This is a genomic window from Psychrobacter sp. S4(2024) (assembly GCF_036861305.1).
In the GTDB taxonomy this organism is placed as follows: Bacteria; Pseudomonadota; Gammaproteobacteria; order Pseudomonadales; family Moraxellaceae; genus Psychrobacter; species Psychrobacter cryohalolentis.
The window spans coordinates 115,343-576,715 of record NZ_JAZAQR010000003.1 but is presented as its reverse complement, the minus strand read 5'-3'; the positions used below and the strand labels follow the sequence as shown (position 1 = coordinate 576,715).

Below are 461,373 nucleotides of genomic sequence, written 5' to 3'. Positions count from 1 at the left end.
TGATCAAAAGTGTCAAAGAGCAAGGCATGAGTATTCGTCAAGCTTGTACTTTCTATAACATTAGCAAAACCGCATTACAGCGTTGGCTAAAAAACCCAGGTATCAAGCAAACTCGGGATAAGCCACCCAGTAAAATACCGAATGAAGCACTATTAAAAGATGTTGAACAATATCCAGACGATTATATGTACGAGCGAGCACAGCGTCTAGGCTGCAGCAAATCGGGTATTGAGATTGCCTTAAAGCGCCTTGGTATCAGTCAAAAAAAAGACCTTGGAACATCCAAAAGTATGTCCAATAAAAAGATCGATATATCAGAGTAAGCTTGATAGCTTTAAGCAGCAAGGCTATCCCATTGTGTATATGGACGAAAGTGGCTTTGAGGCGGAAACGATTCGCCCTTACGGCTATGCACCGATAGGTAAACCTTGCATTGATCGATATAACTGGCAAGCAAGAAAGCGTACTAACGTTATTGGTGCGCTCTATGAAAAAATGCTGTTTGCGCTTGATTACTTTGAGCAAAATATTAACAGCAGCATATTTTATCACTGGTGCAAACACACGTTGATCCCAAGCCTTAAGACTAAATGCGTGATTGTTATGGATAATGCTAGATTTCATAAGAACAAATGCATTCAAAAACTACTGAATAGGCATGGCCATCGTATTCTTTGGTTGCCACCTTACTGTCCCGATCTAAATCCTATCGAGAAAAAGTGGGCACAGGCAAAATTTCTACGCCAAGGCTGGATGGAGAATAATCTACCTAAACTGTTTTAGAATATGGGTTGTATCTCTTTTATTCTAGACTGACTATATTTTAAATAATGCCTGTCTTATGCGCCCATACTCTTTTACTACACACTTAATAAACTGGATATTGGCATCTGTAGATTGGAATGATTAATTAACTTGAGTGATTGCTCAAATATATCTTGAACATTTATTTTAGTCCAGTTAAGATGATCATTGCTATATAAATTACTCCTACTTATAAAACACTTCTAAAGGATAAATCATGCCATCAAATTACGCACAAAAAATTCAAGCCGGTGTCAAATTCCCCGATATAGACGTACAAATGCTAAATGGTGATATAAAGTCACTAGGTACGCCTGATAACGGTCATGACTGGAAATTGGTCGTGGTGTATCGAGGTCAACATTGTCCGATATGTACTAAATACCTCAACCAATTAGAAACCGTAAAATCGTCATTTGCTGATGCGGGTGTCGATATCATTGCAGTATCAGGTGATAGTAAAGAGCAATTAGAGAGTCATTTAGAAAAATTAGATATCGACTTCCCTATTGCCTATGGTCTGACTGTTGAGCAGATGAATACGCTAGGACTTTATATCTCAGAGCCACGTTCAGAGAAAGAGACCGATCATCCCTTTGCAGAGCCTGGTGTATTTGTGATTAATGCTGATGGAGAAATTCAAATCGTTGATATCTCCAACGCACCTTTTGCTAGACCTGAACTTGAAGCCCTTGCGAATGGTTTAGCCTTTATTCGAAAAAATGACTACCCTATTCGCGGTACGCATCGTTAGGCTCACGGTAAAAAATAATCCTTAATGACTGCATGAGTCTTTAAGGATTATTTGTATTTTTCATTGCTTTTATGATTGTCAAACTAAGACCTCCACAGGATAGGATCAGGTTATGCTCAAATTTTATTTTCATCAAACCCCAAACCCGATGAAAGTAGCTGTCTATCTCGAAGAGACTGGCTTGCCATATGAGTTGATCGCTATAGATACCTTAAAAGGCGAACAACATACCTCTGAGTATCGCGCTATTAATCCCAATGGTAAAACTCCGGCAATCGAAGATGATGGCAAACGCGTGTTTGATTCTACTGCTATCTTGATGTATCTCTCCGAAAAAACAGGGAAATTAGCCGGTAAACCAGAAGATCGTAGCGAGATGCTGTCATGGTTGATGTTTATAGCGACAGGTTTAGGACCGTTTTCTGGTCAATCCGTGCATTTTAGACATAAGGCACCAGAGAAAACGCCTTATGCTATCAATCGCTATCTTCGTGAAGCCGAACGTCATTACGAAGTGTTAGAGACCCACATGGAAGGTCGCGAGTATCTGGTTGGCGATGAGTATTCCATTGCTGATATTTCAGCTTGGGGGTGGATTGATAAAGCAACCGTAGTCTTAGGTGAGGAAGGTTTAGACAACTATCCTAATCTAAAGCGCTGGTTTGCAAATATAAGTGCTCGTCCTGCAGTCCAAAAAGCCCGAAATATTCCTAAAGGCATCGAGTTTAAGACCGAGTTTGATGATGTGGCAGCACGCGCGCTATATCCTCAAAACTTTGCTAAACCCGATAAGAATACCTAACAGCCAAAGAACGACTATCAAGTTAGAGGAATAATTGGCATAGGGTAAGAGTACGAAATATGATACTCACATGATTAAGATTGGTGACGGCGATCCATTCTCATCGGGTTTTGTGGCGATCCACCCTAACTCTAAGATTCCATCAGCTGTGTAAGAATACGCGCTCATTTACCCAACTCAAGGACGAGACATGAAAATACTCAGAACTCCCGATTCGCGTTTTGCAAACCTACCAGATTACAACTTTGACCCGCACTATCTAATGGTCGACGACAGCGAAGACAGTGAGCTGCGCGTGCATTATTTAGACGAAGGACCAAGAGACGCTGATCCAGTGTTACTGCTGCATGGGGAGCCTTCATGGTGTTATCTATATCGTAAAATGATTCCGATACTGACTGCAGCGGGACACCGCGTTATTGCGCCAGACCTCCCCGGTTTTGGGCGCTCAGACAAACCCGCGTCTCGTACTGACTATACTTACCAACGTCATGTCAACTGGATGCAATCCGTACTCGACCAATTAGATCTGAATAACATCACTCTGTTTTGTCAAGATTGGGGTGGACTGATTGGTTTGCGTTTGGTTGCAGAAAATCCAGACCGATTTGCTCGGGTAGCAGCTGGCAACACCATGCTCCCCACCGGCGACCACGATCTAGGTGAAGGTTTTCGTAAATGGCAACAATTCTCGCAGGAAATACCTCAATTTCATGTCGGAGGGACCATCAAGAGCGGTACCGTTACCAAGCTATCACAGGCGGTGATTGACGCCTACAATGCGCCATTTCCTGATGAATCCTATAAGGAGGGCGCTAGACAGTTTCCACTGCTTGTACCCTCGACGCCGGATGATCCTGCTTCAGAAAATAACCGCGCTGCATGGATTGAGCTGAGTAAATGGACAAAGCCCTTTATCACGCTGTTCAGCGATTCTGACCCAGTGACTGCTGGTGGCGATCGCATTATGCAAAAACTCATTCCCGGCACCAAAGGTCAAGCACATACGATTATTGCCAACGGCGGACATTTTCTTCAAGAAGACCAAGGTGAAAAAGTGGCTAAGCTTTTGGTCCAATTTATTTATGATAACCCGAGATAATTCATCATCACCCTAAGTTACTTGAAGTAAAAAATATAAAGAACTTTGCGCTATTTTCTATAATTTTTTGACAGCTTTTGCTTTTTGTGAGTCATGGTAAATACTTCATTAAACCACTAGTTTATCTCTGCATCTTCTTTAGCATAGATCCTATTCGATCATGATACTGAAAGCGACTACACTAATACGCTAGGATAGTGCTATATTTCAAAACAATAAATATCCACGCCCCTACTATTAAGGACCGACCAATGAGCAGAGGATTTACCCCACAAGAAGGCTCTTGCTCCTGTCATAGCAATACTTATACAATCAACAATCAGCCCATTGGACGCTTTATCTGCCACTGCACTATTTGCCAAGAATTCACCGGCCAAGCTTATAATGATGTGACGATTTTACTTAAACCCGATGTGAGTTCATTAAACCTTATCAGAACCAAATTTCGCCGTTGGAAACTCCCACCAAATATTAGCCGCGGACTTTGTACCCGTTGCAATAAACCCAGTATAGAAATGGCGTTGGGCGGCAATCTAATATTAATACCCACAACAAATTATCCTGATATGGCGGCACTACCCAAGCCAACTATGCATCTATTTTATAATCGCCGCACCAGCGATATAGAGGATGATTTGCCCAAGTACAACGGCTTTGTGCAAAGTCAGGCGATGATCTTGAAGGCGCTTGCTCAAGGTATGTATAAGAGAGTCAGTAAACGCTAGTAGTATTAACTTTGACAGACTCTACCAATTATCATTTGGAGCCCAATATGACTTCAACCGCAGTAGAAATTACGGTAAATAACGCTGCCGATATCGCTATTATCGGCGGTAGCGGTCTGTATCAAATGCAAGCTTTGACCAATAAGCGCAGCGTTAAAATTGAGACACCCTATGGTGAGCCATCTGATGACATCGTGCTCGGTGAACTTAATGGCGTCACAGTTGCATTCTTAACGCGACATGGTCAAGGACACAGGTTAACCCCCTCTGAGGTGCCTTATCGTGCCAACATCTATGCCTTAAAGACTTTAGGCGTACGCTATATCGTCTCAGTATCAGCGGTTGGCTCATTGCAAGAGAAGCTGAGACCATTAGATATGGTCATTCCCGATCAAATGATTGATATGACCAAGCAGAGAGCAAGCACGTTCTTCGGAGATGGTGCGGTCGCCCATGTGTCAATGGCTGACCCTTTATGCCCTGAAGTAGCAGACATCTTGATGCGAGCTTATGGCAAAGCAAATATTGCCGATGGGCAGTGCCACGCAAAAGCCACCTATGTCTGTATCGAAGGACCTCAGTTTTCAACTCGCGCAGAATCACACTGGTATCGGCAGATGCAAGCGGATATTATCGGCATGACCAATATGCCAGAAGCTAAACTCGCTCGCGAAGCCAGTATCGCCTATGCAACGTTAGCGCTAGTGACAGATTTTGATTGTTGGCATCCAAATGAGCAAGCCGTCAGTGCAGATTATGCCATACAAAATCTAATGAAAAATGCAGACAACGCGCAGCAAGTCATTAAGCAAGCTGTGGCATTAATTGCATCCGAACAGCCGAAATCAATCGCTCATACTGCTTTGACCCAAGCATTAGTCACGCCTGTTGAAGCGATGAGCGCAGAGACTAAGACAAGACTTGCAGCATTACTTCCGTAGAGGTTAAAACCTTAGACATTTATAATGTTTTTTCATATAAAAGAGGCCCTCAAATAGTTTGAGGACCACTTTTATTTTTGGCAGCCAGCTTTTTGGAGAGATAGCTTTTTCAACATCATACAGGTCTTACTGTTAGCAACAGCTTCCTGAATTAACAAACGGCCCAGACACTATGTCCGCTTGATGACCAAACGGTAGGATATCACCACAACCTGCAAAAATACCATAGTGGCGACTATCATCGCCAATAAAATCAAAATGCTTAGCAAAGCGTGACTCTTTTAGCATACGAAAAGTATTACCACAGACAGGGAAAACGCGGCCTGTCTCAATCGTATGATGTTTATCTAAATTAAAATGATGCGGTAGCTGGTCAATGGTTCCGTGATAAATGACTGCTTGACCGTGGTCTTCACAAGCATCTTCCAGCGTGGCAATCTTGAATAATCGATAAGTAGCGGAAAAAAACTGAATATCGCCAATCTTAGCAGCAAGTAGCGGATCGGTGATTTCAAGCGGACGATCTTCAACCAAACGCGGGTCTAAAAAATCAGCATGTCGCGCTAAGCGCTCAAAATCCTTCCAGTATAAGGCACCACTTAAACACTCTCCATAAAGGACAGGATCATTGACTAAATGCTGCGGGATACGGCGGTCTGCATAGACATCAGAGAAATAAAACTCACCGCCAGGCTTGAGCAAACGCTGCACACTGGCCATCACCGCTGCTTTATCAGGTGAAAGGTTAATAACACAATTTGAGACAATGATATCGAAGCTATCAGGGTCTAAATTGAGCTCATCTAGCTTTTCGATGTAGCCCTTGAGAAAAGTCACATTGTCGTAGCCAAATTTATCCACATGATAATTTTGATGCTGCTTTGCAATGGCTAGTTGTTCATCTGTCATGTCGACACCGACCACATGACCTGTACGTCCAACCAATTGTGCTAATGCATAGACATCACGGCCCGAACCGCAGCCCAAATCTAGGATACGGCAGCCTTCAAGTAGCGCTGGGCAGACCAAGCCACAACCATAATATCGACTTAGAACCTCATCATGAATATTCGCTAACAAAGGCTTTAACCAACTTGGCATATTGCTAATATCACAGCATGCTGACGTTTTTAAATCCTCAGTACTTTGTAGCTGCTTGCCATAATAATCTTGAACGACCTCATGCATAATAACTTCCTTGTTAATAATAAAACGGCTTAATCAACCTTATTCAGCACCCTATATCAGAGTCATCCTAAAGATAAGAAATATGAATCATATTTAAAGAACCAGCTAATCAAGAGCCTATTTTTTCAAGCCAACCTACGGGCAAATGTTTTAAATCTGTAGGCTCATCAATGTCATGCAGTGGGTCTAATAACGCCAATGTCCAACCCAATGCTGCAATACGTTGTCGAGTCACCGCCGCTACGCTGGCAGTACTCCACTCGATATCCGAAAATAAACTGGCATCAGCTTGCTTAAATCCTAGGAGCACGTAACCACCATCTGAGGCAGGAATCATGACCGTATCAGACTGCTCTAATTGATGCACTGCATCTTGAATACGTAATGGCGTTAAACTTGGACAATCCGTACCAATCAATACCACCTGTTTAAATTTGTATAAACCTTGCTGGCTAGCAGCTAACATGCGTAAGCCTAAGTCATCATTTGCTTGCGCTGACCACTGCAATGACTCAGGTAAACCAAGCGTCTGCCAACATAAATCAGTTGGCGCTGGACTCACGCACAGCTCGACGCTCAATCCGGTTGCTAGTGCCTGCTCAACGCTATGCAATAACAGCTGTTTTGCTATAAGTGATGCACCCTCAAGACCAAGCGCAGGCTGCAAACGTGTCTTTGCCATACCACGAGCGGGGAACTTAGCGAAGATAATAATAAGCGTGTCTGTTTGCATAGCATCTCTTGGCATAAGTATTTGAATTTTTATTATTACAAGTTGAAATGGTTTGAGCGCACTCTAGGACTCTTTACTGCTAATAAGGGCAATTGTTAGCTACTAAGTCTTATAATAACGCTGCTTAATATTATCAGCAGAGACACCGCGCCAGTAATCAAAACGCAGATGCCACATCAAACCTATCGTGCGCCAAGTTCCATACTGTTGCCAGCGCCGTGCCGAAGTTATCACCTTGCTTCGTAGACAAGCTGGCTTACCAATAGCTTTAAGACGTTTGCAAAGTTCAATATCTTCCATAAGTGGCTGCTGAGGGTAACCACCCAGCTGCTTAAAAAGTGGTTTTTTGATAAATATCGCTTGATCACCCGTTGCAATCCCACTTAATCTGGAACGCCAATTGATCATCTGGCTGACTACCTTGAGCATCCATGCAGAACTGTCCAAACGCACATCAAAACGCCCCCACGCGGCTTGCCTGACGGCTGACGTAATATCAGCAATAGCGTGGTTCGGCAGCTGCGTATCCGCATGCAAACACAACAACACATCACCCATTGCTAGCTCAGCACCTGCATTCATTTGCAGCGCACGTCCAGCGGCGGACTCTATTATTTGCCAATCAATAACCTGTACACTAATAACGGATGGACTGCTATCTATCAAACTTTCAATCAGTTCCTTGGCAAGGGCAACTGAGTTATCTGTTGAACCGCCATCCACTAGTATGACCTGATAAGGTGCTGGATTCAGATGAGCAAGATGACCCATCAATTTAGGCAAATTATCCGCTTCGTTCAATAACGGTATTACGATAGAGAGTGTGATTGGCACAGCAGTCATTTTTATTAACGCCCAGTTTATTTCTTATTCAACCGCCAATCATAGTTGGTATAACTGACTTTTATTTTACCCTGCTCTAAGGCCTTCACTTGAGTACTATTCATTCCTAATGCTTGACTATAACGTCCCAAAAATCCTGCAACGTCATTAGTACCGCGCCAACCCATCGTAAAATCTTCTTTATACCATTTAAAAATTGGTGATACCTCAAGCGTATTGCCCTTCAAGCGATTACGGCTGCTGTCTGCCAAAAACTTACTGGTGACTTGCTCTAACTGCTTCTCTAAGCGCTTTCCAGTAAACGCATCATCTAGGAGCGCAGGACAACCAATACTGGCACAATTAACCGCAAAGTGAATACGCGGGTCGTTGTAACGCTTGGAGCCGCGAATCAGATTGTGCTCAATATCATCCAGCGAGCGCGTTTTACCCAACAGTGAAATGAAACTCTGCTTCCAAGGTGAGCTTAATACAGATCCAATATCTTTAATTGATTTGATATTTGGATACTTGGTGAGCACCAACTCCACCGTGCCTGCGTTATAGACATTGATTAAAAAGGCTAGCTGCTCATCTTTATTCCAACCGTTAAATTCAGATTGACTGACCTTACTAGTGGCAGCCATATAGCTATCTAATTTACTTTTATCTGACTGCATGCCAACATAATCAACTACAGACGCTTTGCCAGCATTGGTCATGGTTACATGTTTGTCTAGCAACGTATCCCAACTGCTGTGATTAAAATCTGCATAGGCGGCTGCGCTTGATAACAAAACAGCGGTGGCAATAGTCGTTTTGACTATTAAGTTATTGAATAATGACATGGTAGTAACTCCGCTTAGATAGATAGGTTTTTGCCTATCCTAATCTCATTTATTCCAGTTTTATCTAATCTACTCTAATAAAGCTATATAGCTGACTCTTCTAAAATACCGCCGCAGCTACTGCCCTGTCCTGCCGTACACCCATAGCAATGGTCCGCAATGGCAATATCATCACCTGCAGGATTTTGTGTTAATAAATCTCGTAGATGACGGCGGGCTTTGTTTGGTACCGGAATCTCAAGCTGCTGATTGAAATCGCAATCAAATAATTCTCCCAGCCAATTTACACTGATAGTCGAGCGACACATCACTTCGGTTAAATTGGAAGCCACATAATTGGCTTTGAGTAAATCCATATAAGAATGGAACTGTTTTTTAGCCAATAAAACCGCACCAAAGCGCTGAATAGGCATATTGGTTAACGCAAATAGCTGATTAAACTCAATATCGAAGTGCGCTTTCAACTCGCGCTTATAATCAGCTTCTAGCTGCTGCTGATTGGGTGGTAGTGTCGCCCCTTGCGGGTTATACACAAGATTCAATGTCAAATTCGAACCAGATTTACCATAACCTAAAGCATTAAGCTTGTGTAGTCCTAAGATACTGTCATCAAACGCCCCTTTGCCGCGCTGCTTGTCTACGTTTTCTAATGAGTAACAGGGGAGCGAAGCAACAACCTCAACCTCATTGTCCGCCAAGAACTGCGCCATATCCTCATAACCTTCTACCATCAGAATCGTCAGATTGCAGCGGTCAATCACTTTGACACCCAGCGCTCGTGCCGCTTTAACCAAGTACTTAAAGTCTTCATGCATTTCAGGCGCGCCACCAGTCAAATCCAGTGTATCGATATTTTGTGCTTGCAGAATCTCTAGAATCAACTCAACCAGCTCTCGTGACATCATCTCTGTACGGTACGGACTGGCGGCAACATGACAATGCACGCAGGACATATTGCACAAGTAGCCCATATTCACTTGCAAGATTTTAAGCTCTCGCCTTTTAATATTAGGAAAATCAGTATCTTCGAGTAATTCAATGGTAGATTTCATAGTGGTATAGAATCCAGGTTTCAGTCTTCTTGATTATAAATAGACATCATTAAATTTTTGGTATAGATAGTGTTTGTCTTATGAATCTACTGCTTATATAAAGCTAATCTAATTAATAATACCTTATTTTTTCTGATGTATTACCATTAATCTTAGATTATTGAACATTTATAATGTTAGCTATATATAAGGACAAGATGAAGCTGCGATATTTTCAAAACTTTGAACGACTTAAAAGCGTGTGCCATTCTCTCCTGCATAATGAGCCTTTTTTATCAGCTTATTATTCCATTATCCTTGCTTTTCTTGCGCCAATATTCCATTTATTTCCCTTATGTTTTTAAGTAAATACCTTTATAAGTGATTTAAAAACGCTTTTGTAACAGAAAAACAACACTTATCCCAATAAATCCGATGAACGTTACGATAAACCCGATGAGTGCCATAATAAAATTCTTGCTTGAGCATATAGTTTCGTTTAACTTATTCAGAGGATAGTTTAGATATATTTATATATGGATTATATATAATGAAAATTTAAATTGTCTCAGGAACTTCTCGGAAATATTTCAAAATCAACCATTTAGTAATGCAATATCCAAGTATATACCGTCTATATATTTATGATTTAAATACCCCTTAGCCCTCAAGTTTTTCTACAAGGATTCGTATGAAATACACTACACACGCTCTATTAGCAGCGATGGCTTTATGCGCAAGTGCAAGCGCTGTAGCCTCTAGTCACCGTGAAGCGCCCTCCATCACCAAAACGCCTAAAGTCGATGCCACTGACCTCTATATGTTTAACAGCTATGAGAGTGGCCGAGCAGATTACGTCACCATCATTGCTAACTATTTACCACTGCAAGACGCCTATGGCGGGCCTAACTATTTTTCGTTAGATGATGATGCTCTATATGAGATCCACATTGATAACAACGGTGATGCGGTCGAAGACGTCACCTTCCAATTTGACTTCAAACAAACACTAAATAGCATCGAAATACCCTCAGGCGGTCCGTCAAATGTTGCGATACCATTATCTAACGCGGGCGATGCCTCAAACCCAGCTAACGTGCAAACCAGTGAAAGCTATGGTGTGACGATGGTTAAAGGTGATCGCCGTAGCGGCGCGCGTACACCACTGGGGAATTTTAACAAGCCATTTGACTATATCGGCACCAAGTCTTTTGCAGACTATCCAGGCTATGCAAGAGGCTTTATTCAACCGTTAAACTTAGGCACTTGTGGGGCTGGCAAGGTCTTTGTCGGTCAACGCGCTGAAAGCTTTGCTATTGATTTGGGTAGAGTGTTCGATCTGATTAATTTAAATCCATTAGGTCCACGTGACGGCGGGACAAACGTACTAGCAGATAAGAATATTACCTCGATTGCAATGGAGATACCTAAAGCTTGTCTCGTTAACGCCGCCCAAGTAGATTTAGGCAATAATAAGAGAGGTGTAGATCCTGTGATCGGCGCTTGGACGACTGCCAGTGTTCGTCAGGCTACCTTAGTCAATCCTTCACCTGCTTCTGGTATCAGTACCACCGCTAAGAAAGGTGGTGCATGGACTCAAGTTTCAAGATTGGGTATGCCGCTGGTCAATGAGGTCGTCATTGGTCTTAAAGACAAAGACAAATTTAACGCCTCAGAGCCAAAAGATGACGTGGCTAATTTCAAGAATTATGTGTTCTATCCTACGTTACCTGCTTTGATTCAAAAACTATATCCAAGTGCGCCAGCACCTACTAACTTCCCGCGTCAAGATCTAGTAACTGCGTTCCTAACGGGCGTTCCTACTATCAACAAACCAGCTAACAAAGCTTTAGTCCCAGCTGATATGTTACGCTTAAATACCACGACACCTACTGTAGTAGCGGCAAGTCAAAATGACTTAGGTGTTATTGGTGGTGATACAGCAGGTTTCCCGAATGGTAGACGACCTGGTGATGATGTAACTGATGTATCGTTAAGAGTAGCGATGGGCGTCCTATGTCATGCTGGACTACCTCCAGAAGCTACTTGTGTCCCTGCTGATGCGAAAGCTGGTACAGCGCCATTTACTGATGGAGTCGTAAAATCTGCCACTGCTTTTGACTCAGTCTTTCCTTATCTAAAAACCCCTAATGCAGGCAGTCGCTAAGCTGAATCTAACCTAAGGAGAAACACCATGCGCTATGTACTTTTAGCGATATTGGTTACCGGATCGGCTGCTCTTTCTGGCTGTTTCGGTGATAACGACAACAAGAACTTTGAGACAGGAAATCAGGGCAATCCCAATGTAGCAGAAGATCAAGCGAAGGCAAATCTAGCAGTGGAGAGGGTCTCTACCGTGATCAACGCCAGTAAGGATGTAAATACCGACGAACCGCAAGATATTGATCGGATTATCCTTCCCGAAGCCAATCTAGCAGAGCCTGTTGCGGTAACAGGTGCCAACGCCTCGTTGTAATCTGACGTGATATAAACCTGACACCTGATCAAACTCTTGATCAGGTGTTTCTTTATGTTTTGAGCTGAGAGATCTTATGAACTGGATTAAGCCCTTTATTGGACTACTACCGTTATTACTTATCGGCAGCCCCCTTCTTCATGCTGCACCCTTTATTCCAAAAAGCGACCAACAAATTCTTGAGACCTTACCCACTGATTCACCGCCGCCGCGCTACTCAAACTCAGACAGCTTTTTATCTAGTGCGAGCACAGCCAGTCCTGAGCAAACCAGTAAGCTTTTAGAGCGCGCTTACTTACAGGGTGATCCACGTGCGCTGGGTCAAGCCCGAGCGCAGCTGGATCAAATAAAGGATCCGGATGTAGAAACCCTCATGTTACGAGCACGAGCATTACAGGCAGATCACAAGTTCTCCGAAGCTAAAGCACAGCTAAAGCAGATATTAAGTAAAGATCCTGCTCATGCAGATGCGCTGTTGACACTCTCTTCTCTGCTTGTCGTACAAGGTCAGTTTGAGGAGGCAATGAGCTACTGTACAAAACTCGATGATGCTTCCCTACGCGTCTATCAATTGGCATGTATGGCTCAAGTGCAGAGCATGACCGGTCAACTGACGCAAGCAAAGCAAACCCTGAATGGGCTCGCCAATCTTGCGCCCGGACTCGATGCATCGACCGCACGCTGGATTTACCTTATTCAGGCAGACGCTGCACTGCGTAGCAAGGATGTTGCGCTTGCTACTCAAGTCTTTAGTGTGATGGACACTCAAACTGTACCCGCACTCATGGCACGCGCTGATTGGCTATTAAAACAAGGAGACTATGAAAAAACGCGGCTATTGCTTCAGGATCATACTGACAAAGACGCGCTATTGCTAAAGCTCATCACGGCTCAAATTCAACTGGGGGATCCTAACGCTCAGCAAAACTTAGGACTTATGAAAGAACGCATCGATGTATGGAAGATACGTGAGGAAAATGCCCACATGCGTGAACAGGCTACTTATGCCCTACTTGCTAACCAAATCAACCCAGCGCTGCAATTGGCTCGCGAAAACTGGCAACAACAGCGCGAAACGGCTGACATCGTGATCTATGCGACAGCAGCCATCAAAGCCGGTAGCAAAAAAGACATTGAGCTATTGCGCCAGTTTATGACAGACACACAATTTGAATACCCAGCACTCGAGCGCGATCTGCGCTTAGGAAAAATCAGCAGTTCAAGCAAGCAAGTGAGTAAGGAGACACCTTCATGAGCGCATTTATCAGGCTCATTTGTAGTCACACTTATCGTTATCTGACTTTATTCTTATTGGTGCTGACGTCTACGGCACTACAGGCACATGAATCTAGTACGGCTTACTTAAACTTAGAGCCCCTGAGCTCATCGAGTACAGCAGATACTGCTTATAAGGCTAAGTACGAGCTATCGCTTCGAGACTTAGCTTTGCTGATAGATATAGACTCAAACCAAGACAGTCAAGTAAGTTGGGCAGAGGTCAAATCACAGACGACGCTTATAGAACAGCTTATTGCTGCTCAGGTGACATTAGCAGCGGGCGATCAATCCTGTCAAACCACAAACTTTGCGCCACTAGCGATTAATACGCGTGGTGGCTTTAATTACTTACATACCGAATTTGAATTGGGCTGCGCTGCTCCTATCTCAGAGCTTAACTATCAAGTGCTGGCAGGTATCGATGCTAACCACCGCTTGATACTGACGCAAGCTGGTAGCGAATTACCGGTTCAAGTATTGACCGTTGGACAAACTTCATTAGGTGCTGGGACAGACTCCGGCTGGCTCTCTACGGCGACAAACTTTTTAAAAAGTGGGATACATCACTTGCTGATCGGCTGGGATCATCTATTGTTTTTGTTTGTCCTTTTAATACCAGCAGTTTACGTGCGCAAGCAAAAACAATTGGTTGCCGTTGCCAAGCCGCGAGCTGCATTACTTGAGGTATTTTGGATTGCAACGTCCTTTACGCTTGCGCACTCAATTACCTTGAGCTTAGCTGCTCTTGGTATCGTTAGTATACCTGCCCGCTTTATCGAATCTTTAATTGCTCTGTCCATCGCATTCGCTGCGTTAAACAATCTAGTCCCGGTGTTACGGGTGCGAGCGGTCTATCTAGCCTTTGTTTTTGGTCTGATTCACGGGTTTGGCTTTGCCAATGTGCTCGTAGATCTGCCACTAGCAACAAGTGAGCGCGTATTGGCATTATTAAGCTTCAATGTAGGGATTGAGCTAGGACAACTAGTATTCATTGCCATAGTATTTCCGATCGCGCTGTTATTACGTCATACGCGTTTTTATAAATCGGTTATATTTTATGCTGGCTCTTTTGTTAGTATCGCCATTGCATTGTGGTGGTTTTTTGAACGAATAACGTGATTAAAAAATTAAAATACATATAGGTTGTTCAACATAACATCGATACGTTATTGAATAATTTCGACTAGTTTTACAGTGATTCTACTATGTTTACTTTTATCATAAACACGGTTCAAGACATTAAAGAAGGGGCTAAGATTAATAATCTTAACCCCTTCTTTAATATTTGCAGCAGGAAATTTTATATTCTATAAATGGCTATTTATTCAGTGACAAAAGCAACCTTAGTCAAACCCGCAGTACTGGCGGCAGCCAGCACTTGCGCCACCATATCATAACGGGTGTCTTGATCTGCCCGCAGATGAATATTCGGATTAGCACCGTCTTTTGACGCTTCTTCAAGCCGCAATCGCAATTGCGCTAACGTCAGCGCTTCCTCATCCAAAAATAGACCATTGTCTTTATCAATGCTTATTTGCAATATCTCATCAGGCAAGCCGCTTACTGTGGCATTGGTATCGGGCAGATCTAGTGGTACGGTTGGATTCATCACTGTGGCTGTGACCAAAAAGATAATCATCAGCACCAGCATAATATCAATGAGCGGAATGAGATTCATCTCGCTCATACCTTGGGTCTCTTCATCACCTAGATGGAATGCCATACCTGCCTCCTTATTTTTCTTTATTCGTTAATTTATCGAATGAATAGCCACTGTCTATACTTTGCCATCAGCAACTTGACTATCAGTCACTTTGGCACCAGTTGCTTCGGCACCAGTTGCTTCAACGAGAGTTGCTTTGCTATTTGCTAGCATACTCGGTCGCATTGACTCGCCTAATAGACCATGCGCAATGTCATTGGCTCTATACAAGATCCGGCGATTCATACGCGTAATGACGTTATAGAAAATCACCGCAGGAATCGCGACCGCAAGACCTAGACCAGTCATAATAAGCGCTTCACCTACTGGGCCCGCTACTTGGGCAAGTCCTGCCTGCCCACTATCACCAATACTACGTAGCGCATGGAATATGCCCCACACTGTCCCAAATAGCCCAATAAAGGGTGCAATAGCAGCAGTCGTACCGAGCAGTGGTAACCCTTGCTCGCTTTGATAACGATATCGACCAATCTGCTGTAATAGCATCTGTTCGGTGAGAAGCCTGCGCTCTTCTGGACTAGCTTGCAAAGTGGGCGGTATCTGATTGTGTATTTGCTGAGCTAAGTCAACGACGACGGTTTTAGCCAACTGATGGCTATAGTACAATCGTAAAATCCCTGTCACCCAAGACACAATCGACAAAGCAAATAATGCGAAAAATAAACTCTTAGTAATGATATCCGTATATTGCCAATAATCTGTAAAATCCATATAGGCTCCTAAAAGCAGTTAAGTAGCTAGTGAGGCTGACAATACATTTTTTATGAACACATTCTTCATATAGTCGGTTTAATCAAAAAAGGAAAACGAGCTATTACTTAGATTAAGGTCGCTCATATATTAATGACATCGGTACAATGCCATTAACAGGTCGCTCATTTTGTTGGAACGGTTTAAGTTGTCCTGCTCTGACTTGAGTCATCGCTGCAATATCAACAATCTTATTACCCGATGATTCGAGCAATTGCACATCCGTAATATAGCCACTTTTATCGACATGAAGCTCCAATAATACAGTGAAGATATCGCCTGATTGACTAGTCACTTCACGCCAAATCGCCGACGGTAGGTCGGTGTCAGGTTTCTTCTGATCAAGCCAGCTGGCTTGCTCCTCCAAAAAGTCAACTGCCTCATCATTGAGATTAAGCTGTTTTCGTTTCTCATTACTCTTGCCAGCCTGCGCTTGCAGCAGCTCTTGCCCTGCGCGTTTTCTACCTTCTTGCCACTGACGTGCTTGATCACGATTGAATTGTGCTGTCACCGATCGGATTAACGACGCTATATCTATCTCTTCTTCAGCCTTAATCCTAACTGTTTTTCTCGTCTCTTTTACGACCAGCCCTTGCGTTGACATATCTGTTGATTCAGGGCTGACCTGTTCTGTCATCGCTTGAACCAAGGCTACAAGATCCTGTTCTTCTTCCGTCATTTTTTTGGCAATTTCTTCCGATTCTTTGGTCGTATTTTTCTGTACCAAGACTGGCAGTTGAGTTTCTTTTGTTATCTTAGTCTTTTCTGGATTTGACGGATTTTTTATTGGATCAGATGTTTGTTTTTTTGGTTCAGAACTTAAAGGTTTAATAGAATTTAGCGGTTTACTAAAGGTTGGCTCTGACACAGCATTTACTGGCTTAGCTTCTACCTGTTTAGTATCTGATAGTTCAGCGGATTTTTTCTCTGATTGCGGCAGTCGTTGAGGAACAGAGTTAGAGTTTGTAAGGATATTTTCGGCACGACGTTCTTCAGTAGCCGCTGCGGATGATTTTGGCAATATCACTAGCTCTAATTGGATTGCCTGAGGCTTAGCCGCTTTAGCCTCTAAAATTTCAGGGCTATCCATAGATATCACAGCCCATACAGTAAGACCGTGTAATATAATCACAAAGATAGTTATCCAAGCACTGATAGAGCCGCTGAGACGGGTAAATGGATGTAGTATCATGATGATGTATTAGGCAGCCTATTAGAAATAGCAGTTGAATAATTGTCCATCAACGATAGCAAATATTTGCCTATAAGCGTCAGATTATATAGTAATTTTTATGGAGTGCTGAAGTAGCTTATTGTGCTTACAGTAATGAATGTATCTATTGCAAGAGCAGGACTGATATTACAGCCGGCTTTCATTATTAGTGAGGCGCTTATGAGTGGTAAACTGGTCGTAGTGTTGCTAAAAATTGCACTGAGGCTTTGGGCTTATATGTAGTTTATGCTTACATTAAACTGCTGCCACAGAAGGTGAGATGCTTTATTGATTTTATAGATGATTATTATGGTACACCACCGTACTGGGACGAGCCTATGACTAAAAACTAGCCATTATTATTAATGTTAAATATGAACGATACTATTTTTTTGGCGTTAATACCTTGAATTTACTTAGATTAACAATGGCAACTGATAAAATTCAGCATATATCGAAGTGCCGATCAGTACACATACAATATTGAGCCAGACCAGACGAACCTGAGTAACTGACCAACTTATCTGCCAATCAACTTTGTCACGCGTCCTTAGCCACTCTGTCACACTAATTGCTACTGTTAGCCATAATGCGCCTACCAAATAACCTCCCAGTACATCGCTCAAATAATGCTCATTCAGCAAAATCCTGCTTAATCCTACCAATAGTGAGAAAAAGACAGTAATTACAGCTATCCGAACTTGCGTGGCAAAGTTGCGACTAAAACGAATGGCCATGTAAGCCAGAAAACCATATAACGCAACCGTAACCGTCGCATGTCCACTAGGAAAAGAATCTGTCTGCTCAAACAATAAAATATCTACTGGTCGCGTGCGATGAAATAATAGCTTGCTGAGGAAAGTAAATATCGTACTTCCTAAAGTGGCTATTAAGAACCCTACTAATATATAGGGTTGGCGAATCACCCAGCATAGGATACAGACTAGTAATACGATTAAACAGGTCGTTGCAGTAGAGGCAAAGCTAGTAATAAAAATAAAAAACGTCACTACAGGCGACTCACTCAGCATACTCATTTGCTGTGACACAAAAAAATCCGTTGCCACAATAGTATCTGAAGTAACAACATCTTCAACCAAACCAAAAAACAAAGCTAAGATATAACCCATGACTAAAAATAAAACCGTCAGAGGCAATCCATAAAAGTGCTGTACAGTGAGCCTTTGCAACGAAGCATGATACAGTTTTGGATAGTTATTTTTTAAGCGAGTGAGTCGTTTGCTTTTTCCAAGATATTGTTCGAGCACCGTCCAATATGTCGGCACCTGATTCAGTACCTTCTGACCATAGCGAATTATCACATACTGTAAAACCCATAAAACAACCATCACTAATAGAATAAAGACTCCTAAAAGGAACAACTGCTGATTTTTTTGGATGAGCGTAATCATGAATGAGAAGTCTCTTTTACAGCCGTTTTTGTGAGTATTTTATGAGTTTTTAGAGTATCAGATACAATCTGTATCTTCGTTATCTATTATGCATCTAATATAGGCTTCTTAACATCTTCTTAACAGGGTAATTGCTACCTTAGAGAATAAAATTTATCTCACTCTATTAAGAAGTCTGTGTATGTCAAAACACTTAATTACCGATCTAGCCATTGCAGAAACCCATAATATAAGTCTTGCTAAAAATAATAATGCAACCTTCGATAAAAATAAATTTTATCATCGTGAAGTCAATCTTACTTATCTGATTATAGTGGTTACGCTCTATCTCGTTGCTACTGCAAATATTGGCTTCTTTAAACAAGTATTAACGATCTATCCGTTTGCTGATAACATTGGTTTTATTGTTTCTCTGACTGGCTTACTGTTTGGGCTGATGTGGTTATTGTTTCAGCTATTATGTTATCGACCGACGGCAAAAGTAGTGCTTATTGCTATGGTGCTGATTGCGGCAGTATGTGGTTACTTCACCGATGCTTATGGAACGATATTTGACACTGGCATGTTGGTTAACAGCTTGCAGACAGACCAAGCAGAAGCGATGGGTTTGATAGCACCAAGCTTTATTGTTCGACTGCTACTATTGGGTGTGCTACCTGCTTTTTTGATTAGTAAGATTCGTATAAAGCGTTTGTCTATAGTTCGCTCAATCGTGCAAAAGACAATCACCTTGATAACGTCTATTGCGATAATAGCGGTTTGCCTATTACCATTTGGAGATCAATACGCCAGCTTTTTCCGCCAGCATAAAATAGTGCGTAGTTATACCAATCCCATTACCCCTGTTTATTCTGTTATCAAACTCGGTACCGATTACGTCGATGAGCTACGCCGTCCTGATACCTTGATACTGCATGCGCCAGATGCAAAGCGTACCGCAGCCGTCAGTAGCACAACGAAACCTAAGCTGATGGTGTTCGTAGTCGGTGAAACGGTTCGCGCTGACCATATTGGCTTGAATGGCTATAAACGCGATACGATGCCGTTACTAGCCAGCCAGCCGGATACCTATAGCTACAAGCATGCGACCTCTTGTGGTACGTCAACTGCTTATTCAGTACCTTGCATGTTCAGTTATGCAAACCGAAGCGATTACGACGTTGATACTGCTGAATATAATGAAAACGTGCTTGATACCCTCAATAAACAAGGCGTTAATGTTATCTGGCGGGACAATAACTCTAGCTCTAAAGGCGTGGCAGATCGAGTCACCGTTGAGGACTATAAAACGCCTAAGCTAAATCCTAATTGTGATATTGAATGTCGTGATATTGGCATGTTGGACGGTTTTGATACTTTAGTTAAGTCGGACACAGGTGTCAAGACTGCTGCGAAGCCACAAGATACACTGATTTTATTACATCAAATGGGCAATCACGGTCCTGCTTATTACCAACGTTATCCCAAGGAATTTGAAGAATACAAGCCAGTCTGCATGACCAACGAGTTATCTAAGTGTGATGCTCAATCCGTTGTAAATGGTTATGACAATGCGATTCGCTATACCGATTACTTTTTAAATGCCGTCATAGATACGCTAAAACCCTACGAGCAAGATTATGATGTGGTGATGGTATATATTAGTGATCATGGGGAAAGTCTGGGTGAAAACAATGTATATTTACATGGTCTGCCGTACGGTATTGCGCCGAATGCGCAAAAACAGGTGCCAGTCATTATTTGGTCACCTAAAAACAATGGCATCAATCCTAAGAGTCTGTCTAATATGACCAATCAGCCAGTGTCACATGATTTTATTACGCCAACCTTATTGCATTTTTTTGGTATTACTACTCAAGAAGTAGCGTCAGAACCAACCTTTTTTAAGACTACCCATTAAACTATTTTTATTTAACTCACGCTTTTTGTAGATAGTAGCCATTATGTATAAGATACTTATTATTGAAGACAATCCTGATATCGTAGCCAATATCTATGCTTTTTTTGAGCCAAAAGGTTTCGAGTTGGACAATGCCCATAATGGTCTGAGTGGCTTAGCACTGGCATCAAGCAATCGCTACGATGTTATATTGCTCGACGTGATGCTTCCCGGTATGGATGGTACTAAGCTGTGCAAAACGCTTAGAGAAGAGCTGCATGATAAGACGCCCGTATTGATGCTGACCGCGCGTGATACTGTTTTGGATAAGGTTGCAGGGTTTGATAGTGGTGCGGATGATTATTTGGTCAAACCTTTCTCATTGGTTGAATTAGAAGCTCGCATCAAAGCATTAATACGCCGCCATCAAGATGAACATTTTCAGCACAATATAGAAGTTGGCAAGCTGTCTCTAAATACTGAGGAACACAGTATCAAACGAGAAGACAAACCATTAAAACTAACCCCAACGGGATTCAAAATCTTACACACTCTGATGATTGCCTCGCCTCGGGTAGTCAGTAAAACTGAGCTTGAGGAAAAAGTATGGGGACAAGATGTGCCAAGTAGTGATGCGCTTCGCACCCATTTGCATAGTGTGCGTGCGCAAGTTGATAAACCGTTTGATAAAGTCATGATAGTAACAATGGCTGGTGTTGGTTACCAAATTATTGACCCAGACAAAGTTTGAAAATTCATAATACAATTTAAAGATTGAAGTTTACTATAAGTAGTTACGCCCGTACTTCCCTATATATTACCTGACTCTAAATAAGCACCTGCCATGTTCACTATAGAATCCATCGCTAATAAGTTTCGAATCTCCTATTTGTTATTTGCCTTACTGCTTTGCACAACGTTCGTCAGTATTTTTATGTACGCTGAGATGCGAATCGAACAGGACTTAGTGAAAGGGCGTCTTTTACAACAGCTACAACTTAGTCAAGAAAAAGAAGGCGAACAGGCGGCTTATACAGCAAATCCTGGTATCAAAATTTATCGTTATGACAGTGCGCCTGAAAATTTAAAAGCGATAGCAAACGGAACGGTTCAAGAGATGCAGGTAACCGTGAACAATCAAACGGGCAACACTGAAACGAATCTTCATTTTTTTGCCTATCAACAAAATGAGCAAAAATATATTTTGACTTACTTAGAAGGGTCTGAGATGGTGATGGAAAACTATCCTGTTTTAGCCATCTTCGAAGAGTTAGAGGATATATTTGCAGATGCACTAAAAATTGCGGTTGTTTTGAGTTTGCTCATTGCAGCGCTATTCTCTTACTTATCCTCTAAGCAAATCATCAAGCCTTTACTAGATTTAAAGCAAGCGGTAGAAACCGATCATCAAAACCTCACTGACTTAACCCATCTACCTTCAGAAGTTGGGGTGTTGGCACGTGCTATCGATGAAAAAAATCATAAACTAGAGCAATATCTAAAACGTGAGCAGCTATTTACTGGCGATGTCAGTCATGAATTACGTACACCGTTGACCATTATCATGGGTGCATCAGAGGTATTAGCCTCACAACTTGAAGACCACAGTCGTTTAAGCGAATTCGCCAACCGTATTAGTACGACCGCCAAAGAAACTTCTGAAATCATCAGCGCTTTATTACTTTTATCACGCGCGCCTGAACAGCTGGACACACCGCCAACTTCTATCAACACCATCGCCCTTGATGAAGTGACACGCTTAACATATTTGCTCCGCCATAAACCGGTAAGTTGCAAAATAGTCGCTGAGCAAGATTACATAGCAAATGTCCGCCCTGAGCTGCTAAAAATGGCATTAGGTAATTTAATAAAAAATGCGTTTCAATACACAGATGATGGTGAAGTCATTGTCACTATCGATGCTGAAAAAATTACGGTGACTGATACTGGTCTTGGTATTCCCGAAATTATGATGCCTTTACTCTATGAGAGATTTGAGCGTCTGAATGACATAAATACCAGCGATCAGGTAGAAGGTAGCGGTTTGGGTCTTAGCATTGTGCAACGTATCATGACTCATATGGACTGGGAGCTTATGCACCAAGACAATGCTACAGGTGGTAGTACGTTTAGCATTTATTATAATAAATGCCGTATATAAGTCTTCACTGTATTTCATGAATCAACCAATCAATATTGTCTTAACGTTTTCTTAATATCCCCTGTTTTATACTGTTTCCATAAGAACAGTATGCTAATTTTTTTTGATTATTTTTTTAATTACTCAAAACATCTAGCGTAACTCAATATCTATGAGTATTAAGAATTCAATATGAATACAATCAACTCTGAATCAAAAAATCAAACGACGGCTACTCAACTGCTTGCACCTAATAGTTATGCCAGTCTTGCCAAAGGCAACAAAGGTCTTTCTCGTATTGTTAAAGCCGCCGGTTATTCTTTAGATGGTTTTAAAGCCGCTTATAAATATGAGGCGGCTTTTAGACAAGTATTCTGGCTTAATAGCGTCTTGTTAATGGCCATCATACTTATACCTTTTGATATCAGCATAAAAATGATGCTGACAATCACCTGTTTTTTATCCCTTATCGTTGAGCTGTTTAATACTGGTATTGAAGCCAGTGTTGATCATACCTCAACGAACCAACATCCACTCGCTAAAATAGCTAAAGATGTAGGTTCTGCGGCGCAATTTTTGGCGTTATTGCTTTTGTTTGTCTTATGGGTAATGGCGTTATGGAACCTTTTATATTAAGTAGGATTCAGAAATTTTCGACTTAATATAGTTTAAAAGGAGACTCAATGACGCTAGCAAAAAACACAACTGATTGGACGTGGCTCAAGCTGCTGTGCTTAACGATTATTGCGACATTGACGTTTGAGCACAGCCAATTTGACGTTCGTATTAGTGAGCTTTTCTATACGAATGGACATTGGCTTCTTGAAAAAGGCGCGCAGCCTTATAGATTTATCTTTTATGATTTTCCAAAATTATTATTAATATTATTTGGCGGCTATTTAATAATGGTATTAATTTGGCACTATTGGCAACGTCGATACGCTAATACTGTGAATGCTAAAGTGTTTTTTATTAGACCAATCGCAGCATTGTCTAGCCGAGAAGTAGGTTATTTATTAATCACTATCATCATAGTACCCACGGTTATCGCAACCCTTAAGAGCTTTACCCATGTTAGCTGCCCAAATAGTTTATTTCTTTTCAATGGTGATTTACCATATCTCAATCTTTGGCAAAACATACTCGCTAAAACGCCTGCGAAGTGCTTTCCAGCGGCGCATGCCAGTGCAGGATTTTCTTTATATGGATTGGCATTTTTACCGACAGTACAAAAATATCGCTATAAAATCTTTGTACTCGTCACAGCTTTAGGATGGACGATGGGGCTATATAAAATGGCATTTGGCGATCACTTTTTTAGCCATACTTTAGTCTCGATGTTGTTATCATTGACGCTTGCCTGCGCGCTTGCCAGCCTATTTTTCAGAAGGTCTTTAAAATAATAAACTTAGACAGTTTATGAATTGCATGGTGATAATGCCATTGGAAGTTTGTTTTGGGGCTGGCTTGTAATATCTTAGATATAAATATAAAAAAAGGTTGTTATCGCTATATTAAAAATAGCGATCGCAACCTTTTTATGATGGTTTTTCTTATGTGGTGTTATAAAATTAGGATTAGAGAATCTGTTAACTAACGTAAATCATCAACGACCGCTAACATGGCAACTAACGACGCTTCTCCCAATTTAATAGAACGCTCTGGTGACCAACCCGTATCTGCATCAGGCACATTATTGTTATCTATGAATGGCATCTCCAAAGTATTGGCTAGGCAGTCAAAACGTTCGGCCACCCAGTGAGTGGCGAGCGTCATATTCGCTGTACCCGGTGCATCAACGTCATAGCCTTCTTCAGTCTGAAAGTCAGCACTGGCCAGCTTTAACACTTCTGAAAATCTATCACGGAGTCGCGCGAGCCGGTCATTATAATTAGGCGTCCCTTGAGAGCCGGCAAGGAACACAAAAGGTATCTCTTCGTCACCATGTACATCATAAAATAGATCAACGCCAGTCGCTTCCATTTTCTTAATAACATGAAACACTTCAGGGCTTTTTTCTAAACTCGGATTTGACCAGGCGCGGTTTAGGTTCGTTCCGACGGCATTGGTACGAAGATGTCCACGTACACTGCCATCGGGGTTCATATTCGGCACAATATAGAAGTTTGCTTTGTCTAATAATAATTTTCCAGTCGCATTATCACCATCTAATAAGCTATACATGAGACCTTCGACCAGCCATTCAGCCATAGTCTCACCAGGATGCTGACGCGCTGTGATCCAAATGTTGCGCTTACTCTCGTCACTACTGCTATCGCCATCACTAATTTTAACCAAGGTTAAGTCGCGCTTATCAAGCGTTTCACCTAAATGCTCTAACGTCACAAATGGGTGCATTTGTACAGCGGCTAATAAATCTTGATGACGCTCATAGCTGTAAGGGGCAAAAAAAGCAATTTGAATGGTTTCACATTCCATGTCTACGTTTATGGTCAGCTTGCCGTCTTTATAAGAGGTGGGCAGGCGGAACCAATACTCACGATCATAGGAAGCAACTGCTTGATAACTCTCCCACCCTCCAGGGAATGCCGCTTCCCCTGCATTCAGGATATTGAGCACATATTGCTCGCCAATTTGACCGGTTATACGAAAGTTAAACCATTGAAAAAACTCGCCACCGACGTCCGGACGAATAGCCAATTGGATATCTTTTTTATCTTCTAAACTAATAACCTCAATATTGCCCGCATCAAAATTCGCCGTGATATGCATAACCTGTCCTTAATCAGTTTTTATGGTAATGCTTTAAAGAATATGTCGGAGTGCCAGATAGCGTAATAGTGTAGCAGTCAACGCAAAAATGAGCTATGCCGAAAAACGCTAAAGCTTAAATTTGGCATAGCCGTATATAAAAATTCCATTGCACCTGCTTGCAGTCACGCTAATAACCTTTTATCCTTTCGCTCTTTACTACCATAAGTGACAAGCTTTATGCGCCTTTCTCCTAACTTGCGATACAAGCAATAACTGCATAATCATGAGTTAGACAATGACATATAACTTTAAACGACATACTATTCAGCTATTCCGCTTAAAAATTATTTAGCTTAGAAGCTATATTTGGCCATGATTTCGACTTGCTGACCTTTCTTTACTTGCGATAACGTCTTATCGCTTCGATCTCGCCATTCAATACCAAAATCGAGATCTGGTAAATAATTATAGACAAGGTTTATACTTTTTACATTGACAGAAGTATCAGCCGCATCATCTACATTAATCTCACCATAACGCATATTACTCAGAAGTTTTTCTGAAAATTTATGCCTATACCCTACCGTAAAGCCTGTTTGCGACACAAGCTCGCCGTTTTCAGCATCACAATCTATAGCTCCAGTTACCCCAAGCGCTTTTCCGACACATACTGTCGAATAGGCACCCATCCCTTTACCATTGAATACGCTCGCATGTAATGAGTCATTACCCAGTTTGAGTTTACCAGCCAAAGAAGCACCGAGGCCTACATCTGAATCGTTTCCATTTTTAGCCTCACGCGCAGTGACCGCTAAGTTATAGCTAAGATCAGATATGTTATTTTTATAGCTGACCACCATATCAGGCAGGTTAGCTTCCTCATAAACAGGTTGTTGAGCGGTAAAACGAAGCCCTTTATGGGTATAATGCACCGTTAGATCTGGACGTATATCAGCGCCCCCACCCGAGATGGTTCCTAATCCCGTACCTCGAAAATCAAGCTGTTCAGTTAAAAGCGGGTAGACTGCTAGGAACTGCCCGTTCCATGTCTTACCTACGGTCAAATCATTGACCTGAACATAAGCATGGCGAAGTCGCAAGTCTGAACCACCATTTGCGGCATTGCCATAAAAATCCCCTTCAATAAAACCCGTTAATTTTTTATCCTCTACCTTCTTAGTGGTTTTCAGATTAATCCGAGATTGCCGTGCATTGCCTTTGAACTCTGACTCGCCTTCATCTGGAGAATAAAATATACCCTCGGCTTTAACATAACCACCGATACTTAGAGTAGTATCTGCATTTGTGACAAGATCTATGGCTTGTGCTTGTGCACATACCCCAAGAACCGCCAAACCAAAAGACAACTTTTTGATATAAAGCATGATCTATACATTCCTTGTATTGTTGGAAAATTCCTTTAAATGCCTATCGCTACTGTATTTTGTTACTTCATAAATACCAGTACTATCTCCTTGTACAAAAACACATGTCTCTTACTTTATTGAACCCTTTCAAAATCGCTAATAGCGGCTTTTTTTGTGTCATCGATATTTTTCTTTTGTCCAGTGGCTTTATCAAGATATACCAGTACTGACTCACCGCTAGCAACGATAGTATTCATAGCGGTACTATAATAGGTGTACTCGTGAATCAAGCTGGCATTGCCAATTTTCTTAATTCGAACCCCAATCCATAAGGTGTCGGGGTAGATTACTGGTTTGAAATATTGACAGGATGATGCTGCCATGACGGAAAAAGTCTTTTCATTGAATAGATTTAACTGACTGTTATAGTGAATACGAGCGTTTTGGGCATAAGTGTAATAGACCACATTATTGACATGACCAAAAGAATCCATATCGCCCCACTCTACTTGTTGAGAGTAAATGACCGCAAAACCATGCATAGGATGGTTATTGTCTTTATTAAGCGTCTCTTGTATTTCTGGTAATTTTGCTAAAGCTTTCATAGTTATCTCGTCTAGTCGCGCCAATAAACATACCTATTCAAATTATCAGTAAGCTGCATTAACTGTTTTTTTGCAGTCACTAATAAAGATGTTTGGATCAGATTAATTTTTCTGCGTACATTATCCGCATTTTTTTCTTATCAAGCTTACCCACACTGGTCTTCGGCATTTCTACTAAGAATTTTATTTCACTTGGCACGCCATACTTTGGTAAATAGCCTTTTTCAACTGCTTGATGACCCAATGCTAAAATATCCTCAGCTTTAATATCGGTATGATCAGGTTTCAGGACCACTAACGCTAGAGGACGTTCGCCCCATTTTTCATCAGCTACTCCAATAACGGCCACTTCAGCAACGCAAGGATGGAATGATAAAATATTTTCGACTTCAAGCGAGGATACCCATTCGCCACCTGACTTGATGACATCTTTGAGCCTATCAGTAATTTTGAGAGTACCATCAGCGGTAATGCAGGCAATATCTTGGGTATGCATCCAGCCACCGCGCCATAACTCATCGCCAGCATCTGGATTCTTAAAATAGCTTTGGGTCAGCCAAGGCGCTCGAACGACGAGTTCGCCGGTCGACTCACCATCCATCGGTAAAGATTTGCCGTTCGCATCCCAAAGCTCCATCGATACCAGCATAATTGGTGAGCCAGAAAGACAACGATAATTGATCTGCTCTGTCGTCGTCATAGCACTTGTCTGATCGCCGAATGCCATTCTGGCAAGGACAGGACAAGACTCTGACATTCCAAACCCCGAGATAAACTCTATGCCACTTTCAATAGCGGCTTCAGCTAGAGCTTCGTTTAATTTGGAGCCCCCTACTGACAATTTAAGACCATTAAACTTGCGTCCTCGGGTGGCCATTTCTTTGATTAACATTTGTAAAATGGTTGGGACACCATGTGATAGCGTTACCTTATGCTGTTCAATCAAGTCAACCAATACTTCGGATACATAGCGCCCTGGATACACTTGTTTTAGCCCTATCATGGTTGCCCCATACGGCCAACACCAAGCATGCACATGAAATAATGGCGTCATCGGCATATAAACATCATTGTAGCGAGCACCTTGACCTTCAGCGCTAAGTGCAGAGGCCAGCGTACTTGATAGCGTCTGCAATACGATCTGTCGATGCGTAAAGAAAACCCCTTTTGGGTCACCCGTCGTACCACTGGTATAAAATGTAGTAGCGATGGTATTTTCATCAAAATCGGGAAAATCAAACTCATCACTGGCAGCGGCTAGCATTGCCTCATACTCACCTTCAACATAATCTGGCATGCTAGTTTGCTGAGCTTTTATAGTGTCTTCATCATACTCAGCATCATCCAGCCAAATAATTTTCTCAATAGAAGGAGCTTCATGACGATAGTTTTTAGCCATTGGCTCAAACTCAGCATTAAGTAACAAGGCTTTTGGTTTGGAATGGTTGATGGTATACAGCACTTTATCTTCAGCCAAGCGTACATTGACCGTTTGCAAAATCATTCCAGACATAGGCACAGCAAAGTACGCTTCAAGGTAACGATGACTGTCCCAATCCATAACAGCAACCACATCACCTGCTTGCAAACCCATGTTTTTAAGTACGTTTGCCAAGCGATTAACACGCTTAAAAAATTCAGCATATGTATAAGTAACCTTATCCGCATAACTAATGGTTTGATCTTTAGAGGCAATTTTTGCACGGTTTAGTAGCTGTTTGATAATCAAAGGAAAACCATAGGCTTCTTGAGCTTGCTGGTAATCCTCATGTTGGTTAAGTATCGTAGTCATTATGGTCATCCTTGAAATTAAAAATATATGGCAAAAGTATTGAAAAGGTTAGACTCGTTCAATCACCATGGCAAGCCCTTGCCCAATGCCAATGCATAAACTGACCACCGCGTATTTTTCGCCCGTACGCTGTAGCTCACGCGCCGTACTTAACGCCAGTCTTGCGCCTGATGCACCCAACGGATGACCGACGGCAATTGCTCCGCCGTTAGGGTTGACGCGTTTGTCATCAAAGTCAATCTCTAGACCTTTGAGGCAGCCGAGTACTTGCGAGGCAAACGCTTCATTAATTTCAATGATGGACATATCATCAAGGGTCAAATTTGCACGTTTCAATGCCAGTTTAATCGCCTCAACAGGGCCTACGCCCATAATATTAGGCTCAACACCCATAGCACCGGACGAAAGAATCTTAGCGATAGGCTTAAAGCCCAACTTTTCCTCTGCCTGCTTTGAGCCAATAATCAGTGCAGCTGCGCCATCATTGATACCTGACGCATTGCCTGCTGTGACGACACCTTCATTGTTTAAAGGCTTAAGTTTTTGCAGTGCTTCCACAGTAGAGCTGGCACGAGGATGCTCATCATCCAATATCGCTTTTTCTGGCAGTTTTTTACCTTGCGATACCATAATTGGCGTTATTTCATCATTGAAGAACCCAGCTTGTTTGGCGGCTTGGTACTTAGCTTGTGAGGCTGCTGCGAATTTGTCTGCTTCTTCTCGAGTGATACCGTATTTGCGAGCGACATTATCACCCGTTTGCGGCATGCTATCGCTACCAAACTGTTTTTCGATGATAGGATTGGGGAATCGGCTGCCAATGGTCGTATCAAATACTTTAAATTCACGACTAAAAGGCTGCTCGGTCTTAGCAAATACAAAGGGTGCGCGGGTCATTGACTCAACGCCACCTGCTAAAAATATATCCCCCTCATGACAAGTAATACTACGAGCCGCATCGATAATGGTCGATAGTCCTGAAGCGCATAAGCGATTGACGGTTTGACCGGGTGTTTTGACATCTAACCCTGCTAGCAGCGCAGCATTACGGGCGATATTGCGTGAGTCCTCACCAGCTTGATTGGTATTACCGATCAGCACTTCATCAAAGATATCATTAGGTAATTGATGCTTTTCGACCAAAGCTTTCATTACTGTCGCAATCATGTCATCAGGACGAACGGTGGCTAATGCGCCTCCATGGCGACCAAAAGGGCTTCTTAATCCGTCATAAATATAGGCATCTAACATAACTTTTCCTTGTTGTGTTTTGAGAGTTTGTCTTACTAAAATATATGGTTTAGCAAAATTGCTAGGTTGTTGGTATTAATAATTAGTTTGCTGAGTAAACAGTGAAACACCTAGGGTGGCGCGGCGTTGCAGCCATGGGCTAGGACGATAACGCGGATCACCCGTTAACCCATGAATACGCTCTAAGATAAGTAAAATACGCGAGGCACCAATCTCGTCTCCCCATGAGATAGGGCCATACGGATAACCCAATCCAATCTTAACGGCATTATCGATATCTTCAGGAGACGCAATACCTTGCATCGCAATATCACAGCCTAAGTTAATCACCATCGACACGACTCGCTGTCCTACAAAGCCCGTGCTTTCAGTAATTAACGTGGCATCGACACTAGCATTTGAGCCTTCATTCGAGCTTTTATCGAACTTATTATTTCTGCCAAATAGGGCATAAGCTTGCGCCACAAAGTTATCTTGGGTGACGATACTTGGCATCAACGTACGATGCTTGGATAAGTCAGTCAGCATATCAATGGCGACCGCTTGTTTAGGATTAACCTGATAGCGGATAGCCGCATTGGTTGTATCGTCGCCGTAGATTGCCAGCAATATCAAGCTGTCAGAATTTGGTTTCTCGTTATCGTCGATATTGATGTCGTTAGCGCTTAGATAAGCAACCAACTGTTTTTTATCTTCTGCTAAATCCGCCCCAATCCAAACTGAGAGGTTTGAGATATCGAAATCTGTCTTAAAAGGTAATTGTTTGGAAGGATCTACTGTTACTTTTTGACCATCTTGTTTTTTATTTTCTGTGTAGTGATAAAAGCCTTCACCGACTTTGCGGCCAAGCTTGTTACCCGTTAGCATTTGACGGGTCAAGGGATGCGGACGATAGCGGTCTTCATGATAGAACTGGTTATAAATCGACTCCATAACCGGATGAGAGACATCGATACCCGTAAGATCAAGCAGCTCGAATGGCCCCATGCGGAAGCCCGCGCCGTCACGTAAAATACGGTCGATGTCCTCAAAACTTGCAACTCCCTCGCCTAATATTTTTAAGGCTTCTGTACCGTAAGCTCTACCGCCATGATTGACGATAAATCCTGGGGTATCTTTTGCCACTACCCCTAAATGTCCCATGCGTTTGGCTAAAGACGTCAGCGTCTCAACCACTGAAGGTTTGGTAGAGATGCCCGGAATCACTTCAACGATTTTCATTAAGGGTACTGGATTAAAAAAGTGAAATCCTGCCACACGCTCTGGGTGCTCGCAATTAGAAGCAATCGCGGTCACCGCTAGCGAGGAGGTATTGGTTGCCAAAATCGTCTCGGCAGGAACAATGCTTTCTAACTGTTTAAAAAGCTGTTGTTTTATTTCTAAATTTTCAATAATTGCTTCAATAACGACATCAGCCTCGGCAATTTTGGCTATGTCTTCAATCACGGTCAGATTTTTCAAAGTAGATTGCAGCTGCTCATCGGTGAATTTACCTTTGGAGGCTAGTTTTTCGAGGGTAGCTTGAAGGGATTGGCGTCCTTGCTCGGCAGCGCCTGCTTTGGCATCAAATAAAAGCACTTGAATGCCTGCTTGGGCGGCGATTTGGGCAATACCCATACCCATAATACCGGTGCCGATAATGGCCAATGATTTAACAGTCATAATAATCCTTTATATGGTCTTGTTACTTTATGCGCTCTTGTTAAATAGTCTCGTTTTCAGGGTTGCTTAGCTATGTATCTATATGATTCAACAAGCTACTGTCCTTTATATTCAGCACGACGCTTTTCTAAGAAGGCTTTTGCCCCTTCTTTTTGGTCTTCAGTATCAAATAAAATCTGAAAGGCTTTACGTTCCAAAGCCAATGCGGCTTGTAGCGGCATGTCCACCCCGAGGTTGGCAACTTCTTTGATTTGGGTTAAGGCAATAGGCGAGTAACCCGCTAGTTTCTCCGCAATTTCGATAGCACGTTTGATAGTCGTTTCATCTTCGACTACTTCAGAGACTAGCCCCATTTGATCTGCTTCATCAGCGCTTATCATGTCGCCCGTTAATATCAGCTTCATGGCTTTATGTTTGCCAATTACGCGAAATAGCCGCTGCGTACCCCCTGCTCCTGGCATCAGCCCTATTTTTATTTCTGGTTGGCCAAACTTAGCAGACTTGCCAGCGACGATGATGTCGGCATGCATAGCAAGCTCACAGCCGCCGCCAAGGGCATAACCATTGACCGCTGCAATGATCGGCTTGCGACAATTGGTGATGGCATCCCAGTAGCGTTCGCTATGAGGCAAATACACATCGACTGTTTTCGCGGTTAAAAAATCATTGATATCAGCACCGGCTGCGAACACCTTATCGCCACCTGTCAGCACAATAGCCTTGGTTTGTGGGTCATCATTTAACTCGATAAAAATCTCTGCCATTTGTTCGCGTAGTTCAGTGTTTAGAGCATTGCGAACTTTAGGACGATTAAGCCTTATCACACTAACGCCATTTTCTTGTTGCTCACAAATAATGATTGGCTCTTCCATGATGCTATCCCTTAAACGGTGTCCTTAGGTAAAGTACATCAACCCTTAAAAACACCAGTAATTATGATAATTAATACCGCATAGCGATATTTAAGACCAATATATACTGTTTATTTTCCTTTGTGAAGGGTAAATCTCAGTTAAATTGAGAAATAAACCGACCATTTAAACTTTAATTTTTTAATAAATACCGCATTGCGGTTATTTAAACCAAAACTATTGTAATTTCATAAACTATCAATTATGCTGTTTGTTCAAGGCAATTATGAAGCCGCTATCAATTTGAATATCAATTAAACAAGGAAGAATCACATGATCAGAGATAAGGACGTTCTTAACCAAATCACCGACACTATCCGCCAATTTGTTAATAACCAATTAATACCGATGGAACACTGGGTAGCAGAAAATGACCGTCTTCCAGACGATATCATCAATCAAATGCGCGAGTTAGGGCTGTTTGGACTGACTATTCCCGAAGAGTATGGTGGGCTTGGCGTTACGATGGAAGAAGAGGTCACGCTGGCATTTGAACTAGGGCGCACCTCTCCTGCTTTTCGCTCATTGATAGGGACAAATAACGGTATTGGCTCATCTGGTCTAGTCATCGATGGTACTGAAGCGCAAAAACAGAAATATCTACCAAGGCTCGCCAGTGGTGAAATCATCGGCTCATTTTGTTTGACCGAGCCGGATTCTGGCTCAGATGCCGCTTCATTAAAGACCACTGCTATCAAGGACGGTGATACCTACATTATCAACGGTACTAAGCGCTATATTACCAACGCTCCTGAAGCCGGCGTGTTTACCGTGATGGCACGTACTGATCCACAAAATAAAAGATCGGGTGGTATTTCAGCCTTTATCGTTGAGAGTGATACCCCTGGTATTACTTTGGGCAAAATTGACAAAAAAATGGGGCAAAAAGGTGCTCATACCTGTGACGTCATCTTTGATAATTGTGTCGTGCCTGCTGATGCTTTGATTGGTGGTGTCGAAGGTGTAGGTTTCAAAACCGCGATGAAAGTACTCGATAAAGGGCGCCTACATATTGCTGCAGCGAGTACCGGAGCCGCGACTCGCATGTTGGATGATGCATTACATTATGCCGTTGAACGTAAGCAGTTTGGGCAGCCAATTGCCAATTTTCAGCTTATTCAAGCGATGCTCGCTGATTCAAAAGCAGAAATCTATGCGGCTAAATCTATGGTATTAGACGCCTCACGCCTGCGTGATGAAGGTAAAGATGTCGTCACTGAGTCCTCCTGTGCCAAGATGTTTGCCACTGAAATGTGTGGTCGCGTTGCTGATAGAGCCGTACAAATTCATGGCGGTGCGGGTTACATTGCCGATTATGGCATTGAGCGTTTTTATCGCGATGTGCGCTTGTATCGTTTATATGAAGGTACGACTCAGATTCAGCAGATTATCATCGCCCGTAATATGATTAAAGAAGTAAGTGAATAGTAGTTTGTTTGATGAGCTAGGCGATACCGGTATTTGCTAGGACGTGAATACCGTCATAAAGACACTATTAAAATAGTTTTTTATTCTCACAACGATAAGGATATGTATTGTGAAAAGTGCGGCTATAACTTCGAATCCAAGCTTAAATTCTACCCAGAAGCAACCTTGGAAACTGGCCTTTGTATTTTGTTTTTTAGTCTTGTTATGTGATGGGGCTGATATCGGTATTCTTGCCTTTACGCTTTCAAGTTTAAAACAAGAATTTGGATTGACCAATGTACAAGCAGGTGCTTTGGGCAGTTGGTCATTATTTGGCATGGCAATCGGTGGGTTCTTTGGCGGCTGGGCCTGTGATCGTTTTGGACGGGTACGGGTTATCGTGATTGCGACCGCACTCTTCTCTGTATTATCAGGTTTTAGTGGGTTTGCGCAGAGCTACGAACATTTTGTAGCATTACGATTCACCGCATGTTTGGGTCTTGGTAGCTTATACATTGCAACCAATACGTTGATGTCTGAGATGGTCCCTACTAAACATCGAACGACGGTGCTTGCGATGTTGATGACAGGGTTTACTTTAGGATCTCTCGTTATTACGAGCCTGTCTGCTTGGATTATTCCTAGCTATGGTTGGCGCACTCTATACCTCTTAACCTTTATACCTATTATTCTGGCAGTATTGATGTATTTTCTAGTGTCTGAGCCCCAGTCTTGGAAAGAGTCACGTGCCCTTAAACTTAGTGGCGCAAAGAACTCACTTCAAAAACCTGAAAACCCTTATAAAGCCATATTTGAGAATCCAAAGCATCGCATCATGTTTATTTTATGGTCTATGAGTTCAGGGCTTTTATTATTTGGTTATTTTGGCGTAAGCAACTGGTTACCATCTTATCTAGAAACTGAATTAGGTATCAAGTTTAAAGAGATGGCTATCTATATGGCAGGTACTTATCTGACTATGATGTTTGCCAAATTAGTCGCAGGTATCGTGGCTGATAAGATAGGTCGCAAGATAGTATTTGCTTTCGGTACGATGGGTACGGCACTATTTATACCGGTATTGGTCTACATGCATACGCCAGAAAACATCGGTTGGTTAATGATAACCTTTGGCTTCTTATATGGTATTCCTTATGCAATTAACGCCACCTATTTGACCGAAAGCTTTCCGACTGCTATTCGAGGTACTGCTATCGGTGGTGCTTTCAATATCGGACGACTGGGCTCAGTTATTGCGCCCGTCGCTATTGGTTATATGGCGATGCAAAATTCTATCGGCGCAGGTTTATTACTGATGGCAGGTGCGTACTTCTTATGTGGTCTTATTCCGACGTTGTTCATCAAAGAACAGCAGTATGACCCACAAAAAGCATAACATTATTCAATATATATACCGCATAGCGAAATAGCTTATAATAGCTGTGCCAAGTATTTTAAATGCACCTTTAAGATAGTATGGTTAAAGGTGCATACTATTATTAGCTCAAAGTAATTTATTCTGATAATAAAATACGATAAGCAGTATGTTGACCATTACATTTGTATTAACTTAATTGAGAATAAAAATAATATATGACAACTAAAAACCTTATTACTGAAGGCTCGGCTAACACAACACATATCGAACTGCTAGAGCCGATTGCAGAGATGCGCGATAAGAATGATCGGCAGTTCGTCACCGCTTTGGCGCGAGGGCTAGAGCTACTTCGTTGTTTTACCCCGCAGCGTCCTTATCTTGGTAATCAAGACTTAAGTCAATTAACAGGACTGCCTAAAGGCACGATTACGCGGCTTACTTATACTTTAGTTAAGCTCGGCTATTTAAAGCAATCAATAAATAGTAGTAAATATCAATTGTCTGCTGGTGTCTTAGGGTTTGGCTATACGATGATGGCGAACATCTCTATCAACAATCTAGTAACGCCATACATGGAAGAATTAGCAGAGTATGCAAATAGTGCGGTTGCCATGGCCACTCGCGATCGACTAACGATGGTATATTTGAATGTGGTGCAAGGTGATGGTACTACGACTATGCGCCGTAATGTCGGCTCATACTTGCCTATTCACTTAAGTTCGATGGGCAGAGCCTGTCTAGCAAGTATGCCGCAGGCTGAGCAAGAATTTATCCTTGATGCCATTCGCACCAAGTACAAAGAGGATTGGATAAAGATTAGAAGAGGACTGGATAAAGCTTTTAAAGACTATGAAGATTATGGCTATTGCTTTTCAATTAGCGAATGGCAAAAAGATGTCAATGCGGTTGCCACTGCTTTAATGCACCCTACTGAGGGCTTACTGACTTTTAATTGTGGCGCGCCAAATTTCGTTTTGAGCCGTACAAAACTAGAGGAAGATGTTGCCCCTCGTCTACTTCATATGAAAAATAGTATTGAGAGCAATCTTTACATTAGCTAGATCATGTCATTAATTATAGAGATCGCATAATTATTAACACTTTAAGTGAGTATGCGATTTTACCATTAACTCAGTATCATGGAAACATACATATAACGCAGTGGCACGATCCGCGCTTTTACCATACTTCCAGATAGTCGCTATCTTCACCACCATATCATAAAGTCTTATTAAAGCTCTCCTCGCTACAGCCCTATAAAAATACTGATAACAAATCCCTATAAGTACCACCTCATCTGTACGCCGCCATTATCATATTTGCTGCTTTGATCCATAACATAGCATATCTAATATACTGCCATTCTAATTTACATATTGATAATAGTTATCGTTTGTAATATTATTCGCTTAAATTATTACAGTCACTTTACTAAGTGCCCCTATCTTAGGATTGGCACCGCTACCCCTTTTATTTTTATTGATCACTGATTGAGACATTTATGCGTTTATCCACTCTGACCCAAGCAGTCGCTTTGATTACCGCTACTTTTATGTTGACTGCTTGCGGCGATGATTCTGATGTCAGCACAGAAATCATTGATGGGACACCGCCACTTTTGACAACGGATAGCAACTTTTCGAGTGGTTATAGCGCAGTTGCGGCCGTATTTGTCTCAGGTCAAGTGCAAGATAGCGGTGGCATAAAGTCTGTGACTTATACATTGAACGGTAAAGCACCTCAATCACTAACTATTGACACAAATGGTTATTTTAACGATCGCATCTTGTTAGATTTAGGCGAAAACAGCATTGCCTTAGCCGCCACTGACAATGCAGGTAACATCATGCGCTCAACCAAAAATATGTATCTGGGTGATACGGTGGCAGCTGGTGGCTCACATACCGCAGCCCTTCATGATGGGCAGCTCTATGGTTGGGGGCGTAATAACTATGGGCAAACAGGCACCGCATATATCTCGACATTCACTGATACTATGGGACATCCAGAGTTACCGACACTCATGAATAATGCCCCAAAAAACCTAATATCTATTAAATTTAATCAAAACCACTCACTTGCTATCGACGATAAAGGTCAAGTTTATAGCTGGGGTAATGATGCTTATGGACAATTAGGACGTGGTCGGTCAAATCGTCATTCTTGTGTTAAATCCGCTGATTGCCGTCTTGATATCAGCGCGATTGCCGGTATTAATAATGCGGTCATGCTAGCGGCTGGTTATAATCATAATTTGGTGTTGACCAAAGATGGCAGCATTTGGGCATTTGGCGCTAATGCTCAAGGGCAGCTCGGTAATAACACCGCTATAGACAGCAGCATACCAGTCAAAGTGGACTTTTCGGCGTCAGAGGGCGTCGGTCATATCATACAAGTCGTAGCCAGTAGCAGTAGCTCATATGCCTTAGATGATAAAGGTCAGGTATGGGGTTGGGGCAGCGACGCGAGCGCCAATCTTGGGCGCGGTCAAGGATGTGATAAAGCCAACAATTGCATCAATATTAATAATAAACCGTTACGTATCAATATCATTGCACATGATTCGGCTGATAGTACTGCTCAAAGGGTAGAAAAAGAAATAGTCACTCAGCTTGCTGCTGGTAAAGATCATGTTTTAGCACTGACCAACAAAGACTCTGTCTATGGTTGGGGGCTAAATACTAGCAGCCAAATAGGCTACAACGGAATTGGCTTTAAAAATACTGTCAACGCTTGGGCAAGCACCATAACTGCGCCAACCAAATTGCCTTGGTTTGCCGGTAAAGAGGTTCGCCGTGTCTACGCCAATGGCAATGCCAGCTATGTGCTGTTGGACAATGTTGCAGCAAATAATAGTAACACTCGAGCATCAGATGGCATCCTTTATGCTTGGGGCATGTTTGGTGAAACAGACGGCAAAGGCAAAACAAGTTATGAAAACTTAAATGAACCAACAAACAAGCTGACCAGCTTAAAAAACATCGATAATATGGCGATGGGTACAATGCATCTGATTGCACATGAAAAACCACTCAATCAAAACAATGGCATACCTTTTAAAAATGGCAATCTGTTTACGTGGGGCTGGAGCTTTGAGGGTTCATTAGGCAATGAAAACACCTCACATACTTGGATGTATAACTACCCTATCCCTGTAAAATTTCTCAGTCAGCTATAAGCAACTGTCCCTTAGCGGCGCTCATAAAAGCGATACACAATGACCTAGTACGTAAAAAGGGATCTTACTGAGCTTTTTAAAAGGTATTTAAGGCTAATAAGCAATCAAAGTGACATACAAACATAGAAAGACCGCTCCAATCGAGCGGTCTTTTTTTATATTACCCATTGTTTATGGCAAGTAGCCCTTTATAGGACTGATATCAGCTGGCAGATCAGTTTCACCCAGTGCTTCTAACAAATTGATTTCAATCGTGCGCGATAAAGCCGTTAATGGCAATTGATTGTCCGCCACGCCAAATGGTGATTCTAGCTCCTCACTCAGGGCATCTAGCCCAAAAAAGGTATAGGCAATAACCCCGCAGATGAAGGGCGTCACCCAGCCCAAAGAAGATACCAAACCAAACGGCAGCATAAAGCAATAAAGATAAGTCGTACGATGCACAAGCAAGGTATAAGCAAATGGCAGCGGCGTATTATGAATACGCTCACACGCTGCCAGTACCACCGTCATAGAGTTCAGACGCTCATCCATATTTTGTACCATCTGCTCTGATAGCAAATGCTGCTGTCGACAATATCCAAGCTCCTTACCCATCAAGCGCATCAGATAATCAGGCAGATTTTTTGCCTGCCGCATTTTGCTATGATATTTCGGATCAACAAAGCGCTCGATATCCTCCCAAGGCGAGGTGTTTCGCAGTCGATGACGCACCGCATGAGTAAAAGCAATACTCAGATGAATCAGACGGCGCTGAGTATCTCGCCCTATTGGATTGTCTTCGTCGATATAAGAGAGCGCTTGACGGCACAGGCTGCGCGCATCATAAACCAATTGTCCCCATAGCCCCCTTGCTTCCCACCAACGCTGATAGCTGGCATTATTACGAAAGCCCAAAAACAACGATAAGGCAATCCCAAGCAAGGTGAAAGGCGCAACGCTATAAGAAGAAAAAGAGCTTGGAAAGCCGTGCTGAATATTGGTAATAAGCGCACTGATAAGACCAATCAGCAAAATTTGAGGATATACTTTTGGAAGAATTGAGCCACGCAAGGTAAAGAATAGTTTGATGGCGCTTGGGTTTTGCTTGACGATCATATTGACTTCCTAACGCTGATACTTTTGCAGAGCGAAATGATAACAGACTCGCCATAATGAGGTACAAAAAGATGCTTATCATTGAACTGTGAATAAGTATTTATCGTAAAAATACACCACTATTTTTATCACCTTGTTGTGCAATAGATGTCTAACAAATCATTGGTTGTTATAGTGATGTAATGATAGCAAAGACAAAGGTAGATAGCAGATGCCATCGCACAAAAATTCGATTATAGTAGACATAGATATGCTCATATAAACAAAATAAGGAATAAATGATGAAAAAATTAGGATTATGCGCCGCAGTGGCACTGAGCTTGAGCGCATGTGCTGGCGGGATAAACGGTGGCACCATTGGCAATAACAACCAAAATACTATCGTCACTCAATATCCTGTTGAAGCAGCGATGCTCAACATTTATACCAAAGCTCGCAGTCAAAGCTTGGTAGCGACCGTCGGCAATCAAACTGCCTCAGCTGATATTACAATTACCCCAAAAGGTAGTATGGTATTCAATAATAAACAAGTACAAGCTGCCGAAGTAAATACTATTAATAAAGTAAATAATCAAATCACTGACCAATCTGTTGCCATCAATTACTTTACGTTAAATCCATTGGTCTTCCATGGTTATACTGATAGCTCAGGCAAATACTCATTAGCGACCCAGAGCACGACGCTTCCTAAACTGGCAACCGTTGGCTCCTCTAGTCAATTGATTGCAGAGGACGTATACGCCGATAGAAGTATGCGCAAAAAGATAGGTAGCTACAGACAAGGCTGGTCATTGACCAGAGACACCAACAACACTGCATGGTTTTGTGTCAACACCTCAGCCAATCTACTCGTCGCAAATGATCCCAATGGTGTCTCATCAGAATGCTATAAAATCAATGCGCGCGGTGATATCTTAGATAGCAAAGTGACGATTAGCCAACCGACAAACAACGGTACGAAAGCGATTGTATTTACCAGCCGTTAAATAATCGTCACTAAATCACTTAACGTTGCACAAAAAAGCGCCCCTTATTCATAAAATAAGGGGCGTTTTTTTGGAATTTATTTATGCTGTTATAATATCTATTATATTAAACGGCAATTTTATAAGCAGCTTTTTTGATACGCATATCACCCGTTTCAACATAACGCTGATGCCATGATAATGCTTCGTCCAAGATATGCGGCGTTTGCATACCAGCCGTATCTGAAGCACGATCAAAATAATCTTGCAGCATTGGGCGATAGTCAGGATGGGCACAGTTATCGATAATTGCTTTTGCACGTTGACGCGGCGATAAACCACGCAAATCTGCCAACCCTTGTTCGGTGACAATGACCATCACATCATGCTCAGTATGGTCGTGATGCGAGACCATCGGCGTGATACAAGAGATTGCGCCATCTTTTGCCACTGATGGCGATACAAAGAATGACGTATAAGCGTTACGAGCGAAATCACCTGAGCCGCCCAAGCCATTCATCATATTGGTGCCCATGACGTGGGTTGAGTTGACGTTACCATACAGGTCACATTCAATCATGGCATTAATGGCCAATACACCTAAGCGACGCGCAACTTCAGGATGGTTGGTGATTTCTTGTGGACGCAATACAATACGCGCACGCAGCTCTTCGATATTGGCATTAAAACGCTCTAGCGCATCTGGGCTTAATGACAGTGCAGTGGCAGATGCCATGGTCATTTTGCCAGACATAATTAGGTCTAACATACCGTCTTGCAATACTTCTGTGTAGCCGGTTAAATTCTCAAACGGGCTGTTTTGTAGTCCTGCCAATACGGCATTGGCTACGTTACCTACACCAGACTGGATCGGTAATAAATTTTCTGGCATGCGACCTTTTTTGACTTCATCATGGAAGAAATCAATGATATGACTGGCTATTTTGTTTGAACATTCATCAGGATCAGCAAACTTGCTGTTGCGATCAGGCGAGTTCGTTAGGACAACGCCAACCACTTTATCCAAGTCACAATGTAGATACGGCACACCAATGCGTCCGCCTGGGGTCACAAGTGGAATCGGCTTGCGGTTTGGCGGCATACCGATATCATTATAGACATCATGCATACCTTCTAACATCAAGCTTTGCTGCGCGTTCACTTCTAAGATGATTTTGTCTGCATTTTCTAACCAGGCATTGTTGTTACCGATAGAAGTCGATGGAATCAGGCGACCATCTGGCAAAATACCAGACACTTCAACGACCGCTATATGCATCTTGCCATAGAAACCGATGGTGCTCTGCTGCGCTACATGCGATAAATGCATATCGAAATAATGCGCTTCACCTGCGTTGATTTGTTTACGTAAAGCAGGCTCTGATTGATATGGCGTGCGCCACTTGATGCCGTTCGCTTCTGCCAATACGCCATCACATTCGGTTGCGGTAGAGGCACCGGTCAATAAACCAATTTGAAAGTCTTCACCGCGAGCATGAGCCGCTTCCATGTGTTTGGCAAGCGCAGCGGGTATAGCTTTTGGGTAACCTGCACCAGTAAAGCCACTCATACCGACATTCATGTCGTTTTTGATGAACGCTGCTGCTTGATCAGCAGACATGATTTTTTTGCTTAGACCGTCGTGAAGCACGCGACCTTCATGATTTAATGATGTCATACCTTTTTCCCTAGTAACTTCCATATTAAAATCAAACCACTTCGCGATGAAGCGTTTGATACGAAACCAACAATAAAATGCATTGCTGCATATTAGCAACTTTCCCGCAAAAAACAAGTTGAATGACTTAAATTTACCTGTGGAGATTTTATCTATTTCATATAAACTAACATTAGTTCGCTTTTTAATATCTTTTATATAGCGTTCTTTTCCTCTTTAAATTGCAGTCAAAGGCATTTTTCTTTATCTCAAAGAGATATGCTTACCGTAAGGTATGATGGTTAAAAATCCTTATTATTTATTTTTCTCAGATAGGTATCAACGCATTTAAAATACTATACTTTAAAATATAGATTTCGATATTTTTGATTAATAGAAAAATATTAACGATAATATTTCTGATTTTTTGTCTATAGACCCAAAAAAATTATAGTAAGATTATCAGTGTCATATTTTTAAAAGGACTCCACGCATGTTATATTTTAGAAACTGGAAAAATTTTTTAACTAAAGGTTATACTGATAAAAACTGGTGCTAAATTTGATATAAAAGCAGTTCATTATTAGCTGATTGACATAAAGTTGGTAGCGAAAAAATAAGCATTTAAGGATGAATGATGACAACTCAACAGCACGTTTTGGCTTGTATTGACGGCTCAGCAGTGACAGAGTCTGTTTGTGACTATGCAGCATGGTATGCAAGGCGACTCAATATTTCGGTAGGACTGCTGCATGTCAGTGATGTGGCAGCGTCTATTAGAAGAGACTTGTCTGGGGCGATTGGCATCAATAGCCGTCAATTCTTGCTAGATGAATTGTCTCAGCTGGACGAGCAAAGAGCCAAGGTAGTCAATAGCTATAGTAACGCCTTGGTGCAAGATGCCAAAAGCCATATCAAAAATCAGTTTGATGACGTAGATGTCCATGTTTATCAGCGCCGTGGCAAGCTACTGCCTGCTATTGAGCATTTTACAGCGCATAATCGTGCCATCGTTATGGGACGCCGCGGTGAAGACCATAAACATAGTCGCATCAACATCGGCAGCCAAATCGAGACAGTTGCACGAGCGTCAAGCATACCGGTGCTCATTTGCTCAGAGAAATTCAAAGAACCTCACTCATACATGGTAGCCTTTGACGCTAGTAAAACAGCGATTAAAGCCATAGCTATGCTGTCAGAGAGCAAATTATTAAAAGGCATGCAAGGTCATATCGTGATGGTCGGTAACGATAATGAAACCGCCAAACAAAGCCTTGCCGATGCCCGCGCGCAGATGGCAGCAGCAGGATTTTCAGTAGAGACTCATCATCTCCAAAAGCTTGACGCGGTCAATGGATTGTTAGCTTTTCAAATGGAGCATGCAATCGATATGATTGTGGTGGGGGCTTATGGCAGCTCAAAATTACAGCATCTGTTTCTTGGCAGCACTACAACAGAGATTATCGCCAGTACGCTGTCACCGGTTATTTTAGTGCGCTAATAGTTAACCAGCGTGATTATATTTTTAATCTGTTCTGTCGGTTTTTATATGTTGATAAATATTCATTAAAGAAGCAAGGCATCTAATGCCTTGCTTCTTGTATCTAACTAATGATTATGATTGTCATTTCGCTTAGATGTTCAGTCAAATAGGTGTTTAGTCAAAATGGAAACCTGCACCTATGGCTGCACCTACGTTGCCTTGAGTATCTGCAGTACCATTTAGCTTCATGACCCAACGTCCATCGGCGGACAGTTTCGAAAAGCCGATAGCAACGGCACTTTCACCATTATACGTTGCGATACCACCACCTATCATAGACTTACCGATGATGTAAGCTTGAGGCAATGAAGACATCGCCATGGCTGCTGAGATACCAGCGTTGGCATCGTCCTCAACCTCGCCAATTCTATAACCCAGCTCATTGATGCTGTTGCCTAGGTTTCTATTGACTGCATCCAATTGACCGAAGTTCACAGCGTCTCTAGGTTGCATGCCGTCCGTGACATTGGTTATCTTAGTGCCAGCAGCATTGATACCGGCTGCTGTCATACTAGGAGCAGTTTCACCATTACCTGCATATATACCGGCTTTAGTGATACTAGAACCACCTGCAATAACGACTCCGTTTGTGCTGACGGTTGTATCACCAGTCGTCACGCTGTCAACATTGATGTTGCCGTTTAAATCAAACTTAATGCTACTGCCTGCTGATGTCGTGGTGATATTATTGCCACCTTTAAAGATTAGTACGCTCTCATCGCCTATTGGTTTGTTGATGTTAGCGCCACTGTCTGCACCAAAGTTGAGGCCAGCATCGAGCTTGTCCGTGTTAGATTTGATGTTTGTGGTATTGGTGGCAATATTCGTGGTGTTCGTTACAATATTTCTCGTATTGGTTGCAATGTTTATCGTATTGGTTTCTATATTTGTGGTATTGACTTGAACGTTTTCATTGATTTCAATCGTACCTTGTCTGATAGAACCAATCGCACCATCAATACTACCCTCGCCTGTCCCACCGATATTACTGTTGGTAAACGTACCATCTACAGGATTGTAGACCGTATTACCACCAATGATACTGCTTATGCCACTGCCTTGCGCATAAAGCTGACTGCCGTTGATAGCGTCTTGACTACTAGCCGACACACTACCGTTTCTGACATTGGTGATTTTTTTGTCAGCAGCATCGATACCACTTTTAGTGACACTAGGACCGCCTGCAATAGTGAGACCGTTACTATTTATAGTGGTGTCACCTGTTGTTAGACTGTCAACAGTAAGGTCTGGATTTAAATCGAAACTAAGGTCATTAGCGCCTGCAGGTATAGCCGCCACGCGCAGGCCTGTACTGGAGTCGAGGGCAGCCGCATTACTGATTAACGTTCTAGACACTTTGATGTTACCATCTCTGCTATTCATATCAACGCTACCCCCTTGTTTTACCATAGTGGCAATGTCACCTTGAGCCGTAATTCCCCAACCTTGGTCTAAGGCAATAGTCACTTCTCTTAACTGCCCGACGTTTACCGCATCACTATTTAGTAGGCCTGTACCAACATTGCGAATGATGTTACCACCATTATCAAGACCACGGCTGCTAAGAATAACGGTTCTACCTGAGCCATTACTAACGAAGGTAAAGCCATTGTTATTCATAAAAGCATTACCAGTAGTAACGGAGGTTACATCCAAAGCATCAGCTAGCTGAACTTCCAACTTGCCATTGTTAGCTACTGTGCGGATATTTTTTGCAGATGCTGTTTTAGAAGCATCTAAGGTACCCACGATTTCAAGTTTCTGTCCAAGATCCTTATGGATATTGATGCCATCATTACCAGCGAAATCCAAACCTTTAGTCGCGATATCACTAACCGCACCTTTAAGGTCACCAATATTTGCCGCGTTGGTGAGTGTTTCGCCGCCGCTGAGGACGTTTGTGATTTGATTGCCACCGTTGTTAAGACCATTGTTGGTAAGAACTACTTGACCGTTGTCACCACGATATAACGTAATACCAGCATTATTAACTTGAGTATTTCCAGTGGTGACGCTACCAGTTTCACCAAGGTTAATATCTTTAGCCAGTCTGACGGTTAAAGTATCATCACCATTGGCCGTGACGCTAATATTTTTCGTTGCTGGATCAGCATTGATAGTATCGCCACCTTTAACAATGAGTTTTTGACCAAGCTTACGGTTAACATCTGTACCGCTGTCTCCGCCAAAGTTTAAGCCTTTATCAATGGCAGTGTTAGTCAGATTTAACTGTCCAACATTGACGGCATCCATATCTTCTGTGCCAGCTTTGACATTCGTGATTTGATTGCCACCGTTGTTCAGACCACTATTGCTTAGCGTAACCGTTTGGTTAATACCACCTGTTAAAGTGATGCCGCTAGTATTCATGACCGTGTTACCTGTCGTGACACTAGTCAGACCGGTTAAGTCTTTGGCCAGCGCTACCTTGATACCACCGCTTTCAGGAGTCAACAGAATATTGTCACCTTTAAGGAAGTTGGCAGTATTGTTTGCCTTTGTGATAGTTTTGACAGCAGTGCCATCAATCTGAGTCACAACAGACTGTAGGGCACTATCTGCACTACTCAAGCTAGTTTTGGTCGCGGTGCTTAGATCCACTTTGTAGTCTGTAAGGTTAGTTGTCGCATTTTTATCGCTAGGAGTAACTGTTACTGCATCTGAACCTGCTGATGCGGTCGTGCCTTTAGCATTGACGGTGTAAGTATCTTGTCCATTCAGTGCTGTAGTTTTAGTCACACTAGCAACGTTAGTACCTGCAGCAACTATCGTTTTGAGGCCACCAGCAATCGTCTGAACATCACCGATGTTTGCAGCATTGGTTTCAACTGCGCCCCCACTAAAAACGTTCGTGATTTGATTACCACCGTTGTTAAGACCGGTGCTTGTTAAGCTGACAGTTTTAGCTGGAACAATATTAGTGATAGTGAAACCAGTACTGTTTAATTTTACTCCACTATTAATGAAACTAACACCGCCATTATCCATCACAGTATTACCAGTGGTGACGGAGGTTACATCTAAAGCATCAGCCATCTGAATCTCTAACTGACCGTTGTTTTCTACCGTTCGGATATTTTTTGCAGATGCTGTTTTAAGAGGATTTAAACTGCCTACAATTTTAAGTTGCGTACCAAGATCCTTATGGATGTTGATATTATCATTACCAGCGAAGTTTAGACCTTTAGTTACAATAGTAGTGTTTTGACCATTAAGCTGATCAACATTCACTGCATCAGTACCAGCAGCACCTGCTACAACATTGTGAACCTGGTTACCACCCATGCTGACGTTGGTGCCCAGAGCCATACTGACTTTATCGTCCTCGACAATAAAACGACCAGCATTAACATTAAGGGCTTTGCTGCTAATCGTACCTCTGTTAATAAAGGTTTGATTACTTGGGTCAGAACCCACAGTAACTGTGTCAAGATCCGTTAGGTTCTTAGCCATCACGACGTTCAGTTTGCCATTGAGGCTGTCAACACGTAGGTTTGCACCCGATGCATCAGCAGCATTCGCCAGCTTACCTTCGATGCTCAACGTTTCGTTCAACTTCTTATTAATGGTAGTGCCAGTGTTACCCGCAAACTTCAGGCCGTCTTCCATCGTGGCAACTTGGATATCGTCGATAACGATACGTGTGATACCATCACCACCATTAACACCTGGTACGCCGTTAATGACACCAATGGTACCTGATACACCAGTGGGACCCGTTAGACCGATTGTGCCGTTCGAACCATTGATAGCAACACCGGATACACCATCTTTACCATTAACGCCGATAAAGCCGTCTTTGCCATCGATACCTGAAGTACCAACACTAATGTCATCACTCAATGCAACAATAAGGTCATTACCTACATTGGTAACGCTAATATTCTTATTGTCACCGTTGATAGTGACTACATCGTCTGGTTTAACATTGCTCTTTGCACCATCACCAGAGTCGGTCCGTACGAACCATCCTTTGTTGGCCGTTTCGTTAACTTCTTCAATGGACTGATTGGTTGCATACAACTGGCTACCATTGATAGCATCAGTGCTGTTCTCGTTGACAGCACCTGCAGCGACATTGATAATCTGACGTTCCCCATTAACGAAACCAACGCTCACCACACCTTTTGCAGCAGAACCTTGACCTCCATAAGTGTAATATCTTGTATTAATAATAACCCCAGTCTCAGTCGTAGCAGCACGATCAGTAGATAAGTTACCTAATACAACACTGTTGTTTTGCGTTGTCGAAACATTATTACCGAGAACAAAGGTGTTATTGTTATTGATAGTATTGTCGTTACCAAATGCATAACTATCTGTGCCGCCAACCTCATTAGGATCACCAAATGCACCTGAATTGTTGCCTATTACTTTGTTGCCTGTACCGATGGCGATACTATTTATACCAATAGCCTCAGCACCTTCACCGATGGCTACACTCGATATACCATTGGCTTTAGCTTTTTGACCAATTGCAACTGAGTTTTTTGCCTCAGCCTTTGCTTGGACGCCAATGCCTGTAGCGTTTTCTCCAGCAGAAACAGATCCACGCCCAATAGCCATACTATTTAAGCCTTGAGCTGAAGAGTTAGTACCTACTGATATACTACTTTCACCTACGTTTCCTTTAGCTATATTGCCAGCATTATTACCAATAGCTATAGACAAATTACTAGTAATACCTGCACCAGCAGTAGCACCTAAAGCAAGGTTGTATTCACCTGTTACGTTTGAACCAGCTCCATTACCAAACGCTGAGTTGGCTTTACCAACTACATGCGAGCCAGAGAAGTTACCAACTGCTGTATTTCTGTCACCGGTAACTGTGTAGCCCGCAGTAGGGCCCATCGCAACGTTAGCACTACCAATTACTGCGTTACCTGAGAAGGCACCAATAGCTGTATTGGCGTGACCGTCAACATTACGACCTGCACGCTCACCTAATGCTGAGTTAGAATCACCATAGACTCCATTACCAGCCGCAGCGCCAATTGCAGTATTTTGTCCTACGATCGAATAAGGTCTATATGCTGGGTTACCACCTACTGTAGTTCTTGGCGTAGCACTTACATTTGAGCCAGCACTTGCCCCTATTCCTACGTTACCCGACGATAGTACATTCTGACCTGATGCATTGCCTACAGATACTCCTTCTCGAGTATTAACAGTTGACCCAGTTCCAGAACCTGTACCGATGGTGACCGTAGTCTGTCCAACTGCAGAAGCATTCTTACCAATTGCAATTGCGTCTACACCTTGAGCACCTAGGTTATCTTCATTCGTGCCACCTGTTGATTTGACACTGAAATACTTTATCCTATTGGCTGAAACCACCCTATTAACATCACCGATGTTTGCCGCATTGGTTTCAACTGCGCCCCCACTAAAAACGTTCGTGATTTGATTACCACCGTTGTTAAGACCGGTGCTTGTTAAGCTGACAGTTTTAGCTGGAACAATATTAGTGATTGTAATACCTGAGTTATCCACTAAGGTATCGCCAATAGTGAGACTACCCTCATCGGTTAGATCAATATCTTTGGCTAACTTAATGGTTAACGTTTTTGGATTATTAGGGGTAGTACCATCACCACCACCACTGCCTACGACACCAATGTTGTTATCTGTTAGATTGATAGGATTACTTTCACCACCTACAATGTTAAGTTGAATAGAAGCGTCAAGCTTCCCACCAATGTCACCCTCAAAGTCTGAAGCAGCATTCGCTTGTATACAAAAACCAGCCGCCATTAGACCCAGCCCGATAGCCGTGAGTTTGAAAGCACTGGTAGATAAAAGATTTTCTGTCGTATTGATGGTAGCGTTTGCACTCACGCTAGATTTGGAATATTTGCCACGTGCCTTTGCGTATTCACCAACTGCAGTGAAACAGTTTAAGGCTTCATTCCATATTACCTTATAGATGCGGTTCATGATGTATACTCCCTTATAGATTTGTCTGATTTAAAAAATCGAAGTTAAAATCCATTTTGTAGAGAGTCGATGTAACAAAAGAAAACAGTTATGAGGCAATAGGATTAGAAGTTAGGGTTAAAAAATTACTTAGATGATTATTTGAGATATAAAGCGTCTTATTTTGTAAATCATTATAACTCTCTGTATATTATTATTAACGAATATACAGAGAGTCTCAATACCATACATCGGTAATTTACTACCGTTCATCCGTTATATTCTTATTAGTGAATATATGTTGATGAAATATTTTCTTATTTGAGGTTGTTTCTATTCAATAGGTAATATTACTTTTATCACAAGCCCTAATATGTCATCTTGGCGATTATGGACAGTGATCTGACCTCTATGTGCCATCACTACAGCATGGACGATTGCCAACCCCAGTCCATAACCGCCCGTTTCGCGATGGCGCGCCGTATCAAGCCTAACAAAAGGCTGAAAAATACGCTCCAGATCCTTTTCTGCAACACCGCCGCCCTCATCAGTGATGCTTATTTCAATAGCTGACATGTTATTATTCATCTTCACTGCTTGTATCTCAGCCATCACTGCGGAATCAAAAGCAGTATGCATAAAGGCATTACGGATGATGTTTTCAAGGGCACTATGCAGCTGTTCTTGATTGCCCATTACTGTGCAAGAATCTGTCAATAAAGACGGATTCGCATGCCATTGCCAATATATATTTTTATGCTGAAACTCAAAACAGACATCTTGACCAATCTCATTAATAATTTCACAGATGTCTACTGCCTCATTTTCTAAAGTGTTGATGGTATATTGCTGCATTTGCAACGATTGAATACGGATAATTTGCTCAATCAGCTCATTCATTCGCGTTGACTCTTTATCGATGCGGTCAAGATAACGACTCGCATTGGGCGCAAAATCTCGTGTCAGCTCAGTCGCTACATCAAGACGGGCCAGCGGCGAGCGCAGCTCATGCGAGATATCACTTAACATCTGCTTGCGTGCCAGCTCACTGTCAGCGAGCCGCGTTGATAGTAAAGCGACATCTTTTGCTAATAACCCCAATTCGTCAGAACCCAGACTTGATAACTGCGGATTGACTTCATAGTTGCCATCTATCATCCGGTGTACGGTATCCTGCACACGCCCAATACGCCGAGTCAACGTACGACTGAGCCAAAAGCACACCAACACGCTAAAGAGTATAATCAACAAAAGCCGCAGTATAAAATTGCCCCGCTGTAGCTCTAACACATCCTTAAATAATAGGTGCGGACGCAGCTGTACGATAACGCTGTCATTATTTGGCATAACCACTGTAACCTCAGCTAACTCAGGTCGGCTATCAATGTCAGCAATGGCTTTATGAGACGGTATTGGTTTTAAAATATCATCGAGGCTAAAAGGTTTATCATTCGGGCGCTCGCTTTTGACGCCATCCTTATCAAAGGAATACGCCCTATAAGGGTTCTTATCGACACGGTCTTTATCACTAAGTTCACTGTAATCAGATGTTTTATTGTCAGTACTGCTACTCACAGAATTGGACATATTCGGTGGTACAGATGATTGCTCACCTTTTATCTGCAAGTCTATTGCCTTTATACTTGCCACGTCACGTGCTTGACGCCGCTTGACTCGATTTTCTCGAAACCGATATCTTGGAAATATAATAGCGCCCTGCTCATCGTATATCCTGATTTGGCTCATGAGTCTTCGATCTTCATTATAAATCTGCTTTACAGCAGATAAATCACCCGCCTTCAAGGATATGACCAGCCGCTCACGCTGAATGAGCAGCTTATCAATTTGAGAATCCATACGAGTAGCAAGCTCTCGCTCATTAAGCCAGCGCTCTACTGCTATAGATAAGATAGAAGTGATCAGAATCATCGCCAGCAAACTCAAAAACAGTCGCCAAAATAGCGACACAGGTATGCTCAGCTTCGGTTTGTTTATCGCTGTAGGATTTTGGGCAGCTTCTGTCATTAGAGTACCAACTGATAGCCTTTACCACGAATTGCCTTGATTGGCTCATCATGGAAAGGTTGAAGTTTTTTACGCAGGCGCGAGACATGGACATCAAGGCTACGGTCAAAAGGCTGTAGTTCTCGCTGCAAGACATGCTGTGATAGCCACGACTTACTGACTACCTCACCTTTTTGTCGTAATAAAGCCAGCAATAAATCAAACTCTGTACCTGTTAATTGCAGCTCAACGCCATCTATCTGGCAAAGCCTTTGCTGTTGGTCAAGATATAAGCGACTACTCGGCAGCGGTAATTGCTCGGTAAAACTGACCGCAATACTGGTGCGCTTAATCACCGCATTGATGCGTGCCAGCAGCTCACGCGGATTACAAGGCTTGGTAATATAGTCATCAGCGCCAAGCTCCAGCCCGATGATACGGTCTATCTCCTCCCCTTTTGCGGTAAGCATAATGACAGGGATATCACTAATAGCAGGTAGCTGACGTAACACACTGAGCCCGTCTATTTTTGGCATCATGATATCGAGCACCAACAAATCATAAGGCGAATTATCTTGCATCGTCGTCTTTAATCGCTCTATGACCGCTTCGCCATCATGCACGCAGTCACAATGAACATCGTGATTATGCAGATATTCTTGCAGTAATTGAGTCAACTCTTCGTCATCGTCACCCAATAAAATATTTGACATTGTTATCACCTTATTATTGTATCTCTCAATCATCTTATGGCTCATATTATCAAGCAAGCGCTACCTATGCGCTATAAACGTTACCTTTCTTAATGTTTCATAAATGTTCGTAACCTCTGGCTGTCGTATGATAGTGGTTATCAAAAACAAGTTGATGCTAATTTACAATGTCGAGCAATTATTCATATTAGTGATTTATAGTAGTGATTCATAGTGACTATCCGGGACGCTCGATCAAGACTAGAATTATCAGATATACCCTCACTTTTACAAAAATTAAGGTAACTCTTATGCAAATGACGCAAATGAAAAAATTATTGATGGGTTCAGTATTAGCGATGTCCAGTGTGTTGACCGTAACTGCCTGCAGCAGTGTCAATGCCTCTACTGAGGCGACGCCAACCACGAGCAAAATGCAGCATAAAGGCATGAAAGACGGCATGAGAGGTCCGATGGCACAGCTAAATCTAACAGCGACGCAGCAGGCACAAATCAAAGCCATCATGCAAGAAAAACAGGGCGATCGCAAAAATGACCGTGCAAAACATCAAGCAGAACGTATGCAAATGCAGCAGCAGATGCAGGCATTGACGAACGCTAATACCTTGGATAACGCTGCCATCAATCGTCTTGCAGACCAGCAAGCAGCTAAAAACAAGCAGCGCTTTATTGAACGCGTTCAAACCCAACATGCCATTTCGCAAGTACTCACAGCTGAGCAGCGTGCAAAAATGGCACAGTTAAAATCAGAAAGAACAACCAAAGGTCATCATGGTTCAAAACAGCGTAAGATGCATAACCAAGCGCAGTAAGATATAAGCCATGGAATTAAAAAGCATTAGTTAGATAAAGTAAGAACATTTAAAGAAGCGTATCGGCTTACCGATGCGCTTCTTTTCCTCTGTATTTTACATTTCCTAAATTCAATTACCTCATAACCGTTTTCTTATCTGAAAACGAAAGATGTCAAAGTCCTTTCTACTACTAGCAATATTCGTTACTATTTAACCTTATCAGTTAATCTTATTGATTAATCCTGTATTTTTAGCCCAATTTCTTTCATCCTCGTAAAAAGGACTTTGCGATGTCAGCTCTATATTCTCATTCTCATCAGACACAAGCGCCCACTTATAAGACTTTAAAATCTGCAGCGTTAATTATTGGCAGCACGCTATTATTTTCTGTATCTGCCCATGCGGTAGACACAAATACTGCTGTCGCTTCAAAAACCATCAATCCAACCTCGATTAATACCAGTGCGATTAATCTAACGGTTATGAAAGAAAATCCCACGGTATTGTCTGAGACGCAGCGCGTGACACGAGCGAAAAGTAACACGTTCACGCCTAAGGCCACGCAAGCCAAAACCGATCAAGCCATCTATTCTGTGGACGCTATCCACCATCCTGTTTGGGCAAAAAACGGCATGGTTGCTACCCAAGAAGCACTGGCTTCTGATATCGGCTTAAAGATTTTGAAAGATGGTGGCAATGCCGTTGATGCTGCTGTAGCTGTTGGCTTTGCGTTAGCGGTGACATTACCGCGAGCCGGTAATATCGGCGGTGGCGGATTTATGATGGTATATGACGCCAAACAAGGTAAAACAGTGGCACTTGATTATCGTGAAAAAGCCCCTAGTAGCGCCTCGCGTGATATGTATCTCGATAAGGAGGGCAATGCCGTCAGTGATTTATCTCGTTATCATGGCTTAGCAGTTGGTGTGCCGGGTACGGTCGCAGGCTTACTCAAAGCGTTAGAGGATCATGGAACCATGAGCCGCGGGCAAGTAATGGCACCAGCGATTGCGCTGGCTGAAAACGGTATCGAAGTCACTGCTGGTTTGTCCGAATCGCTAGAAGCGTTAAGCGATCGCTTACAAAAATGGTCAAGTACCAAAAAGATATTCTTTAAAGCCGATGGTAGCACTTATCAACCGGGTGAGCGTTTAAAACAGCCGGAGCTGGCAAAGTCCCTTAAACTGATTGCGGCAAAAGGTAGTGATGGTTTTTATAAAGGCGAAACCGCCCGTAAACTAGTTAAAGCGGTCAATGAAGCAGGCGGTAAAATGAGCTTGCAGGACTTGGCGAATTATCAAGCCATTGCCCGTACGCCGGTCAAAGGCGATTATCGTGGTTATGAGATTGTCTCAATGCCACCACCGTCTTCTGGTGGTATTCATATCGTGCAGATTTTAAATATCTTGGAAGGCTATCCGCTAAAAGACTATGGTCAAAACAGCGCCCAAACCATTCATTTAATGGCTGAAGCTATGCAGTTGGCTTATGCAGATCGTTCTGAGTATTTGGGGGATTCTGATTTTATTGACGTACCCGCTAGCGGTTTAACTGCCCAGCCTTATGCTGATAAGCTACGCGCGTTAATCAACCCAAATAAAGCCACGCCAGCAGCAACTATTAAGGCAAATAACCCTCTACCTTATGAGAGTGATCAAACCACGCATTTTTCTATTGTCGATAAAGACGGCAATGCAGTAGCCAATACGTATACGCTGAACTTTTCTTATGGGACGGGGCTTGTTGCTGAAGGTACGGGGATACTGCTCAATAACGAGATGGATGATTTTTCTGCCAAGCCCGGTGTACCAAATGGTTACGGCTTAATCGGCGGCGACGCCAATGCGGTTGAAGCCAATAAACGCCCGTTATCTTCGATGAGTCCAACAATCGTATTTAAAGACAGCAAACCTTATATCGTCACAGGCAGCCCGGGTGGTAGCCGCATTATCACAACTGTCACGCAAGTCATCTCAAATGTTATCGACCACGATATGAATATCGCTGAAGCCACGCATGCTCCGCGCATTCATGACCAGTGGCTACCTGATGAGATTCGTATCGAAAAAGCCCTTAATGTAGATACCATTAAAAAGCTCGAGTCTATGGGACATAAGGTCAGTCAGCAGTCAGCCATGGGCTCAACGCAGTCGATTATGATTACCCCAAATGGCGTATACGGCTCTTCGGATCCACGTATTGTCGATGCTGCGGTGGTTGGATACTGATTTAATTTTTTATGATAAATGCGTTTGGCGAAATTGGCTGGGTGACAAGCCCGTAAACTGTTTGAACTGGCGGCTAAAGGCGCTATGATCACTATAGCCGCAGTTCAATGATATTTGAGTGACTGACATCTCAGGCATGGCTAATAGCTTAACCGCATATTCTAGCCTCAGCTTTTGTACAAACTGTAAAGGCGACATATTTAGCACCGCTTTAAAGGTGCGCTCCAACTGCGATAAGCTCAAATGTGCCAGCTCCGCCAGTTCTGCGATATTGATTTTCTGATCAAGATTGCCGCGTACAAACTGTGCTACTTCAGCCAAGCGCGCGTGCTTACGTAAAATGCGTTCGTTATCTTCATCAATATCGACGGATATCCCAACCATTGCGACCACTTGTTGACTGCTATTATAGATAGGCAGTTTATTGGTAATACACCAACCTAACTGACCAGATGCATAACTGTGCAGCTCTAAATTATCAACGATTGACTTCCCATCTCGCAACACTTTCATATCCTGCAAGATATAATCCTTACTCTGCTGATGAGAAAACACCTGCTCAGTGGTAAATCCCACAATGTCACTATGCTGACTTAACTTACAACGCTTTAACAAGGTTTTGTTTGCCAGCTGATAGCGAGCCTGCTCATCTTTCACAAAAAACACTACATTCTTTAAAGTATCAAGTAGAGGCAGTAATAATGAGACGTTACCAATAAATGCCTCACTACTTTCTGAATAATAAGTAGCCATGCTCTGCCGCAATGAGGCAGTAAAGCCGACAAGCCCCGCCTCTTCTATTACATCCATCATCCTATGTCATCCCTGTCATCTCAATCCCAGTCATTCACAAGTAATACTATTTTCTCGTCCCTTACTAAAGATAGTAAATCTCTATCAAAACACTACTTAATCAGAAGCTATCTCACGATGTCTTTTTCTCATTAAACACCATCATTATAGCCTCTAGTGTACACCGAGCCACTGTGCAGGAATGCGCATTTTTTCATCAGAAAACAGCAAGACGCTGTATCTAAAAAAGTTCATTCTATATACAGACCGCGTTAACACGATGGTTTTGACAAGGTCTAGCAAACAACAATGGAATGTTACTTTTTCACGGATGAATTAGGATGTCGGTCATGGCTTCTTCTCTATTTAATTTCAAAATTATCGACTCGCATACGGGCGGTGAGCCTACTCGCATGGTCTATGACGGCTTTCCTGACCTCGTCGGCGATACTATTCAATACAAGCTGCAATCATTCAGACAAAACTTCGATCATCTACGTCAAAGCATCATTTTAGAGCCCCGCGGTAATGATGTCCTTGTTGGCGCGCTACTCCTTCCTGCCAGCAATCCTAAAGCCACAGCAGGCGTTATATTTTTTAATAACGCTGGATATCTGGGCATGTGCGGTCATGGCACGATTGGCGTCATCGTCTCTTTAGCTTATCAACAAAAAATATCAGCAGGCATACATTGGCTAGAGACTCCCGTAGGTCTGGTTAAAGCAACCCTACGTGATGATGGCAGCTGCAGTGTACAAAACGTCCCTTCTTATCGTTATAAAAAACAAGTCGAAGTTCACGTTCCTGAGTTAGGGCTTATCCGCGGTGATATCGCTTGGGGTGGCAACTGGTTTTTCTTAGTGAGTGAGCATGGACAAAACATTCAAGCCAGCAACGTTAAACAGCTTACTCAAGTAACCATGCAAATTAAGCAAGCACTACTCAATGCCAACATCACTGGCGACAACGGCGGCGAGATTGACCATATTGAGTTATTTTCTGATAGCGATGATACACAAGTAGATAGTAAAAACTTCGTTTTGTGCCCAGGTTCAGCCTACGATCGCTCCCCTTGTGGTACCGGCACAAGTGCCAAACTTGCTTGCCTAGCGGCTGACAATAAACTCGCTCCTGAACAATTATGGCAGCAACAGGGCATAGTCGGCAGCGTATTCACTGGCAGTTATCAGCATGCAACTGAGCTTAATACTGAGTTGAATACCGATCTTAGTACTAAGCTCAATAATGCAGCTGGTACGGCTTATCCTGCACAGACCATTATCCCAACGATTCGTGGTCATGCTTATGTTTGTGCTGAGACCACACTCATTGTGCAACAAGACGATCCCTTTAAATGGGGACTCCCATCTTAATAAAATCACAGCATTATTTATGAAATGACAGGTTTATTGATAAACGCGTGAACACTCTTAAAACCGCTTAATCGACGAACGTAAGCGAGAAAAATTATGACTATCTCAAACGTCGACTTACATATCATTGGAGGCGGCATTATCGGTCTAGCGGCTGCGGTGACGTTGCAAGCGCGAGGCGTAAAGGTCGCACTGCTGGACGCCAATGAAGTGGGTCAAGGCGCATCATTAGGTAACGCCGGTCATATCGCTACCGAGCAAGTATTCCCCATTGCTGATGCCAGCATGCTCCGTCATGTACCCGCCATGCTATTGAATCCGACTGGACCGCTGCGCATAGACTGGCGCTATCTGCCGCGTTTGATGCCTTGGGCGATGCAGTTGCTGATGAATATGCGCCCTGAGCCATTTGAGCGGATTCATCACGCGTTGTTAAGCTTAAATAAAAACAGCCTGCAAGCGTGGCAAGGCTTTGCTGATCGGTGGCAATTGGGTGATTGGATACAAGTAAAGGGTTCGTTATTAACGGTTGAAAAGCCTAGTAGCCTTGAGCTATTAACAGCACACGGTAAGCGTCTCAATGACATTGATGTGAGCAATGAGCTGCTGAGCAAAGAGGATTTATTAGAGCGTGAGCCTGCCTTACAAGACAATCAGTTAGCAGCGTTATTTTTCCCAAATACAGGACATATCACCAATTTAAAAGCCGTTATCAATCAGCTTCACGATACCTTTAGACAATTGGGCGGTCATGTCATTGAACATTGTCGCGTCCTTGCAGCGACGAATGATGCAGATGGTATTCATTTGACCACCAGTCAAGGTGATATGACCGTGTCCAAAGTGATGCTAGCAGCAGGCGCCCACTCTAAAGCCTTGGCCAAGCAATTAACGGGCGTCAACATCCCTTTAGATACCGAACGTGGTTATCACTTAATGCTACCTCATGAAAGCGCGCGCTTACAGATTCCCGTATCGAGTTTGGATCGACGCTTTGTCATGACTCCGATGCAAGACGGCCTACGTTTGGCGGGTACGGTGGAGTACGCAGGACTGGACGCGCCTGCCAATATGCAGCGTGCACATATGCTATTACAACAAGCGCAGCCTATGTTAAAAGCGCCGTTAGATGCTAGCGATAGCGTGTCATGGATGGGGTTTCGTCCATCGACCGCAGACTCCTTACCAGTCATCGACAAAATCGAGCGTGTATTTTTAAGCTTTGGTCATCAGCATTTAGGGTTAACGCAAGCTGTCGTTAGTGCGCAAATGATTGCCGAATACTATTTTGATGAAGACCATACGATTGATCCAAAACCGTATCAACTTGCCCGCTTTCAATAAGCTATTTATTAAACGGTTATAAACCCAGCAAAAATCAACCGATTCATCATTGAATCATTACCCATTAAATCACCAACAATATCAACCCCAATAAGGATAGTCTCATGAACATAAATGGAATTTTAGTCCCAATCGTCACCCCTTTCGACAATAACGGCGACGTTGATGCGCAAAAATTAACGACACTGGTCGAAGCCTTTATTGAAAAAGGCGTTGCTGGTATCGTCGCTTGCGGTACTACAGGTGAGTACTATACGTTTTCGGCGGCAGAGCGCGAGCTCGTATTAACCACTATCGCTGAAGCCGCAAAAAATAAAGGCGCTGAGAATAAAGTCACTCTGATTGCTGGTATCAACAGCTTATCGACTGACCACTCTATTGAGCTTGCCGCACAAGCCAAAGCCTTAGGTTATGACGGCCTTATGCTGTCTGCCACCCCTTATAGCTTACCTGAGCAAGATGGCATTATCGCGCATTTTGAAAAAGTTGCGGATGCCAGTGAGCTGCCGATTATTATGTACAATTTCCCTGATCGTGTTGGCGTTGCCATTGAATTTGACACTGTTGCTCATCTAGCTAAGCATCCTAACATCGTCGGTGTAAAAGAAAGTAGCGGCGACTTTAGTCATGCGCTACGCATGCTGCAAGCTGATTTTGACAATTTTGAGGTGGTTTGTGGCTGTGATGATCAGCCCGTTGATTTCTTCTTTTGGGGTGCAAAAAGCTGGATCGCAGGCGCAGCGAACGTCTTCCCAGCAGAGCAAGTTTCATTATTTAATGCCACTCAGCAAGGGGACTGGGATAAAGCCAAGCAAATCATGAGTGAGATTTATCCTGCTATTCATTCTATGGAATCTGGCAACTATAACCAAAAGGCAAAAGCGGGCTGCTTAAAAGGCAGTATGGATGTTGGCTCAGTTCGTGTGCCATTAACTGACATGCCAGAAGATGAAAAAGCAGAGTTTTTAGCCTTACTATCTAAATAGCACTCACCTCAGCTTAGTAGAAATAATGTCAAGGATAACCCACGCTAAATTTGATGCCGTATTCAAATCTCGAATCGATGGCATCAAATTTAGCAGACAAGGATTAGAAAAATGAGCACTAAAGAACAAGCCACTAAAGAGCAAGTATTTGAGAAAGCAAAACAGCAGCAATTATGGGCGGGTCACTTAATAGCAGCAGATGGCTTATCAGAAGCTACTTTGGACAATTACACGCCGATTGATAACAGTATTATCGGTCAGATTGCTTCAGGTACTAGCGATGATGTCGATACTGCCGTACAAGTCGCTCGCGATGCTTTTGAAAACGGTGAATGGCGTCGTCTGGCTCCTGCTGAGCGCAAGGCTATTATGCAGCGCTGGTGTGCACTCATGCATGAGCACGTCGAGGAGCTGGCAGCATTAGATTGTGTGGATGCGGGTAAGCCGATTACTGAATGCTTAAATACCGATATCCCAGCAACTATCGAGACTTTTGAATGGTATGCCGAGGCCGCTGATAAGGTATTTGGCAAAATCGCGCCGACAGGTAGCACAGCTTTAGGACTTATTGTGCAAGAGCCCATTGGTGTCGTTGGTGCGGTATTACCTTGGAACTTCCCAGCCCAAATGTACGCTTGGAAAGTCGCCCCTGCTCTCATTATGGGCAACTCCGTTATTGTTAAACCTGCTGAGCTGACCTCTTTATCTGCCTACCGTTTAACTGAGCTTGCCTATGAAGCTGGCGTGCCCAGAGAAGCGCTGCAAATGGTCTGTGGCCTTGGTGAAAATGTCGGCGCGGCGCTTGGTCAACATATGGATGTTGACATGGTGTCGTTCACTGGCTCGACTGAGGTCGGACGTTTGTTCTTACAGTATTCGGCACAAAGCAATCTAAAAGAAATCGTCTTAGAATGCGGTGGTAAAAGCCCACAAATCGTCTTTGACGATGCCGTACTCGATGATGCTGCGATTAACGATATCTTATCGGCCGCGTTTTGGAATATGAGTGAAAACTGTAGCTGCGGCTCACGCTTATTAGTCCACAGCAGTCAAAAACGAGCGTTACTTGAGCAACTAAAAAACGGTCTGAAAGGTTGGAAAGTCGGCTTACCTTACGATGTCGACACGGCTATTGGTCCTATGATTGAAAAAGCGCATTTTGACAAGGTTTGTCATTATCTTAAGACCGCTAAAGAGGAAGGTGCAACGATCGTTGCAGGTGGCAACATTCATGACGACATGGGCAGTGGCTGGTATATCGAGCCGACTATTTTTGATGATGTTACAGCCGATATGACTTTGTTCAAGGAAGAAGTCTTTGGACCCTTGCTTGCGGTGACAAGCTTTGAGACGGAAGAAGAAGCCATCAAATTAGCCAATGAAACCAATTATGGACTCGCCGCTTCTTTTTATACACAGAACATCAAGCGCGCTTATCGTGTGGCATCGTCCATCAAAGCAGGCACGGTCTCTATTAATGGTTTTTCAGAAGGTGATATCACCACACCATTTGGCGGTTATAAGCAATCAGGGTTTGGCGGTCGTGACAATGGTTTAGAAGCCTTAGCACAATACGCACAGACCAAAACCATTTGGCTGGTTAATTAACAAACGTATTCAGTCAGTACAGTCAGTACAGTCAGTACAGTCAGTACAGTCATCAATTAAAACAACAGCTTAAATGATTTAAGCCTTTAGTCACATACTTACAGGGAAGTAAGGCCATGGAAGCGATTATTAATACCATCGTCGGCTATATATGGAGCGATGCTTTAGTTTATTTGGCACTCGGTGTCGGCATTTATTTTACCGTGATGACCCGCGGCGTACAGTTTCGCTATCTTAAAGAGATGGTTAGGCTGTTGTTTGACAAGCAAACCTCAACCCAAGGTATTAGCTCATTCCAAGCCTTTAGTATGGCCTTATCAGGCCGAATCGGCGTCGGTAACATTGCAGGGGTTGCCACCGCTATCGCAGCTGGTGGACCTGGCGCAGTATTTTGGATGATAGTCATGGGTCTGCTTGGCGGTGCCAGTGCCTTTATCGAATCAACACTTGCACAGGTATATAAGCATACCGTTGATGACCAGTATCGTGGCGGCTCACCCTTTTATATCGAGCGTGGCCTAAAGATGAAACCCTTTGCTATTTTAGTAGCTACGGTGACTTGTCTTTCTTATGGTGTTTTGGTTCCTGGCGTACAGGCCAACACCATCGCTGATTCTTTTAATACCGCTTTTAACATCCCACCTGTTGCAACTGGTTTCATTATCGTTGCGCTGTTAGCATTTATCATATTTGGTGGCATAAAACGTATTGCAAGCTTCGCTGGCAAGGTCGTGCCTATTATGGCGATCGGCTATGTTTTGATGATGGTTATCGTCTTAGCCTTTAATGCCTCAAACCTACCTGCTATGTTCGCCTTGATTTTCAAAAGCGCGTTTGGTATGGATGCTGTATTTGGCGGTATCGTCGGTCTAGCCATATCTTGGGGTGTCCGCCGTGCGGTATTCTCTAACGTTGCTGGTGCAGGCGAAGCAACTTTCAGCTCAGCAGCTGCAGAGGTTTCTCATCCTGCCAAGCAAGGCTTAGTACAGAGTTTTTCTATCTATATCGATACGGTTGTTGTCTGTACCGCTACTGCATTGATGATTTTATCTACTGGTATGTATAACGTCATTCCAGCAGAAGGCTTGGTACTAGTCGAAAACATGCCAGGCATTGAAGCTGGAACCGCATTTACCCAAGCAGCTGTATCGACAGTGTTTAACCAATATGGAAGTGGCTTTGTCGCTATCGCCATCTTCTTGTTTGCCTTTACCTGCTTGATTGCTTATTACTATATTGCTGAGACCACGCTAGTATACTTAGACAATAAATTGCGCTACCCTGTTTTAAAACCATTATTAAAAATAATATTCTTAATAGTTTGCTTTACCGGTAGCATGCAGTCTGTTGGCGTGATGTGGGCGCTAGGTGATATTGGTTTTGGCAGCATGTGTTACCTTAACTTCATCGCTATCGTATTACTCAGTAAAACGGCGCTAAAAGTGTTAAAAGACTACGATGAGCAAATGAAGCTGGGAATTGACCCTGTCTTTGACCCTAGAAAAGCGGGCGTTGAAAATGCAGACTTTTGGATAGAATATAGTGATAGACATCATAAGCGTTAAATTCTAGCTAAATAATCGTAATTTTTCCCCATACAAGCCTCCTATATCATAATGATGTAGAAGGCTTTTTTCTATTATTAGACCCATTAGCAATAACACACTATGCTATTTGATAACTCCGAATGAGTGGCTGTTATGAGCAAATAATGCTATGATTAGCGGCTGAGATACAGCGTATAAAGTGTGGCTATTAACATGATAGTTTACTGAAAATATCAGTCAAACCATTGATATAGTATATTTTTTAAATACATTACCATCTGTTTTCACTTGCTTTATCTCTGACACTCATTCGCACCCTCTCCTTTTGTTTGCATTCGTAAGAGTCTTCTATGGCATTTGTACACCTTGGCATCCACAGCGAATATTCCATTACCGATTCTATCGTGCGTATTAAGTCGTTGGTTAAAGCGGCGGCGGCAGACAATCAAAGCGCCCTTGCCTTGACGGATTTATCCAACCTTTATGCCACGGTAAAGTTTTACCGTGCTTGCTTAGGTGCGGGTATCAAGCCCATCATCGGTAGTGAAGTCATCATGGAAAATGAGGACACGCGCTTAACTTTATTGGCGATGAACAACGAAGGCTATCAAAACATCACTCGTATCGTATCGCTTGGCTTTACCGAAGGACGTGCTGATCCTGTTAATCACGGTACTCCTGTTATTAAACGCAGCCATATTTTAGCGCATGCGACAGGTGTCATTGTCTTATTCACTGAAAAGTCAGACGTTGGGCAAGCATTGATTGGCTCAATGCCAGAAAAAGCCGATGAGCTACTGACAGAATGGCAAGCGCAGTTTGCTGATCGCTTATATTTTGCGATTAAACGCACCAATCGTACTGGCGAAGATGCCTTTATTAAAGCTGCTATTCATTCAGGTGCTAAGCAAAACATCCCCATCATTGCCCATAATGACGTGCGCTTCTTAAAGCAAGATGATTTTGATGCTCATGAAGCGCGAGTTTGTATTGCTGGCTCTTATGTACTTGCCGACCAAAATCGCCCACAGACTTATTCAGATGAGCAGTACCTCAAGACCCAAGCGCAGATGGAACAGCTATTTGCTGATATTCCGCAGGTGATTGATAATACCTTGCGCTTAGCAACTCGCTGTAATGTGACCTTAACGCTAGGTATTAATGTCCTACCAGAGTTTCCAGTACCTGAGGGCGAGACCACTGAATCTTTCTTTCGCTTAGAATCGCAGCGTGGGCTTGACAATCGTTTAGACAAGCTCTTTCCAGTTGACGCGCGCAGTGATAATTGGAGTGATATCCGCCAAAGATACGATGACCGCTTAGAGTATGAGCTCAAGGTTATCTTATCTATGGGCTTCCCCGGTTACTTCCTGATCGTAATGGACTTTATCCGGTGGGCAAAAGCCAATGGCGTACCCGTTGGACCCGGTCGTGGTTCTGGTGCTGGCTCACTAGTCGCTTATGCGCTCAATATTACCGACCTCGACCCTATCTATTACGATCTACTATTTGAGCGCTTCTTAAATCCTGAACGTGTCTCAATGCCCGATTTCGATATTGACTTTTGTATTGAAGGTCGTGACCGCGTTATTGATTATGTCGCGCAAACTTATGGCCGTGAAGCGGTTTCGCAGATTATCACTTTTGGTACCATGGCGGCAAAAGCAGTGGTACGAGATGTGGCGCGCGCGCAAAGTAAATCCTACTTTCTTGCCAGTAAAATGTCTAAACTTATTCCCAAAACACCGGGGATCACACTCAGTCAAGCGCTTGAGCAAGAGCCGCAGCTGAAAGACTTAATTTCCAATCCTGATAATATGGATTATGAAGATGCCATCGAAGTATGGGAGATGGCTATCAAGCTTGAAGGTATTTGCCGGAACGTGGGTAAACATGCCGGCGGCGTATTGATTGCACCGCACAGAATCACAGATTTTAGCGCCATTTATTGTGATGATGAAGGTCACCGCGTCAGCCAATTTGATAAAGATGACGTTGAAGCCGTTGGGCTGGTAAAGTTTGACTTTTTGGGTCTGCGTAACTTGACCGTGATTGATGCTGCTGTCAGAAATATCAACCTGCGCCGTGCAAAAGAAGGCAAAGATGCGTTGGTGTTAGAAGACCTGCCGTTAGATGATGCTAAAGCCTACAAGCTCTTGCAAGATGCCAAGACCACTGCTGTCTTTCAGTTAGAAAGTATGGGTATGAAAAAGTATCTGGCGAAATTACAACCGACCAACATCGAAGATGTGATCGCCATGTGTGCGCTCTATCGTCCGGGTCCGCTCGATGCAGGCATGGTAGAGATGTATATCGACCGTAAGCATGGTCGTGAGGAAGTCATTTATGACCATCCCAACCTTGAGCCAATTTTAGAAAACACCAATGGCGTTATTGTCTATCAAGAACAGGTCATGCAAATCTCACAGGTGATGGCAGGCTATAGCTTGGGCGGAGCGGATATGCTACGCCGTGCTATGGGTAAGAAAAAACCTGAAGAGATGGCCAAACAGCGCGATATTTTCATTACTGGTGCCACCGCACAAGGTATTGATGAAGTCACATCAGGCGGCGTGTTTGACTTGATGGAAAAGTTCGCCGGTTATGGTTTCAACCGCTCGCATTCTGCGGCATATGGCGTGCTTGCTTATCAGACCGCGTATCTAAAACAGTACTACCCTGCCGAATTTATGGCGGCGGTATTGACCTCAGATATGAACAACACCGATAACGTCGTGTTCTTTATCAACGATTGCCGTGAAAACTTTGAGTTAACCGTCGTTAATCCATCGGTGAATCGCAGTGAATGGCATTTCGTCGCTGATACTCCGACCAATATCATTTATGGTTTGGGGGCTATTAAAGGCGTTGGCGAAGGGGCGGTTGAATCTATCGTTGATGCGCGCCGCCGTGAAGGCCCATTCAAAGACTTGTATGACTTTTGCCGTCGCGTCGACATCAAAAAGGTCAACAAGCGTACCCTTGAAGGACTGATAAACGCTGGCTGTTTTGATGACTTCGCGGCAACTTTGCGACCTGACTTGCCAGCCGATGAAGCCTACGAGATTCGCGGCGCATTAATGAGTCAGCTGCCAAGTGCGGTACAGGCGGCTGAGCAAGACCGTCAAAACCGTGAAATAGGTATGATGGATTTGTTTGGTGAAATGGATGGTGTCGTCGCCGCGCCACCGTTAATGATGACCCCAGAGCTAATTTGGGGTGATAAACACCGCCTAAAAGCAGAGAAAAATACTCTAGGGCTTTATTTGACCGGACATCCTATCGATGAATATCGAGACGAGCTCAAACGCTATACCTCAGGTGCTCGTCTCGATAAATTGACTGATACGGGCTATAACGGCAGCTGCTATTTTGCTGGTCTTATCATTGATATCGCCAACTTTGGTACTCGTAACGTTATTACCTTAGACGATGGGACATCAAGGTTAGAGGTCAGCTGTTATGCTGAGCGCTTTAACCGTGTCAAAGAACAGTTAAAAATAGATGAAGTCGTCATCATTAAAGGCAGCATCCGTGAGCGTGACGGGCGTTTATTTGCTCGTCTTGATAATGCCATGAGTATGGTCGATGCTCGCCTAAGATGGCTCAAAAAAATCAGTATTAAAATTCATGGTAGTGATATCGACCTGCTGACACGCATGCAGCCTTTACTGAAATCGGCACAAGTCAGCATGATTCCAGCACCAAAAATATCTCATAACGATGAGCAAGACGAGCAAAGCGACAATACTAATAACAATAGTTTTGGCGGTTATAATGCCTCAATGGGTGGCAGTCTATATGATGAAAATGGTAATGATTTATTGGCATTAGAGAACAATATGGCACAAGATGCTTATTCAAACGACACTGACCCAAGCCTAAGTAGCCAAAGCTACGCCAACAACGCTTTGAGCAACACCGACGTCTCTATTAGAGATAATTGCCTACCCCTTGGACTCAGTATTTATGAAGAATATGGCATTGCCAATGTAGGACTGTCTGAGCATTGGCGCATTTATCCGAACGATGATAATCTACAGCAGCTAAAAAGCATGATTAGCGAAGATAACTTACATTTTCACTACAGCTAACGAATGTATTATCGTTAGCATATTCATTAGTAGGAAAATATTTATTATAATAATTCTTTCTGCGCTAACTTTAATCCTATTGGAACATGACTATGGCTACTATTACGAACAAAGATATGACCGCCATAACTGATGACGAGATTATCAATACTGAGCAGTTTGAAGATATGCGCGACTTATTAGAAGAAGACTTTGTCGATTTGATACAAGTCTATTTTACTGATTGTCGTCGCCGTATCACAAAACTAAGACAAGCTCAGCAAGAAGAAGATAATGCCAATGGCTTTGAGCTTGCTCATGCACTAAAAGGAGCCAGTGTCAATTTGGGCGCAACCCAAATGACGCGTCTTGGCAGTCAATTGCAAGAGCTTTGCCGTGAGCGTCTTATCAGCGAACAAGCCCCTCTTATCGAGGACATCGCCGTTGCATTACAACGTACTGAGCAAGACATCAACCAGCGACTAGGACAGTAATGAGTAACAATGCACCCTCATCTTTAGCAACAGCAGTACCAAACGTCAGCAATTATTTGTCTTGTGTTCAAGTAGTGATGGTCAATACGACATTGCCTGCCAATATTGGTTCAGCAGCACGCGCCATGCACACCATGGGATTATCGAGATTGACGGTGGTTGATCCAAAATTACCGATTGATGACACTAGCGTCTCTCATGCTGCTGGTGGCAGTGATTTGCTATCATCAGCAATCATCGCACCAACGCTTGAGTCTGCTATCGCTGATTGCCAGTTAGTATTTGCGGCCAGCAGCCGTAGCCGTCATTTGCCGCGTCCTGTGGTCACGCCGACACAAGCTGCCAAAATCATGTTGGACTTTATTGATAAGCAAAGCACGATTGACGGGCACGATAGTAATACAGCGCCCAATATTGCCATTCTGTTTGGGCGTGAAGATCGTGGCTTGACCAATGAAGAATTGGCTTATGCTGACTATCATATTCAAATTGATGCCAACCCTGCTTATCCAGTGCTCAATGTTGCTTCAGCCGTGCAAGTGATCGCGAGCTTTATTTATGCTTATGCACAAACTCATATCCAAGCTGACAACGAAGTTAATGATATAGCACAGGTAACTGACAATCTAGAGACGACTGAACAAGGGATGCTTAATACCTATGTGCGCCAGCAATGGGATGAGCCAGCGATTACTCAACAGCAATTGCAACTGCTTACTGAGCGTACCACCGCATTGATGGTTCAACGCAAACTGGCAGATAGTGAAAACTTAAAGTCACTGCCCTCACGCTTATCTAGACTCGGTTCACGTATTCAACTCGACCAAAAAGAGTATCAATTACTCAGTGCTCTGCTGGCAAAACTTTTAAAAGACTAACATTTAATAAGTTAATTTTCTTGCCACTATGGGCATTATTAGTAGTACAGGTAGTTATATCATTTAACAATAAAAAGGGATTTACGATGAATTGGACTGTTTACTTATCCGGAGAAATACACACTGACTGGCGACAGAAAATTATGCAAGGCGCGAAGGAACAGGGTCTTGTTATTACATTTATATCAGCAGTGACTGAGCATGAAGCCAGCGATGCGGCAGGTGATGTACTCGGTAAAGATGACAATGGATTCTGGCGCGACCATAAATCATCCAAAGTTAATGCGATTCGCACCAAAAATATGATCCAAAAGTGTGACATTGCTATTATTCGTTTCGGTGATAAATATAAGCAGTGGAACGCCGCATTCGATGCCGGTTATTGCGCCGCGTTGGGCAAACCGTATATCACATTGCATGCTGAGGATATTATTCATCCGCTAAAAGAAGTGGATGCCGCGGCAATGGCATGGGCGCAAACGCCTGAGCAGATTGTTGAATTGCTCAAATATATTGTCAGTAATAGTTAAAGGATAAGAGTAATCGTCTGGAGATGAAGCGCTAATTATTAATGTTTTATCTACAGACGATTTTTTATTTAAAGTACATTGCTATATTTTTTGCTATAAAACTGCTATAACTAAAGAGATTGTAACCAAAAATACGATAGGACGATTTATGTCATTGCCAACTGCTTTATTCAAATCGCTCGTCCGCATCAAAAGAGACCTAAAAGAAGATATCGATGCGGTATTCAATCGCGACCCTGCTGCGCGTAATAGTCTAGAGGTAATCTTAACTTACCCTGGCATCCACGCGCTTATTCTACATCGCGGCGCGCATTGTCTTTGGCAAAATGAGCAAAAGCTTGCTGCTCGAGTGGTTTCTTATGGCTCGCGTATCATTACTGGTATCGAGATTCATCCTGCTGCTAAGATCGGTCGTCGGTTTTTTATTGACCATGGCATGGGTATCGTCATTGGCGAGACAGCAGAGATTGGTAATGATGTGACCCTTTATCATGGCGTCACGCTTGGCGGCGTTTCTTGGAATAACGGCAAACGCCACCCTACTTTGGAAGATGGCGTCATCGTCGGTGCCGGTGCTAAAGTATTAGGACCATTCACTGTTGGTAAAGGCGCTAAAATTGGCTCAAATGCTGTCGTGGTTAAAGCAGTGCCAGCAGGCGCAACCATGGTCGGTAATGCTGCTCGTATGATATCAGAGCATCATGACGAAAAAGGCAATCCTATTACGACCAAAGTCAATGATGCCAATCAACAAGAAAAAGCAGTGCAAGCTGCTTCTACCGAGAACCCCGCAGATAAAAAAACAACGAATCACACAGCGCGCGAAACCACTTTTCAAGCTTATGGCATTGATCCCATGTCACAAGACCCTGTTGCTGAAGCCTTTGCTAAAATGCTTGAACACATTCAACAATCAGAAAATCGCTTAGATCAATTACAAACTGCCATGTGCAAAATCGATCCTAACTTTTGCAAAAAAGAATATGACAAATTGTGCTTAGAAGATTTGGACGTGATTGGCAAAAGTGACATGAATGAGATCGGTGCTGAATCGTAATAACTTTTTATTCTTGGGCTGGGTTTAATATTAAGCTCAGCTTAGAGCTTTCTTTTTACAACTGTCAACTATCTATCCCCGCTACCAATTCTTTTATCCCTGCCCTCTCATGCGCTTTAAATGGATAGCGATTTGCCATTATTATCCATTCAGAATCATTTTTTTTGCTTAGGCTATTATCTTTATCCAATTTAACAAGCAATATATCAATATCCATCGTGACTTTTTTTATTGGTGCCTGTGTTTCCGTTAAACGCTGCCGATTACAGTCACATTCAAACTGTTTGAAAATTTGCTGCAACTGTTGTAATGTCATCGGTGACATTAACAAAATATGGACACATTGATTGGTATAGTCAGGTTTTGGTAATTCTATAGTGGCAGTGAAGTCAGGATTTTGAAAGGCTGTTGACAATGTTATAGCACCAATACTTGTCAATCGCTCTCGGACACGCGGTAAGTGTATCTGCGCATCATGGTTGCTACCTAAGGCCAGTAGCACAGCTTTTACAGGCTGTGCTTGCAGCGTTTCAGGATCGCAGCTTATCAGCGATTCAAATAAATCAGCCAAGGCTTTATGCATCATCAGATAAGCTAGTATTAGCTTGATTGGTAGATACGCTAGATACGGCTTTGGCATAGCGGGTGATTTGAACACCAACTGCATCTGCTTGTTGAATAGCGGTAGGCTTAGCAATACTTAAGGAAATTTTATCGCAGCTATATTTTTCGAGCAATTTATCAGCGATTTTCCCAGCTAAATGCTCTAGCAGCTTTGCTTTAATAGCTTGGCACCACGCACTGACATCATCACAGACTTCTTTGTAATTTAGCGCATCGTTTACATCATCTGACACCGCAGCGCGGCTGATATCAGTTTCCATTGCGATGTCTATTAATAGTGGCTGCGTAATAGCGCGCTCCCATTCATAAACACCAATGACTGCCTCTACTTTTAAGCCTTTGACGAATACAACATCAGACTGGGTATGAAACATACAAGCATCCTTGTTAATGATATTTTTACTATCTATTTTAGTTTGATGATTTATTTAGAAGATAATGCTTCTTCACGTAGGCGTGCTGCTTTTAGCTGCTTACTTGGGCGATGACGCCATAAATCGATACTGAATAATAGCAGACCCAGCCAAATTAAACCAAAGACTGCCAAACGATGTAAATCAAAAGGCTCATTGTAATAGAATACCGCCAAGAAGAAAATAAAGGTCGGCGTCAGATAATTCATAAAACTGAGGATACTATAAGCGACGAGCTTGGTGGATTTGTTAAACATCAATAGCGGTATCAAAGTAATAGGTCCTGCCAACATAAGCAGCCAAATAGAAGGCGTAAACCAAAAGCTGATATTACTACTCGCCACATCAGACTGCCAGAACCATGCGATAAAAATAGGCAGTAGCATTGCTGTCTCGACAAACATTGCATCGACTGCTGTCAGAGGGGTTTGGCGCTGAATGGTGCCGTAAGTACTAAAGCTAAACGCCAATATTAACGATACCCACGGCAGACTACCCAGCATGACCACTTGAATAACGACTGATAATAGCGCAAAACCAATTGCCACCCATTGCAAAGTACGCAGGCGCTCTTTGAACAGTAGCATCGACAACCCTACGCCAACCAGTGGTCCAATAAAGTACCCCAAACTGGCCTCTAAAATCTGGTTGTTATTGACCGCCCATACATAAGTGAGCCAGTTGATCGCGATGATAATACCTGACACAAAGGTATAGGCTATCCACCTCGGGTTTTTCTTTAGCGTGTCAATCCACTGCCAGCGCTTGGTCACTACTAGCACAACTAAAAGACAAGCAAAGGTCCAAACAATGCGGTGACCAATGATTTCAGTGGCATTATAGTCCGATAATTGCTTAAAGTATAAAGGAAAAGCGCCCCAGATAGAAAAAGCTATCAGCGCGGTGACAATACCACGTCTGGTCGTTTTAATAGGAGCAGCAGGTTTTTTGATGACATTTTGGGTAGTCATAAGATAGGACAACTTTTTAGAGCAAAGCGCACCCTCACCCAATTATTATCATTGATGGTAATTTGGTGTCAAGAGTACAGGGTCACTACAGATAGAATAAAAGGTAAAAAGCAATGAGTTGATACTAGAAATCGTATCAACTCATTGCTGCCGAAAAACATAATTAAAATAATAAAATCAACAATAAAATTAATAGCTCATTTTATTGCTAAGCTATTATCATTGGCTCAAATTAAAGTTACTGCGTTAAGCACTCACAACGTCAATAGACATGCCAATTTGGTTGGCAAGTTCTGCAAATCCTGGGAAGCTGGTATTGACGGTTTCAACGCCTTCAATGGTAATCTGCTTAGAGGCGCGTAAGCTGGCAACCGCAAAACTCATAGCAATACGGTGGTCATGATGCGAGACAATATGTCCACCACCAAATACCGTTTGGCTATTATTCACCTCATTACTCTGACCTACCACCCCTTTACCTTCAATGATAAGACCATCTTCAGTAACGGTACAGTCAACGCCTAATGTCTGCAAGCCTTCTGCCATTACTGCAATGCGATCTGATTCTTTGACACGCAGCTCTTTTGCGCCCGTCAAAACAGTGCGGCCTTGGGCACAGCTGGCTGCGATAAATAATACAGGAAATTCGTCAATGGCAAGTGGTACTAGATACTCTGGTATTTCAATACCGACCAAGTTTGAGCTTCGAATAGTAATATCCGCTACTGGCTCACCGCCAACATGAGTCTCATTACTTAAGCTGATATCCGCTTGCATCAGCTTAAGAATATCAATAATGCCGGTACGCGTAGGATTGATACCGACTTGCTTCAAAGTCAATTCGCTACCTTGGCTAATAGCTGCAGCCACCATAAAAAATGCGGCCGATGAGATATCAGCAGGTACTGCGATATTACCGCCTGTGAGCGTGCCGCCGCCTTCAACACTGATACGATTGCCATCGACCGTTACTGGATAACCAAAAGCTGAAAGCATACGCTCGGTATGATCGCGGCTAACTTCAGGTTGAGTAACGGTCGTGGTGCCTTCCGCCCAAAGTCCAGCCAGCAATAAGCAAGATTTAATCTGTGCAGAAGCAACTGGCATATCGTATTCAACCCCTTGTAGAAGTTTGCCAACACTATCTCGACCAGTAATACTCAGTGGCGCTGTACCTTTTTGACCGGTGCTTTGAATCACTGCACCCATCTCACGTAATGGTGCTGCCACACGCTCCATTGGACGCTTATTTAGGCTAGTGTCACCCGTCAATACGCTATCAAATGCTTGCGCTGCTAAGATGCCTGAAAGCAGACGCATACTGGTGCCAGAATTGCCCATATATAAAGGTGTTTTGCTTGGCTTTAAGCCATTCATACCAACGCCATGAATGGTTAAATTGCCATTATCAGGACCTTCAATGGTCACGCCCATATCGCGAAACGCTTGCAAAGTGGCAAGCGCATCTTCCCCTTCCAAAAATCCAGTCACTTTAGTTACGCCAGTAGCAAGGCTACCGAGCATAATACTACGGTGAGAGATAGACTTATCCCCAGGAATGGCAATAGTGCCAGAGACGGTGTTGCTTGGGGTGATATTATAAGAAGCTGACATGGCAGAAGTATCCGTATAAGGGGTGCTGGCTAACATATGGCCAAAATGTCGCCGTGCGGCTTGCGCGCGGCCCAAAAGTCCCATCAGGGCGGTTGAATCTTTATCAATGATAAGCTGACGAATATCATTTAAATAAACGCTGTACTCATCAAGAGCGCTTACAATCGCGTTTTGGTTGGCAAAAAATATATCATGCCACATTTTAGGGTCGCTGGCAGCAATGCGGGTAAAATCACGAAAACCACCTGCGGCATAGCGGAAAATATCTAAATTATCATCATGGCTTGCCAGCTGTTCGACCAAATTAAAGGCGAGCAAATGCGGTAAATGACTGGTATGTGCCAATATAGAATCATGATGAGCGGCATCCATCGGCATGACGCTTGCACCCACTGCTTCCCATAACTGGCTTAATTTGGCAATTGCTACATGGCTAGTCGTTGGGAGCTCACAGACAATAACGCTATGATTGACAAACAATGTAGCGCGGCGAGCATGATACCCTGAATTCTCGGCACCAGCAATTGGATGTGCAGGCACAAGCCCGACAGGCAATGTCTCGAACACAGTCTTGGCAGCATCAATAATATTAACTTTGGTACTGCATACATCGGTAATAATACAATCAGTAGCAAGTAGACCACTATCCATTGCATTTTTGATATCTATAAATACCGCTTGTGCCGCTTGTACTGGTACCGCAATCACTATCAAGTCACTATCAGATATCACGTCATTGAGTACTGAGCTACCAGCGTCTAGTAAACCGTGTTGAATAGCTTCCTCTAGACTTGGCTCGTGTCTATCGACTGCAACGATACGCTCAGCTAAACCATTGTCTTTAATCGCTTGCGCAAGACTTGCACCAATTAAACCCAAACCTATCACACACACTTGCTGGAATAGCGGCTGCGTAGAGGATGGAGTCAGTTTAGTTACTGTTTGAAGATTTACGGCGTGATTTATTTTTTGCATATTGTTTTAATTATTAGGTGGCTTATTAAATTACTTATTAGTTATTGATTTAATCATCGGTCAAAATAGATCGCAAAGTATCAATCAGACGCATATTATCTTCTGCGACCCCTACACTAATACGCAGCCAATTATGCAAACCATAAACCTCTAGTTGTCGCACAATAACGCCTTGCTCAAGCAATGCCTGATAAATAACAGCAGCGTTTGTATCTTCCATTTCAACTTCGATTTCGACCATAATGAAGTTGGCATGTGACTTTATAAAGCCCAGTCCCAGTGCATCAAACTGTTTTTCCAACCAGCGCATCTGCTCGTTATTCATCAGACGAGTTTTTTCAATAAAGTCTTGATCCGCAAGTGCCGCTGCCGCTGCCGCCAGTCCAATGCGGCTCACATTAAATGGCTGACGAATGCGATTGAGTAAATCTGCCACAGCTACCGAGCTTAACGCATAGCCAACACGCAGACCTGCCAGCCCATAGGCTTTAGAAAAGGTGCGAACAATAACCACATTATCAAATTCATCTAACAGCGCCCGATTATTGCTCTCAGGGCTATATTCAATATAAGCTTCATCTAACACCACCAGTACTGAGCTTGGCACACTAGCGACAAACTCTCTCAACTCAGCATGTTCAAGCTGTGTACCGGTTGGATTGTTCGGATTGGCAATAAAGACAATTTTGGTATTAGAGTTATCCTGAACCGCTTGGCTCATGGCTTTTAGGTCATGACCAAAGCGCTGAGCAGGCACTTCAATATCCATAGCACCCTGCATTTTAGCGAGCATCGAATAGACCACAAAGGCATACTGGCTATAAACGATTGCATCATCTGCACCTACAAAACTACGCGCCAAGATATCGAGCAAATCATCAGAGCCATTGCCCAAAGTAATCTGATCAGCATTGACATCATTAAAATCAGCCAATGCTTGCTTTAGATAATAACCATTGCCATCAGGATAACGTGACAGCTGACCTAGCTGTTCAGTAATCGCTAGCGTAACGTGCGGTGAGCAGCCGATCGGATTCTCATTACTGGCAATTTTTACCACATCTGAGACGCCATACTCTCGCGTTAGCTCTTCAATAGGCTTACCAGTTTGATACGGTGCCAACGCCAAAATACTCTCGTAAGCAGGTACGAGCGGTAATAAATTTGACTCTGTCGATTGCGCAGACTGCATGATTAATCCTTAGATGTGATAACGCACCTATCATTGGCTAAGCCCATTAATGTCACTGGTGACCGCTATTTATGACAAGGCAATTTATAAACGCTTACGGCTAATACTAATAAAACAATAACTCATAGAAACCAGTAAATTTATAGTACTGCTTTTGGATAAGAGCCTAAGACACGTAAGTCTTTGACCAATGGACGAATATCAGCGATAGCAGCGCTCACATTTGGGTCTTCAATGTGCCCATTCATATCAATAAAGAAGACGTAAGCCCATTTATTAGGACGCTCAGGGCGCGTTTCAATGCTGGTCATAGACACGCCATGATAAGACAAAGGCTTTAATATTTCGATCAGAGCGCCCGCTTTGTCATGCGCTGATACCATAATCGAGGTTTTATCTTGACCTGATGGTGCAATTGCTTCATGACCAATAATCAAGAAACGGGTCGTATTGCTTGGATTGTCTTCGATATTTGAATAAAGCTTATGCAAATCATATTCTGCTGCTGCCACGTCACCCGCAATTGCTGCCGAATGCCACTCATTCTTCAAGCGACGTGCCGCTTCACCATTACTCGATACCGCAACACGCTCGACATTGGGATAATTCACATCAAGCCAATGACGACACTGCGCCAATGATTGCTGGTGCGAGTAAATACGGCTTAACCCATCAAGTTTGGTATGTTCAGCGACCAAAAAGTTTTGATGAATCGGCAGCTCGACTTCACCGATTATTTTTAATGTAGAAGATAAAAAGCCATCTAGTGTATGGTTGACTACGCCTTCAGATGAGTTTTCAACGGGCACGACACCGTACATTGCGGTGCCCGCTTCAACTTCACGAAACACATCAGTAATGGTATTCAGCGGTACAGTATCCGCCGCTTTACCAAAGTGCTTTAATGCAGCCGCATGAGTAAAAGTGCCCAGTGGACCCAAAAACGCAATGCGCTGCGGCGCTTCTAAATCAAGGCATACCGACATAATCTCTCGAAACAAGCGTGCCATTTTTTCATCGGCGATAGGTCCTTCATTGCGCTCCATGACGGCTTTTAGCACTTGCGCCTCACGCTCTGGACGATAAAAGATAGGGTTGGCATTTTCAGCAGCAGAATCATTGGCAATGTGGTTCTTTTTCACGCTCGCCACTTGCTGAGCCAATTTGGCACGATTGTTAATCAATGTCTGAATTTCGCAGTCTACCGCATCGATACTGCCGCGCAATGTATTCAAAAACTCTTTATCCGTTGCGGTAGTACTGATGCTTGCGGTGGTTTGGTTTAGATTATCATTGTTTTGTTCTGGTGACTGCTCACTCATTACCGCCCATCCTTTTTTAGATTTTATGACTGTTAGGTATAACTAATTGTCAATGATGACCATAAATACTTCGTTAAAAGACATGAAGACTTTTTTAAAGGGCATAAATATTTTTGCTATTTGTTGCTCTTATATCGCCAATTTATCATTATTGGTTTTTTAAAGCAGCGCTATGTTCTTGGTAAAGTTTGTAGTATTCGTAAAGCTCAACCACTGACCGGCTCTACTATAACAAAAACTACGGACAGTGCCCATTCGTAAATGAACGTAAAGTGGCAAATCGCTATAAATCTTAGCATAGTTAAGCGATATACGGGCTTAGCCTGCTAAAACTATCAGGTAACATGTGCCCAAATCTATGTTACAGTTTAAACGGACATGGAATTTTATCCATAATAGACCACAACCATCCATAAGAAAATAACACCATTAATGAATAATACCAAGGATATCTGATGAGCGCATTACAACAGCTTCGCACTATGACCACCATTGTCGCTGATACAGGCGATCTTGCCGCCATTGAGCGTCTAAAACCTATCGATGCGACCACCAATCCAAGTCTAATTACCAAAGCACTGATCCATCCTGATAATGAAGCGGTATTATCAGAAACCATGAGTCGCCATCGAGATGATATCGATGCGGTAATTGATGAGCTAACCATTCAGATCGGCTGTAATATTTTATCTTTAATTGAAGGACGTGTCTCAACTGAGGTAGATGCCCGCTTGTCCTATGACACACAAGCGACCATTGATAAGGCATTGGCATTCATGGAAGCCTATCAAAAAGCAGGTATCGACTCAGAGCGTGTATTGATTAAGATGGCAGCGACTTGGCAAGGTATTGAGGCGGCACGCTACCTTGAAACTCAAGGTATACACTGCAATCTCACCTTGCTCTTTGGGCAACATCAAGCTATCGCTTGTGCCGATGCTGGTGTGACCTTGATATCCCCTTTTGTTGGACGTATTTTGGATTGGCAAAAACGCCAGCAAAACCGTCAAAACATACCTGTCTCTGATGACATGGGCGTACAATCGGTTAAGCTCATTTATCAATACTACAAGCAGCATGGCTATAAAACGCAGGTAATGGGCGCAAGTTTCCGCTCAACTGAGCAAATATTAGCGCTGGCAGGCTGTGATTTATTGACCATTGCACCTGACCTCATTGATGAGCTAGCAGCAATGGATATCGAGGTTACACGTCAATTATCAGAAAGCATGTCGATGGACATGACAGATATGACACGAGTGAGCTTAAGCGCTGAAGAATTCAGTAGCGCCTATCAACAAGATACCATTACTCAAGATCTTTTACCAAAAGGCATTGACGGCTTTATCGGTGCGCGTGATGAGCTTGCCCACATGCTAGCGAGTATGCGCAGCTAAGCTGTATATATGATTAATATGGGCGTATAACCAAGTCTATCTGGCTTGAGAGTTACGTACTAAAGCACTATAAAACAGTGGAAATATTACATAGGTATACGCAGCAGGTAATAAAAGAAATTTGCCTGCTCATAGTAAGTTGGCTATTATGAGCGACCTAAAATGACTACAAGCAAGGCTTAATTATGAAACGGCTAGCAGTGATATTAGCAAGCAGTACGCTTGCGATTGGTGCTCATGCAGTAAACTGGTCGAAAGTAACAGAAAGTCAGACCGGTTCCATTTTTAGCTTAGATTTGGATTCTATCGAACGCTCTGACATCAATATTCTTGATGAAAAGCGGGTCGAAAATATTATCGTCTCCATTCGTAGAACCTACCCTGCATTAAAAAGTACAACGAGTGATAGTAAAGAAAGCGGCATTCATCATAGCGACCAGCAATGGCTTATCTCTTGTAAGGACGCCAGCTATTACAGACGGGCATACGTTTATTATACCACTGACGACAAAGTAATAAAGTCTTGGCAATCAGAAAAACCTCTCCTGACTACCAAAGATTTCAAAATTACTGCCCCAAAAACTGTCAGTCGTATACTAGTCGAGCAAGCTTGTAAAAATTACGAGCAAGCCAAATAGCACAAATAAAATAGGCAAAAGCAATCTAAAAAAGCGCGCTGAATACGTTCAGCGCGCTTTTTTAGATTGCTTTAGTCATATCATCTCAAAGCCATAGAAAACTGGCTTTTATCGCATTTTACTTATAATTAAGGTACCCTAAAAACGCTACAGTACTGCTGGTATAAATTTTTTGCAGCCTCTGTCTGCGTAGGCACAGCAAGCAAGAAAAATTAATACCAGCAGTACATAATGTATCGATATTACTTTTTATTTTTACCCACTATAAGTAAAACCGCCACTCATTTACGCCTTCAATACCGTATAAACAGGCACTGGAAAATCGCCATGTAAATCCACCAAATCTAATAAGACTAATGCACCAACGACCGTATGATCGGCTGATTGACATAGCTCATAAGCAGTGGTCAGTGTGCCGCCCGTTGCCAAGATATCATCAACCAATAGCACACGCTCTGGTGGCAGATTGTTCTGCATCTCAAGGGTATCTTTACCGTACTCTAACGCGTAGGCTTTATTGGCAACAGGCGGTGGTAACTTGCCGGGTTTACGTAGCAAAATCATACCTTTACCCAGACGTCCTGCCAGCAAACTTGCAAACACGAATCCACGGGCTTCAACAGCACCCAAACAATCTACCTCATCCATTATGCCTTCAGGTAGGACAGACAGCAGTGCATCAATGACTTCATTAATGTGACTGCGTAGTAACGGTGTAATATCATAAAAATCAATGCCGACTTTAGGGAAGTCTGGTACTGTGCGAATGATGTTCCAAAATGGATGATCGGTATTGAGCGTATTCGATGACTCGATTGCGGTATCAACTGCTGTAACAGCGGTGTTTGCGCTCATAATAACCCTTAACGTCTATAACTTAGATAATGATGTAACAATAGCAAATAATCTATGCATCGGAAAATTAACGGCGGTTATTATAGCATAATTGCCTTTAATATTGCGCGGCAATGGGGAAAACACCACTTATTAAGTCAATAAAATCAGGCATAGTGACTTGATAAACGTTTATCAATCTCAATATACAAGTGTAAACTTAACTATGAAAACAACGGTTATATGCTAAACTAGCTGCGTTTTTACAGTCTAGATATTGACGGTAATCATTCTTGATGTGCCATCAATGTCACCTTAAAAACGTATAGTAACACTGGTAATAATCGATAGGACTCTTTATGAAACGTTATGAATGTATTGTCTGCGGCTGGATATATGATGAAGCACTGGGCTGCCCTGAAGAAGGTATCGCACCGGGCACCAAATGGGATGATATCCCTGATGATTGGACATGCCCAGAATGCGGCGTTGGCAAGCTTGATTTTGAGATGCTAGAACTTTAAGCCAATGACCTTTTAGATAGGACCGTTCATGACAGAAAAAAATAACATTGATAATGCTGCTAAGTTGCCTGATTCATCGGATAGTAGCTCGAGTTACCCGACGCCTGAATGGCAAAAATTTGGTGAGCACCTGTGGGACGCATCAGACCTCAGTGAGCATCTTTATCAAGCCATGATAGATATCGGCGACGGTATTGAGCTGTGTGTTGAAGCTGGTGGTAATCCTAATCATCCGCCACTGCTTATGATTATGGGACTTGGCTCGCAAATGATATTTTGGCCAAATCATTTTATTAAGCGCCTTATTGATGCTGGTTTTTTTGTGATTCGTTTTGACAATCGTGATATCGGTTTGTCTTCTAAAGTACAAATCGATGGTCTACCGCGTATTAGTCAGCTTAAAATGATGATGCGCCTGCAAACGGGACTGTCTAATAAAGGTGCACAGGTTGCCTACAATTTAACCGACATGGCAGAAGATACGGCGCGTTTAATCAAGGCTTTGCAGCTTGGCAAAACACATTTGCTGGGTGCTTCTATGGGTGGCATGATTGCCCAAATCGTAGCGGCACGTTATCCAAGCCTAGTACAGCGGATGGCATTGATGTTTACCACCACCAACCGTGCCTTTTTAAAACCACCAAAGCCTAGACAGTTATATACGCTGATTAATCGCCCTGAGAGTCACTCTGAGCGTGATATCGTGCGCCATAGCGTTTGGTTTATGAAGACTGTTGGCACGCCAGGGCATGTAAATGTGCGCATGGTACGTGATATTGCCAAGATACGGTATCAGCGTAACTTTCATCCGCTCGGTACGGTGCAGCAGCTCAATGCTATCTTGGCATCAGGTTCTATCAGTCGATTTAGCAAACAAGTCAAAGCACCTACTATCGTATTACATGGCAGCGCTGATGGCTTAATTCCTGCCTCACAAGGTCGCGTAGTAGCCAAAACCATCCCTAATGCCAAATTTCATTTGATTGAAGGCATGGCGCATGACATTCCTGAGTACTATCAGCCGTATATGGTTGATTTAATTAGCAATCACTTATTAGAAAAATAGTTTTAATGAGTTAGCTTGTGAATTTTTCCGGCTAAAAAAAAGAGCCTATAGCAATCATGAATTGCTATAGGCTCTTTTTTTTGTCAAAATAAAATATGCTATTAGGATTTAATCACAGGCGACAGCCGCGCCTTCTTTGTCAATACACATCTTAGTGCCGTTCTCTAAGCTGCCAATCCAAGCCTTATCCGCTACAAACACAAAAGAAGGTTTGTCCTTATAGAGGCTATCAAGACTGAGGCTCTTATTATTGGAATCGTCAAAATCCTTAAAGTTAAAAGGAATCACAAGCTCGCCGCCAAGATTGATAAAGCCCCACTCTGCATCAATGCGCACGCCCGCTAGCCCTTCCGAGAATGGACGTACTTCGTCGAAAGAATACGTAATCATAGTGACATTATTGTCATCAACAAATCCCCATCTACCGTCTTGTTGACGCGGCTGCAGCGTGGTAAAGCGATTAATTGGTATGGAGGCTGAATTTTTCTGTGTGCTATTTGCGCGAGCACTAGGTTTAACTTCTGATTTACTGGCAGCGGGTCGGTCATTTACACGGCTGTTTTTGGCACTCTTACCGTCATTACTTTTACTATTATCTTTTTTGACACCGGCATTTTGAGTATTAGTGCTTTGAGTATTGGCGTTCTTAATATTGCCCTCTTTATCAAGCCAGCTTATCGCTTTGTTTTTACGTACACGAGCCATACCGCCTCGGTAATCATCAATATCACTAATCGCTGCTGAAAATGGAACAATAGTCCTATTTGCCGTATCGATGACGCCATAGTGACCGCCCTGCTTGACCACGATACGCCCTTCAGATACCGGACGCGCCCAACCTTGACCGTCATTTAGCACATCGTACATCACAGGAATTACTTCACGACCTTGCATATTCAGATAACCGACATGACTATTACGCATGACAGGCAATAGACCTGCTGATATTTTATCTGCATCCACTTTTTGATAGCGCGTTAAATCAACAAGGCTTTTACCTTGCTTATCGATAAGGGCGACCGGTGCGCCAAAGTCTTTCACTGCTAAGAAATAACCACTACTCGCCGTACAAGAGACGTTCTTATAATAACTCTTAGGGATTTTACAGCTGGCAGCTTGCGCGCTTGGTATGACAAATAACGCGGTTGTTAACATACCAATTGTCAGCGCACAGCGCTTTATTAGGGATGACGGATCTTCAGATGTCGTTAATAACAGTGATCGTTTTGATAAGGTACGTTGGAGCATAAGCAAACCTAAGCTAAAGTAATGATGGCGGTTAAGGCAATTTAAATGAGATATTTTAAGGGTATTAGTTTTTTAAGCTGATGATATTACAATATAAAAGTAGAAATAAGGGTAACAAATCGCAGTAAGAACGCCAATGATATTCCTGTAAGGATATTAATTGGCAGTAGCTTGTCTTTATACTTTAGATGAAACCTTAGAAAGTTCATATTCTCTAAAGTCATAAAATACCACTATAAAATAAAAATAAATAATATCAAACCATTTCAATTTTAGCTCAAAACATCGACAATACGGCTTGTGGTAAAGATGATGTCTTTAGTACGCAATAATTGAAATAAAAGTTGTCATGATATAAGGATAATATATGGCTATTGCCTCTTCACGCTCCGCTGCTACTGGCTTGCTTATTGGCTGTGTGATCTTTGGTTTGGGCAGTTTAATCGTCGCTCATGTTGACATCGGTGGCTGGGCAATGGCTTTTTGGCGCTTGGCTATTTCAGGCGTGGTGTTTGCGGTATTAGCAAAAATGACAGGGCAACGGCTACCGCGCTCAAAACGTGCTGTTTTTTATGGCTTATTATCGGGTGCATTTTTAGGTTTGGATTTGGCACTGTGGCACGAGAGTATCTATGCGGTGGGTCCCGGCATTTCAACCTTACTAAACAGCTTACAGATTTTCTTTTTGGCAGCCATTGGCTTTCTATACTTTAACGAGCGCCAATCTATATTACAGCTTGTCAGCTTGGTCTTGGCAATGTTGGGTGTGGCAATGATCGGTAGCCCAGAATTTGCCCAGAATAAGGCTGCTACTTGGGGATTTATTACTGGTATCGTGTCAGGGGCTATGCTTGCAGCATCAATGACCTTTATACGTAAGACCCATGATACTGAGCCGACGCCGATATTCATGCTTATGCAGCTGATTAGTATTGGGGGCGGACTGGCAATGATTGTGCCAATGTTTGTCTTTGATATGGGTAATATACTGCCTAATAGCTGGTCTGATATTGGCTGGATATTGATTTATGGTACGGTCATGCAGTGCCTAGCATGGGGGCTTATCGCCTACTCTATTCCCAAGCTGTCTTTAGCATTAACTGGATTACTATTATTGACCGAGCCGGTTGCGGCATTGGTAATTGATTATACTTGGCTTGATAAGCCCATCAATACCCTACAATGGAGCGGTGCGTTACTCACGATGTTTGCCATTTATTTGGGTTCGCTAAAGCCTAAACCACGCGCCCTACGCCGTTATCGGTTTTTTGCACGGTTTTATAAGCGTGATTATAAGTAAAGCTCGTACAGAACAGTAACGATTATAAATAAGCGTCATAATAGATAAAAGCCACAATGATTATTGTGGCTTTTGCTTATCAATATAGTGAGTTATTTGAAGCTTAAGATAGTAAAAAAGTTAGTCTTTTTGGCGATTAAATAGAGCGTTAAGCACAATTGCTGTTAAGGTAGCCGTACCGATGCCACCCAAATCAAAGCCGCCTAGATGCAAGCTAAAGTTACCGGTTCCCATGATTACAGTGACTGCTGCGATGATAAGATTGCTGTTTTTACTAAAGTCGATATGGTTGTCTATCCAAATTTTCGCACCAGCGATGGCAATCAAACCAAAAACTACGATAGATGCACCGCCCAATAATGCGGGCGGAATGGTTTGAATAATCGCACCAAATTTCGGTGACAAGCCCAGCATTATAGCAACCAAACCTGCTACGACAAAAATAGTTGTACTATATACTTTGGTGACCGCCATCACGCCGATATTTTCTGCATAAGTCGTCACACCTGTACCACCAAAACCTGCCGAAAAAGTCGTCGCTAAGCCATCAGCAAAAAATGCACGCCCCATATAAGGCGTTACTCGCGCTTTAGTCATGCCTTCTACCGCTTTGAAATGTCCCAAATTTTCAGCAACTAAAATAAAGGCGACAGGGGCAATTAATATAATGGCGCTCATCTCAAAACGTGGCGCATGAATACTTGGCAGCCCAAACCATGAAGCCGTCGACACACTGCTAAAATCAATCGGCACGCCATAGCCCAATACATTGGTCATCACAAAATAAGCAATATAAGACAATATTAAGCCAACTAATAACAGCAAACGACGTAGCATGCCGCGGGTAAATACCGCTACCCCACTGATAAGCAATACCGTTAACGTGGCCATCCATGCATCAAATTGGTTGGCAGACACCCCTTGAATGGTTACGGGCGCTAAATTAAGACCAATAATCATTACAATCGCACCGGTAACAATCGGTGGCATTAAGCGCTCAATCCAACCTGTACCCGTCTTCATGACCAGCAGACCTATCAATGCATAAATAATACCGCAGGCCATAATGCCGCCCAATGCAACATTCAGATTGGCATTAAATCCTACGCCAGCATATGCCGTCACGGCAATCACGGGACCAATAAAAGCAAAACTCGATCCCAAATAACTTGGCATACGTCCACCGGTAATCACAAAAAACATCACCGTACAAATCCCAGACATCAAAATAGCTAAGTTAGGGTCAAAGCCCATTAATAATGGCGCAAGCACTGTCGCCCCAAACATTGCAAAGGTATGCTGTATACCCAGTAGCATGCTTTTTGAGGGCGGTAAATACTCATTAATGCCAACCGGATCACGATCCAAATCACCGCCATATGGACGCCATGTTGGAAACCAGCGACCATTATCAAAGTCTGGATTGTGCGGTAAGTTCATTGTCGCCGAGCCAGTTGCAACATCAATACCTGCTGCTTCTAGTGCATTTGGCGTTGATGGTTCTTTCTGACTATGCGGCGTTGATTGAGACGAGTTTTCTGGAGGGGTTATCATGCGCGATTGTCCTATAGGCTTAAGCTAATAATAACAGACTGGTAATAACTCACTAACGATACAGGCTAATAATAGCTCGAATAAATAAAGAGATAACAAATAACGGTATTTACTATAAGTGCTGTTATAGATAGTGGCTATTATATGAGATAGCTATCTATACAATAAAAAGTTAATGGAAAAATAATGAAATCTAGCTCTTACTAACTACGGATTCTTGTATGGATACAGAGCTATTTTTGATATTTTTAACACACTGTCTCTCTCGCTTAATCTTAATATCTCGCAAGAACATACTTTTTATTTCTATGTTTTTCTACACTATTTTTCTATCTCCAATCAGCTGTTTGGAAATATCATAATAATAGGTATTATTTTAGAGTATTACCACATTTTGCTAGCTGTATTGACTAAGATATGCTTTACTAAATTCAACGCTTTGGCTGCTCATACCGTGTATTCTATAGCGACAGCTAACTTACAGGATGTTACATAAGCGTTGATGCCGAGCATCATAACGGAATTTAATAATAAACAACAGCTATTATTCACCCGTCACTCGAACGAACACGTTTAAACATTTTCATAGACAATGCACTAAGTTTATCGATGATCGATACTTATTATCTATTGTTGCCCATTATAGTTTTATATGGGCGCAGTAGTCTTTGCTATGCGGTTTTTCTGAATCCCTTTTATTTTTTGGTAACTTATTATGATTAGTGTCTTTGATTTATTCAAAATCGGCGTTGGCCCATCAAGCTCTCATACGGTTGGTCCTATGATAGCGGCTAACTTGTTTGTACAGTCACTCCTAAAGCAAACCAATCTGAGCGACATCCAGTCTTTAGAGATTGAGTTATATGGCTCGCTTGCGGCAACTGGTAAAGGACATGCTACAGATACTGCCATATTACTGGGCTTACTTGGTCATGCACCTAGCACCATCGATACGCGTTTGACCAGTGAATATCTGGCACCGATCTTTTCAGACAATCAACTCAATATCGCAGGCGAGCACGTTATTGCTTTTGATACAGAGCGTGATATTCACTGGTATGATGAGACGGTTCTACCTTATCATCCGAATGCTATGACTATTCGTGTGTCTTTGGCGAATGGCAGCCCTTATCAGCAGACTTATTATTCCGTAGGAGGTGGATTTGTTATCAATGAAGAAGATGCGACCAATCCTGATGAAGATAATGCAACGCCGACTATCGATGTGATTCCTTATCCTTTTAATAGCGCCGCAGAGCTATTAGAACAATGCCGTAAACATCACTTGAGCGTGAGCGAGCTGGTATTAGCAAACGAATGCCATTACCGTGAGCAGGCAGAAGTATTTGCGTATTTAGATTCTATTTGGGAGTCGATGCAAGATTGTGTGACCCGTGGCTGCCAAAACAGCGGTATTTTACCGGGTGGATTAGATGTAAGACGCCGCGCTCAAGCACTATATGTGCAACTATGTGCTGAAAAAGACCAGCCGATTGCGCAAAATGACAAACTGGTTGCGATGGATTGGATTGATTTATATGCTTTGGCAGTCAATGAAGAAAATGCCAATGGCGGCAATGTGGTCACTGCTCCTACCAACGGCGCCGCAGGTATCATTCCTGCAGTGATGCATTATTATCGCGATTTTTTATCAAACTATAGCCTTGATGGCGCGCGCAAGTTTTTGTTAAATGCCACAGCAATTGGCAGCTTAATCAAACAAAACGCTTCAATATCGGGTGCTGAAGTGGGCTGCCAAGGTGAAGTCGGTTCAGCTTGTGCGATGGCGGCATCTGCATTGGCAGAAATCTTAGGTGGCGACCCTGCTAAATGTCTCAATGCTGCTGAGATTGGTATCGAGCATAACTTGGGTCTGACCTGTGATCCTGTTGGTGGCTTAGTCCAAGTACCTTGCATCGAGCGCAATGCGATGGGCGCAGTCAAAGCAGTCAATGCTGCACGACTTGCCTGCCGTGGTAATGGTCAACATTTTGTCTCTTTAGACAAAGTCATTGAAACTATGAAAGTTACTGGCGCTGACATGTTAGATAAATACAAAGAAACTTCTCGCGGTGGATTGGCAGTATATGCTGACAACCGTATACCGACTGCCACTCATGGCGTCAGCGTGAAATACAGCCAATGCTAATGATTGGGCAGCTTATAATTCAATAGAAAATATAAATCCTATTATGAAAAAGACCTCTAATCATTAGAGGTCTTTTTTCAAGCTAACTGCTATTGAATTAACGATAGTGCTATTTATTCCAAAAGCTACTTGATGAGCAATTATTCCGCTTTTTTTGACACTACTTGGTTCAGTATCCAAACTGGCTTAACCGCATTCGTTACTTCATCCATCATCGCTTCTTGGCGAACGTCTAAAACATAACGATAATTTGGCTCATACGTAAAGCCTTGAATATTACCATTTAAAGGGGTGTAGTTTTTCTGATACGTTTGGCGATACTGCAAGCACTCTGACTCAATCATGGCACCATTAGAAGCTTGTAGCTCACAAACTGCTTTCAGCGGAGCTATCTCTATTTTAAAACTTGGAATGTTAATGACTTTAACCACTGCTGGTTCACCTTCAACGACCATGGTACGCGTATCGTCAGTTGCCATGGTTGAACAACCTGATAAAACAAACGTTGCCATCACTGCTGCTAATGCTAACTTTTTCATTATAAAATCCTCAATATATTCATAGTTTTATTTGTTTAGACTCGATTTATTCATTTTAGAATAACCGGTTTTTCAATATCACTTAATCACTTATTATTAACTCGACCAGTATAGGGCGCAAAGTAACTGCGCCTCTATAACTGCTTTGTAACTTAACGTCAGCTTTTGCAACGACTGTTAATCAACAGTAAATAAATATTTTTGATATTACCGATAAATACACCCTACTTTCAGTGATATCAGTTTAAAACACTAAATAAAAAACGCTCAGAATCATGATGATTCTGAGCGTTTTTTGTAAGTAAGTATTAAGATTGTTTAGCTACGATAGTCCGCATTTATTTTGACATAGTCGTAAGATAAATCGCAGGTGTAAACGGTATCATGGGCATCACCGCGTACAAGATCGATATGAATGGTAATCTCAGGGCGACTCATGACCGTATTGCCCGCCTCTTCCGTATAGTTTGGCGCGACACCACCATTTTGACAAATCATAACTTCGTCTAAGTAGACATCGACTTGTTCGGTATCAAGGTCTTCAATCCCAGCATAACCGACGGCTGCTAATATACGACCCCAGTTGGCATCACTGGCAAAAAATGCCGTTTTGACCAAGGGTGAATGCGCAACCGCATATGCCACATCGCAGCATTCTTGCGTGGTTTTGCCACCTGTAACTTTAACTGTCATAAATTTAGTAGCGCCTTCACCATCACGTACGATCAGTTGTGCCAAACGTATAAAGACTTCAGCTAACGCCTCAAACACTGCCTGATAATGTGGGTGCTCAGGGCTATCAATGATATCTGAGCTCGCAGCACCTGTCGCTATCAATACACAACAATCATTGGTCGAGGTATCACCATCAACCGTAATACGGTTAAAAGACTGCTCATTGATAGCATTTAACATCTCTTGTAATAAGTCAGCAGCAATATTGGCATCGGTTGCAACATAGCCAAGCATGGTTGCCATATTGGGACGTATCATGCCTGAGCCTTTTGACATCCCCGTAATATGATAACTACTACCATCAACATCGATTTTTTTACTCGCGAGCTTTGGAATCGTATCCGTTGTACGGATACCATTTGCAGCAGCAAGCCAATTATCAGGCGCTAGATTGGCTAATGCGTTGTCTAGTCCAGCGATAATCGCTTCACTATTTAATGGCTCACCAATAACACCCGTCGAAAATGGCAGTACTGCATCACTAGCCACGCCAGCTTTAGCAGCCAATGCCGCACAGATATCTGTGGCGCGGCGTTTGCCATCAGCACCGGTTCCAGCATTAGCATTACCAGTATTGGTCACCAAATAGCGCGGAGAAGCTGCAGCAAAGTGTTCACGTAATACGCGCACAGGCGCTGCACAAAATGCGTTTTTGGTCGTTACCACTGCAGTGGCCGCATCAGCTGCGATCTCAATAATTACCAAATCATCACGATCTTTATAACGTACGCCTGCTGCGGTAGCGCTTAATTTAATGCCTTCAATAGGATAAATCGTCTCAGGTACTGCAACATTGCCAACTGCCATCATTCACTCCTTAATTATTGATATTGGTATATTTTTATTGATTGTAAAGCTTTAATCGTAATGGTAAAAACATCATACTTTGTTTAAATCAAATGCTGTCCAAATAGGCGCATGGTCAGAGGGTTTTTCCATAGCGCGCAGCTCATAGCTGATACCCGCATCAACACAACATTCAACAAGATCAGGCGTACATAAAATATGATCAATACGCAATCCACGCTTAGGATCATCATCAAAACCGCGACTGCGATAATCAAACCAGCTGTATAATTCAGTGCTTTCTGGATAATGCAAACGGTAGGTATCAGTCAACTCACGTGACATAAGATTGCTATACCACTCACGCTCCTCAGGTAGGAAGGATGTTTTTCTATTTTTCAACCAACGCTTAGCATTTACTTCACCGATTCCAATATCGATGTCTTCTGGGGCAATATTCATATCCCCCATAATCACTAGCGAGCGCCCTTCTGCTTTTAGCGTATCAATATAGGCCATTAAATCAGCATAATAAGCGCGTTTCATCGGAAATTTGGTCGGATGATCTTGACTCTCACCCTGTGGGAAATAGCCATTGAGCACATCAATCTCACGCCCATCAAACTCATAACGCGCATGAATAAAACGTTTTTGCGCCTCTTCATCTTCGTCAGGGAAACCTTTTTGCACAAAAATAGGCGCAACTTTCGATAATAATGCCACACCGTAATGCGCTTTTTGTCCAAAATACTCGACGTGATAGCCCAAGCCTTCTACATTTTCAAGGGGAAACTGCTCATCATGCACCTTGGTTTCTTGCAGACCCATGACATCAGGATCAATAATATCTCGCACCGCCTCCAGCTGATGTTGACGAGCTCGGATACCATTGATATTAAAACAAACAAAACGGGTCATAAATTATCCTATCCTATATAAATAACTGCTTTGATAAGTAAATGCAGTTTTAAAATGCACTTATAAATAAATCTAAAATAAAACAAATACGGTTATGATAACAGACATAGACAGCGCTAGCTGTTGCACCCTTTTATATCTTGAGTTAGAGTGTTTGTTTGGTCTAATTACTTGGCTGTTTGCCGTGTCATTTTATCAAAACATGCTATCAAGCCATTCTTATTGACTATCCTACTTTTTATTAAATCATGCTTATCAAGCAGCGGCATTTAAACAACTTATAACACCCTATTATTAAAAATCTATTGAGCATTATTATGACAAAAACAACTGATAAGAACCCAACTGCCGTATCAAAACCTCACATAATTACGCCGTTATTTGCGACCAACTATAATGTCTACATCAATCATACTGATGCTGGCGGTATAGTCTATCATGCCAATCACTTAGTGTTCTTTGAAAACTGCCGCCGCGATTGGTTTACTCAATTGGGCTTAAATGGTTATTTTTTAGAGACCAATGACGGTCAGATTCAGCATTTCGTCGTCACTCAAGCGGACTTGCAATATAAGCGCGCAATTTTATTAGATGAGGTCATTAATGTACGCATTGATAACGTTGAGATAAAACCTGCCAGCATTGTATTTTATCAAAGCATTTATCGTCAGCCCTCTCAAGAGAACACTGCTGACAATGTAAAAGCGGTTTTGCTAAGCAGCACTAAAATCGTTGTTGCCTGTGTACAAAATCAAATCACACCGGATGCTATAGAGAATGATGCGTCAAATAAAACCATCTCAAATACCGCGCCAATGCGCCCTATTCGTGTGCCAAAAAAATTGCGTGTTGCTATTGAGCAAGCAATTTCAGAATACAATAAGTAGCTTCTATAATAATTGATTTCTTAAATATCTTTAGAAAAATCTGTTTTTCCTACGACAGTAATTAGTCATCTTCTCTTTTCGTATGATATATAGAATCGATTTGATTTAAAACCGATACAGCTCTACTGCTATAGACTTTTCGTAGCCCCTGTGAAGCATGCTATGCCTACAAGGACTGCAAAACATTTATTCCAGCCTCGCTGTATCATTTTTACATTGAGCGGGGTATAGACCTTTCTATATATTCATTTATAAGGATATTTCCTGTACTGAGCAGTACTCTTATCATCATAGTGCCTTAGCCTAGATTCATGCTAACGTATTGCTTAAATGTATCATTATATATTTGATATATTATTTTTTTGTGGTAGATGGTTGGTAGAAAAAATTAATTCAGCTAATTTTTTAAGATTACTCAAATAGCTTCTTAATTAAACACTTATTTTTTACCATTTACTGATGCCAAATAACCCAATAACACCAGCAGTCTGTCAATGGATAAGGATATTATTAAATTCAGCGATCGCTTTTATGTCAGCGCTGTTTTGTTATTGACAAGGATCTGACTGCTTAGCTAGCAACATTTAACCTCTCTCATATTTCAAGGACGCTGACTATGATGCCAAATAAACCTTGGCTTGCAAATTACCCTATTGGTGTGCCAAAGACGATTGATCCAGACAAATATAGCAGTATCATGGAGCTATATGAAGAGTGCTTCGATCGCTTTCGCATGCATCCTATGACCATCTGTATGGGCGTTACTCATACCTACGACGATGTCGATAAAGCTTCTATCGCGGTTGCTGCATGGTTACAGGCAAAAGGTCTGCCTCAAGGTAGCGTAGTCGCGCTTATGATGCCAAACGTGCCGCAATACTTGCCAACGATGATTGGTATTTTGCGCGCCGGTTATATCTGTACACCCGTAAATCCTCTGTATACTGGTCGCGAGCTACGCCATCAATTGAATGACTCTGGCGCTCAGGTTATTTTTGTCGTCGATAACTTTGCCCAAGCACTTGAGCAGGTCATTGAAGAAACCCACATCAAACACATTGTCCTATCAAAAATGGGCGATATGATGGGTCTAAAAGGTATATTGGTCAACACCATTATCCGTCAGGTCAAACGCTTGGTACCCAAGTATAATCTGAATGACCCAAAATACGACGTCACTAAGTTCCCTGATGTGCTCAAGAAAGGCAAAAACCTGCCGTTCCAAAAGCCAAAACTGTCTTTGAGTCAAACCGCCTTTTTGCAATATACAGGTGGTACAACAGGGCTTTCTAAAGGCGCTATTTTATCTCAGCGTAATATTGTCGCAGGCGCGATGCAGTCAGAAGCTTGGACTCGCCCTATTACCTCAGAGATTAATGAGGTATATATCAATATGGTGATGGCACTGCCGCTGTATCATATTTTTGCCTTTATGCTGAGCTCACTGGGTATGCGTGCAGGTTACACCTTTATATTGGTTCCTAACCCGCGTGATATACCAGGCTTTGTTAAGACGTTATCAAAACAGCCCTTCCATATTTTCCCTGCGGTCAATACCTTATTTAAAGGCTTACTCGACAATCCGAACTTTAAAAATCTAGATTTTAGCTCATTACGCATCTCACAAGCAGGCGGCATGGCAGCGACTGAGCAAACAGCAAGACGCTGGCTTGAGACGACAGGCTGCGCTATGATTGAAGGTTGGGGAATGACGGAAGGGGTTGCTGTTGGTACTGCCAACGTCATCACTGATCGCAAGTTTAATGGTACGATTGGCGTCCCTGTCCCTAGTGTTGATGTCATTATTATCGATGACGAGGGCAACCCTGTCGGTGCCAATCAAGCAGGCGAGATGTGTGTCAAAGGACCTAACGTCACCTCAGGTTATCTAAATAGAGACAGTAGTGATGACTTTACCAAAGATGGCTACTTTCGCACTGGCGATATCGTCAGCATGGACGAGAAAGGCTACTTTAGACTATTAGACCGTAAAAAAGACATGATTTTGGTGTCAGGATTTAATGTATTTCCAAATGAGATCGAGTCGGTCATGCTTGATTGTGATGGCATTATCGATTGTGCTGTCATCGGTATCCCTGATGAGAATCAAGGTGAAGCGGTCAAAATCTATGTTGTCCCTGCTGATAACAATGTCACCAAAAACTCTATTAAAGAGTTTGCTTTAGACAATATGACTGGTTATAAATGCCCACGTCATATCGAGTTTGTTACTGAGCTACCAAAAAGTAACGTCGGTAAAGTATTACGTCAAAAACTTCGCGAGAAGCATATGATAGACAATCCTCAACTATAATTAAAGCGGTCTTTTAATTGTCAAGAGCGCCTTGCATTAGATGCAAGGCGCTTTTTTATTAACCATACCATCGATCAATTTTAAACTTTATTAGCATTTTTAATATGCTATCTTATCTCTGCAATCGCTTCACTATTCTTAGTTGCAACATATATTTTTCAATATATCAAGTATAACGACAAACTCTCAAGTTCTTTTATAGCAATAACTTACTCAATTACACTTATGTTAATGTATTGCCAAAATATGTTACGCTATTGTTTATAACATTGAGTCAGTAATATATTTAACTGAGGTCAATTAATTGACCTTAAACAGCAGTACATTTTTCAAAAATAATTACAAACCAGCCATTTAATCCATTCAGATGAGTTTTCTGTGTGGTTAAATGAATTTTTAGTTCAATCACCTTGTATAAAGGCCGCCGTATTTTAGCAGTTTGTGAATAAATGGGATAGCACTCGACAATCCACCGCCTAACTGGTGATGACTCGTATTGTTGACATGGATGTGACTACTTTTGTATAGAGCCTTAACTGATCGCAAATTTAAGGACGCTTAGTATGACAACAGATAAACCTTGGCTTGCTCAATATCCAGCAAACGTACCCAAGACTATTAATCCTGATCAGTATGAAAGTCTCATCGAGTTGTATGAAGAGTGTTTTGACCGCTTCCGTATGCATCCTATGACCATCTGTATGGGCGTTTCTCATACTTATGGAGACGTGGACAAAGCGTCTCTTGCTGTCGCTGCTTGGTTGCAAGCACAAGATATCCCCAAAGGTAGCGTAGTGGCAGTCATGATGCCAAATGTACCGCAATACTTACCGACGATGATCGGTATATTACGCGCCGGCTATGTTTGCACTCCTATCAACCCACTATACACTGGTCGTGAGCTACGTCATCAACTCAATGATTCAGGCGCTCAGGTTATTTTTGTCGTCGATAACTTTGCTCAAGCACTTGAGCAAGTCATTGAAGAGACGAACATCAAACGTATTGTCCTATCGAAAATGGGCGACATGATGGGACTAAAGGGTATTTTGGTCAACACCGTTATTCGTCAGGTCAAACGCTTAGTGCCTAAGTACAACCTGAATGACCCTAAGTATAATGTTACCAAATTCCCTGATGTGCTTAAAAAAGGCAAAAACCTGCCTTTTCAAACACCAAAAACCTCACTGCAACAAAAAGCTATTTTACAATATACCGGCGGTACAACAGGCCTATCTAAAGGCGCTATTTTAACCCAGCGTAACGTTGTCGCTGCTGCCATGCAATCAGAAGCATGGTATCGCCCTGTTACCTCTGAAATTAATGAGGTGTACATTAATATGGTGATGGCATTGCCGCTATATCATATATTTGCCTTTATGCTGAGCTTGCTAGGTATGCGTTCGGGTTATACTTTTATATTAATACCTAATCCACGAGACATGCCTGGATTTGTCAAAACCTTATCAAAACAGCCCTTCCATATTTTTCCTGCCGTCAATACCTTGTTTAAAGGGCTACTTGATCAACCAACCTTTAAAAACTTAGATTTTAGCGCATTACGTATCTCACAAGCAGGCGGTATGGCAGCGACTGAGCAGACGGCAGCGCGCTGGTTAGAAGTCACTGGTTGCCCGATGGTTGAGGGTTGGGGTATGACTGAAGGGGTTGCAGCAGGTACTGCTAACGTCATTACTGATCGCAAGTTCAATGGCACTATTGGCATTCCTGTACCTAGTGTCGATGTAATTGTGGTCGATGATAATGGCGAGACCGTAGGTTTTAATCAGTCTGGTGAAATGTGCATTAAGGGACCAAATATCACCTCAGGCTATTTTAATAAAGACAACACCAACGACTTTACTAAAGAGGGTTACTTCCGTACTGGTGATATCATTAGTATGGACGAAAAAGGCTATATCACTTTACTTGATCGCAAAAAAGACATGATTTTGGTATCAGGATTTAACGTCTTTCCGAATGAGATTGAGTCAGTTATGCTAGATTGCAAAGGTATTATTGATTGCGCAGTGATTGGCATTTCTGATGAGCATCAAGGCGAAGCGGTCAAAATTTATATCGTTCCTGCTGATAACAATGTTACCAAGAGTGATATTAAAGAATTTGCCTTGGACAATTTGACTGGCTACAAATGCCCGCGTCATATCGAATTTGTGAGTGAGTTGCCAAAGAGTAATGTGGGTAAAATATTGCGTCAAAAACTGCGTGAAAAACACATGGCAGATAACCCTCAAATGTTATAACTTCTAAAATCTGTACACATTAAGACCAATAAAAGAATCCCTCTATATCAGCATATAGAGGGATTCTTTTATTGGTCTTGATATTATTAATGTCGCTTGTACTAACTGACTTTATTGACCACCTGCAATGGCAAGTGCTTCATTGCTTGACCGACGATAGACCATGGTAGACTGGGTACACAAGCTTCATCAACCTCAGCTTCAATCGCTGCAACGATGGATTTGGTGCCCGTATCTGCATCTACTTCAAACGGTAATGGCTTGGCATTTTCATTGATTTCAGTACGGATATAGCCTGGATAAATAGTAGAGACTTTGATCGGCAGTTTGGTCAATAGCATATCAGCACGGATACCCTCTGCCAAATGTGCCAAACCTGCTTTACTCGCACCATAGGCAGTCAAGTGCTTAGGTAATCCACGCATCGCTGACATACTAGATATCACGACCAAATGGCCCCTATTTTGTGCGCGAAAGATACTCATCGCCGCTTCACACTGCGCGAGCGCTGAGATAAAGTTAACTTCAACCGTACGGCGGTTGGTATCAAAGCGTCCTTTACCAATACGGCGACTCTCGCCAATGCCTGCATTTACCACGACACGATCAATATGACCAAAGTCAGCCGTGAAGGCATCAAACACTTCAAAAATCGCATTATAATCACTAACGTCTAACACTCGATACTCGATACGAATATCAGGATATTGTGCCATCAGCTCTATTTGTAGACTGTCCAAACGATCCGTACGACGCGCACAAATAGCAAGGTTGTATCCAAGCTTAGCAAACAATCTCGCCATGCCCTCGCCCAACCCTGAGCTGGCACCCGTGATTAAAACTGTTTTGCCACGACCAATCTGCTGCTTATTTAAACCTTTTAAATAACGTGCTGGTTGGACCGCGCCAAATAATTGATTTTTACTTTTGGCAACTTTTTTTGCCACTAGGCTCAGTAATTTATTTTGCATGGACATTCTCTTATGTATCAATGATAACCTCAAGATAACGTAAACACTTCCAACTGTCTATCTGGCTTTGGTGTTATCTGCGCTAATAGCCAGCCACTACAGACTTTCTATAACAAGGTTTTAGCAACCAATCATGACTTATCGCCATGTCACAAAACGCTTACCATCAGCGAATAAATGACTATACTCATTTAATGATAGTAAACGTGAATTCTGCTCTTTTAAAGTAATAGATGTCACGCCCGTATTAACCAAGCTTTTATTGATTTGATACGCAGTTTGACTGCCTTGTTGCAAGAGTTGCGATGTAATAGCCGCAATCACACCGCCTGAAGTAAATACCAATACCGTACTATCACGATTTAAATTTAGCGTTGTCACCTGTATACGTATTTGCTCAAGCGCTTGCTTAGCTCGCTCATTAAACTGTGACCAGCTTTCTATATAATCTTGATCATAATCACCGCCATGCCAGCGCTGCATCGCGTTATCAAATAACTCAGCCAAACGTGTCATCGGTACATCCGCTTTAGCAATCTCAGCTGCAATTGATGCTCGAGTGCTGAATGCTGGATCTGATTTAACAAAAACATCTTTATGATTAAATTCATCAAATTGTGGCAGTACATAGCTATCCGGCGCACTCATATCGATTGCAGGCTTGTTAGAGCTATCGGTATCAGCAAATGACTGATAACGCTGCCAAAAATGATGTGCAGAATCTTGTTGCCTGACCAAACTCCCCGTAAAAATAGCATCGATTCGGCGCTGGGTCGTTGCATAATGCTGGCCGAGCATTTGCGCTTGGATACCACCTAGCTCTGACAGCTGATCGTAATTTTCTTGTCCAAAGGATGCCTGGCCATGACGTGCCAGAAGAATGGTTGTCATAAAATACTGCCTTTTATCATAGTTTCAATATGCTGATTTCAAAAATTTTACTTGCTAAAAAATTACTCAGCTTTTGATTACGGCGACTTAGCAAAATAGCCTTTTGGTAAAATACCTTTAATAACTTTTTGTACAGGCGCTGGTAATTGCTCAATGGTGGCAGCATCGACGCCCATATCTTGCAAATGCGGCTGCACATGAGTATTAAATAACGCCTCACCTTCATACTGTGCTATCAACTTCAGAGATTTTGCATGCAATACATGAACGATAAGCCAAAAATTCTTAAATGCCGGATTGGTCGTTTGTTTATGATAGTAGCGGTAATAAATTTGCTGGACAATACCTGCTAGACGGAATAAACCAAACACCTCATAAAACGTCCAGTTGTCTATCTCTAGACCTGTCTGCTCAAGATAATAAGCAACCACCTCATCGCGAGTCATCATCCCTTCTAAATGCGTGGGCTGACGGCGTGACTGCTGCATGATGATGTTATCATCTTCTTCAATCCAGTAAGCCAAGGCGCTACCCAAATCCATCAAAGGATCACCCAAGGTGGCCATTTCCCAATCAAGTACACCGATAACCTTAGTTGGATCTGCGGCATCTAAAATGACATTGTCAAAACGCCAATCATTGTGAATCAAGCAAGTCTTACTATCAGCAGGCGTATGCTTGCCAAGCCATTGACGTACCAATGCAAAACTTGGGACGTTAGGTGTTTTGGCTTTGACATAACGCTTATCCCAACCTGTTACTTGGCGCTCGCAATAACCTTCGCCACGCCCAAGATTCACTAAATCAGGATGCGCTTTATAATCTACTTGGTGCAGCTCAACCAAAGCATCGATAACATTGGTACATAATGCACGCGTTTGCTCTTCGTTTAAATCAATCCCTTTTGGCAAATTGGCACGAGGAATGATACCTTCCATACGCTCCATGACATAGAAATCGGCACCGATGACGGACTCATCCGTACATAGCGCGACCATTTTAGGTACATAAGGATAAGCATCCTTTAAGGATTTTTGGACAGTGTATTCGCGCACCATATCATGTGCTGATTTGGCTTTAGTGCCTTTTGGCGGACGGCGTAAGATTAAATCTTGGCTCTTACTTTCAGCGTTACCTTCGCCTTCATATTGCAGGCGATAAGTCCAGTTTGATGCTCCGCCTGAGAATTGGGTAACCGTTGGCTCACCTGCTACATCGATTCCTTGGGCGCGTAGCCAGTTACTAACCGCTTTGGCGTCAAGCTCTTCACCCTCACGAACCTCGCCGCCTTTATCTAAGATTTTATTAGCTACTTCTTTATCCGTAGTATTGCTCTGATTAGCAGTTGCCATAAGATGTTCCTTATCGTGTGGGCAGTTATTTTTATTGATTATTTAGGGGTGAAGAATCCACTATCAAATGATTGATAGTGGATTTATGGTTATGGTCGCCATTGAGCTTGTTTTGTATTAGTTATAGATACAAATCTAAGTTACCTTAAGATTTAGCAGGTTTCGACGAACGACTAAAACCTTGACGCTTTAGCTCAAGTTTCGCAATCATGGTTTTATGCACTTCATCAGGACCATCGGCTAAGCGCAGCGCTCGTGCTTGAGCAAAGAAACTCGGCAGCATCGTATCTTGGCAAACGCCCATGCCACCATGAATTTGAATCGCCATATCAACCACTTCTTGTAAGACTGTCGGTGCGACGACTTTAATGGCAGAGATTTCAGTCAATGCTGCTTTGGTGCCTTGCGCGTCCATTTTTTGTGCGGCATATAGAGTCAGCAAACGGGCTTGGTCAATCTTAATACGTGCTTCAGCAATACGCTCAAAGTTACCACCCAGTTGTAGCAATGGCTTACCAAAAGCCGTACGCTCCATACCGCGTTTTACAGCCAGCTCTAGCGACTTTTCAGCGGCCCCAATACAACGCATGCAATGATGAATGCGACCTGGCCCTAGGCGACCTTGCGCAATCTCAAAGCCCATACCTGGGCCACCGATAAAGTGGCTCACAGGTACACGTACATCATTAAAGCTGACCTCACCATGCCCGTGCGGTGCATCATAATCGCCAAATACTTTTAGCATGCGCTCGATATTAACGCCTGCAGTTTTTGCTGGAACCAATACCATCGAATGCTGATGATGACGGTCTTTAGTTTCATCAGGGGTGTATGCCATCACAATCAAAATATCAACTGCTGGGTCGCCAAGACCGGACGACCACCATTTACTACCATTGATAATAATCTCATCGCCATCGACAACCGCAGTCGCCTGCATGTTGGTCGCATCACTGGATGCCACCTCAGGCTCAGTCATACAAAATACCGAACGCGTTTTACCTTCCAAGATTGGCGTCAGCCACTTATCTTGCTGCTCTTGTGTACCATAACGCCACAACAGCTCCATATTGCCACTATCAGGGGCATTGCAGTTAAATACATAAGGTGCTAGTAAACTGCGGCCTGTCAACTCTGCAATCGGTGCATAATCGGTAACCGAAAGGCCAGCACCTAGGATGTCATCCGGCAAAAATAAATTCCATAAACCGGCTTCACGTGCTTGCTTACGTAAGTTCTCATACTTTTCTGGCCACTGCCAATTTTTCCAATTACCATCAGGATTTTGCTGATGACAATCTGCCCAAAACTGCGCTTCAATGGGCTCAATATGGGTTTCGATAAATGCTTGTACTTGGGCATGCATGGCTTGACCATGTTCTGTCGCTGTAAACATCAAGGCATTGCTAGACATAATGATTTCCCTATCCTTATTAATTATCTCAATCACATTTTTATAAAAAACTTCATAGTGTACGTACGTAAACTCTGTATCGTATTTACCATTTATAACACAGCGATTATTTTTAAACAGCAAAAAGGCGCGACCCGTTAGGACACGCCTTTTACAAAATACAAACAATGCACGAATTCAGGTTAGAACTTTAAAGATCAGCTATGCACTAGCCTTTTAAAACTTAAAACTACTTTAAGATATTTAAACGACTATTAAAGTCAAATCGTGCTAGTGCCTCTGGCAGCTTATCAACCGCCATGCTGACGGTCGCTTCTGCAGCTTGTGACAGACCTAGCTTTTCTGCAAGCGTTGGCTTTTGACGTGAATGCAGCGCGTACACTTCGTTATTTTCCATACGCTCTAATAGATAGCTGTCTGATGTCTGTAATTTATCTACCAAGTTCAAATGCAGGGCATCTTCACCATACCAATGTTCGCCTGTTGCGACTTTATCTACATCAAGCATACCGCGGTAACGATTGACAAAGTGCTTGAACAACTCATGGGTTTGCTCTAGCTCTTCTTGATATTTGGCACGATCTTCGTCGTCATTTTCACCAAATACAGTCACGGTACGTTTGTAATCACCAGCCGTAAACATCTCATAATCGACATCATGGTTTTTGAGCCATTTATGGAAATTGGGCAGTTGTGATACCACACCGATAGAGCCAATAATGGCAAATGGTGCCGCCACAATATTATCCGCTACGCAGGCCATCATATAGCCACCACTAGCTGCAACCTTATCAACGCAGACGGTGAGTTTCAAACCAGCATCTTTTAGACGAGCCAATTGTGCGGCGGCTAAACCATAACCGTGTACTACGCCCCCACCAGACTCTAAACGCACCACCACTTCATCGCCTTTATTCGCCGTGCTTATTAGCGTGCTAATCTCTTCACGCAGGTGTTTAACAGCAGTGGCTTTGATATCACCATCAAAGTCGAGTACAAAAACTTGTTGCTTGCTATCGCTATTTTTTTTCTTATTTTTGGTTTTCGCTTTTAGGGCTTGTTTTGCTTTTTTAGCCAGTGCTTTTTTGAATTGTTTGAGGGCAGCTTTACCTTGAGTCGCCTCCATCAGGTCTTCACGGCGTTGCTCTTGGTTTTTATTCAGATGGATAACTCTTAGCTCAACAGGGTTTTTAGAGGGATTAAAAAGCATGAGTGCGATTCCTTAAATGATTAAGACGGTCTTAGTGTAATTTTATAAGTTAGGCTGATATGCGCACGCGCGCTTATCTTTTCAAGCAGAGGAACAATATTTAACCTAATGCAATTGTTACGGCATAAATACGGCTTATAGCCATCTTTACTGAGCTTTGATTGGGCTGATTCGGTTGTATAACAAAGGCAGATTAGGCATAATATACGTTTACACCAAATTTTCTGTAGCCAACGTGATGACTATTTGTCTTAATCGCGTTGTTTGCGCTTCTTTTAACTAAACTAGTTATTATCTAAAAGAAGCGTAACGATGGCTGCATTATTGTATTTCGAATTGGGCTGACAACTGGATAATTATATTATGACGCATAGCGAATACCGAGACGAATATTGCGGAGCCGTAACCGAAAGCTTAATTGAGCAAACCATTAGTGTCGTAGGCTGGGTACATCGTCGTCGCGATCACGGTGGCGTGATTTTCTTAGACATGCGTGACCGCGCTGGTATCTTGCAGGTCGTTGTCGATCCTGATACCCCAGAAGCGTTTGCTATTGCTGATGCAGTACGTCCTGAATATGTAATAAAAATTACAGGTCGTGTCCGTCAACGCTACGCGGGTACTGAAAACGCGAACATGACCAGTGGTCACATCGAGCTGTTGGCGAAAGAAATCGAAGTGCTTGCAAAGTCTGAAACTCCGCCATTCCCATTGAATGATGAGAAAAGTACGGTCTCAGAAGATTTGCGTCTCAAATATCGCTATCTTGATATGCGCCGTCCACAAATGCAAGATCGTATGGTATTCCGTGCGAAAGCCACCTCAGCGATTCGTCGTTATTTAGATGATCATGGCTTTTTAGACGTAGAAACCCCTATCTTGACTCGTGCAACGCCAGAAGGTGCTCGTGATTATCTTGTGCCTTCACGTACGCGTCCGGGTAACTTCTTTGCCTTACCGCAGTCGCCACAGCTGTTTAAACAGTTATTGATGGTCGCAGGTTTTGACCGCTATTATCAAATCGCTAAGTGCTTCCGTGATGAAGATTTACGTGCTGATCGTCAGCCTGAATTTACCCAAGTCGATATTGAGACTTCTTTCTTAAATGAAGAAGAAATCATGAATATCAACGAAGGTCTGATTAAGCATGTCTTTAAGACAATGATGGACGTTGAATTTGAACAGTTCCCACGTATGACTTATGCTGAAGCCATGCGTGATTATGCTTCAGACAAGCCTGACCTACGTATTCCGCTTAAATTGATTGACGTCGCAGACTTAATGAAAGACGTTGATTTTAAAGTGTTTGCCGGTCCTGCCAACGATCCTAAAGGTCGCGTTGCTGCCCTACGTATACCAGGTGGTGCTTCATTAAGCCGCAAGCAAATTGATGCGTATACCAAATTCGTTGGTATCTATGGTGCACGTGGTTTGGCTTATATTAAAGTCAACGATGCCAGCAACATCAATAACGGCGTGGATAAAGAATCTGGTCTACAGTCTCCTATCATTAAGAATATGACTGATGATGTATTGGTCAGCCTGATTGAGCGTACTGGTGCAGAAAGCAACGATATTATCTTTTTTGGTGCGGATAAAGCCAGTGTGGTCAATGATGCCATCGGCGCCCTACGTCAAAAGATTGGTTTAGATTTAGAAATGACCACTTGTGAGTGGGCCCCACTTTGGGTAACTGACTTTCCGATGTTTGAAGAAACTGAAGATGGTCGCTGGACCTCAATGCATCATCCATTTACTAAGCCAAAAGGTTCGGTTGAAGAATTAAAAACCAATCCTGAATCTGCCCTTTCTATCGCTTATGATATGGTATTAAACGGTACTGAAGTGGGTGGTGGTAGTTTACGTATCAATACACTTGAGATGCAAACAGCCGTATTTGAAGCATTGGGTATTGATGATCAGGAAGCAGAAGACAAATTCGGCTTCTTGCTTGATGCGTTAAAATTTGGTGCGCCGCCACATGGTGGCTTGGCATTTGGTTTGGATCGCTTAATCATGCTTATGGTAGGCGCAAGCTCTATCCGTGACGTGATTGCCTTCCCAAAAACCAAAACTGCTGAATGTCCATTGACACAAGCACCGGCTGAGGTAAATACCAAGCAGCTACGTGAGCTTGGTATCCGTGTCCGTGAAAAAGTACAAGCTGACACCAGTAAGTCTGCTGAATAAATAGTCTGATCATGCGAAGCTATTTTTTACAGTGCTTGTTATGTGATTCATCACTGTGTGAATGGTCATGAATCCGTATCATATTTTCAAAATCGTGCCACTGTCTGTCTTGCAGATGCTGGCACGTTTTGTTGCGTGGATAATCTTAAGGATGCCAAGCGCTAGTATCATGCGCACGGTTAAAATCAATATGGCACTGATTGCCCCTACGTTATCTCACCTGCAAAAACAAGCATTAACCAAAGAGATTATCTATCATCAATGTTTAACCAGCATTGAGTCAATCAAAACCTGGGCGATGCCACCTGATTGGAGTATCACTCAAATTCGTGACGTTCATAATAAAGATATTTTACTTGATGGACTTGCTAGTCCTAACGGCATGCTCGCGATCGTACCGCATTTGGGTACGTGGGAGATGATGAATGCTTGGCTCAATCAATTTGGCTCGCCAACCATCATGTATAAGCCCGTAAAAGGTGACATTACCAACAATTTTATATTGCAAGGTCGTGCCCGCCTCAATGCGACATTAGTACCGACGGATGGTAGCGGTGTAAAAGCAGTATTTAAAACACTCAAACAAGGTGGTTTTAGTATTGTCTTACCTGACCACGTTCCTGACCCATCAGGCGGTGTCATCGTGCCTTTTTTTGGCATTGAAACGTTGACCAGTACTCTCGCCTCCAAACTTGCTAGTAAAACCAAATGCGCACTGGTCGGATTGGTATGTATTCGCCGCGACGACGGGCATGGCTTTGATATTTATTGCTATAAACTCGATGACCCAGCATTATATGATCGCAATACTAAAACAGCAGCTTATGCACTCAATCTAGCAATGCAACGTATGATTGAAGACAATTACAGTCATTATATGTGGGGTTATCGACGCTTTAAGCATATCCCTATGATAGACAACCCTTACAACACTGATGAAGCTAATCTAGCAGCATTCATTCGCACACATCACACTAAGGTCGATAATAAATAAAATCGATACAGTGAAATCCGTACACTACTGATAGACTCTCAATTCTATTACTCTTTATCAATTTTTTAAAAGTTAGCCCCTTATTTATATAAATATGAGTGCACTATGGCAACTGACATGAATCAAAATTTACCAACCAATCAAACGCCAACGGACAGTAAAAACTCTGATCAGCGTTATATCATTTGTATGAAATGGGGTGATAAATATGGTGCTGAATATGTTAACCGTCTTTATAACATGGTGCATCGTAACCTAACTTTAGATTTTCAGATGGTTTGCTTAACCGATGACAGTACTGGTATCGATCCTGCTGTTATCTGCCACCCTATCCCTGAGCTCAATCTACCTGCAGGACCTGAGCGTGGTTGGAAAAAACTGACTACGTTTAAGCCCGAGCTTTACGATTTAAAAGGCGTTGCATTATTTTTAGATATCGATATCGTTATCGTTGATAATATTGACGGCTTTTTCACTTATGAAGCTGAGCATGAAGATAGCGTCGTCATCATTCGTGACTGGAAAAAACCGTGGCGTATGATTGGCAATAGCTCGGTATACCGCTTCAATATCGGTATGAATACGTATCCTGATTTGCTCGCAAATTTTGAACGTAATTTTGAAACTATTCGTACTCAAGTTCGTCATGAGCAAGCATATCTGTCCAATTATTTACGTGAGCATCATCATTTAGAGTATTGGGACAAAGATTGGTGTGTCAGCTTTAAATACCAATGTATTGCGCCCATTCCGTTTAATCTAGTACGGGCACCTACTCTGCCAAATGATGCTAAAATCGTTATTTTCCATGGTGAGATTAATCCACCGGATGCCATCAATGGCGGCAGCGGTAAATGGTATCGTCATGTGAAGCCGAGCCCTTGGCTCAAAGAATATTGGATATAATTTAATCATCAAACCAACATTACTTTAAAATATCTGGAGTTGACATTGGGATTGCCTCCTATGATTGAGTTTGATGTTGGTAATCAGCCTTTCCCTATTTACGCATTTAACGCAAAAGAAACCCAACAAAACCTTGACCGACAAGCTGTCAATATCATTGCTTCAGGTCCCTCTATTGCTGAGGTAAATTTTATACCTTTACTAGATACAGCCACGATTTTTATTAATGGTAGTATTAGTCTCACCGCTCAGTATAGCTTTAACAAAGTCGTCGGTTATGTCATTAGTGATGCACGTTTTATCCTCCATCAGCCCGATATATTAAACAAATACTACACCGGTCAGCCCTTATATGCCACCTTGGCAGTATTAGAAGCATTGGTCAGTGCCCATCCTGAAATCATAAAAAAATATCATCATAAGATGCGTATTATCTATCTTGTTGACAGACCGTGGGGTGTTAAAGGAAATGATTCAGAATTTAGTCTTTTGCTGTTAGGTAAGGAGTCACGATACCAAGCGCTCAATAGAAAAACGCCACTATCAGCATTTGCTAAGCATGCTAAATTTGTTATCGATAGCTATCATCAGCCATCACCTATCGGGTTGTCCTTAGACATCACTTACGGCTTTGTAGAAGCTGGAACAGTGGCTTATGTAGCAACGCAGCTGGCTTTCTCCCGTGGTGCAAACGCACTGCATTTATATGGTGTTGATCTACTTAATAGTAACGAGCCGCGGTTTTATGAAGATAGAGAGCGTAGCGCGCCCACGACGCTAAATAATGTCATCAGCAATACTATTGTACCGTCATTTAATTTATTAGCCAAAACCTATCAACAATATGGCGTGCGTGTTACCAATCACTCTCCTATCTCTAAATCACTTTTCGACTTTAGTTAATATCATTTACTATTGATAGCGAAAAATCTAAATACTGCTGTGCAATATGTTTTGGTAATAGCTACTGATTTAACGGCGTTATAAATTGATTCGCATTATCTAATGCCTGACTTATTAGCGCTGCCAACCCTTCGATATCATCAATAGCAACTAAGTTTTTCTGTGGTAACAGCTCTCTTGGACCAAAGGGGCAATCCGTACTAATAACAGGTACATTTAAGGCTTGCGCTTCGACGATAACATAACCAAAGCCCTCGTACTTAGAAGTCATGACGAGCAGTGCGGCTCCCGCAATCAACGGATAAGGATTGGCATGAAAGCCTAAAAAATATACTTTATCCTCAATTTTTAACTCAATCGCTAATTGTTTTATTTCATCTTCAAGTCGACCTTTACCTACCAAAACCAATGGTAGCCTACGCTCTGTTTTGGCATAGGCGTGCAGTAAATCACGATGACCTTTCATAGCGTCAAACGAAGCGACATGAATAATATAACCTTTATCAGTCAAGCCAAACTCTTCAATATGAAAATGTTCACTGGCCAATTGCTGAATTTGACTGACATCGCATGGGTTATAAATTGTCGTGGTTCTGTTTAAGTTACCTATTAATGCCAATAAATCTTGGCATGCGCCTCCACTGACACAACTACACGGATGAGCACCATAAACCACTTTTAAATGACTTATGGTTTGAGCAGGTATGGTTGTTAGCTTTTCTTGAAACTGTTTGGACACTGCGGTGTGCAATACGTTCACTATATTTGGTAGCTTACTATATGCCATAATCCAATTAACCTTGTAAATATTGGCCAAGATTAATTTAGGTGTTCCGATATTTTTTAGTACATATTCATCAATGCGCGCTGCAACCTGTTTATAAGCGGGGGCTTGCTCAGTTTCTATATTAAAAAGCGGCTGATTATAAGGGACGATGTGGTAATGCACGCGAGAATCTAAGCACATATCTGTCGTATCTTCTAGGCAAAGCACATGGACATCATAATCCATATCTATATAGGCACGCGCCAATGTCGTGACCATACGTTCTGCACCGCGCCCTTCTAACGCTTTTAATATTAGTAAAATAGTTGGTTTATTGCTAGTTATCATAGTAACCCGTCTTTCATACTTGTGATGCCTATCTTGGTATAATAAATAGCCGTAAAATAATTGTTTAATATTGCAGCGCTCTACCTTTGTATGCTAGTCTCCTCTATTTTTATATTACGAACAAGCATCTATTAAAACATTTTTTTATTCATTCGCTAATACATTTGTTATTGTCTAATTAAACTGTAGGCTACCATTTTTTAGGGTATTAGCCCTTATTTTGATGCAAATCTAAATCACTATCTACAGGAGCATATGATGTGAATCATGTAAAAAATATTAGGTCATACCGCTTATCAGTAGTAATGATAGTTAAAAATGAAGCCAAAAACCTTGCTATTACTTTACCTTCTCTGCAAGGATTGGCTGATGAAATCATCGTATTAGACTCAGGCAGCACCGATAATAGCCGTCAGCTCGTAGAGCAATATGGCGGAACATGGTATGTCAATACAGATTGGCAAGGATTTGGCAAACAACGTCAATTGGCACAGTCATATGCGACCGGTGATTGGATTTTTGCATTAGATGCTGATGAAGAAGTTACTCCTCAGCTTAAAGAAAGTATACTAAAGATCATCACACAAAAACCTGATAATACAGTCTATGGTATTAAGCGTATTGATTGTATTTTTGGGCACGAAATTGACCCTAGCTATTGGGCAATAAAAGCACACTGGCGTTTATATCCCTGTCACTTTTATTATAATGAAAATCTAGTCCATGAATCTGTCGTCCTACATAATGCTATTACCAAGACATTAGATGGGTTTATGCGCCATCATACAGCCGAAACGCCACTATTTTGGCTACAAAAACGTTTAGATTATGCTAAGGCGTGGGCTGAGGATCGCCATAAAAAAGGTAGAAAAATTAGCTTTTATAAAGTTATTTTCAATCCAATTTGGGCATTTATTAAGCAGTACCTAATAGATGGACGCTTCTTAAAAGGCAAATACGGACTCATATATTCGCTGCTATTTATGCAGTATACCTTTAATAAATACGCTATTTTATATGACCTAACATACAATAAAACAGAGCAAGCATTTATAAAATCGTTGGAAATAGCTGAAAACTTACAGCCAGTAGACGTATCGAAAAAACAAAGCAGCTTGTCTTTAGTAATGATTGTAAAAAATGAAGGCAAGCATTTACAAGCATGTTTAAAAACAGTACAAGATATTGTAGATGAAATCATTATTTTGGATTCTGGTAGCACAGATGACACTAAAGCCATTGCCCTACAGTATGGTGCTAAATGGTACGTCAATGAGCAGTGGCAAGGCTTCGGCAAACAGCGACAGTTGGCACAATCTTATGCTACTTGTGATTATGTCTTAGTACTAGATGCAGACGAACGCCTAGAGAATAATTTAAGACACTCTATTGCTAGGTTATTAAATGAGCCGCTACAGACTGATAGAGTATTTAGTGTGGCTCGAGTCAATCAGTTTTGCGGCGTCGAAGTACAGAAACGAATATGGTATACGGATAAACTGGCACGATTATATGCCAATAGCTTATTTAAATACTCTAATTTAGACGTTCATGAATCGTTAGATCAAAAAGGCGTTCCAAGTGAGGTATTGAAAGGTTATCTATTGCATATTACCAATGATAATTTACACCATTTTTTGATGAAAAATGTGCGCTACAGTCATGATTGGGCAAGAGAAAAACATCATAAAGGTAAAAAGGTAACGCTTTTAGGCATGTTATTACGTTCTTGGTTTTCTTTCTTTCGTGAATACGTCATGCGTGCTGACATATTAGGCGGGGCTTATGGCTATATTTTGGCTTTCGCCTCATTAGGCTACACAATGGATAAATATATAATGCTTTGGCAGCTTAACCAAGGAAAAGATTGAATGCAGAACCATGTCATCAGCCTAACAACCGCGACTGATCGTCGTCAGCACATCATTCAAGAATTTACAAAGCAAAACATCCCTTTTGAATTCTATGATGCGATAACAGTCTCTCAATTGACGGAAGTGTCTAAAGCATTAGGTTTACGCTTGGCAGAAAGTGAGCGTTTATCACCTATAGAAAAAGCTTGTTTTTTGAGCCATGTTTGCTTATGGCAAAAAATAATAGACGACAATCTCGAATATATGTCAATATTTGAGGACGATATATACTTAGGAGAAAATGCTAATAATTTTCTCACTGATAATCAATGGATATTAGATAACTTAATTGACATGGATATTATCAAATTAGAAATAGTATTTGAAAAAATTCATCTTGATAAAGCATCGATTAGCTATAAGGATCGGTGTGTCTCTCGCTTAAGAAGCTCTCATACTGGAACAGCTGCTTATATAATCTCAAAAAAAGCAGCTATTACCCTGCTTCAGCATGTTAGATCATTAAGTGCAAACGACTACATAGCAATAGATCACCTGATATTTGGTAAATTATTAAACATTACATGTGTTTATCAATTATCCACTGCCTTAAGCATACAATCGACTATTTTAGAGCCAGAGAACCCCACTTTGGAAAGTGATATAAGCAAAGCTCGTTCAGCACATAATAGCAATATGCTTAAAAACCCAAGAGAATTAAATCATTTTTTCAAAAAGATTAAACGTAGTATCGGTAAACGTATGTTTTACACTATCGTCCCTTTCGACTAATTCACTAAATCAGTCTCTCATTTTTAATCTTTCTTTAATATTTGCTTTGGCTCTTGGTTTAGTTGCATTAAGTACTTCGCCTGCAAGCACTTTTTCATAGCATTCCATATAGCCTTTTGCCATGGCAACATGACTAAAATACGTCTGCGCATGATGATGACAAGCACGTCTATCAAATCTATCAATATTTTTAGTCGCCTCAACAAGCTCGGCATAACTGTCAGATAAAACACCAACATCCTCTTGCGTGATGATATCTGGTAGAGACCCAAAAGGTGTTGCCAGCACAGGACAACCCAGATATAGGCTTTCAATGACTGCCAATCCAAAAGGCTCATGCCATAACACGGGAAAGAGCAATCCTTTGGAGTGACGGAGTAACTGATTTTTTTGCTCACCACCGACCATTCCATGGAAGGTCAGTTTTGAGGACGTATAAAAATAAGGGTTCCGACGGATGTTAAAACGATCGCCGCCTAATACATGTAGCGGAATATCCGCTTGCTGCGCTATTTTCACAGTTCCTTGCAGGTTCTTAATTCGCCAAGAAGCTTTTGCTAAAAAATGGACATAGTTTTTAGGATTAAAGTCTGGCTCGCCATAATCATTCCAATACAAACCATTATGCACATAGCAATTGGCATTATAGTTTTCCGCATGCTTCTTTGATAAATAGATCGTATTGACAGGGTATTCTTGTTCAATCTCGCTGTTACTGTGTTCAGTACACACAAATGGAGTATCGATATCATTATCATAGCGAAAATGAAAGTGAATGATATCTGCCCACCCTTCTATTTGCTTTTCTAAAGGCAGTTGCTCATCAAAATAGACCGCATCTTTATGTGAGCTTTTGTGCTTGGTTAAAAACCTGACTTCATGCCCTAGTGATTTTTGTCCTTGATACAATCCCCATAACACTCGTTCAGTACCACCATAATCTTTGGGTGGAATACTTAACTGAGTCAAAAGTACATGTAATATTTTCATCATTTAACCTTTTAATCTTTTAATCTTTTAAGACAAAATCATATGGGAGATTTTGAGTCACCTCAGGTGCTGTCTCATGTAAAGCATGACCATTTAAGACTTTTTCATAAAAATATAAGTAGTTCTTACTCATCACAAGGTGATTGAATGTGTCTCGTGCATAATCATGACAGCGCTGACGACTAAATTGTCCAATATTTCTTAGAGTATCTATCATCACACTTTTACTATCGGTACTAACACCGACATCTTGATTGATGAGCTCTGGCAGAGAACCACATCGACTACCAATAACAGGGCAGCCTAAATATAGGCTTTCAATCATAGCTAAGCCAAAAGCCTCATTTGTTAGTACAGGAAAAATCAACGCTTGCGAGTTGCGAATAACCTTATTCTTCTTGTCACCGCCAATCATGCCATAAAACTTAAGATCATTACCCGGATAAATATAAGGTTGATATTTGCCGTCTTTACGCCATTTTAAGCAGTAACGTTTACTACCAATAACATGCAATTTTTTATTTGCTTGTCTTGCAATATCCACACTGTCTTTTAAATTTTTGTCTTTATATTTTGCATTCGCTAAAAAATGTACATAGTTTTCTGGCTGCTTTATATTAGGTTGCTCATAATCCTCCCAGTATAAGCCATTATAAACATACGCTTCTCCCCCACTACGTTCGGCATGTAATTTCCCCAGAAATATAGTATTTTTAGGAAATATAGCAGGGGTAATCTGTTGGTTATGCGTTGTACAAACAAAAGGGGTTTTTAATGTCCCTTGAAATAAGAAATGGAAATGAATAACATCGGCCCAGCCTTCTACTTGATCTTCAATTCCCTGAGCAGGATTGTATAAAATTGAATCAGGATGCTGGTTCTGATGCTTGGTCATAAACTTAACGTCATGCCCCAACTCTTTTTGCCCTTTATATAATGCCCAAACAACACGTTCAGTGCCTCCATATTTTAAAGGCGGTATAGGCATCCTAGTAAGCAGAACATGAAGGATTTTCACAGCTACCTCGATATAATGTGCATTCAAACCAGATTAGTAAAATACTTCAAAAAGCAGTTATTGTAGACTATTTATGAATATAGTTATTTAATAGCTCTACTTAAAAAGAATCATTTAATCATAAAAAAGCTGGACAGTGACGTCCAGCTTTCTTAAAAAAATAAAGTAACACAATCAGTCAATAAAACTTAACCAATCCATATACTGCTCATTACGACCATGAACCACATCAAAGTACAAGGTTTGCAGCTTTTCAGTCAAGGGTCCGCGACCACCATTACCGATAGTACGATCATCGTATTCACGAATAGGCGTGACTTCAGCAGCGGTACCAGTCATAAATATTTCATCCGCTAAGTAAAACTCATCACGAGTGATACGGCGCTCAACAACTTTAATGCCCAAATCTTCAGCGAATTGGACAATAGTTCGACGCGTGATACCGTCAAGTGCCCCGCCTGCTAAATCAGGGGTATGCAATACACCATCTTTAACTAAAAATAAGTTCTCGCCAGCGCCTTGGCAGACATAGCCTTGTGGATCCATCAAGATGGCTTCGTCATAGCCGTTACGGGTCACTTCTTGGTTTGCCATGATAGATACTGGGTAGTTGCTTGAGGCTTTTGCTTTACACATGGTCACGTTTGGCAAATGATGGGTATATGATGACGTTTTTACACGAATACCGTTTTTGATACCTTCTTCACCAAGGTACGCGCCCCAATGCCAAGCAGCTACCATGGCATTAACGCTATTATCACGTGATGACAGACCCAGTTTTTCGGCACCGAACCAAATTAGCGGGCGAATATAAGCTTCTGCTAGATTGTTCTGCTTGACCACATCTTTGTGTGCTTGCTCAAGTGTTGCTGCATCAAAAGGCACATCCATTTGGAAAATCTTTGCCGAACCTAGCAGACGCTCAGTATGTTCTTTTAAGCGGAAAATCGCGGTACGGTTATCAGCAGTTTGATAGGCACGGACGCCTTCAAAGACTGCGATACCATAATGCATGCTGTGCGTAAGCACATGAATTTTGGCATCTGGCTGTTCAATCATCGTGCCATTCATCCAAAGCTTGCCTTCCTTTGTTGCCATATTCATCTAATAATCCTTATGCTAGCACTAACGTCTAACTTTTTTGTTGAGTGTTAAGTAAATGTTTTAATTAAAATTTTATAGTGACACTGAGTGTCTGTTTTAATGCACGAATATCATGTGCAAATTTAATGCGCAAATGATTATATCACCAGCACGCCAAGCAAATGAACTATTTTAGTTCATTACTGCAGTGCCTTTATTTATATGGCGTTAAATATCAGTGCCAAGACTGTCTTAACACTGTCCTTTCATTCAGCACAGCCGTTTTAATACCGCGATTCTGTCGATTCAACACCCATCAAATGCTGCCACTGCGCCTGCACGAGTGCACGGGTTTCAGTCCAAAGCGACTCATCGACCAGTAATGACTGCTCGGATAGTGCCAATTGATGCGTTGCAGCCCTTATGCGCAAATAAGCATCCGTCAAATCTTGACAGATCTCACTCTCCCAAATACCTAGTGTCGCCATCTCTTCAAAGATACGGACGTTATCGCTCCATTTGGTCAAGGTTGGATGCTCATGCGAATAGGCCAGTACGGCAAATTGTGCCAAAAACTCGATATCAATGACACCGCCTGCATCTTGTTTAAGATGAAACTTACCCGCTTGCTGTTGCCATTGGCTCGTACCCAGATGCTTTTGCATTTTGATACGCATACTTGTCACTTCGATACGTACTTCCTCAATTGTGCGCGGTAATGCTAAGACTGTACGGCGAATATCACAAAAACGGGCTGTGACGCGTTTATCACCGCAGATTGCACGCGCCCGTACCAGCGCTTGATGCTCCCATGACCAAGCTTTCTCAAGCTGATAGGTTTCAAACGCATGACAAGACACCACCATCATGCCAGCATTGCCGGAGGGACGCAGGCGCATATCCACCTCATAAGCACGACCATCACGGGTTTGGGTATTAAGATAGGTCATGAGCTTTTGCGCCAAGCGTGCCGCAAACTTCATGCCACTGACCGAATTTTCACCCGTGGTCATACCTTGCTCTTTTATTTTATGCAAAAACACCAAATCTAAATCTGATGAATAAGACAACTCAAGACCGCCAAGCTTGCCATAGCCGATAATAGCAAAGCCGCAATCCGCTTCGGTGACCGGATCGCCATCTTGACCGATAGGATAACCATAACGTTTCACAATTTCAGCAAAAGCACGCTCAAGCGCCGCTTCTAATACTACCTCGGCAATGTATGTTAAAGAATCCGACACCTTCATGATTGGACGTTCAGCCAACACATCACTGGCGGCAACCGCTAATACTTGATTCTTTTTAAATAATCGTAATACGCTAAGCAGCTTTTCTTCGTCATTAGGCTCTACTCTCAATAACTGCTGACGCAAGATATCACGCAGCTCAAGCTTGTCTGGTAAATGCCGATAGCGTTGCTGTAAAAATGTATCTAATAACACTGGATACTGTGCCAGCTCTTTGGCAATCCAAGGGCTAGCAGACAGCATCGGAATCAACTCAACCGTGGCGTTTGGATTCTCTGCAATCATGACTAAGTAGATAGAACGACGACAAATCGCTTCAAGCAAGGCAATCAAGCGCGGCAATGCAGTATTCGCCAATTGCTGCTGATCTTGATGAGCAAGTAGCGCATGCACAATGACTGGATACGCTCCGTCCAAGCGTTCACGAGCCTCATCGCTTAAATTGGCAACCATTTTTGACTGCCAAAAATTTTGCAATTGGCTATGATTCTCTTCCGTCAACACGTCATTTAAACGAGCCACTTGCTCATCCAAGTTAGCAGGTTCTAGCTCATCATCGTGATCCGGTACTTGTCTTTCAGTAACCATACGCTCAAACGGCACATTGACATGATATCGATGATAATTAAGCGTATTTAATAATGCAGCCCAGTCTTCAAACCCAAGCGTGAGCGCAAGATTGTGCTGCCAATGGGCATCATGAGGAAGACGCTGGGTTTGCTGGTCATTGATCGCTTGAATACCGTGCTCAAGCCGGCGTAAAAACCGATAAGCACTCTGCAGTTCTTGATAAGTGGTTTCTTCTAAATACTTAAGCTCATACAGCGCCTGCATTGCCTTTAAACAAGATTTGACCTGTAGCTGCGGATGCCGTCCACCATAAATCAACTGGAAAGCTTGAACGATAAACTCGATATCTCGAATACCACCAGCACCGAGTTTGATATTGTCCAAATCCTCACGCTGGGCGACTTGATTTTGAATCAGAGACTTCATCTCTCGTAATGCCGAAAAAGCACTATAATCGACGTAATACCGAAAGACAAACGGCTTAATAAGTGCTTGAATGTCGTCATAGAATGGTCGCTCTATGTGTCCAACCACACGGGCTTTTAACCAAGCAAATCGTTCCCATGCCCGCCCATGCTGAGAAAAGTACTTCTGCAACGCCGATAGATGAATCGCTAAATCACTACCATCGCCCCATGGGCGCAGGCGCATATCTACCCGAAACACAAAACCATCTGCTGTATTGTTATCGAGCAGCTTAATAATACCTTGACCAAGGCGCGTCATAAAACGTTTATTGTCGATACTGCGTGTGCCTTTGGTTTTATCCCCATCAGTTTCACCGCGCGCTTGATGGATAAAAATCAGATCAATGTCACTTGATAAATTCAGCTCATGAGCGCCAAGCTTGCCCATTGCCATAATCGCCATATCATCGACTTGCGCATTGCCTTTCTCATTAATAAAGGTAGGCTGACCATATTGAGTCACCAACTGCTGATAGGTATAGTTTTTCGCAAATAAAATACAACCATCAGCGAATTCGGACAACTCGTCGGTCAATTGCTCAAGCTCAATCACTGCCAACGCGTCTTGCCATACCCAACGCATCATCAGTAGCATACGCAAATTGCGTAAACCACTCATCACTTTGGTTTCATGGCCAAGCTGATAGTTTTCGTCCAAGGTATAATCTTGTATCAGGTCATCAATCTGTTGGCGCGTTAAGGTCGTGTCTAAAGGATAACTGCGTAAAAACGTCTGGCAGGCGCCCGTGCGACTTTGCCAAATTTGATAAGCAAACTCACTAGCAGTTTGCAATACTTGTAGCTGTTCTGATGTGGGCTGATAGCCGTTACCATTGGGGGTGGTAGATAGCATAATGATGATACCTCATTGCAGCATAGAGCCATAAGCCTACGTGAACTGGGCGAATAAGTTTATTGTTTTTTCTTACGGGACGGTCACAACTACTATGGATCGGCGAGACACCATGCTTTTATAGTAACATAAATAAAGTAATGCGCTGCCAAGAGCAAGCATATAGCGAATTCAGTATTAAAGCGATACAGTAGGACTGGGATGAATTTTACGCAGCCTCTGTCGGCGTAGGCACAGCACGCCAGAAAAATTTATACCAGTACTACGTTGGAACATAACGTATCTGTTTTATTTAGAATTGACTATACTTGCAAAAAATGAAAAAGCACTGAATGATGATACAATATACAGCCACACAAGGTCTCAGTTCTTTTTCAATACTCATTTATTCAATGCTTATTAATACTATGTGATACCGCCATTATGACACTCTCAACGCCTCTACTTTTGATTACCGCTGACCCAAGCCATCCACTTGCATATATGGCATTACGCTATGCGCGCGCTTATCTACAAAACGCCTCTTTAGCCGATAATGCGCCTAATAGCGCGGATCATGAAAACCCTGTATTGAACATCTTTTTTTATGCAGATGCAGCACATACTGCCAATCGTTTAAGGTGGCAGTCAGCCGATCAATCAAATATTACCCAAGAGTGGCAGGTACTGGCAGAACAATATAATCTTGTGCTGCCAGTATGCGTCAGTACGGCACTCAGTCGCGGTATTAGTGATACGGACAACAGCAGCCGCCATCAGTTAGAGACAGAAAATCTAGCGACAGGTTTTAAGCTGGTAGGTCTGAGTGAGCTTGCTATGATGATGCAAGGCGACTGTCGCTTACTACAATTCTAATAAAGATGATGGAAATAAAAATTCAGTTTGATACTAATAGATAGCGACAAATAAGATTAGGAAAACCTCATGAAATTACTCATTCGGCTGCATACGCCCACTGAAATGGCAAGCTATGAAGGCTGTGCGCTGGCCTTGACTTTGGCAACCTTTGGGCACGAAGTGCAGCTGTATTTGGATGCGCCCGTCTTTGGATTTTTAATTCAGCCAAACTCACGCTTGCAAGGTATGATTCAAGCGCTTGAGCTTTATGATATGCCGCCAGCGTGGCTACCTGACGATGTTTTTAGTGGCTGGATAGCTGGCATGCTACCGACGGACTTGGCAACGCAGTTAGTCTTGATTCCAGAAGAAGTAAATTTACAAGTATTTGAGCAAATTCTCACTTTTTAATCTTAAAGCTATAAATAGCAAAGCTGATATAAAATTTTATTGTTTCAAACCTATAGCAAGCAATCGGACACGAGTATGGCAACTTTATATCAATTACATAGCAGTATGGATACGCTCAGACGCACTACGGAACAAATGGCGTTGTCATGGCAGGCGGACGATAGCATCCTTTTATTGGGTACGACCGTCGCGTATATAGATTGGTTCAATGCGTATTTGGGCGATATCGAGAATATGGAAATAGAAACCATTGCTGGTATTTACGCGCTTGCCGACGATGTGGCACAGTTGCATGAAAACACCGCAGCGAAGCTTAATCTAGCGGCAAAGCTCACTGGTATTTTAAGCGATGCAGAATGGGTAGCGATGACCCAAGACAGCCGCTTTGATAAAGTAGTGACGATTGCCTTATGAGTATGTCTACTAACTCGTCTACATCCTCTCTGACCTCAATCAATGTGGCATTAGACCAAGATGGGCATTTATGTGACCACACTATCTGGACGCCCGTTATTGCACAGCAGCTAGCTAATACCTTGGATGTCGTCTTAGATACTGAGCGCTTGGCAGTGTTACAGCAAGTACGAGCTTTTTTTGTAAAATTTAATCACGCACCTGCTACGCGCCCGTTGATTAAATGGCTACAGCAAACCTTGCCTGATAATGACATCAGTAATCAAAAGCTGCAGCAGCTATTCAATACTGGTTTGGTCGCCCGCCATGTCAATCGCCTTGCTGGGCTGCCCAAACCGCCTAATTGCTTATAAATAACCATAAAAAAGGCAGATAAATCATTTTCTTTATCTGCCTTTTTTAATTTTAATAATAAAAATTACTCTTTAGGGTCGTAGACGGTGAGTGTCTCATAGCCGATACTACGACCTTCATCACCGCCAAATCCTTGTTGTCGCCATACCTCATATAAACATATTGCCACGCTGTTCGACAGATTCAAACTGCGTAAATCTGCTAGCATCGGCAATCGTAGCCAGTTATCAGCGCCAATATCTTCACGTATATCATCTGCCAGTCCCGCTGTTTCTGAGCCAAAAACCATGGCCACATTATTTCCAGAAAAATCACTGCCCGACTCTGCAGTCTCTTGTCCACCAAAGTCATAATCATAAAAAGGCTTACTTAACTTGGTAGTCAACGCCGTAATGGTATGACAGTCAGCATCTTGCAGTGCTTGCTTTGCCATTGACCAATTGTCGTGCACTTGTAGATGGGCATACTCATGATAATCCAATCCTGCACGGCGCAATTTTTTATCATCTAGCTCAAACCCTAATGGTTTGACTAAGTGCAGCTGCGCCCCACTATTGGCACACAGACGAATGATATTGCCCGTATTACTGGGCATTTTTGGCGCTACCAACACGATATGAATGGTCATACTCTCTCCGTCATTAGCATAAGGGTTATTTTTCTGACTTATATGGCAAAGGTAATTAAAAGTTACAGTTTACTGCCAATAATTACATTTTGATACTGGGCACGTATTTTAACTTTGATTATGATGGCTGTAACGGACAAAGGGATAATATAAAAACATTGTCATCGTCTGTTATCATCTTGCAGTGCAACTTAGGATCAACATCAGGTTTCACTGTTACTACACTACTTATCTGTATCTGTCTTTTTTGAGGAATATACCATGAAAAAATTAGTTATCGCATCTTTGGCTGCTATGTTTGTATTAACTGGTTGTAACACTTTTAAAGGTTTAGGCCAAGACGTATCAAGCGCTGGTAGTGCTGTAAGTGGTACTGCACAAGAAGTACAAAACAAAATCTAAGCTTTAAATATTTAGGTTGTTTAAAGGGCTTATCATCTATGTGATAAGCCCTTTTTTATGAAGCTTAAGTTCTGAACATTTAACAAGCATACTTCGCTATAAAAATGCTCTTAATATTTGATTGAGATACCTTTTACCAAGTTCTGTCGGTTGCAACTGTTCCGGATGATCTATCAATAAACCTTGCTCGATTAATGTAGCAACTTGTATTGCAATGCTGTCATAACTTAGCCCCGTACGTGCTTCAAATAACGACCATGCTACGCCACCATGCAAACGTAAGGCATTAAGCATAAACTCACTAACCAACTCCTCTTCATCAATCGCTTGCCAGCCAACCATTTTTGGCGCTGATATTGATGCCTCATCTTGGACATGAGCTTCTTCATATTCTATATAACTTTTTGGCATACGGGATTTACTAAAGCGATAGATACCTGCTTGAGTATTTTCGCTATCAATACTCCATATGTCAGTCGCCATCTCATTGCCGATATCTTGTCCGATAATATCTTGTCCGATAATATCTTGTCCAATAGTGACTTTTCCATGAGCACCCGCTCCGATCGCCAAATAGTCACCAAACTGCCAGTAGTTGACGTTATGTTGACAAGGCTTATCCGCTGCCCCAGACCATGCAGATACCTCATAATTGCAATAGCCTAAATTCTGTAATAATATCTGACCAGATTCTTCTATATCTGCCAAGCGATCCTCATTGGGTAAAATTGGCTGACTGCGATAGAATACGGTATTTGGCTCAATGGTCAGCTGATACCATGAGATATGGGTCGCACCAGCATCGTGTGCCATTTGAATATCGTCTAACGCCTCGCTCATGGTTTGCTCTGGCAGTCCATGCATCAAATCCACGTTTACGCGCTCAAATCCAGCTTTCCGAGCTGCTTTAATTGCAGATAGCGCTTGAGTAGGATTATGAATACGTCCAAGCGTGGTTAATTGTTCAGCAGAAAAGCTCTGCACACCTATCGATAGGCGATTAATACCCACCTCTAAATACTCAGCAAATGGCGCATGCTCAAGGGTGCCTGGATTTGCCTCCATAGTGATTTCGATGTCGCTAGAAAATTGATAATATTTCCGTAAACCATCAAACAAGCGCTGGTATTGAGCAATGGGCAACAACGACGGCGTACCACCGCCGATAAATATGGAGCTAATCTCACGTCCTTGGGTCAATATCTGCTGCATAGCAGCATCTTGCAATAATGCATCGACATATTCATCATACATGGACAGCTGACTATCAACTGGTAGCTCATGTGAATTAAAATCACAGTAAGGGCATTTTTTGACACACCACGGGATATGGATGTATAACGCCAATGGAATGTCTGTCACTTCTACTGCATTCGAATGAGCATCATGAAAAGGCTTTGCTTGCTGAGACAGTTGATTAGGTTTGATATTTGACATAAGCGGACTTATCTATAAATAGGTAACTGCCATCAGTAGCAGAAAATACCGCTAGGATAACGGCTAAGCACAGTAAAAAAAAGCCTAACTTCAAGAAAACTCTATCGATAACAAAACCAGCAACGAAAGCTCATGTTAAAAATTCTTAGTTATAGGCAAAATAACTAAGAATCACCATTATTATATAAAATAATTATAAATAACCAACTATATAAAAAGGATAAAAACCATGGCATATTGGCTTATAAAATCTAATCCAAGCTGTTTTAGTATAAAAGACTTAGAAGGTGCAGGAACAGAGATGTGGGATGGCGTGCGTAACTACCGAGCCCGCAATTTTATGCGTGATGATATGCAAGTAGGTGACAATGCGTTTTTTTACCACTCTAGTGCTAAACCCTCTGGCGTTGTTGGTATCGTGACTATTAGTCAAGCTGGCTATCCTGATGTTACTCAATTTCATCCTGAACACCGGCATTACGACCCGAAAGCCACCGCAGAGAATCCGCGATGGTATATGGTGGATGTGACTTTCAATCAAGCTTTTAACAATATATTACCACTGTCAGAGCTAAAGTTTCTGCCTACGCTCGAGGACTCATTATTACTGAGAAAAGGCTGTGAGCAATTGACAATCATACCGCTTGAGCCTAAACACTGGTATGCAATTATGGATATTGCAGGAAATCTTAATTTACTGTCAGAAGATACTGACTCTATCGAATGAATAATTCTGGCTTACAAGCACCAAAATTGATGTTTAATTCTTCTATTAAGGGCTTAGTACACCCATAAATGCGACTTTTACCAAACCTTTCTAAAACATTTACATTATAGCCTAACTTCTTTACCATTCTATTAACTTATGACCTGTCACTTCATCACTTGAATTGACGGGTTATTTTTATTTTAGCATCAGTGATTCTTTTTTAACTCTGCATGCCTAGTCTTATTAAAAATGGACTTGCTCATATTATTTATCGGAGTATTATCGTCGTACACCTCCTATTTTACTGTCTCGCTATTGATTTATTGATGGCTGTGTTTGTGCATTAGTAAAATTTATTTATTAAAAATAATTATTGTAAAGAATAAAAGTTGCTCATTATGGTTTTCCCGTTGTCTTTTGTAGATTTTAAAAGTTACAGTTTACGCTTAGGTATACTCGCGCTGCCCATCTTAATCACCCAATTTTGTCAAGCAGCGCTTGGTGTTGTCGATGCCATTATGGCAGGTCAAGTTTCGGCACTTGATTTGGCTGCTGTCGCTGTCGGCTCAGGTATTTGGCTACCATTATTTTTATTAGCAACAGGTATTTTGATTGCGACTACGCCTCTGATCGGTGAAGCCATTGGTCAAAACCAACTCGATAAAGTGCCGCATATCACGCAGCAGTCATTATGGACGGCTGGTGTCATTGGTATCCTTGGTTTTATCATTGTCAACCTAGCACCCAATATACTTGCCCTCATGGGTGTTCCTGAAAATATACAACCGATAGCAACTCAGTATTTGCATGGCGTATCATTTGGCTTCCCTGCAATTGCCGTTTATGCGGTGCTGCGTAGTTACTGTGAAGCGCTTGGTCGACCTGAGCCAGTGACAGTTATTAGTATCATAGGGCTGCTTGCAGATATCCCACTTAACTATATTTTTATCCATGGCTTGTTTGGCATGCCTGAGATGGGTGGCGCTGGTTGCGGGGTAGCAACTGCTATCGTTTTGTGGATTAACGTCTTATTATTAGCCGCTTATACCAGCTTTACTAAGCGTCAGCAATTTGCCAGTACGCGCTTTTTTTATGCCTTTGCCAGCCCAAATCGGGCACAGATAAAAAAACTTCTCAAGCTTGGTATTCCGATTGGCGTCTCTATCTTTTTTGAAGCCAGTCTATTTAGCTTAGGCGCACTGGTGATTAGTCCATTGGGTGAGCTGGCAACCGCATCGCACCAAGTCGCCTTATCAGTGACCTCGCAGTTGTTTATGATCCCAATTTCGGTCGCGATGGCACTGACCATTATGGTATCCAACCGCTTTGGTGAAAAAAACCTAATGGCACTGCGTCAAGTACAAGCAACTGGTCTTATATGGACGGTAATTATTGCATTTGCTTGTATGCTTGGTGTTTGGCTATTTAGACCACAATTAGCAGCGGCATTCACTGACAATCATGTAGTACGAGCTCAAGCCATGCATTTGCTCATCTTTGCGCTTGCTTATCAGCTATTTGATGGCTGGCAAGTCAATGTCGCAGGCATATTACGGGGCATGCAAGATACTACAATCCCGATGTGGGTTACCCTATTTTGCTACTGGATAGTGGCACTGCCGCTTGGTATTTATCTAGTACGCTTCACTGATATTGGGGCGCAAGGTTTTTGGATGGCTTTAATTACGGGGTTATTTTTATCGTCTATTTTACTTACCATACGTTTGCGCTACCAACAAAAGAGATTGCTGGCAATATGGGGATAACAATAAGACTAGGTTTACACAAGTTTATCTAAATGTTATCTGTAATAATCATCACTGGCGCTCGCAAGTCACATAGACTATGATAAATTCTTGAGCATTTCTTACTCAAACGAGCGCTTACGTCATAATATGTAAAAAAACTCAGTTAACAACTGTACATCGATTGCTCATTGCCGTGAATATAGGTATCATTAGCAATTATCTACACAATATTTAGTTACACTATTTTTCTCGAATTTGTTACAAGGCAAAAATACAATTATGGATATTGAAAAAATACGCACCCTCATTGCACTCATGGAAGAAAGCGAACTGGTTAATTTGGAAATCAGCTCAGATGACGAGCATATCAGTTTGACTCGTCACTATGATGCACCGGCGCCAACGATGATGGCTGCACCTACTGCTGGTGCTGCTACACCTCATACTACTGAATCGCAGCCTGCGATGAAAGCAGGTAGTGTTGAGACATCACCTATGGTTGGCGTTTATTACTCAGCCCCTAGCCCTAATGATCCACCATTTATAAAGGTTGGACAAAAAGTGCAAGCTGGTGATACGCTCGGCATCATTGAAGCGATGAAAATTATGAATCCTCTTGAGGCGACTCAAAGTGGTGTTATTGATGAGATCTTGGTCACTAATTCTGAAGTGGTACAGTTTGGTCAGCCTATCGTACGCTATAAAGCGTAACCAGATTTGCCAACCTTTACCTCGTTCTGATGGAGAGCGTGCTATTTATCAGGCAATATCAACTCATGCTTAGGCTATTTTAGCTTAATCATATCTAAGCTTAAAGATTTTAAAGTTAGATAATCACTAGGCTTAATGAGTCTTGATATTGCTGAATATAGTGACTCCATTAAAAAACGCCGCTTCAATAAGGATGACCCCATGATAAAAAAATTGCTCATCGCCAATAGAGGTGAGATTGCTCTACGTATCGTTCGCGCTTGTAAAGCCCTTGGTATTCAAACCGTTGGTGTTTACTCTACGGCTGATGCCAATTTGATGCACTTACGCTTTGTTGATGAAGCTATTTGTATCGGCAAGCCTAATGCCAATCAAAGCTATCTAAATATCAATACTATCTTGACTGCTGCTGAGATTACTGGCGCTGATGCCATTCACCCCGGTTATGGTTTTTTGGCTGAAAATGCTGAATTTGCTGAACGTATTGAAGAAGCTGGATTAACCTTTGTAGGCCCTACTGCAGATCATATTCGTCTGATGGGCAACAAGGTTTCCGCGATCAATGCTATGAAAAAAGCGGGTGTGCCGACAGTACCTGGTTCAGTAGGTGCTGTGACGCTACACAATGCTGAAGAGCAAGCGCGCAATATCGGTTTTCCCTTGTTGATTAAAGCGGCAGCGGGTGGCGGTGGTCGTGGTATGCGTGTGGTTGAGCGCTTTGAAGAAATTATCGGTCAAGTGCAAGCGGCTAAGCAAGAAGCTGAGCTATGGTTTGGTGATGATACGGTTTATATGGAACGTTATCTCCAAAACCCGCGACATGTAGAGATACAAGTACTTGGCGATGGTAATGGTAATGCCATTCATTTATATGACAGAGATTGCTCATTGCAACGTCGTCATCAAAAAGTTTTAGAAGAAGCCCCCGCCCCTGATATTCCTGATGATGTACGTCAGCCTATCTTAGATGCTTGTGTAAAAGCATGTAAGCTGGTCAAATACCGCGGTGCTGGTACTTTTGAGTTTTTATTTGAAAATAATGAATATTTCTTTATTGAGATGAACACTCGCGTACAAGTTGAGCATACTATTACTGAGATGATTACAGGCATTGATGTGGTCGTTGAACAGTTAAAAATCGCAGCAGGCTACGGTTTATCGTATCGCCAAAGTGAGATTGAAATTCAAGGTCATGCGATTGAATGTCGTATCAATGCTGAAGATCCAGTGACCTTTATGCCATCACCTGGTACGGTTACTCAGCTGTATTCACCTAGTGGCGCTGGTATCCGCTTTGACTCACATCTATATCCTGGCTATGAGATTCCAAGTTACTATGACTCTTTGATTGGTAAGCTTATCTGTCATGGTCAAACCCGTCAGCAAGCGATCTCTAAAACGCTACAGGCACTTGATGAGTTGGTTATCGAAGGTATCAAAACAAATATCCCGATGCATCGTGATGTAATCTTATCAGATGATAATTTTGTTCATGAAGCACAGAATATTCATTATCTAGAAAGAGAATTGTTAACTGCTAATAAAGAAAAAGCCAACTTGTGAACTGATTAAATATTGATATCACATATTGTTATCATAAAGATTTGTTCTCATTAAAAAAACCGCTATCTGCCTAGATAGCGGTTTTTTTATTGATGATTGTAATTAAAGCTAAAGCAAAGTCACCGAAAAACCATTACTATGGCAGAATTCTATTAAAGTTCATAAAGCACTCTTTGCCATCAGGATCAGCACACCACTGCATTTGATTACCATCATGATTTAAAAATGCAATCAACGCCTCATTGCTCTGATCTATCTGGCTGCCGGAGCAATCTACTTCATTGTTATCGTAAACGGTTTTAATAGCAATGATAGGTAGCCCCTCTTCACGGTGCGTAATCAAATAACGTCCATAAGTCCATTCTTTGCCACTGACTGACCACATTTCATTATCAGCAGCAAAATTGTAAAGCTCACGGCACTGAGCAGATTTCTTTGCTGATGCAATGAGTTTTTTGCTGGTATCAGTTTGAATATTAATAAGACGTTTTTCGTTTTGTGTCAATAGTCCTGCACCGGCGTCGACTTTAGGTTCGTTACTTTTAATCTGACTCTTATCTTTTAACGCTGCTTGCCGCGCTTCAGCTTCTTTGGTCATCGTGATACTACTGTTTAAATCAATCTCCCACTGTCCAGCAATCGCAGGACTAATATGTGTGGTAATGGTCGGCTTACTAACTGCTTCGCCATTTACTGGCAATGATGCCAAAATAGCGGCTAATGAAAATGAAGCAAATGAGAGAGGTTCCATAATTAACCTTGTTATTTATACTATTATAATAATGAATGCTATGTACATTAGCGTAAGTCTTAGTCACCGAAAACACAAGTAACATTATGCTATTAGGCTTTAACCTCTCAGTGGTAAGCACTTCAATAAGATCTCTAATTACTGAGGTTCAGACATAGTTTCAAACATAAAAAATAACGCCACGGCTCTGATTTGCTTATCGCAATGAGCCATGGCGTTATATTTATATAAACGTAAACTTATATACCTAAATATTTAAATTCTTAAGTACTTGGTTATTAAACAGCTGCGATACCAACTGCTTGAGCAAAGGCTGACAATGCGCCCTTTAGCATGGCTGATACCGTGCTGCTACAAGTGCCGATACCTGAATAAACTTCACCATCTACATTTAGCTGTATATAAGCAGCAGCATTGGCATTTGTCTTATTGTCTCTATTGTTATCATCATTGATACCATCACCGCTATTATGCTGCGGATTGATTGCATGCTCAGCGTAGTTAATGACATGGATTGATTTGCCTGTATGCTGCGCCAATCCATCGATAAACGAAGATAACGGCCCATTACCATCACCATCTATAGTGATGGTATCGCCATTCATCTGAACTTGACCGTTAAAGTAGACTTCGCCGCCTTTATTATTGACCGTATAATCTAACAGCTCAAAACTGCCTTGCTGTAAATAAGTGTCTTCAAAGGTCTGTAAGATTTCATCATTCTGCAATTCACGAGCCGTGGTTTCAGCTTGTTTTTGTACCACACCACTAAAGTCAATTTGCATCCAACGTGGTAAATTAAAGCCATAGTTGCGCTGCAAGATGTAAGCCACACCGCCTTTACCAGATTGGCTATTGATACGAACCACATCCTGATAGCTGCGACCAATATGTGCAGGATCAATTGGTAAATATGCCACATCCCAGACGTTTTCTGTCTGATCCACATGTTTCTCATTATAGTCGAGGCATTTCTTGATCGCGTCTTGGTGCGAGCCGCTAAAGGCAGTAAATACAAGCTCACCTACATAAGGATGACGTGGATGCAGAGGCAAGTTATTGCATTCGCTAACGACTTGTACAATTTCACTCATGTTACTAAAATCAAGCTCAGGATCGATACCTTGGCTAAACAGATTCATCGCCATGACCATGATATCCATATTGCCAGTACGCTCGCCATTACCAAGCAAGGTGCCCTCGATACGATCTGCGCCAGCAAGCACACCAAGCTCAGCCGCCGCCACCGCACAGCCTCGGTCATTATGCGTATGCAAGCTAATAGTTACATGCTCACGCTTGGCAAGATTACGACAAAAATACTCGACTTGATCAGCGAATACATTGGGCATTGACGCCTCAACCGTCGCAGGTAAGTTTAAGATTACCTCTTGGCCGTTCTCGGGCTGCCAAACATCACAAACGGCATCACAGACTTCAACTGCATATTCAGTCTCAGTTTGGCTAAAGCTCTCAGGTGAATACTGGAATACCCATTCTGTTTCTGGATATTTAGCAGCATATTCAACCAATAATTTAGCACCAGTGACAGCTATCTCTTTGATTTCAGCTTTATCTTTAGCATATACTTTTTCGCGCTGAATACGGCAAGTTGAGTTATAAACATGAACGATGGCACGCTTTGCGCCTTTTAAGGATTCAAAAGTACGAGCAATCAAATGCTCACGTGCCTGCACCAATACCTGCAAAGTCACGTCATCAGGCACATGATTTTCTTCAATCAATTTACGAGCAAAATCAAACTCGACTTGTGCCGCTGAGGGAAAACCTATTTCAATTTCTTTAAAACCCACATCTATCAAGGTTTCAAAAAAACGCATTTTTTGTTCAATAGTCATCGGATCAATCAATGCCTGATTGCCATCACGCAGATCCACACTTGCCCATATCGGTGATTTCTCTAGCGTTTTGCTCGGCCATGTGCGATCTGGCAACAGTGGCGCAAATGCAAAAGGGCGATATTTACGGAAATCGAAAGCGGCTTTTTTGGGTGTGCTCTTTGCAGCGGCAGGCGCTACAGGGCGTGTTGCTTGGTCAGACATAATCAATCCTTAGATGGCATTAGGTTGGTATTTTTAGTGAGGCAATCAATGCCAAAATCTTGCTTTATCATACGAGATAATACGAACTTATGCCATTATAATAACAAAGTTTATAAGGTGAATATCGGCTTTATAATAAGTATATTTACATTATATTAGTGAAATGCGATAAATCAATCGCTATAATTAGCATAATCCACTAATAAAAATACTTATTATGCAACATACTCATTCTAATCAGCTGTTAATTGCAGATATTGATGACACAGATAAACGCTTATTGCGCTTATTACAGACCGATGCACGTATGAGCATTACTGAGCTTGCCGAGCGCGTTAATCTCTCGGCAACCCCTTGCGCGCGCCGTATTAAGCGCTTAGAAGATAGTGGCGTTATCACCGGTTATCATACTCAAACCGATGCCCAAAAACTTGGCTATCCCTTGGCAGTTTTCATTGCTATCAGTATGGACCGTCACACAGCTGACCGTTTTGAGCAGTTTGAGCGCAAGGTTAAAAGCTTCGATGAAGTCATCAGCTGTAGTATCGTCACTGGTCGCTCCGAGGACTACCTGATTAAAGTACGCGTACGCGATATGGCTCACTATGAGGAATTTTTATTGCATCGGTTAAATCGTATCGAAGGCGTGGCACAAGTTCATACCAGCTTTGAGCTGCGAGAAGTATTCAGCCGCAGTATGGTTTAATCCTACTAAAATGATTCGCTTAAATGATTATTTTTTGCAGTCGGTTCGTTTGACGCCAGAAAAAGAATACCAAAACCAGTCCTATCAGCAGTCCTATAGCCGCTACCAACAACCCTGCATTAAAGTTATCATTCTCTCCCGCCAGCGCTACCGTTACCAATGGTCCGATGAACTGCCCTATTGCATAGGCTAATGTCGCCAGTCCTATCAGCAGATTTGAGTAGATGGGATTTATGTTTTTAATAATCGTCAAGGTCATAGAGACCATACCCACAAAGGTTAACCCTAAAATCATGGCATTAGCATATAAACCAATAGCACCATCAAACCCTATTGGCAAATACATGCCAAACGCTTGCAATAACGTCAAGCCCATTAAGGTTTTGACTTCACCAATACGCTTGGCAAGAGCACCCCAAATCGGGTTTGAGAGCATGGCAAAGATACCTACCACCAACCAAATAGACAGTCCAGCAGAATTTTGAGTGGTCAAGCGCTGAGCTGCCATTACCGGCAAAAAAGTCGCCGATGTAATATAACCAAAGCCTGCCAGCACATAACTGGTCAACAATAATGCAATGGGCTTGCTATGACCTGCTAGCGCCTCGTATAAAGAACGCTTAAAATTAATATAGGTTTGATATAGCGAGGAATAATGATTACTCTGGGGTGTTTCTGAGCTTACTGATGTTGGATTTGATGATGTTGAACCAGATAAAGTAACCATAGCAGACGGACGTATGCCATACAGCAACCATAAAACAGGTAAGCTAATCATTCCAGCGATCAGCCAAATCACGTCGAAATGGTAGCCAAGCGTCAGTAACCACCACGTCAATATTGCGGAGGCACTGATACCGACGCCGATACCTGCATAGTGTACTGCCGATAGCACTGAACGGCGCTCAAGACTGAAACTTTGAATAACCAAAGATGAGCTTAAAATCATCGCCACACCACTTGCAATACCTGATATCAGCCGAATGCCATACCATAGATTTAATGACATATTTGGCACGACCAACAGAATGGTAGTAATGACACTAACTATTGTCCATAATATTAGCATATGCCATGTTAAACGCTGCGGCACAAACATCGCGATAAGCGCGCCAATAAAATAGCCAATATAGTTGATTGAAGCCAGCCAGCCTGCAATGGTCGTGGATAGCGACAATTGCAGCATAATATCAGGTAAAGTGGCTGTAAATAAAAAGCGTCCAAACCCCATCACTACTGCCATACAGTACATACCAATCAACGCAACAGCTGTTTCATTGGTAATAGTAATAACAGCACGGCTTTTGAGAGCAGTCATCATGACAGGGCCATTTTGTGGCAAAAAGCACACAATCCTTTGTGTTAAATGAACGAGTATTAGAACAGCATTGAATATAGTATTTAATCCTACGAAACATTGAGTGTTGGACGATTTTCTTGCTCATTTCTCTCTGCTTGTCCCAACATCTGCACGCGCTGATCACTAAACATATCCATATCAGGTGCAAGCGTACGCATAAAGCGGTCAAAATAGAGCATCTGCTTGGTCAATAAAGCAAAGTCACGCGGAAAATGAATACCATGACGCTTACCGACCTCAACTATCTCCAGCATCATTGTATTCAGCTCATCCGCCTGCTCTTTCGTATTAAAAGGCACACCACTGGTAAAGGCTTTGTCCTCTGCCATAATGGTCTTCATCATACGCTGCAAATCATCACCTAATGCCACCACATCAACCTGATTACCACCATGTGTCATCTCCATATCTATCATATGGCGTGCCATCGCATAATAATCATTATCCTGCATGGCTTGCATCATTCCCATGCAAGCGCGCCAGCTTTCAGCCTTCAATTTACCGACAATACCAAAATCTAAAAATCCGATACGTCCATCAGTTAATAGCATTAAATTACCCGCATGCAAATCCGCATGGAAACTATTACACAGCATCAGGCTTGCAAACCAAGTATTGAGCGTATCTGCCATCACTTGGGCAGGATCAGTACAATATTGACGCATCAAAGTTTCATCTACCATAGAAACACCGTATAAGCGGCTCATGGTCAACACACGCTTGGTAGTGTACCCCTCATAGACTTTTGGTGCCACCACGCGTGTATTGCCTGATACTGCCAAAAACTGCTGAAAGTCGCGAATATTTTGTGCCTCAGCGATAAAGTCTGTCTCCGCAAGCATACGCAAACGAATCTCATCAATAATCGGCGCAATGCTGGCAAATCTCATTGAAGGCATCAACAATTCAACCAGCTTGGTCACGCCATGCAATACACCCAAATCCGTCTGCATAATGGTTTCGACGCCAGGTTTTTGCACCTTTAAGACAACTTCATCACCATTATGCAAACGCGCTGCGTGGACTTGGGCGATAGAAGCAGAAGCCAGTGGTTTTGAGTCAATATAGGCAAACGTCTCTTCAAGTGTGAGTCCATTAACAGCTAGCTCTTCTGTTAATACTTGCTCGATATAAGCATAAGACAATGGCGTGGTTTGATCCAAACAGCTTTGAAAGGCTTGCACATATTCGCGCGGAAATAATGACGGCGTACTGGCAATAAACTGCCCTATTTTGATATAAGTCGTACCCAGTTGCTCAAAAGTTTCTTTTAACAGCATGGCATCAGGTTTTTCGCCCTTCGCCACTCTAAGCGCTGATAAACCAGCGACACTTGCTGTTTGACGAACACGATTAACGACATTAAAGGTATGTTTTAATAAATGCGGACGATGAATTTTCATAAAAGACAACTGTGGTCATAAGAAGGATATTTGAGAATCGGCGATTATAATTGGTAAAAAATCATTAATTGAAATTAGGAAAGGCTATTACAGACAGGACATTCTGACTCTTTTCGATATCCCATCAAGCGTTGCTGCATCCGACTACCATCCCATATCAGCAGTTTGTTTGTCAGTGGATTTTTGGTTAATCCTAGATATTGCAAAGCAGCATTGGCTTGTAGATTGCCCATGATAGCTGTGGTGCTGGCAAGCACCCCTGAATTGGCACACGTACGTTCATCTGCCTCGGCATCCAGTACTACCGAACCAAACACACAGTGATAGCAGCCGGTATTCAGATGTGGCTCAAACAGTGCCAGTTGCCCTTGCATTGCAATAGCAGATGCCGATAATAATGGAATCTGATAGCGCACACTAATACGATTGATGATGTCACGGGTAGCAAAATTATCTGTACAGTCTAACAATAGGTCTGGCGTACCGGGCGCCATATCAAGTAACTCATAAGCATTGTCTTCACTCAAACGCGCTATCGTACCGCGCGCTGTGATTAAAGGATTGATACGCATCAACATTTGCGCAGCAGTTAGAGCTTTAGATTTACCAATATCCTCCGGTAAAAACAATGTTTGACGCTGTAAATTACTGGCTTCAATATCATCGTCATCAATTAGGTGAATATACCCAAGTCCTGCACGCACTAAGGTTTCAGAAGCTGGGCAACCTAGCCCACCTGCGCCTATCATGACGACACGTGATGATTTTAGTCGTAGCTGAGCATCAATATCCCAGCCATCAAGTAATATTTGACGCGCATAACGCAGCAGCTCATCATCTAACAATATTTCTGTTTCTACATTACTCATATGGATTACCAGTACTCAATATTGCCGCTTATTTTTATTAAACTGCCCAAGCGTCACTCTATCGTTCCCACCAAAATCTTTAATCGTTTGTATATTATCGAAGTGATTGTCCGCAAATAACTGGCGTGCAGCATGCCCTTGATCAAAGCCATGCTCAATCGCTAGTAGCCCGCCTACTTTTAGGTACTGCGGCGCATGATGGACAATATGTTCGATATCAGCCAAACCATGATTAGGGGCGCTCAAAGCACTAATTGGCTCTGCTAATAAACCTGCTAAATGCTCATCCGCCTCATCAATATAGGGCGGATTTGAGACAATCACATCGAATAAATGTTCATCCTGAGTAGAGAGTGCATCATACCAGCTACTATGGACAAACTCGATATCTACAGCATTACTAACCGCATTATGCTGAGCAATTTTTAGCGCCTCTAGCGAGAAATCAACAGCAACGACTTGCCAGCTTACTGGTTCCAATTTGCGAGCCAGCTTTAACTCGTGAGTAAGACTGATGGCAATGCAACCAGAACCCGTGCCCAGATCAAGCAGACGCTTATTGCTAGCAGCATTAGGCACAAACTCTTCATTGGCAGTATTTATCCAATGTAGTACTTGCTCAACCAAAACTTCAGTATCGGGTCTGGGAATTAAGGTATGTTCATTAACGGCAAAATCAAGCGACCAAAATGCCTGTATACCCGTTAAATAAGCCAATGGTGTACCTTGCTGCATTTTGGTCACACCAGCATTAAATCGCTCAACCTCAACATCACTTAGCTGATAGCTATCATCCGTTATTAAAAATAGCGCGGGTTTATCAATAACATATAGTAGCCAATCCGTTATCCAAAATGGCGGAACAGATAATTCTTCCGCCATTTGAATCGCTTGCTGCTTGATTTGCCATACTGTTACGTCTGCTGCTTTTTGCGCTGTCATAAATGACTCTTAATAATTATATCTGCTTTATTTTTATAACCTCTAACCTACTCTGACGCGCGCGGTGGCTCATTGGTATTGGTTAAATTAGGATTGGCTTTGGTTAACTCAACACCTTTATTACTGCCACTATTACTATCGTCACTGCCATCGCCATAAATATCATCATTGTCACCAATGACGATATATTTATCAACATAATAAATCAGCGATAAAATAGGAATACCAATTAGAAAAGTAAACATAAAGAAGAAGGGATAACTGGTGCTATCAACGATAGTGCCTGAATAACCACCCACCACTTTTGGTAATAATGTCATTAGTGATGAAAATATTGAATACTGGACGGCAGTAAATCGAATAGATGTTAATGCAGATAAAAAGGCAATAAATACAGCACTAGCAAGACCAGCTGCAAGGTTATCAAGGATTACTGCCAAATACATATACGGCAAGCTCCCAGGATGGTACGTCAACAGAATAAATAACAAGTTGGTCACGCAGGCAAGGACTGCCCCAACCATCATTGCGCGCATGATACGCATCTTTTGTGCTAATAAACCACCTAAGAAACCACCAGCAATCGCCATGACAACACCAACCAATTTAACGGCGTTGGCAATATCAACTTTAGTGAATGCCATGTCTTGATAGAAGACATTAGAGATAACCCCGGCAACGATATCGGAGATACGATAGAGACCAATCAGCGCCAGTAACAATAACGCCTTTTTACCGTAACGGCGGAAAAAGTCAGCAATAGGCTCAATCCATGTGGTCTTAGCAAACTCTTGCTCCACAAGATTGGCTTTTACTAAGCCGTAACCGATAATCAAAGCCGCTGCCAAACTCGATACCATACGCACTACTTCGATTAAGAAGCCTGCGAACACACTTTCTGTCTCAGGTAATACCAAGCCCGCATTAGCAAATACCAGTACAAAACCTATGACTGATATAGCGAATACTAATACTAGACGGGTATATTCTGACGTTTTACGTTCAACAACCACTTGTTGTCTAATCGGCTCATGAATCACCAAGGTGGTAATAACCCCAATGCCCATTACCGCTGCCATAATCCAGTAGGTATTGCGCCACGCCTCATAGCTATAAAAGCTCTCGGTAGAACCAAAGTAATCGGCTAAATATAATGCCCCAGCACCAGCGACGATCATCCCGATACGGTAACCAGTCACATACATGGCGGACAAGACCGCCTGTAGACTTGGTGGTGCCAATTCGATGCGATAGGCATCAATAACGATGTCTTGTGTCGCTGATGAAAAGCCAAGTAGTACTGCACCTACTGCCATCAGGACTAGGCTGCCCTCATTCGCTGGATTGACACTCGCCATAATACAGATAGCGGCAATAATCATAATCTGCGAGACCAAAATCCAGCTGCGCCTGCGACCTAAGATCTTGGTTAATATTGGCAATGGCACCGCATCAATCAGTGGTGCCCAGATAAACTTAAAGGCATAACCAAGCGCCGCCCAGCTAAACATCGTTACTACGCTACGATCAATCCCTGCCTCACGCAGCCATAATGATAAGCTAGAGAAAATTAGTAAGATCGGAATGCCAGCGACAAAGCCCAAGAACAGCATGATAAGTGAACGCCGATCAAGATAAGCTTGCAAAGATTCGCTAAGTGACTTCTTGGCAATAGGAGAATTGGGCGGAATAGGTTGGACAGCAGACATAACGACTCACCAAAAATTTAGACAAAAAATACGACAGTGCGCTACTTTTTATCCAAAAATTTTATCTACTGGCAGTGTGACATCGAGACTATCAGGATAAAAAAGGACAAAAAATTGCCTAGCTCTGTACAAAGAAAATGATATTTGCTGCAAAATTGAATAATGGTACTTGAGAATGCTTAAATTGACTAGATGTTTTTCCACTAACTACTTGATTGAGCATATCGGATATACTCTATAGCTTTCCTTAGTAAGTACATGTATCTTAACCTTTCTTAAATATAAATTAAGCTATAATTTTTTGATTTACTTCTATTAGATTTCTATCTAGCGTACTATCCAAGCGATTTTCCTATATTCCATATATGTATAAATAGATACCTATTTATTATATACAAGAATAATAGCTTTGATTTACACTACACGCTTGTTATGTTTTTTGGGCGTTTTAACTTTTATAAAGACGACTGACTCTTTATATAATGGGATTAACTTATGGCAATCGACGTAGTGGTCAATCAGCGGCATCTGCAAATTCAACTCAAACAGTTGGAGACAGTGTGGCATACCGTAATCAATGGCTATAATTTAAGTCAGGCGGCGACGGTACTGCATACCAGCCAATCAAGTCTTTCAAAGCATATCGCAGCACTTGAGAATCAGCTCAAAACTGAAGTGTTCGTGCGCCAAGGCAAACGTTTAACGGGGCTTACGACAATGGGTACGGCGCTCATGCCGCATATTGAGTCTATCTTTACCGAAATCCGTACGATTGAAAACCTCAGCCTCGACTTTAACAATCCAAATGTCGGTACATTGACAATTGCCACGACTCATACTCAGGCACGTTATGTCTTACCAGAAGTCGTGAAAGAATTTAAAGAGCGTTTTCCTAAGGTTAATCTCATTCTACAACAGGCAGATCCTGAAACAATCGCACAGATGGTGATACGTGGGCAGGCCGATATTGGTATTGCAACCGAGTCCTTGCTACATAATAACTATCTGCGCTGCTATCGTTATTACGACTGGACGCATCGTGTCATTGTGCCAAGCGATCATGAATTGGCAGGACTAGAATATATCGACTTACCAACTCTCGCCAGCTATCCAATCGTAACTTATCACGGTGGTTTTACGGGGCGCGGCGCCATTGACAAGACTTTTAGCGATGCCGGTCTTGAGCCAGATATCGTATTGGCAGCACTTGATGCAGACGTGATTAGCACCTATGTTGGACTTGGCTTAGGGATAGGTATTATTGCAGAAATGGCATTTGAGCCAAGTCATTATCAAAATCTAACCGCCATTCCAGTCGACCATTTTGGACGTTTTACCAGTTGGATGGCAGTACGTGATGACGCAGAGATTCGTCAGTATGGACGGGCGTTTATGGAGCTGTGCCAGAAACAATTCAACAACTAAAACATCCCTACCAAACCGTTATTCCTAGCTTACCCCACCTTTACCGAACTTATGCATAAATGATAAAATAGAGTCTAGAACGTCATTCAGCGTTTGATTTATTTTTTATTATGCATGTATTGCTGGACGCCTAGACATCTCGTTATTAGTCATTATTACTGGGTGTCGATCACTGCATGTCCATTTGCTCTTATGTAAACAGGTGGTAGCGCTCATGGAAAAATTCGTAGCGATCATTATGGCAGTTTTTGCTGCCCCCTTGGTTATCGGTGGCGCTTACCTGCTCTCTCTAGGCGGTAGTCCTTACTATCTTTTTGCCGGCGTTATCATACTGACGACGGCATTTTTATTGTTCAAAAAATATTGGAGTGCTTACGCACTCTACGCCATCTTTATAGTAGCGACCATTGTTTGGGCACTTTGGGAATCTGGATTCTATTGGTGGGCGCTAGCGCCTCGTGTTGGCTTCCCGCTCATATTTGGTCTGTTGATGCTCTTGCCATGGGTATCAAATAAGATGCGTGGTCACAAGATTCAAGTATCGACGAGCTCTGCTAGTAGTACATCAACCATAGACACTGTTAAGAAAAACCCTCTTTATTATTGGGGATTGCTCGCTAGCGTAGGTGTGGGTGCACTGCTCTCTTTTGGAAGCTTAGCAAACAATGTTACTGACAAATTAGGTGAGCTCAAGTTAACAGCCACCGATGATGGCGATCAAGATACCACTTCATCTGATACGTCTGCAAATCTTGGTGACCCACTATCAAATGGCCAACAAACACCAGACGGCGAGTGGAGCGCGTATGGTCGTACTAACTATGGGCAACGCTATTCTCCCCTAACTCAAATCAACACTAACAATGTCAAAAATTTAGAGCTTGCTTGGCAAATCCAAACAGGTGATGTCAAAGGTCCTAATGATATCGGCGAGACCACTTATCAGGCAACGCCATTAAAAATCGGCAATGCTCTGTATATGTGCACTCCTCATAACTGGGTGCTGGCATTGGATGCAGACTCTGGTAAGACACTATGGAAGTTTGATCCCAAAGTAGAAAAGAACCTGCAACGCCAACACCAAACATGTCGAGGCGTGTCTTATTATGCTGGTCAAGCTGGCATGGATAGTACTCCTTTAGTTGCTAATGATGAGGCAAACAGCGATAGCGCCATCAATGATACAACGGCTAATAATACAGCCATAACCAACAAATCTGCTATGCACAGCAATATGATGGTTCAAAAAGTTACTGGTAATACTTTTGAAAACGCATCTAAACAATGCGATGCCAAGATATTTATTCCAACCTCTGATGCTAAGTTATATGCACTTGATCCAAATACTGGCCAACGCTGTCAAGATTTTGGTGAAGATGGCGCATTAGATTTGATGCACAATATGCCATTTACACAGGCGGGCTACTACTATTCGACGTCGCCTCCGATAGTGGTAGGCAATACTATTGTTGTGGCAGGTGCCATCAATGACAACTATGATGTAAATTCACCTTCTGGTGTTATCCGTGCTTATGATGTCAATACTGGTGAGCTATTGTGGAACTGGGATTCAGGCGACCCTGACAACACCGCGCCTTTTGATGTCAATGATCCTACTCAGACGTACAAAACCAGCTCGCCAAATTCATGGGCGATCGCTAGTGCTGATGAAGAGCTTGGTTTGGTTTACTTCCCTATGGGTAACCGCACGCCAGATCAGCTGGGCAGCTACCGCAACGCTGCTGAAGAAAAATATGCAACCTCTGTGGTCGCGTTAGATATTAATACAGGCGAAGCGCGCTGGGTACAGCAGTTTGTCCATCATGATCTTTGGGATATGGATACACCTGCTCAGCCAACGTTGCTTGACTTAGATACAAATGATGGCGTCCAACCTGCTTTGGTTGTACCGACCAAACAAGGTGATGTCTATGTCTTGAACCGCGCAACAGGCGAGCCTATTGTACCAATCAAAGAACGTGATGCACCGCAAGGCTATCTCATTGCAGGTGAACACGCCGCACCCACTCAGCCGTATTCTGGTTTGAGTTTTGAGCCACCGATGTTGAAAGAAAAAGACATGTGGGGTGCCAGCCTGATTGATCAGATGATGTGCCGAATTGAATTTAACCAGCTTAATTATGATGGTCGTTATACACCACCATCAACGAATGGCAGCATAGTCTATCCTGGTAACTTTGGTACCTTTAACTGGGGCGGAATCGCCGTCGATCCTGAAAATGGCGTGATGTTTGGTATGCCAACTTACCTTGCCTTTACGTCAAAACTCATTCCTAAAGAAACACTTGGTGATGTTGAAACCAATAAAGGTGAGCAAGGTGTGAATGCCAATGAAGGCGCAGATTATGCGGTAGAAATGGGACCGTTTTTATCACCGCTTGGCGTACCTTGTCAGCAGCCACCATGGGGCACAATAGCAGGTGCTGATCTGGCCACAGGTGAGATTGCTTATCAACGCAAAAATGGTACCGTACAAGACTTATCTCCTATTCCATTAAAATTGGAGTTAGGTGTCCCTGGTATCGGTGGACCTATCATTACTAAAGGCGGCTTAGCATTCTTATCAGCGGCGACCGAAGACAACTTCCGCGCTTATGATTTGAAAAATGGTGATGTCCTATGGAATGTGCGTATTCCAGCAGGTGGTCAAGCCACGCCTATGACTTACTTGAACTCTAAAGGTGAGCAGATGGTAGTATTAGTTGCTGGTGGACACGGTTCAGTTGGCACAACTATTGGCGATTACGTCATGGCCTATAAGCTTGGTGGTCAATCTAAGTGATTAATCTAAATAGCCACTAAGTCAAATAAAGCCATATTGATAAAGCACTAATGATTTGATTCATTACCACTTTATTAATAGCCAATCAAAAGAGCAGGTAACTTAGGTTGCCTGCTTTTTTTAGTGCTGCAATATTGCTTGTGCCCTATTCATAATGTATTACAACTTTATAGGCACGCCTTTATATCTATAAACGCACATTGATAATTGTTAAGTGAGCTTAAATACTGAGTTAGTCTACTTTGTTATGATTCATTAACATTGACTAGAGGTACTTGAAACTATCACTGACTATAAGCATATCAGTAGAAAATAATTAATACACTACTGGATAATTTATGAGTAACAAAATCCCTTTATCTTTTTTAGATCTAGCACCCGTACCTCAAGGCAAAACCATCGCTGAAGGCATTGCCCAAACCGTCGAGACAGCGCAGCAAGCCGAAAAATCCGGCTTAAATCGCTATTGGATGGCAGAACATCATAATATGCCTGGTATCGCTAGTGCAGCGACGTCAGTGCTATTGTCGCATATTGGTGCTCAGACCAAGCGTATACGTATTGGCGCAGGTGGTGTGATGTTGCCCAATCATGCCCCGCTCGTCATTGCTGAGCAGTTTGGTACTCTGCAAGCATTATATGGCGACCGCGTAGATTTGGGTTTGGGTCGTGCGCCCGGTACAGACGGTGCAACTTTTCAAGCATTACGTCGCCAGATGCAAGATGCTGATCGCTTTCCACAAGATGTGCAAGAGTTGATGTACTTTTTGGGGAATGGCACAGATGATAGTCCCGTACAAGCATTTCCGGGTGCAAAATCCAATATTCCTATTTGGATACTAGGTTCTTCCCTTTTTGGTGCGACCTTAGCAGCGCACTTAGGATTGCCATATGTGTTTGCTTCACACTTTGCGCCGCAAATGCTTGGGAAAGCCATCAATGCTTATCGCGAGCAATTTAGACCATCAGCTTACTTAGACAAGCCTTATGTCATGCTAGCGGCAAATTTATTGCTTGCGGACGATGATGCGACCGCCCATTATCACTTTACCTCAGCACAGCAGAGCTTTGTGCGTTTACGCCGTGGTGAAACCGGTCAAATGCCAAAGCCTACTCATGATATGGATAGCATTTGGAGCACTGCTGAGAAAATGATGGTGGATAGTGCGTTGTCGGTATCGTTTATCGGTTCTGTTGAAACTGTCAAGCCAAAGCTTGCAGCGTTTCTTGCTACCTATCAGCCCGATGAGCTGATTGTGACAGCAAACATCTATGACCAAGCAGCACGTTTGCGCTCACTTGAGCTTGTGTCTGAGCTTAATTTGTTTGATTTACAACCAATAGCAATGCTTGCATAATATTAAAAAACCTTCCCTTCTATAAATATGGGAAGGTTTTTTAATCAGGATTGGATAAATTCTTAATAACTGTCTTTTGATTTAACCACTGTTTGATAAGTATGTAGTCATTTATCAAACAGTGGTTAAATTAGCCCCATAGCGCGCAATATTGCTGCGCCAATCGCCATGCCAAACATCCCAACTACTGTCGTAAATGCCAAAATATTGGCCGCTAAAATATCATTACCGCCCATCGCTTTTGCCATCACATAGCTTGCTGCTGCTGTTGGTGATGCAACCATCAAAAACAGTACGCCCATATGTACGCCCGTTAAGCCAAAAGCAAAACCAACCGCTATAGCAACCAACGGTGCAATAACAATGCGTCCAATACTTGCCTGCATAGAAAGTCCAGAAGGATGCAACATCGACTTCAAATTAATACTGGCACCGGCACAAATCAGGGCAAGCGGTAAAGCCACTGCTGCTAATAGCCCACCGGTGATATGAATCACACCCGCTATCGGTGGTAGTGGCAATGCTTTATAAGTAAAGGCTGCAACGAGTGCAATGATGAGCGGATTGGTAAATAGCTTTTTAATAATCATGGTACTACGACTGAGCCAAGTATCCTCTATACTCTTAGACACTCGGCTGAGCGTAATCACCGCTAAGATATTAAACAGTATTGTCACCACACCCATATATACCGCGCCAATACTTAAGCCAGTTGTCCCATAGGCGTTGGCAACGGTTGCCAGTCCAATAATCGCCATATTGCTGCGAAAAATACCTTGTACAAAAACCCCTTGATTGGCAGGGTCGCTGATAAAGCGCTTGGCATAGAGCTCAGAGCCGATAAACAATATAAAGGTCACCACAATACCAGCGCCTATCAATACCACTTGCTTCGCATAATCAACGTCACTATCGACCACACTAAAAAACAGCAGACATGGCAGACAATAATTAAAAACGAAACTGGAGGCCTGATCGATAAACACTTGATCCGCCTCACCGCGTCTTTTCATAAAAAAACCTAACCACATTAAGGCAAGGTTGGGCAAGACGATGGTCATAGCAAAAATAATGGCATCAATCATAAATAGGCTCAGTTTAGTGACAAGCCCATCATAATGTGGACAATAGCGAGGTAAATTAATAAAAAAGATGTAAGTAATAACAATAGAGTTGGTAATTCGTAGAGCCAGTATAAAGAGAAAGCAGCAACCAAGACAAGTGAGTACACCTCTTTCTTTTAACAACGGTAGTATTTTGGCAATAAAAAAGCCCATAACGACTTCTCGGTATAGGCTTTTTGCTTTTCTATTTTTTAAGTCATTGATACATTATTATGACGCGTTTAATGCTGCTTTCACTTTTTTCTGTTTCTTGACCGTCATTGCTAGTAGCTGGATAGCAGCCGGTGTGACACCACTGATACGTCCCGCTTGAGCCAATGTTGACGGACGGACTTGCGCAAGTTTTTGGACAATCTCATTGGACAACCCAGATACCACACTATAATCAAAATCTATTGGTAGCGCTGTATTCTCCAATCTCTTCATCTGATCAATATCTTCTTGCTGACGATCAATATAGCCTGCATATTTGACAGAAATTTCAATCTGCTCTCCCACTTGGGCATCGACTTTCGAATCAGTGATGGCAGCGATATCAGCAAAATGAATCTGCGGACGCTTGAGCAAATCAAAAGCTGTTGCCTCTTTGGATAGCACCTCGCCCGTTTGCTCTGTGACTTTTTTGCCCAATGCATTGGCAGGGGTTGCCCACATATCTTTGAGGCGTGCGGTTTCTGAAGCAATGGCTTCCATTTTTTCTTCATACGCTTGCCAACGCACATCATCTACTAAGCCAAGCTTACGACCGGTTTCAGTCAAACGTTGGTCAGCATTGTCTTCACGTAGCAATAAGCGATACTCTGCACGACTGGTAAACATGCGGTATGGTTCGGTCGTGCCATGCGTAATCAAATCATCAACGAGCACGCCAAGATAGGCTTCATCACGGCGTGGTGTCCAGACATCAAACTCATTGTTTTCACAAGTGACTAGAGCGGCATTGGTGCCAGCTAATAAACCCTGTACGCCTGCTTCTTCATAGCCAGTTGTACCATTGATTTGACCAGCAAAGTACAAGCGGTCAATCGATTTGGTTTCAAGCGTTGGTTTTAGGTTTTGCGGATCAAAATAATCGTATTCAATCGCATAGCCTGGACGGGTAATATGCGCGTTCTCTAAGCCTTTCATACTATGAATAAATTCTAACTGCACATCAAACGGCAAGCTGGTTGAGATACCATTCGGATATAGCTCATGCGTAGTCAAGCCTTCTGGCTCGATGAAGATTTGATGACTGTCTTTATCGGCGAAGCGATGTATTTTATCTTCAATAGATGGACAATAACGTGGACCAACACCTTCGATTTTGCCAGAGAACATCGGTGAGCGATCTAAGTTTTCACGGATAATATCATGCGTGCGCGCATTGGTATGAGTTATATAGCAATTGACCTGCTCAGGATGCATCGACACATCGCCCATATAACTCATAACCGGTAGCGGAGTATCACCCGGCTGTACGGTCATCACACTAAAGTCAACACTACGCGCATCAATACGGGCGGGCGTACCTGTCTTTAGGCGACCAACAGGGAGTTTCAGCTCACGTAAACGATCAGCAAGCTTAATAGAAGGCTGATCGCCTGCGCGACCACCTTTTGAACTCTCAAGACCTATATGAATCACCCCGCCTAAAAACGTACCTGACGTTAACACGACCGTTTGCGTATTAAAAATAATACCAGTAGCAGTCACAACCGCTGTGGCACGACCGTTTTCAACTAGAATATCATCGGCTGCTTGTTGGAAGATATCAAGGTTTGGCTGATTCTCTAACGTATGACGAATGGCGGCTTTATAAAGAATACGATCTGCTTGCGCTCGAGTGGCTCGTACAGCGGCACCCTTACGACTGTTAAGTACTCGAAACTGGATGCCAGATTTGTCTGTTGCCAGTGCCATTGCGCCGCCAAGTGCGTCAATCTCACGCACCAAATGCGATTTACCAATACCACCAATCGCAGGGTTACAGCTCATCTGTCCCAGCGTTTCAATATTATGCGTCAACAGCAAGGTTTGCGCGCCCATACGTGCGGCCGCCAAAGCAGCTTCTGTGCCAGCATGACCGCCACCGATCACCACCACGTCGTAATTTTTTGGGTATTGCATGTAATGCCTCACTTGACTGATCACGCTATGCTTAGCGACAGGCTATTATTTAATAACAGGAACTGGATAGATAAGTGTCAGTCGAATTTAAAAAAGAAATAGCGACTAGAATATAGAACAAGCCGCTATTAGCTGAATAGATAACCATTAATTATAACAATTTTTTATCATTTAAAAAACGTTATACGAAAAACTATTGAGATTAACGATCAAGAAGTTTTGATTAACGTTGATAGCATTTACCAATGCTCATTCCCAACCTTTATGTGTCAGGGCTTATTTGCCAGGACTAAGCGGCACAATACGATCCGCCTGCCCACTCGCCAGCATATGTTGGCTGCCATAGCCTTCTGGATTAATCTGTAAATAAGCATTCATCTGCCCAATCGCATCGCCATCATCACTCGCCAATATATACTGTTTAATCGTCTCAACGGGTGGTAGTGGCAAGTTTTTTAGCAATGCTAAACGCTGCTGGTTGTCGCCTTTATTAACGACCAGTTCAATAAGTTGACGCGCATCAATGGGTAAATCTGGCGTATTCTGTGCCAATAATGCCAAATGATAAGCGCCCGCAGCATCTTGATCCGCGACAATACGCTGTTCAATCGCAATATAAGTGGCTTCTGTTGCGCCGCCTGCCACGCTAAGCTGATGAATACATTTAAGCGCTGAATGTGGCTCATTGCCGGCGATTTCAATGATGCGCGTGGATTCATTTTTTAAGTGCTCGCGACGTTTTTCAATCGCAGCTTGAGCTTGCTCGGCATCTTGTATTTGAGTGGTTTGGCTATTTAATTCGTTAGTCATAGAACTCTCTTATTATTGATTCAATGTTTCTTAATGTTTCTTAATGTTTCGAGGTATTGAACATCGATATTAAGAATTATATGGGGATAAAGCTGACAAAAACAATTGAACTTGCTGACTGTCAATATTAAAAAATAAAAAATCCGAGCAACCTTTAATGAGGCGACTCGGATTTGGGTACTTAGGATCGAATGTCAATTATATCAACATTTTAATGCCACTTAGATATTCAAGCATTAAACGTCGATATAAAGTGCTCTCGATATTAAGCAGCTGGGCTATTTGCTTCAACCAAAGGCTTAAGCTCGCCTGATTGATACATTTGCAAAATGATGTCTGATCCGCCCATCAATTCGCCATCAATCCATAGCTGCGGAAAAGTTGGCCAATTAGCAATTTGTGGTAACGTTGCGCGGATTTCTGGATTTTCTAAGATATTGACAAAAGCAAATGGGCGACCAATTTGTGTCAAGACTTCAATCGCTTTGGCAGAGAAACCACACTGTGGGAACTGCGGTGAGCCTTTCATATACAGAATGACTTTATTGTCTTTGATTTGATTACGAATCAGTTGTTCAATATCGTTGGCAGCAGTATTTGGGGTTTGCTCACTCATAAAAACTCCTATTAATTAAAACTATTTATAAAAAAGACAGGTAACATTAAATTTGTCATGTGGCTGCTACATGGGGCAATCTTAACCATATTGCAAGCAGTTTGGAAAGCTAACAGCCATAATCATACGCACTGATATACTATTGAGAATTAAACGCCAAGCGCATTCGGCACCAATAATACCACGGCATTGGCCATAATACCCTCTTGCCGACCGGTAAAGCCCAATTTTTCAGTGGTGGTTGCCTTAACACTGACATTACCCACATCGGTCTGCAAATCACTAGCGATGTTAGCGCGCATGGCTAAATTATGTGGTGCCAGTTTTGGGCGTTCACACATTACGGTAATATCAGCATTCCCCAACATATAACCTGCGGCCAAAACTTTGCCATATACATAACGAAGTAGTACGCGTGAATCTAAACCCGCATTTGCCGCATCGGTATCTGGAAAATGTTGCCCGATATCGCCGAGTGCCAAGGCGCCAAGCAAAGCGTCAGCAAGTGCATGCAGTACTACATCACCATCAGAATGCGCAAGTAAGCTGTGCGTATGATCAATAGGCACACCTGCCAGCACCACATATTGCTGCTGTTGACCATTATTATGAAACGCATGAACATCAATACCTTGACCAATTTTTATCATTATCATTCCAAGTAAATTAATGGTGATTAGGATAATTGAAAACCATTATCTAAATTTTTAAAGCGATTTTACCGCCAGTAAGATGCCATAGCTCGCCACCAGTTTCAATTAACTGGTATAATATGACGCTTATTTTATCATAATACCCAATCCAAAAGATAAGCCGACGTCGTTCTGCTGAGACTACGCATGGTAGTCATTGCATAATTTTGGCGTCAATATGTATTTTGGAGAACGTATAAATAGTTGAGCCGCTTTATGTCAGCCATACCAAACGCTTCTAACACATCAGCTTCTGCTTCTTTTGACGCCCATCGCCCTCTAACGCTTGCCGATATCAATGATCCTAGCACTAAGCATGTGATTGTTGGCATGTCAGGCGGAGTCGACTCTTCTGTGTCTGCCGTATTGCTTCAGCAGGCAGGCTTTGTGGTCGAAGGTCTGTTCATGAAGAACTGGGAAGAAGATGACGGTACCGAATATTGTACGGCGATGGATGACTTAGCAGATGCGCAAGCGGTGTGCGACAAAATTGGCATAAAATTGCATACCGCCAACTTTGCCATGGAATACTGGGATCGCGTCTTTGAGCATTTTTTAGCGGAATACAAAGCGGGTCGCACGCCAAATCCCGATATTTTATGTAATAAAGAAATCAAGTTTAAAGCATTCTTAGACTATGCATTAACGCTTGGTGCTGATTATATCGCCACTGGTCACTATACCCGCCGCAGTGTGAACCATAAGAATAATGACGGTATTGAAGTGGCTCAATTGCTACGTGGGCTCGATAATAATAAAGACCAAAGCTACTTCTTACATGCGGTTGGTGGTGACAAGCTTGCCAAAACCCTGTTCCCAGTTGGTGAGCTCGAAAAACCAGTCGTTCGTCAAATCGCTGAAGATCATGACCTTATTACCGCCAATAAAAAGGATTCAACTGGTATTTGTTTTATTGGCGAGCGCCGTTTTAAAGACTTTTTACAACAGTACCTGCCTGCCCAAAAAGGCGATATCGTCACTGACGATGGTATTACTATCGGTACGCATGATGGTCTTATGTACTATACATTAGGGCAGCGCGGTGGTATTGGTATTGGCGGAGTGAAAGATCGTCCCGAAGAACCATGGTTTGTACTCGCAAAAGACTTGGATAACAACCGTTTGATCGTTGGACAAGGTCACGAGCATGCCATGATGCTGAGTAATGAGCTACAAGCTTATAAGCTCGATTGGGTCAATGGTTTACCGCCTGCAGATATCTTTAACGAAGATGGCTTACGTTGTATGGCAAAATCGCGCTATCGTCAGCCTGACCAAGCTTGTACCGTATTTGCTAACAATGAAAATGGTAGTGAGGTACGAGTGGTATTTGATGAGCCACAACGTGCCGTTACTCCCGGTCAATCAGCGGTATTTTATATCGAGGAAGTTTGTCTAGGCGGCGGCGTGATTGCCTGTATTGATGCGCCTTGCGGAATTTGACATCTCATTTATCCTTAATTAATAAAATGATTTGCCTTTGTTTTTAGGATATTGAATGACCGCTCGCTTTTTTGTTTTACTTACTCTTCCAACTTCTTTTTCGTTATGGGCGAAGCGAGGTCTTACGCTTACTTTTATGGCGGCGTCATTTAATTTGCAGGCTGCACCAACAAATATGGGTAGTATGACCGTTACCAGCTCTAATGCTTCGGCTGGTACTGCTTCTGGCACATATGTAGCAGCAGGTTCTGGTGCTACCGGTAGTTTTACTTTAGTTCGCAATGAAAATATTGGTTATAACAATAGCGCTGAGATAACACCAGCTAGTGGTACGCGCACCAATGGTATTGAAATCAGGAATGATTCTAATACTAGTATTGATAGAGATAAGTTCAAGTACACCTTTACTATTACTCCTGATGACAATGCTTCTATACATACCATAAAAGTTGGTCAAGCTAGCTATTCAATAGGTGGTAACTCAGAGATTGCACGTCAAACATTAAGCTTCACCCAAAATAGTCAAATTATTACACCTGCGCAAGCTACCATCAGAAATAATCCAAACGTCCCCTATTTTTATAATGCCATGGGTGATTATTTTATGGGTAAAAAACTGGCTGGAAATAGCTTTAGCTCTAACAATACGGTTACCTTGCCACAGCTACGCTTCGATAGCTCAAATGGTGGGGATAGCGGCTTATATTATTACGGAATCACTGCGCTTAACGGTAGTGGTAATAGTAGCTCGTTTACGCCTACTACCAATAGTAGTGGACAAGTATCTTTTGCGTCTGGTCAAAAAAGAGGCACCTTGCCTCCTATGCCCACCTTTACCAATATTCTAAAAGAAACCTCTACCAGTCCCAATAATCAGACGACTTATCGAGCATTGAACGTAAACGACATCATAGCTAATAATAGCAGCTACGTCAGCTATGGTATCGCTAATGCGGACAGCAACTATGTTCTTGCGGTTAAAAATGCCAAGACTGTCACCTTAACTTACGAAGGCATCATGAGAGGTAATAGCGCTATTGAAGCGGATGTGGTTGGAGAAACCTATAATGAATGGATCAGCTTCGGGGTAGAAAGCGAACCTCTCTATTATGTTTTTTCAGGAACAATATTTAACGATAATGGTGGTAATACCAATCCACAAGTCAATAACTCTGGCTACTTTAACGGTATTTTTGATACCGTCTCCGAAAGCGGAATTTCTAACAGTACTATTAAACTAGTCGATTGCAACAACTCAGATATAGTTTACGCTAGTGAAAATTTACCTATGACTGGTGTTGGGCAATATCAACTTAGAACGCCCATTGCCAATCTGAGCGGCAAAAACACTGTCTGTTTGACAGAAGAAAACAGTACGAATACACACCCTATTCGCACTACTAATAGTAAAAAACAAGTGGATTTAGTGACGAACAAATATTTTTATGATACCAATAATTTTGGTAGAGTCGCTGCTGAAAATGCTGCTCTAGTACTTATAAAATACCAATATGTAAATAGCTGTCCGGCGACTATTGATTACCCCAATATTAGCAATACCGCTGCTGACAACCCTAATAGTGGTTTTAGTACGAAACCTATTGATAATATTGAGCCTGGAAACTGTATTGCCTATAAAATTACGGCAACCAATCGCGCCAACCTTTCTATTGATAACTTCATAATGCAAGATATGCTTCAAAAGAAGGGAGAAAAGGGGGCCACGGTCGACTCAAAACTGATTGCACCACTTTATAAGCCAAATGACTATGCTTCTGATAGTGTGGCTATCGGTAACAATGGTTTAATTAAAACCAAAATATTTACTCTAGCGGCAAAATCATCTTACGACTTTTACTTTAATACTAAGTACGGTACAACGCAATCTAATTAATACATGATGATTTTTCAGATTAAATCATTTTTTACATTTTTTTAACCAGCTGTAATTTCAATAACTTTTTGAGGCAATGATATGAATCTACTTACCGCACTCTCCCCAATCGATGGTCGCTATGCATCCAAAGCCGATAGCTTGCGCCCTTATTTATCAGAATTTGGTCTGATTAAAGCGCGCGTGACCGTTGAGATTCGCTGGTTACAGTCATTGGCTGATAATAGCGCGATTGGTGAGTTGGCAGAATTTGATACCGATACCAATGCGTTTTTAAATGCTATCGTAGATAACTTTAGCGAAGCTGACGCGCAAGCGATCAAAGACATCGAAGCAACGACCAACCATGATGTAAAAGCGGTTGAATACTTTATTAAAGATAAATTCCGTGGTCAGGCAGCACTTGAAGATTCATTAGAATTTATTCATTTTGCTTGCACCAGTGAAGATATTAATAACCTATCTTACGCACTCATGCTCAAAGACAGCCGCGAAATCGTCGTTGCTAAAATGCAAGAAGTAACGGATAGCATCGTTAATCTAGCAATTATCCATGCTGATCAACCGATGCTGTCACGTACTCATGGTCAAACGGCAAGCCCGACGACTCTAGGTAAAGAGATGGCAAACGTTGCTTATCGTCTAGCGCGTCAAATCAAGCAAGTCGGTCAGGTAGAGTTACTCGGTAAAATCAATGGTGCGGTCGGTAACTATAATGCTCACTACGCCTCATATCCTGACGTTGATTGGCAGAATCATGCTGAAAAATTCATTAATGAACGTTTAGAATTGACCTTTAATCCTTATACCACGCAAATTGAGCCGCATGATTATATTGCTGAATTGTTTGACGCAGTAAAACGCTTTAATACCATTCTAATCGACTTTAACCGTGATATTTGGCAGTATATTAGCTTAGGCTATTTTAAACAGCGTCTAAAAGATGGTGAAGTGGGTTCTTCTACCATGCCGCATAAAGTCAACCCGATTGACTTTGAAAACTCTGAAGGTAATTTGGGTGTAGCTAATGCCATGCTTGCTCATTTGGGTGAAAAGCTACCGATTTCACGTATGCAGCGCGATTTGTCTGACTCTACCGTGTTGCGTAATATCGGTGTTGGTCTAGCACAAAGCATGATTGCTTATGATGCGTGCCTCAAAGGCGTCAGCAAACTTGAATTAAATGCCCAACGTTTAAATGATGACCTAGATAATGCGCAAGAAGTATTGGCTGAACCAATTCAGACGGTTATGCGTCGCTACCGTGTTGAAAACCCATACGAGAAGCTTAAAGCTCTTACCCGTGGTAATGCCATGACTCGTGAAGCAATGCTTACTTTTGTTGATGGCGATGAGTTATCGGCAGTCAGTGAAAGCGATAAAAACAGTTTGCGCGAAATGACGCCTGCTACTTATATTGGTAATGCGGCTGAACAAGCACGCACGATTAAAGAATGGATTGCTAAAATTTAACTGGCAATCAGCTCATCTCTATCAAATGCAAAAAAAGATATAAATGAGCACTCATTTATATCTTAATAAGAACCTTACTCTAAACACTATTATTTTTTAAAATACATAGTTGATGGGTGAGGTTTTTATTCTTTATCGTCTTTATCACTGCTATCGCCTGGTATGATAGCTTTACCCACAGCAACCGTACCTTTAACCACACCTTTAGTGGTTTTATAAGCGATTTTAGCAGGTACAGTAACAATTTTATGTACACAAGCTTGCAGCAAAAACATACTGGCAATAATAACGATAAAATGCAATTTTTTCATAAATGTCCTAAGAATAATTATAGGCTCTGATGACAGTCATCAGATAAGCAATAATCATAAACTAATAAATCCTGCCTATAAAGCCATCATTTCTATTAATCTTATAACCAGTTAACCATACGGATTTATCCATGACTTCTATCTCCCTTTGTTTACCGAATACCATTACTCCTGAGCAATTCTTAAGCGATTATTGGCAAAAAAAACCCCTCTTGATTAAGCAAGGCTTACCACAATTAATTGGTATGTTTGAGCCGGAAGATATCTTAGGCTTAGCCATAGATGAAGACGCTACTGCAAGGCTACTGACTCAAGCTGCGAGCAAACAAGAAGGTCAGCCGCAATGGCAACTTAAAAAGAACCCACTAACTGAAGCCGACTTTGATAACTTACCTGAGCAATGGTCAGTACTGGTACAAAATCTTGAGCAATGGTCGCCGGAACTTGGCGCATTATGGCAGGCGCTTGATTTTATACCGCAGTGGCAGCGCGATGATATTATGGTGTCTTATGCGCCAAAAGGCGGCTCGGTTGGCAAGCATTATGATGATTACGATGTATTTTTAGCGCAAGGGTTTGGCTCTAGACGTTGGCAGTTAGGTAAGTTTTGTGATGAGCAGACCCAATTTGTTGCCGATGAGCCGATACGTCTATTTGATGATATGGGCGAGATTATCTTTGATGAAATCTTAGAAGCCGGCGATGTGCTATACGTGCCACCAAAATTAGCACATTTTGGCGTAGCGCAAGATGATTGCCTAACCTTTTCCTTTGGCTGCCGTCGTCCAAACTTGATGCAAATTATTGACAGCCTTGCCGATGTCGCAACCAATGACAGCGCTTTATTTATACCGATGCTATTACCACAAGCTATGCAAGCGTCAGGGGCATTAAAGACTGACAGCATTGAGGCGATTAAAACTCAATTATTACAACTGCTCCAATCTGAGCGCGGTGATACGATTATTCGCCAAGCCGTGTCTGAAGTGGTCAGCAAGCGTCAATATGATGTGCTTGTCCCTGAAGAGTCGCTGACGACTGATGAGATGATAGCAGCATTGGCAACTGGCGCGACGTTGCAAGCAGATTACAGCAATCGTTTGTTATACACTCAGGCGGATAATGACATCGTTTTATATGCCAATGGGCAACGCCTAGATGATTTGCATGAAACATCGATAGCACTACTGGTACGCTTATCTAATGGCGAGCGTTTGACCCTTGACGATATGGAAGGGATTGACCCTGATGAAGTGATGGAATGGTTAGAGAATGGTTGGATATGGATGAATCATCCAGAGTAATGCCATAGTTATTAGCCAATTTTTATAGCACATTGGCTATTAAGCATTATTTAAAAACCATCAGCGCCTATTTACTAAGATTTAAATGTCTTAATAAATAGGCGCTGATTTTTATGTAAACATTCTAAATTAAGCAAAAAAAATACTTTCAATGCTTCCCTTTATGCAGCAACCGCTTTTTTATAACGACTCACGCCAGCGATAATCGTTTCTTCAATCACCCTATCATCACCTAACATCATCAGCACAAATAACTGCTCATCAAGCGACTTGGTCTGTGTCATACGGCGCTCTATTAAATCAGTGCCTCCCATATCTATCACCACAAAATCTGCTTCTTTATTTGGCATAAAGTTACCGATTTTATCGTCTAACAACAATGACTGCGCGTTGCCTAAAGTAATTTGGTATAAGCCTTGATGCGCTGATAGCGGATTACTCTGTAATTGCTGAACTTTATAGGCTTCTGATAAAGTGGTCAGCATCGATAAGCTAGTACCTGCGCCGACGTCGGTTGCGATACTAACGCCGGTATAGCTTAGGGTTTTGGACAAATCAAACAGTCCACTGCCTAAAAATAAATTGGACGTCGGGCAATGGGCTATTTGGGTACCAGTATCACGTAGCACTTCATATTCTGATGTCGAGAGATGGATGCCATGCGCCAACGTCGTATACCTGCCAAGTAAGCCCATATCATGATAAACGTCCAAATAACCTTTATGATTAGGATAAAGCTCACGTACAAAAGCGATTTCATCAAGGTTTTCAGCCAAATGCGTTTGCAGATAAATACTACCATAACTACGATACAGCTCGCCGGTCATTTGTAATTGCTTTGGCGTTGACGTTATGGCAAATCTTGGCGTAATCGCCACATGCTGACGTCCGCGCTCATGCCATTTATCGATGATATTTTGTGTATCACGGATGCCCTGCTCTGTTGGCACACACAGGTGCTCAGGCGCGTTTTGATCCATTAATACGTTACCCGTAATCATACGAGTATTCAGACGGCAGCTTTCGTTAAAGAATGATTCTACTGACTGCGGATGACTGGTTGAAAATACCAAGGCGCTTGTTGTGCCGTTAGCAAGCAGCTGGTTTAAAAAGAATTTTGCGGTATCATCAGCAATCTTTGCATCGCCAAAATTGGCTTCGGTCACAAAGGTATAATTGTTCAACCAATCAAGTAATTGCTCGCCAAACGCAGCAATCATATCTATTTGCGGATAATGCACATGGGTGTCAATAAAGCCTGGCATGATAAGCTGATCTTGGCAATCATGAATCTGTACTGGCGCTTGACCCTCTTGGCGACTGGCGTTGCCGTACTGCGACATCATTGACGCACAGCTGCCATAATCTACGACGCGACCAGTCGCATCATCGACCACTAAAGCACCATTGGCGATATACTCAGGATAAACCTTGACGCCTGCCACCACCGGCAGCAAGGTAACGTTTTTATCGACCACCGTAATGCTAGGACGCTCAGCATTGGTTAAACTATCATTGGTTAAATCAGCCGTCTCTAAATGGGTATGCTTGGCTCTTGCCGCCAGATTCTCTTCCGTTAAATAATGCAGCAATTGTGCTTGATAAATATGTATGGTCATAAAAAAATCTCACAATAATAGATAAGTATTTTGGGTAAAAATTCATCCATATTATGTGTCTACTCAAATACGAGCACATAAATATAAGCACAAAGTTACTGAGCGCAGCCTATATCTTATGATGGCTGACGAAACTAAGAACGATGTCTTAATGCATTTAAGGCAGACAGATAAATAGAGAATTAAAAATTTTTTAATTGAGATAAATGTTAGTTATAAATCATGATAAAGCTGCATCATTTGCGCCGCGATAGAGATAGCGACCGCCATTGGCTCTTTTCCGCCAGTATTAAGACCGATTGGCATGGTCAATTTATCGACTATTTGCTCATTGTAGTCACGCTGTAGTAAGCGATCTCTAAAACGCTTGGCTTTGGTCGCTGAGCTTATACAGCCAAGATAAGGCACTAAGCTGCTATCTATGCCAGTTTTCCCATAAGTATCAAGCGCGGCACGTACCAAATCAAAATCAAGACTGTGATCATGAGTCATGACCAAAATAAAATACTGAGTGCCCTTTTTTGTTGATGCATTCAAAGTGCTTTGAATGCTTTTAGCGACAAACGGTTGGATAAAATCGACTGGATCTTCATCAATATGCGGGCGAATGTGAGTAGGCAACTGATAAGTCACTTGCCCCTCTACAGTATCCGGATTATGGGTTAGATAACGCTCAAACATTTCAGCTCGGCTGTCTACCCAGTCGACTTGACAAGGTAGCTCAGCAAGAATGGTCATTAGCGCAGCTGCTACGTGCCCTGCACCAAACACCAGTAACGACATGGGCGGCGTTACATTAAAGCATTCAAACATGACCGTGACGCTACCGCCGCAGCATTGAGCCAATGTAGCGCCCAATGGATAATGCTTGGTATAAACGGCATCGCGGCGTACTGCCTGCGCCTTTGCAGACTTACCTTCTTTTAACGGTTGCATGCTTCTAGCGTCAGTGGCATTAATTTCACCATTTAGCAATTGCCTAGCGGTTATCGTCACGTCATGTTCAAGGCTACCGCCGCCTAAGGTGTCACAACATGCATCAAGCGTCACGATCATTTTGGATTGAAGCTCACGAGGTGCTGAGCCATTCACCGCAACGACCGTCGCCAAAACGTGCGCAATACCTTGCTGCTGATATTGCGCCAGTCCGTTATACCACTTTGTTGGTGGCATCGGTGTGATTAGTGACTTATTCACTATGTGCCGGTCCGCGAGCCGTTGATACATTTGGGTTTTGTATCGCTTCAGGCTGATCATCCGTTAGCTTACCTTCGACTTCTGTTGGATTAATATCTTTACCGTGTGCGACTTGCTGCGGCTTGACTTTATCATCATCAATACCGCAATTATCATCGGTTACTGTTAGGCTAGTAATCGTGTCTGTATCCGCTTTAGAGGTGATTTCCCACGCTTGACCCTGCATGCGCATGACCGATTTTAATACCGCTTCTGGCGTTGCCGGCATGGTCAGCTCAGGGTTTCTCTGATAATTACCTAAGCTTGCAATCGCGTTATTAATCGCGCACCAAACGCTAGCGGCAAGCATAAATGGCGGTTCGCCAACGGCTTTGGAGTTATAAATAGTCTGCTCTTCGTTTTTACGCTCGAACAGTTTGACGCTCCATTGTTTTGGTAAGTCATGCGCCGTTGGAATTTTATAATTGGCGGCACTGTTTGACGCAAGGTTTCCTTTTTTATCCCAAACCAACTCTTCAGCAGTCAGCCAGCCCATACCTTGAACAAAACCGCCTTCAATCTGACCGATATCAATTGCTGGATTAATCGACTGCCCAACATCATGTAAGATATCGCAGCGCAATACCCTATATTCACCCGTTAAAATATCAATCTCAACCTCAGAACAAGAGGCACCCAAGGCAAAGTAAAAGAATGGGCGACCCCACGCTTTTGAGCGATCATAAAATATCTTTGGTGTTTTATAGTAGCCAGTAGACGATAAGCTAACGCGGTGCTGATATGCGAGTAACACCATTTCAGCAAAGGTTAGTGTTTCTTTATCACCGATATGGACATGATTGCGCTCAAACTTAATATCCTCTGCACTTACGTCAAAATGTTCAGTAGCAAATTCAACCAAGCGATCTCTAATAGTAATGCAAGCGTTTTGTGCCGCTTTACCATTCATATCAGTACCTGATGAGGCGGCCGTTGGCGAAGTATTTGGCACCTTATCAGTACGAGTTGCGGTTACTTTTACGGTATCTAAATCTACATCGAATTCATTAGCAACGATTTGGGCAATCTTAATATATAGCCCTTGCCCCATTTCAGTACCGCCGTGATTGATTTGAATGGTACCGTCGGTATAGATATGAACCAAAGCACCCGCTTGGTTTAGCGTCTGTACCGTAAATGAGATACCAAATTTGACCGGCGTTAGAGCCAGACCAAAACGTTTGTCATTACCTTCGGCTTCAGCTTTTCGATTAGCGACTGTGATTTGCTCACGGCGCTTAGCATAATCGTTGTCATCAGCTAACGTCTGCATGATAGTCGCCAAATCAAAATGTTCAATCGGCTGCCCATAATGGGTGCTTTGACCATTTTGATATAGATTTGCCAAACGTACCTGCAGAGGATCTTTGCCCAAACTGTAGGCGATATCATCCATCATATATTCAGCGGTCAGCAAACCTTGTGGGCCACCAAAACCTCGATAAGCGGTATTAGATACCGTATGTGTCTTGCAGCGATGACCAGCGATCTGAGCCGCTGGATAATAATAAGCGTTGTCACAATGGAACATCGCCCGATCGACAATGGCATCGGACAAATCTGGTGAATAGCCACACAATCCTGATAGCTGCATATCAACGCCAAGCACTTGACCGGCATCATTGACACCGACATCGTAGCGATTGGCAAATTCATGACGTTTACCAGTGACGACCATGTCATCTTGACGGTCTAAGCGCATACTCACTGGCACATTATGGCGTTTGGCAACGATACCGCACAGACACGCCCATGCCGCGGCTTGCGTTTCTTTACCACCAAAGCCGCCGCCCATTCGGCGCACAACTGTCGTCACAGCATGAAAAGGTAAATCGACCACTTCGGCGACCAGCTGCTGCACTTCACTCGGATGCTGTGAGGAAGTATAGACTTCAAGCCCACCATCATCGCAAGGAATGACGTATGACACCTGCCCTTCCAAATAAAAATGCTCTTGCCCCAGCATATGAATATGCCCTGCAATACGAGTAGGTGCATTCTCAAGCTCAGCCTGAGCATCACCGCGCGTCATAAAGTGACTTGGACGTACAAACTGCTCTTGCTTTAGCGCCTCATCAATAGTGAGGATTGCGGGCAGCGGCTCATATTCCACAATGGCTTTGAGCACTGCTTTTTTTGCTGCACGGTGACTGGTGGCAACCACCGTAAATAGCGTTTGACCGACATATTCTGTGATCTGATCGACCATGAGTGGATCGCCATCAAACACTGCTCCGATATCAGTCTTGGCTGGTAAATCTTTAAAGGTGATGACATCGATTACCCCGTCCGCTGCTTGTACGGCGCTCAAATCCATATTCAATACACGAGCATGCGCATGAGCACTTTTACCAATTGCTAAATGCAGGGTGTTTTGTGGTTTTAGCATATCGTCCACATAAGTGGCAGTGCCCATAACGTGACTAATAGCACTGTCATGTTTGGCTTGGGTGCCAATCTTGTCTTTTGGTGGACGCTGTCTACGGGTACTATAGCTGTCAAATAATGAAGAATGGTGGCTCATAATGGCTCTCTCTTATATTTTTAGCAAAACCTATCTCTCTAACAATAGCGTTTTGACTGTATCTTTTAGCGATGCGAAAGTTAGGTGAGTTAGCATAATCAAGCAAGTTCAAACACTAATGCCGTCTATTTAGCTCTTTCCGAGCTTACTTGCTATATGTTTCCTTACGCATCTACCGCTTGCACATCAGCAACCAATTGCTTGCCACACTTAATGATTGACCGCTGCATCACATGCATACGATACTCACGACTGGCTCTCACATCGGTCATCGGTGAGACATCATTAGGTAGCCTTTGTGCTGCCTGCTCGAAACTGGCAACATTTACTGCTTGTCCAATTAGTGCCTGCTGACATTCTGCTGCCAATAAAGGTATCGCCGCCATGCCGCCAAGTCCAAATTTTGCATCTTGGATAGTCATGCCATCCGCTGACAAATCAAGTCGCGCAGCAAGCAAGCACGCTGAGATATCATCTTCGTAACGCTTACTAATCTTATGAATATAGAGATACTGATGATCTTGCATCAGCGGAATATGAACGGCAACCACGTAACTACCAGCACGTAGTTTGGTCTTTTTATAATCTAAAAAGAATTTAGATAAAGGAATGATTTCATCAATACTAGATACTTGATTTGAATAGACATTATTAACATTGATATTGTCAGTAGCGCTGTTACTAGCATTGTCAATAGCAGCACAATGACGCAGATGAATATGAGCATCTAATGCCAATAGAATGGGAGGCAAATCGCCAATCGGTGAAGCGTTAGCGACGTTACCGCCGATAGTGCCCATATTACGGATTTGCGGAGAAGCAATACGTTCAAACAAATTGGCAAACGCAGGGAAATGCTGTTCAAGCGCAGGCAACATGCTCTTATAGCTCATGCCAGCACCCAATACTAAAAACTCTACTTCGCTATCGCCTTTAGACTGCTCATCAGTATTTAAGCTTAACGCTTGTAGTGACCAAGATTTTAGCTCGTCAATCGCTGACAGTTGTACGATAATATCGTGATCAACCAAGTGTTGCGTCACACTCAAACCTAAGTCCGTACCACCTGCCCAAATGGTCGCTTTTGGATGGGCAGCGAGCACTTGATTGAGCTCAGCAACAGACTGTGGAATGAATAACTTACGTGACCCTTGAGTAAGTGCAGGCTCAATAGCGCCCATTTCGCTTGAAACGGTTTGTCTGCTATTTGCCATCGCATCTGTCGCTAAACTGATGGTCAAGTCTTTGGCGATCGTCTGATCAGCATCGCGTTGTCTACCAATCTCACTCATTGCCAAACCAGCCTCGATAATCGGACGATAGCCTGTACAGCGGCAAAGATTCCCACCAATTGAAGCCACGATATCATCGTAGCTTAAATCATCTTTAATGGTTCCCTTTGCGACTTGCAGACGATGATTCTCGTAGGTGCTGGCCAGCGTCATCACAAATCCAGGCGTACAAAACCCGCACTGCGAGCCATGGCATTCGACCATTGCTTGCTGCGCTGGGTGCAATAAAGCACGTTCTGGATGATGTTCAGGATTGTCCGCGATATAAGCTGACGTCATTATATGATGACCATCCATCAATGACAGTAGCGTGATACAGGCGTTAAGGGTATAAAAAGGCAAATCAGAAGAATCTTCACCACTGCTAGGTAAGCGCTGCGCCATTACCGTACAGGCTCCGCAGTCGCCACTGCCGCAGCCTTCTTTGGTATCAGTCTGGCGTTCGTGCAAGCGCAAATACTCAAGCACCGTGGTATTCGGATTGAGGTCAGTTAATTGCTTATATTGACCGTTCAAATAAAAATGAATCATAGCAATGCTCAGCTGTCAGAATAAAAGGAAGATAAAAAACTGCTTTATCTTTAATCGAATCATAAAATCTTAACAATCAGTATCTTAAAGGATAACTGCACACAAATGCGCTGCCCTTAAGTGAGTACTTAATTACCATGTTAATAAAATTTATACGATGATGATCATCATACCTACATCAATACTGAGAGTTATAACTGTATTGAATAAGCTGACTGCCTATCTGACTACTGACTTGCTCAGGCTTAATCTGTTTGCGGTTTGAACTTTTTAATTTACCTATGATGGATGAGCATCTTTAGCAAATACAAAAGCATTATAAAGGGTTTGGGTATCGTCTCAATGACGACTACTCTATCGGAAAATCGAGGAATATAAGCACCGTTAAAACATACTTCCGAGGCTTAGCTTACGTCAACGTTCCGTGTTAAAGGGAGTTATTAACCATTTAGTGAATAATTGCTGACTAAACGGTTAACTTATATTATCACCATCTTTGTTTAACTTACAACTCAAAAAATACCTTATTTTGGTTGAAAAGCCAAGAAACTTCATTACTAAAGTGAGTATTTACTAAAATACCTACCTATCCTACCTCTAAATTTAAGCATAAAAAAACGACCAGCAATTACTCACCAAATATTTGGGAATAATGACTGATCGTCGTTTTTATTATTCGAGCTATTTCTTTATTGGCAATAAGCTAATCTTTTAACTTCTCATGAGATTATTGGTTGCCTGTACTAAATTATTGCTGTTACTTCTATGTGCCAAGCTCTAACAAGCTTGCATTTCCGCCAATGGCAGTGGTATTAATGGTTTTTACACGCTCAGTGACGAAGCGGTATAGATAATCAGGCGTTAGCATCTCTGATAAGCCGTCCATATCAGTGACGCTAATGACTTGCGTCAACATACCATCAGTTTTAGCAAGCTCTTGACTGACCGCTTGCACCTCTTGCCGATTACCAGAAACAGCCACTTGCGCAAGGCGATCGATGTATAAAAGCGTGACGGTTTGTGAGTCATTGGCGACACTCAGCACATCATCACTGATGCCACTCTCATAGAGGATTTTTGCCGCTTCAATGCACATCTCATCTTGGCTTGGGCAATGCAATATCACCTCATTACCCGTCAATAATGCTGCTAGCAATTGCCCAAGCACTGCCATAGCGCGAGCAGACTCGCCGCCAACAACCATCGTCTTACCGCGACCTGTCACGTACAAGTCATTTGACTCGCCCGTAGCACCAGTCATACGGTGCTCTTCGTCAAGCATGGGTGCGGCGCTCAATAAATGATTGAACAGACGCTTTGCCTTATTGGCATCACCGGTCAATAATGCCAGTCTTGGTGCGGCTTCTTGCAGATAAGTGGCACGATTCACTGCGCCAAGCAAACGCCAAGTTTCACAAACTTGGCCATGATTTTTTTTGAATTCAGTCGCCATAGTGCTACTCCTTATGCGATTATTGTTTGAGTACTGGTTGCAGCGGTATTGTCTATCAGAGCCACTTGCTCATTAGCCAACTGCTCTGTCGTTAAGCTCATCAGACGGGCGACATAATGTGGACCACCTGCTTTGGGACCTGTGCCCGATAGACCGCAGCCACCGAACGGCTGTACGTTGACGACCGCGCCGATTTGGTTACGGTTGATATAAGTATTGCCGACAAAGGCACGGCGCTCGATGTGCTCTACCGTGTTTTCAATACGGCTATGGATGCCCAAGGTCAAACCAAAACCCGTCGCATTGATCGCATCAATCAGCTTATTTAGATCACGTGCTTCATAACGCAGTACATGCAAAATAGGACCAAAATGCTCTCCGCCGATCACATCGATACTTTTTACTTCTATCGCCGTTGGCAATACAAACGTTGCTTGATCTTGACTGACCTCTGAGCTGTCACTCATCGGTGTCTGCGCCAAAATCGTAGCCGTTGGCTCAGCACGCATGCGTTCGATATGGGCTTCAAGTCCGCGCTTGGCATCAATATCAATCACAGGACCCACATCTGTAGTCGCATATAGCGGGTTGCCAACGATTAATTCAGCCATATTGCCTTGCAATAGCTCAATCAAATCATCTGCCATCTCTTCTTGTACACATAAGATACGACATGCTGAACAGCGCTGACCTGCTGAACCAAAGGCAGATAATACCGCATCTCTAACCACTTGCTCAGGCAATGCCGTTGAGTCCATAATCATGGCATTCTGTCCGCCAGTCTCCGCGATAAAGACAGGCAGCTCACCGCTGACTTGAGCATGGGCATTTAGGCTTTGGTTGATGCGCTGCGCCGTTTGGGTCGAACCTGTAAAGATAACACCTGCAATATTGTCCGCAGCAGTCAATGCAGCACCAACGTCGCCCGCGCCAATCACGAGTTGCAATGCTTCTACTGGCACGCCAGCTTGATACATAAGCTGCGCACCGAAATGAGCGATTAAGCTCGTCTGTTCGGCAGGTTTTGCCACTACGGTATTACCTGCAGCCAGTGCTGCAACTACTTGACCGGTATAAATAGCCAATGGAAAGTTCCATGGGCTGATACAAATAAAGGTGCCACGTGCTTTATAAACTTGACGCGATGGCTTGCCTGCCAAATCGGTAAACTCATAAATAACATCATCTAAACGCTCAGCTTCATCAGCATAAAAACGGCAAAAATCAACCGCTTCTTTGATTTCATCAATGCTGTCTTGTAAGGTTTTACCTGCCTCAACTTGGCATAATGCCATCAGCTCTGCATAGTTTTCTTCATACAAGTCCGCGATTTTACGCAATATAGCCGCACGTTTAGTAGCAGCAACCGCTTGCCATTCGCCTTGTCCAGCAACTGCCGCCGCAATTGCTTGCTGTGCGATAGTAGCATTGGCATAGACGACTTCACCGGCAATGACTTCATGGTTCCAAGGCGCGCATATAGCTTGCTTGTCAAGCTGATGAGTGTCGCCATCTACCGTATTGTCATTGACTGCGTTGCCATTAATAACAGAAGTCGCAGACCATGTTTTGTGTATATGCGTATCGATAGCTGCTTTAAATGGTATCCACTGCGATTCTACAAAGATATTGGGACCAAAGCTGGCACGGCGTGCGCCATAGATAGCTAACGGTAATGGAATATCTGGATTGTGTAGCGTTGCATTGGTTAATAGCTTGTCATACGGATGTACAGTTAGCTTGTCAATTGGATAAGACTTGTCTAATAACTGATGGACAAACGAGCTATTGGCACCGTTTTCGAGCAATCGACGTACCAAATACGGCAGCAGATCTTTATGAGCGCCAACCGGTGCATAGATACGCACAGGGATTTGATAAGCTTGTAAGATATGGTCATAAAGCGCATCACCCATACCATGCAGACGCTGGAACTCAAAATCTCTGTGCGAGCTCATAGTCATGATTGAAGCAAGCGTGTGCGCATTGTGCGTTGCAAACTGTGGCCAAATAAGACCACGCAAATGCTCTGATAATAAGAAACGTGCGCAGGCAAGATAAGCAGTATCCGTGCCTTCTTTACGCGTCCAGACCGGATAGCCTGAGAGACCTTTTTGCTGAGCAAGCTTAATCTCTGTATCCCAATAAGCGCCCTTTACTAGACGTACAGGAATACGGTCGCCAACCTCAGTTGCCAAGCGTGCCAGCCAAGCCAAAATAGCAATTGCACGCTTTGAGTAACCTTGTACAACTAAGCCAAGACCATCCCAATCCGCTGTTAGATTGTCGCGATATAAAGACTCAAATAGTTTTAGCGATATCTCAAGACGATCGGCTTCTTCGGCATCAATACTGATATCAACATTTACCTCACGTGCAGCTTCAATCAACAATAAGCAGCGTTGACGCAACAGCCCCATGACTTGCTCTTCTTGGGTGGCTTCATAACGCGGATGCAATGCAGACAGCTTGATCGAAACTGATGGCTTCGGCATGCCCTCTTTAACTTTCACACTTGCAGTGGCTTTGATAGCATGCAAATAATCATTAAAGTATTTTTCAGCATCTTTATGAGTAATTGCCGCTTCACCCAACATATCAAATGAGTAGGTATAGCCTTTATTGCGATATGGCTGGCTATTTTTATTAGCGCCTTCAATCGTTTCGCCAAGTACAAACTGGTGTCCCATGATACGCATGGCTTTTTGCATAGCACTACGAATAACAGGCTCACCCATCTTTTTGGTCATACGATCCAAAAATCCAGATGCCGTGGTCTCACTATCGATGCTCACCACACGACCTGTCATCATCATGCCCCACGTTGAGGCATTGACCATAAAACCATTGTCATTTTTTAAATGTTTTTTCCAGTCAGCGACGCTCATCTTGTCATGAATCAACGCATCAGCCGTATAATTGTCCGGCACACGAATCAAGGCTTCCGCCAAGCTCATGAGCAAAACACCTTCTTGGGTATCCAAGCTGTACTCAAGCAATAATGAGTCGACCATTTTTACCGCTTTACCATCATTGCGCACATGCTCAACCAGCTGACGCGTCTGCGTAGCTGCACTGTCACGCTCGGCATCTGTCGGTTTAGCAAGTGGCAATAACTGCGTCAACCAGCGCTCTTCATCCACGCTATACAAAGGCGATATACGCGCATGTAGCTCTGTTGATGACTGAGCAATATATTCTGGTGATAACAAATCAATAGGATTAAATAAAATCGGCTCTTGCGGGGTAAATTGCTCTACTGGGTTCATAACAACTCCATAACTTGAAAATCCATCATAAGTGATGCGCTGAGGCTTTTTAACATTGAAACTTTTTGATATTGTGACTTTTAAATATTGTGGCGCTAAAACAACGTCGTAAGGCTAAAGTATTGAAACGGTTTATCATCTACCCTATCGAAAACAGTAATCGATCACAATCAGCTAGTAAGCAGTGTGAGTCATCCGGCTTTGATAACATACATAACAATGAACAGAACACACGACAATATTAAAAAACGAGAAAATCCAGCATAAGCTGGAAAAGGTCAAGTAGATCGTTTGACTGTGCAACGGACTACGTCAACAATACAAAGGCAACAACATAAAACTAAGCGGCATTAGTGCCTTCTTCTTGTTAGTAGTGAAAGGAGAGTGTTTGCAATATAAAGTGGCAATATGCAATGCTGATTCACTGATAAGAAAAACCTCTACGGCGTTGATTGAGGTGATGCGCTTAATATCCGCATATTACCATGAAATAAATTTTCAAACTAACAATATTACGCATTTTAGCCAATTATAATAGTGTTAAAAAACAAACAGTTATTAACGCATTCCCAAACGTGACGCTTTGGTTATAATTTCTGATTTACTATTTATGATTAATTGTTTTAGGAATCAAACAGTTGGCACGACTATCTTGAAACAATAGGAAAATTAAGCATAAAAAACCCTTCTTATCATTTAATAATAAGAAGGGCTTAAACTATATTTCTACAGCAATATCAACCTTGCTTAACATTGAGCATTAGTCAATGTAAAAAGCTAGATAAAAACGATCTTGGCCAGTAATACTACTGTCAATATCCAAACCGGAATACTGATGTCAGAGAATTTACCAGCGACTACCTTGATGGCAGTAAAGGTGATAAAGCCAAGTGCAATACCGTCAGCGACAGAATAGGTCAAAGGCGTAAACAATAGCACTACCACAACCGGAGCGGCTTCTGTTAAATCATTCCATTTGACGTCTTTTAATGTTTCCATCATGAGTACTGCTACATAAAAGATAGCGCCCGCAGTCGCATATCCTGGAATCATACCAGCAAGTGGCGAAAAGAACACACTGAGTAAAAATAACACACCAACTGTCACTGCCATCAGTCCAGTACGACCACCTGATGCGATACCTGACACACTTTCGATGTAACTTGTCGTCGATGACGTGCCCAAGAAAGTACCAGCTACCGTTGCCGTCGAATCTGCTAGTAGCGCTTTACCCATATTCGGGATTTTACCATCTTTACCAATCAAACCTGCCTGAGTGGTGGTTGCAATCAGCGTACCCGCCGTATCAAATAAATCGACGAATAAGAAGGCAAAAATAACACTGATCATCGCCACATCAAACGCGCCAGCAATATCAAGCTGCATTAGCGTTGGAGCAATAGGTGGCGGTGCTGAAATAATACCTGAAAACTGCGTATTTCCTGTGAGCAGACTGATAAGCGCGACTAGTAAAATACCAATAGTGACCGCACCTGGTACTTTTTTATGTGACAAACCCACGATGACAATAAAACCAAGGGCTGCCATCGCAGGTGAAAACGAGGTCATATCACCAAGTCCCACCAGCGTCGCATCATTATTCACGATAACGCCTGCGGTTTGTAGCGCAATAAAGGCCAAAAATGCACCAATACCAGCGACAACACCTTGTTTAATACTGACCGGAATAGAATTAATAATGATTTCACGGATTTTAAACAAACTTAATAGGATAAAGATACAACCTGACAAAAATACCGCACCAAGTGCCGTTTGCCACGCGTAGCCCATACCCAAAACCACGCCATAAGTAAAGAAGGCATTGAGTCCCATGCCAGGCGCTAGTGCAACTGGCAAGCGGGCATAAATCCCCATAATAAAACAACCAATGGCCGCGGCAAGGCAGGTGGCTACGAATACTGCGCCTTTATCCATACCGGCATCAGCAAGTACATTAGGGTTGACAAATATGATATAAGCCATCGTTAAAAACGTGGTTACACCCGCTAAAATCTCTGTTTTGATCGTGGTGTTCTGACCATCGATTCCAAAATATCGTTCAATTGCGTTCATAGGAGTCGCTTCCAAATTGCAGTGAGTAAATTATCATTATCAAATGGTATTGATAAATGTCGCTTCCAAATTGCGACGATAAATGCCGCTTTTAACTCAAACATAAAAAATACACCTAAATTGCGACGATAAATGACGCTTCCAAATTGCGACTGTAAATGACGCTATAAACTACGGTTGGAGATGATGTTTTTAATCCTTTAGCCACACAAGATTTGCTAAAAATAAAACCACTGTGAAAAATTACAGCAACAAATCATAACATTCTATGGAAATAAATAGATAATTTCAATGAATGCCATGAACTTGTCAGTAAAAGAGCAAAAAATAGTTGACCATATGGACAATATTATAAAATGATAGTGCTGTCACCATAAATTTTAGGAAAAAACTGCTCATTATGTAATTAACACATTATTAATGATATTTACCAAGATTAGCAGTACACTAGGGGGTTAATATGAGCACCCTATTTTTAATGACTATTATTAATTATCCATGAGTCCTTTACATGCCTGAATCCTTAAATATTATCGACCTTATTACTCAAGCGAGCCTGCTGGTTCAGATCGTGATGGTTCTATTGTTATTAGCATCGTTACTCAGTTGGGTGATTATTTTTCGTATGAGTGCGCGGCTTGGCACTGCCAGAAACTTTGACCAACAGTTCGAGGCGTGGTTTTGGTCGGGTGAAGATTTGGCAAAATTGTATCAAGGTATTCAGGGCTCACCTGAGCGCCAAGGTCTTGAGCAGATTTTCTATGTTGGATTCTCTGAATACTTAAGAATGCACAAAAAACGTCAACCAAAAGATGACATTATCGATGGCGTTGAGCGTAAGCTTAGGGTGGGTCTTGGTCGTCAGCAGCTACTTTTGGAATCAGGACTTACAACGCTTGCCAGTATCGGCTCCGTTGCACCTTACGTCGGTCTGTTCGGCACCGTTTGGGGTATCATGAATGCCTTTTTGGGCTTGTCACAAAATGAACAGGCTACCCTAGCCGCTGTAGCACCAGGCATTGCAGAAGCATTGATTGCCACCGCTATGGGTTTGTTTGCCGCTATTCCTGCGGTATTGGCTTATAACCATTTTACTGCCAAATCTAGTCGCTTATATGATTCACGTGCCTTATTCTGTGATGAGATGACGGGTATGCTGCAGCGCGAAACCAGTAATGAAAGCCCGCAGCCTAGCACTCAAGTAAGCCAAGCCAACCAAGCCAACCAAAGCACTCAGGTGGCTGGTCTATGAAACAAAGTCCCTATCGCCGTGAAAAAAAAGCACTGAATGCGGAGATGAACGTTGTTCCTTATATCGACGTAATGCTTGTGCTGCTCGTGATATTTATGGTGACCGCGCCGATGCTGATTACTGGCGTCGATGTTGATTTGCCAAAAGAGCAAACCAACACCATGAGTCAAAGCCAGCTACCAGTCATTGTATCTCTGACCGGTAACGGCGAGATTTTTATCAGTTATGAGAGCAATGTTGACTTACCTGTTAGTGAGCCTGAGCTGATTGATACCCTCTCGACTTTGCAAAGTCAAAGCAGTGATGCCGGTGCTCAGCCAGTACAAGTGATGATTAATGCCGACCAAAACAATCAATATGGCGCTATCATGACTTTGATGGCAACGTTGCAACAAGCTGGTATTCAGAAGGTTGGACTATTAACTGGCGCTCCATTGCCCACACCAGCGGTTTAATCATTTTATAATATTAAAAAACAGCCGTTTTGGTGTAGCCGGTTATAATAAAGCAGATAATCTGATGTAGCTTATCTTTTAGTATCACGTTTTTGAGTATCACTACCATGCACAAGGCTCCAACCGTTTATGTACCAACTGAACCCGAAGGCAATGGGCTAACCTTACCCACGCTGCTCAGTTTACTGGCACATGGTCTTGTCATTGGTATACTTATCTATACCTACCAAAATATGGACGTTGAGACCGCAGGTAGTATTGAAACGACCATGGTATCTCCTGAACAGTTAGCCGAGATGCAAGGTCAAATCCTCGCCAATCGCGCCGCCGCAGCCAGTGCCATGCAAGCGGAAAGCGGCTCAAGTAGTTCAGCTACGCCAACAGAAGCCTTTGATGGAAGCGTCAGCACTCCAAATCCTGCTCAACCAAACTCTCAGCAAGTGCCTGTCTTCACACGCTCGGATGAATCTGCTACTAGTCCGATGCTCATGAGTGAAGAGCAGCATCAACGCCTACTTGAGCAAAACCAAGAGTATGAGCGCAGTATGGCTGAGTGGGCCGCGCGCTTAGACGAATCCGTCTTAGAAGAACATGACCAGATTGAAAAAGAAAGACGACAGCAGCTGATTGAAGAGCAAAAAAGGCTTGGGGATTTCCGCAATAAACAAAACAATCCTCCCAAGATTAAGCGCCCAACTGCTACCGACCGAAATATAGAAATCAATACGGGCGGCTCTAGTAGTTCAGGTCAAACCCTTAGTCTATCAAACGATGGGCAGTCGACTTTATCTGGTGATAGCACAACCTCAAGCCCTTCAAAAGGCAACAGCCGCTCAGCGTCAGGTGGCAGTCGCGGCGCCAGTAATAGTGAAATCATTAACCTCATCAGACGTAACTATAACCCACCGACTGCGGCAAAGGGCTCAACCCAGCGTGCGACCCTCACAATTACGGTCAATGCCAGCGGTAATATCACCAATGTTACCGCTTCAGGACCTGATGAAGCTGTCAATGAAGCCGCAAAACAAGCCGTATTGAACACAGGCAGCTTACCAATCGATGCTGACGATCCCAAATACCCAACCTTTACTCTACAGTTTAAAGGTAGCAATTAATCAGTTGCTCATGTCTTATATTATTGATAACGTTACCTTAAACAGCTTGTACTGTAGAAGGGACTGCCTTATCTTTATGGCGGACTAATAACCTATAAAAATGATACTCATACTGCTTTAGGAGCTAAACTTACTCATGCGCACCCATAAAAAACTACTCATCTCGTTACTTGCTAGCGCCTCAAGCTTGCTGATCGCGCCAAGTGTATTGGCAGCGCCCATTGTTTTAGAACTCGATTACGATATTCCTGTGCAACAGAACCAAGTGGCTTTTGTGGCTTTTGCTGGTGATAGTGTGTTGTCGCCTATTATTTTAAATAATTTGAGCAAAACTGAGCTAAAAGTTACCAACCAAAACCTACCACAACAGCCGCATAGTAGCAGCGAGCTGGCTGGCACTCTACCCGTTTGGCAAAGTATGGGGGTTCCTTATTTAGTAGTCGGCAGCACACGCAGTAGCCGCGGTAAAGTGGTCACCGATTACGAAGTGATTGAGGTTAAGACAGGACGCGTGATCGAAGGTAAGCAAACCTTAACTGCTGATAAAGACAACATGCGCTATGCCGCTCACGTCATCTCTAATAAAGTCTATGAGCTGATTACTGGGATTCCAGGTGATTTCTCAGGGCGTATTGCTTATATCGAAGAAATTGGCACTGGCAAAGCAAAAGTCTCACGCTTAAAAGTCATGGATGCTGATGGCGAAAACGCCAAAACCATTACTGAGGTTTCAGGCTCTATCTTCTCTCCAGCATGGTCGCCCGATGGCAATCGTATCGCTTATTCAGTACAACGTGATAAATCTTATCCTGTTATTTATGTGCAAAGCGTGAGCGGCGGCGGTGCAACTCCATTGACGCCTTTCCCTGGTAGCAACTTAAGTCCTTCGTTCTCGCCAGATGGCAGCAAAATACTGTTTTCGAGTAGTTTTGAAGGCAGTGCTGATATTTATGAGATGAGTGCCAGCGGCGGTCAACCAAGACGACTGACCAATTGGCCAAGCAGTGAAGTACAGCCAAGCTACGCCCCTGATGGCAGATCTTTTGTCTTTGTATCTGATAAGACTGGATTTAATAAGCCGCAGATTTATCGTTATGAATTTGGTTCAGGGCGCACAACCAAAGTGTCTAATAGTGGTTATGCGACCAGCCCACAATTTAGTAGCGATGGCACGCAAATTGCCTTTTTAAATGGGCGCTCAGCGGCTGTTATGAACAGCGGCGGCGCGGTCACTGCTAATTTGGGCAATACTGGTATCGATGAAGCACCGAGCTTTTCACCAAATGGTAAGCGTGTTGTTTATGCATCAAAGCAAGGTGGTAAGGGCGTACTGACTATCAAATCACTAAACGGCGGCGAAGCCTTTGGTAAATCTGGGCAAGGTACGATTCGCTCACCTGTCTGGTCAGCCAGTCCCAGATAGAGCTAGAAATTCGTAATGTCTTAACCAAGAAAAGCGCCCTATCATCGATTGGGCACTTTTTTATATGAGAGTAAATTGATCAGCTTTTATTCTAAGGAAACATTGTTCACAGCAACACTATTCACTTGGATCATAACCGGGCGGATTGGCATGTCTGAGCTTGGCCACGTCTTCAGCGGTCACTGTATCCGTGTAACCATTTAAGTCACTGACGACGTATTGAGTCACTGCCGCCATTTGCGCATCATTCATCATCATATGAAACGATGGCATCCCGCGGAAACCATTGATCAAAATATTAATGATGTAATATTTTGACTGCATTTTGCTATTGTTAGCCAGTGGCGGGTAATAGCCTGCACCATAAGCGCCCTCGCCTTTATGCATATGACAGCCAGCACAGGAGTCATGATAGAGCTTTTTGCCATCGGTCGTAATAAAAGCATTGGATCCTTCAAATTTTGCTTCCCACTCGCTAATAATAGGATCATTTTCCATATTGGGTAATGAGCTGTCATCAACGACATTGATAGGCTGCGCTTTTAGCTCGTCACGGCTCATATAGACAGCGCCCCAGCTGCCAGTATTGCGACTTGCTTGATAGTCAACCGTTTGCTCAGCATCGTGTTTACTGGCTACCGTCTCTACATCGTCTGCTTTTTGACTACAGCCTAATAATGCGCTGCTGCTTAGCAGCACGATCATCAGCATCTTAGGTGTCATGTTTTTCATGATAGTTGTTTTCATGATGATAGTGTTCATGATAGCCTCTGAATTTATAATGATTGTCTCTATTTTTGGCGCAATTAACCCAGCATTTTTGCCTTTTTATGCAAGCGTTTGGCGGCATCTATGCCAGATAATATAGCCCCTTCTTGCCATGCAGGAATATGAGAGCAATGCTCGCCTGTCAGCACAATACGGTTGTCTATACTGCATAGGTTATCGTAATGCTGCTCACGACTAGACTCACTCCAAATACCGTAGCAGCCGAGTGTCCAAGGAATACGGTGCCAGACGACAGATGTTCCGGCGCGGAATTCCTTTGGGTACTGCGGATGGATATACTTACCGTAAGCAAGCGCCACATTGATACGTTCCTGCGGTGTTAATGTATTAAATTTATAAGAAGTCGCGCCAAAGCCATAAGCACCGAGCAATACCCCAGAGCCATCTTTAAACATATTTTCTGAAGGATAAGCAATTTGTGCGATAGGCATATTGGTATAGGTTAAACCGCCATAAATCCACTCATCTTCTTCCCAGAAGCGGCGATTAAACTCTAAACCTACTTTATAGGAAGTATCATAAGGGACTGCTGCCATGGCCTGTTTCATTGGTTTTGAGACATTGATATCGAGCTGAGTTAATACAGTTAAAGGTATATTGCAGACACACCAGTCTGCCCGAATGGTCTTGGTTGCGCCATCTGGACTATTACTATCTACATAATCAACTGTGACGCCAGTATCATCTTGATGAATCTTGGTGACTTTGGCATTGAACTCAATCATATCGCGGCACTCGCGAGTGAAGGCATCACCAATTTTACCCATACCACCAACTGGCTGAAACATGGTCGGCTGATGTCCATAGGTCATGTGATTGCTATAAATATCTCCCCACATGCCTGAATCTAGTATCTCACTGATTGGTAATGGCTTTGACGGCTTTTCATTTGGCATCAAACCGCCACCTGGGAACACACTAAAGCCACGATGTTTGGTAGTCTCATTACTGGCGCGGTAGCGATAGTCTTTATCAAGCACGCCCCAGCCTTTTAGCCCTTCTAGCAGCTTCTCTTTGTCCTCAGTATTGACTGAGCGATCCAGACCACCCACGTTTACTGACTTCGATAGCAGCTCCGCCACATGACCTTGAATGTCATTTTTGATGTCACCCAAACGCTGTGGTACGCCATTGAAATGATTAGTACGGTGCAAATAAGCGCGGTCATTAGTTTGTATAAAGGGTTGCATCTCAACACCGAACTGTTTGCAATAATGAAAGACGGCATAGTGGTGGCTTGGCAAACGCCATGGTCCACCATTGAAATAATTGCCTTCTTCAAAATCACAAGTGACCTCTTCGCCGCCAAGCTCAGTATATTTATCACCGCTGTTCAGTGTCCAACTACGACCGCCACCACGATTTTGAAACTCAAGCACTTTGACATCGTAGCCCGCTTTTCGCAGCTCATAGGCGGCAGTAAGACCACCAAGACCAGCACCAAGAATAACAATGCTTGCGCCAGCAGGTGCGCCTTTAAGATCCATTGCTTCTTTAAAACTGGACTCTGAAGCAAACCCCAAGGTCGTCATTGCTTGATACATGGCGGTCGCGCCCGCTGTTTTACCAATCATTGAAAGCAATTGACGGCGCGTGGGTGATTGAAGCATGTCTTTCATAATAATATCCTTAAAGTAGACAATGGTGCAGGATAGTAGACGCATCTTTATCAATGTACTGGGCGTGTTGTTGTCTATAATTGCCAAACGATAACGCTCTATCTAATTGCCATAATCCTTGTCTTATAATCAGTATCTAACATAGCTTTATAGTATTTATGACTACGCTGTTTGATGAAAGGTGAAATGAAACCCAAATCAGTGACGGTGCTTAGAGCGTATGATGGCTCGAATAATAAATATAATGACGGCAATAGCGACGATAATACCCAATATCGCCAGCAAGCCTGCATATTTAATTAAAAATGGCTTTTCGGCGCTAGTGGCAGCGATGCGCTCGACGTCCGCTGCACTCACATCGCTGCTGGCAAGACCGCCAAAGTTCACGCGTACGTAATTGGCGATACTGGCAATTTGCTCGTTGTTCAGCTCATCCAAAAAAGCAGGCATAATCGGTGAGGTATTGGTGCTGCCAACGACCCCATGCAAAATCATATTGACGAGCACATCAGGCTTATCACGTCGCAGACTGCTTAATCCTACGATGGGTGAATACTGTGCATCAGGTTGCCCATAACCGTCTACGCCATGACAGCTACCGCATGTCGCTAAATACAAGGCTTCTGGTGAATTACTGCCCTTACTAACAGCAGTTTTGGCTTGAGCCAAATAATCTTTTTGGGCAAGTAAATCATGGGTGATAGACTCGTTTACAGGAGTTGGCAAACGTGAGACATCGATGGCAGATACCTTATCATCGGTTTGAATGGCAGGTACTGCTTTTAGATAAGAGGCAATCGCGCTTAGGTCTTCTTGCTTTAGATACTGAGTACTATGCGCGACTGCCTCACCCATTGGACCACCAGCATAAGCGCGCTGATCAAGCTCGCCGGTGCGTAGATAAGTAATGATATCTTGCTCACTCCAGCTGCCAATACCACTTGACTCGTCAGGGGTGATATTAGGTGCGTACCAATGCCCTAACTGCGCTCCAGATAAATACATTTTTTTATCGAAGCCCATGGTGCTGTTGCGTGGCGTATGGCAAGTACCACAGTGTTCTAGATTATTGACCAGATATTCACCGCGCTTCTGCGTCTCATTGAGGCCATCACGTCCCTCAGTAGAAGGAACATTCAAAAAGTTCCAACCGAACATGAGTGCACGAATATTAAACGGAAATGGTAGGTCAGTTTTATGCTTTGGCGCTTCATCTACTACTGGAACGGTTTGCAGATAGGCAAACAGCGCGCTGATATCCTCTTCTTTCATACCACTATAAGAAGGATATGGCATGGCCGGATATAGCATATGGCTAGGCGCACGACCTTTTTGCAGTGCATTTTTTAGATCTTTTTCAGTATAATTGCCGATACCATAGCGTTTGGAGGGGGTGATATTCGTAGAATAAATCTCCCCCATAGGGGTCTCTATTGCTGTACCGCCAGTATAGTCTTCGCCATGACACGCCATACAGTCCGCTGCACGAGCAATATAGGCACCTCGATTGACGAGCACGCTATTGGCAGGACTGATATTAGGTAAGGTCGCATTAGGTAAGCTTGTATTAGTAAGGCTCGTATCCTCAGCCATCGCAGCGCTGGAAGCCATACCAATGGCAAGCATCGATAACATCATAGAAAATCGCTTCATAATTCCCTCATTTCGCTAACATCTCATGTATTTTTATGATTGTTGCGCATAACATCCACTGTTAAGCTGAATTTTTATCATTATTTTTTGCTATTATCAGTACAAGATAAAACTGTAATAAAATATCCATTTATAGATCATTGCTAAAAAATGTCTGTTCACCTTACTACTGTAAGACTATTTCACTTCTATTACTTGGATAGTCACGTATTGCTATCATTTTTTTACAAAACTTAAAAAGATAAATAATTGGATATATTTTTTAATAGACGGTTATACCTTTTTATATTATAAATTTAGGTAAAATAATTAATTCTTTATAAAACAATTAGTAAAGTTATAAAAGCTTGTTTTTATATATTTATAAACATGAATTACTGGTAGATTATTGCTAGATAATGAAGCCACCAGTTCTTCTTACTTTATTATGGCTGTACATAATGGATACATAACGCCCATCCTAAACGCTTCTTACAGAGGGTACTACTTCCATTTATAATGAGATAATATCTTGCACAATCCCGTGCATTGGTTATGATGAGCGCTATTTCACCGTCGCCGATTGCCTTTTGAGATATCATTATGAAGTCATTAACCTTGACCTATATATTCACAGCTGCCTTATTTATGACAGGTTGTCAGTCGTTTCAATTTGTCGAAAGTCCGATTCCTGTCAAAAACGCCCCGAGCAAAAATCTGTTGGTTAAAACTGTCCCAGTTGCAGATATTGCCGTTGAAAATAACGAGCACTAAGATAGATATAAAAAGCTGACAATAAAAAAAGCAGATATAAGTTTGATATCTGCTTTTTGGTATTTACTACTTAATAAATAGCTTTTGAATTCTTATGAGGCGGGCTGATGTTTTATGATGGTTTTTGCCAGATGATCACCAAACCAAATCGCCGTATCTATATCACCCGCGCCTGGTGTTTCTTCAGGTGGACCATCAAGCGACTGGGTCATCAAACCCAAATTACTCGATAAACGGTTTAGATCATGGGGCTCATGTCCGGTCGGTCTAAGTGGCAACCCTATCCAATTCATCCCATGCTGCATGCTATAAAGACAAATCTGCTGTAGTACAGCAAGCTTATCGCCGCTAAGCCCACCTGAGTTGGCAAAACCTGCTGCCCACTTGCCTTGCCATTTGCCATGATACCAACGCTTCGATGTCGCATCCATAAAAGTCTTAAAGCCTGCTGTCACACTGCCCATATATACCGCACTACCAAAAACCAACAGATCTGCTTGATCTAAAAACTCCCAATCGACGTCATTGACATCGACAGCCTTGGCTTGCGCTTCAGGTAGTTGCTGACGAGCGCCCGTCACGATTGCTTCCGCGACACGTTGAGTATGACCGTAGTTACTATGGTAAATAACGGCCATCGATATATTAGATACGCTAAGAGAAGTCTCGTCAGGAGGTAGTACAATAGACGGTGTAACAGATGTATTCATATAAACTCTAATAATGGCTATAAGTAATGAAATAAAAAATAAAAAGGTAAATTAGGCTTATGATTGTTAACGATAAGGAGACGCACTTATTATGTGACAGTTACTCTTTTAAATGATCATGCTTTAGTTACTATAGTCAGTCCTAAATAAAAGAAACCCAAATGTTATAAGGTACTTCTGGGGTTACTTTTTTTTCTTGCTTGCTGTGTCTACGCAGACAGAGGCTGCGAATAATTAACCCCAGTAGTTCTGTACCCTTTTAAAAGTGGATTAGTTATATATAGAAGCACTGCGCGTAATAATCAAGGCCATGCGTCCCGTTGCAGCTTGCTGCAAATGGGTCTGACGTCGATAAGAATAGTAATGCCCGTCAGCATAACTACAAGGGATAGAGGACTCATTGCATACGACAATCCCTACTGCCCGCAATTGATCCGCGGCAATTTTTGGCAAATCTATCTTAATTTTTTCTGCATAGACTGGCGTATTGTTCGATAACTTGTCCGCTGTACTCGCTGCGTCTAACTCTCTAGTACCTGACGCCATCACGTAGCGCTCATTAAAATTACTTATTGCATCTGTCGTCAAAGCGTTATTCGCGATGCAACCTGCCAATAACTTATCTCGGACTTGGCTACCCACTTCGTAATTATCTTGACTGATACAAATGCCTATCCATGCCATAATCTCGCCGCTGTCGCTAAAGCGTTCAGCCGTTGCTTTGATTACGCCGCATGCCAGCCCTTGCCAGCCAGCGTGAATCGCCGCTATCTGCCCAGTTGCTGGCTGATAAAGAACGATCGGTACACAATCAGCCGTCATTATGGCAAGCCCAGTACCATCTTGTTTGCTAACCATAGCATCAGCTGCCATAGGCACCATACTCAGTACTGTAGCATCGGTATCATGTATATGATTACCATGTACTTGATTAACCCAATGTAGCGCTTTGACAGGCACGCTATGACCAGGTAGATTTTGCTGCGCGATCATCTGCTCATTAATCGTAGCAAGCACACGCATCCGATTACTTAATACTACGCTTGCATCATCATTGACATGCAGCCCCAAGTTCAGCTCGCCATAACTTGCTTGCTGTCGTTGATGTGGCTGCTGATTGATTTTAGACCGAGATATATCAATACTTGCATAGTCTATATCAGAAAAAGCAGCCGTTTGAAACACAGCCACATCATCAAGCTGTGCTAGCAATGTCATGGGAAGCGTATTTTTCATGGCATATTTACCGTTTTAATAAAACGTCTTTGTATTACTTATTCGTTATCGCTTATTCTTCATCATAGCCGTCACTTAATACTGCCATTAGCTGCTGCATATCTTCAGGCATTGGTGTAGTGACCTCAACGTCTTCACCAGTCGTTGGATGAACAAAACCCAACGTATAAGCATGGAGTGCTTGACGCGGGAAGTTATTAATCGCTTGACGCTGCGCTTCTGTTAGACCAGCACGTAGCTGACGACGACCGCCATAGACTCTATCACCAACAATAGGATAAGTAATATGACTCAGATGCACACGAATCTGATGCGTACGCCCTGTCTCAAGCCCTATATCCAACAAACAATAGTTACCATTAAGCGCGGTTACATTCAACAGGTGAGTCACAGCTTCGCGTCCTGCCGTCATCACCGTCATTTTGGTACGCTGATTACGGTGGCGTCCAATGGGCGCGTCAATACGGCGATGACGAGATAGACTCGCTGCATCCCCTGCGACCACACATTGGTAATGACGATACACTGATTTGTCCTTTAGCTGCTCCATCAGTGCCAGCTGTGCGGGTTTGGTTTTACCAATCAACAATAGCCCTGAAGTATCTTTATCAATACGGTGTACCAAACCTGCACGCGGCAAATGGTGCTGCTGCGGATAGTGATACAATAGCGCGTTTACCAAAGTGCCTGTTTGATTACCGGCACCTGGATGTACCACCATGCCGACTGGCTTATTGATGACCAATACGTCATCATCTTCATAAACCACGTCGATTGCGATATCTTCTGGCTGATCTTCGCTATGCTGCTCTAAAGTCGTCGACAGATGCAAGATATCGCCAGCTTTAACACGGATCTTAGGTTTTTGTATGCTACCGTTATAGAGCAAGCTGCCATCACTTACCCAGCCTTGTAACTGGACACGTGAAAAATCGGTAAATATTTTTGATGCCAGTTTATCAATACGCAAACCTGCTTCGTCTTCTATGACCGTATGCTTCACGTCAACCACAACAGGCACAGATTGCCCTGCGACCGAGACTTCATTATCGCCATGCTCGTCTTCGTCATTAAGCAGCTCATCATCTGACACGTTATCATCGTCCATATGCTCGTCAAATTGCTCATTGATGGTTAATAATTCATTGGGTATCGTGGATTCTGGCACAGGTGAACCTTGCGTTGATAAGTCTGTCATTGATGAATCTTCAGTGGATTGGTTCGCGGGTAAATTGGTAGTCATAGCATCATGTATTCATAGCAGATTTATATATGGTAAAGCCTCTGACAATGTTCAGTCGGAGTACTTCATAAGAAAACAGATTGGCACTTATAGACCATAAATAATAATCGTGGTCAAAAAATGGTCATAATATGGCTCTAGTGTAACATGCTGAGCGTTTAAGCCCTATAGAAGCTGCGTGTTATCTGGGATATTTATAGCACTCATTAGCTCTCTAAAATATAACATGGCTGTAATTTACTGTATATTTGTCACTGTCAGCACTATTGAACATCGCCCGTTGCAACCGCTCATGCTAAACTAGCGGGCATGAATCCTGATAAGTGTGGCGATTCAAACGTTGTACTATATTAGTGGAATGTACTTAAGGTATCACTGAATAAAAATGCATTATAGAATAAGCCAGCGGTGCGCCTAACTACAAAATAGCTCATGAAAAAATAGACGCAGCAAATGTTATTCTATAAAGTAAGCCATGTTTTGCTGTATGCTATGGCACTGTGTCGTTATTGTAGCTCTTTTATAAAAGCCTTACATGTGATGCACGCCTTATTGCGTAACATGTTTACAGAGTAAATTTTTAATAAATTAATAACTATGTTTTTTAATGAGCATGTTTTTATAATAATACGCATGCTTAGTGATTGGCATGTAAAATGATAGACCATTATTGATGCACCAAGCATCGTTTTTTATCATCAATCTACTAAATAGTATGATAGCGTCGCTGCTATTATACGTCTTGTGTCGGAGAAGAAGTATGCAAGCTGTTGGCAATACGTTTATCAAACTGTCCTCAATCACTTTACTTGCCCTAAGTGTCAACTTAGTGGGTTGTCAAACCTTTAAAAACCTCACCGGCGGTAAAGACGTGGATGCAGTAGTCACTGCTGAGAAGTCAGAGCAAGCGTACTATAATGACGCGATTGCTCAGATTGATAAAGGTCGCTATACCCAAGCGATCGAAGATTTAACCAACTTGCGTACTTTTTATCCGACTGGACAATATGCCGAGCAATCTTTGCTCGATATGATGTATGCACAATATGCCAGTGGTAAATATGAAACTGCAGCTGCCAGTGCTGAGCAGTTCATTCGTCTGTACCCGTCTAACCCGCAAGTGAGCTACGCTTACTATGTGCGCGGCGTTGCCAATATGCAAGGCTCGTCTGAAGGTTTGAAACTGTTTAAGCTCAATCAAGCAGAGCGCGATACTGCTTACTACCGTATTGCTTTCGCCAATTTCCAAGAGCTGTTGAACAAATATCCAAACAGTCCTTACGCACCTGATGCCGCTCAGCGCATGACTTTTATTTATAATCAGTTTGCTGAAAGTGAGATGAGCGCTGCTAATTGGTATATTGAGCGTGAAGCTTATGTGGCTGCTGTCAATCGTGCCAAATGGGTCTTTCAATATTATCCACTCAGCGAATCTGTGCCAGATGCGATTGCCGTCCTTGCTTATAGCCATGAAAAATTAGGTCTAACTGATTTAGCAAACGAGTATAAAACTTTATTGCAAATTAACTATCCAAACATGCTAAGTGCTGATGGACGTGTGAAGCTCAATACCAAACGTGAGCGTTCTCTAGTGAACAAATTAACTTTTGGACAGCTGAGTCGTTTTGATAAAGACACTTCAGTTTCCACTGCCAACTATAGCGGTGCGACCAAAACTCAAGTCATTCGCAATGCCACTCAACTGAGATTGCCAAGCGACAATGCTGCAAATACAGCAGCCCCAAGCAGCACTTCTCCGCTGCGTCTGACTGATGACAATCGTCGTGTACGCTTAGGGGCGGTTGAAAATGACAGCATCGATATGACCGATAGCAATTAATCGTATTTTGGTATAATTGATTAACAGCGTTTATGCGCTTTAATCAATAACGCTGTCATGGCGTGAGACGTCAACTAAAAATAAGGTCAACGATACGGTTGGCCTTATTTTTTCTGTTTTGGTTTTTGCATTATTTTGAGCATCAACAATATTGCACCTATGGTAAACTGTTTTTCGCATGAGTATCCCAAATCACATTCTTGAACAATTAAATAGCCAAGCTGATTTAGTCAGTATCATTGGGCGTCATACTACGCTTAAACGTGCTGGTAGTGAGTTTAAAGGCTGCTGCCCTTTTCATGGTGAAAAGTCGCCGTCTTTTTATGTCAATCCACAAAAAAACATCTATCACTGCTTTGGCTGTAGCGTCGGTGGCAATGCCATCAGTTTTTTACGTGATTATGAAAACCTCACCTTTATCGAAGCGGTCAATGAGCTGTCAAAACAGACGGGCATTGAAGTCCCAAAAGAAGAACAGCAAAACGTCAGCTATCAGCGTGCCCCTATTAAATATAAAGCTAAGCCAAAATCTGCTGTTAAGCCAGCAACATTGGCAACGCATCTGCGAAAAAATGATAGTCAGCCAGTAACCAATAATCAGTCAGCCATAATCATACCAGCTGATGATACGCAGCCGCCAATTTATGATGACCACCATAGTTATGACAATTACCCACCGTTAGATACTTACGATGCCGTCCCTTATGTAATGGATGGTTATGAGGCTCATTATCAAGATGACAATGGCTATTCGCCTGCATGGTTAACCGGCGATGATAATACTGCTCTCTACAATGATAATAGTATCTCTGATAAAGATGGCAACTTATATGAGCTGCTAGAGCAGATACAGCAGTTTTATCAACATAATCTCAGTATTCACCCTCATGCTAAGCATTACTTCTTATCGCGCGGTATTAGCGATGAAATCTTCGAAACTTTTGGCTTGGGCTACGCGCCTTTTGGTTGGCAACATCTTGAGCATCAATTTCCACAAGATATCGAAGGTCTCAAAGCGCTTGGCTTAGTGCGGCGCTCAGAATCTGGACGCGATTATGACCTACTTCGTGATCGGGTTATTTTCCCTATTCGAGACAATCAAGGGCGTACCATTGGTTTTGGTGGTCGTGCGCTTGATGATGAGGTAAAGCCCAAATATATCAACTCCTCAGACTCGCCCGTCTTTCATAAGCAGCATGTACTCTATGGCTATTATGAGTCACGCCAAAAACGTGCAAATGACTGGCTAGTGGTTGAAGGCTATATGGATGTGATTGCCCTATATCAAGTCGGTATTTATGGGGCCATTGCGTCGATGGGCACGGCAATTAATGAGAGTCAAATCTCACGTCTATTAACGCTAAATCCAACATTAACCTTAAGTTTTGATGGTGATAGCGCCGGACAAAAAGCCGCTTGGCGTACGCTTGAAGTGGCGCTACCGGTGCTCAGTGATGAAAAAGAGCTGCGTTTTTTGACGCTGCCCAACAATCATGACCCTGATACCTTTATCAAAAGTCAGGGCGCGGATGCCATGCGTGAGCAGATCACCAACGCCATGCCGCTATCACAGTATATCTTTGCCTATCTAAGTGAGCGTCATGATTTGACCTTGGTTGAAGGCAAAGCCAAGCTCATGTCACAAGTACGCGCCTTGACTACTGCCTTACCAAAAGGCAGTAGCTTCCGCTACCTGCTCAATAATGACATTTATCAAAAGCTTGGCGGCAAACGTAGTCAAAACATCGAAGCCAAAGATGCCCTGCTGGATTTTGATGGTGAGATGACCATCAGTCAGCAGCTTCAACTGTGCTTTGTCTTCCAGCCGCGTGCCTTGATTGATGATCCTATCGAAGCCATTTGGCAACAAGCCGGTATTAATGACTTACACCTGCCCGCTCATCTTAAACAAAAAGCCTCGGCTGATGTATTACGCCCGCTGGCTTGGGAAGATATGCAGGACACGACATTACTTGATGTCGTCAGCACTATTAAGCGCTGCCTGAAATATTTGCCAAAAGATGCCAATGCGGCGGCGCACTTTATTCTCTCTAACGTCAAACCCTTGACCCAAGAGACGCTTAGTCGTGATTGGAGTAGCTTCTATAAAGCCCTGACCAGTCGTAATATCTTGAGCCTCGATGGTTTGGTCGAAGAGTTGGTCAGCCAACTGATTGAACGCCATATGAAGAAGAAAACACAAGATTTAATTAAGAATCCTGACAATATAAAACTGGCGATTGTCCGCAAACAATCCCAGTTATTAAATGACTGGTTACGTGCACAGCAAGCAGAGCAATCAGCACAAATGGCGACGGTTAAATCTTAATATGATAATTAGATTTTATTTATAAAACAGCTGCCCTTTAAAAGGGTCGACATTGTCCCCACTATTAATGATTATGCACTGTTGTCTTATCTTATTAAAACTGCCTGTTATTAAAACTATGTTTAACATGGAATAGCTGGTAAATAATCAGTAAAAAACAGTTGGTAGATATCACTACCTCGTGCTTGATTACACTGGTCTGTGTTAAACTATGTCGCTAACTATTTATAGCATGGCTTAATGAATAACGACAAAATGATGATACGCCCGTATGATTGAGCACAGTTTTAGGTATAAATTTTTAAATGTTATCGTTAAAGCGTATTTTAAAATATTTATTTTTAGGTATTAGCCTTTTGAAAATTTTTGAGCGTTAGCGGTTTTATAACATTGTAATTGTAGTATTTTGAGCCTTTATTCATATCCACTCATTTTTGATATTATTGACTACCTTTACGCCATATTTTGATCAATCGATTGATAAGATCAACGCACTCAGCGAGCGATAGCCAGTCACAATATAAAAATGTCCGATGCAAGTAAGCGAGTATTTATGAACGATAAGTCAGTTTCTAAGTCCACATCTCAACTGGCCACCTTAATCCAAATGGGTAAAGAGCAAGGGTATTTAACCTATGCTGAGGTGAATGACCAACTGCCCGACTCTATTACCGAAAGCGATCAGATCGAAGATATTGTACAAATGCTAACCGACGTTGGCATCAAAATCTTTGAATCTGCGCCTGATGCCGATGACATCTTGATGAACGATGATTCAAGTGATGATGACATGGCAGCGGATGAGGCAGCAGCGGTACTAGCTTCTGTTGAGACCGAACCTGGTCGCACCACTGACCCTGTGCGTATGTATATGCGTGAGATGGGTACGGTTGATCTATTAACGCGCGAAGGCGAGATTGCCATTGCCAAGCGTATCGAAGAAGGTATTCGTGACGTACAGCATGCCATGTCTTACTGGCCGGGTACGGTACAATTCGTCCTTGACGAGTACCAAAAAGTCCAAGATGGCGAAAAAAAGCTTTCTGACGTTATCACTGGTTTCTTAGACCCTGAAACCGAAGAAGACAAAATCGCTGCTCAAGAAGCCAAAGAAGCGGCGAAGGAAGAACGCGAGCGCATCAAAGAAGAAAAAGAAAACCCGCCGATCATCAAAGAAAAAGCCAAAGTAAAATCTGGGCTTGATGATGACGAGGAGGACGACGAGGAAGTGGAAGAGGACGCTGAAGAAGAAACCAGCGGTATCGATCCAGAAGAAGTGCGCCTGCGTCTAGAAGAGATCGAGCATCTATTTATTAAAGCCAAGCAAGCCTTACTTGATTATGGTCGTGGTAGTGCACAAGCCAATGAAGCTTATGAGCAGCTGGCTAGCCGCTTTATGATGCTAAAGCTGAATAACCGTCTATCTGATCAAGTCATGGCTATTATGCATGATGTCTATGATGACGTGCGTAAGCATGAGCGTCAAATCATGCGCTTGGTGATTCGCCGTGGTCGTATGCCGCGCGAAGAGTTCCGTAAGACTTTTCCAAGTAATGAAACCAACGTTGATTGGTTGATTGAGCGTATTAAAGGTAAGCCTGCTTTTGCTGCCACGTTAGAGAAAGTCGCCGACGATGTTATCTTGTTACAACGTGCTATCCGTGATTACGAGCATAAGCTTGAGATGGAAATCCACGACATGAAAGATGTGGCGCGCCGTATGGCTATTGGTGAAGCCAAAGCCCGCCGTGCTAAGAAAGAGATGGTTGAGGCTAACTTACGTCTGGTTATCTCTATCGCTAAGAAGTATACCAACCGTGGCCTACAGTTCTTGGATCTGATTCAAGAAGGTAACATTGGTCTGATGAAAGCGGTTGATAAATTTGAATATCGCCGTGGTTATAAATTCTCGACCTATGCCACTTGGTGGATTCGTCAGGCGATTACCCGCTCTATCGCTGACCAAGCACGTACCATCCGTATCCCTGTGCATATGATTGAGACGATCAACAAGATCAACCGTGTCTCACGTCAGTTACTACAAGAAATGGGACGTGAGCCAACGCCTGAGGAATTAGGCGAACGCTTAGAGATGGACGAAGTCAAAGTCCGTAAAGTGCTTAAGATTGCCAAAGAGCCTATCTCTATGGAAACCCCGATCGGTGATGATGAAGACTCACACCTAGGTGATTTCATCGAAGATGGTACGATCTCAAGCCCTGTTGACGATGCGACGGCTGCTGGTCTACGTGAAGCGACACGTGATGTATTAGGCAACTTGACTGAGCGTGAAGCACGCGTGCTCAAAATGCGTTTTGGTATCGATATGCCGACCGACCATACTTTGGAAGAAGTTGGTAAGCAGTTTGACGTAACACGTGAGCGTATTCGTCAGATTGAAGCAAAGGCATTGCGTAAATTACGTCATCCATCACGCTCTGAGCATCTGCGCTCTTTCCTTGAAAATGACTGATAAGCCCCCTATAAAGACAGTAGCTTTTTAGCATACTGTCCTTATATATCGCAGAATATATATAAACCTAAAAGCTGAGCGCGTCTCAGCTTTTTTGTGGTTAATCGATAGTCGTTTGTTAAAATACCAGCCAATTTTAAGACTCAAGCCCCATTATAAAATAGCACTAAGGACTCACCCATGAGCGATAATCAACAAAATCCTAAAAAAGATGTCAACGTCTCTCAAATATCGTTAGGCAATGACAAAATTAAAGGCAAAAAAACCGACATTCAAAATCCTGAGTTGTGGGATTTTCCGATGAATTACCCGATGAGTATTATCGGTAATGAAGGTGAACATGAGACTTTGTTGAACGAAGTCAAACTCATTTTAGGCAGCCAGTTTCCTGATTTTGACTTAGCGTCTATGCAAGTCAAACCCTCAAAAACAGGACGCTTTCATTCTATACGGGTGAACTTATACTTAACGACTGCTGAGCAAGTCAATACCCTATATGCGTCTCTTGATGCGGCTAAGACCGTACGCATTGTGATGTAACTTATGATAGGGTTGACAGTCTCTTGCTGCCCTCTATCAAATCCTACTCTTATGGGCGTAAATTCACTGAAGATAATGACAATCGTCACTCATTTGGGTGGCGATTTTTTGTGGTTTGATGTACAATCTGCGCCCGCATTATTATTGCCGTGACTGCTTTTATTGGTCAACAATTTACGAGCAAATAAAAAGCAAAGAGTGATTAGATTTTTACAAAAAATTTATTATTAAACTCATTTGCGTCTAACCCTTATGCCATCGTCCTTTGCCCAAATTCGGACAACGTATAAGCCCTCAGCAACATAGTTTGCCGCTAAAATCAATATAGCATTTTCAAAATTTTCCCGCTATATTGTGTCCACCTATTAACAAACACGCTATATGTAGTGCTCAGTGATTTTAACCATCACCATGAGCCGTGGCTAGCTTTTGCCTCAAAAAACACTCTATCATGAGCATATATATCGCGTTATAAAGCATGCTTGGCGTCCTTACACCGCGCGGCATCACTAATAAGTCATTCAGTAAATAACTATCAAGCAATCAACTTACGAGGTCAGCATGACACATATCGATAAAATCCAAGTAACCAAACGTGATGGACGTTTAGAGCCTATCGAGTTAGATAAAATTCACAAGGTAATCGAGTGGGCAGCTCACGGTTTAGATAATGTGTCGGTGTCACAAGTGGAGCTAAAATCACACATTCAGTTTTATGAAGGCATCAAAACTCGCGATATTCATGAAACCATCATCAAGTCAGCTGCTGACCTTATCTCTGAGACGACGCCTGATTATCAATATCTAGCGGCTCGTTTGGCTATTTTCCATCTGCGTAAGATTGCTTACAATAGATTCACGCCGCCACATCTATTCGATCACGTTACAACCCTAACTGATGCTGGTAAATATGATGAGCATATCCTAGCTGACTATAGCCGTGCTGAATTTGACGAGTTAGAAGAATATCTGGATCACTGGCGCGATATGAATCTTGCCTATGCCGCTGTTGAGCAAATGGCAGGCAAATACCTCGTCCAAGATCGCGTGAGCAAAACCGTCTTTGAAAGCCCGCAGTTCTTGTACATGCTGGTTGGTATGTGCTTGTTTAGCCGTTACGAAAAATCAGAGCGCATGAACTATGTGAAGCGTTTCTATGATGCGACTTCAGAATTCAAAATCTCACTACCAACGCCTATCATGTCTGGTGTGCGTACGCCATCGCGCCAGTTTAGCTCGTGCGTATTGATCGAATGTGGTGACAGCCTAGACTCAATCAACGCCACCACTAGCGCCATCGTACGCTACGTGTCACAGCGCGCTGGTATCGGCATCAACGCGGGTCGTATCCGCGCCCTTGGTAGCCCTATCCGTGGCGGCGAAGCACAGCACACTGGCTGTATCCCATTCTATAAACTGTTCCAGACCGCTGTTAAATGCTGCTCACAAGGTGGCGTGCGTGGCGGTGCAGCGACTCTATTTTACCCACTATGGCATTTAGAAGTTGAGTCATTACTAGTACTCAAAAACAACCGCGGCGTCGAAGACAACCGTGTCCGTCATATGGATTACGGTGTACAGTTGAACAAAACAATGTACACGCGCCTCATCAAAGGTCAAGACATCTCGCTATTCTCTCCAGGCGACACTCCAGGCTTATATGATGCGTTCTTTGAAGATCAAGACAAATTCGAAGAGCTATATACCAAGTACGAGAACGACCCTGCTATTCGTAGCCGTCAAATCCCAGCAGCAGATTTATTTAGCTTGATGATGCAAGAGCGTGCCAGTACTGGTCGTATCTACATCCAAAACGTCGATCATTGCAACACGCATAGCCCATTTGACGCGACGGTTGCCCCTATTCGCCAGTCAAACCTATGTATGGAAATCGCTCTACCGACTAAGCCACTTAATAACATCAATGACGAAGAAGGCGAAATCGCGCTTTGTACGCTATCAGCGGTCAACTTGGGTAAAGTCGAAAACGTCAGTGACATCGAAGAGCCAGCCGAGCTAATCGTCCGTGCACTTGATGCCCTGCTCGACTATCAAGACTATCCAGTAAAAGCCGCTCAAAACGGCAGCATGCGTCGCCGTACGCTAGGTGTGGGCGTGATTAACTATGCTTATTATCTTGCTAAAAATGGCGTGCGCTATTCAGATGACAGCGCGCTTGGTCTAACGCATCAAACGTTTGAAGCGTTGCAATTCTATCTCTTGAAAGCGTCAAACAAATTGGCAAAAGAGCAAGGCGCTTGTCCTGCGTTCAATGAGACCACGTACTCGCAAGGTATCTTGCCGATTGATACGTACAAAAAAGATTTGGATAAAATCTGCCAAGAGCCGCTACATCTCGATTGGGAAACGCTACGTGGCGAGATCACTGAGCATGGTCTACGCAACTCTACCCTAACCGCTTTGATGCCGTCTGAGACCTCTAGTCAGATCGCCAACGCGACCAACGGTATCGAGCCACCACGCGGTCTGGTCTCTATCAAAGCGTCAAAAGACGGCATCTTGAAGCAAGTCGTACCTGAGATTGATAAGCTAAAAAATCAGTATGAGCTACTATGGCAAATGCCAAACAATGACGGTTACCTAAAGCTGGTCGCTGTCATGCAAAAATTCGTTGATCAAAGTATCTCTGCCAATACCAACTACGATCCCGTTCGTTATGAAGGTGGTCGTGTACCAATGAAGATATTGTTAAAAGATCTGCTAAACGCTTATAAGCTTGGCGTGAAGACGTTGTACTACCATAACACTCGTGATGGTGCGAACGACGCCCAAGCGGATATGGAAGATGATTGTGCAGGCGGTGCATGTAAGATTTAGGTTTGATGAATGGCGGGTTTGGCTGTTGAGGCTGAGTCCGCTGTTTGTGGTTATCTATCTAACATAGCTACATGTTTATTGAAAAATACTATTAACTATTTCTTTAAATAGAGAGGAAAATATATGGATATTACAGATATCATTATGATATTTGCTGTTTTTCTCGGTCCTATATTTGCAGTACAAATTCAAAAGTATATTGAAATCAAACGAGAATCTAGGAATCGGAAGCTATATATATTCCATACTTTAATGTCAACTCGTGCTACAACTCTAAGCCAGAATCATGTAACTGCTTTGAACATGATTGATATAGATTTCTATAGTAATAAAAAAGTAATAGATGCGTGGAGAATTTATTACGACCATTTAAACATCCAATCATCAAACGAAAGCATCATTGCTTGGAACGAAAAATGTGTAGAATTGTTAGTAGAGTTACTCTATGCCATGGCTCAATATCTTGATTATGATTTTGATAAAGTTCAATTAAAAAGAGGTTGTTATCGACCTATGGGTCATGACGATCTTGAATCTGACCAACGAAAAATACTGAAAGGATTGACTTCAATTTTAGATGGTGAGAATGCAATTCCTATAACCTTTAGAAGTGAGCATAATTTAGATAAAGCTTACGAAGCACAAAACTTTAAATAACTCGTTGGCCTTATGCCTCGACACCAACCTACTTACAACTTTAAAATTCAAAATAACAATTAAGACCTAATTTTCGTGCTAATATTGTCTCTATATTTAGAGCGCAATGTTAGCGGAGAATGAATCATGCAACCAATATTTACAACACAAACAGCCAGTATCTCAGAACTAAAAGCCAACCCGTCGGCATTGATTAAACAATCAGATGGTGAGTCCATTGCTATTTTAAACCACAATAAACCCGTGGCTTATCTAGTTTCGACAGATGTTTTCGAGCGCATGATGGAAGCCATGGAAGATATGGCATTAAGCCAAACCGTTAGCGCACGGATGAATGACGGACAAATACCGATAAAGGTAACGTTGGATGACTTATAATCTTGAGTTTCACCCTTTGGCATTAAAAGAGTGGAAAAAGATAGCGCCAAATATTCAACAGCAGTTTAAGAAAAAATTACAGCAGCGATTGTCAAACCCTCATGTGCCTGCGTCAAAACTATCGGGACATACGGATACTTATAAAATCAAATTACGCACCGTAGGCTATCGTCTGGTATATACCGTAAAAGATGATGTGGTGGTAGTTTATGTATTAGCAGTAGGCAAAAGAGAAAACAACAAAGTGTATGACAGTCTTGCGACGCGCCAGCCATGATGAAAGTTGAGACAGTCATTATAAGAGGCATCAAGCGCTATAACCGCAACACACAAATAGCAATAATGGAGGTCATGTGCAATATACCGCAATCATCAAAGACGGTGGTTTGTTTATCCCAAACGTATTTTCAGACCTAAACGATGGTGGCTCGCATATCGTACAAGTAGAAGTCGACATCGCAGACGTCCGTGAGCAATTAGGCGAAGGCACAGCAGCAAAACCAGAAGCATTGAAGAAAGTCGCCACAAAAGTATTGAAAAAACCAGTAAAGAGAGCGGCTAAAAAAGACGTACAGAAAGAAATGCAGCAACTATCAGATGATGATGGCTTGAGTGCGCTGCGTAAGAGTGCGATCGATGAATTGGAAGGTTTGGACGATAGCGAGCTGAGTGAGATGTTTAAAGCATATATGAATGATGGACAGATGCCAGAACAGATATCTTTAGAGCACTTGTAATATAATCCAATCAAACCAAATCTAGTCAAAACCCTATAAATTAATAACCATATCAATGATAAAGGCAGTCCCATGACTTATTCGATTTTTTCCCAAACGCCAAACAATGCGCTAACAGAGCCGATGTTTTTTGGTAATCCGGTCAACGTGGCGCGTTACGACCAACAAAAGCACCCTATCTTTGAGCAATTGATTGAAAAGCAGCTGTCGTTCTTTTGGCGTCCAGAAGAAGTCGATGTATCACGTGATCGTATGGATTACGGCAATTTGTCCTCACACGAGCAGCATATCTTTATCAGCAACCTAAAGTATCAAACGCTACTCGACTCTATCCAAGGTCGTAGCCCAAACGTCGTGCTACTGCCATTGGTATCGATTCCTGAGCTTGAGACGTGGATTGAGACGTGGACATTTTCTGAGACCATTCACTCACGCAGCTATACCCATATCATTCGTAATATTATCAATGACCCTGCTATCGTCTTTGATGACATCATGCAGAACGAGCATATCCTAGGGCGCGCGGCGGACATCGCCAAGTACTATGATGATTTGTATTACAGCTCATCGCTATATAACCTATACGGTGCAGGCACGCATACGATCAATGGTAAGCAAATTACCATCGATTTAAAATCATTGAAAAAGCAGCTTTATTTGTGCTTGATGGCAGTCAATGTCCTAGAAGCCATTCGCTTCTATGTGTCGTTTGCTTGCTCATTTGCCTTTGCTGAGCGTAAGCTAATGGAAGGTAATGCCAAGATTATTAAATTGATCGCTCGTGATGAGGCGCTACATTTAACGGGTACTCAGCATATCCTTAACCTCATGCGCATCGGTCGTGATGATCCAGAGATGGTCGATATTGCCAAAGAATGCTATGAAGAAAGCATCGAGATATTCCGTAAAGCGGCTGAGCAAGAAAAAGAATGGGCAGGCTATCTGTTCAAAGACGGTTCAATGATTGGGCTGAATAAAGACATTCTGTGTCAATACATCGAATACATCACCAATTTACGTATGGAGGCGGTTGGCTTGCCAGTGGCATTCCCGAACTCTAAATCAAATCCGATTCCGTGGATTAACACGTGGTTGTCGTCTGACAACGTACAAGTTGCCCCGCAAGAGACTGAAATCAGCTCGTACTTGGTTGGTCAGATTGACTCAGATTTATCAGACAGCGATTTTGATGATTTTGAGTTATAGAAGATAGTTTTTCAAGATTGAGCTTTTAATATAGTCGATTCATCATAGAATAAGTGTAGTGCTGCTGGGATAAGTTTTGCGCAGCCTATGTCTACGTAGGCGCAGCAAGCAAGTAAAATTTATCCCAGTAGCACGTTATAATAATTGTACTTATTTTATTTAGGATTGACCATATTATAAAAAGATAGGATAAAACTATGACTTGGGTAATGACGAGTAAGAAGCAATTTTACTTGCACGATGACGAAAGCTTGCTTGATGGATTGCTACGCACCGGACATGATATCAATTATCAATGTAAGGAAGGTTATTGTGGCAGCTGCCGCATCAAGCGCATCGCCAGCTCACATGTTATCGATTATCCTTTTGAGCCCTTAGCCATGATTGAAAAAGATGAAATCCTACCCTGCTGCTGTAGAGTACAAGGCGTGATTTATGTCAATCATGAGCTGATAGAAAAGTAGCTGCTAAATCAATAAATTACTAACTATTCGATCAATCAAAACTTATTAAAAAAGCGCGCTATCTTATAGATAGCGCGCTTTTTTTTATTGCTCTTAGAGATCAGAGAATCGGTAAACACCCTCTTTACAAAGGTGCACCATCTCTTTCGAACAGCAATAAAAGCTCTTCACGCATACGGTCACGCTCGGCTTCTGACATCATTGGGGTATCTTGTTCTGGAGCTTGTAAGCTTGGTGGCTGATTACCCCCAAGCGTTTCATCTTGAATCACAACAGGAACGGTGACTGGCTCTTCAACTGGACGCTCCTCTAGCAATATCTTCACTTGCGCATTTTTACCTTGACGTAAGATTTGAGCATGCAGCGTGGTATTAGGTGCTTTACGAGCGACATACTGAATCAAGGTATTGGCATCAGTCATCTCAACCCCATCAATGGTCAAAACAATATCGCCAACTTTTAGACCGCTCTTAGCAGCTGGGCTCTTAGGAACCACGTTAAGCACTTCTACGCCTGTTGACGATTCGAGCTGTGTGGGATCTCTCAGCTGTGATTGTATCTCAATACCCAGCCAACCACGACTAACCTTGCCATCTTTGATCAGAGCATTCATCACTTGCTCAACGATAGCGGTAGGAATAGCAAATCCAATACCCATAGAGCCCCCAGAGCGTGAGTAGATGGCAGTATTAATACCAATCAGCTCACCACGTGCATCAACCAATGCACCGCCCGAGTTACCCGGATTGATAGCCGCATCAGTTTGAATAAAGTCTTCAAACTTATTGACGCCAAGCCCTGTCCGCCCGGTCGCTGAAATAATACCTTGGGTAACGGTTTGACCGACGCCAAAGGGATTACCGATCGCTAATGCTACATCGCCTACCAGCGTTGGTTTTTCACGAAAGCCCAACGGTGTAAGCCCAGTCATATCGACTTTAATCACTGCCAAATCACTATCTGGGTCTGTGCCAATTAATTTTGCACGGCTTTTACGACCATCATTAAAAGCAACGGTGATTTCATCGGCTTTTTCGATCACATGGGCATTGGTGACGATATAACCATCATCCGACACGATAACGCCTGAGCCTAGGTTGGTATTGCCTTGCTCTTCTGACGGTGCGCCATGATATTCAAAAAACCGGCGCAACACCGGATCGTTCATATAAGGATGTTCTGCCATCGTCTGCGTGGTATAGATATTGACCACAGACTGGGAGGCTCGAGCCACACCATTATGATAAGAGGCGATAGGCGTTGGTGAGTCCGATACCGGCTCGGAAGCTTGCTGCTCAGCAGGTGTGGTCTTTGGCGGCTCCCATTTTGCCTCCGATGCTGTCTTCATACTCGCAAATAACCAAATAAAGGCGGCTGTGACCAATAGCAGTAAAATCCAGGGTAACCACTTTAAGAGACCAGCCTTGTTCTTGGCATTCGGGGATGACGACATATAAAAACCTCTATAATTTCACATGGACAATCGGTATTAAGGCATATCAGGCGTACGCCCTGATATAAGGCACTTTCACATGTGTAAATTATAGCTGTCCTCATAATACAATGGTAGCGCATCGTGTACCGTTTCAGTTATTGGGCTTGTCTATTCTTTTGCCGCATCATGTTAAAATAGTGATCACGAGAAATAATTCATTATTTATAAATACTTGAGCTACTACAACTATTAATTGAAATTTTTATAAGGGAATACTATGAGCACGCACGATGTCTTAATCACATCATCAAATACTATCATTACTGCACAATCCCTAACTGAATTTTGCGATGATTACTTATCAGCGAATGCCTTTAAAGATTATGCACCGAATGGTTTACAAGTAGATGGCGGTCGGCCTATTCAGCGTATTGTTACTGGCGTGACTGCCTGTGAAGCATTGATTGATGCCGCCATTGCAGATAATGCTGATGCAATCATGGTACATCATGGCTATTTTTGGAAAGGTGAACCTGCCCCATTGACTGGTATGAAAGGTCAGCGTATTCGCAAGCTTATGCAGCATGGTATCTCCTTGATAGGCTATCACCTACCACTCGATGCCCACCCTGTCATCGGTAATAATGCCACATTGGCGGCGGCGTTAGACATGATCATTATCGAGGCACTTTATCCGACTGAGACACATCCGGTTGGTAATATTGCCATCTGTACACCGCAGAATGCTCAAAGCCTTATCGCTCAAATTACTCAAGCATTGGGGCGCATGCCATTACATATTTCCGCTGAGTATAACGTCGATACTAATACCAGTAATAAGTTAATTGAACGGATTGGTATCTGTACGGGCGGCGCACAAGATATGATTGAGCAAGCATCATTAATGGGCTGTGATGCATTTATTTCTGGTGAAATATCAGAGCGTACCACTCATATTGCCCGTGAGCTTGGCATTGACTATTTTGCTTGCGGACATCATGCGACAGAACGCGGCGGCATTGAAGCATTAGGTAGGATTGTTGCTCAGCAGTTTGACTTACCAGTGACATTTATCGATATCGATAATCCTGCTTAAGCAGCAGAACCTTATTTTTCTCCTAAAAAAGACAGATAAGCAGATTTTTGCTTACCTGTCTTTTTTATTTTGGCCAGTAACAGAACAAACTTATATTCATTAAATCGAAATTATGCGATAGAAAACAGGCTAAATTATTACCTTCTATAGTGCTATTGTTAAGTTTTATCGCAATTTTCTTAACTACACTTGAATAATCAGATGAATATCTGCATATTACTATCTGTAGAAAGAATGTCTTGTCATGAGACTCCCCATTATTACAGCTTCCGGTTATGGCACTAAAATGATGATTGAGGTCTAAAATCCTATTATTTTTACTTTTTTAATAGGGCTGTAGATAGCAATCAATATAATATCACCTCGGCTTATACATTCTTGAGTAAGGTGATATTTCCTATTTTAGTGTTGCAGTAGCGGTACAGCAAACTGCTTGATGGTTTTTTAATCATTGGCTTTTATTGATCAGTCTTATTTATCAGACAGATTAACTTGCTTGTCTTTATTGCTGGATAAACGGTATGAGTGACCATTTACTCTTAACATAGTCAGAGTATTTGATTATCCATACCAGCGTAACAACTCTGAGCATATCCTGCTCACGCCACGTTTTTCCAATAATTTATTCATGACCTTACCGATGTTAAAGTGTCTTTTAAATAATGTCGTTTAAATAGTTCGAATCACAGCCAAGTCTATCATTGATGAAGGAATCATCTGATTTAGCGCCTTTGCGGTGTTTTGCAGCCTTTTTTTAGCAATCAGGTATTAAAGTGCTTTTTTATGCTCTTACACCCCTTGCTATAAGGTTGCCAGCTGAGACTGTACGGCTATATTTAAACGAGATGTTATGAGATTTATATGCTCAATAAGTATGTAAATTTTATAGTATTTAAAATGCACCTCTATTTATGCTGCTGATATTGGCGTAAATGAGCACGTATTTTTATGGTAAGTAGGATGGCTAAAATTAGGAGACATCCATGCAGCGAATTACTTATCGTGCGAAAGCATCTGCGCGAGGGGCTAAACGCCGTATCTCATATATATTGCGTCCATCTAAACGCTTGCTAAACACCGAAAGTAACATCGTTCCAGCTATTGCATCTATCAAAGTGACTCGTTTCGCCAAAACCAAGAAATTGGCGCAAATCTCAAGCATCGCCCTACTCTCACTCCCTGCTGAGAGTCTGACGACCATGAATAACCAAGTACCAGCTTATGACCATGTTATGCTGGAGAAGACCTTGACCATCGCTGCTGTTCCAGGCGATAGCACTTATTTTGCGACCGATGGCTTCCAACATGGATTTGGTTACGACTTAGTGCGTAACTATGCTGATGAGCTTGGGGTAAAAGTCACTCTCAAAGCTTATGCTGATGAGGAAGCTGCGCTAAGAGCGTTACAGTCAGGCGATGCGGATATGGCATTGACCACGGCCAGCACCCAATTAAAAAGCCAGCTGAATTTGTCTTCTATTAATGTCAGCTGTGGTTATGATGCCAGTTTGACCAAAAATGGCTTGCATCCTAAAGTAAGCTGGACGTTTAATTCTGCCAATGATCCATTGTCACAAAAAGCCAGCTATTTTTTATGTGATAGCATCAAGCTTGATAATACTCAAAAGCTAGCCGCCTTTTATAACCAAGACTTATTAAAAGATGCCTATAGTCAAGATCATTTCAAGACCACACTGACAGAAAAGCTTCCTGATTATCAGTCTTCGTTTGAAGAACAAGCGCGCAACTACAATCATGATTGGGAGCTTTTGGTTGCCATGGGTTATCAAGAGTCGCACTTGGATGCCAATGCAGTCTCTCCGACCGGAGTACGCGGCATTATGATGCTAACTAATAATACGGCAAAGGCAATGGGCGTCTCAGACCGTGTTGACCCTTACCAAAGTATCGGCGGCGGTGCTCGTTACTTAGAGCAGATGAAAACTGATTTTGCCGATGTACCAAAAACGGATCGTATTTGGTTTGCGCTTGCGGCTTATAATATGGGACCAAATGCTGTTAAAGGTATTCAGCGTAAATTGAGCGCCAAAGGTATCGATGATAAAAGTTGGGCAAATATATATGCCTATCTGTCTGATAATAAAGCGTCAAATAGCCGCTATGGTCAAGCCATGCATTATGTGAGCAATATCAGAAGCTATCTTGAAACAATAAAAACTGCCACGGTTTAATCAGATATTGATAATTGATACTGCCATAAAAAAAACTGCTCTTTGATAAGAGCAGCTTTTTTATTAATAACATTTATTCAAACATGCACAGATTAGCGATTAGGCACCGTTAAGCGTTGACCGCGTTGCAGCATGGTATCGACTGCAATGTCATTCATATCCGCAAGCTCTTTGGTTGAAACGTCGTATTTACGTGCCAAACCAATCAAGCTGTCTCCTGAGCCAACCGTATAGCTGACCGTTACTTTCGGCACTTTGATGGTCTGACCACGTTGTAATTGAGCTTTGGTCGAAATATCATTGGTAGCAGCCAAGTCTTCAACTGAAACACCGAAGCGGCGTGCTAAAACAATGAGTCCATCGCCAGACTGCACCTTATAGCTTTCTGTGTTACCGAGCTTTTTGCCGCTATTACTGGTAGCTGGCGCGCTATCAGACTTACTGGTGGTCTCTGTGCTCACCGAACTACTGCTCTTGCTACTGGCCGCAGCATTCGCACTAGTACTCACGCTACCTTTAGCAGGAATGGTAATCGTGCGACCTAAGATCAAGTTAGAATTGGTCTTGAGGTTATTAGCTGCTGCCAAATCACCCAAGCCAATATTATAACGCTGGGCAACACCCGTCAAAGTATCGCCTGATTTTACCTTGTAGCTGACTGCCTCATCATTTAGCTGACGATCAACCAATTCTTTGGATACAGGAACTTTGATCGTTTGTCCACGTTGTAAACGCGCCTTAGCATCAAAGTTACTGTTTACGGCAGCAATGTCTTCTGCGCTGACCCCAACACTATTAGCAATGCCAATCAAGGTATCCCCTGATTTTACTTTATAATTGCTAGTTGGTGCTGAACTTGAACTGCTGGCTTTGGTTGTGGTGTTATTGCTACTAGCAGTGCTCTGTGTAGCAGTAGGCGCACTGTTAGAAGTAAAGTCTACACTAGCAGGTACTTTTAAGGTCTGACCGACGTATAATGAATCTGTCGTACCAATATCATTAAGACTGGCCAATGTCTCAGTCGTTATATTAAATTGGCGGGCAAGTGCAATCAAGCCATCACCCGCTTTTACTTTATAGTTTTTGGTCGCAGTCGATGATTTCTTCGGTTTAGTAGATGGCGCGGCAGGAGTGCTGACTGGCGCTGTTACTTTGCCTGGGATAAGCCATAGTTTCTGACCTCTTAATAAGTCTGCACGGCTGCTCAAATTATTATAACTTGCTAACTGCGTCACTGATAAACCAAAGCGATTGGCAGTACCTATAAGAGTATCACCACCTTGTACCACATAACTTTCAGGCTGGCTCGCGACAGTGCTGCTGGTAGCGCTCAATGGCTCGATAGTTTTGGCATTATATAGATACAAAGTACTACCAGAGAGTAGCTTGGCACTGGCATCCATCTGATTCCATTCGGCAATATCACGCCAGCTCACACCAGAGCGACTGGCGATATTAGCCAAAGTATCACCGCGTTTGACCGTATAAGTGGTACGTGTGCCTTGTGGTTTTGGCTTACTAACTGAGGTTTTTGGGAAGCTCAGTTTCTTCTCTTGTCCCGTGGCTTCTAAGACGGACTGCTGCGTCTGCACGGCAGATAAATTGATATTACCATCGGCGTTAATAACATTGGTTTCAGGCGTATTAATACGAATTTGATTGGCAATAAAATCACGCTCCGCTTTACTTAGCGGCGGCTCTTGAATGATGGTATTGTTTTGAGTGATTTGTGCTGATGTGGTCGGTAAGCTGTTACTACTTTTCAGCTCAGCATTGATTTTTTTGGTCTCTGCTGAGGTTAAAGGTGGCTCTGTACGCACTGAGGCACTGCTGCTATAAACTGAGCTGCTGGTCGTTGATGACGATGGCGGAATATAGCTGGTGGTTTGCTGCGGGACGCTTGCACTGGCAGCATAATCAGCAAGACCCTTGCCAGTACCCGGCAATGATGAGCTGGTAGTATATGGCTTATTATTATAGCTTGGCGTTGTTGAGCCAGAGTAGCTTGGCGTAGTCGTCGTAACAGCATTGCTAGAAGCGAGAATATTACTACTGCCATTACCCCTCAAAGCGCTCAGCTTCACATCAGTGGTCAGACTGACATCATTAGGAATAATAATACGCTGCGGACCTGATGAATCGATACGTGCTGAGGTTAACGCCGTATTTAATCTTTCTAATTCATCGTAGCTAACACCCGTGACTTGCGATACTTCAGCTAAGCTTACGCCATAGTTGACAGGCACACTACGGAAATGCTGACGGTTAGCGATAGCCGGTAAATAGACACCGTATTTTTCAGGTTTGGCAACGATTTCGGCAACTGCCAAAAAGCGTGGTACATAGTTCATGGTTTCAGTCGGTAATCTGAGTGACCAATAATCGGTAGGTAAACCTTGAGCTCTATTGGCATCAATGGCTTTTTGCACACGACCAGGACCGGCATTATAAGCGGCTAATGCCAGCTCCCAACTACCAAACTGATTGTGCAATGCGGTCAAAAAGTCATAAGCGGCACGTGTTGACTCAATCACATCACGGCGACCATCATATGTACTGCTTTGATTTAGACCATAAATACGTCCCGTACTTGGAATAAACTGCCATAAACCTGCTGCTGCCGCACTACTGGTGCCACTTGGATCGTAGGAGCTCTCAATCACAGGCAGCAAAGCCAGCTCGGTTGGGATATTGCGACGCTCTGCCTCTCTTACTGTGTGATAAATATAGCGACTGGCACGTGCTGTTAAACGGTTTAGATAGTCCTGTCTACTGGTAAACCAGCCTTTTTGTGCTTCAATACGCTGATTATAAACAGGCTGTCCACCGTTCATCCGATACCCAGCACGCAGGCGATTCCATAAGTCACCATATTGTTGAATAGCAAGTTTGTTGCCCTCAACCATAGTCATATCAGTGGCTTCCAATAAATCAGCAAGCTCATCTAAGCTTTCAGCATCCAAAAATGCAGTCGAATAATCTGCATTTCCCGTTGGCTGAACTTGCGTGGTAGGACGCTTAACCACAGCTGTACTGCCAGTCGCACCCGTCTTTTTCACCGCTGATGTATTACTACACGCACTGATAAGAAGAGTTGACACCGCAAGCGTCAATGGTAAAGCTATAAATGAGCGATAGTTTGATGACACAGTAGACATGATAATGGAAGTTTCCTAACAACGAGAAGTGATGAAATAAAGTTGACCGATAGTATAGTACGCAATATCGAATAAAGACCAGCTCAATATAAAAGATAATGCACAAAAATTAATGTGCCCTATCATTGATGGCTAAAGGTTCTGCTTATTAGCTGACTTTATTATTGAACGAAGACTAATTAATCGTAACTTGGGATACAGCACGCAGAAGTATGGCGTCACCAGTAGACAAAGCCAGTGTCACTCTTGAAGTGGTAACAAAGGAGACCTTTTGACCATCTTTGACCCAGCTTTCATTGGTCGTTACATTGGCTTTTGCCTGTTCACCTGAAATTACAATGTTATCAACATTGATGTCATAGCGATAGTTTGAGGTATTGCCCCAGCTATTTTGCAGCAGTTTTAAATAAGCCTCTTTATCCAAACTGGTAGACTTACCTTTTCTTGACAATGAAATCAATGCCTCATCAGAAACCAAACGCGCCACCTGATTAATATTTCGATTATTAGCAGCAGACTTCATAGCAGTTGCGTAGTTTTGTACCAAGGCTTCAGTCATGGTTGCTGCTTGCGCAGTGATAGTTATGGTGCTGACAGCAGCAACGATTGCCGCCAAGCTGGCACCTTTTATCAATAGAGCCAATAGCCCTTTTCCCCATAGTTGTTTCATGATATTCCTTAATGGTGGCTTTATAATCATTACTATTGAACGACAATGAAATAGCTACGATTTAATTATAGAGTGCTATTTATATCCAATAAATCTTATACCCTAAACTTTTAACTACTAACGAACTAGTATCTTCAATCGATGTAGTAATTAACGAGTATTTCTATTGATAGGCATTTCTAGCAGCCTCTTATTAGGATACTTTTAGCCTATCACTTAATTCTCACAGCCATGTGACACCCTGTGTAATTATTGCGACTACCTCAGTAAAGTATGCTTTTTGAATAAATGAGCTATCTTATAAAAAGCATACGATAAACTATCAGTAGTTTACGCAATAAAAACTGATTAAATTTTTACTGCTTACTGCTTACTGCTTACTCTCAGCCGTATAGTCTTCATAATGCTCATCATCGCTCAGCTTCATACCCAAGCGCTCGACACGTCTGTCCATCATTTGCCGTGCCAATGCTTGCATGTCTTCAACGCGATCTATCTCATCGACAATCTCAAGACCTAAGAGAGTTTCAAACACATCTTCTAGAGTAACTAAACCTTTGACTTCCCCGTATTCACCGACCGTAATGGCAATATGGATACGGTTTTTAAGCATCAGCTCAAGCAAATCAAACAATTTCATCTTTGAAAAAACAAAAGTAATGTCACGTTTAAACTGCGTCAGTGGCTTATGTACGGCATGATTCACTTTTGCTAATAGCATGTCTGTTTTTAAGACAAAACCTGTAATATTATCCAAATCACCATCATAAATCGGTAGTCTAGAAAAGGTCAATTTTGGACGATCAACCAGCAACTCTGCTACTGTTTTATTCTCTTCAAAAGCCAGCATCACCGAACGAGGCGTCATAATATCTTCAACCTTAATAGCACCAAATGCCAGTAAGTTTCGGATAATACGCGACTCTAATGGATCGATTTGTCCTGCTTCTTCACCAATACTGGCAAGCGCGGCAAATTCGCGACGGCTAAAGGTTTGTGGCTCTTTACCACGTACCAGCAACTTGGTGAGTTTTTCTGAGATCCAAATTAGTGGATATAGCAGTAAAATAATACCACGTACAAAGTAGGCAACCATGCCACTGAGTTGACGCCAGTACATCGTACCTAAGGTCTTTGGAATAATCTCAGATAAGAATAAAATAGCAAGGGTCATGATGGCAGAAAACAAACCAAACCAAGCACTACCAAATACAATCGTCGCTTGCGCACCTGCGCCTATCGAGCCTAGTGTATGTGCCACTGTATTCAAGGTCAAAATAGCAGCCAAGGACTGATCGATATTATCAATCTTTAAGCGTCTTAACATATGGGCTTTTTTTGGATTGCGCTCTTGAACATCAGCGATATAAGACGGCGTCATCGTCAGGAGTGCTGACTCTGCCAGTGAACAGATAAATGAGATACCAATGGCAACGAGTACATATAGTATGAGCAGCAATATGCTACTTGTACTTGGGTCCGCTACTCCTTCAGCTGCCCAGACCGTTTGCGGTAGCAGCAGCGTTATCCAGACAGATAACGCCAACAATGATTTGATACTCAAGCGAGTATCGCCAAGCATCGTCGGGGGAGGTTTGGCAGAGGCGTCTTTACGACAAGCACGCGAACGATGTAAACGAGGTACAGACATAAAAGAGGTGAACAAGTTAGGTAACCTAAACAAAGAAGTAAAAGGAAGTCACAATATATCATGAGCAGAGCCAAGCAGATAGAAAATATTATCTGATATGGTCTGGATCTTTGATATATAAATGAGCACATATCGCTCAGCACAATGGCTTAAATCTTACTGTAAAGACTGGCGGCTATTTGCTTTCGATAGTAGCATTGATGCGCTTATTTCACAATAAATCGCTATATATTTCAATAATCACGATACATTTGCGAATGAGAGAAATACGGGTTTCGCTTGATGGCATGTTAACTATTTACTATTGGGCTTGTTTTATAAGTCAATGGATTCTATATAATGTAGACAGCTTAAAAAGTAAGATAGGCAAAGTAATGCGCTATCAACATGCCTTTAGCTTAAGAAAAACATAACCAGCTTATGATTAACAGTTACCAAGTCTGGTATTTTTTGCTACTATGCGTCTAAATTAATTGTTATCTATAACTTGTCGAGAGAAACTATGTTGTTATTTATCCAAGCCGCTCATGCTGCTGAAACTGCCGGTGCGGCATCACTGTTCGGTCAAATCTTATTACCAGTTGCTTTTTTTGCTATTTTTTACTTTTTGGTGATTCGTCCACAATCAAAACGTACTAAAGAACATCGCGCTATGGTAAGTGCTTTGACAGTCGGCAGCGAAATCATATTTGCTGGTGGTTTGATGGGTCGTATCAAACATTTGGAAGGCGATTATGCAGTGGTAAGCTTAAATAATAATACAGATATCAAGGTACAACGTGCTTCTGTTATTTCAGTATTGCCAGCTGGTACTATCGAAAGCGTTTAAACGTCATTGGCATCTTTGATAATTGATATATGTGATCGTTAAAGTTAGTCAGCACGATAATGACTGACTATTACTGTATCAGTATCAATTAACAGTTGTAATGATTATAAAATGACCGTACATTATTTACGGTCATTTTTGGCTTTATCGTTTTATGCTTTATTATCATCGCGGATGATCACAGTGGTGCACTATCATGGCTTCTATGGCAGCTAAATAAGCACCTCACCATTGTTATCGCTAACTTCCCATCTGCTAACTTGTGGCCTGCGTCGCCAGTAGTTTATCAACCTAAAGAAGTGATTATGCAATATCCCGCTTGGAAATACCTACTCATCACCGTCGTACTTATCATTGCCGGTCTATACGCTGCTCCTAACTTATATCCTGACGAACCTGCCGTACAGATTACCAGTGCTGCAGCAGGCACACAGTTGTCTGATGGCATTTTAACGCAGTCACAAGACCTGTTAAAAGAAGCTGGCTTGAACTACCATGATGGTACGTTTAAAGGTAACAGCGCATTGGTACGTCTTGACAATCCAGTCGATCAGCTCAAAGCTCAGGAAGTATTGAGAAAAAACTTGGGTGAGAACTATGTAGTCGCACTGAACTTAGCGCAGACAACGCCGCAGTGGTTGCGTGATATCGGCGCCAAGCCCATGAAACTTGGTCTTGATTTGCGTGGCGGCGTTCGTTTCGTCTTAGAAGTTGATATGGACAAGGCGCTCGAACAACGTCTGACCAGTGCCAGTCGCGATATTCGACGAGATCTAAGAGCTGAGCGCATTGCTGTTAAAGGTATTAAAAACGACAAGCGTAGCGTGGTATTGCATTTTTCCGATACAGACACTCGTAACCGTGCCCAAAACGTTTTGCAAAGCTCAATGGGTAACACCTTTGCCCTGCAATCTTCTATTGATGAGCAAGGCCCTGCCCTGATTTTGGCGTATAACGATGCAACGCTTGATGAAATCAACAGCTATGCGGTCAATCAAAACTTGACTACCCTACGCAATCGTATTGCTGAGCTTGGGGTAACAGAAGCCTTGGTACAATCACAAGGCGCTAGCCGTATCGTCGTTGAGCTACCAGGTGTACAAGATACCGCTGAGGCAAAACGCGTCCTTGGTCGTACGGCCAATCTTGAATTCCGTATGGTCGCTGAAGGTGCCGAAAACTATACAGGCGGTATTCCACCTGCCGGTACTGAAGCGTTCCCATTTGAAACCCTTGATGGGCCGCCAGTATTATTAGAGCGTCAAGCGATTGTCACTGGTGATAAAGTTACCAATGCTCAAACCGGTATTGATGAAAGTGGTTCACCTGAGGTTAGTATCACCTTAGACAGTGCTGGTGGTAAGCTGATGCAGAATGCTACCCGTACAGCGGTTGGCAAACAAATGGCAGTATTGTTTATTGAAAATAAACAGCGCATCGCTTATGAAGAAGACCCAGTTACTGGCGAAACGATTGAAGTTCGGACGCCATATGCTGAAACAAAAGTCATTAACCGTGCAAATATCCAAGCAGTACTAGGCTCATCTTTCCGTATCACTGGTCTGGATAGTAGTGCTGAAGCCGCTGAGCTTGCATTGTTACTACGCTCAGGCGCGTTAGCGGCACCGATGTATTTCGTTGAAGAGCGCACCATTGGTCCATCACTGGGTCAGGAAAATATTGATAAAGGCTTATTCTCTACGCAGGTTGGTTACTTACTAGTCTTTGCATTTATGATTATCTTCTATCGTCTGTTTGGTGTGATTGCCAATATTGCTCTAGCAGTTAACGTTATTATTATTATCTCTATTATGTCCATCTTAGGCTCATCACTGACGTTACCGGGTATCGCTGGTATCGTATTGACCATTGGTATGGCGGTCGATGCTAACGTTCTGATTTTTGAGCGTATTCGCGAGGAGATAGCTAATGGAGTGAGACCGAAATCGGCTATCGTGGCAGGTTTTGATCGCGCCTATAGTAGTATTTTCGATGCCAATATCACAACCTTACTGGTCGCCTTTATCTTATTTGCGATTGGTACAGGTCCGATTAAAGGCTTTGCGATTACTTTAGCCATTGGTATTGTCAGCTCGCTGTTTACGGCTATTTTGGTAACCCGTGCACTGATACAAATTGCTTATGGTAAGCGTAAATCTATCAAACGTCTGAGCATCGGTTAGGAGAAAACTATGGCAATCGATAATAACAATCCTCTAGAAAAACAGAACAATCCTGAACCGAATGGCTCAAATAATGAAGCAACTACGCGTCGCCGTAAAAAGCCGCGCCGTGATGGCAAAGGCAGCAATACCCAAACCAATAACGCCACTGCTAAAAAATCAGCTAATAAAAATCTGCGGAGTGGCAAAAGCGCTAGTAAAGACAGTCAAGTACTCGCGCCTGCTGCTATCGATCCTAACTTAGCATTGGGTGACGCTGCTGACGATGCCGCTGCCTATGCCGAAGGCGGTATCAAAGCCGTTGGTGATCAGCGTATCATCCCTTTTATGAAGATAGAAAAGCCAATGGGCATTTTATCAATCATTTTGGTGATTGGTAGTATCATTGCAATTGCGGTCAATGGCTTAAACCTTGGTCTTGATTTTACCGGTGGCGTGTCAGCAGATGTGCGCTATGAGCAATCTGTCGAGCAAGGTGATGTGGTTACTGCGTTGGCAGATAATGGCTTTGATGATGCAGTCGTGCAGTACCTAGGCACCTCGCAAGAGCTGCTAATACGTTTGCCACCTCAATCTGATAACATCGATGGTCTTAACAGCAGCTTGAGCGAAGCATTAGCGCTACCTAATAACGATGTTGAAATCAGCAACGTGAATATTATCGGTAGTCAAGTGGGTAATGAGGTTTACTTAAGCTCAGTCATGTCAATTGTGCTTGCACTAGCGTGTATGCTAGGATATGTTGCCCTGCGCTTCCAGTTCAAACTGGCACTTGGCGCGGTATTGTCCTTGTTCCATGATGCTATCGTGACCATCGGTGTCTTTGCCTTATTTGGCTTCCCATTCGATTTAACAGTACTAGCAGCCATCTTGGCATTGATTGGTTATTCATTGAACGATACCATCGTTGTCTATGACCGTATCCGTGAAAATTTCCGCCGTGTCCGTGGTATCAGTCCGCGTCAAACGATTGATTTGTCATTAACAGAGACACTACGCCGTACGATTATGACCATTTCAACCGTGCTATTAGTGGTATTAGCAATGCTGTTCTTGGGCGGTGATGGCTTATTCTGGTTCTCAGCGGCACTGTTTATTGGCTTACTTGCTGGTACTTATTCATCTACCTATATTGCAAGCTCGATTCCTCTAGCGATGGGTCTATCACGTGATGACTTTATCGTCAAAGTAAAACCTGAGTTTGAAGAAGAGATCGTGACTTTCAATGATCCAAAGATGTTTGAACAAGATTGATAATGGCACCCCTGCTCACTTGGTAAATTCTCTATTAAGTAAGTAGATAAGCGTGATCATGAAAAAAGCACCTAGACTCTAGGTGCTTTTGTTTATGTATAATGGTCAAAATCAAATCAATACCTAAAAATTTTAGCGCTACTATAAGTTATTATCCTTAGCACTACCTATGAGCATTCTTAATCTGCCTATCTAAGCGATTGCCTTATGTCATCTATCCTGCCGCCACGTCCTATGCCGCCTATTGATACTCGCTATACGCGTATTATCGCTATTGCATTGCCAGTATTATTGGCAAATCTTGCAATGCCACTACAAAGCGTCATTGATACGGCGATTATTGGCAATATGAATGATACGGCAAAACTTGCTGGTATCGGGCTTGCAGTACAACTGCTATCACTATTGCTCGTCAGTTTTAACTTTTTGCAATATGCCTCATCTGGACTTTCTGCTCAAGCTCTTGGGCAATTAGATAATAAAAATACCGCTCATAACGATACTCTAAAGAATAATCCTAGTCAGCAATCACCGCTGTTGTCCATCTTGCAACGCGCTTTGGTGTTGGCATTTATGATTGGTGCAGTTTTACTACTGGTAAAACCTTGGCTAATTGATTTTGGTCTACAAGCGCTTGCCGCCAATCCTGATAGCGGCGATGCAGCAAAGACCTATTTAGATGTGCGCTTTTGGGGTGTGATTGCTGAGCTAATGAACTTTGCTTTTATTGGCTGGTTTGCAGGTCAAGGCAAGACCCGTTATATGCTATATCAACAAGGTTTTATCGCTATACTCAATATCATTCTGACACTATTTTTTGTTTTTGCAATGGATATGGGCTTGGTCGGTGTCGCATTGGGTACAGCGATTGCCTTCTGGCTGGGCGTAGTATTGGCATTATGGTTAAGTCGTCTACATTTGAAAATCTCTTGGCAGGCGTTATTTACCGCTGACCCGCAGCATTTTAATAAAGATAAGATGCTTAGGCTATTTTCACTAAATAAAGATATTTTTATTCGTACGCTTATTTTAACGTTAAGCTTTGCTTGGATTACTCGACTCTCTGCTCAAAGCGGCGACGTCATACTCGCTGCCAATGCTATTTTATTACAAGTATTAAGCATCTCAGCCTTTGCCCTTGACGGGGTGGCAGTCTCTGCTGAGACGTTAAGTGGACAAGCAGCAGGTCGACGAGATTGGTCGCGCTTTCGCATTATCGTGAAGCGTACTGGCATTGTGAGCTACGGTCTTGCTATCCTGCTAAGTGCGATATGGTGGCTTGCCATGCCCACATATTTACAGTTTATGACCAATATCGAACCTGTTTTTACGCTTGCTTATGACTATCATTTATATGCTGTCCTGTTACCACTTGTCGGAGTTGGTGCTTACTGGTTAGATGGGATATTTTTTGGTTTAACAGCAGGTAGCATTATTCGCAATGCAGCCCTTATATTAGCGGCTATCTTTTTCCCATTGAGTTGGTGGTTTTATCAGCAGTGGGATATGACGGGCATCTGGCTCAGCGTATGGTGTTTATTGTTGCTAAGAATGCTGATACTTGCTGGATTTTTATACCGTGCTCATCAAACTGGTAGCTATGAAAAACTCCAACTTGACCATTGACCATTGACCATTGACCATTGAACGATCAGCATTACACTATTAAGCTCCCTTTAAAATTTAATAACAAACAAAAATGGTAAAAACTAGGATGTGACGTGAATACTCAATCAAATGAGATCAATCAAACTCAGGTACAGGGCTATGACTGGGGAGAAGGCTTTAAAAAAAGCTTACCAGTCGCTATGGGTTATTTGCCAGCGGGCATCGCCTTTGGTGTGCTTGCGCAAGTTGCTGGTATACCAGTATGGGCAACGATTATGCTCAGCGTAGTGTTATATGCGGGTGCCGCTCAATATGCCTGCCTACCAATGTTAAGTGCTGGATTACCGATTGGCAATATCGCAACCAATATTGCTGCTATTAACTTGCGTCATGTTTTTTATGGCATGCCGTTATTACAATATCTCCCAAAGAATAAAATAGCCAAGACCTATTGCTTGTTTGCTCTAACTGACGAAACTTTTTCGGTGATGACCAGTTTGCCGAATGAATCACGACAAGCATTGATAGTGCCCATAAGCTTATTCAATCAAAGCTGGTGGGTATTAGCAGGTGCGATTGGTGTAATGATTGGTAGCGCTCTCAGTGATTTGGTGCCACATTTAGACTTTGCCTTGGTCTGTCTATTTGCGATTTTAGCTTATGAGCAATTCCAAAGTATCAAACGCTATTTCCCTATTATTATTGCTGTTATTGCTTTAGTTATCGCCTCGTTTTTTACCAGTAACTGGTTATTATTGGTAGCGATTACGATTTGTATGCTTATGATTTTAGTCCGTGGAGTTTGGGTGCAGCGCAGTGTGCAAGGAGGCAGTAATGAGCAGTAGTTATCTGATTTTTGCAACGTTCGCGATGGCAGCAGTGACTTTTATTACCCGTGCCCTGCCCGCTCTGATACCTAAAAAACTGCTTGATACACCTTGGCTACATCGCTTAAATGAAAGTTTGCCGCTATCTGTGATGGTATTACTGATTTTAACCAGTTTGTCTTATCAAGGACTGTCACACAATATTGCTTTGAACAGTGCAGAGGTGCATTTATTAATGGCACAAATAGGCGCTTTATTATTGGTATTGTTTGTCTATCATATTAGCCGTCAATTACTGGTCAGTATGGTGGTCGGTATCGCTGCGATTAATGGCTTTTTATGGTTGTTTAATACATTTTTAATATAAAAAACCAATCTTGAAACCACATGTTTTAATAATAAATTTAATAGCAAAAAGGCTGAATTCATTGAGAATCCAGCCTTTTTTTACTTACTTTATTTTAAGATATAAAGAAGCTTAAAGTTCTTCTACACCCATCATATCTACTGGCGTATCAGCGACTATTTGTACCCCTTTTTTACCCTTTTTAGCAGTGTCGTTACGCTGCTCTTGCAGATGCTCAAGATACGCTTCATTGATTTGACCAGTGATGTAGCAGCCATTAAATACGGCACAATCAAAACCTTCAACTTTACTATGCTTAGTGTCTTTGACCGCTTCAATCAAATCGTCCAAATCTTGGAAAATTAAGCGGTCAGCACCGATGATATCACGCACTTCTTCAACGCTATGTCCTGAGGCGATAAGTTCGCTACGCACTGGCATATCAATACCATAGACATTTGGATACTTAACCGGTGGCGCTGCACTGGCAAAGAATACCTTGCGCGCGCCTGCATCACGTGCCATTTGGATAATCTCATGGCACGTAGTACCGCGCACGATTGAATCATCAACCAAGAGTACGTTTTTGCCTTTAAACTCAAGTGGCACTGCACTTAGCTTTTGACGCACTGACTTTTTGCGCTGCTGCTGACCTGGCATGATAAAGGTGCGACCGATATAGCGGTTTTTCATAAACCCTTCACGGTACTTGATATTCATCTTTAGCGCTAGCTCCATCGCTGAGGTACGCGAGGTATCAGGGATAGGAATGACCACATCGATATCATGATCTTCACCCCATTCAGCAAGGATTTTATCGGCCAGTTTTTCACCCATACGTAGGCGTGATTTATAAACGGAGATATTGTCCATAATAGAATCTGGACGGGCAAAATACACATATTCAAAGATACAAGGTGTATATTCTTTTTGCTCAACGCACTGATGCGTATGCAATTTATGGTCTAAATCAATAAATATAGCTTCGCCTGGCTTAACATCACGAACAATACTAAAACCTGAACCGGTCAGAGCAACCGATTCTGATGCCACCATATATTCTGTGCCGCCATTAGCTGCCATGCGCTTACCAAAGATAAGCGGACGAATGCCGTTTGGATCGCGAAATGCTAGCAAACCATGACCAGTAATCAAAGCGACTACGCCATAAGCGCCTTCAACACGGCCATAAACCGCTGTCACTGCTTCAAAGATGTCAGCAGGCGTTGGATGGGTTTTGCCTAGATTTTGCATTTCATGTGCCAGCACATTGAGCAAAACCTCAGAATCTGAGTCGGTATTTAGATGACGACGATCTTCTTGATAAAGCGACTTCGCCAAGCTCTCAGCATTGGTCAAGTTACCATTATGTGCCAGCGTGATACCGTAAGGCGAGTTGACATAAAAAGGCTGCGCTTCAGCACTGCTTGACGTGCCAGCAGTCGGATAACGCACATGACCGATACCGAATTTACCGACCAGCTTTAACATATGGCGATTCATAAAAACGTCACGTACCATGCCGTTTTCTTTGCGTAAATATAAACGTCCATCCTGTAAAGTCACAATACCTGCCGCATCTTGCCCACGGTGCTGCAACATGGTTAAGGCATCATACAAAATTTGGTTGACCGGCTCATGAGCTGCGACCCCAACGACTCCACACATAGTTGTATCCTATTTTGAATTTGAACCACACATTAAAAACACAATAACGGCATCACTTCTGATAAAGTCGCTTTAGTTTGTGACCTATCATATGCCGCCAAGCTGATGATGTTTGCTAAGATTAAAATCTTTTTAAGAAGAGAATGATCTATGACACAAACGGTTGATGATTAAGCTAATAATTAAGCACTGATAATTGATGGATGGTATTTTACGAATATTAGATGCGGTTGAATAGCTTTTTATTCAACCCTTATGATTGATTGACCTGATCCCAAGCCATCCCAAACATATCTGAGACGAGCGCTTTACCGACAGGTGCATAAGGTAACAGCTCAGGTGCCAGTACGGATGTCTGCCACTGCGGCATTTGTACCAATAGTGGCGCACTAATACTAAGAATCACCAAAACCATCAGCACATTTTTAGCAGCACCTAATAGGCCACCTGCCATCTTATCAAGTACACCCAAACGTAAGGTTTTTAAGACACCTGAAAAGACAAAGGCAACCAAGTGCATGATAGCCAATATCGCAATCACTACCAATAAAAAAGCAGCAGCCATCTGTAAGACAGGGTTCTGGATGATACTCGATAACTGCGGTGCTATGGAAGCGGCCAATCGACTTGCTGCAATAAGAGCGATAAACCAACCGACCAAACCAACTGCCGTCTTAATCAGACCCACTTGAAAGCCGCGCCATAAGCCTATTAGCACCACAACAGCAATCACAATGTCTAAACCACTCATGTATACCGCCTCGTTACTTTATATCTTTCGTATCAAGTGTTGAATTAAGTATTAGATAACAAGCCTTCATACTTTTAATGTAACCCATATAGCTTAAATTAATTTTCCATCGCGTCGTAATAACCACCGATAGACTGTATACAAGACTGTACAAGCCCAGGCCCTTTATAAATAAGCCCTGAATAAAGCTGAACCATATCTGCGCCCGCTTCGATTTTCTTGACGGCTTTAGCGCCACTATCGATACCGCCGACCCCAATCAATGCCACTTTACCATCCAGCTGATCAGAGAATTGTTGTAAAATCTGCGTACTAATGTGGCTGACCGGACGACCTGATAAACCACCTGCTTGATCGCCATCGGGCAAATCTTCAACGCCTACGCGGCTCAACGTGGTATTGGTCGCAATCAAACCATCAATCTCGAAATCCAGCAGTTGCTGAGAGATATAATCTACCTGTATTGGATCTAAATCAGGCGCGACCTTAAGAACCAATGGCACATAAAAACCGTATTCTGTTGCCAATTGACTGTGGCGGTTTTTGATCACATCTAACAGATGGGTTAATGCCTCTCCGCTTTGCAGGTCACGTAAATTTGCGGTATTTGGCGAAGAGATATTGACAGTGATGTAGGAAGCATGTGGGTAAACACGCTCTAAGCAGTAAACATAGTCATCAGCCGCTTTTTCAACTGGCGTTGCAGCGTTTTTACCGATATTAATGCCGATATTGCCTTTGTATTTACAGCGCTGCACATTTTCAATGAGGTAGTCGACACCTTCATTGTTAAAACCCATACGGTTAATAATGGCGTCTGCTTGTTTGAGTCTAAATAAACGCGGTCTATCATTACCGGCTTGCGGCTTTGGCGTGACTGTACCTACTTCGATAAAGCCAAAACCAAGCTCAGCTAAGGCGTCAATATAATCGCCGTTTTTATCTAGCCCAGCAGCGAGACCAACAGGATTAGAGAACTGCAAGCCCATGCAATCAGTTGGCTGCATAGATTGACCATAAACCAAACCTAAAACACGCGCTTTATGAGCTTTATCCAATAAGGATAAGGTCATTTCATGCGCGTGTTCAGGGTCCATATTAAACAAAAAAGGGCGAAGTAAGGCATAAGACATAGTAACGACAGACCCTGCTTGAAAGTGAAAATGAATAAAGAAAACCAATGTGGTCAAGCGCAGCGATTATATCAGCTTAGTCGAAATAAGACCAAAGTTTCATCAGCCAATTTTACTATAGAGAATATATAGTGAATTCAGTATTAAAACGGTACAGCGGGACTGGAATAAATTTTACGCAGCCTCTGTCGGCGTAGGCATAGCACGCCAGAAAAATTTATTCCAGTTCCGCGTTGCAATATAGCGTATCTATTTTATTTGGAATCGACTATAGATAGCTACTCTCTATAGTAAGATATAGCTCAATTATTAAGGGACAGGTCGACCATCCGCCAGAGCAATCCAGCCTCGCACGATACGGTATAAATGCCAAATAAAGGCAACACCCATAATAATAAAACCAATGCTTGCTAGTAATACCGAGCCGACAGCGATATTACCGCTATCCGCCATCATACTAACGCCAAAACTACCAAGAGCAAAAGTGATGATGCCAATACCCACGATAAACCATACGATGCTGTACCAAAATGTTTTAATTTGCCAGTCAAAGTGCGTGGCAAGCCATGTGCCATCAGCATCACGACGTTTGGCATAATTCATAAAGATAGGCACAATCCACAGCAAACCGGCAGTAAAATAACTGAGTACATATAATAAATACGTAATGTGGTTATACGTTACTAAAGAGCGGCTTTGTTTATTATTCATATTGTCACTCATCGGATTATTTATATGATCACCTGTCATGGCATACATAGCATATTGTGCTGATTATAAAACCCTACACATAAATGAGGCATGAATTTTAAAGTGAAACATTTGTTATAGCTATTTTATAGTGTCTAAGAAGTACTTTTTCAATAAGGTCTGTTGTATAAATGGGTTTGTTAGTATAAAAGCTATTGACTAATTTTGAGTAAAATTTATCCCCATAATGCCCCATGTCCCTTGCCCATTTATGATGAGGTAACGGTAGCCTGAACCTGAATCGCTTTAGTGAGAAAATCTTGCTGCATAGACAACTGAGTGAACTGCCAGCCTTGTTGTTCAAGCTTACCAAGGGCAGCACTCACCACTGCTTGACTCGGATTGTTAAAGCTCAGTTGTACCGTCTCACCATTAGCAATTACTTGCGCATCTACAATGCCTGAGTTAGTCAACAGCGCATTGACACTACTAGCAGCAGGTATTACCTCTGCACCATCAGTAGTATTGGCAGCCGCTAACGCATTACTATCGATATTACCTGCTTGAGCACGCAACCAAAAATAATCAGCAACCTGTTCTTGGTACTCGATTTTGCTATTATTGGCTGCCTGATGAATGCTATAACCGCCATAACCGCCGACAAACAATAGTAAAAAAGCAGACAGTAATAGCAAAGCCAACTGGTCACGAGAAGACAATGCTTGCCAGCGTACAAATAGCAGGTTTTGATAGCCTGTTATTCGCGCTGATAATGCACTTGTCTGCAGCATCGTTGAGCTACGTTTGGTACGGCGCTTTAGTATTTTCATCATTACCCTTTATTGCCGACACTGCTGTTGTTTTCTATGACATTGACCGTTACTTGACCGCTAAACTGCCCTTGCTCATTGCCATTCACTTGCTCTAGTTTTGCCGTTAAACCTTGCGCGACGAGTGTAGCTGTAAACTGATCAAGACTGCCGCGATCAGGAGCAATCAACGTAAAGCTAAGTGCTGAAGGCTGCATAACCAATGCTTGCGCCTTTAATGATGACTGTTTAATCAAAGGGGATATACGCGAAAGCACTGCCATGTGTGACGCCGGTGCTTGGCTATCGCTACGCAATTTTGGTTCTAATTGAACTTGTAGTTTGGTACGCGTACTGAGTGGCTCATTTGGAAACCAAGACTGATATTGTGTCGCAATCTCAGTCTTAGTCGCAATTGTTGCCTCATTATATTTATACCAATGCACCGCATCGGTCGCCATCTGCAATACCAGTGCCGATAACGCCACCATCAGCGCCACACGAAGATAAGGTGACAACTGCGAATTCGTGGACTTAACGAAAAAGTTCAGCGTATGACGCTCTGCGTTATCAAGTGGTTTTGGCGTCGTCACTAGTGTGGTTAATAACAGTTGGTGCTCAGCTATCATGTCAGCTGTAATCGCGGTAAAGCTGCCTGCTGCTATAGAGTTTTCAATCTCAGTTCGATTAGCAAGCTCATTATCAGTCGTAATGATATCAGTAGCAATAATGTCAGAAACGTAGCCGGTATCGTAAACAGTGTCATCAATGGCAGGTACTATCAAAACCTCGCTTAAATGCGGAAAACGCTCAAAGATTAGCGGTAAATAGCTGACTGCCATACCTTGATATAAAGATTGGCGAAGCAACACGGTTTCTTTGTCTTGATATAGGGTAATTTGCTGCCCAGCCCCTTCTTCTGGCAATGGCAGTAATAGAAAATCAGGCAATAAAGCAACGATATTCATGTCAGCAAGCTTTGCGCTCTGTTGCCATAACTCGATATCACTTTGTGCCAGCGCATACAGATGATGGGTGTTGTTATGACTCATTTGCCGAATAGCCAATTGCTCAACAGGCGTTAAAGAAGTCTCTTCAAATAAGTACTGCTTGCCACTACTGCCTAACTGCTTAAGCTGAGTGCTGTTTAGCTCCGTATCGACCTGTAACATATGAGTAGACGGAAAATAAAGACAAATGGCTTTTTGGCTATTTGCTTTATAGCGACTATAGATATCCTGTAGCTGCTGCCAACCCTCGACCAACTGCCAGTGTTGACTGTCTTCATGCCAGACCGCTAGTGGACTGTGCTGCGCTCTTAACCAAACATGTAACACCAAATGTGTCCTCAATTATTAAAGCTATAATATATCAAAGCTATCGTTTAGCTAAAATGCAGATGATCTAGGACCATCAACAGCAGCACTATTATTAACCATCAATAATAACCTAGATTAATAAGGCTGATCCGGTACAAAGCGGGCAATCTCGCGTGCCATACCTGCCATCACAAAATCCATCTCAAACACACGTGTTTCGGCCAAAGCAAAAGACTCAGGATAGTCATTGGTTAGTAACCCCGCGATATAAGCAACAATAGACATATGACAAACCACCACCAGACACTTAGCTTCAATGTCAGCAATCTCATTCAACGCTTGACGCGCATCGTCAGACGGTGTGAGATTGTCTTGTATGCTCGATGGAACAGTAGGCAATTGTGCCTGTAGTTCTGCCAGTGTTTGCTGTGCCCTCACATAAGGACTGACCAAAAAATAATCGGGATGATAATGCGTAGTGATATATTTTGCGGTCTGCTTTGCTTGCTGCTGACCAAAATCCGTCAGCTGGCGGGCGCTATCGGGACGCGTCTCGTCTTCTGCTTGACCATGGCGCATCAAAATAATTTTCATAAGTTATCAGCCTTTTTTATTGTTGTTATATCGCCAGTGCAAATTATAAGTAACTCTCTTTCAGTGACACACTATTGCTATTGCGCTAACAACCTCTTATTACTTATTACCCTGCTTACTTTTATCCTCTTTTGATTGACTGTTTGCAGTTTGCATTTGCGCGGTCAGCGAAGCATTACTGTGGTCGTGCTCCATGACAAATTCAACATCACTACGAAAGCCTGCTTCCATCAAATGCAGGGCAACACCAAGCGCCGCTTTGTCTTCATAAATGACGGCGTATAACGCATGAGTAATAGGCATATAAATGCCTTCTTTAGTGGCTTTTTCATGTACTTGCTGAATGGTATTCACCCCTTCAGCAGTTTGTCCCAATTTTTTGACCGCTGCATCAATCGTCATACCACGACCAAGCATATTACCGATACGATAATTACGACTTAACTCCGAGCTACAAGTGGCATATAAATCCCCCACACCTGATAGCCCTAAAAAGGTAAGCGGATTGGCACCAGCATGTACACCAAAGCGACTCATCTCTGCTAAGCCACGGGTCAATATCATCGCTTTGGTATTTTCACCAACCTCGTAAGCAGCTGCCATACCCATAGCAATGGCGTAAATATTTTTTAGCGCACCGCCAAGCTCAACACCGCGGATATCATCACTAGCAAATACTCTAAAGAATGCACTATGTAATGCCGCTTGTACGGCATGACGTAATGGTTCAGATTCACTAGCGATTACCGTAGCAGATGGCATATTTTTCATGATTTCTATAGCAAGATTTGGACCCGACATCACGCCAAAATTTACTTCAGGTAGCTCGTCTTTGATGATATCACTCATCAGAGAAAAAGTGTCTTTTTCCATCCCTTTGGTCAAAGAAACAATAGACTGCCCACTAATAAAAGGGGCGATACTTTTAAGCGTTTCGCGAAACGCCAATCCCGGTACGGCAATGAAGATAATATCCGTATCTTTGACTGCGGCTTGCAGCTCATGACTGTATTTTAGGCGGTCATCAAGCTTATAGCCTGGCAGGTATTTTTTATTCATTTGCGATTTTGCCATCGCTTTAACCGTACGCTTGTTGCGCACCCACAGCGTGGTATCGCAGCCATTGCGTGCCGCTAAGTTTGCCATGGCGGTGCCAAAGCTACCGCCGCCTAATACCACTAAACGCAGCTTGGTCGGATTTTTATGTATCTCTTCCATTTTTTTTGCTACGGCAGATTCCACCACACTTGGATTTAACTTTTTACGTCCAAGACTAGATTTGGTGGCACGATCAATGATACCAGACAACAATTTATTTTGTTTTTCAGCTATTTTTTGCTCAGCTTGTGTGCTGTCTACGTTGGTATCTGTGCTTTTGTCATTAGCGCTTATCATATGTTTTATCCGAATTGACTGACTTTGTGATAAATTCATTTATGCTGAGTATACAGTGAGCGCAGCAAAATGTATGAACAATTATTTGTACAAATTAACAGTATTCTTTAGGCTACTAGCTCAGCCAAACAGCCATTCTCGTTAAGTCATTACTTAGCTACGCTCTTGGTTGCCCACTATATTACTCAATAAAGACTTTTATTGCTCAAAGCGCGTCAGTGGTTCAATATCAATCGGCTTGCGCGTTGGCATGTCACAAGGGCTGCTGCCGGTATAAACAAAAGCCGTGACATAATCATCTGCACTTATATCAAAATATGCTTTAACAGCAGGCTCATTACAAAGTAACCCAGTACGCCACACCGTACTAAAACCTTGTGCCTTTAGCGCTAAGATAAGGTTTTGAACCGCCGCACCCGCACTAAGCATTTGTTCAAAGGGTGGTACTTTTTTATGCGCTTGCATTTGTGTGACGACAGTAATAATAACGGGTGCACGTAATGGCATATTATAAGTTTTTTGCCGATCTTTTTCAGATAGGGTATCGCCTTCTTGTGCTGCTTTGGCTTCAGCTGCCACCAAAAATGCACGACCTAGCTCATGACGAGCATTACCCTGTGTGACGATAAAGCGCCACGGCTGTAGTTTCTTATGATCTGGGGCTGTCACTGCACAATCGATAGCGGCTTTTATCTGGCTTTCTGTCGGTGCAGGGATACTCAGATTACCAATACTGCGCCTCGATTTAATCCAATTGATCAGTTGTTCATCGGTCACTTGTGAGTTGGTTACTATCGGACTTTCGGTATTGTTTGGCTCATCATTATTATGGTCGTGACTCTTTTCAGAGGTACTCATGGTCTATCCTTATTCATTATTATAAGTGTTTAGCAGTTAGGCACATTTGCCTATTATAGGTAATATTATTATAGTTTTATGGGATATAAGTAGAAGCAAACCAGCTGCTGCTATATTGTTATAGAGTAGCCAACAGTATTGGACAACAACTGGTTTTTAATATTTAAAGAATTGAATAAAATCTATGCTGCATCCGAATCTTCAGTACGATGCTCCATTTTCAGATAATCTTCTGACTGCATCTCAAGCAGGCGCGAACGTGTACGTTCAATCTCGAACGCCAGTTTTTGTCCTTGATATAATTCAAGAATCGGCTGTTGGGCGCGCACCAATAATTTGACACGGCGATCATAAAACTCATCGACTAAATAAATAAAACGTCGTGTTGGATCCCGCAAATCATCATCGAGCGCTGGCACTGCATTGATAAGTACAGTGCTGAACTGCTTAGCGATTTCAATAAAATCAGATGCCGACCGCGGCTCCATGCATAAATGACGGAAGTCGCAAAATAAGATGTCATCGGTACGCGCATTAATCCTGATTTCACGACCATTAACAGTGATAGGCTCATTACTGAATTTTTGATTGTTAGACAAGCTAGCAAAACGGTTGGCGAGCCAGTGATGATTGGCTTTTGTCATGGGCGACTCGTATAACTCGGCTTGTTGCAGTACACGCAAGCGATAATCAATACCGGAGTCGATATTCATAACGCTGGTATGCTTTTCAACTTCGGCAATAGCTGGCATAAAGCGATCTCGGTGCAAGCCATCTTTATAGAGTCCAGATGGCTCAATATTTGATGTCGCTACCAAGGTAATACCGCGATTGAATAGCATGGTGAACAAATCACCCAAAATCATCGCATCAGAGACGTTAGAGACAAAAAACTCATCAAAACAGATAATCACCGCTTCAGCATAGATGATATCAGCGACTTTTTCTAACGGGTCGCTCTCGCCTTGCAGCTTATGTAGCTCTTGATGTACCCGCTGCATAAAATGATGAAAATGTTGACGCATCTTGCGCTCAATGGTCAATGAATCATAAAACATATCCATCATCCATGTTTTACCACGTCCTACCCCGCCCCACATATACAAACCTTTGGGTGCAACAGGTTTTGCTTTTAAAAAACTAAAAAAGCCTTTTTTCTGTACCGCGTTATCATTGAGCTGATGGTAAAGACCATCCAAGTAACTCATCGCCAAATACTGCTGCTCATCACGAGTAAACTCATCCGTGCTGATGGCTTGCTCATAACGCTGTAAGGGAGATAAACTCATAATACGACTCATCATTAAACAAAATAAATATCAGAATAAAGTATTAATACCGACAATCGCTACTAACTTATGATTTTTACACTGAGATAGTAGCAACTGGTTTATCAGAATGGCTTATCATAACCATTCTTTAGGTTAACACAGCTTAAGGTTGTAAAAATAATCCGTTAACTCTTAACAATACTGATTAGCGCAAAGCTATTTTAAGTAGCTTAAAGAGTATCAAGCGATCTGTAGCTAATACTATATGTCGCCGTTATACGTATGCTGCTCCAAAAGCTTTTTCAGCTCAGACAAGCGCCCATGGAAAAAGTGTCCTGCGCCATTAACAACGCTCACAGGAATGCCCAGTCGATCAGCAAATTCTTGCATATTATCAGGGTCGATGACTTCATCCGCATTACCATAAATCTCAAAGGTTTTATCAGCAGGTAAATCTATATCACTGCTGTCATTTTTTTCGACTGAGGGAGCAATGAGAGCAATCTTAGATATCTCAAAATCACCCAGTCCCCATATGTGCGGCGACACTAGCACTTGCTCAGCCACACGCGCTGTCACATAACCGCCGAATGAAAAACCACCAAGCCATAATTTTCGTGCCGGAGTTTGCTCAGCAATCCATTGTAGCACGGTCATTGCATCAACTACTTCCCCATCAGCATAATCATGCTCACCGGTCGATTGTCCAACACCACGAAAGTTAAAACGTACTACGTGCATACCATTATCACGAGCAAAGCGGTACATGGTCGTCACCACTTTATTATTCATCGTGCCATCGAACAACGGATTGGGATGGCAAAGCAGCGCAACGGTATCCGTATTTGGATCATTAGAATTGTCTTGTTGCCAAAGCGCGTCAACTTCTAACACGCCAGCAGGAGCGGGAATCAATTGCATATAATACTTATTAGTTAAGAATGAATAGCTCAATTATCCTAGATATGGTTTATATTTCAAGTGATTTGCTGTGTATTGCCGCTATCTGTCGAATTTTTACTATTAATCATAGAAAATTGTCAAAAAAATATAGCAGACAGATATTGCTTCAGACAGACATTACTTATGACTTTTGGGCAAACTTAGCGCACCTTTATAGCTGTCTATTTCGGTAGGTAATACAAGCGCAATATCGAACACAATAACCGTCTAGACACTCAATATATCAATAGGGTAAATTCATCGTTTGATAAAAGCTTTAACGTATTTGTGTGTCACTTTTAGGTTCATGCTTTCATTTTTACTTTACCGGAATTAGGAAACCCTTATGAAGACTTTTAATAAAACGGCTACCTTAGCAGCCACCTTAGTCGCTGCCCTCACTTTGAGTGCCTGTCAAACCACGCCTTCATCGCCAGTTATTCAACGTGCCAACTCTATTTATGAAACAACTGGTATTGCCAAGACCAAGATAAAAGCTCAGCAAAACGCACTAGATAGTGCTAAGACTACTTGCCGAGGCAAACAAGTGATTATCGTTGAGGATCAAGTGAAATATAATGGCATCTTAAATGAGAGTACAGGGCGCATGATTGGTCAAGCGAGTGCCGTGCTCGGTACCATCCTTGGCACAGGCTCACCAAATTTATCACGTGATGATGACTATGAGTATATGATCAGTTTCCGCTGTCAGTAAGTCATGTCATAAAGCTGCAGTTATATATGTAGTGTATTAGCGATAACTTAGAGCCAATAAGCTTGCGATAAAGATACAATATCAATCGCTGCTTGTTGGCTTTGCTTTTTGTGTAGAGGCTTTTAGGTTAAACTACCCTATCTTATCTTTTACGTCACCTAACCCGTCTCTAAGCCCTCACTATCTTTGGTCTATTATTATGCGCAAACCCAACCTGTCAAATACCAAGCACACTAAAGTATTAGCGCCTGCCAAAGATTTAGCGACCTTGGAGGCAGAGTTGGCAGAACAAGAAAACAGTGTAGAAAATAACTTAGAAGATACTGTCCTGCGCCTTAGTGATTACTTATCAGCGGTCGATATGGTGATCAAGCAAACTTTTAATCACCGTGTTTGGGTCAAAGCTGAGATACGAAATTTATCTAGCAAAGGTGGGCATTATTATTTTGAATTGGCAGAAAAAGATGACGACGGCAAAGTCATTGCCAGCTGCCGTGGTAACCTTTGGCGCTTTAAAGCGGCGCGGGTTTTAGCCAAGTTTGAGCGCGCAACGGGTATGCCACTGGATCGTGATTTGACGGTTTTATTAAAGGTATCGGCAGGTTTCCATGCGCAATACGGCTTCTCTCTCACCATTGAAGATATTGACCCAAGCTATACGTTAGGCGATTTAGCGCGTCAATATGCTGAGATGGTTGACCGCTTGGCAGGTGAAGGATTATTAAACCTGAATCAGCAGTTGCCAACTCCGTTTGATATCGAGCATGTGTTGGTCATCGCTCCTGAAAAAGCCGCAGGGCTAGGCGATTTTCAAGCGGACGCCAATAGACTCGCTAGTACAGGCGCTTGTCATTTCCATTATCATAACGCCACTTTTCAAGGTAATCATGCCCCAGCGGAGATTCGTCAAGCAATCATCAGTGCTCGGCAGCAATTTGAAAATACTTATCAGCGCCTGCCAGATTTATTAGTAATTATCCGTGGTGGCGGCGCTGTTGGTGATTTGGCTTACCTTAACGATTATGAGCTTGCTGCTTTAGTCGCTGAGCAGCCTGTCCCTGTTTGGGTTGGGATTGGTCATGAGCGTGACAAAGTTATCTTAGATGAAGTGGCTCATACTAGCTTTGATACGCCATCAAAAGTCATTGCGGCTATCATGGCGCATTTAGCACAGCTGGTCACTCAGACACTGCAATATCAAATGCAAATCAAACAAGCAGCGCAGCGTCAATTAAATACAGCTGAACAACAAACTGCGCGCCAATTGAGCCAAATACAATCGCAAACCATTGGTCAATTAACGGCACTACAAAAAGACAGTGTTTATGCGTGGCGTAGTATCCAACAAAGTGCACATCGTCAAGTGAAACAAGCTGCCAGACAAGCAAGCGAGCTGCATATACAGACTCAAGCCTCTGCTTATCAACAACTTTCACTCGCCTCTACTTATAGTAAAAATCATCAGAAAATTATTATGCAAAGTGCTCAGCAGCAGTTAATACAAGCGCAGCGTGATAGCGCACATCTGCGTGATATTGTACTCTTGCATCGACCGTCTCGCGTGCTTAAGCAAGGCTATAGCATGCTGACTGATGAACAGGACCAACGAATACTGACCAGTAGCAACCAGCTTTACCCGGAGCAGACCATTCATATCGTCCTAAAAGACGGTAAAGCAAAAGCACAAATCATTGACATTAAAATGGATAAGAAGCCCACAGAATTTACAGAAGCTTCAACTTAACCCCATAATAATATTTCACAATTATTTATTACTTTTACTTTAGATATTAGGAAACCTTATGACTACCCCTATACGTAAACGCAAAAAAGCCGCCCCAAAAACTTTTAAGGCGGCCTACGATATCTTAAAAACCAATGCTGCTGAATTGCAGCAACAAGATGAGCCTGATATTGATAATCTCATGACCACTGTTGAAGAATCGATTGCCGCTTATCGCATTTGCGAGACTCGTATTAACGCAGTACAACAAGCATTAGATGCCGCATTTTCTGAAGAAAACGAAACGGTTGCAAGCGAGAGCTAAATAGCCGTTTTGTCGTGCCTAAATGGCTTTTAATGAAAGCTATTCAGGCTCGTCAACTTCAAACACTTGGCGCAGATAGGCAAGATAGGTATCATTATTGATCATTGTCTTGCCTGGACTATCAGACAGTTTAGCCACTGGCTGACCGTTGCATTCAACCAATTTCAGAACAATATTCAATGGCGTGATGCCCATATCGTTGGTGAGATTGGTGCCAATACCAAAGCTGGTTTTGATTTGACCTTTAAAATACTGATGCAAATCCCACGCCTTATTCAGATCCAAGCCATCACTAAAAGTTAACACTTTGGTTCTTGGATCTATTTTTAGCTTTTGATAATGAGCAATCGCCTTATCACCCCAAAGATACGGGTCGCCGCTATCATGACGCAAACCATCAAAAAGCTTGGCAAAATACAAGTCAAAATCGCGTAAGAACGCATCCATGCCGACGACGTCAGTCAGCGCAATACCCAAATCACCGCGATACTCGTGTACCCACGCTTCAAGCGCCGCTTTTTGCGAATCACGTAGGCGCACATCCAGTGCCTGAAATGCCTGCATAAACTCATGTGCCATCGTACCAATGGGCGTCATGCCAAGCTTTTTTGCCAAATAAACGTTGGACGTGCCGCCCACTATATTTGGCTCAGCTTTGTGCAAAGTCTCAACCACATGAGCTTGCCAGTCTTTATTAAACCGTCTACGTGTACCAAAATCAGCAACGATAAAAGGAGGAATATCACGGCTATTGTCTGCTTGTTCGGCAGCATAACGATGTAACAACTCTACTTTCTTCTCTAAGCGGCGCTGCCCTTCTTCAAGCACACTTGCATCCGTTAATACTTTAAAATATAGCTCATTGACAATGGCTAGTACGAATACTTCGAAGAACATGGCCTGAATCATCGGACCTTCGATATCGATAAATAGACGACCTTTGTCATCAGTAGTCACCGTGATAAAACGACGTTTTAATTTAAACAATTCCAAGTAATCAACGAAGTCTGAACGCATAAAGCGCAAGCCACGTAAGTATTCTAGTTCATCTTCTAAAAATCGCAATTCACATAAGCTGTCTAGTTGCTGCTCTAATTGCTCTTTAATATCAGCAAGTGGATAAGCGGCATCTTTGTTATTACGGCAGCGAAAGCGGTAGACACCATGGGTCTGAGGAAACTGATGTAGCATGGCTTGTAGCATAGTAAATTTGTACAAGTCGTTATCAAGTAACGAGGTAATAATAGGCTCAAAAGTAGGAGAAGTATGGGTAACGGTCATGTTACAGCCTTAAATACAAAAATGAAAAATCGCTAAACGAAGCAATCGACAAATAGATGGACATAACGATATAGTCAATGAAAAGTAATATCGACACATTATGTACTGCTGGTATCAATTTTTCTTGCTTGCTGTGCCTACGCAGACAGAGTCTACAAAAAATTTGTACCAGCAGTACCGTAGCGTTTCTAGAGTATTTTGACTATATATATTACTGATAGAACAATCACAAGCGTTTGAGTATAACGAACTTTAGATTATTTTTCAGAGTTCACTATGGATTGCAGCAAAATTACTACGATTCATAGCAGTATTCATCACATTATTAGCCGCCTATCACCTATAAAAAAGACGCTAAGAATACTCTTAACGTCTTTTTTATAAAATTATTAAACCATGTTATTTACTAAGGTTTCGCAGGTTTAACCAACTTCACTAGTGGCGCATAGCCTGACTGAGGCATCACATTGACTGGGATAAACTGCAATGCCCCGCCATTGATGCAATAACGCAGACCGCCACGGTCTTTTGGACCATCAGGGAACACATGACCCAGATGCGAATCCGCTACTCGTGAACGAATCTCAGTGCGTACCATATTAAATGCCGTATCGTCATGCTGAGTAATCACTTGCTTATCAATTGGCTTGGTAAAACTTGGCCAACCGCAGCCTGAAGCATATTTATCGGTTGATAAAAATAAAGGCTCACCGCTGACCACATCGACATAGATACCGGGTGCAAACAAGTTGTCATATTCATGACTAAACGCCCGCTCAGTGCCTGCATCTTGAGTGATATCATATTGTGCTTTGGTCAACGTATTTTTTAGCGCGCCTTTATCAAACCCAGCATAACGCTTAGGATCTAACGTCTCAGCGACAGTAGTTACTGGTGCAAGCTTAGTACGTGCCGTGTCTTCAGGCTTGTCATCAGCAAGGCTTAAATCAACATGGCAATAGCCATTCGGATTTTTCGCTAGATAATCTTGATGATACATCTCAGCTAAGTAAAAGTTGTCCAATATTTTGTTTTCAACGACTACCTTTTGCTTATATTGGCTTTGTACACGCTTAATTGCAGCATCAACTACCGCTTTATCTGCTTTGTCCGTGTAATAAACGCCTGAACGATACTGTACACCGCGATCATTACCTTGCTTGTTTAAGCTGGTTGGATCAACCACGCGGAAATAATACTTTAAAATCGTATCAAGGTCGGTTTTATCCGCATCATAAGTGACTTTAACTGCTTCGGCATGCCCTGAACCACGGATTACTTGCTCATAGCTTGGGTTGACTGTGTCGCCATTGGCATAACCTGATACAGCATCTACGACACCATCGACTCGCTCCATATAGGCTTCTACGCCCCAGAAACAGCCACCTGCTAGATAGATTGAGCGGGTATTAATCGACTTACCCTTATCATTATAATAAACGCCATCTTTTTGCTTAATAGTCTCAATTTTACTGTTGTTATCTAATGTTTGTACATTTGCAGGCTTAGCACTACCAGCTTTGAGTTCAGAAAAATCATTACTGGCATTCTCAGCAAGGGCATAGGCTTGCTCTGCTGACATATTACCTTTGACCAAATGCACCAAATTACCGTTTTTATCGAGTATTGCCCAGCTTGGATAAACCTGTACGCCAAGCGTATTAATCAGCTCACCTGAGGCATCAATCAATACGGGAAGCTTAGGGTAATCGGCTTGCACGCCAGCATACCAAGTGCTGAATTCGCCATCGGCTTTTTCATTCAGATGACCGGGACTTGCCACAGTGACGACATTTAAACCAGAAAATTTAGGATCCGTGCGCCATTCTTCAGTTTCTGCTAGAGTCCCTAAGCATAATGGGCACCAGCTCGCCCAAAACTTAACCAAGGTGGGTTTATTAGGGTCAATCACAGCAGCGCCATTTTTGCCCAAACCTTTAGTCAACTGCGGCAATGCTTGCATTGTTTTGAGCATATCGGATGGCAACATATCACGTGAGCTTTTTACCCCGCTATTTTGCTTGCTTGTGCTACTACTGACGTTATTCTCTGCACTACTCATCTGTCCACACGCTACCAATATACCGGCACTCAAGACCGTCGTGACACCAAACGCACTGATATTCTTTAACCAACGTGACGCAGCATGCGGTGAGGCTGTCTCTAAATCATTAGCGTTCTTATTTTCATGACTATTAGTATTATGATTATGATTATTCGCGTCATGATGGTTTTTTTTATGTGGCATGAGAGATCCTTTTGACGAAGTCTTACGACCATAAGCTAAAGGTTATAGGGCAGCTTATGGTCTTCTTGCGCTATTAGTTAAAGTAAATGAGTAAAGGTTTTGGAGCGATAAACATACTGTAAAAGGGTGAGTCAGGCTTAGTAAAAGCTATAAGACAAAATATAAATAGAGTGTGAGGCTAGAGTTGAAACCTAATGCTGTATCTGTACCTATAGTGGCTTCAGCTTAGATAAAGATATGACATGCTTTAAGTATGACTGCTATATTAGAGTATCTTAATAGTATATACTGATAATGGAGTTTTTTTTAATAGTAAAAGGCGCCCTGCTACACTTTTTTAACAGCATGGAAATAGTAGAGTGATAGAAGAATTTAGTCGAACTGTCTTTTTGATAAAATAATGATGATGATGACACAAGTCGCTATATAGTCAGTTCAAAATAAAAGCGATACGATTGTAATAACGTGCTATTGGCTATAAATTTTTTGCAGCCTCTGTCACGCCTGCGAACAGCAAGCAAGAAAAAATTATAGCCCATAGCACTGTATCTTTTTTAAAATGAATCGACTATATACACCTACTGCTTAGCACCCATAAATCTAGCGACATACTCATCAGTGGGATTATGACGTAAGTCGCTTGGTGTGCCTGTTTGCACCAAACGTCCACCATTCAAAATACTAATACGCTGACCTACCTTGATGGCTTCGTCAATATCATGGGTGATAAACACGATCGTCTTATTCAATCGTGCTTGTAGCTCTAATAACTGCTCCTGTAGTTGAGCGCGAATCAAAGGATCGAGCGCCGAAAAGGCTTCATCCATGAGCAATATAGGATTGTCCATTGCCAAAGCACGTGCCAGCCCAACGCGTTGCTGCATGCCTCCTGACAGCTCATCGGGATAGCTACGCTCTAGATTGGATAGACCAACTTCATTCAGCCAGTGCCGAGCCACCTCATGACGCTCCTTGATACTCATCTTTCGCACCCGCAAGCCATAGGCGACGTTTTGAATGACGGTCATATGAGGTACCAGACCAAAATGCTGAAACACCATACTGACCGTTTGCTGACGATAGTGCTGAAGCTCTTTATCATTGAGCGCTAAGATATTAATAGCAGAAGAGGGTTCTCCTTTCTCTATTAGCAAGGCATCTTTATTTGTAACTACTGAGTTAGATACTATTTTAGTCACAGAGTTTTTAGCATTGATAGCCGTGTTTACCAATATCTTGCCACTGGTTGGATCAATCAGACGATTGATATGACGTATCAAGGTTGACTTGCCGGAGCCTGACAACCCCATAATACAATGCAGCTCACCTGCTTTGACCGCCAAATTAATATCATAAAGCCCGACCGAATAGCCGGTTTGCTCTTTTACCGCAATACTATCCATACCCTCAGCCAGCAATGCCAATGCCATTTTTGCTTGTGCGTGACTGGCGTTATATATCTTACTGATATTTTCTAGCTGAATATGATTCATTGTCGTTCTCTTTGTTTTTATTTTTAGAATTTTTATCTATTAAGATTGATTGATGTAGTTGAGTTATTTTAAAACCGACACAAGGCATTATTATGTCTGCAAATAATCGTTAACCAATCGGGCGTCTACCAGCTTCAATGGTTTTTTGGCGCGCACGCTTACCTTGCCCAAACGCCTGAGTAATGCGGTCAATGATAATCGCCACAATGACAATCGCCGTACCTGCTTGTAAGCCTTGACCAATATTGAGCGTTTGAATAGATTGCAATACATCTTCACCAAGACCTGGCGCTCCGATCATGGACGCCAATACCACCATAGACAGTGACATCATGACGGCTTGGTTTACCCCTGCCATGATACTGGGCAGCGCTTGTGGTAGCTTAATCCAAATAAGTAATTGCAGATGCGTACTGCCAAACGAGCGTCCTGCTTCCACCATTTCATGATTCACTTGAGTAATACCTAAGGTCGTCAGACGAATAAGCGGCGGTAATGCATAAATAATGGTGGCAAACAGCGCTGGCACTTTACCGATTCCAAACAGCATCAGTACCGGTATCAGATAAACAAAGCTTGGCATGGTTTGCATCACATCTAATATAGGCGTCACAATCTTACGCAATAGCTTACTTCCTGACATGGCAATGCCGATAGGAATACCAATAACCACCGTCACCCATACTGAAACGATGAGCAATGCCAAGGTATCAATTAACGCGCCCCATAAACCAAATGCCCCAATCAAGAACAACCCAGCGCCGCATGCTAAAGCAAACCAAATCTTGCGTACAGCAAACCATGCCAATACCGTCACAAGGGCAATAATTAGCCATGGAGGGATAAGCGTTAACAGGCGCTCAATAGGGAGCAATAAATACGTTAAGGCGACGGTACTGATCGTACGGAATACGTCGCCATGATTGCGAACGACGCTGGCTAAGGTGTTATTCAGTTGAGATTCAAGTGACCATGAAGGGAAGATAGATGATGGGTCTGCTAGGTTCGTACTAGATGCTTTTTTATCAGTCACGATAGCAGCACCCGTTAAGCTAATACCTAATTTAGCTGCAAGGTTGGTAGCTGCCTCGTCCGATAACCACTGCTGCCAAACTTGGGGGTTATCACGTAGAAAAACAAAGGCTTGCTCTTCTCCGCTACGTTTGCTTTCAGTCATCTCTAAAATAGCACCATTAAGCTCAGCGGGGCTAAATTGGATTTTTTTGAAAACATCTGCAAGCTCAGGATTGGCATCGATAAACGGGGTAGATACAGCGATACCTAAAGGCGATACAGGGAATCCCGACACACAATCAGCGGTGCCATCAGCAAGTAATAAGTCTTGCCAGCAGGCATCATCATGGGCAGGAAATTCCAATGCGGCAAAATCGTATTTTGCCATCAAACCTGTCGGCTGCCAGTAATAAAATAAGAGTGGCTTATGCTGCTCAAAAGCAGAGGCAATTTCGGCATCAAGGGCTGCACCTGTGCCGGGATGGGCATTATTAAAATCACTCTCCAAGCCAGTATTTTTAAGCAATCGCGTATTAAAAATCTCACACGTCCAACCAGATGGACAGTTCATAAAGCGTGATTTGCTGGGGTTTTCAGGGTCTTTAAACAGCTCAGCGTATTTAGGCAGATCTTGATAACGGCGTAGACCCGGGTTTTCGTCCAGTACATATTTAGGAACATACCAACCTTGGGTTGCACCGCCCTTAAGCGTGTCACCAATGACAGCGACTTTATTCTGCTCAATAGCTTGTGTCATGATGGGTGAGCGCCCTATCCACTGCTCTCCAATGACTTGGATATCATCTTGCGACAATGCTGTTTCAAGTGCAGGACCTGCTCCCGGCACCTCCTCTACCTGACAGCCATAGCCGCTCTCAATGATGTATTTTAAAATACCGCTTGTGAACTGACCACTCTCCCATGTCAATGCCCCAAATTTAATCGGTGCTTGGCATGTTGGCACAGCAGCTGATACTGGCAAAGACAGTAAGAGCGAGCTTATAAGCAATAAGCTAAATGCAATCCATTGGCGCACGGCGTTATCCTATTCATTATCTTTATTATGAAAATAGCTGTCATTATCCTAATTTGAGCAATTAATAAGCCTATCATCTACTACTGATTTTTATCTAAAACAAACAAAACTATCGTTTAGTGTTACCACAAAGTGTAGCGATTTATAACACTGATAACAAATGATTCTTTAGACAAAAAAAATAGCACCTACTGTAGTAGATGCTATTGATGGATGAATGTGAATAAATACTATCTATTCAATAAGGCAACTATTTTAAACTACTATTTCAAAAACAGCGCCATTGCCTTTTTAAATAAGCCACCATAGGGCGGTAACAATATATTTAGCCCATTCAATTTGGATTGTACAAAGATAGGTTTCATATGACTCAAACGATCAAATCCAGCTTTACCATGGTAAGCGCCTGTACCTGAATCGCCAACACCGCCAAACGGCAAGTCATGCTGCGCTACATGCATAATCACTTCGTTGATACATAGTCCGCCCGATACCGTATTGGTGCGTACTTTATCGATATCACGGCTATTATCACCGAAGACATATAGCGCTAACGGTCGTGGACGGGCGTTAATAAATGCAATCGCATTATCAAGAGTGTCATAGTGCATGAGTGGTAAAACGGGTGCAAATATCTCGTTTTGCATCAAATCACTCTCAGGCGCAGGCTCGCTGACAATAACCGGTGGCATGAGACGCGTTTCAAGATTAGACGTCGCATCAGTGAGTCTATATACACCTTCACTGGATAAATTCTCTAAATAGCCTTTAACACGCTTGAACTGCTGAACATTAATAATGCGCGAGTAATCAGGATTGCTTTCAATATTGGGATAGTGTTTCTCCATCCACTCTCTTGCCAGACGCACAAATTCATCATGATATTGGCGCTGAATCAGTACATAGTCAGGCGCGATACACGTTTGACCTGCGTTTAAAGTCTTGCCCATCATCACACGATTGACAGCATTTTCTAGGTTAGCACCCTCTAGTACTATGACTGGCGACTTACCACCGAGCTCAAGCGTGACCGGTGTTAGATTGGGTGCTGCCGCTGCCATTACCTTTTTACCAACAGCAGTAGAGCCAGTATAGAGCAGGTGATCAAAAGGCAGCTCACTAAAAGCCGCTGCAATCTCAACTTCACCGATGACCACACAAACCATATCTGCTGAAAAATAACGTGAAATGGTTTCTGCAAACGTTTGCGCAAATTGCGGCGCCGCTTCACTCATTTTAACCATGATGCGGTTACCAGCGGTAATCGCGTCAATCATCGGTCCTATCGCCAAGAATAAAGGATAGTTCCAAGGTACCATGATACCAACCACACCTAATGGCTGTGGCAAAATCTCATTATGGGCTGGCATATATAGTGCTGAAATCGATACTCGCTGCGCCTTCATCCACCTCTTACCGTGCTTTTTGGCATGACTGATACCCGTAAAGCTCGGAAACAGCTCGGCAAATTGAGTTTCTGATTCACTACGATAGCCAAAATCAGCACTGATAGCATTAGCAAGTAGCTGTTGATTGTCACTCAGCATTAGCTCTAGATTATCGAGTTGGTCTCTACGCGTTGCCCAATCATTGATAGGCTGAGTACGGCTTAGATTTTGCATGCGTGAAAACTGTGACTGCATATCTGCCACGGTTTTGATAATACTAAGCCCTTCGTGCTCATCGTATTGAGGATGCATCGCTTGAACCTGATTGTTTTGATCGCTGTCTGTCATATATCTTCCTTGTCATATACGTGAGAGTCAGCACGTTTTGTCAAATTTAAGACTCTATAGCTATTATTAGACACTAAAAATCACTGATATCACTCTATTATCCTTGTAAACGTGTTATCTATGCAACAAAGCCTAATAGTGAATAAGGCTAAAACATCATTTTCTTAGATATTACTTTTGTTTAGTACCATTTAATGTAGCCCATTGATTCCTGAATGAACAGCATCTTTAATGCACCCATGGGTTTGTATACGATGCGTATCTGCTCACTACAAGGTGCCTTTTGTGACTATTTTATTCTTTTATATTTTTCCAGTTCAATATAATTAAAATTAAAATTTGGGCGACAATATGAAAACTGCTACACTCAATGACAGTAATATTAACAATAGATAGCCCATTTTACATAACAAAAACATAAGACAGCCACTCTCATGCCAAATACTATGCAGGCGCTTAATACGCAACCACTTAATGAAAATCTCATCACAAAGTCACTCACTGCTGCTGATTATGTGGCTACTCTTGATGCCATGTTATCACGCACGTTAGAGCGTATCGCTCTTAAAAAAGAGCAAGGACTGCGTACGCCTGACGAGTTATGGATTGTCGATCACAATGACGTTTATACTCTTGGGCAAGCAGGTAAAGAAGAGCATATCCTGCAACGTACTAATACGCCTATCATTAAGACGGATCGCGGTGGTCAGGTAACATGGCATGGACATGGTCAGCTGGTTATGTATTGGCTGTTTGATTTGGACAGTATCAGCTGGAGTGTGCGCAATATGGTCTCACACGCTGAGCAAGCGATTGAGGATGTGGTCAATGACTGTCTCAAGAGCACAGCATCAACTGACACCAACCATATCAGCGCCCGTGCCCGCCGTGATGCTCCAGGTGTCTATCTATATGCTGATATGGCTACAGAAACGGACAGCGCTCCTACTAGTGATGAGATAGAAGTTGATAATACCATTATGATTGGCAAAATCGCGTCGCTTGGCTTTAAAATCAAGCATGGCTTTAGCTACCATGGTATTGCCATTAATTTAGATTGTGATTTATCAGCATTTAATGCTATCAACCCTTGTGGTTATGCTGGCATGCAAATGTTGCGTTTGGCGGATTTTGTTAATATGAACCAAGCGACCAATATACAGCCAAATAACCTACCGCTTACCGATGACCAAAAGACCCTGAGCTACGAGCAATTTACGCAACAGCTCATCGACAATATCGCAAAACGTCATGCAGGAGACATCCCATTGCGTGAATTAGCGCCAAAATAGGTATTTTTTGTATAATCCTTTTTTGCATAATATCGTGCGCGCTTAGACTTAAGCATTGTGAGAAAATTTGATTCAAACTTGTTATAATCGCACACGGCACAAATTGGGCGCAGTAACGAACCTTGGACGCCGATTTTAACCCTTTACGATTCAAACATTCATAACAAAAGCACATTGGAGTATTTTATGGCAGATTTTAATAAAATTTTGGACGCAGGCGATGTTGACGGCGGCATTATTAATGTCGTAGTAGAAATCCCAGCTGGTAGTAGCCATAAAATTGAGTGGAATCGCGAGTTGGCCGTATTTGAGCTTGATCGTGTTGACCCACAGATTTTTGCCAAGCCTTGCAACTATGGTTTTATCCCACAAACTCTTGATGAAGATGGCGACGAGTTAGATGCGCTTATCATCACAGAACAGCCTTTACCGACTGGTATTTTCTTAAAAGCGAAAGTCATCGGTGTGATGAAGTTTGTTGATGATGGCGAAGTCGATGACAAAATCGTCGTCGTACCTGCTGACGACCGTGATACAGGCAACGCTTATAACAGTCTAGCGGACTTACCAAAGCAGCTGATCAATCAGCTAGAATTCCATTTCAGTCACTATAAAGACCTCAAAAAAGCAGGTACAACGGTGGTTGAATCTTGGGGTAACGTAGAAGAAGCCAAAGAAGTCATTAAAGAGTCTATCCAACGCTGGAAAGATCTATAAATTAAAATGAAATAAAATTGATAACAGTACCGCAGATATGATGATAACTGCGGTATTTTTTTGCTTGAATTTTGACTGTACAACAAGGTTATAATACCCCAATCTACTTATTATCATGCTCAAATAAGGACAGTCATGTTTGATTCTGATTCAGGCTTAGAACCTGCCAAAGTAAAATTACCGAAAACGGTTATCATGATGGTCGAAAAAGGCAATCTGGTCATGGCAATTAAGACGTTAGCCGCTGACGAAAATATCAGTATGGATGCTGCAAAATCTCGCATCGATGCATACGAGCTTGCTCTCAAAAATCAGCAGCAGCAAAAATTAAACAGTATCGCTAATAAACAAGGCATTCCTAGTCAAGCCATGAACTTTGATAGAGAAACAGTCGAAGATGATACTGAGCGCTTGATTAAGAGTAAAGTAAAAAGCACACCAACGGAGCAAAGCTTCCAAAGCCTACAAGAAGGCGTTGACAGTCAGCTCAATGATTTAGGCTATAAAAAACCCCTACTGCCCTACTGGGCAAAGCGACTACTCATCATTGCTATCATTATGGCTGGGTTATTTTGGATAATGTGGCGTGTGTTTGGCTAGTCTTTTATAAGTGGTTCCATTATAGCAGTCTGTTTTAAGTAGTCTGTTAATAGGTTTGAAGGGTGAAACAGTTGGTTCCCTTGGGGTATGCCTAAAATAAAATATTGAGGAATCTATCGGTAAAGTAAAGAACCGTCATTTTCCCCATAAATCGATTTTGTTTTAAACAGTTTTACTATTATGCTGATCAGATAGTCGACGTCTAATAAGCCAAACAACAATCATGACTATGGCAAGTAATAAGAAAACCTTAGAGTAAGGCGCTAGCATAGCTGCAATGACCTCATAGTTTCTACCCAAGTAAAATCCTGAAAGAGTCAATATTGTCGTCCAAATACTTGCCCCTAAAGCCGTTAATATTACAAAAGAAACCAGCGACATTTTATTCATCCCTGCAGGAATGGAAATTAGTGAACGAATACCAGGCACCATGCGACCAAAAAAAACCGCTTTTTTACCATGTTTATCGAACCAAACATTGGACGATAAAATATCCTCAGGCTTAATAAACACGTATTTGCCGTACCTTTTAGTAAAAATCACTAGTCGCTCTTCATTGAATAAAGATCCTAGATAGTAGAGAGGTAGAGCGCCTAAAACGCTGCCAAATGTACCTGCTGCTATGACCAATAGTATATTTAAATCACCTTTAGCTGACGCAAAACCTGCTGCTGGCATAATTAGCTCAGAAGGTATAGGTGGAAAAACATTTTCAGCAAACATGGCAAATATAATGCCAAGATAGCCAAACTTTGCCATGATAACTAGCACCCATTCACTCATTTGATGCATTGGTTTACCTTATCTTGTTAGTGATTTATTTATCATTTAAATAGGTTCAAATAGTAATATGTCATTAGCTTTTCTAAACTAAAATTGGTGTAGATGAAAAGAAATAAAATCTGTATATTAGATTTTCTTCTTAGGGCTTTGGCACTGATATAACGGCATATCAATTGCAGCTAAATATCATAGCGACCCCTATTATTATACTTGAGGAACATTGTGGAAACCATCGGCACCCCTTGGCTATATGCCATTTTTTTTGTAATAGTCGCAGTCATGTTACTGATCGACTTTTTAGGTTTTAAGCACAAACATACGCCAGAGAGTTCTGATGTAAACGCAGTACAAGAGAACCAACCTGTTTCTATTAAATTGGCTGCGGTATGGAGTATCGCTTGGGTCAGTGTATCTGCTTTATTCGCAGGCGGATTATGGTGGTATTTAAATGCAAATTTGGGTACAGCAGTTGCTAACCAAAAAACTTTAGAGTTTGTGACTGGTTATTTAATCGAAAAATCACTAGCGATTGATAACGTGTTTGTCTGGCTCATGATTTTTGGCGCGTTTGCTGTTCCACCTGCATTACAGCGTCGTATCCTATTATATGGCGTGATCGGAGCTATTGTTTTAAGTACTCTTTTTCTTCTTGCCGGCGCATGGCTCATTCAAGAGTTTTCATGGATACTTTATATATTTGGTGCGTTTTTGGTTTATACCGGCTATAAGTTTTTAAAAGGTGGCCATGACGAACCTGTCGACCTTGAGGAAATGAAGCTATTAAAATGGCTACGTAGACACATGCGCATTACGTCCACGCTACGAGGCGAAAAGTTTTTAGTGCGTGAAAACGGTCTATTGTGGGCGACACCCATGTTGGTAGTATTAATTTTAGTCGAAATCTCTGATGTTATTTTTGCAGTTGATTCTATTCCTGCTATTTTTGCCATTACCACCGACCCATTCATTGTATTAAGTGCTAACTTATTCGCTATTTTAGGTCTGCGTGCTATGTTCTTCCTATTAGCAGGCGCAGCAGCCACAATGCACTACTTACCATATGGGCTAGGCGTGATAATGACATTTATTGGTATAAAAATGCTTCTACTTGATCTTTATCACGTTCCAATAGCAGCTTCTTTAGGCTTTATTGCAGTAGTGCTAATTATTACTGGATTGATGTCATGGCGTTATGCCAAAAATAATCCGCAGGCGCAGATATAAATCAATATAGTACTAACTTGGTAAGCGCTTGATGCCAAGTTGGTACTACATATATCAAGTCCCTCTAATATTTTCTAAATACTAAGAATTGAAGCAAGGAATAAAGCTTACAGTAATAGGAATTAAGATAGTCATGATGCATGTCTTAATTTCCATTACGTATATGCTTAAGAGCACATCTGCATTTTTTTAATGAGTTAGTTCATCAACATATCTCTTGTAACAAAAGGCTTAAGTTCTCATTAGGAAAAACCGTCCTTCTTCCCATAACGAGCCTTATGTTAAATAGAAATCCACTGCTGCCTACCCGTCTGTATCATTATCAATGCTTTTAAGGCACTAAAAAAGGATACCGAAGTATCCTTTTTTGGTTATACATAATAAATACAATCTAGTGATGCTCACCCGGTAAGATTCTGGCAAAGGCACGTTGAGCAAGGTTTGGTTTTTTATCGGTGGTTTGAGCGGCGCGAGTGCTCGGGAAAATGCGATAACCCATCGATTGAATACCAACGTTAATCGCTGGTGCTAATGAATAAGTAGCCGACGCAAACTTGCCCATGTTGCTGGCAATACTGTTTGGTTTATGAACGATCGCTTTGGCGACCATCATTGCGGCCTCATCTGGCATAAGCGCTGGCATATAACGATAAAGCTTAGTTGGCTCAATCATCGGCGTGCGTACCAATGGCATAAAGATATTGGTTATCGTCACATTATCGCCTTTGACTTCTGCAGCTAGACAACGGCTAAAGGCATCCAAGGCCGATTTTGAGGCGACATACGCGGCAAAACGCGGACTGTTTGCCAATACACCAATTGATGAAATATTCACAATTTGACCCGTTTGACGTTCAATCATCGTCGGCAAAAACCCAAGAATGATTTTGACTGCGCCAAAGTAATTAATATCCATGGTACGCTCAAAATCATGGAAACGTTCAGTGGATTCGTGAACCGAGCGTCGTATCGAGCGACCGGCATTATTTACCAAGACATCAACGTGACCAAAGTCCGCCAAAATTTGCGTGCTAACTTTTTCAATGGCATCCATATTGGTCAAATCACAAGGATAATAACTTGCCTTACCACCAAGCTCTTCGATACTTTCTTTAACCGCTTTTAGCTTCTCTTCAGTACGTGCCAACAAAATGACATGAGCACCGCATTCACTAAGCAAAAAAGCAGTACGCTCACCAATACCGCTTGATGCCCCCGTTATAATAATATTTTTGTCTTGAACTGCTTTACCGATTGCTTTTTTTGAAGGGTTAGCCATGAAACATCCTTTTAAAAATTAGACTTCCGTTAATATTTACCTAAATCATAACAAAGAAATATAGGTTAAAGGAAATAAATAAGCAATAAAGCCAGTTTAACTGGATAGACATTCTTACTAGATGAAGTATGGATCACTTTGTGCTCGACATATGCTCTTCATTGTTTATTCATGAGCATTCAAAAAATCCTCTACCACACGGAACTGTCCGGCGGTACTTTCCTCACCATACATGGCTTGCCTAAAGGCGTTAGAGTTCGGAATACCGGTGGTATACCAAGCAATGTGCTTGCGAGCAATACGGCAGCCTGAGTATTCACCATAAAAACCGTATAGCTCTTCTAAATGTGTCAGTACAATTTCTTTTATCTCGCTAACACTGGGCGATGCCAGCGTCTCACCTGTGCGCAAAAAATGCTCGATATCGCGAAATATCCATGGTTGTCCTTGGGCAGCGCGTCCAATCATCACCGCATCGCAGCCGGTTAGCTCATAAACACGCTGCGCTTTTTGCGCGCTGTCTATATCGCCATTTGCGATGACTGGAATGCTAATACTTTCTTTGACCTCACGTATCAGCTCATAACGCGCCTCTCCGGTATACATATCTTCACGCGTGCGTCCATGGATGGCAATAGCAGCTATACCCGCTTGCTCTGCTCGCTTTGCAACGCGCAAAATATTTTCACGTCCATTCTCATAGCCCAAGCGCGTTTTTAAAGTAACGGGCGCATCGACGGCATTCACCGCAGCATCTAGCAATCGAGCAACCAAGTCTTCATCTTGCAATAGTGCAGAGCCTGCCAATTTACGACAAACCTTTTTGGCAGGGCAGCCCATATTAATATCAATAATTTGTGCACCATTATCAATCTGATAACGCGCCGCTTCTGCCAATTTATCAGGTTCAGCTCCAGCAATTTGTGCCGAAATAGGCGCGATTTCATTATCAAAATTGGCACGATAGAGCGATTTTTTGCGCGCATACAATGCCGTATCAGCGATAATCATTTCACTGACTGCATGACCTGCACCAAAAGATTTGCACAATCTGCGAAAAGGATTGTCTGTCACGCCAGCCATCGGTGCAACTATCAAACGGTTCTCAATCGTCAAGCCGCCAATCACGAGTGGCTGCAATAAAGGATGGTCTGAGGTAGGATTAGACGAAAGTAAAACTGGAGAATCAATAGACATAAAAAACGGCTTGATTGGCAATGAAAACAAGCCGTTATTCTAAGGATTCGTGCGCATATTGCAAGGGATTACGTAATCATTTGCTCAGCTCATAAAGTTTATCAACATTGAATGTCCTGTTTAATATACCTATTTATCAAACACACTGCCCTGCTCAAGCGTTATATCTTCATCATGCTCTTGCATACGCCACGGTAAAATATCTGGTGAGACATTGACAAAGTGTAGATATTTCTCAAACTGATCGATAATGTCATTAATAATCGACACTGATTCATAACCATATAAATCATAGGTCTGACCACCACGGCGCAAATACACTTCAGCACGGTAATGGTGCTCTTGCGGCAATTTTTTTGCCATATCTTCCGTATAATAATCAGGAATATCATGCTCTGATAAGCGAACCTCGTACCAGAACTCCACATTATCGCCACTTCTCAATTCTAATACAGCGCGGTTATTGATCTCATCATAATTCACATCAGGTAACCAACCTGTATCAGCGAACTTCTCAGCCACTTCGTTCATAGAAGATAAAATCGTTCCTCTGATATAACTAAGTACTTTATCGCGTGTTGGCTGCTCAGTCATATAATCAATACGCTCGCGCCAAGCCTCTAGTTTCAGTAGATGCGGCGGCAAATGGTTATCGTTACCTAAACTCTGGTTACGATGACCTTCAATACGTAGCGCTCGCCACATGCCAAATATCGAAATTAATATAATAACGGCAAAGGGTAAGGCGCTGACAATAGCGGCAGTCTGCAATGCTGTCAGTCCACCAGCTACCAGTAAAGCCGCGGCAACTGCCCCTTCAGTCACTACCCAAAAAGTACGTTGCCACCATGGCGTATCACTACGTCCACCCGCTGCAAGAGAGTCAATCACCAACGACCCTGAATCCGATGAGGTCACAAAAAAGGTAATAATTAATAGTACTGTTAATGACGACACTATCTGAGTAAAAGGCAAGTTCTCTAATAATTTAAATAACGCAATTGCTTGGTTGTTCTGCACTTCAGTAATGAGTGCATCGTAGCCATCAACCATAATCATATGGAGCGCTGTATCACCAAAAACCGCGAACCAAAAGAATGTAAAGAAGGTTGGTACTAACATCACGCCCAATACGAATTCACGGATAGTACGACCCCGACTAATCTTGGCAATAAACAATCCGACAAAGGGTGCCCAAGCAATCGTCCATGCAAAGATAAAGAGTGTCCAACTGCCGATCCAATCACTCGATTGATAAGCTTGTAAACTAAAAGTACGCTCAACGATATTGCCTAAATAGCTGCCCGTGTTTTCCATAAAAGCGTTTAGAATAAAGATGGTGGGACCCACGATAAAAACAAACAGCATCAGTCCCGTTGCTAACATCATGTTCAAAATTGAGAGTCGCTTTACCCCTTTATCCATGCCAGCGAGAACAGATGCCAAAGCTGCTAGTGTCACCAGCGCAATGATAATCACCTGAACTGTAATACTAACAGGTATCGTATTTGGTAATAGATAATTTAACCCGGCATTGATCTGTGATACAGAAATCCCCAAACTGGTCGCAATACCGAACATCGTGCCCACAATGGCAAACACATCAACAGTATGTCCAATCGGACCATAAATTTTATCACCAATGAGTGGATATAGTGTTGAGCGCATTGACAAGGGCAAGCCATGACGAAAAGAGAAATATGCCAGCGACAAACCTACCACACCATAAATCGCCCAAATATGAAAACCCCAGTGAAAATAGGCAATTTGCATCGCTTCTTTGGCAGCCTCAATAGTCTGTGGCGTTGAGAGTGGCGGACTGGCAAAGTGTATGACTGGCTCTGCTACGCCGTAAAATAATAAAGCAATCCCGTACCCTGCTGAAAATAGCATGGCAAACCACTCAAGAAAATTATACTCAGCCTGAGCATGATCTGGTCCCAGTTTAATACTGCCATAAGACGAAAACGCCAAGACAATAATAAACATCAAAAATATGGCGACTGCTAGCATATAGAACCAGCCGAAAGTCTCAGTGGTAAAATTCAGAACGGTGCTAAATAGTTCCCCAGCAGACTCAGGATTAATGGCAGTACCAATCACTAATAGCAGCATAATGGCTGCTGCCGGCACGAAGACGGGCAAAAGAATAGTGGAACGGGAGGATTTGTTCTTCATAAGCAGATTCTTATATTAACGATCAAGTAGACTTAATGTTTACCACAAACCGATTACTAACCCCAGTATTGCTGCCCATTTGTCACATTACTTGAACTATTGTTACAGCACTATTACCTAAAAACAAAAAAGGCAACTTGTTAGTTGCCCTTTTATTATTATCTAAAGAGTAAGTACTATCTGTTCTTTTAACTCAGAACAACGATAGACGTTTTTAAAATTACGCAGCAATAATCGCTGCCAGTTGTTCAGCTGTTTTTGCAAGCTCGGCGTGATCTGCTTGTGTGACGGCATGGCGACCAAGCTCATGAATACTAGAAGGAATCAGGTGCACATGATAATGAAAAACCGTTTGCCCCGCTTCTGCACCATTTAGCTGCATTTGGATAATGCCTTCACGATTAAATACCTGACGCTGGGCTTCCATAACTTTTTTAGCCGTCATCAACACAGCTGCCGCATATTCAGGTTCAAGATCAGCTAAGTCCACCGCTTTTTGCTTAGGAATGACCAAAACATGCCCCTTTGCTTGTGGCATGATATCCATAAAAGCAAGAGTCTTATCATCTTCATAAACTTTATGATAAGGGATATCGCCATCGAGCATTTTGGCAAAAATATTATCGTCTTTATAAGTAGTTTGCGGATTGGCTTGGCTCATTATCTTATTCCTTTAACCTGTATTATTATTGAATCAAAGTTAGTATTGATTGGATAGCGAGTATTAAACGAATACTTACACCATTAAATATAGTGGACGAAATCTCACTTAAGTACAAGTATCAGATAATCACTGATTGATCTTCATGAACTAACTTGCTGCTCTCGTTGATGATTAAATTATTGACGAGTCATGCGCGATAAATGTTATATTAATCTACTCTCTCGATGACCTTACCATGATGGATTTGACTGCCTTGCCAACTCAATTATCTAATAATACTGACGCTCATACGCAATCTATCAATGACGCTACCATAAACAATGATGAGCATGAGCAAACGCTTGGGGCAAATAACCCTCCAGCTACTGACCCAAATGCCATTATATTAGCGCAAGCATTGACTGATAAAGCCATCAGTTGGCGTATTCATAACTGTAAAATCAGTCAAAAGACCATCACTCAAGACTTACCGCTGCCATTTTTATATCATTATGACAGTTTGGACGATGTCGTTAAGCAGACCTATCCTTTAACCCCAAAGCTACTGGCACAATTTAATACACCGATGACAGCGCAAGAAGCTGCCAAGCTAATTGGTATCGATGAAGCACTCATATCCAATCCGTGGCATGTCAAGGTGATTGGCTCATTGGTGGTATTTAGTGAAGCATTACAACTCGCTGTCCGTTTGCATTGGACCAATACGGGTAAAGAGACGCAGCAGATTTATACTAAAAATAAAGATGATGCTATCATTGCAGCCTTTAAAGAATGGCAGTTTTTTGGTCGTATTGATATCCTGTATAAAAACAACAAACAAGCGCTAATTAGTATTGACGAACAGAGCATTGATACAGAGACCAATAAACCGCTGCCGTTGACGATAGAAGCCAATATGGAGTATCAATACCTACCAGCGACTCACGCCTTAGTCGTCATTGCCAAGCTAGAAGCAGATAAAGATGAGCTCCCTTGGTTTGAAACCGCTATTTTGGAGCGGCTTGCATAAATGATTGACCCTTAAGTCTTGTTTGTTATAGGTTAATTATTTTCAGTTACTCATATCTAATGGTATGGTAACGACTTAGTATTATTCACTAGTACTCTCCCGGTATAAAAAGCACACTATCAACATTGCAGCGGATGCTGCACATATTAATAAATCTCGCTCATTTGTAAGGAATACCACATGGATTACAATTCAAAAACCTCTACCGGCGGTCGTAATATGGCAGGTGCTCGTGCTCTATGGCGCGCAACTGGCATGACTGATGGCGACTTTGGCAAACCTATTATTGCCATTGCCAACTCTTTTACCCAGTTTGTACCCGGCCATGTGCATTTAAAAGATTTGGGACAAATGGTTGCACGCGAGATTGAAAAAGCCGGTGGCGTGGCAAAAGAGTTCAACACCATTGCCGTCGATGACGGTATTGCCATGGGTCATAGCGGTATGTTGTATTCACTACCGAGTCGAGATTTAATTGCTGATTCTGTCGAGTATATGGTCAATGCCCACTGCGCCGATGCGCTAGTATGTATTTCTAACTGCGATAAAATCACTCCGGGTATGTTGATGGCAGCCATGCGCCTCAATATTCCCGTCGTCTTTATTTCAGGTGGCCCAATGGAAGCGGGTAAAATTATCGCCAGCACGGTCGCACACAGTCATAATAATGATGGTAGTAGCGACGTCCATAGCACTGACAGTAAAGGTAATGCCATTCGTAAGCTTGACCTCGTCGATGCGATGATGGACGCGGCCGATGATAGCATTAGTGATGAAGATGTCGCTGCTATTGAAGCCTCAGCGTGCCCGACTTGTGGGTCGTGCTCTGGCATGTTCACTGCCAACTCGATGAATTGCTTGACCGAAGCATTAGGATTGGCATTACCGGGTAATGGATCATTATTAGCAACCCATTCGCTACGTCGCGAGCTATTCCTAGAAGCTGGTCGTACCATCGTGTCACTAGCCAAACGTCGCTATGAGCAAGATGATGATTCAGTCCTACCGCGCTCTATCGCTACTAAAGCCGCGTTTGAAAATGCCATGACTTTAGACATCGCCATGGGCGGCTCTACCAATACTATTTTGCATTTGCTTGCTGCTGCACATGAAGCCGAAGTCGACTTCAAAATGCACGATATTGACCGTTTAAGTCGTGGCGTCCCTTGTTTGGCTAAAGTTGCCCCTGCTTCACAAAAGTATCATATGGAAGATGTGCATCGTGCTGGTGGTGTCTTTGCGCTATTGGCCGAGCTTGACCGTGCTGGTTTGCTGCATACCGATTTGCCAACTATCCATAGTGCCACGATGAAAGAAGCGATTGATAAATGGGATATTATGAATCCTGACAATCTTGAAGCACGTGCACGCTATATTGCAGCCCCTGGTGGCGTACGGACGACTGAGGCTTTCTCACAATCAAAAGAATGGTCAAATCTGGATGTGAACCGAGAGTCAGGCTGTATCCGAAGTGCCCAACATGCTTATTCAACTGATGGCGGTCTTGCCGTTCTATACGGAAACATTGCTGAGCGTGGCTGTGTGGTCAAAACTGCCGGCGTTGATGACAGCATCTTGGTTTTCACCGGACGTGCACGCATCTTTGAATCACAAGATGACGCAGTAGCAGCGGTGCTTGATGATCAAATCGTCGCAGGCGATGTAGTTATCATCCGTTTTGAGGGTCCAAAAGGCGGTCCTGGTATGCAAGAGATGCTCTACCCGACGACTTATCTAAAATCTAAAGGCCTAGGCAAAGAATGTGCGCTGCTTACAGATGGTCGCTTCTCTGGTGGGACATCAGGCTTGTCTATTGGTCATGCCAGCCCAGAAGCCGCTGAAGGCGGCGCCATTGGCCTAGTGCAAGAAGGCGATACTATCCATATTGATATCCCAAACCGCACCATCAATATGCAGGTCAGTGATGAAGAGTTAGCTGCTCGCCGCGAAGAAATGGAAAGTCGTGGACGTGATGCTTGGAAACCCGTTAGCCGTGAGCGTCATGTCTCTCCTGCTTTACGTGCCTATGCTGCAATGACCACCAGTGCCGATACGGGCGCTGTACGTGACGTCAGCCAAGTTGAACGTTAGACAATAATATTTAAGTACCCTTCTTGAACTGAATTTATTAAGCCTGCGCAATGCAGGCTTTTTTTCACCAAAAAACAACGTATCTGTCTATTTAATCACTATCTGATAACGATTTTTTGCGATATTTAGATGTTTTTACCGTCATTATAAACGGCTACTAAGTGTGACTTTTTTAAACTTTAAATTAAATATAACAGCGTGCACCAACCTCATGATTGAAAATTACAATTTATTCTTATTGGTTTGCGGCATTGCCTTCGTATTCGGTGCGCTATTTCCGATTATCTTTAAACGCACGCCTATCTCCTTGCCCATGCTGCAATTAAGCTTTGGTTTGATGATGGGCTATTTTTGGACAAGTTTGGCATTTTTGAACCCTATCGATAATGGACTGATTATCGAAAAACTGACTGAAATCGTAGTGTTGGTTTCTTTGGTCGGTGCGGGTATCAAGATTGATACTGAGCTGTCTTGGCGATTATGGCGTCCGACGATGCGCCTACTCCTGATTACCATGCCCATCGGTATCTTTGCGATGGCAGTATTAGGTTACTATGCCTTTGGTATGACGATAGGTGCTGCGATTTTACTCGGCGCTGTCCTTGCCCCAACGGATCCGGTATTGGCCTCTAGCATTCAAGTTGGACCGCCCAATACTGGAGGTGAAGATACACCACGCTTTACCTTAACCTCAGAGGCAGGGTTAAATGATGGTCTAGCGTTCCCTTTTGTATATCTTGCGATTAAGATCGCAGAAGCCTATAGCGAAGGAGAGCGTTTTACGGGGGATATGCTGTGGTCTTGGTTTACCCATGATGTATTGTGGAAGATTGGCGCAGGGTTACTGGTCGGCATCTTCGTTGGCAAAGTCATGGCAAAGTTGGTGTTCTCAAAGTATAGCCGTGAGACGACTATGTCTCAAGGTTATGTGGTCATTGCCCTAACTCTGGTGGCATATGGATTGGCAGAATACGTCCATAGTTATGGCTTTATTGCTGTATTTGTCGCGGCATTTGCGTTCCGTCGTTCAGAATCTGAACACACTTACCACCATAAATTGCATGATTTTGCTGAGCAATCAGAAGGTTTACTCATGTCACTGGTGCTTGTCATCTTTGGCATGTTCCTTGGACAAGGTCTACAAGCTGGCGTTGAGCTAACATGGCGCGTCTACATTGTCAGCTTTACTTTTTTATTATTGATTCGTCCGCTTGGCGGCTTTATTGCCTTATCAGGGCTGAATCTACCACGCACTGAAAAATACGCCATATCAGCCCTAGGTATCCGCGGCATCGGTACCCTGTACTATTTATCTTATGCACTCAACCAAGGGTTTTTTAATGATGAAGATGCCCTTAAACTTTGGATAGTGTGCTCAATTGTGATTTTGGCGTCTATTTTTATACATGGTTTAACAGCAAAACAGTTGCTTAAAATGACACCAAACAAAGCGCAATAATAAGATAAACAGTATTTCTTTAACTAAAAAATGCTATTTATAAATCACTAACGCTGATTAAATTTCAGTATTAATTAGATCCAAGACTGCTTCCGTCAGCGCAAACTGGCGGATATCGTTGAGCATGGTCACATCAAAATTATGGACAAAGGCAAACGATAGCTGCTGCTCGGGGTCGCACCACGCAACCGAGCCGTTATAGCCCATATGTCCAAAACTTTGTGGCGCATGAAATTTTGTATCGTGAGTGTTTACCTCAAAATTATCGCTATTACAAATACTAAAGCGGCGATGATAACCCAAGCGCCAATCCATATGGGCTGGCATAACGGCATCCATACCAGTGACTTGCGGCGTTGATAGCTGCTTAAAAGTTGCCTCATCAATGAGTGTTTTCCCTTGCCACATACCACCATTAGCCAACATCGCATAAATCGTCGCCAGTGCATGTGCTGATGCGACGCCATTGGCAGCAGGGATAGTAGCTCGTAAAGTCTGCGGATGATAATAGTCAATCGGTTCTTTGCTCGCAAGTAACAGGGCTGCTTTATAGTTTTTAAGATTCAGCTGACTGTTATCAAAGTATAAAAGGTTGATTTGTGCCGTATCCAATGTTGGCAATACTTTCCCTATCTGCTCTTCACTATCAGCTGTTACTGATTGGATTGCATACTGATTGGCTGCTTGTTGTTGCCAGCAGGCATAGCTCGGTAAATCGCTATAAGTTTGCAAGGTATCTACTGAATCTGGTTTTAAAACTGGTTTATGACGGCGGGAACGTGGCTGCGGTTGTGAGCTTTCTTGTGCATTTTCTGACACTTCTTCTACTGACTCAAAGTTTTTAACCAATCGCGCAACCTTGTCGACCTGATTTTCTGGTACACCAAAGTAGCAGCTGTTGGCAATACCTAATGGCTCTGTTAGATAATGGCGTAACGCTTGAGCCAGTGGCATCGCAGTAACGGCTTCTATCACGCCGCCCAGCACCCAACCATAGACCAAGGCACTGTAAGCACTGTCGTATAATTCCGCCTGCTCAGGGGCAGTCACAGGCATTGCTGCAATTTTCTCTAGCGTCATATTCCAATCAAGGACGGTTTCATTATCGAGGTCAATACTTTGAATCGAAAAAATATTGGCTTGATGCGACATTACGCTGCGTAAAGTGATTTTCTCTTTATTTTGCGCGCCAAATGCTGACCAGTAATGGGCAATCGGTAGGTCATAATCCATTTTTTTCTGTGATACCAATACATGAACCAGTGTCGCCAAGATGCCTTTGCCAGTCGAAAAGTTCAATGATAAAGTATCTGTATTCCATGATAAATCAGCACGTGCCAGTCCCACACTTGCTTGTGCGATACATTTGCCAGCTTGATAAACCACTAATGCGCCTCCTGCCGGCGCATCATCAAGCTGCAAATCTGTTAGCAACTGTTGAAGCCGACGTTGGATATGATTGTCAGTATATGTACCTGCGGTAGCGTTTTGCTGGGTAGCTGTAGAGATGCTTTCATTATTATTGTTCATAAGTGCCCTGTTCTATTTTATATTTATGAAGTTATTCAGTTTAAAGCCTGTCATACATCTTATCAGGATAAAAAATCTCTATCCTCCAAAATATTTTTATAATGTATCACACAATAAAAAAGGCAACCCTAAGGTCGCCTTTTTTATTGTTAGGGATATTTATGATTTAACGCGGTACTAGCAATCGATTATGAACCTCTTCTGCAAGTTTAGTCAAACCATGACTACGCCCACGCTCCATAGCCGTATCCATTTTACGTCCACGTAACCAACCAGCCCGTAGGGCTATGGCAGCGCCAACACGATTGCCAGAGCCACAATGCATGGCAATTTTTTTGCCATGATGCTGACGTAGTATGTTATCAAACGCCAGTATTTTAAGCTGTTTCAAGTCAGCAGTGCCATTGATAGGTAAATGCTCGTATTGCATGCCTGCCTGCTCTACAGCTGTACTTTCATCGAATTTCAGCTCTTCATCAGGCTGCAAGTTAATAACCAACTCAACTCCAGCTGCTGCCAATGCGGCCACCTTTTCATCATCAAGCGCACCGCATACGATGGTATTTTCATCAGGACGAAAATATGGATCGAATATGGTGGCAAGATGGATGCCATTATCGTTGCTACTAGTGTCGGCACTGCTAGCATCAGCAACTGTTGCTTTGTCTACGTCTACCGCAGCTGAATGATCAGAGTATTCGGTGCTTTTTGAATTTTCATGTAAAGTCATAAGGATAAATGTGTTCAATAATAATGATTTTTGATATAAAAATTATATTTTACTTCGCTTCATCCTGCAAGGTAATCACACCAGCAAGATGCGGCTTGTCATTTTTTGCACTAAACAAACCAAACTGGCAAGTATCTTCTGCGCCTTCTAACTGAACAAGTGGATCAGCGATAAGCTCTACTTCAGATGGTAAGAAAATAGGCAGCTTAAATGACACCTCAACCGTACAAGCATCAGGCAGCTCGCCCATCATCGCCAAACACTTAGCTTTTGACCACATACCATGAGCAATAGCTTTTGGAAAACCAAAGGCACGTGCTGATAATGGATGCAAATGTATCAGGTTAAAATCACCAGAGACAAACGCATAACGGCGACCGATATCTTCTGGCACTTCAAAAATACTGTGAACACCCTCTTCATTGATTGATGGCTTAACGGCTACTGGACGCGGCGTACTCTTTTTGTCCTTACTGCTGGCAGGTTTTTTGCTGCGTGATAGATAAGTCGACGTGCCTTCCCAAATGATTTCGTCTGCTGCTTTTACCGTGGTGACAAAATCAAACTGCTGACCTTGGGCATGGTCACGCAAATTATCAAACATCACTGACATAGCAACCGTTTCACTCTGCTTAATGGCACGATACTGGGTCACGCTGTTATCGACGTGAACCAGTCCTAGCATAGCAAATGGAAATGGCTCTTTGACCATCATATTCATCTGTAACGCCTGTGACAGCACCGAAAAATACGTAATTGGCACATTGCCATCGTCTGCAAAGCCGCAAATTTTACGATAATCATTTAGATTGCTTTGATCAATATGCAAATCATCTACAAAATATGTCGCTTGCGGCAACTCATCGCGGCTGACTTTACCATTATTACCGATAGGCAATAGGCTTTTGACAATATTTGCATAAGTAGTATGCGCTTTGGGCAACGCATCATAATGTTTGTCTGACATAATACATCCTAAGTTGGGATTGAGTAGTTTTTTGATGGCATTTAATATGCTATGAGTTCGATGACTAAAATATAAGATGAAATCCTAAAATAGGCGCAACGGTATTTGGCTTATTGTCACTTTGTTTTTATCATAAAAAAGCCACCCTTGGGCAGCTTTATTACAATTTATGAGCAGTTTTTTCGTAAGCATATGTGAAGTAACGTCAATACCTTGTTTAATAAAGGCAATCAGCGACCAGCTTTATGGCTCAGATAGCCTTCGTTATTCTCTGCATTTTCATCTGATATAAGAACAATTATGCACCTAATAAGCTTTGACCGCAAACGCGGACAACGTTGCCATTTAGACCACCAGAGGCAGGTGATGCAAACCATGCGATGGTTTCTGCAACATCGACTGGTAAACCGCCTTGACTCATCGAGTTCATACGACGACCTGCTTCACGGATAGCAAATGGAATCGCTTCAGTCATTTGCGTTTCGATAAATCCTGGCGCAACTGCATTGATGGTCATGCCTTTTGCATTGTCTTCTAGCTGCTTGGCGGTTGCATTGACCAAACCAATGACACCAGATTTTGAAGTCGCATAGTTGGTTTGACCCAAGTTGCCAGCGATACCTGAGATTGAAGACACACAAACGATACGTGCAGCATCTTTTAGTACATCGTTATCTAGTAAATAACGGTTAAGCTTAGCGATGCTGCCCAAATTGATATTGAGCACCATATCCCACTGTTTATCATCCATATTTGCTAGTGTTTTATCGCGGGTGATACCAGCATTATGAATCACTGAATCCAAACCACCCCGTTTTTGTGCAGCTTCTGCGATTTCTTTACCAGCATCAGCACTGGTAATATCCACTGTCAAAGCCGAACCACTAATTTCATTTGCCACTTTCTGCAAGTCAGCTTGCTGCTGTGGTACATCTAAACAAATAACATGTGCCCCTTCACGAGCCAATACACGGGCAATTGCTTCGCCGATACCGCGACTTGCGCCAGTGACTAGCATGGTTTTGCCACCTAGTGGTTGGTTCCAATCGACATCGACATTAGAACCATTACTGACACGTACGACCTGTCCTGACACATAAGCTGAACGCGCTGACGTAAAAAAACGTAGCGTTGAGTCTAAATTCTGCTCTGCGCCTGCTTCAACATAGATAAGCTGTGCGGTAATACCACGTTTAAACTCTTTACCAACTGATTTTACAAAACCTTCAAGGGCACGCTGCGCCAATGCGGCTTCGATATCAGTCAACGCTTCTGGTGGACGACCAATGACGATCACTCGACCTGATTTTTCGACACGGCGCGCAACGCTATGAAAGAACTCGTACACTTGTTTGAGCTCTTCAGCACTGCTAATATTGCTGGCATCAAACAATAAAACTTTAAACTTATCATCACTGCCAGTATTGGCTTTGGCTTTAACGCCTGCATCCGACAGGGTATCTTTTACGTCATCACCACTATTTACAAAGATTTCCGTATGCAGCTCTGACAAAATACGAGCCACTGACGCACTAACTGCGTTATCGCCACCATTAGCACGACCAACCAGCACGCTGCCACGTACCAAAGGTTGACCACTATCAAAACGGTCAAGATCTACTGGCATTGGTAAGCCTAAATTCTTTGCAACCTTTTTACCAATAGACGACTGAACAAAATCACCATAACGGTCTGACATAATATAATCCTTTAATTGATGAATAAAATAATAGTAAACAAGAATAAAATGTATCTATGATGAAATGCGCGCTATTAAAGTGCATTGATTATAAAAAACACCTGTATAAAGCGGCATTAATATCATCATTTATAAATAATAAGTACTTATTAAATAGGTTAGAAACGGTCTTAACTATACACATTCATACCGAATAAGTCCAAAAACCACTAATGTCCATAGCAATATGTAGACAAGCCAGTATACAAGATGGACTATTTTTCTGCCGTTAAAGGATTTTAGTTTGTGCTAAGCTAAGACCTATAAGTTATAGCAAATCCATTTATCGATAACAATATATTATCAAACCTACGATTATGCAATGCTTTTAATCAGTACTAGCCAGTTTATAAAGCTTGTATTTATCCTTGTAAACACTGCAATATCCATGGTTAAGCGTCACATCGTTTGCTAAAGATATACAGTAAGGTTATAAAAAGCGTCTTATGCTGTATGACAATAATGTGTAATATATATCGCAATAAATGGTAATACGTATCTAAAGTATTTTAGGTGTTTTTAGAATAAAGACTTCTATTATTTAAATATTTTTTTGATAACTTCCCTTTTCTATTTCTACCCATATTTTTTAAGGATAATATTATGAGTAACAAAAGCAATCACCCAGATAGTCCTGTTGTTGAGACCACCGTGGTAAAAGCCAGTGATGCTAAGAGCACCGATACTGCTGTAAAATCAGACATCACTGATGCTAAAAAAACAGATGCCAAAGCAGCAGAACCAAAAGCTGATAGCGCTAAAAAAGAAACCGTAGCAAAAGATAGTAAAACCACTGCTACGAAAGATGATAACGCAGCTAAAGAAAGTGCGGCAAAAAGTAACAGTGATAAAAAAGAAGCATCTAAAAAGGCTGACGCGACTCCTGCCAAGAAAACAAATACTGTGGCTAAAAAAGCAAGTACGACTAAGCTTAGCTCAGGTCAGAACCGTGTGGCTATCCTAGGTGGCAACCGTATCCCATTTGCTCGCTCAAACGGCTCATATGCTGATGTTAGCAACACGGATATGCTCACTGCTGCGTTAGATGGTTTGGTCGAGCGTTTTAACTTACAAGATGAAAAAATCGGTGAAGTCGTTGCTGGTGCAGTTATGAAACTGAGCCGCGATATCAACTTGACTCGTGAAGCGACATTAAATACTGCACTTAACCCACATACCCCAACGTATGATATCTCTCAAGCTTGCGGTACTGGCTTGCAAGCGACGTTTGCTTCTGCCAATAAAATCGCGCTTGGTATCATCGATTCAGCTATTACTGGCGGTGTTGATACTACTTCTGATGCGCCTATCGCAGTCGGTGATGGCTTACGTAAAGTATTGATTAAATTGGGTGCAGCTAAAGACAATAAACAACGCCTAAAAGCATTGATGGGTCTAAACCCGAAAGATTTACTTGATACGCCGCAAAATGGTGAGCCACGTACTGGTTTATCTATGGGCGACCATCAAGCGATCACTACGCTTGAATGGAACATCAGCCGTGAAGCGCAAGATGAGCTTGCCTTCAATAGTCATCAAAACCTAGCACGCGCTTATGACGAAGGTTTCTTTGATGATTTAATTACCCCATATAAAGGTCTGACCCGCGATAACAACTTGCGTCCAGATACCACTTTAGAGAAGCTAGCTAAGCTCAAGCCTGTTTTTGGTAAGAAGAATGCCAAGCCAACCATGACTGCAGCTAACTCTACCCCATTGACTGATGGCGCATCTTGTATCCTATTGGGTACTGATGAGTGGGCGGCAGCACATGGTCTAAAACCATTGGCTTATATCGTCCATCAAGAAACAGCGGCTGTTGATTTCATCGGTAAATCTGGTGATACAGAAGGCTTGCTCATGGCACCGGCCTATGCCGTACCGCGTATGCTTGAGCGTGCTGGTTTGACGCTACAAGATTTCGATTTTTATGAAATCCATGAAGCTTTTGCTTCACAAGTATTATCAACGCTTGCTGCATGGGAAGACGAGAAGTTCTGTGAAGAGCGTCTAGGTCTTGATGCGCCACTAGGCTCTATCGATCGTAGTAAGCTAAACGTCAACGGTTCATCACTTGCTGCAGGTCATCCATTTGCTGCAACCGGTGGTCGTATCCTAGCCACTGCTGCCAAACTATTAGATCAAAAAGGCTCAGGTCGTGCACTTATCTCTATTTGCGCCGCTGGCGGTCAAGGTGTGACCTGTATCTTAGAAAAATAGTGATATGTAAATATAACGTGTTAGACTGACTCAGTTTTAAAAATACCCTTTAATCTATTGATTAGAGGGTATTTTTTTATCTAAATAAATATTGGCTACTTTATTAACACAATAATGAAGCTTACTCTACTCATAGAATTGAGCGTGCTATGCTAAAGTAAAGATGGGTATAAAACAGAATAAAGATATTTGTAAAAACGACACTTATATCGACGTACTTTTGGATTTAATGGACTATAAGATAGTAACGGCATAATAAAAATATTTATCAGGAGCGCATCATGGGTAAAAAACCCTTAATAATTGACCCGACATCTTTAACCGAGCAAGAACGCAGTAAATTAACCACACCTGAGCAAGTGACATTCATAGAGCGTATGGATAAAGATCTTTTGAACGATGAGTTAAAACGCAAGATGCATCAAGACTTAATTGACAGTTACGATGAAGAGCTTGAGAATGAAATAGACGATTATGTACGCGATTTCCGGTTTGATGGTCGCGAGATGAGTGAGCAAGAGCGGTTAGATCGACGTACCTACTTTCAAGAGCTGGTACGTTTACAACGTGAGCTGATTAAACTGCAAGATTGGGTCGTTGATCGCGGTGAGCGCATTGTGGTGATATTCGAAGGACGTGATTCTGCGGGTAAAGGTGGGGCGATTAAACGTATCACCCAACGATTAAACCCCCGTGTTTGTCGAGTGGCTGCGCTACCTGCACCTACTGAACGTGAACAATCACAGTGGTATTTTCAGCGTTATGTGGCGCATTTACCTGCTGCAGGCGAGATTGTCTTATTCGATCGTAGCTGGTATAACCGCGTGGGCGTCGAGCGTGTCATGGGGTTTTGTACGGATGCGCAGTACGAAGAGTTTTTTCAATCAGTACCAGAGTTTGAGCGTATGCTGGTACGTTCGGGCATACGTTTGGTAAAATATTGGTTTTCAATTACTGATGATGAACAGCATTCTCGATTTATGAGCCGGATTCATGACCCACTGAAACAGTGGAAGCTGTCAGCGATGGATTTGCAATCACGGCGACGCTGGGAAGATTATACAAAAGCAAAAGAGACGATGTTTGAGCGTACGCACATTCCTGAAGCGCCTTGGTGGGTGGTTGAGGGCAATAATAAAAAACGTGCAAGGCTCAATTGTATTGCCCATTTACTTGAGCAAATTCCGTATAAAGAAGTGCCACGCGATGAGGTGGAGCTACCTGATCGTAAGCGTGATGATGAATATTATCGCGAGCCTATTCCTGATGATATGTATGTGCCGCCGCGCTACTAATTATTAGCATTCACACTATCTAAAAAATATTGCTCATAAATATTAAAACTACATAGTATAAGTAGCCTGCAAACTGTCGATCTTACCTGCCAATAGACGCTCAACTTCGTTCTTTATTCTTAATCCCGTAATGTCCGTGCCCATTTGGACTGCAAAACCTACTGGTCGACCACTTTGAGCTTTAGAATTAATCCAAACTACCTTGCCGTTCATAGGCAAACGCTCGCTAGAATTGGGCAAAGTAACAGCAATAAAAACTTCGTCACCCAGTTTTTGCGCTCGATCAGACGGCACGAACAATGCCCCATTGGTAACAAAGGACAGATAGCTTGCATATAGCATATCTATGTTTTCAATATGACAGGTTAAAATCCCACCACGTCCTGGCATTGCCATAGTCAGCTCCCTTTATCCATGAGGTTTACAGTATTTTTTCACACAGGGTTATCTTGTATAGTATTAGAGTATAAATACTGATAATAAGTTTAGTGGCATACACTGATATGCGAGAGTATCTTTAAGCCTTGTTGTCTATTACAAGCAAGCCAAATCTTGCATCAGCTTATCATAGGCGAATTTTTCTTGCACGTTTTGTTGCAGCGCAATTTTTGTCTGTTGTAAGCTATGCGCAAACACCTCTAACCCACTATCAATAGGTTGATAATCATTTAAATTGATTAAAAAATTAATGTCTTTTTGCTGCGCTTCAAAGCCCAAACCAACACGGCGGATATCGATTATCATGAGTTCAGACAGCTGGATAAATTCGACAATACCAAGCTGGGTTTGCCAATAATCACTTGCCGCCACGCTACTGCGCTTACCGCTACGTAATGCCTGCCATGTTGTCAGCCATAGCGCGCGCTTGCTATACCACGGTGCCTGAGCCAGTGCCACAGCTGCTAAAGGCGCACCATTTGCTAACTGGATAAGCTGCTCAATGGCATCTGTACCAACTGCTTCACGATGAACATTGCTGCCCAATGCTTTAGTCACATAGTCCACTGCGACAGCAGGGTCAATCGTCTGTAATGCCAATTGCTGAACGCGGCTTCTAATCGTTGGGAGCAGCTGCGCAGGGGCATCACTAATCAGAAATAAATGGACTTGGGCTTGGGGTTCTTCCAAGGTTTTAAGTAGCGCATTGGCGGCGGCAATGGTCATTTTCTCAGCATGATCTAATACACAAATACGCATTCCCTGCCCGCCTTGATAAATAAAAGGCTGCAAGGCACGAATATCATCCACCTTTATTTTTAATGATGCGTTACTAGCTGTCTTAGCAGATTTTTTATCTTTTGTACTATTAGTTAACGCTTCTTTTTGAGCGCTACTATCAGCATTGACTGGCAGGCTAACTAGCGGTAGCACTTGTAAGCTTGGATGCGTACCTGATCTAAGCCATTGACAGCTCTCACAATGACCGCAAGCGCCGAGTGGATGCTCATCACGCGCGCGGCATAATAACCATGCCACCAATCGCCATACAAAAGCGCGCTTGCCCATGCCTTGCATACCAGCTGCTAACAGCGCATGAGGTAGAGATTGCTGCGGCGCTAGTACCCGCATTGTCAGCTGCGACCAAAGTTCGTATTGCCATGGCAATAGTGGCGCAAAATACATATCATCTGTCATATTTGTCAGCTCACTCATGGCACTCACTTAATATCTTTCAATTAAAAATCTGTGTTAGAGCATAATTTCTAAGAGTAATTTGGAATAAAAATAATGCTATAAAATTTAATTAAAACTATTTTAATAGAAACTGTATTTTTATTGCTTAGGCTATTCTACATTAATAATCTTGGAAATCTGTCAAACTCATGGCATTTAAACGATCCAAATCTTCTTGCGTATCGACACCTGCAGGTAATGAGCAGGCAGCTTTAGCAATGGCGATATGTCCACCATTTTCCAACACACGTAATTGCTCTAAGCTTTCTAGTATTTCAAGCGGCGTTTGTGACCAGTGAACAAATTGCTGTAGCAAACTGACACGATAAGCATATAAGCCTAGATGACGATAGGCATTTTTTGGCGGCTGTTTATTATTCTCACTGGTTAATACAACGTCACGATTACAAGGAATCGGCGCGCGACTAAAATAAAGTGCGCGCTGTTGGTCATTGGACTTCTGACTGACCACTTTAACGACGGATGGGCGCATAAAGGTATCATAGTCCTCGATTGGCTCACACAAAGTGGCCATGACGCTCTCTGCATCTTGTACCAATAATGTTTTAACTTGCTCTAACAATAATGGCGGTACTAGTGGTTCGTCACCTTGCATATTAACCACTATATCATGGGCAGCCCAGCCTTTGATGGCAGCTACTTCAGCCAAACGGTCCGTGCCTGAAGCATGTTCACTGCTTGTCATCACCACATCAAAACCTGCATCTAGACAAATTTTTGCAATCGATTCATCATCGGTTGCAATACACATATCATCGGCAAAATCCGCCAATCGTGCTTTTTCAGCCACCCAAATTATCATGGGCTTGCCATGAATGGTTAATAATGGCTTGTTAGGTAGACGCGTACTTTTTAAACGTGCAGGAATGACGATATGAGTTTTGACGGGCATAAGGGCTGATGACATAATCTGTTCCTATAAAACCTTTTAAATCTTTATATGATAAACGCTATATTATTGCTTTCTCATGCTTATATCGATGTCCAAGGTTTGCAATTGCTGTTGTAAACTCTCGTAACAACTGTCTGACAATACTGCGGTCACTGGCAATACCCATAATCTGCTGACCAGCTCTTTATACTCATCACTCAGCGCTTGATTAATAATTGCTTGCATTATCGAAGTTCTTATTTTCACGGCATCTTTACTGGTGACAATAATAGGATGGTCAGTATACTGCAACAGTTCATCCAGACTAAAGTCATAATGATCAGGATAAGGATGCGGAATAACTTCAAAACCAAGCGCATTTAAAGTATCAAAAAAACGCTGAGGATACCCAATGCCGCTCACCGTATGTACCTGACTGCCTTTCTCAGGTGCCATGGCTACTACGGCTAAATTATCCATCTGATTATTAGATGACCACAACAGTTCTAAATCATCTGGTTGTAAATGCATCGTTAAATGCTCAGTTAGAAGGGTATTATGATCAGATTTATTGTATATCGATGATGCGTCTGGCTTGTGATGATAAATGACATTAGCACCCTTTAATCGTGAAATGGGTTCACGTAAAAATCCTGTCGGTAGCAACTGTTTATTCCCAAACCCTCTCGCCGCATCTACCACAACCCATTCAATATCACGTTGCAGCGCATAGTGTTGCAAACCATCATCAGCTATAATCAGCTGTAGATCTGGATAAGCCTCTAGCAAAATAGCAATCGCTAGCTGACGATTAGGAGATACGGCCATGGCTGTCCCTGTCGTATTAACAATGAGACATGGCTCATCACCGACCACATTAGGGAGGCTCTCTGTAGTAACCAATGCTGGCATCTGGCTGCTATCACCGCCATAACCTCGACTGATAACCCCTACTTTAATGCCTTGCTGCTGCAAATGTCGAACCAAAGCAATAATTAATGGTGTCTTTCCGCTACCACCCACCGTGATATTACCAATCACCATAACTGGAATAGGCGCACGGTAACTGGAAAAAATACCTGCTTTATAAGCTTGGCGGCGCAGTACCATCAACAGTGCATACAGCCAACTTACTGGCAACAGTAGCCAAAGCCAAGCCGCTTCACGTTGCCATGCACGTGTTATTATCGTTTCAATATTCATAATGATTCAAAATCACGCGCATACATCTGCGCATAATGACCATGCAATTGCATCAGCTGAGTATGGGTACCAAGCTCAACAATCTGACCACCATCTAGTACAGCAATACGGTCAGCGGACTCAATCGTCGTTAATCGATGTGCAATAACCAGTGTCGTGCGATTCTTCATAATATTATCGAGCGCTTTTTGTATATAATATTCTGACTCATTATCTAAAGCACTAGTAGCTTCATCCAATATCAAAATTGGCGCATCTTTTAGCAGAGCACGTGCAATCGATAGACGCTGACGCTGACCGCCAGAGAGTTGTAAACCTTCAGCACCGATTTCACTTTGATAGCCATTTGGCATTTGCATAATGAAATCATGAGCAAAGGCATCTTTTGCTGCTTGCTCAACTTCAGCTGGGGTTTTATGAGCCAAACTGCCATAAGCAATATTATTAAACACAGTGGTATTAAACAGTACCACTTGCTGATTGACCATCGCAATCTGGGCACGTAAGCTTTCAAGCTTAATGTCTTCAATGGGCATACCATCGAGCGTAATCTGCCCTGAAGAAGTGGTTAACGTGCGTGTGAGCAAATTGACTAAAGATGATTTACCCGCGCCACTACGTCCAACGAGCGCTACTGTCTCGCCTGCACGTATATCCAAATTAAAGTCGTGTAGTGCCACAGTTGAATCTGGATAAACCAAGCCGACATTATCCAGTTTAATCTCACCTGCCAAGGTAGGGCTAAGCACACCAGTATCTGCTTCTTCCGGCTCATCTAGTAAAGCAAATATCGATTCACCAGCCGCCAGCCCTCTCTGTAACTGTTGATTGACATCCGTCAATGAGCGTACTGGCTTACTTAAAAGACCTGCTGCTGCGATATAAGAGATAAACTGACCTGCTGAGATATCGTCTATCACCGCAGGGCGTAATGCTAGCCAAACCACGACTGCCATTGCCATTGCCATCAATAACTGTACTGCTGGGGTATTGATACTATTGGTCACAACAACCTTCATGCCTTGGCGCAGGTTTTTCTTAGACGTCACATCAAAGCGCTTAGACTCGTATACTTGTCCGCCATAGTTTTTGACCACTTGATAACCATTGATGACTTCATTGGTGATATGACTGACATCACCCATCGTTTCTTGAATACCCTTGGAAAGCTTCAAATAACGCTTTGAGGCAACCCGGATAAGCCATAAAATCGGTGGCAGCACAACGAATAAAATCAGAGTCAAACGCCAGTTGCTATAAAGCAAAAAGCCCATCAAGGCAACCACGGTCAGACCGTCACGTAATAATGTTTTCATCGAATCGGTGCTAGCAGCGGTCACCTGCTCAACATCAAAAATAAGCTTAGACGAAATCGTCCCTGCCGGATTGGCCAAATAGAATGAACTTGGCAAACGCAGTAACTTATTAAACACCTCTACGCGCAGCTCATAGACCAAGTTTCGCGATACCAATGCCGTGTAGTAATTACCCAAAAAGCTACCCACACCGCGCACAAAGAACAACATCACAATAATAAACGGAAATAAATCTTGCTTACTTTGATCGTTCTGATTGATAGCATCAGTGATGTATTGCAAGAGTTTGGCAATCCAAATCTCGGTGGCGGCATTAATAGCAAAACCGATAATGGTGAGTAATATTGCCCACCAGTATGGTTTTAAATAAGCCAGTAAACGCATGAGCGTCTTGCGTTTAGGCGGATTTAAGGTCACCACTGTTGGTGCTACTGGTGTTTTAGCAGAAGTTTTTGTAGAGTCAGGTTGGTAAGCTTGGCTCATAAAAGCCTCAATATAGGTATAAGAACGAGAGTGAATGGCACTGATAAAGCAGTAACTTGCAATGATGTATATAGCCATAAAAAAGAGTGATGGTGCTTAATACTGAAAACACGCTATAAGCCAAGCTTATTCAGATTTATTGCGGTAACGCTTGACCAAGTGGTACCACGGTACTAATGTTTATATTTAAAAAGCCCAATTTACCAGCGATATCCATCACTCTTACCACTGATTGATGTGTGGCATTGGCATCAGCGGCAATCACAAATAGCATATCACGATTACTGCCCGCCTCTTGCTGCAACATACTGGTGAGTTCAGCTTCATTGCTGCTGGCAAGGGTAATACCATTGACCAAATAGCTGCCATCTTCTTGCACGGCTACCTCAATACTGTTTTTATCGTCGGTCAGTGCCACACCTTCCGCTTCAGGCAAAATAATATTTAAGCGGCTAAAGTGATTGAACGAGGTTGCTAGTAGCAAAAACACGATTAAAAATAATAAACAATCAATCATCGGGGTCAGATTAATTTCAAGCGGCTCAACGGTTGGTTTTCTAAAGCGCATGTCACTCTCTTCAATAGTCGTGATATTCGATACTAATCTGACCAATATAGCGTTTTCACAATGCCATTATGGCGCTGCTAAAAACATAACTATAGAGTGGCCGTTGCCGTTTTATCTAAATCAAATCCGTCAATTGAGTGCTGATCTCTTATGCTAGCATCTACTGCAGCATGAGTAACTTGCTTAGATGTATTAGGAATATGGGTGTTTTCTAACAATTGATAATCGTACAACTCTTGAACCATCAATCCTGCTTGGGTTTCAAATTGCGCATTGATATCGATGATACGGCGCTGAAAATAGCGATAGGCTACCAACGCTGGGATGGCAACTATCATGCCAGCCGCAGTCGTAATCAGAGCTTGCGACACCCCTGCAGCAAGCATCGTTGGGTCTTGCATCGCACCATCAGTAATCGCTAAGAACGATGAGATAATACCCAGTACTGTACCCAACAGGCCTAGTAAAGGGGCAATCGCTCCGATAGTACCAAGCATATTGATGTTTTTTTCTAATTGATGGACTTGTACGCTGGCACGATTTTGCATATGCATCGTCATCGACTCTAAGCCGTATTGACGATAGAGCAAACCCGTTGCTAGGATATCACCTAGCGCAGTCTTTTCTTTGACATTCATCAGCTGCGTACGACCAATGTCACCATTTTCACGAAGGCGAGTAATCAGCTGCTCACGCAATCTATTTGGGGCAACCTTGTTAAACTGTAAGGTATGGCTACGCTCAATAATAATCACTAATGCTAAAATAGAGCACAATACAATAGGTGTCATCAGCCAACCACCCGCTTTTACCAACTCCCACATATCAACTCTCTTTTATATTTTGATAAAAATAGCGGTCATCAAGATTATTTAAATAAGCATTAGATTAAATACACACGCAATATTTTAAGCCTGTGCTTCCATATGCTTAATTAAAGCGGCTAATTGATCTTGACTGTGGAAGAATATCTCAACACTACCCTGCCCGTCTTTTTTGTGCTTAAGTTTCACTTCAGCCCCAAGCATATCTGTTAGTCGCTGCGTCAAACGCTCGACATCACGAGATTGCACTTGTTCGGTGCGACTGGCTTTTGGCGCTGGATGCAAAATAGATTTAACAAGCTTTTCAGCTTCACGTACCGTCATACCACCATCGATGATTTTTTGAGCGATGATAGGCTGCTGCTCAGATGATAACGCTAAAAGCGTACGCGCATGACCCATATCTAAGGCGCTAGTAGCTAGATGATCTTTGACCGTGTCGTGCAACTGGTTTAAGCGCAGAAGGTTTGATACGGTAGTACGTGCTTTACCCACGACTTCAGCAATCATAGCGTGACTCATACCAAATTCAGTATGAAAACGCTGTAATGCTGCTGCTTGCTCAATCACGGATAGATCTTCACGCTGGATATTTTCAATTAATGCGAGGGCAATCGCCAGCTCATCTGACAAAGCACGCTCAATCGCTGGAATGACTGACTTGCCTGCCATTTTCGCCGCACGCCAGCGGCGTTCACCGGCGATGATCTCGTGCGTAACAAAAGCTTCGCTTTTATCTTCTGTGGCGAGTAATGGACGAATAACAATAGGCTGCATGACACCATGCTGTTCGATAGAAGATGCCAATTCTGCCAGTGCCGTTTCACTCATGTCACGACGCGGTTGATACTTACCAGCCTGCAAACGGGTAACATCGATTTGCACCAAACTGATTTGGTCTTCAGATCCGTTACTTTCACTCACGTTTACACGATTGCCATTGGCAGTATTTTTACTTATTGTGCGCGGTGTACGAGCTTTACGTTGATTGGCATCTTTTGACTCAGAAGCGGCAGTAGATTTTGCATTAGCGGCAGTTTTGACCGTCGCTTTTGTCTCTATTGGATCAGCTGGTAAAGCATGCTCGCGCACAGCTATATCGTCTTGCAAGGCAGAGGCGGTGATTTGCTTTTCTTTTTTGATTGACCCTAATAAGGCGTCTAAACCTCGATTGGCAGCCAACCCTCTTTTCTTCGCCATGATTACCTATCCTCTAACGCTAAAATAAAAGCCAAATGTTTTAAATTCAATAATAAATACGATGTGCACAATTTTTTTATCTGGCTGATTACTCCAGTGATCCATTATTTTTTATAATCGATCATTTTCTCTTATAACCACATAACTATCGACTTTGTTTCATGACTTCAGCGGCCAATTTCTGATAAGCACGTGCGCCCTTTGACCATCTCTCATAAGCAATAACCGGTAGACCATGCGCAGGCGCTTCAGCCAAACGGATATTTCTTGGAATGATGGTTTGATACATGATCTCACCAAAGTGCGCTTCCAGCTCAGCAGACACATCACGGGCGAGCGTATTGCGTGCATCAAATAATGTTCTGACCACACCGCGAATATATAACTTAGGGTTCAACTCTGTTAAACGCTCTATCGTTTGAGACAAATCCGCCAAGCCTTCTAGTGCATAATACTCGCATTGCATCGGAATAATAACGCTATCAGTCGCTACCAACGCATTAATTGTCAATAAATTTAAACTGGGCGCGCAATCTATAATCACATAATCATAGGCAAGTTTTTGTGCCGCTTTTTGAGCTTCAACTAAATCTGCCATTGCCGTTTTAAATAACTCATGGCTGTTGGTTTTGCTCATCAAAGTGATGTCCATACCCGCCAAATCACGATTGGCACCGATGACATCGAATCCTGCCGGACTGTTAACAATAGCGTCAGATAAAGCCACCCCATCAAGGAGCACATCTGCTATCGTCAGTGCCAACTCATTCTTATCGACACCCGTACCACTGGTCGCATTACCCTGTGGGTCTAAGTCAATGAGCAGTACGTGCTTGCGTTTGGCAGCCAAGCTGGCGGTCAAATTTACCGCCGTTGTGGTCTTACCCACGCCGCCTTTTTGATTCGCAATCGCTATGATTTCCATACACTCACTCAATTTAATTAGGATCTGTTACTAATTTTATTAACACGCGCTTTCGCTAAAAACATAAACATGAGCACAGCATTTACCATAAAAAAGATAGTTTCATGGTAAATGCTGTGCTCATAGCTTAGACATTTTTATAAGACAATTCAATTAAATGACGACTATCATGTAAACGTGGCACGTTTAATTTAATGGTCTTAAACTGCCAATCGTTACTTAAAGCGTCTAACTCTTCTTCACTTGGCGCTTTGCCTTTCATCGCACATAGATAGCCATTATCTGCCAATCGCGGCTCGGCAACTGCAACAAAATCTATCAAACTGGCAAATGCTCGAGAAGTAATCACATCATAGCTTGCCTCGTGCGCTTCAATGCGCGATGCGATAGGCTGCATATTACTCAAACCAAGCTCACTGCTCACTTGCTTAATAAAGCGGATTTTTTTCTGATTGCTATCAAGCGCTGTACATGAGCGCTCAGGCTGACAAATAGCAATAATCACTGCCGGCAAACCGGCACCCGTACCAATATCGAGCAGCGACCCCGAGGGTAAATGGGTTATAATAGCCAAACAATCGATAACATGTTTGATAAGTGCTTCTACCGGATCAATAATCGCGGTCAGATTATACGCTTTATTCCATAATAAAAGCTGGTCTAAATACAATAATAAGCTGCGCTGCTGCTGGGCATTCAATGTTAGACCCAACTCGTCTATTGCTTGCGCTAAGATATTCGCCAATGTCGGTAATTGTGCGCCAAGCTTTACAAAGCCTGTCGGATCAATATGAATATTACCCATGTTAGCAGAGGATAAAGAAGCTTTAGTGGAGTCTGACATACAAGGGTTTATCCGTTTTTGACATGTGAACCGTCTATTTTATCATGCAGGCTGCTTATTGAATAGTTGCAGATTGCGCCAATGTGCGTCATCTTATACTATCTACGGCTATACTGAGCTGTTATTCTTCTTTAACTGTTCTACTATTATCGTTTTATAATTACTATTAGTAAACTTTTATTGGCTAAGGCATAATCGCCTATGATACAAAATTGCGCTCAATGATTGCTTCAAAAAACAGCGATATCTTGTAAGATGTTCTATTACTATAAATGCTAATGTATTCATTGCCCCATCAAAAAAACCAAAATCAATCATCATTTAATACTTTTAAGCGACTGACCCTATTCCTATGACAGAACAGACAAACATACCCCTGAATAAAGACCAACAAGACATTAGCGATAATACCGCAGAGGCTATGATGCCTATTAGTGACTCAAGTAACAAGCATCCCCATAAAGAGCCCTCAGCCAATAAGGAATCATTGGATAAGAATTCCTTAGATAAAAAGAAATTGGATAAAAGCTTAAAACGTAAAAAAACGGTCCGTAAGTCGGTAGAAAAAGAAAATAACCCTAACGCTACTGATGCGCCTATTACACCTCACCCTATATTCATAGAAGTCAGTCAGCGCTGCCTCGTCGCGACAAACCAGCTTAAGCGCTATAGTAAACCCAGTCTGCTGCCAGCCGATACTCGTAGCGCACCCGATTTAGATATTGGTTTTGGGCAACAGCGGGCGCTTAAGGCATTGCATACGGCACTCGATATTCATGCTAGTGGCTATCATGTGTTTGCGGCTGGCGAGAATGGTTTGGGTAAACGTACGGTGATTAGTCGCTTGCTCAGTCTTATCGCAGCCGATGCACCGACGCCGGATGATTGGGTATATGTACACAACTTCACTGACCCACGGACGCCACTGGCACTGCGCTTACCTGCTGGTCAGGCCGCTGTCTTGCAACACCAAGTCAATACTTTGTGGCAACAAGCCAAAAAACGGCTGAGTCAACGCTTTCGCAGCGATCAGTATCAAAGCAAGATAGAAGCCATCAAAAATGACACACATCAAAAGGAAAGTCATGCCTATGATGTGCTCAATGCTGAGGGCAAGCAGTATGATCTAGCGTTAACGTTTCGGCCGTTTGATAATAAAGCCGTTTTTGTTCATCCAAGCCAGCTTGCAACAGAAACGAGCGATATGGATGATAAAGAAAACAAACTCTCTAATAGTCATAAAAACAATACCCTTATCAATGACAATAAGGAAGCGGCGACCGCTAGCACCGATGAGAGTGATGTTAAGGCTAATGATAGTTCATATAGCAGCGAATATGAAACTGAGCTAAATAATTTCGCTCAAAAAAATCATATGCAAAAACGTCTGAGTCAGCTGACGATTGCTTTAGAGCAATTAGAAGATGAAGCCAATGATGCCATCGAGTCGCTACATCGCAATATTGCCAAGCGAGCACTACAGCCGTTATTTACCCCTATTTATGAGCAGTTCAGTGCTCAACCACTGGTCGTTGAGTATCTAAAAGTAGTCTTTGCCGATATGGTTACTCATGTCGAGCGTATCGTTAATGGAGATGATGAAGAGTTTGTAACGGCATTGCTCGCCACGACGCCTAGTAGATATGCGGTCAATGTTATTAGCAGTCATGAGCCTGATAGTGGTGCGCCCGTTATCTTTGAAGACTTGCCTACTCACTTAAATTTATTAGGTCATGTAGAGCAGATCACTCAATTAGGTACGGTTACGACCGATGTCAGCATGATTCGTGCCGGCGCTTTACATCGCGCTAATGGAGGTTACTTACTGCTTGAAGCCAGTCATCTGCTTGAACATCCTTATGCATGGCAAGGTCTTAAGCGTGCATTACAGTCTCGTAAAATTAAACTCTCAAGTCTTGAACAAATGCTGACCTTAACAGGTAGCTTATCCTTATCGCCTGCGCCCATTGATCTTGATATAAAGGTCATTTTATTGGGTGAAGCTGATTTGTATTACGAATTACTGGAGCTTGAGCCAGAGTTTGATGCAGTATTTAAGGTACGTGCTGACTTCCACGATGATGTAGTGCGCACTCATGAGCACGAACTCGCGTTGGTCGGAAAGATGGCAGACATCATCGATTACGCCAATCTTTATCCATTTGATAGAAGGGCACAAGCTGCTCTACTTGAGCATTTAAGTCTGCAAGCAGAAGACCAAGACCGTCTAAGTCTGCACAGTGATTTGCTTATTAAGCTGTTGCATGAATCCAATCGCCATGCGCGTTTGGGCGGACAGGATATCGTCAGTGCCAAACATGTGGTACAAGCTATTGAAGATATGGATGAGCGCTCAGGATATTTGCGCGACCTCTATTGGGATGAGCTCAAAAACGGTCAGCAGCTTATTCAAACTCAAGGAGAGGCAGTTGGGCAAGTCAACGCCTTAACAGTGGTAAGCTATGCCGATAGTGAGTTTGGCATGCCTGCCCGTCTCACAGCGGTCATTCAGCCAAATATCGGTACGGGTGAAATCCTAGATATCGAGCGCGATGTTGATTTGGGCGGTAGCTTGCACGCCAAAGGTATGCTGATTATGACGAGCTACTTACGAGCGTTATTTAGTCAGCACCATGCGCTAAATTTTAGTGCCTCACTGGCTTTTGAGCAAAGCTATGCACATATTGATGGTGATAGCGCGACTGTCAGCGAGGGCTGTGCCCTATTATCTGCCTTAGCAAACGTACCGATCAATCAATCTCTTGCGATTACAGGTTCTATGAATCAGCTTGGTGAAGTACAAGCCGTCGGCGGCATCAATTCCAAGATTGCAGGTTTCTTTGATGCGTGCCGCGAGCAAGAATTGACTGGACAGCAAGGCGTGGTCATTCCTATGGCAAACGTCAAACAGCTTATGCTGCGCGACGATATCATTACCGCTGTCAAAGCTGGTAGCTTTCATATATATGGGGTGCACACGCTCAGTGAAGCGCTCACATTAATGACGGGATTACCTGTCGATACAGTGAATAAGAAAAGTCGCTACCGTAAAGAGACGCTGTTCGGTAAAGTCTTAAGTCGTTTGATGCTATGGGATGAAAACCAAAACACAGATGATGATATTGACGATAAAAAATCAAAAAAGAAAGCCAAAAAGAAACGCCAAGCCAAACGCCAAAAAAAAGAAGATAAGAATAAAGTCTCTAAGAAAGAAAAGGCTATTAAAGAACAGCTTATTAAAGGGGACAATGACACCATCATAGAAGAAGTTATTATAGATGAAGCACGCTAGATATTAGGGTGCTCTCTGCAATGCTATATAATAACCATCTGCCGATGTCCTTTCATGCTCATACTAATGTGAATAACCCGCTGACTTTATAATCGTGACATTACAAAGGTTATCTTTTCATGACTGTATCTCATACCGACATTGCTCATACTGACAACGATAATCGCGACACTCAACAGGCTACTGATGAGCAAGCAAACGCTGTTGCACTTTCAGACAATAAAGCCGCTGATGATGCAGCCGATAGTCGTCATGGCGCTGCGACAACAGCGCGGCAGTGGCAAGTGTTGTCGCAATTACAACGTAATCGCTGGGTCGGCACCACTCATGTCTACGAGCAGCTGATACTGGCAGGTTTTGATATCAGTTTGCGCACAGTACAGCGCGACTTAAACGCCCTTGCCAAACGTTTTCCTATCGAAAAAAATAACGCCAATCCACAAGGTTGGCGCTGGGAAGACGATGCGCCGCTACAAAGCTTGCCGCATATGAATCTATCACAAGCGGTTGCCTTTAATATGGTGGAAGCCAATCTAAGCCAGCTGCTACCGCCAGTTATTTTAGATGAGTTATTTCCTTGGTTTGATTTGGCACGTCGCCAACTTAAAAACAGCAAAGTAACCCATTCATGGATTGATAGGGTTCGTATTGAACCCGCGACCCAGCCTTTGATTGCGCCACATATTGATTTGGACAGTAAAGATAATATTTATCATGCTTTATTTTATCAATTACAAATCAAAGCCAGCTATACCCGTAGCAACAAATCCCAAGCCAGCGAATATACCTTAAACCCTATTGCCATTATCCAACGCGGGGTGGTTATTTATCTGCTCGCGACCCGCACTGATGATAGCGAAACTATCATTCGCACCTTTGCCCTACATCGATTTGCCAGTGTTGAGATATTAGAGAGCGCAGCAAAAACGCCTGATAATTTTCAGCTAGATAACTATCTGGACGCAGGTGGTATGGGCTTTAGCCACCCCTTATTCCGCCAACTGCCCAATCATGGCAAATATACAGCGATTGAGCTACAATTTACCAAACAAGCAGGCAAAAGCTTAACAGAAAGTAAGCTCAGTGATGACCAAATTGTTATTATCAACAACGATGAAACCTTAACCATACAAGCAACGGTGAATCTAACTTCTCAGCTGGTTTGGTGGTTACGAGGTTTTGGTAATGGGCTGCTAAACGCCAAACCAGAGCTACTTTATCAAGCGGTATTAGATAAAGTAGTGGAAGATATCTAATTTTTTACGCCATTCTTACAAGCACTTTTATAGCTTCTACATCTACCTAATTCATTCATAAAAAAACCAAGTATCAAAAGGATTATTATGTCGACCACTACCCCATCGCCACTACTTTCAGACAGCTTAAGAGGGTTGGGGTTGGACGCAGGAACTTTGTTTTTTGGTCTCAATTATGAATTTACCAAGGTTGAGCAGACAGGCTTATTTAAAAAATTGAAGAAGCGTTTTAATAAAAATGCAAACTCCATGGATCTTGATTTGGCTTGCGTGTTATATGATGACAACTGCACCATCAGCGATATTGTTTGGTTTAAACAGCTGCGCGACAAAGCCGAATCGATATGCCATCAAGGCGATAGTTTGAATGGTAAAGACCGCGGCGACCAAGCGATGTATCTTGCACCGCTTGATCAAGAGCAAATCAGACTATATCTGGATGAAATCCCTGCTCATATCACGCATATTGCTTTGATTGCCAACTCCTATTACGGACAACCTTTTACCAGAGTTAAAAAAGGCGAGATTCATCTCAGTGATGATGAAGGTAACCGCTCTTTTGAGGTCAATTTAAAGCAGCTGCCACGTGATTGCGTGACGCTGTGGGTCGCCCATTTGCGCCGAGAAGTAGATGACTGGCATCTAACGTTACAGAACCTGCCACTCCCTGTAACAGATTTGGCAATAGCGGCGCAACAAGTGGCGCATGAATTGGCTCGTGCCCTACCGATCCCGCAAGCCATCTATGGCTAAAAGGATGTGCCGCGCTTAATTAAAAATGGTCAATCGCTATACAAAGCCATTGACCATTTTTTATTTTATATATAGGCGATTCGATACAGAAGAAAGCCTGTGATAACTGGCATAGTTAAAATATCTTAAAAACGCTACAGTACTGCTGGTATAAATTTTTTGCAGCCTCTGTCTGCGTAGGCACAGCAAGCAAGAAAAATTAATATCAGCAGTACTTGATGTATCAATATTACTTTTCCCTGACTCTAGTCCTTTACTATAAGCGCTCACCGCAATGTGGACAAAAATTCTTTTGCTGCACGTCTCTTTCACGGCGCTCAAGTTCTTGCTCACGCAGCACTTGCAGCACAATATCCTGCGCTTGCTCTTTATCTAAGCCAAGCTCGCGGCGAATTTTTTCAATCATCATTTGATTTTGCACCAAATCAAAATCACTATCAATCAGCTGTCCCCTGAAATCCTGCTCAAGCTCTTCACGGCGCTGACTGAGCTCATTTGCCAAACCAGTTGCCAAAATACCAGCAGGTAACGCTGCTAAACCAACGCCCAATATAGTAATGATAGCGCCTAATATTTTGCCAGCATTGGTAATCGGCGTCACATCACCATAACCTACCGTTGTTAGAGTAACTACCGCCCACCACATGGCTTTTGGTATCGATTCAAACTCCTCTGGCTGTGCATGATTTTCTACTAGATAGATACCACTAGAAGCGGTCACAATCATAATTATTAAGATAAAAATAACCGCTTGGAAGGAACCTTTTTCCTTACTAATAACCACCAACAAAATACGCAATGAGGCAAAATAACGAGTCAATTTAAGAATACGAAACAAACGTAAAATACGCAAGAAACGCAAGTCTATACTGACAAAGAAGTTCAAAAACGCAGGTACAATGGCAATCAAATCAATCAATGCAGATGGACTTCTTAGCCAATCCCAGCGCTGTCGCCATGTAGTATTGCTTGGCTTGGCTTCAGCAACGCTCCATATGCGAAGCAAATATTCAATAGAAAATATCACAATAGAAAAATTTTCAAACCACGTAAAGTATTCTTGATAAGGGTAGTACCAAGTATCAACAGACTCTGCAATCACCGCAGTGACATTTGCCATAATCAAAAAAATAAGGAAATAATCAACACAGCGACTAAAGAGCGTATCATGCTCATCGTTTTGCAAAATATTATAGACAAAAAGACGCAAGCGCCGTATAGATTGAAATAGCATGCCGTCCCTATGCGGTGTAACACCGAGCTTGGATGAACAAAAAAGCCGTTATGAGAGTCTGATTATACTAACTTTGTATAATAAATATAGACAACCAAGACCAATATGATAGCAACGGCGAAAAACGCTATGCGCAATAACCGCTCTTCAGCGCGCCACTCATGACTACGTTTTTGGGCAGGTAACAAGGATAAGCCACAGATCGGGCAACAAGAATCTATTTGGTCTAACACTATCAATGAGAGAGCGTTGTCACAGCGCAGTGGAGAATTACTACAGTAGCCAAGCATAATAGATAACCGATCCCTTTATAAAATAATGGCATATCAATAATAGCAAAAACCTACAATCAAAATAGGTTATGCCATAAACTTTAACGTATCCAAACCTTTCTCATTGTAACTTTACGCATAAACATCTGAACGTTCCGCTTAAAACCTTACTACTAGTAAGGTATTTGTACTATAATAGATAGCAGATGTTACAGGTTAATCCCTAGCCTAACATTATATGTTGCTAACTTATGACATCCCTCATGAGCTAGCGACCATTATCTAAACGTTGAGGAATTAAACGATGAAACTACAATCCCTAGTTTTAGCCGCTGCTACTGCACTTACTATGACCACTGCTTTTGCTGTACCTGCAGGCACTTGGACAGTTGCCGCTGGTGCGCATTATGTTGATCCTAAAAATGATAATGGTGATGTCACTATAGGTGGCACAAACTATGCTGTAGATATTGATGGCGATGTCCGTCCAACCATCAGTGGTGAATACTTTATCGCTAATAACGTTGGTGTTGAACTACTCGCTGCCATTCCATTTCATCATGACTTTACCTTAACTGATGCCTTAAATAATGAGATCACTGGTAGAACTCAGCATTTACCACCAACGCTTTCTCTACAATATCACTTCGATGATTATAACCTACCTATGAATGTAAAACCGTTTGTGGGTGTTGGTGTAAACTACACGATGTTCTTTAAAGAAAAAGCAAATGTTACAGGTACTGAATTAAAGCTTGATGATAGCGTTGGTGTTGCTGGTCATATAGGACTTGATATCCCATTTGCTGCCACTGAGTCTTTCCGTATTGATGCCCGTTATATGGACATCAAAACTGACGCTACTTTAAATGGTACTGACATTGGCAAAATCGACATCAGTCCTTGGGCTTATGGCGTTGCCTTTGTAAAACAGTTCTAATTTAGCAGAATTATGAGCTAAATATCATAAATAGAAAAAGCCAGCTTAGTTGCTGGCTTTTTTGTGTCTATTATTTATCTATCATTTGTTGCAATAACAGCTATAAAAAAGACCATCCGCAGATGGCGTATTTTGATAAAGCCTGATAAAACCTGATAAGCTCAAAGCCTTTATTTAACGTGCTTTTAGTGCTAATATGTCACTTGTGATAACATTAGTGCAAGTGTGAAAAAGCCAATTAAATGGCTACCAAAATGGCTACCAGTTTGCAGGTGATAAGATGACAATCAAAATAGACTTAACAACCGATACCCAAATCAAACGGGCAATCAAAGACACTATCAAAGCTGGCAAGACTATCAGTTATCCTATAGCTGGCTATAAAGGCTTAGAGGTACGCATAAGACCACACAAAGATAGCCCAGACGCTACAGCCGATTTTAGACACCGTTATACCCACCCCATCACTAGCAAACGCCCTTACATGACGCTAGGACAATACCCAGCGTTAAGCCTTGCCGATGCCCGTCAATATCACAGCGACAATATGCAACTGTTAGCCAAAGACATAGACCCAATAGAGCATAGAGAAAGTGAAAAGCAAAAAGACATAACAGATCGTCAAAACACGTTAAATCATTTCATCAATGAATGGTTAGAAATCCAGCACAGCAAAAACTTATCACCTTCTAGTATCAAAAATATTAACATTGCGATAAAGCCAATCCAGCAAAGACTTGGCCATATGAAAGTGACAGATATCAGCCCTAGTATCGTCATTAAGTTTATTAAGGACATACAAAAAACATATTCATATAAAGGCTTGCAGGTCAAAACCATATTAAAAAGTATTCTACAGATTGCTAAGGCTCATATGATTATTGAGTACAACCCAGCCAGCGACCTACAAGGAACACTTATTAATCACAAAGTAAAACATCATGCAGCACTAACAGACCCTAAAGAGTTTGCCGAACTGCTAAAAGATATTGACCGCTTAGACAATGCAAGCCAGCTACACAATAAGCGCGTATTGCAGCTATTAGCATTAACGTTTGTTCGAGTTGGTGACATGTGCGCTATGAAGTGGGCAGATATTAACTGGTTTAAAAAACAATGGGAACTTAAGCCACAAAAAGCAGGTAACAGGGCCGACATGGTAGCCAGTATCGTTATACCACTAGCACCGCAAGCCATTGCCCTATTAGAGCAGATGAAGTCGCTTACAGGTGATAGCGATTATGTATTTCATAACCCTAGACGCACAAAAGAGCCTTACCACCATACACAAGAAATCAATAAAGTATTGAATAGTGATCTAATGAACAACGGACAAGGCTATAAAGACATTCATAGCCCACACGGCTTTAGAAGTAGCGCAAAAACTATGCTAATGGAGCGACTAGGCTATGACGAACTGATAACCGAACTGGCACTAGGCCACCGCATGCTTAACGCATATGGCACAGCATACAACCGTATGACAGGCTTAGAACAAAGAGCAGACATGATGACAGCATGGGCCAACTACTTAGACGATATTAAGGCTGGCAAGTTTGATAACGTGATCCGTGCAGACTTCAAAAAAGCAGCCAAACAAAAACACGGCTAAAGCCAAGTAACAGACAGATAAACCAGTTTTGATAGCTCAAGGGCTATCAGTACCAATTGCAAGGCTAGGACTAATTACCCGAACGGCAGCTATTCACACACCTTAAAGCAGCCAGCGCCTTGCACCTTATTTTATATAAAGGTGTGTAAAGGTGTGTAGAGTATGAAGCAATTATATAACCTCCAGTCACTAGATAACTTACAAGATATAATCGAAAATGACATAAGTATTCAAGCTATGGAGTTTCAATTTGAAGCGCCTAAACATAATTGGCCTATGCCCTATGGAGTTTTTTTAGGTGAAATGTTTAGATGTCTAGATGAATATGTAGAGGCTGGTAATATTGAGCCAATACAAGAGCTGTCAACCACTGCTATAACAGGCTGGCAAGATGACACAATAATTAATAAATATATGGCATTTGCAAATCTGCAACTAGCTGATAAATTCCTAAAGGCTAATAATATTTACAAGGCTATGCAATATTATAAGCGTGGCATAACTTACAAAAACTTAAAAAGCACTACAGATATAGAAAATGACATTATGGCCAGTAAGTATAAGGACGCAGGTAAAAAAGCAGCTGATGCAAGATGGCAGGGTCATGTAGAGCAATTGAGAATTAAGTATCTAGAATTAGATCAAAGCCGTCAAAATGAACTAGGCAAAAACCTAACTATTAAAGCCGTGGCAAATTGGATATATGAGTACCATAACGATCAAGACTTAGAATTTGAAACTATTAGAGATCATTTGAGCAAAGCACGAAAGGGAGTTTTTACTAATTAATCGACAGAAAATACAGTATGCATTGCAAACACTACTAAATGCAGCGTAAACAGTATTGCTTACGCTGTATAGATATTCCCCGTAAACACCCACACCCCTACTATATCAACTGTTATTAACCATTAACTAACAGGTGATATTTTATGACACAAGTCAATGCAACCATCAATGACAGCAACCAAGCTAGAGATGAGCAACCAGCCCCATTAAACCCGCAAGGCTATTCACGCATTCAGCCAACAGCCGAACTAATCGGACTTCATCACCAAACACTAAGACGCTGGTGGAAAGCTGATAAATTCCCTAAACCAATCAATATAAACGGTATTCCAATGTTTAGGAATAGTGATATTTTGCGCTTTATTGAAAATCAGCAATCAGTTAGCGAAGGGGTTTAATTATGACTATTACAGCCACCACCGCCGCCCCAGTGACCAACCAGCCAGCACCTAAAACACAGATTGACACTGTTAGAGCACACCTGATGACAGGGGCAACGATCACCACATGGGACGCATACCGCCTTTATCAAATCACATGCCTAGCACAGCGCATACATGACCTAAGAACCGCAGGGCTAACCATTCAAAGCGAGATGGTAACGCACAATGAAAAGCGTTTTGCCCTCTATTGGCTTGATGAACAAACATTACTTGAAAGCGAACTATCTAACAGTGAGGTGAACTAAATGAATAACCACCCTAGCATATCAATCGACACCCCAGCCAGCCGCCTAGTAACTGTGGATAGCCTTTACTTACGTCTTATGAATGACCGCGTACAAGATATTTATAACGATACCGACCACCTAGCCACCGCGCTAGATGCTATCAATACAAAAGACGATGTTAGCCAAGGCGTACTTGTGGCGGTCAAAGCAGCACTTTATGCCAATAGTGAGCTGGCAGGTATTGTTAGCGACATGTTTTGTGAGCACGCATTACCGTACCAAGCGGAGGCAACAGACCATGAATGATAACGACTTTATAAACGAAGTTATGGACGGGCTAAAAAAAGAGGGTTACCTGATGATACCTGATGACTTTATAGACCAGTTAATCATTACCTTACACGCCAATGTGACCCTCATTAATACCATGACCCAAATAGCCGAATTAGAAACCAAGATGTTAGGCAGCTTGTTACCTACAGGCAGCCGACAAGTGAAGTCGCTAAAAAATCTATCTGTAAAAATAGCAGAAATCGCCTTTAACGTGGAGGACGTAAGAAATGAGCAACGATAACAAAACCAATCTAAAAACCACATTCAAGGCAGGTGACAGCGTTCTATGCCCGTCATTAAGCAACAGCCCTTTTATGCTAACAAATGACCCATACGGCAAGCGCAATAATTTGACGCTAGAATTTGAAGGCAGTTATTTTTACTATGATAGTAACGGTTACTTTGTACGTGCCAGCCAAAACGAAACAGACGACTTTCAGCCAAGTCTATACCAAAATACCCCAGCCAATCAGCAAGCGATTAATACGCTATACAGTGGCATACCTACCAGCCAACGCACAGTAATAGACACCACCGAAGCAAACGATAAAGAAGTGATTTTAATATCTGCTTTTGATTTAAGAGATATTGCTTGCGACATTGAAAGCGCGGCTATTGTCATAAGTGATATTGGTCAGTTACTAGGACTTATTCACTACGAGAAAATAGACACTCACACCGCTATATCAATGGCACGATTAACGCATGACGCTACCGTAACGTGGTATGACCTATTACAAAGACAAGTAAATTCAATCAAAGAAACCCTAGCAATGACAGGTTACGGCAAGGAGGGAAAATAGTGAAAACCTACCCACCAAAGCAAAGCCGTAAACACGCCAAGCGCAAAAGCTACTATAAAAAATATAGAGAGCAGCGCAAGCCGAACCAGTTGCAAGCAAGGGGGACTAGATGAACACTACACAGCAAACAGACAGCCAAGAAAAAACCCGCGGCAAGGCGGGCTTAGTTAGCATTTTAGGTGAACATCAACCAGCAACGGCGCAAACGCTACAAGATGACGAACTGCTAAAGAAATTACATGATATTTTAGAACCTAACAGACTACTAGATATTAAGGCTAATTTGTCAGTAAATCAAGGTGAACTGCTAACCACTGGCATGGTGGGCCTAGTATTGCATAACAAAGACTATGAGCCGGTAAACTTGTTATGCATGCCACCAAACGGCAAACCCAAAGACTATGTAATTACTGATCCTTTTGAAACGGCCGCTTTTATCATTGGCACGATGGATAACACCCACGAACGAATAGCCGTTAATAATATAGCTGATGCCGTAGAACTGTCTTATTTCATGCTAGGTGAACCGGTAACGATACTAGCTAGCCGTGATGAGTGGTCATTTAATGACATGGTTAAACATTTCTCACAAGATGCACCCGTTACCGTTATGACCACAGCGGACGTTAAAGACAAGTTTACCAAGCCATTGATAGGCTCAAATGTGAGGGCCATTATTACCAGTGAACGTACCGTATTAGAGCACTTAGAATATGGTCAATTAAGCTATGCCGCCATGCTAGCCCTTGATGATACACAAATTATTGACCTAAAAAGCACAGCATGGCCCACACCTGAACCGCTATCAAGTGACCCCAGCAAACCGACACGCTACCCAATAGAAGCATGGGACGGACTGCTACAAAAGGTCATTAAGAAAATAGCTTATTATCAACAAGTACCTGATGCTATGGCCGGTCAATGTATCTTAGGAGCACTAGCCCACATGGGGCAGGCCCACGTTGATGCACCTATTGGCTATAAGCACATGCCGGCAAGCCTGATTTTAATTACTGAGGGTGAAAGTGGCAGCGGCAAAACGCAAGCTATGGACTTAAGCCACCATAAAATAAAAGAGTATGAGCAGAAACAATATGAGGAATATATAACAAGGCATGAGGAGCACAAAGCACAGCTTGCCAGCTTGAAAGGTGCAGAGCTCAAAGAGTATTTAGCAAACGAGGCAGCACCCCATAACCCCGAACGGCTATTCAAAGATGCCACTATTGAGCCGGTACTCGATAAGTTTGTGAATGGTGAAATAACAGACGCATCATGGTCAACTGATGACGCGGCCCAATTCTTTAATGGTCATACAATGAAAGGTGACACAGCCGGTAACGCACTGGCAGCCATTACCGACCTTTACAGCGGCGGCGAAGTGAACCGGACACGATCACAAAAGAACGCTTATGCCAACCCACGCACCAAAGCCTATAACGTGCGTATGACATTAATGTTAATGGCTCAACGCATCATATTAGAACCGGCCTTAACTGATGACATGATGAACCAGCAAGGCTTTTTAGCAAGGGCCTTGATTGCATGCCCTAACAGCTTGCAAGGTTATAGAACATGGGACAATATAGAACGCAGACAGCAAAGCCCACTTATGGATAGTGACCTACAAGCTTACTGGGACAGATGCAAAGACCTACTAGACCCCGTGGACAGTAACGCGCCCACCGATGACAAAGGAGCACCTAAACGCTTTAAGATGCGCTGGCAAGATAAGCAGACAGAACAAGTATTCTATGAGCATATGCAGGCAATAGAGAACCAGCAAGCCAAGAACATGCCGTTAGAGTATCTAAAAGCGTATGCCTCACGTATGGCAGAAAATGCCAGCCGCATAGCCACCTTGATAGCATTCTTTGATAAGCGTAAGACCATTACTACAGATGACATTAAACGGGCTTTTATGTTGGTGGAATACTCAACGGCCGAACGCTTGCGCTATCAAGATGCAACGCCAACCGGTGAACAAACCGACATTGAAAAGCTAAGCATATGGCTAATAGACAAAGCCAAAGGTAAAAACCCAGCGGTATTAAACAAGTCTTTTGTGACACAGCATGCACCCAATGCACTAAGAGGTAAAAAGCTAAACTTCTTACTTGATGATCTTGAAAGCATGGGACATATTAGACTTGAAAGCGAAGGCCGCAGGCGTTTAGTGTATGTTAACCCCAAGCTTATTATAGTTTAGCGACCAGTAAAAGCCGCTAAACTTGCTAAACTTACCTACAGCCCTTACCAGTTAAGGGCTTTACTTTAGCTGAGCCGCTGCTAAGCATTGCTAGACTTGCTAATCTTTAGCTAAACTTAGCCAACACAGACGAACTTTAGCGGAACTATAGCAACTTTAGCGACCCTTAGCAGGTCGCAAGCTAAGCCAAGCACCTTATAAACAAAGGGATAGAACGAACTTTAGCAACTTTAGCGACTTTTTGTAGGTATAAAACTATATTGGCAGTCCAAAAAACCCATCATTAAGCCCTTGTTATAATGTAAGAACAAACGACACAGCATAAGAGTAGGATAAGATATGGCAAGGTTAACAACGCTCAAGACAAAGCTACAGACATTAAAACAAAAGCCAACCACACCACACGTACAAACTTCTTTAAGCCGTTGGGGTGCATCACGCGGTCATGCATGGCGCTTGTTACGTGAAAAGATACTATTGCGAGATAGATATACGTGCCAGCATTGCGGGCTAGTATCAATGCAAAAAGGCATTATGGAATGCGATCACATAGTGAATGAAGCACAAGGAGGGACAGACGACCCCAGCAATCTACAAGTATTATGCAAAGATTGTCATAAAGTGAAGTCATCAAACGAAGCACAGGCAGGCAAGTATTGAGCAGGCATTATGATTGACGGGGGGCTATGAATTGAAATAAAACAACCGCCCCGCATATCAGCACACACCATGACACGCTCAAGAAAAAAACCGTTTCAAAAAGAAGTTAAAGCGATCAGTATAGCCAAACACTTACAGCGCATACCTTAGCGCCTATAACTGGTTAAATAAGCATGTTAATAAAGTTAAGAGAGGTTAAAGCAGAAAGTCATAGCTAAACTTTTAATTACGCGCTAGTAAAAATATGCATATGGAGGCGGTCACTACTCACAAAGCCATGAACTCTACTACCGCCCTATGGCTACCAGTAACCAAAAATTAAAGCTACTGGCTACCAAAAAGGCTACCAAATCAAACCGACATAACAATATTATTAATAATAACAATTACTTAAGGTAATAAAAAAGACCATCCGCAGATAGTCTTTCTTTTATATAAAATTTAAATAAGAAGAAAACCTATAGCAAAATACGGCGCGGGTCAGCAAGCAATGTTGCGACATAACGCGTGAATACTGCCGCATCAGCCCCATTAATCACACGATGATCATATGATAATGACAATGGCAACATCAAGCGCGGCTCAAAAGTTTGCTTGGCAGCATTCCATTTCGGTTGCATCGTAGCTTCTGATGCCCCCAAAATACCAACTTGTGGCCAGTTTACCAATGGCGTAAACGCAGTACCACCTAAGATGCCTTGACTTGAGATGGTAAAGCTTGCGCCTTGCAAGTCTTTAGTACTTAGCTTTTTATCACGGGCTTTGAGTGCCAATTCGCCGATTTCAATGGCGATTTGCTTAATGCCTTTTTCATGAGCATTTTTAATCACTGGCACGATTAAGCCATCATCTGTTGCTACTGCAATACCCATATTTACGCTTTTGCGTAGGATGACTTGGGTATTGTCGTCGCTTAAATGACTATTAAAGCGTGGATGCTGGGTCAATGCATAAGCGGTTGCTTTGACGATAAAAGCCAAAATCGTCAGCCCAATACCTTCAGCTTTCATACCACCTTTAAGCTCACTACGCAGATTTTCTGTCTCAGTAATATCAGACAAATCAAACTGCGTCACTTGCGGCAGGTAAGTGTTGTAATTCAGCTGTGGAATCGACACCTTTTGCAAGCGAGTTAAGTCTTGGGTTTCTATTTCACCCCAAATCTCGACGTTACTCATATCAGGTAAGCTTGGTAAGCTGGCTCTAGATACACCGGCTCCAGTAGCGGGTGCAGCTTGTTTTGTCGTCAAGCTTTGCTTCACATGAGCAAATAAATCTTCTTTTAAGATACGTGCATTCAGTGCTGAACCTGTTACTTGGCTAATATCCACACCCAACTGACGGGCAAGTTTACGCACGGCGGGACCAGCATAGACATCAACCATTTTTTCATTGACTTGTGCTTCGGTCAGCTTATTACCTGTACTGCTTTTTGCAGTAGTACTAGCAACTTGTTTAGGCTCAGTCGTAGCTTGTTTAGCAGCTTCCTGACTTGAATCAGTCTTTTGCTCGCTCACTGCTGGTTTTGAATCTTGCGATTGAGCGACTGGTGCTTTGGCTTCACTCGTAGCATTAGCATTGTCTGAGCTTTGAGCGATGATGACAATAAAGTCTTGCCCATTGGCAACCATATCGCCTACTTGTATCAGTATTTTCTCAACTTTGCCGGCTTGTGGCGCTGGTACTTCAACCGACGCTTTATCTGACTCGATCAGCAAGATAGACTGATCAGCAGTGACCATATCGCCAACACTGACCATAATCTCAGATACTTGCGCTTCATCGACGCCTAAATCTGGGAGCGCATGCGTGGTCGCTGTTGCTTCTTGCTCAACAGGTTGATCGGTATTTGACTCAGCTTGTGCCTTATCACTTTGCTCTTCCTTTTGCGGTTCTTCTTGCTCAGCATCAAGAGATTTCTCTTGAGTGTCAGCAGCAGGTGTTTCTACGCTTTGATTGTCATCTTGACTGTCAGTTTCGCTTTCAAGCTCGATTAGCACCATACCTTCACTGACTTGATCACCAATCGCAACACTGATTTTAGTCACTTTACCAGCAGCAGAGCTTGGCACTTCAACTGAAGCTTTGTCTGACTCAAGTAGAATAATATTATCGTCTTTTGCAATGACATCACCAACTGCAACCATAATTTCACTGACTTCGGCGCTATCGACACCCAAATCGGGGGCTTTAATGTCCATGTTTCATTTCCTTGTCTTATGGTTATTTTTCTTCGACATCATCATTATTAAGTAAGGTTGCATCGGCTTGATCTTCGGCGCGACCTTCACTGCTGATTTCATCATCATCTTCAGCGACAAACTCAGGTACAGGAATCGGATTGATGTTACCAGGTGCTGGAGCGTCTGGAGAATAGTCATAATATGGCTGTTGCTGCCATGCAGGCGGATGATCGATATCGATATTTAAGCTAGAGATCGCGTCTTTAACCAGACGCATTTCTACTTCGCCTTCATCAGCCAAGCGTTTTAGAGTAGCGACAACAATATGAGCGGCATCAACGTTAAAGAAGCTACGGAGATTTTCGCGGGTATCGGAGCGACCATAACCATCAGTACCTAAAGTGGTATATGGACGGCTATCTGGCAACCAAGCACGGATCTGTTCTGAATAGTTGCGCATATAATCCGTTGCGGCAACGACCACACCTTCGTGCGGTGCAAGCTGTTCAGTAATCCATGGCACGCGCTCTTCATCCATTGGATGTAGACGATTATAGTCATCACACGCCATACCATCACGTGTCAACTCATTAAAGCTGGTAACGCTCCAGACGTTCGATGTGATATTAAACTCGTCTTTTAAGATACGTGCCGCTTTTTGCACTTCACGTAAAATAACACCAGAACCTAATAACTGAACTTGCGCAGAACCATTATCTTCTAACAGATACATACCACGTTTGATGCCTTCTTCAACGCCTTCTGGCATTGCAGGTTGCTCATAGTTCTCATTCATCACGGTGAGATAGTAATAAATACGCTCACCTTCAGCATACATGCGGCGTAAACCATCATGCATAATCACTGCCAACTCATAACCAAAGCACGGATCATAGCTCACACAGTTAGGAACGACGTTGAATAAAATTTGCGAATGACCATCTTGATGTTGCAAGCCTTCACCATTTAACGTCGTGCGACCTGCTGTAGCACCCAATAAGAAACCCTGTGCTTGACAATCACCAGCGGCCCAAGCCAAATCACCAATGCGTTGGAAACCGAACATAGAGTAGTAGATGTACATCGGAATCATCGGTAGCGCATTCACTGAATAACTGGTTGCCAGCGCAATCCACGCACTCATTGCACCCGCTTCGTTGATACCTTCTTCTAACATATGACCATCGATGGCTTCTTTATAACCCATCAAGGCTTCACTGTCTTCAGGCGTATACTTTTGACCAACGGCAGAGTAAATACCCAATTGACGGAACATACCTTCTAAACCAAAGGTACGCGCTTCATCAGGTACGATAGGTACGACGCGATCTTGGATGTCTTTGTTCTTTAGCATTGCTGATAATAGACGCACAAACACCATGGTGGTTGATTGCTCTTTACCGTTACTACCTTTTAAAACCCGATCAAAGATAGATAAATCAGGGATATTCAAAGGAATATGACCACTACGGCGATTTGGCAAATGGCCACCCAAGGCTTCGCGGCGACCTTTTAGATACTTCATCTCTGCTGAATCTTCAGCTGGACGATAGAACGGTAGCGTCTCTAACTGCTCATCAGTAAATGGCAAATCAAAACGGTCACGGAAGTACACCAATGCTTCTTGATCAAGCTTCTTGACTTGATGCGATTTGTTAACCGCTTGGGTGGTGGATAGACCATAGCCTTTGACAGTCTTCACTAAAATAACCGTCGGCTGACCTTTGGTTTTCATGGCTTCACTAAACGCGGCATAAACCTTCATCGGATCATGACCACCACGGTTCAGACGTGAAATATCTTCATCTGTTAAGGCATCTGCCATCTCTTTTAATTCAGGATACTTATTAAAGAAATGCTCACGGGTAAATTTGGCATCGCGCGCTTCATATAGCTGATACTCACCGTCGACTGTCTCTTCCATACGGTGTTTAAGGACACCGGTATCATCATTAGCAAGCAGACTGTCCCAGTTACCGCCCCAAACCACTTTAATCACTCGCCAGCCGGCACCGCGGAATACGGATTCAAGTTCTTGAATAATTTTACCATTACCACGAACAGGACCATCGAGGCGCTGTAAATTACAGTTAACGACCCAAATCAGGTTATCCAGCTTTTCACGACCAGCAAGAGAAATAGCACCTAAGCTTTCTGGCTCATCTGTTTCACCATCACCTAAGAACGCCCAAATCTTACGACCTTCTGACTCTAGCAGTTTGCGGTTTTCCATATAGCGATGTACATGGGCATGGTAGATTGACATGATAGGACCTAAGCCCATCGAAACCGTTGGGAACTGCCAATAGTCCGGCATCAAATAAGGATGTGGATAGCTTGATAACCCTTTACCACCGACTTCACGGCGGAAATTATCCAACTGATCTTCAGTCAAGCGACCTTCTAGATAAGAACGTGCATACATACCTGGCGCTGAGTGACCTTGATAATAAATCATATCGCCGCCGAAATGATCGCTGGCAGCACGGAAGAAATGGTTAAAACCAGTTTCATATAGCGTCGCACTAGAAGCAAATGAGGCTAAGTGACCGCCCAAATCGTCATCGTTTTTATTGGCGCGCATCACCATTGCCAAGGCATTGTAGCGAATCAAGGCGCGAATCTTGCGCTCGATCGTCAAGTCACCTGGGTACATCGGCTCATCTTCAACGGCGATAGTATTGATATAGGCCGTATCTAAACGGTTAAATGGTAGGCCTTCTTGCACCCCCATATTATATAAGGCTTTCAATAAGAACTGCGCACGATCTTTATCAGCATGCTTAATCACAGACTCAAAAGCTTGCAGCCATTCCTGCGTTTCGCTGCTATCAGCATCCTTGTAATAATTCATCTTCTCTAATCCTTTTTTATCAGTCATCCCTACACGGTGGCAGGGTATTATTAAATCACAGAGTTATACATATTTTCGTAAGCAAACGATTTACCTAATGCCTTCCTTGCTGCATCTCGTCATTCCATTATATGTCTTGGCTATTACAGACCAGTTGCTCATAATCAGCAACTGTAGCTTGGCATGGGGTTCAAACAGACATCGTAGTAAAAGTAAACGACAGCCGATATGCGACTTTCATCATCAAATGATATTGACGCTCTATTATAGGGGTTTATTCACGTATTGTTTATAGCTATAAAGAAATGCCAATATGACAAGTATTTTTAAAATAAATAGTGATTATGTTTTTTGAGATATTCGGGAGGTTTGTTGGGAGATACTTTGTAATGAGTGATAAATATAATATTTAGCAGAAATATATGTATTTGGTCATATTAAATCTGCCATTCATCCGTTTTCTAAGAAATTTACAAAATTATTGCTTAATATGATGAATTACGTAATATACACAGGTTTTTGGTTATATTTATCGTGCGTATTTACATAAATGATTGTTAGTGAATATCAGTTTATAGGGATAGCAATATGTATCAGACTCAGCGCTTCGTAAATGCAATAGCTTCACAATTATTTGGTACATATCTATATCGAATATTGGCGTTGATGACAGCGATGGTTTTTCTTGCGATCAGTCATTCATCATTTGCACTTGCCCCCAATCCTGGATCTAACCTAGCATGTCCAGCTGGTTCAACCAAAGGAATATTCGATAACAGCAACTACACCAAGCTCAAAGAGAGTTTTGATACAAATACTTATCAAGCCATGACAAGCACATCAAGTTTGTCTATTCCATTGAAAATCAAAATGACCATTGAAGAGATCAACGTTAATACTTCTGGTAATACTACTATGGTTACAGGAACCAGTGCCAATCCTGCTATAGATATTAATAGAAACTTCAAAGACCTGACATCTCGTTCTGAGATCACTTTAGACTTTCAAAACACCGGGAATAGCGACTCTCTTTATTTAAATAATGTTGCCATAAGCGCGTTTGATATCGATAAGAACATAGGCAGCAATAAGACAGGTTGGGATGATTTAGTCAGCATCACTGGCATAACTCGAAACAATACTAAGATTAAAGGGACTTTTCAAAGAATATCTGGATCTAGTGTCGTTGAGCTAGGAAATGGGCTTCAGACCTCTTCTACAAATGCGTCATTTAACTGCACTGCTGCTCTTGATACAAATTGTCAAGGATCTGTCTTATTTAGCGAGGATATCAGATCGGTCACTTTTAGCTACACTAATACTAATAATGTAACTACTCCTACAAGTCAAAGGTTTCAGTTTCGAGTAGATAGCTACTGCTATACGCCACAATATACTTTCTCAGGTATTGTTTTTAACGATAATGGTGGTATCACAGATACTAATGCTACTAACGCCAATATTACAACAGGTCCTTATGCTAATAACGCTAATTACTTTAACGGTATATTCGATAGCACTACACCTAATGCTGAAGCTGGTATTGCTAGTAGTACTGTTGAGCTTACTCACTGTACAAATGGATCTGTTTATGGTTCACAATTGGTTGATGGTAGCACACCTACTATCGGTCAATATAAGATAAATGTTCCTATTACTACCATCAGTGGCAATACCAATAATCTCTGTCTAATAGAAAAAAATAATAATACAGGTAATGTCTATACTATCCGTACCAATAGTGATAAGAAAGTGATTGCATTTGCAAATACCACTTACCATTATCCAGATAATAACTTCGGTAGAGTCATCGCTGCGAATGCTGCTTTGGTATTACAGAAATACCAGTTTGTAAATGACTGTAATGCCAGTACTTTAAATTATACTACAGTACCGACTACTTCTGATCCAAGAACTGGATTTAGCATGGACTCTATTTTAGGCAATATTACTCCACAGCAATGTATTGCTTATAGAATTACCGCCACCAATCGTGCAAATATCGTGATCAGCGATTTTGTGATGCGAGATGTGCTGCAGAAAAAAGGGGTAAACGGCGCTCAAGTCACATCCGTACTTGCCAATCCACCACTTTCAACCACTGATTATAACGCTGCAGAAAACCCAGCTATTGGAGCAAATGGTGAAGTCAAAACCAGAACCCTTACCATCAATGCAAGAACCAATCGCGTTTTTTACTTCAATACCAAATATGGCACCACAGCAAATCCTTAGTCATCGTTTTTTCTTGCATTATTCCCAATACTGAAAATTCTGCCTTTTTCAACAAAAGCCCTATCTTGAAAGATGGGGCTTCTACCGTTTAGTCACTTCAAAATGCCGTTTGTCTTATTTATAGTGAAATTTTGTATTTAGTTTGTGACAATAGCTTTAATAAAAAATCTGACATTACCTAAACTTTTATAGATTACTGATTACGATTTTTGAATCATATAAGATGACATTTAAGTCTCATTAATAGCAATAGTGTAAACAAGGAATACTATATGAAAGGTTTTAATGTTTTACGCAACACATTACTAGCTAGCTTAGCGTCAGTATGTTTGTTAAGTACCGCTCATGCCGATGACGCTTTAAAAATGGATCTAACCGCCAATCAAGTCATTAAAAACGCTGCGGGCAAAACCAGCTATGTGCCCGTTCGTACTGCTCCAGCAGGTACTGTTATTCAGTATAAGGCCACTTATAGCAATATCATCAATAAAGATATTCAAGACTTAGCAGTTGTCTTACCTATCCCCGCCAATATGACCTTTACTGGTGAAGCAAATCCATCAAGTGCTCAAGCCAGCATCGATGGCAAGAACTATATGGATATGCCACTGATGCGTAAAGTCGATGGCAAGATGGTCAAAATTCCGTTTTCTGAATACCGTACCCTACGTTGGAATATCAAGCTATTACCCGCACAGAAAACCGCCGTTGTATCACTAAATACCATCGTTGAATAGCAAACTTATAGCGCTTTTTACTTAAATACTCTAGGAAACTTACCTTATGAAATCTAATTTATTCAAATATTCCATGTTAACTGCTGGTATTGTTACTGCAATGGGTATTACTGCTGCCAATGCTGCTACCCCAACAGGTGGTACTTCTGGTTCTTTTAACGTGACAAACAAAGCCACCGCTTCATACACTGTCGCTGGCAGTACAACTTCACAAACTGCAGAATCAAATGTAGTCACCGTGAATGTTTCTGAAACGGGTTCTTTTAGTTTAATTTCTACTGTTGTTGATAATACTCCTAACGATGATTTTGGTAGAGATCGCCCTATTAATGCCCAAGCAAGCTCAACGGTCGATTTCACTCATACCCTTACTAACGGCGGTAACGTCAACGATACTTATACTGTGAATATTGCCAACATTCCAAATGGAACTGGTGATGATTTTGATTACAGTCTCACCACCAGTGTCATCAAGTATCAAAAAGTCAATGCTGCTGGTACTAATGTTGGTGGTGCAGTAACTGTTGCTAACGGTGGTACGATTGCATTGGCGCCAGGCGAAAAAGCGTTAATTACTGTTACAGCCCAAGCCGATACTAAACGTGTTGCAGATACTAATGGTATTCTAACCGTAACCGCTGAAAGTGCTTACCTAAAATCAAAAACTGGTAACACCGCTGCCACTACTTATACGGCAACTAACACTGATAATGCGTTAACCAAAACGCCACTTTATGCTATTACAAAATCGGCTACTACCAATCTTGGTACTAAAAACTTAGATTTAAACAATACCAACGCTTATGTTGATTACACTATTACTGTCAAAAACGAAGGTAACATCGATGGTACTGCAATAACCATCTCAGATGATCTACCTACAGGTTTAGTAGCAATAGCGTCAACAACAGAAGCTAACTATGTAGCGCCTACTGTTACTGCCTCTAATGGTAGTGCAGCAGGTACAGCCGTCCTCTCGAACAGCAATAAAACAATCACTGTAGCTGGTCAAAATGTCAAAGTCGGCGAAACCATCACCGTCACTTTCCGTGCCAAAAAGGCGACTGGCGCCACTGACGCCAGCTCATTTATTAACTATGCTGTTGTTAGAGATAACACTAAAGACGATGCGACTGCAAACAATCCTGACATCATCGATAGATCTGATAACGGTCTAACGCCAGGTGGCCTTACTCAAAGTACTTATGAAGATCCAAGTAAGCCATTAATAGGTAAAGATGACAATACCAATGCGTCAGTAACAACCAGTAATCAAGTTCGCGCGATTAATATTACTCCTGGTGCCAATAAAGAAATTGCTCTCGTTACTCCTGCAACCAGCAATGTCATCGGCAATACTTATACTTATACTATTACCAACAACGGTAGTGGTGTGACAGAAGCATCGGAGTCTGGTAACACAAACAATGCCGTCAAACTATCTATTCAACCGACTGCAACTAGAAATAATGGCATTGCTGATGATCCTAATATTAGTATTACTCGCGTGTTCGTAGATGCTAATGACGACGGTATATTTAATACTGGAGAGATTGAACTTACTGGCGTAAATGGTATTTATGATCTTAACGCTGCTACTCCTCTTGTGAATGGCACGCGAGCAGGCCTAGCTCCAGGAGCCTCTGTCAAAATTGGCGTACAGGTTTTATCGACAGGCAAAGGTAGCAATGATCCAAACTCTACAACAAACAATGTAAATAACATTGGTGATTTCGAAACCATAGCAGTCGCGCTACAGCCTAGAGGTCCGGTTCAAGGTACAGCAGCACCTACTAGTACTCCTGGTAACCAGCTGTCCACAACTTCTACTACGACCTTGCAAGGCGTTAATCTGAAAAAATATCAGATAGCTGCTGATTGTAATGCTAACCCTGGTGTTGCTGCTGCTTGGTCGACTGACCCTGCAACTGCTAATGCTGATCAGTGTGTCTTCTATAAACTAGAAGCCAAAAACACTTTTACTGATACTACAAAAATCGTTAACAATCTTATCGTTTCAGATACTTTAGATAGCAAACTTACTTATCAAGCTAATAGCTTTTCAGCGTCTCCAACAGCCACTAGTCAAACCCTTGGTCAGTCGTTACAAGTTACCTTTGCAAGTATCGCTGCTAATACAACAGCCAACGTTGTATTTGCTGCAAAACCTTCGCAAACAGGTACTAATTAATAATTAAATAATCTATGAGCTTCACAAGATGCTTATAGACCAACTCTCTAGCTTGAACCAATCATTTTTAACTGGTCAAGCTAGAGACGCTCCATTCTGTTACCCCTTTATATTTTATTGGATAAGCGACTTATTATGACCTCTAGTGTAATCAATACGTCTAAAAGCTTAATATCAGGCACAGCCAAGGTTTCGGCTCTGACGCTTGCTATGTTGCTTATGCAATCAAATATGGCTTTTGCTGCACCTAATACTGCTGTACAGACTATCACTAACATCGCTAACGCAAGCTACTACGTCGATAGTCAAGCTACCATCGTTATCTCTAGCACTTCTAACCAAGTGAGTGTTCAATCGTCTGCTTTTCCTCAATATGGTATTAGCCTAACCTCGCCATTAACAAAGACTATCGCCCCTGGCTCGACCGTTAGTTGGAAAAATCTCCTAACCAATACCAGTTACAGTGATCAGACTATCGATTTGAACCTGACTGTACCTAGTAGCTTATCGAACATAAAACTCTATCAAGACTTGAATAACAACGGACGCTTCGATGATGGTGTTGATAAAGAGATTAAGTTAAATAACAATCTAACTGCTCAGATTACTTTAGGTCAAAGTGAGAGCATTGAACTTACTATACAAGCATTATCTGATGCCAATGCTGAAGCCGATGATACTGCTAGTATTAAGCTTGGCGCTACTGTTGTCGAAGACCCTTCTATTACCGCTTTAGTAGCTGACGATCTTGTTATCGTTGAATCACGACTCGATTTTATGCTTTATTCATGGGATGGTTACAGAAGAACATCTCAAGCAGGTGAAGATGTTTATCTTGAAGCCAGCTGTGCTAAATGTAACGTCCATGATAGCGCACGAGATGAAATATGGATAACTATTACTTCCTCTAAAACGGGTGATAATTATTCACTTAAAGCTATTGAGACTGGCAATAATACTGGCAAATTCCGTCTAGAAGCACCGACAGAAAATAATGCTAATGCCATTCATGACAATATTATTCAGACGCTAGAAGGTGATAATTTACTCGCTACGTTAGATGCTTATATCGACTCAAATAGTATACGACAGGAAATTAAAGAAGCTATCAGTAGCAATATCGCCATCGTTAATGATAGCCCAACCCTGCAAGTTACCAAAGAAGGTGATGTCAAAACTGCCTCACTCGGTGATTATGTTAACTATACGATTAATATCAAAAATGATGGTACCAGTACGGCTTATAACGTTGAGTTAAAGGATGCTTTACCGCGCGGCTTTGACTACGTTGGTGGTAGTGTGAGCATTGATAAAGCGCAAACCACTGAGTTTAAAACCGATGGCAAGTATCAAGTTTTAAGTCTGGGGAATATGGATGCCAAAACTAGTAAAGATATTACTTACCGCGTCCTCATCGGTTCATCAGCATTAGGCGGTGACGGCATTAACCGTGCGACTGCCATTGCTAAAACTGAGCAAGATCAAAGCCTCGTATCAAGAGAAGCCCAGTGGAAAGTAGAAGTCGATCGCGGTGTTATGAATACAGACGGCATCATCGTTGGTAAGGTCTACCACGATATCAACCGCGATGGCATCCAGCAAAAACAAGATGGTGAGCTTGGTGTTGCTGGCGTGCGACTCTATATGGAAAATGGTAACTTTGTAGTGACCGATCCTGAAGGTAAATATAACTTTTATGGTATTAGTGCTAAAACCCACGTCCTCAAAGTTGACCGCACTACTATTCCAAACGCTACAGAACTGGTTACTCAAAGCAACCGTAATACTGGTGATGCTGGTAGCCGTTTCGTTGACCTCAAATATGGCGAGTTACATCGTGCCGATTTCGGCATCGTTGGCGGTATGGCGGACAGTACTGAACGCTTAAACGCAGAGCTTGTTGCGCGTAGCAAAAGTATCGGTGCCAAAAACGATCGCTTAGAGCAAGCGGTTAAAAGCGAGCTAACTTTAGATCCTGACTATAACCGCGACAATAAAGACAATATCAATGCCAGCGGCTGTAAATCTAACGATGTTTTAGATGCAGGGATTCAATGCGATTCAGCCATCGTCAATGAAATGGTCAACCCATCTGCAAATCGCGTTGAGATGGCGATTACTAAAATTGCACCTCCTGTAGAAAAAGAGTTAGAAGAATACCTTAAAGAAGTGGCAACTAATAATGTCTCTTTCATTAATTTGAGTGAAGGTCAGCAGCTCAGCACTTATAAACAAATGGTACAGGTACAAGCCCCACTGGGCTCTATTTTCACTCTATATGCCAACGGTAAAGCCATATCAAGAGAACAAATCGGTAAAACGGCTGAACAACAAAAGCAAAATGTCACCGCATTTGATTATTACGCGGTCGATTTAAAGCGTGGCACTAATACTTTACGCGGTGTCGCAACCGACGTGAATGGCAAAGTTATCTCTGAGCAAACTATCAAGGTATTAACACCGGATATTTTACAATCTATTAGTTATCGTACCCAAAAACAATTGGTGGCAGCTGACGGCGTCAGCGATTATCAAATCGTTATCAGTCTAAAAGATCGTGATGGTCGTCCTTATATAGCATCAACTCCTATCACCATTGATACCAATATTGGTCGTATCAACTTGGCAGACAGCAGTAAAGATCAAGCCGGCACGCAAGTTACTGTCAATGGTGGTGAGCTGTTGATCTCCGTGACTGCGCCAAGCGTACCCGGTAAAGGTGAGATGATCATCGATACAGGCAGTACTAAGCAAGTAATTCCGCTACAGTTTACAGCTCAATTGCGTCCATTAATAGCTGTTGGTATCGTTGAAGGCGCGATAGCACTCAAAGACTTTGATGGTAGTAATATCACTGACGCACAAGGTGCATTTGAAAAAGAATTACGCGAAATAGCCGGTAACGATGATTACTCAGCGACGGGTCGTGCGGCAATGTTCTTAAAAGGCAAAGTACGCGGTGATTATCTATTAACGCTTGCTTATGACAGCGACAAAAAAGGCGAGCGCCTGTTCCGTGATATCGAGCCGGGCGAATACTATCCCGTTTATGGCGACTCATCAGCCAAAGGTTTTGATGCGCAATCGACGAGCAAGCTATATGTACGTCTAGATAAAGGTCGCTCATTTGCCATGTATGGCGACTTAAAGACTCAAATTGACAACGATGAAGGTATTAAGCTCGGTCAATACAATCGTACACTGACTGGTGTCAAAGCCCAGTTTGAAGATAGCAACACGCGTATTACTGCTTTTGCCGCTGAAACCAGCACCTCCCAGCGTGTCAATGAAACTCGTGGTTTGGGCATTTCAGGTCCTTACCCGCTTGCTAATGATTTTGATGCAGTATTAGAAAATTCAGAAACTATAGAAGTAATCACCCGTGATGCTAATAATCCTGGACGTATTGTGCGCCGTGAGACCTTGACGCGCTTTGCTGATTATGAAATTGATCCTATTAGCCGTAGCTTATATCTAAAATCACCGATTGCTAGCCAAGATATCGATGGCAACCCTATCTACTTACGCGTTACTGTCGAGGTTGATGAAGGTGGTGAGAAATATTGGGTAGGTGGCGTCGCTGCTAAACGACAATTGACTGATAAAATCACTATCGGTGGCAGCTATATCAATAGTGACGATCCACTTAATAAAGAAGAGCTTGCTAGCGCTAATACTGTGGTTAAGTTTAATGACAAGCTAAAACTGGTCGCAGAATATGCCAAAAACAAAGCTGAGAATCCAAATTTCGAGCCAAGCAATCAGATCAATGCGGACAAACTAACAGGCGATAATGCTGAGGGTGACGCTCTACGTATCGAGCTTGACTATGATGATAAGAAAAATACTCGTGCAAAAGCCTATCATAACGATACCGATATCGGTTTTGTCACTGGCGCGTCACCACAAACTGCTGGTCGCACCGAATCTGGCATCGAAATCATCCACACTTTAAACGAGAAAAAGACTGCGCTTAAACTTGAAGGCGTGCGCACAGAAGATCATATTACTGATGCAAGTACTGAAGGCGTACAGGCCAGTATCGAACAGCGTTTAAGCAAAAATATCGTTGGTGAAGTCGGTGTACGTTATTACAAACAAGAAGGTGCTTCACGTAATATCCAAGCAGCAACAGATGTGGTGGATATTACTAATGATACTTTTGCAAATGATGACATCATCAATCAATCTGCGCTAAGCAACGTCAGCAACACTGAAAAAGATATCGAAGGCACCACTGCCCGCGCCCGTCTAACCGCGCATTTGCCAAAGCTAAATAACTCATTGGTATTTGCTGAGTATGAGCAAGATATTGAACACAGTTCACGCAACGCAACCTCTATCGGCGGTGAAACAGCACTGGGTAATTTAGGTCGACTTTATGCTCGCCATGATTTAATCAATAGCTTGTCTGGCAGCTATGGTTTAGACGATTCTGAAGAGCGTCAACGCACTGTTGTCGGCTTTGATGCCACTTATATGAAAGATGGCAAGGTTTATAGTGAATACCGTCTACGTGATGCCATCAGTGCTCGCGAAGCGGAAGCTGCCATTGGTCTAAAGAATAAATGGTATGTGCAAAAAGGCTTGACGCTTAATACCTTACTCGAGCGTGTCGAATCTTTAGAGGGTGAGAAAGACAGTACCTCAACTGCAGCAGGTTTTGGCGTTGAATACCTTGCTAACGAAAATTACAAAGCATCAGGGCGCCTAGAAAAACGCTGGGGCGATACCAGTGACACCTTATTAGGTAGTGCTGGCATTGCTTATCGTTATAGCGATGAAGTTACTTTATTAGCCAAAGATATTTATTCAAAAGTTGATTATGATGATGGTCATCGGACTATCAATCGCTTTCAACTTGGTGCTGCCTATCGCGATTACGATAGCAATCAGCTTGATATGCTGGCCAAGCTTGAATATCGCTTAGATGATAATGCCACTGGTGATGACCCTTATCAAAAGGATGCTATTGTTTGGTCATGGAGCGGTAACTACCATCCAACGCGCCCATTAACGTTATCAGGTCACTATGCAGGTAAATATACCGAATACGATGCTCAAGGTATCGCAAGTGACAATACCGCTCATGCTGTGTACGCTCGCGGCTTATATGATATTAGCGAGCGCTGGGATATTGGTTTACAAGCAGGTACTTATTGGAATAAGCAAGCAAATGACCTAGCCTATTTAGTTGGCGCTGAAGTTGGCTATAGTCCAATGAACAATTTATGGTTATCGCTTGGTTATAACTTCATGGGCTTTGAAGATGAAGACATCGCTTATGACGATACTACCATCGAGGGCGCTTACTTTAGACTACGCTTCAAGTTTGATGAAGATCTATTTAAGCGTGAAGACCGACGTAAAAATAAACGTGCAGCACCTGTATCCTCTACATTATAAGACGGTCAATTAAAAAGGCACCATCTTGAATGACGTTTTTCTGGAATCGTTTTTCCTTATTCACATGCACTAAAGCAAGATAAAGACTTCAAAATCTTATTCCAATAGCACTATATTTTTGAAGTAAATTGACTATAGCATTTGATAAGCGATAAAATCAGTCTCAAAATTGCCAGCACCGATACTTATCAGCTTACTACAAGGTTTTCGCGTTATGCTTTACTCTACTATTAAAGTAGCTACTTATAAAAATCCAATATGTGCTGCGTTTTCAGCTGTTTTGCTATTATCAACGACTTCATGCGTATCAACCACAGCTACGACTCTTCAAAAAAGTGGGAATATCACTACTATAGACACCTCTGATTACTGCCAGAGTCAGGATTTAAAAGCGACATATAAAAACCAAAATTCGCAGCAACGGGCGATGAGCTGTATGCTAGCAGAACTGCAGCATTATCAGCAAAAAGATAAAACTGCGCAGCAACAGTACTTTGCTTATAAAGCCCAAGCTTGGCTCAACTATGCCATCCATAAAGACAGTATGAATAGTCGCTCACCTGCTGGATTAGAAGCGGCAAAATCTGCAGAAGCTATTTTGCAAGCATTAAAAAAAGGCTCAGAAAACGATCTTGTTCTTATCCAAAATATATCTGCCTCATCAGCGCTAATGCGACCTGATTTATGGGCAACATTAAGTGCCCTCAAAGACAGCGGTGGTATTGCAAGCGCTCCCCGTGAAATAGCATTTAGTGAAGTGGCATTAATCTGGGCAGCGACCGACCAATGTGAACATAATTCACGGCAGGCAGGCAGTCAATTTCGCATGGCTGACCGCTGGCTTGAACAAGCACGTGAAGCTTTTGTTAATGCTCACAATTCTAAAGAAAACGTGGCATTAGAAGGGCTTATCGTACGTTATTATGAGCAATACTCGCCTTTCGATGCAAGTGGTGAGCGCTGTAATGGACAAGTATTGCCGACACTTGATCAAATGTAGAAATTTTATTCACTATAAGTATTTTATAAAGCTTATACATAAAAATTTAGCAAAAAAATCCGACATATAAATGTCGGATTTTTTTAATGTCTGTCTTTAAAACTTAATAGACAGACTAACGGTCTTTACGCGGTAGCTTCTCTGGCAAGTAACAACGCAGATAAGCGATAGATGCCGTATTAGCTTCTTGCAGATACTTATCGGTAATACGCTCATGACGACGATAAGAAACAGTAAAGATCGCATTCACGATACTAAAGGTAATCAATAACACATCTTGAATATCTTCAAACTTAGGCACTTCATAGCGTTCAGCCAAACGATCATAGACCAATTTTACTACTTGGTGATCCATATGCTCGCCAAAACTGTCGCCTTCAAAATCAGGCGTATTGGTATCATAAATTAATTTGGCTTTGGTTTGATCTTCATCAAAAATTTGTACACAGCGATCAATCAGCGCTGTAAGATACCCTTGCCATCTATCATATTTAACCGTCTCAACGGTTCTCAATACATCTAAAATATCAATAGCATTTAAAAAACGCAGCGCCAAAAATATGGCTTCAATATTAGGGAAGAAATGATAAGCAGACGCCCGTGGAATACCCGCTTCTTCGCAGACAGCGGCAAGCGTAATATCATTGATAGATTGGGTTTCACTCAACTTTTTAGCACCCATCAACAATTTTTGACGGCGGGCGCGTCCTTGCTGGCTAGTAAACTTAAACTTATTCGGCACCAGCTTTTTTGCCAGCTCCGAATCTACTAGTACATCTTCAATTTTGTCGTCTTTATTTTCACTCATGATAAATCTCTTAATGTTATGTCATATCTTTAAAAATATAGTGTTCATCGGATAGTATGCGCCCTAAATCAAAGCACCATTTCTATCAATCATATATGGATTGATAACACCGCTACTATACTCAACGAAGAGGCATAATAAACGCTTGTACACTATCAAGCAAGGAACAAGAATAGGTTAAAAACAATTCACTAATTAATTATAAAATAGTGTTAATTGTGAAGCTTTATTTTCGCTCTTATAATACCATGGTCGATCACTCTATCTGCATAATCCCACTTTAAATGGTCATTAAAGTAGTCAACCCGTTCAACCTGACCGAGCGAAAACTTACTATCAGGTAGAAATTCTTCAGAGACAAATAACTGATCAATCACTTCTGGCATACCTTGATAGATATGAGTATATGCTACATCTTTCATCCAACCATAACGGGCTTGAATACGAGCAGCATCAAACAGCGCGACGTCTCGCATGCTCTTGTCATAGTTGACCTCGCCAATCTCAGTCATCAGCTGGGTGGTTACGCTTTCAGTCACATCATTCATATCACCAAGCAAAATCAAGGGCTCACGAGTATGCTGTAACCTATCTATGATAGAAAGCCTGATAGAAGCCGCTTCTGCCGCACGCATACACAAACTACGCAACTTGGCACGAATACGAATATTTGGATCATCCATATCTTCTAATAAATTACCGGCCTCATCACGTAAGAAAAAAGCACGTTTACTTTTTAGATGAGCGGTAATAATGGTTATCGGCTGACCAAATGCATCTACGCGCAATACAAGGGGCGGACGATTAAAGCGCTGATAAGGACCAACATCAGGGATATCGATGACCGCTTTTGGGGCAATCTCTTCAAGCAAACTGGTCTCTAAGTGCGCAAACCGACTAATAATACCGACAGCAGGTGTATTTTGCGCCCCTTTACCTTGCGTATAGGAATTTACGCTGTCATTACTTGCCAGTGGAATAACGACATGTTCAGGCTTAAAGCCCAATGATACTGCTAAAGCTTCGAGCGCTTCACTGTCCCATACTTCTTGGACCGCAATGATATCAGCATGTGCCTTTGACAGTAGATCTGTGATACCGCGTAACTTATGTTCGTATTCGTGATTAGTATATGCAGGTGCGTTTGGATAATAGAGACGATTGGGATTGGCAAAATTGAGCAGGTTGGCAGTTGCTATATAAAACTGCTTATGATTACTTTCATTATTATTGGTCATAAACTGCCTATTATTCTATAATTGTTTTTACATAAGGTTTCTAATTATTACTTATTGGCTAATTTTAACAATAAAGCATATTATATATTCATACATAGTAATATACAGTAAAAAAGCCTCCAAAGAAATCTTTGGAGGCTTTAAAATAGCATAAATTCAAATTATTGCGTCTGTTAACAAAAAATGTCTACAATCGAACTAAACCCAGTAATAAGACAGTAAGCTTTAGTCGTGTTTACTTACTTGAAGCAAGTATACTATTAGCAGCACTTGCATATTAATCGCTGACTACTTTTCATAAACTATCTGACCTGAGTACTTAATATCTTATTAAAATCAGCATAAATACATTAAGAAATGCGGTTCCATGCATCACGAGATGCTCTACGTGCCTCATTCCATTCCATACGTGATTCACCTTTCACATTGTTCCATGAGCGCTCTAAATCTGACTCATGATCTTCAAAGCGGGCATCAGCGGGATAACGTGCACGGTTAGCATAGCCTACCGCGTAAGCTGGATGCAAATCACGATCGAAATCATGACCTTCTTGATAGTAATCGGCATTGGCATACTCTGCACGCCAATATGCTTCTTCACGCGTTGGATCAATCGCTTCGGCTGCTGCATGACCTGCACCGCCACCGACAATTGCACCAATTGCTCCACCAATAAGCGTGCCTAATGGGCCTGCCATCGTGCCAATAGCAGCACCTGCTGCTGCGCCGCCAATACCACCAATACCTGTACCTACAGGGTGCGAGCCTGGCTCGCCTGTGATTGGATCAGCATTCAGATCACTTCTTGCTTCTTTCGACATATGCTTGACAGCAGTACGATCAATCGCATCATGATCCTCTATAATGTTGTCATTTTCATGTCTAATAACAGTATTGTTGATTGTCTGATCATTACCAGTCAATCGGCGCTCATTATCATCGATAATACGCTCTCTATCACCAACTTCAAGATAGTCATCAGTAATCACACGGTTATTCGAGTCTGTAATACGGCCATCGTTATTCATAATATCTTCCTTAATTGATTTGTTATATATTCTATTTATCATCAATCCACTTAATAGCAATATAAGCCAGATTAAGCGTTTTATTAAATCTTCTAAAGTATAGGAACTGAGTTCAAAGACAGATAGGTCGAATATGTAAACTGTGTCAAAATCACGATGGTATTGCGTTACAGTCTGTATCTGTACCAAAACTTTGTCAACTGACATAGTCTCTAGGCAAGTCGATTACATAATATTGAAAAACGGCTATTAAGTAATAAGCAAAACACTATCTATCATGGTAATCAAGGCACTATTAATGCTCTACTGATAGCTTGTTGCCATTTATACAGATGCTTTTCACGCACATCTATAGACATATTAGGCTCAAAAACTCGATCTACCTGCCATGAGGCCTTCATCGTTGTATCATCATATAAACCTGTTTTTAAGCCAGCAAGTAAAGCGGCTCCTTTTGCGGTAATCTCTGTGTCTCTTGGACGCAGTACCGGCACATTCAATAAATCTGCTTGGAACTGCATCAACAAATCATTGTTTGCCGCGCCCCCATCTACCCTTAATTCAGTGAGTGGATGCGGGCTGTCTTTTTGCATGGCAATGAGCACATCGTATGTTTGATAAGCAACCGCCTCGAGTGCTGCTCTTGCAATATGGGCTTTGGTCGTACCGCGACTCATACCAGTAATACTGGCACTGATATCTGAGCGCCAATAAGGGGCACCTAATCCCGTAAATGCTGGCAGCAAAACCACCTCTTCACTGCTCTCAACTTGCCGAGCCAAGTCTTCTACCTCGCCGCTTTTTTGAAACATACCTAGGTTGTCACGCAGCCACTGTACAATTGCACCCGCCATAAAAACACTGCCTTCTAACGCATAAGTCATTTCTCTACTTGGAGGCTGTAGCATGCGTCTGCCAGATTGGACGATTTGTTCGAACGAGAGATTGTCTGGGCGAGTTGGTGCAGATTTTCGTTGCCATGCGATAGTTGTGAGTAGCTTATGTTCACTAAGCAGCGGCTTTTGACCGATATTCATTAGCATAAAACAACCGGTGCCATAAGTATTTTTAGCCATGCCCGTCTCAAGACAGCCTTGACCAAAAAGTGCTGCTTGCTGGTCACCCAATACTGCATGAATTGGGATTTGTTTGGCAAATAATCCCTTTTTGGTTTTGCCAAAGTCGCCATCGGATGGCAGAACTTTGGGCAAAATATTCATGGGTATGCCAAATCGGGCGCACAACTCCTCCGACCATGCCAGCTTATGGATATCGTATAGCAAGGTACGAGAAGCATTGGTGACATCGATGACATGCTCACCACCTGTGAGCTTATATATCAGCCAGCTGTCTATGGTGCCAACTGCTATCTCACCTTTGCTGGCGCGTATGCTTAATTTAGGATTTTGATCTAGTAACCAAGCAATTTTACTGGCACTGAAATATGGATCTAAACGCAGACCTGTAATACGTTGCACTTCGCTTGCCATATCACCTTGGCTATTATTACTAACCGTACCACTTTGTGGCGTGGCGGTTAGGTTCTCAGCAGCAAGCGCTTCACAGTAGCTAGCGGTACGCCTGTCTTGCCAAATAATAGCGGGGGCAAGTGGCTTACCTGTGTGCTTATCCCACATGACAATAGATTCACGCTGATTGGTAATAGCGATACTGCTAACATCGGTGGCGAGTAGCCCTGCCTGATTGATGACGTCATGAGCGCAGCTGATTTGCGTCTGCCAAATTTGCTGGGCATCTTGCTCAACAAAGCCTGCTTGCGGTGTCTTTAAGATCGTTGGCTGCTGTGCCATTTTGATTGGGCGCGCATGATCATCGTACAATATAGCCCGACTTGACGTTGTCCCTTGATCTAACGCTAAAATATATCCTGCCATTACTCACATCCCATCTTGTCTTATCTTATTTGAGTCTAATATTATTATTTATTAACTATAAATTTATAAAATCTAAAATTCAGTATAGATAATGCTATCCATTTTATAGATGGTACTTACAAAAAATTTAAACCTATGCAATTAGGAAAATCAGAGGAAAAACAAGTTACTAGCCTATATCAGCCGTTTATTAAATGATGCTATTATTCGCTATAGTTAAAAGCGTTACCATAAACCCTTTGCTGATACAATGCAGAATAAGCAAATAGTGAGCATTGACCCGTCACTATTGTGGCACTACAGTGTACGCTTTGTCATCCATGACAAATTTTAGATCGAATTATATTTGATAATTTAGTCTATTTAGCAGCACATTTTGCATAATATTTAGCTTAGATTATCTCTAGCATAAATAGTACTCAGCATGACTAATACTGTTTATACATTGCGTGTGATTCTAGACACCTTTTAACTTGTACCTTGTATTCTAATTAATGGCTTACGTGACCTATGAAATTTGCTCTATCGACTCTGTCCACTGCCGTGATGACGATTACGCTCATGAGTATAGCGGCGACTGCCTCTGCACGCGCTAGTGAGCATATGAATGAGTCACAAAATGAGGTACTAGCTGTCAATGTGACACAGATTATCGACGCCGACAATCAAAACAATGCATCAAGTGCACTTGATATGGTCAATCAAAATATCACCTCTAAAACGGTATCCTCTAAGCATGCAGCTTCTGCAAACAAATCTTCTATAAACGAAGCTTCTTTAAAATCAGCGATGATACGTGTCGACAGTACAGCCGAGGTCTCTGGACATCAAGCAGCTCTAAGCACGCTTATCGATCCTATTACTCATAAAAGCATAGAGAACAGCTATCCGTTAGAAGTGTCTAGCTTGTTAAGTCTTGAACAAGCGCAAAGTATTTTGTTGCAAGTATCCCCAAAAATCGCTGCCAATCAAGCCGCTATTGCTGCCAGCGAGTATCAAACGGATGCCCTCAAAACTATCGACCACCCACTTGTATTTGCTCGTGTTTCAGCCACTACCTACAATTTGGATGCGGACATTGATCTATCGTCGCTAAAAAACGGCATCGTTAATGATATTAATAATGGGGTTGGTGACATTATTCCGCCCATTCCAGATTTGCCAAATTTTGGTGAATTGGTTGGTGAGCGTATCCCAGATAACTACGAGTTAAAACGCTCAGGCTCTACGGCGGGCGCAGGACTTGGGGTAGTATGGCCTATTTATACCGCTGGACGTACTGCCGCTCTGACAGGCGCGTCCAATGCTCGTACTCAAGAAGCCGTAGCTGACAGTATATTGGACAAAAACGAGCTTTATAACACCTTGATTGAGCGTTATTTTAAAGCGCAATTGGCAATCATTGCCGCCTATTTACGCGACGATGCCTATGATACCTTGCAGCAGACTGACCATATGGCGCAGCGGCTTTTTGAAGAAGGTTTTATATCGCGGGTTGATCGCTTAGAAGCGCAATCGGCACTTGCTGATGCCAAAAGTGAATCTGTCAATGCCAATAATGATGCACGTCTTGCTATGATAGCTTTACAGCGTCTATTGCGCACTGAGTATCGCATTAAACCTCGCACACCTTTGTTTGTCTCAAGCCGACCCTTACCTGATGTCAGCTACTTTCAAGATTTGGCACTGACCAATCACCCAGGTCTACAAAAAGTCGCCGCCAAACGTGCTCAGGCTCAGCAATTGCATGCGCTATCGGATACTGGTTACAAGCCGACTGTGATGCTGTATGGCTACGGGCAAATTGAAAAAGACCCAAGCTGGGTCGCTGGCGTATCGGCGAGTTGGAAATTATGGGGCGGTCTGGATAAAACTGCGTCTCTGGCATCAAGTAATGCCAAGATACGTCAAGCTGATTTGTCTGAGATTGAAGTCAGTGACAACCTATTATTACTGGTTGAAAAAAACTGGCATGATGTGAATAACGCCCAATCACGCTATCAAGCTCTACAAAGCAATGTAGAGCTTGCGGCAGAAGTCTTGCGTTTGCGCAGGCTTGGATTACAAGAGGGTTTAAATACGCCAGTCGAGATTGCCCAAGCGCAAACGCAGTCGTTAAAAGCACGTACGGAGCAAGCGCAAGCAGCTTATAGCTATGTTCAATCACTTGCTGCTCTTATGCAAAGCTGTGGTACGCCCCTTGCCTTTAATGCCTATCTCAATGCCGCCGATATTCGGCTACCCACTTTATATGACAAATAACATCGCCCATTTATCGTCTTAGCAATATCAGACGACAAACGATTTATTTTGCTTATTACCGACTCTATTGCTTTAGGAATCTCACTGTCATGACTGAATCTACCAACGAATCAGGCGACTCGCGCAAACTAGGTGGCTTAAATACATCGACTGGATCGACCAATACTAACGATAATCCAGCGCCCACGAACATGGATTCTACGGTCGATGCAAATGATGCTGATGCGTCTAAGACTGATATGAATAACAGCACTGATGCCGATAGGGACACCAATACTGATACTAGCATTGAGCCGGAGCAAACGGTGCCAAGCTATAAGCGCCAGTCAGCAAAAGATAATAAATCAACAAAGATTAAAAAGGCGATTTTGGCGCTGGTGATTTTAGTTATTTTGGGTGTGATTGCTTATGGTTTATACAAGAGCAATCAGCATAGCGAGCCGCAAATTATTACCCTCCAAGGGCAAATGCAAATGCAGCAAACGTCTATCGCAGCAAAAGTACCGGGGCGTATTGCAAAAATATTGGTAACAGAAGGTGATGCCGTAACGGTCGGTCAACAGCTAATAGAGATGGATTCGCCTGAGATTAATGCAAAAATCAATCAGGCACGTGCTGGCAAACAGATGGCACAAAGCCAGCTAGATAAAGCAGAAAATGGGGCGCGCCCGCAAGAAATCGCTCAAGCAAAAGCAGCATGGCAAGCTCATAAAGCAGCATCTGACTTGGCAGAAAACACTTATCAGCGTGTTAATCGTCTATATGAAGAAGGACTAATGGCGCGGCAAAAGCGTGATGAAGCCTATGCACAATATTTGGCAACTCAAGATCAAACTGAAGCAGCACGCTTACAGTATGAGTTAGCGATGGAAGGCGCACGTAGTGAAGATAAGTCAGCGGCGACTGCACAAGTTGCGCAAGTCGATGCGCAATTAGAAGAAGCATTGGTAGCGAAAGAAGAAGCCAACTTAAAAAGCCCAATCTCTGGTGTCGTCGATAATGTCATCGTCAATGCAGGTGAAGTGATCGGTCAAGGTGTGCCGCTGCTAACCTTAGTCAATACCAATGATCAATGGGTCGTCTTAAATGTCACGGAAACCTACTTAAATCAGTTTGCGATTGGTCAGCGGTTCATGGGTACTATTCCCGCTTTATCATCACCTGAAAAGCCTTATACCAAGCAATTCACTGTTTATGCTACTTCAACCTTGTCTGACTTTGCCACTTGGCGACCGACTAATAATGATGATGGTTTTGATGTTCGTACCTTTGAAGTAAAAGCCCGACCCACTAACCCTGATAGACGTATTCGCTCAGGTATGAGCGTAGTTGTACGTCTCAATCCTGCCCTCGTTAATCAGAACCAAGAGTAAGCTATGCGCCTGACGAAGCTAAAGGATGCTTTTGTACGCAGTGCAGCTTACGAGCGACGTTTTTTGGTAAAAAATCCGTGGGACTTGGCGATGGTGTTCTGGATACCGCTGGCTACTGTGCTATTAATTTGGTGGATTTTTTCACAAATACAAATCACTGATTTGCCTATTGGCGTGATTGATAATGATCGGGGGCCTGTTGCCAATACGGCATTACGGTATTTGGAAGCCAATCCTAATTTGACGGTAAAGCAGCTATATCATACGCCTGCTGCGGCAAAAGCTGCTATCTTGCAGCGTGATATCTATGCAGTCGTCATTATCCCTGAAGATTTTTCTCGTAATATCTTATTAAGTAAGCCTGCTCCTATTGTACTCCAAGTCAATGCCCAATATGGCACCCACTCTGGCATTATCCAAACCAGCGTACAGTCTGTCATCGGCACCTTATCCGCAGGCGTTGAGATGAAGCGCTTGGTCAAGCAAGGGATGGCTCCATCACAAGCTGCGATTGCCTACTCTCCTATTAGCATTCAACGTATTAGCTTGTTTAATGCTGCGACTGATTATCAGCAATTTTTGGCATCGACAGTCATTCCTGCTCTGTTGCATATTTTGGCAATGGTCATTGGCGCAACGACGATCGGCCGTGAATTGCGTGACAAGCGAATCGGACGCTGGTATCACTTTATTAATGGCAGTCATGTTTCTTTAACATTACCACCTAAAGATGATCAACCTAATAATGACAGCCAACCTAGTCCATTAGATAATGTCTCAGCCAGTCAAAACCAAGCACCAGAAGAAGTAAGTATACCGGTATTGGTAGTTGGTTTATTGGGCAAGTACTTTTGGCCGCTACTGGCTTATAGTATTTGGTCGATATTGGCTTTATGGCTGGCAGCGCCGCAACAATCGATTGCTATTAGCGCGCTCATGGTAACCTATATAAGCCTTATATTATTAATGATGTTATCTTTCTGGCTTGGCGCTATATTTACCTTAGGCTCCTTCTCATTGCGTATGGGTTTATCGGCGACGGGTTTTATCTCAGCACCTTCTTATGCGTTCGCTGGGGTGACGTTTCCTTATGTCGCTATCAGTAAGAATGCCCAGCATTGGTCAGATGTGTTGCCGCTTACCCATTATCTTAAGCTGCATATTGCACAGTTACAGATGCAAGCGCCTGTCATCATATCCTTACCAATTGTTTATGGGCTGACGCTAGCAACACTCGTTACGCTATATTTAACGGCCTTACTAAGCAAACGCGCATTAGCGCATCCTGAACGCTGGGGAGCACGCTGATGTCATCCAATTCAAATCATAAATCGTCTACTAAAATAGTAGTATCAGAGGAAATTCTGGCATCACCAAGCTTCTTTGGCAGCTTTTTACAAACCATAAAAGACGTGTTTTCTGATAAAGGTGTGCTGTTACTATTGATGATTGCACCGATTATCTATGGTTTCTTCTATCCTTGGCCGTATTCTACCGAAGTTGTAAACCACGTGCCTGTTGGCATTGTTGATAAAGACAATAGTCCTTTATCGCAAACCATCGTTCGCTATGCCAGTGCCAGCCCGCAACTAGATACGAAACGCTTCTTAAATGAGCAGCAAGCCATCGATGCCATATGGGCGGATGACATCGCAGGCTACATGATTATTCCAAGCGGACTTGAACAGCAAGTGTTGTCAGGCAAAGCCGCTAGCGTCAGCGTGCTTGGTAATGGCGGCTATTTTTTATTAAATAAAAACGTACAAATGGGATTTTTGCAAGCGGTTAGTACCGTCTCAGCTGGCATTGAGGTAAAGAAAAACGTGGCACAAGGGGCGTACTTAGCGACTGCTTCTGCCAAAACTCAAGCCGTACCGTTAAAGATTATCCCTTTATATAATCAAACGGAAGGTTATGGCGCTTACGTCGTGCCAGCGGTATCTATTCTTATCTTGCAGCAAACGCTTTTGATGTCAACGGCGATGTTGATCGGCACTTGGTATGAGCAACGACGCCATAGAACTAACATTCGTGGCTGGCTTGGGCGGATTGCCGCGCTAAGTATGTTTAGCTTTGTGATTGGCTGTTTTTATTACGGCTGGGCATTTGAGCTTCATGACTATCCGCGCGGGCAAAACATGCTCGGCAGTTTATTATTCTTGCTGCTATTTTGTCCGACAGTCGCCACACTTGGTTGCGTGCTTGGACTTTGGTTTCGCCAGCGCGAGCGTAGTATGCAAATTTTAATTTTTAGCTCATTACCGATGTTTTTTGTCAGTGGTTATCCGTGGCCTGCCCATCAGCTTCCTGAATTCTTGCAAATCATTCGTTGGTTATTGCCAACGACACCAGGTATCAATACTTCCGTGCAGCTTAACCAAATGGGCGCTAGTATCGCGCAAGTAGCGACAGGATTTTATGCGTTGGCAGGATTGTGGATTTTTTACTTTATTCTACTGTTGCTATTCCGCTGGTTAACGTCAGAACGTAAAAATGCTTATTAAAGTTAATAACATATTAACCATATTAACCATGATAAAAAAAGCGCCTGTATAATTACAGACGCTTTTTTATTGACTCAGTTTAATATCATTAATCGTTAGAACACCCGATTAAGACCATTCAATGCCGCAACGCGATAGGCTTCTGCCATTGTTGGGTAGTTAAAGGTGGTATTGACAAAGTATTCAAGCGTGGCATTACATTTCATCACGGCTTGCCCAATGTGAATAATCTCTGAAGCATGATTGCCGTAGCAATGAATACCTAAAATCTCTAACGTCTCACGGTGGAACAAGATTTTTAGAACGCCTGAACGCTCACCAATGATTTGCGCGCGCGCAAGATGCTTAAAGAAAGCCTGACCGACCTCATAAGGAACTTTAGCATCGGTTAACTCTTGTTCCGTTTTACCGATACATGAAATCTCAGGTATCGTATAAATACCTGTTGGTACGCTCGATACGGGCTCTGCATCACGGTCACCGACCATAAATGCCGCCGCACAGCGCCCTTGATCGTAAGCGGCAGAAGCTAATGAAGGCCAACCAATAACGTCGCCCGCTGCATAAATATTTTCAACTTCGGTACAGTAAGTATCATCAACTTTCAGCTGACCGCGGCTATTCGCTTCTAGACCTAGGCATTCTAAATTTAAGCCTTCTGTGTTACCTGAGCGTCCATTCGACCATAAAATAGCGTCTGACTTGATTTTCTTACCACTTTTTAGATGCAAAATCACACAGTCATCGTGCGTTTCTAAATGGTCAATCTCTTCATTGCTGCGGATAACCACACCAAATTGACGAAAGTCATGAGCGATGGCGTCACTGATTTCACTATCCAAATAGCTTAGCAGTTGGTTTTGGTTATTAATCAAATCTACTTTATAGCCAAGACCGGTGAAGATAGACGCATACTCACAGCCAATCACGCCAGCGCCATAAATAATGATTTTCTTAACCACATAATCCATCTGTAGGATTTTATCAGAATCAAATACGCGTGGATGATTGAAGTCTAAGATATCAGGGCGGTATGGACGGCTGCCGACCGTAATGATAGCTTTATTAAAGGTAATCGTTTCAAAGGTATTTTCATCAATTTCGATACGTATCGTGTTTTTATCGATAAAATTTGCCCAACCATGAATCACTTCGATTTGGTTGCGCTCATAGAATCTGGTGTGCGTCTGAACCTGTTGCAGAATCACTTTTCGAGCTTTAGCTAACACGATATTCAGCGGGACTTGATGATAGTCCATGGCCTTAGTAAACATCTGGTCACGGCGAAAGTTAATCAAGTTAAAAACCGACTGGCGCAAAGCTTTACTTGGAATCGTACCAACGTGGGTACAGTTACCGCCTACTTGCTCGCGCGGGTCAATGACCACCACTTTCTTGCCCGATTTGGCAAGTTTCATGGCAGCAGCTTCACCTGCAGGACCTGCACCTAATACGACCGCATCATATTCAAACTCATGCTTATCGCTTTTTAGACGTTGTGAATCCTTAGTAAAGCCCGATTTTACGTCGATACGTGTATCATCTAGTGGATTGACCAAATCTGGATGATGCATGATGTCTTCAGTAACTTGCTCATGCGTTTGTTCGATTTTCTCTTTCTTATTTTTACCCTCAGTATGCTCGGGGTTTGGCACACGACCACTTTCCTTATTAGACACCTCAGTTTTAATATCTTTACCAGTATCATTGGTCGCGTCGCCTATCGTTTTGCTTCCCATCGTGTCCTCTTTATTCATTTATGAATCTGTTTTTTAGCTCGCGGACGCCTTCATCTTTATAAAAGTTTAGATAAAAATATCCATGGTGCTAAAGTGTGTCCACCATACGTGGTGATACGTTATTTTGCAATACAGCCACGACTACAACTGTTTTTTTCAAAAGTATTGTTTTTCAGAAAAATAGAGGCCGAGCTCAATTAACCAATGCGGCGTTTGAGACCAGTCATCTGCAATATACGCGTGGCAATCTCTTCAACGGACATCTCTGACACATCAAGACTTGGAATCCCCTGTGAGGTATAAATTCCTTGTATTGCACGCTGTTCTTGCTGACATTGCTGATAACTTGAGTAGCGACTACCCGCGCGGCGCTCTTGGCGGATTTTCACCAAGCGATCCGTATCGATAATCAGACCAAATAACTTGTGTTTATGCTCACGCAATGCTTTAGGTAGCTGGTTGTCATTTAGGTCTTCTTCGGTTAAAGGATAATTGGCCGCTCGAATACCAAATTGTAGTGCCAAATACAATGACGTTGGCGTTTTACCAGAGCGCGAAACACCAATCAAAATAATATCTGCTGCATGATAATGACGGGTACGCGCGCCGTCATCATTGTCTAATGCAAAATGCACCGCATCGATACGCTCTTTATAAGTCTCAGAGTCAACATTATCATGTGCATGACCTGAATGCCCATCTGGCTCCACCCCAGTCTCTTCTGCTACGCGACCGATGAGACCTTCATACATATCCAAATTACAGCTGTGCGCTGAATTGATTTTCTCACGAATCTCAGGACTAACAATAGTATCAAACACCAGTGGCAGCAAACCATCTCGCTGATAGGCGGTATTGATTTGCACAACCGCATCTTCAGCACGTTCTAGATTATCTACATAAGGCAATACTCGAGTCTCAAAGGGCACTGAAGCAAATTGGCTTAAAATAGCACGCCCAAGCGTCTCTGCTGTAATCGCCGTGCCATCAGAGATAAAAAACGCCGTTCTTATGTTCTGAGCGTTATCAACTTCTAGTGCTTTCATATTTTGAATCGTAGAATTGGGTTGTGGTGACGAATGATTTACATACATAACGTTGATACCTTATTTTTAAATCCTTGGTTGAAACCTCAGTAGCAGCCTTTCATTTTTAGCATCTAGCGCTTCATAATTTGGTCATATGCGTCTTAAATTTTCACCTTTATTATACGCATAATAGACGCTTAATAGTAATCAATGTTACAGGCGCACACTTAGACTTACATAGATTTTTAAGACTTGGCTCACTGTAAGATCGATATTTATCGTACCAAAATTTATGGTCTATCCTAATAAATATGTAGCAAATCTCACAATTTGTAGCTTTTTCATCATTTTTTTGCTTCAAGCTCTCGAATTTCTCAAAATATAGGGGTATAATCGACCATTATAATCTTTACTAAATAACCTTATTTTCTGGAGTTATCATGGCAGCGCAATCTACAGCACTTGTAATTAACCTTGATCAGTTAGGAAAAGACGACATTGAAATGGTCGGTGGCAAAAACGCTTCACTTGGTGAAATGATCAGCCATCTATCTGATTTGGGCGTTAGTGTTCCAGGCGGCTTTGCCACAACTTCAAATGCTTTTTACCAGTTTCTAACAGAAACAGGCTTACTTGATAAAATTAACAACGAGCTTAAAACCTTAGATGTTAACGATGTCAATAAACTTGCTGAAACGGGCAAAAAAATCCGTACTTGGATTATTGAGCAAGAACTGCCGAAAGATCTCGAGCAAGCGGTTCGTGATTCATTCGAAGCAATGAGCGATGGTAAAGAAATCGCGGTTGCTGTACGTTCTTCTGCGACTGCTGAAGATTTGCCAGACGCCTCATTTGCCGGTCAACAAGAAACGTTCTTGAACATTCGCGGTATTGATAACGTCCTAATCGCGATTAAAGAAGTTTTTGCTTCTCTTTATAATGACCGTGCCATCTCTTATCGTGTGCACAAAGGTTTTGAGCACGAAGGCGTAGCGCTATCTGCTGCCGTACAGCGTATGGTTCGCTCAGAAACTGGTGCTGCAGGCGTTATGTTCACACTAGATACCGAAAGTGGTTTTGATCAAGTGGTCTTTATCACTTCAAGCTATGGTCTAGGTGAAATGGTTGTACAGGGCGCCGTAAATCCTGATGAATTCTATGTGTCAAAGCAATTACTTGCCAACGGCAAACCTGCGATTATCCGTCGCAACTTAGGTAGCAAGCATAAGAAAATGATTTATGGTGATGAAGGTAGTACTACCAAATCAGTTAAAGTCATTGATGTTGAAAAAGAAGATCGTATGCAGTTCTCTTTGTCTACGGAAGAGCTGACGTCACTTGCCAAGCAAGCGATGACCATTGAAAAGCATTATGGTCAAGCAATGGATATCGAGTGGGCAAAAGACGGCGACACCAATGAAATCTTTATCGTTCAGGCTCGTCCTGAAACGGTTAAGAGTCGCCAAGACAGCAATGTCATGGAACGTTATATCATCGACACGACTAACGCTAAAGTATTGTGTGAAGGTCGCTCAATTGGTCAACGTATCGGTTCAGGTAAAGTCCGTATCGTTAGTAACCTAAATGAGATGGATAAAGTACAAGAAGGCGATGTATTGGTATCAGACATGACGGATCCGGATTGGGAACCAGTCATGAAGCGTGCTTCTGCTATCATTACTAACCGTGGTGGTCGTACTTGTCACGCAGCGATTATCGCTCGTGAGCTAGGCGTCCCTGCTATCGTTGGTTGTGGTAATGCCACTGAGCTGTTGGTTGATGGTCAAGATGTGACTGCTTCTTGTGCTGAAGGCGATACTGGCTTCATTTATGAAAGTCAGATTGATTTTGAAGTACAGACCAACTCTGTAGAATCTATGCCTGAGCTTGCATTCAAAGTAATGATGAACGTTGGTAATCCAGATCGTGCCTTCTCATTTACCCAAATGCCAAACGAAGGTATCGGTCTTGCACGTCTTGAGTTCATCATCAACCGTATGATTGGTGTACATCCAAAAGCCTTACTGAACATGAACAGCTTGCCACGTGAAATTGCACAAGCCATTAATGAGCGTATCGCAGGTTATGCCTCACCCGTTGACTTCTATGTGGATAAATTGGTTGAAGGTATCTCAACCCTAGCCGTTGCTTTTATGGATCAGCCGGTTATCGTTCGTATGTCAGATTTCAAATCAAACGAATACGCTAACTTGCTTGGTGGTAAGTTATACGAGCCATCAGAAGAAAACCCAATGCTTGGTTTCCGCGGTGCGAGTCGTTATGTGTCTGATAACTTCCGTGATTGCTTTGAGCTTGAGTGTAAAGCACTGAAGCGTGTCCGTGACGAGATGGGCTTGACCAACGTCGAGATCATGATTCCTTTTGTACGTACCGTCGGCGAAGCCAAACAAGTCATCGAATTGCTTGAGAAAAATGGTCTAAAACGTGGTGAAAACGGTCTACGCATTATCATGATGTGTGAGCTACCAACTAACTGCTTATTAGCAGAAGAGTTCCTAGAGCATTTCGATGGTTTCTCAATCGGCTCGAACGACTTGACTCAGTTGACTCTAGGTCTTGACCGTGACTCAGGTATCGTCTCACATCTATTTGATGAGCGTGACCCTGCGGTTAAAAAGCTGTTGTCAATGGCAATTGATGCTTGCCGTAAGCAAAACAAATACGTCGGTATCTGTGGTCAAGGTCCATCAGACCATCCAGATCTAGCTTTATGGCTCATGGAGCAAGGCATCAGCTCAGTATCATTGAACCCTGACTCAGTACTAGATACATGGTTCTTCTTAGCGGGTGAAGAAGCGAAGTAAGCTGTAACCTTACGTCACAACGTTAATTCACACCGTCATTTAAGATACAATTACTAGGGTCTATTTGATTTTTTCAAATAGACCCTAATATAATGTATGATCAATAGTGACTGAAAAGCAGTTTTTTAAAACAGTGACTTAAGACATGACTAACTATGCAGGCAATTATGCAGATTTTCCTTGCTCGAAATAACGTACAAGCCGGTCCATATACTTTGGATCAGCTCAATATTATGCTCACCTCTGGTGAAGTGCTATTAGATGATTTGGTCTGGCATGACGGCTTAGATCAGTGGCAGCGCGTGGGTAACTTAACTAATAATCAAGCCTTTTATCGCCCAACTCATGTAGCGATGCCTGAGGTTAATGATTCTATCATCAACAACGTTACTATCTTCCCAGAAGACGATGCAGCAGATACCAATAAAGACAAACAATCGGTATCGCTAGATCGTTTATATGGCAAGCCTGAACGTTCAAAAGACACTGCTAAAAACACCAAAGCAGATATGACAACCAATCGTCATCACACGCCAAATAGCAACGTGTCATTAAATAAGTCTAACGCGACCAAGGCTGCTTCAGCGAAAGATAAAGTAGTGGGTAATGTGATACTCGCTCCTATCATGTCACGGATATTGGCAACGGCGCTGAATGCTTTACTGTATTTATTAGCGATTTTTCCACTAGTCATGGCATTGACCAAGATGGATGTCGACTATACCAAGTTCCAAAATATCCAGGATATGGACGCTGCTTATCAGTACTCAGTGACATTGATGGAGAGCTTGCCTAGCAGCACGTTGATGATCTCGCAGGTCATGGTCTTTGGTTTGTTTGCCTTGCAATTGTTATTTATCATTTTGCGTGGTCAATCATTGGGCAAAATGATTACAGGTATTCGCGTGGTTGATCAAACCACCCATCGTCTGCCATCATTTTTAAAGCTTATTGGTATGCGTACCTTTTTGCTGTTTATCATTTATAACTTACTATTCTCGTTTACCAGCTTTTTAGGCTTTGTCATTGTTGCTATTCATTATTATATGGCGTCTAAAAGCCCTGAAAACATTGGTTGGCACGACAAATTGGCCAAAACTTTGGTGGTTAAAGCAGATAGTAGTCAATTGATAAAAGAGCCAAAAATAAAATAATCCTATTTTTGATTATTCATAATATCTCTTATGTTTGTCATGGAAAGCGACGTATCAGCGTTGCTTTTTTATTGATAAAGAAACAAGGTATTCGATTAATAATTTTTATTAACAGTTGCGCATTGATTAACCTTTGTGTTCATCAGTGACTACTGTTATAATACGGCGCTTTATAAACTAAGCTTATTCTCTGTTAATTATTTATAATAATGGGTAGGATTTGAGCTTACCTTATAAATCTCCTTGCTATTAACATAGGGTTAATAGCTACTAATCCGTAAGGAGTCATAATGCGACATTACGAACTGGTGTTACTTGTACACCCAGACCAAAGCGACCAAGTGGTCGGCATGGTTGAACGCTATATCAAGTTAGTTCAAGACAACAACGGCACTATCCATCGTCTAGAAGATTGGGGTCGTCGTCAACTTGCTTACCCAATTAACAAGATTCACAAAGCTCATTACGTTCTTTTCAACATTGAAACTGACGGCGAGACTTTAGCTGAACTTGAAGAATTATTCCGTTATAACGACGCGATCATTCGTAGTCTAGTTATGCGCCGTGATGATGCTGTCACTGAAGAGTCGCAGTTAGCCAAGAATGCCGATGAAAAACGCGCACGCAAAGCTACTACTCGTCGTCCAGACAGTAATGATGACAACGACAACCACAGTGATGACTAATTAAAGGAGCATAATCATGGCACGTTTTTATCGCCGTCGCAAATTCTGCCGTTTCACTGCTGAAGGTATCACTCACATCGATTATAAAGATGTTGAATTGCTAAAACAGTATATCAGTGATAATGGCAAAATCGTACCAAGCCGTATTACCGGTACGTCTACTAAATATCAGCGTCAACTAGCGACTGCTATCAAGCAAGCTCGTTATTTATCGCTACTTCCATACACTGATAACCATCAGGGTTAACCGTTAACTAGGAATGACTCATGCAAATTATTTTGTTACAGCGTATCGTCAACCTTGGCAAACTCGGTGAAACTGTCGATGTAAAACCAGGTTACGGACGTAACTTTCTTATCCCTTTGGGTAAAGCACTACCTGCTACTAAAGCTAACATTGAAAAGTTCGAAGCACGTCGTGCTGAGCTTGAAGCTGAAGAAGCAAAAGAAGTAGCGGTTGCTCAAGAACGTGCTGACGCATTAACTGACGTTAATGTTATCATGCGCGCTAAATCAGGTGACGAAGGCAAGCTATTCGGCTCTATCGGTACACGCGATATCGCTGAAGCATTGACTAACTCAGGTCTAGAAGTTGACCGTGCTGAAATCAAGCTACCTGAAGGCACTTTGCGTCAAATTGGTGAATATAATGTTGATATTCAACTACATCATGACGTTACGGCTACTATTCTAGTTACCATTCTTTCTGAAGATGGCGACAACGAAGATTTAGACGAAGACAATGCTGCAGACGAAAACGAAGACTATTCTGAAGAGTAATCTTTAGCATACTAAGTTTTAGTCGCAATAAAAAACCAGCAACTTTAGGTTGCTGGTTTTTTTTGTGTTGGATTTGGACTTCGTTATTTATATTAGTACTGATACAGACAATAAACACTGTATACGCAATGACAAAAGACTATTGCTAACGTCTGTTGTATTCTAATCCTACTAGTCACTATGCTGACGATATATATTTTATGAATGAAATCTAGGATACCATGATAAATACTGATGACACTTTACGATGTACTCAAGGCAATGACTTTTATACCGAAGGCAAAACTTATAAGGTTGGTAGAATCGTTAATAATAAATACTTCCAAATATTAACCGATAATAATACTGACCATTGGTATGCGACCTTAGATGACAAAGGCATTTATGTGAGCTTTGATTCGGCTATAGCAGAAACTGAGAGAGCATGTTTTGAGAAGATCAATGATCTATCAAATGACTGTCAGTAGCATTTCAACACTTTTAAACTATAATTAAATATTAAAAACGGTCATTATAATGACCATTTTTTTGGTTAAATATTAATACGATTACAGGACAGATATGCTACAGAGCGCGGCCACTCAACGGCTGTTTTCGGCACTTCTTGGTCAGCAGCCATTATCTTGGCCGCACTTATCCAGCCTGCATGACCGATGACTAATACTGGGCTATCTTTTTGTTCAGCTGCAATTTTATCCAACCAGCTCTCCGCTCGATTAAACAGCTGTTGCAAACTTTCACCATGATCAGGCGCAAAGTGGGCAAAATTATTGCACCATTCATCAATTTGTTGTTTCTCAATCTGTTCCCAAAACTGACCATCCCAATCACCGAAATGAATCTCAGCCAATTCAGGTGCGACTCGACACTCAAAACCGCGCTGTGCCAATATTTCCCCGACCTTTAGTGAACGCTGTAAGGGGCTAACCCAAATCACTTTTGGTAATTGCTGTAGACGTACAAAGCGCTGTATTTTATTAGCAAGGCGTTTTAGTTTACGTTTATCGACCTCTACATCTGTCTGTCCGATACAGAGACCACCAGCCGTAATAGGTTTTGGATGACGCCAAATATACAGAATCATGAGTGCGAGTATCCTTTCTTAGCATCAATTTTAACGCTTTGGCTTAAATTAAGGGCAATGAAGCGGCCAGTCCAATGTAAATAGCAATTTCGCTAAGCTGCTGCGTGGCTCCTAAGCCATCACCCGTATAACCATCTAAACGTCTACGTAATAAGCGCCGCATATAATCTGTCGCGCCTATGCCTAGCAATAAAGCCAATAACCATTGCCAAATACCAATCTGTTGCATGGTATTAGGGAAAACCAGTGTGACCAAAGTAATAGCCAATATTAGCCAACCACTGCTATATATAGCTTGTAATGGTGTCAGCTGCTGTGCCATCGGTTTTGCTTTGGCATGTTCAATCTCTCCGCCATAAGGCAATAGCGTCAGTAAGCTAATACAAAGTAAACGTGATGCAGTATGCCCAATAATGAGTGCAACGATAGCAACGGGTGTTGGCATCGTAGTAAGTAAGCTAATTTTAAGCAATAGCGCTGAGACCAAACCTAATACGCCATAAGTGCCTAGGCGTGAGTCTTTCATAATCGTGAGTGTACGCTCGCGAGTTAGCCCACCACCTAAACCATCGCAGCTATCGGCAAGTCCATCTTCATGAAAAGCACCTGTCAGCTTGATACCAAAAGCCGTACTTATCACTGCCGCAACTAGCGGTATGAATAAGAGACTGCTAAGCCAAAACACGCCAGCACAAAGCAAACCTATCAGTAAGCCTACCGCTGGAAAATAACGGCTGCTTTGGTGCAGCCACTGCGGATCATAATGTCTAAAAGACGGGACGGATATACGGGTTAGAAACTGAACAGCAACCAATATCAATCGGGCTTCATAACGAAGGCGCTGCAATACAGACAGCTTTGAGGATGAACTTTGCATCACTTGCTTTGCTCACTGATACCAGCATCACTAAAACTTGCCATCTCATTGATAATGGCACAGGCAGATTGTAATAGTGGATACGCTAATGCCGCACCACTACCCTCGCCTAAGCGCATACCCATATCAAGTAATGGCTTAGCATTCAGCAGTTTTAATAAATGCGCGTGCCCTGGTTCAACTGAGTGATGAGCAAAGATAGCATATTGAGCAACACCCGGTGCTAAGCGCTCGGCGACAAGCAAAGCACTACTGGCGATAAAGCCATCAATTAATAAAATACGACGTTCACTGGCAGCCTCAATAAGCGCCCCCACCATCATAGCAATCTCAAGCCCGCCTAATGCAGCAAGCACATCGAACGGCGCTTGTACTTCACTGTGACGCTCTAATACTTGCGTTAAGATAGTTGCCTTGTGCTGCAAGCCTGCATCATCAAGACCTGTACCGCGACCGATACAATCAGCAAGAGACAAGTCGCCAAGTCTCGCCAGCAAAAGACTTGCTGCTGAAGTATTACCGATGCCCATTTCACCGACAATCAATAGATTACCCGCCATGTTCTTAACCACGTTCATACCGCTTTCTAACGCAGCTAAACATTCTACTTCTGTCATCGCAGCTTCTGTTAGCGCATCACGGCTACCATGTCGAATTTTATAATCTAGCAGTTGCGGATGGTCTTTAAAAGGAGTATTGCCAAAATCCGCATCTACCCCAGCATCGACTACTTTTAGCTCAATATTATGCTGACGTGCTAAGACATTGATGGCAGCGCCGCCTTGCAAAAAGTTATAAACCATCTGTGCAGTGACTGCACTAGGATACGCAGACGTGCCATGCTTGGTTAAACCATGATCGGCGGCAAATACTCGAATTTGAGGTTGCTCAATCTTTGGCATAATTGTGCCTTGAATCATACCTAACTGCAGAGCGAGCGTCTCTAAACGTCCAAGTGCGCCAATTGGTTTGGTCTTTTGGTCAATGATTTGCTCTAGCTGCTGGCGTAGCGCATTATTTTCGATATTGGGAATTATCGGGGCATTAAATATGTTCAAAGGAAGTATCCTAAATCTGGTACATGTCAAACAAAACCCACATACTAGCAGAGTATCTAAGCTTTACCATGAATAAAATCAAATATGAGCCGAATAGATTTCCTAGCAACGTAGATTTACTATAGAATATGCCCCTTTAAAAATTCATATGACTATTGATGCTTCATGAAGTGCACGCTGCATGAGCCTCATAATTTTTCATAAGACATTAACAACTATATAGAGACAGTGATGATCGTATTTTGGCTGGTGCTGACCATTCTTTTTATTATTTTTGCCACCGCAAAACTCAAGTGGCATCCTTTTTTAGTATTGATATTATCTGCCTTTTTGGTCGCACTATTTTACCAAGTACCGCTTAATACGGTCGCTAAAACCATCTCTGATGGCTTTGGGGGCATCTTAGGATATATCGGTCTGGTCATTGTATTTGGTACCATTATCGGCTTAATACTTGAAAAAACGGGTGCCGCCATCGTAATGGCAGAAACGGTCATTAAAATCTTGGGACCGCGCTTCCCTACTTTGACGATGTCTATCGTAGGTGCCGTGGTATCTGTACCAGTGTTTTGCGATTCAGGCTATATTATTTTAAACTCGTTAAAAGAGTCTTTGGCTGAGCGCTTAAAAGTATCAAGCGTGGCGATGAGTATTGCCTTAGCAACTGGCTTATATGCCACTCATACCTTTGTACCACCGACACCCGGTCCAATTGCAGCAGCAGGAAACTTGGGGCTTGAGTCAAATTTGGGCTTGGTCATCATGGTCGGTGTAGTTGTGACAACTGTTGCAGTACTTGCCGGTTGGTTATGGTCCAATCGCTTCCTGAATGCCACTCCTGACAATATTGATGCAATCGACGCGCCAGCTGCAACTGTGCCAAATAACATGAAAACTCGCGACGACTATAGTAAGCTACCGTCAGCGACCATGGCATTTTTACCTATTATCGTGCCTATTGTCTTGATTTGCTTATCGTCTGTTGCCAATTTACCCAGTGCACCATTTGGTACTGACATCATCACAGATGTCTTAGTATTTATTGGTAATCCACTAACTGCCCTACTGATTGGTTTATTTCTATCATTTTTACTGATCAATACTGAACAAAAAACACAGCAAATCAGCGACAGCATTTCTCAAGGCTTGGTGGTCGCGGCGCCTATTCTTTTAATCACCGGTGCTGGCGGCGCGTTTGGCGCTATGCTAAAGGTCACACCAATTGGCGATTATTTAGGAACGACTTTATCTGCCTTGGGGCTTGGTATTTTTATGCCATTTATCGTCTCTGCTGCACTAAAAACAGCACAAGGCTCAACTACTGTTGCCTTGGTGACCACTTCTGCGATGGTCGCACCACTATTGGGTCAAATAGGTCTCGATAGTGAGCTTGGTCGCGTATTTTGTGTGATGGCAATTGGTGCAGGCGCGATGACTATCTCGCACGCTAATGACAGCTTTTTTTGGATTGTTAGCCAATTTAGCCGTATGAGTGTGGCTCAGGCTTATAAAGCCCATTCTATGGCGACTGGTATCCAAGGCGTGACCAGCATCATCTTTATCTGGCTATTAACCTTGGTGTTTATCTAACGCCTTAGTTAAATTATTGAAAATAAAATTATTAAAAAATAGTTTCAAAGAAACATTCAAAGAGAAAGTCATGAAAATTTTAATCGCCCCTGACTCGTTTAAAGAAAGCGTAGAAGCACTAGATGTTTGCCTCGCTATCCAATCTGGATTCAGTAAAGTATTCCCTGACGCTGACTATAAGCTGCTACCTATGGCAGATGGTGGCGAAGGCACCTCTGCAGTATTGTCTTACGTGTTAGGTGGGCGCTGGAAAGAAGTGGTAGTAAATGACCCCTTGATGCGACCCATTAGCGCAAAGTATTTACTATTGCCCGATGCGACTGCTGTCATCGAAATCGCTCAAGCTTGCGGCTTACATCTATTGACTGTGGCAGAGCGAAATCCTGTCATCGCCAGCAGCTATGGCGTCGGTGAGCTGATTGCCGATGCTTTAAACGAAGGCGTCAAACGTATCATCATTGGTCTTGGTGGTAGTGCCACCAATGATGCGGGACTTGGTATGCTAACAGCACTTGGTATGACGTTTCATGATAGTGATGACAATACATTAGCCCAAGGCGGCGGCGCGCTTGCCAATTTGCAACGATTAGACGCGACAAGCTTTCATGCCAGCGTGTTAGAGACAGTGTTTGAAGTAGCTTGTGATGTGATCAACCCTCTATTCGGCGAATTGGGTGCCAGTGCAATATTTGGTCCTCAAAAAGGCGCTAGTCCGCAGCAAGTCAATGATTTGGACCAAGCATTAAACCATTTTGCAAGTATATGTGAGCAGCAGGGCTATCAGAATTATCAAGAGATAGCGGGTGCTGGCGCAGCAGGTGGACTTGGCTATGCGTTAATGAGCTTTTGCCAAGCTGAGCTGAAATCAGGTTTTGATACAGTGGCAGAAGTTGCTAACTTATCACAGCACATCGCCGATGCAGATTTAATCATCACCGGTGAAGGCAAGCTTGATGCTCAGTCTGCCATGGGTAAAGTAGCTGGCGGCATTAGTCACATTGCCAAAGCCCGCCATACGCCAGTGATTGCGATTTGTGGCAGTGTTGATGGACTAAAACCGGCTCAAACCAGTCAGTTTGATGTCATCATGCCCAGTATCCAAAAGCTAGAGTCCATCGAGAACATCTTTAAAAATGCTTATCATAATGTTGAAATCACTGCCACCAATATTGCTGCGGCAATAAAACTGGGTCAAAGTATCAAGTAGGCTTTATACGGCTACTTAAGATACTCTATTAGACGTTGTTATAGCCATTTTTTTACCTCATTGAGGACGATTTGCATCCTATTCGGCAGTACCTGCTGGCGGCGTACAGCAAAGTACAGGGTTTCACTAACTGAGACTGGCAGCTGATGACATTTAAGCAGCTGCGGGTTTGGATACGCGGCAACTGCGTGCGCTGGTAATACGGTAAATCCAAGCCCCCTACTTACCGGCTCTAAAATCATACCTATCTGATTAGAAAAGCCTTTTTTAATAAAGTCATTGATGTGGCTAAATTCAGAATAATTGGCGCTCAACAGCAAACTGGCATGATGTGCGCCATCAGGATGATCAATAAATCCAAGCTTGGTAAGTGCTTCCCATCTAGGCTCCATCATCGTGACTGGTGTCACCAGTTGTAGCGCTTCTTGAGCCACCGGCTTGCAGCTGACCGTCTCATCATCCGAGATAGTTGTCATAAAACCTATATCAATCTCATGCTTGGAGAGCGCCTGCTCTATATCTGTATTGGGGGCAAAACGGTAATCAATCACCAGCTGTGGATGCTGCTCTTGTAATGTTAACAGATTAGGATAGAGCTTTAAACCAACGCTGCCAGGCGACATAATTCGCACCAATCCCTCATTATACGGATCGTCACCGATACGCTGCTCTAAGCGTGATAAGCGCTGCAAGATATCCTCTGCCTCTCGATACAAATGCTCACCTGCATCTGTTAATGAAAACTGCTTACCTTGACGAATAAGCAAGTCCATCCCCAACTGATTCTCAAGCTTACGTATATGCTGACTAACCCCTGACTGCGTCATATATAGACGCTCAGCCGTTTGAGTAAAATGTCCGACTTCCACCAAGGTGCAAAAGGTACGTAGCCATGTGGTATTAATCATTACAATACATACTTATCTTTATAATAAACGATAATTTTACGTAATAGACTTAACTTTGTAAACTACTCCCATATCAAAAAGGAGTACAAACCATGAACAATATTTATCCAAGAAGCTTTTCACATATTGGTCTTTCAGTACCTGACCTCGATGCCGCTGTCAAATTTTATACTGAAGTGATGGGTTGGTACACCATCATGGAGCCGACTGAAATTACTGAAGATGACAGTGCTATTGGTGAGATGTGTACCGAAGTCTTTGGTGCAGGTTGGGGCAGTTTTCGTATTGCTCATTTATCGACTGGCGACCGTATTGGTGTGGAGATTTTTGAATTCAAAAATCAAGAAGACCCTGACAATAACTTTGAATATTGGAAAACTGGTATTTTTCATTTCTGTGTTCAAGATCCGAATGTTGAAGAGCTTGCCGAGCGTATGGTTGCCGCAGGGGGTAAAAAGCGGATGGAAAAACCTCGTTATTACTACCCTGGAGAAAAGCCATATCGTATGATTTATATGGAAGATCCGTTTGGCAATATCGTTGAGATATACAGCCATAGCTATGAACTGATTTATAGTGAAGGCGCTTACTAAAGGGCGCTAACAGTAATTAACGCTTTGAAACGATTGCCTTTAAAACATAAAAATAGCGCTCTTATATGATAAGGGCGCTATTTTTATATGGGCTATATTCAGTATCACTGACCTCTTGCTTAACCAATTAAGCATGCTACTATTTAGGTTGTTATTTAATTAGCTTTTGCGCTTTTACACTAAGTTTAAATACACATTATCAAGGACGATAAATGAGCCAGTTTAACCCCATTCAATCAGTGACTCCTTCGACCAACACCAATGAGCCATTGGTTATTAGAAAAAATTCAGGCAGTGTTGTAACGTTGACACTTAACAGTTCCAAACAATTCAATGCTTTATCTGTTGAGTTGCTAGCTGCTATGCAAGCGGAGCTGGATAATATTGCCCAAGACAAGACCATACAAGTACTGGTGATTGCCGCAAATGGCAAGGCATTTTGTGCTGGACATAATCTAAAAGAGATGCGCGCCAATCCAGATGTCGCTTTTCAGCGCGCTTTATTTGAGCAATGTAGTCAGATGATGCTCACCATCAATCAAATGCCGCAAGTTGTCATTGCCAAAGTACAAGGCATCGCTACCGCTGCTGGTTGTCAGCTGGTCGCAGCTTGTGATTTAGCTGTTGCCTCGGACAATGCCAAATTTGCCACCTCTGGTATCAATGTAGGGTTATTTTGCTCCACCCCTGCAGTAGCAGTCAGTCGCAACCTATCTCGTAAGCAAGCATTTGAGATGCTTATTACTGGTGAATTTATAGATGCCCACACTGCACTACAGCAGGGACTGATCAATCGTGTGGCAAGCGCTGAGCAATTAGACCAGATGCTACAGTCTCTGATAGACGCTATTACTAATAAATCTTCAGTCGCTCTTAAAACTGGCAAAACCATGTTTTATAAGCAACTGGATATGGAATTGGCAGATGCTTACGAGTATGCCAGCGAGGTGATGAGCTGCAATATGATGGCGGACGATGTGAGTGAAGGGATTGACGCCTTTATCGAAAAGCGTTCTGCCATATGGACAGGACGATAAGAACAATAGAGTTATTCGATAATGCAAAATGTCTCTGTTGACGCTGCCAACGCCACTTTTTCAAATAAGAAATGGCAATAATTAAGATTGATCAGCTAATAATCCGGCAAGCATCTTATTTATCTCACTTTTGAATGCTTTATCGTCGAGCTTACTGGCAGTAGTTTTAGCACTCTGTAAGCTCTTAATCGCTGCCTCTGTCTGTCCAAGCTCGCTCTGTAATTCAGCCATCGAAAAGGCTATCGATGATAAATGCTCTTTTGATTGAATCGCTGCTGCTTTATCCAAGGCCTTCTGGTAAATAACTAGCGCTTCATCCAAATCTTCCGTAAAATCAGCCAATGTCTCCCACTGCTCTGGATGATCCTTATTGCCTTTTTCGTTTTCAATGCAAAGGTCTTTTAGCTGTACATACAACGTATCAAATGTCTTTTTATCATTGGCACTGTCCGCTTCTAATAGTTTTTCTGCCAACACATAAATTGAATGATAGATTTTAGTATTAATCATTTTTTATAACCCTTTTTTGCTACTTATCAGATAAATGTCAATAAGGTTAATTATAGACTATTTGCATGGGTCGCTCATCAAAAAGGGCATGATAGTCATATCACGCCCTCTTATCGTTATTCAGTTTCAAGCAGCAGATACTGGTATTTACTCAGCAGCGATGGCAATCATCTCAACCAATAGCTCAGGACGTGCCAATGCCGACTCGCCACAAGCACGAGCTGGCGGCTGTACGCCTTCAAACCACTTATCCCACACTTCATTCATTGCGGCAAAATCTGACATATCTTTTATCCAGACAGTCACTGACAGTAGCTTTGATTTATCGCTACCCACTTCTTCTAACAAGGCTTGTATCTTTTCTAAACAAGTCAATGTTTGGGCTTTGATATCATCTTCAGCGTTACCCACTTGACCACATAGATAAACAGTCTGGTTATGAACCACAATTTTACTCATACGTTGATTACTATGGAGCTTTTGCATGGATTATTATCCTTAATTTTTAATGCTTTAAAATGTATAAATGACTCAAGTTTTATGAAATCTTACTTAGCGAGAAAAGCGATCAGCGCTAAATGGCTTGATATCGACCAATAGCGGTTTTTCATGAATCATCTCTTCAACGAGACGACCGGTCATTGGTCCTAATGTGAAACCTTGATGACTGTGACCAAAGGCAAACCATAATTTTTCATGGTTACTTGCAGGACCAATAACTGGCTTCATATCTGGCATACAAGGACGCGAGCCTGCCCATGCTTCACTCTCAACTGCATCTTCTAATGGCAGGATTTTTCGCGCCAGCTTGAGCACGGTCTTTAACTGTCCAAAATTCTTTGGTGCATTCATGGTAGTCATCTCAGCACCGGTAGTAATACGGATACCTTGCTGCATCGGTCCCATGACGAAACCTTTATCCATGTCAAACATACTATGATGGATGGTGTTCTTTTCGTTGACTTTAAAATGCTGATGATAGCCACGCATCGGGAATAATGGCAAATCATAACCAAGCGGCTTGATGAGATCATTAGACCAAGGTCCTGCTGCGATGACTAACTTATCACTATAAAAGGTATCGGTATCGGTGACAATCTTCCAGCCGCCATCTTCTTGTACGATTTCTTGAACGCCAGTCTCTTTAATTGTCCCGCCCATTTCTTGGAAGTTTTTTGCATAGGCTTTAACCAGAAAGCTTGGGTTTGAGACCTGCCAAGAATTCAACCAATGAATTGCGCCGACGAACTCGTCAAAATTGGCGCTAGGCTCCATGACTCTTAATTCTTCAACTGTCAATACATTATGTTCCACACCTTGATTGCGAGCATCGATAGCTAGCGCAATAGCTTCTTTAAAAGTGTCTTCAGAGCGATGTAATTGCAACCAACCATCGCGGGTAATCAGCTCATCTGCACCAGAGGCGCTAATCATGGTTTGATGTTCGCTGGTGCAATGCTCAATCAGTGTTTGCCACTCGCCTTCGATTTTTTTAACTGAAGCAGGTGTAGAGTATTTCCAGTATTGCAACAGCGCCTGATGATAACGAAGAATAGCTGGTATGCGATAGCGGATATCAGTACCTTGGTTTGGCAATACACGTATCATTTCAGTCAGCTGGCGCGGAAACGGATGCGTATGAATCGCCTCACGCTGAATCAAGCCAGCATTGCCGTATGAAGTCTCTGAGCCCGGTAGCTTTTTGTCTATAAGCAAAACTTCAGCATTGTTTTTTTGTAGATGCCAAGCAACCGAGGTGCCAACCATACCTGCACCGATAACGATAACTTCATGACGCATAACATATCCCTTTTTATGGCTTTGATACAGAGTGTTAAATAGATGAATATAACGGGTAAGGTGGTCATAGTAACGCATTGAAAGATTTTTTAAACCCTTATCTGTTAAATATTTTTACGAATAAACACTTTTGGTTATATGTTTTTATGCAAGGTATTTTTGATAGGAATAGTGACAACCTAATGAAAAACAAAAGTCATTTTTTAAGCTATTTCCAACGTTTATAGCATTTTTTATCACCACCAAACTGGATCATCACTTTCTTCTAAAGGCTGTTTTACCGTTAGCACCGTTATCTTATCGGCAGGTATTTCAGCGATAAACCGTGACACTTTATCAAAATAGCCTGAATAGCTGGAAAAATAATCGGGCGCAGTTAAAAATAGCCTGCTTTTTGCACGACTACAAGCAACATAAAACAGCTTACGCTCCTCTTCTAATTCCTCAAAATCGCTTAGTGAGCGGTAATGCGGCGTCATACCATCTACCAATGAATTAACAAATACCACTGGCCATTCAAGTCCTTTGGCACTATGAATGGTAGAAATGGTCACTTTGTCCCTGTTTTTGTCGATACCTTCTTCGCCTTTTTCAGGCTCCCCTGCGGTGGCAACCGAGTCATTAGGTGGATCAAGTGCCAGATTTTCTAAAAATTTATCTAGGCTATCATGCTCTAACGCTAGATTTTTGAGCACACGGAAGTCTTCGCTACGCTCACGCCAATTGTCTTCATTGATTTTTAAAACGGGCATATAAAAATCTAGAATCAGCTCAATAATGGCTTCAACCGACTCTGCTTGGCTGGCTTGACTTAGCATTTTATACAGCGGCTCAAGTTGCGTGCTTTTTTTGGCAAACTTTGTTGTTAATAACGGCTCAAAAGAGTTATTGTCAGCATTAATCGCTTGGGTTAAGCGCGTGGCAGTCACTGACCCTACCCCTTTAAATAAGGTCAAAATACGGTGCCATGCAATGGTATCATTCGGGTTATAAAGTATCTTAACAAATGCTAAGACGTCTTTGATATGGCGCCGTTCAATAAAACGAATACCGCCTACGACAATAAACGGGATATTACGTTCCATAAATTCTAGCTGGACGTAGTTAGATTGAAAGGAGGTTCGGCACAATACCGCAAAGTCTTGATAATCATAGTCTGATTTTAATTCGATAATTCTATCAGCAATATACTTTGCTTCTTTGCTCTCATCGCTAAGTCGGCGAAATATTGGTTTTACGCCTTCTATAGAAACCCCAGAGTACAGCTGCTTTTGGTAACCCAAGGTGATCTGAGCAGACAGAGCATTGATATAATCAAGCACTGCTGGCGTACTACGATAGTTTTGCTCAAGTTTAATCAGCTTAGCTTCAGGGTAACCCTCTCCGAATAATAAGATATTTTCATAATTGGCGCCGCGAAAGGCATAAATACTTTGGTTGTCATCACCGACGACCATCAGCGACACTGACGTAGGCGCACAGATGAGATCAATCAGCTCTTTTTGCGGAATATTGGTGTCTTGATATTCATCAACCATGACATAACGATATTGCTTTTGTAGCAGTTGGCGAAAGGTATCATTATGCTTTAAATGACGCACCACTTGGCTAATGATGTCATCAAAATCGTATAGATGGTTAGCGCGCTTGTACTCATGAAAGTCAACGGCCAATTGCTCAATAACAGGAATATGCACAGCAATATCAGGATAGCTGTTTTCAATTAAATCGCGGATATGAATACGGCGATTTCTAGAGGTTGAAAATATGTTTTGCAACGTTTTTTTGCGCGGAAATGCCTGATTGGTTATTTTGGTCGGATACTTTTTTTCCTTATGAATTAAATCGATGGCGTCTTCACTGTCGCCTGTATCTAGAATGGTAAATCTCGGATTAATACCAAGCAGACCTGAATATTGGCGCAAGAGCATATTACAAAAAGAGTGAAAAGTGCCACTGGTAATATCATTCAGCGCTTTATTCTTTGGCAATTTATCTTTTACCAAATCTTTATTTAACCCTTGAGCAAAAGATGGTGTGCTTGCCAGCAATTTTTTAGCCCGACCTTTGATTTCGTTGGCTGCTTTACGAGTAAAGGTTAATAGTAAAATCTCTTTTGGCGATACGCCATTTTCTATCAAGTAACTGGTTCTATAGGTCAAGGTTTTAGTTTTTCCAGAACCCGCACCGGCAATCACCAATACCTTGCCCTCAATAGTCGTGGCGGCCAACAATTGATTGGCATTAAGCTCACTGGCATAATCTACTTGCAACCCTAAATGACTGGCAAGCCTTTGCGCTAATACCTCAGCATTCGCATTTATCAGATTGGCTTCGAGCTTCTTAATTGCCTGTTCAAGCCGCGTAATCTTGGGTTTCATCTCGATAAAATTTTGCGGATAATTATAATGGTGGGTAGCAAAAATGGTCGTGGTCATTATAGGATATTACCTTTGATATGGTTTAGCGTGCCATTCATTATAAAGTAAGATAATAATTTTAGGGGCTGTCTTAGATAAGTAAGACAATCTAGGGCAGCTTACAGATAGGTTCAACCCTGCTTGACGCTTCACCACTTTCAATACACTCATTGACTATAAGTAAGCCGACTGCTTAAATGATTTATCCCTAGGAGAATATCATGACTGAAAAAACCGAAGAAAACGCTGCTACTCACAAACGCAAATTAATTGATAAATTTTTGATAAAACTGACCAAAGAAGAACCGCAGATGTATTACGCCACGACATCTGAGATTGCACGCAGTCTTTATAGCATGTTAAAAGAACATACGAATCGCCTAACCGTTGAGGAACAAGCGCTTATCAGACATATGACTATCGAAGAAATACAAGGGTTATTAGGCTTTCATGCTAAATGAGAAAATAAGATTCTTATGACTGCACAAAAAAGACTGCCCTATAGGCAGTCTTTTTTATTAACACATCAAATTAGAACTTTAATAATAAACGCTTAAAAAGGATAATCGCGCGGCGTATGCTGCACTGAAATCCAATGCAAGGTAGTAAACTCTTCTAGTATCCATTCACCATTAAAGCGTCCGATACCCGAGTTTTTCTCGCCGCCAAATGGCGCGTTGCTTTCGTCATTCACTGAGATATCATTAATATGGGTCATGCCAGCTTTGATACCACGAGCAAAGCGCAAGCCTGTTGCCATATCTTGGGTAAACACTGCACTCGATAAGCCATACATAGAGTCATTAGCAATCGACAGCGCATCGTCTTCATCTTTGGCACGAATAATACCAACCAAAGGACCAAATACTTCATTACAAGATAGGTCCATCTCACGTTTGACGTCGCTAAAGACGTGCGGTGGCACCACTTGACCTTTTATCTCACCACTCAATAGCATTTTTGCGCCTTCATCTTGCGCTTTAGCGATTTTTTCTTTTAGCGACTCAACTTGTTTTTTATTAATAATCGGACCAACTGCCGTATCAATTTTGCTAGGATCGCCAACATTCAAGGTCTTAACGTGTGCCACAAAACGCGTAACGAAATCGTCATAAATCTCATCTTCGACAATGATACGGTTAATCGCAATACATATCTGACCTTGATGCAAGAATTTACCAAAGGCAGCAGCTTTTACGGCTTGCTCAATATCAGCGTCTTTTAGCACGACAAACGGGCTATTACCACCAAGCTCTAACGCCACTTGCTTGATATAGTCGCCGCCATTTGCCAACTCACCGATATGCTTACCCACAGAGGTCGAACCGGTAAAGGAAACCAAACTCGGAACATGATGGGTGACCATCGCATCGCCTATCTCACTGCCGCTACCAACGACAACATTTAATAACCCTTTTGGCAAACCGGCTTCTTCGAATATTTTTGCAAGCAGCAACCCACCGGTAATCGGTGTATCACTAGCAGGCTTTAACACTACGGCATTCCCTAGTGCCAATGCTGGCGCAATAGAGCGCTGGGTTAGATGTAATGGGAAGTTCCATGGGCTAATCACGGCAATCACACCCATCGGTTCACGATAGATAAAGTTTTCTTTACCCGGTGTGTTCGACGGGCGAATCTCACCATGGACGCGATTGGGAAAGCTTGCGGCTTCAAGGGTAATCGCCCGCGCACTGCTAAACTCGACCATCGCCTTAATACGGGTACTGCCCGACTCTTTGATTAGCCAATCGACAATCTCACCTTGACGCTGATCAAAGATACTAACTACTTTATAAAGGATAGCAGCACGTTCGTTCGGAGTTTGCTTTGCCCACTGTTTTTGCGCCTCGCTTGCAGCTTGATAAGCTTCATCAAGTTGTTTATCCGTTGCTTGTTGAATCTCAACCAAGGTTTCACCGTTAAACGGATTGGTATTGGTATTGATACTATCGTCATCACCCTTTTTCCATTCGCCTGATATATATTGCAAATGAAAATCTGTATAAACATTTACCTGCGTATTTTTAATTTCTGTTGACATAATTGTTCCTATTTTTTATTTAATAATATTATTAGAGTGTGGCTATAACGTATCATGGCCGTCTATCAGATTCCGTAACACGTTTAATAAGCAATAGCAGCATACGATAACAAACGTAACTTGCTAGACGACTGGTCTAATGCTAACATAAACACTATAAAAATTAGAATCTTTTAAACCTGTTGTTTGTTGAACAAACGTAACTTGCCAATCAATACTTATAAATTTGTTAAACCATCTTAAATAATTAGTCTCTCTAAGGAGAACATAAGTCATATGTCTATACCCAATGCTATAAAACATACTCAACCAGACAGTTCGCTATCTAATATTGCATTATCAAACACCAGAGACCATCTGTTAACGACGGGCTATAAGCTCATCGCACAAAAAGGCTTTACCGCAGTTGGCATTAAGCAAATATTAGATACGGCAGGCGTGCCCAAAGGCTCTTTTTATCATTATTTTGCGTCAAAAGAAGCCTTTGGCGAGGCGATTATCAGCCACTACTTTACCCAGTATAAGCAGCGCCTTGATACTATTGGTTCACAAGATGTTAGTGCTCAGCAAAAATTGTATGACTATTTCCAAAACTGGTATGACACGCAGCAAAGCGGCTGCGCTCATGAGAAATGTTTGGTGGTAAAGCTTAGCGCTGAAGTGTCAGATATGTCGGAGCCAATGCGTAAAGTCCTATATGCGGGCTATCATCAAACGATTACATGGCTTGCAACTCAAATCAAAGCCGGCTGGGCAGACGGTTCTGTGCCTCATCCCGCTAACGTGGCTGCTGAGAGTATGGCAAAACGTTGGTATTTTGCATGGCTCGGTGCCAGCTTAGTGACCAAAATTAGTCAAACGGATACCCCATTAGCAGAAGTATGGCTGATGACTACTACCGCTATGGGTCGCTAGTTTTTTCATTTTATAAACGATCTCTTTACATTATGTAGCTCTCGTTTTGTCTATCCTTCCCCGTCTTACTCCTCCTTGTTTAACTTACCATGAACTAGTGTTAAACAAGGATATCTTCTTAATATTTTGTTTGAAGAAAATATTAATTACTACTATTAAAAGTCCAACTGAATAATTCGATTAAATTAATATCGGCTGAAATGCTTATACGATAGTTTTGTAACTATTTACTATAATTACTAGACGACCGGTCTAATTAATATATAATGCGGACAGATGCAAATAAGTTGCAGACTTTATTTTCAGTTTTTAAATCTCTTTTTCATACTCGTAAAACATACTAGGAATATTATGAATAACTTTCAATATTACAATCCCGTCCGTATCGTCTTTGGTGAAGGTCAAATCGAGAAGTTGGCCGAGCTTGTACCAACAGATGCCCGCGTACTGATTACTTATGGTGGCAGCTCAGCACAGCGTACAGGTACGTTAGATGAAGTTAAAACGGCATTAGCTGCCAGTGGCAATCGCGAAATATTCGAGTTTGGTGGTATTGAAGCCAATCCAGAGTTCACAACGCTATTAAAAGCGGCTGATATGGTTAATGAGCACGATATCGACTTCTTATTAGCCGTTGGTGGTGGCTCTGTACTTGACGGCAGTAAGTTTGTCGCGCTCGTATCGTCATTGACTGAAGAAGACGGTACAGTATCACGCGATAAAGCATGGGATGCACTCACCAGTTATTGCAGAGATATCGATTCAGCAGTTGATTTGGGCGCGGTATTAACCATTCCAGCAACTGGCTCTGAGATGAATTCAGGCGGCGTGATTAACTATAGTGAACGTCAAGCAAAACTGCCGTTTGGTAATCCACTTGCCTTCCCTAAATTTTCAATTTTAGATCCAACCAAAACCATGACTTTACCTGAACGCCAAGTAATGAATGGTGTGGCTGATGCCTTTGTTCATGTGATGGAACAGTACCTGACCTATCCGGTTAACGCGAAAGTTCAAGATGCCTTTGCTGAGAGCTTATTAAAGATTCTGATTGAGGAAGGCGCAGCGGTAAAAGCCGATCCGGAGAATTTAGAGACCCGCAAAAACATTATGTGGACAGCGACTATGGCGCTAAATGGTCTGATCGGTACTGGTGTACCGCAAGATTGGACGACGCATATGATTGGTCATGAGTTGACCTCATTGCACACGATTGACCATGCTCGCACGCTGACCATCGTATTGCCATCAGTCATGCGTGAGCTTAAAGACAGCAAAAAAGACAAATTGCTTCAATATGCACGTAATGTTTGGAATATTACAGCTGACGATAATGGTACTGAATTAAATGATGATGCCATCATTGAAGCGGCTATCAAACAGACTGAAAACTTCTTCCGCGAGCTTGGACTGCCGGTCAGCTTAGCAGATGTCGAGTTAGATGCTGCTGCCATTGATCCTATTATCAAGCAATTAGAAGTACATGGTATGGTGAAATTGGGTGAGCATGGTAAAAACGACTTGGCAGTATCACGTCGTATTCTAGAGCGTGCCATTACTAGCAACGCTTAACTCTCTGAGTAATTATCTATAGTTATATTGTCGTTATAGAAACCACTAGCCTGTCACTTCAGAGTGGCAGGTAACTTTAAAATCAAAAATAAATAAAATAAGGCGCTTTATCATGAGCTTTAACGAACAACAAAATCAACAACAAAACCGTCAAATCAAACTTGCCAGCCGCCCACATGGCGCACCAACTGCCGATAATTTTGAATTGGCTACTGGCGAGATTCCAAAACCCAATCAAAGCGAGATGCTATTACGCACCGTATATTTATCGCTTGACCCTTATATGCGCGGACGTATGAGTGATGCCGCAAGCTACGCTGACCCATTAGAAATTGGCGATGTCATGCTAGGCGGAACGGTTGCCCAAGTTGTTGAATCTAATATCGATACATTTGCAGTCGGTGATTTGGTAGTATCGAACTCGGGCTGGCAGGACTATAGCGTCAGCGATGGCGAAGGCGTACTAAAGCTCGATAAAAATATGGCAAACCCTTCTTATGGCTTGGGTGTGCTTGGTATGCCCGGCTTCACAGGCTACATGGGTTTGACCGATATTGGTAAACCAAAAAAAGGCGAAACTTTAGTCGTCGCGGCGGCAACGGGTCCTGTTGGCGCAACTGTTGGACAAGTCGGTAATCAATTAGGCTTACGTACTGTTGGCGTCGCTGGCGGTGCTGAGAAGTGTGCTTACGCAGTTGAAGAATTAGGCTTTGATGTTTGTCTTGATCATAAAGCCGATGACTTTGCTGAACAACTAGCAATCGCCTGCCCAGATGGTATCGACATTTATTATGAAAATGTCGGTGGTAAAGTCTTTGATGGGGTATTGCCGCTATTAAATGCCCATGCACGTATTCCAGTATGTGGCTTAGTATCACAATATAACGCCACTGAATTGCCAGACGGTAAAGACCGTTTGGGTGTCCTGATGGGTAATATTTTAAGCAAACGTCTAACCATCAAAGGCTTTATTATCTTTGAAGAATACGGTGATCATTTCCCAGAATTCTTAGCTACGATGAGCAAATGGCTTGAATCAGGTGATGTTAAAACCAAAGAGCATCAAGTTGATGGTTTAGCACAAGCGCCACAAGCTTTCTTTGACATGCTTGATGGCAAAAACTTTGGTAAAACCGTGATTAAAGTGGCTGACGTTAAATAGCTAACATAAAAAATCAGGAAAATAACCAGTTAACAACATAACTTGTTAAGACAGCTACTGAAAGTCATTCTTAAAAGATGAATACTGTCAGCAGTCGGTTTTTTAGCGTTATTAGTTTTTGATAGCGTTAATAATTTTCAATACCGACTGCAACACAGTACTGATAGGCTTTAATAATAAACCTCAATAATAAACCTCAATAATAACTTTCAACAATAAACAGGGACAATTATGAATATTTTAATGGTACTAACTTCACACGATAAATTGGGCGATACTGGTAAGAAGACAGGTTTTTGGCTAGAAGAATTTGCCGCGCCTTACTATGCTTTTTTAGATGCCGGTGTCAATATCACGATTGCCTCTCCTGCAGGCGGTCAACCACCACTTGACCCAAGTAGTGACACGCCGGATGCTCAAACCAAAGATACCAAACGTTTTAAAGAAGATTCTGCAGCCCAAGAACGCCTAGCAACGACTAAAAAACTGGCAGATATGAAAGCGGAAGATTTTGATTCAGTATTCTATCCTGGTGGTCATGGTCCAATGTGGGATTTAGCCGTTGATAAAAACTCGATTGAATTAATTGAGACGTTTATCAAACAAGATAAGCCAGTTGCTTTTGTCTGCCATTCTCCTGCCGCGCTCAAAAACGTTAAAATCGATGGCGAGTACCTAGTCAAAGGCAAAACGGTCACAGGCTTTAGTAATACCGAAGAAGAAGCGGTTCAGCTCACTGACGTCGTGCCTTTCTTATTAGAAGATGTGCTAAAAGCCAATGGCGGAAACTATGAAAAAAGCTCTGATTGGGAATCGTTTGTGGTCGAAGATGGTTTGCTGATCACGGGGCAAAATCCAGCGTCATCAGAAGAAGCCGCCAAGCGTTTAATGGCTAAAATCCAGGCTTAGTAGCATCAAATCCACTGCAAAAAGGCTAACTAAATGATTCGCTTACATCACCTCAATCAATCACGCTCATTACGGACGTTATGGCTTTTAGAAGAATTGGGACAACCTTATGAAATTATTAGCCACCAGCGTGATGCCAAAACGCATCTAGCACCAGATAGTCTAAAAGCGGTACATCCTCTTGGTAAGTCTCCGGTTATTGAGATGGATGGCGAGCTTTATGCAGAGTCAGGTGCGATTACTGAGCTATTGATTGAGCGGTTTGCACCTGATAATCTTCGCCCTGCTATCGATAGCGCAGATTATGGTCATTACTTACAGTGGATTAACTTTGCTGAAAGCTCGCTGATGCTGCCGCTTTTGCTTGAATTATTTACCAATAAAGCAGGTGCTGGTGATAATGCATTTTTAAAAGGGTATATCGCTCAAGAAAAACACAGGCTACTGAGCTATCTAAATGACGAGGTGGCAGGCAAATCCTTTATCGTGGGTAACAAGCTAAGCGGTGCAGATTTTATGCTGTCGTTTGATTTGATTATGCTTCTCAAGCGTGAGGCGTTAGAGGATTATCCTCACATTAAAGAATACGCGCTACAACTGGCAAGCCTTGATAGCTATCAGCGCGCCATGCGTTTGGAAGCAAATTATGATATGACTACTCTGACATAAATCCCACGGTTAAGCGCGTAGATGCGAACGATAATCAAAAACTATGATAAAATAGCTCAAGCTTTTCTTGAGCTATTTTTGCTTATACAGCATTGTTAAGTATTAGAGTTTTTATATTTTTATGCTTTTATTGTTCTGTGACCTATTTTTTACAGCGCTTTGAATGAGTAAGCGCTAAGAATAAAACCGTATGATGAGCGCCGACCACGCTTATTAGCGCTGATCAGACACCGCCTGATAACTGGGAGCGTTACCATGAATTTACATTATCCATCGTTACCGATGATAGATAGCCCATGAGTACCGACTATCAGTTTAAACCTCATGAACAGCCGTTTATGCTGGGCTCTCCTGCCACACCCGATCATCCTACTTATCGGAAAGTATTTTACTTACTGATCGGTATTTTTATCGGTATTACTGCCAGTTTTCAAAACGGTCTGTTGGTCGCCAACCTCTCTCAAATTCAAGGTGAGATGGGCTTAACCCCTGTTGAGGGTGGCTGGATATCAGTCGCTTACAATATGACCAATGCCTGTATCACGGTACTGCTCTATAAAATTCGCCAACAGTTTGGTATGTCGTTATTTAGCAAAATCACCCTATTCTTTTTGCTCTCAGCGACCAGTATGCAGTGGTTAGTCAGTAGTCATCTATTGAGCTCAACCACCGGCATTAGCATTGATCCTTATTATTTAGAGCTGATTGCCCGTGGCTTTAGCGGCGTGGTCGCGAGCGCTATGACAGTATTGTCTATCTTTTATTGTTTGCAAGGCATGCCAGCAGCTCGGCGTATTAGTGGACTGATTTTGGGCTTTGGCTTGGTACAGTTTGGGGTGCCTTTGTCTCGCATCATCTCGCCTTATCTTGCCGCCGATGGTCAACTTGAAGGCTTGTTCTTATTCCAAGTAGGCTTAGCTTTGATATGCTTTGGCTTAATTAACCTTCTTGAGCTGCCACGCGGTAATATGGAAAAAGTCTTTGAAAAGCTGGATATTGTCAGCTTTGTTTTTTTTGCGACTGGTCTTGCAGCATTGGCAGTGTTTTTGGTACAAGGGCGTATTTTATGGTGGACGACTCCTTGGCTCAGTTATCCACTGATTATTTCCGTCGTCACCATTTCTATTGCGTTGTGGATTGAAACCCATCGTAAAAATCCAATGCTACAAGTACGTTGGATGCGCAGCCGGACGATTATCGCCTTTATGATAACGGGCGCTGTGATGCGTATCTTGCTGTCGGAGCAAAGCGTTGGCGCGGCAGGGTTATTGGCTAACCTCGGTTATGGCAATGATCAGCTGATTATGTTCTATGCCATTATTTTAGCCGCTAGTGCGCTGGCATTGGTGCTTAGTATTTTTACGACCAATGCGATGGACCTGCGTCGACCGGTGATTTTTGCCGTGGCATTGATTGCGATTGGTGCATGGATAGATACGGGTGTGTCACTGAATTCTACACCTGTCATGTTTTATTTTAGCCAGTTTATCATTGCGTTTGCTGCCGTATACTTTATGGGACCGATGGTATTTGAAGGGATGTTTCGTGCCATTGCCAATGGACCTGCCTATATTATTAGCTTTTCGGTGATTTTTGGTATTTCACAAACGGTTGGCGGTTTAGCAGGTGCGGCCGGTATTCAAGCCTTTACCACTATCCGCACGCAGATGCACTATGCAGATATGGTCAGCTCGATGACTGCTGGCAACCCTGCTCAAATGACCCAAATGCTGCAAGGGGTTCAACGCCAAGCGACCGTTGCCGCTTATGATGATTTATTTCTTTTAATGGCAGTGAGCGCTACGATTACCGCGATCTATTTATTAATGGTTTATTTCTATTATCTGTATCATAAGCGCAATCCTCTTGGTAAAGAGCTTGCCGTGTTAGCAGAAATGATGGGCAAAAAATAGCAGATAGTGCAAATGCTATTGTGTATTCTATAGCGCCTATTCTCCCTTATTATTATTGTAACGTTATCTATTATGCTTATTAAACCCTTTAGGAGCGTGTCATGAACGAAGACGAACCGAATCGCGTTGATGACGCAAGCACCCCTAACAAAACAGCTAAAACTGTTGAAAATGCTCAAGCTAGTGAATCATTATCAAATCAAGCGGTTGTGGATACACCATCACAGTCACACATGGCTTCCAATAATGACACAAATACCAATATAGCAGCCATTCAACCTGAACCTACTATGCCTGCAACTCGGATTCAAACCGACCCTTCTGATGACTTACCTACGAATACCAATGAGCATATAAACGCCGCTGATACAAATAAAATAGATAGCACTGAGGCAGGCGATGGCAAAGATGATACACCGATGCCACCCACTGAATCTATTCCTGCGCCAGCAGGTTGGTCGCCCAAAAAGAAGTCATTTTTTAATTTAGCCTTACTGATTGCGCTGATTGTTATTGGTGTGGCACTCATTCTCTATGCGTGGAAACTGCCACCTTTTACTCCAACCATGCAGCAAACCAATAATGCTTTTGTTAAAGGACAAACCACCATTATCAGTCCGCAAGTGTCAGGTTATGTGACAGAAGTAGCAGTAGAAGATTTTGCGAATGTTGCAGCTGGTGACTTATTGGTAAAAATAGATGACCGTACTTTTCAGCAGCAGCTCGAACAAGCGCAGGCGAATATCGATATTGCGTTAACCAATCGCTCTAGTAATGCGCAAGATACTGGTACCAGCCAAGCACAGATTCAGGCACGTGAGGCAGATGTTTATAGCGCCAAAGTGAGTGTCGACAGTGCCCGAGAGGACGTCAACCGTTATCAGGGCTTGATTGCCATTGGTGCAGTATCAAGTGCAGATGTTGCCCATGCTGAAGCTCAATTAGCAAAAGCACAAGCTGGTGTCCAACAAGCGGAAGCCAATTTACAAGTGGCAGTCGAGGGCAGCAAAAAAACGACGGCTAGCCGCTCTTCATTAGATGCCAATATCAAAAATGCTGAAGCTGCCGCAAAACAAGCGCAGATTAACTTGGACAACACCATAATCCGTGCTCCTGAATCGGGACAACTGAGTCAGTTGAGCGTTAAAACAGGACAATATGTCACTGCTGGTACGCAGCTTATGTATATCGTACCAAAAGGCATATGGATTATTGCCAACTTTAAAGAGACGCAAGTGGCAAATATGACCATTGGTGAAGCGGCCACTATTCATGTGGATGCCTTAGGTGGCACACGGTTTAGCGGACGGGTCAGCAATATATCACCCGCAACAGGCAGTGAATTCAGTGCTGGCGCTGCCAATCCTGCGACAGGTAACTATATTAAAATCGCTCAGCGTATTCCGGTACGCATCGACTTAGACTCTAACCAGCCAGACCTTGCCCGCCTACGTCCTGGTATGTCTGCTTCGGTAGATGTTGATACCAAATAGCTCCACTATTAAAGAAATAAAAAAAGCCACTTTTTTTGCCGTATGAATATGACAGGTAAAGTGGCTTTTTTATAGATATGAACTTCTTCTAAGCCCATATCATGCGCTATTGATTACGTTTAAGGCAATAAGCGTTTGGTACTAAAGCTACCATCCGCCTCTTTATGATAGACAATACGGTCGTGCATTCGATTGGCGCGACCTTGCCAAAACTCCATCTCATTGACAGTAATCTCGTAACCACCCCAAAACTCAGGCGTTGGTACGGCTGAGCCTTCTGGATAGTCTGTTTTCAATTGCTCAAACGTCTGCTCCATTACTTCGCGATTAGCAACTTCACCGCTCTGTGGTTGGCTAACCCATGCGCCTACCTGACTATCATGCGGACGTTTTTGAAAGTAAGCAGCAGATTTATCAGCATCAATTTTAGCAATACTGCCGCTGATACGAATCTGACGCTCAAGCTTGTGCCAAAAAAACAGCGCTTCGGCATTGGGGTTTTCAGCGATATCTTGACCCTTGGCACTTTCGTAATTGGTATAAAAAACGATACCTTTATCTGTAATCTCACGCAATAGAACAATACGCACGCTAGGCTTATTATCCGCCCCACAAGTCGCTAAGCTCATAGCATACGGCTCTTGCACGTTTTCTTCTATGGCCTGCTGCATCCAAACATTTAACAGCTCAAACGGTGATGCTGGTACTGACTGTTGGTCTAGTTGACCTTTTTCATATGACAAACGCTGATCGCTAAAATCCATACTCATGATTGTCCCTTATTTTGCTATTCTAGTGTGTTTATATCAAAGACTATTAACCCAATATGGCTTTTATTTTATCTGCCAAATCATTCGCCATTACATCACACTCTATCTCATCATCTGATTCAACCATGACTCGAATCATCGGCTCTGTGCCGGATTGGCGAATAAGCAAGCGACCACGACCCTCTAGAGTAGCACGTGCTTTATCAAAAGCGGCAACCAGCTCTTCATGCTCAAACGGATCTTGCATTTGAGACAAGCGTACATTGACCAGTTTTTGTGGTAATACTTCAAAGCCTTCAGTTAAATCACTTAGCGCTTTGCCTCTTGCTTGCATGACTGCAAGTATCTGCAAACTTGCAATAATAGCGTCGCCAGTCCGGCTCTTGTCTAAGCATAAGATATGACCTGACGGCTCACCGCCCAATATCCAACCGTTGGCCTCAAGCTCTTGCATCACATAACGATCGCCTACTTTTGCCCGTGTAAACTCAATATCAGCCGCTTTTAACGCCAACTCTAAACCCATATTGCTCATTAGGGTGCCAACGACACCTGCCACCTTTGTTTGACCTTGAGTAGCGAGCACATACAAGATACCATCGCCGTCAACCAAATTGCCGGCTTCATCAACCATCACAATACGGTCGCCATCACCATCTAAAGCAATGCCCACATCGGCTTCGTATTTTAGCACTGCTTCTTGCAGACCTTCAGGATGGGTTGAGCCACAATCAGCATTGATATTGATGCCGTCAGGCTTATTATTAATGGCGATGACATTGGCGCCCAGCTCACGCATGACACGAGGCGCCACGCTATAGCCTGCACCATTTGCACAGTCGACGACCACAGTCAGATGATCTAAGTCATATTGATAAGGAAAGCTGCCTTTACAGAATTCAATATAGCGACCTTTCGCATCATCGATACGGTTATTTTTACCCAATTGTGCCGGATCAAGAATAGGCATTACGGCATCGTTATTACCGTCAGCCGCCATAATAGCGTCCAACTTATCATTGATAGCATTTTGCATTGCATCAGTTAATTTTTTGCCGTCGGCTGAGAAGAACTTGATGCCATTATCATAGTATGGATTGTGTGAAGCAGAAATAACCACGCCTGCATCGGCATTAAAGCTACGGGTTAAATGTGCGATAGCAGGTGTGGGCAATGGCCCTAACATATATACATCGACGCCAGCGGCATTAAAGCCGGCTTGTAGTGCGCCTTCGATCACATAGCCTGACAACCGCGTGTCTTTACCGATCACAACACTTGGCTTACGCGGCGAATTTTGATTATTTTCTATCAGCACCAATCCTGTGACATAACCCAATTTCAAGATAAAGTCTGGCGTAATTGGCAGCTCACCAAATTTACCGCGAATACCATCAGTGCCAAAATAGCTCATTATTATTTTTCCTTAAGTCTAAAAGTAAAAGCCCCGACGTGGAAGCAGGCTCAGTAGCTTCAATGATTCACTGTCATCAATGGTTTTGATAAGACAAACAGTTATCAATTATTAGAATAATCTATGATTGTATTTTACAAAAAAAACAGCCAACAATAACAAGGCATTGTTGGCTGTTTGTATCTTAACGTCGCTTGACACTGTACAGCTGCGAGTCATCGCATCCTATAACGGCAAAGACATAATTAGTCGACTCGATAGTTAGGTGCTTCTTTGGTAATCTGCACATCATGGACATGTGATTCTTTCATACCCGCTGAGGTAACTTTGATGAACTGCGGTTTGCTGCGCATATCTTCAATCGTAGCACAGCCAGTATAACCCATAGACGAGCGCAAGCCACCTACCAATTGGTTGACGATACCAGCGACTGGACCTTTATAAGGTACACGACCTTCGATACCTTCTGGAACCAGTTTTTCTACGCCATCTTTGGCATCTTGGAAGTAGCGATCTGATGAGCCGTTTTGACCTGACATCGCGCCCAAGCTACCCATACCGCGGTAAGCTTTATAATAGCGACCTTGGAATAGCTCAACTTCACCTGGCGCTTCTTCTGTACCTGCCATAAGTGAGCCAACCATGATGCATGACGCACCAGCAGCAATGGCTTTTGCCATATCACCTGAATAGCGAATACCACCATCCGCAATCAATGGAATACTGTCTTGCAAAGCGCTTGCAACACTATCAATCGCCGAGATTTGCGGTACACCGATACCAGCGATGATACGTGTGGTACAGATAGATCCTGGACCAATACCAACTTTGACCGCATCAGCGCCAGCATCACGTAAGGCTTTTGCAGCATCACCTGTCGCGATATTGCCGCCAATCACTTGTACATGCGGGAAATGTTTTTTAATCCAAGATACTTTATCAATAACGCCTTTTGAGTGACCATGCGCGGTATCAACAACGATGATATCGACGTCAGCCGCAATCAATGCTTCAACGCGTGCTTGAGTATCAGCGCCCGTACCAACTGCTGCTCCCACACGCAGGCGACCTTGCTCATCTTTACAAGCATTTGGATTGTTTTCAGCTTTAGCAAAGTCATTGACCGTAATCAGACCACGCAAACGGAAATCATCATTGATAACAATAACTTTTTCGATCCGGTGTTCGTGTAGCAGTCTTTTGATGTTTTCGTTGCTCTCACCTTCTTTAACGGTGACGAGCTGCTCTTTTGGCGTCATGATATGGCTGACAGGCAATGATAGATTGGTTTCAAAGCGCCAGTCACGATGGGTGACGATACCGACTACTTTATCAGTACCCTTCTCAACCACTGGCACGCCTGAGATATTATTGTCTTGGGTCAGTCTTAATAACTCACCGATGGTCATCTCTGGATGCACAGTAATAGGATCAACCACAGTACCAGCTTCGAATTTCTTGACGCGGCGCACTTGCATTGCCTGCTTATCGATATCCATGCTCTTATGCAAGATACCTAAACCACCAAGTTGTGCCATGGTAATGGCCATCTCAGACTCAGTAACCGTATCCATAGCAGCAGAAATTAGCGGTAAATTTAGCGTGATACTTTTTGTTAGGCGGGTCGTTAGATTAGCAGCTTTTGGCAGTATTTCTGAATAAGCTGGCAATAATAAAACGTCATCAAAGGTTAAGGCTTCATCGACAATTCGCAACATACAGACCCCTATTAGTGGTTATTTTGATGGGTGGGCAATACAGCATCAAGACAATCAACGAACGTTTTATCAAAATCTTCAGACTATCAAAACCTAGTAGAGAATAATAAAACCGTGGGGAACAAATACTAAATACAAACATTCGTTCGGCACATCATCAATTTATCATTGCTCATTAAATCATTGGCTCAGCAGACTGGCTAATACAGCACCCTTTACCTGCCCCAAAATCTAACTATACAATGCTTAACAACTGAATTATCCCTTAAAAATAACGCCATATTATAACAAATAAGCAAGCAAATCGCATGCTATATTTGTCAGTGGGTTTTACCCAAAGCTGTCTATCGATAGTGACGCTGTACATTCAAATTTTTTAAGCGCCAAACCAATAGATATTGACTATTTTTGTCTCAATACAAGGTGCTCAGCTGGTAAATAATGCTTTTGTTCACGGTACAAATAATCAAGCATCTGCTCACGTATCTCACAGGCCAGTGTCCATGCTTCTACAGGGCCTACCGCTGAAACAGCGCCACGCAGTTGAATGGTCTTTTCAGTCACCTCAACGACAAATATTTCAGGCTCAGTCTTGTTGTCCCAAAGCTTATTGTCTTTCACCACCGAAATAAACTTCTGCCGAATGGCGTCAATATCTGCGCCGTAATCGATATATAAGAACACAGGACAGGTCTGATGCACTTCTGTATGCGACCAGTTCTCTACCATTTCGGTGATCAATTCGCGCATCGGCACGATTAATCGACGTTCATCCCATGTTTTTAGTACCGCATAAGTGTAACGCAGGTCTTCAACGGTACTAAAGTTGCCATCCATTATCACACTGTCGCCAATTCGTACGGGCTGTGTCACTGCTACCTGTACTCCAGCAATGATGTTACCCAATATTGGTTGAGCAGCGATACCAATGACCACGCCAGCAATGCCAGCCGAAGTCAGTAAGGTTTTGCCAAAGCCTTCCATGTTGGCAAACTCACTCAGACCTATCCAAATACTGCCCAAGACCATGACAAATACGAAGACGCGGCGAAATATCGATACGTAAGTTCGACGACGGCGCACTTTGTCAAACTGCTCCTCTCCTAGATTTTCAATCTGCATATCTTGATAGCGGTTGGCAAAAAAGTTGATAACACGTATACCGAGCCACATGGCGCTAAAGACCAATCCAATCCAAATAATCGGACGTGTCGAGGAAGCGACTGCATCCAGGTAAGGAAAGCCGCCCGATACCAAGGTAAATACCGATGAGAAGCTGATGGTAAAGGTTAGCGGTACTGTCAGCTTATTGACCAAATCTTCCACGCTATTGTGGTGAACCGTACTCAGCCGATTGCCGGCTTTATCTTTGACATACCAATTGAGAAGCTTGCCAGCACCTTTGCTGAGTAACCAGCCTACTCCCATGGTAAAAGAGAAGAAAACAAGTAATGCTAAAAACTCCCAGATGGCGATGCTAAATAACTGTAATTTTGTCCACGCCGGTAAATAACGCTCAAACTTTGCCGGATGATATTGCTCATAGAGGTTATCGATATTACCAACCGTTTGGGCAGAAAATACCCAAAAAGGCGCACTATCATCAATGCGCACACGCTCTAGATGTATGGGTACACGGCGCTCACGATAATCGATATAACCAAGCTGAATAGAGCGTCTAGGAATGCCTTGAATACTGTTCGTGCTACCAAGCGGTGGCTCAATCAAACCGTCAGGACGATCTGGCAATTCATCAAAAACATAGAGCTTTTTTTCAATCAACAGAAAATCAAGTTGTTTGGCCAGATCTATCGCCCGACTACGCTGTAACTTACCATCAATCAAGTTCATATTGAGCGCATAAGCTGCCAAATCATATTGCTGATTCATGACCGCCGATTGGAAAAACTCTAATGTGGCAAGGGGTGTCGACAAATTTGGCGGCTCAGACAAAGGCGGCAAACCTGCATTGAGCTTATCTAACGCATAGTAGTTTTCGTTGTAATCACCAGTGAGACCAGAATCTCCTTGTAGCACACCTGCTTGCTGCACTGTCCTTTTTTCTAGCGGGCTAATTACCTCTGCTGCAACGGCAGAAACAGTCACTCCTTCTTCTTTTAACTTATCGATTCTTTGCGCAGCATACTCCACCAAATTTTCTGGTTTTGTAGTAACTGTCTCTTCAATATTTCGACTGTCTATTTCCTCAGTACTGCTTGCTGCATAAGCAGAAATGCACGCCATATTTAATAGGATAAATAAGCTGCCAATTATAAAGAGCAGTCGCGATAGAAACTGGGCATGAGACTGTAGAGAGTGAGTCCTGAGAAATCCAAAAGGAGTTTGCATACAAAAACTCTTGCTAATAAGTATGATATTAAGCTAATGCAGAAGACACAAAAAAGCCAGCAGATAGCTGGCTTAATTTATTATTGTTTGTGAATGAACAAGCGCAAAAAACTAATGCTTACATTAAGCACGGCGCCAAGTGGTGCCCGCACGACTGTCTTCAAGCTCAATACCAGCCTCTTTCAACTGCACACGTATCTCATCAGCACGCGCAAAGTTTTTATTGGTTTTGGCATCAGCACGCTCGATGATTAGCTCATCAATGGCTTCGTCGGTTAAACTATCTTCAGCTACTTCACCAATGACGGCTTGCAAGAACTGCTGCACAGGCTGCTGTAAAATATTAAGCGTTTGCGCCAAAGCCTTTAAGCACTCAGCCAACTGCCAAGCAGTCTCTACATCTTGTGCTTTACTCGCTTTATTGATATCACGCGCCAATCCAAACAGCACACTGATAGCCGTTGAGCTATTAAAGTCGTCATTCATGGCTTTGATAAAGTCTTGTCCCACTGCACTGGCGTAGGCATTATTAATCAAGGCTTCATCGATAATAAGTACTTCACCTTTTTGTTGTTCAGCAACTTTTAATGCTTGATACAACCTGCTTAGGCTATTATGCGCTTCGTCCAAGGCACTATCAGAGAAGTTTACTTGACTGCGATAATGACTCGACAATAAGAAGAAACGCACCGTTTCTGGTAAGTATTTTGCCATGACATCACGAATGGTAAAAAAGTTACCCAATGACTTAGACATTTTTTCGCCATCAACATTGATAAAACCAACGTGCATCCAGTTACGCGCGTATTCACAGCCGGTTGCTGCTTCAGATTGGGCAATCTCGTTTTCATGATGCGGGAACTGCAAATCATGACCGCCGCCATGGATATCAAAGGTATTACCAAGGCATTTGGTCGACATCGCTGAGCATTCAATATGCCAGCCTGGACGCCCTTGACCCCAAGCTGATGCCCATTGCGGCTCATCAGGTTTCGCCGCTTTCCATAACACAAAATCAAATGGATTGCGCTTGTCGTTTTCGACTTCAACCCGTGAGCCTGCCTGCATATCGTCAAGGTTACGTTTTGACAATTTGCCATAATCTGCGAAGCTATCGACTGCATAATAGACATCACCATTATCACCCGCGTAGGCATAGTCATTACTAACCAACGTCTCAATCATCTGCTGCATCTCATCGATATGATCGGTCGCACGCGGTTCTGCATCAGGGGACAAGCAGCCAAGTGCTGTCGCATCTTCATGCATGGCAGTAATAAAACGTTGGGTCAATGTGCCAATCTCTTCACCATTTTCGGCAGCACGAGTGATGATTTTGTCATCAATATCAGTAATATTACGCACGTAATTTACGTTATAGCCCAATTGTGCAAGCCAACGTACTGCCATATCAAAGCCAACCATCACTCGAGCGTGACCGATATGACAATAATCATAAACCGTCATGCCACACACATACATGCCAACTTTGCCCGTGGCAAGCGGCTTGAATGCTTGCTTGCGTCCAGTAAGTGAGTCATAGATGACGAGCTGAGACATCGCGTCTGCAAGAGGTGTGGTCATAGTCATAAAGCCTTTAAATTAAAAGTATAAGAGAAAACAAGCCTAGCAATCATGTACGCTTAGCCAATAAAAAAGCGCTTACATAAGCAAATCACGCATAAATCAAGGGTAAAGAGAACATCAATATAAAACTTAACCCATTATCTTAGCGAAAATGCTCGTAAAATACTACAATGAGCGCGCAAGTAAGACTCTGTAATGATAAAAACATTGATAGTTAAGGATAAAAATATGGGCAATCGTTTAAGCAAAATTTATACGCGTACTGGCGATGATGGCAGTACCGGCATGGCAGATGGTAGTCGCGTCAGTAAAGCGGACATCCTATTTAGTGTGATGGGTGATATTGATGAGCTCAACTCGCACATTGGCTTGGTACGTGCGCAGCTTACTCAAGCGTTAAGTGCGCAAACCAATAATTCAAGGCACAGCCAACAGCTACCTGAACGCTTGCAAACAAAGCAAGAAGTCGACTTTGCCCAAGCTTTAGTGATTATTCAACATTTATTATTTAATATCGGTGGTGAGCTTGCTATGCCAGAATATGAAGGCGTAAATACGATTCATATTGATTGGCTTGAGCAGCAGATCGATGCGATGAATACGACGTTACCACCGCTAAAAGACTTTATCTTACCAACAGGCTCATTATTGGTCAGCCAATTGCATGTGGCACGTACTGTTTGTCGCCGCGCTGAGCGCCAAGCAGTATTACTAAAACAAGCGCAGCCACAAGCCATTCGACCGACAGCGGTCAGCTTTATCAACCGTTTGTCTGATTGGCTCTTTGTCGCCGCACGTTTTTGCACAGACCCTGAACAGGTCTCTGAAGTCTTGTGGGACAGCCAAGTATTACAAAAATTCGCTGATAGTTGAGCCATTTAATAAACCATAAAAAAACGCCTGCAATAAATATGTTGCAGGCGTTTTTTTATTGAAATACTGAAACGATGCTTATCGATATTTAGTAGCAATAAGATTAATAAGTTGCTTCTTTATCTTCAATAATGACCATATCAATGCTTTCATCTTTAGGCGTTGCTTTTGGCGCTTCTGGAGCAGCAGGTGTAGGAGTTACTGTACTAGGCGCAGTAGTGCTAGGTGTTGGCGCTGACGGAGTACTACTTGGCGTCTTTGTACTTTGACTGCTGTTTTGATTAACAACTGGTGGCTTAGCAGGTTGTGCTGGGCGCACAGGCGCAGCTGGCGTTACCGCTCTTGGCTGACTAGTATTATTATTGCTCTGTGTATTCTGAGCTGATTCACGGCGGCGTTCAGGTTGCTGAGTGGCACGTTGGGCGCGCTGCTCTTCCATTGCTGACTGGAGCGTTGAGCTGGCGACCACTTCTGATACCACTGTTAATAATGCTGGCTGTCCTGCGATACGTGTACGTACTTGACCGCCTTGCGTACCAACAACATAGGTAAAAGCATCATCAATGAGCATATTGTTATTGATACGAATATTGTCATTGGCTAAGCGCGATTGCAAACTTGGCTGATTATTAGCGGCTTGCACTTGGCTGGCTTGATATAAGTCTTCACTTGGCAGAGTCATGCTGACGCTTGCCTGACAGGTAGTCAGACCATTTTCATTGGTTGCTTGCAACACGGCGGCATTTTGTATATCGATGATAATACCGTTTGCTTTAGTAGAAACCACACCGCTGCCTAAACCAATCTCTGCATCGTTGGCATAACTGACTGCTAAAGTTTGGGCTTGTTGATTGAGCGTATTTTTCAAAGCGGATTTGAGGCGGTCTTGTACCATAGGATCATCACAGCTCACCGCCGTGGCAGCAGCGTTTTCACTAACCTGTGTTTCTTGCTCAGTCACTTCTACCGTTTCGGCATCGTCTTTTTCTGAGCGATCACAACCAGCAAGCGCTAAACCACATACCATGCCGATACCAGCAACTTTATACCATTTGCTCACACTTTTATTTGCTACGCTCATATCTCTTTTGCTCCAATTTACTGATTCGTACCGTCGCTCACGGACAGTATTTGACATTTACACTATAAAACTCAAATCTAGCAGAAACCGGCATTGCGATAGATTTGAAAACCACATTATTATACGGTGTTTGCAGGAGATGGTCATCTATGTAGCCTACTGATGTACAAATAACGTTCAACATTGTGTCCGAAATATAGCTTTAGTTGCAAAAAAGCTACAAATATATATTTACTTAAACAAATATTAAGATGATGACAGAAAGTTTTATCAGCATAAAATTTTTATAAATGCTTTATTCAATACGCTTTGATACGTGATAGCGTTGGATGCAGTTAATAACAGACGATATAATATTTCCATTATAATGCTCAAAATATGTGATGGTTACTGGTTATGATAGATCTTAAGAACACCTTGCTACTTGGTCATCGCGGCGCGCGCGGTGAAGCATTAGAAAATACCTTATCAGGTTTTGAATATGCGCAAAATTTGCAAAGCTCTGGTTTGGCAGGTGTAGAGTTCGATGTACAACTTAGCCGAGATGGACAGCTCATCGTCTTTCATGATGAAACGCTTGAGCGCATGTGCGGGCAGCAATCACGTCTAGATCAGCTAAATGTGAGCGAAATACAGCGTCATCATCAGTTTGGTCAGCCAATTATCACGTTGCCTGACATTGCTTCTGCTCTAAATACCTATACTTATATTGAACTTGAGGTTAAAACCCATAGTCGCACTGATTATGCCAAACTCGTAAAAGCCTTGATGCGTGACCTCATTGATAGCCCACTTGCTAGCCTACCGATTGTACTAACCAGCTTTGATGTTGAGCTGCATGCCCATTTACAATGCAGTACTTTCATGAGGCATATACCACGTGGGCTGCTTATTCGAGAGCCTAAACTACTGAAACAGGCTCCCAATACTGCCTTACAACTTGGCTGTAAGCAATTAGGTATCCACTATCCGCTTTTGAATCGTGAAGTCATACAGCATTGTCATCGCTATGACTTACCTGTAAGTGCATGGACGGTCAATGATATTGAGACTATTAAGCAGCTTATAAACTGGCAAGTTAATGTGATTATTACCGATTACCCAAGCTATTTATTACTACCTTAACGCATTACTCCTATTTCTAAACTCGCTTTTGTGGTGTACATATTTATTGTTTTACTTACATTTTTACCTTATAGCTGATAAGTCACGGCTTATTTGCCATAACACCTACTATAATCCATACAAGTTATTGTTATTTAGCAATATTTTTATAGTGTATAAGTGTTCACTTTACTAAGTATTTAAGGTAATATAGACGCTTAAATTAATACCGTTAGGGATATTATATGATTGCAAAAAAAGCACTTGGCTTACCGCTTAAAGGCTTACGTTTCGCTATCAAATCTGGTGACACATTTGTCAAAAATGCCAGCATTCAAGTCACACGTTTTAAAACACGTTTTGATGAGAATAAAGCAAAAAACTCACTCGATGAGATGCCTGTTGCCAAACGCAACTATGCAAGCGCCTCTGAGCAGACTGAACTGCCTACCGATGTAGATAATATCGATATGCGTGAATTTGAGTTTACCAAAGCACCGATTAACTGGATTCCAGCGACTATTCTGGTAGCCACGCCTATTGCTGCAGCAATTATTACGCCATGGTATCTGTTCACCCATCAAGTCAGCGCACCGGTTTGGGGCGTATTTGGGGCGTTTATGGTATGGACGGGTATCAGTATCACAGCTGGTTATCACCGTTTACTATCGCATCGTGCTTATAAAGCGCATCCAATCGTCAAAAACTTTTTATTGCTAGGTTCTACCTTTGCGGTACAGGGTTCAGCGTTTGATTGGGTTTCTGGTCACCGTACGCATCATCGTCATGTCGATGATCGCTTAGAAGACCCGTACTCAGCGAAACGTGGCTTTTTCTTTAGTCATATGGGCTGGATGCTACGCAATTATCCTAGCGGAAAATTTGACTATAAAAATATCCCTGACCTGACCAAAGATAGAACGCTGCAAATTCAGCATAAATATTACGGTTTATGGGTTGCTGCATTGAACATCGGTGCAGTCGCCGCGATCGGTTGGTTATTGGGTGATGTTTGGGGTACTTTGGTCATCGTCGGTTTGCTACGTCTGGTACTGACGCATCACTTTACCTTCTTTATCAATTCGCTATGTCATATGTTTGGGTCGCGTCCTTATACCGATACCAACACTGCACGTGATAACTTCTTCTTGGCTCTATTTACGTGGGGTGAGGGTTATCATAACTATCATCACTTCTTCCAGTATGATTATCGTAATGGCGTAAAATGGTGGCAGTATGATCCAACCAAATGGCTTATCGCTGGTTTATCGAAGCTGGGCTTGACTACTGAGCTACGTACTGTTGATGACACCACTATCAAGCATGCTGAAGTACAAATGCAATTTAAAGCAGCGCAGCAGCAGATTGATACGGTCACATCAAGTGGTATTGATATTCCTCATGCGATGAAAAGCTTCCAAGATCGTATTAAGTTTGAATATGATGCCTTTACGCAAACGGTTGAAGAATGGCAAGCATTAAAAGCAAAAACCATTGAGCTGAAAAAGACCGAGTTTGCTGATCGCTTGCATGAAGTTGAAGATGAGTTAAAGCAAGATTATGCCAAGATTGAACAAAAAATATTGGCACATAACAGCAATCTGAAAACAGCATTTCGCTCTATCGGTGAAAGCGCAAAAGCGGCTTAAGTATTGATAACTGTTTGATTATTTAGTATTTTATTGTGACGTTTCTCCTTCCCTCTATCTGTAAAAGATAGGGGGATTTTTTCGTGCGGTATTAAATCTCATGTCTATTGATAAATAGTAATGTGATAAACAATGATGTGATAATTAATCATGATTTACAAGAGACGGACAGAGTGCAATGCTGCTATATCAAGGCTATGTTATAGTGAGTTTACTCTATTCATATCTTAAATTTCTTCTCCCAGCTTTTATCTTTAAATTGGAACGGCTCTTATGCGCTATCAAAACACCTATGCTCAATTGGACACCCGTCTTTATAATGAGCAACTGCCAAACCCATTAGACAATCCTCGTGTCGGTCATTTTAATATTCAAGTTGCTGAGCAGCTGGGCTGGACGGAAGATACAGATTTGATGACTCGTTGGGTTGAAATACTTGGTGGACAGTATGTGCCAGCTGAATTTCAGCCTTTATCAATGGCGTATGCTGGTCACCAGTTTGGGCAATGGGCGGGGCAATTGGGCGATGGTCGCGGCTTATTAATGGCGCAAGTACTCGATAAAAACAATCAACTACAAGATATGCATCTAAAGGGTGCAGGCTTGACGCCCTATTCACGCATGGGTGATGGGCGTGCGGTATTACGCAGTACCATTCGTGAGTATTTATGTGGTCATGCGCTCACTCAGCTTGGTATTGCCTCCTCTAATGCCTTGGGATTTGTGGTATCAGATACCAAAGTGCGCCGCGAACGAATAGAAGCAGGAGCGGCTTTAATGCGTGTGGCTGACAGTCATATTCGCTTCGGTCATATTGAGTGGATTGCCAGCTTTGCGCCTGACCTACTTGGCGAATTTACCGACTATATGATTGATACTTATTATCCAGAGTGCCGTGATAGTGATAAGCCAGTCTTAGCATTTTTACAAGCGGTGGTTGAACGTACCGCACGCATGATAGCTGATTGGCAACTGATTGGATTTGCGCATGGCGTTATGAATACGGATAACTTGTCTATTACCGGCAGTACTCTAGATTTTGGTCCGTTTGGCTTTATGGAGCGTTTTAACCCTGCTTGGATCAATAATCACTCTGATCATAGCGGACGCTACGCCTATCAAAATCAACCTGCTATTGGACATTGGAATCTAAATATTTGGTTACCGCACTTTATGCGTCTAGACGGTGTGACGCGCGAGACGTTAGCAGATTGTCTAGCGCCTTACGAAGCGACCTTTATGCAGCATTATCAGCAAGGGCTATGCCGTAAGCTTGGGTTGCCGCATCAGCGTGAAAGTTTAAGCTTAGCGTTTGAATGGTTGACACTGCTAGAGGATAATTTACTCGACTATACCAATAGTTTCCGAGCGTTATTAGGCTTAATCGCACCGGACGAGCATCATTATGAGCAGCAGTTGCTTGCAACCTTGACGGCCGAGCTGAATCCTGAAGCACAGCAAGTCTGGCAAGCATGGTCGATCCGTTATCTGGCACAAGTAAAGCAGGTATCGATTACTCAAGCAATTGAGGATATGCAAGCCAGCAATCCTATTTATGTATTGCGTAACAGCATGGCTCAGCGTGTTATCGTTGCCGCAGAGCAAGGACAGTTTGAAGAACTAAATAGAGTATTCGAGTTGCTTGCTAGCCCTTATACGCTACATGATAGCGCCATTGACCTTGATACCTTACCGCCTGCGCCTCATGCACCGCAAATGCCAATCAGCTGTTCGTCTTAATATATATTTATTCTGTAATATTTTGAAATATTTTGCATTTGGGGTTGATATTTGGGTCATTTTTTTGGCATTATCAACTAGCTAAATAATGAATATCAATTTATTATATTGTGTGCGCAGTTCATAGTCCTTAGCTAGGCAAATTATTGGCGATAATGTAGACTATCTATTTTGCACTATTGTTGTTTTTTGCTGATGTTTAAGCACCGCATAGCACCCCTTAACAATCAATGTACACTCATGATCATATTCAATGGTTATTGAGAATTAGGCATTAGTTTTTATCACCATTTAATTTATTCCAATTTATCCTAACCATGGCAATTATTATGAATGACGATATCACTTTGAATACGGACACCCCTAGTACGGAAAAAGAGCAGTTTGAACAAGCTGCCTTACATTACCATGAGTTCCCTCGCCCTGGTAAAATCTCAGTTACTCCTATCAAGCAATTGGCAAACCAACGTGATCTGGCGCTCGCCTATTCACCAGGTGTGGCAGTACCTTGTCTTGAGATTCAAAGAGACCCATCTCTTGCGGCAAAATATACCGCACGTAGCAACTTAGTTGGTGTTATTACCAATGGTACAGCGGTGCTAGGTTTGGGAAATATCGGTCCATTGGCATCAAAGCCTGTGATGGAAGGTAAAGGGGTTCTATTCAAAAAGTTCGCTGGTATCGACGTTTTTGATATTGAAATTGCACAAAACGATCCGGACAAATTCATTGAGGCAGTTGCTTCTTTAGAGCCTACGTTTGGTGGGATTAATTTAGAAGACATCAAAGCACCAGAGTGTTTCAAAATCGAGCGCGAATTGCGTAAGCGTATGAACATTCCAGTATTCCATGATGACCAACATGGCACGTCAATCATTGTTGCGGCGGCGATGCTTAATGCATTAATCATCACGAACAAAAAAATTGAAGATATTAAAATCATTTGTTCTGGTGCCGGTGCTGCAGCGATTTCTTGCTTGGATATCATTTGTGCCCTTGGTGTGAATAAAAACAATATCTACGTATCAGACTCACGTGGCATTATCTCTACTACCCGTGAAAACCTTGATGAAACCAAACAGCGCTATGCTCGTGAAACCACTGCTACGACTATTGAAGAGTTGATGGATGATGTCGACATGTTCCTAGGCTTATCTATGCCTGGTACATTGACAGAAGACATGGTTCGCCGTATGGCAAAAGACCCTATCATCTTTGCGCTTGCTAACCCAACGCCTGAGATCATGCCAGAAATCGCCCATGCCGTCCGTCCAGACGTTATTATGGCAACCGGTCGCTCTGATTATCCGAACCAAGTAAACAACGCATTGTGTTTCCCTTATATCTTCCGCGGTGCATTAGATGTAGGCGCAACGACTGTCAACGAAGAAATGAAAATTGCATGCGTACGCGCCATTGCTGCTATGGCACATGTTGAAGCGACGCCAATGAGCAACGTCAAAAACGTTGAAAGTACGCCAAGCTTTGGTCGTGATTACCTGATCCCAGGACCACTTGAGCCAAACCTAATCATTGAAATCGCCTCTGCAGTCGCAAAAGCAGCTATGGATTCAGGCGTTGCAACGCTTCCTATCGCAGATATGAAAGCCTATCGTCAGCGTCTGTCTGAGTTTGTCTATAACTCAGCGTTTGTAATGAAGCCTATTTTTGCTCGTGCAAAAGCAGATCCAAAACGTATCGTTTACTGTGAAGGCGAAGACAGCAACGTACTATTAGCGGTACAAGTGGTCGTCGATGAGCAGTTGGCTTATCCAATCTTGGTCGGTCGTCCTTCAGTGATCGAAAATAACATTGCAAAGCTAGCACTACGCTTGAAAGATGGCGTGAACATTACTATCGTCAATGTTGATGATGATCCGCGCTATAACGATTACTGGAAAGGCTACTACGAGAAAAACAAACGTACTGGTGTCAGTATCGAGCTTGCTCGCCGTGATGTGCGCCGCAAAACCTCTTTAATTGGTGCGCTTTTGGTTGAAAATGGCGATGCCGATGGTATGATTTGCGGTACATTCGGTCACTATCAGCTGCATTTAAAATATGTTGGCAGAGTAATCAATAAAAAAGAAGGCATTAATGATTTTTACGCGATGAATGCGGTGCTCATGCAAGATCGTAATATTTTTATTGCTGATACCTATATCCATGAAGATCCAACGGCTGAGCAATTGGCTGAGATGACTGTATTGGCAGCTGAGCAATTGTGCCGCTTTAGCATTACCCCACGTGTGGCTTTGGTGTCGCATTCAAACTTCGGAACTTCTGATCGTGCCAGCGCGGTCAAAATGCGTAAAGTACATCAACTGCTGACCGAGATGAATGTCGATTTTGAGTTTGACGGTGAAATGCAAGGTGATGCGGCACTTGACGAACATATCCGTGCCAATGACTTGCCTTCGAGCAATCTTAAAGGTTCAGCAAATCTACTTATCTTGCCAACGTTAGATGCGTCGAACATTGCCTTTAACCTGCTTAAGACGGCAACCGGTAGCGCGTCTATCGGTCCTATTTTGTTAGGTGCAAGCAAACCTGTACATATTCTAACGCCATCAGCCACAGCGCGCCGTGTGGTTAATATGACGGCACTTGCGGTCACTGAAGCTCAGGATTTAGACAACGAGAAGCAGTAATCGATTACGTTCTTCAGAGTTAAAGTGCGCAATTAAGACAGTCTCTTGCATTTTTTATAGAGACCGTCTGCTATACTAAAACCAGCCAATGCTTAAAGTATTGGCTGGTTTTTTTTGACAAAATTTAGGTTAATTGGTAGTAAATATAAAGAGAATATTATGCAAGTGTATCTCGTCGGCGGTGCGGTACGTGATCAGCTATTAGGGCGCCCTATTAAAGATAAAGACTTCGTTGTCGTTGGGGCAACAGTTACTGAGATGCTTGACGCAGGTTTTCAGCAAGTAGGCGCAGATTTCCCTGTATTTTTGCATCCAGTAAGCCGTGAGGAATATGCCCTCGCACGAACTGAGCGTAAGCAAGGTTTGGGCTATCAGGGCTTTAGCGTGCATGCCAGTATTGACGTTAGTTTAAAAGACGATTTGCAGCGGCGCGACTTGACAGTCAATGCCATGGCCATAGAGGTTACTAGCTTAACCGACGATACACCGATAAGTGGTGACGTGATTGATTACTACGGCGGATTGCAGGATATTGAAAATAAAACCCTACGTCATGTCTCAAGTGCCTTTAACGAAGACCCTTTACGGGTGCTGAGAACGGCGCGCTTTTATAGCCGCTATTACGATTTGGGCTTTACTATCGCTGATGACACGTTAGTCTTGATGCGTGAGTTGGTTGCTTCAGGAGAGCTTACCCATTTAAGTAGCGAGCGTATTTGGCAAGAATCGAGCCGTGCAATGATGCAGCTCTCCCCTCAGGTATACTGGCAACAGCTATTTGATATCGGCGCCCTTGCAGAGTACTTTGCACCGTTACATCAGGCTTGGAATGATGATCAGATACGAGAGACAGTGCAAACATCGCTATATTTCGCCGGTCAGATGCAATTGAATCTATCACAGCGTTGGGCGCTATTAATGGTTAGCCTTAAGCCATCGTTATTTCAGTCTAAGCCTACTGAAGCCATAACAGCTGTCAAAAGTATTAACGATATAGGTGATATGGCTAAAGTACCAAAGGCACAAACACAATTTGCTGGTTTATTCGTACAACAAGCTGATAAATTAAGCGTTATAACCCAACTCAGTGCTGCCGAGAAAATTGATCTTATTCAAGCCTGCAGCGCCCATAAAGAGCCTGAAAAACTCTCGCAGCTCTTGGTCACAAGCCAAGTATTGCAGTTATCTATACAGCACCGTCAGATGATGTTGGCATTAAATAGCTTTCACAGTATTGGTATGAATGATATTGATCAAAGTCTCAAAGGTCCAGCGATTGGTAAAGCCTTGCGTCAATGCAGAATTGAGCATTTACAAACGCAAACAGCCTGACATAAAAAGATTAAACACTCTTTAAAATTTTAAAACCATATCCTAATTAAAACTCTATTATGACTCAAACATCTAAAAATACTCAGCCTATGATGGCATCTGCCCCCGTTATGCTTGTCACAGGTGGTGCTAAGAGAATTGGCGCGGCTATTATTCGTGCGGCTCATAAGCAAGGCTATCGCGTCATTATCCATTGTCATCATAGTGAGCAAGAGGCACATGCATTAGCAGACGCGCTGAATGATACTTGCGCTCATAGTGCTGTGGTTATTGTCGCGGATTTGGCAGTGGTAAATCAGGCAGACACTCTCAAGCACCTGACCCAAACTATCATGCAGGCATTTGGGCAACTAAACGTACTGGTACATAATGCCTCTCGCTTTTACTCTACCCCCCTTGGCAGTATTAATTATGACCAATGGGACGAGCTGCTGTTGACCAATGCCAAAGCGCCTTTATTGTTAAGCCAAGCACTACTACCTTATCTTAAGCAACAACAAGGTTGTATTATTAGTCTGCTTGATATTCATGCGCATGATAAGCCGTTTGCCAATTATACGGTTTACAATATGGCAAAAGCGGCGCATCGGATGATGGTGCAGTCTTTAGCACTGGATATGGCGCCTGGTGTACGCGTGAATGGGGTCGCGCCTGGGGTCAATATTTTACCCGATGCAGATAGCGATCAAGCGATTGATAGCGAGCAGCAAAGTAAGATTATAGGTTCCATTCCTATGCAGCGAATAGGCATCCCTGCTGACATTGCGCATAGCGTGCTCTATTTGGCGCACGCCAGTTATGTGACGGGTGAGATAATAACCGTAGATGGAGGCCGAAGTTTGACGCTGGCTGGTGGTAATTAGTGATAATTCATCAAATAGTATGCCCTATCTGCTAACTTTTACTTGAAAATATATAAAAATCAGGTATCATTGTGCGTCTAAAGGGCCCATAGCTCAGTTGGTTAGAGCAGAGGACTCATAATCCTTTGGTCGTAGGTTCAAGTCCTACTGGGCCCACCAAATTCAAACCCCGTAAACGCAATGTTTATGGGGTTTTTTGTTGTCTAGTGTTTTTAGCTGGCTTGTTAGAGTGTGCGATAAACCTCTGAGGGTGGATTTGCCTATCCCCAATGAATCAGCACCGTCAGGTACTTTACGTTTGTGTTCAACGACTAAGCTGATGGCTTCTAATTTGAATTATCAGGTATATTGATTGCGTTTGTTGGTCATACTATGTTCCTTCTTTTGTTTAGTACAACCTCTTAGCAACTGTCCAAATTTATTATGCCACTACATGCTGGCATGTCTTAGCAAGTCCTTACTGCTTTTATGAGTACTCAATTGGCTTAATTAATATCGGGGTTTGCTTTGCAAGCACCCTTGTTTATGCTTTCTGAACTTAGCAGCACACCGCTTTCAATGTAATCGTTTTAATCCTCTTAGACCAGACACTTATGGTGCATAGAAAATCATAAAAACCATCATGGTGCGAAAAAAGTGCAATATCTCCTAAAAAGACCGATATTGGTGCGTTTATTATGTATTTTGGAATGGCATAAATATTGAAGTGTTAATAGCAGTTAGAAATGGTTTGTTAACTCGGCCTACCAAGCTGCTACTTTATCTTTTTGGAGAAATATATGTCTTTATTGCCAACGCTTATCACTGCTACTCCTATCAGTACAAATTATCGTATCGACTCAAAACTCACATCACGTTTGTCTCTACTAGCAGTAGCCGTCGTAGGTAGCTTAAGCCTTATAGGTTGTCAGAAACCTGCAGAAACTAGCGCTGAGACCAATTCTACAGCCACAAAAACCGAAACGGCCGAGACCGCTACTACCCCTGCGGCAGATGGTGACACCATCAAAGTTGGCATCTTGCATTCTTTATCTGGAACGATGGCCATCTCTGAAACATCCTTAAAAGATACTGCTCTCATGACCATTGATGAAATTAATGCCAATGGCGGTGTGTTGGGTAAGCAGTTAGAGCCAATCGTCGTAGATCCCGCTTCTGATTGGCCGTTATTCGCTGAAAAAGCACGTCAGCTGTTAACTCAAGACAAAGTGGATGTCATATTTGGTGGTTGGACGTCGGTGTCACGTAAGTCCGTGCTGCCTGTCGTTGAAGAGCTAAATGGTCTTATGTTCTACCCTGTTCAGTACGAGGGTCAAGAACAGTCAGAAAACATTTTCTACACTGGTGCTGCACCGAACCAGCAAGCTATTCCTGCCGTTGAATACCTAATGAGTCCAGAGGGCGGTAGCGCAGAACGCTTTGTCTTACTTGGGACAGATTATGTCTATCCTCGGACTACTAACCAGATACTGCGTGCTTTTTTAAAGTCTAAAGGTGTCGCTGAAACAGACATCATGGAAGAGTACACCCCTTTCGGTTTTAGCAACTATCAGACTATCGTTGGCAACATTAAAAGCTTCTCGACGGGTAAGAAAACGGCGGTTATCTCTACCATTAATGGGGACTCAAACGTACCCTTCTATCGTGAGCTTGCCAACCAAGGCATCAAAGCCTCTGATATCCCCGTCATGGCATTCTCAGTAGGAGAAGAAGAGCTTCGCGGTATCGATACCAGCTTATTGCAAGGGCATTTGGCGTCATGGAACTACTTTATGTCGGTTAAAAATCCTGTCAATAGCGGCTTCACCAAAAAGTATAAGAAATATGCGCTAGATCATAAGCTACCGAATGCTGAAAAGGTCGTGACCAATGATCCTATGGAAGCCACCTACGTGGGTATCAATATGTGGAAACAAGCAGTCGAAAAAGCAGGTACCACTAATGTCGATAAAGTGCGTATTAGTATGGGAGGTCAGACTTTTGACGCGCCATCAGGGTATACATTAAAAATGGATGAGGAAAACCATCACTTATGGAAGCCTGTCATGATTGGTCAAATCCGTGCCGATGGTCAGTTCGATGTGATCAGCAAAACGCCAAAAGTCATTCGTGCTGAGCCATGGAGTCAGTACATTCCTAAATAAGATTGTGGTCACCTAAACCGCAATCCTTAGCCCTTAGCCCCTTAATGGTATCAATACCAGCAACCCTTTAGCTCCTCTACTGATAAAACAGTTTTCAGTAGAGGTTAGAGGAGTGTTGACTGCAAAAAAGGAACCATCATGTCACATTCTCCTTCCTATTATAAAAGTGACGCGCAAGCCAATTATTCTAATAAGACTTTTGTCATCGCCTTACTATCTTTACTCCTCCTCATTGCTATCACATCAGCTGCTCATGCTCACGAGACGCCAATAGCCCACAGCCATGGCGAGAAACTATCTACTAATACTGTGGCAGCGACATCCAATGCTGTAAGTGAAGAGACCTTACTTGCTCAAGACGACACCTTACTTGCTCAAAACAAGCAGTCTCTGACTACGCCCGCTAATCTTACGGTAAGTAAAGGGGACGCTATCGAACAGTTCGTTGCTGCTGACTTCACCATGCGCCAAACCATGCTCAATCAGTGGCCGGGGTCAGTTGAGAGTTTGGATACTTTAGTTGAGCTGATAAAAAACGATGAGCTATACCAAGGCAATGGTGGGCAAACTTATCTACTTAACAGCGAAGATGAGCTATTTACTTATCCTGTTAAGCAGCTGACCACCGAGTGGCCGAGTGACTTGGCGCAAGTGACTTTGACCAATACGCTACGCTCAGCCTTAGTATTTGGACAAGCCAAGGTTAAGCTTGAGTCAAACGATCCTACGCAACGTGTGCAGGCAGTTGCCATCTTAGCGGACAATATCGAACAGCTAGATCCAGCACTCATAAGTACTGCTGCCACTAATGAGGAAGACGACGACGTCAAAACGGCGTTGAGTACTTTACAAGCGAGGATTGATTTTAGAGATGGCGACGTCGCCAAGCAAATTGCCGCGCTTACCGTGCTCGCCGATAGCGATAGCCCGCAAGTCTTAGTTGATGTCAAAAAAGCATTGGCGGCAGATGATATCGATCCTGTGCTCAAATCTGCGCTGTTAGATGCTGAGGATAGTATTGAGCAGCGCATTACCATCAGTACTTGGATAGGTCATCTATTTACGGGGCTTAGTACGGCAAGTATCTTACTACTCGCGGCATTAGGGCTTGCCATTACCTTTGGGCTACTGGGTGTCATCAATATGGCTCACGGTGAGCTCATTATGATTGGTGCTTACGCCACTTATATGGTGCAAAATCTCTTTCAAGCGTATTTTCCTAGTATGACTGGATGGTATCTGGTTGCCGCTATACCCGTCGCTTTCTTAGTCAGTGCCATTATCGGCATGATTATCGAACGAATCATTATTCGCCCGCTTTACGGTCGTGAGCTTGAAACCTTACTGGCAACCTTCGGTGTCAGTCTGATTCTTATGCAATTGGTTCGGATGATATTTGGTGCGCAAAATGTCGAAGTCAGCAATGTCGACTGGTTGAGCGGTGCCTATCAAGTGTCCTCGAGCCTTGTACTCCCCTTCAACCGTATCGCTATTATCGGCTTTACCATCATTATTCTTATGCTACTGGTGTACTTACTTAACAAGACTCGCTTTGGGTTGTTTGTGCGCGCTGTGACTCAAAATCGGCAAATGGCACGTGCAGTGGGTATCTCATCTGCTCGCATCGATATGTTGGCTTTTGGACTTGGCTCGGGTCTCGCAGGTCTCGCTGGCTGTGCCTTAGCGCAAGTAGGCAATGTCGGACCCGACTTAGGTCAGACTTATATCATTGATGCGTTCTTAGTCGTCGTGGTTGGCGGTGTTGGGCAAGTATGGGGCGCGGTATTGGCATCTTTAGGTCTTGGTGTCAGTGGTACGGTGCTAGAGATTGGCATTGGTGCTGTGATGGCTAAGATTGTATTACTGGTTCTTGTGATTTTGTTTATTCAAAAACGTCCACAAGGTTTATTCGCCCTCAAAGGCCGTTTTGTGGATTAAGGAGAACCTCATGCGTTTGACTCAATTATTATCTGATTCCCCACGTAATGCCATTTTGATTGGTTTGTGTTTTTTAGTGCTACTGATATTGCCTTGGCTCCATTTACTACCTGAAACCTCTAGTTTTCACCTGTCTGCTTACTGGATAACTTTGATTGGTAAAATAATGGCGCTCGCCATGGTAGCCCTAGCTTTAGACTTGGTCTGGGGCTATGCCGGCATCCTAAGCTTAGGTCATGGTCTTTATTTTGCGCTAGGAGGTTATGCCTTTGGTATGTACTTGACGCGTGAAACTGCTGGCACGGGCTTACCAGACTTTATGCGTTTCTTAAGTTGGACCGAGCTGCCGTGGTATTGGGCAGGCACTCAGCACTTTTGGTGGGCGATGGCTCTAGTGGTATTAGTTCCCGGTCTGGTCGCTTTTATCTTTGGTTATTTTGCTTTTCGCTCCAAGATCAAAGGGGTCTATTTTTCGATTATTACTCAAGCCATGACCTATGCGGCAGCCTTATTATTCTTCCGTAACGAAACAGGCTTCGGTGGTAACAATGGCTTCACAGGTTTTACCACGTTATTAGGCTATGACATCACTGCCTCTTCAACGAGAGCTGTGCTGTGTTTTACGACTGCTTTGGCGCTGCTACTGTCCTATCTTGGACTACGCTATCTGATGAGCCAGCCTTATGGGCGCGTGCTCGGTGCCATTCGTGATAGTGAAAATCGCTTGCAGTATTTAGGCTATCGCACGCTTTGGTACAAGCTTTCTGCTTGGGTATTGTCTGCAGTCATTGCTGGTATCGCTGGTGCTCTATATGTACCACAAGTTGGCATCATTAACCCCGGTGAGATGAACCCCGTCAACTCTATCGAGATGGCAGTATGGGTGGCTGCGGGAGGCAGAGGTTCACTCATTGGTGCTATCGTAGGCGCAGGTGCCATCAATGCGATTAAGACTTATTTTACCGTTGCCTACCCTGAGTTTTGGTTGCTTATCCTAGGTGGATTATTTGTGGTGGTTACTTTATTTCTCCCTAACGGCATCATTGGCGTACTTGATCGTTTTAAAAAGGAAAAAGAATAATGTTAATAACTAATGCTGCTACTTCCCAAAAAGTTACTAACGATACGCTTGTTAAAAACAATCCTAGTATCAATAATCCAATGAAAAACTCTAAAAATATACCACACATAACGGTCGCAGAAAACACGCCTACCCGACCAGTCACTACTCTGGCTGAAGATTACGGAGATAGTGGTGGTTTAGCGCATCCTGTTCCCAAATCAGGGCCAGATATGAGACATGGTATTGCGCTGTATTTAGAAGACGTTAGCGTGTGGTTTGACTCGTTCCGTGCACTCAATGACTTATCTTTATACATTGAGGCAGGCGAGCTACGCTGCATCATCGGCCCTAATGGCGCAGGTAAGACAACTTTAATGGATGTCATCACTGGTAAAACGCGTCCTACTAAAGGCAGTGCATTTTTCGGTCAAATACATAATTTAGCCAAACTATCTACCGAAGAAATCGCGGAAGCAGGCATTGGTCGTAAGTTTCAAAAACCTACCGTATTTGAGAAATTTACTGTACTTGATAACTTAATGCTGGCCGCGCCAAAGGATAAGCGAGTGTCAAAAAGCTGGTTTACTCGTATTGACGCAGAAATCCAAGATACGCTTGACTCAACGCTTGATCAAATACGCCTAAAAGATCTGATTAACAAGCCAGCAGGACTGTTATCTCATGGTCAAAAACAGTGGCTAGAGATTGGGATGTTATTGATGCAAAGACCAAAGCTTATTTTGCTTGATGAACCAGTGGCAGGCATGACAGATGCCGAAACCGAACATACCGCTGAGTTATGTCTGCGCCTCAAAAAGAATCATACTTTAATCGTGGTTGAGCATGATATGACTTTCATTGATGCCATAAGTGAGAAAGTAACGGTCTTAGCAAATGGCGCTATTTTGGCTGAAGGCACATTAAATGAAGTACAGAATAATGAGGCCGTTATTGAGACTTACTTGGGTCGATAATTGATAGTAGTGCTTAGAAATAGACCTAAAAAATAGAGGTGCTTATATGTTAGAAATTAATGCCATAAATCAATATTATGGTGGCAGTCACATTTTACGTGATGTCACCCTCGCCGCCCCTGTAGGAGAATGTAGCGTGGTACTGGGTCGTAATGGCGTCGGTAAAACCACCTTGCTTAAATGCTTGATGGGCATCCTACCAATAAAATCAGGTGAAATTTTATTAGACGGTAAGGACATTAGTCAGATGACGCCTGAGCAGCGTGTACGCGCAGGACTCGCTTATGTACCTCAAGGACGTGATATATTTTCCACCTTGACCGTTGAAGAAAACATTCTGATTGGCATGGCGAAATTCTCTCAACGAAAAGCAAGCAAAGTACCCAAACACTTGTATGATATATTTCCAGTGCTGGACGAGATGAAGCATCGGCGCGGCGGCGATCTATCTGGCGGTCAGCAGCAGCAGCTCGCTATTGCTCGTGCGCTTGCCTCCGAGCCATCTGTGCTGGTACTCGATGAGCCGACTGAAGGTATTCAGCCCTCTATCATTAAGGACATCGGGCGGGTTATTAGGGATTTAGGTTATCAAGGTGAAATGGCCATTATACTGGTCGAGCAGTTTTATGAGTTTGCAGAAGAGCTTGCCGATAACTATACCGTGCTCTCTAGAGGACAAGTGGTTGCTCAAGGGGCTGGAGTTGACATGGCAAAAAACAACATTCAAGAGTTGGTGGCAATCTAAAAGGACACTTTATAAAAAGACACTTTATAAAAGGGAACACAATTTTGACTTGGCAATCCTCACTACAGCTTCATTTCGACTGCGCCTCTAATACTGCAAAAACTCGGCTGTGTCATCGTGCCCATACTGGCGCACTTATGGTGCAGCGCGCACTGTATCCTGAGCCTGATAGTACTGATAACAGCCAAGCAGGGATTTGCCATATTTATGTGTTGTATCCTCCTGCTGGTATCGCCGATGATGACCGCTTAACACTGGAATTTAACCTACACTCTAATAGCCATGCGGTGATTACCACCCCTGGAGCCGGCAAATGGTACGGGCAGCGCAAATCGTTGCGACCCTCTAGACCCAGCGATTCATCAAAATTTAACAACGGTACTCAATCGGCACATAGCAACACTTCTAACGACTGTTTTAATGATGTTGTCAGCGCAGAACAGCATATCGACGCCCGCCTCGATGACCACGCTGTCCTTGAATGGCTCCCTCAAGAAAGTATCTATTACGATCATTCTGTCTCTACTGCCAATAACCGCTTTTATTTAGCTAAGACGGCAAGTTTATTGACTTGGGATATTGCTGTGTTCGGACGTCAAGCGTATCAAGAGACGTTTGCTAATGGTCATTATGCCAACCGCTTAGAGGTATGGCGTGAGAGTGATTTATTGGTCAGTGAGTGCACTTCCCAGCAAGCCAATACGCGCTGGTTTACCTCACCATTAGGACTGAACAATCAACATGTGCATGGCTCTTTTTGGGCAATACCTAGCACAGAGGTCATTGCGCCTGAGTTACAGAATAATCCGCTCAAGCTTGGTCAATATTTAGATATCATTATTACCGAGATACGCCATCTCATTGATACGCAGTCACTACCCATTCACTGTACTCACAATTTTCAAGGTATCAATTGTCGTTATTTAGGGGCAGATGTGCGTGCCTGCTTTGAGGCTTTTTACCAAATTCGAGAGCTTATCAGGTCTAAATGGTACAAGCTTGAGCCTCATCGACCAAGGATTTGGGACACTTAATATCATGTGCTCCCACTTAATCTCATCCTTGAACAATGCTGAACCAAACCAGAATGACTCTACTTAGTACATTTAACTTAGTACATTTACTTTATGAAGATTAAAAACGGTTAATAGCCTTTAAAGCACAATAATTATTAAGGAAGCTTTATGCAATTAAATCCTACAGAAAAAGATAAACTCTTACTATTTACAGCAGGCATGGTAGCGGAACGTCGTAAAAACCGCGGTGTAAAACTCAATTATCCTGAGTCTATCGCTTACATTAGCATGTTACTAATGGAAGGCGCGCGTGATGGCAAAACCGTGGCGCAACTGATGAGTGAAGGAGCCACTTATCTTTCTGCCGATGACGTCATGGAAGGCATCGCAGAGATGATACATGATGTCCAAGTTGAAGCCACTTTCCCCGATGGCACTAAGCTGGTGACGGTACATAACCCCATCGTATAGCTTGTTTGCTATGAAGCCGTATAAAACGATATTGAACTAGAGCCATTGCCGTAAGACGATTAAGGATAATAAAAATGACGATGAAAGTAGGCGAATATAAGATTAAAGCAGGCGATATGGCATTGAATGCTGGTCGCTGCGTGCAAACCATAGCAGTAATCAATACAGGCGACCGCCCTATTCAAATCGGTTCTCATTATCACTTCTATGAAGTCAATGCAGCACTGAGCTTTGATCGAGAGTCGACGCTTGGCTATCGACTCAATATCCTATCTGGCACTGCTGTACGTTTTGAGCCGGGACAAGCGCGCGAAGTGGAGCTGGTTGCCATCTCAGGTAGACAGCATATCTATGGTTTTGCGGGCAAAGTTATGGGCGCTGTAGACCCTAAAACCTCTCAAAACACCTCGAAAAAACGCATTGACCGACGTATTTATGCCGAGCATTTTGGCCCTACCACAGGGGATAAGGTACGCTTGGCAGATACTGATTTATGGCTTGAGGTTGAGTATGATTTGACCAGTCATATTGATCACCAGCCTGACATTGATAGTGTCAGCATTGGTGAAGAGGTTAAATTTGGCGGCGGTAAGGTTATCCGCGATGGCATGGGTCAGTCACAGCTGCTGGGTGATCAAGTTGCCGATACTATTATTACCAATGCTCTGATTGTGGACTATAGCGGTATCTATAAGGCCGATATCGCTATCAAAGAGGGTCGTATCAGTGGCATCGGTAAAGCTGGCAATCCTGATATTCAGTCTAACGTGACGTTACCTATTGGTGCGGCTACCGAAATCATCGCAGGAGAAGGTAAAATCTTAACTGCTGGTGGTATCGATAGTCATATTCACTTCATTGCACCGCAGCAATGTGAGACGGCGTTGATGTCTGGTGTAACCACGATGTTAGGCGGTGGTACGGGACCTGCTGAAGGTACTCTTGCCACCACTTGTACGCCTGGTGCTTATCATATTCACAGCATGCTAAAAGCCACTGATGCTATTCCGATGAATATCGGATTCTTAGGTAAAGGCAATGTTAGTTTACCTGCCCCCATTGTAGAGCAGATTGAAGCGGGTGCTATCGGGCTTAAGCTTCATGAAGACTGGGGCTCCACGCCCAAAGCCATTGATAACTGCCTTAGCGTGGCTGAAGAATATGATGTACAAGTGGCTATTCATACTGATACGTTAAATGAAAGTGGCTATTTAGATAGCACTCTAGGCGCGTTTAAAGACCGCTGTATTCACACCTTCCATACCGAAGGCGCTGGCGGCGGTCATGCCCCAGATATCTTAAAAGCTATTGGCGAAACCAACGTCTTACCCTCATCAACCAACCCGACACGCCCTTTCACCATCAATACCATTGACGAGCATCTCGACATGCTCATGGTTTGTCACCATCTAAGCCCAGCCATTGCCGAAGATGTCGCTTTTGCAGAAAGCCGTATTCGTAAAGAAACCATTGCCGCTGAAGATATTTTACAAGATATGGGTGCCATCTCCATGATGAGTAGTGATTCGCAAGCGATGGGACGCGTGGGAGAAGGCATTATTCGCACATGGCAAACGGCTGATAAGATGAAAGCCCAGCGTGGTCACCTTGCTCCTGATCAATCAGCTAAAACTGAGCAATCCTTAGACAATATCATGCTAAGTCCTACGGATTCTGATAGCGGCAATGACAACTTTCGTATCAAACGCTACCTCGCAAAATACACCATCAACCCCGCTATTACCCATGGCATTAGTGATGAAGTAGGATCACTGGAGTTGGGGAAATGGGCAGATTTAGTGTTGTGGTCGCCTGCATTTTTTGGTGTTAAGCCTGATTTAATTATAAAAGGCGGTTTGATTGCAGCGGCACCTATGGGCGACCCCAATGCTTCCATATCCACCCCACAGCCTGTGCACTATCGCAGCATGTTTGGTAGCTTCCCCAAGACAGTGGCGCAGACTTGCATCACCTTTATGTCAAGTGCGGCTATTGATAAAGGTGTTGATAGGCAATTAGGATTAGAAAAGGTCATCAAAGCAGTACATAACATTCGTAAAGTACGTAAACAAGACATGAAATTCAACAGCTACTGTCCTCAGATGGAGGTCAATCCTGAGACTTATGAAGTGTATGCCGATGGTGAGCTGCTGACCTGTGAGCCTGCCGACTATCTACCGATGGCACAGCGCTACTTTTTATTCTAGCTGCTTTTTATTGTCGTGCTGATAATCCCCAGTCAGCTGTAAATCATCTATTTTAACGGACTATAGACATACTTATGAAAATTTATACGCAACGCCTTGATAAATCAGACCTGAACGCTGAACAGCAAGCCGTGATTGATAGCCAAAAACAGGCAGAAAAATTTTTATATTTAGATTTCGACACCCGTCAGCGTAGCCGTTTTAAAGCAGAAACCCAGCATCAAGAATCCATTGGTGTTGATTTGCCACGTACGGAAACCATTAAGAATGGCAGTGTGCTAGCAGACCATCAAGGCAATTTAATACAGATTATGGCCGCTAAGCAGGGATTAATCGAAGTAACTGCAGATAATAACTTTGACCTTATGAAAGGCGCTTACCATTTAGGCAACCGCCATGTGCCTTTAATGCTGACCCCTACTGCCCTCTACTTTGAGCCTGACCATGTTTTAGAAGCGATGTTACATCAACTTGGCCTACATACCCAAGCTGTACAAGCGCCGTTTGAGCCAGAGACTGGTGCTTATAAAGGCAATCAAGGCGGACATTCTCACTCTCATAGTCACAGTCATAGCCATGCACATAGCGATAACCATCAGCATAATCACTCTGACGCTCACAGCCATAATCATAATCATGACTAATCACGCCACACACTCACAGCAGACTACCCGTACCGCACAAGGTATAAATGATCTGAATAATACAGAGGTAACTGGACGTTTGCTCATGCTGGCGTCAAGCAACTTGCCTATTGGCAGTTATACCTACTCGCAAGGCATAGAACCGGCTATTGAGTCAGGGCTTATTCATGATGAAAGCAGTAGCATGGACTTTATGAGTGATTATCTGGAGCTGGCATTATGTCGTTATGAGCTACCGCTACTAGCGCTCATGATTGAAGCCATTATGATTGAGGACGTCGCACTTGCTGATGCTTTAGGTGCAGATTACCACGCTAGCCGCGAAACCAAAGAATTCGTCTATGAGTCAAGTCAATTAGCACTGTCTTTATCCGCATGGCTTGATAATGTCCTTGAGCTCAATGTGCCTGATAGCTTACTCGCTCATGGGTTTTTGCCACTGTTTGCCCATATCAGCTCGCACTGGCAATTTAACCCTGTACAAGCCATGACCACTTACGCTTTTGGTCAAATCGAAAATATGGTGCTGGCTGCGGTCAAGACTGTACCGCTTGGACAAATGGCAGGACAGCGAATCATTTGGCAGCTGCAACAGCTACTAAGCCAACAAGTACAGTCACTGGCTGCCAACGTCCAGCAAAAATTTTCGCAAGTTCAAAGCATGCCGTTAGTGGCAGATACGCCTGACATAGCGATATCAAGGCTAAATCTACTTTATCAACAGTTACAAATATCCGCTAACTTACCAAATTTAGCCATACTGTCTTGCCAGCATGAAAGGCAATACAGCCGCCTATTTCGCTCTTAATCGCTAATATACATAACTCTCATCAAGGAACTTTATCTATGGCACTAACACCCAAAGTCGAAAACAAAAATTTAGAAACGACGCTCTCTCCGCTACGTTTAGGCATTGGCGGCCCTGTAGGCTCAGGAAAAACGGCATTAACGCTGAGATTGTGTCAACGCCTGCGCGATGAAGTCAATATGGCAGTGGTAACCAATGATATTTATACCAAAGAAGACTCTGAATTTTTAACGCGTCATGAGGCCATGCCAGCTGAGCGTATTCGAGGTGTCGAAACGGGTGGCTGCCCGCATACTGCCATCCGTGAAGATGCCTCGATTAACCTATCTGCCATCGCCGAATTACAGCAGCAGTTTGCAGGTCTTGAGCTTATTATCATCGAGTCTGGTGGCGATAATTTGGCAGCAACTTTTAGCCCTGAATTATCCGACTTGACGCTATATGTCATTGATGTCTCAGCAGGCGACAAAATCCCTCGTAAAGGCGGCCCTGGTATCATGAAATCGGACTTACTCATCATCAATAAAACCGACCTTGCCCCTCTCGTAGGCGCGTCACTTGAGGTGATGGCACGTGATGCCAAAAAAATGCGCGGCGATAAGCCTGTGGTTTTTAGCAACATGAAAACAGGCGAAGGCGTTGATGACATCGTTGCTTTTATCCTTGATAAAGGCATGATAAGCATAGCGTAAGACCATGCCTCTAATGCCACATGCTAGGGCATAAATAGGTGTTCTGCAAACTACTGAATAATAAGCAGGCTATCAGACAGTGATCATATCGATTGGTTTACACATTAAGGATTTATCATGACCATAAAAACCTCACAAACCATGATATAGTCAATTCCAAATAAAACAGATATGTTATGTTCCAACGCAGTACTGGTATAAATTTTTCTGGCGTGCTGTGCCTACGCCGACAGAGGCTGCGTAAAACTCATTCCAGTCCTACTGTATCGCTTTAATACTGAATTCACTATACGTAAAAATTTCATCAGCAAAACGTCAACAGCTAGTGGATTAGCATTGTTATCATTAAAAAAGCCGAATGCTACTTCTAATCGTAGCATTCGGCTTTTTAGTCGGATTTTCTAACCGTTAGAAAGAAGTACGGCGATAGTCGCGGTATTTAGGTAACCAGAAGTTAGCTTTTAATCGACGTTCTAAGTTTTCTGCCGTGACTGGTAATGCCAATTTATCTTCAATCGCTTGCAAGGCAACTGCATAGGCTATTTTTTCACTGATTTCTCTAATGAATTTAATGGGCGGCAATATGGCACCTGGCGCTTTTTCATATTCTACTGAGATATCTGCAAGTGCTTGGCTTGCTGCCGTCAGCATATTATCACTGATACCCGTCGCACGTGCTGCTAAAACCCCTAAACCAATGCCTGGGAATATATAGCTGTTATTACACTGAGAGACTTCAAAAGACTGACCTTCAAAAGTGGTATTAGGAAAAGGACTGCCGGTTGCAACAATGGCCTTACCACGACTCCAGTTAGTCACTTCTTGCGGTGTTGCTTCAACACGAGACGTTGGATTTGATAGCGGCAATACAATAGGATGTTCAGTATTAGCACATAAAGCTTCGACGACCTCTTGCGTAAAGAGACCTTTTTGTCCGCTTACGCCAAACAAGACAGTTATTCTTGCTTGTTTAACCACTTGTGCTAACCCAAGTTTTTGACTCTTATCCCAATGCTCAATATCTGATTCTTTTTGCACTAACGGTGTTTGGAATTTTTGTAGCTCTGTCATGCTATCGGTTAGCAGACCATAACGGTCAACCATAAATACCTGTCTGCGAGCTTGCTCTTCTGTTAACCCTTCACGCTGCATCTGACGAATAATGTGCTCAGCGATACCGCAGCCTGCAGATCCTGCACCCAAGAAAGCAATATTTTGTTGACTAAGTTTCTGGCTTTTATTTAAACATGCTGCAATCAATGTACCGACTGAAACAGCAGCAGTTCCTTGAATATCATCGTTAAAGCAACAGAGCTGATCACGATATTTATTCAATAATGGGGTCGCATTTTCCTGTGCAAAATCTTCAAATTGCAATAACACCTCGGGCCAACGACGCTTAACAGCCTGAATAAATAAGTCTACAAATTCATTGTACTCATCGCCAGAAATTCGTGGATTTCTCCAGCCCATATACATAGGATCGTCAAGCAACTGCTGATTATTGGTACCGACATCTAACAAAATAGGTAAGCAATAAGCGGGACTAATACCACCACAAGCGGTGTATAAAGCCAATTTACCAATTGGAATTCCCATACCGCCAATACCTTGGTCACCTAAGCCCAAGATACGTTCGCCATCAGTGACCACGATAACTTTTACGTTTTGTTTGGTGGCGTTTTGCAACATGTCATCGATTTTATGACGTTCAGGATAAGAGATAAATAAACCACGTTTACGGCGATAAATTTGAGAGAATTTTTCACAAGCTTGCCCAACCGTAGGGGTATAGATGAGCGGCATGACTTCCTCAATATGCTGCTCAATCAAATGGTGAAATAATGTCTCATTAGTGTCTTGTATATTACGCAAATAAATATGCTTATCCATATCACTGGTAAATGAGCGTAGTTGAAGATAAGCACGTGATGACTGCTCTTCAATCGTCTCAATATTATGAGGTAATAGACCGGTTAAATTAAAGCTATCACGCTCCTCTGATGAAAAAGCACTGCCCTTATTCAATAAAGGGGTTTCTAATAGTGCAGGACCTGCAAAGGGAATATATAACGGACGTTGGTTTAACATGATAAAATCTTCTTATTAAAAGTATGGGGTGGTACAAGGTTAATGGGTTAATGGGTTAATGGGTTAAATATTTTTATCGATTCATTAAACAAATGAAGTTATTTAAATTTATGTTTTACTCTAGCTTGCTCAAATTCGTTCAAGCTGACATATTAAAGAGTTGATATCTATAATAAATACAATGTTTTTTATAAACCCTTAACATTGATAATGAAGGGTTTTTTATTGTATTTTCTTAATTGAATAAGTTGTTTTTAGCAAGTTAGAAATTGAGCGATGCTGAAGAAACTGTAAAGATAAACTTAGTAAACTAACCACTGGACGAGGCGCTTACCATGACCAAAAAATTGCAGAGATATAGTACAGAATGTAAAGCAGAGGCTATCTAACAGATAACTTAAGTGTGATGGCTTAGTAATCAAGAATAGCGATACAAACGTTATCCAATTGATATAACCAATCAAGGCAAAGTTGTCGGCAAGAATCCCTATTATACTGAAGTTATAGCAGCTCTTGAAGACATCATACAACTGAAATAGCAATCATGAATTATTTCGATCAAAGCATAAAAAAATAAATAGGACTAATGTCGGCTATTTACGCAAAACAGTCACTGTAATAGTCTTGAGAAGTCTAGCACAAAGGTTATTTAAAAACACCTTGTTACAACTTACTATTAGTGCTATATTTTAACCAGTTGATGAGTATCTAGACTTTTTCAACCAAAACCTCTTATTTTATCCTTCGTAAAAATCGTTACCGCAAGAACACCATAATAAGAACGCAGTAAGTAGTAAAGTGACCAATCACCTGCAACTCCTTTCTTTGACATGGTTAATTTTTTAAATCTTAAAAACACAAAACCCAAACTGTATGAGTCAGGAAGACTCTTGCATTAAATTCGCATGAACCCCTGCTTATACAACAATCGTGCCCCTTTATATGCACTTACAAGGATGTCAATCATGTCGCTACAAAACCCAATTTTTATTCCTGGCCCTACCAATATTCCTGACAGATTACGTCGCGCGATGAACGTGCCGACGCAAGATCACCGTGCGCCTGATTTCTCAGACACGTTCTTACCAGTGCTTGCTGATTGTAAAAAAGTATTTGGCACCCAAGATGGCGAAATCATTCTATTTACCTCTAGCGGCACAGGTGGCTGGGAAGCTGCTATTAGCAATACCTTGTCACCTGGTGATAAAGTTCTGATTGCACGCTATGGTATGTTCTCGCATCGCTGGATCGATATGTGTCAGCGCCACGGACTTGATGTGCAAGTTGTGGAGTGCGATTGGGGAACAGGCGCACCTGCTGATAAATTCCAAGCGATTTTAAACAAAGACACTGCACACGAAATCAAAGCCGTCATGGCCACACATAACGAAACAGCAACAGGTGTTTTAAGTGATATTGGCGCCGTTCGCAAAGCTATGGATAGCAGTGACCACCCTGCTTTATTATTCGTAGATGGTGTCAGCTCAATTGCTTGTGTCCCTTTTGAAATGGATGCTTGGGGCGTAGACGTTGCTGTTGCCGGCTCACAAAAAGGCTTTATGCTCGCAACGGGTATGGCAATATTGGGCGTCAGTCAAAAAGCTTTGAATCATATGGATGAGGCGAAGCTTCCACGTACTTATTTTGCTTTTCGTGATATGTTAAATGCCAATGCCAACGGCGGCTTCCCTTATACGCCACCATTAAATCTCATCTATGGCTTAAGAGAAAGTCTTGAGATGTTGTTTGACGAAGGCCTTGAGAATGTTTATGCACGTCATTACCGTCTAGCCGAAGGCGTACGACAAGCGGTCAGCGCTTGGGGTATGAAACTGTGTGCAAAAACACCTGACCTTTATTCTAATACCGTCAGCGCCATCTTTGTTCCTGAAGGCTTTGACAGTAACAAGCTGACCGATCATGCGTTTAATAAATACGGTATCTCATTTGGTATTGGTTTGGGCGAGATGAATGGTAAAGCATTTAGAATCGGTCATCTAGGTTCATTAACTGAAGTTATGGTACTAGCAGGGCTTGCAACGATTGAGATGGCAATGGTTGATTTGGGCTACCCTATTAAACTTGGACAAGGCGTTGCTGCTGCGCAAGAGTATTATCGCAACAGCGCACCAACTAAATAAAATTTATTAGATAACAAGCTATTAAATAGCAAGAGTTAAACAAAAGATGAAGGACTATTTTTTATGATAACAAATGATAATGGATTAGTGATTCCAACCCTTGATGATATGTTAGAAGCGCATGAGCGCATCAAACCATATATCCATCGCACCCCTGTTTTGACCTCTCGCTTTTTAAATGAGCTGGCTGGCTGTGAGATGTTCTTTAAATGTGAGAACTTCCAAAAAGCAGGTGCTTTTAAAGTACGTGGCGCATCAAACGCAGTGTTTGGTCTCTCTGACGAAGATGCCAAAAATGGTGTTTGTACGCACAGCTCAGGCAATCATGCCCTATCTTTATCTTATGCAGCGGGCCAGCGTGGTATACCATGTAATGTGGTGATGCCGCATAGCGCGCCTGAAGCTAAAAAAGCCGCGGTACGTGGCTATGGCGGTATCATCACTGAATGCCAGCCATCAACCACATCACGTGAAGAAGTCTTTGCCAAAGTTCAAGCAGAAACAGGCGGCGATTTTGTCCATCCGTACAATGATCCACGCGTTATCGCTGGACAAGCCACTTGCTCACGTGAGTTTTTAGAACAAATGGAAGAGATTGGTGAAAAACCTGATATGGTTGTGGCACCCATTGGTGGTGGCGGTATGATTTCAGGTACTTGTTTGACGTTGTCGAACCTAGCCCCTGATGTCAAAATCTATGCAGCAGAGCCATTAAACGCTGATGACGCTGCACGCTCCTTTAAAGCCGGTCATATTATCGCTGATGATGCACCAAACACGGTTGCCGATGGTTTAAAAGTGCCGCTGAAGGATTTGACTTGGCATTTTGTTAGCAATTATGTGACTGACATTTTGACTGCGACTGAAGAAGAAATCGTTGAAGCGATGAAACTGACTTGGACGCATATGAAGATCGTCATTGAACCAAGCTGTGCCGTGCCGCTTGCTGTTATTTTGAAGAACAAAGACGTTTTTGCCGGTAAAAAGGTTGGCGTCATCATCACTGGTGGTAACGTTGATCTCGACAAGTTGCCTTGGAATTAATGATCGGCAACTAAATATCGATAATTAGGTATCAATAATTGATTACAAATGGAGCGTTAACTAAGCGCCAGTAATGCGCAAGTTTAAACGGCTTTTTATAACACTAACTAATAACATGGAAGAATTAAAATGACAATGACTGCCGAATTAGAAGTAGGTTACAACGTACCCGCCGCTGTTGGTATGGACGAAGCTGACATTCAAACCCCTTGTTTGATCTTGGATCTTGACGCCCTTGAGCGTAACGTCAAAAAAATGGGCGATTATGCTAAAGCCCATAATATGCGTCACCGTAGCCACGGTAAAATGCACAAATCAGTTGACGTACAAAATTTACAAGAAGAGCTTGGCGGCGCTATTGGCGTTTGCTGTCAAAAGGTCTCTGAAGCAGAAGTATTCGTACGTGGTGGCATTAAAGACGTGTTGGTATCGAACCAAGTCCGTAATCCAGCTAAAATTGAGCGTTTAGCGAATCTACCTAAGTTGGGTGCAACCATCACCGTTTGTGTCGATGATGTCGATAACGTCGCTGAGCTATCAGCTGCTGCGACCAAAGCAGGCACTGAACTGAACTGCTATATCGAAATCGACTGCGGCGCTGGACGTTGTGGTGTAACGACGACTGAAGCGGTTGTTGAGATTGCCAAAGCAATTGATGCCGCTGAAAACCTAAAATTCACTGGTATCCAAGCTTATCAAGGTGCGATGCAACACATGGACAGCTTTAGCGATCGCAAAGCGAAAACACAAATCGCTATCGATCAAGTACAAGAAGCAATCGATGCATTAACTGAAATCGGGCTAAAACCAGAATTTGTATCGGGTGGCGGTACAGGTAGTTATTACTTCGAAAGTAATTCAGGTGTTTTCAACGAATTACAGTGTGGCTCTTACGCATTTATGGATGCCGATTACGGTCGTATTTTAGATGAAGACGGCAACCGCATCGATGCTGGTGAGTGGGAAAATGCGTTATTTATCCTAACGTCTGTGATGAGCCATGCCAAAACCGACAAAGCCATCGTTGATGCTGGTCTAAAAGCTCAGTCAGTTGATAGCGGCCTACCGTTCATCTATGGTCGTGACGATGTTGAATATGTTAAATGTTCAGACGAGCATGGCGTAGTCAGCGATCCAAATGGCGTACTGGAAATCAATGAAAAACTAAAACTGGTACCTGGTCATTGTGATCCTACTTGTAACGTTCATGATTTCTATATTGGTGTGCGTAATGGTAAAGTTGAAACCGTATGGCCAGTATCTGCACGCGGTAAAATGTACTAAGCACTGTATTAGGAACTATAAGCTAAATTAGTATGATTCTATCCGTTTAGTTTAGATGGGCTGTTGTAGCTTTAGCCTACAGCAGCCCTTATTCATTTAAAGTATTCAAGAATTACAAATCAAAAAGTATAAAAAGGAATTTATAATGAGTGAAGCAAATAGTGTTAATAGTGACGAAGGTTTATTGATCGTATCAGAAGACGCTTGCAAATCGGTGATTGATCGCCCTTCTGCATTTATCGCCGTTGAAAATGTTTTTGCGTCAATGTCACGAGGGGACGCCTATAACTTCCCTGTTATCCGCGAAGCCATTGGCTATGCTGATGCGTTATACGGCTTTAAATCAGGTTTTGACCGTGCAGGAAAATCACTAGGTCTAAAATCAGGTGGCTACTGGCCAGGCAATGCGGCTAAAGGCTTGACCAATCATCAATCCACGATTTTCTTATTCAATCCAGATAATGGTAAATTGCGTGCACTGGTCGGCGGCAACTATTTAACTGCCGTACGTACCGCCGCCGCATCGGCCGTATCAATCGCCCATCTAGCACGTAAAGACAGCAAAGTACTTGGTATGGTCGGCGCCGGTCATCAGTCTACTTTTCAGCTGCGTGCCGCTCTTGAGCAACGCAATTTCGAAAAAGTAGTCGCTTGGAATAAGAATAAAGATCGTCTCAAAAACCTACAAGCCGTCGCTGAAGAGTTAGGCGTACCGTTTGAAGCCGTTGAGCGTGAGCAGTTATGTAGCGAGGCGGATGTAATCATTACCATTACTTCAGCGTTTGAGCCATTACTGATGAAAGAGTGGATCAAACCCGGTACACATATCGCCTGTATGGGTACCGATACCGTTGGTAAGCAAGAAGTTGATGTCAACTTAGTAGCGGCTGCTACTGTATTTACAGATGAAATCGCGCAATCAATCAGTCTTGGTGAAGCCCAGCATGCGATTAAATCTGGTGCTATCAAAGAGAGTGATATCACCACGCTTGGTGATGTTATTAATGGAGATCACCCAGGTCGCAGCTCAGATGATGAAATTACCTTGTTTGATGGTACAGGTGTTGGTTTACAAGATTTAGCAGTAGCCTCTGCTGCCGCTAAGCTTGCCCTTGAAAAAGGCAAAGCTCAGCATATCTCTTTATAACTCTCGTCGCAATTAGGACATTAGCTATTGTATTTTAGAACCGCCAAATAATGAGTGTATTTGGCGGTTTTTTATAATACTGATATAAGCAGAGGACAACTATCACTACCTTCTTCTATATCACTTTAAGATTTGTCTCAAGCCATTCACAATACTATATTTGAACAATCGCTCAATAACGATTACAATGGATAAATGTCATATTTTACGTATATCTATGACTAGATTTTGAACAGTCATTTATAACATAACTATATGAAAAACTAGCTTATAGTAGGAATACAGCGTTATTCTTTGCTAAGTGATTCTTTACTACATGATGTTTTATATTATTTATCTGGATAACCCATGATTAAAAAAATAGTGTTGATATTCGCGGTCTTGATTGGCGTCATTGGCTTTTTTTATTTTGACCTCAATGAATTATTAACACTTGAGGGCTTAAAAGGCTCGATGGATCATTTTGAGCAATATAAAACACAGTCGCCATGGTTAGTCATCGGCGGCTTTTTTGTAGTCTACATCTTAGTCACGGCATTATCCTTACCCGGTGCCGCTATTTTAACCTTGGCAGCCGGTGCTTTATTCGGTTTAGTACAAGGTATATTGGTCGCCTCATTTGCCTCAAGTATCGGTGCCACCCTCGCTTTTTTGACCTCGCGTTATTTGTTACGCGATACCATCAAACAGCGTTTTCCTGACCGTCTTGCCTCTATCGATGCTGGGGTAAAAAAAGAAGGCGGATTTTACTTATTTACGCTTCGCTTGGTACCGATATTTCCCTTTTTTCTTATCAACTTATTGATGGGGCTGACTGCTATCAAAGCACGGACCTTTTATTGGGTCAGCCAAATCGGTATGCTTGCCGGCACCTTTGTATTTGTGAATGCCGGTACACAGTTGGCACAAATCGAGCAGTTATCTGGCATTTTGTCCTTTAATCTGCTGGCTTCATTTGCATTATTAGGGTTATTTCCGCTGATAGCAAAAGGCATATTAACGATACTTAAAAAACGCCGTGTCTATAAAAACTATCATAAGCCCAAAAAATTCGATCGTAATATGATTGTGATTGGTGCTGGTGCTGGCGGACTTGTTACCAGCTATATTGCTGCGACCGTCAAAGCAAAAGTCACATTGATTGAAGCAGGTGAGATGGGCGGCGACTGCTTAAACTATGGCTGCGTCCCCAGTAAAGCGCTGATAAAAAGCGCAAAAGTGGTTGAGCAGATACGCCATGGCGAGCGTTACGGACTCAACAATACCCAACCGGATTTTGCATTCAAGAACATCATGGCTCGCATTCATAAAGTCATTGCTGATATTGCTCCAAATGACAGTGTTGAGCGTTATACAGATTTGGGTGTCGAGGTATTAAAAGGCTATGCAAAACTCATTGATCCATGGACGGTTGAGATTGCCCTCAATGATGGCGGTACTCAGACATTAACTGCTCGCTCTATCGTTATCGCGACGGGCGCACGCCCCTTTGTCCCAGACCTACCGGGTTTAGAGGAGACAGGTTATGTGACAAGCGATACTCTTTGGGATAAATTTGCAAAACTTGATAAAGCGCCGAGCAAGCTGGTCGTACTTGGCGGCGGACCCATTGGCTGTGAGCTGGCACAAGCCTTTGCTCGTTTAGGTTCTGCTGTGACCCAAATCGAAAGAGGCACGCGGCTGATGAAAAAAGAAGATGTCGACGTTTCTGTATTTGCGCAAGAATCACTGACTGAGAGTGGCGTTACTATCCTAACCTCACAGCAAGCAATTCGCTGTGAAACTCGTGATGGCAAAAAATATATTATCGTCGCACCAAAAGGCAGCACTGATGATCAACAAGAAACTGCCATTGAGTATGATGAGTTGATTTGTGCAGTCGGTCGTAGTGCGCGCCTAGAAGGCTACGGGCTTGACACCTTGGGCATCGATACTGAGCGCACCATCAGTACAGATGAATATCTTGAAACGCTTTACCCCAATATCTATGCGGCAGGTGATATCGTAGGTCCTTATCAATTTACTCATGTCGCTTCCCATCAAGCATGGTACGCTGCGGTCAATGGCTTATTTGGTCATCTTAAAAAATTCAAAGTAGATTATCGAGTGATTCCATGGACGACGTTTATTGACCCAGAAGTAGCACGAGTGGGCTTAAATGAGCAAGAAGCGATTGATAAAGGTATCGACTTTGAAGTCACACGTTATGACTTTAAAGACTTAGATCGGGCGGTAACCGAAAGCGCCAATCATGGCTTTATCAAGGTCATTACCCCAAAGGGCAAAGATAAGATATTGGGTGTGACCATCGTCGCTGAACATGCCGGCGACTTGATGGCTGAGTTTGTATTGGCCATGAAACACAATCTAGGGCTGAATAAAATACTGGGTACCATTCATATCTATCCAACATGGGCAGAAGGCAATAAGTATGCAGCTGGGGAATGGAAACGCAATCATGCGCCTACAAAAGCTCTACAGTTGCTTGAGAAGTATCATACTTGGCGTCGAGGTTAATTCATGCACCCTGCTAGCTTGCCCGCAGCTTCGATGATACCAAAAAAACTGAGCCGCTATAGCGCCTTTATCATAGTGCTTGGTATATGTGTTGGCATCTCTGCAAGTACCGCTTCGACTCTCACTGCCATGGATAATAAAAGCACCTTGCAGTGGCAGCAGATGGTACAAGCGGGTGAAAATCAAGACGTTTACTTTCATACTTGGGGCGGGGATCCACAAATTAATGCCTATATTCAGTGGGCTGCAAAAGCGGTCGATAAAAAATATAATATTAACTTGGTTCATGTCAAATTAAGCGACACCAGTGAAGCTGTCAGCCGTGTCCTTGCAGAAAAATCTGCCAATAATAATGATAAAGGTAGCGTTGATTTAATTTGGATCAACGGTGCGAACTTTGCCGCTATGAGTGAGAATAAATTACTGTTAAAGGACTGGGCATCTACTCTGCCAAACTTTGCGCTGACTGATCCTGATAACAACCCCTCTGTCACGCTTGATTTTGGTTTACCTACTGACGGTATGGAAGCGCCATGGGGACAAGCATCACTGACTTTTTATTATGATAACTTAGCGATAGATAAACCGCCTGCTACCTTGCAGCAATTAAGGATGTGGGCACAGCAGAACCCCGGACGTTTTGGCTACCCAAAGCCGCCTGATTTTTTGGGTATGAGTTTTTTGAAGTATGCTTTGGTCATGCTGCATGAGCAAAATGACAGTAAGAATGGAACCACTCTCAGAGCAGAGCTTAACCAGCCGGTAGATGCACAAAACAAAGATTTGATACTCAATCCGCTGTGGGACTTTTTGGATGAGCTGCATCCCATGCTATGGCGAAAAGGTGAGCAATTCCTGCAAAGCGGCGCACAAATGCGCCGTTTGGTAGATGATACGGGGCTAAGCTTGGCCTTTACCTTTTCAGGACCCGAAATACCAGCTGCCGTTCAGCGCTATGATTTGCCGCCCAGTATTCGCAGTTATGCCATGACAGATGGCAGTTTGAGCAATACTCACTTCGTTGCTATTCCTTATAACGCAAGCCATGCAGCTGCGGCACAATTGGTAGCAAACTTTTTATTAAGCCCAGAAGCACAGGCACATAAACAAAACCCAGCTGTCTGGGGAGATAAAACGGTGCTGATTCAATCGACACTTAGCGCCGAGCAACAAGCACTATTTAAGGCCAATAAACCGCATGCAAGCGCCCTACCTTTTGATGCCATTAAACGAACCGTCAGTGAACCACACCCCAGCTGGGTTGACGGCATTATGCAAGGTTGGCAAGCGCGCTACGGGGTTAGCGAATGAAAAAATCCGTTCATAAAAACGAGGCTGATACTGATAATAACAATGCTGATGGCGTGAATTCTGATACTCTCCATGCTGCTATCGTTCAGTCTAATTCAAGCAATCAAATAGCCACGACTTATAGAACTGACCTTTTTACGCGTTTAGTGACTCTAAGCCCCAGTCTTTTACTAATACTCCTTATTCTTCCTGTATTAGGAGGTTTAATAAGCGTCATCCTGCCAGCGTTTGGCTGGGTGCCTGCTCTAGAAACAACAACATTTGGTCTACAAGGATTTAAAGCGCTGGGTCAAACACTGGGGCTTAAGCAAATGGTTGCGCTTAGTGTAGCGACCGGATTTCTCAGTACCCTACTCGCCTTTGTCATTGCGATTATGATATTGGCGACGTTTTTTAATAGTCCTTGGCTCACACGTATTGAACGTTTGCTTAGCCCTATTTTAGTAATCCCGCATGCCGCAGCGGCGATTGCCGTTGGGTTTTTGATTGCACCCTCTGGCATGATTGCACGAATGATATCGCCATGGCTCAGTGGTTGGGAGTTAGCACCGCAAGGGATACTACCGCATGACCCTTATGGCATTAGTATCATCTTAGGTCTAGTACTTAAAGAGCTGCCTTTTCTATTGTTAATGGCACTTGGCGTATTCGCACAGCCTGAGCTTGGTAAAAAGCTGCGCCAACAATATCAAGTTGCCCTAAACTTGGGCTACTATCCCATCACTGCCTTTTTCAAAGCAGTATTTCCTATACTGTACCCCTTCTTGCGTTTGCCTATTTTGGCAGTACTTGCTTACGCCAGTGCCAGTGTTGAGATGCCATTAATTTTAGGACCCAATACTCCGCCCACGCTTGCTGTCACTATCATGCAGTGGTTCAACGATGTTGATTTGAACTTACGTATCAAAGCCTCGGCTGGGGCAATATTACAGCTACTACTGACAGGCAGCTTAATTGCATTATGGCTTGGCGGTGAGCGTATGGTCAAAGCGCTATGCAGTGACGCATTGGTTAATGGAAAACGCCAGTATAAGGATGTTATTTGGCAGAAACTCACTGCAAGCGCCACAGTACTCATCATAGGGTTTATCGCCCTCTCGCTCATTGGTCTGCTGATGTGGTCTTTAGCTGGCTATTGGCGTTTCCCTGCCGCCCTGCCAGAGCAGCTTGTGCTGTCACACTTTCAAAGTGCCTTGATGCAAATAAGCACACCATTATTTAACACGCTCACCCTTGGTATTGTCTCAACGCTTTTTGCCATTGCCATCACTTTATTGTGCTTAGAAGCAGAGCATCTGAGTAATAAACCCATCTCAAATTTTACCAGCTTGATTATTTACCTGCCACTTCTGGTGCCGAGCATTGCTTTCTTATTTGGCTTGGTGTGGTTACAGCAACTTGCCCATAACCAAGCGGCATTTTTTAACGTCGCTTTTACCCATGTCTTATTTGTACTGCCCTATGTATTTTTATCCCTTGCCAGCAGCTATAGAAGGTTAGATAAGCGCTTTGCCACTGTAGCAGCCAGTCTTGGAGCGCCGCCTATGAGAGTATTCTTCCAAGTTAAGTTACCGCAGTTATTTGCACCGCTACTCATCGCAATGGCACTAGGATTGGCGGTGAGTTTTGGTCAATATCTGCCAACGTTACTCACGGGCGGCGGACGTATTGCTACCATTACGACCGAAGCGGTGACGCTTGCTAATGGTGCCAGCCGCCGTACCAGCGCCGTATATGCCATTATACAAATGGGGTTACCACTGATTGGCTTTATGGTGGCATGGCTGCTACCGAAGTATTTTTTCAGAAGTGGCGTGCGTTAGAATGTTCAATCATAAAAAAATTTTTAAACTTCATTTATCTGTGTCTCTTTTATTTTGAACTGAAGATTTTTTTAACTGGCTATATTTTTAATTGACTACATAAAGGCTCTTTAATGCAATCATCTTTAGAGATAAAAAATCTACAGCTCTTTCGAGAAGATAAATTGCTCCTTCAGTTAGATGAACAGATTGAAGGTGGTGACATTCTCACTATCATGGGTCCATCTGGTAGTGGCAAGTCAAGTTTGTTAAATTGGATGACTGGCACCTTGCCGAGCGGCTTGAGTGCCACGGGTGAGGTTTGGCTACATGGTCAAAACATCAGTCACCTGCCCGCGCATTTACGCCATATCGGCATTTTGTATCAAGATGCGCTGTTATTCTCGCATTTATCGGTTGCAGGAAATATTGCTTTTGCAATGCCTAAGGGCAATAAAGAGCAGCACTTTGAACAAATAGCAGACGCACTTGATCAAGTGGGTTTGGCAGGTATGGAAAATCGACATCCCGATAGTTTGTCTGGGGGTCAGCAAGCCCGTGTTGCGCTGCTGCGTACTCTGTTAAGCGAACCTAAAGCGATATTATTGGACGAACCTTTTAGCAAACTTGATAGTCAGCTTAGAGCGGAAACCCAACAATTGGTATTCAGTCAAATCCGTCAGCATAAGTTACCTACCATCATGGTTACCCACGACCATAGCGATGCTGAAGCAGCAAACGGCAAAATCATTCGCCTTTGATAAGAAATTGTTTGTCTGATAAACAGCCTTTAGCTTTTGATAAAATAAAAAGCTTGATAAACAATACTTAGAAACCAGTATAAAAAGTGCGACTGCTTGCTTCTAAAAGAATGACGATACAAAAGGCAAAAATATGCTCGATAAGTTTATTACCCCCATCATCAAGCCTCTATTAGAGCCATTGGTCGTACTATTTTATAAGGGTGGTATTACCGCAAATCAGTTGACTGTCACTGGTTTTCTCATTGGTATGTTGGCGTTGCCATTGATTGCTTTTGAGCTGTGGAATGCAGCACTAATTGCTATTATATTGAACCGTGTTTTTGATGGATTAGATGGTGCACTGGCACGTTATGCTGGCCAAAGCTCAAGTGCGGGCGGCTATTTAGACATTACCCTAGATTTTTTATTCTATGCAGCGGTGCCACTCGGCTTTGTATTGGTTAATCCCGAGCAAAACGCTATTGTAGGCGCATTGTTATTAGCCGCCTTTATTGGCACTGGCTCTAGCTTTTTGGCCTTTGCTATTGCAGCTGAAAAATTCCAATTAGATAAGCCGCAATTTAAATATAAGAGCTTTTATTATCTAAATGGTCTCACTGAGGGTACTGAAACCATTGTTTTATTTATCGCCTTTTGTATTTGGCCACAGCACTTTGTGGTATTAGCAAGTATTTTTGCAGCGGCCTGTGCGGTTACTATTATGACTCGTATATATGGCGGTTATCATACGCTTAAACGGCTCGAAACCGATATACATAAGCCCATTAAGGAGGTCAGTAATGGCGAATGAGATGTGGTGGCGTTTGGGCTTTTTCTTTAGCATATTGGTCATTATGATGCTCATTGAGCATAGGCATCCCGCACGTCAATCACCAATTAAGAGTAGCACACGTTGGTTTGCTAATCTTGGATTGGTATTTGCCTCTTCTTTTGTTGCGCGTTTGGCAGTCCCCATTGGGCTGACAACGGTCGCCATTTATAATCAAGAAAACGGTATCGGTTTATTTAATTTAATTGAGATACCGAATATCGCGGCTATTATTTTAAGCTTATTGTTGCTTGATATGGTTATCTACTGGCAGCATCGTTTATTTCATCGAGTGCCGATTCTCTGGCGCTTGCACCGTGTCCATCACGCTGATTCGCATATCGATGCCAGCACTGGGCTTAGATTTCATCCTATCGAAATTGTCTTAAGCATATTGCTTAAGCTTGTTGTCATTAGTGTGCTTGGTGTCCCTGCTATCGTGGTACTTATATTCGAGATTGCCTTAAATGGGTTGGCTATGTTTAATCATGCCAATATTCGTCTGCCACCAGTGATTGAGAAGCCTTTACGCATGATTCTAGTCACGCAAGTCTTACACCGTATTCATCACAGCCAACGGGCCAGTGAGACCAACTCCAATTATGGCTTTAGTGTGACTTGGTGGGATTGGCTTTTTGGTAGTTATAAAAGCCAAGGATTCAAACCTGATCAAGCATTAGATATTGGTTTAAAAGAGTATCCCGATGCCAAGCAAAATGCCTCGCTATGGGGATTGTTGCTCATGCCTTTTAAAAATAAACCTTCTATAAATCAATCCAATCAAAAATAAATGCAGCATCTAACCATCACTAAACGGGTAATATGGACTATTAATTGCTAGCAAAACCTTTAATTGTTAACCAGCGTTACAAATATTTGAGCAATCATTCAATTTATATTTGAGTGATTGCTCAAAATCATTTATAGTGGTGTCAGTTATCAAGTAGAAGGTAATACCTTTACGATAATAAGTTTTAACTTTAATCACATATCATCATTGTTTTTCAACCTGAATGATTGAATAAAATTTTAATACTGTTACTAATACCAAATAGGAATTATATATGACTGACTTTACATTACATGACAAACAAAGCGCGCCAGCAGAAAGCACAGCATTACTTGATGTCTCAATCAATGCATTTGGTATGGTTCCAAACTTACATGCCGTAATGGCTGAAGCGCCTGGATTGCTTGAAGGCTACCAACGTCTACATCAACTGTTCTTAGACAGCAGCTTTGATGACGAAGAGACTACGGTAGTATGGCAAACCATCAACGTCGAGCATGAATGTCATTATTGTGTGCCAGCTCATACTGGTATTGCCAAAAGCATGAAAGTCGATGATGCTATCACTGATGCATTACGTGACGAGACGCCACTACCAACTGCAAAACTAGAAGCTTTACGTGACTTTACTCTATCTGTGGTTCGTGATCGTGGCAACGTCAATGATGACACTGTACAAACGTTTTTGGACGCAGGATTTACTAAGCGTCAAGTGCTAGAAGTGGTATTAGCAACAGCACAGAAAGTAATGAGTAACTACACCAACCATCTCGCTAATACACCAATCGATAAGCCTTTTCAAAAATTTGAATGGCACAAAGCAGACTAACAGCACAGACTAGTTGAGCAAAGAATTTCGTATAAAATCGAAGGAGATATTGTGATGAGTATAATAGCCCCACTGCGCATCGATATTGTATCGGACGTGGTTTGCCCTTGGTGCGCTATAGGCTATGGACAGTTGGCCGAAGCACTCAAAAAAACCAATACTGAGTACGAGATTCATTGGCATCCGTTTGAGCTTAATCCTGATACGCCGCACGAAGGACGAAACTATCGTGAGCATATCGCTAAGAAATACGGCTCAAGTCGAGAAGAATCTGATGCCAGCCGCGCTAAAATGACTGAGGCTGGTCGTGAGGTTGGCTTTGCATTTAACTTTACTGAAGAGAGTCGCACTTATAATACCTTTGCTATGCATCAACTACTGCACTGGGCCGATCAGCAAGGGTACGCGCATGATTTAAAGCAAGCCTTGTTCGCGGCTCACTTTACTCACGCTAGAGATATTTCTAACAAAGAAGTCTTAGCCGATATCGTGGCAGAGATTGGTTTAGATCGTAGTGAGGCGCTAGCGGTATTAGCAGACGAGCGCTTTGCTGAAGACGTCCGCCGTGCTCAGCAACAGTGGAGACAGCAAAGTATTCAAAGCGTACCTTCTGTTATCTTTAACCAAAAGCATCTGGTTAGCGGTGCTCAAGGGGTCGAGAACTTCAAAAGTATTTTGCAGCAATTAGCGGACATGCCACAATAGATGTATCTCTAATTAATAATAAAAACACACTGCAAAATTTAAAACTAAAAAGGCTACTTAATCTTTCAAGTAGCCTTTTTTTACACCTGCTATTATACAAATGACCGTTAATATCCATACTCATGTTCGATTTTTAGCTTAAATGACCATCATACTAGCGAACGTAAGCTTGGCCACTAGGCATCGTTTTAACCAACAGACTCATTATTGCGCAAGCTTTCTATAGAATACGCCATATCCTCTGCAAGCGCATGAACCGCCGCACTGTCAACATCGCGCTGAGCAAAAGCACGTAACCCCATAACCTCGGCTTGTAATCGACGGGCCAACCTCAGTGGATCGAGTGTGTCATCCAGCTCTCCTAGCTGCTGCGCTTCCACAAAACATGCGGCAAAACGCGCCTCCATACCCGCTAGTAATTTTTCAACTTTCTCTAGCGCTAACTGTTCACGGGCACCAAGCTCAAGTAAGCTTTTGACCAACATACATGCCCGACTGGGCAGGTTTTTTTCGCGGATACCGCCAAGCTGACGCATGTAAGCTGCCAATCCTAATAAAGGGGATTCATAGCTGGCTAATGTACGCTCAAGCTCCTTTAGCCCTGCCTGCGCATAGTAATCAAGCGCTTCTTGAAACAATCCGTCTTTATTACCAAAAGCGGCATAAATACTGCCTGGTCGCATGTCAAGCGCTTGCTCGATATCCTTTAAAGAGGTTGCATGAAAGCCTTTTTGCCAAAACAGCTGTATGGCCCGCTCTAATGCTTCATGACGATTATATAATGTGGTACGTGACATAATATTCCAATTTTTATCCCATGATTTTAGACAATAAAGTAAACATGGTTATACAATTTGAGTGACTACTCAATTTTATCTTGAATGATTACTCAAGTCCAGCTAAAGTAAGTTTACCGAATGTCTTTATTATATTATCAAACCTCACTATAGTCGGTCCTAAATAAAAGAAATACAAATGTTATAAGGTACTACTGGGGTTACTTTTTCTTGCTTGCTGTGCCTACGCAGACAGAGGCTGCGAATAATTAACCCCAGTAGCTCTGTACCCTTTTAAAAGTGGATTAGCTATAGTAAGGCTTACTTTTATTGCAAAAGGAACTTTTATGTCCTATATCTACTCAGCTCCGATTATCGTATTCGATGTCAATGAAACCTTACTCGATATCGATACGCTCACGCCCTTATTCACGCGTTTATTTGGGGATAATAACAGACTCCGAGAGTGGTTCGCGCAATTGGTACTTTATTCGCAAACCATGACTTTATCTGGTCTTTATACACCTTTTGGCGAGCTTGGCGTTGGTGCTTTACAAATGACCGCAGATATTCATGCCGTTACGCTAACAGAAGAAGATGTTCAGGAGTTTAAGCAGCGCATGAGTGAGATGCCAGCTCACCCTGACGCTATCCCTGCTTTGACCAAACTACGTGATGCAGGATTTAGATTGGTGACCTTGACCAACTCAGCACCCAGCGCCTCTCCGACACCGCTTGAAAAAGCAGGACTGAGTGAATTCTTTGAGCGGAATTTTAGTGTTGCAAACGTCAGCCAATTTAAACCTGCACCGGCGACATATCAGATGGTCGCTCGCGAGCTGTCCGTTGAGACCTCAGAGCTATGTCTTGTCGCCTGTCACCTCTGGGATGTCATCGGTGCTCAAGCTGCTGGCTGCCAAGGGGCTTTTATCACTCGACCTTATAACGCGCTACTTTCGGCACCCAATGTACCAAAACCCGACTTTATCGCTTCAGACCTCATCACCCTCGCTGAACACATTATTAAACATCAAAGCTCTTAAGCGGGTGAACAAGAATCTACGGCAATTATTCTAAAAAGGTATGTGACTCAATTATCTGACAAACGATTTTTCAATAAAAACTTTGGGATTGCCGTATTTGATGACATCTCTTGGCAGAATTTGTTACCATGACTGAAGACAATTTAGATCATTTCACTTAGTTAGTTTCATTTAGGTAATGCAGATATGGCAAAAAACGCCCTACAGGCTCAACTTCTAAAAGCAGGCTTGGTTGATAGTAAGAAAGCCAACAAAATAAGTAAACAGACGCAGCACGCTAAGCGCACTGGCGATGCATCGAATATCGAAGCTAAACAAGCCTTGGCAGATGCTCAAGCTAAGAAGCTAGAAAAAGACCAAAAGCTCAATCAAGAAAAGCAGCGCATTTTAGAAGAAAAGATGCTAAAAGCCAACATCATCCAAATGATTAAGCAGCATAAACTGACTGAGACAAACGGCGATATCAGCTATCAGTTTGTCGACGATGCCAAAGTCAAAAAAATCTCTATCACTCAAAAGCTATATGATCAAATCGTGGCAGGTCACGTGGTCATTGCTCGCTTAGATGACAGCTATGCCCTACTACCGCGCCCACTTGCTGATCGTATCGATTCAAAGATGACAGGCTTTATGGTGGTATCAAACGATACTGCAGAAGATGAGCTGGCAGAAGACGATCCATATGCCGCTTATGTGATTCCAGATGACTTGATGTGGTAATCACTGCTGTAGATAATACTATTGAAAAGCGCTATTGATTATCAATAGCGCTTTTCAATAGTCATCCCAGTCCCACTGTATCGTTTTAATACTGAAGTCACTATAGCAAAAAATCAAATCGCTTTAGCAAACTCCAAGTGCTTTAAACCAATCGTTCTTAGCTTTCCTTTATCGTCCACTTCTTTGATGACCAATGACCACTCATCACTGATAGCAACCGTATCGCCTGATACTGGCTTCATATCCAAATTGTCTATGACATACTCAGCGACCGTCTGCTCCCACATAATTTTTGAAGTATTTTCAGGTTTTGCCTTTAGCTTATCTACAAGAGACTCAGACGCCATGATATCGGTAAAAAAAGGCAGATCTCCAAGCTTCACACTGGGTGACAGTAACCAATCGCCATAAAAGTCATCAATGGCTTTACGATCGAGTGTCGTATCATTAAAAATCTTGGCAATTTGACTGGCATGATTACCTCTCATCGCATACCAGACTCTATCCCCACATTTGAGCTTGGTCGTTTCTTCAACCATCACAATGTGTTGCCGACGTACCAAAGCAAAGATACTAATCTCATCAGGGCTGACACGGTTAGAGATGCCCATCGGATGACGGTCAATCGCAAATGCACCAGACTTTACTTCAAATTCATATAAGGTAATGCTCGCTTTATCAGACACCCAGACTTCATGCTCTTCTTCTGGGTCTTTATTATTCGGAATACGTACTTTAAACAAATTTGCCATAATAGGAATGGTCGTGCCTTGCAAAATCAAAGACAACACCACCACACCAAAAGCAATATCGAATAGCATAAAGGCACCATCTATGCCTGCCATAACTGGCAATATCGCAAGGGTAATAGGGACTGCCCCGCGTAAGCCAACCCAAGAGATAAAACCAATTTCTCTGTCTTTGAATTTAAAAGGTTTAACGCTAGTATAAACTGCAATAGGACGAGCAACTAAAATCATAAAGGCGGCAATCGCCACTGAATAATACCAAACATCGATAACGTTCGATGGCGTCACGAGTAAACCTAGCACCACAAAAAGCACCGCTTGTGATAACCAAGCAAAGCTATCCATCACCCGCATGACATGCTCGGTTGAGCGTACCTTGTGATTGCCAATCAGCACACCAGTGAGGTAAATTGCCAAAAACCCACTACCGCCAATAAGATTGGTCGCGGCAAAGACTGCCAAGCCAGCAGACATGATCAAAATGGCATACATACCTTCTGCCAAGTGTATTTTGGGTAATAGTCTTGCCAATAAATAACCAAACAACAAACCCATGCCCAAACCGAAGCTAAGCTGCTGTAATAGCAACCCTAAGAAGCCGAGTACTGTTTGCCCAGCGGGATCGACATTTAAAGCAATCAATCCTGTCACAAGCAAAATAGCCAAAGGATCGTTGGCGCCTGACTCTAGCTCCAATGTAGCTTGTACACGATCATTAAGCTTGACGCCGCCATTACGCAGCAATGAAAAGACCGCTGCTGCATCAGTTGAACCAACGATCGCCGCCATCAATAGACCAAAACGCCAATCGACATCGAGTAGCCAAGTCACGAATACGCCCAGTATCATGACAGTAGCGAGGACACCCCAAGTAGCGAGTGTAACGGCAGGCTTAAGACCAACCCGAAACGATTTAAAAGAGGTGCGCAAACCACCATCTAACAAGATACAGGCTAAGGCTGCTTGCCCAACGAAATTGGCAATAGCATATTGAGAAAACTCAATACCTAAAATACCCTGCTCACCTGCCAACATCCCTACCATCAAAAACAACAGCAATAATGGAACGCCCAAACGCGCGGATAACGTACTGGCCATGATACTGGCGAAAATTAACAATGCCCCTACAAGGTATAGGATATTTAAGGTATCCATCTTTTTTTAAGCCCTATTTTTATGAATGACGACAAATACAATTATCGTAATAATGTTGCTCTGATTTCGTTACGGTAAAAGCCGCTCCTAAGCATAACATCCACATCCGAATTCATAGAAAATATTTATAAGAACATGCATCCAATTTCAGATATGTAATTACTATCGTGTATTTTTGCATGATCTAAGTGGTCTTGCTTAGTAACACCTAAGCCTGAATGTATTGCCAAGTAAGTACTAAAATTGCCGCTGCCACTGTCCAAGCGATAGTACCCAATAAAAGTGCCTTATATAAGCTGACATAGCTGATGCTAAAAAAGACCACACAGGTATAAATAAGATGCGGGATGACGCCAAGCATACTAAATATCAGTGCAACCTTTAAATCAGCAGGGCTACGCTCAGTCCCCACAATAAAGTGACTAATCAACGTAAAAGTGGGGAAAAGTGGCGCAAGTGCAGCTAAATAGAAAAATCTGGTTTGCGCGAATAATTGAATCGCCAGTACCATTAAAGCGCCAATAAGCATTTTCAGCCAAATCATAATAAGGTATGTCCTTTTAAGTGTTAAGGACCGAATACAGCCCAACCTACCATGATACTAAAGTATGCAAATCGACATAAGCAGTATCTCTAGTTAGTTAATCGATATCGAAAAAAATCCTCAAAAAAGCCCATTGAGTTTAGTGACTCAACGAGCTTTTTTGATTAAAACTTATTAAGTAGAGTTAATTGGCTTTTGGCTTAAGCGCAGCACTGATATCGGCTAATAGTGGCGGGATATCATGCTTGCCAGCGATAACCTCCAACATGACCAGCTTGTCTTTTGCAGCAGCCGCTTGCTTGAGAGCCGTTTTTAACTCGCCTGCTGTCTCTGCTTTTAGTAGCAGACTATTATCATCAGTGGCACCAAACGCTTTTGGCATCAACTGCCAGTCACATTTAGGAATGTCATTATAGTACTGGTTTTCACCATGAATCGCGCGCTCAACGGTATAGCCATCATTGTTAATCAGTACAATCACCGGGTTGATACGTTCTTGAATCATTACCGCAATTTCTTGAATGGTTAATAAAGCAGAACCATCACCAATGAGTAAAATACTACGCTTATGCGGTGAAGCAATGGCACCACCTAAACTCGCAGGCAAAGTATAACCAATAGAACCCCACATCGGCTGACCATAAGACGTCACGCCTTCTGGCAGACGCACATCACTGATACCAAAATAGGCAGTACCTTGTTCTGAAAACACCAAGTTTTTATCATCGAGCGCATCGGCAATGATATGCCATAAATCATCTTGACGGATAGCTTCGTCATCCTTGCCATGTTGCTCATGCGGCTTCACTTCTTCACAGAACTGCTTCGGTACAATATTAATATCTGAAGTCATTACCTCATGCAGTGTTTTTAGAGCATCTTTTAGGGCAATGGGCGCAAAGTTTTTGCCTGCGATACTTGCACGCTCATAATGCAGATCAACCACCACGTTTTCATCAATATCTTGGCTAAAACCTGCAGTAGTAGTATCAGTATATTGCACACCAATTTTTATCAAACACTCACAGTTTTCGACCATATCCTTAACGACAGGACGCGATGCCACGCCTGCATAGGTGCCTGCCCAACGCTCACTATTTTCATCAAGCAAAGTTTTGCCCCACGATAACGTCGTATAAGGAATGTCAGTATCGGCAATCAAAGCCTTAAGCTGATTTTGCAGACCCAAACGATGCACCATCAAATCTGCCATGAGCGTCGTGGTTTTATTGGGTAAAAATTCTATCAGCGCTTGTTTAAAGTCTGCTAACGCCGCTTGGCTAGTAATATCTTCCTCACTATCGATAAGTTTGGTCGTCGGTGGATAAATTGGCGTTTTTGCTACATCTGGTGATAGTAATAAATAGCCTGGGCGATGCTTTTTGAGAATCAAGCGAATCACGCGGTCAATCTCTGAGGCAGCATTTTCAGGCGTAATTTGCGCCCGTGCTACCGTAACCGGTTCTACCATTTTAATAAAATGATTGAACACGCCATCACCAAGTGAGTGATGGATGCGACGCTTTGAATCTTGTAATGCTGTACTTGGCGCGCCTACGATATGAAGCACTGGCGCATACTCAGCAAACGAGCCTGCGGTGGCATTGATAGCGGACAGCTCACCTACTCCAAAGGTCGTCACCATCGCCGCAAACCCACGCTCACGTGCATAGCCATCTGCTGCGTAACCAGCATTTAACTCATTGGTATTACCTACCCAGCGTAATTTATCTGAGGCAAGTACATTATCTAAAAACGTTAGATTAAAATCACCAGGTACGCCAAATACCTCTGACGCACCTGCTTCTGCGACACGATCAAACAAATAATCAGCGATGGTGTATTGTTGACTCATACTACTTATCCTTAAGTGTTATGTTTATTAATCATAAATATGATAAAAGTAATTATAAAACTGCATTCCAGCCTATTTATAGAAAGCAAAGCTTTTGGAATATAGATTATAACAATCTGTTATAACATAGATAGACGATGCGATAATATGCCAATTTACTATCTTTTGCTTTTTTTCATACTAGCTGTTGACACACCAAAAAAACTGCGTATAATACGCCATCATCAACTGACGATAGTTAATTGATAATTAGCGGGAATAGCTCAGTGGTAGAGCATAACCTTGCCAAGGTTGGGGTCGAGAGTTCGAATCTCTTTTCCCGCTCCAAATACTTAAAAAGCCTCACTTAACAGTGAGGCTTTTTTTTGTCGAATTTTCAGGGTTTGTAGAGAAATTCTCGAAATATCTTTTTGAATATAGTTAAGTCTAACTACTCAAACAGAAATCCCATTTTCATGGCGGTGCCCATGTGGTGCCCAAACTGTGCCCTGCCCTAAAACCTCACATACATAACTGAACCATTACTTGAGTAGACGGTTGAGCTCCGCCTGGGCTTCAATCCCAGCAGCCTTACGTACAATCTCATTGGCTTGCTTGAGCTCTCTGCATTCGTGTTCAAGCTACTTTATGCATTGATCTTGGCTTTGAGCTTATACCGAGGCAGGAATAGTTTGCTCGATATGCTTTTTATGCCATAAGCGCAGGGTCTCAGGCATACAGCCAATCTTTGACGCTATGGCTTGAATGGCTGACCATGTGTAGGGATAGTCGCTCGACGCTTCAATCAGCATGCGAACTGCACGTTCTTTAATCTCAGGAGTGTAGGTTTGTCTTTTTGTTGTCGTATTCTCTCAGAATGTTGAGTCTCCGACAATCCCGAGGCGGTTTATTAACTATCTAAATTTTGAACTTCTAAATTAGTTTTCTATATATTAATAAGTAGTATGACCCGAATTGACACAGTGAACACAATAGTTGACCCGAATACATCTACTGGATAAATACCCCTCATGTTAAATTTATTATGTTAGCCAGTAAAAGGCTGAACAGGGACGTAATAATGATAAACAGGAGTATTTATGCTTAATCTAACAAAGCTTACTTTAACCACTGCAATAATCATTAGTATGGGATTATTGACCGCTTGTAATGATGACGATAATGGAACTATTACCACTATTATTCCAGATCCTAATTTACCTGAAGAGGATGTTAAAGGTTGTTTCTGGGGTGGACCATATAGTATCGACAACCCAGATACTAGCTTCGCCTATCTTGACTCAGGTGCAACATATTGGCACGCGAAATACAGTCTGCCTGAAGGATCAAGTTTAAAACTCAGTGGCGAATTTCCTTTCGCCCGTTATATGTCTTTCAACAGTTATCGACAAGACGATACTCCTGCATTCGCCTTGAGAGACCAGCAAATAAAGTCGAATATCGGATCAACCAATCCGTTCATTCAAGGCGCTCAGCGTAATGGCGATAAGCGCAGTTATCAAATTGAACTGGCTGCTGGCGAAGCACCGATAATACCGCTAGATAATACTCTATACGACTACACTCACGAAAATGGTGAATCACTATTATTGTATCGCGTTTACGTGCCAGATAAAGGAAACGATGCTACTGGTGGCGTAGGCTTACCCACTCCAGAACTTACTTTAAGCAATGGTGAAGTGTTAAAAGGTCAAGCGGTGTGCGACACCCTTAAATCTGATCAAGAGCCAATGAGGAATCCCGTAATTCCCGAACAAACTTACGCTCAGCTTCGCCAAAATAATCCTGCGAAAGAGAACCCTATCTGGCGTGCACTTTATAGCGTTCAGTTTAGTCTCAGATGTGGATTTTTGGGACAGTGTGATGGCAATCCACCAAGACAAGTTGGTTGGTTCGCTAATTTGGACAATCAATACGTTGGCACTTATATAGATAGAGACATTAAACCTGTTGTCGTCATACGCGGTAAAATTCCAAAAATAACCTCAACATTAAATGGTAATGAGATATTCGATGAAAGCGAGTCTCAGCTACGCTATTGGTCTATGTGCCAAAATGAGTATTACTCTCAAAAAGTAACGGCTTGTTTATACGATGAACAAGTCGATATAAATCCTGATGGTTACTATACGATGGTTACTAGCTTACCTTCTGATCGCCCTGTTAACGCCACTGATGAATGCGGCGTAGGCTTTTTACCTTGGTCTGAAAAAGGCGATGGCTTCTCTATTATTCCTGGTAGACAAGATCATAAAACGGACGGTCTATTACTGATGAGACATATGCTGCCCGCTGCTGATTTTGAGAATGCTATTCAAAATACCTCTGTGACTGGAGACGAAGCAGAAGTGTTAGGAGAGTTCATGCCAGCTATCCAGTATTTTACCAAAGCAGAGTTCGAAGCATTAGGTTGTGATGCTTATGCCTCATTGCCTCAGTAATTGACTTAGCTTATTGATTTAGGAATCACTCCGATGGAGTTTTTGATAAGCCATCGGGGTCATTGCATACCACTGCTTAAATGCTTTAAAAAATTGACTACTAGATTGATAGCCTAATAAAAAAGCAACCTCGGTGACTGATAGATGCTGCTCTAGCAAGTATTTATCAGCCATTGTTTTGCGAGTAGCTAATAGTATCTGTTGAAACGACATATCTTCTTCTCGTAAACGCCTCTGCAGGCTACTGACGCTCATATTCAATACTTGTGCAACTTGTTCACGAGTAGGTTCGTTCAATCCCATAATAGTGGTTAATATATGTTGGCAACGTTCTGTATAACTTAAGTTAGGAAACTCTTTATCTAACATGTTGTGCAACGGACCAATAAAAAAAGTGTTTTCTAATATTTTTCCAGACTGGGTAACCAATATGGCGTTAGATGGGGAATTGGTTTTTAGAGTGTAATATAAACTATTCGTTGCGCCAAATAGTTCGGCAGATACTCCTAATAGTTTTTTATAAAGCTCTATATCATGCGAGGATCGACGATAGAATAGCGTTAATTTTGTAGGCTTTACTGGGCTAAAGCTAGCTAATATTTTATGCACAGCAAGCATCACGCCGTCAATCTGATGATGACTAAACTGCTCTGGCATACTTGGCTTAAAATCTAAGCGTAAGAGGTTTCTCTCCTCAATTAAGCATACCTGTATGGACTCAGTAATTACCTTAAAATATCGAGCAACCAAACGGCAAAGTACAATAAATGGAATCTGTATATCAGCGTTTAATAAAGGATTAATGCACAGTTTTATACCTTGGTATAAAGGTAAAGACTTTATATCGACCAGATCCATGACCTTTAAGCCCAAATAATCCTCCTGCAAAGTATGTGCAGCCAAATTGATCTCTTTGGTTACGACCTCAAGAGGGACTCTGTCGCCATCGAATTTATCTAAATCAAGGGCTTGTAACATAATTTCAGGTATATCGTGAAAACGGTTGATTTTAAATAAATATAAAGCCAATGCTTTTCTGTTAGAGAGAACCATACTTTTATGAACACTGAATTGATTGTCTTTCATATTGGTTCTCTGAAAAATTTTTGGTCGGGCTGATTTATTGTGCCACTAAACGTCAATCTAACAAAGATAACTGAATAGTGCTATTGGTCATGTATCAACTGATGAGTTTAATGAGGTCAATGTACCTCTGTGTCATTTATCAAAAAAAGGAATTTATAATGGTAAGTAATACCTTCTCAAGCACAGCTCACACTAGTATATTGAGCTCAAGCCGTCTCCTACTATTATGCAGCAGTTTATTACTGGTGGCCTGCAACAATAATGCACCAACGACAAAAATAGCGGTTAGTGATGGTGAACGTGCGGCAACTGCCAGCACGATAGAATTCAACCGTCAGGTTGCTAGTGAGCTGAACTTGGCCGACCAACAGGACTTTGAAGATGCGCGTCGCGGCCTGATTGCCAGTGTAAAATATCTACAGATACCTTCTGCAACGGATCCCACCAAAAATGTTTGGGACATGGTCGCCTATGATTTTATTCAAGGTGAGGCTCCCGACACTGTCAATCCTAGCCTGTGGCGTCAGGCTAAGCTTAATAACATTCAAGGCCTGTTTGAAGTTACACCTGGCATCTATCAGCTACGTGGTTTTGATTTATCTAACATGACGCTAATTAAAGCCGATAGTGGCTGGATTGTCGTTGATGCGATGACCTCAAAAGAAACCGCCCGTTACGCTTTTGATTTTGCTATGAAGCATTTGGCTAAGCGTTATCCGAATACCACCAACATCAGTGCTATTATTTTTACTCACAGTCACATTGACCACTTTGGTGGGGTTTTAGGCATTGTCAGTCAGGAAGAGATTGCCAAGAAAAATATTCCAATCATTGCTCCTGGTGGCTTCATGGAAGAAGCAACCAGTGAAAATATTCTTGCGGGTACGGCGATGAGCCGTCGTGCCGTTTATATGTACGGTAAGGATTTAGCACGTGATGAATTCGGTCATGTTGATACGGGTTTAGGTAAGGGTCCAGCCTTTGGCCAATTCAGTATTGCTAAGCCGACGCAGTTAGTCAGCGCTACCCCAACTGACTTAAAGATAGATGGTATAGATTTCGAATTTCAATATACCCCAGAGTCTGAAGCTCCAGCAGAACTGACCTTTTATTTACCAAAGTACAAGGCTTTTGGTGGTGCAGAGTTGGTCTCACGTAATATGCATAACCTCTACACCTTACGTGGCGCAAAAGTTCGTGATGCGCTGAAATGGAGTAGCTATATTGAAGAGGCGCGTAACCTATTTGCTGATGCCGATATTTATTTTGCTAGTCATCATTGGCCTATGTGGGGTCAAGAGAGAATTCAGACCTTTTTAACTCAACAGCGTGATACTTATAAGTTTATTCATGACCAAAGCGTACGTCGGATGAATAAAGGCATGACGCCGGGCGAAATTGCAGAAGACATCAAGTTGCCGCCCAGTTTATCTAAAGTATTCTCCAATCGTGAATACTACGGCACGGTTAAGCACAATGCCCGAGCTGTTTATCAGAACTATTTAGGTTGGTATGATGCCAATCCCGCCCATTTAGATCCCTTACCTGATGCGCAACGTGCAACTGCTTATGTTGCCATGGTTGGTAGTGAGAAGATGCTATCACAGTCGCAAACGGCGTTTGATAAAGGGGATTATCGCTGGAGTGCTGAGCTACTAAATCATTTGGTATTTGCTGAACCTAGTAACACTGCTGCGCGAAAATTGCTAGCCAGCACCTATGATCAGTTAGGGTATCAAGCTGAATCCGGTCCATGGCGCGATGTTTATTTGACAGCAGCATTAGAATTACGCCAAGGCACACCAAATGCAGGCATTGATATGGCCTCTTTAAAAGATGTGTTTTTGCAAACGCCAGTATCAAACTTTTTCGATACCATGTCTGTCCGACTAAAAGCTGAGGACGCAGCCGATAAAGACTGGCGCATTAAGATCAACTTTACCGATTTAGATGAAAGCTATCTACTGTGGGTTGAAAACGCTGTTCTTCATCATAGGTTGTTAGATAATAAGATACCATTAAAACAAGAGGTTAACGCCACACTAAGCCTGCCTCATCCTTTATTTATTGATATGCTAATTGGTGAAGCGGGTATCAAAAAAATACTGTTATCCGATGAGTTAACTATTGATGGCAGTAAGATAGACTTATTGCGATTCCTAAGTCTGTTTGAGAAGCCACCAACCTCCTTTGGTGTAGTATTGCCAGATTAGAAAGAGATATAAAAACTATTGAACGAACTTATAATAACTAGTTTTTTATTTATCCAGCTTAATAACAGAATATACGACATATTTACAATAATCACTCTTATGGGAAAAATAGGCGGTCCCCTAGTGAGGACTTGAACATTAGGCTGTAGGCGAATGATAGCAACGATTTTAATCCCTGAGATAGTTTTAGTGTACTTCGTTGTGTATACGCAGTGAGCTTTTGGATCATTATTTTTATTTGCCATAAGCGCTGTTATGGAAACAACGGACATTATTAAGCCGCCTGATCAACATAACTCAAGTTTGTTTGTAAGGATTTGACGGCAGGGTTCATAATTAATGTAGGTAAAGATAAGTAAAATGTGTATATTAAAGTTTCTTTTTAGGGCTCTGTCGCTAGTATGAGGACATACCAATTGGAACTAAATAGAATAGTGATCCCTGTTGTCTATACTTGAGGAATATTGTGGAAACCATCGGCACACCTTGGCTATATGCCATTTTTTTTGTAATAGTCGCAGTCATGTTATTGATCGACTTTTTAGGCTTTAAACACAAAGATCTCCCAGAGAATTCCGACGTAAACGCAGTACAAAATGAGCACCAACCTGTATCTATCAAGTTGGCTGCACTATGGAGTATCGCTTGGGTCAGTGTATCTGCAATATTTGCAGGCGGATTATGGTGGTATTTAAATACAAATTTGGGTACGGCAGTTGCTAACCAAAAAACCTTAGAGTTTGTGACTGGTTATTTAATCGAAAAATCACTAGCGATTGATAACGTGTTTGTCTGGCTCATGATTTTTGGCGCGTTTGCTGTTCCACCTGCATTACAGCGTCGTATCCTATTATATGGCGTGATAGGCGCTATTGTTTTACGTACTATTTTTATTCTTGCAGGCGCATGGCTCATTCAAGAGTTTTCATGGATACTTTATATATTTGGTGCGTTTTTGGTTTATACCGGCTATAAGTTTTTAAAAGGTGGCCATGACGAACCTGTCGACCTTGAAGAAATGAAGCTATTAAAATGGCTGCGTCGCCATATGCGCATTACGCCCACGATGCGAGGCGAAAAGTTTTTAGTGCGTGAAAACGGTCTATTGTGGGCGACACCTATGTTGGTAGTGTTGATTTTAGTCGAAATCTCTGATGTTATTTTTGCAGTTGATTCTATTCCGGCTATTTTTGCTATTACCACTGATCCATTCATTGTATTAAGCGCCAACTTATTCGCTATTCTAGGTCTACGTGCTATGTTCTTTCTATTAGCCGGCGCAGCAGCCACAATGCACTACTTACCATATGGGCTAGGTGTAATCATGACCTTTATTGGTATAAAGATGCTTCTACTTGAGGTCTATCATGTACCAATTGCAGCTTCTTTAGGCTTTATTGCAATAGTGCTCGTTATTACTGCATTGATGTCATGGCGTTATGCTAAAAATAATCCGCAGGCGCAGATATAAGTAAATATGGGAATAACTCGATAAGTACTTAATATTGAGTTGGTACTGGACGTATTACTGGTTCCCTGAGGTATATCCCAGCGGAACCAGCTACTTCACTCTCTAAACCTATTAGTAGACCACTTAAAGTAGATCGATATAAAGGAACCACTATAAACCAAGCTGATTGGGATACTCTCAAAAGAATGCTATCAGAAAAGAAGTTGGCTATAGTCTCAAAAGAGCTGCCCGCCTCTTATATTGCTTTGCAAAGTGAGAATAGCACAAAGTTTATGAGCAGGATCTTATAAGCCATTAATTCAATGCTACTTGATATGTTAGCTGCGATTGCTAGAAAAGACTATGAAGATAAATAGAATACATAAGCATATTTCTTTATATTATTGTAATGTATCTTTAATTACCTTTGTTGCATTTTTGCATTACAATGCTGTTGTTGTGATTCTCGGGGTAAAGCATGTTTGAAAAATTAACGATTGTGGCTGCTGTGACAGCTCTCTTAATACTTACAGCCTGTTCTGATAGTGCTGTAGATACTCCTGATGCGGCGGCATCAGAAAGTACAGTTACTGATGCTAGTGGATCAAATAACGCTGCTACTAACGTGCCGTCATATAAGATTACAGAAGATGAGGTCAAAGGCAATATCAAGCGTACTGTAGAGGTGCAGTTATCCTCACGAACAGATGAGAATACTCTTAAGACAATAGCAGAAGAGATATATGCTCTTTCAAATAAAAAAGTTGAGCGAACCTTTATAGGCTACCGTATTGCAGGCGAAGGCACAGACCAAGCTTTCTGGGCGAAAACGGACTACGATCCAGATCTTAAAGTGCACATTATGGGAAAGAATGCTGCGGATTATGAACAATTAAAAAATATACCTTTTCCAGAAGGCGTGATACTAGGAAGTTGGATGGTAGCTAACGGAATAGATTATAGAATGGTTGCCTATATAAAAGATGGCAAAGCTTATATGCAGACAACGTATGATACGAAGAGTTCAGATGAAGAGTACAAACTTACCCAAATTGATAAAGGCGTAAAACTTCAAATTGAAGGTGAAAAAAGCCTCAATGAGTATTTCATTGTAAACGGAAAAGGTAATTTAGAGTTTTGGAACGAGAACGGTAACTACTACACAGCTAAAAAAATGTAGCGTCTTTAATAGATAAGGATTAAATATCACACCATTTTTTCAAAGTTTTAAGCTGATTAGAGGGTGACCCATAGTTGAACCTAAACTCGCAATCTTTTAAGAATAAAAGGAAGTGCTTTTTATCGAACCCATTATATTTTCTGAGTGTTCGTTTAGACTGATTCCAAAATTCTTCAATACCATTATCGATATTATGAGTTAATGTGCGCTATGAGTAAGTATGGATAATAGTAAAAAAGGTCGCCAACGCTCTAAATAATAGAGTATTGGTGACCTTTTTATGTTTAATTTTTACTCAGCTAATATGATAAATATTGGGGCTTAATCACTCAACTAGAAGCGATCAAGATACTTCAGATTTTCAATAAACTAAATCAACATTCAATACTAATCTATAAAACATACACTTTATACTTAAGGAACATTAAGTCCAATATCTTTAGGTGGATACTTTTTATAAGTGCCTGCATGATATTTGGCTAGACCGACTACCCGTGGATAACCCCACTCAAAGCCAATATGACTAGCTTGTTGCTCTTTTGGATCCATGTACAGATTATAAACCCAAGGTGCTGGAGAGGCAGTCTGTATCGTCGTTTGATCGATATTCTTTCTAGTCGCTGAGGTTTGCATTACTTTAAAATGAACTTTGTATTCATTCCAGCGCAGCGCTGTAAATTGATTGAAGGCATAAAAATATGCCGTTTCGCGATTTGACTCACCATTATCAGCTAACAAAAAGCCAGTTTGATCAATGCCATCTATATAACGATCTTTAGGAATCTTATTACTCTGTCCTGCAACAGCAACTGAGGTATTGAACAGATCTAAAATATCGATAATTCCATCGCTCACCCGTCCTGGTTTTATCATCCCTGGCCAATAAGCAATACCAGGTACGCGTATACCCCCTTCCCATGTGGTACCTTTACCACCTTTCCAAGGATGGAAGCCTGAATCTGGCCAGACGTCTTCATTCGCGCCATTATCTGAGGTAAAGAACACTAGAGTATTTTCAAGCTGTCCAGTATCTTTTAAAGTTTTCATTAAGCGACCGACGATATCATCGACCTCTATAACCCCATCTTTATACGGGAACTTGGCGGGGCTTTTACCTTTATAACCCTCGGCAGGGTAATTGTCATTGTGTAGTCGTGAGAATGAATGCACTAAATAAAAAGGCTTATCTTTGTTTTGACGGATAAAACTATCTGAATAATCAGCGAACTGTTGATCGAGCTCTCTGATGTCATCTAAGTTTTTAAGCTTTTGCTCTATCTTTAAAGGTCCACCTTCGACACCGCTGGTAATCTCAGGAGGCTGAATAGCTTTTAATTTCGCATTTAGTTCAGGATTGTTGACTAAGTTTGGATAGATACGTTCATCTAACATCTCAGTCATGTTGGAGACCACAGGTAGGATGCCATAATATTCATCATAGCCATTTTGATGAGGATAAGTGCCATCGCTCTCACCTAGATGCCATTTTCCTGACAAGGCGGTTTGATAACCTGAATCGCTTAGAATACCAGCGGCAGTTTTTTCACCTGCCCATGGGTTCTGTGTAATCTTTTCTCCTGTGAGTATCGGTCTAGTCAGTCCTGTACGATTTGGCATGCGTCCAGTCATCATAGCGGCTCTTGAAGGCGTGAACCGCCCCGGTATTGTCGGAGACTCAACATTCTGAGAGAATACGACAATGAAAAGACAAACCTACACTCCTGAGATTAAAGAACGCGCCATTCGCATGCTGATTGAAGCGTCGAGCGACTATCCTTCTACATGGTCAGCCATTCAGGCCATAGCGTCAAAGATTGGCTGTACGCCTGAGACACTGCGATCCTGGCATAAAAAGCACATAGACCAAACTATTCCCGCCTCAGTGCAGGCTCAAAGTGACAAAGAGCGTATCAAAGAACTTGAACGAGAGAATAGAGAACTCAAGCAAGCCAATGAGATTATACGTAAGGCTGCTGCTTTTTTCGCCCAGGCGGAGCTCGACCGTCCACCCAGATAATGGTTCAGTTTATTGATGACTATAGAGGTAGTTATGGGATCGAGCTGATTTGTAGAGTACTACCGATTGCCCCGTCAACCTATCACCGTGCTAAAGACCTAGAGTGCTGCCCTGAAAAGCGTTCACTGCGCAGTCAGCATGACGACTACTATCTCAGCGAGATTAGACGTATTTGGCAGAATAGCAAGTGCCGCTACGGCGCTCGCAAAGTCTGGCAGCAGATGAAAGCTGACGGGTTAAAGGTTGCTCGGTGTACCGTAGAGCGTTTAATGAGCCATCATGGCCTACAAGGTGTCTGGCGCGGTAAGGGTAAGATTACCACCAACAGCCGTGACGACCAAAAGCGTGCTGATGACTTGGTCAATCGTAACTTTAATGCCCATCGTCCTAATCAGCTGTGGGTTGCAGATTTTACTTATATCAAGACATTGAGCGGCTGGGTCTATACCGCTTTTATCATCGATGTATTTGCTCGCGCTATTGTCGGCTGGAAAGTATCAAAGCGTATGAACACTGATATGGTAATGGCAGCATTAAATCAAGCAATAGCAGACAGAAACAATCCCAAAGACGTGATTCATCATAGTGATCGAGGGGTTCAGTACTTATCTATTCGCTATACCGATAAGATGACGGACTCTAGCGTGATTGCTTCTGTTGGTACAACAGGCGATTCATACGATAATGCACTGGCTGAAACGGTCAATGGACTCTATAAATCTGAGGTTATTGAATATCTAAAAGAACAATGGAATGGTGTTAATGATGTTGAATTAGCCACGCTTGAGTGGGTGGACTGGTTCAACAAGAAGCGGCTGCATAGCACGATTGGATATGTGTCACCCTTTGAGTTTGAAAAGCAGTATTATGATAATTTAATCCTGTCAGGCATTGCTGCCTGACTCAAGTAGATCAGCCTTCGATTATGCTTAAGACGTTCTAAATTGGTGAACCTCTACTATGATGAGTTTGCCAAGTTTACTAATAGACTTTTTTAATATAGATCAACACAGGTTGCGCAATATTTATATCGTTAGTATCATCTCAGTTTTGAAACGATTCAATTACAATTAGGAAAAACCTTATGGCAAAATTAGAATCAAACATCGAATTAGAAGCAGCGGCATTTCGTCGCTTATTAGCTCATTTAGACGAGCGTAAAGATGTACAAAATATTGAGCTAATGAACCTTGCCGACTTTTGCCGTAACTGCTTATCCAAATGGTATAAAGCGGCTGGTGAAGAGCGAGGTATTGAAATCGAATACGAAGATGCGCGCGAGCTTGTTTATGGTATGCCTTATGCTGAGTGGAAAGAGAAGCATCAACAAAAAGCAACACCAGAGCAATTAGCACGCTTTAACGAGATTGAAGCAGCTAAGAACGAGATTGATAAAGGAAAAGACTGATTAATAGTAGCAAAGGTTGCTCGAACTCAGTCAGCGACGCTCAGAGCAAACCATAACAAACACGACAAAAACCCAAGATAAAACCAAAAATTGCCACTAGATTAGCGGCTTTCTATAGATTTGAGTATGCTACTAAACCCTATGGTTCCTTGTTTCTGCATTTGACGGTCAAATAGGCGACCGAGTAATGGCAATGGTACAGTCAATCGACCCTCAGATACCCAAGTCACGTGTGTAGTGCCATCGCCCAAGTCTTTTAAATCAATGACGCCTTTATCATGTTGCATTTTTATAGGTTTAGATTTTTCGATTTGGTATTGCATATGAGTAGGACGCTCAAATGCCGTAATTCGCTCCCAAAACTTAACAGGTCCCGTTTTAATGGTACGTAAAGCCCCAACGCCATTGCGCTCCTCGTCACCTTCATTCACCAACTTAGCTACACCGACCGCTTTAAATGAGCCATAACTGGCATGGTCGCTCAGTGCTTCAAATACCTCATCAATTGGTTTTTTGACAATGCGCTCTACTTTTATTTTAAACATAATATTATCCCGTTAAGACTAAAGTTCTTTAGCTTACTGCCATTTCAGAAATAAACAAAGCAGTCACACTGTGAAAACTTACTATCGCGAAGAACCACGACCTTTTGAAGGGCGTTTGCCATTTGTAGCAGGTTTGCCATTGCCTCCAGACTTACCATTACCCCCTGACGGCTTACCACGACCAGCAGGACGCCCATCTCTACCTTTAGAACCCGCTGGTTTTCTAGCATCATCCTTGGAGTGTTTTTTATTTCCCTTTGCCGCACCCGCTGGTTTCGAAGACGACTTTGCTTTTGACGAGTCATCGGCACGAGGGTTTTTTCGTGGTGCATTACGAGATTTCTTAGCCGGTTTACTGTCTTGCGAAGAAGAATTTTCTATAGAGTTAAGTAAAACAGACAACTCTTTTGGCGTCAGGTCTCGCCAGTCTCCAACGGGCGTACCCTTAAGGCTTACATTCATAATCCGTGTACGCTCAAGCTTCACAACTTCATAGCCAAAATGCTCACACATACGGCGAATTTGACGATTCAGACCTTGCACTAGCGTAATGTTAAACACGTTAGGCGACACCTTAGTGACAGGGCATTTTTTCGTCATCTTCCCAAGCATTGGCACGCCACCAGCCAAACCTTCGATAAAATTATCCGTTATCGGTTTATTCACCGTCACCAAATATTCTTTTTCATGGTTATTCCCAGCACGCAATACCTTATTGACTAGATCACCATTACTGGTCAAGAAGATTAAGCCCTGAGAATCTTTATCCAAACGCCCAATCGGGAAAATACGTACGCTATGTCTCACAAAATCAACAATGTTGTTTTTCTCGGAGCTTTCCGTGGTGCTCACAATGCCGACTGGCTTATTTAATACAATAAAAACAAAGTCATCAGCTTCTTTCGGCTCAATGAGCTGCCCGTTGACTTTCACCGTATCTCCAGCAACCACTTGCGCGCCTACTGCAGCACGCTTGCCATTGAGGTATACATTACCTTGTTCAATAAAGCGGTCAGCGTCTCGCCTGGAGCAAATACCGCTTTCACTGATGTATTTATTTAAACGAGTCGAGGAAGCGTTAAACATAAAGCACCGTTTTTACCTAATAAAAAGCCTTTCTTGTTCAGAAAAAAGCCTAAATTGAATGGATCATCAACAACGAGATGGCTCGTATTATATAGGAAATTCAGTGCCCATTTGAGGGGAGATGGGAAGAAACCTAGAAATATATCCAGAGTCCTATAGATTGCGATAGCTTCGATAAAGCTTATTAATGATGTCAAAAGTTCAAAAAGCTAAAGAAATAGCGAGTAATATCTCGATAGAATTCAATGCTTTTAATAAAGAAATATTCTTACAAAAAGTGCCAATTAATAGATATACACTGTAGCGTGATTGAGTTAATACTAAGACTTTATACAAGCGATTTATCTAAAGGCTATAAATACACAAAAATAACCGCTCATCTATACAAGGAAGAATAGAATGACAGGGATGGAGTTTTATACTAATGGACACATCGTTAGCGAAGCTGACAGTATGCGCCAAAAGCTAGGGGGTTTAGCAAAACAGTACGACGCGACATCTGCCATTATTATTACAGACGCTGGTATCTCTGATTTAGGCTACGTCGATATCGCACAAGAGTCTTTAGAGCAGGCTGGTATTAATGTTGTTGTCTTCGACAGGGTTGTTGCTGATCCGCCTATTGAAGTCGTCGAAGAAGCTATTGAACTTGCCAGGGCGAACCAGTGTAATCTGGTCATCGGTTTAGGAGGCGGCAGCCCTATCGATACCGCGAAAATTGTCGCGCTATATTCCAATGACTTTCAGTCGGTTAATGAGCTTTTAGAGGCAGATATTAGTGGTTTTAAAAAAATGCCGTTGTTTGCGATCCCCACCACTGCAGGTACTGGCGCAGAGGCTACCTTTGTATCTGTAATCACAGCAAAGGATGGCAGCAAGAAAGCCATATACACGCCTAAAATCCTACCTGATGTCGCGATTTTAGATGCGACGCTAACTCTCAAGCTTCCTCGCCATATTACTGCTGCCACTGCCCTAGATGCGATGGTTCACTGCATCGAAGCTTACACGAGTCGCACCAAAAAGAACCCCATTTCAGATGCGTTGGCTGTTAAAGGTTTGCAAATGCTATGGAGTAAATTTTATACAGTGCTCCATCACGGCGATGATATTGATGCTCGTGCTGATATGTTATTAGGTTCAACGCTAGCTGGTATCGCTTTTGTCAATGCTTCCGTAGCAGCTGTACATGGACTCTCCTACCCACTTAGCATTAACTTCCATGTGCCGCATGGGCATGCTAATGCGCTCGTGATGTGCGGTGTATTTACTTTCAACTTACCAGTAGCAGCACCTCTTTATGCAGAACTCGCTCGTGCGGTGATGCCTATCGACACTTCGGACATGACTGACATAGAGGCTGCCCATCAATTTATTAATCAACTAAAAGACTTCTTGAAAACAAGCGGTCTAAAATATCGCTTAAATGAGCTAGATATAACGGCAGAGGATATCCCCGCGTTAGCTGATATGGTCATTAATACCTATGCTCGTCTCATTGAAACCAATCCAATGGATATGTCTTTAGAGGAAGTAAAAATGATCTACCAAGAAATACTCTAATAAGCAGCAAATTTCTTAAATAATTTTGTCTATAAATCAAGGAAGATAGTTATGTCAAAATATGAGTTAGACGTGGTGGTTGATGGATTCCATTACCTAGAAGGACCGCGTTGGTACAAAAACGCTTTATGGTTTGTCGATTTTTATACCAAAAGCGTTTATCGTGTTAATGATGAAGGCGTTGCAGAAAAGATTGTCCATGTAGAACAGCAGCCATCTGGCTTAGGCTGGCTTCCTGACGGTCGTATGCTCATTGTCTCTATGAAAGATCGTAAAGTGTTACGTTTAGAGGACAATGGCGAATTAGTTGTTCACGCTGATATCTGGAAGCATTGTGAGGGGCATGCTAACGATATGGTCGTTGCGCCTAATGGTAACGCTTATGTTGGAAACTTCGGTTTTGACCTGATGGGTGGTGCTGATCATAAACACACTGGTCTTGTATTGGTGAGACCTGATGGTACCTCTCAGGTTGTGGCAGAAGGTTTGGCCTTTCCAAATGGCATGGTCATTTCTGCGGATGAAAAGACATTAATCGTTAATGAGCTATTTGGTAATAAAGTCTCACAGTTCGATATTAATAAAGACGGCACTTTAGGAGAAAAACGTGACTTTGCTAACTTTGGAGAGTTAGGAGACGAGCCAAATTTAGGGGTACGTATAGAGAACGCCAGTATCTTACCTGATGGTCTTGCGTTAGATAGCGAGGGCGCTGTTTGGATTGCAGATACCTTGAACCAACGTGCTGTTCGTATTAAAGAAGGGGGCGAAATCTTAGAAACCGTTGATACGGCACCTGACGGCATTTTTGCGGTCGCTCTTGGCGGACAAGATGGCAAAACATTGTTTATGTGTGCAGCACCTGACTGGAATGAAGCGTCACGCACCGCTGAAACTAAAGGGCGTATGCTATCTACACCAGTTAAAGTGGGTCATGCTGGTACGCCTTAGTTTAAGAATACGCCACTAAAAATATTGAGTCAGTATCAAAAATATATCTATCTACTACCCATTTGTAATAAGAAACTAGAATCGATACCAATTTTATCGATTCTAGTTGTGTTAATCGAACCAATGAACTTGAGTGCGAAGAAAAGATAGTTAACAACAAGAATAATTAAACCACAGGAGTATGTATGTCAGCGACCAAAGAAGAAATAGCAGCCTTTATGGCATTAGAATTCCCTCAAACCAAGTGCAAAGTTGAGGCAGTAGGCGATGATAGTTCGACCTTATCGCATGATATCGGTATAGATGAGCTACGTCCTGGTGGTACGGTCTCTGGCCCTGTATTGATGAGCATTGCTGATGTTGCACTCTATGTGGCGATACTTGGTAAGATTGGCATTGTAGCGTTAACAGTAACAACAAGCCTTACCATCAATTTTCTGCGTAAACCATCAGCAGAAGCGCGTATTATTGCTGAGTGCACCTTGCTAAAGGTAGGGCGTACGCTCATTGTAGGTGAGGTTTCCTTATACTCAGAAGGCTCTAGCGACTTGGTCGCGCATGTTGTTGGCACATATTCTGTACCGCCCAAGCACGACTAAGCTACTGTCTCAACATTGTTTTCTAGATTGTCATGCTTTGGATTATTTAGATCATGATAATGCATTTCACTATGTGCTTTTTGGGTAGCTCAGTTCGCAAGCTTTGCCTTTTAGAGGAACGACTATGAATACCTAAATCAGCCCTTTAAAAAGAAAATAACACCCAACCACGGTTAATAATACCGCAAAGCATTTCTTTAAAAGCTCTGGTGATAGTATATGGGCGACTTTTGCACCTAGCTTAGCGGTGAAAAAGCTCATGATACTAATCCCTAAAAAGGCATAAATGTGGACAAAGCCAATGGTATTGGGCACATTGACTTGCTGCTGCATCCCAAAGAACATAAAGCCTAACGCTCCAGCAATGGCAATGGGCAAGCCACACGCTGCTGACGTGCCGACTGCTTTTTGCATGACCACACCGTAACGAGTTAAATAAGGCACCGTTAAGCTGCCGCCGCCAATACCAAAAATGGCAGAAGCAATACCAATAACCCCGCCTGCCGCTAGCTGCTTAGGTTTTGAAGGCAGTTCCGTATTGGCGCCATGGACATCATTAGCATGATTAACGACTTGTTTTTTGCCATCGAAAAACATCTTATAAGCGACCCACAGCAAAAACACCCCAACGATAAGCTGAAGATACAGCCCAGATATCTGTCCTGCAATCCCTGCCCCTAAAAAACAGCCAATCGCTAAACCGGGTGCTAGGTTTTTAAAGACCGGCCACATGACGGCGCCCTTTTTATTGTGCGCCATGAGCGAGCTGATAGAGGTTACAATGATGGTCGCCAGTGACGTACCTAACGCCAAATGCATAATACTGTCAGGACTGTAATCCATTTGGGTAAAGACGATAAATAACAGTGGTACGATAATCGTGCCGCCGCCCACACCAAAAAGCCCCGCAGCAAATCCTGCTAGAGCGCCTATTATTAAGAAAATGATTAGTTCCACAGGATAATTACTTCTCGGTTGAATGATAGTTTTATAGTCGATACAAAATAAAATGGATACGTTATCTGACAAGGTGAAACTGGTACAAATTTTTCTAGCTTGCTGTGCCTAAGCCAACAGAGGCTACAAGAAATTCATTCCAGTTTCACTGTATCGGCTTGATATTGAGCTGACTATAGTTAGATGACAATTACATAATCAATGTCAGAAATTCAGCTTAAACGATTTCTACCTGACCTACTTGATGGTAAGCACGGTTGAAATAAACCAAGCTTTCATCAGCACTGCTTTGTTGATAGCCTTGTTTTATGGCGACAACTCGGCACATAAAGACACTGTGCGTACCAACTTGCTGAATATCCTCAATCTCACAGTCAAAACTGACCAATGCATCTTCTAAAATAGGCGCACCTGTTGCTAACTCAGTCCAAGCACCGTGCCCAAAGCGCTCTTCTGAGCATAATTTAGAAGCAAAGGCATTAGATATAGGCTCATGCTGAGCGCCCAACACATTGACACTTAAGGTTTTATTTTCAAGAAAGTAGCCATGTGAGCGAGACGTTTGATTCATACAGACCAGCAAGGTTGGCGGTGTATCGGTGACGCTACATACCGCCGAGGCAGTAAACCCATGTAGACCAGATTGCCCTTTGGTGGTGACTACATTGACGGCGGTCGTCAACAAAGACATGGCATCTCTAAAGTCGGTTGCTTCAATCACATCTTTACTCATTGCTGCAATCCTAAATGTTAAGTCAGTATGTACATTGATAACTGAGGTCACTCATGAGTTTAAACAAGCTTTTATAGGCGGAGTTAAAGACCCAACCTATAAAAGCTAAATTTTGCATAAGTTTAGTCGGTAAATCCTAAGCTGTCAGCTCTTGACGCACGATTGCAGCGCCTGCACTTAACGCGTTCAATTTACCGCGTGCCACTTGGCGCGATAAAGGTGCCATGCCGCAGTTGGTCGAAGGATAAAGCTTGTCCGCATCGACAAATTGCAGGGCTTTGCGTAGTGTATCTGCAACCTCTTCAGGAGTCTCAATAGTATTGCTTGCCACATCAATGGCACCAATCATCACTTTTTTACCGCGAATGAGTTCTATCAAATCCATCGGTACATGTGAGTTTTGACACTCTAAAGAGACAATATCGATATTAGACTGCTGCAATTTTGGAAAGGCTTGCTCATATTGACGCCACTCTGAACCCAGTGTCTTTTTCCAATCGGTATTGGCTTTGATGCCGTAGCCGTAGCATATATGCACCGCCGTCTCACACTTTAGACCTTCTATGGCGCGCTCTAAAGTAGCGATGCCCCAGTCGTTGACGTCATCAAAGAACACGTTAAACGCTGGCTCATCGAATTGAATGATATCTACACCCGCCGCTTCTAATTCTCTGGCTTCTTGATTCAATATTTTAGCAAACTCCCAAGCCAGTTTTTCACGGCTTTTATAATGACCATCATATAAGGTATCAATCATCGTCATCGGACCAGGCAGTGCCCATTTGATCGGCTGATCGGTTTGCTGACGTAAGAACTTCGCATCTTCAACGAATACTGGCTTTTGACGGCTCACAGCCCCAACGACTGACGGCACACTGGCATCATAACGATCACGAATTTTAACGGTTTTTCGATTCTCAAAATCGACGCCATCAAGATGTTCAATAAAGGTAGTGACAAAATGCTGACGCGTCTGCTCGCCATCACTGACGATATCAATCCCTGCATGACGCTGTTCTTGCAATGTTAAACGTAGCGCATCTTGTTTGGCTTCAAACAATTGCTCCCCTTCTAATGCCCAAGGTGACCAAATTTTCTCAGGTTCGGCAAGCCAAGAAGGTTTTGGTAAACTGCCCGCTGTTGATGTTGGTAATAATTTTTGTGTCGGTAATAATATTGTCATGAGATTCATCTTCTTATTCATTCGTATTTTATATTTTGGCTAGAGTTAGATTGCTTAGGCTGCCTGTTTTTTAACAGCTTTTTCTTTGACCGATTCTTTTTGAGCAGTCTCGCTTGCAACATCATAGCTTTCCGCCCATTCTTCAAGAATGTCTTTATATGGCTTGATAAACTGATCTTCCGTAAATTTACCTTGTGTCACTGCCATCTGGCTGCGCTCCGCGCGATCATACACAATTTGCGTTAGTGAATAATCTTGGTATTTCAAACTGGGTTGATATATTTGAGCGGCGGTTGAGTTGGCATTGTAAATTTCAGGTCGATAAATCTTTTGGAATGTCTCCATGGTACTGATCGCACTGATTAGCTCAAGATCGGTGTAATCAGTCAGCAAGTCACCAGAAAAATAAAATGCTAAAGGTGCAGCACTGTTGGCAGGCATAAAATAGCGCACCGTCAAGCCCATTTTGGAAAAGTACTCATCAGTCAATGACCCCTTGTTCAAAGCGCAGCCATCTTGTCTATATTCAATCCCTAATACAGGATGCTGATTGCCCGTACGATGATAGGTTTTACTACTTGAAACGCTTAGGCAAATCACCGGTTGTTTATTAAAATTGGCTTGGTACGCCTCTGAGTTCAATAAATGTTGAAACAGTTTACCGTGCAAATCGCCAAAATCGGCTGATGGTGGCGATGCAGGATGGTTATCGAAATGTGCTGGCAATACGATGCTAAAATCATAATCACGCACATAAGAGGAGAAGCTATTGCCGATCATACCGTCAATACGTTTGTTCTCTTTATGATCAATAATCGTTGTTTTTAGCGTTTCGATGACTGGAAATGTATGACCATTGCCTTCAATATCCAAGTCTGCAGAAATGATATCAACTTCAACAGAATAACGGTCGGCTGTCGGATTATCCCAATGTGCTAGATCATTAAAACGATTATTTATCATAGTCAGCGTTTTGCGTAAGTTCTCTTGACGACTCTCGCCACGAGCCAAATTCGCAAAGTTAGTCGTCAGACGCGTGCTGTCTGCTGGCTGATAATTTTCATCAAAACGAATGCTCGAGATGGAATATATAAATTGTTTACTCATGATAATTCGCTACCCTAATCTATTCTCATTATGTGAGATAAAACCAAATTTGTGTATGAGATGAATCATACCTGAACCAAATGATGAATAAAAACGATACTATTTAAATTAAAGATGAATAAAATTCATGTTTCTAGTTTTATAGTAGAAAAAGGAGGGAGTAGCGGATGTTTTGACGACAGACTTAATAAATATTAAGCCTGTAAAGGAGGTTAAAGATGTGGTCTAGTGCGTTTAAAAGCTACGTTTCTTAAAAGCTACATTGCTTAAAAATTAGAATCAAAGCGCTTACTACTAAACGGCTCTACATCAATAAATAATGGCTTACCATGAATCATCTCTTCAATAAGACGTCCTGTCACCGGTCCAAGTGTCAGACCTTGATGAGCATGACCAAAAGCAAACCATAAATTGTCATGTTTTGATGCAGGCCCAATAACGGGCTTCATATCTGGCATGCAGGGTCGTGTCCCACACCAGGCTTCAGATTCAACAGCAGCATCAAGCGGCAACACTTTTTTTGCAAAAGTCAGTACAGTCTCTAACTGATTAAAGTCTTTTGGATCATCTAACAATGCCATTCCAGCGCCAGTCGTGATTCTCACGCCTTGATCCATTGTGCCCATTACAAATCCTTTATCTACATCAAATAAGCTGTGAGAAATTGCGTTTTGGTCTTTAATCTTAAAGTGTTGATGGTAGCCACGCATAGGAAATAAAGGGATCTTATAACCTAATGGTTTAATAAGATCCGCTGACCAAGGACCGGCAGCAATGACCAAATTCTGACATAAATAGGTTTCGCTATCGGTAATGACCTGCCAGCCGTCTTCTGTCTGTATCATATTTTTTACGGTAGATTGTTTTATCTCTCCTGCCATTGCTTCAAAATTTTTAGCATATGCTTTCACAAGACTGCCGGGATTTTTTATCTGCCAAGAGTTTTTCCAGTGTATACCGCCGATATAATCTGTAAAGTTCACATTTGGCTCTAGCGCTTGGAGCTCTGCTAGCGATAGCACCTGATACTCCACGCCTTTATCCGCCGCTTTTACCGCTTTATTAATTGATTTTTCAAAATTGCTTAATTTACGATGAAGCTCAATCCAACCTATTTTACTGACCAGTTCATCAGCGCCTGACGCTCTAATCATAGGCTCATGCTCGTCTGTGCAATGCTGAATGAGCGTAGCCCACTCGTCATCGATCTTTTTAACGTTTTTTGGACTTGAGTGAATCCAATACTGTAATAACGGGCGCTGAAGACGATATATTGCAGACCAACGGTATCGAATATCAGCACTTTTATTGGGCAATACTCTGGATATTTCTTTAAAACTTCTAGGGAACGGTTTTGTATTTACCGCCTCTCTTGTAATGATACCGGCATTACCATAGGAAGTTTCTTCTCCTGGGCATTTTTTATCTAGCAAGAGAACTTGAGTGTTGTTTTTTTGCAGATGCCAAGCAATAGAGGTTCCTACTATGCCGGCACCAATCACAATAACGTCATAGCGCATATCACTACCCCCAAGTAATAAGCTGACCCAGACCTTCGTCTTTAGCTTTTTGAGCAACTTTCAAAGCGACTGCCGCATCAAAACTGGCGGCCCCAACAGATTTGAACAGGGTGATGCCTTTTTTATCTTGATCGATAGTAATATTTTTTGTGACCAAGTCAGCTAAATCGCCACTTAAATCCTCCCAAGTCCAACCACAACCCTCAGCAGCATCCGCCTGAATCAAATCACCCGCTTCATGACGTCCGCCTGCGATATCATCGATGAAAACGTGTGAGCAGGCTTCAATGACGGAATCACTGACTTCTTTCATCTCAGATTGATAAGCACCTACCGCATTAATATGTACATCGGCTTTAATTTGGTTTATCTCAAACAAGCCTTCGGTTGCACGTGTCGCCAAGTTAATCACATCGGCATCTTTTACAGCGCTCGCGATATCTTCGCAGACTTCGATGGTGACCGACCATTCTGGATACTGTTCAGAAAACTGTGTTTTAAAGGTATTTGCACCCTTAGCAGCTCGATTCCATAGCGTTACCTTTTTGATATTTGGACATACAGTGAGCACAGCATTCAGCTGCTCATATGCCATCCCGCCACAGCCGATGACTGACACTTGCTGGCTATCTAGCTTTGCTAGATACTTGCTCGCGATACCTGATAGCGCTGCCGTACGTACTTGAGTGACATAAACACCATCCATAAAGGCAAGGATTTCACCCGTATCATTGTTTGAGACACTCACCACAGCGGTAGTCGTCGGTAGATTTCGCTTTGGATTATCTGGACAAATGGTGACCAGTTTAACGATAGCAAATTCTTCATGACCGTCGAACAATACTGAAGGCATCGATAGATGTGACCCACTGTTTTTATCACTGGCAGTGAAAGTCGGAATGACCAAGCGCTCAGGGCACTTAATCCACTCTGGATGCTGCGCTTGTAGGGTCAACAGCTGCTCGATTGAGTCGATAGCCATGGTCATTGTCAATTGACTCTTTACCGTTTTGCTGTCTAAAATATGCATGAGAGTTCCTTATAGTTTTTATTAAAAATAAATCCTAATTGATTACGATACCACTCAACTAGAGATCAAAAATCTTGCCGCGATTCATAATACCATTGGGATCGAGCACTTTCTTAATCTCACGCAGATAATCAATCTCGGTTTCGCTACGGCTGTAGCGTAGATAAGGCTTTTTAGTCATACCCACGCCATGTTCTGCTGAGATCGAACCGCCATACTTCTGCACTACCTCAAAGATAGAGTCATTCACCGTTTGGCATTGCCCAAAGAATTCATCTTTCGATAAATTCTCGGGCTTTAAAATATTGAGATGCAAGTTGCCATCGCCGATATGTCCAAACCAGCAAATCTCAAAATCTGGATATTTGGTGTTTACGATCGTTTCTATATCATGGATAAAGTTTGGCACATGGCTGATGAGTACTGATATGTCATTTTTATACGGCGTGAATACTGAAATCGTCTCAGAGATATACTCGCGCAGCTTCCACAAATCCATCGCCTGAGCCATACTCTGACTCATCACCCCATCGATTATCCAACCATTATCCATACAGTATTCAAAGATAGCCATCGCCTTATCCATAATCGGCTCATACGGCGCTTCGAATTCTAATAAAACGTAGTATTTCGTTCGAGCGTCAAACGGCTCTTGCACATGCCCAGTCGCCATTAATTTATCAATCGCCACCTCATCAAAGAACTCAAACGCAGTCAAATCAATTTGTGCTTGAAAAGCCGCTAACACCTGCATCACATGGTCAAATTCATCCATGCCGAGCACCATCACGGTCAAATCTTGGGGTGGACGGTCGAGCTTCATTTGTGCCTCGGTGACGATACCTAATGTGCCTTCAGCGCCAATAAATAATTGCCGTAAATCATAACCAGTAGCGTTTTTAATCATGCCGCGGTTTAGTTTTAGGATATCGCCTTTGCCCGTCACGACGGTGAGACCCATTACCCATTGACGTGTCATGCCATAGCGAATCACCTTAATCCCGCCAGCATTGGTACCAATATTACCACCCATCTGACTCGAACCTGCTGAGGCAAAATCAACCGGATAATACAAACCTTGCGCTTCGGCAAACTGCTGTAGATGCTCAGTAATCACACCGGCCTCCACCTCTACCAAACGATCAGCCGGATAGAACTGACCAATTTTATTCATCTTATCTAGGCTGACAACTATCTCGCCATTGCTAGCGACTGCACCTGCGGATAGTCCAGTACGACCACCACTCGGTGTGATGACAATATTGTGCTCATTTGCCAATTTTACTAGGGCTTGGACTTGCTCAGTAGATTTCGGAAATACGATCGCAGAGGGTGCTGGCGCAAAATGTTTGGTCCAGTCTTTACCCCAATGCTCTAAGCTCACGGCATCTGTCTTAATCTGCGATATATCATAACCATGCTGTTCTTGCAATATAGACAATAGTTGCTGAGTTAATGCTAGCACGGTTGAAGCATGCTCAGATTCTGTATGCGCAGCTTCTATATGTGCAGCTTCTAAAGTAGGCAGTGCTGAAAAATCAGTCACAATATACACTCCAAATAAATAAAAGCAGTGTGCCGTTCACTTAATCTCTCCGCCAAATCAGCGGCGGCAATAAATAAACACAACGCCCTGCGTCAAAAAACTAGGCTATGATTTTGAGACATTGACCCATATGATACAAAGTCAGCCCCATCTCCGTATAGCCTGAACGCAAGCCAGACATACTTACCTTAGCCTCTTTAATCATCTTAAAGGGTAATGGCAAGACGTCGCGGTCACCTGAGATAATATAATCGGCAAAGCATTTACCAATCATAGTACCTGTAGTAATCCCACGCCCATTGTATGCAGTCGCGGCAAGGATACCGTCTTCTGGCTCAAAGATACGCATGATATGGTCTTGCGTAAAGCCAAAGTGACCGTACCACTCATACTGCCACTTAAATTTAGGCAGATCTGGGAAATAGCTCTTTTGTACGATATTCGCCCAGTTTTGATAGAAGGTTTTGGACTTCATGGCTTTGCCACCGACCGTGCCAAGGAGCAGACGACCCTCGTTATCACGGCGAATACTGGACAATGCCAATCGCGTATCCCAAGCGCCTGTTTTATAAGGCAATATTCGATCTGCCACTTCACCGGTCAATGGCTCAGAGGCAATCTGATAGTAATCGACCAAATAGAACGTCTTTTTAATATCTGTCCATTCGCCTTCAGTATAAGCATTGGTCGCGATAATAACTTTTTCAGCTTTCACCGCCGCATCAGCCGTGCGCACATACCAATTACCATCAGATTTCTCAACTGAGGTTACTGCCGAGTGCTCATATATACGTACGCCCAGTTTAGTCGCGGCTGCCGCTAAGCCATTGACGTATGCGGATGGGTTAATAGTGCCCGCACGATGATCGAGCAAGGCTTTATTGATACTGGTTGTACCACAATATTCATGGCAGCGCGCACCGGTTAATACCTCTGCATGAACACCACGACGTATCAACTGATCGTAGCGGATATCTACATCGGCTTCACCCTTGGCATTGTGTGCCATATGGATATTGCCCGTACGCGTATCCTTTGCCTCAATATGATGGCGATCGATGATGTCAAACACGAGACTTGGCGCATGACCGAGCGCAGTTCCTAAACGTTCACCAACCTCTTCTCCCATGATTTTATTGAGGTCATCAGGACGGGCCCAAGTACCTGCATTCACAAAACCCACATTGCGTCCTGAACCGCCGCTACCGATAACCTTACTCTCTAGTAACACCACCGCCACTCCTTGCTCTGCCAGATGAATCGCAGCAGACAGTCCAGTATAACCACCGCCGATGATACAAACTCGTGTTTGCGTTTCGCTTGTTAGAGTATCGTAGTGGTGAGTTTTGGGCGCAGTGACGCTCCACAAACATTGCTCTTGCAACATCTCAAGTTCCTTCTAAATTATACGTTTTCTACGGTAGAGAGCGTGCTTGTGTTATCGATGACAGTCGGTTCTTCACGAGGAATAAATTTATTTAAGACGACCCATAGCAAGCCAAACAATGGTGATAACCAACAGGCAAAGGCGAATGGCGCGTAAGTTAAGGTCGCAATACCTAGGGTTGCCGCGACAAAGCTACCGCCCATGTTCCAAGGAATGAGTGGCGATAACAGCGTACCCGTATCTTCGATAGAGCGAGTAAGCGTCGTGCGCTTGTAACCCATCTCTTTATACTTATCTTTGAGCAGACGACCCGGTAAGACTAGCGTGGTATAGACATCACCGATAAGCGTACCAACACCGATGGTACTGGCATAAGTCGTAATCACTAAACCAAATCTCGACTTCACCATGTTGTTGATTTTGGCCATGATGGCTTTTAATGTACCGTAATGCTCAATTGAACCGACAAAAGCTAGTGCAAAGATAGTTAAGGTCACGACCCAAGTCATGGACATCACGCCGCCTTTAGACAACAGCTGATCGACCACAGCAAAGCCAGTCTCACTTTTAAAACCGTTTTGTAGGACGTTAAAGATGTCATGGACACCGACACCTTGCATAAAGAATGCGACAAGACCTGCGACTACCACACCTGACAATACCGTTGGAATGGCTGGCATTTTCATAACAGCTGCAATGACGACGACAACAGCAGGTAATAAAGTAATAATGCTCAGGTTATAGTTCGCTGCTAATGAGGTTTGTATTTCTTTGATTGAGGTGAGATCGACATTGTCTGCGCCGTAGCTCATACCAATCCAAGCATAGAGAATCAGAGCTGTAACCATGGCAGGTACAGTCGTCGGCAACATGCCACGGATATGTTCCCAAAGATCCACGCCGGCAGCAGCTGGTGTTAAGTTCGTGGTGTCAGACAACGGAGACATTTTGTCGCCAAAGAAAGCACCGGAGACGATAGCACCACCTGTGAGCGAAGGAGGAATACCTAATCCCAGACCGATACCCATCATAGCTAAACCGACTGTACCAACCGTGCCCCACGAGGTACCCGTTGCTACTGAAATAATGGCACAAATAAGACAAACAGAGACTAGGAATGAGGAGGGAGAAAAAACGCTAAAGCCGTAGTATAAAATAGTGGGTACAGTGCCGGCGATAATCCAAGCACCGATGAGCATCCCTACACCCATCAAGATAATCATGGCAGGCAGACCGATTTTCACAACCTTTAAAAAACGCTCTTCCATACCGTCCCAGCTGCGCCCACGCAACTTCATGAACAGACCGGTGATCAAGATGCCACATGCTAGCGGAATATGCGGAGTAAAATCTTTAAAGACAAAAAATTGCACCATTAGAATAATGGCAGTCAATATCAGTGGGGCAATATCTAGCAGGAAGCTAGAAGAAGGATCATAACCTTCGATATCAGGGTCATGCGGTTTGTGAGGTTTATCTGCAATCATAATATATCTACCTATCCTAGTAGTTAAAACCAAATCCATTGGTATATAGTTATCGTACGATGTTGCTCATTGGTCAGATGCAAACCAATCTAGTGACCTAAGTCACTTCTCTAAATGCATTTATATTAAATAATCAATTAAAACAATAACTTAATAGTCATGTTAAAGAATAAAGTATTGCCATCAATCAAAATAGATATTTGAAAGATATTCATTAATTACTAAAGGGATTAAAAAAATAAAGCGTTAAATAGTAATCTTAATCAAACGGTAATCCGCTATTTTTGCGGCTTATTGACGGTTTAAAAATAGATTCAAAGCAGAATTTAAAAGGATACAAGTAATGCTAAGGGCAGTTAAGCGCACATAACGCGCGCTTAACTGGATAAAAACACACTTTTACATTAGAAAATATGGCTTGCATTAACCGAAATTAATACCTTGTGCTAGTGGTAGCTCAGTTGAGTAGTTGACCGTATTGGTCTGACGACGCATGTAGTTTTTCCACGCATCAGAGCCTGACTCACGACCACCACCGGTTTCTTTTTCGCCGCCGAATGCACCACCAATCTCAGCACCACTGGTACCGATATTGACGTTGGCAATACCACAGTCACTGCCGCGGGCACTTAAGAACAGCTCAGCTTCACGCAAGTCATTGGTAAAGACGCAAGAAGATAAACCTTGTGGTACGTCATTTTGCAGCTCTAAAGCTTCGTCGAAGTCTGTATAGGTCATGACATATAAAATAGGCGCAAAGGTCTCATGACGGACGACGTCATTTTGCGCATCCATTTCAACGATGGCTGGCGTCACGTAGTAAGCGTTTGGATACTTATCTTGTAAGACGCGCTCACCACCAGTGACTGTACCGCCGGCTGCACGGGCTTTGGTCAAGGCGTCTTGCATGTTATTGAAGCTATCTTCGTCGATAAGTGGACCGACCAAGTTGCCTTCTAGTGGATGACCAATGCTCACTGTTGAATAAGCGGATTTTACGCGTGGTAAGATGTCGTCTTTTACAGATTCGTGGACGAACAGACGGCGTAGCGTAGTGCAGCGCTGACCTGCCGTACCAACAGCTGAGAACAGAATGCCACGTAAAGCTAGGTCTAAATCAGCACTTGGCGTTAGGATCATGGCGTTGTTACCACCAAGCTCAAGTAGAGACTTACCGAAACGTTCAGCGACTTTTGGCCCTACGATTCTGCCCATACGTGTGCTGCCCGTCGCACTGACGAGAGCCACATCTTTATGCTCAACCAACGCATTACCAACATCGGCTTCACCCAATAAGAGCTGAGATAGATTGGCAGGCGCATCGCCAAATTTGGCTAGGGCTTTCTCAAACAGCGCTTGGCAAGCGATGGCAGTTAAAGGGGTTTTTTCTGAAGGTTTCCAGATCACAGGATTACCACAGACCAAGGCTAGCGCCGTGTTCCATGACCAAACAGCAACGGGAAAGTTAAAAGCTGAGATGACCGCGATGACGCCTAATGGCTGCCAAGTTTCGCGCATGTGGTGACCAGGACGCTCTGAGGCGATAGTCAAACCATAAAGCTGACGAGACAGACCTACTGCAAAGTCGCAGATATCGATCATCTCTTGGACTTCGCCTAGACCTTCTTCTTTGATTTTACCGGCTTCTAGAGAAACTAGCGCGCCTAGATCTTCTTTGTGCTCACGGAGCACTTCGCCTAAAATACGGACCAATTCGCCACGCTTAGGAGCAGGCACTGTACGCCATTCTTTGAAGGCTTTTTTAGCATCTTGTATTTGTGTGTCGACATCGCTCACTTGATGCAAAGCGACCTTACCGATGACCTCACCATCGATAGGGCTATGAACTGCGAAATCGCCTGCTTGGTACTGGCTTTCGTCGACGCCCATGGCTGACATGTATTGCTTAATCATACTGACTCCTTTGTATAGTATTTCGTTACGTCCGTGCAGATCTATAAACTACCCTGCCGTCGCTCAAGTTGCAAAATAATAAATTTCTTGCTGTCATTCATTTTTGGAATGGCATTCTAAACTTAGTGGATAAAGTCTTAATGAATCAATATATTGACTGATATCCTTTTCACTGTATTAAAGCGGATTAATACTCACTGGCCTAAAACAATTTTTTAACTGCGCCACTGTTTTGTCTTTTAACCATAAGTTGCTTTAAGCCACTTGTCGTAATGAGGCCAAACACGCTTGTAGACTCTCGTTCTGCCGCTGCGCATATAATGCCAATTCATCTTGCACACGCATGCCTAAGGCTTGCTCGAATTCTTGCTTATTGGACTGACCGTCATAGCTGTTCTCGCTATCACTATGAAGATTGGACTGGAAGATACCGGCTGCACTCACAGGCAAAAAGTCTTCATAAACAATCGGCTCAATAAGAATAATATCTTGCTCAATCAGGCTTTGCAGGTCGGAAGTAGAGAGCTCGTTCGACGATGAATCCACGAACTGATTTGCAAAAGCTTCCTTGTCAGCTACCTGATAGAGGAAATAAGCGAGCTGGTCACGATGCAGTGTCTTATAATCGTCTGGAAAAGCGGCAAAAGATTCGCTTAATAATCGATAATATTGCTCAGCATTGTCTTCATTTGGGGTTGTACCCAATTTTTCACGAGCTTCGGTTAGCAATTGGTCGTAAAGGACACGGCCTTTTGGGGTCAGGGCTACACCGCGCTGCTCAATCTCACCAAAGCGAGCGGTATGCTGACCGGATTCATACTGACCGTCAGCACCTTTAAAACTCACTGGCTCTACTAATGCCTTAAAGCTGGTCTGGCGCAAAAGAATAGGACAGTGACGGCGTGGCGGTCCCTCAATGATCGCTTTTGGCGTAATCCCACGGCTCTTCATACCTTGTTGGACGGCATCAATATCTAGCGTCCTTGGGGTCAAATGATTGATATGTGGTCCTTTAAACCCAACCACATCGGCAATCAGTTGATGCTGACCTACCAACTGCTCATATACGTCTTTCGAGATAGGCGACTGCTCATGCCAGCGGAAAGTTTCTAACGCTTCTTGGACAAATTGCTCACCCTGCTCATTCGTTAGACCGCCCTCGTTTTCATAAATTTTAATCAGTTTGATTGCGTCATCGGTAAAAATACAGCGTGCATCCAATGCCGCTTGGGCTTGTTGCTTGAGCGTCGCATCGCCAATCAAATCTAAACGCAATAATGAGGTAAATACGCGAAACGGGCTATTATTGAGCGATGCCGTATCAATCGCGCGAAACGCTGTAGAATGCACTGGCACGCCAGCAGGCGCTAGGTCATAGTAACCGACCGGATGCATGCCCATAACTGCAAACAAACGACGCATCATCATAAGCTCTGTCGCCGTACCCAATCGAATCGCTCCATGGCGCTCCATGCTGAGTCTATCGATTTCATCGGTATTCTTAAGCTGTTCAGCAATCTCAGGTTGCTTGTCCAATACATCCTTATTAACTTCAGCGACCAGATTCATAAGATCAGTATATAGCGGCACTTCTTTTTGATACATCTTTGACATAGCGAGCGAAAAACGATGACGGATATCATCACTGCTCATGTCTTGTTGGTTTGAGCTTAGATGATCTGAACTCACGGTTATTCTCCTTAAACTGGTTATGATGACAGATGAATAATAGTTAAAAATGATGGCTGCTTTATGTAGCCAAATAGAAGCTACAAGCAAAAATACTCATTGAATCGGCAGCTCGTTTGGGATGGATGCTAGGATGACTTTTATGATATCGAGGCCTTCTTGTAGGGTTTCAGGCTCAATCGTTAATGGCGGTAATAAGCGAATAATATGGCGGTATTTACCACTAGGCATCAATAACAATCCTTGCTTGCGAGCTTCCACTAAAATATAGGCCATCACGCTTGAGTGCGTACCATGAGATGGATGACGCAGTTCAATACCGCGCATAGCGCCGATACCCGTTAAACCATACAACCAAGGCGTTAGACCCTCTTGTTGCCACTGTTCAATAGTGGTTTCAATGGTTTGCTGATAGTGTTTTGCTGAGTCCCATACGGCATCTTCTGCCATGATATCCAGCGTGGCATTGGCAGCAGCACATGCCACTGGGTTACCAGAATAAGTACCGCCCAAGCTGCCCTTTGGTAGATCATTCATCACACTAGCTTTGCCAATGACTGCCCCTAATGGTAAACCTCCGGCGATACTTTTACCCAGCAATACCATATCGGGCTCGATACCTAGATGACTAAAGGCAAATGGTGTACCCGTACGCCCAAAGCCTGACTGAATCTCATCCATAATGAGTAAGATGGCATTATCATCACAGAACTTACGTAGGTATTGAGCAAATTTTGGTGACATTAATTGAAAACCGCCCTCGCCTTGCACCGGTTCTGCGATGATAGCGCCGATATTACCAATATCCGTTTCGACTTCGAACAGGCGCAGCAAAGCGTCAATGGCTTGCTGGTCACTGATGTTATTGTCAGGGCTTGGGAATGGGATATGATAGACACTGCCGGCAAGAGGGCCAAGACCACGTTTATACGGGGCCACTTTACCATTAAGGTTGACAGCTGCGAGGGTACGGCCATGAAAGCCCCCATCAAAAGCGATCACACCGACACGACCGGTCTTCATACGGGCAATTTTGATCGCATTTTCGGTCGCTTCGGCGCCGCAATTGGTTAACATGCCTGCAAGCTCGCCTGCAATGGGAACTAAATCGCAAAGTCTTGGCATAAGCCTTTGGTAAGGCAGGTGACCTGCCGCATTGTAGGCGTAGTGAATGAGGCTTTGTGATTGAGCGATGATAGCGTCAACGATATGTGGGTGGCAATGACCAAAATTTAATACGCCGATACCACCGACGAAATCAATATAGTGCTTGCCATTCGTATCCCAAACGTGCGCATTTTTGCCTTTGCTCAGGGTTACTGGATGCACCATGGTGAATGCATCGGTAACGTTATACAACGAATCCATGAACGTCTCTCATCTTCCTTGAGTTAGACGCTTATTTCAACAAAAACCTAGGATTTGGGCAAACGAATAATAGTTGGGCGGGCATTCCTTTTTGTCATCGTGGCTGATTGGAACGGTTATTTTTTTCACCACTGGCTTTTAGCAGTTAATCATCTTACTGTCGTTATCCGTGGCTGACACTCGTACAAGTGATGCCAAGCAAACTGGCTAATTCTACTTGACTCTGACTGGACGTCTCTAAGTAGCGTGCAATCCACTCTTGCATCACTTTGGTCTTGTGCGAGTTGCCAAGCGATAAAGGATAAGACATATAGTAAGCCCCTCTCCCCTTGGCTGCATAACGCCAAGCCATAACCAACTGACCTGATTGCAGCTCAGGAGCCACCAAACGTAACGGCACCAAGGCAACGCCATAACCGGTTAATGCTGCCGAAATACAGGCATGAAACGTATCAAAGCGTGGACCTACAAACGTACCGTCTAAGTTAATCTGCTGCTGCTTAAAGTACTCGTACCATGCGCTAGGACGTGAGCTCAGCTGTAGCAGCACATAGCTGTCCGACTGCTGCGGTTGCAAGTCTTTACCTTGCAAATAATCAGGCCGACAAACCGCCACACAGTACTCATCAAACAATTTAACATTTTTCATGCCCGACCACGTCCCTTCACCGTATAAGAACGCAATATCGATATCATGCTCTTCGGAGAAAAATGGGCCCACCTGCTCTTTAATATCCAGCCTAATTAAAGGATTTTCCTGACTAAAGCCGTGAAGCGCAGGAATCAGCCAACGTGCACAAAAGGTGGGATGCGAGACCATTTTTAGCACTTCCAAATTACTGCTATGCGACATCAAATTGGTCGTCGCAGTCTCGATATGCTTAAGAATACTTAGTACATCGATATAATAAGCTTTGCCGGCAGGCGTTAACGAAATACGCTGCGAGGTACGATAAAACAAAGAGATATTCAGCATCTCTTCTAACTGCGCCACTTGCTTACTTATCGCACTTTGCGTCATATGCAGCTCTAAGGCAGCATTAGTAAAACTTAGGTGACGAGCCGCTGTCTCGAAGCATTGCAGAGCAGTCGTCGAAGGGTATCTTCTAAACGCAAGTGAAGGATTGGTATCAGTTTTCATAGTCTGTTTTTATTTTCTTCCATGATAATAGGTGTGACACTTGCTCAAATAATAACGGATTCTCAGGCAGCAATTAAACCTACAACTATCTTGTCAAAACTGTAGCAGCGAGCTAAGGCAGGTGAAGCGATCAGATCCAACCTGCTTCCAAAAGCTGCTCGGTATTACTTACTTTAAAGTCATGATATAAGTTAAAAAATACTGCTGGGTCTTCAACATTATCGAGCAACTCTCTTTTATGAAGCGCTACAAACATAGCCAGCGCATAAGCTGCAGAGTGGATAGATTTTTTTGGATTAAACTCCATATCAGTAAAGGCTTGATATTGCATCACCTCTTCATGCAGCTGAGGGTTTTGCTTTAGCGCATTCACATACAACCAATCATAGAACGTCGTTAATGGCTCTACGCTCCACTCCATACCGAAATAATTATAGCCAATGAGTTCACCCGAGGTGATTAATCGCTCGTCCTTTTTGGCTTGTCTTGGCGGTGCACTTAGCAAGTCAATATAGGGGCCACCGTACTCAAAAACACCACTGCTTTGAAAGGCGTTTTCAACACTATACTGTTGACCATCATGCTCATTCTTTAGCTTTAGGCTCAATGGGCTTAGTAAAAAACTCAGCTTATTGCCAGATTTACTCGATAGTTCTAAGACGTGATTAAACCCATACTTTTTGCGAATAACTTGATGCATATCGTTGATAGATTTTTTCTTTTGCCGACTCGCAAATCCCACATGACGCTCAAACCTAACCATATCCGTTTTTACCAGATTGTCACTGTTGACTCTAGGCATGAATACGGGTCTTTTTTCTACCGCGTTTTGTGCTTGTTCCATAATGATGTACCTTATAACAATGTTCTTTTATAAATGGTCTTTTATAACTGATTAAGTGCGTCTGCCCAGTCCGAAATATATCGAATCCAATCAGCGCTCGCGGGGCAGTTTATCTTATTATGGGTCATTTATCCTGCTCTATTTTAGCGTTATCAATAACCTTGAGCTATGCTGCATAAACGGTAAAGATAAATTTCATGAATTTCGGCTTTACCGTTTGATATGGATGTTGAGACGTAACTTGATGTGGTGACTCTTGAGAGAGTTAAACCTTCCAAAATCAGAAAAAACTGCTTAATAATAAGCAATTTTTAAAATTAGAAATTTCTGAATGTATTTGCTCGATATACAAATAGTTGTCTGTCATTAGTACCACCTCAATTGCCATCTTATAGTGTTAATAACCATCCAGCAGCTCCGCAGCCAATCACTACCAGCCAAGCAGGGAATTTCCAGAACATCAAAGCAATGAGAGCAACCAATGCCAAACCAAAATCTTTTGCTTCAACAATAGCGCTTGTCCATACAGGCTGATAAAGCGCTGCCAATAACAAACCAACGACCGCTGCATTAATACCAGATAGTGCGGCTCTTGTGCGCAGATTTTGGCGTAGACTCTCCCAAAATGGCAGTGCGCCCATAACCAATAAAAATGACGGCGCAAAGATTGCTATCAAGCAAATCATCCCTCCTAGCCAGCCACTAGGAGCTTGATTCATCGAGCTACCTAGAAATGTTGCAAAGGTAAATAAAGGTCCTGGCACTGCTTGCGTAGCTCCGTAACCTGCTAAGAAAGTATCGTTACTTATCCAGCCTGCGGGAACAATCTCAGCCTGTAATAATGGCAATACTACGTGTCCGCCACCAAATACAAGTGATCCTGCACGAAAAAAGGTATCTACCATAGATAGGGTTTGGCTTGGATATAATGCAGTTAGCAGTGGCAAACCAATGAGCAATGAAAAAAACAAGAACAACCAAACAAGCCCAGTCCGACGTCTTACAGTAATAGGCAAAGGGTCATGAGCAATCACTTTTTCAGGTTTGAACCATAGCAGCCCAATAATGGCGGCAATCGCAATAACGCTTACTTGAGCTAATGCAGAAGGCACCAAAAGTACAAAACAAGCAGCCAGCGCCATGATAGAGATTCGCGCAACATCGGTACAGAGATTTTTCCCCATACCCCATACCGCTTGCGCAACCACAGCCACTGCCGCGACCTTTAAACCATGCAATACACCAAGTGGAACAATATCCCCATAACTGCTAATACCTATGGCAAACAACATAAGCACTATGGCAGAGGGTAAGGTAAAACCAGTCCAAGCAGCCAGCGCGCCAGTATATCCTGCTCGAGATAACCCGATAGCAATGCCAACTTGGCTGCTGGCAGGTCCTGGTAAAAACTGACAAAGCGCGATTAAATCGGCATAGCTGTTCTCAGTCAGCCACTTGCGGCGTATTACAAACTCATCACGGAAATAGCCCAAATGAGCGACAGGGCCACCAAATGAGGTCAATCCCAATCTAAGGAAGATAAGAAAAACAGCCCATGCTGATTTGCTTTCAATATTGGCGTTATTATGATGTACCACGTGTCACTCTCCTTGGCAGACCGTATAAAGAGAAAGTGTTATAACTTAAAGTCACATACAAAATTTGATTGGCTGTTTAGTATTATTTTTACTTACTACTCAGCATCATCTAATAATTTATTAAGGGTTTCTATCATTGCATCGTCTATGATGTGGTCTTCTACATAATCCACTATCTGATAAATGGTCGCCAAATCCATTGCGCGAATACCTAAGTCAGCTAACTGCGCATTGATAGTCCCTAAGCGCTCGTTGTCATCAGTACCGTCACTCGCGAACCAATACATCTGCTCTAGCAAGGTGTCTTGTTTGGTTAATGTTGAATAGCTATCGCCCTGAATAAATAAATTAAAATAATAAGGCATCTCTATATCATTAATAAAAAAGGTACGCTTACACTCTAGGGTATAGGCTTGTGCTTCTTCACTGTCGTTGCTGTCAACACCATCAATACCTGCATCATTTTGGTCGTCTTCGCCACGCTCAAGCTCTTCTTTTACCAAGCCTTCTAGGAGTTGGTAGCGCCCTGCTTTTATTTTGTGATTGTAAATAATACTCGCATCCGCGATTGCCTCGAAAATAATGGCGCTAACATCTAGAGTGTGATTATCAATATCATAGAAGCTTTTTAGCGCAGGTAAAAATTCGGTCAACTGCTCTTCAGGGACTGGTATGAGAAATTGCTGCTCGTATATCTTGATCATGTCTTCGGGCACGTAAGTATTGGCAGTATCAGTCTCGTTTCTACCGGTAGGCTGTAATGGTAAAAAATCATATGGGTTATCATTGGTCATTTGGGACGGCCTTTTATATATGTTAGATTTAATAAATGTCTGCTATCAAAAAAATGAGCGTCTCTAAGCGCATATATCACTCTTAATATACACTTAAAATTTATGCGGGTATTGTCGCTTATTTGGACAATTTTAGATAGACAGCTAGACATACCCCCTGAATTATTCTCATAAAAAAAGACCTTACCCATCAAATAGGCAAGGTCTAAACGCTAAGTCGTACCAAAAAAGTTAGGTTTTAATTATAAAAACAATAGCCCTAAACCAATCACAACACCACTAACAATCAGGACGATGACACAAAAACCCATGATATCTTTGGCTTTGAGTCCCGCAATTGCCAAGGCTGGCAATGCCCAAAACGGCTGAATCATATTTGTCCATGCGTCACCCCATGCAACTGCCATAGCAACCTTTGCAGGATCGCTGCCCAGCATCTCTGCCGCCTCTAACATAATGGGTGCTTGCACTGCCCACTGTCCGCCACCTGAAGGGACAAAGAAGTTAACAAGTCCTGCGCTTAAGAAGGCGAAAAGTGGTAATGTCTCAGCTGACGAAATATTGACGAATGCTTCTGACATCACGCCTGCCAAGCCTGACGCTGTCATCATACCCATGATTCCTGCATAAAACGGAAACTGGACAATAATAGCACCGGCGCCTTTGACCGCTTCTTGAACGGCAATCAAATACTTACGAGGCGTTCCGTGAAAGATAATCCCAAGGAACAAAAACATAAAGTTGACCAAATCAAGCGTCAAGGCAAAGCCATTTTGTACAAAATAATAGACGATAAAAGCAATACCTAATGCGCCAATGATCATGGATAAAATCCAGCTATTTTCCAAACGCTCTGCTGGTGCCATGTCCGATTTTTCTGGCAGCACTTCATCAATTGGTTCAACCAGAAGTCTCGGATCTACCGTCACCGTATCTTCTTTTTTCGGCATCATCAAACGGTTGAGTAAAGGAACGATGACAATCAATGCCACAACGATTATTAAGTTATAGCTGGCAAAAATGGTTGCACTGGTCGGAATAATACCAATCTTATCAGCGAAAGGATGACCTGCTGTCGCAATGGATAACGGAATGGAGCCCGAAAACCCAGCATGCCAAATAATAAAACCAGAATAAGCACTGGCAATCAATAAACGGTAATCGACATTCTCTACACGCTTTGCCAATTCTTTGGCGAATAATGCCCCAATCACCAACCCAAATCCCCAGTTGATCCAGCTTGCTGCAAGGGATACTAAAGTTACCAAGATAATGGCACTGCCCGGCGATTTTGCTAAACTTGCAAGCTTTCCTAAACCTTTTTTAAATATCGGACTGCTTGCCAATACAAAACCTGTGACTAATACCAACACCATCTGCATTGAGAATGCGAGTAATGCCCAAAACCCTTCACCCCAAAACGCCACCATTTGTAACGGTGAAGAGTCAGTTAATCCTAAACCCAGTACAAAAATAACCACTGTTAAGATAATAACGAACAAAAATGGATCCGGTAAATACTTCTCCATCAAGCTATTCGAAAAACGGGTAATCCCTTTCATTTTATAATTCCTTTTTTTAGATATACATTCCCTGAATGCTACTGCTAGCTAACTATAGTCCATTCAATTTCGAAACGCTACAGGGCTAACATGAATGACTTTTTTAATTTAGACCTTACGCTTCTTGTCTTCTTTTACCTATTTAGTTATATCTTTCACATATAAAAAGGCTTCCAAATAGTTGAAAGCCTTTTTTATTTTACTTAAGTGATGAATCATGGCTTGATTATGACGCTCTAGCAAACGTGCGTCAAACCAATTGTTATGGCAAAATCTGAATGACCACTATCTTACAGGTGGCGTACCTTCAGCATTAGAGAACACTGCATCGATTTGTATCAATGAATCCATAGGAATTGCTGAAACCCCAAACACTGTTCTGGCAGGCAGCTCACCGTCAAAGAACGTAGTATAAATATCATTGACCTTGTCAATATCGCTAATGTCCTTGAGTTGGATAGTTACTTTAACGATGTCATCCATTTTATGATCGATACTCTCGACAATGGCTTTGATATTATCTAAGCACTGCTGAGTCTGCGCCTTTATATCACCATTGATGAGCTTACCTGTATCAGGATTGATAGGCAATTGACCTGAAAGGTGATTATAGTGAGAAAAAGCAACCGTCTGCTTGCTTAACGAGTGCTTTGGCGCTTGCTCTGTATTATTGGCTTTAATTACAATGCCATGTCGATCTTCAACGGCTTGTGGCGGTGTGCCATCTCCATGTGATACCACGGCTTCAACTTGTACCAAAGCACCCATAAGTAGCCCTGAAACCATAGTCACTGTGCGCGCCGGTAGATAATTGACGGCTCTTGCAATAGCAGTATCTGGGAAAAAAGTACTATAGACGTCATCGACGGCTGCGATATCAGTAAGGTTGGTTAGACTAATATTTATTTTAACAATATCATCAATACCGACATCGATACTATTCAAAATCGACTTGATATTGGTTATGCATTGCGCCATCTGCTCTACTATGCCGCCTGCCACTAGTTGTCCTGAAGTAGGATCGATTGGTAATTGTGCTGAGACGTTATTGTAATGAGAAAAAGCAACGGTTTGGGTAGATAGAGAGTCGATTGGCACGTTATCGGCATTTTTTGCCACTTTTACTAGCTCGCAAGGTGCTTGTGGGTGAGTACCTTCGCCATTTGAAAGTAATGCATCCATTTGTACTAAGGCACCGTCCATAGGCAGCTCTGCAACCATCACTACGTTACGTGTCGGCAGATAGTTGTTAAAGAAAGTACGATAGACAGCATCTACTGCTTGCATATCTACAATATCTTTTAAAAATACAGTGATTTTAATCACATCATCCATGAGATGATCAGTACTTTCTACAATCGCCTTGATATTATCCAAGCACTGTTTAGCTTGTGCTCCGATATCAGCAGAGGCTAATGTGCCAGTCTTCGGATCAATTGGTAATTGCGCTGAGATATTGTTGTAATGAGAAAAAGCGACGCTCTGAGTTGATGTTGAGCTAATCGGCGCACGGTCAGTGTTTCTAGATAATTTTATGATGGTATCATTCATATCGTGATAATCCCTATTTGATATATTTATTAATGCAGCAGGCATCTAGCCCGCTGTCGTCGCTTTAAGATCTTTACTAGATACGAAAAGGAATATGAGAAACTAAAAAAACCGTAGGAAGTCCCTACGGCTTCTTAGCTTGATGCGAAACGAGATTTTTTTTGATTAATACATATTAGCCCGCAGCCAATACCCCACCAATAATAGCAACCACGCCGCCTAATGCACGGGTAATACGGTTATCGGCTTTGAGCATCATGGTACCTAGACCGCGACCGGAAAAAGTAATGGCTAAGGTTGCGACAACGAAGCCAGCCATATAAAGCAATAAGCTTGAACCTTGTGTCATTTCAGTACCATGAGCATAACCGTGGGCGACCATAAACAGCGCAACCAAGGTTCCACCAACAGCAGTCGGCAGTTTTGCTAACGTGGCGATTAGTACACCGACTAGCAATACTGACATGGCGATGCCGGTCTCTACCCCAGCCAAACTGACACCCGCCCAAGCAAGGCTCGCGCCTGCTATCATGCCGCCTACGACAAATAACGGCGTGCCACGTTTCATCGTGGTGTTTTGGCGGATACTCCAAAAACCAATCGCGCCCATGGCCAATAAATGGTCAAGGCCCATCATCGGATGCAGTAAGCCGCTAAGGAAACCATTGCTCACCTGCTCGCCATGGCCAGGGTGGGCCATCGCCAAAGTAGCTGTCATCATCAGCCCTACTGCCAGCAGCAATTTAGTCATTTTATTCATCTTTCTCTCCTATTTTTTTTGTTTTCTGTTGTCTGATTGATTGGTCTAGTTAATACTTTGAAGTACTGTCCGCCTACTTATAGTTGATCCACTTTTAAAAGAGTACAGAACTACTGGAGTTGATTATTCGCAGCCTCTGTCTGCGTAGCCACAGCAAGCAAGAAAAATTAACCCCAGTAGTGATTGATAATATTTGCATTTTTTTATTTAGGACTGACTATAATTATTAAATGCGAGCAATTAAGCATTAAGCATTGGCGCTTAGCTTTCCAGGACGACGCTCAGGTAACATACCCTGCTTTAAGATAAAGCTAATAATTTCTTCTACGCCCACGCCGTCATACAGATTAGTGAATATAAAAGGACGTTCTCCGCGCATTTTCTTTGAGTCACGCTCCATGATATCTAGCGAAGCATGGACATATTCAGCGATGTCAATTTTATTAATAATTAACAAATCAGACTTAGTGATACCTGGTCCACCTTTACGAGGGATTTTGTCACCAGCAGCGACGTCAATGACATATAAGGTCAAATCAGAAAGCTCTGGGCTAAAGGTCGCTGCCAAGTTATCGCCGCCAGACTCTACTAACACCAGCTCCAGATCAGGATGGCGCGTTTGCAAATCATCAATTGCGGCCAGATTCATCGAGGCATCTTCGCGGATAGCCGTATGTGGACAGCCGCCCGTTTCTACACCCAAAATACGATCGGCAGGCAAGGCGTCGTGCTTTAACAAAAAATCAGCATCTTCACGCGTATAGATGTCGTTAGTAACCACAGCGATATCATAGTGATCTTTTAGCGCACTACATAACTGACGTAATAGAGCTGTTTTTCCAGAACCAACCGGACCACCAACACCTACTCTTAAACAATGTTTCATGTATATTTTCCTTATCTAAAAACGAAGCAATAATTCAGCTTCGAAATAATCGTGAATATTGAGTTTCATGCTGAGCACTACCCAGTGCTAAGCCGGGTAAAATCGGACCCAACTGCTCATCAGTTAAGGTTAAAGCCTTATCAACTGCCGCCACCAGTTGTGGACGTAAGGTCTCGTTCAAACGTTGTGCAGCGGTATGACCGAGTGGCAGGGCTTTACAGGCAACCGCCAGCTGATTTTCTAGCCAGCCCCAAGCAAATCCCAGTAGAGCTTGACGTATAGGTACTTGCCTTTGATGGGCAGTCCATGCAAACACAGTGACATAACCTGGGTCTGTTGGTAGCTCGGCATGACCTAAAGCTGTCTGTGGCTGCAACGCTAAACTGTTTAGTAAGCGCATCAATGCTTGACCTAAACGTGTATCTTCATCGCTCAGCTCAGCCGTTTCCCGATTGGCGTGTAGCCAGTCATTCCAAAAAGCCAAACCATCACCGTCGTTATTGGCCCAGCAGCTCTGTATACGCGCTAAGACAGGCAGTTCACAACGCGTCAAACCGTCACCTAAAACACCTTCCAACCATTCGCCCAGTTGAGCTTCATTATTGACCCAACCCAGCTCAAACGCACTTTCCAAACCTTGTGACCAAGCAAAAGCACCAATAGGTAATGCTGGGCTAATTAATTGCATCAAACCTAACAATGCTAGATCGCTCACAGCATTTGAGGGCTCATCAATGCGCATGGTTATGACCGTCGTGTTCAGAATGGTCATGAGAATGAGAGTGAGAATGCGCATGACTATTTGAGTGCGAGTGCTCGCGACCAGCCTGCGCATAAGCACCAGATTCAGGATCAAATGGTGCGTCGTGATGCCTTAAATCTGCTCCCAATAGTACTGCTAGCTCCTCAAGCACATGATCTGGAGGAAAACGTACCCAATGACGCCCATCTTCATCGCTACCAAGGGCGAGTGACACATGTCGATTACCTAAGTGGTAGCACAGTCTAGCGAGTGGTAAACCGCTTTCGATATAAGCAGTAGCCACTGGCTCATCAGCTGCAAGAACCTGAATCACCTCACCACTATCGGCTTGTAGCAAATCACCATGACGAAGCACAGGACCTCGGTCAAGAAACAGACCCATATCACGTTCGTTATCACTAACTGCCTTTAGACGGCCACGAATACGTAGCTCATAAGGCAAGGTCAAGGTGTCATAAATATCAACCGAAGCATTACCATCCATTCTTTTTATTAATTCAAGCATATTATTATCCTTACAAACGATTTAAAACAAATGACCTAAAACAGATGATAAAGCTGAGCTAATGGCAGTTCAGAGAGCGGCTCACACGTTAAAAGTACACCGTCTACACGAACTTCATAAGTTTCTGGATCTACTGTTATATTCGGGCAGTAATCGTTCAGCTTCATGTCTTTTTTGCGCATGCTACGAACGTTTTTACACGCGACCAATCGGCTTCTTAGCCCCAGTTTTTCTTCAAGTCCCGTGTCCATCGCAGCTTGGCTAACAAAGGTAACGCGAGTAGCAGAAACTGCACGTCCTAGCGCGCCAAACATACGGCGGTAATGCACTGGCTGCGGGGTCGAAATCGCTGCGTTAGGATCGCCCATTGCAGCACCAGCAATCATGCCGCCTTTTAATATAATGGACGGCTTAACACCAAAAAACTTAGGACGCCATAGTACCAAGTCTGCCATTTTGCCAATCTCTACCGAGCCCACTTCATGTGATACACCATGGGTGATGGCAGGATTGATGGTGTATTTGGCAATATAACGTTTGACTCGGAAGTTATCAGTACCGCGCTCTTGATCTTCTGGTAGCAGACCACGTTGCAGGCGCATTTTGTGCGCGGTTTGCCACGTACGGCAGACCACTTCACCAATACGGCCCATGGCTTGAGAGTCCGATGAAATCATTGAAATGGCACCAAGATCATGCAAAATATCTTCTGCAGCAATGGTCTCACGGCGGATACGCGAGTCAGCAAAGGCCACATCTTCAGGAATATTTGGGTCTAAGTGATGACACTCCATCAGCATGTCTAGATGCTCGTCAACAGTGTTGATGGTGTACGGGCGTGTTGGATTGGTCGATGACGGTAAAACATTTGGCTGACCACAAGCGACAATAATATCTGGCGCATGACCACCACCAGCACCTTCAGTATGATACGAATGGATACAGCGGTCTTTAAAGGCCTCTAGCGTATCTTTGACAAATCCGGACTCATTTAAACTATCAGCATGTAACGCTACCTGAATATCGTAACGGTCAGCAACATCAAGCGCATTACTAATGGTTGCTGGCGTTGCCGCCCAATCTTCATGAACTTTTAAACTCATAACGCCAGCTTTGACTTGCTCTTCAAGTGCTGCAGGCGTACTGGCACTGCCTTTACCCAAAAATCCGATGTTAATAGGCAGGTCATCCACGGCTTGCATCATTTTGCCAATGTGCCACGGTCCAGGCGTGTTGGTGGTAGCGACTGAGCCAGTTGCAGGGCCAGTACCGCCACCAATCATAGTGGTAAGACCGCTCATTAACGCCTCATCTACTTGCTGCGGGCAGATATAGTGCACGTGTGTGTCTACCGCGCCTGCGGTCAATATTTGGTTTTCACCAGCGATAATCTCAGTACCTGCGCCAATGATAATATCAACATCCGGCTGCGTATCTGGGTTGCCGGCTTTACCGATAGCTGCAATGCGCCCGTCTTTTAAGCCAACATCGGCTTTTAAGATGCCCCACCAATCAATAATAATAACGTTGGTAATCACGGTATCCATCACTGAGTCTGAGCACAATTGGCTTTGTCCCATACCATCACGAATCACTTTACCGCCACCGAATACTACCTCTTCGCCATAATGGGTGTGGTCCTTTTCAATCTCGATCCAAAGCTCAGTATCGCCTAAACGGAGGCGATCGCCAACGGTCGGACCATACATATTGGCATAGGCGTCGCGAGATATTTTCATCGTGTTTCTCCTGAATCTGAATTGTCATCTAGCGCACCCATCACCTCACCTCTAAAGCCAAAGATGCGGCGCAGTCCGGCATAAGGCAGTAACGACACCTCACGTTTTTGACCTGGCTCAAAGCGCGTAGCGGTGCCAGCAGGTATCGCTAGGCGATGTCCATAGGCTTTTTTGCGATCAAAGCTCAGTGCGCTGTTGGTTTCAGCAAAGTGATAGTGAGAGCCCACTTGTATAGGACGATCGCCGGTATTGGCCACTTCAATCACAAAGCTGTCGCGCCCTACGCACAGTTCAATATCACCTTTCTTTAATTGATATTCACCCGGAATCATCATGCTCTCCTTAAGCTTTATGCTCTTATTAGATAATAGGACTGTGAACAGTCACCAGTTTGGTGCCATCAGGGAAAGTCGCTTCGACCTGAATACTTTCAATCATCTCAGGTACACCTTTCATCACATCGTCACGAGTTAAAATTTCGCGACCGGCGCCCATCATTTCTGCCACCGTGCGCCCTTCTCGTGCGCCTTCCATAATCTCACAACTTATCAGAGCAATCGCTTCTGGATAATTAAGCTTCAGCCCTTTTGCCTTACGGCGCTCGGCTAAAAGCCCAGCAGTAAAAAGCATTAATTTGTCTTTGTCTCTGGGGGTTAATTCCATTATTGTCTCCATTATTATTGATATTGTTGTGCTGAAAACCGATTTATTTGCGGCTTGCTTTTATGCGTAATCGAAAAAAAATACGCAAAAGAATTATTAGGTTAACCAAATGCGCGGCGTCACTGCCTCAACATCCATCAGTCTTGGGCGCAGAATTTCCCTCGCTTGTTGCAATAAATCCCATGCTTCATTGCGCTCCATACCCAAGTATCGTAGTAAGAGCACACCGCGGCGATAAGTCACCGCCCAATTGTGGTTGGCAGGTATTTTGTCGCGTAGTTCGGTAATGGTGTCAGCAGGGTCACTCAGTCCGACAGCCCAAAGGGTAGCGTGAACCGTAGCACCGCCTTGTCCCCATTTACCTAAAAAGCGAGGATGTGTTGGGTCAATAGCTTGGCGCTCTAACCATAGTGGCTGACCTTTTCGGCTAAGCTGAAAACGCTGTTCAATGATGCCGCTGACATAAGGTAAGTCGCTGGCTGGGCGGCCAAGGCCAATCATTTCCCAGCCCAAGCATTTAGCCGTTTCAGCCAAATCAATAATCACCGTTTGCTCACCGCGTGACCCATCAAAAGCCAGCGTTTCTTGTGGCAGCCATTCAAGCGTGGCACCGTCTTCGATTTTAAGATGAGTATGCTGTGTCCAAGCGACATTATTGCTATCGGCTCGATACAGTTTGTTGGCAGCTGGGGTGGTTAATAAAGCGTGGGCGTTTTCAGACACCGTAACATCGATGGTTAAAGAATCACCGCTGGCAATACCGCCGGGCGGATGCAGAAGATACACATGACAGCAGCCATCACGACCTTCAGGGTAAAAAGCGCGCTGTACCCGCAGTGGACCATAGTGACGTGCGACATTCATGCGAGTAATGCGAGTGTCCGCTTCAGGATAAGCTGCAAACCCTAAAGTTAATGAGGCTGGCCAATGGCGGCTGGCATCAAAACGATGCCCAGAATCTATGATTGGCTGCGGATGCACAGGCATAGAAAATAAAATCGTCATGCGATTGGAAACCTTTTTTATAGGCCCAGCGCGACATACATCGCTGAATCGTCAGCAAATTGGCTGACAATAGCAAAATGAGAAAATACATTCACGTGCGCGGGTGAGGTTAGAGTGACAGTGGCAGCCTAGTAGCTGTCAGCGAATGTCATCAGTTGGGCAATGATTGCCTAAAAACCATAAAACGAGTAGTGCAGATAAATTGCGATGTACCATCAGGGTAGAAGATGCTTCCCTTGATATGTGTATGAGCTTAATTAATGCAAATAGGCGCTCTAAAAAAGCACTTATGGGCAAACAGCCATACTGTTTATCTCTTATAAGCCAACCGTACATAATTGTCAAATTGTTTCTTTACACATTGGTAAAAATTATGGCAGCTTAATCCTATTTTTAGTTAATCTGTACTGTGAATCTTGTAGTAATTCAATAAGATAGATAGCTAGAAGATAGTAACCCTAGCAAACATGAGACGAAAATTTCAAAGTATTAACACTTATTAAATATTTTGGAGGAAGTCTCAGCAAAAAATTACTGCTTCATCCCCATCCTGCCACGGCTGAAATTTGGTCATCGTTTGCAAAAAAAACGGATGCTGCAGCCAATCTTGTAACCATCGCTGTAGATTTGGATAAGGGAGGCTATAAAAAACATCGCGATCGACATGAGCGAATTGACGGACAAAAGGCATAATACCAATATCGGCAATCGTTACAGTTTTCCCTAGCAAATAAGGATTTTTAGTCAGCAACTCCTCTAACACTTGTAAAAATATTTCACCCTTCTGTTGATACTCTGTCTGGGTCATGTCTATATGACGATCGGCATATTTATAGCGATCGAGCCAATATTTAAATTCGTTGTCGTTTTTATCAATCAAAGCATTTGCCTGCTGCAAAACCTCTGCATCCAAAAGCCCTTGCGGATCTTGCTGCTCAAGCGCCCATATCATTATCTCTGTACTCTCTTCAATCACCGTCCTATCTACAAGTTGTAAAACAGGTACCGTACCTTTTGGGCTAATGGCTAGCATCTGACACGGCTTATTTTTCAGTGTTATTTCGCGCAGCTCTACCTGTAGCTCAGCAAATAGTATGCCGAGACGGGCGCGCATGGCATAAGGGCAGCGACGAAAAGAATACAGGCAATGATAAGAGGAAGTCATAGGTAGGGTTCGTAGTTGAATTGAGATTAATAAGTTTAAACGCGGAGGTTGATTATTACTAGGGCGTGTCATCATTTTAAAAATACTAGGGACGATACCTTCATTTACACATCATAACAATGCAAGTAATTGCATTGTTATGATGGTCTGGATAATTTAGAAGATAGAGCACTAGGTTAGAACGATATTTACAGCACCATGGTTAAAATTTTTATACTTGTTAACTTATCCAACTTATATTGGGATTTACGATAAATTCGATTGCTAGGATTTTCTAAAGCAGTTACACTTCCTTAATAAACCGCTACATTCACGACAAGGAAGTCGATATGCCTCGTAATATCTCTCACGCTATTGTTAACCCTACCACCCTTAAAACATTGACCAAAAGTATGCTTGGCAGGTCTAGCGCATGCTGAGCTTTATAGCAGCGTGACATTTTTCGGCGATAGCTTGACTGATGGCGGTTATTTTAGTCCCATTACCCAAGGCAAGCTCGGTATTAAAGAGTCAGGTCAATTTACAACCAATCCTGATAACGTATGGGCAACGTCATTCGCTGAGCAGCTAGGTACAACAGCTGTTCCCATCGTTTATCTTGGAAATCAAGCTGGTAATAACTATGCTATTGGTGGTGCAAGAGCAGGCAAGGATATCGTTAATACGGACTTTGGCGTTAACGTTCCTGTTGCGTCTGTGAACACTCAAGTAAATAGTTATCTTACTAATAAAAAAGTTGATTCTAATGGTATGTATGTGGTGTGGGGAGGCGCAAACGATTTACTTGCGGCAGCTGCAAACCCTGCTAATGCGATAAATACGATTTCATCAGCGGCTGGCAGCCAAGTCGCCGCTATTAAAGCGCTCAAAGATAAGGGTGCGAACTATATTTTAGTACCTAATATCCCTGATATAGGTCTAACACCTACTGCTATCGCTGCAGGAGCAGGGTTTCAATCGTCTGGTACGATGTTAGCAAATTTATATAATCAAACTATGTATAGTGGCGCAGTAGCTACGGGTGCTAATATCATACCGCTCGATACTTTTAGCTTATTACAACAAGTCGCTGCCAACCCTACGGCTTATGGCTTTACAAATATGACTCAAAAAGCTTGCAACACTTCAAGCTCGCTTTTATGTGGATCAAGTAATTTAGTCGCGCCAGGTGCCAATGAAAGCTATTTCTTTGCTGATGGCATCCACCCATCAGGACGTGCGCACCAGATGATTGCAGATTACGCCAGTGCCGTCGTTACCGCTCCTAGTCTTATTGGCGTGTTGCCGCACATTGCGACGACAGCAGGGCTAGCAACTAGCGAGCGCTTGCAATCTCACATCAATCAAATCCAAAGTAGTGAACAAAAACCTGCCCGTAAGTTATGGGCAACCGGTGATTTTGAAAATCAAGATATTGCAGGGTTTGAAGGCGATAGTAATACCCAAGTATTATTAGGTGTAGATTTTGCTCATCCTAACTCAGCACATGCGGTAACAGGCTTGTATGGCAATATCACTCAAAAGGATTTTGAAAATTCCGGGGTTCGCACTGGCTTAAGCAATATCGACTTAGAAGAAGTGGGCTTTGGTGTCTATCATAGCAATACCTTAGATAAGCTTGGCGGCGTGCAAATCAATGGTGCGGTTGGCTTTGGTAATCTAGACGTTGATGTCACTCGTGCGGTTACACTTGGCGGCAATAAACAAGAATTTAACTCTAATGCTGATGGTAAACGTTACTATGCTAACTTGCAGGCAGGATATCCGATGCAGTTCAGCAGCCTTGCTATCATGCCATATATCGGTGCAACGGCTAGCCGTGTGAGATTGGACGCGCTAAAAGAGCAAGAAATGTCTGGTATCGCCATGCAGTTCGATGAGCAAAAATATACTACTACTTATGGCAAACTTGGTGTGAAAGCCAACCATAATCTAGGCGATTCACTTAATGTATTCGGGGATGTTCATTATCAAAAGCAGTTGAGTGACAATCGTGAAGCGGCTTCTGCGCGTCTTAACACCATAGCAAATATCAGCTTTGATACGCCAATGGTGCAGACCGACGATGATAATTTTGGTATGACACTTGGCGTATCTAAAAGCTTTGGTCAATTAAATGCCAATGCTGGTGTTACGCACTCGCAAGGTGATGATGACAAATCAACGAGTTTGTTTGTCGGTCTTAGCAGCACTTACTAAACGGTTTGAATCAAGCTTAGTTGCTGATAGTTTATATATTGAAGCTCAAAAAAACCGCCAAACGCTAAAAAGTGCTTGGCGGTTTTCTATTGAGATGGATTTTAAATAGGCTTTTTAAGATTTTTTCTTACGTCGTTATGAGTACTATCATGATTTAACTGGCAGCCCATATTCCACTTTGCTAATAACCTCACCATGCTGCTCAATCGTTAGCCAGTAGCCTTTAATCACGCCGCCATATGGCAAGTTGCCATTGTAGTTTTTGTAATGCTCATCAATACACTTTTGTACGATGACCTCACGTTCTGTCTCAGTCATTCGAGCAATATTTTCAGGCAAGTGAGTATGAGCCAATTGAGCCGCGCCGCCACGGGACATCCAATTTGCGCCGGCAGTAAACTCAAAATCAACATCTGCTCTTAACCGATATTTAGGCAAAGGATACGCATAATGCGCCAAATCATACTTGATTTGAGCGATGTCTTCTTCAAACGTCTCATCCTGCATATCAAGTACTGAAACCAGCTTTTCTAAGAATTGCTCAGGAGTAAAATAAGCATCGATATAACTGCCATCCAAGCCCAATTTTTCGCTAGACAGTACATGACGCAGGCGATCACAGGCAGGAATAGTATGCTTAAGCGGATAGCCCATGGCTCTGGTAATATCTTGGGGACGGCGCTCACACGTATCGATTTGAGTAATGATACGGCGCGCCAAAGAATGCTGCGGTCTATAATAGCGGGTATATTTGGAATGAGTAGCAGGAAGATTAAACAAGTGAGACTCCTATAACTCCGACAATAAAAGTATAATAATAAGCCAAATTCGGCAAATCAAATAAGGCATGGATGACTTTGTCGGAGAAAAGGCTCATGCGCTTTACCAGAGTTATTTTATATCGTGCTGGAAGTTGCAAGGCTTGTAGCGCTGTCATTGATTGATTCACAATGGCAAGTGAAAGCTACGAAACCATTAAACCCACGATAGGTCTGAATGATAATTCTCAATAATGATAGCACATCAGATAATGGTAATACTGTTAATCTTCATTATAAAACGTAGCAGTATATATCCTATTCCTTTTAGAGTGAATCGACTATAATACTGACATTTAAAAAAACCTATAAGCTGCATTCAACTTATAGGGTCAGTGTAAAGTCGAGTATATTACTTAGCTATTAACGCTCTAAATGTAGATACTGCAAATGGCGCTCGTACTGATTTAAGATATCGACCAATACTTGTTCTTTGGAGTAGCCAACCAAGTCATACTCTTGCGAGCCTTCACTTAAGAACACTTCTGCACGATAATAGTACTCTGCATTCTTAGTTGAGGTGCTCAATGTAAAGTTAGGACGCTCCGCTTTGATCAAATTAACTTCATAAATAAAGTCGTCTTCATCACCATGTCCAACCCGTAATTTCAGACCATCTATTTGACCGCTACTCTCATCCATACCTTCATCTATATCTTGTCCGATATGTTCAGGGTTACGGATATCCAAAGACGTCTTTAGACCGCCTGCGGCAAACTCTTTTTCAACTTCCGTCATGGCAGGTCTGACCACATTTTGTAAAAACCGTTCAACTTGTGCATGGCTTGGGAAACTCACAATACGTTGCAAGCGTGCTTTCCAGCTTTTACCACTATCAAGCACATTAGCCGTACCAATCGTACTGGCTTTACGCTTATTACCTTCCTCTTTGAGCGACTTCCACATCGACATCATATAGAGTACAAGGATAAGAGAGAATGGCAAACCTGCAATCACAGATACTGACTGTAATGAGGCAAAACCGCCAGCAAACAATAAGCCTAAGGTAATAAGACCGGTCGCTGCTGCCCAAAACAAACGCAACCAAACTGGTGCGTCGGTATCATTGGTCATTCCTCTTGAGCTCAAGTTTGCTAATACTAACGCGCCTGAGTCAGCTGAAGTCACAAAGAATACTAACCCAATCACCACACCTGCAAATGACAGCACTTCGCTGTAAGGAAAATACTCAAACAAGGCAAACATGCCCATTGCCGCATCATTGACTGCGATTTCACCAAGCTCAGTGGCACCATTGGCAACCAAATCTATCGCTGAGTTACCAAAGATAGAGAACCAAGCAAAGATGAATCCAAGTGGGATAAACATCACACCAAATACGAATTCACGCAGGGTACGACCACGGCTAATACGCGCAATAAATAGGCCTACGAACGGTGCCCAAGCGACCCACCATGCCCAGAAAAATATCGTCCAGCCTGACTTCCAGTCAGCGCCAGCTTGACCATCATAAGCATAAACATCAAAGGTTTTGAAAACGATGGTTTGGAAGTATTGACCAATATTTTGGGTAAAGGTATTCAGCAAATAAACCGTGTTACCCATCACCAATATGGCAATCAGTAGCAATATCGACGATAGCATGTTGAATTCGGATAAACGGCGGACACCTCTTTCCACACCAGTCATCGCAGAGATCGCCGCGGCAGCGACAACACCTATGATGATAAAGGTTTGAACCATTTTGCTAGATTCAATCCCAAACACATGAGTCAGACCAGCATTGGCTTGCAATACACCTATACCCAAACTAGTAGCGATACCCATCAAGGTACAAACAACACCAAAGGTATCAATACCATCACCAAGCCAGCCTTTAATTAAGCGCTCGCCAAAGATAGGCGTCAGTGGTGAACGTAACGCGAGTGGCATGTTTTTACGATAAGCAAAGTACGCCAATGCCATCCCGATTAAGGCATAAATGCCCCAGCCATGTAGACCCCAATGTAAAAAGGTCTGCGCAAGTGCTTCACGCATAGCCGCCTCACTGGCAGGCTCGAGCCCCGTATGCGGCGTCAGGTAATGCATCAACGGCTCAGACGCACCAAAGAACAGTAAATCAATGCCGATACCAGCGGAGAACAGCATCGCTGCCCATGCTAGGAAAGGAAACTGGGCTTTTTCGTGGTCTTGACCAAGCTTGATATCGCCATACTTAGAAAAGCCAACAAACAAGGCAAATATACTATAAGCGGCAACTACCAGCATGTAATACCAGCCAAAACTCTCTGATACCCATGCCATACTTGAGCTTAACAATGTCTCACTATAATCTGGAAACGCAATCGTCCAGATAATCAATAAAATAGAAATAATAGCTGAACCTAAAAAAACCGTCTTATTTAGGGTCAGGGGTTTCGTCGCATCCTTTGATGACGAGCTGTACATAAAAGACCTCAATAGGTAAATTAAACAGGGTCTGATATTGCTTTGTCCGTCATAATCTTATGACTGATAACCACATGACATACAAATAACTGCATGACGCACAAAGCAGTACCAATAAATGAAATTTGCTAAATCAACAATGTGAAAAAATAGCAAAGCAAACGATAAACAGAGGCGGCCTTAACGGCACTCATCTTCTTAAACGTTAGCGCTGATAAAAAAGACCTTTACTGTAAAAGGCCTTCTTATTAAAACTGTCTTATATAATTGATGATTCAACCGCTTATACCGTAGAACTATAACTCCGCATCGGCTCTGCTCTGAGCGGTGCACCATTAGCGACATAATAATCTACCGTCGAACGTGGCAACTGCACACCGCGCATTTTATCAACGATTTTTTCTGCCAACATAATAGTCGTCGCGTTTAGATTGCCACTGATGATATTTGGCATAATTGACGCATCAACCACGCGCAAGCCATCGATACCATGTACCAGACCTTCACCATTGACGACCGAATCATTGTCTTCGCCCATCGCACAGGTACAAGAGGGATGATAAGCCGTCTCGCTGTGATTACGGACATATTCGTCCAACTGCGCATCAGTCACTAAATCATCCGTTGGTGCAATCGAGCGACCACGATAAGGGTCAAGCGCTGGCTGATGCATAATCTCACGAGTGATGCGCATGGCAGCACGGAACTCTTGCCAATCTTGATCATGAGACATATAGTTAAACAAGATACTTGGATGAGCACTTGGGTCTTTCGACGTCAGCTTGACACGACCACGACTTGGCGAGCGTAATGAGCCCACGTGTGCTTGGAAGCTATGAGACTTCACGGCACTACGACCATCATAACGTACAGCCAATGGCAAAAAATGGTACTGAATATTAGGGTGGGTGAATTTTTCATCCGTGCGAATAAAACCGCCCCCTTCGAACTGATTTGACGCGCCAAGACCCGTGCCGTTGAACAGCCACTCCGCACCGATGGCTGGCTTATTCCACCATTTATTGGCAGGTGCAATCGACACTGGCAGCTTACATTCATACTGCATATACAGCTCTAAATGATCTTGTAGGTTATTACCAACACCCGGCAAATCCATAATTTCATTAACACCCAAATCCTTTAGCCATTGACCGGGGCCAATACCAGAACGCTGCAATAATTGCGGTGAAGCAATCGCACCTGATGACACAATCACTTCACGAGAGGCATGAAAGTTCTTGGTTTGACCTTGATGCTCGACTTTGACACCGATAGCACGCTTACCATCAAATAAAATCACATCGGTCAGTGCACCCGTCAAAATCGTAATATTACTGCGCGGTTTAGCACGGTCCAGATAGCCACGGGACGTTGAAGCACGGCGACCATTAGGCGTCACGAAGCGATCCATCGGCCCAAAGCCTTCTTGCTGATAGCCGTTTAAATCGTTGGTACTTGGATAGCCAGCTTGCACGCCTGCTTCAATCATCGCTTGAAACAGTGGATTGACCCCTGGTTTTGAAGTGGTCATCTCAACAGGACCACCCACACCATGATAGTCATTCTCGCCAGCATCGCGGTTTTCTAACTTTTTAAAATAAGGCAGGCAGTCCAAATACGTCCAATCTTCTAAGCCTTTAATCTCAGACCAATCATCAAAATCTAGTGCGTTACCACGGATATAACACATACCGTTAATCAATGATGAGCCGCCAAGTCCTTTACCGCGACCGCAGTCCATCACACGATTATTCATATTCGGCTCAGGATCGGTTTTGTAGCCCCAGTTATAAGTCGTTCCTTGTAACGGCATGGCGAGCGCCGCTGGCATCTGCGTACGAAAATCTAAGCGATGGTCTGGACGACCCGCTTCTAGCAGCAGCACCTTAATGTTGGCATCTTCGGTCAAACGCGTGGCCAGCACATTGCCTGCTGAGCCTGCGCCGACGATGATGTAATCATACTCAGGTGTGGTTGATATCATAAAACGCTCCATAATATTAAAAAATCCATCATTTCATATCAGTAAGGCGGTGCCAAAAGGACAAATTAGTCCTAATACGCAAACCTTACCGTTTTAAAAGTTTCACAGCACAAGTGATTAAAATACCGATTCAAACTTGCCAAGCTCTACTTGGATAGATTTGGTCTGCGTATAATGCTCAAGGGCTTCAATGCCGTTTTCGCGGCCAATACCCGAATGCTTATAACCGCCGACTGGCATTTGAGCGGCTGATTCGCCCCATGTATTTAACCAGCAGATACCCGCTTCAATTTGAGCGATGACTCGATGTGCTCGGGTCAAGTCAGCAGTCACGACACCAGCTGCCAATCCATATTCGGTATCATTAGCACGGCGAATCACTTCTTCTTCAGTCTCATAAGTCAATATCGACATCACTGGGCCAAATATTTCCTCGCGCACGATAGTCATATCATCGCTGCAGTCAGTGAATACCGTCGGAGCAACGAATGCGCCATTTGCCAATTCGCCTGTCGTCACACGGTCACCACCTGTTAGCAGTCGTGCGCCACTTGCCTTACCTTGCTCGATATAACCAAGTACTCTTTCCATATGCGGGAAGCTGACTAGCGGGCCCATGTTGATGTTTTCATCCATTGGATCGCCGAGCTTAATACGCTCAACACGCGTCAAAATCGCTTGCTCAAACTTAGCTTGCATGGCTTTAGGAATGAACACACGCGTGCCATTGGTACATACCTGACCACTGCTATAGAAGTTCGCCATCATTGCGATGTCCGCAGCTGTATCGATGTCCGCATCATCAAAGATAATTAATGGCGACTTGCCACCCAGCTCTAATGTCACGTCTTTAAGAGACGATGATGCCGCGCTCGACATGACTTTTTTGCCCGTCGGTACGCCACCGGTAAACGATACCTTTGCGATATCAGGATGCTGAGTTAATGCCTCACCCACTTTATAATTGCCTTGTACGACGTTAAAGACGCCATCTGGCAAACCTGCTTCTGTCAAGATTTCTGCCAGTTTCAATGCGGTCAATGGTGTCACTTCTGATGGCTTAAAAATCATTGCATTACCCGCAGCTAGTGCCGGTGCGGCCTTCCACATCGCAATTTGAATCGGATAGTTCCATGCACCAATACCAGCGACTACGCCAAGTGGCTCACGGCGAGTATAGACAAAACTGGTATCACGTAGTGGAATCTGACGACCTTCAATCATCGGTGCCAGACCCGCATAATATTCAACGACATCCGCACCAGTGACGATATCCACATATTTGGTTTCAGAGTAAGCTTTACCTGTGTCTTTGGTTTCGAGCAATGCCAGTACGTCGTTGCGCTCGCGTAATATCTCAACCGCCTTTGATAGAATTCGACCACGCTCAACTGCTGTCAGTGCTGCCCAAACTTTTTGACCTTTTTGTGCCGCTTTTACCGCTTCATTAATCTGCTCATCAGTCGTTTGCTGAATGGTTGCTAGCACTTCACCCGTCGTTGGATTGATATCTTCAAAGGTAGTTAATGAGTCATCAATAGCTAGGTAACGGCCGTTAATATAAGCAGTTTGAACTTGTTCTAAGTCGATAATGTCTGTTAAGTTATTTAGCACTGTTTTTGAATCTGTCATGTGTTCTTTCTCCTTACGACGACTGGCAAAAGCTTTATAAAAAAGTTAATACCAAATAATCTCGTCATGGGTTAAGTATTTAAAATAAATTTATCTCGTCTATTTCTATAAGCTGTTTGTTCAATGCTTCTATAATAAAAAACGCTTCTTCGATAAATCAGTTGAGAGCAGCGTCTTACTCTTACTCTTTCTCAGATTGCGTCATGCTTATCAAGCGTTTATGAATGGATGTTTTATCTGAGATATTAATTCCTGAAAAATCAGAGAGCCAAATACCATCAGCGACTAAACGCACCATACATAGTGTTTCGGTATTGTCGGTTGCTTCATGTTTCTTTAATTGTACATTTGCCCACTCTGCCCATAAGTCACGTAGCTCACTATCGCCTAGCATCAATGCATATAATGTCGCTTGGCTATTGAACTCATGCTGCCCTTTTTCGCCCAAACTAATCGTGGCATTGATATAAGCACGGGTAAAAGAGCCAAAACGTACAGGGTCTTTTGCCATAGCCGCGTCAACCTCTAGCTCAAACTTTTTCATCGCGTCATGAAATACTTCCATGACCAAGGCGTTTTTGGTGGTGAAATGATGCATCACGCCGCCTTTGGTTACTCCGACTGCATCAGCAACCGCTTGGAAGGTCACCTTGGCCAAACCTTGCTCTAAAGTGATGCGTGCCGCTTGGTCAAGTAATGCCCGACGTACTACTTCTGGTTGTTTTTTGCGCTTATGCGCGTTTTCAGCTTCCATTTTTATCTCCAGATGCACAACTAATGCCCGACAGAATTAGATAGTAAATTCATCACGACGACACCGCCCACAATCATCGCAATACCAACAACCGCTGCTGTATCCAGTGTTTGCTTAAAAAACACCAAGCCTACCAATGAGGTCAATACAATCCCAAGTCCAGCCCATAACGCATAAGCGATACCAAGCGGTATGGTCTTGATAGTCTGTGTCAATAAGTAAAACGAGATGGCGTAGAGCACACCCATAATCACTGTCGGCACCAAACGCGTAAACTGCTCTGACTTAGCTAAAAAGGTGGTGCCAATGACTTCACAAATGATAGCAATGGCAAGGTAACCGTAAGCAATCGTGGTAGGACTCATAATTAGGATACCTGTCTCAAATTGAGCACATATTAATAATGTATATACATTAAAGAAACCACACGGTCGGTATTTTATAGAAATAATCTAGCAATGTGAAGGGTTAATATGTATTTTGTTTATTTTAGATGAGATAAGGCTAGATGGAATTATAGGGGCAAGGCGGAATGATAAGGCGGAATGATAATGTGGCTTTACTTGACGCACCGCACTTTGCATTAAGCTCGAACCTTTCCTTACTATAAAGAGCGAAACGACCGTATAGAAAGGAAAGAGCTGATCCAAAAACGACTGTTTAGAGGCGGTTCTTTATATTGGTATAAGCAGGATTAATTAAGTCAAGATTGACTCAGGAAGGTTTAGCGTCCCTATGCTAGCGGCATCAATCGCCCCAGCAAGGTAACCTGGGAATTGTGTTGACCATTCGCTGCCAATACCCGTCAGACAATTTTCCCATACGCCAGATGTTGCTTTAGACACAGGTGCTGACGCATGTTGACCATTGCCACTCGCGTCAGTAGCAGTCGCTGTAAACGGTTCTTGCGCCCAGTCTTTGAGATATTCTCTTTTAGGATTCTCTGCCTCTACACCAAACAGTCTTACCAACTGTGCACGGCAATGGATTTTTAATTGGGCTTCAGAAATATTTTGACGTATTTCTGCAGGTACACCTATAAAACCAAACAGCGCACCACTACCGTCTGTCACCGAAGCATCATGAATCTCAACCATAGGACCTTGGGCGCTTCTCGCCGCTCCAGAAAGACCCTGTTTTTGCCAAAAAGGCGTGTCATAAACCGCCACATATTTGGCGTGTGGCGCCATCCAAGTGGCTGTCTGCTGCCACTGCACAGCTAGATTGGAAGGTAAAGCAGGTTGAAACGTAATGCTTTCTTGTACCAAACGTGGCGGTAGCGCTAACAGCACATGTTGTGCCTGCCAAGTCATTACTTGCTCAGATATATCTTTACTAGTAAGTTCAATATATTGACCAGCATGATTAAGTTGATATACGATTTGGCCAGTCAAAATACGTGAGGCATCAAGATGAAGATACAGAGCCTCTATCAATGCTGCCATACCGCCTTTAAGTCGCATGGATGGTGGCTCGCTTTTATAGCCGTGGGTACGAATAGCAGGCATATCAGGCGTGCGCTCGACCATCATATCGCCGTCTTCAAACTGCGTTACGGTCTCTAATTGCAGTTCTGCAATAAGATGCGCCAACTGCTGCTGATAGTCTGGCCAAAACCAAGAAGGCCCCAAATCAAAGCTATCTATATTTTTATTATCTCTCGAAAATTTCGCAGTAACGATACGACCACCTAGCGTCGGACGCGCCTCTAACAGCACATAATCGATGCCTTTTTTCTCCAATAAATAAGCCGCATACACGCCGCTTAGACCGCCGCCAATAATCGCTACCGATGCTTTTTTCATGTTATTTTTCTCAACAGTACTTATAAACTCAGTGAACATCGATTCCGATGATTTGTGATAAATGTCCAGTTTTTAGATAAACCGTGGCGCCATTCTCTCCTGCTGTTACTTGCGATATCGCATCGACAGGCAGACGTATCCAACCACCGCGCTGATAACTCTGTCCCGCTTCTATCAAAGTACCCTCTAGCACCAATAGCTCAGCACCTCCTACGATGGTATCTGCAAACAATGCCTCACCTGCATTGATACGTTGCAAGCTCACCTGCTCCTTTGCATCCGAGTATAACTGGCAAACCTCACGGCCGCCTTGTTCTTGCCAGTTGTCAGCATCGTTGGTATCGATAGCGACATGACGGGTCTCGTCGACTGTCATCTGCCAAAGTTTGACAAAAATAACAGCCCCCTCATGACTATAAGGCTGATGCCCTGAAGTCGGTGGATTGCGTAGATACCAACCAGCAGGATAATCACTATTATCCGCAGAAAAAGTGCCTGACAATACCAGAATCTCTTCGCCACCTGGGTGCAGATGATGCGGAAAATTTGACTCAGGGGCATAGCGTACGATACTGGTAGCACGTGCTTTTTCGGCGCCAACTCGGTCAAGCATCACGCGCTCGACGCCGTTTTGTGGTGATTGGACCCACTGATAGTGTTCAGGTGCTAAGGCAGCACGGCATGAAAATTCTGCATTGATGAGCATAATATAACTTCTAAATAAGTATGATATTGTTTGGAATTATCCTCTGATTTATCCATTTTGACAAACCAGATAAACCTATTGTCGAAGTCAGTATTTATCATTAAAAGGCTAAGCATTAATGACATTAGCAAAAAACCCCTTTAACTAAAGCCATTGACTTGCTATCTTGCTTAGCTTTTCTATGAACATCTCACTTCCTGCCCCGTTTTTACGCTAATTTTTTAGCATTCTTTCTGACCGTTGGATCATATGAAACATAACCTTGAGGTGAGCTCAGAAGCTCGCCGCACTCAGTATTTCCAAGTATTTTTGATGGGGGTTAGCGCCTTTATCATGAATACCACCGAATTTGTCCCTGTTGCCCTATTAAGCGACATCGCCCAAGATTTCTCTATAACCACGGCAGAAACGGGCTGGATGTTGACCCTGTATGCGTGGATTGTCGCGGCCATGTCATTGCCATTGATGCTGCTGACCAGTCGCTTTGAGCGCAAGCGTTTGCTGTTGGCGTTATTTGCGGTATTTATTGCCAGTCATGTGTTGTCAGTATTTGCTTGGAGCTTTGAAGTGCTGCTCATCAGCCGAGTTGGCATTGCGCTCACGCATGCGATATTTTGGTCCATCACCGCAGCGATTGCGATACGTGTGGCACCAGAGGGCAAAAAGGCGCTGGCGCTTAGTGTGCTTGCGACTGGTACGTCATTAGCGATGGTCTTGGGTGTGCCTTTAGGACGCGTGGTCGGTCAATGGTTTGGCTGGCGCGCGACTTTTGGTGGTATTGGCGGGCTTGCCCTTATCGTATTTATTCTGCAAATGAGACTGTTGCCCACGCTGCCTAGTATGTTTGAAGGGTCTTTTAGAAAGATTCCAGAGTTGCTCAAAAACCCTTTATTGGTCAGCCTATATGTACTTATTTTGCTTGTCTTTACCGCACACTATACCGCCTACTCTTATATCGAACCTTTTATGCGGCAGGTTGGGGCAATCAGTGAAAACGCTGCGACTATTGTGCTGCTATTGTTCGGTGTCGCAGGGATTGCGGGTAGTGTAATTTTCAGTCGTTGGGGTGATAAATTCAATACCAGATTAATGCTGATATCGACGATACTGATACTATTGTCTATGCTCATGCTGTTATTTGCGGTAACCTCAATATGGGCGCTCAGCTTGATTGCCCTACTCTGGGGCGCGGCGCTCATGCTGCTTATCATCTCCATGCAAGCCAAGGTCATCATGGTCGATGTCAATGCACAAGACATGCTGATGTCGATGTTTTCAGGGATTATCAATTTAGGCATTGGGACGGGTGCACTGTTCGGAGGCTATGCAGTAACGCATATTTCACTATCGAGCGTGGGCTATGTAGGGGCGGCTATCGCGGTTATGGCATTGCTACTGATGCTATTTATGATAAAGCGCTTTCCTGAGTTAAGCAGAAGACTTGGTTAGCTAAGGGCAGATTAACCAAAGTTCATTCAGCGCACAAAAAAATGCCAGCCACTTAGATGGGCTGGCATTTTGCTTTTTGATTAATTGTGAAAATCCACCTTCAAATCAGTCTATTTAAAAATCCACCTTACCGCGTAATACTTTTGTTTTACCGCGCTGAGTTTTTTGATCGACACGTTTACGCTTAGCATTTCTGCTCGGTTTGGTCGGCCTGCGTGTTTTATTGACGTAAGTAGCTTTGGTGATAAAACTTTGTAAGCGCTCAAACGCATCAATTTTATTACGTTCTTGGGTACGAAATTGCTGCGCCTTAATAATGAGCACGCCTTCTTTGGTAATTCGGCTATCTTTACTATCAAGCAAACGCTGCTTAATGACATCGCTTAAGCTTGAAGCATGGATATCAAAACGCAAATGAATCGCAGAAGAGACTTTATTGACGTTTTGCCCGCCTGCGCCTTGCGCACGTATGGCGCTAATCTCTACGTCACTGTCATTTAAACTAATGGTATTGCTGATAAAAATCATAGGATGCTTTTATAAATAATTGATAGTTATGATTAATGATAAACCATTATCAGCTACCTCGCCACTTGCCAGCTCTCCCACTTCAAAAATCCGCATGTCTTAAAAGCAGTTTTTCAAAACTTACAAGCCGAAATTCAGAGATGAAACCTTATAAATGTTATTGTTTGGCATTGCTATGTCTGTCATCTGTCTGTAAAGCGTAAGCCTATCTAAGGATTCGATATTGACATGCTAGGATGGTTTTAAGTTGCCAAGATACTGCTTAAGCCAAGACATTGCTTAATTAGCTAATTATTTAGCAAGCAGTTTCTTGGCCAAAACTTTACCCGTCTTTTTCAAAATAAAGCTAAAAATACGATTTGATAGGAATAACTGTTTTATGACCACTAAAAATAAAAAAGTAAAACCCACTGCAAAAGTTGATGACAATGCCACTAAAAATATCGCTTGCGACCCTGCTCACAGCATCCAAGTCAGAGGCGCAAGGGTTCACAATCTAAAAAACGTCGATGTTGACTTGCCACGTAATGCCCTTGTGGTATTCACGGGTATATCAGGCTCAGGCAAATCTTCACTGGCATTTGGTACTCTTTTTGCTGAGTCGCAACATCGCTATCTTGACTCCGTATCGCCCTATGCTAGACGGTTAATTGATCAAGTGGATCAGCCTGACGTCGATTCGATAGAAGGCTTACCACCTGCCGTCGCCCTGCAACAACAACGAGGTACGCCATCTGTACGCTCATCGGTCGGTAGCGTGACGACGATTTCAAATGGTTTGCGCATGCTCTACTCACGAGCGGGCGAATACCCCGCTGGTCAAGACATACTCTACGCCGACGCGTTTTCTCCAAACACGCCAGATGGCGCTTGCCCTACTTGCTCCGGTATTGGCCGCGTGTTTGAGGTGACAGAAGAATTACTAGTTCCTGACAATACCAAAACCATTCGCGAACGCGCCATTGCTGCTTGGCCGCCTGCATGGCAAGGGCAAAACCTAAGCCGTATACTGACCTCACTGGGCTACGATATTGATAAGCCGTGGAATACCCTGCCCCAAAAAACCCGCGATTGGATTCTCTTTACCGATGACACACCAGCAGTCCCTGTCTATCCAGAGTACAACATTGAACAAGTACGCGAGGCGATTAAAAAAGGCGAAAAGCCCAATTATAAAGGGACGTTTACCAGTGCAAAGAATTTCGTCTTGCACTCTTTTGCTAGCACTCAAAGTCCGCGTACCAAAAAGCGCGTTTCCCAGTTTATGCAAATTTCTGAATGTCCAGAATGCCATGGCAAAAAACTCAAAAAAGAATCGCTATCGGTGAAGTTCGCGGGTCTTGATATTGGTGAACTGTCTCAATTAACCCTGACTGAAATGGCACTCAAACTTCAGGATGCTGCCAAGACCAAACCAACTGACAACATGCCAAACCGAGAAAAGGCCATCGTTGCTCAACGTATTGCCAGTGACATTCTGTCTCGAGTTGAGGCTCTGACCACACTAGGCTTAGGGTATCTGTCACTTGAACGTACTACACCTACTTTGTCTCCGGGTGAGCTACAACGCCTAAGACTTGCTACCCAAATTCGCTCTAAACTGTTTGGTGTGGTCTATGTGCTTGACGAGCCGTCTGCTGGATTACATCCTGCCGATACTCAAGCGTTATTGGGCGCATTGGATGAGCTGACAGCGGCTGGTAACTCGTTATTTATTGTTGAGCATGATGTCAGCGTGATTCGGCACGCCGATTGGATTGTCGATGTGGGGCCAAAGGCTGGAACCCATGGCGGCGAAGTTATTTACAGTGGCCCTGTAGCAGGCTTGCGGGACGTTGCGCAATCACGCACAGGACAGTATCTTTTTGAGACTGACGGGGCGGTTGAGCATACCCCAAGAAAAGCAAAAGCCTCGCTACAGCTGGTCAATATCGAACGCAATAACTTGCAAGGGCTAGATGTTGCGTTTCCATTGGGAGTGATGACAACGGTGACGGGCGTATCAGGTTCGGGCAAATCAAGCCTAGTCAGTCAAGCGCTGGTCGATCTCATTTATAGTGAATTAGGGCAGAAGACAATCATCGAAGCACCGACTGGCGAAGCTGATTTACTAGAGCAAGAGCTAGAAACTCAGACCAGTGGTAAGATTGCTGATGGTATGGAACATGTGAGTCGACTGGTGACCGTCGATCAAAAAGCCATCGGTCGTACGCCGCGCTCAAACCTTGCCACTTATACCGGCCTGTTCGATCATGTGCGCAAATTATTTGCCGCAACGCCAGCAGCAAAGGCACGACGTTACGATGCCGGTCGCTTCTCGTTTAACGTTAAAAAAGGCCGCTGCCCAAATTGCGAAGGTGTTGGTTTTGTCAGTGTTGAGCTACTATTTCTGCCGAGTGTTTACTCGCCATGCCAAGTGTGTCAT

At 42.7% G+C, this 461,373-nt stretch carries 367 protein-coding genes, 2 tRNA genes, 1 pseudogene and 1 other annotated feature (2 of these 371 only partly in view); of the genes and pseudogenes, 188 read left to right on the top strand and 182 right to left on the bottom strand.

All coding sequences use genetic code 11. The features are described from left to right. The 7 genes from VLA57_RS10290 to mtnP form a co-directional block, all read left to right on the top strand. Window positions 1-323, top strand: partial view of an IS630 transposase-related protein gene (locus tag VLA57_RS10290; RefSeq protein WP_133104305.1) — the 3' portion only. 31 nt of this gene lie to the left of the window's left edge; the window shows 323 of its 354 coding nt (coding positions 32-354); the start codon falls outside the window, past its left edge; the stop codon is at window positions 321-323. Next, a complete protein-coding gene (locus VLA57_RS10285) occupies window positions 250-783 on the top strand; it encodes an IS630 family transposase (protein WP_333954875.1) in 534 nt (177 codons plus the stop codon). Before VLA57_RS10290 ends, VLA57_RS10285 begins: the two co-directional genes overlap by 74 nt. A 238-nt stretch (window positions 784-1,021) precedes the next feature. Continuing rightward, entirely contained in the window at window positions 1,022-1,558 is a 537-nt protein-coding gene (locus tag VLA57_RS10280; protein ID WP_133104303.1) for a peroxiredoxin-like family protein, read from the top strand. 112 nt (window positions 1,559-1,670) lie between these two features. Continuing rightward, on the top strand, window positions 1,671-2,360 hold the full coding sequence (locus tag VLA57_RS10275) for a glutathione S-transferase family protein (protein WP_133104302.1): 690 nt from the start codon (window positions 1,671-1,673) through the stop codon (window positions 2,358-2,360). Between the two features lie 190 nt (window positions 2,361-2,550). Continuing rightward, entirely contained in the window at window positions 2,551-3,462 is a 912-nt protein-coding gene (locus tag VLA57_RS10265) for a haloalkane dehalogenase (protein WP_020443459.1), read from the top strand. A 251-nt stretch (window positions 3,463-3,713) separates the two neighbouring features. Then, window positions 3,714-4,187, top strand: coding sequence for a GFA family protein (locus VLA57_RS10260; protein WP_133104301.1), 474 nt, complete (start codon window positions 3,714-3,716; stop codon window positions 4,185-4,187). A gap of 47 nt (window positions 4,188-4,234) precedes the next feature. After that, window positions 4,235-5,128: an S-methyl-5'-thioadenosine phosphorylase gene (mtnP, locus tag VLA57_RS10255; protein WP_133104300.1), complete on the top strand. Its 894-nt coding sequence runs from the start codon at window positions 4,235-4,237 to the stop codon at window positions 5,126-5,128. Window positions 5,129-5,260: 132 nt separating this feature from the next. On the opposite strand, the gene VLA57_RS10250 is transcribed toward mtnP, so the two are convergent. From VLA57_RS10250 to arsS, 5 genes are all read right to left on the bottom strand, one after another. After that, complete coding sequence (locus VLA57_RS10250; protein WP_020443456.1) at window positions 5,261-6,316, bottom strand: methyltransferase domain-containing protein; 1,056 nt, start codon at window positions 6,314-6,316, stop codon at window positions 5,261-5,263. Window positions 6,317-6,425: 109 nt separating this feature from the next. After that, complete coding sequence (locus VLA57_RS10245) at window positions 6,426-7,049, bottom strand: TIGR04282 family arsenosugar biosynthesis glycosyltransferase (protein WP_020443455.1); 624 nt, start codon at window positions 7,047-7,049, stop codon at window positions 6,426-6,428. A 102-nt stretch (window positions 7,050-7,151) separates the two neighbouring features. Continuing rightward, window positions 7,152-7,892 carry a TIGR04283 family arsenosugar biosynthesis glycosyltransferase gene (locus VLA57_RS10240; RefSeq protein ID WP_020443454.1) on the bottom strand — a complete coding sequence of 247 codons (741 nt, stop codon included), beginning with the start codon at window positions 7,890-7,892 and terminating at the stop codon, window positions 7,152-7,154. Window positions 7,893-7,909: 17 nt separating this feature from the next. Continuing rightward, window positions 7,910-8,719 carry a DUF547 domain-containing protein gene (locus tag VLA57_RS10235; protein ID WP_020443453.1) on the bottom strand — a complete coding sequence of 270 codons (810 nt, stop codon included), beginning with the start codon at window positions 8,717-8,719 and terminating at the stop codon, window positions 7,910-7,912. A gap of 83 nt (window positions 8,720-8,802) precedes the next feature. Further along, a complete protein-coding gene (gene arsS, locus VLA57_RS10230) occupies window positions 8,803-9,771 on the bottom strand; it encodes an arsenosugar biosynthesis radical SAM (seleno)protein ArsS (protein WP_020443452.1) in 969 nt (322 codons plus the stop codon). 670 nt (window positions 9,772-10,441) lie between these two features. Here arsS and VLA57_RS10225 point away from each other — a divergent pair. From VLA57_RS10225 to VLA57_RS10210, 4 genes are all read left to right on the top strand, one after another. Beyond that, the gene (locus VLA57_RS10225; RefSeq protein ID WP_020443451.1) at window positions 10,442-11,917 is read left to right on the top strand and encodes a DUF4331 domain-containing protein; all 1,476 of its coding nucleotides are present in this window, start codon (window positions 10,442-10,444) and stop codon (window positions 11,915-11,917) included. A 27-nt stretch (window positions 11,918-11,944) separates the two neighbouring features. Further along, on the top strand, window positions 11,945-12,226 hold the full coding sequence (locus VLA57_RS10220; RefSeq protein ID WP_020443450.1) for a hypothetical protein: 282 nt from the start codon (window positions 11,945-11,947) through the stop codon (window positions 12,224-12,226). Window positions 12,227-12,302: 76 nt separating this feature from the next. Beyond that, window positions 12,303-13,481, top strand: a complete 1,179-nt coding sequence (locus tag VLA57_RS10215; RefSeq protein ID WP_020443449.1) for a tetratricopeptide repeat protein — start codon at window positions 12,303-12,305, stop codon at window positions 13,479-13,481. Further along, complete coding sequence (locus VLA57_RS10210) at window positions 13,478-14,623, top strand: HupE/UreJ family protein (RefSeq protein WP_020443448.1); 1,146 nt, start codon at window positions 13,478-13,480, stop codon at window positions 14,621-14,623. The genes VLA57_RS10215 and VLA57_RS10210 overlap by 4 nt, the downstream gene beginning before the upstream one ends. A gap of 202 nt (window positions 14,624-14,825) precedes the next feature. Here VLA57_RS10210 and VLA57_RS10205 read toward each other — a convergent pair whose 3' ends face one another. The 4 genes from VLA57_RS10205 to VLA57_RS10190 form a co-directional block, all read right to left on the bottom strand. Continuing rightward, window positions 14,826-15,227: an ExbD/TolR family protein gene (locus tag VLA57_RS10205; protein WP_011513582.1), complete on the bottom strand. Its 402-nt coding sequence runs from the start codon at window positions 15,225-15,227 to the stop codon at window positions 14,826-14,828. Between the two features lie 54 nt (window positions 15,228-15,281). Further along, window positions 15,282-15,938: a MotA/TolQ/ExbB proton channel family protein gene (locus tag VLA57_RS10200; RefSeq protein WP_133104299.1), complete on the bottom strand. Its 657-nt coding sequence runs from the start codon at window positions 15,936-15,938 to the stop codon at window positions 15,282-15,284. Window positions 15,939-16,050: 112 nt separating this feature from the next. Next, the gene (locus tag VLA57_RS10195; RefSeq protein WP_133104381.1) at window positions 16,051-17,067 is read right to left on the bottom strand and encodes an energy transducer TonB; all 1,017 of its coding nucleotides are present in this window, start codon (window positions 17,065-17,067) and stop codon (window positions 16,051-16,053) included. A gap of 539 nt (window positions 17,068-17,606) precedes the next feature. Then, on the bottom strand, window positions 17,607-18,602 hold the full coding sequence (locus VLA57_RS10190; RefSeq protein WP_133104298.1) for a phosphatase PAP2 family protein: 996 nt from the start codon (window positions 18,600-18,602) through the stop codon (window positions 17,607-17,609). Window positions 18,603-18,783: 181 nt separating this feature from the next. Between VLA57_RS10190 and VLA57_RS10185 the strand changes: the two genes are divergently transcribed. The 5 genes from VLA57_RS10185 to VLA57_RS10165 all read left to right on the top strand — a co-directional run bounded on the left by VLA57_RS10185 (window position 18,784) and on the right by VLA57_RS10165 (window position 24,024). Next, the gene (locus tag VLA57_RS10185) at window positions 18,784-20,502 is read left to right on the top strand and encodes a phosphoethanolamine transferase (protein WP_020443442.1); all 1,719 of its coding nucleotides are present in this window, start codon (window positions 18,784-18,786) and stop codon (window positions 20,500-20,502) included. A gap of 43 nt (window positions 20,503-20,545) precedes the next feature. Next, window positions 20,546-21,232, top strand: a complete 687-nt coding sequence (locus VLA57_RS10180) for a response regulator transcription factor (RefSeq protein ID WP_133104297.1) — start codon at window positions 20,546-20,548, stop codon at window positions 21,230-21,232. Window positions 21,233-21,325: 93 nt separating this feature from the next. Further along, on the top strand, window positions 21,326-22,642 hold the full coding sequence (locus VLA57_RS10175) for a sensor histidine kinase (RefSeq protein ID WP_133104296.1): 1,317 nt from the start codon (window positions 21,326-21,328) through the stop codon (window positions 22,640-22,642). A gap of 171 nt (window positions 22,643-22,813) precedes the next feature. Then, window positions 22,814-23,257 (top strand): diacylglycerol kinase, encoded by a 444-nt coding sequence (locus VLA57_RS10170; protein ID WP_133104295.1) that lies wholly within the window; start codon window positions 22,814-22,816, stop codon window positions 23,255-23,257. A gap of 47 nt (window positions 23,258-23,304) precedes the next feature. Then, window positions 23,305-24,024: a PAP2 family lipid A phosphatase gene (locus VLA57_RS10165; protein ID WP_133104294.1), complete on the top strand. Its 720-nt coding sequence runs from the start codon at window positions 23,305-23,307 to the stop codon at window positions 24,022-24,024. A gap of 190 nt (window positions 24,025-24,214) precedes the next feature. Here VLA57_RS10165 and VLA57_RS10160 read toward each other — a convergent pair whose 3' ends face one another. From VLA57_RS10160 to VLA57_RS10130, 7 genes are all read right to left on the bottom strand, one after another. Then, window positions 24,215-25,354, bottom strand: coding sequence for a M14 family metallopeptidase (locus VLA57_RS10160; protein ID WP_133104293.1), 1,140 nt, complete (start codon window positions 25,352-25,354; stop codon window positions 24,215-24,217). A gap of 335 nt (window positions 25,355-25,689) precedes the next feature. After that, the gene (locus VLA57_RS10155) at window positions 25,690-26,721 is read right to left on the bottom strand and encodes a hypothetical protein (protein ID WP_133104292.1); all 1,032 of its coding nucleotides are present in this window, start codon (window positions 26,719-26,721) and stop codon (window positions 25,690-25,692) included. Between the two features lie 116 nt (window positions 26,722-26,837). Further along, complete coding sequence (locus tag VLA57_RS10150) at window positions 26,838-27,308, bottom strand: acyl-CoA thioesterase (RefSeq protein WP_133104291.1); 471 nt, start codon at window positions 27,306-27,308, stop codon at window positions 26,838-26,840. Between the two features lie 97 nt (window positions 27,309-27,405). Further along, window positions 27,406-29,100, bottom strand: coding sequence for a fatty acid--CoA ligase (locus tag VLA57_RS10145; protein ID WP_133104290.1), 1,695 nt, complete (start codon window positions 29,098-29,100; stop codon window positions 27,406-27,408). 48 nt (window positions 29,101-29,148) lie between these two features. Further along, window positions 29,149-30,351, bottom strand: coding sequence for a 3-oxoadipyl-CoA thiolase (locus VLA57_RS10140; RefSeq protein ID WP_333954867.1), 1,203 nt, complete (start codon window positions 30,349-30,351; stop codon window positions 29,149-29,151). A gap of 75 nt (window positions 30,352-30,426) precedes the next feature. Then, window positions 30,427-32,013: a 3-hydroxyacyl-CoA dehydrogenase gene (locus VLA57_RS10135; protein ID WP_333954866.1), complete on the bottom strand. Its 1,587-nt coding sequence runs from the start codon at window positions 32,011-32,013 to the stop codon at window positions 30,427-30,429. 95 nt (window positions 32,014-32,108) lie between these two features. Then, window positions 32,109-32,885 carry an enoyl-CoA hydratase gene (locus VLA57_RS10130; protein WP_133104287.1) on the bottom strand — a complete coding sequence of 259 codons (777 nt, stop codon included), beginning with the start codon at window positions 32,883-32,885 and terminating at the stop codon, window positions 32,109-32,111. 312 nt (window positions 32,886-33,197) lie between these two features. On the opposite strand from VLA57_RS10130, the gene VLA57_RS10125 reads away from it, so the two are divergent. From VLA57_RS10125 to VLA57_RS10110, 4 genes are all read left to right on the top strand, one after another. Then, entirely contained in the window at window positions 33,198-34,352 is a 1,155-nt protein-coding gene (locus VLA57_RS10125) for an acyl-CoA dehydrogenase family protein (RefSeq protein ID WP_133104286.1), read from the top strand. Between the two features lie 109 nt (window positions 34,353-34,461). Further along, on the top strand, window positions 34,462-35,727 hold the full coding sequence (locus tag VLA57_RS10120; RefSeq protein ID WP_020443429.1) for an MFS transporter: 1,266 nt from the start codon (window positions 34,462-34,464) through the stop codon (window positions 35,725-35,727). 197 nt (window positions 35,728-35,924) lie between these two features. Then, window positions 35,925-36,770, top strand: coding sequence for an IclR family transcriptional regulator (locus tag VLA57_RS10115; RefSeq protein WP_011513564.1), 846 nt, complete (start codon window positions 35,925-35,927; stop codon window positions 36,768-36,770). A gap of 440 nt (window positions 36,771-37,210) precedes the next feature. Beyond that, window positions 37,211-38,887, top strand: a complete 1,677-nt coding sequence (locus VLA57_RS10110; RefSeq protein WP_133104285.1) for a chromosome condensation regulator RCC1 — start codon at window positions 37,211-37,213, stop codon at window positions 38,885-38,887. Window positions 38,888-39,058: 171 nt separating this feature from the next. Here VLA57_RS10110 and VLA57_RS10105 read toward each other — a convergent pair whose 3' ends face one another. Beyond that, window positions 39,059-39,985 carry a bestrophin family protein gene (locus tag VLA57_RS10105; protein ID WP_133104284.1) on the bottom strand — a complete coding sequence of 309 codons (927 nt, stop codon included), beginning with the start codon at window positions 39,983-39,985 and terminating at the stop codon, window positions 39,059-39,061. 281 nt (window positions 39,986-40,266) lie between these two features. On the opposite strand from VLA57_RS10105, the gene VLA57_RS10100 reads away from it, so the two are divergent. After that, complete coding sequence (locus tag VLA57_RS10100) at window positions 40,267-40,971, top strand: hypothetical protein (protein ID WP_333954865.1); 705 nt, start codon at window positions 40,267-40,269, stop codon at window positions 40,969-40,971. Window positions 40,972-41,077: 106 nt separating this feature from the next. Here the strand turns inward: VLA57_RS10100 and VLA57_RS10095 are convergent, their stop codons facing one another. Further along, complete coding sequence (locus VLA57_RS10095; RefSeq protein WP_133104282.1) at window positions 41,078-42,628, bottom strand: acetyl-CoA hydrolase/transferase family protein; 1,551 nt, start codon at window positions 42,626-42,628, stop codon at window positions 41,078-41,080. 616 nt (window positions 42,629-43,244) lie between these two features. Between VLA57_RS10095 and VLA57_RS10090 the strand changes: the two genes are divergently transcribed. Then, window positions 43,245-44,108 carry a universal stress protein gene (locus VLA57_RS10090; RefSeq protein ID WP_133104281.1) on the top strand — a complete coding sequence of 288 codons (864 nt, stop codon included), beginning with the start codon at window positions 43,245-43,247 and terminating at the stop codon, window positions 44,106-44,108. 156 nt (window positions 44,109-44,264) lie between these two features. On the opposite strand, the gene VLA57_RS10085 is transcribed toward VLA57_RS10090, so the two are convergent. From VLA57_RS10085 to VLA57_RS10075, 3 genes are all read right to left on the bottom strand, one after another. Beyond that, window positions 44,265-50,087, bottom strand: coding sequence for a YadA-like family protein (locus VLA57_RS10085; protein ID WP_133104280.1), 5,823 nt, complete (start codon window positions 50,085-50,087; stop codon window positions 44,265-44,267). Window positions 50,088-50,399: 312 nt separating this feature from the next. Beyond that, window positions 50,400-52,091, bottom strand: a complete 1,692-nt coding sequence (locus VLA57_RS10080) for a sensor histidine kinase (protein WP_133104279.1) — start codon at window positions 52,089-52,091, stop codon at window positions 50,400-50,402. After that, window positions 52,091-52,783, bottom strand: a complete 693-nt coding sequence (locus VLA57_RS10075) for a response regulator transcription factor (RefSeq protein WP_133104278.1) — start codon at window positions 52,781-52,783, stop codon at window positions 52,091-52,093. The genes VLA57_RS10080 and VLA57_RS10075 overlap by 1 nt, the downstream gene beginning before the upstream one ends. Window positions 52,784-53,073: 290 nt before the next feature. Between VLA57_RS10075 and VLA57_RS10070 the strand changes: the two genes are divergently transcribed. Together VLA57_RS10070 and ggt are read left to right on the top strand one after the other, a co-directional pair. Further along, a complete protein-coding gene (locus tag VLA57_RS10070; protein WP_133104277.1) occupies window positions 53,074-53,595 on the top strand; it encodes a Spy/CpxP family protein refolding chaperone in 522 nt (173 codons plus the stop codon). Window positions 53,596-53,867: 272 nt separating this feature from the next. After that, window positions 53,868-55,805, top strand: a complete 1,938-nt coding sequence (gene ggt, locus VLA57_RS10065) for a gamma-glutamyltransferase (RefSeq protein WP_133104276.1) — start codon at window positions 53,868-53,870, stop codon at window positions 55,803-55,805. A gap of 9 nt (window positions 55,806-55,814) precedes the next feature. On the opposite strand, the gene VLA57_RS10060 is transcribed toward ggt, so the two are convergent. Next, the gene (locus VLA57_RS10060) at window positions 55,815-56,618 is read right to left on the bottom strand and encodes a helix-turn-helix domain-containing protein (protein WP_133104275.1); all 804 of its coding nucleotides are present in this window, start codon (window positions 56,616-56,618) and stop codon (window positions 55,815-55,817) included. Window positions 56,619-56,947: 329 nt separating this feature from the next. Between VLA57_RS10060 and VLA57_RS10055 the strand changes: the two genes are divergently transcribed. From VLA57_RS10055 to cysE, 10 genes are all read left to right on the top strand, one after another. Continuing rightward, window positions 56,948-57,970, top strand: coding sequence for a proline racemase family protein (locus VLA57_RS10055; protein ID WP_133104274.1), 1,023 nt, complete (start codon window positions 56,948-56,950; stop codon window positions 57,968-57,970). 96 nt (window positions 57,971-58,066) lie between these two features. Further along, a complete protein-coding gene (locus VLA57_RS10050) occupies window positions 58,067-59,314 on the top strand; it encodes an NAD(P)/FAD-dependent oxidoreductase (RefSeq protein ID WP_133104273.1) in 1,248 nt (415 codons plus the stop codon). Window positions 59,315-59,418: 104 nt separating this feature from the next. Continuing rightward, complete coding sequence (gene dapA, locus VLA57_RS10045; protein WP_133104272.1) at window positions 59,419-60,300, top strand: 4-hydroxy-tetrahydrodipicolinate synthase; 882 nt, start codon at window positions 59,419-59,421, stop codon at window positions 60,298-60,300. A gap of 111 nt (window positions 60,301-60,411) precedes the next feature. Next, window positions 60,412-61,908, top strand: coding sequence for an aldehyde dehydrogenase (locus tag VLA57_RS10040; RefSeq protein WP_133104271.1), 1,497 nt, complete (start codon window positions 60,412-60,414; stop codon window positions 61,906-61,908). A gap of 116 nt (window positions 61,909-62,024) precedes the next feature. After that, a complete protein-coding gene (locus VLA57_RS10035; protein ID WP_133104270.1) occupies window positions 62,025-63,473 on the top strand; it encodes an alanine/glycine:cation symporter family protein in 1,449 nt (482 codons plus the stop codon). Window positions 63,474-63,805: 332 nt separating this feature from the next. Beyond that, complete coding sequence (gene dnaE, locus VLA57_RS10030) at window positions 63,806-67,549, top strand: DNA polymerase III subunit alpha (RefSeq protein WP_133104269.1); 3,744 nt, start codon at window positions 63,806-63,808, stop codon at window positions 67,547-67,549. Window positions 67,550-67,641: 92 nt separating this feature from the next. Beyond that, entirely contained in the window at window positions 67,642-68,022 is a 381-nt protein-coding gene (locus VLA57_RS10025) for an Hpt domain-containing protein (protein WP_133104268.1), read from the top strand. After that, complete coding sequence (locus VLA57_RS10020; protein ID WP_133104267.1) at window positions 68,022-68,900, top strand: RNA methyltransferase; 879 nt, start codon at window positions 68,022-68,024, stop codon at window positions 68,898-68,900. Before VLA57_RS10025 ends, VLA57_RS10020 begins: the two co-directional genes overlap by 1 nt. A gap of 86 nt (window positions 68,901-68,986) precedes the next feature. Further along, window positions 68,987-69,430 (top strand): YtoQ family protein, encoded by a 444-nt coding sequence (locus tag VLA57_RS10015; protein WP_133104266.1) that lies wholly within the window; start codon window positions 68,987-68,989, stop codon window positions 69,428-69,430. Window positions 69,431-69,617: 187 nt separating this feature from the next. Next, window positions 69,618-70,487: a serine O-acetyltransferase gene (cysE, locus tag VLA57_RS10010; protein WP_413786634.1), complete on the top strand. Its 870-nt coding sequence runs from the start codon at window positions 69,618-69,620 to the stop codon at window positions 70,485-70,487. A 64-nt stretch (window positions 70,488-70,551) separates the two neighbouring features. On the opposite strand, the gene VLA57_RS10005 is transcribed toward cysE, so the two are convergent. The 6 genes from VLA57_RS10005 to pheA all read right to left on the bottom strand — a co-directional run bounded on the left by VLA57_RS10005 (window position 70,552) and on the right by pheA (window position 77,598). After that, the gene (locus tag VLA57_RS10005; RefSeq protein ID WP_133104264.1) at window positions 70,552-71,073 is read right to left on the bottom strand and encodes a 2-amino-4-hydroxy-6-hydroxymethyldihydropteridine diphosphokinase; all 522 of its coding nucleotides are present in this window, start codon (window positions 71,071-71,073) and stop codon (window positions 70,552-70,554) included. Further along, window positions 71,063-71,485, bottom strand: coding sequence for a dihydroneopterin aldolase (folB, locus tag VLA57_RS10000; RefSeq protein ID WP_133104263.1), 423 nt, complete (start codon window positions 71,483-71,485; stop codon window positions 71,063-71,065). The genes VLA57_RS10005 and folB overlap by 11 nt, the downstream gene beginning before the upstream one ends. A 50-nt stretch (window positions 71,486-71,535) precedes the next feature. Then, window positions 71,536-72,495, bottom strand: coding sequence for an EamA family transporter RarD (gene rarD, locus VLA57_RS09995; protein WP_133104262.1), 960 nt, complete (start codon window positions 72,493-72,495; stop codon window positions 71,536-71,538). Between the two features lie 246 nt (window positions 72,496-72,741). Beyond that, window positions 72,742-75,084 carry a bifunctional prephenate dehydrogenase/3-phosphoshikimate 1-carboxyvinyltransferase gene (locus VLA57_RS09990; RefSeq protein ID WP_133104261.1) on the bottom strand — a complete coding sequence of 781 codons (2,343 nt, stop codon included), beginning with the start codon at window positions 75,082-75,084 and terminating at the stop codon, window positions 72,742-72,744. Window positions 75,085-75,133: 49 nt separating this feature from the next. Then, complete coding sequence (gene hisC / locus VLA57_RS09985; RefSeq protein WP_133104260.1) at window positions 75,134-76,276, bottom strand: histidinol-phosphate transaminase; 1,143 nt, start codon at window positions 76,274-76,276, stop codon at window positions 75,134-75,136. Window positions 76,277-76,416: 140 nt separating this feature from the next. Beyond that, window positions 76,417-77,598 (bottom strand): prephenate dehydratase, encoded by a 1,182-nt coding sequence (pheA, locus tag VLA57_RS09980; RefSeq protein WP_011513537.1) that lies wholly within the window; start codon window positions 77,596-77,598, stop codon window positions 76,417-76,419. A 455-nt stretch (window positions 77,599-78,053) separates the two neighbouring features. Between pheA and VLA57_RS09975 the strand changes: the two genes are divergently transcribed. Next, on the top strand, window positions 78,054-78,995 hold the full coding sequence (locus VLA57_RS09975; RefSeq protein WP_133104259.1) for a transaldolase: 942 nt from the start codon (window positions 78,054-78,056) through the stop codon (window positions 78,993-78,995). 185 nt (window positions 78,996-79,180) lie between these two features. Beyond that, a complete protein-coding gene (locus VLA57_RS09970) occupies window positions 79,181-79,633 on the top strand; it encodes a hypothetical protein (RefSeq protein WP_133104258.1) in 453 nt (150 codons plus the stop codon). A gap of 285 nt (window positions 79,634-79,918) precedes the next feature. Here VLA57_RS09970 and VLA57_RS09965 read toward each other — a convergent pair whose 3' ends face one another. Then, window positions 79,919-80,488, bottom strand: a complete 570-nt coding sequence (locus VLA57_RS09965) for an adenine phosphoribosyltransferase (protein WP_020443401.1) — start codon at window positions 80,486-80,488, stop codon at window positions 79,919-79,921. A 338-nt stretch (window positions 80,489-80,826) separates the two neighbouring features. On the opposite strand from VLA57_RS09965, the gene VLA57_RS09960 reads away from it, so the two are divergent. Both VLA57_RS09960 and VLA57_RS09955 read left to right on the top strand, forming a co-directional pair. Continuing rightward, the gene (locus VLA57_RS09960; protein ID WP_011280463.1) at window positions 80,827-80,991 is read left to right on the top strand and encodes a rubredoxin; all 165 of its coding nucleotides are present in this window, start codon (window positions 80,827-80,829) and stop codon (window positions 80,989-80,991) included. 28 nt (window positions 80,992-81,019) lie between these two features. Then, window positions 81,020-82,057, top strand: a complete 1,038-nt coding sequence (locus tag VLA57_RS09955) for an alpha/beta fold hydrolase (RefSeq protein ID WP_011513533.1) — start codon at window positions 81,020-81,022, stop codon at window positions 82,055-82,057. Window positions 82,058-82,165: 108 nt separating this feature from the next. Here the strand turns inward: VLA57_RS09955 and VLA57_RS09950 are convergent, their stop codons facing one another. Next, window positions 82,166-83,305, bottom strand: coding sequence for a WG repeat-containing protein (locus tag VLA57_RS09950; protein ID WP_133104257.1), 1,140 nt, complete (start codon window positions 83,303-83,305; stop codon window positions 82,166-82,168). Window positions 83,306-83,672: 367 nt separating this feature from the next. On the opposite strand from VLA57_RS09950, the gene VLA57_RS09945 reads away from it, so the two are divergent. Beyond that, on the top strand, window positions 83,673-84,605 hold the full coding sequence (locus VLA57_RS09945) for a DMT family transporter (protein WP_011513531.1): 933 nt from the start codon (window positions 83,673-83,675) through the stop codon (window positions 84,603-84,605). Window positions 84,606-84,725: 120 nt separating this feature from the next. On the opposite strand, the gene VLA57_RS09940 is transcribed toward VLA57_RS09945, so the two are convergent. Continuing rightward, window positions 84,726-86,159 (bottom strand): solute carrier family 23 protein, encoded by a 1,434-nt coding sequence (locus tag VLA57_RS09940; protein WP_133104256.1) that lies wholly within the window; start codon window positions 86,157-86,159, stop codon window positions 84,726-84,728. A 715-nt stretch (window positions 86,160-86,874) separates the two neighbouring features. Between VLA57_RS09940 and VLA57_RS09935 the strand changes: the two genes are divergently transcribed. After that, window positions 86,875-88,308: an L-serine ammonia-lyase gene (locus VLA57_RS09935; protein ID WP_133104255.1), complete on the top strand. Its 1,434-nt coding sequence runs from the start codon at window positions 86,875-86,877 to the stop codon at window positions 88,306-88,308. 140 nt (window positions 88,309-88,448) lie between these two features. Here VLA57_RS09935 and VLA57_RS09930 read toward each other — a convergent pair whose 3' ends face one another. The 3 genes from VLA57_RS09930 to xthA form a co-directional block, all read right to left on the bottom strand. Further along, window positions 88,449-88,847: a DUF4377 domain-containing protein gene (locus tag VLA57_RS09930; protein WP_020443396.1), complete on the bottom strand. Its 399-nt coding sequence runs from the start codon at window positions 88,845-88,847 to the stop codon at window positions 88,449-88,451. Between the two features lie 318 nt (window positions 88,848-89,165). Next, window positions 89,166-90,389, bottom strand: a complete 1,224-nt coding sequence (gene argJ / locus VLA57_RS09925; protein WP_133104254.1) for a bifunctional glutamate N-acetyltransferase/amino-acid acetyltransferase ArgJ — start codon at window positions 90,387-90,389, stop codon at window positions 89,166-89,168. A 72-nt stretch (window positions 90,390-90,461) separates the two neighbouring features. Further along, the gene (gene xthA / locus VLA57_RS09920) at window positions 90,462-91,286 is read right to left on the bottom strand and encodes an exodeoxyribonuclease III (protein WP_133104253.1); all 825 of its coding nucleotides are present in this window, start codon (window positions 91,284-91,286) and stop codon (window positions 90,462-90,464) included. Window positions 91,287-91,603: 317 nt separating this feature from the next. On the opposite strand from xthA, the gene VLA57_RS09915 reads away from it, so the two are divergent. From VLA57_RS09915 to VLA57_RS09905, 3 genes are all read left to right on the top strand, one after another. After that, window positions 91,604-92,173, top strand: coding sequence for a thioesterase family protein (locus VLA57_RS09915; RefSeq protein ID WP_020443393.1), 570 nt, complete (start codon window positions 91,604-91,606; stop codon window positions 92,171-92,173). 616 nt (window positions 92,174-92,789) lie between these two features. After that, on the top strand, window positions 92,790-94,487 hold the full coding sequence (locus tag VLA57_RS09910; protein ID WP_133104252.1) for an AMP-binding protein: 1,698 nt from the start codon (window positions 92,790-92,792) through the stop codon (window positions 94,485-94,487). A gap of 563 nt (window positions 94,488-95,050) precedes the next feature. Further along, window positions 95,051-96,751 (top strand): long-chain-fatty-acid--CoA ligase, encoded by a 1,701-nt coding sequence (locus tag VLA57_RS09905; RefSeq protein WP_020443391.1) that lies wholly within the window; start codon window positions 95,051-95,053, stop codon window positions 96,749-96,751. Between the two features lie 101 nt (window positions 96,752-96,852). Here VLA57_RS09905 and VLA57_RS09900 read toward each other — a convergent pair whose 3' ends face one another. The 5 genes from VLA57_RS09900 to sohB form a co-directional block, all read right to left on the bottom strand. Continuing rightward, window positions 96,853-97,722, bottom strand: coding sequence for an SDR family oxidoreductase (locus VLA57_RS09900; protein ID WP_133104251.1), 870 nt, complete (start codon window positions 97,720-97,722; stop codon window positions 96,853-96,855). Window positions 97,723-97,860: 138 nt separating this feature from the next. Further along, complete coding sequence (locus tag VLA57_RS09895) at window positions 97,861-98,613, bottom strand: histidine phosphatase family protein (protein WP_133104250.1); 753 nt, start codon at window positions 98,611-98,613, stop codon at window positions 97,861-97,863. Window positions 98,614-98,690: 77 nt separating this feature from the next. Continuing rightward, complete coding sequence (locus tag VLA57_RS09890; RefSeq protein WP_133104249.1) at window positions 98,691-99,965, bottom strand: phosphotransferase family protein; 1,275 nt, start codon at window positions 99,963-99,965, stop codon at window positions 98,691-98,693. A gap of 145 nt (window positions 99,966-100,110) precedes the next feature. Further along, a complete protein-coding gene (locus tag VLA57_RS09885) occupies window positions 100,111-101,361 on the bottom strand; it encodes an acyl-CoA dehydrogenase family protein (RefSeq protein WP_333954895.1) in 1,251 nt (416 codons plus the stop codon). A 247-nt stretch (window positions 101,362-101,608) separates the two neighbouring features. Then, complete coding sequence (gene sohB / locus VLA57_RS09880) at window positions 101,609-102,589, bottom strand: protease SohB (RefSeq protein WP_133104247.1); 981 nt, start codon at window positions 102,587-102,589, stop codon at window positions 101,609-101,611. Between the two features lie 363 nt (window positions 102,590-102,952). Here sohB and aspS point away from each other — a divergent pair, with 363 nt between their 5' ends. From aspS to VLA57_RS09860, 4 genes are all read left to right on the top strand, one after another. Continuing rightward, complete coding sequence (aspS, locus tag VLA57_RS09875; protein ID WP_133104246.1) at window positions 102,953-104,779, top strand: aspartate--tRNA ligase; 1,827 nt, start codon at window positions 102,953-102,955, stop codon at window positions 104,777-104,779. A gap of 67 nt (window positions 104,780-104,846) precedes the next feature. Beyond that, the gene (locus VLA57_RS09870; RefSeq protein WP_133104245.1) at window positions 104,847-105,773 is read left to right on the top strand and encodes a lysophospholipid acyltransferase family protein; all 927 of its coding nucleotides are present in this window, start codon (window positions 104,847-104,849) and stop codon (window positions 105,771-105,773) included. A 105-nt stretch (window positions 105,774-105,878) separates the two neighbouring features. Beyond that, window positions 105,879-106,679 carry a glycosyltransferase gene (locus VLA57_RS09865; RefSeq protein ID WP_133104244.1) on the top strand — a complete coding sequence of 267 codons (801 nt, stop codon included), beginning with the start codon at window positions 105,879-105,881 and terminating at the stop codon, window positions 106,677-106,679. 60 nt (window positions 106,680-106,739) lie between these two features. Then, window positions 106,740-107,582, top strand: a complete 843-nt coding sequence (locus VLA57_RS09860) for a hypothetical protein (protein ID WP_133104243.1) — start codon at window positions 106,740-106,742, stop codon at window positions 107,580-107,582. Between the two features lie 61 nt (window positions 107,583-107,643). On the opposite strand, the gene VLA57_RS09855 is transcribed toward VLA57_RS09860, so the two are convergent. After that, the gene (locus VLA57_RS09855; RefSeq protein ID WP_333954860.1) at window positions 107,644-108,696 is read right to left on the bottom strand and encodes a glycosyltransferase; all 1,053 of its coding nucleotides are present in this window, start codon (window positions 108,694-108,696) and stop codon (window positions 107,644-107,646) included. 305 nt (window positions 108,697-109,001) lie between these two features. On the opposite strand from VLA57_RS09855, the gene VLA57_RS09850 reads away from it, so the two are divergent. Continuing rightward, window positions 109,002-110,567 carry a glycosyltransferase family 2 protein gene (locus tag VLA57_RS09850; protein WP_133104242.1) on the top strand — a complete coding sequence of 522 codons (1,566 nt, stop codon included), beginning with the start codon at window positions 109,002-109,004 and terminating at the stop codon, window positions 110,565-110,567. Beyond that, a complete protein-coding gene (locus tag VLA57_RS09845) occupies window positions 110,568-111,341 on the top strand; it encodes a glycosyltransferase family 25 protein (RefSeq protein ID WP_133104241.1) in 774 nt (257 codons plus the stop codon). A gap of 9 nt (window positions 111,342-111,350) precedes the next feature. Here VLA57_RS09845 and VLA57_RS09840 read toward each other — a convergent pair whose 3' ends face one another. The 4 genes from VLA57_RS09840 to glnE form a co-directional block, all read right to left on the bottom strand. Beyond that, on the bottom strand, window positions 111,351-112,331 hold the full coding sequence (locus tag VLA57_RS09840; protein ID WP_020443378.1) for a glycosyltransferase family 4 protein: 981 nt from the start codon (window positions 112,329-112,331) through the stop codon (window positions 111,351-111,353). 19 nt (window positions 112,332-112,350) lie between these two features. Continuing rightward, window positions 112,351-113,349, bottom strand: coding sequence for a glycosyltransferase family 4 protein (locus tag VLA57_RS09835; protein ID WP_333954858.1), 999 nt, complete (start codon window positions 113,347-113,349; stop codon window positions 112,351-112,353). Window positions 113,350-113,523: 174 nt separating this feature from the next. Further along, window positions 113,524-114,453, bottom strand: coding sequence for a branched-chain amino acid transaminase (locus VLA57_RS09830; RefSeq protein ID WP_011513510.1), 930 nt, complete (start codon window positions 114,451-114,453; stop codon window positions 113,524-113,526). 263 nt (window positions 114,454-114,716) lie between these two features. Beyond that, a complete protein-coding gene (gene glnE / locus VLA57_RS09825) occupies window positions 114,717-117,572 on the bottom strand; it encodes a bifunctional [glutamate--ammonia ligase]-adenylyl-L-tyrosine phosphorylase/[glutamate--ammonia-ligase] adenylyltransferase (RefSeq protein WP_133104240.1) in 2,856 nt (951 codons plus the stop codon). 423 nt (window positions 117,573-117,995) lie between these two features. Between glnE and tusD the strand changes: the two genes are divergently transcribed. The 4 genes from tusD to VLA57_RS09805 all read left to right on the top strand — a co-directional run bounded on the left by tusD (window position 117,996) and on the right by VLA57_RS09805 (window position 119,587). Continuing rightward, window positions 117,996-118,427 carry a sulfurtransferase complex subunit TusD gene (gene tusD / locus VLA57_RS09820; protein WP_133104239.1) on the top strand — a complete coding sequence of 144 codons (432 nt, stop codon included), beginning with the start codon at window positions 117,996-117,998 and terminating at the stop codon, window positions 118,425-118,427. Window positions 118,428-118,496: 69 nt separating this feature from the next. Then, a complete protein-coding gene (locus tag VLA57_RS09815) occupies window positions 118,497-118,820 on the top strand; it encodes a hypothetical protein (protein WP_133104238.1) in 324 nt (107 codons plus the stop codon). Window positions 118,821-118,895: 75 nt separating this feature from the next. Next, window positions 118,896-119,234: a hypothetical protein gene (locus VLA57_RS09810; protein WP_133104237.1), complete on the top strand. Its 339-nt coding sequence runs from the start codon at window positions 118,896-118,898 to the stop codon at window positions 119,232-119,234. Further along, window positions 119,231-119,587, top strand: coding sequence for a TusE/DsrC/DsvC family sulfur relay protein (locus tag VLA57_RS09805; protein WP_133104236.1), 357 nt, complete (start codon window positions 119,231-119,233; stop codon window positions 119,585-119,587). Before VLA57_RS09810 ends, VLA57_RS09805 begins: the two co-directional genes overlap by 4 nt. 65 nt (window positions 119,588-119,652) lie before the next feature. Here the strand turns inward: VLA57_RS09805 and VLA57_RS09800 are convergent, their stop codons facing one another. Continuing rightward, window positions 119,653-120,216 carry a tRNA (cytidine(34)-2'-O)-methyltransferase gene (locus VLA57_RS09800; protein WP_133104235.1) on the bottom strand — a complete coding sequence of 188 codons (564 nt, stop codon included), beginning with the start codon at window positions 120,214-120,216 and terminating at the stop codon, window positions 119,653-119,655. Between the two features lie 261 nt (window positions 120,217-120,477). On the opposite strand from VLA57_RS09800, the gene VLA57_RS09795 reads away from it, so the two are divergent. Beyond that, window positions 120,478-120,618 (top strand): entericidin A/B family lipoprotein, encoded by a 141-nt coding sequence (locus VLA57_RS09795; RefSeq protein ID WP_011280495.1) that lies wholly within the window; start codon window positions 120,478-120,480, stop codon window positions 120,616-120,618. A gap of 96 nt (window positions 120,619-120,714) precedes the next feature. Here VLA57_RS09795 and hemW read toward each other — a convergent pair whose 3' ends face one another. Beyond that, entirely contained in the window at window positions 120,715-122,055 is a 1,341-nt protein-coding gene (gene hemW / locus VLA57_RS09790; protein ID WP_133104234.1) for a radical SAM family heme chaperone HemW, read from the bottom strand. 229 nt (window positions 122,056-122,284) lie between these two features. On the opposite strand from hemW, the gene VLA57_RS09785 reads away from it, so the two are divergent. The 4 genes from VLA57_RS09785 (at window position 122,285) to accC (ending at window position 126,786) form a co-directional block, all read left to right on the top strand. After that, window positions 122,285-122,782 carry an EVE domain-containing protein gene (locus VLA57_RS09785; protein ID WP_133104233.1) on the top strand — a complete coding sequence of 166 codons (498 nt, stop codon included), beginning with the start codon at window positions 122,285-122,287 and terminating at the stop codon, window positions 122,780-122,782. Between the two features lie 380 nt (window positions 122,783-123,162). Next, window positions 123,163-124,530, top strand: a complete 1,368-nt coding sequence (locus VLA57_RS09780) for an MATE family efflux transporter (RefSeq protein WP_133104232.1) — start codon at window positions 123,163-123,165, stop codon at window positions 124,528-124,530. Window positions 124,531-124,791: 261 nt separating this feature from the next. Next, window positions 124,792-125,223, top strand: coding sequence for an acetyl-CoA carboxylase biotin carboxyl carrier protein (gene accB / locus VLA57_RS09775; protein ID WP_011513500.1), 432 nt, complete (start codon window positions 124,792-124,794; stop codon window positions 125,221-125,223). Between the two features lie 201 nt (window positions 125,224-125,424). Next, window positions 125,425-126,786 carry an acetyl-CoA carboxylase biotin carboxylase subunit gene (gene accC / locus VLA57_RS09770; protein ID WP_020443367.1) on the top strand — a complete coding sequence of 454 codons (1,362 nt, stop codon included), beginning with the start codon at window positions 125,425-125,427 and terminating at the stop codon, window positions 126,784-126,786. A gap of 136 nt (window positions 126,787-126,922) precedes the next feature. Here accC and VLA57_RS09765 read toward each other — a convergent pair whose 3' ends face one another. Next, window positions 126,923-127,537, bottom strand: a complete 615-nt coding sequence (locus VLA57_RS09765; RefSeq protein WP_133104231.1) for a hypothetical protein — start codon at window positions 127,535-127,537, stop codon at window positions 126,923-126,925. Window positions 127,538-127,815: 278 nt separating this feature from the next. Further along, a complete protein-coding gene (leuA, locus tag VLA57_RS09760) occupies window positions 127,816-129,600 on the bottom strand; it encodes a 2-isopropylmalate synthase (protein WP_133104230.1) in 1,785 nt (594 codons plus the stop codon). 217 nt (window positions 129,601-129,817) lie between these two features. On the opposite strand from leuA, the gene VLA57_RS09755 reads away from it, so the two are divergent. Beyond that, window positions 129,818-130,306, top strand: coding sequence for an Lrp/AsnC family transcriptional regulator (locus tag VLA57_RS09755; protein ID WP_020443364.1), 489 nt, complete (start codon window positions 129,818-129,820; stop codon window positions 130,304-130,306). A gap of 19 nt (window positions 130,307-130,325) precedes the next feature. Here the strand turns inward: VLA57_RS09755 and VLA57_RS09750 are convergent, their stop codons facing one another. The 5 genes from VLA57_RS09750 to VLA57_RS09730 all read right to left on the bottom strand — a co-directional run bounded on the left by VLA57_RS09750 (window position 130,326) and on the right by VLA57_RS09730 (window position 136,589). Then, a complete protein-coding gene (locus VLA57_RS09750; RefSeq protein ID WP_133104229.1) occupies window positions 130,326-131,627 on the bottom strand; it encodes a YbfB/YjiJ family MFS transporter in 1,302 nt (433 codons plus the stop codon). Between the two features lie 86 nt (window positions 131,628-131,713). Further along, complete coding sequence (locus tag VLA57_RS09745; protein ID WP_133104228.1) at window positions 131,714-133,069, bottom strand: ABC1 kinase family protein; 1,356 nt, start codon at window positions 133,067-133,069, stop codon at window positions 131,714-131,716. Window positions 133,070-133,143: 74 nt separating this feature from the next. Continuing rightward, a complete protein-coding gene (locus tag VLA57_RS09740) occupies window positions 133,144-133,938 on the bottom strand; it encodes a HesA/MoeB/ThiF family protein (RefSeq protein ID WP_133104227.1) in 795 nt (264 codons plus the stop codon). A gap of 15 nt (window positions 133,939-133,953) precedes the next feature. After that, window positions 133,954-134,880 carry a peptide chain release factor N(5)-glutamine methyltransferase gene (prmC, locus tag VLA57_RS09735; protein ID WP_133104226.1) on the bottom strand — a complete coding sequence of 309 codons (927 nt, stop codon included), beginning with the start codon at window positions 134,878-134,880 and terminating at the stop codon, window positions 133,954-133,956. A 47-nt stretch (window positions 134,881-134,927) separates the two neighbouring features. Next, window positions 134,928-136,589 carry an AmpG family muropeptide MFS transporter gene (locus VLA57_RS09730; RefSeq protein ID WP_133104225.1) on the bottom strand — a complete coding sequence of 554 codons (1,662 nt, stop codon included), beginning with the start codon at window positions 136,587-136,589 and terminating at the stop codon, window positions 134,928-134,930. A gap of 495 nt (window positions 136,590-137,084) precedes the next feature. On the opposite strand from VLA57_RS09730, the gene VLA57_RS09725 reads away from it, so the two are divergent. The 3 genes from VLA57_RS09725 (at window position 137,085) to VLA57_RS09715 (ending at window position 142,175) form a co-directional block, all read left to right on the top strand. Continuing rightward, window positions 137,085-138,014: a LysR substrate-binding domain-containing protein gene (locus VLA57_RS09725; protein WP_133104224.1), complete on the top strand. Its 930-nt coding sequence runs from the start codon at window positions 137,085-137,087 to the stop codon at window positions 138,012-138,014. 214 nt (window positions 138,015-138,228) lie between these two features. After that, a complete protein-coding gene (locus VLA57_RS09720) occupies window positions 138,229-140,817 on the top strand; it encodes a membrane-bound PQQ-dependent dehydrogenase, glucose/quinate/shikimate family (RefSeq protein ID WP_133104223.1) in 2,589 nt (862 codons plus the stop codon). Window positions 140,818-141,155: 338 nt separating this feature from the next. Further along, window positions 141,156-142,175: an LLM class flavin-dependent oxidoreductase gene (locus VLA57_RS09715; RefSeq protein ID WP_133104222.1), complete on the top strand. Its 1,020-nt coding sequence runs from the start codon at window positions 141,156-141,158 to the stop codon at window positions 142,173-142,175. 125 nt (window positions 142,176-142,300) lie between these two features. On the opposite strand, the gene VLA57_RS09710 is transcribed toward VLA57_RS09715, so the two are convergent. The 5 genes from VLA57_RS09710 to ispF all read right to left on the bottom strand — a co-directional run bounded on the left by VLA57_RS09710 (window position 142,301) and on the right by ispF (window position 147,490). Further along, entirely contained in the window at window positions 142,301-143,260 is a 960-nt protein-coding gene (locus VLA57_RS09710) for an AEC family transporter (protein ID WP_011513488.1), read from the bottom strand. Window positions 143,261-143,509: 249 nt separating this feature from the next. After that, on the bottom strand, window positions 143,510-145,408 hold the full coding sequence (mnmG, locus tag VLA57_RS09705; RefSeq protein WP_133104221.1) for a tRNA uridine-5-carboxymethylaminomethyl(34) synthesis enzyme MnmG: 1,899 nt from the start codon (window positions 145,406-145,408) through the stop codon (window positions 143,510-143,512). A gap of 276 nt (window positions 145,409-145,684) precedes the next feature. Further along, entirely contained in the window at window positions 145,685-146,218 is a 534-nt protein-coding gene (locus VLA57_RS09700; RefSeq protein ID WP_133104220.1) for a hypothetical protein, read from the bottom strand. A 265-nt stretch (window positions 146,219-146,483) separates the two neighbouring features. Then, window positions 146,484-146,834: a Grx4 family monothiol glutaredoxin gene (gene grxD / locus VLA57_RS09695; protein WP_011280514.1), complete on the bottom strand. Its 351-nt coding sequence runs from the start codon at window positions 146,832-146,834 to the stop codon at window positions 146,484-146,486. 149 nt (window positions 146,835-146,983) lie between these two features. After that, on the bottom strand, window positions 146,984-147,490 hold the full coding sequence (gene ispF, locus VLA57_RS09690) for a 2-C-methyl-D-erythritol 2,4-cyclodiphosphate synthase (protein ID WP_133104219.1): 507 nt from the start codon (window positions 147,488-147,490) through the stop codon (window positions 146,984-146,986). Window positions 147,491-147,742: 252 nt separating this feature from the next. On the opposite strand from ispF, the gene mnmA reads away from it, so the two are divergent. The 3 genes from mnmA to purB all read left to right on the top strand — a co-directional run bounded on the left by mnmA (window position 147,743) and on the right by purB (window position 152,336). Then, on the top strand, window positions 147,743-148,969 hold the full coding sequence (gene mnmA / locus VLA57_RS09685; protein ID WP_133104218.1) for a tRNA 2-thiouridine(34) synthase MnmA: 1,227 nt from the start codon (window positions 147,743-147,745) through the stop codon (window positions 148,967-148,969). A gap of 55 nt (window positions 148,970-149,024) precedes the next feature. Then, window positions 149,025-150,863 carry a hypothetical protein gene (locus tag VLA57_RS09680; protein ID WP_133104217.1) on the top strand — a complete coding sequence of 613 codons (1,839 nt, stop codon included), beginning with the start codon at window positions 149,025-149,027 and terminating at the stop codon, window positions 150,861-150,863. Window positions 150,864-150,944: 81 nt separating this feature from the next. After that, on the top strand, window positions 150,945-152,336 hold the full coding sequence (gene purB, locus VLA57_RS09675) for an adenylosuccinate lyase (RefSeq protein ID WP_133104216.1): 1,392 nt from the start codon (window positions 150,945-150,947) through the stop codon (window positions 152,334-152,336). Between the two features lie 125 nt (window positions 152,337-152,461). Here the strand turns inward: purB and VLA57_RS09670 are convergent, their stop codons facing one another. Then, entirely contained in the window at window positions 152,462-152,647 is a 186-nt protein-coding gene (locus VLA57_RS09670; RefSeq protein ID WP_011513481.1) for an NF038104 family lipoprotein, read from the bottom strand. A 131-nt stretch (window positions 152,648-152,778) separates the two neighbouring features. Here VLA57_RS09670 and VLA57_RS09665 point away from each other — a divergent pair, with 131 nt between their 5' ends. Beyond that, on the top strand, window positions 152,779-153,951 hold the full coding sequence (locus tag VLA57_RS09665; protein ID WP_133104215.1) for a JmjC domain-containing protein: 1,173 nt from the start codon (window positions 152,779-152,781) through the stop codon (window positions 153,949-153,951). A gap of 161 nt (window positions 153,952-154,112) precedes the next feature. Here VLA57_RS09665 and guaD read toward each other — a convergent pair whose 3' ends face one another. From guaD to VLA57_RS09630, 7 genes are all read right to left on the bottom strand, one after another. Then, window positions 154,113-155,570, bottom strand: a complete 1,458-nt coding sequence (gene guaD / locus VLA57_RS09660; protein ID WP_333954852.1) for a guanine deaminase — start codon at window positions 155,568-155,570, stop codon at window positions 154,113-154,115. 213 nt (window positions 155,571-155,783) lie between these two features. Next, on the bottom strand, window positions 155,784-156,767 hold the full coding sequence (gene xdhC / locus VLA57_RS09655; protein ID WP_227672982.1) for a xanthine dehydrogenase accessory protein XdhC: 984 nt from the start codon (window positions 156,765-156,767) through the stop codon (window positions 155,784-155,786). Continuing rightward, the gene (gene xdhB / locus VLA57_RS09650) at window positions 156,760-159,330 is read right to left on the bottom strand and encodes a xanthine dehydrogenase molybdopterin binding subunit (RefSeq protein ID WP_133104214.1); all 2,571 of its coding nucleotides are present in this window, start codon (window positions 159,328-159,330) and stop codon (window positions 156,760-156,762) included. The genes xdhC and xdhB overlap by 8 nt, the downstream gene beginning before the upstream one ends. A gap of 164 nt (window positions 159,331-159,494) precedes the next feature. Beyond that, window positions 159,495-161,153, bottom strand: a complete 1,659-nt coding sequence (locus VLA57_RS09645) for a xanthine dehydrogenase small subunit (RefSeq protein WP_133104213.1) — start codon at window positions 161,151-161,153, stop codon at window positions 159,495-159,497. A 763-nt stretch (window positions 161,154-161,916) separates the two neighbouring features. Continuing rightward, window positions 161,917-162,606 (bottom strand): 1-pyrroline-5-carboxylate dehydrogenase, encoded by a 690-nt coding sequence (locus VLA57_RS09640; protein WP_011280520.1) that lies wholly within the window; start codon window positions 162,604-162,606, stop codon window positions 161,917-161,919. Window positions 162,607-162,617: 11 nt separating this feature from the next. Further along, window positions 162,618-165,875 carry a bifunctional proline dehydrogenase/L-glutamate gamma-semialdehyde dehydrogenase PutA gene (putA, locus tag VLA57_RS09635; protein ID WP_133104212.1) on the bottom strand — a complete coding sequence of 1,086 codons (3,258 nt, stop codon included), beginning with the start codon at window positions 165,873-165,875 and terminating at the stop codon, window positions 162,618-162,620. Between the two features lie 777 nt (window positions 165,876-166,652). Beyond that, a complete protein-coding gene (locus VLA57_RS09630; protein WP_020443341.1) occupies window positions 166,653-167,948 on the bottom strand; it encodes an NCS2 family permease in 1,296 nt (431 codons plus the stop codon). A 511-nt stretch (window positions 167,949-168,459) separates the two neighbouring features. Between VLA57_RS09630 and tolQ the strand changes: the two genes are divergently transcribed. The 4 genes from tolQ to VLA57_RS09610 all read left to right on the top strand — a co-directional run bounded on the left by tolQ (window position 168,460) and on the right by VLA57_RS09610 (window position 172,193). Then, complete coding sequence (tolQ, locus tag VLA57_RS09625; protein WP_133104211.1) at window positions 168,460-169,200, top strand: protein TolQ; 741 nt, start codon at window positions 168,460-168,462, stop codon at window positions 169,198-169,200. After that, window positions 169,197-169,655 carry a protein TolR gene (tolR, locus tag VLA57_RS09620; RefSeq protein WP_133104210.1) on the top strand — a complete coding sequence of 153 codons (459 nt, stop codon included), beginning with the start codon at window positions 169,197-169,199 and terminating at the stop codon, window positions 169,653-169,655. The genes tolQ and tolR overlap by 4 nt, the downstream gene beginning before the upstream one ends. Before the next feature lie 107 nt (window positions 169,656-169,762). Continuing rightward, entirely contained in the window at window positions 169,763-170,770 is a 1,008-nt protein-coding gene (locus tag VLA57_RS09615) for a cell envelope integrity protein TolA (protein WP_133104209.1), read from the top strand. 136 nt (window positions 170,771-170,906) lie between these two features. Continuing rightward, entirely contained in the window at window positions 170,907-172,193 is a 1,287-nt protein-coding gene (locus tag VLA57_RS09610; protein WP_133104208.1) for a PD40 domain-containing protein, read from the top strand. A gap of 117 nt (window positions 172,194-172,310) precedes the next feature. Here the strand turns inward: VLA57_RS09610 and VLA57_RS09605 are convergent, their stop codons facing one another. The 3 genes from VLA57_RS09605 to VLA57_RS09595 all read right to left on the bottom strand — a co-directional run bounded on the left by VLA57_RS09605 (window position 172,311) and on the right by VLA57_RS09595 (window position 176,254). Further along, the gene (locus tag VLA57_RS09605) at window positions 172,311-172,955 is read right to left on the bottom strand and encodes a c-type cytochrome (RefSeq protein ID WP_133104207.1); all 645 of its coding nucleotides are present in this window, start codon (window positions 172,953-172,955) and stop codon (window positions 172,311-172,313) included. 44 nt (window positions 172,956-172,999) lie between these two features. Further along, entirely contained in the window at window positions 173,000-174,601 is a 1,602-nt protein-coding gene (locus VLA57_RS09600) for a flavin monoamine oxidase family protein (protein ID WP_133104206.1), read from the bottom strand. Window positions 174,602-174,799: 198 nt separating this feature from the next. Next, window positions 174,800-176,254 carry a c-type cytochrome gene (locus VLA57_RS09595; RefSeq protein WP_133104205.1) on the bottom strand — a complete coding sequence of 485 codons (1,455 nt, stop codon included), beginning with the start codon at window positions 176,252-176,254 and terminating at the stop codon, window positions 174,800-174,802. A gap of 582 nt (window positions 176,255-176,836) precedes the next feature. Between VLA57_RS09595 and VLA57_RS09590 the strand changes: the two genes are divergently transcribed. Continuing rightward, the gene (locus VLA57_RS09590) at window positions 176,837-177,007 is read left to right on the top strand and encodes a hypothetical protein (protein WP_156772645.1); all 171 of its coding nucleotides are present in this window, start codon (window positions 176,837-176,839) and stop codon (window positions 177,005-177,007) included. A gap of 92 nt (window positions 177,008-177,099) precedes the next feature. On the opposite strand, the gene VLA57_RS09585 is transcribed toward VLA57_RS09590, so the two are convergent. The 3 genes from VLA57_RS09585 to VLA57_RS09575 all read right to left on the bottom strand — a co-directional run bounded on the left by VLA57_RS09585 (window position 177,100) and on the right by VLA57_RS09575 (window position 180,151). Further along, entirely contained in the window at window positions 177,100-177,717 is a 618-nt protein-coding gene (locus VLA57_RS09585) for a flavodoxin family protein (RefSeq protein WP_133104204.1), read from the bottom strand. Between the two features lie 270 nt (window positions 177,718-177,987). Further along, entirely contained in the window at window positions 177,988-178,953 is a 966-nt protein-coding gene (locus VLA57_RS09580) for a polyphenol oxidase family protein (RefSeq protein ID WP_133104203.1), read from the bottom strand. A 52-nt stretch (window positions 178,954-179,005) separates the two neighbouring features. After that, entirely contained in the window at window positions 179,006-180,151 is a 1,146-nt protein-coding gene (locus VLA57_RS09575; RefSeq protein ID WP_406626811.1) for an RluA family pseudouridine synthase, read from the bottom strand. Window positions 180,152-180,956: 805 nt separating this feature from the next. Between VLA57_RS09575 and VLA57_RS09570 the strand changes: the two genes are divergently transcribed. From VLA57_RS09570 to yfaE, 11 genes are all read left to right on the top strand, one after another. Then, complete coding sequence (locus VLA57_RS09570; protein ID WP_133104202.1) at window positions 180,957-182,036, top strand: outer membrane protein assembly factor BamD; 1,080 nt, start codon at window positions 180,957-180,959, stop codon at window positions 182,034-182,036. Window positions 182,037-182,214: 178 nt separating this feature from the next. Next, the gene (locus tag VLA57_RS09565; RefSeq protein WP_133104201.1) at window positions 182,215-184,365 is read left to right on the top strand and encodes a DNA primase; all 2,151 of its coding nucleotides are present in this window, start codon (window positions 182,215-182,217) and stop codon (window positions 184,363-184,365) included. A gap of 553 nt (window positions 184,366-184,918) precedes the next feature. Next, window positions 184,919-186,838, top strand: coding sequence for an RNA polymerase sigma factor RpoD (rpoD, locus tag VLA57_RS09560; protein WP_133104200.1), 1,920 nt, complete (start codon window positions 184,919-184,921; stop codon window positions 186,836-186,838). 180 nt (window positions 186,839-187,018) lie between these two features. Next, window positions 187,019-187,378, top strand: a complete 360-nt coding sequence (locus VLA57_RS09555; protein WP_011513459.1) for a YbeD family protein — start codon at window positions 187,019-187,021, stop codon at window positions 187,376-187,378. Between the two features lie 561 nt (window positions 187,379-187,939). Then, window positions 187,940-190,216, top strand: coding sequence for a class 1a ribonucleoside-diphosphate reductase subunit alpha (nrdA, locus tag VLA57_RS09550; protein ID WP_133104199.1), 2,277 nt, complete (start codon window positions 187,940-187,942; stop codon window positions 190,214-190,216). A 123-nt stretch (window positions 190,217-190,339) separates the two neighbouring features. Then, a complete protein-coding gene (locus VLA57_RS09545; RefSeq protein ID WP_133104198.1) occupies window positions 190,340-190,873 on the top strand; it encodes a DUF6680 family protein in 534 nt (177 codons plus the stop codon). Window positions 190,874-190,999: 126 nt separating this feature from the next. After that, on the top strand, window positions 191,000-191,251 hold the full coding sequence (locus VLA57_RS09540) for a type II toxin-antitoxin system Phd/YefM family antitoxin (RefSeq protein WP_133104197.1): 252 nt from the start codon (window positions 191,000-191,002) through the stop codon (window positions 191,249-191,251). After that, window positions 191,241-191,528: a type II toxin-antitoxin system RelE family toxin gene (locus VLA57_RS09535; RefSeq protein WP_055124179.1), complete on the top strand. Its 288-nt coding sequence runs from the start codon at window positions 191,241-191,243 to the stop codon at window positions 191,526-191,528. The genes VLA57_RS09540 and VLA57_RS09535 overlap by 11 nt, the downstream gene beginning before the upstream one ends. Before the next feature lie 76 nt (window positions 191,529-191,604). After that, entirely contained in the window at window positions 191,605-191,988 is a 384-nt protein-coding gene (locus VLA57_RS09530) for a hypothetical protein (RefSeq protein ID WP_133104196.1), read from the top strand. Between the two features lie 72 nt (window positions 191,989-192,060). Next, window positions 192,061-193,194, top strand: coding sequence for a class Ia ribonucleoside-diphosphate reductase subunit beta (nrdB, locus tag VLA57_RS09525; protein WP_020443319.1), 1,134 nt, complete (start codon window positions 192,061-192,063; stop codon window positions 193,192-193,194). A 197-nt stretch (window positions 193,195-193,391) separates the two neighbouring features. Continuing rightward, window positions 193,392-193,658: a class I ribonucleotide reductase maintenance protein YfaE gene (gene yfaE, locus VLA57_RS09520; RefSeq protein ID WP_011513453.1), complete on the top strand. Its 267-nt coding sequence runs from the start codon at window positions 193,392-193,394 to the stop codon at window positions 193,656-193,658. A gap of 124 nt (window positions 193,659-193,782) precedes the next feature. On the opposite strand, the gene VLA57_RS09515 is transcribed toward yfaE, so the two are convergent. Further along, complete coding sequence (locus VLA57_RS09515) at window positions 193,783-195,111, bottom strand: S1C family serine protease (protein ID WP_133104195.1); 1,329 nt, start codon at window positions 195,109-195,111, stop codon at window positions 193,783-193,785. A 259-nt stretch (window positions 195,112-195,370) separates the two neighbouring features. On the opposite strand from VLA57_RS09515, the gene VLA57_RS09510 reads away from it, so the two are divergent. Together VLA57_RS09510 and VLA57_RS09505 are read left to right on the top strand one after the other, a co-directional pair. Beyond that, entirely contained in the window at window positions 195,371-196,189 is an 819-nt protein-coding gene (locus tag VLA57_RS09510) for a Nif3-like dinuclear metal center hexameric protein (protein ID WP_133104194.1), read from the top strand. A 983-nt stretch (window positions 196,190-197,172) separates the two neighbouring features. Continuing rightward, window positions 197,173-198,381: a transglycosylase SLT domain-containing protein gene (locus VLA57_RS09505; RefSeq protein WP_011513450.1), complete on the top strand. Its 1,209-nt coding sequence runs from the start codon at window positions 197,173-197,175 to the stop codon at window positions 198,379-198,381. 92 nt (window positions 198,382-198,473) lie between these two features. Here VLA57_RS09505 and VLA57_RS09500 read toward each other — a convergent pair whose 3' ends face one another. From VLA57_RS09500 to VLA57_RS09490, 3 genes are all read right to left on the bottom strand, one after another. After that, window positions 198,474-201,539, bottom strand: coding sequence for a LysM peptidoglycan-binding domain-containing protein (locus VLA57_RS09500; RefSeq protein WP_133104193.1), 3,066 nt, complete (start codon window positions 201,537-201,539; stop codon window positions 198,474-198,476). A gap of 175 nt (window positions 201,540-201,714) precedes the next feature. Then, window positions 201,715-202,209, bottom strand: coding sequence for a hypothetical protein (locus VLA57_RS09495; protein ID WP_011513448.1), 495 nt, complete (start codon window positions 202,207-202,209; stop codon window positions 201,715-201,717). A 370-nt stretch (window positions 202,210-202,579) separates the two neighbouring features. After that, a complete protein-coding gene (locus VLA57_RS09490) occupies window positions 202,580-203,860 on the bottom strand; it encodes a CNNM domain-containing protein (protein ID WP_133104377.1) in 1,281 nt (426 codons plus the stop codon). A gap of 502 nt (window positions 203,861-204,362) precedes the next feature. Here VLA57_RS09490 and yajC point away from each other — a divergent pair. From yajC to VLA57_RS09460, 6 genes are all read left to right on the top strand, one after another. Then, window positions 204,363-204,689 carry a preprotein translocase subunit YajC gene (yajC, locus tag VLA57_RS09485; RefSeq protein ID WP_011513446.1) on the top strand — a complete coding sequence of 109 codons (327 nt, stop codon included), beginning with the start codon at window positions 204,363-204,365 and terminating at the stop codon, window positions 204,687-204,689. 305 nt (window positions 204,690-204,994) lie between these two features. Next, a complete protein-coding gene (secD, locus tag VLA57_RS09480; RefSeq protein ID WP_133104192.1) occupies window positions 204,995-206,872 on the top strand; it encodes a protein translocase subunit SecD in 1,878 nt (625 codons plus the stop codon). Window positions 206,873-206,881: 9 nt separating this feature from the next. Then, on the top strand, window positions 206,882-208,126 hold the full coding sequence (gene secF / locus VLA57_RS09475) for a protein translocase subunit SecF (RefSeq protein WP_133104191.1): 1,245 nt from the start codon (window positions 206,882-206,884) through the stop codon (window positions 208,124-208,126). Between the two features lie 207 nt (window positions 208,127-208,333). Continuing rightward, window positions 208,334-209,752, top strand: coding sequence for an MATE family efflux transporter (locus VLA57_RS09470; RefSeq protein WP_133104190.1), 1,419 nt, complete (start codon window positions 208,334-208,336; stop codon window positions 209,750-209,752). Window positions 209,753-209,847: 95 nt separating this feature from the next. Next, window positions 209,848-210,579 (top strand): AzlC family ABC transporter permease, encoded by a 732-nt coding sequence (locus VLA57_RS09465; RefSeq protein ID WP_133104189.1) that lies wholly within the window; start codon window positions 209,848-209,850, stop codon window positions 210,577-210,579. Next, window positions 210,569-210,928 (top strand): AzlD domain-containing protein, encoded by a 360-nt coding sequence (locus VLA57_RS09460; protein WP_133104188.1) that lies wholly within the window; start codon window positions 210,569-210,571, stop codon window positions 210,926-210,928. Before VLA57_RS09465 ends, VLA57_RS09460 begins: the two co-directional genes overlap by 11 nt. Window positions 210,929-211,039: 111 nt before the next feature. Here VLA57_RS09460 and purF read toward each other — a convergent pair whose 3' ends face one another. From purF to VLA57_RS09405, 11 genes are all read right to left on the bottom strand, one after another. Beyond that, on the bottom strand, window positions 211,040-212,575 hold the full coding sequence (purF, locus tag VLA57_RS09455; RefSeq protein WP_020443308.1) for an amidophosphoribosyltransferase: 1,536 nt from the start codon (window positions 212,573-212,575) through the stop codon (window positions 211,040-211,042). A 253-nt stretch (window positions 212,576-212,828) separates the two neighbouring features. Continuing rightward, window positions 212,829-213,326, bottom strand: a complete 498-nt coding sequence (locus VLA57_RS09450; RefSeq protein WP_133104187.1) for a CvpA family protein — start codon at window positions 213,324-213,326, stop codon at window positions 212,829-212,831. A 98-nt stretch (window positions 213,327-213,424) separates the two neighbouring features. Then, window positions 213,425-214,459 (bottom strand): quinone-dependent dihydroorotate dehydrogenase, encoded by a 1,035-nt coding sequence (locus VLA57_RS09445; RefSeq protein WP_133104186.1) that lies wholly within the window; start codon window positions 214,457-214,459, stop codon window positions 213,425-213,427. Between the two features lie 309 nt (window positions 214,460-214,768). Beyond that, window positions 214,769-215,170, bottom strand: coding sequence for a DUF4870 family protein (locus tag VLA57_RS09440; RefSeq protein WP_227500764.1), 402 nt, complete (start codon window positions 215,168-215,170; stop codon window positions 214,769-214,771). Between the two features lie 248 nt (window positions 215,171-215,418). Then, a complete protein-coding gene (gspM, locus tag VLA57_RS09435; protein WP_133104184.1) occupies window positions 215,419-215,979 on the bottom strand; it encodes a type II secretion system protein GspM in 561 nt (186 codons plus the stop codon). Between the two features lie 2 nt (window positions 215,980-215,981). Further along, window positions 215,982-217,295, bottom strand: coding sequence for a type II secretion system protein GspL (gene gspL / locus VLA57_RS09430; RefSeq protein WP_133104183.1), 1,314 nt, complete (start codon window positions 217,293-217,295; stop codon window positions 215,982-215,984). Between the two features lie 117 nt (window positions 217,296-217,412). Beyond that, complete coding sequence (gene sixA, locus VLA57_RS09425; protein WP_133104182.1) at window positions 217,413-217,871, bottom strand: phosphohistidine phosphatase SixA; 459 nt, start codon at window positions 217,869-217,871, stop codon at window positions 217,413-217,415. A gap of 99 nt (window positions 217,872-217,970) precedes the next feature. After that, the gene (locus VLA57_RS09420; RefSeq protein WP_133104181.1) at window positions 217,971-219,266 is read right to left on the bottom strand and encodes an NAD(P)H-dependent glycerol-3-phosphate dehydrogenase; all 1,296 of its coding nucleotides are present in this window, start codon (window positions 219,264-219,266) and stop codon (window positions 217,971-217,973) included. 198 nt (window positions 219,267-219,464) lie between these two features. Continuing rightward, the gene (locus VLA57_RS09415; protein WP_133104180.1) at window positions 219,465-220,124 is read right to left on the bottom strand and encodes a nitroreductase family protein; all 660 of its coding nucleotides are present in this window, start codon (window positions 220,122-220,124) and stop codon (window positions 219,465-219,467) included. A 182-nt stretch (window positions 220,125-220,306) separates the two neighbouring features. Further along, window positions 220,307-221,413 carry a cell division protein ZapE gene (zapE, locus tag VLA57_RS09410; RefSeq protein ID WP_020443299.1) on the bottom strand — a complete coding sequence of 369 codons (1,107 nt, stop codon included), beginning with the start codon at window positions 221,411-221,413 and terminating at the stop codon, window positions 220,307-220,309. A gap of 243 nt (window positions 221,414-221,656) precedes the next feature. Continuing rightward, complete coding sequence (locus VLA57_RS09405) at window positions 221,657-222,316, bottom strand: alpha/beta hydrolase (RefSeq protein ID WP_133104178.1); 660 nt, start codon at window positions 222,314-222,316, stop codon at window positions 221,657-221,659. A 367-nt stretch (window positions 222,317-222,683) separates the two neighbouring features. Between VLA57_RS09405 and VLA57_RS09400 the strand changes: the two genes are divergently transcribed. From VLA57_RS09400 to xseB, 3 genes are all read left to right on the top strand, one after another. After that, window positions 222,684-223,052, top strand: a complete 369-nt coding sequence (locus VLA57_RS09400; protein ID WP_011513429.1) for a hypothetical protein — start codon at window positions 222,684-222,686, stop codon at window positions 223,050-223,052. A 199-nt stretch (window positions 223,053-223,251) separates the two neighbouring features. Further along, entirely contained in the window at window positions 223,252-224,796 is a 1,545-nt protein-coding gene (gene xseA / locus VLA57_RS09395) for an exodeoxyribonuclease VII large subunit (RefSeq protein WP_133104177.1), read from the top strand. A gap of 58 nt (window positions 224,797-224,854) precedes the next feature. Continuing rightward, on the top strand, window positions 224,855-225,100 hold the full coding sequence (gene xseB / locus VLA57_RS09390) for an exodeoxyribonuclease VII small subunit (protein WP_133104176.1): 246 nt from the start codon (window positions 224,855-224,857) through the stop codon (window positions 225,098-225,100). Window positions 225,101-225,139: 39 nt separating this feature from the next. Here the strand turns inward: xseB and pncB are convergent, their stop codons facing one another. The 5 genes from pncB to VLA57_RS09365 all read right to left on the bottom strand — a co-directional run bounded on the left by pncB (window position 225,140) and on the right by VLA57_RS09365 (window position 233,908). Beyond that, on the bottom strand, window positions 225,140-226,381 hold the full coding sequence (gene pncB / locus VLA57_RS09385; RefSeq protein WP_133104175.1) for a nicotinate phosphoribosyltransferase: 1,242 nt from the start codon (window positions 226,379-226,381) through the stop codon (window positions 225,140-225,142). 406 nt (window positions 226,382-226,787) lie between these two features. Further along, a complete protein-coding gene (gene msrAB / locus VLA57_RS09380; RefSeq protein ID WP_133104174.1) occupies window positions 226,788-228,629 on the bottom strand; it encodes a bifunctional peptide-methionine (S)-S-oxide reductase MsrA/peptide-methionine (R)-S-oxide reductase MsrB in 1,842 nt (613 codons plus the stop codon). Between the two features lie 578 nt (window positions 228,630-229,207). Further along, window positions 229,208-230,122, bottom strand: coding sequence for an ATP-binding cassette domain-containing protein (locus VLA57_RS09375; protein WP_133104173.1), 915 nt, complete (start codon window positions 230,120-230,122; stop codon window positions 229,208-229,210). Between the two features lie 109 nt (window positions 230,123-230,231). Further along, window positions 230,232-232,172, bottom strand: a complete 1,941-nt coding sequence (locus tag VLA57_RS09370; RefSeq protein ID WP_333954837.1) for a glycine betaine ABC transporter substrate-binding protein — start codon at window positions 232,170-232,172, stop codon at window positions 230,232-230,234. A 263-nt stretch (window positions 232,173-232,435) separates the two neighbouring features. Further along, entirely contained in the window at window positions 232,436-233,908 is a 1,473-nt protein-coding gene (locus VLA57_RS09365) for a coniferyl aldehyde dehydrogenase (RefSeq protein WP_133104172.1), read from the bottom strand. A gap of 434 nt (window positions 233,909-234,342) precedes the next feature. On the opposite strand from VLA57_RS09365, the gene lipB reads away from it, so the two are divergent. From lipB to VLA57_RS09350, 3 genes are all read left to right on the top strand, one after another. Next, window positions 234,343-235,200 carry a lipoyl(octanoyl) transferase LipB gene (gene lipB / locus VLA57_RS09360; RefSeq protein WP_133104171.1) on the top strand — a complete coding sequence of 286 codons (858 nt, stop codon included), beginning with the start codon at window positions 234,343-234,345 and terminating at the stop codon, window positions 235,198-235,200. Between the two features lie 186 nt (window positions 235,201-235,386). Continuing rightward, on the top strand, window positions 235,387-235,917 hold the full coding sequence (locus tag VLA57_RS09355) for an inorganic diphosphatase (RefSeq protein ID WP_133104170.1): 531 nt from the start codon (window positions 235,387-235,389) through the stop codon (window positions 235,915-235,917). Between the two features lie 135 nt (window positions 235,918-236,052). Next, window positions 236,053-236,517, top strand: a complete 465-nt coding sequence (locus VLA57_RS09350) for a hypothetical protein (RefSeq protein ID WP_133104169.1) — start codon at window positions 236,053-236,055, stop codon at window positions 236,515-236,517. 162 nt (window positions 236,518-236,679) lie between these two features. On the opposite strand, the gene VLA57_RS09345 is transcribed toward VLA57_RS09350, so the two are convergent. Next, the gene (locus VLA57_RS09345; RefSeq protein WP_133104168.1) at window positions 236,680-237,309 is read right to left on the bottom strand and encodes a DedA family protein; all 630 of its coding nucleotides are present in this window, start codon (window positions 237,307-237,309) and stop codon (window positions 236,680-236,682) included. A 213-nt stretch (window positions 237,310-237,522) separates the two neighbouring features. On the opposite strand from VLA57_RS09345, the gene VLA57_RS09340 reads away from it, so the two are divergent. Beyond that, window positions 237,523-238,524, top strand: coding sequence for a TerC family protein (locus VLA57_RS09340; RefSeq protein WP_333954835.1), 1,002 nt, complete (start codon window positions 237,523-237,525; stop codon window positions 238,522-238,524). A 391-nt stretch (window positions 238,525-238,915) separates the two neighbouring features. On the opposite strand, the gene VLA57_RS09335 is transcribed toward VLA57_RS09340, so the two are convergent. The 4 genes from VLA57_RS09335 to VLA57_RS09320 form a co-directional block, all read right to left on the bottom strand. Continuing rightward, window positions 238,916-239,803 (bottom strand): SDR family NAD(P)-dependent oxidoreductase, encoded by an 888-nt coding sequence (locus tag VLA57_RS09335; RefSeq protein WP_020443284.1) that lies wholly within the window; start codon window positions 239,801-239,803, stop codon window positions 238,916-238,918. A 165-nt stretch (window positions 239,804-239,968) separates the two neighbouring features. Next, window positions 239,969-241,000: a tRNA dihydrouridine synthase DusB gene (gene dusB / locus VLA57_RS09330; RefSeq protein WP_133104166.1), complete on the bottom strand. Its 1,032-nt coding sequence runs from the start codon at window positions 240,998-241,000 to the stop codon at window positions 239,969-239,971. A gap of 129 nt (window positions 241,001-241,129) precedes the next feature. Beyond that, entirely contained in the window at window positions 241,130-243,178 is a 2,049-nt protein-coding gene (locus tag VLA57_RS09325) for a BCCT family transporter (RefSeq protein WP_133104165.1), read from the bottom strand. 220 nt (window positions 243,179-243,398) lie between these two features. After that, window positions 243,399-243,839 (bottom strand): HIT family protein, encoded by a 441-nt coding sequence (locus VLA57_RS09320; RefSeq protein ID WP_133104164.1) that lies wholly within the window; start codon window positions 243,837-243,839, stop codon window positions 243,399-243,401. A 238-nt stretch (window positions 243,840-244,077) separates the two neighbouring features. On the opposite strand from VLA57_RS09320, the gene VLA57_RS09315 reads away from it, so the two are divergent. The 3 genes from VLA57_RS09315 to VLA57_RS09305 all read left to right on the top strand — a co-directional run bounded on the left by VLA57_RS09315 (window position 244,078) and on the right by VLA57_RS09305 (window position 248,401). Next, window positions 244,078-244,851 (top strand): hypothetical protein, encoded by a 774-nt coding sequence (locus VLA57_RS09315; protein ID WP_133104163.1) that lies wholly within the window; start codon window positions 244,078-244,080, stop codon window positions 244,849-244,851. A 180-nt stretch (window positions 244,852-245,031) separates the two neighbouring features. After that, a complete protein-coding gene (gene ilvD, locus VLA57_RS09310; RefSeq protein WP_011513411.1) occupies window positions 245,032-246,942 on the top strand; it encodes a dihydroxy-acid dehydratase in 1,911 nt (636 codons plus the stop codon). A gap of 211 nt (window positions 246,943-247,153) precedes the next feature. Next, window positions 247,154-248,401: a cation:proton antiporter gene (locus VLA57_RS09305; protein WP_011513410.1), complete on the top strand. Its 1,248-nt coding sequence runs from the start codon at window positions 247,154-247,156 to the stop codon at window positions 248,399-248,401. A 57-nt stretch (window positions 248,402-248,458) separates the two neighbouring features. Here the strand turns inward: VLA57_RS09305 and VLA57_RS09300 are convergent, their stop codons facing one another. The 4 genes from VLA57_RS09300 to VLA57_RS09285 form a co-directional block, all read right to left on the bottom strand. Next, window positions 248,459-249,931, bottom strand: a complete 1,473-nt coding sequence (locus VLA57_RS09300) for a serine hydrolase domain-containing protein (protein WP_133104162.1) — start codon at window positions 249,929-249,931, stop codon at window positions 248,459-248,461. 166 nt (window positions 249,932-250,097) lie between these two features. After that, complete coding sequence (locus tag VLA57_RS09295; protein ID WP_133104161.1) at window positions 250,098-250,661, bottom strand: beta-lactamase hydrolase domain-containing protein; 564 nt, start codon at window positions 250,659-250,661, stop codon at window positions 250,098-250,100. A gap of 49 nt (window positions 250,662-250,710) precedes the next feature. After that, window positions 250,711-251,628, bottom strand: a complete 918-nt coding sequence (locus VLA57_RS09290) for a MaoC family dehydratase (RefSeq protein ID WP_133104160.1) — start codon at window positions 251,626-251,628, stop codon at window positions 250,711-250,713. Window positions 251,629-251,926: 298 nt separating this feature from the next. Then, window positions 251,927-253,327 carry a 3-oxoacyl-ACP reductase gene (locus VLA57_RS09285; protein ID WP_133104159.1) on the bottom strand — a complete coding sequence of 467 codons (1,401 nt, stop codon included), beginning with the start codon at window positions 253,325-253,327 and terminating at the stop codon, window positions 251,927-251,929. Between the two features lie 642 nt (window positions 253,328-253,969). Here VLA57_RS09285 and VLA57_RS09280 point away from each other — a divergent pair. Further along, a complete protein-coding gene (locus VLA57_RS09280; protein WP_133104158.1) occupies window positions 253,970-255,586 on the top strand; it encodes an acetyl-CoA C-acetyltransferase in 1,617 nt (538 codons plus the stop codon). A gap of 281 nt (window positions 255,587-255,867) precedes the next feature. Next, window positions 255,868-256,881: a polyphosphate kinase 2 gene (ppk2, locus tag VLA57_RS09275; RefSeq protein WP_011513404.1), complete on the top strand. Its 1,014-nt coding sequence runs from the start codon at window positions 255,868-255,870 to the stop codon at window positions 256,879-256,881. 48 nt (window positions 256,882-256,929) lie between these two features. Here the strand turns inward: ppk2 and VLA57_RS09270 are convergent, their stop codons facing one another. From VLA57_RS09270 to rsmG, 10 genes are all read right to left on the bottom strand, one after another. Next, window positions 256,930-257,277: a PilZ domain-containing protein gene (locus VLA57_RS09270; RefSeq protein ID WP_011513403.1), complete on the bottom strand. Its 348-nt coding sequence runs from the start codon at window positions 257,275-257,277 to the stop codon at window positions 256,930-256,932. 138 nt (window positions 257,278-257,415) lie between these two features. After that, window positions 257,416-258,534: a DNA polymerase III subunit delta' gene (locus tag VLA57_RS09265; RefSeq protein WP_133104157.1), complete on the bottom strand. Its 1,119-nt coding sequence runs from the start codon at window positions 258,532-258,534 to the stop codon at window positions 257,416-257,418. A 142-nt stretch (window positions 258,535-258,676) separates the two neighbouring features. Next, window positions 258,677-259,483 (bottom strand): 3-deoxy-manno-octulosonate cytidylyltransferase, encoded by an 807-nt coding sequence (gene kdsB, locus VLA57_RS09260; protein WP_133104156.1) that lies wholly within the window; start codon window positions 259,481-259,483, stop codon window positions 258,677-258,679. A gap of 48 nt (window positions 259,484-259,531) precedes the next feature. Then, on the bottom strand, window positions 259,532-260,650 hold the full coding sequence (gene lpxK, locus VLA57_RS09255) for a tetraacyldisaccharide 4'-kinase (protein WP_133104155.1): 1,119 nt from the start codon (window positions 260,648-260,650) through the stop codon (window positions 259,532-259,534). Further along, window positions 260,647-262,449 carry a lipid A export permease/ATP-binding protein MsbA gene (gene msbA / locus VLA57_RS09250; protein ID WP_133104154.1) on the bottom strand — a complete coding sequence of 601 codons (1,803 nt, stop codon included), beginning with the start codon at window positions 262,447-262,449 and terminating at the stop codon, window positions 260,647-260,649. The genes lpxK and msbA overlap by 4 nt, the downstream gene beginning before the upstream one ends. Before the next feature lie 136 nt (window positions 262,450-262,585). After that, window positions 262,586-263,017: an ExbD/TolR family protein gene (locus VLA57_RS09245; RefSeq protein WP_020443268.1), complete on the bottom strand. Its 432-nt coding sequence runs from the start codon at window positions 263,015-263,017 to the stop codon at window positions 262,586-262,588. Window positions 263,018-263,106: 89 nt separating this feature from the next. After that, window positions 263,107-263,841: a MotA/TolQ/ExbB proton channel family protein gene (locus VLA57_RS09240; protein ID WP_133104153.1), complete on the bottom strand. Its 735-nt coding sequence runs from the start codon at window positions 263,839-263,841 to the stop codon at window positions 263,107-263,109. Window positions 263,842-263,925: 84 nt separating this feature from the next. Continuing rightward, a complete protein-coding gene (locus tag VLA57_RS09235) occupies window positions 263,926-265,041 on the bottom strand; it encodes a ParB/RepB/Spo0J family partition protein (RefSeq protein ID WP_133104152.1) in 1,116 nt (371 codons plus the stop codon). A 145-nt stretch (window positions 265,042-265,186) separates the two neighbouring features. Continuing rightward, window positions 265,187-265,966 (bottom strand): ParA family protein, encoded by a 780-nt coding sequence (locus VLA57_RS09230; protein WP_133104151.1) that lies wholly within the window; start codon window positions 265,964-265,966, stop codon window positions 265,187-265,189. A gap of 127 nt (window positions 265,967-266,093) precedes the next feature. Then, window positions 266,094-266,810 (bottom strand): 16S rRNA (guanine(527)-N(7))-methyltransferase RsmG, encoded by a 717-nt coding sequence (gene rsmG / locus VLA57_RS09225; RefSeq protein WP_133104150.1) that lies wholly within the window; start codon window positions 266,808-266,810, stop codon window positions 266,094-266,096. 352 nt (window positions 266,811-267,162) lie between these two features. Here rsmG and VLA57_RS09220 point away from each other — a divergent pair, with 352 nt between their 5' ends. The 3 genes from VLA57_RS09220 to VLA57_RS09210 all read left to right on the top strand — a co-directional run bounded on the left by VLA57_RS09220 (window position 267,163) and on the right by VLA57_RS09210 (window position 272,111). Further along, complete coding sequence (locus tag VLA57_RS09220; protein WP_133104149.1) at window positions 267,163-270,102, top strand: AAA family ATPase; 2,940 nt, start codon at window positions 267,163-267,165, stop codon at window positions 270,100-270,102. 119 nt (window positions 270,103-270,221) lie between these two features. Then, window positions 270,222-271,358, top strand: coding sequence for a helix-turn-helix transcriptional regulator (locus VLA57_RS09215; RefSeq protein ID WP_133104148.1), 1,137 nt, complete (start codon window positions 270,222-270,224; stop codon window positions 271,356-271,358). Between the two features lie 87 nt (window positions 271,359-271,445). Further along, on the top strand, window positions 271,446-272,111 hold the full coding sequence (locus VLA57_RS09210; RefSeq protein ID WP_133104147.1) for a TerD family protein: 666 nt from the start codon (window positions 271,446-271,448) through the stop codon (window positions 272,109-272,111). Window positions 272,112-272,367: 256 nt separating this feature from the next. Here VLA57_RS09210 and VLA57_RS09205 read toward each other — a convergent pair whose 3' ends face one another. Next, window positions 272,368-273,345 (bottom strand): ion transporter, encoded by a 978-nt coding sequence (locus tag VLA57_RS09205; protein WP_020443260.1) that lies wholly within the window; start codon window positions 273,343-273,345, stop codon window positions 272,368-272,370. A gap of 576 nt (window positions 273,346-273,921) precedes the next feature. Here VLA57_RS09205 and VLA57_RS09200 point away from each other — a divergent pair. From VLA57_RS09200 to VLA57_RS09155, 10 genes are all read left to right on the top strand, one after another. Next, complete coding sequence (locus tag VLA57_RS09200; protein ID WP_133104146.1) at window positions 273,922-274,557, top strand: OmpW/AlkL family protein; 636 nt, start codon at window positions 273,922-273,924, stop codon at window positions 274,555-274,557. 280 nt (window positions 274,558-274,837) lie between these two features. Further along, a complete protein-coding gene (locus VLA57_RS09195) occupies window positions 274,838-276,169 on the top strand; it encodes a tyrosine-type recombinase/integrase (RefSeq protein WP_333954834.1) in 1,332 nt (443 codons plus the stop codon). 162 nt (window positions 276,170-276,331) lie between these two features. Next, window positions 276,332-276,958 carry a hypothetical protein gene (locus VLA57_RS09190; RefSeq protein ID WP_333954833.1) on the top strand — a complete coding sequence of 209 codons (627 nt, stop codon included), beginning with the start codon at window positions 276,332-276,334 and terminating at the stop codon, window positions 276,956-276,958. A gap of 143 nt (window positions 276,959-277,101) precedes the next feature. Beyond that, window positions 277,102-277,356 carry a helix-turn-helix transcriptional regulator gene (locus tag VLA57_RS09185; RefSeq protein WP_333954832.1) on the top strand — a complete coding sequence of 85 codons (255 nt, stop codon included), beginning with the start codon at window positions 277,102-277,104 and terminating at the stop codon, window positions 277,354-277,356. A gap of 2 nt (window positions 277,357-277,358) precedes the next feature. Continuing rightward, the gene (locus tag VLA57_RS09180; RefSeq protein ID WP_333954831.1) at window positions 277,359-277,646 is read left to right on the top strand and encodes a helix-turn-helix domain-containing protein; all 288 of its coding nucleotides are present in this window, start codon (window positions 277,359-277,361) and stop codon (window positions 277,644-277,646) included. Beyond that, window positions 277,647-277,934, top strand: a complete 288-nt coding sequence (locus VLA57_RS09175; RefSeq protein ID WP_333954830.1) for a hypothetical protein — start codon at window positions 277,647-277,649, stop codon at window positions 277,932-277,934. It abuts the gene before it with no gap. Beyond that, on the top strand, window positions 277,927-278,202 hold the full coding sequence (locus tag VLA57_RS09170; RefSeq protein ID WP_333954829.1) for a hypothetical protein: 276 nt from the start codon (window positions 277,927-277,929) through the stop codon (window positions 278,200-278,202). Before VLA57_RS09175 ends, VLA57_RS09170 begins: the two co-directional genes overlap by 8 nt. Beyond that, complete coding sequence (locus tag VLA57_RS09165) at window positions 278,189-278,764, top strand: hypothetical protein (RefSeq protein WP_333954828.1); 576 nt, start codon at window positions 278,189-278,191, stop codon at window positions 278,762-278,764. Before VLA57_RS09170 ends, VLA57_RS09165 begins: the two co-directional genes overlap by 14 nt. 109 nt (window positions 278,765-278,873) lie before the next feature. Then, entirely contained in the window at window positions 278,874-280,973 is a 2,100-nt protein-coding gene (locus tag VLA57_RS09160) for a DUF3987 domain-containing protein (protein ID WP_333954827.1), read from the top strand. Between the two features lie 339 nt (window positions 280,974-281,312). Next, window positions 281,313-281,633 carry an HNH endonuclease gene (locus tag VLA57_RS09155; protein ID WP_333954826.1) on the top strand — a complete coding sequence of 107 codons (321 nt, stop codon included), beginning with the start codon at window positions 281,313-281,315 and terminating at the stop codon, window positions 281,631-281,633. 458 nt (window positions 281,634-282,091) lie between these two features. Here VLA57_RS09155 and VLA57_RS09150 read toward each other — a convergent pair whose 3' ends face one another. Together VLA57_RS09150 and aceE are read right to left on the bottom strand one after the other, a co-directional pair. Further along, a complete protein-coding gene (locus VLA57_RS09150; RefSeq protein WP_133104145.1) occupies window positions 282,092-283,834 on the bottom strand; it encodes a 2-oxo acid dehydrogenase subunit E2 in 1,743 nt (580 codons plus the stop codon). Window positions 283,835-283,856: 22 nt separating this feature from the next. Beyond that, window positions 283,857-286,670 carry a pyruvate dehydrogenase (acetyl-transferring), homodimeric type gene (gene aceE, locus VLA57_RS09145; RefSeq protein ID WP_011513387.1) on the bottom strand — a complete coding sequence of 938 codons (2,814 nt, stop codon included), beginning with the start codon at window positions 286,668-286,670 and terminating at the stop codon, window positions 283,857-283,859. Between the two features lie 588 nt (window positions 286,671-287,258). Here aceE and VLA57_RS09140 point away from each other — a divergent pair. The 5 genes from VLA57_RS09140 to VLA57_RS09120 all read left to right on the top strand — a co-directional run bounded on the left by VLA57_RS09140 (window position 287,259) and on the right by VLA57_RS09120 (window position 298,239). Beyond that, the gene (locus VLA57_RS09140; RefSeq protein WP_133104144.1) at window positions 287,259-288,905 is read left to right on the top strand and encodes a hypothetical protein; all 1,647 of its coding nucleotides are present in this window, start codon (window positions 287,259-287,261) and stop codon (window positions 288,903-288,905) included. Window positions 288,906-289,177: 272 nt separating this feature from the next. Then, on the top strand, window positions 289,178-289,642 hold the full coding sequence (locus VLA57_RS09135; RefSeq protein WP_133104143.1) for a hypothetical protein: 465 nt from the start codon (window positions 289,178-289,180) through the stop codon (window positions 289,640-289,642). 46 nt (window positions 289,643-289,688) lie between these two features. Continuing rightward, window positions 289,689-291,833, top strand: coding sequence for a beta strand repeat-containing protein (locus VLA57_RS09130; protein WP_133104142.1), 2,145 nt, complete (start codon window positions 289,689-289,691; stop codon window positions 291,831-291,833). Between the two features lie 135 nt (window positions 291,834-291,968). Beyond that, window positions 291,969-297,239, top strand: coding sequence for a DUF11 domain-containing protein (locus VLA57_RS09125; RefSeq protein ID WP_133104141.1), 5,271 nt, complete (start codon window positions 291,969-291,971; stop codon window positions 297,237-297,239). A 214-nt stretch (window positions 297,240-297,453) separates the two neighbouring features. Continuing rightward, window positions 297,454-298,239: a hypothetical protein gene (locus tag VLA57_RS09120; protein ID WP_133104140.1), complete on the top strand. Its 786-nt coding sequence runs from the start codon at window positions 297,454-297,456 to the stop codon at window positions 298,237-298,239. Between the two features lie 115 nt (window positions 298,240-298,354). Here VLA57_RS09120 and VLA57_RS09115 read toward each other — a convergent pair whose 3' ends face one another. The 4 genes from VLA57_RS09115 to glpK form a co-directional block, all read right to left on the bottom strand. Then, on the bottom strand, window positions 298,355-299,047 hold the full coding sequence (locus VLA57_RS09115) for a TetR/AcrR family transcriptional regulator (RefSeq protein ID WP_011513381.1): 693 nt from the start codon (window positions 299,045-299,047) through the stop codon (window positions 298,355-298,357). Window positions 299,048-299,259: 212 nt separating this feature from the next. Then, the gene (locus tag VLA57_RS09110) at window positions 299,260-300,285 is read right to left on the bottom strand and encodes an endonuclease/exonuclease/phosphatase family protein (protein WP_133104139.1); all 1,026 of its coding nucleotides are present in this window, start codon (window positions 300,283-300,285) and stop codon (window positions 299,260-299,262) included. 350 nt (window positions 300,286-300,635) lie between these two features. Further along, a complete protein-coding gene (locus tag VLA57_RS09105) occupies window positions 300,636-301,106 on the bottom strand; it encodes a hypothetical protein (RefSeq protein WP_226939380.1) in 471 nt (156 codons plus the stop codon). Between the two features lie 491 nt (window positions 301,107-301,597). After that, complete coding sequence (glpK, locus tag VLA57_RS09100) at window positions 301,598-303,208, bottom strand: glycerol kinase GlpK (RefSeq protein ID WP_133104138.1); 1,611 nt, start codon at window positions 303,206-303,208, stop codon at window positions 301,598-301,600. Between the two features lie 510 nt (window positions 303,209-303,718). Here glpK and VLA57_RS09095 point away from each other — a divergent pair. From VLA57_RS09095 to VLA57_RS09080, 4 genes are all read left to right on the top strand, one after another. Continuing rightward, window positions 303,719-305,470, top strand: a complete 1,752-nt coding sequence (locus VLA57_RS09095) for a TolC family protein (protein ID WP_133104137.1) — start codon at window positions 303,719-303,721, stop codon at window positions 305,468-305,470. 89 nt (window positions 305,471-305,559) lie between these two features. Next, a complete protein-coding gene (locus VLA57_RS09090) occupies window positions 305,560-306,843 on the top strand; it encodes an HlyD family secretion protein (protein WP_133104136.1) in 1,284 nt (427 codons plus the stop codon). 3 nt (window positions 306,844-306,846) lie between these two features. Further along, on the top strand, window positions 306,847-308,151 hold the full coding sequence (locus VLA57_RS09085; protein WP_133104135.1) for an ABC transporter permease: 1,305 nt from the start codon (window positions 306,847-306,849) through the stop codon (window positions 308,149-308,151). Next, window positions 308,151-309,347 carry an ABC transporter permease gene (locus VLA57_RS09080; RefSeq protein ID WP_333954825.1) on the top strand — a complete coding sequence of 399 codons (1,197 nt, stop codon included), beginning with the start codon at window positions 308,151-308,153 and terminating at the stop codon, window positions 309,345-309,347. The genes VLA57_RS09085 and VLA57_RS09080 overlap by 1 nt, the downstream gene beginning before the upstream one ends. A gap of 95 nt (window positions 309,348-309,442) precedes the next feature. On the opposite strand, the gene sthA is transcribed toward VLA57_RS09080, so the two are convergent. Together sthA and ppsR are read right to left on the bottom strand one after the other, a co-directional pair. After that, a complete protein-coding gene (sthA, locus tag VLA57_RS09075; protein ID WP_011513373.1) occupies window positions 309,443-311,086 on the bottom strand; it encodes a Si-specific NAD(P)(+) transhydrogenase in 1,644 nt (547 codons plus the stop codon). 197 nt (window positions 311,087-311,283) lie between these two features. Continuing rightward, the gene (ppsR, locus tag VLA57_RS09070) at window positions 311,284-312,132 is read right to left on the bottom strand and encodes a posphoenolpyruvate synthetase regulatory kinase/phosphorylase PpsR (protein WP_041753451.1); all 849 of its coding nucleotides are present in this window, start codon (window positions 312,130-312,132) and stop codon (window positions 311,284-311,286) included. Window positions 312,133-312,554: 422 nt separating this feature from the next. Here ppsR and ppsA point away from each other — a divergent pair, with 422 nt between their 5' ends. The 6 genes from ppsA to VLA57_RS09040 all read left to right on the top strand — a co-directional run bounded on the left by ppsA (window position 312,555) and on the right by VLA57_RS09040 (window position 318,026). Then, window positions 312,555-314,939, top strand: coding sequence for a phosphoenolpyruvate synthase (gene ppsA, locus VLA57_RS09065; protein ID WP_133104133.1), 2,385 nt, complete (start codon window positions 312,555-312,557; stop codon window positions 314,937-314,939). A gap of 155 nt (window positions 314,940-315,094) precedes the next feature. Then, complete coding sequence (locus VLA57_RS09060; protein ID WP_133104132.1) at window positions 315,095-316,093, top strand: RDD family protein; 999 nt, start codon at window positions 315,095-315,097, stop codon at window positions 316,091-316,093. 290 nt (window positions 316,094-316,383) lie between these two features. After that, the gene (rpsF, locus tag VLA57_RS09055; RefSeq protein WP_011513370.1) at window positions 316,384-316,779 is read left to right on the top strand and encodes a 30S ribosomal protein S6; all 396 of its coding nucleotides are present in this window, start codon (window positions 316,384-316,386) and stop codon (window positions 316,777-316,779) included. A gap of 16 nt (window positions 316,780-316,795) precedes the next feature. After that, a complete protein-coding gene (rpsR, locus tag VLA57_RS09050; RefSeq protein ID WP_010198808.1) occupies window positions 316,796-317,026 on the top strand; it encodes a 30S ribosomal protein S18 in 231 nt (76 codons plus the stop codon). 20 nt (window positions 317,027-317,046) lie between these two features. Further along, window positions 317,047-317,559, top strand: coding sequence for a 50S ribosomal protein L9 (gene rplI / locus VLA57_RS09045; RefSeq protein WP_011513369.1), 513 nt, complete (start codon window positions 317,047-317,049; stop codon window positions 317,557-317,559). A gap of 221 nt (window positions 317,560-317,780) precedes the next feature. Beyond that, window positions 317,781-318,026: a hypothetical protein gene (locus tag VLA57_RS09040; RefSeq protein WP_011513368.1), complete on the top strand. Its 246-nt coding sequence runs from the start codon at window positions 317,781-317,783 to the stop codon at window positions 318,024-318,026. Between the two features lie 65 nt (window positions 318,027-318,091). Here VLA57_RS09040 and VLA57_RS09035 read toward each other — a convergent pair whose 3' ends face one another. Genes VLA57_RS09035 through cobT form a run of 3 tightly spaced genes read right to left on the bottom strand, consistent with a single transcriptional unit; the run spans window position 318,092 to window position 320,578 of the window. Next, window positions 318,092-318,643 (bottom strand): histidine phosphatase family protein, encoded by a 552-nt coding sequence (locus tag VLA57_RS09035; RefSeq protein ID WP_133104131.1) that lies wholly within the window; start codon window positions 318,641-318,643, stop codon window positions 318,092-318,094. Window positions 318,644-318,686: 43 nt separating this feature from the next. Next, window positions 318,687-319,520 carry an adenosylcobinamide-GDP ribazoletransferase gene (locus VLA57_RS09030; protein WP_133104130.1) on the bottom strand — a complete coding sequence of 278 codons (834 nt, stop codon included), beginning with the start codon at window positions 319,518-319,520 and terminating at the stop codon, window positions 318,687-318,689. Then, window positions 319,520-320,578 carry a nicotinate-nucleotide--dimethylbenzimidazole phosphoribosyltransferase gene (gene cobT, locus VLA57_RS09025; protein ID WP_133104129.1) on the bottom strand — a complete coding sequence of 353 codons (1,059 nt, stop codon included), beginning with the start codon at window positions 320,576-320,578 and terminating at the stop codon, window positions 319,520-319,522. The genes VLA57_RS09030 and cobT overlap by 1 nt, the downstream gene beginning before the upstream one ends. A 231-nt stretch (window positions 320,579-320,809) precedes the next feature. Between cobT and VLA57_RS09020 the strand changes: the two genes are divergently transcribed. After that, window positions 320,810-322,168, top strand: coding sequence for a GntP family permease (locus VLA57_RS09020; protein WP_133104128.1), 1,359 nt, complete (start codon window positions 320,810-320,812; stop codon window positions 322,166-322,168). 70 nt (window positions 322,169-322,238) lie between these two features. After that, the gene (locus VLA57_RS09015; RefSeq protein ID WP_133104127.1) at window positions 322,239-323,375 is read left to right on the top strand and encodes a glycerate kinase; all 1,137 of its coding nucleotides are present in this window, start codon (window positions 322,239-322,241) and stop codon (window positions 323,373-323,375) included. A 38-nt stretch (window positions 323,376-323,413) separates the two neighbouring features. On the opposite strand, the gene VLA57_RS09010 is transcribed toward VLA57_RS09015, so the two are convergent. Continuing rightward, complete coding sequence (locus VLA57_RS09010; RefSeq protein WP_133104126.1) at window positions 323,414-324,283, bottom strand: LysR family transcriptional regulator; 870 nt, start codon at window positions 324,281-324,283, stop codon at window positions 323,414-323,416. Window positions 324,284-324,375: 92 nt separating this feature from the next. Between VLA57_RS09010 and VLA57_RS09005 the strand changes: the two genes are divergently transcribed. Both VLA57_RS09005 and VLA57_RS09000 read left to right on the top strand, forming a co-directional pair. Further along, window positions 324,376-324,876, top strand: coding sequence for a lactoylglutathione lyase family protein (locus VLA57_RS09005; RefSeq protein ID WP_133104125.1), 501 nt, complete (start codon window positions 324,376-324,378; stop codon window positions 324,874-324,876). Window positions 324,877-325,088: 212 nt separating this feature from the next. Then, complete coding sequence (locus tag VLA57_RS09000; RefSeq protein WP_133104124.1) at window positions 325,089-325,913, top strand: enoyl-CoA hydratase; 825 nt, start codon at window positions 325,089-325,091, stop codon at window positions 325,911-325,913. Window positions 325,914-325,994: 81 nt separating this feature from the next. Here VLA57_RS09000 and VLA57_RS08995 read toward each other — a convergent pair whose 3' ends face one another. The 4 genes from VLA57_RS08995 to VLA57_RS08980 all read right to left on the bottom strand — a co-directional run bounded on the left by VLA57_RS08995 (window position 325,995) and on the right by VLA57_RS08980 (window position 330,661). Then, window positions 325,995-326,423, bottom strand: a complete 429-nt coding sequence (locus tag VLA57_RS08995) for a tetratricopeptide repeat protein (RefSeq protein WP_133104123.1) — start codon at window positions 326,421-326,423, stop codon at window positions 325,995-325,997. Between the two features lie 147 nt (window positions 326,424-326,570). Beyond that, window positions 326,571-326,909: a RidA family protein gene (locus tag VLA57_RS08990; protein WP_133104122.1), complete on the bottom strand. Its 339-nt coding sequence runs from the start codon at window positions 326,907-326,909 to the stop codon at window positions 326,571-326,573. 66 nt (window positions 326,910-326,975) lie between these two features. Beyond that, window positions 326,976-328,223 carry an NAD(P)/FAD-dependent oxidoreductase gene (locus VLA57_RS08985; RefSeq protein WP_133104121.1) on the bottom strand — a complete coding sequence of 416 codons (1,248 nt, stop codon included), beginning with the start codon at window positions 328,221-328,223 and terminating at the stop codon, window positions 326,976-326,978. Window positions 328,224-328,459: 236 nt separating this feature from the next. Further along, on the bottom strand, window positions 328,460-330,661 hold the full coding sequence (locus VLA57_RS08980; RefSeq protein ID WP_133104120.1) for an ATP-dependent helicase: 2,202 nt from the start codon (window positions 330,659-330,661) through the stop codon (window positions 328,460-328,462). A gap of 203 nt (window positions 330,662-330,864) precedes the next feature. Here VLA57_RS08980 and VLA57_RS08975 point away from each other — a divergent pair, with 203 nt between their 5' ends. Beyond that, a complete protein-coding gene (locus VLA57_RS08975) occupies window positions 330,865-331,104 on the top strand; it encodes a hypothetical protein (RefSeq protein WP_011513355.1) in 240 nt (79 codons plus the stop codon). Window positions 331,105-331,196: 92 nt separating this feature from the next. Here the strand turns inward: VLA57_RS08975 and VLA57_RS08970 are convergent, their stop codons facing one another. Beyond that, window positions 331,197-332,687, bottom strand: a complete 1,491-nt coding sequence (locus VLA57_RS08970) for an aldehyde dehydrogenase family protein (RefSeq protein ID WP_133104119.1) — start codon at window positions 332,685-332,687, stop codon at window positions 331,197-331,199. A 276-nt stretch (window positions 332,688-332,963) separates the two neighbouring features. Between VLA57_RS08970 and VLA57_RS08965 the strand changes: the two genes are divergently transcribed. The 7 genes from VLA57_RS08965 to VLA57_RS08935 all read left to right on the top strand — a co-directional run bounded on the left by VLA57_RS08965 (window position 332,964) and on the right by VLA57_RS08935 (window position 341,320). Beyond that, complete coding sequence (locus VLA57_RS08965; protein ID WP_133104118.1) at window positions 332,964-333,602, top strand: TetR/AcrR family transcriptional regulator; 639 nt, start codon at window positions 332,964-332,966, stop codon at window positions 333,600-333,602. A 351-nt stretch (window positions 333,603-333,953) separates the two neighbouring features. After that, the gene (locus tag VLA57_RS08960; protein WP_133104117.1) at window positions 333,954-335,174 is read left to right on the top strand and encodes an iron-containing alcohol dehydrogenase; all 1,221 of its coding nucleotides are present in this window, start codon (window positions 333,954-333,956) and stop codon (window positions 335,172-335,174) included. Between the two features lie 112 nt (window positions 335,175-335,286). Beyond that, window positions 335,287-336,336 carry an NADP-dependent oxidoreductase gene (locus VLA57_RS08955; RefSeq protein WP_133104116.1) on the top strand — a complete coding sequence of 350 codons (1,050 nt, stop codon included), beginning with the start codon at window positions 335,287-335,289 and terminating at the stop codon, window positions 336,334-336,336. 231 nt (window positions 336,337-336,567) lie between these two features. Then, window positions 336,568-337,245 (top strand): type 1 glutamine amidotransferase domain-containing protein, encoded by a 678-nt coding sequence (locus VLA57_RS08950; protein ID WP_133104115.1) that lies wholly within the window; start codon window positions 336,568-336,570, stop codon window positions 337,243-337,245. A 33-nt stretch (window positions 337,246-337,278) separates the two neighbouring features. Further along, window positions 337,279-337,914 carry a glutathione S-transferase family protein gene (locus VLA57_RS08945; protein WP_011513349.1) on the top strand — a complete coding sequence of 212 codons (636 nt, stop codon included), beginning with the start codon at window positions 337,279-337,281 and terminating at the stop codon, window positions 337,912-337,914. A 296-nt stretch (window positions 337,915-338,210) separates the two neighbouring features. Continuing rightward, entirely contained in the window at window positions 338,211-339,827 is a 1,617-nt protein-coding gene (locus tag VLA57_RS08940; protein WP_133104114.1) for an MFS transporter, read from the top strand. A 101-nt stretch (window positions 339,828-339,928) separates the two neighbouring features. Next, window positions 339,929-341,320: an HlyD family secretion protein gene (locus VLA57_RS08935; protein WP_133104113.1), complete on the top strand. Its 1,392-nt coding sequence runs from the start codon at window positions 339,929-339,931 to the stop codon at window positions 341,318-341,320. A 119-nt stretch (window positions 341,321-341,439) separates the two neighbouring features. Here VLA57_RS08935 and pdxH read toward each other — a convergent pair whose 3' ends face one another. From pdxH to cysS, 5 genes are all read right to left on the bottom strand, one after another. Continuing rightward, window positions 341,440-342,090 carry a pyridoxamine 5'-phosphate oxidase gene (gene pdxH, locus VLA57_RS08930; RefSeq protein WP_133104112.1) on the bottom strand — a complete coding sequence of 217 codons (651 nt, stop codon included), beginning with the start codon at window positions 342,088-342,090 and terminating at the stop codon, window positions 341,440-341,442. Window positions 342,091-342,136: 46 nt separating this feature from the next. Next, window positions 342,137-343,504: a phosphoglucosamine mutase gene (glmM, locus tag VLA57_RS08925; protein ID WP_133104111.1), complete on the bottom strand. Its 1,368-nt coding sequence runs from the start codon at window positions 343,502-343,504 to the stop codon at window positions 342,137-342,139. 245 nt (window positions 343,505-343,749) lie between these two features. Beyond that, window positions 343,750-345,222, bottom strand: coding sequence for an IMP dehydrogenase (gene guaB, locus VLA57_RS08920; protein ID WP_011280629.1), 1,473 nt, complete (start codon window positions 345,220-345,222; stop codon window positions 343,750-343,752). 402 nt (window positions 345,223-345,624) lie between these two features. After that, window positions 345,625-347,466 (bottom strand): mechanosensitive ion channel family protein, encoded by a 1,842-nt coding sequence (locus VLA57_RS08915; RefSeq protein ID WP_333954824.1) that lies wholly within the window; start codon window positions 347,464-347,466, stop codon window positions 345,625-345,627. A 228-nt stretch (window positions 347,467-347,694) separates the two neighbouring features. After that, window positions 347,695-349,131 carry a cysteine--tRNA ligase gene (gene cysS, locus VLA57_RS08910; protein WP_442968872.1) on the bottom strand — a complete coding sequence of 479 codons (1,437 nt, stop codon included), beginning with the start codon at window positions 349,129-349,131 and terminating at the stop codon, window positions 347,695-347,697. A gap of 255 nt (window positions 349,132-349,386) precedes the next feature. On the opposite strand from cysS, the gene VLA57_RS08905 reads away from it, so the two are divergent. Then, window positions 349,387-350,031 (top strand): cob(I)yrinic acid a,c-diamide adenosyltransferase, encoded by a 645-nt coding sequence (locus VLA57_RS08905; RefSeq protein ID WP_133104108.1) that lies wholly within the window; start codon window positions 349,387-349,389, stop codon window positions 350,029-350,031. A gap of 103 nt (window positions 350,032-350,134) precedes the next feature. On the opposite strand, the gene VLA57_RS08900 is transcribed toward VLA57_RS08905, so the two are convergent. Then, a complete protein-coding gene (locus VLA57_RS08900) occupies window positions 350,135-351,112 on the bottom strand; it encodes a hypothetical protein (protein WP_133104107.1) in 978 nt (325 codons plus the stop codon). A gap of 396 nt (window positions 351,113-351,508) precedes the next feature. Between VLA57_RS08900 and VLA57_RS08895 the strand changes: the two genes are divergently transcribed. From VLA57_RS08895 to ureG (VLA57_RS08810), 18 genes are all read left to right on the top strand, one after another. Beyond that, window positions 351,509-352,237, top strand: coding sequence for a glycerophosphodiester phosphodiesterase (locus VLA57_RS08895; protein ID WP_133104106.1), 729 nt, complete (start codon window positions 351,509-351,511; stop codon window positions 352,235-352,237). Window positions 352,238-352,686: 449 nt separating this feature from the next. Further along, the gene (locus VLA57_RS08890) at window positions 352,687-353,865 is read left to right on the top strand and encodes an acyl-CoA desaturase (RefSeq protein ID WP_181210356.1); all 1,179 of its coding nucleotides are present in this window, start codon (window positions 352,687-352,689) and stop codon (window positions 353,863-353,865) included. A gap of 273 nt (window positions 353,866-354,138) precedes the next feature. After that, a complete protein-coding gene (locus VLA57_RS08885; protein ID WP_133104104.1) occupies window positions 354,139-355,605 on the top strand; it encodes a protein adenylyltransferase SelO in 1,467 nt (488 codons plus the stop codon). A gap of 329 nt (window positions 355,606-355,934) precedes the next feature. After that, the gene (locus VLA57_RS08880) at window positions 355,935-358,256 is read left to right on the top strand and encodes an NADP-dependent malic enzyme (RefSeq protein WP_020443216.1); all 2,322 of its coding nucleotides are present in this window, start codon (window positions 355,935-355,937) and stop codon (window positions 358,254-358,256) included. A gap of 159 nt (window positions 358,257-358,415) precedes the next feature. Beyond that, window positions 358,416-359,588, top strand: coding sequence for a tRNA nucleotidyltransferase (locus VLA57_RS08875; protein WP_133104102.1), 1,173 nt, complete (start codon window positions 358,416-358,418; stop codon window positions 359,586-359,588). A 59-nt stretch (window positions 359,589-359,647) separates the two neighbouring features. Continuing rightward, window positions 359,648-360,451, top strand: coding sequence for a pteridine reductase (locus tag VLA57_RS08870; protein ID WP_333954822.1), 804 nt, complete (start codon window positions 359,648-359,650; stop codon window positions 360,449-360,451). A gap of 82 nt (window positions 360,452-360,533) precedes the next feature. Beyond that, window positions 360,534-360,610: transfer RNA gene (locus VLA57_RS08865), tRNA-Ile, on the top strand. Between the two features lie 674 nt (window positions 360,611-361,284). After that, entirely contained in the window at window positions 361,285-362,595 is a 1,311-nt protein-coding gene (urtA, locus tag VLA57_RS08860; RefSeq protein WP_026037277.1) for an urea ABC transporter substrate-binding protein, read from the top strand. A gap of 138 nt (window positions 362,596-362,733) precedes the next feature. Beyond that, entirely contained in the window at window positions 362,734-364,533 is a 1,800-nt protein-coding gene (gene urtB, locus VLA57_RS08855; protein WP_133104101.1) for an urea ABC transporter permease subunit UrtB, read from the top strand. 10 nt (window positions 364,534-364,543) lie between these two features. Next, entirely contained in the window at window positions 364,544-365,614 is a 1,071-nt protein-coding gene (urtC, locus tag VLA57_RS08850) for an urea ABC transporter permease subunit UrtC (protein WP_010200558.1), read from the top strand. After that, window positions 365,614-366,570, top strand: a complete 957-nt coding sequence (gene urtD, locus VLA57_RS08845) for an urea ABC transporter ATP-binding protein UrtD (protein WP_133104100.1) — start codon at window positions 365,614-365,616, stop codon at window positions 366,568-366,570. Before urtC ends, urtD begins: the two co-directional genes overlap by 1 nt. Before the next feature lie 46 nt (window positions 366,571-366,616). Further along, entirely contained in the window at window positions 366,617-367,315 is a 699-nt protein-coding gene (urtE, locus tag VLA57_RS08840; protein WP_011513331.1) for an urea ABC transporter ATP-binding subunit UrtE, read from the top strand. Window positions 367,316-367,359: 44 nt separating this feature from the next. Further along, entirely contained in the window at window positions 367,360-368,349 is a 990-nt protein-coding gene (locus VLA57_RS08835; RefSeq protein ID WP_133104099.1) for an urease accessory protein UreD, read from the top strand. Window positions 368,350-368,499: 150 nt separating this feature from the next. Then, window positions 368,500-368,802, top strand: coding sequence for an urease subunit gamma (gene ureA, locus VLA57_RS08830; RefSeq protein WP_010200554.1), 303 nt, complete (start codon window positions 368,500-368,502; stop codon window positions 368,800-368,802). Window positions 368,803-368,876: 74 nt separating this feature from the next. Then, window positions 368,877-371,009, top strand: coding sequence for an urease subunit alpha (ureC, locus tag VLA57_RS08825; protein WP_133104098.1), 2,133 nt, complete (start codon window positions 368,877-368,879; stop codon window positions 371,007-371,009). A gap of 74 nt (window positions 371,010-371,083) precedes the next feature. After that, entirely contained in the window at window positions 371,084-371,653 is a 570-nt protein-coding gene (gene ureE / locus VLA57_RS08820; protein WP_133104097.1) for an urease accessory protein UreE, read from the top strand. Further along, window positions 371,646-372,461, top strand: a complete 816-nt coding sequence (locus tag VLA57_RS08815) for an urease accessory UreF family protein (protein WP_133104096.1) — start codon at window positions 371,646-371,648, stop codon at window positions 372,459-372,461. Before ureE (VLA57_RS08820) ends, VLA57_RS08815 begins: the two co-directional genes overlap by 8 nt. Window positions 372,462-372,499: 38 nt before the next feature. Further along, the gene (gene ureG, locus VLA57_RS08810; protein WP_133104095.1) at window positions 372,500-373,153 is read left to right on the top strand and encodes an urease accessory protein UreG; all 654 of its coding nucleotides are present in this window, start codon (window positions 372,500-372,502) and stop codon (window positions 373,151-373,153) included. Between the two features lie 408 nt (window positions 373,154-373,561). On the opposite strand, the gene VLA57_RS08805 is transcribed toward ureG (VLA57_RS08810), so the two are convergent. After that, the gene (locus VLA57_RS08805; protein WP_133104094.1) at window positions 373,562-375,244 is read right to left on the bottom strand and encodes an NAD-dependent malic enzyme; all 1,683 of its coding nucleotides are present in this window, start codon (window positions 375,242-375,244) and stop codon (window positions 373,562-373,564) included. Between the two features lie 965 nt (window positions 375,245-376,209). On the opposite strand from VLA57_RS08805, the gene bhcA reads away from it, so the two are divergent. The 12 genes from bhcA to VLA57_RS08745 all read left to right on the top strand — a co-directional run bounded on the left by bhcA (window position 376,210) and on the right by VLA57_RS08745 (window position 390,386). Next, entirely contained in the window at window positions 376,210-377,385 is a 1,176-nt protein-coding gene (bhcA, locus tag VLA57_RS08800) for an L-aspartate--glyoxylate aminotransferase BhcA (RefSeq protein ID WP_333954820.1), read from the top strand. A 63-nt stretch (window positions 377,386-377,448) separates the two neighbouring features. Beyond that, window positions 377,449-378,429 (top strand): beta-hydroxyaspartate dehydratase BhcB, encoded by a 981-nt coding sequence (gene bhcB / locus VLA57_RS08795; protein WP_333954819.1) that lies wholly within the window; start codon window positions 377,449-377,451, stop codon window positions 378,427-378,429. Between the two features lie 129 nt (window positions 378,430-378,558). Continuing rightward, the gene (bhcC, locus tag VLA57_RS08790; RefSeq protein WP_011513320.1) at window positions 378,559-379,713 is read left to right on the top strand and encodes a 3-hydroxy-D-aspartate aldolase BhcC; all 1,155 of its coding nucleotides are present in this window, start codon (window positions 378,559-378,561) and stop codon (window positions 379,711-379,713) included. A gap of 145 nt (window positions 379,714-379,858) precedes the next feature. After that, window positions 379,859-380,860 (top strand): iminosuccinate reductase BhcD, encoded by a 1,002-nt coding sequence (bhcD, locus tag VLA57_RS08785; RefSeq protein WP_201531592.1) that lies wholly within the window; start codon window positions 379,859-379,861, stop codon window positions 380,858-380,860. A 348-nt stretch (window positions 380,861-381,208) separates the two neighbouring features. Then, the gene (locus VLA57_RS08780; RefSeq protein ID WP_333954818.1) at window positions 381,209-383,377 is read left to right on the top strand and encodes an FAD-dependent oxidoreductase; all 2,169 of its coding nucleotides are present in this window, start codon (window positions 381,209-381,211) and stop codon (window positions 383,375-383,377) included. A 3-nt stretch (window positions 383,378-383,380) separates the two neighbouring features. Beyond that, entirely contained in the window at window positions 383,381-384,688 is a 1,308-nt protein-coding gene (locus VLA57_RS08775; RefSeq protein ID WP_333954817.1) for an ABC transporter substrate-binding protein, read from the top strand. Beyond that, a complete protein-coding gene (locus tag VLA57_RS08770; protein WP_133104089.1) occupies window positions 384,685-386,511 on the top strand; it encodes an ABC transporter permease in 1,827 nt (608 codons plus the stop codon). Before VLA57_RS08775 ends, VLA57_RS08770 begins: the two co-directional genes overlap by 4 nt. Before the next feature lie 113 nt (window positions 386,512-386,624). Next, window positions 386,625-387,251, top strand: a complete 627-nt coding sequence (locus VLA57_RS08765) for an ATP-binding cassette domain-containing protein (protein WP_011513315.1) — start codon at window positions 386,625-386,627, stop codon at window positions 387,249-387,251. 133 nt (window positions 387,252-387,384) lie between these two features. Next, on the top strand, window positions 387,385-388,044 hold the full coding sequence (locus tag VLA57_RS08760; protein ID WP_011513314.1) for a CDP-alcohol phosphatidyltransferase family protein: 660 nt from the start codon (window positions 387,385-387,387) through the stop codon (window positions 388,042-388,044). Beyond that, entirely contained in the window at window positions 388,034-388,852 is an 819-nt protein-coding gene (locus VLA57_RS08755) for a sterol desaturase family protein (protein WP_011513313.1), read from the top strand. Before VLA57_RS08760 ends, VLA57_RS08755 begins: the two co-directional genes overlap by 11 nt. Window positions 388,853-389,126: 274 nt before the next feature. Continuing rightward, window positions 389,127-389,681, top strand: coding sequence for a carboxymuconolactone decarboxylase family protein (locus VLA57_RS08750; protein WP_011513312.1), 555 nt, complete (start codon window positions 389,127-389,129; stop codon window positions 389,679-389,681). A gap of 54 nt (window positions 389,682-389,735) precedes the next feature. Next, window positions 389,736-390,386, top strand: a complete 651-nt coding sequence (locus tag VLA57_RS08745; protein ID WP_011513311.1) for a DsbA family oxidoreductase — start codon at window positions 389,736-389,738, stop codon at window positions 390,384-390,386. 188 nt (window positions 390,387-390,574) lie between these two features. Here VLA57_RS08745 and VLA57_RS08740 read toward each other — a convergent pair whose 3' ends face one another. Continuing rightward, window positions 390,575-391,183 (bottom strand): TetR/AcrR family transcriptional regulator, encoded by a 609-nt coding sequence (locus VLA57_RS08740; protein WP_011513310.1) that lies wholly within the window; start codon window positions 391,181-391,183, stop codon window positions 390,575-390,577. Window positions 391,184-391,509: 326 nt separating this feature from the next. Here VLA57_RS08740 and VLA57_RS08735 point away from each other — a divergent pair, with 326 nt between their 5' ends. Further along, the gene (locus VLA57_RS08735; RefSeq protein ID WP_011513309.1) at window positions 391,510-392,205 is read left to right on the top strand and encodes a haloacid dehalogenase type II; all 696 of its coding nucleotides are present in this window, start codon (window positions 391,510-391,512) and stop codon (window positions 392,203-392,205) included. A 186-nt stretch (window positions 392,206-392,391) separates the two neighbouring features. Next, on the top strand, window positions 392,392-392,925 hold the full coding sequence (locus VLA57_RS08730; protein ID WP_011513308.1) for a DUF2058 domain-containing protein: 534 nt from the start codon (window positions 392,392-392,394) through the stop codon (window positions 392,923-392,925). A 113-nt stretch (window positions 392,926-393,038) separates the two neighbouring features. Here the strand turns inward: VLA57_RS08730 and VLA57_RS08725 are convergent, their stop codons facing one another. From VLA57_RS08725 to VLA57_RS08715, 3 genes are all read right to left on the bottom strand, one after another. Continuing rightward, entirely contained in the window at window positions 393,039-394,829 is a 1,791-nt protein-coding gene (locus VLA57_RS08725) for a potassium/proton antiporter (RefSeq protein WP_333954816.1), read from the bottom strand. Window positions 394,830-395,037: 208 nt separating this feature from the next. Then, on the bottom strand, window positions 395,038-395,373 hold the full coding sequence (locus VLA57_RS08720; protein ID WP_333954815.1) for a GlpM family protein: 336 nt from the start codon (window positions 395,371-395,373) through the stop codon (window positions 395,038-395,040). 184 nt (window positions 395,374-395,557) lie between these two features. Beyond that, complete coding sequence (locus tag VLA57_RS08715; RefSeq protein WP_333954814.1) at window positions 395,558-397,228, bottom strand: alpha-keto acid decarboxylase family protein; 1,671 nt, start codon at window positions 397,226-397,228, stop codon at window positions 395,558-395,560. A gap of 252 nt (window positions 397,229-397,480) precedes the next feature. On the opposite strand from VLA57_RS08715, the gene VLA57_RS08710 reads away from it, so the two are divergent. Further along, window positions 397,481-397,555: transfer RNA gene (locus VLA57_RS08710), tRNA-Gly, on the top strand. Between the two features lie 323 nt (window positions 397,556-397,878). On the opposite strand, the gene VLA57_RS12570 is transcribed toward VLA57_RS08710, so the two are convergent. Then, window positions 397,879-398,019, bottom strand: coding sequence for a hypothetical protein (locus tag VLA57_RS12570; RefSeq protein ID WP_442968873.1), 141 nt, complete (start codon window positions 398,017-398,019; stop codon window positions 397,879-397,881). A gap of 288 nt (window positions 398,020-398,307) precedes the next feature. On the opposite strand from VLA57_RS12570, the gene VLA57_RS08700 reads away from it, so the two are divergent. Continuing rightward, on the top strand, window positions 398,308-399,669 hold the full coding sequence (locus VLA57_RS08700) for a hypothetical protein (RefSeq protein WP_201531576.1): 1,362 nt from the start codon (window positions 398,308-398,310) through the stop codon (window positions 399,667-399,669). An 18-nt stretch (window positions 399,670-399,687) separates the two neighbouring features. Here VLA57_RS08700 and VLA57_RS08695 read toward each other — a convergent pair whose 3' ends face one another. Beyond that, window positions 399,688-400,755, bottom strand: coding sequence for a helix-turn-helix transcriptional regulator (locus VLA57_RS08695; RefSeq protein WP_181210250.1), 1,068 nt, complete (start codon window positions 400,753-400,755; stop codon window positions 399,688-399,690). A 158-nt stretch (window positions 400,756-400,913) separates the two neighbouring features. Between VLA57_RS08695 and VLA57_RS08690 the strand changes: the two genes are divergently transcribed. The 3 genes from VLA57_RS08690 (at window position 400,914) to VLA57_RS08680 (ending at window position 405,598) form a co-directional block, all read left to right on the top strand. Continuing rightward, window positions 400,914-402,968 (top strand): alkyl/aryl-sulfatase, encoded by a 2,055-nt coding sequence (locus VLA57_RS08690; RefSeq protein ID WP_181210251.1) that lies wholly within the window; start codon window positions 400,914-400,916, stop codon window positions 402,966-402,968. Window positions 402,969-403,434: 466 nt separating this feature from the next. Next, window positions 403,435-404,439 (top strand): TerC family protein, encoded by a 1,005-nt coding sequence (locus tag VLA57_RS08685; protein WP_181210252.1) that lies wholly within the window; start codon window positions 403,435-403,437, stop codon window positions 404,437-404,439. A gap of 457 nt (window positions 404,440-404,896) precedes the next feature. Continuing rightward, window positions 404,897-405,598 (top strand): hypothetical protein, encoded by a 702-nt coding sequence (locus tag VLA57_RS08680; RefSeq protein WP_333954813.1) that lies wholly within the window; start codon window positions 404,897-404,899, stop codon window positions 405,596-405,598. 19 nt (window positions 405,599-405,617) lie between these two features. On the opposite strand, the pseudogene VLA57_RS08675 reads toward VLA57_RS08680, so the two are convergent. Further along, window positions 405,618-405,782, bottom strand: a pseudogene (locus VLA57_RS08675) (IS1595 family transposase); the annotation flags it as partial. A 230-nt stretch (window positions 405,783-406,012) separates the two neighbouring features. Continuing rightward, window positions 406,013-407,263, bottom strand: coding sequence for a sulfatase-like hydrolase/transferase (locus VLA57_RS08670; protein ID WP_333954893.1), 1,251 nt, complete (start codon window positions 407,261-407,263; stop codon window positions 406,013-406,015). 34 nt (window positions 407,264-407,297) lie between these two features. Between VLA57_RS08670 and VLA57_RS08665 the strand changes: the two genes are divergently transcribed. Continuing rightward, window positions 407,298-408,517 (top strand): IS3 family transposase gene (locus tag VLA57_RS08665; RefSeq protein ID WP_442968870.1). Its coding sequence is split into 2 segments (ribosomal slippage): window positions 407,298-407,574 and window positions 407,574-408,517, totalling 1,221 coding nucleotides; the frame shifts between segments, so codons are not numbered across the junction. Beyond that, window positions 407,573-407,689: a sequence feature (AL1L pseudoknot), on the top strand. Its footprint overlaps the gene before it by 117 nt. A gap of 182 nt (window positions 408,518-408,699) precedes the next feature. Next, complete coding sequence (locus VLA57_RS08660) at window positions 408,700-409,023, top strand: DUF1244 domain-containing protein (RefSeq protein WP_181210261.1); 324 nt, start codon at window positions 408,700-408,702, stop codon at window positions 409,021-409,023. Window positions 409,024-409,124: 101 nt separating this feature from the next. Here the strand turns inward: VLA57_RS08660 and VLA57_RS08655 are convergent, their stop codons facing one another. After that, window positions 409,125-409,568, bottom strand: a complete 444-nt coding sequence (locus tag VLA57_RS08655) for an SRPBCC family protein (RefSeq protein ID WP_181210262.1) — start codon at window positions 409,566-409,568, stop codon at window positions 409,125-409,127. Between the two features lie 81 nt (window positions 409,569-409,649). Next, window positions 409,650-410,654: a 23S rRNA pseudouridine(2604) synthase RluF gene (gene rluF, locus VLA57_RS08650; protein WP_201531564.1), complete on the bottom strand. Its 1,005-nt coding sequence runs from the start codon at window positions 410,652-410,654 to the stop codon at window positions 409,650-409,652. A 399-nt stretch (window positions 410,655-411,053) separates the two neighbouring features. Between rluF and VLA57_RS08645 the strand changes: the two genes are divergently transcribed. The 3 genes from VLA57_RS08645 to VLA57_RS08635 all read left to right on the top strand — a co-directional run bounded on the left by VLA57_RS08645 (window position 411,054) and on the right by VLA57_RS08635 (window position 413,767). Further along, the gene (locus VLA57_RS08645) at window positions 411,054-412,217 is read left to right on the top strand and encodes an iron-containing alcohol dehydrogenase (protein WP_333954811.1); all 1,164 of its coding nucleotides are present in this window, start codon (window positions 411,054-411,056) and stop codon (window positions 412,215-412,217) included. A gap of 51 nt (window positions 412,218-412,268) precedes the next feature. After that, a complete protein-coding gene (locus tag VLA57_RS08640; protein WP_333954810.1) occupies window positions 412,269-413,168 on the top strand; it encodes an SMP-30/gluconolactonase/LRE family protein in 900 nt (299 codons plus the stop codon). A gap of 185 nt (window positions 413,169-413,353) precedes the next feature. Beyond that, entirely contained in the window at window positions 413,354-413,767 is a 414-nt protein-coding gene (locus VLA57_RS08635; protein WP_020443179.1) for a PaaI family thioesterase, read from the top strand. Window positions 413,768-413,899: 132 nt separating this feature from the next. Here VLA57_RS08635 and VLA57_RS08630 read toward each other — a convergent pair whose 3' ends face one another. The 27 genes from VLA57_RS08630 to VLA57_RS08500 all read right to left on the bottom strand — a co-directional run bounded on the left by VLA57_RS08630 (window position 413,900) and on the right by VLA57_RS08500 (window position 444,664). Continuing rightward, window positions 413,900-414,724, bottom strand: a complete 825-nt coding sequence (locus VLA57_RS08630) for a sulfite exporter TauE/SafE family protein (protein WP_333954809.1) — start codon at window positions 414,722-414,724, stop codon at window positions 413,900-413,902. A gap of 217 nt (window positions 414,725-414,941) precedes the next feature. After that, window positions 414,942-415,445: a flavin reductase gene (locus VLA57_RS08625; protein WP_333954892.1), complete on the bottom strand. Its 504-nt coding sequence runs from the start codon at window positions 415,443-415,445 to the stop codon at window positions 414,942-414,944. Between the two features lie 148 nt (window positions 415,446-415,593). Then, window positions 415,594-416,640, bottom strand: coding sequence for a methionine synthase (locus VLA57_RS08620; protein ID WP_201550933.1), 1,047 nt, complete (start codon window positions 416,638-416,640; stop codon window positions 415,594-415,596). 54 nt (window positions 416,641-416,694) lie between these two features. After that, the gene (locus VLA57_RS08615; protein ID WP_333954808.1) at window positions 416,695-417,747 is read right to left on the bottom strand and encodes a DUF1852 domain-containing protein; all 1,053 of its coding nucleotides are present in this window, start codon (window positions 417,745-417,747) and stop codon (window positions 416,695-416,697) included. Window positions 417,748-418,013: 266 nt separating this feature from the next. Beyond that, window positions 418,014-419,267, bottom strand: coding sequence for an NAD(P)/FAD-dependent oxidoreductase (locus VLA57_RS08610; protein ID WP_333954807.1), 1,254 nt, complete (start codon window positions 419,265-419,267; stop codon window positions 418,014-418,016). Between the two features lie 4 nt (window positions 419,268-419,271). Next, complete coding sequence (locus VLA57_RS08605; RefSeq protein WP_333954806.1) at window positions 419,272-420,297, bottom strand: ornithine cyclodeaminase family protein; 1,026 nt, start codon at window positions 420,295-420,297, stop codon at window positions 419,272-419,274. Window positions 420,298-420,355: 58 nt separating this feature from the next. Further along, a complete protein-coding gene (locus tag VLA57_RS08600) occupies window positions 420,356-421,762 on the bottom strand; it encodes an FAD-binding oxidoreductase (RefSeq protein WP_333954890.1) in 1,407 nt (468 codons plus the stop codon). Between the two features lie 181 nt (window positions 421,763-421,943). Next, complete coding sequence (amaA, locus tag VLA57_RS08595; protein WP_133105395.1) at window positions 421,944-423,230, bottom strand: L-pipecolate oxidase; 1,287 nt, start codon at window positions 423,228-423,230, stop codon at window positions 421,944-421,946. 17 nt (window positions 423,231-423,247) lie between these two features. After that, window positions 423,248-424,717, bottom strand: a complete 1,470-nt coding sequence (gene nhaC / locus VLA57_RS08590; protein WP_133105394.1) for a Na+/H+ antiporter NhaC — start codon at window positions 424,715-424,717, stop codon at window positions 423,248-423,250. Window positions 424,718-425,140: 423 nt separating this feature from the next. Then, window positions 425,141-426,631 (bottom strand): L-piperidine-6-carboxylate dehydrogenase, encoded by a 1,491-nt coding sequence (amaB, locus tag VLA57_RS08585; RefSeq protein WP_133105393.1) that lies wholly within the window; start codon window positions 426,629-426,631, stop codon window positions 425,141-425,143. 255 nt (window positions 426,632-426,886) lie between these two features. Further along, window positions 426,887-428,284, bottom strand: coding sequence for a 2-oxoadipate dioxygenase/decarboxylase HglS (hglS, locus tag VLA57_RS08580; RefSeq protein WP_133105411.1), 1,398 nt, complete (start codon window positions 428,282-428,284; stop codon window positions 426,887-426,889). 132 nt (window positions 428,285-428,416) lie between these two features. Next, window positions 428,417-429,688: a 2-aminoadipate transaminase gene (locus VLA57_RS08575; RefSeq protein ID WP_133105392.1), complete on the bottom strand. Its 1,272-nt coding sequence runs from the start codon at window positions 429,686-429,688 to the stop codon at window positions 428,417-428,419. A 163-nt stretch (window positions 429,689-429,851) separates the two neighbouring features. Beyond that, window positions 429,852-430,829 (bottom strand): LysR substrate-binding domain-containing protein, encoded by a 978-nt coding sequence (locus tag VLA57_RS08570; RefSeq protein ID WP_133105391.1) that lies wholly within the window; start codon window positions 430,827-430,829, stop codon window positions 429,852-429,854. A 130-nt stretch (window positions 430,830-430,959) separates the two neighbouring features. Next, window positions 430,960-431,673 carry a DarT1-associated NADAR antitoxin family protein gene (locus VLA57_RS08565; RefSeq protein ID WP_133105390.1) on the bottom strand — a complete coding sequence of 238 codons (714 nt, stop codon included), beginning with the start codon at window positions 431,671-431,673 and terminating at the stop codon, window positions 430,960-430,962. Window positions 431,674-432,062: 389 nt separating this feature from the next. Further along, entirely contained in the window at window positions 432,063-433,271 is a 1,209-nt protein-coding gene (gene chrA, locus VLA57_RS08560; protein WP_133105389.1) for a chromate efflux transporter, read from the bottom strand. 95 nt (window positions 433,272-433,366) lie between these two features. Further along, the gene (locus VLA57_RS08555) at window positions 433,367-434,065 is read right to left on the bottom strand and encodes a hypothetical protein (protein WP_133105388.1); all 699 of its coding nucleotides are present in this window, start codon (window positions 434,063-434,065) and stop codon (window positions 433,367-433,369) included. 242 nt (window positions 434,066-434,307) lie between these two features. Further along, the gene (locus tag VLA57_RS08550; RefSeq protein ID WP_133105387.1) at window positions 434,308-435,627 is read right to left on the bottom strand and encodes a short-chain fatty acid transporter; all 1,320 of its coding nucleotides are present in this window, start codon (window positions 435,625-435,627) and stop codon (window positions 434,308-434,310) included. A 285-nt stretch (window positions 435,628-435,912) separates the two neighbouring features. Continuing rightward, window positions 435,913-437,178, bottom strand: coding sequence for a RidA family protein (locus VLA57_RS08545; RefSeq protein WP_133105386.1), 1,266 nt, complete (start codon window positions 437,176-437,178; stop codon window positions 435,913-435,915). Window positions 437,179-437,353: 175 nt separating this feature from the next. Then, window positions 437,354-437,938 carry a HupE/UreJ family protein gene (locus VLA57_RS08540; protein ID WP_133105385.1) on the bottom strand — a complete coding sequence of 195 codons (585 nt, stop codon included), beginning with the start codon at window positions 437,936-437,938 and terminating at the stop codon, window positions 437,354-437,356. Between the two features lie 247 nt (window positions 437,939-438,185). Then, window positions 438,186-438,824, bottom strand: a complete 639-nt coding sequence (ureG, locus tag VLA57_RS08535) for an urease accessory protein UreG (RefSeq protein ID WP_133105384.1) — start codon at window positions 438,822-438,824, stop codon at window positions 438,186-438,188. A 34-nt stretch (window positions 438,825-438,858) separates the two neighbouring features. Then, window positions 438,859-439,566, bottom strand: a complete 708-nt coding sequence (locus VLA57_RS08530) for an urease accessory UreF family protein (protein WP_133105383.1) — start codon at window positions 439,564-439,566, stop codon at window positions 438,859-438,861. Beyond that, a complete protein-coding gene (gene ureE, locus VLA57_RS08525) occupies window positions 439,556-440,092 on the bottom strand; it encodes an urease accessory protein UreE (protein ID WP_133105382.1) in 537 nt (178 codons plus the stop codon). Before ureE (VLA57_RS08525) ends, VLA57_RS08530 begins: the two co-directional genes overlap by 11 nt. A gap of 35 nt (window positions 440,093-440,127) precedes the next feature. After that, window positions 440,128-441,831 carry an urease subunit alpha gene (gene ureC / locus VLA57_RS08520; protein WP_133105381.1) on the bottom strand — a complete coding sequence of 568 codons (1,704 nt, stop codon included), beginning with the start codon at window positions 441,829-441,831 and terminating at the stop codon, window positions 440,128-440,130. Next, window positions 441,828-442,163, bottom strand: coding sequence for an urease subunit beta (locus VLA57_RS08515; protein ID WP_011513223.1), 336 nt, complete (start codon window positions 442,161-442,163; stop codon window positions 441,828-441,830). The genes ureC (VLA57_RS08520) and VLA57_RS08515 overlap by 4 nt, the downstream gene beginning before the upstream one ends. A gap of 28 nt (window positions 442,164-442,191) precedes the next feature. Beyond that, complete coding sequence (gene ureA / locus VLA57_RS08510; protein WP_133105380.1) at window positions 442,192-442,494, bottom strand: urease subunit gamma; 303 nt, start codon at window positions 442,492-442,494, stop codon at window positions 442,192-442,194. A gap of 96 nt (window positions 442,495-442,590) precedes the next feature. Then, the gene (locus VLA57_RS08505) at window positions 442,591-443,499 is read right to left on the bottom strand and encodes an urease accessory protein UreD (protein ID WP_133105379.1); all 909 of its coding nucleotides are present in this window, start codon (window positions 443,497-443,499) and stop codon (window positions 442,591-442,593) included. Between the two features lie 520 nt (window positions 443,500-444,019). Continuing rightward, window positions 444,020-444,664 (bottom strand): glutathione S-transferase, encoded by a 645-nt coding sequence (locus tag VLA57_RS08500; RefSeq protein ID WP_227673003.1) that lies wholly within the window; start codon window positions 444,662-444,664, stop codon window positions 444,020-444,022. Window positions 444,665-445,060: 396 nt separating this feature from the next. Between VLA57_RS08500 and VLA57_RS08495 the strand changes: the two genes are divergently transcribed. Beyond that, entirely contained in the window at window positions 445,061-446,863 is a 1,803-nt protein-coding gene (locus VLA57_RS08495) for an autotransporter domain-containing protein (RefSeq protein WP_133105377.1), read from the top strand. A 147-nt stretch (window positions 446,864-447,010) separates the two neighbouring features. Here the strand turns inward: VLA57_RS08495 and VLA57_RS08490 are convergent, their stop codons facing one another. The 8 genes from VLA57_RS08490 to VLA57_RS08455 all read right to left on the bottom strand — a co-directional run bounded on the left by VLA57_RS08490 (window position 447,011) and on the right by VLA57_RS08455 (window position 456,971). Continuing rightward, window positions 447,011-447,643: a hypothetical protein gene (locus VLA57_RS08490; protein ID WP_133105376.1), complete on the bottom strand. Its 633-nt coding sequence runs from the start codon at window positions 447,641-447,643 to the stop codon at window positions 447,011-447,013. 401 nt (window positions 447,644-448,044) lie between these two features. Then, on the bottom strand, window positions 448,045-450,090 hold the full coding sequence (betT, locus tag VLA57_RS08485; RefSeq protein ID WP_133105375.1) for a choline BCCT transporter BetT: 2,046 nt from the start codon (window positions 450,088-450,090) through the stop codon (window positions 448,045-448,047). Window positions 450,091-450,373: 283 nt separating this feature from the next. Beyond that, entirely contained in the window at window positions 450,374-452,074 is a 1,701-nt protein-coding gene (betA, locus tag VLA57_RS08480) for a choline dehydrogenase (RefSeq protein WP_133105374.1), read from the bottom strand. Window positions 452,075-452,191: 117 nt separating this feature from the next. Beyond that, window positions 452,192-453,706, bottom strand: a complete 1,515-nt coding sequence (betB, locus tag VLA57_RS08475) for a betaine-aldehyde dehydrogenase (RefSeq protein ID WP_133105373.1) — start codon at window positions 453,704-453,706, stop codon at window positions 452,192-452,194. A 181-nt stretch (window positions 453,707-453,887) separates the two neighbouring features. Then, the gene (locus VLA57_RS08470) at window positions 453,888-454,460 is read right to left on the bottom strand and encodes a TetR/AcrR family transcriptional regulator (protein WP_133105372.1); all 573 of its coding nucleotides are present in this window, start codon (window positions 454,458-454,460) and stop codon (window positions 453,888-453,890) included. 20 nt (window positions 454,461-454,480) lie between these two features. After that, window positions 454,481-454,825 (bottom strand): DMT family transporter, encoded by a 345-nt coding sequence (locus VLA57_RS08465; protein ID WP_011513213.1) that lies wholly within the window; start codon window positions 454,823-454,825, stop codon window positions 454,481-454,483. A gap of 333 nt (window positions 454,826-455,158) precedes the next feature. Next, window positions 455,159-456,265 carry a flavin monoamine oxidase family protein gene (locus VLA57_RS08460; RefSeq protein ID WP_227673002.1) on the bottom strand — a complete coding sequence of 369 codons (1,107 nt, stop codon included), beginning with the start codon at window positions 456,263-456,265 and terminating at the stop codon, window positions 455,159-455,161. Between the two features lie 28 nt (window positions 456,266-456,293). Beyond that, on the bottom strand, window positions 456,294-456,971 hold the full coding sequence (locus VLA57_RS08455; RefSeq protein ID WP_133105370.1) for a cupin domain-containing protein: 678 nt from the start codon (window positions 456,969-456,971) through the stop codon (window positions 456,294-456,296). A gap of 249 nt (window positions 456,972-457,220) precedes the next feature. Here VLA57_RS08455 and VLA57_RS08450 point away from each other — a divergent pair, with 249 nt between their 5' ends. Continuing rightward, the gene (locus VLA57_RS08450) at window positions 457,221-458,420 is read left to right on the top strand and encodes a sugar transporter (protein ID WP_133105369.1); all 1,200 of its coding nucleotides are present in this window, start codon (window positions 457,221-457,223) and stop codon (window positions 458,418-458,420) included. 114 nt (window positions 458,421-458,534) lie between these two features. Here VLA57_RS08450 and arfB read toward each other — a convergent pair whose 3' ends face one another. Beyond that, window positions 458,535-458,948 (bottom strand): alternative ribosome rescue aminoacyl-tRNA hydrolase ArfB, encoded by a 414-nt coding sequence (gene arfB, locus VLA57_RS08445; protein ID WP_133105368.1) that lies wholly within the window; start codon window positions 458,946-458,948, stop codon window positions 458,535-458,537. Between the two features lie 379 nt (window positions 458,949-459,327). Here arfB and uvrA point away from each other — a divergent pair, with 379 nt between their 5' ends. Continuing rightward, on the top strand, window positions 459,328-461,373 hold the 5' portion of the coding sequence (uvrA, locus tag VLA57_RS08440) for an excinuclease ABC subunit UvrA (RefSeq protein ID WP_133105367.1). It continues 516 nt past the right edge of the window; 2,046 of the gene's 2,562 nt are visible here — the first part of the coding sequence; the start codon lies at window positions 459,328-459,330; its stop codon lies off the right edge, out of view.

Excerpts from the sequence above, each read along its gene's own strand:
- VLA57_RS10280 (WP_133104303.1), top strand. The coding sequence starts at position 1,022 with ATGCCATCAAATTACGCACAAAAAATTCAAGCCGGTGTCAAATTCCCC.
- VLA57_RS10275 (WP_133104302.1), top strand. The coding sequence starts at position 1,671 with ATGCTCAAATTTTATTTTCATCAAACCCCAAACCCGATGAAAGTAGCT.
- VLA57_RS10265 (WP_020443459.1), top strand. The coding sequence starts at position 2,551 with ATGAAAATACTCAGAACTCCCGATTCGCGTTTTGCAAACCTACCAGAT.
- VLA57_RS10260 (WP_133104301.1), top strand. The coding sequence starts at position 3,714 with ATGAGCAGAGGATTTACCCCACAAGAAGGCTCTTGCTCCTGTCATAGC.
- mtnP (WP_133104300.1), top strand. The coding sequence starts at position 4,235 with ATGACTTCAACCGCAGTAGAAATTACGGTAAATAACGCTGCCGATATC.
- VLA57_RS10250 (WP_020443456.1), bottom strand. The coding sequence starts at position 6,316 with ATGCATGAGGTCGTTCAAGATTATTATGGCAAGCAGCTACAAAGTACT.
- VLA57_RS10245 (WP_020443455.1), bottom strand. The coding sequence starts at position 7,049 with ATGCAAACAGACACGCTTATTATTATCTTCGCTAAGTTCCCCGCTCGT.
- VLA57_RS10240 (WP_020443454.1), bottom strand. The coding sequence starts at position 7,892 with ATGACTGCTGTGCCAATCACACTCTCTATCGTAATACCGTTATTGAAC.
- VLA57_RS10235 (WP_020443453.1), bottom strand. The coding sequence starts at position 8,719 with ATGTCATTATTCAATAACTTAATAGTCAAAACGACTATTGCCACCGCT.
- arsS (WP_020443452.1), bottom strand. The coding sequence starts at position 9,771 with ATGAAATCTACCATTGAATTACTCGAAGATACTGATTTTCCTAATATT.
- VLA57_RS10225 (WP_020443451.1), top strand. The coding sequence starts at position 10,442 with ATGAAATACACTACACACGCTCTATTAGCAGCGATGGCTTTATGCGCA.
- VLA57_RS10220 (WP_020443450.1), top strand. The coding sequence starts at position 11,945 with ATGCGCTATGTACTTTTAGCGATATTGGTTACCGGATCGGCTGCTCTT.
- VLA57_RS10215 (WP_020443449.1), top strand. The coding sequence starts at position 12,303 with ATGAACTGGATTAAGCCCTTTATTGGACTACTACCGTTATTACTTATC.
- VLA57_RS10210 (WP_020443448.1), top strand. The coding sequence starts at position 13,478 with ATGAGCGCATTTATCAGGCTCATTTGTAGTCACACTTATCGTTATCTG.
- VLA57_RS10205 (WP_011513582.1), bottom strand. The coding sequence starts at position 15,227 with ATGGCATTCCATCTAGGTGATGAAGAGACCCAAGGTATGAGCGAGATG.
- VLA57_RS10200 (WP_133104299.1), bottom strand. The coding sequence starts at position 15,938 with ATGGATTTTACAGATTATTGGCAATATACGGATATCATTACTAAGAGT.
- VLA57_RS10195 (WP_133104381.1), bottom strand. The coding sequence starts at position 17,067 with ATGGATAGCCCTGAAATTTTAGAGGCTAAAGCGGCTAAGCCTCAGGCA.
- VLA57_RS10190 (WP_133104298.1), bottom strand. The coding sequence starts at position 18,602 with ATGATTACGCTCATCCAAAAAAATCAGCAGTTGTTCCTTTTAGGAGTC.
- VLA57_RS10185 (WP_020443442.1), top strand. The coding sequence starts at position 18,784 with ATGTCAAAACACTTAATTACCGATCTAGCCATTGCAGAAACCCATAAT.
- VLA57_RS10180 (WP_133104297.1), top strand. The coding sequence starts at position 20,546 with ATGTATAAGATACTTATTATTGAAGACAATCCTGATATCGTAGCCAAT.
- VLA57_RS10175 (WP_133104296.1), top strand. The coding sequence starts at position 21,326 with ATGTTCACTATAGAATCCATCGCTAATAAGTTTCGAATCTCCTATTTG.
- VLA57_RS10170 (WP_133104295.1), top strand. The coding sequence starts at position 22,814 with ATGAATACAATCAACTCTGAATCAAAAAATCAAACGACGGCTACTCAA.
- VLA57_RS10165 (WP_133104294.1), top strand. The coding sequence starts at position 23,305 with ATGACGCTAGCAAAAAACACAACTGATTGGACGTGGCTCAAGCTGCTG.
- VLA57_RS10160 (WP_133104293.1), bottom strand. The coding sequence starts at position 25,354 with ATGCATATCACGGCGAATTTTGATGCGGGCAATATTGAGGTTATTAGT.
- VLA57_RS10155 (WP_133104292.1), bottom strand. The coding sequence starts at position 26,721 with ATGCTTTATATCAAAAAGTTGTCTTTTGGTTTGGCGGTTCTTGGGGTA.
- VLA57_RS10150 (WP_133104291.1), bottom strand. The coding sequence starts at position 27,308 with ATGAAAGCTTTAGCAAAATTACCAGAAATACAAGAGACGCTTAATAAA.
- VLA57_RS10145 (WP_133104290.1), bottom strand. The coding sequence starts at position 29,100 with ATGACTACGATACTTAACCAACATGAGGATTACCAGCAAGCTCAAGAA.
- VLA57_RS10140 (WP_333954867.1), bottom strand. The coding sequence starts at position 30,351 with ATGTTAGATGCCTATATTTATGACGGATTAAGAAGCCCTTTTGGTCGC.
- VLA57_RS10135 (WP_333954866.1), bottom strand. The coding sequence starts at position 32,013 with ATGACTGTTAAATCATTGGCCATTATCGGCACCGGTATTATGGGTATG.
- VLA57_RS10130 (WP_133104287.1), bottom strand. The coding sequence starts at position 32,885 with ATGGAAGAGCCAATCATTATTTGTGAGCAACAAGAAAATGGCGTTAGT.
- VLA57_RS10125 (WP_133104286.1), top strand. The coding sequence starts at position 33,198 with ATGATCAGAGATAAGGACGTTCTTAACCAAATCACCGACACTATCCGC.
- VLA57_RS10115 (WP_011513564.1), top strand. The coding sequence starts at position 35,925 with ATGACAACTAAAAACCTTATTACTGAAGGCTCGGCTAACACAACACAT.
- VLA57_RS10110 (WP_133104285.1), top strand. The coding sequence starts at position 37,211 with ATGCGTTTATCCACTCTGACCCAAGCAGTCGCTTTGATTACCGCTACT.
- VLA57_RS10105 (WP_133104284.1), bottom strand. The coding sequence starts at position 39,985 with ATGATCGTCAAGCAAAACCCAAGCGCCATCAAACTATTCTTTACCTTG.
- VLA57_RS10100 (WP_333954865.1), top strand. The coding sequence starts at position 40,267 with ATGAAAAAATTAGGATTATGCGCCGCAGTGGCACTGAGCTTGAGCGCA.
- VLA57_RS10095 (WP_133104282.1), bottom strand. The coding sequence starts at position 42,628 with ATGACATCATTAAATCATGAAGGTCGCGTGCTTCACGACGGTCTAAGC.
- VLA57_RS10090 (WP_133104281.1), top strand. The coding sequence starts at position 43,245 with ATGACAACTCAACAGCACGTTTTGGCTTGTATTGACGGCTCAGCAGTG.
- VLA57_RS10085 (WP_133104280.1), bottom strand. The coding sequence starts at position 50,087 with ATGAACCGCATCTATAAGGTAATATGGAATGAAGCCTTAAACTGTTTC.
- VLA57_RS10080 (WP_133104279.1), bottom strand. The coding sequence starts at position 52,091 with ATGACAGAAGCTGCCCAAAATCCTACAGCGATAAACAAACCGAAGCTG.
- VLA57_RS10075 (WP_133104278.1), bottom strand. The coding sequence starts at position 52,783 with ATGTCAAATATTTTATTGGGTGACGATGACGAAGAGTTGACTCAATTA.
- VLA57_RS10070 (WP_133104277.1), top strand. The coding sequence starts at position 53,074 with ATGCAAATGACGCAAATGAAAAAATTATTGATGGGTTCAGTATTAGCG.
- ggt (WP_133104276.1), top strand. The coding sequence starts at position 53,868 with ATGTCAGCTCTATATTCTCATTCTCATCAGACACAAGCGCCCACTTAT.
- VLA57_RS10060 (WP_133104275.1), bottom strand. The coding sequence starts at position 56,618 with ATGATGGATGTAATAGAAGAGGCGGGGCTTGTCGGCTTTACTGCCTCA.
- VLA57_RS10055 (WP_133104274.1), top strand. The coding sequence starts at position 56,948 with ATGGCTTCTTCTCTATTTAATTTCAAAATTATCGACTCGCATACGGGC.
- VLA57_RS10050 (WP_133104273.1), top strand. The coding sequence starts at position 58,067 with ATGACTATCTCAAACGTCGACTTACATATCATTGGAGGCGGCATTATC.
- dapA (WP_133104272.1), top strand. The coding sequence starts at position 59,419 with ATGAACATAAATGGAATTTTAGTCCCAATCGTCACCCCTTTCGACAAT.
- VLA57_RS10040 (WP_133104271.1), top strand. The coding sequence starts at position 60,412 with ATGAGCACTAAAGAACAAGCCACTAAAGAGCAAGTATTTGAGAAAGCA.
- VLA57_RS10035 (WP_133104270.1), top strand. The coding sequence starts at position 62,025 with ATGGAAGCGATTATTAATACCATCGTCGGCTATATATGGAGCGATGCT.
- dnaE (WP_133104269.1), top strand. The coding sequence starts at position 63,806 with ATGGCATTTGTACACCTTGGCATCCACAGCGAATATTCCATTACCGAT.
- VLA57_RS10025 (WP_133104268.1), top strand. The coding sequence starts at position 67,642 with ATGGCTACTATTACGAACAAAGATATGACCGCCATAACTGATGACGAG.
- VLA57_RS10020 (WP_133104267.1), top strand. The coding sequence starts at position 68,022 with ATGAGTAACAATGCACCCTCATCTTTAGCAACAGCAGTACCAAACGTC.
- VLA57_RS10015 (WP_133104266.1), top strand. The coding sequence starts at position 68,987 with ATGAATTGGACTGTTTACTTATCCGGAGAAATACACACTGACTGGCGA.
- VLA57_RS10005 (WP_133104264.1), bottom strand. The coding sequence starts at position 71,073 with ATGATGCATAAAGCCTTGGCTGATTTATTTGAATCGCTGATAAGCTGC.
- folB (WP_133104263.1), bottom strand. The coding sequence starts at position 71,485 with ATGTTTCATACCCAGTCTGATGTTGTATTCGTCAAAGGCTTAAAAGTA.
- rarD (WP_133104262.1), bottom strand. The coding sequence starts at position 72,495 with ATGACTACCCAAAATGTCATCAAAAAACCTGCTGCTCCTATTAAAACG.
- VLA57_RS09990 (WP_133104261.1), bottom strand. The coding sequence starts at position 75,084 with ATGCAAAAAATAAATCACGCCGTAAATCTTCAAACAGTAACTAAACTG.
- hisC (WP_133104260.1), bottom strand. The coding sequence starts at position 76,276 with ATGCAGTCTGCGCAATCGACAGAGTCAAATTTATTACCGCTCGTACCT.
- pheA (WP_011513537.1), bottom strand. The coding sequence starts at position 77,598 with ATGAGTGAGCAGTCACCAGAACAAAACAATGATAATCTAAACCAAACC.
- VLA57_RS09975 (WP_133104259.1), top strand. The coding sequence starts at position 78,054 with ATGAGCGCATTACAACAGCTTCGCACTATGACCACCATTGTCGCTGAT.
- VLA57_RS09970 (WP_133104258.1), top strand. The coding sequence starts at position 79,181 with ATGAAACGGCTAGCAGTGATATTAGCAAGCAGTACGCTTGCGATTGGT.
- VLA57_RS09965 (WP_020443401.1), bottom strand. The coding sequence starts at position 80,488 with ATGAGCGCAAACACCGCTGTTACAGCAGTTGATACCGCAATCGAGTCA.
- VLA57_RS09960 (WP_011280463.1), top strand. The coding sequence starts at position 80,827 with ATGAAACGTTATGAATGTATTGTCTGCGGCTGGATATATGATGAAGCA.
- VLA57_RS09955 (WP_011513533.1), top strand. The coding sequence starts at position 81,020 with ATGACAGAAAAAAATAACATTGATAATGCTGCTAAGTTGCCTGATTCA.
- VLA57_RS09950 (WP_133104257.1), bottom strand. The coding sequence starts at position 83,305 with ATGCTCCAACGTACCTTATCAAAACGATCACTGTTATTAACGACATCT.
- VLA57_RS09945 (WP_011513531.1), top strand. The coding sequence starts at position 83,673 with ATGGCTATTGCCTCTTCACGCTCCGCTGCTACTGGCTTGCTTATTGGC.
- VLA57_RS09940 (WP_133104256.1), bottom strand. The coding sequence starts at position 86,159 with ATGATAACCCCTCCAGAAAACTCGTCTCAATCAACGCCGCATAGTCAG.
- VLA57_RS09935 (WP_133104255.1), top strand. The coding sequence starts at position 86,875 with ATGATTAGTGTCTTTGATTTATTCAAAATCGGCGTTGGCCCATCAAGC.
- VLA57_RS09930 (WP_020443396.1), bottom strand. The coding sequence starts at position 88,847 with ATGAAAAAGTTAGCATTAGCAGCAGTGATGGCAACGTTTGTTTTATCA.
- argJ (WP_133104254.1), bottom strand. The coding sequence starts at position 90,389 with ATGGCAGTTGGCAATGTTGCAGTACCTGAGACGATTTATCCTATTGAA.
- xthA (WP_133104253.1), bottom strand. The coding sequence starts at position 91,286 with ATGACCCGTTTTGTTTGTTTTAATATCAATGGTATCCGAGCTCGTCAA.
- VLA57_RS09915 (WP_020443393.1), top strand. The coding sequence starts at position 91,604 with ATGACAAAAACAACTGATAAGAACCCAACTGCCGTATCAAAACCTCAC.
- VLA57_RS09910 (WP_133104252.1), top strand. The coding sequence starts at position 92,790 with ATGATGCCAAATAAACCTTGGCTTGCAAATTACCCTATTGGTGTGCCA.
- VLA57_RS09905 (WP_020443391.1), top strand. The coding sequence starts at position 95,051 with ATGACAACAGATAAACCTTGGCTTGCTCAATATCCAGCAAACGTACCC.
- VLA57_RS09900 (WP_133104251.1), bottom strand. The coding sequence starts at position 97,722 with ATGCAAAATAAATTACTGAGCCTAGTGGCAAAAAAAGTTGCCAAAAGT.
- VLA57_RS09895 (WP_133104250.1), bottom strand. The coding sequence starts at position 98,613 with ATGACAACCATTCTTCTGGCACGTCATGGCCAGGCATCCTTTGGACAA.
- VLA57_RS09890 (WP_133104249.1), bottom strand. The coding sequence starts at position 99,965 with ATGGCAACTGCTAATCAGAGCAATACTACGGATAAAGAAGTAGCTAAT.
- VLA57_RS09885 (WP_333954895.1), bottom strand. The coding sequence starts at position 101,361 with ATGTTTACAGCGACAGAACATGGTCAAGCCATGCATGCCCAAGTACAA.
- sohB (WP_133104247.1), bottom strand. The coding sequence starts at position 102,589 with ATGCTTTTTAATCCCTCTAAAAACCCTGTTGAGCTAAGAGTTATCCAT.
- aspS (WP_133104246.1), top strand. The coding sequence starts at position 102,953 with ATGACGCATAGCGAATACCGAGACGAATATTGCGGAGCCGTAACCGAA.
- VLA57_RS09870 (WP_133104245.1), top strand. The coding sequence starts at position 104,847 with ATGAATCCGTATCATATTTTCAAAATCGTGCCACTGTCTGTCTTGCAG.
- VLA57_RS09865 (WP_133104244.1), top strand. The coding sequence starts at position 105,879 with ATGGCAACTGACATGAATCAAAATTTACCAACCAATCAAACGCCAACG.
- VLA57_RS09860 (WP_133104243.1), top strand. The coding sequence starts at position 106,740 with ATGATTGAGTTTGATGTTGGTAATCAGCCTTTCCCTATTTACGCATTT.
- VLA57_RS09855 (WP_333954860.1), bottom strand. The coding sequence starts at position 108,696 with ATGATAACTAGCAATAAACCAACTATTTTACTAATATTAAAAGCGTTA.
- VLA57_RS09850 (WP_133104242.1), top strand. The coding sequence starts at position 109,002 with ATGATAGTTAAAAATGAAGCCAAAAACCTTGCTATTACTTTACCTTCT.
- VLA57_RS09845 (WP_133104241.1), top strand. The coding sequence starts at position 110,568 with ATGCAGAACCATGTCATCAGCCTAACAACCGCGACTGATCGTCGTCAG.
- VLA57_RS09840 (WP_020443378.1), bottom strand. The coding sequence starts at position 112,331 with ATGAAAATATTACATGTACTTTTGACTCAGTTAAGTATTCCACCCAAA.
- VLA57_RS09830 (WP_011513510.1), bottom strand. The coding sequence starts at position 114,453 with ATGAATATGGCAACAAAGGAAGGCAAGCTTTGGATGAATGGCACGATG.
- glnE (WP_133104240.1), bottom strand. The coding sequence starts at position 117,572 with ATGCTATCTACCACCCCCAATGGTAACGGCTATCAGCCCACATCAGAA.
- tusD (WP_133104239.1), top strand. The coding sequence starts at position 117,996 with ATGACACTCTCAACGCCTCTACTTTTGATTACCGCTGACCCAAGCCAT.
- VLA57_RS09815 (WP_133104238.1), top strand. The coding sequence starts at position 118,497 with ATGAAATTACTCATTCGGCTGCATACGCCCACTGAAATGGCAAGCTAT.
- VLA57_RS09810 (WP_133104237.1), top strand. The coding sequence starts at position 118,896 with ATGGCAACTTTATATCAATTACATAGCAGTATGGATACGCTCAGACGC.
- VLA57_RS09805 (WP_133104236.1), top strand. The coding sequence starts at position 119,231 with ATGAGTATGTCTACTAACTCGTCTACATCCTCTCTGACCTCAATCAAT.
- VLA57_RS09800 (WP_133104235.1), bottom strand. The coding sequence starts at position 120,216 with ATGACCATTCATATCGTGTTGGTAGCGCCAAAAATGCCCAGTAATACG.
- VLA57_RS09795 (WP_011280495.1), top strand. The coding sequence starts at position 120,478 with ATGAAAAAATTAGTTATCGCATCTTTGGCTGCTATGTTTGTATTAACT.
- hemW (WP_133104234.1), bottom strand. The coding sequence starts at position 122,055 with ATGTCAAATATCAAACCTAATCAACTGTCTCAGCAAGCAAAGCCTTTT.
- VLA57_RS09785 (WP_133104233.1), top strand. The coding sequence starts at position 122,285 with ATGGCATATTGGCTTATAAAATCTAATCCAAGCTGTTTTAGTATAAAA.
- VLA57_RS09780 (WP_133104232.1), top strand. The coding sequence starts at position 123,163 with ATGGTTTTCCCGTTGTCTTTTGTAGATTTTAAAAGTTACAGTTTACGC.
- accB (WP_011513500.1), top strand. The coding sequence starts at position 124,792 with ATGGATATTGAAAAAATACGCACCCTCATTGCACTCATGGAAGAAAGC.
- accC (WP_020443367.1), top strand. The coding sequence starts at position 125,425 with ATGATAAAAAAATTGCTCATCGCCAATAGAGGTGAGATTGCTCTACGT.
- VLA57_RS09765 (WP_133104231.1), bottom strand. The coding sequence starts at position 127,537 with ATGGAACCTCTCTCATTTGCTTCATTTTCATTAGCCGCTATTTTGGCA.
- leuA (WP_133104230.1), bottom strand. The coding sequence starts at position 129,600 with ATGTCTGACCAAGCAACACGCCCTGTAGCGCCTGCCGCTGCAAAGAGC.
- VLA57_RS09755 (WP_020443364.1), top strand. The coding sequence starts at position 129,818 with ATGCAACATACTCATTCTAATCAGCTGTTAATTGCAGATATTGATGAC.
- VLA57_RS09750 (WP_133104229.1), bottom strand. The coding sequence starts at position 131,627 with ATGATGACTGCTCTCAAAAGCCGTGCTGTTATTACTATTACCAATGAA.
- VLA57_RS09745 (WP_133104228.1), bottom strand. The coding sequence starts at position 133,069 with ATGAAAATTCATCGTCCGCATTTATTAAAACATACCTTTAATGTCGTT.
- VLA57_RS09740 (WP_133104227.1), bottom strand. The coding sequence starts at position 133,938 with ATGAGTAATGTAGAAACAGAAATATTGTTAGATGATGAGCTGCTGCGT.
- prmC (WP_133104226.1), bottom strand. The coding sequence starts at position 134,880 with ATGACAGCGCAAAAAGCAGCAGACGTAACAGTATGGCAAATCAAGCAG.
- VLA57_RS09730 (WP_133104225.1), bottom strand. The coding sequence starts at position 136,589 with ATGTCTGCTGTCCAACCTATTCCGCCCAATTCTCCTATTGCCAAGAAG.
- VLA57_RS09725 (WP_133104224.1), top strand. The coding sequence starts at position 137,085 with ATGGCAATCGACGTAGTGGTCAATCAGCGGCATCTGCAAATTCAACTC.
- VLA57_RS09720 (WP_133104223.1), top strand. The coding sequence starts at position 138,229 with ATGGAAAAATTCGTAGCGATCATTATGGCAGTTTTTGCTGCCCCCTTG.
- VLA57_RS09715 (WP_133104222.1), top strand. The coding sequence starts at position 141,156 with ATGAGTAACAAAATCCCTTTATCTTTTTTAGATCTAGCACCCGTACCT.
- VLA57_RS09710 (WP_011513488.1), bottom strand. The coding sequence starts at position 143,260 with ATGATTGATGCCATTATTTTTGCTATGACCATCGTCTTGCCCAACCTT.
- mnmG (WP_133104221.1), bottom strand. The coding sequence starts at position 145,408 with ATGCAATACCCAAAAAATTACGACGTGGTGGTGATCGGTGGCGGTCAT.
- VLA57_RS09700 (WP_133104220.1), bottom strand. The coding sequence starts at position 146,218 with ATGACTAACGAATTAAATAGCCAAACCACTCAAATACAAGATGCCGAG.
- grxD (WP_011280514.1), bottom strand. The coding sequence starts at position 146,834 with ATGAGTGAGCAAACCCCAAATACTGCTGCCAACGATATTGAACAACTG.
- ispF (WP_133104219.1), bottom strand. The coding sequence starts at position 147,490 with ATGATAATGATAAAAATTGGTCAAGGTATTGATGTTCATGCGTTTCAT.
- mnmA (WP_133104218.1), top strand. The coding sequence starts at position 147,743 with ATGTCAGCCATACCAAACGCTTCTAACACATCAGCTTCTGCTTCTTTT.
- VLA57_RS09680 (WP_133104217.1), top strand. The coding sequence starts at position 149,025 with ATGACCGCTCGCTTTTTTGTTTTACTTACTCTTCCAACTTCTTTTTCG.
- purB (WP_133104216.1), top strand. The coding sequence starts at position 150,945 with ATGAATCTACTTACCGCACTCTCCCCAATCGATGGTCGCTATGCATCC.
- VLA57_RS09670 (WP_011513481.1), bottom strand. The coding sequence starts at position 152,647 with ATGAAAAAATTGCATTTTATCGTTATTATTGCCAGTATGTTTTTGCTG.
- VLA57_RS09665 (WP_133104215.1), top strand. The coding sequence starts at position 152,779 with ATGACTTCTATCTCCCTTTGTTTACCGAATACCATTACTCCTGAGCAA.
- guaD (WP_333954852.1), bottom strand. The coding sequence starts at position 155,570 with ATGACCATACATATTTATCAAGCACAATTGCTGCATTATTTAACGGAA.
- xdhB (WP_133104214.1), bottom strand. The coding sequence starts at position 159,330 with ATGAGCCACCATTCTTCATTATTTGACAGCTATAGTACCCGTAGACAG.
- VLA57_RS09645 (WP_133104213.1), bottom strand. The coding sequence starts at position 161,153 with ATGATTCATTTTTATTTGAACGGTCAATATAAGCAATTAACTGACCTC.
- VLA57_RS09640 (WP_011280520.1), bottom strand. The coding sequence starts at position 162,606 with ATGGCGACTGAATTCAAAAAAAATCATGGCCAAGTTTGTGAAACTTGG.
- putA (WP_133104212.1), bottom strand. The coding sequence starts at position 165,875 with ATGAACCCAGTAGAGCAATTTACCCCGCAAGAGCCGATTTTATTTAAT.
- VLA57_RS09630 (WP_020443341.1), bottom strand. The coding sequence starts at position 167,948 with ATGAACGCAATTGAACGATATTTTGGAATCGATGGTCAGAACACCACG.
- tolQ (WP_133104211.1), top strand. The coding sequence starts at position 168,460 with ATGCCTGAATCCTTAAATATTATCGACCTTATTACTCAAGCGAGCCTG.
- tolR (WP_133104210.1), top strand. The coding sequence starts at position 169,197 with ATGAAACAAAGTCCCTATCGCCGTGAAAAAAAAGCACTGAATGCGGAG.
- VLA57_RS09615 (WP_133104209.1), top strand. The coding sequence starts at position 169,763 with ATGCACAAGGCTCCAACCGTTTATGTACCAACTGAACCCGAAGGCAAT.
- VLA57_RS09610 (WP_133104208.1), top strand. The coding sequence starts at position 170,907 with ATGCGCACCCATAAAAAACTACTCATCTCGTTACTTGCTAGCGCCTCA.
- VLA57_RS09605 (WP_133104207.1), bottom strand. The coding sequence starts at position 172,955 with ATGAACACTATCATCATGAAAACAACTATCATGAAAAACATGACACCT.
- VLA57_RS09600 (WP_133104206.1), bottom strand. The coding sequence starts at position 174,601 with ATGAAAGACATGCTTCAATCACCCACGCGCCGTCAATTGCTTTCAATG.
- VLA57_RS09595 (WP_133104205.1), bottom strand. The coding sequence starts at position 176,254 with ATGAAGCGATTTTCTATGATGTTATCGATGCTTGCCATTGGTATGGCT.
- VLA57_RS09590 (WP_156772645.1), top strand. The coding sequence starts at position 176,837 with ATGAAGTCATTAACCTTGACCTATATATTCACAGCTGCCTTATTTATG.
- VLA57_RS09585 (WP_133104204.1), bottom strand. The coding sequence starts at position 177,717 with ATGAATACATCTGTTACACCGTCTATTGTACTACCTCCTGACGAGACT.
- VLA57_RS09580 (WP_133104203.1), bottom strand. The coding sequence starts at position 178,953 with ATGAAAAATACGCTTCCCATGACATTGCTAGCACAGCTTGATGATGTG.
- VLA57_RS09575 (WP_406626811.1), bottom strand. The coding sequence starts at position 180,151 with ATGACAGACTTATCAACGCAAGGTTCACCTGTGCCAGAATCCACGATA.
- VLA57_RS09570 (WP_133104202.1), top strand. The coding sequence starts at position 180,957 with ATGCAAGCTGTTGGCAATACGTTTATCAAACTGTCCTCAATCACTTTA.
- VLA57_RS09565 (WP_133104201.1), top strand. The coding sequence starts at position 182,215 with ATGAGTATCCCAAATCACATTCTTGAACAATTAAATAGCCAAGCTGAT.
- rpoD (WP_133104200.1), top strand. The coding sequence starts at position 184,919 with ATGAACGATAAGTCAGTTTCTAAGTCCACATCTCAACTGGCCACCTTA.
- VLA57_RS09555 (WP_011513459.1), top strand. The coding sequence starts at position 187,019 with ATGAGCGATAATCAACAAAATCCTAAAAAAGATGTCAACGTCTCTCAA.
- nrdA (WP_133104199.1), top strand. The coding sequence starts at position 187,940 with ATGACACATATCGATAAAATCCAAGTAACCAAACGTGATGGACGTTTA.
- VLA57_RS09545 (WP_133104198.1), top strand. The coding sequence starts at position 190,340 with ATGGATATTACAGATATCATTATGATATTTGCTGTTTTTCTCGGTCCT.
- VLA57_RS09540 (WP_133104197.1), top strand. The coding sequence starts at position 191,000 with ATGCAACCAATATTTACAACACAAACAGCCAGTATCTCAGAACTAAAA.
- VLA57_RS09535 (WP_055124179.1), top strand. The coding sequence starts at position 191,241 with ATGACTTATAATCTTGAGTTTCACCCTTTGGCATTAAAAGAGTGGAAA.
- nrdB (WP_020443319.1), top strand. The coding sequence starts at position 192,061 with ATGACTTATTCGATTTTTTCCCAAACGCCAAACAATGCGCTAACAGAG.
- yfaE (WP_011513453.1), top strand. The coding sequence starts at position 193,392 with ATGACTTGGGTAATGACGAGTAAGAAGCAATTTTACTTGCACGATGAC.
- VLA57_RS09515 (WP_133104195.1), bottom strand. The coding sequence starts at position 195,111 with ATGTCGTCATCCCCGAATGCCAAGAACAAGGCTGGTCTCTTAAAGTGG.
- VLA57_RS09510 (WP_133104194.1), top strand. The coding sequence starts at position 195,371 with ATGAGCACGCACGATGTCTTAATCACATCATCAAATACTATCATTACT.
- VLA57_RS09505 (WP_011513450.1), top strand. The coding sequence starts at position 197,173 with ATGCAGCGAATTACTTATCGTGCGAAAGCATCTGCGCGAGGGGCTAAA.
- VLA57_RS09500 (WP_133104193.1), bottom strand. The coding sequence starts at position 201,539 with ATGTCTACTGTGTCATCAAACTATCGCTCATTTATAGCTTTACCATTG.
- VLA57_RS09495 (WP_011513448.1), bottom strand. The coding sequence starts at position 202,209 with ATGAAACAACTATGGGGAAAAGGGCTATTGGCTCTATTGATAAAAGGT.
- VLA57_RS09490 (WP_133104377.1), bottom strand. The coding sequence starts at position 203,860 with ATGTCTGTACCTCGTTTACATCGTTCGCGTGCTTGTCGTAAAGACGCC.
- yajC (WP_011513446.1), top strand. The coding sequence starts at position 204,363 with ATGTTGTTATTTATCCAAGCCGCTCATGCTGCTGAAACTGCCGGTGCG.
- secD (WP_133104192.1), top strand. The coding sequence starts at position 204,995 with ATGCAATATCCCGCTTGGAAATACCTACTCATCACCGTCGTACTTATC.
- secF (WP_133104191.1), top strand. The coding sequence starts at position 206,882 with ATGGCAATCGATAATAACAATCCTCTAGAAAAACAGAACAATCCTGAA.
- VLA57_RS09470 (WP_133104190.1), top strand. The coding sequence starts at position 208,334 with ATGTCATCTATCCTGCCGCCACGTCCTATGCCGCCTATTGATACTCGC.
- VLA57_RS09460 (WP_133104188.1), top strand. The coding sequence starts at position 210,569 with ATGAGCAGTAGTTATCTGATTTTTGCAACGTTCGCGATGGCAGCAGTG.
- purF (WP_020443308.1), bottom strand. The coding sequence starts at position 212,575 with ATGTGTGGAGTCGTTGGGGTCGCAGCTCATGAGCCGGTCAACCAAATT.
- VLA57_RS09450 (WP_133104187.1), bottom strand. The coding sequence starts at position 213,326 with ATGAGTGGTTTAGACATTGTGATTGCTGTTGTGGTGCTAATAGGCTTA.
- VLA57_RS09445 (WP_133104186.1), bottom strand. The coding sequence starts at position 214,459 with ATGTCTTATGCCTTACTTCGCCCTTTTTTGTTTAATATGGACCCTGAA.
- VLA57_RS09440 (WP_227500764.1), bottom strand. The coding sequence starts at position 215,170 with ATGAATAATAAACAAAGCCGCTCTTTAGTAACGTATAACCACATTACG.
- gspM (WP_133104184.1), bottom strand. The coding sequence starts at position 215,979 with ATGAAAATACTAAAGCGCCGTACCAAACGTAGCTCAACGATGCTGCAG.
- sixA (WP_133104182.1), bottom strand. The coding sequence starts at position 217,871 with ATGAAAATTATTTTGATGCGCCATGGTCAAGCAGAAGACGAGACGCGT.
- VLA57_RS09420 (WP_133104181.1), bottom strand. The coding sequence starts at position 219,266 with ATGATAAGCGCTAATGACAAAAGCACAGATACCAACGTAGACAGCACA.
- VLA57_RS09415 (WP_133104180.1), bottom strand. The coding sequence starts at position 220,124 with ATGAGTACCTCTGAAAAGAGTCACGACCATAATAATGATGAGCCAAAC.
- zapE (WP_020443299.1), bottom strand. The coding sequence starts at position 221,413 with ATGAGTTTATCTCCCTTACAGCGTTATGAGCAAGCCATCAGCACGGAT.
- VLA57_RS09405 (WP_133104178.1), bottom strand. The coding sequence starts at position 222,316 with ATGCAATTGATTCCCGCTCCTGCTGGCGTGTTAGAAGTTGACGCGCTT.
- VLA57_RS09400 (WP_011513429.1), top strand. The coding sequence starts at position 222,684 with ATGAAGACTTTTAATAAAACGGCTACCTTAGCAGCCACCTTAGTCGCT.
- xseA (WP_133104177.1), top strand. The coding sequence starts at position 223,252 with ATGCGCAAACCCAACCTGTCAAATACCAAGCACACTAAAGTATTAGCG.
- xseB (WP_133104176.1), top strand. The coding sequence starts at position 224,855 with ATGACTACCCCTATACGTAAACGCAAAAAAGCCGCCCCAAAAACTTTT.
- pncB (WP_133104175.1), bottom strand. The coding sequence starts at position 226,381 with ATGACCGTTACCCATACTTCTCCTACTTTTGAGCCTATTATTACCTCG.
- msrAB (WP_133104174.1), bottom strand. The coding sequence starts at position 228,629 with ATGCCACATAAAAAAAACCATCATGACGCGAATAATCATAATCATAAT.
- VLA57_RS09375 (WP_133104173.1), bottom strand. The coding sequence starts at position 230,122 with ATGAATCATATTCAGCTAGAAAATATCAGTAAGATATATAACGCCAGT.
- VLA57_RS09365 (WP_133104172.1), bottom strand. The coding sequence starts at position 233,908 with ATGACAGACAGCGATCAAAACAATCAGGTTCAAGCGATGCATCCTCAA.
- lipB (WP_133104171.1), top strand. The coding sequence starts at position 234,343 with ATGCCAAATACTATGCAGGCGCTTAATACGCAACCACTTAATGAAAAT.
- VLA57_RS09355 (WP_133104170.1), top strand. The coding sequence starts at position 235,387 with ATGGCAGATTTTAATAAAATTTTGGACGCAGGCGATGTTGACGGCGGC.
- VLA57_RS09350 (WP_133104169.1), top strand. The coding sequence starts at position 236,053 with ATGTTTGATTCTGATTCAGGCTTAGAACCTGCCAAAGTAAAATTACCG.
- VLA57_RS09345 (WP_133104168.1), bottom strand. The coding sequence starts at position 237,309 with ATGCATCAAATGAGTGAATGGGTGCTAGTTATCATGGCAAAGTTTGGC.
- VLA57_RS09335 (WP_020443284.1), bottom strand. The coding sequence starts at position 239,803 with ATGGCTAACCCTTCAAAAAAAGCAATCGGTAAAGCAGTTCAAGACAAA.
- dusB (WP_133104166.1), bottom strand. The coding sequence starts at position 241,000 with ATGTCTATTGATTCTCCAGTTTTACTTTCGTCTAATCCTACCTCAGAC.
- VLA57_RS09325 (WP_133104165.1), bottom strand. The coding sequence starts at position 243,178 with ATGAAGAACAAATCCTCCCGTTCCACTATTCTTTTGCCCGTCTTCGTG.
- VLA57_RS09320 (WP_133104164.1), bottom strand. The coding sequence starts at position 243,839 with ATGAGCCAAGCCAATCCGCAAACTACTTATAAAGACGATAATATTTTT.
- VLA57_RS09315 (WP_133104163.1), top strand. The coding sequence starts at position 244,078 with ATGATGGATTTGACTGCCTTGCCAACTCAATTATCTAATAATACTGAC.
- ilvD (WP_011513411.1), top strand. The coding sequence starts at position 245,032 with ATGGATTACAATTCAAAAACCTCTACCGGCGGTCGTAATATGGCAGGT.
- VLA57_RS09305 (WP_011513410.1), top strand. The coding sequence starts at position 247,154 with ATGATTGAAAATTACAATTTATTCTTATTGGTTTGCGGCATTGCCTTC.
- VLA57_RS09300 (WP_133104162.1), bottom strand. The coding sequence starts at position 249,931 with ATGAACAATAATAATGAAAGCATCTCTACAGCTACCCAGCAAAACGCT.
- VLA57_RS09295 (WP_133104161.1), bottom strand. The coding sequence starts at position 250,661 with ATGACTTTACATGAAAATTCAAAAAGCACCGAATACTCTGATCATTCA.
- VLA57_RS09290 (WP_133104160.1), bottom strand. The coding sequence starts at position 251,628 with ATGTCAGACAAACATTATGATGCGTTGCCCAAAGCGCATACTACTTAT.
- VLA57_RS09285 (WP_133104159.1), bottom strand. The coding sequence starts at position 253,327 with ATGTCAGACCGTTATGGTGATTTTGTTCAGTCGTCTATTGGTAAAAAG.
- VLA57_RS09280 (WP_133104158.1), top strand. The coding sequence starts at position 253,970 with ATGAGTAACAAAAGCAATCACCCAGATAGTCCTGTTGTTGAGACCACC.
- ppk2 (WP_011513404.1), top strand. The coding sequence starts at position 255,868 with ATGGGTAAAAAACCCTTAATAATTGACCCGACATCTTTAACCGAGCAA.
- VLA57_RS09270 (WP_011513403.1), bottom strand. The coding sequence starts at position 257,277 with ATGGCAATGCCAGGACGTGGTGGGATTTTAACCTGTCATATTGAAAAC.
- VLA57_RS09265 (WP_133104157.1), bottom strand. The coding sequence starts at position 258,534 with ATGAGTGAGCTGACAAATATGACAGATGATATGTATTTTGCGCCACTA.
- kdsB (WP_133104156.1), bottom strand. The coding sequence starts at position 259,483 with ATGTCATCAGCCCTTATGCCCGTCAAAACTCATATCGTCATTCCTGCA.
- lpxK (WP_133104155.1), bottom strand. The coding sequence starts at position 260,650 with ATGAATATTGAAACGATAATAACACGTGCATGGCAACGTGAAGCGGCT.
- msbA (WP_133104154.1), bottom strand. The coding sequence starts at position 262,449 with ATGAGCCAAGCTTACCAACCTGACTCTACAAAAACTTCTGCTAAAACA.
- VLA57_RS09245 (WP_020443268.1), bottom strand. The coding sequence starts at position 263,017 with ATGCGCTTTAGAAAACCAACCGTTGAGCCGCTTGAAATTAATCTGACC.
- VLA57_RS09240 (WP_133104153.1), bottom strand. The coding sequence starts at position 263,841 with ATGTGGGAGTTGGTAAAAGCGGGTGGTTGGCTGATGACACCTATTGTA.
- VLA57_RS09235 (WP_133104152.1), bottom strand. The coding sequence starts at position 265,041 with ATGGCGAAGAAAAGAGGGTTGGCTGCCAATCGAGGTTTAGACGCCTTA.
- VLA57_RS09230 (WP_133104151.1), bottom strand. The coding sequence starts at position 265,966 with ATGGAAATCATAGCGATTGCGAATCAAAAAGGCGGCGTGGGTAAGACC.
- rsmG (WP_133104150.1), bottom strand. The coding sequence starts at position 266,810 with ATGTCAGACTCCACTAAAGCTTCTTTATCCTCTGCTAACATGGGTAAT.
- VLA57_RS09220 (WP_133104149.1), top strand. The coding sequence starts at position 267,163 with ATGACAGAACAGACAAACATACCCCTGAATAAAGACCAACAAGACATT.
- VLA57_RS09215 (WP_133104148.1), top strand. The coding sequence starts at position 270,222 with ATGACTGTATCTCATACCGACATTGCTCATACTGACAACGATAATCGC.
- VLA57_RS09210 (WP_133104147.1), top strand. The coding sequence starts at position 271,446 with ATGTCGACCACTACCCCATCGCCACTACTTTCAGACAGCTTAAGAGGG.
- VLA57_RS09205 (WP_020443260.1), bottom strand. The coding sequence starts at position 273,345 with ATGCTATTTCAATCTATACGGCGCTTGCGTCTTTTTGTCTATAATATT.
- VLA57_RS09200 (WP_133104146.1), top strand. The coding sequence starts at position 273,922 with ATGAAACTACAATCCCTAGTTTTAGCCGCTGCTACTGCACTTACTATG.
- VLA57_RS09195 (WP_333954834.1), top strand. The coding sequence starts at position 274,838 with ATGACAATCAAAATAGACTTAACAACCGATACCCAAATCAAACGGGCA.
- VLA57_RS09190 (WP_333954833.1), top strand. The coding sequence starts at position 276,332 with ATGAAGCAATTATATAACCTCCAGTCACTAGATAACTTACAAGATATA.
- VLA57_RS09185 (WP_333954832.1), top strand. The coding sequence starts at position 277,102 with ATGACACAAGTCAATGCAACCATCAATGACAGCAACCAAGCTAGAGAT.
- VLA57_RS09180 (WP_333954831.1), top strand. The coding sequence starts at position 277,359 with ATGACTATTACAGCCACCACCGCCGCCCCAGTGACCAACCAGCCAGCA.
- VLA57_RS09175 (WP_333954830.1), top strand. The coding sequence starts at position 277,647 with ATGAATAACCACCCTAGCATATCAATCGACACCCCAGCCAGCCGCCTA.
- VLA57_RS09170 (WP_333954829.1), top strand. The coding sequence starts at position 277,927 with ATGAATGATAACGACTTTATAAACGAAGTTATGGACGGGCTAAAAAAA.
- VLA57_RS09165 (WP_333954828.1), top strand. The coding sequence starts at position 278,189 with ATGAGCAACGATAACAAAACCAATCTAAAAACCACATTCAAGGCAGGT.
- VLA57_RS09160 (WP_333954827.1), top strand. The coding sequence starts at position 278,874 with ATGAACACTACACAGCAAACAGACAGCCAAGAAAAAACCCGCGGCAAG.
- VLA57_RS09155 (WP_333954826.1), top strand. The coding sequence starts at position 281,313 with ATGGCAAGGTTAACAACGCTCAAGACAAAGCTACAGACATTAAAACAA.
- VLA57_RS09150 (WP_133104145.1), bottom strand. The coding sequence starts at position 283,834 with ATGGACATTAAAGCCCCCGATTTGGGTGTCGATAGCGCCGAAGTCAGT.
- aceE (WP_011513387.1), bottom strand. The coding sequence starts at position 286,670 with ATGAATTATTACAAGGATGCTGATAGCAGCGAAACGCAGGAATGGCTG.
- VLA57_RS09140 (WP_133104144.1), top strand. The coding sequence starts at position 287,259 with ATGTATCAGACTCAGCGCTTCGTAAATGCAATAGCTTCACAATTATTT.
- VLA57_RS09135 (WP_133104143.1), top strand. The coding sequence starts at position 289,178 with ATGAAAGGTTTTAATGTTTTACGCAACACATTACTAGCTAGCTTAGCG.
- VLA57_RS09130 (WP_133104142.1), top strand. The coding sequence starts at position 289,689 with ATGAAATCTAATTTATTCAAATATTCCATGTTAACTGCTGGTATTGTT.
- VLA57_RS09125 (WP_133104141.1), top strand. The coding sequence starts at position 291,969 with ATGACCTCTAGTGTAATCAATACGTCTAAAAGCTTAATATCAGGCACA.
- VLA57_RS09120 (WP_133104140.1), top strand. The coding sequence starts at position 297,454 with ATGCTTTACTCTACTATTAAAGTAGCTACTTATAAAAATCCAATATGT.
- VLA57_RS09115 (WP_011513381.1), bottom strand. The coding sequence starts at position 299,047 with ATGAGTGAAAATAAAGACGACAAAATTGAAGATGTACTAGTAGATTCG.
- VLA57_RS09110 (WP_133104139.1), bottom strand. The coding sequence starts at position 300,285 with ATGACCAATAATAATGAAAGTAATCATAAGCAGTTTTATATAGCAACT.
- VLA57_RS09105 (WP_226939380.1), bottom strand. The coding sequence starts at position 301,106 with ATGTCGAAAGAAGCAAGAAGTGATCTGAATGCTGATCCAATCACAGGC.
- glpK (WP_133104138.1), bottom strand. The coding sequence starts at position 303,208 with ATGGCAGGATATATTTTAGCGTTAGATCAAGGGACAACGTCAAGTCGG.
- VLA57_RS09095 (WP_133104137.1), top strand. The coding sequence starts at position 303,719 with ATGAAATTTGCTCTATCGACTCTGTCCACTGCCGTGATGACGATTACG.
- VLA57_RS09090 (WP_133104136.1), top strand. The coding sequence starts at position 305,560 with ATGACTGAATCTACCAACGAATCAGGCGACTCGCGCAAACTAGGTGGC.
- VLA57_RS09085 (WP_133104135.1), top strand. The coding sequence starts at position 306,847 with ATGCGCCTGACGAAGCTAAAGGATGCTTTTGTACGCAGTGCAGCTTAC.
- VLA57_RS09080 (WP_333954825.1), top strand. The coding sequence starts at position 308,151 with ATGTCATCCAATTCAAATCATAAATCGTCTACTAAAATAGTAGTATCA.
- sthA (WP_011513373.1), bottom strand. The coding sequence starts at position 311,086 with ATGGGAAGCAAAACGATAGGCGACGCGACCAATGATACTGGTAAAGAT.
- ppsR (WP_041753451.1), bottom strand. The coding sequence starts at position 312,132 with ATGAAAGCACTAGAAGTTGATAACGCTCAGAACATAAGAACGGCGTTT.
- ppsA (WP_133104133.1), top strand. The coding sequence starts at position 312,555 with ATGGCAGCGCAATCTACAGCACTTGTAATTAACCTTGATCAGTTAGGA.
- VLA57_RS09060 (WP_133104132.1), top strand. The coding sequence starts at position 315,095 with ATGCAGGCAATTATGCAGATTTTCCTTGCTCGAAATAACGTACAAGCC.
- rpsF (WP_011513370.1), top strand. The coding sequence starts at position 316,384 with ATGCGACATTACGAACTGGTGTTACTTGTACACCCAGACCAAAGCGAC.
- rpsR (WP_010198808.1), top strand. The coding sequence starts at position 316,796 with ATGGCACGTTTTTATCGCCGTCGCAAATTCTGCCGTTTCACTGCTGAA.
- rplI (WP_011513369.1), top strand. The coding sequence starts at position 317,047 with ATGCAAATTATTTTGTTACAGCGTATCGTCAACCTTGGCAAACTCGGT.
- VLA57_RS09040 (WP_011513368.1), top strand. The coding sequence starts at position 317,781 with ATGATAAATACTGATGACACTTTACGATGTACTCAAGGCAATGACTTT.
- VLA57_RS09035 (WP_133104131.1), bottom strand. The coding sequence starts at position 318,643 with ATGATTCTGTATATTTGGCGTCATCCAAAACCTATTACGGCTGGTGGT.
- VLA57_RS09030 (WP_133104130.1), bottom strand. The coding sequence starts at position 319,520 with ATGCAAAGTTCATCCTCAAAGCTGTCTGTATTGCAGCGCCTTCGTTAT.
- VLA57_RS09020 (WP_133104128.1), top strand. The coding sequence starts at position 320,810 with ATGATCGTATTTTGGCTGGTGCTGACCATTCTTTTTATTATTTTTGCC.
- VLA57_RS09015 (WP_133104127.1), top strand. The coding sequence starts at position 322,239 with ATGAAAATTTTAATCGCCCCTGACTCGTTTAAAGAAAGCGTAGAAGCA.
- VLA57_RS09010 (WP_133104126.1), bottom strand. The coding sequence starts at position 324,283 with ATGATTAATACCACATGGCTACGTACCTTTTGCACCTTGGTGGAAGTC.
- VLA57_RS09005 (WP_133104125.1), top strand. The coding sequence starts at position 324,376 with ATGAACAATATTTATCCAAGAAGCTTTTCACATATTGGTCTTTCAGTA.
- VLA57_RS09000 (WP_133104124.1), top strand. The coding sequence starts at position 325,089 with ATGAGCCAGTTTAACCCCATTCAATCAGTGACTCCTTCGACCAACACC.
- VLA57_RS08995 (WP_133104123.1), bottom strand. The coding sequence starts at position 326,423 with ATGATTAATACTAAAATCTATCATTCAATTTATGTGTTGGCAGAAAAA.
- VLA57_RS08990 (WP_133104122.1), bottom strand. The coding sequence starts at position 326,909 with ATGCAAAAGCTCCATAGTAATCAACGTATGAGTAAAATTGTGGTTCAT.
- VLA57_RS08985 (WP_133104121.1), bottom strand. The coding sequence starts at position 328,223 with ATGCGTCATGAAGTTATCGTTATCGGTGCAGGTATGGTTGGCACCTCG.
- VLA57_RS08980 (WP_133104120.1), bottom strand. The coding sequence starts at position 330,661 with ATGACCACGACCATTTTTGCTACCCACCATTATAATTATCCGCAAAAT.
- VLA57_RS08975 (WP_011513355.1), top strand. The coding sequence starts at position 330,865 with ATGACTGAAAAAACCGAAGAAAACGCTGCTACTCACAAACGCAAATTA.
- VLA57_RS08970 (WP_133104119.1), bottom strand. The coding sequence starts at position 332,687 with ATGTCAACAGAAATTAAAAATACGCAGGTAAATGTTTATACAGATTTT.
- VLA57_RS08965 (WP_133104118.1), top strand. The coding sequence starts at position 332,964 with ATGTCTATACCCAATGCTATAAAACATACTCAACCAGACAGTTCGCTA.
- VLA57_RS08960 (WP_133104117.1), top strand. The coding sequence starts at position 333,954 with ATGAATAACTTTCAATATTACAATCCCGTCCGTATCGTCTTTGGTGAA.
- VLA57_RS08955 (WP_133104116.1), top strand. The coding sequence starts at position 335,287 with ATGAGCTTTAACGAACAACAAAATCAACAACAAAACCGTCAAATCAAA.
- VLA57_RS08950 (WP_133104115.1), top strand. The coding sequence starts at position 336,568 with ATGAATATTTTAATGGTACTAACTTCACACGATAAATTGGGCGATACT.
- VLA57_RS08945 (WP_011513349.1), top strand. The coding sequence starts at position 337,279 with ATGATTCGCTTACATCACCTCAATCAATCACGCTCATTACGGACGTTA.
- VLA57_RS08940 (WP_133104114.1), top strand. The coding sequence starts at position 338,211 with ATGAGTACCGACTATCAGTTTAAACCTCATGAACAGCCGTTTATGCTG.
- VLA57_RS08935 (WP_133104113.1), top strand. The coding sequence starts at position 339,929 with ATGAACGAAGACGAACCGAATCGCGTTGATGACGCAAGCACCCCTAAC.
- pdxH (WP_133104112.1), bottom strand. The coding sequence starts at position 342,090 with ATGAGTATGGATTTTAGCGATCAGCGTTTGTCATATGAAAAAGGTCAA.
- glmM (WP_133104111.1), bottom strand. The coding sequence starts at position 343,504 with ATGAGCTATTTTGGCACTGATGGTATTCGCGGTAAATTTGGTGAGCTG.
- guaB (WP_011280629.1), bottom strand. The coding sequence starts at position 345,222 with ATGTTGCGAATTGTCGATGAAGCCTTAACCTTTGATGACGTTTTATTA.
- VLA57_RS08915 (WP_333954824.1), bottom strand. The coding sequence starts at position 347,466 with ATGGCGTGCATTTCTGCTTATGCAGCAAGCAGTACTGAGGAAATAGAC.
- cysS (WP_442968872.1), bottom strand. The coding sequence starts at position 349,131 with ATGTCTCAGCTCGTCATCTATGACTCACTTACTGGACGCAAGCAAGCA.
- VLA57_RS08905 (WP_133104108.1), top strand. The coding sequence starts at position 349,387 with ATGGGCAATCGTTTAAGCAAAATTTATACGCGTACTGGCGATGATGGC.
- VLA57_RS08900 (WP_133104107.1), bottom strand. The coding sequence starts at position 351,112 with ATGAGCGTAGCAAATAAAAGTGTGAGCAAATGGTATAAAGTTGCTGGT.
- VLA57_RS08895 (WP_133104106.1), top strand. The coding sequence starts at position 351,509 with ATGATAGATCTTAAGAACACCTTGCTACTTGGTCATCGCGGCGCGCGC.
- VLA57_RS08890 (WP_181210356.1), top strand. The coding sequence starts at position 352,687 with ATGCGTGAATTTGAGTTTACCAAAGCACCGATTAACTGGATTCCAGCG.
- VLA57_RS08885 (WP_133104104.1), top strand. The coding sequence starts at position 354,139 with ATGCGCTATCAAAACACCTATGCTCAATTGGACACCCGTCTTTATAAT.
- VLA57_RS08880 (WP_020443216.1), top strand. The coding sequence starts at position 355,935 with ATGAATGACGATATCACTTTGAATACGGACACCCCTAGTACGGAAAAA.
- VLA57_RS08875 (WP_133104102.1), top strand. The coding sequence starts at position 358,416 with ATGCAAGTGTATCTCGTCGGCGGTGCGGTACGTGATCAGCTATTAGGG.
- VLA57_RS08870 (WP_333954822.1), top strand. The coding sequence starts at position 359,648 with ATGACTCAAACATCTAAAAATACTCAGCCTATGATGGCATCTGCCCCC.
- urtB (WP_133104101.1), top strand. The coding sequence starts at position 362,734 with ATGTCACATTCTCCTTCCTATTATAAAAGTGACGCGCAAGCCAATTAT.
- urtC (WP_010200558.1), top strand. The coding sequence starts at position 364,544 with ATGCGTTTGACTCAATTATTATCTGATTCCCCACGTAATGCCATTTTG.
- urtD (WP_133104100.1), top strand. The coding sequence starts at position 365,614 with ATGTTAATAACTAATGCTGCTACTTCCCAAAAAGTTACTAACGATACG.
- urtE (WP_011513331.1), top strand. The coding sequence starts at position 366,617 with ATGTTAGAAATTAATGCCATAAATCAATATTATGGTGGCAGTCACATT.
- ureA (WP_010200554.1), top strand. The coding sequence starts at position 368,500 with ATGCAATTAAATCCTACAGAAAAAGATAAACTCTTACTATTTACAGCA.
- ureC (WP_133104098.1), top strand. The coding sequence starts at position 368,877 with ATGACGATGAAAGTAGGCGAATATAAGATTAAAGCAGGCGATATGGCA.
- ureE (WP_133104097.1), top strand. The coding sequence starts at position 371,084 with ATGAAAATTTATACGCAACGCCTTGATAAATCAGACCTGAACGCTGAA.
- VLA57_RS08815 (WP_133104096.1), top strand. The coding sequence starts at position 371,646 with ATGACTAATCACGCCACACACTCACAGCAGACTACCCGTACCGCACAA.
- ureG (WP_133104095.1), top strand. The coding sequence starts at position 372,500 with ATGGCACTAACACCCAAAGTCGAAAACAAAAATTTAGAAACGACGCTC.
- VLA57_RS08805 (WP_133104094.1), bottom strand. The coding sequence starts at position 375,244 with ATGTTAAACCAACGTCCGTTATATATTCCCTTTGCAGGTCCTGCACTA.
- bhcA (WP_333954820.1), top strand. The coding sequence starts at position 376,210 with ATGTCGCTACAAAACCCAATTTTTATTCCTGGCCCTACCAATATTCCT.
- bhcB (WP_333954819.1), top strand. The coding sequence starts at position 377,449 with ATGATAACAAATGATAATGGATTAGTGATTCCAACCCTTGATGATATG.
- bhcC (WP_011513320.1), top strand. The coding sequence starts at position 378,559 with ATGACAATGACTGCCGAATTAGAAGTAGGTTACAACGTACCCGCCGCT.
- bhcD (WP_201531592.1), top strand. The coding sequence starts at position 379,859 with ATGAGTGAAGCAAATAGTGTTAATAGTGACGAAGGTTTATTGATCGTA.
- VLA57_RS08780 (WP_333954818.1), top strand. The coding sequence starts at position 381,209 with ATGATTAAAAAAATAGTGTTGATATTCGCGGTCTTGATTGGCGTCATT.
- VLA57_RS08775 (WP_333954817.1), top strand. The coding sequence starts at position 383,381 with ATGCACCCTGCTAGCTTGCCCGCAGCTTCGATGATACCAAAAAAACTG.
- VLA57_RS08770 (WP_133104089.1), top strand. The coding sequence starts at position 384,685 with ATGAAAAAATCCGTTCATAAAAACGAGGCTGATACTGATAATAACAAT.
- VLA57_RS08765 (WP_011513315.1), top strand. The coding sequence starts at position 386,625 with ATGCAATCATCTTTAGAGATAAAAAATCTACAGCTCTTTCGAGAAGAT.
- VLA57_RS08760 (WP_011513314.1), top strand. The coding sequence starts at position 387,385 with ATGCTCGATAAGTTTATTACCCCCATCATCAAGCCTCTATTAGAGCCA.
- VLA57_RS08755 (WP_011513313.1), top strand. The coding sequence starts at position 388,034 with ATGGCGAATGAGATGTGGTGGCGTTTGGGCTTTTTCTTTAGCATATTG.
- VLA57_RS08750 (WP_011513312.1), top strand. The coding sequence starts at position 389,127 with ATGACTGACTTTACATTACATGACAAACAAAGCGCGCCAGCAGAAAGC.
- VLA57_RS08745 (WP_011513311.1), top strand. The coding sequence starts at position 389,736 with ATGAGTATAATAGCCCCACTGCGCATCGATATTGTATCGGACGTGGTT.
- VLA57_RS08740 (WP_011513310.1), bottom strand. The coding sequence starts at position 391,183 with ATGTCACGTACCACATTATATAATCGTCATGAAGCATTAGAGCGGGCC.
- VLA57_RS08735 (WP_011513309.1), top strand. The coding sequence starts at position 391,510 with ATGTCCTATATCTACTCAGCTCCGATTATCGTATTCGATGTCAATGAA.
- VLA57_RS08730 (WP_011513308.1), top strand. The coding sequence starts at position 392,392 with ATGGCAAAAAACGCCCTACAGGCTCAACTTCTAAAAGCAGGCTTGGTT.
- VLA57_RS08725 (WP_333954816.1), bottom strand. The coding sequence starts at position 394,829 with ATGGATACCTTAAATATCCTATACCTTGTAGGGGCATTGTTAATTTTC.
- VLA57_RS08720 (WP_333954815.1), bottom strand. The coding sequence starts at position 395,373 with ATGATTTGGCTGAAAATGCTTATTGGCGCTTTAATGGTACTGGCGATT.
- VLA57_RS08715 (WP_333954814.1), bottom strand. The coding sequence starts at position 397,228 with ATGAGTCAACAATACACCATCGCTGATTATTTGTTTGATCGTGTCGCA.
- VLA57_RS12570 (WP_442968873.1), bottom strand. The coding sequence starts at position 398,019 with ATGCTGATTGAAGCGTCGAGCGACTATCCCTACACATGGTCAGCCATT.
- VLA57_RS08700 (WP_201531576.1), top strand. The coding sequence starts at position 398,308 with ATGCTTAATCTAACAAAGCTTACTTTAACCACTGCAATAATCATTAGT.
- VLA57_RS08695 (WP_181210250.1), bottom strand. The coding sequence starts at position 400,755 with ATGAAAGACAATCAATTCAGTGTTCATAAAAGTATGGTTCTCTCTAAC.
- VLA57_RS08690 (WP_181210251.1), top strand. The coding sequence starts at position 400,914 with ATGGTAAGTAATACCTTCTCAAGCACAGCTCACACTAGTATATTGAGC.
- VLA57_RS08680 (WP_333954813.1), top strand. The coding sequence starts at position 404,897 with ATGTTTGAAAAATTAACGATTGTGGCTGCTGTGACAGCTCTCTTAATA.
- VLA57_RS08660 (WP_181210261.1), top strand. The coding sequence starts at position 408,700 with ATGGCAAAATTAGAATCAAACATCGAATTAGAAGCAGCGGCATTTCGT.
- VLA57_RS08655 (WP_181210262.1), bottom strand. The coding sequence starts at position 409,568 with ATGTTTAAAATAAAAGTAGAGCGCATTGTCAAAAAACCAATTGATGAG.
- rluF (WP_201531564.1), bottom strand. The coding sequence starts at position 410,654 with ATGTTTAACGCTTCCTCGACTCGTTTAAATAAATACATCAGTGAAAGC.
- VLA57_RS08645 (WP_333954811.1), top strand. The coding sequence starts at position 411,054 with ATGACAGGGATGGAGTTTTATACTAATGGACACATCGTTAGCGAAGCT.
- VLA57_RS08640 (WP_333954810.1), top strand. The coding sequence starts at position 412,269 with ATGTCAAAATATGAGTTAGACGTGGTGGTTGATGGATTCCATTACCTA.
- VLA57_RS08635 (WP_020443179.1), top strand. The coding sequence starts at position 413,354 with ATGTCAGCGACCAAAGAAGAAATAGCAGCCTTTATGGCATTAGAATTC.
- VLA57_RS08620 (WP_201550933.1), bottom strand. The coding sequence starts at position 416,640 with ATGACAATATTATTACCGACACAAAAATTATTACCAACATCAACAGCG.
- VLA57_RS08615 (WP_333954808.1), bottom strand. The coding sequence starts at position 417,747 with ATGAGTAAACAATTTATATATTCCATCTCGAGCATTCGTTTTGATGAA.
- VLA57_RS08610 (WP_333954807.1), bottom strand. The coding sequence starts at position 419,267 with ATGCGCTATGACGTTATTGTGATTGGTGCCGGCATAGTAGGAACCTCT.
- VLA57_RS08605 (WP_333954806.1), bottom strand. The coding sequence starts at position 420,297 with ATGCATATTTTAGACAGCAAAACGGTAAAGAGTCAATTGACAATGACC.
- amaA (WP_133105395.1), bottom strand. The coding sequence starts at position 423,230 with ATGTTGCAAGAGCAATGTTTGTGGAGCGTCACTGCGCCCAAAACTCAC.
- nhaC (WP_133105394.1), bottom strand. The coding sequence starts at position 424,717 with ATGATTGCAGATAAACCTCACAAACCGCATGACCCTGATATCGAAGGT.
- amaB (WP_133105393.1), bottom strand. The coding sequence starts at position 426,631 with ATGATTAAGCAATACATGTCAGCCATGGGCGTCGACGAAAGCCAGTAC.
- hglS (WP_133105411.1), bottom strand. The coding sequence starts at position 428,284 with ATGAGCAGTGATGATATCCGTCATCGTTTTTCGCTCGCTATGTCAAAG.
- VLA57_RS08575 (WP_133105392.1), bottom strand. The coding sequence starts at position 429,688 with ATGGATTCGTTGTATAACGTTACCGATGCATTCACCATGGTGCATCCA.
- VLA57_RS08570 (WP_133105391.1), bottom strand. The coding sequence starts at position 430,829 with ATGAAAACTGATACCAATCCTTCACTTGCGTTTAGAAGATACCCTTCG.
- VLA57_RS08565 (WP_133105390.1), bottom strand. The coding sequence starts at position 431,673 with ATGGAACAAGCACAAAACGCGGTAGAAAAAAGACCCGTATTCATGCCT.
- VLA57_RS08555 (WP_133105388.1), bottom strand. The coding sequence starts at position 434,065 with ATGACCAATGATAACCCATATGATTTTTTACCATTACAGCCTACCGGT.
- VLA57_RS08550 (WP_133105387.1), bottom strand. The coding sequence starts at position 435,627 with ATGAAAGGGATTACCCGTTTTTCGAATAGCTTGATGGAGAAGTATTTA.
- VLA57_RS08545 (WP_133105386.1), bottom strand. The coding sequence starts at position 437,178 with ATGAATGATACCATCATAAAATTATCTAGAAACACTGACCGTGCGCCG.
- VLA57_RS08540 (WP_133105385.1), bottom strand. The coding sequence starts at position 437,938 with ATGAATAAAATGACTAAATTGCTGCTGGCAGTAGGGCTGATGATGACA.
- ureG (WP_133105384.1), bottom strand. The coding sequence starts at position 438,824 with ATGAAACATTGTTTAAGAGTAGGTGTTGGTGGTCCGGTTGGTTCTGGA.
- VLA57_RS08530 (WP_133105383.1), bottom strand. The coding sequence starts at position 439,566 with ATGCGCATTGATGAGCCCTCAAATGCTGTGAGCGATCTAGCATTGTTA.
- ureE (WP_133105382.1), bottom strand. The coding sequence starts at position 440,092 with ATGCTTGAATTAATAAAAAGAATGGATGGTAATGCTTCGGTTGATATT.
- ureC (WP_133105381.1), bottom strand. The coding sequence starts at position 441,831 with ATGAAAATATCTCGCGACGCCTATGCCAATATGTATGGTCCGACCGTT.
- VLA57_RS08515 (WP_011513223.1), bottom strand. The coding sequence starts at position 442,163 with ATGATTCCGGGTGAATATCAATTAAAGAAAGGTGATATTGAACTGTGC.
- ureA (WP_133105380.1), bottom strand. The coding sequence starts at position 442,494 with ATGGAATTAACCCCCAGAGACAAAGACAAATTAATGCTTTTTACTGCT.
- VLA57_RS08505 (WP_133105379.1), bottom strand. The coding sequence starts at position 443,499 with ATGACGATTTTATTTTCTATGCCTGTGCATCCGCAGCCAATCATAGAT.
- VLA57_RS08500 (WP_227673003.1), bottom strand. The coding sequence starts at position 444,664 with ATGACTTCCTCTTATCATTGCCTGTATTCTTTTCGTCGCTGCCCTTAT.
- betT (WP_133105375.1), bottom strand. The coding sequence starts at position 450,090 with ATGTACAGCTCGTCATCAAAGGATGCGACGAAACCCCTGACCCTAAAT.
- betA (WP_133105374.1), bottom strand. The coding sequence starts at position 452,074 with ATGATATCAACCACACCTGAGTATGATTACATCATCGTCGGCGCAGGC.
- betB (WP_133105373.1), bottom strand. The coding sequence starts at position 453,706 with ATGACAGATTCAAAAACAGTGCTAAATAACTTAACAGACATTATCGAC.
- VLA57_RS08470 (WP_133105372.1), bottom strand. The coding sequence starts at position 454,460 with ATGGAAGCTGAAAACGCGCATAAGCGCAAAAAACAACCAGAAGTAGTA.
- VLA57_RS08465 (WP_011513213.1), bottom strand. The coding sequence starts at position 454,825 with ATGAGTCCTACCACGATTGCTTACGGTTACCTTGCCATTGCTATCATT.
- VLA57_RS08460 (WP_227673002.1), bottom strand. The coding sequence starts at position 456,265 with ATGAAAAAAGCATCGGTAGCGATTATTGGCGGCGGTCTAAGCGGCGTG.
- VLA57_RS08455 (WP_133105370.1), bottom strand. The coding sequence starts at position 456,971 with ATGCTCATCAATGCAGAATTTTCATGCCGTGCTGCCTTAGCACCTGAA.
- VLA57_RS08450 (WP_133105369.1), top strand. The coding sequence starts at position 457,221 with ATGAAACATAACCTTGAGGTGAGCTCAGAAGCTCGCCGCACTCAGTAT.
- arfB (WP_133105368.1), bottom strand. The coding sequence starts at position 458,948 with ATGATTTTTATCAGCAATACCATTAGTTTAAATGACAGTGACGTAGAG.